This is a genomic window from Mesorhizobium loti (assembly GCA_014189435.1).
GTDB lineage: Bacteria > Pseudomonadota > Alphaproteobacteria > Rhizobiales > Rhizobiaceae > Mesorhizobium > Mesorhizobium loti_G.
This window is the reverse complement of record CP050293.1, coordinates 6,015,276-6,474,496: the sequence shown is the minus strand read 5'-3', so window position 1 is coordinate 6,474,496 and position 459,221 is coordinate 6,015,276. Positions and strand designations below refer to the sequence as shown.

The 459,221-nt window shown below is 63.7% G+C and carries 437 protein-coding genes, 3 tRNA genes and 16 pseudogenes (2 of these 456 cut by a window edge); 234 read left to right on the top strand and 222 right to left on the bottom strand.

The features are described 5' to 3' along the window. Positions 1–290 carry the 3' portion of a hypothetical protein gene (locus HB777_31070; protein ID QND67953.1) on the top strand. Its footprint begins 82 nt before the window's first position, so 290 of the gene's 372 nt are visible here — the last part of the coding sequence; its start codon lies beyond the left edge, outside the window; its stop codon occupies positions 288–290. A gap of 92 nt (positions 291–382) precedes the next feature. Here the strand turns inward: HB777_31070 and HB777_31065 are convergent, their stop codons facing one another. The 4 genes from HB777_31065 to tesB form a co-directional block, all read right to left on the bottom strand. Beyond that, positions 383–658: a hypothetical protein gene (locus tag HB777_31065; GenBank protein ID QND67952.1), complete on the bottom strand. Its 276-nt coding sequence runs from the start codon at positions 656–658 to the stop codon at positions 383–385. A 326-nt stretch (positions 659–984) separates the two neighbouring features. Next, entirely contained in the window at positions 985–2,340 is a 1,356-nt protein-coding gene (locus tag HB777_31060) for an ammonium transporter (GenBank protein QND67951.1), read from the bottom strand. 31 nt (positions 2,341–2,371) lie between these two features. Then, entirely contained in the window at positions 2,372–2,710 is a 339-nt protein-coding gene (locus tag HB777_31055; GenBank protein ID QND67950.1) for a P-II family nitrogen regulator, read from the bottom strand. A gap of 217 nt (positions 2,711–2,927) precedes the next feature. Next, positions 2,928–3,803: an acyl-CoA thioesterase II gene (gene tesB, locus HB777_31050; protein QND67949.1), complete on the bottom strand. Its 876-nt coding sequence runs from the start codon at positions 3,801–3,803 to the stop codon at positions 2,928–2,930. A 99-nt stretch (positions 3,804–3,902) separates the two neighbouring features. Between tesB and HB777_31045 the strand changes: the two genes are divergently transcribed. Beyond that, a complete protein-coding gene (locus tag HB777_31045; GenBank protein QND68959.1) occupies positions 3,903–5,162 on the top strand; it encodes a ubiquinone biosynthesis hydroxylase in 1,260 nt (419 codons plus the stop codon). A gap of 10 nt (positions 5,163–5,172) precedes the next feature. On the opposite strand, the gene HB777_31040 is transcribed toward HB777_31045, so the two are convergent. The 3 genes from HB777_31040 to HB777_31030 form a co-directional block, all read right to left on the bottom strand. Further along, on the bottom strand, positions 5,173–5,700 hold the full coding sequence (locus HB777_31040; protein QND67948.1) for a hypothetical protein: 528 nt from the start codon (positions 5,698–5,700) through the stop codon (positions 5,173–5,175). A gap of 142 nt (positions 5,701–5,842) precedes the next feature. Then, complete coding sequence (locus HB777_31035; protein QND67947.1) at positions 5,843–6,199, bottom strand: YciI family protein; 357 nt, start codon at positions 6,197–6,199, stop codon at positions 5,843–5,845. Further along, positions 6,196–6,423 carry a hypothetical protein gene (locus HB777_31030; GenBank protein ID QND68958.1) on the bottom strand — a complete coding sequence of 76 codons (228 nt, stop codon included), beginning with the start codon at positions 6,421–6,423 and terminating at the stop codon, positions 6,196–6,198. The genes HB777_31035 and HB777_31030 overlap by 4 nt, the downstream gene beginning before the upstream one ends. 240 nt (positions 6,424–6,663) lie before the next feature. On the opposite strand from HB777_31030, the gene HB777_31025 reads away from it, so the two are divergent. Then, positions 6,664–7,089, top strand: coding sequence for an OsmC family protein (locus HB777_31025; protein ID QND67946.1), 426 nt, complete (start codon positions 6,664–6,666; stop codon positions 7,087–7,089). A gap of 64 nt (positions 7,090–7,153) precedes the next feature. On the opposite strand, the gene HB777_31020 is transcribed toward HB777_31025, so the two are convergent. Then, positions 7,154–8,125 (bottom strand): AraC family transcriptional regulator, encoded by a 972-nt coding sequence (locus HB777_31020; GenBank protein ID QND67945.1) that lies wholly within the window; start codon positions 8,123–8,125, stop codon positions 7,154–7,156. A 181-nt stretch (positions 8,126–8,306) separates the two neighbouring features. Here HB777_31020 and HB777_31015 point away from each other — a divergent pair, with 181 nt between their 5' ends. The 3 genes from HB777_31015 to HB777_31005 are packed head-to-tail and all read left to right on the top strand — an operon-like array spanning position 8,307 to position 9,345. Further along, on the top strand, positions 8,307–8,459 hold the full coding sequence (locus tag HB777_31015; protein ID QND67944.1) for a hypothetical protein: 153 nt from the start codon (positions 8,307–8,309) through the stop codon (positions 8,457–8,459). Beyond that, entirely contained in the window at positions 8,456–8,812 is a 357-nt protein-coding gene (locus tag HB777_31010) for a hypothetical protein (GenBank protein ID QND67943.1), read from the top strand. The genes HB777_31015 and HB777_31010 overlap by 4 nt, the downstream gene beginning before the upstream one ends. Beyond that, on the top strand, positions 8,806–9,345 hold the full coding sequence (locus HB777_31005) for a hypothetical protein (protein QND67942.1): 540 nt from the start codon (positions 8,806–8,808) through the stop codon (positions 9,343–9,345). Before HB777_31010 ends, HB777_31005 begins: the two co-directional genes overlap by 7 nt. A gap of 2 nt (positions 9,346–9,347) precedes the next feature. Here the strand turns inward: HB777_31005 and HB777_31000 are convergent, their stop codons facing one another. From HB777_31000 to HB777_30965, 8 genes are all read right to left on the bottom strand, one after another. Beyond that, positions 9,348–9,989, bottom strand: coding sequence for a DUF480 domain-containing protein (locus HB777_31000; protein ID QND67941.1), 642 nt, complete (start codon positions 9,987–9,989; stop codon positions 9,348–9,350). Between the two features lie 235 nt (positions 9,990–10,224). Further along, positions 10,225–11,868 carry a sulfatase-like hydrolase/transferase gene (locus tag HB777_30995; protein ID QND67940.1) on the bottom strand — a complete coding sequence of 548 codons (1,644 nt, stop codon included), beginning with the start codon at positions 11,866–11,868 and terminating at the stop codon, positions 10,225–10,227. 495 nt (positions 11,869–12,363) lie between these two features. Continuing rightward, a complete protein-coding gene (locus HB777_30990) occupies positions 12,364–13,143 on the bottom strand; it encodes a succinate dehydrogenase iron-sulfur subunit (protein ID QND67939.1) in 780 nt (259 codons plus the stop codon). Then, positions 13,143–13,580, bottom strand: coding sequence for a DUF3052 family protein (locus HB777_30985; protein QND67938.1), 438 nt, complete (start codon positions 13,578–13,580; stop codon positions 13,143–13,145). The genes HB777_30990 and HB777_30985 overlap by 1 nt, the downstream gene beginning before the upstream one ends. Before the next feature lie 2 nt (positions 13,581–13,582). Next, entirely contained in the window at positions 13,583–15,418 is a 1,836-nt protein-coding gene (locus HB777_30980; protein ID QND67937.1) for a succinate dehydrogenase flavoprotein subunit, read from the bottom strand. A 1-nt stretch (position 15,419) separates the two neighbouring features. Beyond that, positions 15,420–15,815, bottom strand: coding sequence for a succinate dehydrogenase, hydrophobic membrane anchor protein (sdhD, locus tag HB777_30975; GenBank protein QND67936.1), 396 nt, complete (start codon positions 15,813–15,815; stop codon positions 15,420–15,422). Between the two features lie 2 nt (positions 15,816–15,817). Next, positions 15,818–16,237 carry a succinate dehydrogenase, cytochrome b556 subunit gene (gene sdhC, locus HB777_30970; protein ID QND67935.1) on the bottom strand — a complete coding sequence of 140 codons (420 nt, stop codon included), beginning with the start codon at positions 16,235–16,237 and terminating at the stop codon, positions 15,818–15,820. 260 nt (positions 16,238–16,497) lie between these two features. Then, positions 16,498–16,926: a hypothetical protein gene (locus tag HB777_30965; GenBank protein QND67934.1), complete on the bottom strand. Its 429-nt coding sequence runs from the start codon at positions 16,924–16,926 to the stop codon at positions 16,498–16,500. 261 nt (positions 16,927–17,187) lie between these two features. Here HB777_30965 and HB777_30960 point away from each other — a divergent pair, with 261 nt between their 5' ends. After that, positions 17,188–17,550: a hypothetical protein gene (locus HB777_30960; protein ID QND67933.1), complete on the top strand. Its 363-nt coding sequence runs from the start codon at positions 17,188–17,190 to the stop codon at positions 17,548–17,550. Here HB777_30960 and HB777_30955 read toward each other — a convergent pair. The 9 genes from HB777_30955 to rplS all read right to left on the bottom strand — a co-directional run bounded on the left by HB777_30955 (position 17,534) and on the right by rplS (position 26,377). Beyond that, on the bottom strand, positions 17,534–18,742 hold the full coding sequence (locus HB777_30955) for a GGDEF domain-containing protein (GenBank protein QND67932.1): 1,209 nt from the start codon (positions 18,740–18,742) through the stop codon (positions 17,534–17,536). The genes HB777_30960 and HB777_30955 overlap by 17 nt on opposite strands. Positions 18,743–18,818: 76 nt before the next feature. Then, a complete protein-coding gene (locus tag HB777_30950) occupies positions 18,819–20,015 on the bottom strand; it encodes a GGDEF domain-containing protein (GenBank protein ID QND67931.1) in 1,197 nt (398 codons plus the stop codon). 159 nt (positions 20,016–20,174) lie between these two features. Continuing rightward, positions 20,175–21,584, bottom strand: a complete 1,410-nt coding sequence (gene leuC, locus HB777_30945) for a 3-isopropylmalate dehydratase large subunit (GenBank protein QND67930.1) — start codon at positions 21,582–21,584, stop codon at positions 20,175–20,177. 485 nt (positions 21,585–22,069) lie between these two features. Beyond that, complete coding sequence (locus tag HB777_30940) at positions 22,070–22,705, bottom strand: methyltransferase domain-containing protein (protein QND67929.1); 636 nt, start codon at positions 22,703–22,705, stop codon at positions 22,070–22,072. Positions 22,706–22,759: 54 nt separating this feature from the next. Next, positions 22,760–23,572, bottom strand: coding sequence for an amino acid ABC transporter permease (locus HB777_30935; GenBank protein QND67928.1), 813 nt, complete (start codon positions 23,570–23,572; stop codon positions 22,760–22,762). Positions 23,573–23,786: 214 nt separating this feature from the next. Beyond that, the gene (locus tag HB777_30930; protein ID QND67927.1) at positions 23,787–24,584 is read right to left on the bottom strand and encodes a transporter substrate-binding domain-containing protein; all 798 of its coding nucleotides are present in this window, start codon (positions 24,582–24,584) and stop codon (positions 23,787–23,789) included. Positions 24,585–24,762: 178 nt separating this feature from the next. Further along, a complete protein-coding gene (locus HB777_30925; GenBank protein ID QND67926.1) occupies positions 24,763–25,263 on the bottom strand; it encodes a MarR family transcriptional regulator in 501 nt (166 codons plus the stop codon). Continuing rightward, positions 25,260–25,694, bottom strand: coding sequence for an organic hydroperoxide resistance protein (locus tag HB777_30920; protein QND67925.1), 435 nt, complete (start codon positions 25,692–25,694; stop codon positions 25,260–25,262). Before HB777_30920 ends, HB777_30925 begins: the two co-directional genes overlap by 4 nt. A 134-nt stretch (positions 25,695–25,828) precedes the next feature. Beyond that, a complete protein-coding gene (rplS, locus tag HB777_30915) occupies positions 25,829–26,377 on the bottom strand; it encodes a 50S ribosomal protein L19 (GenBank protein ID QND67924.1) in 549 nt (182 codons plus the stop codon). 328 nt (positions 26,378–26,705) lie between these two features. Here rplS and HB777_30910 point away from each other — a divergent pair, with 328 nt between their 5' ends. Further along, a complete protein-coding gene (locus HB777_30910; GenBank protein QND67923.1) occupies positions 26,706–27,458 on the top strand; it encodes a sulfite exporter TauE/SafE family protein in 753 nt (250 codons plus the stop codon). A gap of 159 nt (positions 27,459–27,617) precedes the next feature. Here the strand turns inward: HB777_30910 and HB777_30905 are convergent, their stop codons facing one another. From HB777_30905 to rimM, 4 genes are all read right to left on the bottom strand, one after another. After that, positions 27,618–28,070, bottom strand: coding sequence for a DUF2442 domain-containing protein (locus tag HB777_30905; protein ID QND67922.1), 453 nt, complete (start codon positions 28,068–28,070; stop codon positions 27,618–27,620). Continuing rightward, the gene (locus HB777_30900) at positions 28,063–28,287 is read right to left on the bottom strand and encodes a DUF4160 domain-containing protein (GenBank protein ID QND67921.1); all 225 of its coding nucleotides are present in this window, start codon (positions 28,285–28,287) and stop codon (positions 28,063–28,065) included. The genes HB777_30905 and HB777_30900 overlap by 8 nt, the downstream gene beginning before the upstream one ends. A 142-nt stretch (positions 28,288–28,429) precedes the next feature. Then, positions 28,430–29,131, bottom strand: coding sequence for a tRNA (guanosine(37)-N1)-methyltransferase TrmD (gene trmD, locus HB777_30895; protein QND67920.1), 702 nt, complete (start codon positions 29,129–29,131; stop codon positions 28,430–28,432). Next, positions 29,128–29,727, bottom strand: coding sequence for a ribosome maturation factor RimM (gene rimM / locus HB777_30890; protein ID QND67919.1), 600 nt, complete (start codon positions 29,725–29,727; stop codon positions 29,128–29,130). The genes trmD and rimM overlap by 4 nt, the downstream gene beginning before the upstream one ends. 129 nt (positions 29,728–29,856) lie before the next feature. Here rimM and HB777_30885 point away from each other — a divergent pair, with 129 nt between their 5' ends. Both HB777_30885 and HB777_30880 read left to right on the top strand, forming a co-directional pair. Continuing rightward, the gene (locus tag HB777_30885; GenBank protein QND67918.1) at positions 29,857–30,795 is read left to right on the top strand and encodes a tyrosine recombinase XerC; all 939 of its coding nucleotides are present in this window, start codon (positions 29,857–29,859) and stop codon (positions 30,793–30,795) included. 62 nt (positions 30,796–30,857) lie between these two features. Then, on the top strand, positions 30,858–31,928 hold the full coding sequence (locus HB777_30880; GenBank protein QND67917.1) for a polysaccharide biosynthesis protein GumN: 1,071 nt from the start codon (positions 30,858–30,860) through the stop codon (positions 31,926–31,928). Positions 31,929–31,986: 58 nt separating this feature from the next. Here the strand turns inward: HB777_30880 and HB777_30875 are convergent, their stop codons facing one another. Next, complete coding sequence (locus HB777_30875; GenBank protein QND68957.1) at positions 31,987–32,490, bottom strand: DUF2867 domain-containing protein; 504 nt, start codon at positions 32,488–32,490, stop codon at positions 31,987–31,989. Between the two features lie 433 nt (positions 32,491–32,923). Between HB777_30875 and HB777_30870 the strand changes: the two are divergent. Continuing rightward, positions 32,924–33,094, top strand: a pseudogene (locus HB777_30870) (SH3 domain-containing protein). Between the two features lie 357 nt (positions 33,095–33,451). On the opposite strand, the gene HB777_30865 reads toward HB777_30870, so the two are convergent. The 13 genes and pseudogenes from HB777_30865 to HB777_30805 form a co-directional block, all read right to left on the bottom strand. Continuing rightward, complete coding sequence (locus HB777_30865) at positions 33,452–34,858, bottom strand: dihydrolipoyl dehydrogenase (GenBank protein QND67916.1); 1,407 nt, start codon at positions 34,856–34,858, stop codon at positions 33,452–33,454. Between the two features lie 23 nt (positions 34,859–34,881). After that, the gene (locus tag HB777_30860; GenBank protein QND67915.1) at positions 34,882–35,637 is read right to left on the bottom strand and encodes an SDR family oxidoreductase; all 756 of its coding nucleotides are present in this window, start codon (positions 35,635–35,637) and stop codon (positions 34,882–34,884) included. Next, the gene (locus tag HB777_30855; GenBank protein QND67914.1) at positions 35,634–36,143 is read right to left on the bottom strand and encodes a hypothetical protein; all 510 of its coding nucleotides are present in this window, start codon (positions 36,141–36,143) and stop codon (positions 35,634–35,636) included. Before HB777_30855 ends, HB777_30860 begins: the two co-directional genes overlap by 4 nt. 9 nt (positions 36,144–36,152) lie before the next feature. Further along, positions 36,153–36,851, bottom strand: coding sequence for a DUF4241 domain-containing protein (locus HB777_30850; protein QND68956.1), 699 nt, complete (start codon positions 36,849–36,851; stop codon positions 36,153–36,155). Between the two features lie 95 nt (positions 36,852–36,946). Next, positions 36,947–38,221 carry a 2-oxoglutarate dehydrogenase complex dihydrolipoyllysine-residue succinyltransferase gene (gene odhB / locus HB777_30845; GenBank protein ID QND67913.1) on the bottom strand — a complete coding sequence of 425 codons (1,275 nt, stop codon included), beginning with the start codon at positions 38,219–38,221 and terminating at the stop codon, positions 36,947–36,949. A 28-nt stretch (positions 38,222–38,249) separates the two neighbouring features. Then, a pseudogene (locus HB777_30840) lies at positions 38,250–41,236 on the bottom strand (2-oxoglutarate dehydrogenase E1 component). 148 nt (positions 41,237–41,384) lie between these two features. Further along, complete coding sequence (gene sucD, locus HB777_30835) at positions 41,385–42,287, bottom strand: succinate--CoA ligase subunit alpha (GenBank protein QND67912.1); 903 nt, start codon at positions 42,285–42,287, stop codon at positions 41,385–41,387. Between the two features lie 12 nt (positions 42,288–42,299). Further along, positions 42,300–42,797, bottom strand: a complete 498-nt coding sequence (locus HB777_30830; protein ID QND67911.1) for a DUF1579 domain-containing protein — start codon at positions 42,795–42,797, stop codon at positions 42,300–42,302. 2 nt (positions 42,798–42,799) lie between these two features. Then, positions 42,800–43,171 carry a cupin domain-containing protein gene (locus HB777_30825; GenBank protein QND67910.1) on the bottom strand — a complete coding sequence of 124 codons (372 nt, stop codon included), beginning with the start codon at positions 43,169–43,171 and terminating at the stop codon, positions 42,800–42,802. A gap of 4 nt (positions 43,172–43,175) precedes the next feature. Continuing rightward, positions 43,176–44,369: an ADP-forming succinate--CoA ligase subunit beta gene (sucC, locus tag HB777_30820; protein ID QND67909.1), complete on the bottom strand. Its 1,194-nt coding sequence runs from the start codon at positions 44,367–44,369 to the stop codon at positions 43,176–43,178. A gap of 16 nt (positions 44,370–44,385) precedes the next feature. Further along, positions 44,386–45,354 carry a malate dehydrogenase gene (mdh, locus tag HB777_30815; GenBank protein QND67908.1) on the bottom strand — a complete coding sequence of 323 codons (969 nt, stop codon included), beginning with the start codon at positions 45,352–45,354 and terminating at the stop codon, positions 44,386–44,388. Between the two features lie 727 nt (positions 45,355–46,081). Next, entirely contained in the window at positions 46,082–47,281 is a 1,200-nt protein-coding gene (locus HB777_30810) for a cell division protein ZapE (protein QND67907.1), read from the bottom strand. A gap of 82 nt (positions 47,282–47,363) precedes the next feature. Continuing rightward, positions 47,364–47,903, bottom strand: a complete 540-nt coding sequence (locus HB777_30805; GenBank protein QND67906.1) for an AprI/Inh family metalloprotease inhibitor — start codon at positions 47,901–47,903, stop codon at positions 47,364–47,366. Positions 47,904–48,185: 282 nt separating this feature from the next. Between HB777_30805 and HB777_30800 the strand changes: the two genes are divergently transcribed. From HB777_30800 to HB777_30755, 10 genes are all read left to right on the top strand, one after another. Continuing rightward, positions 48,186–49,205 (top strand): hypothetical protein, encoded by a 1,020-nt coding sequence (locus HB777_30800; protein ID QND67905.1) that lies wholly within the window; start codon positions 48,186–48,188, stop codon positions 49,203–49,205. Between the two features lie 71 nt (positions 49,206–49,276). Continuing rightward, entirely contained in the window at positions 49,277–49,843 is a 567-nt protein-coding gene (locus HB777_30795; protein ID QND67904.1) for a hypothetical protein, read from the top strand. A 58-nt stretch (positions 49,844–49,901) separates the two neighbouring features. Further along, positions 49,902–50,099 carry a hypothetical protein gene (locus HB777_30790; protein QND67903.1) on the top strand — a complete coding sequence of 66 codons (198 nt, stop codon included), beginning with the start codon at positions 49,902–49,904 and terminating at the stop codon, positions 50,097–50,099. A gap of 33 nt (positions 50,100–50,132) precedes the next feature. Beyond that, positions 50,133–50,663, top strand: a complete 531-nt coding sequence (locus HB777_30785; GenBank protein QND67902.1) for a GNAT family N-acetyltransferase — start codon at positions 50,133–50,135, stop codon at positions 50,661–50,663. A 344-nt stretch (positions 50,664–51,007) separates the two neighbouring features. Then, entirely contained in the window at positions 51,008–51,892 is an 885-nt protein-coding gene (locus HB777_30780) for a diaminopimelate epimerase (protein QND67901.1), read from the top strand. Then, a complete protein-coding gene (mtaB, locus tag HB777_30775; GenBank protein ID QND67900.1) occupies positions 51,892–53,205 on the top strand; it encodes a tRNA (N(6)-L-threonylcarbamoyladenosine(37)-C(2))-methylthiotransferase MtaB in 1,314 nt (437 codons plus the stop codon). The genes HB777_30780 and mtaB overlap by 1 nt, the downstream gene beginning before the upstream one ends. 12 nt (positions 53,206–53,217) lie before the next feature. Beyond that, positions 53,218–55,101, top strand: a complete 1,884-nt coding sequence (ftsY, locus tag HB777_30770) for a signal recognition particle-docking protein FtsY (protein ID QND67899.1) — start codon at positions 53,218–53,220, stop codon at positions 55,099–55,101. Between the two features lie 61 nt (positions 55,102–55,162). Further along, the gene (locus HB777_30765) at positions 55,163–55,837 is read left to right on the top strand and encodes a septation protein A (GenBank protein QND67898.1); all 675 of its coding nucleotides are present in this window, start codon (positions 55,163–55,165) and stop codon (positions 55,835–55,837) included. A gap of 23 nt (positions 55,838–55,860) precedes the next feature. Beyond that, a complete protein-coding gene (locus HB777_30760) occupies positions 55,861–56,481 on the top strand; it encodes a pyridoxamine 5'-phosphate oxidase family protein (protein QND67897.1) in 621 nt (206 codons plus the stop codon). A gap of 39 nt (positions 56,482–56,520) precedes the next feature. After that, entirely contained in the window at positions 56,521–57,051 is a 531-nt protein-coding gene (locus tag HB777_30755; protein ID QND67896.1) for an NAD(P)H-dependent oxidoreductase, read from the top strand. A gap of 281 nt (positions 57,052–57,332) precedes the next feature. Here the strand turns inward: HB777_30755 and HB777_30750 are convergent, their stop codons facing one another. Beyond that, positions 57,333–57,539: a 4-oxalocrotonate tautomerase family protein gene (locus HB777_30750; GenBank protein QND67895.1), complete on the bottom strand. Its 207-nt coding sequence runs from the start codon at positions 57,537–57,539 to the stop codon at positions 57,333–57,335. A gap of 47 nt (positions 57,540–57,586) precedes the next feature. Continuing rightward, positions 57,587–58,507, bottom strand: a complete 921-nt coding sequence (locus HB777_30745) for an SMP-30/gluconolactonase/LRE family protein (protein ID QND67894.1) — start codon at positions 58,505–58,507, stop codon at positions 57,587–57,589. A gap of 363 nt (positions 58,508–58,870) precedes the next feature. Between HB777_30745 and HB777_30740 the strand changes: the two genes are divergently transcribed. Further along, positions 58,871–59,038, top strand: a complete 168-nt coding sequence (locus HB777_30740) for a hypothetical protein (GenBank protein QND67893.1) — start codon at positions 58,871–58,873, stop codon at positions 59,036–59,038. Between the two features lie 271 nt (positions 59,039–59,309). Here HB777_30740 and HB777_30735 read toward each other — a convergent pair whose 3' ends face one another. The 4 genes from HB777_30735 to ccmA all read right to left on the bottom strand — a co-directional run bounded on the left by HB777_30735 (position 59,310) and on the right by ccmA (position 61,575). Next, positions 59,310–59,888, bottom strand: a complete 579-nt coding sequence (locus HB777_30735; protein QND67892.1) for a DsbE family thiol:disulfide interchange protein — start codon at positions 59,886–59,888, stop codon at positions 59,310–59,312. Continuing rightward, a complete protein-coding gene (gene ccmD / locus HB777_30730) occupies positions 59,885–60,052 on the bottom strand; it encodes a heme exporter protein CcmD (GenBank protein ID QND67891.1) in 168 nt (55 codons plus the stop codon). The genes HB777_30735 and ccmD overlap by 4 nt, the downstream gene beginning before the upstream one ends. Positions 60,053–60,185: 133 nt before the next feature. Beyond that, positions 60,186–60,851: a heme exporter protein CcmB gene (gene ccmB / locus HB777_30725; protein QND67890.1), complete on the bottom strand. Its 666-nt coding sequence runs from the start codon at positions 60,849–60,851 to the stop codon at positions 60,186–60,188. A gap of 61 nt (positions 60,852–60,912) precedes the next feature. Further along, the gene (gene ccmA, locus HB777_30720; protein QND67889.1) at positions 60,913–61,575 is read right to left on the bottom strand and encodes a heme ABC exporter ATP-binding protein CcmA; all 663 of its coding nucleotides are present in this window, start codon (positions 61,573–61,575) and stop codon (positions 60,913–60,915) included. A gap of 281 nt (positions 61,576–61,856) precedes the next feature. Between ccmA and acnA the strand changes: the two genes are divergently transcribed. Then, positions 61,857–64,547 carry an aconitate hydratase AcnA gene (gene acnA / locus HB777_30715; protein ID QND67888.1) on the top strand — a complete coding sequence of 897 codons (2,691 nt, stop codon included), beginning with the start codon at positions 61,857–61,859 and terminating at the stop codon, positions 64,545–64,547. Positions 64,548–64,608: 61 nt separating this feature from the next. Here acnA and HB777_30710 read toward each other — a convergent pair whose 3' ends face one another. Further along, complete coding sequence (locus HB777_30710) at positions 64,609–65,286, bottom strand: ceramidase (protein ID QND67887.1); 678 nt, start codon at positions 65,284–65,286, stop codon at positions 64,609–64,611. Between the two features lie 173 nt (positions 65,287–65,459). Between HB777_30710 and HB777_30705 the strand changes: the two genes are divergently transcribed. Next, positions 65,460–66,230, top strand: coding sequence for a DUF1223 domain-containing protein (locus HB777_30705; protein QND67886.1), 771 nt, complete (start codon positions 65,460–65,462; stop codon positions 66,228–66,230). Between the two features lie 669 nt (positions 66,231–66,899). After that, entirely contained in the window at positions 66,900–67,286 is a 387-nt protein-coding gene (locus HB777_30700; GenBank protein QND67885.1) for a DUF2794 domain-containing protein, read from the top strand. A 121-nt stretch (positions 67,287–67,407) separates the two neighbouring features. On the opposite strand, the gene HB777_30695 is transcribed toward HB777_30700, so the two are convergent. The 4 genes from HB777_30695 to HB777_30680 all read right to left on the bottom strand — a co-directional run bounded on the left by HB777_30695 (position 67,408) and on the right by HB777_30680 (position 72,473). Further along, positions 67,408–67,980: an N-acetyltransferase gene (locus HB777_30695; GenBank protein QND68955.1), complete on the bottom strand. Its 573-nt coding sequence runs from the start codon at positions 67,978–67,980 to the stop codon at positions 67,408–67,410. Between the two features lie 106 nt (positions 67,981–68,086). After that, positions 68,087–68,866 (bottom strand): Bax inhibitor-1/YccA family protein, encoded by a 780-nt coding sequence (locus HB777_30690; GenBank protein QND67884.1) that lies wholly within the window; start codon positions 68,864–68,866, stop codon positions 68,087–68,089. 227 nt (positions 68,867–69,093) lie between these two features. Further along, positions 69,094–71,775: an ABC transporter permease gene (locus tag HB777_30685; GenBank protein QND67883.1), complete on the bottom strand. Its 2,682-nt coding sequence runs from the start codon at positions 71,773–71,775 to the stop codon at positions 69,094–69,096. A 2-nt stretch (positions 71,776–71,777) separates the two neighbouring features. Then, on the bottom strand, positions 71,778–72,473 hold the full coding sequence (locus tag HB777_30680) for an ABC transporter ATP-binding protein (protein QND67882.1): 696 nt from the start codon (positions 72,471–72,473) through the stop codon (positions 71,778–71,780). An 87-nt stretch (positions 72,474–72,560) separates the two neighbouring features. Here HB777_30680 and HB777_30675 point away from each other — a divergent pair, with 87 nt between their 5' ends. Beyond that, positions 72,561–73,205 carry an arylesterase gene (locus HB777_30675; protein ID QND67881.1) on the top strand — a complete coding sequence of 215 codons (645 nt, stop codon included), beginning with the start codon at positions 72,561–72,563 and terminating at the stop codon, positions 73,203–73,205. 129 nt (positions 73,206–73,334) lie between these two features. After that, complete coding sequence (thpR, locus tag HB777_30670) at positions 73,335–73,931, top strand: RNA 2',3'-cyclic phosphodiesterase (GenBank protein ID QND67880.1); 597 nt, start codon at positions 73,335–73,337, stop codon at positions 73,929–73,931. Here thpR and HB777_30665 read toward each other — a convergent pair. Further along, the gene (locus tag HB777_30665) at positions 73,835–74,347 is read right to left on the bottom strand and encodes a low molecular weight phosphotyrosine protein phosphatase (protein ID QND67879.1); all 513 of its coding nucleotides are present in this window, start codon (positions 74,345–74,347) and stop codon (positions 73,835–73,837) included. The two genes, thpR and HB777_30665, sit on opposite strands and share 97 nt — an antisense overlap. Positions 74,348–74,454: 107 nt before the next feature. Here HB777_30665 and HB777_30660 point away from each other — a divergent pair, with 107 nt between their 5' ends. From HB777_30660 to HB777_30650, 3 genes are all read left to right on the top strand, one after another. Further along, a complete protein-coding gene (locus HB777_30660; GenBank protein QND67878.1) occupies positions 74,455–74,748 on the top strand; it encodes a 4a-hydroxytetrahydrobiopterin dehydratase in 294 nt (97 codons plus the stop codon). Between the two features lie 351 nt (positions 74,749–75,099). Then, positions 75,100–75,462: a DUF1232 domain-containing protein gene (locus HB777_30655; GenBank protein ID QND67877.1), complete on the top strand. Its 363-nt coding sequence runs from the start codon at positions 75,100–75,102 to the stop codon at positions 75,460–75,462. Between the two features lie 269 nt (positions 75,463–75,731). Next, a complete protein-coding gene (locus tag HB777_30650; protein QND67876.1) occupies positions 75,732–76,235 on the top strand; it encodes a hypothetical protein in 504 nt (167 codons plus the stop codon). 156 nt (positions 76,236–76,391) lie between these two features. Here the strand turns inward: HB777_30650 and HB777_30645 are convergent, their stop codons facing one another. Then, positions 76,392–76,691, bottom strand: coding sequence for a hypothetical protein (locus HB777_30645; GenBank protein ID QND67875.1), 300 nt, complete (start codon positions 76,689–76,691; stop codon positions 76,392–76,394). A gap of 271 nt (positions 76,692–76,962) precedes the next feature. Between HB777_30645 and rlmN the strand changes: the two genes are divergently transcribed. From rlmN to HB777_30625, 4 genes are all read left to right on the top strand, one after another. Next, positions 76,963–78,198, top strand: a complete 1,236-nt coding sequence (gene rlmN, locus HB777_30640; protein QND67874.1) for a 23S rRNA (adenine(2503)-C(2))-methyltransferase RlmN — start codon at positions 76,963–76,965, stop codon at positions 78,196–78,198. Then, a complete protein-coding gene (locus HB777_30635) occupies positions 78,195–78,650 on the top strand; it encodes a hypothetical protein (protein ID QND67873.1) in 456 nt (151 codons plus the stop codon). The genes rlmN and HB777_30635 overlap by 4 nt, the downstream gene beginning before the upstream one ends. Then, positions 78,650–79,132, top strand: a complete 483-nt coding sequence (locus tag HB777_30630; protein ID QND67872.1) for a hypothetical protein — start codon at positions 78,650–78,652, stop codon at positions 79,130–79,132. The genes HB777_30635 and HB777_30630 overlap by 1 nt, the downstream gene beginning before the upstream one ends. A 76-nt stretch (positions 79,133–79,208) precedes the next feature. Then, the gene (locus tag HB777_30625; protein ID QND67871.1) at positions 79,209–79,760 is read left to right on the top strand and encodes a hypothetical protein; all 552 of its coding nucleotides are present in this window, start codon (positions 79,209–79,211) and stop codon (positions 79,758–79,760) included. On the opposite strand, the gene HB777_30620 is transcribed toward HB777_30625, so the two are convergent. Together HB777_30620 and HB777_30615 are read right to left on the bottom strand one after the other, a co-directional pair. Then, positions 79,732–80,373, bottom strand: coding sequence for a LysE family translocator (locus HB777_30620; protein QND67870.1), 642 nt, complete (start codon positions 80,371–80,373; stop codon positions 79,732–79,734). The two genes, HB777_30625 and HB777_30620, sit on opposite strands and share 29 nt — an antisense overlap. A 213-nt stretch (positions 80,374–80,586) precedes the next feature. Further along, positions 80,587–82,578: pseudogene (locus HB777_30615) on the bottom strand (EAL domain-containing protein). Positions 82,579–82,869: 291 nt separating this feature from the next. Here HB777_30615 and HB777_30610 point away from each other — a divergent pair. From HB777_30610 to HB777_30600, 3 genes and pseudogenes are all read left to right on the top strand, one after another. Next, positions 82,870–84,093, top strand: a complete 1,224-nt coding sequence (locus tag HB777_30610; GenBank protein QND67869.1) for an argininosuccinate synthase — start codon at positions 82,870–82,872, stop codon at positions 84,091–84,093. Positions 84,094–84,258: 165 nt separating this feature from the next. Beyond that, positions 84,259–84,687: pseudogene (locus tag HB777_30605) on the top strand (hypothetical protein). Between the two features lie 171 nt (positions 84,688–84,858). Then, positions 84,859–85,401: a hypothetical protein gene (locus tag HB777_30600; protein ID QND67868.1), complete on the top strand. Its 543-nt coding sequence runs from the start codon at positions 84,859–84,861 to the stop codon at positions 85,399–85,401. A gap of 390 nt (positions 85,402–85,791) precedes the next feature. Here the strand turns inward: HB777_30600 and HB777_30595 are convergent, their stop codons facing one another. Next, positions 85,792–86,589, bottom strand: coding sequence for a murein transglycosylase (locus HB777_30595; GenBank protein ID QND67867.1), 798 nt, complete (start codon positions 86,587–86,589; stop codon positions 85,792–85,794). A 364-nt stretch (positions 86,590–86,953) separates the two neighbouring features. On the opposite strand from HB777_30595, the gene HB777_30590 reads away from it, so the two are divergent. The 6 genes from HB777_30590 (at position 86,954) to rpsP (ending at position 92,656) form a co-directional block, all read left to right on the top strand. Further along, positions 86,954–88,051 carry a hypothetical protein gene (locus tag HB777_30590; protein QND67866.1) on the top strand — a complete coding sequence of 366 codons (1,098 nt, stop codon included), beginning with the start codon at positions 86,954–86,956 and terminating at the stop codon, positions 88,049–88,051. 63 nt (positions 88,052–88,114) lie between these two features. Next, positions 88,115–88,720, top strand: coding sequence for a DUF1236 domain-containing protein (locus tag HB777_30585; GenBank protein QND67865.1), 606 nt, complete (start codon positions 88,115–88,117; stop codon positions 88,718–88,720). Between the two features lie 306 nt (positions 88,721–89,026). After that, positions 89,027–89,989: a CPBP family intramembrane metalloprotease gene (locus HB777_30580; protein QND67864.1), complete on the top strand. Its 963-nt coding sequence runs from the start codon at positions 89,027–89,029 to the stop codon at positions 89,987–89,989. Positions 89,990–90,279: 290 nt separating this feature from the next. Beyond that, positions 90,280–91,875: a signal recognition particle protein gene (ffh, locus tag HB777_30575; protein ID QND67863.1), complete on the top strand. Its 1,596-nt coding sequence runs from the start codon at positions 90,280–90,282 to the stop codon at positions 91,873–91,875. A 7-nt stretch (positions 91,876–91,882) separates the two neighbouring features. Continuing rightward, positions 91,883–92,215, top strand: a complete 333-nt coding sequence (locus tag HB777_30570; protein ID QND67862.1) for a chorismate mutase — start codon at positions 91,883–91,885, stop codon at positions 92,213–92,215. Positions 92,216–92,254: 39 nt separating this feature from the next. Beyond that, on the top strand, positions 92,255–92,656 hold the full coding sequence (gene rpsP / locus HB777_30565) for a 30S ribosomal protein S16 (protein QND67861.1): 402 nt from the start codon (positions 92,255–92,257) through the stop codon (positions 92,654–92,656). Between the two features lie 191 nt (positions 92,657–92,847). Here the strand turns inward: rpsP and HB777_30560 are convergent, their stop codons facing one another. From HB777_30560 to HB777_30550, 3 genes are all read right to left on the bottom strand, one after another. Further along, complete coding sequence (locus HB777_30560) at positions 92,848–93,375, bottom strand: SRPBCC family protein (protein ID QND67860.1); 528 nt, start codon at positions 93,373–93,375, stop codon at positions 92,848–92,850. Between the two features lie 18 nt (positions 93,376–93,393). Beyond that, positions 93,394–93,804 carry a DoxX family protein gene (locus HB777_30555; GenBank protein ID QND67859.1) on the bottom strand — a complete coding sequence of 137 codons (411 nt, stop codon included), beginning with the start codon at positions 93,802–93,804 and terminating at the stop codon, positions 93,394–93,396. Positions 93,805–94,220: 416 nt separating this feature from the next. After that, on the bottom strand, positions 94,221–95,126 hold the full coding sequence (locus HB777_30550) for a hypothetical protein (protein QND67858.1): 906 nt from the start codon (positions 95,124–95,126) through the stop codon (positions 94,221–94,223). Positions 95,127–95,313: 187 nt separating this feature from the next. Here HB777_30550 and HB777_30545 point away from each other — a divergent pair, with 187 nt between their 5' ends. Then, positions 95,314–95,721 (top strand): ACT domain-containing protein, encoded by a 408-nt coding sequence (locus tag HB777_30545; protein QND67857.1) that lies wholly within the window; start codon positions 95,314–95,316, stop codon positions 95,719–95,721. A gap of 311 nt (positions 95,722–96,032) precedes the next feature. On the opposite strand, the gene HB777_30540 is transcribed toward HB777_30545, so the two are convergent. Continuing rightward, on the bottom strand, positions 96,033–97,067 hold the full coding sequence (locus tag HB777_30540) for an aspartate-semialdehyde dehydrogenase (GenBank protein QND67856.1): 1,035 nt from the start codon (positions 97,065–97,067) through the stop codon (positions 96,033–96,035). 455 nt (positions 97,068–97,522) lie between these two features. On the opposite strand from HB777_30540, the pseudogene HB777_30535 reads away from it, so the two are divergent. Next, positions 97,523–99,393 (top strand): annotated as a pseudogene (locus HB777_30535) (DEAD/DEAH box helicase). On the opposite strand, the gene HB777_30530 reads toward HB777_30535, so the two are convergent. After that, positions 99,390–100,808 (bottom strand): glycosyltransferase family 4 protein, encoded by a 1,419-nt coding sequence (locus tag HB777_30530; GenBank protein ID QND67855.1) that lies wholly within the window; start codon positions 100,806–100,808, stop codon positions 99,390–99,392. The pseudogene HB777_30535 and the gene HB777_30530 overlap by 4 nt on opposite strands. A 154-nt stretch (positions 100,809–100,962) precedes the next feature. Between HB777_30530 and HB777_30525 the strand changes: the two genes are divergently transcribed. Then, complete coding sequence (locus HB777_30525) at positions 100,963–101,676, top strand: DUF805 domain-containing protein (protein QND67854.1); 714 nt, start codon at positions 100,963–100,965, stop codon at positions 101,674–101,676. A gap of 70 nt (positions 101,677–101,746) precedes the next feature. Beyond that, positions 101,747–102,388, top strand: coding sequence for a DUF805 domain-containing protein (locus tag HB777_30520; protein QND67853.1), 642 nt, complete (start codon positions 101,747–101,749; stop codon positions 102,386–102,388). On the opposite strand, the gene HB777_30515 is transcribed toward HB777_30520, so the two are convergent. The 6 genes from HB777_30515 to leuD form a co-directional block, all read right to left on the bottom strand. Beyond that, complete coding sequence (locus HB777_30515; protein ID QND67852.1) at positions 102,378–102,860, bottom strand: GNAT family N-acetyltransferase; 483 nt, start codon at positions 102,858–102,860, stop codon at positions 102,378–102,380. The genes HB777_30520 and HB777_30515 overlap by 11 nt on opposite strands. Before the next feature lie 5 nt (positions 102,861–102,865). Next, positions 102,866–103,969, bottom strand: a complete 1,104-nt coding sequence (gene leuB, locus HB777_30510; GenBank protein ID QND67851.1) for a 3-isopropylmalate dehydrogenase — start codon at positions 103,967–103,969, stop codon at positions 102,866–102,868. 288 nt (positions 103,970–104,257) lie between these two features. Continuing rightward, on the bottom strand, positions 104,258–104,608 hold the full coding sequence (locus HB777_30505) for a glyoxalase (GenBank protein QND67850.1): 351 nt from the start codon (positions 104,606–104,608) through the stop codon (positions 104,258–104,260). A 14-nt stretch (positions 104,609–104,622) separates the two neighbouring features. Further along, complete coding sequence (locus HB777_30500) at positions 104,623–105,006, bottom strand: RidA family protein (GenBank protein QND67849.1); 384 nt, start codon at positions 105,004–105,006, stop codon at positions 104,623–104,625. A 319-nt stretch (positions 105,007–105,325) separates the two neighbouring features. Then, on the bottom strand, positions 105,326–106,249 hold the full coding sequence (locus tag HB777_30495; protein QND67848.1) for a hypothetical protein: 924 nt from the start codon (positions 106,247–106,249) through the stop codon (positions 105,326–105,328). Between the two features lie 72 nt (positions 106,250–106,321). Next, a complete protein-coding gene (leuD, locus tag HB777_30490; GenBank protein ID QND67847.1) occupies positions 106,322–106,927 on the bottom strand; it encodes a 3-isopropylmalate dehydratase small subunit in 606 nt (201 codons plus the stop codon). A 128-nt stretch (positions 106,928–107,055) separates the two neighbouring features. On the opposite strand from leuD, the gene HB777_30485 reads away from it, so the two are divergent. The 4 genes from HB777_30485 (at position 107,056) to HB777_30470 (ending at position 108,856) form a co-directional block, all read left to right on the top strand. After that, positions 107,056–107,481 carry a GNAT family N-acetyltransferase gene (locus HB777_30485; GenBank protein ID QND67846.1) on the top strand — a complete coding sequence of 142 codons (426 nt, stop codon included), beginning with the start codon at positions 107,056–107,058 and terminating at the stop codon, positions 107,479–107,481. Positions 107,482–107,557: 76 nt separating this feature from the next. Beyond that, a complete protein-coding gene (locus HB777_30480; protein ID QND67845.1) occupies positions 107,558–107,875 on the top strand; it encodes a helix-turn-helix transcriptional regulator in 318 nt (105 codons plus the stop codon). Beyond that, on the top strand, positions 107,872–108,321 hold the full coding sequence (locus HB777_30475; GenBank protein ID QND68954.1) for an ATPase: 450 nt from the start codon (positions 107,872–107,874) through the stop codon (positions 108,319–108,321). The genes HB777_30480 and HB777_30475 overlap by 4 nt, the downstream gene beginning before the upstream one ends. A 43-nt stretch (positions 108,322–108,364) precedes the next feature. Further along, the gene (locus HB777_30470) at positions 108,365–108,856 is read left to right on the top strand and encodes an SRPBCC domain-containing protein (protein QND67844.1); all 492 of its coding nucleotides are present in this window, start codon (positions 108,365–108,367) and stop codon (positions 108,854–108,856) included. Between the two features lie 225 nt (positions 108,857–109,081). On the opposite strand, the gene HB777_30465 is transcribed toward HB777_30470, so the two are convergent. Genes HB777_30465 through HB777_30450 form a run of 4 tightly spaced genes read right to left on the bottom strand, consistent with a single transcriptional unit; the run spans position 109,082 to position 114,110 of the window. Then, complete coding sequence (locus HB777_30465) at positions 109,082–110,248, bottom strand: FAD-binding oxidoreductase (protein QND67843.1); 1,167 nt, start codon at positions 110,246–110,248, stop codon at positions 109,082–109,084. 29 nt (positions 110,249–110,277) lie between these two features. After that, positions 110,278–111,879, bottom strand: coding sequence for a HAMP domain-containing protein (locus HB777_30460; GenBank protein ID QND67842.1), 1,602 nt, complete (start codon positions 111,877–111,879; stop codon positions 110,278–110,280). Beyond that, positions 111,870–112,562: a response regulator transcription factor gene (locus tag HB777_30455; GenBank protein QND67841.1), complete on the bottom strand. Its 693-nt coding sequence runs from the start codon at positions 112,560–112,562 to the stop codon at positions 111,870–111,872. The genes HB777_30460 and HB777_30455 overlap by 10 nt, the downstream gene beginning before the upstream one ends. Positions 112,563–112,565: 3 nt before the next feature. Beyond that, positions 112,566–114,110: a DUF4173 domain-containing protein gene (locus tag HB777_30450; protein QND67840.1), complete on the bottom strand. Its 1,545-nt coding sequence runs from the start codon at positions 114,108–114,110 to the stop codon at positions 112,566–112,568. 490 nt (positions 114,111–114,600) lie between these two features. Here HB777_30450 and HB777_30445 point away from each other — a divergent pair, with 490 nt between their 5' ends. Together HB777_30445 and HB777_30440 are read left to right on the top strand one after the other, a co-directional pair. After that, complete coding sequence (locus HB777_30445; GenBank protein ID QND67839.1) at positions 114,601–115,491, top strand: CoA ester lyase; 891 nt, start codon at positions 114,601–114,603, stop codon at positions 115,489–115,491. Positions 115,492–115,604: 113 nt separating this feature from the next. After that, a complete protein-coding gene (locus HB777_30440; protein ID QND67838.1) occupies positions 115,605–115,811 on the top strand; it encodes a DUF1737 domain-containing protein in 207 nt (68 codons plus the stop codon). Positions 115,812–115,834: 23 nt separating this feature from the next. On the opposite strand, the gene HB777_30435 is transcribed toward HB777_30440, so the two are convergent. Both HB777_30435 and HB777_30430 read right to left on the bottom strand, forming a co-directional pair. Further along, positions 115,835–116,116: an XRE family transcriptional regulator gene (locus tag HB777_30435; protein ID QND67837.1), complete on the bottom strand. Its 282-nt coding sequence runs from the start codon at positions 116,114–116,116 to the stop codon at positions 115,835–115,837. Positions 116,117–116,363: 247 nt separating this feature from the next. Continuing rightward, positions 116,364–116,786, bottom strand: a complete 423-nt coding sequence (locus HB777_30430) for a metallopeptidase family protein (protein ID QND67836.1) — start codon at positions 116,784–116,786, stop codon at positions 116,364–116,366. 183 nt (positions 116,787–116,969) lie between these two features. On the opposite strand from HB777_30430, the pseudogene HB777_30425 reads away from it, so the two are divergent. From HB777_30425 to HB777_30415, 3 genes and pseudogenes are all read left to right on the top strand, one after another. Beyond that, positions 116,970–118,012 (top strand): annotated as a pseudogene (locus HB777_30425) (hypothetical protein). After that, positions 117,954–119,432 (top strand): DNA polymerase Y family protein, encoded by a 1,479-nt coding sequence (locus tag HB777_30420; GenBank protein QND67835.1) that lies wholly within the window; start codon positions 117,954–117,956, stop codon positions 119,430–119,432. Before HB777_30425 ends, HB777_30420 begins: the two are co-directional and overlap by 59 nt. Continuing rightward, complete coding sequence (locus HB777_30415; GenBank protein QND67834.1) at positions 119,429–122,776, top strand: error-prone DNA polymerase; 3,348 nt, start codon at positions 119,429–119,431, stop codon at positions 122,774–122,776. The genes HB777_30420 and HB777_30415 overlap by 4 nt, the downstream gene beginning before the upstream one ends. Before the next feature lie 240 nt (positions 122,777–123,016). Here the strand turns inward: HB777_30415 and HB777_30410 are convergent, their stop codons facing one another. The 4 genes from HB777_30410 to HB777_30395 all read right to left on the bottom strand — a co-directional run bounded on the left by HB777_30410 (position 123,017) and on the right by HB777_30395 (position 125,893). After that, positions 123,017–123,265, bottom strand: a complete 249-nt coding sequence (locus HB777_30410) for a Trm112 family protein (GenBank protein QND67833.1) — start codon at positions 123,263–123,265, stop codon at positions 123,017–123,019. A gap of 172 nt (positions 123,266–123,437) precedes the next feature. Continuing rightward, positions 123,438–124,109 (bottom strand): LON peptidase substrate-binding domain-containing protein, encoded by a 672-nt coding sequence (locus HB777_30405; protein QND67832.1) that lies wholly within the window; start codon positions 124,107–124,109, stop codon positions 123,438–123,440. 200 nt (positions 124,110–124,309) lie between these two features. Further along, positions 124,310–125,311, bottom strand: coding sequence for a thioredoxin (trxA, locus tag HB777_30400; GenBank protein QND67831.1), 1,002 nt, complete (start codon positions 125,309–125,311; stop codon positions 124,310–124,312). An 84-nt stretch (positions 125,312–125,395) separates the two neighbouring features. Further along, a complete protein-coding gene (locus HB777_30395; GenBank protein ID QND67830.1) occupies positions 125,396–125,893 on the bottom strand; it encodes a prolyl-tRNA synthetase associated domain-containing protein in 498 nt (165 codons plus the stop codon). A 292-nt stretch (positions 125,894–126,185) separates the two neighbouring features. Between HB777_30395 and HB777_30390 the strand changes: the two genes are divergently transcribed. Further along, positions 126,186–126,260, top strand: a tRNA-Gly gene (locus HB777_30390). Between the two features lie 313 nt (positions 126,261–126,573). Here HB777_30390 and HB777_30385 read toward each other — a convergent pair. Beyond that, positions 126,574–126,798 carry a hypothetical protein gene (locus tag HB777_30385; protein ID QND62443.1) on the bottom strand — a complete coding sequence of 75 codons (225 nt, stop codon included), beginning with the start codon at positions 126,796–126,798 and terminating at the stop codon, positions 126,574–126,576. A 391-nt stretch (positions 126,799–127,189) separates the two neighbouring features. On the opposite strand from HB777_30385, the pseudogene HB777_30380 reads away from it, so the two are divergent. Beyond that, positions 127,190–127,382: pseudogene (locus HB777_30380) on the top strand (protease). A gap of 167 nt (positions 127,383–127,549) precedes the next feature. Here the strand turns inward: HB777_30380 and HB777_30375 are convergent. Beyond that, complete coding sequence (locus HB777_30375) at positions 127,550–128,341, bottom strand: SapC family protein (protein ID QND67829.1); 792 nt, start codon at positions 128,339–128,341, stop codon at positions 127,550–127,552. Between the two features lie 269 nt (positions 128,342–128,610). On the opposite strand from HB777_30375, the gene HB777_30370 reads away from it, so the two are divergent. Further along, positions 128,611–128,880 (top strand): hypothetical protein, encoded by a 270-nt coding sequence (locus HB777_30370; protein ID QND67828.1) that lies wholly within the window; start codon positions 128,611–128,613, stop codon positions 128,878–128,880. 250 nt (positions 128,881–129,130) lie between these two features. Here the strand turns inward: HB777_30370 and HB777_30365 are convergent, their stop codons facing one another. The 6 genes from HB777_30365 to HB777_30340 form a co-directional block, all read right to left on the bottom strand. Continuing rightward, positions 129,131–129,682, bottom strand: a complete 552-nt coding sequence (locus HB777_30365) for a GNAT family N-acetyltransferase (GenBank protein ID QND67827.1) — start codon at positions 129,680–129,682, stop codon at positions 129,131–129,133. A gap of 3 nt (positions 129,683–129,685) precedes the next feature. Then, positions 129,686–131,005, bottom strand: a complete 1,320-nt coding sequence (locus HB777_30360) for a hypothetical protein (protein QND67826.1) — start codon at positions 131,003–131,005, stop codon at positions 129,686–129,688. Positions 131,006–131,032: 27 nt separating this feature from the next. Next, complete coding sequence (locus tag HB777_30355; protein QND67825.1) at positions 131,033–131,560, bottom strand: phage tail protein; 528 nt, start codon at positions 131,558–131,560, stop codon at positions 131,033–131,035. A gap of 10 nt (positions 131,561–131,570) precedes the next feature. After that, entirely contained in the window at positions 131,571–132,092 is a 522-nt protein-coding gene (locus HB777_30350; protein QND67824.1) for a phage tail protein, read from the bottom strand. Between the two features lie 11 nt (positions 132,093–132,103). Next, entirely contained in the window at positions 132,104–132,610 is a 507-nt protein-coding gene (locus HB777_30345) for a phage tail protein (GenBank protein QND67823.1), read from the bottom strand. A 143-nt stretch (positions 132,611–132,753) separates the two neighbouring features. Then, positions 132,754–145,809, bottom strand: a complete 13,056-nt coding sequence (locus tag HB777_30340; GenBank protein ID QND67822.1) for a hypothetical protein — start codon at positions 145,807–145,809, stop codon at positions 132,754–132,756. Positions 145,810–146,077: 268 nt separating this feature from the next. On the opposite strand from HB777_30340, the gene HB777_30335 reads away from it, so the two are divergent. After that, entirely contained in the window at positions 146,078–146,656 is a 579-nt protein-coding gene (locus HB777_30335) for an invasion associated locus B family protein (GenBank protein ID QND67821.1), read from the top strand. 365 nt (positions 146,657–147,021) lie between these two features. Further along, positions 147,022–148,266, top strand: coding sequence for an aminopeptidase P family protein (locus HB777_30330; GenBank protein QND67820.1), 1,245 nt, complete (start codon positions 147,022–147,024; stop codon positions 148,264–148,266). A gap of 336 nt (positions 148,267–148,602) precedes the next feature. On the opposite strand, the gene HB777_30325 is transcribed toward HB777_30330, so the two are convergent. The 5 genes from HB777_30325 to HB777_30305 form a co-directional block, all read right to left on the bottom strand. Continuing rightward, positions 148,603–150,039, bottom strand: a complete 1,437-nt coding sequence (locus HB777_30325; GenBank protein ID QND67819.1) for an amidase — start codon at positions 150,037–150,039, stop codon at positions 148,603–148,605. A gap of 212 nt (positions 150,040–150,251) precedes the next feature. After that, positions 150,252–151,343 carry a Gfo/Idh/MocA family oxidoreductase gene (locus HB777_30320; protein ID QND67818.1) on the bottom strand — a complete coding sequence of 364 codons (1,092 nt, stop codon included), beginning with the start codon at positions 151,341–151,343 and terminating at the stop codon, positions 150,252–150,254. Between the two features lie 273 nt (positions 151,344–151,616). Next, the gene (locus HB777_30315) at positions 151,617–152,780 is read right to left on the bottom strand and encodes an ABC transporter substrate-binding protein (GenBank protein ID QND67817.1); all 1,164 of its coding nucleotides are present in this window, start codon (positions 152,778–152,780) and stop codon (positions 151,617–151,619) included. A gap of 70 nt (positions 152,781–152,850) precedes the next feature. Further along, complete coding sequence (locus tag HB777_30310) at positions 152,851–153,711, bottom strand: ABC transporter permease (GenBank protein QND67816.1); 861 nt, start codon at positions 153,709–153,711, stop codon at positions 152,851–152,853. Continuing rightward, on the bottom strand, positions 153,708–154,535 hold the full coding sequence (locus HB777_30305) for an ABC transporter ATP-binding protein (GenBank protein ID QND67815.1): 828 nt from the start codon (positions 154,533–154,535) through the stop codon (positions 153,708–153,710). Before HB777_30305 ends, HB777_30310 begins: the two co-directional genes overlap by 4 nt. 322 nt (positions 154,536–154,857) lie before the next feature. Here HB777_30305 and HB777_30300 point away from each other — a divergent pair, with 322 nt between their 5' ends. Together HB777_30300 and HB777_30295 are read left to right on the top strand one after the other, a co-directional pair. Next, positions 154,858–155,802 (top strand): MurR/RpiR family transcriptional regulator, encoded by a 945-nt coding sequence (locus HB777_30300; GenBank protein ID QND67814.1) that lies wholly within the window; start codon positions 154,858–154,860, stop codon positions 155,800–155,802. A gap of 113 nt (positions 155,803–155,915) precedes the next feature. Continuing rightward, the gene (locus tag HB777_30295; protein ID QND67813.1) at positions 155,916–157,706 is read left to right on the top strand and encodes an NAD(P)/FAD-dependent oxidoreductase; all 1,791 of its coding nucleotides are present in this window, start codon (positions 155,916–155,918) and stop codon (positions 157,704–157,706) included. A 191-nt stretch (positions 157,707–157,897) separates the two neighbouring features. Here the strand turns inward: HB777_30295 and HB777_30290 are convergent, their stop codons facing one another. Next, the gene (locus HB777_30290) at positions 157,898–159,133 is read right to left on the bottom strand and encodes an amidohydrolase/deacetylase family metallohydrolase (GenBank protein QND67812.1); all 1,236 of its coding nucleotides are present in this window, start codon (positions 159,131–159,133) and stop codon (positions 157,898–157,900) included. 32 nt (positions 159,134–159,165) lie between these two features. Then, positions 159,166–159,531, bottom strand: a complete 366-nt coding sequence (locus HB777_30285) for a RidA family protein (protein ID QND67811.1) — start codon at positions 159,529–159,531, stop codon at positions 159,166–159,168. Between the two features lie 219 nt (positions 159,532–159,750). Between HB777_30285 and HB777_30280 the strand changes: the two genes are divergently transcribed. Then, positions 159,751–160,236 (top strand): hypothetical protein, encoded by a 486-nt coding sequence (locus tag HB777_30280; protein ID QND67810.1) that lies wholly within the window; start codon positions 159,751–159,753, stop codon positions 160,234–160,236. Between the two features lie 7 nt (positions 160,237–160,243). Here the strand turns inward: HB777_30280 and HB777_30275 are convergent, their stop codons facing one another. Further along, positions 160,244–160,879 (bottom strand): isoprenylcysteine carboxylmethyltransferase family protein, encoded by a 636-nt coding sequence (locus HB777_30275; protein QND67809.1) that lies wholly within the window; start codon positions 160,877–160,879, stop codon positions 160,244–160,246. Positions 160,880–161,156: 277 nt separating this feature from the next. Here HB777_30275 and HB777_30270 point away from each other — a divergent pair, with 277 nt between their 5' ends. The 4 genes from HB777_30270 to HB777_30255 all read left to right on the top strand — a co-directional run bounded on the left by HB777_30270 (position 161,157) and on the right by HB777_30255 (position 164,647). After that, positions 161,157–161,414: a hypothetical protein gene (locus HB777_30270; protein QND67808.1), complete on the top strand. Its 258-nt coding sequence runs from the start codon at positions 161,157–161,159 to the stop codon at positions 161,412–161,414. Between the two features lie 32 nt (positions 161,415–161,446). Further along, entirely contained in the window at positions 161,447–162,244 is a 798-nt protein-coding gene (locus tag HB777_30265; protein ID QND67807.1) for a hypothetical protein, read from the top strand. A gap of 358 nt (positions 162,245–162,602) precedes the next feature. After that, entirely contained in the window at positions 162,603–163,280 is a 678-nt protein-coding gene (locus tag HB777_30260) for a response regulator (protein ID QND67806.1), read from the top strand. After that, entirely contained in the window at positions 163,277–164,647 is a 1,371-nt protein-coding gene (locus tag HB777_30255) for a HAMP domain-containing histidine kinase (GenBank protein ID QND67805.1), read from the top strand. The genes HB777_30260 and HB777_30255 overlap by 4 nt, the downstream gene beginning before the upstream one ends. Positions 164,648–164,838: 191 nt before the next feature. Here the strand turns inward: HB777_30255 and HB777_30250 are convergent, their stop codons facing one another. Continuing rightward, a complete protein-coding gene (locus tag HB777_30250; protein QND67804.1) occupies positions 164,839–165,267 on the bottom strand; it encodes an Lrp/AsnC family transcriptional regulator in 429 nt (142 codons plus the stop codon). Between the two features lie 122 nt (positions 165,268–165,389). On the opposite strand from HB777_30250, the gene HB777_30245 reads away from it, so the two are divergent. Beyond that, a complete protein-coding gene (locus HB777_30245; GenBank protein QND67803.1) occupies positions 165,390–166,493 on the top strand; it encodes a saccharopine dehydrogenase family protein in 1,104 nt (367 codons plus the stop codon). Between the two features lie 282 nt (positions 166,494–166,775). On the opposite strand, the gene lpdA is transcribed toward HB777_30245, so the two are convergent. From lpdA to HB777_30225, 4 genes and pseudogenes are all read right to left on the bottom strand, one after another. After that, positions 166,776–168,173 (bottom strand): dihydrolipoyl dehydrogenase, encoded by a 1,398-nt coding sequence (lpdA, locus tag HB777_30240; protein QND67802.1) that lies wholly within the window; start codon positions 168,171–168,173, stop codon positions 166,776–166,778. 247 nt (positions 168,174–168,420) lie between these two features. Then, positions 168,421–169,796, bottom strand: a pseudogene (locus HB777_30235) (2-oxo acid dehydrogenase subunit E2). Positions 169,797–169,813: 17 nt separating this feature from the next. Further along, entirely contained in the window at positions 169,814–170,827 is a 1,014-nt protein-coding gene (locus tag HB777_30230) for an alpha-ketoacid dehydrogenase subunit beta (protein ID QND67801.1), read from the bottom strand. A gap of 3 nt (positions 170,828–170,830) precedes the next feature. Next, positions 170,831–172,063, bottom strand: coding sequence for a 3-methyl-2-oxobutanoate dehydrogenase (2-methylpropanoyl-transferring) subunit alpha (locus HB777_30225; GenBank protein ID QND67800.1), 1,233 nt, complete (start codon positions 172,061–172,063; stop codon positions 170,831–170,833). A gap of 498 nt (positions 172,064–172,561) precedes the next feature. Here HB777_30225 and HB777_30220 point away from each other — a divergent pair, with 498 nt between their 5' ends. After that, positions 172,562–173,605: a DNA polymerase III subunit delta gene (locus HB777_30220; protein ID QND67799.1), complete on the top strand. Its 1,044-nt coding sequence runs from the start codon at positions 172,562–172,564 to the stop codon at positions 173,603–173,605. A gap of 326 nt (positions 173,606–173,931) precedes the next feature. On the opposite strand, the gene HB777_30215 is transcribed toward HB777_30220, so the two are convergent. The 5 genes from HB777_30215 to mnmE form a co-directional block, all read right to left on the bottom strand. Then, positions 173,932–174,822, bottom strand: coding sequence for a ParB/RepB/Spo0J family partition protein (locus HB777_30215; protein ID QND67798.1), 891 nt, complete (start codon positions 174,820–174,822; stop codon positions 173,932–173,934). Between the two features lie 69 nt (positions 174,823–174,891). Beyond that, positions 174,892–175,689, bottom strand: a complete 798-nt coding sequence (locus HB777_30210) for a ParA family protein (protein ID QND68953.1) — start codon at positions 175,687–175,689, stop codon at positions 174,892–174,894. A gap of 57 nt (positions 175,690–175,746) precedes the next feature. Next, positions 175,747–176,379, bottom strand: a complete 633-nt coding sequence (gene rsmG / locus HB777_30205) for a 16S rRNA (guanine(527)-N(7))-methyltransferase RsmG (protein QND67797.1) — start codon at positions 176,377–176,379, stop codon at positions 175,747–175,749. After that, a complete protein-coding gene (gene mnmG, locus HB777_30200; protein QND67796.1) occupies positions 176,376–178,256 on the bottom strand; it encodes a tRNA uridine-5-carboxymethylaminomethyl(34) synthesis enzyme MnmG in 1,881 nt (626 codons plus the stop codon). Before mnmG ends, rsmG begins: the two co-directional genes overlap by 4 nt. Positions 178,257–178,688: 432 nt before the next feature. Further along, on the bottom strand, positions 178,689–180,020 hold the full coding sequence (gene mnmE / locus HB777_30195; protein ID QND67795.1) for a tRNA uridine-5-carboxymethylaminomethyl(34) synthesis GTPase MnmE: 1,332 nt from the start codon (positions 180,018–180,020) through the stop codon (positions 178,689–178,691). Between the two features lie 60 nt (positions 180,021–180,080). Between mnmE and HB777_30190 the strand changes: the two genes are divergently transcribed. After that, complete coding sequence (locus HB777_30190; GenBank protein QND67794.1) at positions 180,081–182,099, top strand: thioredoxin domain-containing protein; 2,019 nt, start codon at positions 180,081–180,083, stop codon at positions 182,097–182,099. A gap of 1 nt (position 182,100) precedes the next feature. On the opposite strand, the gene HB777_30185 is transcribed toward HB777_30190, so the two are convergent. The 4 genes from HB777_30185 to HB777_30170 all read right to left on the bottom strand — a co-directional run bounded on the left by HB777_30185 (position 182,101) and on the right by HB777_30170 (position 186,200). Further along, positions 182,101–183,027, bottom strand: a complete 927-nt coding sequence (locus HB777_30185) for an EamA family transporter (GenBank protein QND67793.1) — start codon at positions 183,025–183,027, stop codon at positions 182,101–182,103. Between the two features lie 169 nt (positions 183,028–183,196). Further along, a complete protein-coding gene (gene rho, locus HB777_30180; protein ID QND68952.1) occupies positions 183,197–184,453 on the bottom strand; it encodes a transcription termination factor Rho in 1,257 nt (418 codons plus the stop codon). A 185-nt stretch (positions 184,454–184,638) separates the two neighbouring features. Continuing rightward, on the bottom strand, positions 184,639–185,169 hold the full coding sequence (gene hemJ, locus HB777_30175; protein ID QND67792.1) for a protoporphyrinogen oxidase HemJ: 531 nt from the start codon (positions 185,167–185,169) through the stop codon (positions 184,639–184,641). Next, positions 185,169–186,200 carry a uroporphyrinogen decarboxylase gene (locus tag HB777_30170; GenBank protein ID QND67791.1) on the bottom strand — a complete coding sequence of 344 codons (1,032 nt, stop codon included), beginning with the start codon at positions 186,198–186,200 and terminating at the stop codon, positions 185,169–185,171. The genes hemJ and HB777_30170 overlap by 1 nt, the downstream gene beginning before the upstream one ends. Positions 186,201–186,605: 405 nt before the next feature. On the opposite strand from HB777_30170, the gene HB777_30165 reads away from it, so the two are divergent. The 5 genes from HB777_30165 to dnaQ all read left to right on the top strand — a co-directional run bounded on the left by HB777_30165 (position 186,606) and on the right by dnaQ (position 190,740). After that, complete coding sequence (locus HB777_30165; GenBank protein QND67790.1) at positions 186,606–187,427, top strand: kinase/pyrophosphorylase; 822 nt, start codon at positions 186,606–186,608, stop codon at positions 187,425–187,427. A 288-nt stretch (positions 187,428–187,715) separates the two neighbouring features. Then, on the top strand, positions 187,716–188,315 hold the full coding sequence (locus HB777_30160; protein QND67789.1) for a Maf-like protein: 600 nt from the start codon (positions 187,716–187,718) through the stop codon (positions 188,313–188,315). Beyond that, positions 188,308–189,144 (top strand): shikimate dehydrogenase, encoded by an 837-nt coding sequence (locus HB777_30155; protein ID QND67788.1) that lies wholly within the window; start codon positions 188,308–188,310, stop codon positions 189,142–189,144. Before HB777_30160 ends, HB777_30155 begins: the two co-directional genes overlap by 8 nt. Continuing rightward, positions 189,141–189,740, top strand: a complete 600-nt coding sequence (locus HB777_30150) for a dephospho-CoA kinase (protein QND67787.1) — start codon at positions 189,141–189,143, stop codon at positions 189,738–189,740. Before HB777_30155 ends, HB777_30150 begins: the two co-directional genes overlap by 4 nt. Before the next feature lie 295 nt (positions 189,741–190,035). Next, the gene (dnaQ, locus tag HB777_30145) at positions 190,036–190,740 is read left to right on the top strand and encodes a DNA polymerase III subunit epsilon (protein QND67786.1); all 705 of its coding nucleotides are present in this window, start codon (positions 190,036–190,038) and stop codon (positions 190,738–190,740) included. A gap of 136 nt (positions 190,741–190,876) precedes the next feature. Here the strand turns inward: dnaQ and HB777_30140 are convergent, their stop codons facing one another. The 3 genes from HB777_30140 to fxsA form a co-directional block, all read right to left on the bottom strand. After that, on the bottom strand, positions 190,877–191,164 hold the full coding sequence (locus HB777_30140; GenBank protein QND67785.1) for a GIY-YIG nuclease family protein: 288 nt from the start codon (positions 191,162–191,164) through the stop codon (positions 190,877–190,879). Positions 191,165–191,426: 262 nt separating this feature from the next. Beyond that, positions 191,427–191,930: a protein-export chaperone SecB gene (gene secB / locus HB777_30135; GenBank protein ID QND67784.1), complete on the bottom strand. Its 504-nt coding sequence runs from the start codon at positions 191,928–191,930 to the stop codon at positions 191,427–191,429. Positions 191,931–192,059: 129 nt separating this feature from the next. After that, entirely contained in the window at positions 192,060–192,581 is a 522-nt protein-coding gene (fxsA, locus tag HB777_30130) for a membrane protein FxsA (GenBank protein ID QND68951.1), read from the bottom strand. Between the two features lie 196 nt (positions 192,582–192,777). Here fxsA and HB777_30125 point away from each other — a divergent pair, with 196 nt between their 5' ends. Genes HB777_30125 through HB777_30110 form a run of 4 tightly spaced genes read left to right on the top strand, consistent with a single transcriptional unit; the run spans position 192,778 to position 195,535 of the window. Then, on the top strand, positions 192,778–193,485 hold the full coding sequence (locus tag HB777_30125; GenBank protein QND67783.1) for a Tim44 domain-containing protein: 708 nt from the start codon (positions 192,778–192,780) through the stop codon (positions 193,483–193,485). Positions 193,486–193,509: 24 nt separating this feature from the next. Further along, on the top strand, positions 193,510–194,634 hold the full coding sequence (locus HB777_30120) for a murein transglycosylase A (protein QND67782.1): 1,125 nt from the start codon (positions 193,510–193,512) through the stop codon (positions 194,632–194,634). Further along, positions 194,631–195,170, top strand: a complete 540-nt coding sequence (locus HB777_30115; protein QND67781.1) for a Smr/MutS family protein — start codon at positions 194,631–194,633, stop codon at positions 195,168–195,170. The genes HB777_30120 and HB777_30115 overlap by 4 nt, the downstream gene beginning before the upstream one ends. Continuing rightward, a complete protein-coding gene (locus tag HB777_30110) occupies positions 195,167–195,535 on the top strand; it encodes a helix-turn-helix transcriptional regulator (protein ID QND67780.1) in 369 nt (122 codons plus the stop codon). The genes HB777_30115 and HB777_30110 overlap by 4 nt, the downstream gene beginning before the upstream one ends. A gap of 76 nt (positions 195,536–195,611) precedes the next feature. Here the strand turns inward: HB777_30110 and HB777_30105 are convergent, their stop codons facing one another. The 4 genes from HB777_30105 to HB777_30090 all read right to left on the bottom strand — a co-directional run bounded on the left by HB777_30105 (position 195,612) and on the right by HB777_30090 (position 198,933). Next, positions 195,612–195,842: a hypothetical protein gene (locus tag HB777_30105; protein ID QND67779.1), complete on the bottom strand. Its 231-nt coding sequence runs from the start codon at positions 195,840–195,842 to the stop codon at positions 195,612–195,614. 355 nt (positions 195,843–196,197) lie between these two features. After that, positions 196,198–196,815: a transglutaminase-like cysteine peptidase gene (locus HB777_30100; GenBank protein ID QND67778.1), complete on the bottom strand. Its 618-nt coding sequence runs from the start codon at positions 196,813–196,815 to the stop codon at positions 196,198–196,200. A 247-nt stretch (positions 196,816–197,062) separates the two neighbouring features. Next, positions 197,063–198,340 (bottom strand): polyhydroxyalkanoate depolymerase, encoded by a 1,278-nt coding sequence (locus HB777_30095; GenBank protein ID QND67777.1) that lies wholly within the window; start codon positions 198,338–198,340, stop codon positions 197,063–197,065. 233 nt (positions 198,341–198,573) lie between these two features. Next, entirely contained in the window at positions 198,574–198,933 is a 360-nt protein-coding gene (locus tag HB777_30090; GenBank protein QND67776.1) for a septal ring lytic transglycosylase RlpA family protein, read from the bottom strand. 309 nt (positions 198,934–199,242) lie between these two features. On the opposite strand from HB777_30090, the gene HB777_30085 reads away from it, so the two are divergent. Continuing rightward, complete coding sequence (locus tag HB777_30085; GenBank protein QND67775.1) at positions 199,243–199,434, top strand: hypothetical protein; 192 nt, start codon at positions 199,243–199,245, stop codon at positions 199,432–199,434. A 198-nt stretch (positions 199,435–199,632) separates the two neighbouring features. Here the strand turns inward: HB777_30085 and HB777_30080 are convergent, their stop codons facing one another. The 4 genes from HB777_30080 to HB777_30065 form a co-directional block, all read right to left on the bottom strand. Continuing rightward, positions 199,633–200,427, bottom strand: coding sequence for an ATP-binding cassette domain-containing protein (locus HB777_30080; protein ID QND67774.1), 795 nt, complete (start codon positions 200,425–200,427; stop codon positions 199,633–199,635). Positions 200,428–200,437: 10 nt separating this feature from the next. After that, a complete protein-coding gene (locus HB777_30075) occupies positions 200,438–201,214 on the bottom strand; it encodes an ABC transporter permease subunit (protein QND67773.1) in 777 nt (258 codons plus the stop codon). Continuing rightward, entirely contained in the window at positions 201,211–202,374 is a 1,164-nt protein-coding gene (ssuD, locus tag HB777_30070; GenBank protein QND67772.1) for an FMNH2-dependent alkanesulfonate monooxygenase, read from the bottom strand. The genes HB777_30075 and ssuD overlap by 4 nt, the downstream gene beginning before the upstream one ends. A 70-nt stretch (positions 202,375–202,444) precedes the next feature. Then, a complete protein-coding gene (locus HB777_30065; protein ID QND67771.1) occupies positions 202,445–203,395 on the bottom strand; it encodes a sulfonate ABC transporter substrate-binding protein in 951 nt (316 codons plus the stop codon). A gap of 287 nt (positions 203,396–203,682) precedes the next feature. Here HB777_30065 and HB777_30060 point away from each other — a divergent pair, with 287 nt between their 5' ends. Beyond that, positions 203,683–203,970, top strand: coding sequence for a GIY-YIG nuclease family protein (locus HB777_30060; protein QND67770.1), 288 nt, complete (start codon positions 203,683–203,685; stop codon positions 203,968–203,970). A gap of 162 nt (positions 203,971–204,132) precedes the next feature. Here HB777_30060 and HB777_30055 read toward each other — a convergent pair whose 3' ends face one another. From HB777_30055 to tauA, 4 genes are all read right to left on the bottom strand, one after another. After that, complete coding sequence (locus tag HB777_30055) at positions 204,133–204,318, bottom strand: hypothetical protein (GenBank protein QND67769.1); 186 nt, start codon at positions 204,316–204,318, stop codon at positions 204,133–204,135. A gap of 42 nt (positions 204,319–204,360) precedes the next feature. Continuing rightward, complete coding sequence (locus HB777_30050) at positions 204,361–205,221, bottom strand: ABC transporter permease subunit (GenBank protein ID QND67768.1); 861 nt, start codon at positions 205,219–205,221, stop codon at positions 204,361–204,363. Then, a complete protein-coding gene (locus HB777_30045; GenBank protein QND67767.1) occupies positions 205,218–206,009 on the bottom strand; it encodes an ATP-binding cassette domain-containing protein in 792 nt (263 codons plus the stop codon). The genes HB777_30050 and HB777_30045 overlap by 4 nt, the downstream gene beginning before the upstream one ends. Before the next feature lie 118 nt (positions 206,010–206,127). Further along, positions 206,128–207,141 carry a taurine ABC transporter substrate-binding protein gene (tauA, locus tag HB777_30040; GenBank protein QND67766.1) on the bottom strand — a complete coding sequence of 338 codons (1,014 nt, stop codon included), beginning with the start codon at positions 207,139–207,141 and terminating at the stop codon, positions 206,128–206,130. A 517-nt stretch (positions 207,142–207,658) separates the two neighbouring features. On the opposite strand from tauA, the gene HB777_30035 reads away from it, so the two are divergent. The 11 genes from HB777_30035 (at position 207,659) to HB777_29985 (ending at position 220,166) form a co-directional block, all read left to right on the top strand. Beyond that, complete coding sequence (locus tag HB777_30035) at positions 207,659–207,835, top strand: hypothetical protein (GenBank protein ID QND67765.1); 177 nt, start codon at positions 207,659–207,661, stop codon at positions 207,833–207,835. A 147-nt stretch (positions 207,836–207,982) separates the two neighbouring features. Beyond that, complete coding sequence (locus HB777_30030; protein QND67764.1) at positions 207,983–208,432, top strand: Rrf2 family transcriptional regulator; 450 nt, start codon at positions 207,983–207,985, stop codon at positions 208,430–208,432. A 25-nt stretch (positions 208,433–208,457) separates the two neighbouring features. Beyond that, positions 208,458–209,792 carry an NAD(P)-binding protein gene (locus HB777_30025; protein ID QND68950.1) on the top strand — a complete coding sequence of 445 codons (1,335 nt, stop codon included), beginning with the start codon at positions 208,458–208,460 and terminating at the stop codon, positions 209,790–209,792. Positions 209,793–210,124: 332 nt separating this feature from the next. Continuing rightward, positions 210,125–211,546, top strand: coding sequence for a pyridoxal-phosphate dependent enzyme (locus tag HB777_30020; protein ID QND67763.1), 1,422 nt, complete (start codon positions 210,125–210,127; stop codon positions 211,544–211,546). Continuing rightward, entirely contained in the window at positions 211,543–212,724 is a 1,182-nt protein-coding gene (locus HB777_30015; GenBank protein QND67762.1) for a cystathionine gamma-synthase, read from the top strand. Before HB777_30020 ends, HB777_30015 begins: the two co-directional genes overlap by 4 nt. Before the next feature lie 273 nt (positions 212,725–212,997). After that, complete coding sequence (locus HB777_30010; GenBank protein ID QND67761.1) at positions 212,998–213,969, top strand: GlxA family transcriptional regulator; 972 nt, start codon at positions 212,998–213,000, stop codon at positions 213,967–213,969. Positions 213,970–214,285: 316 nt separating this feature from the next. Further along, positions 214,286–215,590 (top strand): aminopeptidase P family protein, encoded by a 1,305-nt coding sequence (locus HB777_30005; GenBank protein QND67760.1) that lies wholly within the window; start codon positions 214,286–214,288, stop codon positions 215,588–215,590. A gap of 331 nt (positions 215,591–215,921) precedes the next feature. Beyond that, the gene (locus tag HB777_30000; GenBank protein ID QND67759.1) at positions 215,922–216,602 is read left to right on the top strand and encodes an isochorismatase family protein; all 681 of its coding nucleotides are present in this window, start codon (positions 215,922–215,924) and stop codon (positions 216,600–216,602) included. 43 nt (positions 216,603–216,645) lie between these two features. Then, positions 216,646–217,614: an alpha/beta hydrolase gene (locus tag HB777_29995; protein ID QND67758.1), complete on the top strand. Its 969-nt coding sequence runs from the start codon at positions 216,646–216,648 to the stop codon at positions 217,612–217,614. Between the two features lie 394 nt (positions 217,615–218,008). Then, positions 218,009–219,649, top strand: a complete 1,641-nt coding sequence (locus HB777_29990; GenBank protein QND67757.1) for an ABC transporter substrate-binding protein — start codon at positions 218,009–218,011, stop codon at positions 219,647–219,649. A gap of 328 nt (positions 219,650–219,977) precedes the next feature. After that, the gene (locus tag HB777_29985) at positions 219,978–220,166 is read left to right on the top strand and encodes a hypothetical protein (protein QND67756.1); all 189 of its coding nucleotides are present in this window, start codon (positions 219,978–219,980) and stop codon (positions 220,164–220,166) included. A gap of 350 nt (positions 220,167–220,516) precedes the next feature. Here the strand turns inward: HB777_29985 and HB777_29980 are convergent, their stop codons facing one another. Both HB777_29980 and HB777_29975 read right to left on the bottom strand, forming a co-directional pair. Beyond that, positions 220,517–221,227 (bottom strand): hypothetical protein, encoded by a 711-nt coding sequence (locus HB777_29980; GenBank protein ID QND67755.1) that lies wholly within the window; start codon positions 221,225–221,227, stop codon positions 220,517–220,519. 43 nt (positions 221,228–221,270) lie between these two features. Next, the gene (locus tag HB777_29975; GenBank protein ID QND67754.1) at positions 221,271–221,783 is read right to left on the bottom strand and encodes a hypothetical protein; all 513 of its coding nucleotides are present in this window, start codon (positions 221,781–221,783) and stop codon (positions 221,271–221,273) included. Between the two features lie 288 nt (positions 221,784–222,071). Between HB777_29975 and HB777_29970 the strand changes: the two genes are divergently transcribed. Next, positions 222,072–223,133 carry a cyclic nucleotide-binding domain-containing protein gene (locus tag HB777_29970; protein ID QND67753.1) on the top strand — a complete coding sequence of 354 codons (1,062 nt, stop codon included), beginning with the start codon at positions 222,072–222,074 and terminating at the stop codon, positions 223,131–223,133. Beyond that, positions 223,130–223,480: a hypothetical protein gene (locus HB777_29965; protein ID QND67752.1), complete on the top strand. Its 351-nt coding sequence runs from the start codon at positions 223,130–223,132 to the stop codon at positions 223,478–223,480. Before HB777_29970 ends, HB777_29965 begins: the two co-directional genes overlap by 4 nt. A gap of 43 nt (positions 223,481–223,523) precedes the next feature. On the opposite strand, the gene HB777_29960 is transcribed toward HB777_29965, so the two are convergent. Then, on the bottom strand, positions 223,524–223,688 hold the full coding sequence (locus HB777_29960) for a hypothetical protein (protein QND67751.1): 165 nt from the start codon (positions 223,686–223,688) through the stop codon (positions 223,524–223,526). A 220-nt stretch (positions 223,689–223,908) separates the two neighbouring features. On the opposite strand from HB777_29960, the gene HB777_29955 reads away from it, so the two are divergent. From HB777_29955 to HB777_29945, 3 genes are all read left to right on the top strand, one after another. After that, the gene (locus tag HB777_29955) at positions 223,909–224,118 is read left to right on the top strand and encodes a DUF1508 domain-containing protein (protein QND67750.1); all 210 of its coding nucleotides are present in this window, start codon (positions 223,909–223,911) and stop codon (positions 224,116–224,118) included. A gap of 448 nt (positions 224,119–224,566) precedes the next feature. Beyond that, positions 224,567–225,118: a hypothetical protein gene (locus HB777_29950; protein QND67749.1), complete on the top strand. Its 552-nt coding sequence runs from the start codon at positions 224,567–224,569 to the stop codon at positions 225,116–225,118. 29 nt (positions 225,119–225,147) lie between these two features. After that, positions 225,148–225,663, top strand: coding sequence for a hypothetical protein (locus tag HB777_29945; GenBank protein ID QND67748.1), 516 nt, complete (start codon positions 225,148–225,150; stop codon positions 225,661–225,663). A gap of 70 nt (positions 225,664–225,733) precedes the next feature. Here HB777_29945 and lepA read toward each other — a convergent pair whose 3' ends face one another. After that, positions 225,734–227,539 carry an elongation factor 4 gene (gene lepA, locus HB777_29940; GenBank protein ID QND67747.1) on the bottom strand — a complete coding sequence of 602 codons (1,806 nt, stop codon included), beginning with the start codon at positions 227,537–227,539 and terminating at the stop codon, positions 225,734–225,736. A gap of 260 nt (positions 227,540–227,799) precedes the next feature. Between lepA and HB777_29935 the strand changes: the two genes are divergently transcribed. The 4 genes from HB777_29935 (at position 227,800) to msrA (ending at position 231,183) form a co-directional block, all read left to right on the top strand. Beyond that, positions 227,800–228,885: a pilus assembly protein gene (locus tag HB777_29935; GenBank protein QND67746.1), complete on the top strand. Its 1,086-nt coding sequence runs from the start codon at positions 227,800–227,802 to the stop codon at positions 228,883–228,885. A gap of 370 nt (positions 228,886–229,255) precedes the next feature. Further along, a complete protein-coding gene (locus HB777_29930) occupies positions 229,256–229,954 on the top strand; it encodes a DUF1223 domain-containing protein (protein ID QND67745.1) in 699 nt (232 codons plus the stop codon). A gap of 104 nt (positions 229,955–230,058) precedes the next feature. Further along, a complete protein-coding gene (locus HB777_29925) occupies positions 230,059–230,340 on the top strand; it encodes a hypothetical protein (GenBank protein ID QND67744.1) in 282 nt (93 codons plus the stop codon). Between the two features lie 111 nt (positions 230,341–230,451). After that, positions 230,452–231,183, top strand: coding sequence for a peptide-methionine (S)-S-oxide reductase MsrA (msrA, locus tag HB777_29920; GenBank protein QND67743.1), 732 nt, complete (start codon positions 230,452–230,454; stop codon positions 231,181–231,183). A 197-nt stretch (positions 231,184–231,380) separates the two neighbouring features. Here the strand turns inward: msrA and HB777_29915 are convergent, their stop codons facing one another. Together HB777_29915 and HB777_29910 are read right to left on the bottom strand one after the other, a co-directional pair. Next, positions 231,381–232,385 (bottom strand): cytochrome d ubiquinol oxidase subunit II, encoded by a 1,005-nt coding sequence (locus HB777_29915; protein QND67742.1) that lies wholly within the window; start codon positions 232,383–232,385, stop codon positions 231,381–231,383. Between the two features lie 4 nt (positions 232,386–232,389). Next, positions 232,390–233,751: a cytochrome ubiquinol oxidase subunit I gene (locus tag HB777_29910; protein QND67741.1), complete on the bottom strand. Its 1,362-nt coding sequence runs from the start codon at positions 233,749–233,751 to the stop codon at positions 232,390–232,392. A 230-nt stretch (positions 233,752–233,981) separates the two neighbouring features. On the opposite strand from HB777_29910, the gene HB777_29905 reads away from it, so the two are divergent. Next, on the top strand, positions 233,982–234,908 hold the full coding sequence (locus tag HB777_29905; GenBank protein ID QND67740.1) for an ABC transporter ATP-binding protein: 927 nt from the start codon (positions 233,982–233,984) through the stop codon (positions 234,906–234,908). Beyond that, entirely contained in the window at positions 234,905–235,666 is a 762-nt protein-coding gene (locus HB777_29900; GenBank protein QND67739.1) for an ABC transporter permease, read from the top strand. Before HB777_29905 ends, HB777_29900 begins: the two co-directional genes overlap by 4 nt. 260 nt (positions 235,667–235,926) lie before the next feature. Here HB777_29900 and HB777_29895 read toward each other — a convergent pair whose 3' ends face one another. Next, positions 235,927–236,964, bottom strand: a complete 1,038-nt coding sequence (locus HB777_29895; protein QND67738.1) for a DUF2156 domain-containing protein — start codon at positions 236,962–236,964, stop codon at positions 235,927–235,929. A 357-nt stretch (positions 236,965–237,321) separates the two neighbouring features. On the opposite strand from HB777_29895, the gene HB777_29890 reads away from it, so the two are divergent. Beyond that, entirely contained in the window at positions 237,322–238,518 is a 1,197-nt protein-coding gene (locus tag HB777_29890; protein ID QND67737.1) for an NAD(P)/FAD-dependent oxidoreductase, read from the top strand. On the opposite strand, the gene HB777_29885 is transcribed toward HB777_29890, so the two are convergent. Both HB777_29885 and HB777_29880 read right to left on the bottom strand, forming a co-directional pair. Then, positions 238,510–238,734 (bottom strand): hypothetical protein, encoded by a 225-nt coding sequence (locus HB777_29885; protein ID QND67736.1) that lies wholly within the window; start codon positions 238,732–238,734, stop codon positions 238,510–238,512. The two genes, HB777_29890 and HB777_29885, sit on opposite strands and share 9 nt — an antisense overlap. Before the next feature lie 198 nt (positions 238,735–238,932). Beyond that, positions 238,933–240,936 carry a PhoX family phosphatase gene (locus HB777_29880; GenBank protein ID QND67735.1) on the bottom strand — a complete coding sequence of 668 codons (2,004 nt, stop codon included), beginning with the start codon at positions 240,934–240,936 and terminating at the stop codon, positions 238,933–238,935. Between the two features lie 295 nt (positions 240,937–241,231). Here HB777_29880 and HB777_29875 point away from each other — a divergent pair, with 295 nt between their 5' ends. Next, positions 241,232–241,708: a hypothetical protein gene (locus HB777_29875; GenBank protein QND68949.1), complete on the top strand. Its 477-nt coding sequence runs from the start codon at positions 241,232–241,234 to the stop codon at positions 241,706–241,708. Positions 241,709–242,120: 412 nt separating this feature from the next. Beyond that, positions 242,121–242,552, top strand: coding sequence for a hypothetical protein (locus tag HB777_29870; protein ID QND67734.1), 432 nt, complete (start codon positions 242,121–242,123; stop codon positions 242,550–242,552). Positions 242,553–242,806: 254 nt separating this feature from the next. On the opposite strand, the gene HB777_29865 is transcribed toward HB777_29870, so the two are convergent. Together HB777_29865 and HB777_29860 are read right to left on the bottom strand one after the other, a co-directional pair. Then, complete coding sequence (locus HB777_29865) at positions 242,807–243,469, bottom strand: response regulator transcription factor (protein QND67733.1); 663 nt, start codon at positions 243,467–243,469, stop codon at positions 242,807–242,809. Then, positions 243,466–244,863: a sensor histidine kinase gene (locus tag HB777_29860; protein QND67732.1), complete on the bottom strand. Its 1,398-nt coding sequence runs from the start codon at positions 244,861–244,863 to the stop codon at positions 243,466–243,468. The genes HB777_29865 and HB777_29860 overlap by 4 nt, the downstream gene beginning before the upstream one ends. A gap of 171 nt (positions 244,864–245,034) precedes the next feature. On the opposite strand from HB777_29860, the gene HB777_29855 reads away from it, so the two are divergent. The 5 genes from HB777_29855 to HB777_29835 all read left to right on the top strand — a co-directional run bounded on the left by HB777_29855 (position 245,035) and on the right by HB777_29835 (position 248,538). Next, complete coding sequence (locus HB777_29855) at positions 245,035–245,376, top strand: hypothetical protein (protein ID QND67731.1); 342 nt, start codon at positions 245,035–245,037, stop codon at positions 245,374–245,376. A 15-nt stretch (positions 245,377–245,391) separates the two neighbouring features. Next, a complete protein-coding gene (locus HB777_29850) occupies positions 245,392–246,111 on the top strand; it encodes a phosphatase PAP2 family protein (GenBank protein QND67730.1) in 720 nt (239 codons plus the stop codon). 9 nt (positions 246,112–246,120) lie between these two features. Then, positions 246,121–246,420 carry a hypothetical protein gene (locus HB777_29845; protein QND67729.1) on the top strand — a complete coding sequence of 100 codons (300 nt, stop codon included), beginning with the start codon at positions 246,121–246,123 and terminating at the stop codon, positions 246,418–246,420. Positions 246,421–246,466: 46 nt separating this feature from the next. Beyond that, the gene (locus HB777_29840) at positions 246,467–246,745 is read left to right on the top strand and encodes a helix-turn-helix transcriptional regulator (GenBank protein ID QND67728.1); all 279 of its coding nucleotides are present in this window, start codon (positions 246,467–246,469) and stop codon (positions 246,743–246,745) included. Positions 246,746–246,813: 68 nt separating this feature from the next. After that, positions 246,814–248,538 (top strand): SulP family inorganic anion transporter, encoded by a 1,725-nt coding sequence (locus HB777_29835; GenBank protein ID QND67727.1) that lies wholly within the window; start codon positions 246,814–246,816, stop codon positions 248,536–248,538. A 467-nt stretch (positions 248,539–249,005) separates the two neighbouring features. Here the strand turns inward: HB777_29835 and HB777_29830 are convergent, their stop codons facing one another. The 5 genes from HB777_29830 to HB777_29810 form a co-directional block, all read right to left on the bottom strand. Continuing rightward, positions 249,006–250,754 carry a tetratricopeptide repeat protein gene (locus HB777_29830; GenBank protein ID QND67726.1) on the bottom strand — a complete coding sequence of 583 codons (1,749 nt, stop codon included), beginning with the start codon at positions 250,752–250,754 and terminating at the stop codon, positions 249,006–249,008. Positions 250,755–250,944: 190 nt separating this feature from the next. Beyond that, on the bottom strand, positions 250,945–252,198 hold the full coding sequence (locus HB777_29825) for a response regulator (GenBank protein ID QND67725.1): 1,254 nt from the start codon (positions 252,196–252,198) through the stop codon (positions 250,945–250,947). Further along, positions 252,195–252,584 (bottom strand): response regulator, encoded by a 390-nt coding sequence (locus tag HB777_29820; GenBank protein ID QND67724.1) that lies wholly within the window; start codon positions 252,582–252,584, stop codon positions 252,195–252,197. The genes HB777_29825 and HB777_29820 overlap by 4 nt, the downstream gene beginning before the upstream one ends. Further along, the gene (locus tag HB777_29815) at positions 252,581–258,292 is read right to left on the bottom strand and encodes a GAF domain-containing protein (protein QND67723.1); all 5,712 of its coding nucleotides are present in this window, start codon (positions 258,290–258,292) and stop codon (positions 252,581–252,583) included. The genes HB777_29820 and HB777_29815 overlap by 4 nt, the downstream gene beginning before the upstream one ends. A 441-nt stretch (positions 258,293–258,733) precedes the next feature. Beyond that, complete coding sequence (locus tag HB777_29810) at positions 258,734–259,594, bottom strand: ATP/GTP-binding protein (protein ID QND67722.1); 861 nt, start codon at positions 259,592–259,594, stop codon at positions 258,734–258,736. 113 nt (positions 259,595–259,707) lie between these two features. Here HB777_29810 and HB777_29805 point away from each other — a divergent pair, with 113 nt between their 5' ends. Beyond that, on the top strand, positions 259,708–260,508 hold the full coding sequence (locus HB777_29805) for an XRE family transcriptional regulator (GenBank protein ID QND67721.1): 801 nt from the start codon (positions 259,708–259,710) through the stop codon (positions 260,506–260,508). 244 nt (positions 260,509–260,752) lie between these two features. Next, positions 260,753–262,114 carry an adenylate/guanylate cyclase domain-containing protein gene (locus HB777_29800; protein QND67720.1) on the top strand — a complete coding sequence of 454 codons (1,362 nt, stop codon included), beginning with the start codon at positions 260,753–260,755 and terminating at the stop codon, positions 262,112–262,114. An 87-nt stretch (positions 262,115–262,201) separates the two neighbouring features. Here HB777_29800 and HB777_29795 read toward each other — a convergent pair whose 3' ends face one another. The 3 genes from HB777_29795 to HB777_29785 all read right to left on the bottom strand — a co-directional run bounded on the left by HB777_29795 (position 262,202) and on the right by HB777_29785 (position 264,616). Beyond that, positions 262,202–263,029 carry a lipo-like protein gene (locus HB777_29795; protein ID QND67719.1) on the bottom strand — a complete coding sequence of 276 codons (828 nt, stop codon included), beginning with the start codon at positions 263,027–263,029 and terminating at the stop codon, positions 262,202–262,204. 178 nt (positions 263,030–263,207) lie between these two features. Further along, positions 263,208–264,146: a CHAD domain-containing protein gene (locus HB777_29790; GenBank protein QND67718.1), complete on the bottom strand. Its 939-nt coding sequence runs from the start codon at positions 264,144–264,146 to the stop codon at positions 263,208–263,210. Continuing rightward, the gene (locus HB777_29785) at positions 264,143–264,616 is read right to left on the bottom strand and encodes a CYTH domain-containing protein (GenBank protein QND67717.1); all 474 of its coding nucleotides are present in this window, start codon (positions 264,614–264,616) and stop codon (positions 264,143–264,145) included. The genes HB777_29790 and HB777_29785 overlap by 4 nt, the downstream gene beginning before the upstream one ends. A gap of 104 nt (positions 264,617–264,720) precedes the next feature. On the opposite strand from HB777_29785, the gene HB777_29780 reads away from it, so the two are divergent. Genes HB777_29780 through HB777_29765 form a run of 4 tightly spaced genes read left to right on the top strand, consistent with a single transcriptional unit; the run spans position 264,721 to position 268,410 of the window. Then, complete coding sequence (locus HB777_29780; protein QND67716.1) at positions 264,721–265,410, top strand: CerR family C-terminal domain-containing protein; 690 nt, start codon at positions 264,721–264,723, stop codon at positions 265,408–265,410. After that, positions 265,407–266,360 carry an HlyD family efflux transporter periplasmic adaptor subunit gene (locus tag HB777_29775; GenBank protein ID QND67715.1) on the top strand — a complete coding sequence of 318 codons (954 nt, stop codon included), beginning with the start codon at positions 265,407–265,409 and terminating at the stop codon, positions 266,358–266,360. Before HB777_29780 ends, HB777_29775 begins: the two co-directional genes overlap by 4 nt. Next, entirely contained in the window at positions 266,357–267,277 is a 921-nt protein-coding gene (locus tag HB777_29770; protein ID QND67714.1) for an ABC transporter ATP-binding protein, read from the top strand. The genes HB777_29775 and HB777_29770 overlap by 4 nt, the downstream gene beginning before the upstream one ends. After that, complete coding sequence (locus HB777_29765) at positions 267,274–268,410, top strand: ABC transporter permease (protein ID QND67713.1); 1,137 nt, start codon at positions 267,274–267,276, stop codon at positions 268,408–268,410. The genes HB777_29770 and HB777_29765 overlap by 4 nt, the downstream gene beginning before the upstream one ends. Positions 268,411–268,642: 232 nt before the next feature. Here the strand turns inward: HB777_29765 and HB777_29760 are convergent. Further along, a pseudogene (locus HB777_29760) lies at positions 268,643–269,621 on the bottom strand (threonine/serine dehydratase). A gap of 314 nt (positions 269,622–269,935) precedes the next feature. Then, a complete protein-coding gene (locus HB777_29755; GenBank protein ID QND67712.1) occupies positions 269,936–270,259 on the bottom strand; it encodes a hypothetical protein in 324 nt (107 codons plus the stop codon). Between the two features lie 176 nt (positions 270,260–270,435). Here HB777_29755 and HB777_29750 point away from each other — a divergent pair, with 176 nt between their 5' ends. Beyond that, a complete protein-coding gene (locus HB777_29750) occupies positions 270,436–271,419 on the top strand; it encodes a rubrerythrin family protein (protein QND67711.1) in 984 nt (327 codons plus the stop codon). Positions 271,420–271,634: 215 nt separating this feature from the next. Here the strand turns inward: HB777_29750 and HB777_29745 are convergent, their stop codons facing one another. The 3 genes from HB777_29745 to HB777_29735 all read right to left on the bottom strand — a co-directional run bounded on the left by HB777_29745 (position 271,635) and on the right by HB777_29735 (position 272,610). Further along, the gene (locus HB777_29745; protein ID QND67710.1) at positions 271,635–271,979 is read right to left on the bottom strand and encodes an antibiotic biosynthesis monooxygenase; all 345 of its coding nucleotides are present in this window, start codon (positions 271,977–271,979) and stop codon (positions 271,635–271,637) included. Then, positions 271,976–272,308, bottom strand: a complete 333-nt coding sequence (locus HB777_29740; protein ID QND67709.1) for an NIPSNAP family protein — start codon at positions 272,306–272,308, stop codon at positions 271,976–271,978. The genes HB777_29745 and HB777_29740 overlap by 4 nt, the downstream gene beginning before the upstream one ends. A gap of 86 nt (positions 272,309–272,394) precedes the next feature. Then, a complete protein-coding gene (locus HB777_29735; protein ID QND67708.1) occupies positions 272,395–272,610 on the bottom strand; it encodes a DUF1127 domain-containing protein in 216 nt (71 codons plus the stop codon). 68 nt (positions 272,611–272,678) lie between these two features. Between HB777_29735 and HB777_29730 the strand changes: the two genes are divergently transcribed. Next, positions 272,679–273,353: a winged helix-turn-helix transcriptional regulator gene (locus tag HB777_29730; protein QND67707.1), complete on the top strand. Its 675-nt coding sequence runs from the start codon at positions 272,679–272,681 to the stop codon at positions 273,351–273,353. A 203-nt stretch (positions 273,354–273,556) separates the two neighbouring features. Here the strand turns inward: HB777_29730 and ligD are convergent, their stop codons facing one another. Beyond that, on the bottom strand, positions 273,557–276,064 hold the full coding sequence (gene ligD, locus HB777_29725) for a DNA ligase D (protein ID QND67706.1): 2,508 nt from the start codon (positions 276,062–276,064) through the stop codon (positions 273,557–273,559). A 12-nt stretch (positions 276,065–276,076) separates the two neighbouring features. After that, on the bottom strand, positions 276,077–276,931 hold the full coding sequence (locus HB777_29720; protein QND67705.1) for a Ku protein: 855 nt from the start codon (positions 276,929–276,931) through the stop codon (positions 276,077–276,079). Between the two features lie 376 nt (positions 276,932–277,307). On the opposite strand from HB777_29720, the gene HB777_29715 reads away from it, so the two are divergent. Beyond that, positions 277,308–277,454, top strand: a complete 147-nt coding sequence (locus tag HB777_29715) for a hypothetical protein (GenBank protein QND67704.1) — start codon at positions 277,308–277,310, stop codon at positions 277,452–277,454. 202 nt (positions 277,455–277,656) lie between these two features. Here HB777_29715 and HB777_29710 read toward each other — a convergent pair whose 3' ends face one another. Next, positions 277,657–278,565 (bottom strand): hypothetical protein, encoded by a 909-nt coding sequence (locus tag HB777_29710; GenBank protein ID QND67703.1) that lies wholly within the window; start codon positions 278,563–278,565, stop codon positions 277,657–277,659. A 283-nt stretch (positions 278,566–278,848) separates the two neighbouring features. Between HB777_29710 and HB777_29705 the strand changes: the two genes are divergently transcribed. The 4 genes from HB777_29705 (at position 278,849) to HB777_29690 (ending at position 282,766) form a co-directional block, all read left to right on the top strand. After that, positions 278,849–279,280 (top strand): DUF393 domain-containing protein, encoded by a 432-nt coding sequence (locus HB777_29705; GenBank protein QND67702.1) that lies wholly within the window; start codon positions 278,849–278,851, stop codon positions 279,278–279,280. Between the two features lie 11 nt (positions 279,281–279,291). Continuing rightward, entirely contained in the window at positions 279,292–280,992 is a 1,701-nt protein-coding gene (locus HB777_29700) for a DUF4166 domain-containing protein (GenBank protein ID QND68948.1), read from the top strand. Between the two features lie 141 nt (positions 280,993–281,133). Next, positions 281,134–281,502, top strand: coding sequence for a YciI family protein (locus HB777_29695; GenBank protein ID QND67701.1), 369 nt, complete (start codon positions 281,134–281,136; stop codon positions 281,500–281,502). 7 nt (positions 281,503–281,509) lie between these two features. After that, positions 281,510–282,766 carry an RNA polymerase sigma factor gene (locus HB777_29690; GenBank protein QND67700.1) on the top strand — a complete coding sequence of 419 codons (1,257 nt, stop codon included), beginning with the start codon at positions 281,510–281,512 and terminating at the stop codon, positions 282,764–282,766. A gap of 21 nt (positions 282,767–282,787) precedes the next feature. Here the strand turns inward: HB777_29690 and HB777_29685 are convergent, their stop codons facing one another. The 6 genes from HB777_29685 to hrcA all read right to left on the bottom strand — a co-directional run bounded on the left by HB777_29685 (position 282,788) and on the right by hrcA (position 288,640). Further along, positions 282,788–283,414, bottom strand: coding sequence for a glutathione S-transferase family protein (locus HB777_29685; GenBank protein ID QND67699.1), 627 nt, complete (start codon positions 283,412–283,414; stop codon positions 282,788–282,790). A 387-nt stretch (positions 283,415–283,801) separates the two neighbouring features. Continuing rightward, positions 283,802–284,782, bottom strand: coding sequence for a cysteine synthase A (cysK, locus tag HB777_29680; GenBank protein QND67698.1), 981 nt, complete (start codon positions 284,780–284,782; stop codon positions 283,802–283,804). 199 nt (positions 284,783–284,981) lie between these two features. Next, positions 284,982–285,599, bottom strand: a complete 618-nt coding sequence (locus tag HB777_29675; GenBank protein QND67697.1) for a LysE family translocator — start codon at positions 285,597–285,599, stop codon at positions 284,982–284,984. Between the two features lie 275 nt (positions 285,600–285,874). Then, positions 285,875–287,239, bottom strand: a complete 1,365-nt coding sequence (locus HB777_29670) for a sorbosone dehydrogenase family protein (protein ID QND68947.1) — start codon at positions 287,237–287,239, stop codon at positions 285,875–285,877. An 81-nt stretch (positions 287,240–287,320) separates the two neighbouring features. Next, positions 287,321–287,518 carry a hypothetical protein gene (locus tag HB777_29665; protein QND67696.1) on the bottom strand — a complete coding sequence of 66 codons (198 nt, stop codon included), beginning with the start codon at positions 287,516–287,518 and terminating at the stop codon, positions 287,321–287,323. Positions 287,519–287,542: 24 nt separating this feature from the next. After that, entirely contained in the window at positions 287,543–288,640 is a 1,098-nt protein-coding gene (gene hrcA / locus HB777_29660) for a heat-inducible transcriptional repressor HrcA (GenBank protein ID QND67695.1), read from the bottom strand. A 218-nt stretch (positions 288,641–288,858) separates the two neighbouring features. Between hrcA and HB777_29655 the strand changes: the two genes are divergently transcribed. The 7 genes and pseudogenes from HB777_29655 (at position 288,859) to HB777_29625 (ending at position 293,196) form a co-directional block, all read left to right on the top strand. Next, entirely contained in the window at positions 288,859–289,071 is a 213-nt protein-coding gene (locus tag HB777_29655) for a hypothetical protein (protein QND67694.1), read from the top strand. Positions 289,072–289,233: 162 nt separating this feature from the next. Beyond that, entirely contained in the window at positions 289,234–289,950 is a 717-nt protein-coding gene (gene rph, locus HB777_29650) for a ribonuclease PH (protein QND67693.1), read from the top strand. A gap of 7 nt (positions 289,951–289,957) precedes the next feature. Next, positions 289,958–290,128: pseudogene (locus HB777_29645) on the top strand (lytic murein transglycosylase). Positions 290,129–290,134: 6 nt separating this feature from the next. Beyond that, a pseudogene (locus tag HB777_29640) lies at positions 290,135–290,544 on the top strand (glyoxalase/bleomycin resistance/extradiol dioxygenase family protein). Continuing rightward, on the top strand, positions 290,544–291,221 hold the full coding sequence (gene rdgB, locus HB777_29635) for an RdgB/HAM1 family non-canonical purine NTP pyrophosphatase (protein QND67692.1): 678 nt from the start codon (positions 290,544–290,546) through the stop codon (positions 291,219–291,221). Before HB777_29640 ends, rdgB begins: the two are co-directional and overlap by 1 nt. Continuing rightward, the gene (locus HB777_29630; GenBank protein QND67691.1) at positions 291,218–292,381 is read left to right on the top strand and encodes a coproporphyrinogen III oxidase; all 1,164 of its coding nucleotides are present in this window, start codon (positions 291,218–291,220) and stop codon (positions 292,379–292,381) included. Before rdgB ends, HB777_29630 begins: the two co-directional genes overlap by 4 nt. A gap of 377 nt (positions 292,382–292,758) precedes the next feature. Next, positions 292,759–293,196, top strand: a complete 438-nt coding sequence (locus HB777_29625; protein ID QND67690.1) for an EamA family transporter — start codon at positions 292,759–292,761, stop codon at positions 293,194–293,196. Between the two features lie 73 nt (positions 293,197–293,269). Here the strand turns inward: HB777_29625 and HB777_29620 are convergent, their stop codons facing one another. Then, positions 293,270–293,458, bottom strand: coding sequence for a hypothetical protein (locus HB777_29620; GenBank protein QND67689.1), 189 nt, complete (start codon positions 293,456–293,458; stop codon positions 293,270–293,272). A gap of 134 nt (positions 293,459–293,592) precedes the next feature. Here HB777_29620 and rsmI point away from each other — a divergent pair, with 134 nt between their 5' ends. Beyond that, the gene (rsmI, locus tag HB777_29615) at positions 293,593–294,519 is read left to right on the top strand and encodes a 16S rRNA (cytidine(1402)-2'-O)-methyltransferase (protein ID QND67688.1); all 927 of its coding nucleotides are present in this window, start codon (positions 293,593–293,595) and stop codon (positions 294,517–294,519) included. Then, entirely contained in the window at positions 294,512–294,889 is a 378-nt protein-coding gene (locus HB777_29610; GenBank protein ID QND67687.1) for a YraN family protein, read from the top strand. The genes rsmI and HB777_29610 overlap by 8 nt, the downstream gene beginning before the upstream one ends. Before the next feature lie 239 nt (positions 294,890–295,128). Here HB777_29610 and HB777_29605 read toward each other — a convergent pair whose 3' ends face one another. After that, positions 295,129–295,935 (bottom strand): undecaprenyl-diphosphate phosphatase, encoded by an 807-nt coding sequence (locus tag HB777_29605; GenBank protein QND67686.1) that lies wholly within the window; start codon positions 295,933–295,935, stop codon positions 295,129–295,131. A gap of 160 nt (positions 295,936–296,095) precedes the next feature. On the opposite strand from HB777_29605, the gene HB777_29600 reads away from it, so the two are divergent. The 12 genes from HB777_29600 to HB777_29545 all read left to right on the top strand — a co-directional run bounded on the left by HB777_29600 (position 296,096) and on the right by HB777_29545 (position 307,718). Continuing rightward, complete coding sequence (locus HB777_29600; protein ID QND67685.1) at positions 296,096–296,788, top strand: glutathione S-transferase family protein; 693 nt, start codon at positions 296,096–296,098, stop codon at positions 296,786–296,788. After that, the gene (gene queG / locus HB777_29595; GenBank protein QND67684.1) at positions 296,769–297,923 is read left to right on the top strand and encodes a tRNA epoxyqueuosine(34) reductase QueG; all 1,155 of its coding nucleotides are present in this window, start codon (positions 296,769–296,771) and stop codon (positions 297,921–297,923) included. Before HB777_29600 ends, queG begins: the two co-directional genes overlap by 20 nt. Further along, complete coding sequence (locus HB777_29590) at positions 297,920–298,843, top strand: SDR family oxidoreductase (protein QND67683.1); 924 nt, start codon at positions 297,920–297,922, stop codon at positions 298,841–298,843. The genes queG and HB777_29590 overlap by 4 nt, the downstream gene beginning before the upstream one ends. A 55-nt stretch (positions 298,844–298,898) precedes the next feature. Next, entirely contained in the window at positions 298,899–299,981 is a 1,083-nt protein-coding gene (gene mepA, locus HB777_29585) for a penicillin-insensitive murein endopeptidase (GenBank protein QND67682.1), read from the top strand. A 187-nt stretch (positions 299,982–300,168) separates the two neighbouring features. Next, positions 300,169–301,215 carry a glucokinase gene (locus HB777_29580; GenBank protein ID QND67681.1) on the top strand — a complete coding sequence of 349 codons (1,047 nt, stop codon included), beginning with the start codon at positions 300,169–300,171 and terminating at the stop codon, positions 301,213–301,215. A 78-nt stretch (positions 301,216–301,293) separates the two neighbouring features. Continuing rightward, the gene (locus HB777_29575; protein QND67680.1) at positions 301,294–303,165 is read left to right on the top strand and encodes an ABC transporter ATP-binding protein; all 1,872 of its coding nucleotides are present in this window, start codon (positions 301,294–301,296) and stop codon (positions 303,163–303,165) included. After that, a complete protein-coding gene (locus HB777_29570; protein QND67679.1) occupies positions 303,162–304,004 on the top strand; it encodes a 4-hydroxy-tetrahydrodipicolinate reductase in 843 nt (280 codons plus the stop codon). The genes HB777_29575 and HB777_29570 overlap by 4 nt, the downstream gene beginning before the upstream one ends. A gap of 48 nt (positions 304,005–304,052) precedes the next feature. Further along, positions 304,053–304,673: a 2,3-bisphosphoglycerate-dependent phosphoglycerate mutase gene (locus HB777_29565; GenBank protein ID QND67678.1), complete on the top strand. Its 621-nt coding sequence runs from the start codon at positions 304,053–304,055 to the stop codon at positions 304,671–304,673. Positions 304,674–304,758: 85 nt separating this feature from the next. Further along, positions 304,759–304,843, top strand: a tRNA-Leu gene (locus HB777_29560). A gap of 149 nt (positions 304,844–304,992) precedes the next feature. Next, positions 304,993–306,672, top strand: coding sequence for an FAD-dependent oxidoreductase (locus tag HB777_29555; GenBank protein QND67677.1), 1,680 nt, complete (start codon positions 304,993–304,995; stop codon positions 306,670–306,672). Then, positions 306,669–306,977 (top strand): UBP-type zinc finger domain-containing protein, encoded by a 309-nt coding sequence (locus HB777_29550; GenBank protein QND67676.1) that lies wholly within the window; start codon positions 306,669–306,671, stop codon positions 306,975–306,977. Before HB777_29555 ends, HB777_29550 begins: the two co-directional genes overlap by 4 nt. 198 nt (positions 306,978–307,175) lie before the next feature. After that, positions 307,176–307,718: a cytochrome b gene (locus HB777_29545; protein QND67675.1), complete on the top strand. Its 543-nt coding sequence runs from the start codon at positions 307,176–307,178 to the stop codon at positions 307,716–307,718. On the opposite strand, the gene HB777_29540 is transcribed toward HB777_29545, so the two are convergent. The 3 genes from HB777_29540 to HB777_29530 form a co-directional block, all read right to left on the bottom strand. Continuing rightward, positions 307,715–307,900: a hypothetical protein gene (locus HB777_29540; protein QND62442.1), complete on the bottom strand. Its 186-nt coding sequence runs from the start codon at positions 307,898–307,900 to the stop codon at positions 307,715–307,717. The two genes, HB777_29545 and HB777_29540, sit on opposite strands and share 4 nt — an antisense overlap. Before the next feature lie 86 nt (positions 307,901–307,986). Then, positions 307,987–308,166, bottom strand: a complete 180-nt coding sequence (locus HB777_29535; protein ID QND67674.1) for a hypothetical protein — start codon at positions 308,164–308,166, stop codon at positions 307,987–307,989. A 130-nt stretch (positions 308,167–308,296) separates the two neighbouring features. Beyond that, the gene (locus HB777_29530) at positions 308,297–310,291 is read right to left on the bottom strand and encodes a transcriptional regulator (GenBank protein ID QND67673.1); all 1,995 of its coding nucleotides are present in this window, start codon (positions 310,289–310,291) and stop codon (positions 308,297–308,299) included. 253 nt (positions 310,292–310,544) lie between these two features. Between HB777_29530 and cysK (HB777_29525) the strand changes: the two genes are divergently transcribed. The 7 genes from cysK (HB777_29525) to HB777_29495 all read left to right on the top strand — a co-directional run bounded on the left by cysK (HB777_29525) (position 310,545) and on the right by HB777_29495 (position 319,861). Continuing rightward, a complete protein-coding gene (cysK, locus tag HB777_29525) occupies positions 310,545–311,630 on the top strand; it encodes a cysteine synthase A (protein QND67672.1) in 1,086 nt (361 codons plus the stop codon). 13 nt (positions 311,631–311,643) lie between these two features. After that, entirely contained in the window at positions 311,644–313,131 is a 1,488-nt protein-coding gene (locus tag HB777_29520) for an aspartate aminotransferase family protein (protein QND67671.1), read from the top strand. Between the two features lie 48 nt (positions 313,132–313,179). Then, positions 313,180–313,536 (top strand): hypothetical protein, encoded by a 357-nt coding sequence (locus HB777_29515; protein QND67670.1) that lies wholly within the window; start codon positions 313,180–313,182, stop codon positions 313,534–313,536. Positions 313,537–313,661: 125 nt separating this feature from the next. Next, on the top strand, positions 313,662–314,033 hold the full coding sequence (locus tag HB777_29510; protein ID QND67669.1) for a hypothetical protein: 372 nt from the start codon (positions 313,662–313,664) through the stop codon (positions 314,031–314,033). 114 nt (positions 314,034–314,147) lie between these two features. Next, complete coding sequence (locus tag HB777_29505) at positions 314,148–314,774, top strand: iron-binding protein (protein QND67668.1); 627 nt, start codon at positions 314,148–314,150, stop codon at positions 314,772–314,774. Between the two features lie 574 nt (positions 314,775–315,348). Beyond that, on the top strand, positions 315,349–317,391 hold the full coding sequence (locus tag HB777_29500; protein ID QND67667.1) for a hydantoinase/oxoprolinase family protein: 2,043 nt from the start codon (positions 315,349–315,351) through the stop codon (positions 317,389–317,391). Positions 317,392–317,692: 301 nt separating this feature from the next. After that, positions 317,693–319,861 (top strand): malate synthase G, encoded by a 2,169-nt coding sequence (locus HB777_29495; GenBank protein QND67666.1) that lies wholly within the window; start codon positions 317,693–317,695, stop codon positions 319,859–319,861. A 67-nt stretch (positions 319,862–319,928) separates the two neighbouring features. Here the strand turns inward: HB777_29495 and HB777_29490 are convergent, their stop codons facing one another. Beyond that, positions 319,929–320,468, bottom strand: a complete 540-nt coding sequence (locus HB777_29490) for a DnaJ domain-containing protein (protein QND67665.1) — start codon at positions 320,466–320,468, stop codon at positions 319,929–319,931. 351 nt (positions 320,469–320,819) lie between these two features. After that, complete coding sequence (locus HB777_29485) at positions 320,820–322,142, bottom strand: YifB family Mg chelatase-like AAA ATPase (protein ID QND68946.1); 1,323 nt, start codon at positions 322,140–322,142, stop codon at positions 320,820–320,822. A gap of 163 nt (positions 322,143–322,305) precedes the next feature. On the opposite strand from HB777_29485, the gene HB777_29480 reads away from it, so the two are divergent. Further along, positions 322,306–323,580 (top strand): tyrosine-type recombinase/integrase, encoded by a 1,275-nt coding sequence (locus tag HB777_29480; protein ID QND67664.1) that lies wholly within the window; start codon positions 322,306–322,308, stop codon positions 323,578–323,580. Here HB777_29480 and HB777_29475 read toward each other — a convergent pair. Continuing rightward, on the bottom strand, positions 323,577–324,038 hold the full coding sequence (locus tag HB777_29475) for an Arc family DNA-binding protein (protein QND67663.1): 462 nt from the start codon (positions 324,036–324,038) through the stop codon (positions 323,577–323,579). The genes HB777_29480 and HB777_29475 overlap by 4 nt on opposite strands. A gap of 118 nt (positions 324,039–324,156) precedes the next feature. On the opposite strand from HB777_29475, the gene HB777_29470 reads away from it, so the two are divergent. From HB777_29470 to HB777_29320, 31 genes and pseudogenes are all read left to right on the top strand, one after another. After that, positions 324,157–324,399, top strand: a complete 243-nt coding sequence (locus HB777_29470; GenBank protein QND67662.1) for a hypothetical protein — start codon at positions 324,157–324,159, stop codon at positions 324,397–324,399. Then, the gene (locus HB777_29465) at positions 324,399–324,644 is read left to right on the top strand and encodes a hypothetical protein (GenBank protein ID QND67661.1); all 246 of its coding nucleotides are present in this window, start codon (positions 324,399–324,401) and stop codon (positions 324,642–324,644) included. The genes HB777_29470 and HB777_29465 overlap by 1 nt, the downstream gene beginning before the upstream one ends. After that, a complete protein-coding gene (locus HB777_29460) occupies positions 324,641–324,889 on the top strand; it encodes a hypothetical protein (GenBank protein QND67660.1) in 249 nt (82 codons plus the stop codon). The genes HB777_29465 and HB777_29460 overlap by 4 nt, the downstream gene beginning before the upstream one ends. A gap of 190 nt (positions 324,890–325,079) precedes the next feature. Then, complete coding sequence (locus tag HB777_29455) at positions 325,080–325,613, top strand: hypothetical protein (GenBank protein QND67659.1); 534 nt, start codon at positions 325,080–325,082, stop codon at positions 325,611–325,613. Then, positions 325,600–325,971 (top strand): hypothetical protein, encoded by a 372-nt coding sequence (locus HB777_29450; protein ID QND67658.1) that lies wholly within the window; start codon positions 325,600–325,602, stop codon positions 325,969–325,971. Before HB777_29455 ends, HB777_29450 begins: the two co-directional genes overlap by 14 nt. A gap of 265 nt (positions 325,972–326,236) precedes the next feature. Further along, entirely contained in the window at positions 326,237–327,064 is an 828-nt protein-coding gene (locus HB777_29445; GenBank protein QND67657.1) for a hypothetical protein, read from the top strand. Further along, entirely contained in the window at positions 327,061–327,432 is a 372-nt protein-coding gene (locus HB777_29440) for a winged helix-turn-helix domain-containing protein (GenBank protein ID QND67656.1), read from the top strand. The genes HB777_29445 and HB777_29440 overlap by 4 nt, the downstream gene beginning before the upstream one ends. Before the next feature lie 49 nt (positions 327,433–327,481). Continuing rightward, positions 327,482–328,009, top strand: a complete 528-nt coding sequence (locus HB777_29435) for a hypothetical protein (GenBank protein ID QND67655.1) — start codon at positions 327,482–327,484, stop codon at positions 328,007–328,009. Between the two features lie 176 nt (positions 328,010–328,185). Then, positions 328,186–328,356: a hypothetical protein gene (locus HB777_29430; protein ID QND67654.1), complete on the top strand. Its 171-nt coding sequence runs from the start codon at positions 328,186–328,188 to the stop codon at positions 328,354–328,356. Further along, positions 328,349–328,918, top strand: a complete 570-nt coding sequence (locus HB777_29425; protein QND67653.1) for a terminase small subunit — start codon at positions 328,349–328,351, stop codon at positions 328,916–328,918. The genes HB777_29430 and HB777_29425 overlap by 8 nt, the downstream gene beginning before the upstream one ends. Then, positions 328,915–330,480, top strand: coding sequence for a terminase (locus HB777_29420; GenBank protein QND67652.1), 1,566 nt, complete (start codon positions 328,915–328,917; stop codon positions 330,478–330,480). Before HB777_29425 ends, HB777_29420 begins: the two co-directional genes overlap by 4 nt. Then, on the top strand, positions 330,477–330,707 hold the full coding sequence (locus HB777_29415; GenBank protein QND67651.1) for a hypothetical protein: 231 nt from the start codon (positions 330,477–330,479) through the stop codon (positions 330,705–330,707). Before HB777_29420 ends, HB777_29415 begins: the two co-directional genes overlap by 4 nt. Before the next feature lie 10 nt (positions 330,708–330,717). Next, on the top strand, positions 330,718–330,945 hold the full coding sequence (locus HB777_29410; protein QND67650.1) for a hypothetical protein: 228 nt from the start codon (positions 330,718–330,720) through the stop codon (positions 330,943–330,945). A 14-nt stretch (positions 330,946–330,959) separates the two neighbouring features. Beyond that, a complete protein-coding gene (locus HB777_29405) occupies positions 330,960–331,145 on the top strand; it encodes a hypothetical protein (protein ID QND67649.1) in 186 nt (61 codons plus the stop codon). Positions 331,146–331,241: 96 nt separating this feature from the next. Then, positions 331,242–331,430 (top strand): hypothetical protein, encoded by a 189-nt coding sequence (locus HB777_29400; GenBank protein ID QND67648.1) that lies wholly within the window; start codon positions 331,242–331,244, stop codon positions 331,428–331,430. After that, positions 331,427–333,070: a hypothetical protein gene (locus HB777_29395; protein ID QND67647.1), complete on the top strand. Its 1,644-nt coding sequence runs from the start codon at positions 331,427–331,429 to the stop codon at positions 333,068–333,070. Before HB777_29400 ends, HB777_29395 begins: the two co-directional genes overlap by 4 nt. Next, the gene (locus HB777_29390) at positions 333,067–333,375 is read left to right on the top strand and encodes a hypothetical protein (protein ID QND67646.1); all 309 of its coding nucleotides are present in this window, start codon (positions 333,067–333,069) and stop codon (positions 333,373–333,375) included. Before HB777_29395 ends, HB777_29390 begins: the two co-directional genes overlap by 4 nt. After that, positions 333,365–334,348: a hypothetical protein gene (locus HB777_29385; GenBank protein QND67645.1), complete on the top strand. Its 984-nt coding sequence runs from the start codon at positions 333,365–333,367 to the stop codon at positions 334,346–334,348. Before HB777_29390 ends, HB777_29385 begins: the two co-directional genes overlap by 11 nt. A 183-nt stretch (positions 334,349–334,531) precedes the next feature. After that, positions 334,532–335,374, top strand: coding sequence for a hypothetical protein (locus HB777_29380; GenBank protein ID QND67644.1), 843 nt, complete (start codon positions 334,532–334,534; stop codon positions 335,372–335,374). Between the two features lie 15 nt (positions 335,375–335,389). After that, positions 335,390–335,665, top strand: coding sequence for a hypothetical protein (locus HB777_29375; protein ID QND67643.1), 276 nt, complete (start codon positions 335,390–335,392; stop codon positions 335,663–335,665). Between the two features lie 61 nt (positions 335,666–335,726). Continuing rightward, positions 335,727–336,503 carry a hypothetical protein gene (locus tag HB777_29370; protein QND67642.1) on the top strand — a complete coding sequence of 259 codons (777 nt, stop codon included), beginning with the start codon at positions 335,727–335,729 and terminating at the stop codon, positions 336,501–336,503. A gap of 20 nt (positions 336,504–336,523) precedes the next feature. Then, a complete protein-coding gene (locus tag HB777_29365) occupies positions 336,524–336,952 on the top strand; it encodes a hypothetical protein (GenBank protein QND67641.1) in 429 nt (142 codons plus the stop codon). 4 nt (positions 336,953–336,956) lie between these two features. Further along, positions 336,957–337,583 carry a hypothetical protein gene (locus HB777_29360; protein ID QND67640.1) on the top strand — a complete coding sequence of 209 codons (627 nt, stop codon included), beginning with the start codon at positions 336,957–336,959 and terminating at the stop codon, positions 337,581–337,583. Next, the gene (locus tag HB777_29355; GenBank protein ID QND67639.1) at positions 337,583–340,306 is read left to right on the top strand and encodes a hypothetical protein; all 2,724 of its coding nucleotides are present in this window, start codon (positions 337,583–337,585) and stop codon (positions 340,304–340,306) included. The genes HB777_29360 and HB777_29355 overlap by 1 nt, the downstream gene beginning before the upstream one ends. Further along, on the top strand, positions 340,306–340,665 hold the full coding sequence (locus HB777_29350) for a hypothetical protein (GenBank protein QND67638.1): 360 nt from the start codon (positions 340,306–340,308) through the stop codon (positions 340,663–340,665). Before HB777_29355 ends, HB777_29350 begins: the two co-directional genes overlap by 1 nt. Next, positions 340,647–341,144 (top strand): hypothetical protein, encoded by a 498-nt coding sequence (locus HB777_29345; protein ID QND67637.1) that lies wholly within the window; start codon positions 340,647–340,649, stop codon positions 341,142–341,144. The genes HB777_29350 and HB777_29345 overlap by 19 nt, the downstream gene beginning before the upstream one ends. Continuing rightward, positions 341,144–344,563, top strand: coding sequence for a transglycosylase SLT domain-containing protein (locus HB777_29340; GenBank protein ID QND67636.1), 3,420 nt, complete (start codon positions 341,144–341,146; stop codon positions 344,561–344,563). Before HB777_29345 ends, HB777_29340 begins: the two co-directional genes overlap by 1 nt. Before the next feature lie 1,795 nt (positions 344,564–346,358). Then, positions 346,359–348,770: a hypothetical protein gene (locus HB777_29335; GenBank protein ID QND67635.1), complete on the top strand. Its 2,412-nt coding sequence runs from the start codon at positions 346,359–346,361 to the stop codon at positions 348,768–348,770. Positions 348,771–348,971: 201 nt separating this feature from the next. Further along, positions 348,972–351,830, top strand: coding sequence for a hypothetical protein (locus HB777_29330; GenBank protein ID QND67634.1), 2,859 nt, complete (start codon positions 348,972–348,974; stop codon positions 351,828–351,830). Between the two features lie 164 nt (positions 351,831–351,994). After that, a pseudogene (locus HB777_29325) lies at positions 351,995–352,099 on the top strand (hypothetical protein). A 252-nt stretch (positions 352,100–352,351) separates the two neighbouring features. Next, positions 352,352–352,888, top strand: coding sequence for a hypothetical protein (locus tag HB777_29320; GenBank protein QND67633.1), 537 nt, complete (start codon positions 352,352–352,354; stop codon positions 352,886–352,888). 31 nt (positions 352,889–352,919) lie between these two features. Here the strand turns inward: HB777_29320 and HB777_29315 are convergent, their stop codons facing one another. Genes HB777_29315 through HB777_29305 form a run of 3 tightly spaced genes read right to left on the bottom strand, consistent with a single transcriptional unit; the run spans position 352,920 to position 353,811 of the window. After that, positions 352,920–353,156, bottom strand: a complete 237-nt coding sequence (locus tag HB777_29315; GenBank protein ID QND67632.1) for a hypothetical protein — start codon at positions 353,154–353,156, stop codon at positions 352,920–352,922. A gap of 5 nt (positions 353,157–353,161) precedes the next feature. Further along, entirely contained in the window at positions 353,162–353,587 is a 426-nt protein-coding gene (locus HB777_29310) for a hypothetical protein (protein QND67631.1), read from the bottom strand. Continuing rightward, on the bottom strand, positions 353,584–353,811 hold the full coding sequence (locus HB777_29305) for a helix-turn-helix transcriptional regulator (protein ID QND67630.1): 228 nt from the start codon (positions 353,809–353,811) through the stop codon (positions 353,584–353,586). The genes HB777_29310 and HB777_29305 overlap by 4 nt, the downstream gene beginning before the upstream one ends. A gap of 124 nt (positions 353,812–353,935) precedes the next feature. Here HB777_29305 and HB777_29300 point away from each other — a divergent pair, with 124 nt between their 5' ends. Both HB777_29300 and HB777_29295 read left to right on the top strand, forming a co-directional pair. Beyond that, positions 353,936–354,424, top strand: coding sequence for a hypothetical protein (locus HB777_29300; GenBank protein QND67629.1), 489 nt, complete (start codon positions 353,936–353,938; stop codon positions 354,422–354,424). Continuing rightward, positions 354,414–354,698: a hypothetical protein gene (locus tag HB777_29295; GenBank protein ID QND67628.1), complete on the top strand. Its 285-nt coding sequence runs from the start codon at positions 354,414–354,416 to the stop codon at positions 354,696–354,698. The genes HB777_29300 and HB777_29295 overlap by 11 nt, the downstream gene beginning before the upstream one ends. Before the next feature lie 64 nt (positions 354,699–354,762). On the opposite strand, the gene HB777_29290 is transcribed toward HB777_29295, so the two are convergent. From HB777_29290 to gshB, 4 genes and pseudogenes are all read right to left on the bottom strand, one after another. Beyond that, complete coding sequence (locus HB777_29290; GenBank protein ID QND67627.1) at positions 354,763–355,074, bottom strand: hypothetical protein; 312 nt, start codon at positions 355,072–355,074, stop codon at positions 354,763–354,765. Positions 355,075–355,222: 148 nt separating this feature from the next. After that, positions 355,223–355,459 (bottom strand): annotated as a pseudogene (locus HB777_29285) (ATP-binding protein). A 244-nt stretch (positions 355,460–355,703) separates the two neighbouring features. Next, positions 355,704–356,294: an NAD(P)H-dependent oxidoreductase gene (locus HB777_29280; GenBank protein QND67626.1), complete on the bottom strand. Its 591-nt coding sequence runs from the start codon at positions 356,292–356,294 to the stop codon at positions 355,704–355,706. A gap of 233 nt (positions 356,295–356,527) precedes the next feature. After that, entirely contained in the window at positions 356,528–357,472 is a 945-nt protein-coding gene (gshB, locus tag HB777_29275) for a glutathione synthase (GenBank protein QND67625.1), read from the bottom strand. 250 nt (positions 357,473–357,722) lie between these two features. Between gshB and HB777_29270 the strand changes: the two genes are divergently transcribed. The 8 genes from HB777_29270 (at position 357,723) to HB777_29235 (ending at position 364,406) form a co-directional block, all read left to right on the top strand. Next, a complete protein-coding gene (locus HB777_29270; protein ID QND62441.1) occupies positions 357,723–357,869 on the top strand; it encodes a hypothetical protein in 147 nt (48 codons plus the stop codon). Further along, positions 357,866–358,264: a GtrA family protein gene (locus tag HB777_29265; GenBank protein QND67624.1), complete on the top strand. Its 399-nt coding sequence runs from the start codon at positions 357,866–357,868 to the stop codon at positions 358,262–358,264. Before HB777_29270 ends, HB777_29265 begins: the two co-directional genes overlap by 4 nt. A gap of 194 nt (positions 358,265–358,458) precedes the next feature. After that, complete coding sequence (locus HB777_29260) at positions 358,459–359,808, top strand: EAL domain-containing protein (GenBank protein QND67623.1); 1,350 nt, start codon at positions 358,459–358,461, stop codon at positions 359,806–359,808. Between the two features lie 163 nt (positions 359,809–359,971). Then, entirely contained in the window at positions 359,972–360,739 is a 768-nt protein-coding gene (locus HB777_29255) for an SDR family oxidoreductase (GenBank protein ID QND67622.1), read from the top strand. Next, entirely contained in the window at positions 360,736–361,695 is a 960-nt protein-coding gene (locus HB777_29250) for a 2-dehydro-3-deoxygalactonokinase (GenBank protein ID QND67621.1), read from the top strand. Before HB777_29255 ends, HB777_29250 begins: the two co-directional genes overlap by 4 nt. Continuing rightward, complete coding sequence (locus HB777_29245) at positions 361,692–362,330, top strand: 2-dehydro-3-deoxy-6-phosphogalactonate aldolase (protein ID QND67620.1); 639 nt, start codon at positions 361,692–361,694, stop codon at positions 362,328–362,330. The genes HB777_29250 and HB777_29245 overlap by 4 nt, the downstream gene beginning before the upstream one ends. Then, the gene (locus tag HB777_29240) at positions 362,330–363,211 is read left to right on the top strand and encodes an SMP-30/gluconolactonase/LRE family protein (GenBank protein QND67619.1); all 882 of its coding nucleotides are present in this window, start codon (positions 362,330–362,332) and stop codon (positions 363,209–363,211) included. Before HB777_29245 ends, HB777_29240 begins: the two co-directional genes overlap by 1 nt. Before the next feature lie 121 nt (positions 363,212–363,332). Beyond that, positions 363,333–364,406 (top strand): D-alanine:D-lactate ligase-like protein, encoded by a 1,074-nt coding sequence (locus tag HB777_29235; protein QND68945.1) that lies wholly within the window; start codon positions 363,333–363,335, stop codon positions 364,404–364,406. A gap of 36 nt (positions 364,407–364,442) precedes the next feature. Here HB777_29235 and HB777_29230 read toward each other — a convergent pair whose 3' ends face one another. The 9 genes and pseudogenes from HB777_29230 to dnaK all read right to left on the bottom strand — a co-directional run bounded on the left by HB777_29230 (position 364,443) and on the right by dnaK (position 371,634). Then, on the bottom strand, positions 364,443–364,859 hold the full coding sequence (locus HB777_29230) for a GFA family protein (GenBank protein QND67618.1): 417 nt from the start codon (positions 364,857–364,859) through the stop codon (positions 364,443–364,445). A gap of 2 nt (positions 364,860–364,861) precedes the next feature. Next, a complete protein-coding gene (locus HB777_29225) occupies positions 364,862–365,347 on the bottom strand; it encodes a polyketide cyclase (GenBank protein ID QND67617.1) in 486 nt (161 codons plus the stop codon). Then, a complete protein-coding gene (locus HB777_29220) occupies positions 365,344–365,664 on the bottom strand; it encodes a helix-turn-helix transcriptional regulator (protein QND67616.1) in 321 nt (106 codons plus the stop codon). The genes HB777_29225 and HB777_29220 overlap by 4 nt, the downstream gene beginning before the upstream one ends. A 277-nt stretch (positions 365,665–365,941) precedes the next feature. After that, positions 365,942–366,229, bottom strand: coding sequence for a DUF1330 domain-containing protein (locus HB777_29215; protein QND67615.1), 288 nt, complete (start codon positions 366,227–366,229; stop codon positions 365,942–365,944). Positions 366,230–366,261: 32 nt separating this feature from the next. Continuing rightward, positions 366,262–366,960, bottom strand: a complete 699-nt coding sequence (gene pyrF, locus HB777_29210; GenBank protein QND67614.1) for an orotidine-5'-phosphate decarboxylase — start codon at positions 366,958–366,960, stop codon at positions 366,262–366,264. Then, positions 366,957–367,553 carry an NAD(P)H-dependent oxidoreductase gene (locus HB777_29205; protein QND67613.1) on the bottom strand — a complete coding sequence of 199 codons (597 nt, stop codon included), beginning with the start codon at positions 367,551–367,553 and terminating at the stop codon, positions 366,957–366,959. Before HB777_29205 ends, pyrF begins: the two co-directional genes overlap by 4 nt. Before the next feature lie 45 nt (positions 367,554–367,598). Further along, a complete protein-coding gene (locus HB777_29200) occupies positions 367,599–368,204 on the bottom strand; it encodes an SAM-dependent methyltransferase (GenBank protein QND67612.1) in 606 nt (201 codons plus the stop codon). A gap of 169 nt (positions 368,205–368,373) precedes the next feature. Further along, positions 368,374–369,505, bottom strand: a pseudogene (gene dnaJ / locus HB777_29195) (molecular chaperone DnaJ). Between the two features lie 212 nt (positions 369,506–369,717). After that, complete coding sequence (gene dnaK / locus HB777_29190; GenBank protein QND67611.1) at positions 369,718–371,634, bottom strand: molecular chaperone DnaK; 1,917 nt, start codon at positions 371,632–371,634, stop codon at positions 369,718–369,720. Between the two features lie 489 nt (positions 371,635–372,123). On the opposite strand from dnaK, the gene HB777_29185 reads away from it, so the two are divergent. From HB777_29185 to HB777_29165, 5 genes are all read left to right on the top strand, one after another. Next, the gene (locus tag HB777_29185; GenBank protein ID QND67610.1) at positions 372,124–374,085 is read left to right on the top strand and encodes a hypothetical protein; all 1,962 of its coding nucleotides are present in this window, start codon (positions 372,124–372,126) and stop codon (positions 374,083–374,085) included. A 10-nt stretch (positions 374,086–374,095) separates the two neighbouring features. Beyond that, positions 374,096–377,965, top strand: coding sequence for a hypothetical protein (locus tag HB777_29180; GenBank protein ID QND67609.1), 3,870 nt, complete (start codon positions 374,096–374,098; stop codon positions 377,963–377,965). Positions 377,966–378,188: 223 nt separating this feature from the next. Further along, a complete protein-coding gene (locus HB777_29175) occupies positions 378,189–378,866 on the top strand; it encodes a ribulose-phosphate 3-epimerase (protein QND67608.1) in 678 nt (225 codons plus the stop codon). A gap of 375 nt (positions 378,867–379,241) precedes the next feature. Then, positions 379,242–379,988 carry a GntR family transcriptional regulator gene (locus HB777_29170; protein ID QND67607.1) on the top strand — a complete coding sequence of 249 codons (747 nt, stop codon included), beginning with the start codon at positions 379,242–379,244 and terminating at the stop codon, positions 379,986–379,988. A 184-nt stretch (positions 379,989–380,172) separates the two neighbouring features. Beyond that, a complete protein-coding gene (locus HB777_29165) occupies positions 380,173–381,687 on the top strand; it encodes a malonyl-CoA synthase (GenBank protein QND68944.1) in 1,515 nt (504 codons plus the stop codon). A gap of 24 nt (positions 381,688–381,711) precedes the next feature. Here HB777_29165 and nagA read toward each other — a convergent pair whose 3' ends face one another. From nagA to HB777_29145, 4 genes are read right to left on the bottom strand one after another with little or no spacing between them, the layout of a single operon-like run. Continuing rightward, a complete protein-coding gene (gene nagA, locus HB777_29160) occupies positions 381,712–382,884 on the bottom strand; it encodes an N-acetylglucosamine-6-phosphate deacetylase (GenBank protein ID QND67606.1) in 1,173 nt (390 codons plus the stop codon). Then, positions 382,881–383,915 (bottom strand): SIS domain-containing protein, encoded by a 1,035-nt coding sequence (locus tag HB777_29155; protein ID QND67605.1) that lies wholly within the window; start codon positions 383,913–383,915, stop codon positions 382,881–382,883. The genes nagA and HB777_29155 overlap by 4 nt, the downstream gene beginning before the upstream one ends. Next, positions 383,912–384,694: a GntR family transcriptional regulator gene (locus tag HB777_29150; GenBank protein QND67604.1), complete on the bottom strand. Its 783-nt coding sequence runs from the start codon at positions 384,692–384,694 to the stop codon at positions 383,912–383,914. The genes HB777_29155 and HB777_29150 overlap by 4 nt, the downstream gene beginning before the upstream one ends. Beyond that, positions 384,691–385,572: an N-acetylglucosamine kinase gene (locus tag HB777_29145; protein ID QND67603.1), complete on the bottom strand. Its 882-nt coding sequence runs from the start codon at positions 385,570–385,572 to the stop codon at positions 384,691–384,693. Before HB777_29145 ends, HB777_29150 begins: the two co-directional genes overlap by 4 nt. Positions 385,573–385,770: 198 nt before the next feature. Between HB777_29145 and HB777_29140 the strand changes: the two genes are divergently transcribed. The 6 genes from HB777_29140 to HB777_29115 all read left to right on the top strand — a co-directional run bounded on the left by HB777_29140 (position 385,771) and on the right by HB777_29115 (position 392,470). Further along, complete coding sequence (locus HB777_29140; protein QND67602.1) at positions 385,771–386,721, top strand: N-acetylmuramic acid 6-phosphate etherase; 951 nt, start codon at positions 385,771–385,773, stop codon at positions 386,719–386,721. Between the two features lie 117 nt (positions 386,722–386,838). After that, the gene (locus HB777_29135) at positions 386,839–388,098 is read left to right on the top strand and encodes a carbohydrate ABC transporter substrate-binding protein (protein QND67601.1); all 1,260 of its coding nucleotides are present in this window, start codon (positions 386,839–386,841) and stop codon (positions 388,096–388,098) included. 249 nt (positions 388,099–388,347) lie between these two features. Then, entirely contained in the window at positions 388,348–389,277 is a 930-nt protein-coding gene (locus HB777_29130; protein ID QND67600.1) for a sugar ABC transporter permease, read from the top strand. Between the two features lie 10 nt (positions 389,278–389,287). Further along, a complete protein-coding gene (locus HB777_29125; GenBank protein ID QND67599.1) occupies positions 389,288–390,127 on the top strand; it encodes a carbohydrate ABC transporter permease in 840 nt (279 codons plus the stop codon). 250 nt (positions 390,128–390,377) lie between these two features. Continuing rightward, positions 390,378–391,439: a Gfo/Idh/MocA family oxidoreductase gene (locus HB777_29120; GenBank protein QND67598.1), complete on the top strand. Its 1,062-nt coding sequence runs from the start codon at positions 390,378–390,380 to the stop codon at positions 391,437–391,439. 32 nt (positions 391,440–391,471) lie between these two features. Next, positions 391,472–392,470, top strand: a complete 999-nt coding sequence (locus HB777_29115) for an ABC transporter ATP-binding protein (protein QND67597.1) — start codon at positions 391,472–391,474, stop codon at positions 392,468–392,470. Positions 392,471–392,665: 195 nt separating this feature from the next. On the opposite strand, the gene HB777_29110 is transcribed toward HB777_29115, so the two are convergent. The 5 genes from HB777_29110 to HB777_29090 all read right to left on the bottom strand — a co-directional run bounded on the left by HB777_29110 (position 392,666) and on the right by HB777_29090 (position 399,168). Next, a complete protein-coding gene (locus tag HB777_29110; protein ID QND67596.1) occupies positions 392,666–393,511 on the bottom strand; it encodes a fumarylacetoacetate hydrolase family protein in 846 nt (281 codons plus the stop codon). Between the two features lie 201 nt (positions 393,512–393,712). Continuing rightward, complete coding sequence (locus HB777_29105; GenBank protein ID QND67595.1) at positions 393,713–394,444, bottom strand: SDR family oxidoreductase; 732 nt, start codon at positions 394,442–394,444, stop codon at positions 393,713–393,715. Between the two features lie 188 nt (positions 394,445–394,632). Continuing rightward, positions 394,633–397,005 (bottom strand): aldehyde dehydrogenase family protein, encoded by a 2,373-nt coding sequence (locus tag HB777_29100; protein QND67594.1) that lies wholly within the window; start codon positions 397,003–397,005, stop codon positions 394,633–394,635. Between the two features lie 73 nt (positions 397,006–397,078). Next, positions 397,079–398,128, bottom strand: coding sequence for a deoxyribose-phosphate aldolase (gene deoC / locus HB777_29095; GenBank protein QND67593.1), 1,050 nt, complete (start codon positions 398,126–398,128; stop codon positions 397,079–397,081). A gap of 212 nt (positions 398,129–398,340) precedes the next feature. Then, positions 398,341–399,168, bottom strand: coding sequence for a ferredoxin--NADP reductase (locus HB777_29090; GenBank protein QND67592.1), 828 nt, complete (start codon positions 399,166–399,168; stop codon positions 398,341–398,343). A 221-nt stretch (positions 399,169–399,389) separates the two neighbouring features. Between HB777_29090 and HB777_29085 the strand changes: the two genes are divergently transcribed. The 4 genes from HB777_29085 to HB777_29070 all read left to right on the top strand — a co-directional run bounded on the left by HB777_29085 (position 399,390) and on the right by HB777_29070 (position 405,291). Next, complete coding sequence (locus HB777_29085; protein ID QND67591.1) at positions 399,390–401,474, top strand: hydantoinase/oxoprolinase family protein; 2,085 nt, start codon at positions 399,390–399,392, stop codon at positions 401,472–401,474. 1 nt (position 401,475) lies between these two features. After that, positions 401,476–403,218, top strand: coding sequence for a methylhydantoinase (locus tag HB777_29080; protein ID QND67590.1), 1,743 nt, complete (start codon positions 401,476–401,478; stop codon positions 403,216–403,218). Positions 403,219–403,332: 114 nt separating this feature from the next. Continuing rightward, complete coding sequence (locus tag HB777_29075) at positions 403,333–404,106, top strand: ABC transporter substrate-binding protein (protein ID QND67589.1); 774 nt, start codon at positions 403,333–403,335, stop codon at positions 404,104–404,106. Between the two features lie 54 nt (positions 404,107–404,160). Beyond that, positions 404,161–405,291: an aminomethyl transferase family protein gene (locus tag HB777_29070; GenBank protein QND67588.1), complete on the top strand. Its 1,131-nt coding sequence runs from the start codon at positions 404,161–404,163 to the stop codon at positions 405,289–405,291. A 292-nt stretch (positions 405,292–405,583) separates the two neighbouring features. Here HB777_29070 and HB777_29065 read toward each other — a convergent pair whose 3' ends face one another. From HB777_29065 to HB777_29040, 6 genes are all read right to left on the bottom strand, one after another. Beyond that, positions 405,584–406,240: an ABC transporter permease gene (locus HB777_29065; GenBank protein QND67587.1), complete on the bottom strand. Its 657-nt coding sequence runs from the start codon at positions 406,238–406,240 to the stop codon at positions 405,584–405,586. Continuing rightward, the gene (locus HB777_29060; protein QND67586.1) at positions 406,221–407,318 is read right to left on the bottom strand and encodes a methionine ABC transporter ATP-binding protein; all 1,098 of its coding nucleotides are present in this window, start codon (positions 407,316–407,318) and stop codon (positions 406,221–406,223) included. The genes HB777_29065 and HB777_29060 overlap by 20 nt, the downstream gene beginning before the upstream one ends. Positions 407,319–407,416: 98 nt before the next feature. Then, complete coding sequence (locus tag HB777_29055; GenBank protein ID QND67585.1) at positions 407,417–408,271, bottom strand: metal ABC transporter substrate-binding protein; 855 nt, start codon at positions 408,269–408,271, stop codon at positions 407,417–407,419. A gap of 244 nt (positions 408,272–408,515) precedes the next feature. Then, positions 408,516–410,003, bottom strand: coding sequence for an aldehyde dehydrogenase (locus HB777_29050; GenBank protein ID QND67584.1), 1,488 nt, complete (start codon positions 410,001–410,003; stop codon positions 408,516–408,518). Continuing rightward, on the bottom strand, positions 410,000–411,193 hold the full coding sequence (locus tag HB777_29045) for a cytochrome P450 (GenBank protein ID QND67583.1): 1,194 nt from the start codon (positions 411,191–411,193) through the stop codon (positions 410,000–410,002). The genes HB777_29050 and HB777_29045 overlap by 4 nt, the downstream gene beginning before the upstream one ends. A gap of 58 nt (positions 411,194–411,251) precedes the next feature. Next, complete coding sequence (locus tag HB777_29040) at positions 411,252–412,700, bottom strand: APC family permease (GenBank protein QND67582.1); 1,449 nt, start codon at positions 412,698–412,700, stop codon at positions 411,252–411,254. Positions 412,701–412,857: 157 nt separating this feature from the next. Between HB777_29040 and HB777_29035 the strand changes: the two genes are divergently transcribed. From HB777_29035 to HB777_29010, 6 genes are read left to right on the top strand one after another with little or no spacing between them, the layout of a single operon-like run. Then, entirely contained in the window at positions 412,858–413,628 is a 771-nt protein-coding gene (locus HB777_29035) for an IclR family transcriptional regulator (GenBank protein QND67581.1), read from the top strand. Further along, on the top strand, positions 413,628–414,914 hold the full coding sequence (locus tag HB777_29030; GenBank protein QND67580.1) for a UPF0261 family protein: 1,287 nt from the start codon (positions 413,628–413,630) through the stop codon (positions 414,912–414,914). The genes HB777_29035 and HB777_29030 overlap by 1 nt, the downstream gene beginning before the upstream one ends. Beyond that, positions 414,911–415,579, top strand: a complete 669-nt coding sequence (locus HB777_29025; protein QND67579.1) for an HAD-IA family hydrolase — start codon at positions 414,911–414,913, stop codon at positions 415,577–415,579. Before HB777_29030 ends, HB777_29025 begins: the two co-directional genes overlap by 4 nt. Positions 415,580–415,599: 20 nt before the next feature. Continuing rightward, on the top strand, positions 415,600–416,949 hold the full coding sequence (locus HB777_29020) for an aminotransferase class III-fold pyridoxal phosphate-dependent enzyme (GenBank protein QND67578.1): 1,350 nt from the start codon (positions 415,600–415,602) through the stop codon (positions 416,947–416,949). A 35-nt stretch (positions 416,950–416,984) separates the two neighbouring features. Further along, on the top strand, positions 416,985–418,277 hold the full coding sequence (locus HB777_29015) for an aminotransferase class III-fold pyridoxal phosphate-dependent enzyme (protein ID QND67577.1): 1,293 nt from the start codon (positions 416,985–416,987) through the stop codon (positions 418,275–418,277). Then, positions 418,274–419,296 carry a phosphotransferase gene (locus tag HB777_29010; GenBank protein QND67576.1) on the top strand — a complete coding sequence of 341 codons (1,023 nt, stop codon included), beginning with the start codon at positions 418,274–418,276 and terminating at the stop codon, positions 419,294–419,296. The genes HB777_29015 and HB777_29010 overlap by 4 nt, the downstream gene beginning before the upstream one ends. A gap of 30 nt (positions 419,297–419,326) precedes the next feature. Here HB777_29010 and hpaH read toward each other — a convergent pair whose 3' ends face one another. Genes hpaH through HB777_28985 form a run of 5 tightly spaced genes read right to left on the bottom strand, consistent with a single transcriptional unit; the run spans position 419,327 to position 423,940 of the window. Continuing rightward, positions 419,327–420,133, bottom strand: coding sequence for a 2-oxo-hepta-3-ene-1,7-dioic acid hydratase (gene hpaH / locus HB777_29005; protein ID QND67575.1), 807 nt, complete (start codon positions 420,131–420,133; stop codon positions 419,327–419,329). Continuing rightward, positions 420,130–421,005 carry a fumarylacetoacetate hydrolase family protein gene (locus HB777_29000; protein QND67574.1) on the bottom strand — a complete coding sequence of 292 codons (876 nt, stop codon included), beginning with the start codon at positions 421,003–421,005 and terminating at the stop codon, positions 420,130–420,132. The genes hpaH and HB777_29000 overlap by 4 nt, the downstream gene beginning before the upstream one ends. Before the next feature lie 25 nt (positions 421,006–421,030). Further along, positions 421,031–422,011: a 3,4-dihydroxyphenylacetate 2,3-dioxygenase gene (gene hpaD, locus HB777_28995; protein QND67573.1), complete on the bottom strand. Its 981-nt coding sequence runs from the start codon at positions 422,009–422,011 to the stop codon at positions 421,031–421,033. Positions 422,012–422,024: 13 nt separating this feature from the next. Next, on the bottom strand, positions 422,025–423,542 hold the full coding sequence (gene hpaE / locus HB777_28990; GenBank protein ID QND67572.1) for a 5-carboxymethyl-2-hydroxymuconate semialdehyde dehydrogenase: 1,518 nt from the start codon (positions 423,540–423,542) through the stop codon (positions 422,025–422,027). An 11-nt stretch (positions 423,543–423,553) separates the two neighbouring features. Beyond that, the gene (locus tag HB777_28985; GenBank protein QND67571.1) at positions 423,554–423,940 is read right to left on the bottom strand and encodes a 5-carboxymethyl-2-hydroxymuconate Delta-isomerase; all 387 of its coding nucleotides are present in this window, start codon (positions 423,938–423,940) and stop codon (positions 423,554–423,556) included. Between the two features lie 183 nt (positions 423,941–424,123). Between HB777_28985 and hpaR the strand changes: the two genes are divergently transcribed. Then, the gene (gene hpaR / locus HB777_28980; protein QND67570.1) at positions 424,124–424,552 is read left to right on the top strand and encodes a homoprotocatechuate degradation operon regulator HpaR; all 429 of its coding nucleotides are present in this window, start codon (positions 424,124–424,126) and stop codon (positions 424,550–424,552) included. A gap of 316 nt (positions 424,553–424,868) precedes the next feature. Here the strand turns inward: hpaR and HB777_28975 are convergent, their stop codons facing one another. Together HB777_28975 and HB777_28970 are read right to left on the bottom strand one after the other, a co-directional pair. Then, positions 424,869–425,378: a flavin reductase gene (locus HB777_28975; protein ID QND67569.1), complete on the bottom strand. Its 510-nt coding sequence runs from the start codon at positions 425,376–425,378 to the stop codon at positions 424,869–424,871. A gap of 6 nt (positions 425,379–425,384) precedes the next feature. Beyond that, the gene (locus HB777_28970; protein ID QND67568.1) at positions 425,385–426,929 is read right to left on the bottom strand and encodes a Pyoverdin chromophore biosynthetic protein pvcC; all 1,545 of its coding nucleotides are present in this window, start codon (positions 426,927–426,929) and stop codon (positions 425,385–425,387) included. Between the two features lie 93 nt (positions 426,930–427,022). On the opposite strand from HB777_28970, the gene HB777_28965 reads away from it, so the two are divergent. The 9 genes from HB777_28965 (at position 427,023) to HB777_28925 (ending at position 436,743) form a co-directional block, all read left to right on the top strand. Further along, entirely contained in the window at positions 427,023–427,892 is an 870-nt protein-coding gene (locus HB777_28965) for a helix-turn-helix domain-containing protein (GenBank protein QND67567.1), read from the top strand. 150 nt (positions 427,893–428,042) lie between these two features. Next, the gene (locus HB777_28960; GenBank protein QND67566.1) at positions 428,043–429,137 is read left to right on the top strand and encodes a transporter substrate-binding protein; all 1,095 of its coding nucleotides are present in this window, start codon (positions 428,043–428,045) and stop codon (positions 429,135–429,137) included. Then, complete coding sequence (locus HB777_28955) at positions 429,134–429,751, top strand: transcriptional antiterminator (protein ID QND67565.1); 618 nt, start codon at positions 429,134–429,136, stop codon at positions 429,749–429,751. The genes HB777_28960 and HB777_28955 overlap by 4 nt, the downstream gene beginning before the upstream one ends. Continuing rightward, positions 429,729–430,637, top strand: coding sequence for an ABC transporter permease (locus HB777_28950; GenBank protein QND67564.1), 909 nt, complete (start codon positions 429,729–429,731; stop codon positions 430,635–430,637). The genes HB777_28955 and HB777_28950 overlap by 23 nt, the downstream gene beginning before the upstream one ends. Then, positions 430,634–431,554 carry an ABC transporter permease gene (locus HB777_28945; GenBank protein QND67563.1) on the top strand — a complete coding sequence of 307 codons (921 nt, stop codon included), beginning with the start codon at positions 430,634–430,636 and terminating at the stop codon, positions 431,552–431,554. Before HB777_28950 ends, HB777_28945 begins: the two co-directional genes overlap by 4 nt. A gap of 34 nt (positions 431,555–431,588) precedes the next feature. Beyond that, a complete protein-coding gene (locus HB777_28940; protein QND67562.1) occupies positions 431,589–433,232 on the top strand; it encodes an ABC transporter substrate-binding protein in 1,644 nt (547 codons plus the stop codon). Further along, complete coding sequence (locus HB777_28935) at positions 433,222–434,166, top strand: acetamidase/formamidase family protein (protein QND67561.1); 945 nt, start codon at positions 433,222–433,224, stop codon at positions 434,164–434,166. The genes HB777_28940 and HB777_28935 overlap by 11 nt, the downstream gene beginning before the upstream one ends. 197 nt (positions 434,167–434,363) lie before the next feature. Beyond that, the gene (locus tag HB777_28930) at positions 434,364–436,127 is read left to right on the top strand and encodes an ABC transporter ATP-binding protein (GenBank protein QND67560.1); all 1,764 of its coding nucleotides are present in this window, start codon (positions 434,364–434,366) and stop codon (positions 436,125–436,127) included. A gap of 202 nt (positions 436,128–436,329) precedes the next feature. Continuing rightward, positions 436,330–436,743 (top strand): hypothetical protein, encoded by a 414-nt coding sequence (locus HB777_28925; protein ID QND67559.1) that lies wholly within the window; start codon positions 436,330–436,332, stop codon positions 436,741–436,743. A gap of 119 nt (positions 436,744–436,862) precedes the next feature. On the opposite strand, the gene HB777_28920 is transcribed toward HB777_28925, so the two are convergent. The 7 genes and pseudogenes from HB777_28920 to HB777_28890 all read right to left on the bottom strand — a co-directional run bounded on the left by HB777_28920 (position 436,863) and on the right by HB777_28890 (position 445,250). Then, positions 436,863–437,843 carry a 2-dehydropantoate 2-reductase gene (locus HB777_28920; GenBank protein QND67558.1) on the bottom strand — a complete coding sequence of 327 codons (981 nt, stop codon included), beginning with the start codon at positions 437,841–437,843 and terminating at the stop codon, positions 436,863–436,865. Positions 437,844–437,845: 2 nt separating this feature from the next. Next, positions 437,846–439,373 (bottom strand): annotated as a pseudogene (locus HB777_28915) (AMP-binding protein). A gap of 319 nt (positions 439,374–439,692) precedes the next feature. Beyond that, the gene (gene ggt, locus HB777_28910) at positions 439,693–441,279 is read right to left on the bottom strand and encodes a gamma-glutamyltransferase (protein QND67557.1); all 1,587 of its coding nucleotides are present in this window, start codon (positions 441,277–441,279) and stop codon (positions 439,693–439,695) included. Positions 441,280–441,326: 47 nt separating this feature from the next. Continuing rightward, positions 441,327–442,127, bottom strand: a complete 801-nt coding sequence (locus HB777_28905; GenBank protein ID QND67556.1) for an ABC transporter permease — start codon at positions 442,125–442,127, stop codon at positions 441,327–441,329. Further along, complete coding sequence (locus HB777_28900) at positions 442,124–443,050, bottom strand: ABC transporter permease (protein ID QND67555.1); 927 nt, start codon at positions 443,048–443,050, stop codon at positions 442,124–442,126. The genes HB777_28905 and HB777_28900 overlap by 4 nt, the downstream gene beginning before the upstream one ends. Continuing rightward, positions 443,047–444,132 (bottom strand): ABC transporter ATP-binding protein, encoded by a 1,086-nt coding sequence (locus HB777_28895; protein ID QND68943.1) that lies wholly within the window; start codon positions 444,130–444,132, stop codon positions 443,047–443,049. Before HB777_28895 ends, HB777_28900 begins: the two co-directional genes overlap by 4 nt. 77 nt (positions 444,133–444,209) lie before the next feature. Continuing rightward, positions 444,210–445,250 (bottom strand): ABC transporter substrate-binding protein, encoded by a 1,041-nt coding sequence (locus HB777_28890; protein QND67554.1) that lies wholly within the window; start codon positions 445,248–445,250, stop codon positions 444,210–444,212. A 237-nt stretch (positions 445,251–445,487) separates the two neighbouring features. Here HB777_28890 and HB777_28885 point away from each other — a divergent pair, with 237 nt between their 5' ends. Further along, complete coding sequence (locus tag HB777_28885; GenBank protein ID QND67553.1) at positions 445,488–446,189, top strand: GntR family transcriptional regulator; 702 nt, start codon at positions 445,488–445,490, stop codon at positions 446,187–446,189. A gap of 62 nt (positions 446,190–446,251) precedes the next feature. On the opposite strand, the gene HB777_28880 is transcribed toward HB777_28885, so the two are convergent. The 4 genes from HB777_28880 to HB777_28865 all read right to left on the bottom strand — a co-directional run bounded on the left by HB777_28880 (position 446,252) and on the right by HB777_28865 (position 448,577). Then, a complete protein-coding gene (locus tag HB777_28880; GenBank protein QND68942.1) occupies positions 446,252–447,010 on the bottom strand; it encodes an SDR family oxidoreductase in 759 nt (252 codons plus the stop codon). A gap of 85 nt (positions 447,011–447,095) precedes the next feature. Then, positions 447,096–447,299 (bottom strand): hypothetical protein, encoded by a 204-nt coding sequence (locus tag HB777_28875; GenBank protein ID QND67552.1) that lies wholly within the window; start codon positions 447,297–447,299, stop codon positions 447,096–447,098. Between the two features lie 194 nt (positions 447,300–447,493). Then, positions 447,494–447,796, bottom strand: coding sequence for a YdhR family protein (locus tag HB777_28870; GenBank protein QND67551.1), 303 nt, complete (start codon positions 447,794–447,796; stop codon positions 447,494–447,496). A gap of 73 nt (positions 447,797–447,869) precedes the next feature. After that, positions 447,870–448,577, bottom strand: coding sequence for a helix-turn-helix transcriptional regulator (locus HB777_28865; protein ID QND67550.1), 708 nt, complete (start codon positions 448,575–448,577; stop codon positions 447,870–447,872). 154 nt (positions 448,578–448,731) lie between these two features. Here HB777_28865 and HB777_28860 point away from each other — a divergent pair, with 154 nt between their 5' ends. Beyond that, on the top strand, positions 448,732–449,010 hold the full coding sequence (locus tag HB777_28860) for a DUF1127 domain-containing protein (protein QND67549.1): 279 nt from the start codon (positions 448,732–448,734) through the stop codon (positions 449,008–449,010). Positions 449,011–449,085: 75 nt separating this feature from the next. Here the strand turns inward: HB777_28860 and HB777_28855 are convergent. From HB777_28855 to HB777_28845, 3 genes and pseudogenes are all read right to left on the bottom strand, one after another. Further along, positions 449,086–449,162, bottom strand: a tRNA-Arg gene (locus HB777_28855). A 296-nt stretch (positions 449,163–449,458) separates the two neighbouring features. Further along, positions 449,459–450,913: a HAMP domain-containing histidine kinase gene (locus tag HB777_28850; GenBank protein QND68941.1), complete on the bottom strand. Its 1,455-nt coding sequence runs from the start codon at positions 450,911–450,913 to the stop codon at positions 449,459–449,461. A gap of 73 nt (positions 450,914–450,986) precedes the next feature. Further along, positions 450,987–451,210 (bottom strand): annotated as a pseudogene (locus HB777_28845) (hypothetical protein). A gap of 18 nt (positions 451,211–451,228) precedes the next feature. Between HB777_28845 and rpmH the strand changes: the two are divergent. From rpmH to yidC, 3 genes are read left to right on the top strand one after another with little or no spacing between them, the layout of a single operon-like run. After that, positions 451,229–451,363 (top strand): 50S ribosomal protein L34, encoded by a 135-nt coding sequence (gene rpmH / locus HB777_28840; GenBank protein QND67548.1) that lies wholly within the window; start codon positions 451,229–451,231, stop codon positions 451,361–451,363. A gap of 16 nt (positions 451,364–451,379) precedes the next feature. Continuing rightward, the gene (locus HB777_28835; protein ID QND67547.1) at positions 451,380–451,733 is read left to right on the top strand and encodes a ribonuclease P protein component; all 354 of its coding nucleotides are present in this window, start codon (positions 451,380–451,382) and stop codon (positions 451,731–451,733) included. Positions 451,734–451,747: 14 nt separating this feature from the next. Next, positions 451,748–453,559: a membrane protein insertase YidC gene (yidC, locus tag HB777_28830; GenBank protein QND67546.1), complete on the top strand. Its 1,812-nt coding sequence runs from the start codon at positions 451,748–451,750 to the stop codon at positions 453,557–453,559. Between the two features lie 383 nt (positions 453,560–453,942). Here yidC and HB777_28825 read toward each other — a convergent pair whose 3' ends face one another. Genes HB777_28825 through HB777_28815 form a run of 3 tightly spaced genes read right to left on the bottom strand, consistent with a single transcriptional unit; the run spans position 453,943 to position 457,227 of the window. Next, positions 453,943–455,484 (bottom strand): DHA2 family efflux MFS transporter permease subunit, encoded by a 1,542-nt coding sequence (locus HB777_28825; protein ID QND67545.1) that lies wholly within the window; start codon positions 455,482–455,484, stop codon positions 453,943–453,945. After that, entirely contained in the window at positions 455,481–456,770 is a 1,290-nt protein-coding gene (locus tag HB777_28820; protein QND67544.1) for an HlyD family secretion protein, read from the bottom strand. Before HB777_28820 ends, HB777_28825 begins: the two co-directional genes overlap by 4 nt. Continuing rightward, entirely contained in the window at positions 456,763–457,227 is a 465-nt protein-coding gene (locus HB777_28815; GenBank protein QND67543.1) for a winged helix-turn-helix transcriptional regulator, read from the bottom strand. The genes HB777_28820 and HB777_28815 overlap by 8 nt, the downstream gene beginning before the upstream one ends. Before the next feature lie 176 nt (positions 457,228–457,403). Here HB777_28815 and HB777_28810 point away from each other — a divergent pair, with 176 nt between their 5' ends. The 3 genes from HB777_28810 to HB777_28800 all read left to right on the top strand — a co-directional run bounded on the left by HB777_28810 (position 457,404) and on the right by HB777_28800 (position 459,137). Next, entirely contained in the window at positions 457,404–457,718 is a 315-nt protein-coding gene (locus HB777_28810; GenBank protein QND68940.1) for a hypothetical protein, read from the top strand. 124 nt (positions 457,719–457,842) lie between these two features. Further along, positions 457,843–458,481: a CatB-related O-acetyltransferase gene (locus tag HB777_28805; GenBank protein ID QND67542.1), complete on the top strand. Its 639-nt coding sequence runs from the start codon at positions 457,843–457,845 to the stop codon at positions 458,479–458,481. After that, positions 458,478–459,137, top strand: a complete 660-nt coding sequence (locus HB777_28800; protein QND67541.1) for a YihA family ribosome biogenesis GTP-binding protein — start codon at positions 458,478–458,480, stop codon at positions 459,135–459,137. Before HB777_28805 ends, HB777_28800 begins: the two co-directional genes overlap by 4 nt. Before the next feature lie 20 nt (positions 459,138–459,157). Here the strand turns inward: HB777_28800 and HB777_28795 are convergent, their stop codons facing one another. Beyond that, positions 459,158–459,221: the 3' end of a TetR/AcrR family transcriptional regulator gene (locus HB777_28795; GenBank protein ID QND67540.1), read on the bottom strand. Its footprint extends 671 nt past the window's final position; only the last 64 of its 735 coding nucleotides appear in the window; the start codon falls outside the window, past its right edge; it ends in the stop codon at positions 459,158–459,160.

The following is a 459,221-nucleotide window of genomic DNA, read 5'->3' as shown; positions in this document are numbered from 1 at the left end:
TCGGCATGGTGGGCTTCCCGGACGGCTACGTGACGCCCTTTGCCAGAGCGACCGTCCCGCTCCTGCACATCCTCGCCACAGCCTGCCTGGGACAAGGCCTGTATTTTCTGTTCAGAGGTCTTTTCGGCAAGGGATTTACCGTGCTGGGTCTCGGCGTGCGGATCTTGATCGCGGCCGTCCTGACGGTGGCGCCCGTGCTGATTGTCCGAAATTGCCCCCAATCCCGGACGTGCAGCAGCGCCTATGAGGCGCTGACAGGCACCATGATGGACGACGGCGCCGGCGGATAGTGCTGCTGCCCGAACGAAACAATGGCGGGCCTGCGTGCCCGCCATTGGTCGTTTGGCAATAAGAGATCGGGCCTCGGCCCGATCGCGGCAAATCAGTTGGCGCCGCCGAGCGCCTGCAGGTTCGCGCAGAACTCCGCATGCGGCTTGCTCATCGCCGCGTCCTGGCATTCCTTCATCATCGCGTCCTGCTTGTCCTTCGCCATCGAATCCCAGGCGGCCTTGAAGTCGGCCTTGGGCTTCATGGTTTTCATACCGGCGTCGGTGAAGAACGGCGCCATGTTGTCCGGTTCATCGAGAGCGCCGGCAAATGCCGTGCCGCTGACCATGGCAAGAGCGAGCGCTCCGAGGCAGATGTTCTTGAGGTTCACGGGATGGTTTCCTTCCCTGTTGTTTGGCACGAGCGTCGAACGACGATCGTCCCCACAGTTCGGAGCCAGAGCGGTCGATGTTTCCTCAAAAGCCTCGATCACACGAACGTGATTTCCCGCATCCCGGCATTGGCAGGGCGATTGTACCAAAAAAAGAGGCCCGGACGTGATCCGGGCCTCAATGCGTGAACTCCTTTCGGGAGCGTCACGACGGGATTTTTCAAACAATTCCAGGAAAACTGTGCAGCGCTTTCCGCTCGGAATTGTGTGGCCAGATAAGGGGCCGGCGGGAGGAGGGTTCCGCCGGCCCCGTGGCTAAGCTGGCCTTACGGCACCACTTCGCCATGCTGGGAGATGTCGAGGCCTTCGACCTCTTCCTGGGTCGTCGGACGCAGGCCGACCAGCGCCTTGACGATGTAGAGGATCACGAAGGTGGCAATGCCCGTCCACACGATGGTGACGGCAACGCCGTAGATCTGCTTGCCGAGCGAAGCACCTGCACCGAGGCTGTTGATCGCCGGGTCGGCGAGCACGCCGGTGAGCAGGGCGCCGATGATACCGCCGACGCCATGCACGCCGAAGGCATCGAGCGAGTCGTCATAACCGAACATGTGCTTGACCTTGACCGCCGAGAGGTAGCAGACGACGCCGGCAACGATGCCGACGATGAAGGCGCCGGTCGGATTGACGAAGCCGGAAGCCGGCGTCACCGCGACGAGACCGGCAACCGCACCCGAGATGATGCCGAGCACGGAAGGCTTCTTGGCGACGATCCATTCGGCGAACATCCAGGCCAGAGCCGCCGCGGCGGTGGCAACCTGGGTGTTGAGCATGGCAGCGCCGGCAAGGCCGTCGGCTGCGAGTTCCGAACCGGCGTTGAAGCCGAACCAGCCGACCCACAGCAGCGAAGCACCGATCACCGAATAGACCAGGTTGTGCGGCGCCATGTTGGTGGTGCCGTAGCCTTCACGCTTGCCGAGAACCAGCGCACAGACGAGACCGGCGACACCGGCGTTGATGTGGACGACCGTGCCGCCGGCAAAGTCGAGCACGCCAGCCGTGCCGAGGAAGCCGCCGCCCCAGACCCAATGCGCGATCGGCACGTAGACGACGAGCAACCACAGCGCCATGAAGATCAGCAGCGCCGAGAATTTGAAGCGTTCGGCGAAGGCGCCGGCGATCAGCGCCGGGGTGATGATGGCGAAGGTCATCTGGAACATCGAGAAGACGAATTCAGGAATGTTCGCGACGCCCGGCAGCCACAGCGAGGCAGTGGTGATGCCGTGATGGAAGAATTTCGAGGTGCCGCCAATATAGCTGTTCACGCCGCCGCCGTCGGAGAAGGCCAGCGAATAGCCGAACATGAACCACAGCACCGTCACCAGGCAGGTGATGGCAAAGCTCTGCATGATGGTGGCGAGCACGTTCTTCTTGCGCACCATGCCGCCGTAGAACAGCGCCAGGCCCGGAATGGTCATCATCAGCACGAGCGCCGTCGAGGTCAGCATCCAGGCGGTGTTGCCGGTGTCGAGCACCGGGGTCGGGGCAGCAGCCGGCGCGGCCGCGGCTGCGGCAGGAGCCGCTTCCTGCGCGAAGGCGGCGACCGTGCCCAATGCTGCGAGAACGAGCGAACCCAAAAGGGCGGCTCGTCCCGTCGTCTTCAAGGTGGAAGGAATATTCATTGAACTCTCCATTGGAATACGTGATCGCCGCTCAGAGCGCGTCGGTGTCTGTTTCGCCGGTGCGGATGCGCACCGCCTGATCGATGCCGAAAACGAAGATCTTGCCGTCGCCGATCTGGCCGGTCTTGGCGGCGGCGGTGATGGCTTCGACGGCCTTGTCGACCATGTCGGCACTGACCGCGACTTCGATCTTGATCTTCGGCAGGAAGCTGACCGCGTATTCCGCCCCGCGATAGATTTCCGTATGCCCTTTCTGACGCCCGTAGCCTTTGACTTCGGTGACGGTCAGGCCCTGGATGCCGACGGCGGTAAGCGCTTCGCGTACCTCGTCGAGCTTGAACGGCTTGATGATTGCCATCACGATTTTCATAAGGTTTCACCCTTTGCTGTTGCGGTCCCCCGCGTTTGCACACCTTCACCGATCCCAAAGAGCCGGAGAGTGCCCACGAGGATTCAAGCTCCGTGCCAAGTGCCGAAGCAGTGTGTTAACCCGTTGTAAACAAAGAGATTGAGGAGCGTGCCGAGGCAACCTGTTCACAGCTGCGGCGATGCATCTGCTTAAAAATAAGGCAATTTTCGCAAAATGCCTACTCTGTAGGCGATCGCTTGAGCCGGATCAGCCCTTCCTGCGCAACCGAGGCGATCAGCGTGCCGTCGCGGGCAAACAGCGAGCCGCGCGTAAAGCCGCGAGACCCTTGTGTCGACGGGCTGTCCTGCGTGTAGAGCATCCAGTCGTCGAGTGCATGGCTGCGGTGGAACCACATGGCGTGGTCGAGGCTCGCCGCCTGGATATCGCGGTCGAAAATCGCGCGGCCATGCGCGAAAGTCGAGGTGTCGAGCAGCGTCATGTCGGAGAGATAGGCAAGCACCGCCGCCTGGACGGCGCGATCCGCCGGCACCGGACCGGTGGTGCGGATCCAGATGTTCTGCTTCGGCTCCAGCTTCTCCCGGCTCGTGTAATGCTTCAGCATCACCGGCTTCATCTCGATCGGCCGGTCGCGCTCCCAGTAGCGTTTGATGCCTTCGGGCACCGCCTCGCCGAACTTGCCCAGCAATTCGCGTTGCGACAGCAATGTGTCCGGCCCTGGAACGTCCTGCGGCATCGGCACCTGGTGCTCGAGACCGACCTCGTCCTGCTGGAACGAAGCCTCCAGCGAAAAGATCGCCTGGCCGTGCTGGACCGCCACCACACGCCGCGTGGTGAAGGAGCCGCCATCGCGGATGCGGTCGACCTCGTAGACGATCGGCACCTTGGTGTCGCCGGGCCGCATGAAATAGCCGTGCAGCGAATGCACATGGCGATCGGGATCGACGGTTCGCTGCGCGGCCACCAGCGCCTGCGCGATGGTCTGGCCGCCGAAGACGCGCTGCCAGTCGAGCAGCGGGCTGCGACCACGATACAGATTGTGTTCCAGCTTCTCGAGGTCGAGAATGCCGAGAAGCTCGTCCATGGCTGCCGTCATATTTCGCGCCCTCGCCGCAGAAGTGTTATGGCGGTTTCCGACAGGACGGACAGGCAGTCAAGGGCGCAAGACCCGACCGGCGCGCAAGGAGCGAAGATGATGGAACGCAAGGCGGACGCGAAAACCAGATCCGGCCTCGATGTTCTGGTCGCCGGCGCAGGCTATGTCGGCTTGGCCGCCGCGGTGTCGCTGAAGCAGGCGCGCCCAGGTCTCGCCATCGCTCTCGTCGATGCCGCGCCTGCTGGCGTCTGGCAAAGGGATGGCCGCGCTTCGGCCATTGCCGCCGCCGCCTGCCGCATGCTCGACCAGCTCGGCGTGTGGGCCGAGATCGCGCCGCAGGCGCAGGCGATCACCGAGATGATCATCACCGATTCGCGCACCTCCGATCCGGTGCGTCCGGTGTTCCTGACCTTCGACGGCGAAGTGGCGCCGGGGGAGCCGTTTGCGCATATGGTCGCCAACAAGGTGCTGAACGGCGCCTTGCGGGCCAGCGCCGAAAGGCTCGGCATCGACATCATCGAAGGCGTCGCGGTGCAGGGTTTCGAAACCAATGGCGCCGGCATGTCAGTGCATCTGGCCGACGGTGCGGCGTTGAAGGCGCGACTGCTGGTCGCCGCCGACGGCGTCAACTCGAAGCTTCGCGACATGGCCGGCATCAAGACGGTGAAGTGGGAATATGGCCAGTCCGGCATCGTCTGCACGGTAGCGCATGAACGCCCGCACAATGGCCGCGCCGAAGAGCATTTCCTGCCGGCCGGCCCCTTTGCCACATTGCCGCTCAAGCCCGGTGAGGACGGCACCAACCGCTCGTCGATCGTCTGGGTCGAACGCACCCAGGATGCCGAGAAGCTGGTGGCCGGCGACGATCTCGTTTTCGAACACGAACTCGAACAGCGTTTCAGCTTGAAGCTTGGCGAGATCCGCGTCGCTGACAAGCCGCGCGCCTGGCCGCTCGGCCTGACCATCGCACGCGCCTTCGTCGCACCGCGCATCGCGCTCGCCGGTGACGCCGCGCACGGCATCCACCCGATCGCCGGCCAGGGCCTCAATCTCGGCTTCAAGGATGTAGCGGCACTTGCCGAGGTGATCGTCGAGGCCGACCGGCTCGGCCAGGACATCGGCGCGCTCGACGTGCTCGAACGCTACCAGCAATGGCGCCGTTTCGACACGGTGCAGATGGGCGTCACCACGGATGTGCTGAACCGGCTGTTTTCCAACGACATCGGCCCGCTGCGCACCGTCCGCGACATCGGCCTCGGCCTGGTCGAACGCATGCCGCGCCTGAAGGCGTTTTTTATCCGCCAGGCGTCGGGGTTGTCCGCTGGCACGCCACGATTGTTGAAGGGCGAGGCGATCTGAGCGCTGTCGCTCAATTCACTTCGAAACCCAGCTTTTGCCGCAGTCGCAATATCCTCTGGTCGGATATCTCAAGGCGTTTCTCGCCGCCCTGGGCGGCGCGGTTGACCATTTGCAGCAGATCGTTGCGCTCGGCGACATCAAGGCGTTCGCGCAAGAACGGCGCCAGCTTGTCGATGACGATTGTGGTGTCGTCGATCTGTGACGCCGCCCATTTGGCGTAGACCACCGCTTCGTCCGTTTTCTTCTTGTCGGCGATCTCGGAAATCACCGCGCGAATGACGGCCTCGCGCTGCGGCAGGATAGGCCCATTCTCGGAGACGATGGCGGTGATGAGCGTTGCCGCAGCAACGACCGGATCGTCGATCGCCGTCAGCGGCGACAGGGCGGCCTGCTTGCGCAGCTTCTTGCGGCGGATGTTGCCTTGCACGCGCCCGACAACGTCCGCAACCTCGCGGGCCGCGTCGTTCATCGCCTTCATCCGGTACCACCAGAACGCCGCCGCGCCCAACACGCCAAGGATAGCAATCAAGAACGGCATGCCGACATCCCCCAAAATCCTGGCGACGATAGGAGAACTCTTGGCTGGCTTCAACACGCAAAAGTTGCGCACGAAACCGAACCCAGAACGTTGGCTCAGCCCGACGCCCTGGTTTCGAAGCGGCCGCAACCCATGGCAGGCTCTATGACCCCGGTATGTCGTAGACCGCCCGGACCTCGATCGTGCCGAGTTCGGCCAGCGGAATACCGGCGGCAATATCCAGCGCCTCTTCGAGATTCCCTGCCTCGATCATGACGAAACCAAGCAGTTGCTCCTTGGTCTCGGCGAACGGACCGTCGATGACCAGCCGCTTGCCCTTGCGCCGCCGCACGGTCTTGGCTGTTTTCACCGATTGCAGCGCCTGCGCGACAATCAGCAGGCCCTTCTCCTCCAGCGATCGGTCATAGGCCAGCGAATCGGCATCGAGCTTGGCCGACCCTTCGGGGGTCAGCGCGTGAAGATCCTTTTCCTCGCCATAGACCAGACAGACATATTTCATTTCCAGCTCCCTTGCTGCGACGAACCATCGGATGCGGTGATGAGGGTGTCAGCGTTGTCCCTGACCGCGGCTGCATGGTCGAGAAGGCATGCCGCGATGCCGATGATGGCAACCGCCGCCAGAAGCCGGCCAAAGCCGGACGCCGGCGGATGCAGCCAGAAGTCTTCTCGTCGCCCGGCCTTGCCGCTTGCGCCTTGCCACAGTGCGAAAAACAGATTGTCCATGTGAACCTCCATCCGGCCATGAATCCCGTGGCCGCCCGCAGGACGGGCGAGGGAAGCCAAAGTCGACATTTTCGCATCTGCTTTTTTCAGAAAAGATTTCGCCACCATCGCCGACACTGTGCCGTAGTTCAAAGTGCGCAGTGGCCTTCGCGTCCGCGCGCGCTATAGTTGACCGGACGCCGGGCTCAGCCCCGACAGCAAGTCACGACAACCCCAGCCACGACAACCAAGGAGGAATTCATGGACCGCACCGCAAACGCCGTCTGGAAAGGCAATCTGAAAGAGGGCAAGGGCACGCTCGACACCCAGAGCGGGACCCTGAAGGGCACGCCCTATTCGTTCAAGGCGCGCTTCGAGGACGAGAGCGGCAAATCCGGCACCAACCCGGAAGAGCTGATCGCCGCCGCGCATGCCGGCTGCTTTGCCATGCAGTTCTCGCATTTCCTGGCCGAGAACGGCACGCCCGCCACCGAACTCGACGCCAAGGCGGTGGTGACGCTGGTTCCAGGCACCGGGATCACCGGCAGCGCCCTCACCGTGGTCGGCAAGGTGCCGGGCATCGATGCTGCGAAGTTTGGCGAGTTGGCCGAAAAGGCCAAGGCCGGCTGCCCGGTCTCGAAGGCGCTCGGCGCCATAAACGTATCGCTCGACGCCAGGCTCGGGTGAAGGGCGCGAGTGGCAAGTCCATCCAGACAGCGCCGGCCCCTTGGGCCGGCGTTTTCGTTTGCGCTCAGTCTTTCAGCGCGGCCGCCCGCACATCGGACGGCGTCGCGTCATAGCGCCGGCGGAACGCCCGGTTGAAATAGGACAGGTCGTTGAAGCCGGCCTCGAAAGCGATCGCCGTGATGCTGCGGCTGGCCTGGCGCGGATCGCCAAGCATCCGGTGCGCGCGCAGCAGGCGCTGGCACAGCATGAAGTCCGACAGCGACGTGCCTTCGCGCTCGAACAGCTTCCTGATGTAGCGGGCGGAAAGGCGGTGACGGCGGGCGATGTCTTCGGCCGACAGGTCGCCGCCATGGGCTGTTATGTCGGCCTTGATGGCGCGCAGCCGCGCCACGCGCACGCCTCGGCCCCGGGCGATTTCGGCCGCGTCCCGGGTGGCACCCATGGCCAGGGCGATGAGATCGAAAATATGCGTCGTCGCCAGATGCCAGGCCTCCGGCGTCAGAACGTCGCCGGCATCCTGGATCGACTGCACATAGTCGAGCAGCAGCCGCATCGCCCCGCCGCTGGTCGGCAGCGGCTGCATCAGCGCCAGGGCCGGGTCGCCGATCAGCGGTGAAAGCACTCTGAGCGAGAAGCTCATATTGACGAAGCGAAGACCGCCGGGCTGGATGACATTGAGGCCGACCTCCTCGCCGCTCATCATCAGCGCCTGGCCGTTGCCGACCTGCTCCTCGCGGCCGCGATGCTTCATCACGCTGGCGCCATCGAGGGCGGCCAGAAGGACGAGATCGTCGCTGTCGATCAACGGCGTCGAATGATGGACGCGGAATTCGGAGCAGGTGCCCGTGGCGATGCCGAGGCCGGGCAAGGCGCGCACCCGCATATCGACCTGCGTCGGCCCAAGCGGATCGAGGTCGACCTTGAGCACCGTGCGGCCATAGACCTCGCGCATGATCTCGACGCGATCCCGCTCCGGAAGCGCGTCCGTCATCAGCCTGAACGAGGTGGTTGGCCCCATCGTCGCCGTCATCGGCATCCCCCAAGCCTCAGGTCAAACAGAAGCGCGGTCATATGCGCCGCAGCTCTGAAAACGTCAATACAGGGCCGTTTGGGCCGTTTTTGGGGCCGCTGCGTCCAAGCTGCCCGCTTTTGCCGGACCTAGTTTGCGGCGCGCTTCCGATCGGAAGGCGCATCGCAAACAACCACAAGGGGGTTCGATGTATCATTTGCAACTGTTCAAGACGCTGTCGGGTCTCGCCTCGGCGGGCTTCAATCCGCGCGTCTATCTTCTGTCCATCGCTCTCGGCAGAACCGTCGTCGACCATCGCGACCTCAAGCCGTCGTCGCGTAGCGGGGAGCGTCGGCCATGAACGCCGCCCGGCATGCGATCCTGGCGGCGCCGGTCCTGTGCCTTGGCCTGTGCGGCTGCGTCGGCATCAATCCGGTTTCGGCGGTCGTCGGCATGGCCGGCATGGCGGCGGCCAACTCCGTCGGCATGGCGCAATCGGCCACCATCAGCCCGCAGGAACAGGCGAAATACGCCTCGATGTCCTGCGCGGATTTGCGGCAACTGACCGCCAACTATCAGGGCGCCCAGGGCGCCGGTCCGGCGCCGAAGAAATATGGCGGCATGGCGCCTGCCGGCAAGATGGCGATCGCCAACCAGGTCATATCAACGCGGCTTGCCTATCTGAAACAGCTTGTCGCGAGCAAGGGATGTTGAGGGCCTCGTCACACCACGCCTGCCGGGCCGCACTTGTCGGGCTCGCCAGCTGGCTGGCCTTCAGCGCCGGCGGCGCCTACGGCCAGGGCAAGGGGCCGACGACACGCTCCCGCCTCGGCGCGATGCCGGCGGCACTGGTCGGCAAATGGGGTTTTGCTGTCGCCAGCGGCAATTATTGCGACACGTTCAGCAACTGCGAACCGGGCAGCGGCGGCAGCATCACCTTCACCTTCGGGGCTGACGGGCGCAGCTATTACGCGCTGTTTCAGTCGTCGCTGGTCGACGGCTGCGGCCAGGTGCGGTCGCTGACGCTGAAGACCGGCAAGGCCTCGGTGCGCGGCTCGACCCTGGTGTTCACGCCGACGGCGGGAACCTACAAATCCGTCAACGGCTGCCGGCCCGACCTGACAGGCCTGTGGAAATTCAAGCCCGGCGACCTGAAACCGGTTTCATTGCGCTGGCAACTGGACGGCGGGCAGTTGCGGCTGATCGACCCCGACGGCGAAGCAAGCGGCGTTTACTCGAGGCGATGAGCCTAACCCTCTTCGCCGGACAGCGCCTCGATGCGGGCGCGCAACCTCGCAACCTCCTGCTCGAGGGCGCTGATGCGCTCTTCGAGGCCGAAGGCCGATGAAACGGCCGGCGGCACCTGGTGCGAGGCGATCGCCGAGATTTGCGGTGTCCCGCTCAGCAGATGCATGAAGCGCTCCTCGCGCTGACCGGGCCAGCGCTCGATCAGCAGGACCAGCGGCGGCCGGCGGCCGATCAGCAGGTCCAGATCGGTGCGCAGCGCGTCGATCGACGAAAACCGCGCCATGCGCTCGGCGCGTGCCAGCAATTCATGCGCCGTCTGCGCGCCGCGCAACAGCATCAGGCCGACCAGCGCGATCTGCGCCGAGGTCAGCGAGAAACGCTGCGCCACCTGATGCTCGTAGCGCTCGACGCGCGAAGCAAAGACCTGCCGGACCAGGCCCTTCTGCTCCAGTTGGGCGAGTGCCCGCCTGACCTCGACAAGCTCGACCGCCATCACCGGCTCGCGCGCCGTCTTCTGGTTGGCCGCGGCATGCGCGCCATTGAGCGTCAGCGGATAGACATCCGGCGTCAGCTCTTTCTTCTCGATCAGGCAGCCGAGTATGCGCGCTTCGACGGGATTGAGGATGGGAAGGTCTTCGCTCATGGCTCTCTCATATCCGAAGCTCCCGATACCATAGCTGTTCGCGAAACGTCTCCTACTTTCGATCGGACGGATACAGCGGTGCGTCACACCTTCCGGTCCTTTTTCTTCCAGTCCTTTTTCGCATCAGGGCGACAGCTGGCATGGGACATATGCACTGGTGCGCTTCGGCACGCATGCAATGTCGCCCAAAAGTGGCTCGGGTTTCTGGGAGAACGACATGCTTGAAGACGAAAGCTTAAAGCGCATCAGTCCCAGGCGCCGCAGCCTTCCGCTCCGGTTTCGGCTGCCAGAATGATCTGGCCAGCACATCCTCGGCATGGATCGCATCGTCGAACCGAGCCTGTCCAAGTTCCTGGGCCAGCGTCGGTCGATCCCCGAGCAGCGAGACGCCAAAGGCAGCCTGGCCATTGGGGGGCGGCACGCCCAGCGCGTCCAGGATGGTGGGAAATATGTCAATCGTTCCCGAAAGCCCGGTGTGCGTTTTGGCAGGAACGCCATCCCCCGACAGGGAGAAGAAGTTGCGTCGCTCATGCGTGTTCAGGCGATCCGTCACTTTGCTCGGCGCGCTAAGGTGGTCACTTTGCAACGCCAGGACGGTATTGGCCATCAGACCTTCGGCCTCGGCTTTGTGAATGAAGTCCGCGATGAGCATGTTTGTGCATTTCACGGCATGGAGAATGTTGGGGGTTTGTGGAGACAGTCCCGTCTTGCCGATACATTTGTCGGTGAGGTAGCCATCCATCGCATGCCCACCACTGACGGCGATCGTCAGCGAGAACGGTTTGCCGTCCCGTTGCGCGCGCCGCAAGACGTCAAGGCTCAAATCGAGAACCTCGGCGTCATCGGCGCCAAAAGCGCTGCCGCGCCCGGCGACGGCAGCCACGACTTCGGGTCCCCCAAAAAGCGATGAATAGCCATGGGTGGAATAGAATGTCCCCTGGCCTGTGAAGCTGAGTGGCCAACCGGTGACAAAGCTCTGCTGATAGCCCCGCGCCTTCAGGACATCGCCCAGGCAGGTCAGGCCTGGCAGGAACTGCGAACTCTCCTCCAGGTACTGGCGCGTCGTGAAGAACGTCATCAGCAGCGGCGTTCCGCAGTTCGCAGCGACCATCCCCGAGATGGAGTTGTTGGTGTAGGCAAGTTGCACCATGTTGGTCGCCGAAACGCCCCGCCTGTCGAATTCGAGTAGCGGCCCCATGACGTCGCCGAACTCCGCCTCGTCCATGTAGGTGCGCTCGGCGCTCTCGATGAAAATATGAATGAGGTTCTTTGGCGCGGTGTTGGCGGACGCTGCTTCTGCCTCCGGCTCTGCCAGGGAGCTGATGTCGACGAACCGCTTGGATAGGAAATCATGCAGCGGATTGAGGTGGATCGCGGCGGCGATCGGCCGTGTCAGCATCGGGTTTGCCGCCAGGAAGAACGCCATCAGGGCGACATCCATTCCTCTCGTCAGCGTGCCACGCGCCTTCAGGGCGCCGAGGCCGAAAAGAACGGCTAGAATGACCAGCATCGTGCTTCCGGTATTCCACAAATAGTCAAAAACGACACCGGGCGTGAGCATCCCGCCGCCGGCATGCATGAACATCGCACCCCAGTCAAAATAGCCAAAAACACTTTCAAGATAGACATAGACAAGGAAAAGAAAGCAGGGAATGAGCGAAAAATAGAGCCTGAACCATCTGCTTTCTCGCTGATCCACCCTCTTGTCCCGGAGCCCGTCAAACAAGAGAAGCGCGACCAATCCCCCCAGGCCGAGAGCCGCAAGCAGCCCCTTCTCCTGAGAATAGATCAGCGACACAAGCCAAGTGAGCGATCCCACTGTTGTGACGCTGATCAATGACCCGGATACTGAGTACCGATCCACGACGATGCCGCGCATCACTTTGCTCTCGAGTGACAACCTCGAAAGTGAATATCGATAACCACTTAAAACTATACTAAGGCAATGCTGCACAATCGCGCACATCAAACAATCTATTACTTGAGATGCCGCTAATATACGGTCGTCAAAAAGCCTCGACCTTGACGAGCGGCATGTTTGGAAACAACGATCAGGCGATCGGCGTGCGCCGGCAATTCATGCGCGGTCGGCTGTCCACCCAATCAGAGCAGGCCAAGCAAGACGGACCATGGCGCGGTCGGCGAGAACTGCCGAGCCATATGAACTGATAACCTGTCGACACGCGAGCCGGACAGTCGCTACACCAGCCCTTCTACTCAAGCAGCTTGGGCGCTTGGTGCATCTCCGTCGGTTGCCATCCCCGGCTCGCACCATCTTTTGGGTGGTGCTCGCTACGCATTGAGCGTCAACGGATCCGGCGTCAGTCCCTTCTTTCGACCAGCAAGCCAAGTCTTCGAGACTGCCTTGGCCCCGCTAAACCCTTCTCTCCACCATCATCTTCTTGATCTCCGCGATCGCCTTGGCCGGGTTGAGGCCCTTGGGGCAGGTCTGCGCGCAGTTCATGATGGTGTGGCAGCGGTAGAGCCGGAAGGGATCTTCGAGATTGTCGAGCCGCTCGCCCTTGGCCTCGTCGCGGCTATCGATCAGCCAGCGATAGGCCTGCAGAAGCGTTGCCGGGCCGAGATAGCGGTCGCCGTTCCACCAGTAGCTCGGGCACGAGGTCGAGCAGCAGGCGCACAAGATGCACTCGTAGAGCCCGTCGAGCTTCTCGCGGTCCTCATGGCTTTGCAGCCATTCCTTGGCCGGCTCCGGCGACACCGTCTTCAGCCAAGGCTGGATCGAGGCATGCTGGGCGTAGAAATTGGTGAGGTCGGGCACCAGGTCCTTGACCACCTGCATATGCGGCAGCGGGTAGACCTTGACGGCGCCGGAAATGTCGTCGCAGCCCTTGGTGCAGGCCAGCGTGTTGGAACCGTCGATGTTCATGGCGCAGGAGCCGCAAATGCCTTCGCGGCAGGAGCGGCGCAAGGTCAGCGTTGGATCGATCTTGTTCTTGATCCACAGCAGCGCGTCGAGCACCATCGGCCCGCAATCGTCCATGTCGACGAAATAGGTGTCGATGCGCGGGTTCTCGTCATCGTCCGGTGACCAGCGGTAGATCCGGTATTCCCGCAGATTGGTGGCGCCCTCCGGCTTGGGCCAGGTCTTGCCCTGCTGGATCTTCGAGTTCTTGGGAAGCGTTAGTTCGACCATTACCTCAGGTCCTTTCGGATGACGAGCTTCAGCCCGGACCAGATTTCATTGACGGCGGCGACCTTGACGTCGACAAGGTCGCGCTTCAGCGCTTCAGTGCGGACAACGCCCTCGGTGACGTCGGTGGCCACCTTCGAGGCCTTCTTCGGCCAGGACACCCAGATCATGCCGTCGCGCCTGATCGCCGCCTCGACATCGCCGAGGCGATCCTCGATTTCGGCACGCTGCCGGGTGAAGGCATGGACGGCGTCATATTTCAGGGTCGTTCCCGAAATCCGCGACCAGTCTGCCAGCCGGTCGACTTGGGCGAAGTCGACGGCATCGGTGAGATCGCTGAGGTCGTCGGGCAGCGCGATGAAAGCGGCGGTCATGCCGTCCTTCAGGCCGAGCTTGGCCGGAAGGGGCGTGCCGGAATATCCCGAGGCCGCCGGCGCCATCGTCAGTACACCCTGGCCTTCGGCGCGATCTTGGCGAGGCTGATGCCGCCGTCCTTTTCCGCCAGCTGCGGCTCGGTGTGCACCGGCCGATAGGAGAGCGTCACCTTGCCGTCTTCGCTGAGCCTGGCCAGCGTGTGCTTGCGCCAGACCTTGTCGTCGCGCGCCGAAAAATCTTCCCGCGCGTGCGCGCCACGGCTCTCCTTGCGCGCCTCGGCGCTGTAGACCGTGGTGATGGCATTGGCCATCAGGTTTTCCAGTTCCAGCGTCTCGACCAGGTCGGAATTCCAGATCATCGAGCGGTCGGACACTTTGATGTCCTTCAATTCGCCCCAGATCTGCGAAATGCGCTTGCAGCCGTTTTCGAGCGACTCCTGCGTGCGGAACACCGCCGCGTCTTCCTGCATCGCCTTCTGCATCTTCTCGCGCAGCACCGCCGTCGGCGTCGAGCCATTGGCGTGGCGGAGCCGGTCGAAGCGGTCCATGATCTTTTCGACCGAGGCCTCGTTGGGCGAAGGGATCGCCGAATTGCGGTCGATCACCTGGCCAGCCCGGATCGCCGCAGCGCGGCCGAACACCACCAGGTCGATCAGCGAATTCGAGCCGAGCCGGTTGGCGCCGTGCACCGAGGCGCAGCCGGCTTCGCCGACCGCCATCAGCCCGGGCGACACCTTGTCGGGGCTTCGGGCCGTCGGGTTCAGCACCTCGCCCCAGTAATTGGTCGGCACGCCGCCCATATTGTAGTGCACCGTCGGCAGCACCGGGATCGGCTCCTTGGTCAGGTCGACGCCGGCAAAGATCTTCGCCGATTCCGAAATGCCCGGCAGCCGCTCATGCAGGACCGCGGGATCGAGATGGTCGAGATGCAGGAAGATATGGTCCTTCTTCTTGCCGACGCCGCGGCCCTCGCGGATCTCCAGCGTCATGCAGCGCGAGACGACGTCGCGCGAGGCAAGGTCCTTGGCCGACGGCGCATAGCGCTCCATGAAGCGCTCGCCCTCGGAATTGACGAGATAGCCGCCCTCGCCGCGCGCGCCCTCGGTGATCAGGCAGCCGGCGCCGTAGATGCCGGTCGGGTGGAACTGCACGAACTCCATGTCCTGCAGCGGGAAGCCGGCGCGTGCGGCCATGCCGCCGCCGTCGCCGGTGCAGGTGTGCGCCGAGGTGGCCGAGAAATAGGTGCGGCCATAGCCGCCGGTCGCCAGCACCACCATCTTGGCCGAGAAGCGGTGGATGGTGCCGTCATCGAGGTTCCAGGCGACGACGCCGGTGCAGGTGCCGTCCGGCTCCATGATCAGGTCGAGCGCGAAATACTCGATGAAGAACTGCGCGTTGTTCTTCAGCGACTGGCCGTAGAGCGTGTGCAGGATGGCGTGGCCGGTTCGGTCGGCGGCGGCACAGGTGCGCTGCACCGGCGGGCCTTCGCCGTAATTCATCATGTGGCCGCCGAACGGCCGCTGGTAGATCTTGCCCTCTTCGGTGCGCGAGAACGGCACGCCGTAATGTTCGAGCTCGTAGACCGCGGCCGGCGCTTCGCGCACCAGGTATTCCATGGCGTCGACATCGCCCAGCCAGTCCGAGCCCTTGACGGTGTCGTACATGTGCCACTGCCAGGAATCGGGGCCCATGTTGGACAGCGAGGCGGCGATGCCGCCTTGCGCCGCCACCGTGTGCGAGCGCGTCGGGAACACCTTGGTAATGCAGGCGGTGCGCAGGCCCTGTTCGGCCATGCCGAGCGTGGCGCGCAGGCCGGCGCCACCGGCGCCGACGACCACGACGTCGAACTTGTGGTCGACAAAGGTGTAGCCTGCCGTGTTGGCTTGTTTTGCGTCCTTGGCCAACTCAGCCTCCGAATGTCAGCTTGAGCAGGGCGAAGATCGAGGCGACGCCGACCGCTATGGTGAAAAATGTGTTGAGCGCGATCAGCGCCAGCTTCATGCCTTCGCCATGCACGTAATCCTCGATGATCACCTGCATGCCGAGCCGCATATGGGTGAGCCCGGAGACGAGCACCAGGGCCAACACCAGCGCCACGAACGGATTGGCAAGGGCTGCCCGCACATGCTCATAGTCAGCGCCGTTGAGCGCGATCAGGAAACCGACGAAGAACAGTATCAGCGGGATGTTGGCGATCGCGGTCAGGCGCTGGCGCCAGAAATGTCCGGTGCCCTCCCGGGCCGAACCCAGGCCGCGAACCTTCGCCAGCGGCGTGCGCATGTCGGAGTTGTTGCCGCTCATGATCAGGCTCCCCGCGCCATATAGCCGGCGATCCAGATCAGCAGCGTGAGCAGGATCGAGCCGGCCAGTGTCGCCCAGGCGATCTTCGAGGCCGTATGCTTTTCGAGACCGGCGCCGGTGTCCCAGACCAGATGGCGCACGCCACCCAGCATGTGATGCATCAGCGCCCAGGTGTAGCCGAACAGGATCAGCCGGCCGAGCCATGTGCCGAAGGCCCAGTTGACCCAGTCGAAGGTCGCCTGCGAGCTTGCCGCCGCCATCAGCCACAGGGCGACCAGCAGCGTGCCGAAATACAGCGCGCCGCCGGTGATGCGATGGATGATAGACATCGTCATCGTGATCGGCGGCCGGTACACGGTCAGATGCGGCGAAAGCGGCCGTTCACGTCTGGCAAATTCGCGGGTGGCTGGTGATTTGCTCATGGCTCCCCCAGTTCGGCGTCTCTCTGGAGCCTCAGGTGGAAATGCGGCATTGCCGCTTCCGGTTGCGACTTCGGACAGCCGGTTTCTAATGCTCTTTTTGCACCGCGTCAAAGCCAGAAAACCGTTTCGAAAACGTAATTTAGTCTGACTAAAAGGCAGGCTCCGGCTTCAATCGATTAGGGACTCATCGCCTAGAGCCGGCTCGATATCGCTGCAGTGCAGCATGTATAGCCCAGGGCTCAGCGGTGTTGAGATTGGCGCTAGCGTCTACAGGTCTGCGGTGTCGACCCCTTCTTCATCACCAGCGCCTCGCGTCCGTCGATCACGATTGCGTCATGCGTGGCCGCCTCCTGGTAGCGGCTGCTCTGATTGGCAGGCGACGCCGCAAACTCCTCGGTCGCACCGTCGGATCCGACCACACGCAACGACGTGCCGAGATTTTGGATGGTGATCATACCGTTATTGCCGCATCTGTAGGTGGCCGTGCCTATGCCGGATCGCGGCGCGGTAAGGTCGGTGATGATCTTGGTTGCAGCTGCCGGGGGCGCCGCGGCTGCGATGGGCTGCTGAGCCGGCGCAGGCGAGACGACGGTATTGGCCACCTTCGGCGCGCTGCCCTGTGGCACACAGGCAGCAACGACAACGAGCAACGGGAAAACGGACACCCAAATCGGCCGGCGGTGCGCCATATGCTGTCCTCCCGCGCGGCAAACCTGCCGCGATGCTTTGCCAAGATCAAGGTCATCCCGACGCCGAGACGGACACCGGCGCGATGGTGCGGCCAAGCATGGCCGAATGATGGCCACCGGGTTTTCCATCCAGTCGGATATTAACGGATATTAACCATGTTTACCGAGACATCGTCGGGAAGCGCATCCGCCTCTTAACAAAGGTTAAGAAAACGTTAATTTCCGATTCGAGGAGGCTTTCCTCAAGACACGGAGGACGCCATGCGTTCGAATTCGGGCAGATCGCGCCTTGCGGCGCTCATAGTGGCGGCCTCGGTCGTCGGCCTTGCAGCGCCAGCGCTTGCCGGCGCGCGGCATCAGGATCGCGTCTACGCCGATTCTTTCGGCAATCTCGTCATCGACAGCGCCGCCGGCTACAAGCGCATCCTCGTCGGCGAAGGCAGGCTGGCCAAGCAACTGTCCGACTACACCAGCGCCGGCCAGCCCAAGGTGATCTACGAGAACGAAGCCGACGAGATATCAGGCTACAGCGATTGCTACCGGCCGCCGGTGCTGGTGAAGGGCCGCTCCTATATGTACGGTCTCTCCGACGGCGAGATGCCCGAACTCAGCCCCTGCCGCTAGCTTCCAAGCCGGCTGACGACCAGTTGCCGGCCGGCCCGGCGGAGACGCGCACGCAATCGCGCCCGGCATTCTTGGCCTGATAGAGCGCCTGGTCGGCGCGCCGCATCAGCTCGGCAAAGTCTTCGCTCGGATGAAGTTCGGCGACACCGAAGCTCGCGGTGCAGCGGTTGTCGGCCGGCAATCCGTGGATGGGCAGCGCGCCGAAGGCGCTGCGCGTGCCCTCGGCGAACAGCCGGGCGCCGGCAAGGTTGGTTCCCGGCAGGATGATGGCGAACTCCTCGCCGCCAATGCGGCCGGCGACATGATGCCCGGCGGCGGCTTCGCGCAGGAAGCCTGCAAAAGTCTCGATCACCCGGTCGCCGGACGCATGGCCGAAACTGTCGTTGACGCTCTTGAAATGATCGAGGTCGGCGATGACCAGCGCCACCGGCACGCCTTGCCGCATCGCGCCAAGCACCGCCAGCTCGGCATGGCGGGTGAAGCCGCCGCGGTTGAGCAGGCGCGAAAGCGTGTCCATCTCCGATTTCGACGTCACCTCGGCGAGCACGTCGCGAACCAGGATGGCCAGCATCAGCAGCGCCAGCGCCAGCGCAAAGACAGTGCCTAGCGATTGCGACACCAGCGCGTAGTTGCTTTGCAGATAGGCCTGCGGATTGGCGCCCCAGCCGCCAAGCGCATGCGCGATGAACGGCTTGGAGGCAAACTGCAGGCCGCTGGCCGCCAGAACGGCCATCAATATGCGATCGAGACGGGCGGGCCCTTGCCGCGATGACCAGACGATGGCCAGCCCGATGAACTGCATGACCGCATAAGGAAGCTGGTAGGCCATCATGCGGACCAATGACTGGCGCGGCAGATCCTGCACGAAATACACAGCTATGGTGGTGGCGACCAGGAACAACAGCATCGGCTTCCAGGGCGGCGCCACGCCGTATTTGAGGGCAAGCCCGCCATTGAACGCAATGGTGGCGCCAAGGAAGACCGCGAAGGCGGCAACGACCGGGAGCCGCGCGTCGGTGAAAGCGGGAATGCTGAATTCGATGGCCGAATAGGCCATGCCCAGCAGATAGCCAAATGCCAGCCAGCGCGCCGGCGCGCGACCGACATCGTGGAAGGCGACCGCCATGAAGGATGCCGCCAGCAGGCCGGCAACCGACACATTGATCAACAGGATGAAGTTGGCGCCGCTCATGTTCTACCCGCACCCGCGCCAATAGCTAAGCATCGACGGGCGAAGAAGACGTTAACGCCGACCAGCCGGACAGGATTCAGCCTACCTTGAGCGGTTCCGGCACGAACGCCGTTTCCGGCCGCTCATAGGACAGACGCACGCTGTCGCGGCCGTTCCTCTTGGCCTTGTAGAGGGCGTCGTCGGCACGGCGCATCAGCGGCTCCAGAGCCTCGTCGCCGCTGCGGGCCGCTACGCCGAAGCTGGCTGTCACCTTCGTCCCGGTGGGAAGCCCGTCGACATGGCCGGCCGAATAGAGCGTGCGCACCGCCTCGGCGAATAGCCGCGCCGCGGCGAGATCGCTGAGCGGCAGCAGCACCGCGAATTCCTCGCCGCCGACACGCCCGGCAACACCGCGCGCGCCCGCCGCCGATCGAAGCTTGGCGGCGAAATCGGCGATCACCCGATCGCCCGCCGCATGCCCGTGCACATCGTTGAGCGCCTTGAAATGATCGAGGTCGGCCAGCACCAGCGCGACCGGGAACCGCGCCGAGGCGCAGTGCCGCAGCAGCAGCATACCGCGCTCCTCGAAGCCACGCCGGTTGAGCAGGCCCGACAGCGGGTCGGTATAGGTCTCGGTCTTCAGCGCTTTCATCACGTCGAGTGCCGCGGCGGAGAACAGGCACAGTGCGATGAGCAGCGACAGCAGTGCGTGCGACAGCAGCGCCGTCGTCCAGTAGGACGAGCCATAGAAGCCGTCATAGCTGGTGAAGGGCCCATGCGCGATGACGACGACAAGGGTGCGCACGAAGAAATTGAGGCCTGAAAGCAACGACAGCACGAACAGGATTTTTTCGGTCGGACCGTTGTTGCGCACCGGGCGCAGTTCGGCGGCGACCAGAAGGCTGATACCGCCGAAAGCGAAATTCATCGCCAGGATGCGCCAGGTGAGATCCGGCGCGACGAACAGGAACCAGCACAACGATGCCAAGCCGCCGCCCGCCAGCACGCCGATCCCCACATAGGGCACCTTGCGGCCATAGCGGTGAACGATGGCGCTGGACAGGCAGCAGCCGGCGATGGTGAAGCAGATGTTCGACGCCAGCTTGGTCAGCGGCATGCCGATCGGCAAGGTGAAATACTGCAGCAGGAAGCCGACTGCCGAGAGACCGTAGCTGATCCCCAGCACGGCCAGATAGGGGCGGTGACGTTGATAGGACCATAGCACGAGGAACGCGGCGCCGAGCGCCAACGCGATCGTCGGGTTGAGCAGCGCTATGAGCAGACCCGTGTCCAAACGACTGGTATTTCCCCGCTTACGTCAGGGAAGACCTTAGAGGGCAAGCGCAAACAAGCGGTTAAGCGCAGGCGACTATGTGGACGAACCGGATGAAAAGGCCCCGGAGCGCAAAGCGGTCCGGGGCCAGGTATGTGTTCGAAGCTCGGCGCTCCGGAATTACTTCCACTCACGGATGTCGACGAAGTGGCCGGCGATCGCCGCCGCCGCCGCCATGGCCGGCGACACCAGATGGGTGCGGCCCTTGAAACCCTGACGTCCCTCGAAATTGCGGTTCGAGGTCGAGGCGCAGCGCTCATGCGGCTTCAGCCGGTCGTCATTCATGGCAAGGCACATCGAGCAGCCCGGCTCGCGCCAGTCGAAGCCGGCGGCGACGAAGATCTTGTCGAGGCCTTCAGCTTCCGCCTGTTCCTTGACCAGGCCGGAGCCCGGCACGATCATCGCATCGACATGCGGGCTGACCGTCTTGCCTTCGACCACCTTGGCGACGGCGCGCAGATCCTCGATACGGCCATTGGTGCAGGACCCGATGAAGACGCGGTCGAGCGTGATATCGGTGATCTTGGTGCCCGGCGTCAGACCCATATAGTCGAGCGCGCGCTGCTTGGAGGTGCGCTTGTTCTCATCGGTGATATCGTCCGGGTTCGGCACGATGCCTTGCACCGACACGACGTCCTCGGGCGAGGAGCCCCAGGAGACGATCGGCGGCAGCTTGGCCGCGTCGAGCACGATCACCTTGTCGAAATGCGCGCCCTCGTCCGACTGCAGCGTCTTCCAGTATTCGAGTGCCGCATCCCAGGCCGCGCCCTTCGGAGCGCGCGGCTTGTCCTTGACATAGGCGAAGGTCGTCTCGTCGGCGGCGATCAGGCCGGCGCGCGCGCCGCCTTCGATCGACATGTTGCAGATCGTCATGCGGCCTTCCATCGACAGCGCACGGATCGCTTCGCCGGCATATTCGATGACATAGCCGGTGCCGCCGGCGGTGCCGATCTCGCCGATGATGGCCAGGATGATGTCCTTGGCGGTGACGCCTTCCGGCAGCTGGCCGTCGACACGCACCAGCATGTTCTTGGCCTTGCGCTGGATCAGCGTCTGCGTTGCCAGCACATGCTCGACCTCGGACGTGCCGATGCCGTGCGCCAGCGCGCCGAAAGCGCCATGCGTCGAGGTGTGGCTGTCGCCGCAGACGATGGTCATGCCAGGCAGGGTAAAGCCCTGCTCGGGGCCGATGATGTGGACGATGCCCTGGCGGATATCGTTCTCGGAATAATATTCGACGCCGAAATCCTTGGCGTTCTTGGCCAGCGCCTCGACCTGGATGCGGCTTTCCTCGTTCTTGATGCCGAACTTGCGCTCGGGCGACGTCGAGACATTGTGATCGACCACGGCCAGCGTCTTTTCCGGATGCCGGACTTTGCGGCCGGTCATGCGCAGGCCTTCGAAGGCCTGCGGGCTGGTCACTTCATGGACGAGGTGGCGGTCGATGTAGAGCAGGCAGGTGCCGTCGTCCTGGCGGTCGACGACATGGTCGTCGAAAATCTTGTCGTAGAGGGTGCGCGGTGCGCTCATGTGCGTAAATCCGTCGATATGAGAATGGGAAAGAGCAGACGTCTGACTTTCGGCCCGGCGAAACGACCTGGACAGGTCGGCCTAGGGTAGTCGGCTGGTCAGCGCCCCGGACATGCGCGCGGAGAAGCGCGACGGCAGGCGTTTTCTGTCCTGCAGCACGAACCCCTTGTAGGCCGGATCGCCAAAAAGCTCTTCCATGGCGTGGCTCATACCAATGTTTTGGGTTTTCGGCAATTGCGGCGTGTCTTCGCAGAACTTGGGTTCCTCGCCCCACGAAGTGGGGAGAGGTGGCCCGGCGAAGCCGGGACGGAGAGGGGCCTGCGCGGCGTCTGGAATTTGTTGCCTCCTGATAGCTTCGATCCTGGCCCGTCTCGCGCCTTGTCCCTCACCGGGTTCTGGCTTCGCGTATGTCGTCCCCCTCTCCGTCCCGGCTTCGGCGGGCCACCTCTCCCCCGCTTCACGGGGGCGAGGAAACGCGGCAACGCTCACAACACCTCGAAAACAAACGTCTTCACCAGCGCATCCGGCTCCGCGATCGCATAGCAGCGGAACCACGGGCTCTCCTCGACGGGTCGCCATCTCTTCGCCCGCGCCAACTCTTCGAAGACAGCCTGAAAGCCGCCACTCTCGAACACCTGGTCGCGCACGGTGAAGATGGCATGGCCGCCCTTGCGGGTGATGCGCACCAGCTCGTGCAGGCCGGATGCCGGCGCATGGCTGATGGTGAACACGCCGGTCGAGAAGAAGGCGCGGAAATACCCGTCCGGCCATGGCAGCGTCCCGCCCAGCATCGCCTGTTTCAGCTCGTTGTGGGCATTGCGGCTGCCGGCGATCTTCAGCATGTCGTCCGAGAGATCGAGCCCGGCAATGTCGGGGTAGCCGAGCGCCTTCAGCGACGGCCCCGACAGGCCGGTGCCGCAGCCGGCATCGAGCAAGGGTCCATCGCCCGCCGGCACATGGCGCGCCACCCAGGCAGTGATCAGGAAAGGCAGGAGATAACCGAGCGAGGCGGTCTCGCTGTCATAGGTCGCGGCCCATGCGGCATAGGCCTCTTCAAGCGCTTCCGGCGTGTCGGCCGCATAGACGGAATCCAGCGCTGCATTGGCTTTGTCGACGATCATGGGACCTCCTCAACGGGAATGCCGAGGGATCGTAACGCTGTCTTCGCCGAAAAACTATTCCTCGTGCTGACGACGCAACCGCCGTTCCAGCGCCCGCAGCGCCAGCGACAAGCCGACAGTCAGGATGAGATAGATATAGGCAACGATCGAATAGGTCTCGAAGAAGCGGAACGAGCCGGCGGCATAGACCTTGCCCATCTGCGTGATGTCGGCGACGCCGAGTACCGAGACCAGCGAGGAATCCTTGACCAAAGCGACAAAATCATTGCCGAGCGGCGGCAGGATGGTGCGGATCGCCTGCGGAAACACGATCAGCCGGAAGCGTTGCGCCCGGCTCAGCCCGAGCGCCTTCGCCGCTTCGATCTGGCCCTTCTCGACCGCCTGGATGCCGGCCCGGAAAACCTCCGAGATGAAGGCCGAATAGCCGATGGTCAGCGCCATGATGGCACGCCACAACAGCGATACGTCGCGCACCAACAGCTCGCCGAACAGGCCGGCGCTTTGCAGCGGCGCTGTCAGCGCGTTCCAGGCCGCGACGAAGGCCGGCGCACCGGCAAAGGCGATCCAGAACAGAAGCACCAGGATCGGCACACCGCGGATGATCTCGACATAGAAGCGCGCGATCTGGCGCAGCCACCGTGAACCCGACATTCCCATCAGCGCGATGCCGAGCCCAATGGCTGACGCCAGGACGAAGGCGACCACGGTGACGAAGACGGTGATGCCGATGCCCTTGGCGACGATGGCGAACACCTGGGCATAGAGGTTGCTGGTGGCGACGAAGACGGCCACCGCGATCGCGATGGTTACGGCCACGACGAGCCACCAGGGGAAGTCGGCTTTGGAGGTTGAGGCGGGCGTTGCCATCAGGCCGCCGCTGCAAGCAGGGCGGAAAAAGGAACGCAGAGGTCACCGAACAACGCGCCTTTACCCTCCCCCTTGTGGGGAGGGTCGGCTCGCCGACTTTGCAAAGCAAAGTTGGTGAGACGGGGTGGGGGTGAGGCGCCGGCGCTGGCACCCCCACCCCGCTCCGCTTCGCGGATCGACCCTCCCCACAAGGGGGAGGGTGAGGTGCGGGAAATCACTGCCCCATCTTGTAATCAAGAAACCACTTCTTGTTGAGCGCATCGAGCGTTCCGTCCGCCTTGAGCGCCGCGATGGCCGCGTTGACCGGCTTCACCAGGTCCGAACCCTTCGGGAAGATGAAGCCAAAATCCTCGGTGCCGAGCGGCCCGCCGATCAGCTTCAGCTTGCCCTCGGAGGCGTCGACATAGCCCTTGCCGGCGGTGCCGTCGGTCAGCACGACATCGACATCACCGGATTTCAGCGCCTGCACCGTGGCGCCGAAGGTCTCGAACAGTTTGATTCGCGGGTTCTGCTCATTGCCGTCGAGCACGCTGTAGACGGCGGTATAGAAGGGCGTCGTGCCCGCCTGCGCGCCGATCAGCCCGTCCTTGAAGGCGCCGAAGGTCTTGGCGTCGGTGAAGCGGCTTTCGTCGCCGCGCACCAGCATGAACTGTTCGGAGCGCATATAGGGGTCGGAGAAATCGACCTTCTCCTTGCGGTCGTCCTTGATGGTGATGCCGGTCATGCCGATGTTGTACTGGTTGTCGGAAACCGCCTGGATCATCGCGTCCCACGACGTATTCTGGTACTCGACCGTGAAATTCAGCCGCTTGGCGATTTCGTTCATCGCGTCATATTCCCAGCCGATCTGCTTGCCGGTCTTGGCGTCGATGAACTGCAGCGGCGGATAGGCATTCTCGGTCACCACCACCACCTTCTTGCCGCCGAGATCGGGCAAAGCCTGCGCGAAGGCGGCAACGGGTGCCAGGACGAGGGCAAGCAGGCCTGCCAGCAGCAGTTTCGATTTGGTCATGACACACTCCCCGGAAAATTGAAGGGCCCGGGCATGGCCGGGCTTCTAAGGAAAATCCGGCGCCGACTTTAGCTTTCCGCAAGCGTCATGCAAGACGCTCCGCTGCGTCAGGACGCGCGAAAGCGGATTCCAGTGCTTTCATTTCCGTGATTCAGGAACGAACGGTGCGCGACTGCGATCAGCTCTGGTTCGCGGGGCCGGCATCCGCCTTGCGCAAGCCGGAGACGAACCGCGTCAGGGTGCGATGCAGGGATTTCAATTCGTCGGCATCCAGCGGCAGGTTGCAAAGCATCGCCGCCGGTACGCTTTTGGCCTGCTCGCGCAATGCCTGGCCTTCCGCCGTCGGCTCGACCAGAACACGGCGTTCGTCGGCGGGGTCACGCCGGCGCGTGACCAGGCCGCCTGCCTCCAGCCGCTTGAGCAGCGGCGTCAGCGTCGCCGAATCCAGCCCAAGCGCCTCGCCAAGCTCGCCCACCGTGCTCGGCGCGCGCTCCCACAGCGCCAGCATGGCCAGATATTGCGGATAGGTCAGGCCGAGCGGATCGAGCAACGGGCGGTAGAGCTTTGTCATCAGCCCGCTCGCCGAATAGAGCGCGAAGCAGAGCTGTTGGTCGAGCTTTGCCACCCCGGCGAATTGCGCCGGGGTTTGCTTGGACCTGATTGTCGTTTCCGTGGTCATGCTGCCTTTGCCGGAAGCGCCGTTGCCGAAAGCGCCACTTCGATATTGCCCTTGATGGCGTTGGAATAGGGGCAAATCTGGTGCGCCGCCGATACAAGCGCTTCCGTCGCCGCCTGATCAAGACCTTTCGTTTCCGCCGAAAGCGAAACGCCAAGCACAAATCCGCCCTGCGCATTGCTGTGCAGGCTGACATTGGCCGTCACCGAAGCATCCTGCAGCGGCAGTTTCTGCTTGCCGGCGATGAAGCGCATGGCGCTTTCAAAACAAGCGGCATAACCGGCGGCGAACAGCTGCTCGGGATTGGTGGCGCCGCCCTTGCCGCCCAGCTCCTTCGGCATGGCAAGGTCGAGGCTGAGCAGGCCATCATCGCTCTGGACATGGCCGGCGCGGCCGCCGACGGCGCGGGCTTGGGTGGAATACAATGCAGGCATTTCGCTTCTCCATTTAAATCGTGCACGATTGTTTAGTACACGATATAATTGGAGTCAATCACCGATTTCCTGCCATCCCTCCAAACGAAAAAAGGCGGCCGAAGCCGCCTTTTTGAACATGCTCGTCGAAAACCTTATTCGGCGGTGGCTGCTTCCGCTGCCTTGGCGGCTTCGGCTGCCTCGGCTGCGGCCTTCTTCTCGGCGGCGTCCTGGGCGGCCTTCTCGACGGCCAGAGCCTCGGCGGCTGCCACCTTCTCGGCCTCGATGCGGGCCTTCTCGGCGTTCAGCGCATCGCGCTCCTCGTCGTTCAGCTTGCGGGCGCGCACGCCGGTGTTTTCCGAGATACGGGCCGACTTGCCGCGACGATCGCGCAGGTAATAGAGCTTGGCGCGACGCACCTTGCCGCGGCGAACGATCTCGACGCCTTCGACCATCGGCGAGTAGACCGGGAACACGCGCTCGACGCCTTCGCCGTAGGAGATCTTGCGAACGGTGAAGTTCTCCTGGAAGCCGGCGCCGGCGCGGGCGATGACGACGCCCTCATAGGCCTGGACGCGGGTGCGGGTGCCTTCGGTCACGCGGACCAGGACGCGCACGGTGTCGCCGGGCTGGAATTCGGGAAGCTTGCGCTTGGCTTCGATCTTGGCGGCCTGTTCGGCCTCGAGCTGACGGAGAATATCCATCTCAAAAGTCCACTTCTTGTTCTTCCGACAGTCAGAGCGTCCGACACTCGCCTTGCAGTTCCAATGACCGCTCGGCTATGCCCTTTGTCTCCAAGACATTTGTCTTTGAAACATCGGGCAGGGGCGACTACACCGTCATTGTTGACGGGTCCGGCAGATTCCTTCTGGCCGGTACGGGCGGGCACATACAGCTATTTCGCCGCTTTGTCACGCCTTGGCCGCGCATTTTCTGCTTGCATGGCACCATCGTAATCTTGCCGTGCCGGGTTGCGCCGGTCCTTCAGGCTTCCTAAGCCTGAAATAACACAGTTTTGAGCGGCCGCATTCCATGTCTGTCTTCGACGCCATCCTGCTGTTCCTGGCGGGCTTCCTGTCAGGCGCCGCCAATGCGGTCGCCGGTGGCGGCACCTTCATCACCTTCGGCGCCATGACTTTGGTCGGCCTGCCGCCGATCGTCGCCAACGCCACCTCCTCGGTGACGCAATTTCCAGGCTACATCACCTCGACGCTCGCCTACTCGGCCGACATCAGGCATTTCTGGCGCGGCGCGCTGCTGCTCTGCCTGATCTCGGCCATCGGTGCGCTGGCCGGTGCGCTGATCCTGCTGGCGCTCGACAATCCATCGTTTCGTGCCCTGGTGCCGTGGCTGTTGCTGGCCGCGACGGCCCTGTTTGCCGCCGGGCCATGGCTGAAGCCGGCGCCAAAACCGGGGCAGGAAGCCGCCGTCGGCTCGCTGGCGGGTTCGCTGGCGCAGTTCGTCACCGCCATCTATGGCGGCTTCTTTGGCGCCGGCATGGGCGTGATGATGCTGGCGACGCTCGGCCTGACCCAGGCCGGCGACTATCACCGGCTGAACGCGCTGAAGAACATGCTGGCCATGGTCATCGCCGCTGTCGCTATCGTCGTCTTCGTCTCGGGCGGCGTCGTCGCCTGGCCGCAGGCGATCATCATGATCCCGGGCGGCGCGCTGGGCGGCTATGCCGGCGTCTGGATCGCCAAGCGCGTGCCGCAGAACGCGGTGCGCGGCTTCGTCGTCGCCGTTGGCCTGTTTTTGGCCTTCTATTATTTCACGAAGGGGTGAGCCGGATCACTTCGATCCCGGAAAATCATCGGCCTCGACTCCGGATCGATGGTAAATGTCGAGGCTGAGCTTGATGCCGTGCTCACCAAGCATGAGCAGCGTTTGCGAGGCCAACGGCAACCCCGCTGGAGTCGACACAGTCAAATAGGCCGCATAGCCTCATCGTTCACCTGCCTTTTCTGCCAGATACCGAGCAGCCAAGGCTATGGAGTTCGGGATTGGAGTTGATCCCCTGTACATTGCGATCAGGCGTCGAGAAACGTCGAGTTGCAGCGCCATCCCGTCGAGCGAGTACGATAGCTTATCCATGATTTGGCGGAACTCTCCGTTCTCCATTCCCACGGCAGGAAGCGTGGCAATCCAAACTGCGGAAAGCTCGATCCCGTCATCCCATTCAAGCGCGGTGCCTTCGTCATTCACCCTCATCGTGGCGAAATTTTCTTCGTCTGTTCGAAGGGGAATAAAGTGGCGGTGACTATTCAGGACCGGGGCCAGGTCCACAGTTACCGAATTGCCGTTTCGCCAAGTCACGCGAACTCGACGATTGTCAATAATGGTGGCGGCCGCAATCCGAGGAAGCGGACGGCCTTTCGTGACGATCTCGTTATCCATTGATGCGTCTCCACTCATTGCGAAGCTCCGTTTCGTGCGTCTTTGCCCACTCCATGACAGCATCGAGATCACCCCGGCGCATCGATCCCTGAAGTACCTCCCACGATCCGATGGTTATCAGGACTTCAAATTCTGCCTTGACCGCATGGAAATGCGGTGGGCTATGGTCTGCAAAGACCTGAATTTTTATCCCGTCGAAAGTGGCGATCGTCGGCATTTGGCTCGCCCCGCGATAAGCCATATTTAGTGCATCTCATGCACTAAATCAATCATAAAGTGCAACCAATGCACTTTATGACGCCAGTTTGGCGAGCCATCGGAGGCGCCTTGGAGGGCACTTGCCCAAACACGGGCTCTCCTTAGTCGTTGTTGGTCTTGCCATTTTCCAAAAGGTCCGGCCGTCGCGCTCTTGTCAGCGCCTCGGACTCCGCCCGCCGCCATGCGGCGATCTTCTTGTGATTACCCGAAATCAGCACCTCGGGAATCTCGCGGCCTTCAAACTCCTGCGGCCTTGTATAGTGCGGATGTTCGAGCAGCCCGTTCTCGAAACTTTCTTCCTCGCCCGACACCGCGTTGCCCATCACGCCGGGCAACAGCCGCACCACCGCATCGAGCAGCACAAGCGCTGCCGGCTCACCGCCAGAGAGGATGTAGTCGCCGATCGAGACTTCCTCTAATCCCCGCGCGTCGATCAGCCGCTGGTCGACGCCTTCGAAGCGGCCGCACAGGATGATGGCGCCCGGCCCGGCGGCCAGTTCGCGCACGCGCGCCTGGGTCAGCGGTTTGCCGCGCGGGCTCATCAACAGACGTGGCCGCGCGTCGCCTTCCGGCGAAGCATGGTCGATGGCTTTCGCCAGAACGTCAGCCCGCATCACCATGCCGGCGCCGCCGCCGGCCGGCGTGTCGTCGACGGTGCGATGGCGGTCGGTGGCGAAGTCACGGATCTGGATCGCCTCCAGCGACCATGTGCCGGCCTCGAGCGCCCGGCCGGCCAACGACAGGCCGAGCGCGCCGGGAAACATCTCCGGGTAAAGCGTCAGCACGCAAGCCGAAAAACTCACCGGTTGCCCCCGGCATCGCTCGGTCCGCGCGGCCTGCCCTTTGGGTCGAAGTCTTCCTCGCGCGGGCCATCGCCACCCTCGTCCTCGACCAGCCCGGCCGCAGCCGGGTCGACGCGGACGAAGCCCTCGGCGATCGACACCTGCGGCACCGCGGCCTGCGTGAACGGGATCAGCACGCCCTTGCGCCCGCCCAGTGTCACATCGAGAATGTCGCCGCCGCCGAAATTGTGCACGGCGACGACCTTGCCGAGCGCTGCACCCGTGTCGTCCCGCACTTCGAGGCCGACGAGGTCGGCATGATAGAATTCATCCGCCTCGCCATCGTCCGGCAGCATCGAACGGTCGACGAACAGCTCCGTGCCGGCCAGCGCCTCGGCGGCGTTGCGGTCGGCAACGCCTTTGAAGCGGACCACGACGACGGTGTTGGCGGGCCTGATGTCGATGATCTGGAAGGCGCGGCCGTCACGGGCGTAGAGCGGCCCATAATCGGCCAGCGCCAGCGGTTCACCGGTGAAGGTCTTCACCCGCAATTCGCCCTTGATGCCGTGGGCGGCGCCGATCACGGCCATCTGGACAGGGTTCTGGGGCTTGCTCATGGCGCGACATCCTTTGGCTTTGCTCTAACGCTCCCCGATTGTCATTTCAATGACGCGCTCTTCACCGCTTCCTAACCCGGCTGCCGGAAAATGGACGGGCATGCATGAAACAAGGGTCGAAAGCACGCCATGCAGGAATTCCTCATCCCGGCCAAACCCGATCTCCAGGCGGCACGCGAAAGCTGGCTGAAGATGCTCGCGCGAGAACGTCGGCTGTCCCCTGAGACGGTGGAAGCCTATGAGCGCGACACGCGTCAGTTCCTGCATTTCCTCACCGGCCATTGCGGCGGCTCGCCCGGCATTTCGGACATCGCCGATCTGCGTCCGGCCGATCTGCGCGGCTTCCTCGCGGCACGGCGCAACGCGGGCGCCGGTGCCCGCACGCTCGGCCGGGCTCTCGCCGGCATCCGCTCGCTGCTGCGTTACCTCGAGCGGCGCGGCCTTGCCAATGCGGCGGGTGCGGCAGCCCTGCGCGCGCCGCGCCAGCCCAAATCGCTACCCAAGCCGCTGACGGCAAGCGATGCCAAGCATGTCGTTTCCATCGAGGGCCAATTGGCGGAAGAACCCTGGATCGCTGCCCGCAACGCCGCCGTGCTGACGCTGCTCTACGGCTCGGGTCTGCGCATTTCCGAGGCACTTGGCCTTGCCGGCGCCGATCTGGCGTCGGCGACCGACACCGTGCTGCGCGTCACCGGCAAGGGCGGCAAGACGCGGCTGGTGCCGGTGCTGCCGGTGGCGCTCAGGGCGATCGCCGAATATCGCCGGCTCTGCCCCTATCACCTCGACCCGAAGGCATTTCTGTTTCGCGGCGCGCGCGGCGGGCCGCTCAACCCGGCCATCGTCCAGCGCGACATGGCCAAACTGCGCTCGGCGCTCAACCTGCCCGACACCGCAACGCCACATGCGCTGCGTCATTCCTTCGCCACCCATCTGCTCGGCCGCGGCGGCGATTTGCGCACCATCCAGGAGCTGCTCGGCCACGCCAGCCTGTCGACGACCCAGATCTACACCGGCGTCGACACCGCGCGGCTGCTCGAGATTTACGAGTCGGCGCATCCAAGGGCATGAACCCTTCAATTTTCGCAGTACCAATTAACCGTTTTGCCGCTTTTCGGTCCTAAGAAAGGATCATGAAACGCGTCATCGCCATCGCCGACCGCGCAGCGTCCGTATCGCTGAAGCTGCTTGTTGCGCTCAACGTCCTGTTTTTCCTGTCGTTCCTCGCTGTCTTGCTGTTCGCGGCCGGCAGGGCGCATGCCGAAGTCCCGACCTGCACCGGCGCCGACATGCTGTCGGCCTTGCAGAAGGACGACCCGGCGGCCTACCGCAAGATCGAGACGGAAGCCGCCGCGACGCCGAACGGCAAGGGCCTGTTGTGGAAGCTGGAAAAGCCCGGCGAAAAGCCGTCCTTCCTGTTCGGCACCATGCACATGACCGACCCGCGCGTCACCACGCTGCCGCCTGACGCGCAGAAGGCCTATGACGCTGCCGGCACCATCGTCATCGAAACCACCGACGTGCTCGACAAGCAGAAGATGATGGTCGCGATGCTCAAGGAGCCGGACCTGATGATGTTCACCGATTCGACGACGCTGGCGTCCCTGCTGTCGCCGGACGATGCGGCGGCCATGAACACCGCGCTCGATGCGCGCGGCATCCCGCCGGCGACCGTTGCCAAGATGAAGCCGTGGATGCTGTCGGCGATGATGGCACTGCCGGCCTGCGAACTCGCCCGCCAGTCCGGCGGCGCACCGGTGCTCGACGTCAAGCTGGCGGAGGGTGCAAAGGCTGCCGGCAAGCCGGTGGAAGGATTGGAGACGGCTGAGAGCCAGCTGCGCGCCATGGCCTCGCTGCCGCTGGCCTTTCACATGAAGGGCCTCGTCGACACGCTGAAGCTCGGCGACAAGGTCAACGACATCAACGAAACCATGATCGTGCTTTACCAGCGCGGCGACACCGGCATGTTCTGGCCGCTGTTTCGTGCGGCGATGCCTGACCAGCAGGACGACCCCGCGGGCTATGCGGCGTTCGAGGAAACCATGATCACCAGCCGCAACAAGGTGATGGTCGAGCATGCCGGGCCGATCCTTGCCAGGGGCAATGCCTTCATGGCGGTCGGCGCCCTCCACCTTCCCGGTCCCGAAGGCCTGGTCGAGGATTTCCGCAAAGCTGGCTATACTGTCACGCCTGTCGGACTCTAGTGCATGTCGCCCAAAAGTGGGCCGCGGTTTTGGGACAACGACATGCACAAAAGCAAGGTTACTTCGCCACGATCTGAGCCAGCATCGCCGGAACGACGATCCGGTGAAACGGCATGATGATCGCGAGATAGGTGCGCCCGAACCAATTATGCGTCTTGACGATCGTCGTTGCGGCCACCTCCTGTCGGCCCATGCCGAGATCCCTGACTTCGACCAGGACCCGGAAATCGAGATGCCGATCGTCGAGACCAAGCACGACCTTGCCGGGAAACTGGCTGAGGAGCGGAAATATCCCGATTTTTCCGCCCGGCAACACGGCAGGTTCCAGGCCGGTCTTCAGCCGGAACGGCCTGACGGCAAGATTGCGCAGTGCTATGAGCCTGCCAACCCAGCGCGGCGTTTGCCCCAAAGCCCGTTCGGCGGCGCCGAGAGCGGTCAATGAAAGACCTTCGGTGACCAGCACATAGCGGTCGGCGAACTGGGCGCCGGCAAGAGCGTCGTGGGGGTTAGGGACAATCTGCGCTGCGGAATTCATCACGGCAAAATCCTCTGAATTGACCATAGCAGGCACGGACTTGGCTTGCTGCGTGGCGAAACGCCGCCAGTCCGGCGAGGCACTCGAGATCAAGCTGGCGGGAGGCGCCACCTTCCAGTCCCGAGGGACTGGTCGAGGATTTTCGCAAAGCCGGTTATACTGCCCTCGCCGTCAATTGAGTCGGATGGCAGGGGAGGCGCAAACGCCGCGTTTTCGGCGTTTTCCTTTCCTAGCGTGAAACCCATTCAACGGTTGCACGTTGATGGCTGTTGATTGATCATTTTCATCCACGGAGGACACTTTTATGGCGAATCCATCGAACGACACTCCCAGGCCAGGCGGCGGTGGCGGCAGTGGTTGGCTAATTGCGCTGGTCGTCGTTATTCTGGCGGTTGTCGCGTACTATGTTTTCGGAAGAAGCGGTGAGCACCCCGCACCTGCCGAACCGCCGGCGGCCAGCACACCGGCCCCAGCGCCCGCACCGGCAGAACCGATGAAGCCGGCCGAACCTGCTCCGGCCCCAGCGCCGGCACCTGCAGAACCTGCGCCAGCCCCAGCCCCGGCCCCGGCCCCGGCACCAGCGCCCGCACCGGCCCCTGCGCCGGCCCCGGCACCTGCACCGGCCAACTGATCGGCTCGATATCAAATACGAACGGCCCGCTGAAAAGCGGGCCGTTTTGTTTTGGGCGATAACCCTTGACCCTGTGCCGATGTTGCGACCGCAGCGCAGGTACTGTCGACGCTGGCGCCGCCCCTCATCTGCCTGCCGGCATCTTCTCCCCGTAGAACGGGGAGAAGGGGGCTGGCCGCAACCTCGGCGCTCTTTCTGCTACGTTGGGCAATTGGCGAAGCCTCGATGCGAGCTTCTTTCTCCCCGTCTCTATACGGGGAGAAATGCCCGGCAGGGCAATGAGGGGCAGCGCGACGCCGGGGGGCTTCTTCGCGTGACGGAACAAGGGCGAGCGAAGCGTCGACCCGATGAGCGCCTCTAGATATGGATCGGCTTGAAGAACGTCGCCAGCGCCGCCTCCTTGACCGCTTCCGACATCGTCGGATGCGCGTGGCAGGTGCGGGCGAGATCCTCGGACGAGCCGCCGAACTCCATCAGCACCGCCGCTTCGTGGATCATCTCGCCGGCGCCGAAGCCGACAATATGCACGCCGAGCACACGGTCGCTTTGCTTGTCGGCGAGGATCTTCACGAAACCGTCCGTGTGCAGCATGGCGCGCGCCCGGCCATTAGCGCTGAACGGGAATTTCCCGACCTTGTAGTCGATGCCGGCCTTCTTCAGCTCTTCCTCGGTCTTGCCGACCGAGGCGATTTCCGGGCTGGTGTAGACGACGCTCGGAATGACGTCGTAGTTCACATGGCCGGCCTGGCCGGCAATGGTTTCCGCCACCGCCACGCCCTCGTCCTCGGCCTTGTGCGCCAGCATCGGCCCGGCGATGACATCGCCGATGGCATAGATGCCGGGGACGTTGGTGCTGAGATGGCCATCGGTCTTGACGCGGCCGCGCTCGTCGACCTCGACGCCGGCTTCCTTGAGCCCGAGACTGTCGGCATAGGCACGGCGGCCGGTGGCAATCAGCACGGCATCGGCCTCGATGGTCTCGGCGGCACCGCCCTTGACCGGCTCGAAGGTGACGGTCGCACCCTTCTTGGCCTTGGCGACGCCGGTGACCTTGGCGCCGAGCTTGAACTCGAAACCCTGTTTGGATAGCAGCCGCTGGAACTGCTTGGAAACTTCGCCGTCCATGCCGCCGAGGATGGTGTCGAGGAACTCGACCACGGTGACCTTGGCGCCGAGCCGCGCCCACACCGAGCCGAGCTCGAGCCCGATGACACCGCCACCCACCACCACCAGATGGCCGGGGACCTTGTCCAGCGACAGCGCGCCGGTCGACGACACGATGACCTTCTCGTCGATATCGACCTTGACGCCGGGAATGCCGGCGACATCCGAGCCGGTGGCGATGACGATGTTCTTGGTCTCGATCTCCTCGACCTTGCCGTCCTCGCCGGTCACCGACACCTTGCCGGCCGCGACCACCTTGCCGGTGCCGCGGAAACTATCGATCTTGTTCTTCTTGAACAGGAAGGCGACGCCGTTGACGTTCGACGACACCGTCGCATCCTTGTGCGCCATCATCTTCTTCAGGTTCAGCTTCGGCGCCGATATCTCGACGCCGAGCGTGTCGAAGGAATGTCCGGCCTCGGCGAACATCTCGGAGGCATGGAGCAGCGCCTTCGACGGGATGCAGCCGATGTTGAGGCAGGTGCCGCCGAAGGTCGCGTTCTTCTCGACCACCGCAACCCTGAGCCCGAGCTGCGCCGCCTTGATGGCGCAGACATAGCCGCCCGGTCCCGATCCGATGATAACGACGTCATAAGCCATGTTTGTTTCCCTTTGCTTGGCGCTCAGCGGCCGCCGCTTACATTCAGGATCGCGCCTGTCGTATAGGACGCGGCGTCGGATAGAAGATAGAGAACCGCGCCCGCGACTTCATCAGCCGTGCCGGCCCTTTTCATCGGCAGTATGTCGCGGAACCGCTCTATCCTGTCCGGCTGCCCGCCGGAGGCATGGATTTCGGTGTCGATGAGGCCCGGCCGCACCGCATTGACGCGGATACCCTCCAGCGCCACCTCTCGGGCGAGCCCGATGGTGAAGGTGTCGATGGCGCCCTTGGAGGCGGCATAGTCGACATATTCGCCCGGCGAGCCCAGGACTGCCGCCGCCGAGGAGATGTTGACGATGGATCCGCCAGACCCGCCATGGCGGGTCGACATGCGCTTGACCGCCTCGCGGGCGCAGAGAAACGAGCCAACGACATTGATGCGCATCATGCGCTCCAGCCGCGCCACATCCATCTCGTCGACGCGCGCCTTGGCGTCGACGATGCCGGCATTGTTGACGAAGGCGTCGAGCCGGCCATAGGCGCCGTCGACGGCCTCGAACATGGCCACGACATCGGACTCAGCGCCGACATCACCCTTGACGGCAAAAGCCTCGCCGCCGCCGGCCTTGATCTCGGCGACCAGTGCACTGGCGGCGTCCTGGTTCGAAGCGTAGTTGACCGCCACGTGATAGCCTGCCTTCGACCCGAGCCGGCAGATCGCGGCGCCGATGCCTCGGCTCCCGCCGGTGACCAGCAGCACCTTTTGCGTCCCGCTCATTCCTGGCATCCCTTCAAGGCAAACACGTCCCACGGCACTTTCGAAAACCCGCTGCCGCCATAGGCGCTGGACTGGCGCAGCGCCGGGCCGAGATCCGGCAGGATCAGCGTCTTCGGCGCCTCGACGCCTTCGGCCGGCAGCAGTCCGATGTTGCCCTTGTCATCCGACGTGTAGATGACGCCATGCCAGGGCGTGCAGGCGCCAAGTTCCTCGCCGGTGACGTCGCCCTCCGGGCATTTGTACATCAGCGCGCCGTTCGGCCGCGACACGCCCTCATTCCACATGACGATGCCGTTCAGCACCACATTGTTGTCGAGGATCATCCGGAACGTGTTGGTGACGGTCGCCGAGGTGCCGGTCGGCGTGAAATCGATCTCGCTGCCGCTCTGGGCGTCGCCATAGACGGCGAGTTCGATCGGGCAGGCGGCGCGTGCCTCGGAGCACGCAACCCCGAAGGCCAGCAATCCGGCGAAACATCTGATTGTGGGCGAGAGGGCGCTTTGCATCGGGGCGACCTACTGGCTCTCGCGGCCATCGGCGTTTTCCAGCACGCCGAAATCGGTCATCAGCAACAGCGGCTCGCCGGCCGCGTCCAGTCCCCAGAACGACGGATAAAACCCGTCACCCCAGCCGCTCCAGAACATGGCAATGTTGAGCGGGTTGCCCGCAACCGGATGGTGCATGACGAACCTGTCCTGGTTGGGCGCGAATTCGGCAGCCAGCACGTCGTCATAGTAATTCTCATCGGCCTTGAGCTTATCCTGCTCGGCCGACATCAGCGCCATCGCCGTCTTGTCCATGAACGAGCCCAGGCCGGCATCGACGGGATAGCCGAACATTTCGTCGTCCTTCAGCGTCGACACGTTCTGGTCTGGCAAGGTAGCCAGTTCCCAACGAACCGGCGTGCCAGGGCGGAAGCGAAGGAACGCTGCCGCCACGCGGCCCTGCGCCTCGAACAGCGAAACCGGATAACTTCCGGGTTTGACCTTGCGGCTCAATACTGGCCAGTCATCGCCTGTGACCAGAGGATCGCAGGCCAAGATCTCGCCCGTCGGCAATTCGAGTTGGCCGACCGGGGTGACCGTTATCTTCCGCTCCACCAATTGCACGTCACTAAGGGTAAAGATGCCGAGGTTGCTGCTCACCTTTGCCGGATTCCATTCGGCGGCGATTGCCAGAGAAGGAACCGCAGTGGACAAGCCAAGCCAGAAAATGCTGCGCCGAAATGTCCGCTGCGCGCCGCGAGCGGCCCGGCCCACCTTGAACCCGAACCGTTCCAGCCAGCCGCTCACGGGGCGGTCGGCGTTGTTCACAGATCGAGCACCAGCCGTTCCGGATCCTCCAGGCTTTCCTTGACGCGGACCAGGAAGGTCACCGCTTCCTTGCCGTCGACGATGCGGTGATCGTAGCTCAGCGCCAGATACATCATCGGCCGGATGACGATCTGGCCGCCGACCACGACAGGCCGGTCCTGGATCTTGTGCATGCCCAGAATGCCCGACTGCGGCGCGTTGAGGATCGGCGTCGACATCAGCGACCCGTAAACGCCGCCGTTGGAAATCGTAAACGTGCCGCCTTGCATATCCGCCACCGACAGCTTGCCGTCACGTGCGGCGATGCCGAGCCGGCCGATGTCCTTCTCGATCTCGGCGATCGACATCTGGTCGGCATTGCGTACGACCGGCACGACGAGGCCTTTTTCGGTGCCGACGGCGACGCCGATATGGGCATAGTTCTTGAAGATGATGTCGGTGCCGTCGATCTCGGCATTGACCGAGGGGATCTCCTTCAGCGCGTGGGTCACCGCCTTGGTGAAGAAGCCCATAAAGCCGAGCTTCACGCCATGCTTCTTCTCGAACACATCCTTGTACTTGGTGCGCAGCGCCATCACCGCCGACATGTCGACCTCGTTGAAGGTGGTCAGCATGGCGGCGGTCGACTGCGCCTCCTTGAGCCTGCGCGCGATGGTCTGGCGCAGCTTGGTCATGCGCACGCGCTCCTCGCGCGACGCATCGTCGCCCGAGGACGGTGCGCGCACGGCAACCGGTGCAGGTGCTGCTTTCGGCATCTCGGCCGGCTGCGAAGGCGCGCCCTTGGAGATGGCGTCGAGCACGTCGCCCTTCAGCACCTGGCCACGCTTGCCCGAACCCGAGAGCTGGTCGACCGCCAGATTGTTTTCGGCGATCAGTTTGGCTGCCGCCGGAGCTGGCGGCATGCTGCGCGGCTCGACCGCGCCGGCGTCGCCGGCGATCTTGGCGGTCTCGGCCGCGGCCTGCTTGCCGGTCGTAGCCGCATCCGGCGACGAGGCCTGCGACACCGCTTGCGGCTTGGTGGCGGGAGCCTCGCCACCTGCCGAAATCGACCCCAGCAAAGCGCCGACGCCGACAGTCTCGCCTTCCTTGACCGCGATCTCCGAAAGGATGCCGGCAGCGGCGGCGGGCACTTCCACCGTCACCTTGTCGGTCTCGAGTTCGACCAGGGGCTCATCGGCGGCAATGGCATCGCCGACCTTCTTGAACCATTTGCCGATGGTCGCTTCGGTGACGGATTCGCCGAGAGTGGGAACGCGGATTTCGGTAGCCATTGTGCCTGTCCGTTTTCTTTCGGTTCTGTTATTCGCCGAGCGCGTCTTCGAGCAAGGCGGCGAGCTGGGCGAGATGCTTCGACATTAGTCCGGTCGCCGGCGAGGCGGCAGCCGGACGGCCGGTGTAGCGCACCCGCTGATGCTTGGCGTCGATATGCGCCAGCACCCATTCCAGATACGGGTCGATGAACGACCAGGCGCCCATGTTCTTGGGCTCCTCCTGGCACCACACCATCTCGGCATTGCGGAAACGCGACAGTTCGGTGATCAGCGCCTTGGCCGGGAACGGATAGAGCTGTTCGACGCGCAGCAGATAGATGTCGTTGATGCCGCGCTTCTCGCGCTCCTCATAGAGGTCGTAATAGACCTTGCCCGAGCACAGCACGACGCGGCGGATCTTGGAATCCTTGGTGAGCTTGATCGCCTGGTTGGGCAGCAGCTGGGCGTCGTCCCAGAGCAGCCGATGGAACGAGCTTTCGCCCGAAATTTCCGGCAGCGTCGACACCGCCCGCTTGTGGCGCAGCAGCGACTTCGGCGTCATCAGGATCAGCGGCTTGCGGAAGTCGCGCTTCAGCTGCCGGCGCAATATGTGGAAGTAGTTGGCCGGCGTCGTGCAGTTGGCGACTTGCATGTTGTCTTCGGCACAAAGCTGCAGGAAGCGTTCGAGCCGGGCCGAGGAGTGCTCCGGACCCTGGCCTTCATAGCCGTGCGGCAAGAGACACACGAGGCCCGACATTCTCAGCCACTTGCGTTCGCCCGACGAGATGAACTGATCGAACACCACCTGGGCGCCGTTGGCGAAGTCGCCGAACTGCGCTTCCCACAGCGTCAGCGCCTTCGGCTCGGCTAGGCTGTAGCCATATTCGAAGCCGAGCACCGCCTCTTCCGACAGCATCGAGTTGATGACTTCATAGCCGGCCTGTGCCGCCGACAGATTGTTGAGCGGGATGTAGCGGGTCTCGTCGCGCTGGTCGTAGAGCACGGAATGGCGCTGCGAGAAGGTGCCGCGTTCGGAATCCTGCCCCGACAGGCGGATCGGATTGCCGTCGAGCAGTATGGCGCCGAAAGCCAGCGCCTCGGCGGTCGACCAGTCGATGCCTTCGCCGGACTCGATCGCCTGGCGGCGGTTCTCGAGGAAGCGGATGATCGTCTTGTGCGCCTCGAATTCCTTCGGCACCTCGGTCAACTTCTTGCCGATTTCCTTCAGCGTCTTGACCGGCACGGCGGTCTTGCCGCGCCGCTGTTCGTCCTGGTTGTCGGCCGTGCGCAGGCCCGACCAGGCGCCGTCGAGCCAGTCGGCCTTGTTGGGCTTGTAGTGCTGGCCGACTTCCCATTCGGATTCGAGATGCGCGCGCCAGTCGGCCTTGAGCTTGTCGAACTCGGCCTGGGTGATGTGGCCCTCGGCAATCAGGCGGTCGGCATAGATCTGCACCGTCGTCTTGTGGGTGCGGATGTTGCGATACATGATCGGCTGGGTGAAGGCCGGTTCGTCGCCCTCATTGTGGCCGAAGCGGCGGTAGCAGAACATGTCGACCACAACTGGCTTGTGGAACTTCATGCGGAATTCGATCGCCACCTTGGTGGCGTGCACCACGGCTTCCGGGTCGTCGCCATTGACGTGGAAGATCGGCGCTTCGATCATCTTGGCGACGTCGGACGGATAGGGCGACGAGCGCGAGAAGCGCGGATTGGTGGTGAAGCCGATCTGGTTGTTGATGATGAAATGCAGCGTGCCGGCGACGCGGTGGCCGCGCAGTCCGGACAGGCCGAGGATTTCGGCAATCACGCCCTGGCCGGCGAAGGCGGCATCGCCGTGCAAGAGCAGCGGCAGCACCTTGGCGCGCTCTTCCAGCGGCACGATTTCCTCGCGGCTGCGGCCGAACAGATAATCCTGCTTGGCGCGCGCCTTGCCCATCACCACCGGATCGACGATTTCCAGATGCGAGGGATTGGCGGTCAAGGACAAATGCACCTTGTTGCCGTCGAACTCGCGGTCCGACGAGGCGCCGAGATGGTACTTGACGTCGCCCGAGCCTTCGACCTCGTCCGGGGCGGCCGAGCCGCCCTTGAACTCGTGGAAGATGGCGCGGTGCGGCTTGGCCATCACCTGGGAGAGCACGTTCAGCCGGCCGCGATGCGCCATGCCGAGCACAATCTCCTTCATGCCGAGCTGGCCGCCGCGCTTGACGATCTGCTCCAGCGCCGGGATCAGCGCTTCACTGCCATCGAGGCCGAAGCGCTTGGTGCCCTTGTACTTGACGTCGATGAACTGCTCGAAGCCTTCGGCCTCGACCAGCTTCTGCAGGATCGCCTTCTTGCCGGTGGCGGTGAAGGTGATCTCCTTGTCGGCACCCTCGATGCGCGCCTGGATCCAGGCCTTTTCCTCGGGATCGGAAATATGCATGAACTCGACGCCGAGCGTCGAGCAATAGGTGCGCGTCAGGATTTCCAGCATCTGCCGGATGCTGCCGAATTCGAGCCCGAGCACATTGTCGAGGAAGATCGGCCGGTCATAGTCGGCTTCGGTGAAGCCGTAATTTTCCGGCGACAGCTCGTTATAGTCCTCGAGCGGCTTGGCGATGCCGAGCGGGTCGAGATTGGCGTGCAAATGGCCGCGCATGCGGTAGGCGCGGATCATCATGATGGCGCGCACCGAATCGCGCGTCGCCTGATGCACGTCGGCATCGGACAGCACGATGCCGTTGGTGACCGCCTTGTCCTTGACCTTTTTTCCAGATGCTTCTCGACGATGCCCCAATTGCCGTCGAGCGCCGACACCAGTTCGCCATTGGCCTGCAGCGGCCAGGAGGGCTTGGCCCAGGAGGCGCCCTTGGCATTCTTGCGTACATCGCCGGCATCGTCCTTCAGCCCGGCGAAGAACTCCTGCCATTCGGGGTTTACCGACTCCGGATCGTCCTCATAGGACGCATAAAGCGCGTCGATGTAATCGGCATTGCCGCCATAGAGGAATGAGGTGAGCGAAAACTGGTCGTTGGCCTGATCTTGTCTTGCCATTTTTGTCCGCGGAGCCTGGCTCCGTCTCCTGTTTTTGGAGGGGAGTAGGGCAGTAGGGGAGTAAGGCAGTAGGGAAAGCAGGCGGTTGCCGCGCTCGTCCCGTTCTTCCTATTCCCATACTGCCATACTGCCCTACTCCCTTACTGCCTTAACCCTTGATCGCCTCGACCAAGGTCGTGCCCAGCCTTGCCGGCGAGGGCGATACCTTGATGCCGGCCGATTCCATTGCCGCGATCTTGTCTTCCGCGCCGCCCTTGCCGCCGGAGATGACCGCGCCCGCATGGCCCATGGTGCGGCCGGCAGGCGCCGTGCGCCCGGCGATGAAGCCGGCCATGGGCTTTTTGCGGCCACGCTTGGCTTCGTCCTTGAGGAACTGCGCGGCGTCTTCCTCGGCCGAACCGCCGATCTCGCCGATCATGATGATCGACTTGGTCTCGTCGTCGGCGAGGAACATCTCGAGCACGTCGATAAACTCGGTGCCCTTGACGGGGTCGCCGCCAATGCCGACGGCGGTGGTCTGGCCGAGCCCGACATTGGTGGTCTGGAACACAGCCTCATAGGTAAGTGTTCCTGAGCGCGAAACAACGCCGACCGAGCCCTTGCGGAAGATGTTTCCGGGCATGATGCCGATCTTGCATTCGTTGGGCGTCAAGACGCCCGGGCAGTTCGGTCCGATCAGCCGCGAGGTCGAGCGGTCGAGCCTGGCCTTGACCCTGATCATGTCCATCACCGGTATGCCCTCGGTGATGCAGATGATCAGCGGGATCTCGGCCTCGATCGCTTCGAGGATGGCTTCGGCGGCACCCGCCGGCGGCACATAGACGACGGACGCGTTGGCGCCGGTCTTTTCCTTGCCCTCGGCGACGGTGGCGAAGATCGGCAGGCTCTCGCCCTTCGAGCCGGTCCACGTCTCGCCACCCTTCTTCGGGTGGATGCCGCCGACCATTTTCGTGCCGTGATAGGCCAGCGCCTGTTCGGTGTGGAACGTGCCGGTCTTGCCGGTCAGGCCCTGCACCAGCACCTTGGTGTTCTTGTCGACGAGGATGGACATGGGAGCCCTTTTCTAAAAGCCGTTGATCGAGGAAGGCGAAACGCGCCGGTAGACGCCGCTCACCATGTCTTGCCAGCTATCGCTGCCGGCAGGTTTGAAGTGCAGTCGCATGCGGTAGGTGTCGGCATCGTCAAAAATATACGTCACGCGCGCCGAGCCGCGCGGCGACGACCGCTCCAGAACCAGTTCGCTGCCGTTCCACGTGCCTGTGGCCGGCGACGCCGGCACAAACCCCATCGAATCGAACTGGTGCATGCTGACGAGGCTGTTTTGCTGGTCGAAGCCGAACACAGCGTGGGACCCGAACGAGACCGTGCCGTCGCGGCGCTGGCGATAGCGCTGCACCACGAACAGGCCGCCGAACTGTGCCTCTGCCAGCACTTCGGACGTCGCCGTACCGCCATCGGCCCATTGTGTGTCAGCCACCTCTTCCTCGCCGCGCCACGCGCCGACCAGCGCCTGCAGGCGCTGGTGATCGGCCGAGAGCGAAGAGAAGGGTGCCGCGTTCATGGTCAGAGCCGCTTCAGGTCGGCGACGGTGAGGTCGCTCTTGGCGTTGCCGGTGTTGAGTGTCGTCGCCGGCTCGAACATCAGCACCACGGGCTCAACGGTGAGCGAACGCGGCCGGTGTTCGACGCCGCGCGGCACGACGATGAAGTCGCCCTCGCCGAGCTCCACCGGACCGTCGCGGAAATCGATGGCGATGCGCCCCCGCAGCACGAGGAAGGCTTCGTCCTCATTGTCATGCGCATGCCAGTCGAACATCTCGCCAAACTTGGCGACCTTGGCCTGGCTGTCATTCACGTCGCCGGCGATATGCGGATCGAAGACCTTGGTGATCTTCGCATCCGCCGCCTCGACCAGGTTTATCTTGTGCGGAGGCACCAGATCAGCCCTTCACCGCCGCCACGATCTTCTTGGCCGCGTCGTCGAGATCGTCGGCCGAGACGACGTTGAGGCCGCTGTCGTTGATGATCTTCTTGCCGAGCTCGGCATTGGTGCCTTCCAGGCGCACCACCAACGGCACTTCCAGGCCGACTTCCTTCACCGCGGCGATGACGCCCTCGGCGATGATGTCGCACTTCATGATGCCGCCGAAGATGTTGATCAGGATGCCCTTGACCGCCGGATCCCTGGTGATGATCTTGAACGCCGCCGTCACCTTCTCCTTCGAAGCGCCGCCGCCGACATCAAGGAAGTTGGCGGGCTCGGCGCCATAGAGCTTGATGATGTCCATCGTCGCCATGGCAAGCCCGGCGCCGTTGACCATGCAGCCGATATTGCCGTCGAGCGCGACATAGGCGAGGTCGTATTTCGACGCCTCGATCTCCTTCTCGTCCTCTTCGGTGGTGTCGCGCAGCTCGAGCACATCGGGGTGACGGAACAGCGCGTTGTTGTCGAACGACACTTTCGCGTCGAGCACGCGCAGCCGGCCGTTCTTCATGACGATCAGCGGGTTGACCTCGAGCAGGCTCATGTCCTTCTCGACGAAGGCCTTGTAGAGGATCGGGAACAGCGTATTGCCATCTTGTGCCGCGTCGCCGTCGAGCTTCAGCGCGCCGTTGAGCGCCTTAAGATCGGCCGAAGTGACGCCCTTTTCCGGATCGATGGCAACGGTGATGATCTTTTCCGGCGTGTCATGCGCGACCGCCTCGATGTCCATGCCGCCCTCGGTCGAGACGACGAAGGCGATGCGGCCGACCGAACGGTCGACCAGGATCGACAGATAGAGCTCACGTTCGATGTCGGCGCCGTCCTCGATGTAGAGGCGGTTGACCTGCTTGCCGGCCGGGCCGGTTTGCTTGGTCACCAGTGTGTTGCCCAGCATCTCGTTGGTGTTGGCAACCACTTCGGCCACCGACTTGGCCAGCCGCACACCGCCCTTAGCATCCGGGCCGAGTTCCTTGAATTTGCCCTTGCCGCGGCCGCCGGCATGGATCTGGCTCTTCACCACATAGAGCGGACCCGGCAGCGCCTTGGCGGCGGCTTCCGCCTCATCAGCCTTGAACACCGGCACCCCTTCGGCCACCGGCGCACCGAAAGACTTCAGCAGCGCCTTGCCCTGATACTCATGGATGTTCATCTGGATTTGCTCCGGTTCACTTCGAGGCCAGCTGCGGCGCGATCTTGACGCAGGCCTCGGTCAGGCCCTGCACCGTCGCCACCGAGGAGTCGAACATCTTCTGCTCGGCCTTGTTGAGGTCGATCTCGATGATGCGCTCGACGCCGCCGGCGCCGATCACCACGGGAACGCCGACATAGGTGTTCTTGACGCCATACTGGCCGGAGAGATACGCCGCACACGGCAGCACGCGCTTCTTGTCCTTGAGATAGGCTTCAGCCATCTGGATCGCCGAGGCAGCCGGCGCATAGTAGGCCGAGCCGGTCTTGAGCAGGCCGACGATCTCGGCGCCGCCGTCACGGGTGCGCTGCACGATCTGGTCGAGCTTCTCCTTCGAGGTCCAGCCCATCTTGATGAGATCGGGCAGCGGAATGCCGGAAACCGTCGAATAGCGGATCATCGGCACCATGGAATCGCCGTGGCCGCCGAGCACGAAGGCGGTGACGTCCTCGACCGAGACCTTGAATTCCTCGGCCAGGAAATAGCGGAAGCGCGCGCTGTCGAGCACGCCGGCCATGCCGACGACATGGCTCTTGGGCAGGCCGGAAAACTTCTGCAGCGCCCAGACCATGGCGTCGAGCGGGTTGGTGATGCAGATGACGAAGGCCTTCGGCGCGTATTTCTTCAAGCCGGCGCCGACCTGTTCCATGACCTTGAGGTTGATGCCCAGAAGATCGTCGCGGCTCATGCCCGGCTTGCGCGGCACGCCGGCGGTAACGATGCAGACGTCGGCACCCTCGATACCGGCATAGTCGTTGATGCCGGTGAGCCTGGAGTCGAAGCCATCGACCGGCGACGACTGCGCGATATCGAGCCCCTTGCCCTGCGGAGTACCCTCGGCAATATCGAACAGCACCACGTCGCCGAGGTCCTTGAGGCCGATCATGTGGGCGAGCGTGCCGCCGATCATGCCAGAGCCGATAAGCGCTATCTTGTTGCGTGCCATGTGAGGATGTTTTCCCTTTGTCAGTGACGACGTCTCAAATCCCTAACGACTTGATGGCGGCGTCGAAGAAGAGGCCGGAATGCTGCGGGGAAACCGCGAATTTTCGCCGCACCCAATAGCCTTGGTGCGATATAAATTCAAACGATTATTTCGGAGCTAGCATTTTCAATCGGTTAGAGTGTTTGGGATTTACGTAAACGTCAAAGTTTGTAAGCCGACTTCTGGGAATTTACACAATGAGGATGGAGATCGTAAGGCTGGAAGCGGGTGATGACGCCCTTGTGATGCGGGTCGCCGAGGATGTGAGTTGAAGACGTCGGCGGGACAGCGCCCCCACACGGGGGAGATTGGCAGCTTCGACCCTCCGCCCCAGCAACGTCAGCGATTGGCGAAAACTGCGATGACGGCCAATTCCCCCCCTCGTGGGCAGGGCTATCGCATATGGGAAGGCTAAGGCTTTCGCTTTACGAGTACCCCCACCCCTAACCCCTCCCCACAAGGGGGAGGGAGACTTCCGTAAGCGCTGACATCGGCAAACTTCCGACGTTTCGACGCCAAAAGGATTGAATAGAGCGCGCGGCAGCGTTCCCTCCCCTTGTGGGGAGGGTTAGGGTGGGGGTCCTTCTTCGCAAGAATCCATATGCGATTGCCCTGCCCACGAGGGGGGAGATGTCCGGCAGGACAGAGGGGGGCGCGAAGGATCGCTACCGGCCGATTTTCTGGAAATTCAGGCCTGCGCCTGCTGCGCTTCCGGCGCCGCCTTCGCCTTCTGCCTTTCCGCCCAATCCTCCAGCCAGTCGCGGCTCTGCATTTCGATCAGCCGCGATGCCGTGCGCTCGAACTCGAAGACCTCGACGCCGCGCTTGGCCACATAAAGCTGCGGCGGCGGCGCTTCGGCACTCACCACCAGCCGCACGTGATGGTCGTAGAGCGTGTCGATCAGAAGGATGAAGCGCTTGGCCTCATTGCGCTTGCCTTCGCCGAGCACCGGGACGTGGTCGATGAAGACGGTCGAAAAGCGCCCGGAGATCGCCAGGAAATCGCGGGCTCCGAGCGGCTTTTCGCAGAGATCGGCGAAGGAAAACCGCGCCGCGTCACCGGCCGCCCGCGGAACGATCACTTGCCGCCCTTTGAGCGCCAGCGACGTCTGCGCCTCTGGCGACCCGCGTGTCATGGCTTGCCAGGCCTCGTCTAGCACCTGGTCGGCCGCCGCATCGGCCGGCGTGAGATAGACCGGTGTGCGGGCGAGCTTTTCCAGCCGGTAGTCCTTGTCGGCATCGAGCGCCAGCACCTGCGCGTGCCGCTCCAGGATGCCGATGAAGGGCAGGAAAAGCTGGCGGTTCAGCCCCTCGCGATAAAGATCTTCCGGCGCCACGTTCGAGGTGGCGACCAGGACCACGCCGCTGGCAAACAGCGCCGAAAACAATCGGGACAGGATCATCGCGTCGGCAATGTCGGTGACCGAGAACTCGTCGAAGCACAGCACCCAGGCCTGCTCGGCAAGCGCCTTGGCCACCGGCGGGATCGGATCGTCTTCCTTCACGTCGCCATTCTTGCGCGCCTGCCGATGCTTCTGGATACGATCCTGCACATCCGCCATGAAGTCGTTGAAGTGGACGCGGCGCTTGCGCCGCACCGGCAGCAAGCCGAAGAACATGTCCATCAGCATGGTCTTGCCGCGGCCGACGCCGCCATGGATGTAAAGGCCTTTGACGGCCTCATGGACCTCGCGCTTGCGGGCAAACAGCCAGCCCAGCGCACTCGACTTGTGTGCCAGTCGCTTGGCCGAGATCTCGTCGGTCAGCCGGTCGAGCGCAGTCGCGATCCGCTCCTGAGCCGGATCGCGCTCGATCGCGCCGGTTTCCACCAGATGGTCGTAGCGCTGCCTGACGGTCGCATGGGTCTGGAGGCCGTCACGCAGATGCATCGGTCACGTCATTTGTTTTTATGCATGTCGCTGTCCCGAAACAGGGGCCACTTCTGCGCGACATGCATTCGGAAGGACTAGCCTACCTTGTAAGCGAAATCGGCTGGCCGTTGGAAGTCTGGCCGTCGAATTTCGAGCCGCCCGAGGAATAGAGCCGCGCCAGCGCGCCGCCACCCTCGTCATAGAGCGTCAGCTGCTTGCCGGCGACGTTCCACGACTTGATGCCGTCGATCGGTGCCGGGCAATGCAGCGGCCCGGCGCGGAAGCCGGCGCCGAATTTGGTCTGCGGTGTCGCCACCTTGCAGCTCTGCCCTGAAACGCTGACGTTCCAGACACCGGCGACGCTGGCCGCGGTCACGTCCGACGCGCCGGCCGGCGCCGCGCCGTCCGGCGGCAGCGAAGCGACCTGCGTGTTCGCCGGAGCGGTCGGGAATTGCGACGGGTCGGTGGTGCCGGGCGATGCCGGCGGCGGCAGCTGGTTCGCGGTCACCTTGCCGGCGGGCGCGGCCTCCAGCGGCGCGGGCTGCTGGTCATCCATCGACGAGAAACGTGAGGTCGAACAGCCGCTCGCAACGAGCGCGGCCAGCGATACGGCCACCAGACCGGTTTTCGAAAAAGTCATTCCAACCTCCGTCGGATCCGGCTGGGGGGAAGCCGTCCGCACAATCTCACCCCCACCAAGATGGAGAAGGTGGCGAAATTTCAACCCGATATGGTTAAAATACGGTTTGCAGCAAGATTTGTTGCAAATTTATCGCAATCGCGATGGCACCGAGCGCTTGTCGCGCGTCGCCCCGGGATCCCGGTCAACGCAGTGCTGTCCCTGGCATTCGGCGGTCAGATCCTTGCGCCGACCGCCGTAGCGCCTATGTCAGGGAGACGAAATCCTGCTGGAGCCGCAAAATTGGCCGCAAGAAAGACAGCCGCCAATCACTATTACAGCGGCCCGCCCAGCGACCATTTCGACGGCACATTGTTCTTCAATCCCGACGGCCAGCCGCCCGGTCGTTTCGCCGAGCTGCTGAAATGGCAGATGAATGGCAAGCGCTCGAAATGGCCGGCGACGAGACCAAGCCCCTTTCCGCAGGCCAAACCGGCCGCGAAGATCGAAGGCGCCGCGCTGGAGGTGACCATGGTCGGCCATTCCACCTTGCTGATCCAGACGGCCGGCCTGAACATCCTCACCGATCCGGTGTGGTCGCCGCGCGCGTCGCCGCTTTCCTTCGCCGGACCAAAACGCATCAATCCGCCAGGCATCGCCTTTGCCGACCTGCCGCCGATCGACCTCGTGCTGGTCAGCCACAACCATTACGACCATCTCGACCTCGCGACGCTGAAGCGGCTGAAGGCCGGCCACGATCCGTTGGTGCTCACCCCGCTCGGCAACGACGCCATCATCGAAGCCGCCGTACCCGGCATGCGGCTGTCGGCGCATGACTGGGGCGACAGGGTCGAGATCGGCAATGGCACCGCCGTCCATGTCGAGCCGGTGCATCACTGGTCGGCGCGTGGCGCCCGCGACCGGCGCATGGCACTGTGGGCCGGCTTCGTCATCGAGACACCTGATAGCAAGCTCTATTTCGCCGGTGACACCGGCTTCCACGACGGCATCAACTACCGGCTGATGGCTGAGAAACATGGCGGTTTCCGCTTCGCCATCCTGCCGATCGGCGCCTATGAGCCGCGCTGGTTCATGGCGCCGCAGCACCAAAACCCTAGGGAAGCCGTGCAAGGCATGATGCTGTGCAACGCCGCTTTCGCCGCCGGCTGCCACTGGGGCACCTTCCAGCTCACCGACGAACCGATCGACGAGCCGGCGCGGAAATTGACCGAGGCGCTCGAGGATCAAGGCATCCCGAAGCAACGCTTTCGCGCCTTGCGGCCAGGCGAGGTCTGGACCGTGCCCGAGATCGGGCGCGGCTGACATCTGCATTGGCCATTTACGGCCCGGTCATTTTCGCAGATGGTCCGCCCGACAGGCAAAGGGGAATTCGGATGAAATCAATCATGGCAGTTCTGATGGCGCTGGCGATTTCGACGCCGTGCGCTTTCGCAGGCGAAATCGGCGACCGCGCCGCGGAAGCCGAAAAGCTGCTGCAATCGGGCGACGGCGCCGGCGCGCTGGACAAATTCCGCAGCGCCGAGGAAGCCTTTTGGCAAGCGATGCCGCTGGCTGTCCAGAACGTCAAACAGGTCGATTCCGCAAGCGGTTTCGGCATCTACGGCGAGCGTGCCAATCACATCTACAAGCCCGGCGAGAAGATCGTGCTCTACATGGAACCTGTTGGCTATGGATACGGCTCGGACGGCCTCGGCAACAGCATGATCGCGCTGTCCGTCGACATCACCGTCGTTTCCGCGGCCGGCGAGACACTCGGCACGAGCGAGAAGGTCGGCCGTGTCCAGGTCGCGTCCCGCTCGCACAACCGCGAACTGTTCTTCAAGCTGGACCTCTCCCTCGACGGCCTGCCGCCCGGCAAATACCGCTGCGACTTCCTCATGCATGACGAGAATTCGAGCAAGACGGCGCCCTTCACCACCGATATCGAGATCGCAGGCTAGTGGTGAAGATCTGACGCTTGGTACCCGAAATGGAGTCCGCTTTGGATGGAAAACACCCATGGTCTTCGGCATCCCGGGATCGTGCCGGTTCGCCAGAACTGGTGCTCCCGACGAACGGGAGCTCGACATTTCCTTTGCCATGGAGCAATTCCAGGAAAAGTGTGAAGCGGTTTTCCGTCCGGAATTGCGTCAAAACAAAGAGTTAGAGCGGCTATCCGGATGCGACAGCTACGACATGCGTGGGCATCTCTGCTAGGCTGCGTCCTGCGCTTCTGGGGGAGGCATCCAAATGTCGATGGACATAGTCATCTCTGCCACGACGAGCCAGCACTATCACGAGTTTGCGACCATGGTCCGCGAGTATGTCGAATGGTGCCGCGAACGATATGCAGGAGACAGCTGGTTCGTTGACGCCGCGTTCAGCCATCAGTCGCTTGACGAGGAGTTGCAAGAGTTGTCGTCCTCGTACGGGCCGCCGAGCGGCCGAGCGTTTCTGGCGCTCTCAGGGGACGAGGTCGTTGGGTGTATCGCCTACCGGGGGCTGTCTGACACGATCTGCGAAATGAAGCGGCTTTTCGTTCGGAAGAGCGGTCAGGGGCGCGGCACCGGGCGGCGCCTTTGCGCGGCATTGATCGATGCTGCGCGAAGTGACGGCTACGCGCTCATGCGGCTCGATACAGCCAACTTGCTCACTGAGGCGATCGCTTTGTACAGGTCCGTCGGCTTCCGCGACTGTCCCGCCTACAACGACTATCCCGACGACCTCATGCCATACATCGTCTTCATGGATAGGCCGCTCAGACCCGAGGCGGTAATTTAGCGTCGGTACCAAGCGTCAGATTTTCACCCCTGGATATAGCCTCGGGCATCGGCCTCGCGGCACATCCTCATCGGCATCGTTCGGGTCATCTTCCTGCTGGTGGTGCTTGGCATCCTCGCGGTGACCTGAGACCGTTTGGAAACTCTGCTCTGGCGGCCATCTGAAGGCGTTTTCTGCGCTTCCGGTGCTCACGGACCAAACGTCCGCTGCGCTCCGGTTCTCGAAACCACCACCATATGACTCGCCAGAGCGAATTTCGAAACGGTCTCTGAGGCGGCTGCGCACTGGTAATTCCTGCCCGTTTCCGCCATATAGCGCCAAACGGACACGGAATTTTCGGAGCAATGGCCAGCACTGCCCCTTTCGCCAAGATGAACGGCATCGGCAACGAGATCATCGTTGCCGACATGCGCAGCCGTGCCGATCGGGTGACCGCGGCCGCCGCCATTGCGCTGAACGCCGATGCCGCCACCAGGTTCGACCAGATCATGGCGATCCACGACGCCAGGACGCCGGGCACCGCCTTTTTCATCGACATATTGAATTCCGACGGAACAGGCGCGCAGGCCTGCGGCAATGGCATGCGTTGCGTCGTCCAGGCGCTTGCCGCCGAGACCGGCCAGAAGACCTTCACCTTCGAGACCGTTGCCGGCATCCTCAACGCGCGCGAACATGCCGACGGGTTGATCTCGGTCGACATGGGCACGCCGCGTTTCGGCTGGCAGGACATTCCGCTGGCCGAGGAATTCCGCGACACCCGCATGATCGAGCTGCAGATCGGCCCGATCGACGCACCCGTGCTGCACTCGCCCTCTGTCGTCTCGATGGGCAATCCGCACGCCATCTTCTGGGTCGACAACGACGTCTGGTCCTATGAGCTCGACCGCTTCGGCCCGCTGCTTGAGAACCACCCGATGTTCCCCGAGCGCGCCAACATAACCATCGCGCAGGTCACCTCGCCTGAAACCATGGTCATCCGTACCTGGGAGCGTGGCGCCGGCCTGACCAAGGCCTGTGGCTCGGCCTCCTGCGCCGCCGTTGTTGCCGCGGCTCGCACCAACCGGACCGGCCGCGGCGTCAGCCTGTTGACCCCCGGCGGCGGCACGCTGCATGTCGAATGGCGTGAGGATGACCACGTCATCCTCACGGGCGCTGCCGAATGGGAATTTTCCGGCAGCTTCGATCCGTCGACCGGAACATGGGCCCGCGACACTGAAAGCGCGGCCTGATGTCCGCTCTGCCCAAGAGCCCGGTGTCCAAGGGCATCGATGTGGTGACCTTCGGCTGCCGGCTGAACACCTATGAGTCCGAGGTGATGCGGCGCGAGGCTGAAACCGCCGGCCTCGGCGCGCTGGAAGGCGGCGCCGTGATCTTCAACACCTGCGCCGTCACCGGCGAGGCGGTGCGCCAGGCCAAGCAGGCGATCCGCAAGGCGCGCCGCGACAACCCGCAGGCGCGCATCATCGTCACCGGCTGCGCCGCGCAGACCGAGCCCGAAAAATTCGCCGCCATGGACGAAGTCGATCTCGTGCTTGGCAATGAGGAGAAGCTGAAGGCCAATTCCTATCGCGCGCTGCCGGATTTCGGCGTCAACGACACCGAGAAGGCGCGCGTCAACGACATCTTTTCGGTGCGTGAGACCGCAGGCCACATGGTCGACGCCATCGAGGGCCGCGCCCGCGCCTTCGTCCAGGTGCAGAACGGCTGCGACCACCGCTGCACCTTCTGCATCATTCCCTATGGCCGCGGCAATTCACGCTCGGTGCCGATGGGCGCCGTGGTAGAGCAGGTCAAGCGGCTCGCAGGCAACGGCTATGCCGAGATCGTGCTGACCGGCGTCGACATGACCAGTTTTGGCGCCGACCTGCCGGGCGCGCCGAAGCTTGGCAGGCTGGTGAAGACCATCCTCAAGCAGGTACCCGATGTGAAGCGCCTGCGGCTGTCCTCCATCGATTCGATCGAGGCTGACGACGATCTGCTCGACACGATTGCCACCGAGCCCAGGCTGATGCCGCATCTGCATCTGTCGCTGCAATCGGGCGACGACATGATCCTGAAGCGGATGAAGCGCCGCCATCTGCGCGATCAGTCGATCCGCTTCTGCGAGGATGTGCGCAAGCTGCGCCCCGGCATCGTCTTCGGCGCCGACATCATCGCCGGCTTCCCGACCGAAACGGATGAAATGTTCGAGAACTCGGAAAAAATCGTCGAGGAGTGTGGCCTGACCCATCTCCACGTCTTCCCGTTCAGCCCACGCGAAGGCACGCCCGCCGCGCGCATGCCGCAGCTCCGCCGCGAGGTGGTCAAGCAGCGCGCCGCCCGGCTGCGCGTCGCCGGTGAAGCTGCCTATACCAGGCATCTGTCGTCGCTCACTGGTACGCGTCAGTCGATCCTGATCGAGCGCGACGGCCTTGGCCGCACCGAGGGTTTTACGCTTGCCGCACTCGGCATGGGCGCACCGGGCGAGATCGTCGAGGCCGATATATCAGGCCACGATGGTATCAGGCTTATCGCGGCGCCCCTTGCCGCCCGCGCCGCCTGAGAAACGCAAAGCATGGCTGGTTTTTTCAAGAAGATATTTTCGTTCGGCAAGAAAGAGGTTGTCGAGGAGCGAATCGACGAGACCGCCCCTCTGCCGCCGATCAAATGGGAAGCGCTCGATGCGCTGAAGCCGGCGGCCGAGCAGGTCGTTCCGGAGTTCTTGAAGCGCGACGAGCAGCGGCCGGAGGCGGAAGTCGTACCTACACCGGCGGCTGAGCCGGAGGTCATTCAGGCGCCGGCACCTTCGGTACCTGCCGAGCCGGAAATCCAGCCTGAGCCTGCCCCGGTCGAGGAACCGCAGCCGGTTGAGCCTGCGGCCCCAGAGCCACCGGCTCCCGAAATTCCCGCTGAAGAGCCGGCGCCGGAGGAAGTCCCCGCCGCGCCCGAGGTGCCCGAGCCAGTTCCCGCACCGGAGCCGAAGGAAGTTCCTGAACCGGAGCAGCCGGAGGTCGTGCCCCAGCCGGAGAAGCTGCCAGAACCAGCGCCCGTCGAAGTGCCGGCGCCGGCGGTCGAAGCTCCACCGGCAAAGCCGGAACCCGAGATACCACTGGCGGAAATCCCAGCCCCGATTCGCCAGCCTCCACCGGTAGAACCGCTACCGATCCTCGCCGAGATCGCGCCCGAACCGCAGGCCGCGCCGACGCCCCACCCTCCCCTCGATGGGGAGGGTCGACGCGAAGCGGCGGGGTGGGGTGGCAGCGCCGGCGCTGATCACCCCCACCCCCGAGCTGCGCTCGGGACCTCCCCCATCAAGGGGGAGGTAGAGCGCACGGCGCCCGAAGCCCCGCCAGCCGAAGTCCTGGCGCCCATTCGCCAGCCGGCGCCCGTCGAGACGCAGCCGGTCATAGCCGAAATCGCGCCCGAACCGCAGGTCCTGCCGCAACCGAAATCGGAGCCAAAGCCCGCGCCCGGCAAGGTGACCGTCACCAAGAAGGTCGAGCAGAAGGCCGAGCCGCAGAAGGCGCCGGAACCGGCGCCGAGGCGCTCATGGTTCCAGCGCATGAAGGACGGGCTTGCCCGCTCGTCCAAGGAATTGACCGGCAACATTGCCGGCGTCTTCACCAAGCGCAAGCTGGACGAGGAGACGCTGCAGGACCTCGAGGATGTGCTGATCCGCGCCGATCTTGGCATGGAGACGGCCTTGCGCGTCACCGACGCGCTGGCCGCCAGCCGCTACGGCAAGGACGTCTCCGACACCGAGGTTCGCGCCATCATGGCGGCCGAGGTGGAAAAGGTGCTGACCCATGTCGCCATGCCGCTCGAGCTCGACCTCTCGCACAAGCCGCATGTCATCCTGGTGGTCGGCGTCAACGGCACCGGCAAGACCACGACCATCGGCAAGCTCGCCGCAAAACTCACCGATGGCGGCCTGTCGGTGATGCTCGCCGCCGGCGACACGTTCCGCGCTGCCGCGATCGAGCAGCTGAAGATCTGGGGCGAGCGGACGAAATCGCCGGTCATCGCCTCCAAGATCGGCGCCGATGCCGCGGGCCTCGCCTATGACGCCTTCGAAAAGGCCAAGGAAGCCGGCTCGGACGTATTGATCATCGACACCGCCGGCCGCCTGCAAAACAAGACCGAACTGATGGCCGAGCTCGAAAAGATCGTCCGCGTGCTGGGCAAGCTCGACCCGGAAGCACCGCACACCGTTTTGCAAACGGTCGACGCCACCACCGGCCAGAACGCGCTCAACCAGGTCGAAATCTTCCGCAATATCGCCGGCGTCAACGGCCTGGTGATGACCAAGCTGGACGGCACGGCACGCGGCGGTATTCTGGTGGCGATCGCGGCAAAGCACAAACTGCCGGTCTATTTCATCGGCGTCGGCGAACAGGTCGACGACCTCGAACCCTTCTCGGCAAGCGAATTCGCCAGGGCGATCGCTGGAGTGGCGTAGCAAGCATGTCCCAGAAAGCTGCAGACTTTTTGGATCGGATCATGCGTAAGAAAGAGAGTCCATGAGCCCACCCATTCTCGAACGCGATCCGTCGGATCCGCAAAAACAGAAGAAGGAAAGCGTCAATCCGCTGCTCAAGCTGTCGCTGGAGCTGGGGCCGTTGATGGTTTTCTTCTTCGCCAATGCGCGCGGCGAATGGCTGGTGCAGAAATTCCCTGCTCTGGCGGAATTCGGCGGGCCGATCTTCGTCGCCACCGGCTTGTTCATGGCCGCCACGGCCATCGCGCTGATCGCTTCATGGCTTTTGATGCGCACCTTGCCGATCATGCCGATGGTGTCTGGCGTCGTCGTCTTCATCTTCGGCGCGCTGACGCTCTATCTGCAGGACGACATCTTCATCAAGATGAAGCCGACCATCGTCAACACGCTGTTCGGCGGCGTGCTGCTCGGTGGCCTCTATTTCGGCAAGTCGCTGCTTGGCTATGTCTTCGATTCGGCCTTCAGCCTCGACGCCGAAGGCTGGCGCAAGCTGACCTTCCGCTGGGGTCTGTTCTTCCTGTTCCTGGCCCTTGCCAATGAAGTGGTGTGGCGGAATTTTTCCACCGACGCTTGGGTTACCTTCAAGGTCTGGGGCATCATGCCGATCACGCTTCTGTTCACCTTCAGCCAGATGCCGCTGATCCTGCGCCATTCGCTTGAGGACAAGACCGGGAAAGAAGAGAAGGCCGGGAAGTAGAGCCTGCAATTAGGGGGAGAGCCATGGAATTCGTCACCACGCGCGACCAGCTGAGGACGATCTACAAGACGCCACGGCCGACCGACGGCTCGATCCGCAAGGAGCTGAAACTGCTCGACGGCCATTGCCGTTCCTTCATCGGCAAGAGCCCGTTCGTGCTGATCGGCTCCTCCGACGGCGCCGGCAATGCCGACGTGACGCCGAAAGGCGACAAGCCTGGCTTCGCCACGGTGCTCGACGAAACGACGATCGCCATTCCCGACCGACCCGGCAACAACCGGCTCGACACGCTGGAAAACATCCTCCTCAATCCCTCGGTCGGCCTGCTCTTCCTCATTCCCGGCATGAACGAGACGCTGCGTGTCAACGGCGACGCCCGCATCACCGTCGACGCGGGCCTTCGCGAACGGCTCGCCGTCGACGGCAGGGAACCGCAAAGCGTCGTCGTGGTCAGCGTCAAGGCCGCCTACATGCATTGCGCCAAAGCCTTCATGCGCTCGGACCTGTGGAAGCCGGAAACCTGGTACGACCGCACGACACTGCCGACGCTCGGCCAGATCATGCGCGATCAGCTGGCCGTTGCCGATTCGGCCGAAGCGACCGACCGCTGGCTCGACGAGGAATACAAGAAGACGATGTGGTAGGTTTTCCGGACGCGATTCGCGCCGGACCGGTTCCATACTTTGCTGAACATCCTTGCCATTTCCGGCAGCCTGCGGGCGGCCTCCACCAATTCGGCACTGGTCGCCGCACTGGCGCGCAACGCACCGTCCGGCTGCCGCGTCACTGTCCATGACGGGCTTGGCCGTCTGCCGATCTTCAATCCCGACGATGAGGGCGAGCGGACGCCGCCTGAAGCCTCCGCGCTGATCGATGCCGTCACCCAAGCCGACGGCGTCATCATCTCCTGTCCGGAATATGCCCATGGCGTGCCGGGCGGGCTGAAGAACGCCCTCGACTGGCTGGTCTCGCGCGACGCCGCTGTCGCCAAGCCCGCCATGCTGGTGCACGCCTCGCCGCGCTCGCTGTTTGCCCGTGCCGCACTGGCCGAGATCATGCGCACCATGTCGTTCGCGCTTTGCGACGATGTGCTGGAGATTGCCCTGCTCGGCAAGAAGCCGCCGGAAGTGGAGGCCATCCTGGCCGAGCCGGGAAATATACTGGCGATGCGCGATGCGCTGGATGCTTTCGCCGCTTTTATCCGCTCGCATTGAGCGCCGACCCACCACGCATTCGTCATCCTAGGGCGAAGCAAGGAGCGAAGCGACGCGGCGCAGACCCTAGGATCCATGCCGTGACATTGGCGAGGAATGCAGCGGTCCAAGAAGGGCTCAGACTACCTGACGTGAATATTGCCTAGCCGCCACAAACAAACTTGCACCGTTATCGTGCTCGCACGTCACGGCATGGATCCTAGGGTCTCCGCGACGTCGCTTCGCGACTGCTTCGCCCTAGGATGACGAAGGCGTGGGGCTTGGTCCGCCACTCCTCCGACCTACCCCTTCCGCAACGTCTCCACGTCGGTCTTGCCCACATACCAGTCGCGGGCATTGACCTCCTCGAAGACCACCCAGACATCGTCATTGCCGAGGCCGGTGGCGTCCATGATGGCCGCCGTCACCTTTTTGGCGATGTCCGCCTTCTTGCCCGCCGGATCGGCGGCGATCACTTCCTTGACGATGCGGATGTTGACGAATGGCATTTTTGTCCTCCCGGGGATGTTCGTGCGCGCGACCCAGTGCTCTGGTCTCAATAAGTCTTGGCGCCGTTGACCATCAGCCGCACCATGTAGAGCGACGTGGTGCCGGCGATGTAGAGGCAATTCAGCTTGTTGCCGCCGAACACGCAATTGGCGGTGACTTCCGGCACCTTGACCTTGCCGATCAGCGTGCCGTCCGGGTCGTAGCAATGGATGCCGTCGGCGGCACTGGTCCAGATGCGTCCGTCCTCGTCGAGCCGGAAGCCGTCGAACAGGCCGGCCGTGCAATCGGCGAAGACTTTCTCGCCGGAAACCTTCTTGCCGCCCTTGCCGACATTGAACACCCGCATATGCGCCGGATTCTGCGCGCCATGCGTGCGGCCGGTGTCGACGACATAGAGCTTGGTCTCGTCGAGCGAGAAGGCCAACCCGTTGGGCCTGACCATGTCGGTGATGACGGCTTCGACCTCGCCGGTGCCGGGGTCGACCCGGTAGACATGGCAGGCGCCGATCTCGCTCTCGGCCTTGTCGCCTTCATAGTCGGTATCGATGCCGTAGGTCGGATCGGTGAACCAGATCGAACCGTCAGACTTCACCACCGCGTCGTTGGGCGAGTTCAGCCGCTTGCCCTTCCATTTGGCGGCGATGGTGGTGACCGAGCCGTCGAACTCGGTGCGGCTGACGCGGCGGCCGGAATGCTCGCAGGTGACCAGCCGGCCCTGCCGGTCGACGGTGTTGCCGTTGGAGTTGCCGGATGGCTGACGGAAGACGCTGACATTGCCGTCGGTCTCGTCGTAGCGCAGCATGCGGTTGTTGGGGATGTCGGACCAGACGACATAGCGGCCGGCGGCGAACCAGGCCGGCCCTTCCGCCCATTGGCATCCGGTGAACAGCTTCTCGACCTGCGCGTTGCTGCTGAACAGGCGCGCGAAGCGCGGATCGAAAATTTCATAATAGTCTGCGGCCGCCATGCTTTTCCTCCCGGCATCAGTGACACCGGATCAAGCCAGCCGACGGGACAGAAGGCAATGTGGGTACGCACAGTGTCATACAAAAGATCGCTTGCCGGCTCTGCGCATGACGTTAATGCATGTCGCCCAAAAGTGGCCCGGGTTTTGGGAGAACGACATGCATAAAAACAAAGACCTAAAGCGCGTCGCCTGAATCCGTTCAAACGCGACGCGCTTTAGCACCGCATTAACCGGCTATGCGTCCAGTGCAATGGTGCATTGCAACATCTTCTTTTGCAATGCACCATTACTATGTCATGCTTCGTATCGATCAAGGGAGGAAGAAACCGCCGCCGAAATGCGGCGCCAAAAAGGAACCTTGCTATGATCCTCGACAGTCTCATGACCCGCGCTCGCAACAGCATTGCCAAGCGCAAGCACTACAACCGCCTTGTCGCCGAAATCGACAGCTTTTCCAGCCGCGATCTGGCCGACATGCGCGCCGACCGCTCGGAAATGCTCTACCAGGTCCACAAGCAGATCTACGGCTGATCATTCGGTCAGCCCATCACGTTCTTCATCCTTGGGCGTAGCGATGCGAAGCGTTGCGAAGACCCAAGGATTCATGCCGTGATTTTCGAGCACCACAGCGGTGCAGAATTTGTTTGCGATGATCCGTGATCTCGCGCTGGCAAGCGCGCGTTTCGGACCGCCGCATTTCCCGACGAATGTCGCGGCATGGATCCTAGGGTCTGCGCCGCGTCGCTCCGCTCCTTGCTTCGCCCTAGGATGACGAAGCTGCGCGTATAGGCGGGTGGTCGCGTCAATTCGGTGCCGCCAGCGCCTTTTCGATCTGTGGCAGCAAGAGATCCCTCGCCGTCTCGGGCGTCAGCGGGCCGACATGCTTGTAGGCGATCTTGCCGTCCTTGCCGATGACGAAGGTTTCCGGCACGCCGTAGACACCCCAGTCGATCGCCGTGCGGCCGGCTTCGTCGACGCCGATCGCCTGGAACGGATTGCCGAGATCGCCGAGGAAACGCCGAGCGTTTTCCGGTTGGTCCTTGTAGTTCAGCGCCGCCATGGCGAAGCGCTTATCCTGCGCCAATGCCAGCAGCACCGGGTGCTCTTCGCGGCACGGCGCGCACCACGACGCAAAGACATTGACCAGCGTGACCTTGCCGGCGAAGGATTTCGAATCGAGCCCGGGCAGGTTTGAGCCCTCCAGCGCCGGCAGGTTGGTTTGCGGCGCCGGCAAGCCGATCAGGGCCGACGGCACTTCCGAAACATCGCGCCCCGACAACAGCTGCGACAGGAACAGTCCGGCCAGGCCGAGGAAGATCAACAGCGGCAGAAGCACGATCAGGCGGCGACGGGGTGTCGGCGTTTCCGTTTCGGTGCTCATGGCTTGGCCGCCTTGTCGGAGCGACGCCGCACGCCGGCCGCTTCCAGTTCGGAGAGTTCGCGCTTGCGCGCCCGCTGGTCCAGCAGGATCCAGCCGATCAGCCCGATCAGCACCACGGCGGTGATGCCATAGGCGGCGGTCACGTAAAGTGCGTGCGCGCTCATGCGGCAGGCCCCGCCAAAATGCGGCCTTCCAAACCGATCGTTTCACCCCGTCTAGACATGCCTTCCCTTAGCCTCGCCTCGTCGGCTTCGCAATCGGTCGCCACGCCGCAGCCTTCGCGCTCACGCGGCCGCTTCAATCCGTGCCATGCCGCAGCGCCAGCGCCGCCGAGACCGGCCCCAGCACGGCAAGAAACAAGGTCAGCGCGGCAAGAATGAGGAAGGGCTGCAGAAACGGATCGGGATTGGCCGTCGCGCCATAGCTCGCCGAAACGCCGAAAATCAGCACCGGGATGGTCAGCGGCAGCACCAGCACCGAGATCAGGAGCCCGCCACGCGGCAGCGCCACTGCCACCGCCGCACCGGCGGCGCCGATGAAGGTGATTGCCGGCGTGCCGACCAAAAGGGTCAGCGCCGTGGCGCCGATGCTGAGCGGCTCCATGTTCATGAACAGGCCGAGCAAGGGCGCGGCGATGACTAGCGGCAGCACGCTGCCCGCCCAATGCGCCAGGCATTTCGTCAGTACCGTCAAGGCCAGCATGTGGCGATCATTGCCGAGCACCAGGAGATCGAGCGAACCGTCCTCGCGGTCGGCCTGGAACAGCCGGTCGAGGCCGAGCAAGCAGGACAGCAGCGCCCCGATCCACAGGATCGCCGGACCGATGCGGGCAAGCAGCTTGAGATCTGGCCCGACGCCAAACGGGATGGTGGCGATGACCGCGAGGAAGAAGATGACGCCGGTCAGCGCTCCGCCGCCGGCACGGATGTTGAGGCGGATGTCGCGCAGGAAGAGGGCTAGCACTTCACCCTCCCCCTTGTGGGGAGGGTCGGCGCGCAGCGCCGGAGTGGGGAAGCGGCGGTCATCATAAGGGACCCCCACCCCGCTCCGCTTCGCGGATCGACCCTCCCCACAAGGGGGAGGGTGAGGAGCCCATCACCAACCCCTTCGCCCCGTCCAGCCCCAACGGCAGATGCGTCGCGGCGACAATCATCCCGCCATCCGCGCAATGCCTCGTCATCAACCCCGCGAACCGCCCCTCCGAAGCCTTGTCCAGCCCCGCCGTCGGCTCATCCAGCAGCCACAACGGCCGGTGGCTGACCAACAGTTTCGCGATCGCCGACCGCCGCCGCTGCCCGGTCGACAGATAGCCGAACGGCAAATGGCCGATGCCGCCAAGCCCGACTGTTTCAAGCGCCTCTTCGACGCCCAGCTGTCCGTCCCCGTTGAAGTCGCGCCAGAAACGCAGGTTCTCCGCCACGCTGAGCGCCGGCTTCATTGCGTTCTGGTGGCCGAGATAGTGGCAGGCCGAGGCAACGGACGGAAACGCCTCGCCGCCTCCTTCAATCCTCACGCTGCCTTCCGCCACCGGCAGCAGCCCGGCGATGACCCGCAGCAGTGTCGATTTGCCTGATCCGTTCGGCCCGGTGACGACCAGCGACTGACCGTCCTCCAGGGCAAAGCCGATGCCGGAGAACACCGTGTCGCCGCCGCGTTCGCCGCCCAGATTTTCGGCGATCAGCCGCATCCCTCGCCTGCCCTGAAAACCATGTGTCGCGGCAGCTGCCGCATCGCACAAAATTGCTTTGCAACTGTCTAGAACTATTCCAGAAAATTCTCTATATGCGGTGCATCCGTGCCAGCGGTCGGCACGGGAACAGAATTAGCGCCGAACCAGCGCACGCGCCGCCTTGAACGGCTCGGGTTGCTTGGGAACGGACAGCGGAAATGGCCGTACCCGCACCTTTGCGCGTGATTGCATGCCATCGGCGTCCGTTCCCTTTCAGGCTGAACAGACAAGGATCGCACGTGTCAAAATCCCTCGACAGTTTCAATTGCCGCCGCACGCTGACCGCAAGCGGCGCCGAGTATGTCTATTTCGACCTCATCGAGGCCGAGAAGAACGGCCTCACCGGCATCGCCCAGCTGCCCTATTCGATGAAGGTGCTGCTGGAGAACCTGCTGCGCAACGAGGACGGCCGCTCCGTCACCAAGGAATCGATCCAGGCGGTTGCCGGCTGGCTGACCGACAAGGGCACCGCCGGCGTCGAGATCGCCTATCGCCCGGCCCGCGTACTGATGCAGGATTTCACCGGCGTTCCGGCCGTGGTCGACCTTGCCGCCATGCGCGACGCCATGGCCTCGCTCGGTGGCGACCCCCAGAAGATCAACCCGCTGGTGCCGGTCGACCTCGTCATCGACCATTCCGTCATCGTCGATGAATTCGGCACGCCGATGGCGTTCGCCCGCAATGTCGAGCTCGAATACGAGCGCAACGAGGAACGCTACAAATTCCTGAAATGGGGCCAGCAGGCGTTCCGCAACTTCCGCGTCGTGCCGCCCGGCACCGGCATCTGCCACCAGGTCAACCTCGAATATCTCGGCCAGGTGGTGTGGACCAACACCGAGGACGGCGAAACCACTGCCTATCCCGATACCTGCGTCGGCACCGATTCGCACACCACGATGATCAACGGCCTTGGCGTGCTCGGCTGGGGCGTCGGCGGCATCGAGGCCGAGGCGGCCATGCTCGGCCAGCCCGTCTCCATGCTTTTGCCTGAGGTGATCGGCTTCCGCCTGACCGGCAAGCTCAAGGAGGGCGTCACCGCCACCGACCTCGTGCTCACCGTCACCCAGATGCTGCGCAAGAAGGGCGTCGTCGGCAAGTTCGTCGAGTTCTTCGGCCCAGGCCTCTCCAACATGACGCTGGCCGACCGCGCCACCATCGGCAACATGGCACCCGAATATGGCGCCACCTGCGGCTTCTTCCCGGTCGATGGTGAGACCATCCGCTACCTCACAATGTCCGGCCGCAGCGAGGACCGCATCGCGCTGGTCGAGGCCTATGCGAAGGCGCAAGGCCTGTGGCGCGATACCGGCTCGGCCGACCCTGTCTTCACCGACCTGCTCGAGCTGGAACTTGGCTCCGTCGTGCCGTCGATGGCCGGCCCCAAGCGGCCCGAAGGCCGCGTCGCTCTGGAAGGCATTCCGGAAGGCTTCGCCAAGGCGATGGAGACCGAATACAAGAAGGCTGCCGAGATCCACAAGCGCTACGCCGTCGAAGGCACCGACCATGATCTCGGCCATGGCGATGTCGTCATTGCCGCCATCACCTCCTGTACCAACACCTCGAACCCGAGCGTGCTGATCGGCGCCGGCCTGCTCGCCCGCAACGCCAACCGCCTCGGTCTGAAGCAGAAGCCATGGGTGAAGACCTCGCTGGCCCCCGGCAGCCAGGTGGTGGCTGAATATCTGGAGAAATCCGGTCTGCAGAAGGAACTCGACCAGATCGGCTTCAACCTGGTCGGCTTCGGCTGCACCACCTGCATCGGCAATTCCGGCCCGCTGCCGGCGCCGATCTCGAAAACCATCAACGAAAAAGGCCTGATTGCTGCCGCGGTCCTGTCCGGCAACCGCAACTTCGAAGGTCGTGTCTCCCCCGACGTGCAGGCGAACTATCTGGCGTCGCCGCCGCTGGTCGTCGCGCACGCGCTGGCCGGCACCGTCACCAAGGACCTCACGACAGAGCCGCTCGGCGAGGACAAGAACGGCAACCCGGTCTATCTCAAGGATATCTGGCCGAGCTCGGCCGAGATCCAGGAGTTCATCGAGAAGAACGTCACCCGCGAGCTGTTCGCCCGCAAATATGCCGACGTCTTCAAGGGCGATGAGTACTGGCAGAACGTCAAGGCGCCGGAAGGCCAGACCTATGCCTGGGACGACAATTCGACCTATGTGCAGAACCCGCCCTATTTCGCCGGCATGACCGCCGGTTTCGGCAAGATCGGCGACATCAAGGGCGCCCGCGTGCTCGGCTTGTTCGGCGACAAGATCACCACCGACCACATTTCGCCGGCCGGATCGATCAAGGCGGCCTCGCCGGCCGGAAAATACCTCACCGACCACGGCGTCGGCGTCGCCGACTTCAACCAGTACGGCACGCGGCGCGGCAATCACGAGGTGATGATGCGCGGCACCTTCGCCAACATCCGCATCCGCAACCACATGCTGGGCGAGAACGGCCGCGAGGGTGGCTACACCATCCACTACCCGTCGAAGGAAGAGGAATCGATCTACGACGCGGCGATGGAGTACAAGAGGGAAGGCGTGCCGCTGGTTGTCTTCGCCGGCGTCGAATACGGCAACGGCTCGTCGCGCGACTGGGCAGCCAAGGGAACGAACCTGCTTGGTGTCCGCGCGGTCATCGCCCAGTCCTTCGAGCGCATCCACCGCTCGAACCTGGTCGGCATGGGCGTCATCCCCTTCGTCTTCGAGGACGGCACGTCCTGGGCCACGCTCAATCTCAAAGGCGACGAGCTGGTCGAGATCGACGGACTGAGCACAATCAAGCCGCGCCAGACGATGATCGCCAAAGTCACCTATGGCGACGGCACGGTGAAGAATGTGCCGATCATCTGCCGCATCGATACGCTGGACGAGCTCGACTACTTCAAGAACGGCGGCATCCTGCAATACGTGCTGCGCGATCTTGCTGCGTAGCAGCAAGGGAGTAGGGCTTAGGCAGTAGGGAATAGGACACCTACTGCCTACTGCCTACTGCCTACTGCCTACTGCCTACCTTCGGCGCCCCAAAGCGCGCCGCCGCGGCCAGAAGCACGCCGAGCATCAGCCCGTTGAGGATGTGCCAGAGGAAGTGCGTGCCGAGCGGGAAGCTGCCGCAGACCAGCGGGTCGATCATTCGGCAGATGACGGACACGACGAAGATCGCCGAGCCCGCCAGATTGTACCAGCCGGCGCGATTGCCGCTGGCCGCCACCAGCGCGCCGAAGAAGGCGAGCGCCAGGAACGGCGGCAGATAGCCGGTTGTGCCGTTCGACGCCTGGCGCAGCCAGTCCGGCACGGCCAGGGTTATCGCCCCCGCAATCACATAGAAGACAATGAAGATGGCAATGGCCTTGCCCCAAGGCAGACCGAGGAAGCGGCGCAGGTTGAACAGCGTGTAGGCCAGCGTGAAGCCGGCGATCGGCAATACGTCGGCCCAGACCGTGCCCTTGGTGGCAAAGGTGTGGAAGATCGTCGAGCCGATGCCGATCGCCACCACCCACCATGCCAGCACCTCGGCGAAGGTGCCGGTGCCCAGCCTTCGCACCTCGCGCACGCCCCACAGGCCGGCGGCGATGAAGGCGAGGTTGGTCAGGGCGTTGACCGGCTCGGACCAGAATTCCGGCCCGGTCCGCTCGCAATAGAGATCGACCGGCGCCAAAAGAGTTTGCCACATCGTGATTGCCGCCCGAATCGGTTTCTATCCTGAAGCGCAGACCTTGTCCTATTGCGCCGTTGCGGTCGGCGGCAATGGCAAAATTTCACCGCAACGTGACTTCCCGTTGACTTCCGCTTCTGCCACATATTTTAGCAATCAAGATAAAGCCGGCACCACCGGCGGGAATCGGAATGGCTATGGCCTCGCGAAAATCATTGTGGCTGGCAGCTTTTGCGCTGGCCTTCTCGGCGTCTGCCGGCGCCGGGTATGGCGGCGAGCCCGACAAGCCTCAGCTCGAAAGACCATTGGGCGTGGTCGAACTGTTCACCAGCCAGGGCTGCAATTCCTGTCCACCGGCCGATGCGTTGTTCGCCGAACTTGTCGCCAAGGAAGACATCGTCGCGCTCGCCTATCATGTCGACTACTGGGATTATCTCGGCTGGCAGGACACGCTGAGCCGCAAGGAGAACACCGAGCGGCAATATGACTATATGCGCGCCTTCGGCAGCCGCTCCGTCTATACCCCGCAGGCCGTCATCAACGGCCGCGTCCACGTCAACGGCGCCAGCCGCGGCGAGGTCGACGGCGCGCTCGCCCGCATGGCCAAGAGCGGCGAAGGCATGCGCGTCGCCATCAAGGTCAGCCGCACCAGCGACCGCGTGATGATCGATGCCGGCGATGCCGGTAGCGGCCCCAGCGACGCCCATGTCGTCATCGTCTATTTCGATGCCCCGCAAACGGTCAAGATCGGCGAGGGCGAGAACACCGGCCGTAAGATGACCTACTGGAATGCGGTCACCGGCATCCAGACCGCCGGCATGTGGCACGGCAAGGCGCAGCGCTACGAACTACCTATGAGCGAGATCGCCAAGAAGGGCGGCTGCGCCGTGCTGCTGCAGTCAGTCGGCAAGGACGGCATGCCCGGTCCCATTCTTGGCGCTGCGTTCATTCACAAGCCGTAATGGAATAGCTGACACGACCCTGCCTTCGTCATCCTGGGGCGAAGCAGGAGCGAAGCTCCGTCGCAGAGACCCCGGGATCCATGCCGAGACATCGGCTACGACGAAACCGTCCAGAATCGAGAGGCGGCCCGCCTAAGCTGTCCCGTTTGGGACAGCTGGCCATTCTGATAGGCAGCATGCTTCGACAAACGTCGCGGCATGGATCCCTTGGGCTGCGGAGCAGCTCCAGGGGTCTGCGCGTCCGCTCCGCCCGTGGATGACGACGTCGCGGTCGTGCGAAGTCGTTTCACCCAATAAAAAACCGACGTCAGCTTGCTTCTGACGTCGGTCATTTAAGTTTTGGGATCGTCGCACCCGGTTCTTCCGAAGAAGAGCCGAGGTTGGTTCGATCCGACGCAGACTCGTGGGCGGGGGGCTTGGGGTTTACGAGCCGGTGCCGGACCGAACCGTCTCAGGCAACGCCGGTAAATTCGTCGGACATTGGGGCATGAGCGCGGATAAAAAAAGGCAGAAATGTGGCGGAGCATCACCAATTCCAACACCGCGTTTCATAAAAGTGACTGGACGTGACGGAAACGGCGCGGCGCCGCCCTGCTTCGCCGGGTCTTGCAATTCGGCCGCGAACACGCCAACTTTGGTTGGCAAAGATTCATTTTGAAGGATCGAGGCATGACCGATGACAGCGGCGGGACGGGGGATGGGGACGCATCCGCAATACTGATCCCGCTGCACGAGGCGCGACGCGAGCGCCTCGATCAGCCGGTGCGGTTCGACCGGCGCGAGCTGGATCAGATCCTCAGACTCTATGGACGCATGGTTGCCGCCAATGAATGGCGCGACTACGCCATCGATCATCTCACCGACCGCGCTGTGTTTTCCGTGTTCCGCCGCGCCAGCGAAGTGCCGCTGTTCCAGATCGTCAAGGATCCGAAGCTGGCCCGCAAGCAGGGCGCCTTTGCCGTCATTGCCGCCGGCGGCCGCATCTTGAAGCGCGGCCAGGAACTCGGCCGCGTGCTTGGCATCTTCGACAGTAAGCTGAAAGTGGTCGAGGCCTGAGCTGGGGATGCAGGGGAATTGAAGAACTGGAGAATTGATGAGTTGAAGAAAAGGCCCTCAGCTTCATATATAGCCGCTGTTTCTTTTATTCTTCAGTTCATCAATTCTCCAATTCCTCAATTCAGTTCCCCCTAAGGCGAAACTTCCGCTCCGGCAGCGATTCGGGATCGGGCGGCGTCGACGTCCCGCCATTCAGCGACAGCTGCATGAACACCGTGTCCAGCCAGCGCCCGTGCTTGTAGCCGGAGCCTTCCAGGCGGCCTGAATGGCGAAAGCCGAGCTTTTCGTGCAGCCGCACCGAGGCGCTGTCGGGACGGCCATCGCCGATCACCGCGATGATCTGGCGAAAGCCCGCGGCCCGCACCGCCTCGATCAGCTGCTGCATCAGCAACAAGCCAACCCCCTGGCCCTTGGCCTCGGGCGCGACATAGACCGAATCCTCGACGATGAAGCGATAGGCCGGGCGCGGCCGGAAGGCGCCGGCATAGGCGTAGCCGAGAACGGCGCCGTCCTTTTCCGCGACCAGATAGGGAAATCCGCCAGCCATCAAACTGTCGAATCGAGTGCCCATCTCGGCGCGGCTTGGCGGCTCCAGCTCATAGCTCGCAGTGCCTTGGACGACCGCGTCGGCGTAGATGTCCGTGATCCGGTCGAGGTCGGCCGCTGTCGCGGGTCGAATCGTAATGCTCATAATTTATGCATGCCATTTCTCTGCTCGCGATAACAGCAAAGGCCGGCACAAAAGAAAAGGGCGGCCATTGGGCCGCCCTTTTGGAACTCGATGGTCCAGCGCTGCTGAACTAGCGACGGTCGCCCATGAACTGCAGCAGGAACATGAACAGGTTGATGAAGTCGAGATAGAGCCTGAGCGCGCCCATGATGGCCTTGCGACCGGCGACATCGGTAGCATCGCCCTCGAAATACATCTCCTTGATCTTCTGCGTGTCATAGGCGGTGAGGCCGGCGAAGACCAGCACACCGATCGCCGAGACGGCGAAGGACAGAGCCGACGACTGCAGGAAGATGTTGATCACCGACGCGATGATGATGCCGAACACGCCCATGATCAGGAACGAGCCCATCGCCGTCAGGTCACGCTTGGTCGTGTAGCCGAACAGCGACAGCGCGCCGAAGGCTGCAGCGGTGGCGAAGAAGGTCTGCGAGATGCTCGCCGTGGTGTAGACCAGGAAGATCGACGACAGCGACAGGCCGACGAGACCGGCATAGACCCAGAACGTGGTCTGCGCGGCAGCGACGCTCATCGACTGAATCCTGAACGACAGGAAGAACACGGCGGCCAGCGGCGCCAGCATGACCACCCAGCGCAGCGGCGAACCGAAGATCGCGTAGCCGAAGGAGGTCAGCATCTCGCCGCTTGGCAGCGTCGCGACAGCCGAAGCCGGATCGGTGGTGGTGGCCAGCATGATCGTGCCGACAGCGGCAAGACCGGTGATGAGGAGGCCAAGCCCCATCAGATTGTAAACCTTGATCATGTAGGCGCGCAGGCCCTGATCGATGTCAGCACCGACGCTGACGCCGGGCACGGCGCGCGTCTGGTAGTTGCGAATGGGATCAGCCATTGTAGTCCTCTATTGCTTCTGCCCCGTCCGGTGTCAGGTCCTTCCGGACCCAGGCGCCGCTGGCAGGGCTCCAGCATGCCTGTGGCGAAATATGATGGTTATTCGCGTCAAGAACAAGACCGTAACCGGATGTAACGGTTCGTGAGACAGCGAAGTGCCGATTCCTCGGCTTTCCGGACGGTATTCTTACCAAGATTTAATCCAGGGTGGCCGTTCCGGGCGTGTGGTCACAGGTTGCGCAGCACCGGCGCTGCCTTCTGGCCGAGCACCCGCCAGGTGCCGGCGAGACCGATACCGACGGTGATCACCAGCGAGAACAGAATGGTCGCCACGGCCACCTCGGGCATGAAATGCGACGGCAATGTCATGATGCGCGCGACGACGAACCAGGCGGCGGCGCTGCCTGCCGCCAGCGCGAAGATCGCCGTGGCGAGCCCGATCAGCATGTATTCGAGCGAGAAGGCCGTGATCAGCGTCCTGCGCGTCGCGCCCAGCGTCTTCAGCACCACCGCGTCATGGATGCGCGCCCGGTTACCGGCGGCAAGCGCGCCGGCCAGCACCAGCACCGAAGCGATCAGCGCCACGCCGGCCGCCGCGCGGATCGCCGTGCCAAGCTGCCCGACCAGCCGGTTGACGACATCGAGCGCATCCTTGACCCGGACCGACGTCACCGCCGGAAAGGCGCGGGTGACGGCATTGAGGATGCGGGCGTCGTCCGCCGTCGAGGCATTCTTTTCGGTCAGTGTCGCCATCCAGCCATGCGGGGCGCCCGCGAATGTGTTGGGTGAGAACACCATGACGAAATTGATGCCCATCGTCTCCCATTCGACCTGACGGAAATTGGCGATCCTGGCCGTGACATTGCGGCCGAGCACATTGACGGTGATGGTGTCGCCGAGCTTCAGCCCGATCTCTTTGCCTTCTTGCGCCGAAAACGAAACCAGCGGCTCGCCGCCATACTTGTCCGGCCACCAGCTGCCCTCGGTCAACGTCGCGTTTTCCGGCTGTTTGGCATCATAGGTCAGGCCGCGATCGCCCTTCAGCACCCAGGCGCCTGCCGCCGGCACCTTCACCTTGTCGACATCGACGCCGTTCAACGCCATCACCCGGCCGCGCAGCATCGGCACCTTGGCCAGCACTCCCTTTGGTGCCTCCTTGCCGATCAGCGCCGAGAAGGAATCGACATCGTTGCTCTGGATGTCGACGAAGAAGAAGTTCGGCGCCCGCTCCGGCAGGCTGCCGGAGATCTGACGCCTGAGATTGCCGTCGATCAGCGCCAGCGTCACCAGCAGCGTCAGCCCGAGCCCCAGCGACAGCACCACCGACGGCGTCAGTGCGCCTGGCCGATGGATGTTGCCGACGGCGAGCCGCAGCGCCACGAAGCGCACACGCGGGCTCTTCCTGGCCGCCCATTGCACCAGCGCACCGACCAGGCGCAGCACCAGGAAGGCGAAGATTGTGGCGCCGACGAAGATCGAGGCGATGCGCTGGTCGCCCGAGAACAGAATTGCTAGCGCCGCCAGCAAGAGCGCAATGCCGATGGCCGCCGCGACATAAACGGGGCGCGGAAAACCACGACCTTCCAGCCCCATCTCGCGAAACAGCGCGGTGGCCGGCACGTCGCGGGCACGGCCGAGCGGCAGCAGCGCGAAGGCCAGCGTCACCAGCAGGCCAAACAGCGCCGCCATGCCGAGCGCGCCGGGATAGAAACCGCCTTCCGCGGGCACCGGAATGACGGACTGAAGTGCTGCGCTGGCCGCGAACGGCATCAGCGCCCCGAGTACGAGACCGAGCACGATGCCCAGGGCGGCGATGATCAGGATCTGCACGAGATAGACGGCAAAGACGAAGCCGCCCGAAGCGCCCAGGCTCTTGAAGGTGGCGATGACGCCGCGCTTGCCGTCGAGATAGGCGCGCACCGCGTTGGCGACGCCGACGCCGCCGACCACCAGCGCCGTCAGCCCGACCAGCGTCAGGAACTGCGAGAAGCGTTCGATGTTGGAGGACAGCGCAGGCGCCGCGTTGCTGCGCGTGCGGATCGACCAGCCGGCTTCGGGAAAATCTCTGGCCGCCTGATCCTGGACGGCCTTGAGCCGCGCCTCGTCGGCGTCTGCCGGCAGCCGGATCTTGTAGGCATTCTCGACCAGGCTGCCCGGCTGGATCAGTCCGGTGGCCGTCAGCGCTTCGGTCGAGATCATCAGCCTTGGCGCGAAGCCGAAACCGTCGGACACGGCGTCCGGTTCGGTGACCAGCCTGGCGCGCAGTTCGAAAGTGGCGGTGCCGAGCTTCAGCCGGTCGCCGAGCTTGAGATGCAGCCGCTCGAACAGCAGATCGGGTGCTGCCGCGCCGAAGACGCCGAACTCTTCGCCGAACAGTTCCTGCTTCGTCAGCGCCGGCTCGGTTTCCAGCGTGCCATAGAGCGGATAGGCATGGTCGACCGCCTTGGCCTCGACCAGCGCCTGGTCGGTTCCGTCGGCCAGACGCGCCATCGAACGCATGCTGGCGGTCCGCGAAACTGTGCCCAACCCGTCAAGGAAACCGCGTTCGGCCTGGCTGGCGTCACGCTGGTTGATCTGGAAGCGAAGATCGCCGCCAAGCAGCGTCTGGCCCTGATTGGCGACACCGGCGGTGATCGAACGCGCGACCGAGTTGACCCCGCCGATGGCCGCAACGCCGAGCGCGATGCAGGCGAGGAAGATCAGGAAGCCGGACAGGCCGCCGCGCATCTCGCGCAGCGAGAAGCGGACCGCAAGTGAAAGGGTCCGCGACCAGCTAGCCCCCTCATCCGGCCGCTTCGCGTCCACCTTCTCCCCGCTGGGGAGAAGAGCCTGGCGCCAGCCTTGGCGATCTCTTCTCCCCTCGGGGAGAAGGTGGCCCGAAGGGCCGGATGAGGGGGACTTGTCCGCCATGGCTACGCCGTCACTTTAAGCAAGGGCGCATCCTCGATCCGTCCCGACCGCATCGAAACCTGGCGCGAACAGCGTGCCGCAAGGGCCGGGTCATGGGTGACCAGCACCAGCGTCATGCCGCGCTCGGCCGCCTTGGCGAACAGCAGGTCGGCAACCTGCCGCCCCGTTGCCTGGTCGAGATTGCCGGTCGGCTCGTCGGCGATCAGAATGCGCGGTGACGGCGCCAGCGCGCGGGCGATCGCCACGCGCTGCTGCTCGCCGCCGGACAATTCGCCGGGATAATGGGTGACGCGATCGCTGAGGCCAACCGCCGCCAGCTCGCGCGCCGCCACCGAAAACGGATCGGTGTGGCCGGCCAGTTCCAGCGGCACCGCGACATTTTCGAGCGCCGTCATGTTGGGAATGAGATGGAAAGACTGGAACACGATGCCAATGTTTCGGCCACGAAACGAAGCAATCTGGTCTTCGCTTTTGCCGTTGAGCAATTCGCCAGCGATTCGGACCGTACCCGAATCGACCCTTTCCAGGCCTGCCAGAACCATCAGCAATGTCGACTTGCCGGAGCCCGAGGGGCCGACGATGCCGGTCGCCTCGCCAGCCGCCACATCGAGGCTGACGCCCTTCAGCACGTGGACGGAAGAGGCCCCTTCGCCGAGTGTCAGCGATACGTCTTTCAGCGCGATGACGGCTTCTGTCAAAATGAAAGCGTCCTATATGGAGGATGAAGGCTCTGCTTGCCGGAAGCCGTCGCCGGAAGAATTCCTTGTTCATATGGGGCCTGCCGCATGTCTTTCAAACGCAGTATTGCCGCAGGCTTGATGGTTTTCCTCGCCATTTGCGGCGCCATGTCGTCGGCGCGTGCCGAGCCGTTCAAGATCGTCGGCTTCGGTGACAGCCTGATGGCGGGCTATGGCCTTGGACCCGACCAGGGCTTTACCGACAGGCTGCAGGCAGCGCTTGGCGCCAAGGGCCGTGATGTGACCGTCGCCAATGCCGGCGTTTCCGGCGACACGACGAGCGGCGGCCTGGCGCGGCTCGACTGGTCGGTGCCGGACGGCACGCAGCTGGTCATCCTCGAACTCGGCGCCAACGACATGCTGCGCGGCGTCTCGCCCGACATCACCAGAACGAACCTCGACGAGATGCTGGGCAGGCTGAAAGAGCGCAGGATTGCCGTGCTTTTGGCCGGCATGCGCGCCGCGCCCAATCTCGGCCCCGACTACCAGAACGCCTTCGACGCGATCTTTCCGGATCTGGCCGGCAAATATGGCGTTGCGCTCTACCCGTTCTTTCTCGACGGCGTCGCCGGCCAGCCCGGCATGCAGCTCGAGGACGGCCTGCATCCGAGCCCGCAGGGCGTCGACCAGATGGTCGAACGCATCCTGCCCACCGTCGAGAAGGCCATCGCGGCGGTGCCGGGTGGTTCATAAGGGGGGGACTGGAGCTGTTTCCGTTGGGGAAGCTTTTTAACAAAGACTGTGACCAACAAACCTCTTGCCCCGTTTGACTATCGATGATTCGCTATGGGTACAGTTCGATTCGAGGAAGGGAGGCTCTTCATGCCGCGTCTTTTCACCGCCCTCGAAATTCCGCGTGACGCCGCCCTTTCGCTGTCCCTGCTCAGGGGCGGCCTGCCAGGCGCCCGCTGGATCGACGTCGAGAACTACCATTTGACACTGCGCTTCATCGGCGATGTCCCAGGCCATGTCGCCGACGAGATCGCCAACGCACTCGACCGTGTCCACCGTCCCTCCTTCTCGCTGGCGCTATCCGGTGTCGGCGCTTTCGGCCAGAAGAAGCCGCATGCCGTATGGGCGGGCGCTTCCGCCTCGCCCGATCTTGCCGCCCTTCAGGGCGAGATCGACCGCATCTGCCAGCGGCTCGGCATCCCCGCCGACCCGCGCAAGTTCATGCCGCATGTCACACTTGCAAGGCTACGCAATTCGACGCCGCTGGACGTCGCCCAGTATCTGTCCGCACGCGGCAATTTCTCGACGCTGCCGTTTCGCATCGGCCGTTTCGTTTTGATGTCGTCGCGCGATTCGGTCGGCGGCGGCCCCTATATCGTCGAGGAAGCCTGGCCGCTGTCGGGCACGGACGCCCGCGGCTCCAGCCTTGTCGCCAGCGCCTCCGACGCCTCGCGGATCATGCGGTAGACCGAGGCAAAGGCTTCCGCGCCGTCATAATAGGGGTCCGGCACGTCACCTGCCTTGCCGTGCGCGAATTCCAGGAACAATTGCACCCGGTCGCGCATGGCTGCCGGCGCCAGTGCTTTCAGGTCGGCGACATTCGACCGGTCCATGCCGAGGATCAGGTCGAAGCGTTGGAAATCCTGCGGCGTGACCTTGCGCGCCTTCTGCCCGGAAATGTCGACGCCGTGACGCACGGCGACCGCGATCGAGCGCGGGTCGGGGGCAGAGCCGATCTCCCAGCCACTGGTCGCGGCAGAGTCCAGCAGCATGTCGCGCCCGCGCTCCGCCAGGACGGCCCGAAGCACGCCTTCCGCCAACGGCGAGCGGCAGATGTTGCCGAGGCACACGAAAAGAATGGAATCTATCGGCTTCGCGCTCATCGATCCGGATTTGTCTTGTGCATGTCGTTATCCCAAAACCGCAACGCACTTTTGGGCGACATGCACTATGGTGAGAGTCATTTTTGCAAATAGCACGGGAAGCTGACATGACGAGAGAGAAACTGGGCAAGGACGCAATCGCCGCCGCGCTGGTCGGGCTCGAGGGCTGGGCACCGGCGGCGGACGGCGCCTCCATCAAGCGCACATTCACCTTCGCGAATTTCTCCGAGGCTTTCGCCTTCATGACCCGCGTCGCGCTGGCCGCCGAGAAGATGGACCACCATCCCGACTGGTCGAATGTCTACAAGACCGTCGACGTGACGCTCAACACCCACGATGCCGGCGGCGTCACCGCGCTCGATATCGATCTGGCGAAGAAAATGAACCGCTTTGCCGGTTAGGCGGCCTCCAGGCTTCGTCATCCACGGGCGTAGCGGGAGCGAAGCGGACGCGCAGACCCGAGGATCCATGCCGGGACGTTGGTGGCGGGTGCAGCGGAACAGAATTCGGCACCACTGAGGCGCTCCGAGATCACGGCATGGATTCTAGGGTCTGCGCCGCGTCGCTTCGCTCCTTGCTTCGCCCTAGAATGACGACGGGAAGAGGGCTTCGGCTAACCATCAACGCGGCAATTGCCAGTCGAGCCATCCGCCATTTGTGGGCCGGCATCTTGCAGCGCGGTTCACCTTTCACCACATTTTCGCTCGCGGGCATGCGCCGGGATGCGCATGGGCGCTCGCAAGGAGAAACTGATGGCGCAACGATCCGGTTTTGATTTCTTCGGCTTTGGCGGCAAGCTCGGCGACGAGAACGAAGTGCGCGAGAAATTCTGGCGCACGGCCAAGAAGGCCGCGCGGCAGATCCCCTTCATGGAAGAGGTCGTGGCCGCCTATTACTGCGCCATGGACAAGAACACGCCGCTGCGCGCCAAGGGCATTCTGCTGGCCGCGCTCGGCTATTTCGTGCTGCCGGTGGATGTCATTCCCGACTTCGTCTTCGGGCTTGGCTTCACCGACGACATCGCCGTGCTCACCGCCGCAATCACCGCCGTCAGCGCCCACATCACCCCGGCGCACCGGCAGGCCGCCAAGGACGCCATCGCCGATAAGGGCTGAACGCGCCCGCGAAACGCGGTTGAAGCCGGCTTTCGGCGGCAGCGCAAAAAGTCAAACTCTTGCCGCTTTCGTGGCCTCCAAGTCGCCGAAGGGACGTCGCGCCACCCGCTGAGAGGGCGGCGGCGCGGGAATGGCGGCGGTTTCCTCGGGTGCGGGTCCTTTTCTCAAAGGAAATTCACCGTTTGGTAACCCAGATTAAATCAAAATGAAGCGACGGGCAGGACGCCAAGCCGGCCTGCCGCCGCACCAGTTGGAATACGGGAAAAGCGATGCGCGGATTGATTGCACTAGTTTCGAGCCTGGTCCTGGTGGCCGTGGCGGCGCCGGCACTGGCGCAGTCGGCGACCAAGATCGGCCAGCACAATGCCTGGGGCACCTACAGCTACCAGGCATCGGGCGGCAAGGTCTGCTATGTCCTGACCGTGCCGACCGACAAGCAGCCGCCGACGCTCGACCATGGCGACATGTTCTTCTTCGTCAGCCAGCGGCCCGGCCAGCAAGTGTCCTACGAGCCGCAATTCATCGCCGGCTACACCTTCCAGGAAGGCTCCAAGGCCACCGTCACCATCGACAAGAAGTCCTTCTCGATGTTCACGCGCGGCAAGTCGGCCTGGGTCGAGAACGCCGCCGAGGAGCCGGTGCTGATCGCTGCCATGAAGACCGGCACCGACATGAAGGTGACGGCGAAGTCCGGTCGCGGCAACCCGACCTCCTATGTCTTCTCGCTGAAGGGCATTTCGGCGGCGCTGACGTCGATCGCCAAGTGCAAATAGGTAAGGCTTCGCAAATAGACAAAGCTTCGTTTTGAACGACAGGCCGGGCCGCAAAGCCCGGCCTTTTGCTTTTCAGCCCTGACTTGGCCTGGACCGGTGTCCGGGATGTCCCGCCGGCGTGTGTGCCGGCGGGTCTCGATCGTGACAGGTTCAGTCTCACATGGCCATTTTTTCACATTCGGCCTGAGCCTTCTTGGTCGACGTGTCGATCATGAAGGCTTTGCCCTTGGCATCGGTCATCATCATCATGCAGTGCTTGATCGGCTTTGCCATCTTCATCATCTCGGCGCCCATCTTTGCATCCGGCATCATGGTGCCCATGTGCCCGTCCGGCATGATCGCCATCACTTCTCCACCCTTCATCATGGTCATCGTGCCCATCGCGTTTTCGGCAAATGCCTGCGAGGTGGAAAGGCCGACGAGGCCGGCAATGACGGCGAGCTTGATAGAGTTCATTCTGCATACTCCCATTTTGTAGGGGCATGGTTGCCCCTTTCGGATTTCGACGGCGCGATGGGAATCGTTACGCAAACACGACGATGTGATCGGTTCCTTTGCGTGGAAAGATAGGGCAAGGCTGCCAGATGGTCGTGGCCGCCTGTCAGCCGGCGTGCATGCGGTTGCATTCCCGCCGCATGACTCTGCCCTCAACCTGTGCTATGCGCCGCGCTTCCTTTCCGGCACGATGCGTGAAATCGGCCGCAAACCGCTTATATCAGTGCAAACCATGACCCTTTCATTTGATCTTACCATTGACGGCGCCCGTGACGCGTTGCGCGCCCGCGCTGCGCAGCCCGAAAAGCCGTCGCTGATCGGCCTGACGCGGATCGAACTCGCCGAGGCTCTGGTTGCATCAGGCACCGTGCCCGAGCGCCAGGCCAAAATGCGCGCCCAGCAGCTCTGGCACTGGATGTATGTGCGTGGCGTCTCCGACTTCGCCGGCATGTTCAACATCTCCAAGGATCTGCGCGCCGAACTCGACAAGCATTTCACCGTCGCCAGGCCTGAAATCGTCGAGGAGCAGATTTCCGCCGACGGCACGCGCAAATGGCTGTTCCGCTTTCCGCCGCGCGGCGCCGGCCGGCCCGTCGAGATCGAGACCGTCTACATTCCCGAGGAAGGCCGCGGCACGCTTTGCATCTCCTCGCAGGTCGGCTGCACGCTGACCTGCTCGTTCTGCCACACCGGCACGCAGAAGCTGGTGCGCAATTTGACCGCCGAGGAAATCCTCGCCCAGTTGCTCACCGCCCGCGACCGGCTCGGCGATTTCCCCGACCGCGACACGCCGGACGGCGCCATCGTGCCGGCCGAGGGCCGCAAAGTATCCAACATCGTCATGATGGGCATGGGCGAGCCACTCTACAATTTCGAGGCGGTGAAAAAGGCGCTGCTGATCGCCTCCGACGGCGACGGCCTGTCGTTGTCCAAGAGGCGCATCACGCTGTCGACCTCCGGCGTCGTGCCGGAAATCTTCCGGACCGGCGAGGAGATCGGCGTCATGCTGGCGATCTCGCTGCACGCCACCAACGACGATCTGCGCGACCTCCTGGTGCCGATCAACAAGAAGTATCCGCTGAAGGAACTGATCGCCGCCTGCCGCGCCTATCCCGGCCTGTCGAACGCCAAGCGCATCACCTTCGAATATGTGATGCTGAAGGACGTCAACGATTCCATCGAGGACGCCAAGGGCCTGATCAAGCTGCTCAAGGGTATTCCGGCCAAGATCAATTTGATCCCGTTCAACCCGTGGCCAGGCACCAACTACCAGTGCTCGGACTGGGAGACGATCGAGAAATTCGCCGACTACATCAACAATGCCGGCTATGCCTCGCCGATCCGCACGCCGCGCGGCCGCGACATCCTGGCCGCCTGCGGCCAGCTCAAGTCGGACTCCGAGCGCATGCGCAAGGTCGACCGGCTGGCCCTGGAGGCCATGATGATCGCGGGGCACGGCGAGGCGTGAGCCGCCGCTTCGCCTGGCCGAAGCGCCTCGCCATGATGGCCGTCGGTTATATCGCCGGTGTGCTGACCTCGATCCTGGTGCCCGTGCTGCTGATCGCGCTTCTGGAAGGCATCGAGGACGGCAACTGGTCGATCATTTTCGCCTTCGACTGGCTGGGCTCGTTCCCGCTCGCCGTCTTGACCGTGATGGTCGGCGCGCTGTTGATCGTCGGCCCCGCGCTCTTTGTCGCCGAATGGTTTTCGCTTCGGGGATGGTTCTACTTTGCCGCCACGGGCGCGATCACCTCGACGGCGTTTGGCGTGTCCCTCCCGCGTTCTGCCGGCAGCTTTGTTTTCAATCCGGGCTATCTCGGTTTTCTGGCCACGGCCGGCATTGCCGCCGGCTCGGTCTACTGGCTTCTGGCCGGGCGCAAGTCTGGCATGCGCCGGGATCTGGGCCGGGATTTGGGATGATGACCCGTCTCATTGGCTACCTCGTCCGTTTCGCAGTCATCCTGTTCGGCTATGCCGTCGCCGCGCTGGCGGCGAGCGCCTTCCTCAACATCCTGTTCCTGGCGTCACTCGGCTACACGCCGGAGCAGGCGCATCCGACAGCGACCGCTTCGCTCTATTTTTCAATTCCCTTCGTCGCCCTGTTCGTCGCCTATTTCGCCCTGATGCCGGCTTGCGTCGTCATCCTGCTTGCCGAGATCCTCGGCCGGCGCGACTGGCTGTTCTATGCGCTGGCGGGCGCGGTGGTCGCCGGCGTTTTCCTCGCCATGGTCGATCATGCCCGCGATGCCACCTTCGCGATCCGGGAGACCAGCGCCATCATGGCGGTGATCGGCGGCGGCATGGTCGGCGGCATCTTCTACTGGCTCAGCGCCGGGCGCTGGGCCGGAAGCTGGTGGAAAGACGAGAAGGCATCTCCTTCGTCTGGGCCGTCAGGATCTTGAGCGCGAAGGCCTGGAACAGCACCGGCGAAGAGATAGTCGCCCCCCGGTGGTCTTGCACAGTCGATCTTAACGATTCTTGCTCATTGATGAGCAGGAATACTGTTCGTTTCAATCTAGTGGATTGGCGCATTTTGCCATGGCCCGGTTGGGAACCATAACTGTTGGATTCATGGCCGCGGTGATGACGTCCAGTCTGGCCATGATCGTTATGTCCGCAGCAGTCGCCATCTGGGAACATCCCGAGCAGTGGGTAGTGCTGAAGATAGGCTTGTTCCTGACGTCGATCTTTGCCGTCTTTGTCAGCGTTCTCAGCGTTCTGCCTTTCTGCTTGGTCGTCGTCGTTGCGGAACTCGCTTCGATCAGAACGCCGATCTACTATACGGCTGCGGGCGGCCTGACCGGCATCGTTGCCTACTTTCCATTCTGGATCCAATACCAGCCCTTCTGGGAGAAATATGTCGGCAAGTTGCAGAGACCCCATCTGGCCAGTATTCCAGCGATACCCTCCCTGGAGGACAACGCAGTGCTGTTCACGTGTGGGCTGATCGGCGGACTGGCCTATTGGCTGGTTTCGGGACGAAGCGCAGGCCGGCGAAAGCCTACTTCGCCTGCGCCGTCAGGATCTTGAGCGCGAAGGCCGAAAAGACCCCGGCGAAGAGATAATCGACCACCCGCGTGACGCGCGGGCTGGCCTTCATTGCTGCCGAAAACCTTTCCGCCGCCAGCACCATCGGCACGGTCACCGGGACCGACAGCACGATGAACATGAGCCCAAGGAAAAACAGCTTTCCCGGCGCGTTCGGATCATGCGCGGAGACGAATTGCGGCAGGAAGGTCATGAAGAACAGGATGACCTTCGGATTGAGCAGATTGACGCCAAGCCCCGCCGCCCAGGCGCGGAACAGCGAAATCTCGGGTCCCGTCTTCTTCTCCGGCGAAAAGGCCGAGCCCTTGGCAATCGCCTGCCAGGCCAGGAAGACGAGATAGCCGGCGCCAAAGATCTTCAGCGCCAGGAAGGCCATCGGCGAGGCAACGATCAGCGCCGAGACGCCGACCACCACCAGCGTAGTGTGGATCAGCGTGCCGCACTCCGCGCCGGCCATCGAGGCAAAGCCGGTGGCGCGGCCCTGGCTCAGCGTGCGCGAGACGAACAGGGTCATGTCCGGCCCCGGCGTGATCGCCAGGATGACGGTGGCGATGGCGAACTGGATCAGCGTGGTGGTGTCTGGAATGAACGACATGGGCGGCCCCAGGGGATTGCAAGGGCCTATACAGGATGCGCCGCGACGGTGCCAGGCGCAGCAGCGATCCGATGGTCGATCCAGCAGGCGCACGGCGAAGGCATCGGCGCGCGGCCACCCGCCGCAATCCTATGCCTGCCTGCTCAGCCGCATCCTAGCGGGCTCCTCGGCGACGAGCTGGTCGTTGCGGACATCGGGACCGCCGATGAGCAGGATCTGATCGATCGGCTTGGGCCGGCCGAGGAAATAGCCTTGCGCCTCGTTGCAGCCTTCGACCTGCAGGATGGTGAGCTGGACATGCGTCTCGACGCCTTCGGCGAGCACCGGAATGTCGAGGCTGCGGCCCAGCGTCAGCACCGCCCGGATGATCGCCTTGGCCTGCGGGCTACGCTCGACGTCGGCCATGAACGAGCGGTCGAGCTTGATCTTGTCGAAGGGAAACGAGCGCAGCGTATCGAGCGATGAATAGCCGGTGCCGAAATCGTCGATCGCGATCGTCACCCCCAGCGCCTTGATCTGGCGCAGGACATGCAGCGTGCGCACCTTGTCGGCGACGATCGTCGATTCGGTCAGCTCAAGCTCCAGCCGTTTCGGCGATAGCCCGGTCTCGACCAGGATCTGGTGGACGAGCTTGGCGAGATCGGCATGGGCGAACTGCACCGGCGACAGATTGACCGCGATCTTGTGGCCATTGTCCCACGAGGCTGCCTGGCGGCACGCGGTCCGCAGCACCCATTCGCCGATCGCCATGATCGAGCCGTTCTCCTCGGCGATCGGGATGAATTCGACCGGCGGGATCATGCCATGCACGGGATGGGTCCAGCGCAGCAATGCCTCGTAGCCGCAGGTGGCGCCGGTCGGGACCGAGGTCTGCACCTGATAGTGGAGCGAAAGCTCGCCGCGCTCGATCGCCTGCCGAAGGTCGGTGGCCAGCGCGCGCCGCGCCCGCGCCGTCTCGTCCATGGCGGATTCGTAGAAGCAGACGGCGCGAGTCACGTCGTTCTTTGCCCGGTACATGGCAAGATCGGCATTGCTGACCAGCCGCTCGCGATCGGCCCCGTCGCGCGGATAGACGGCGACGCCGATGCTGGCGCCGGCGGCAATTTCGAAATCGTCGAGCCGCAACGGCTCGAACAGGGATTTCTCCAGCCGCGAGACCAGGCCGAGAAGGTCCTTCTGATCCTTGAAGCGCTTGATCGCGGCGAACTCGTCACCGCCGAGCCTTGCGACGAATTCGCCCTCGCCGATGAGTTTCGACAGCCTGCGGGCGACGATCTTGAGCGCCTGGTCGCCGGCCGCGTGCCCCCTGAGGTCGTTGATCTCCTTGAAGCGGTCGAGATCGATGACGATGACCGCCGTCATCGTGTCCTCGCCCTCGCGTGCCCGGTCGATCTCATGGTCGAGGCGGTCGTTGAAGGAGACCCGGTTGGGAAGACCGGTAAGGGCGTCGTTGAGGGCGAGATGCTGAAGCCGCTCGAAGCTTTCCAGGCGGCCGCGCTCATCGATCAGGTAGCTGGCAAAGCCGGTGGCCGCGACGATCAGGCCGACGACGGCGACGGCGACCGCCATCGCCACCAGAATATCGGGATTGGTGCCGGTGGTGATGAAGGACAGCGGCGTCACGGCCACCGCCGCCATCGCCGTGAAATGCAGGCCGACGATCGCCAGCACCAGCAGCCCGATGGCGAGATAGTGCGACCAGCGGTATGGCCGGCGCACCGCATGGCCAACGGCCAAAGCGGAAAACACCGCCGAAATCACCAGCGAAGCGGCGACATAGGAGCCGTCCCATTCGACGATGCCGGCAACGTGATAGGCCATCATGCCGGTGTAGTGCATGGCCGAGATCGCCAGACCGACGACACAGCCGCCCCACTCCGGGGCCAGACGCTTGTCGGAGGCAAGGGTGAAGCCCGCTCCGGTGCCGACGATGGCGATGACCAGCGACACCATGGTCAAGACCGGATCGAACGTGATCGGCGCGCCGGGCTGATAGGCCAGCATGGCGATGAAGTGCGTGCACCAGATCGAGGAACCGGCGGCGACCGCGGTCAGGAACAGCCAGCCCCGCATCTGCACGCCGGCGGTTTTCCTGGCACGGTCGAAGAGGCCGATCGTCACCCAGCAGCCGGTGACGCACATCAGCGCCGCCAGCAGAACGAGCCACAGATTATGCTCCGTGGCGATACATGATATAACGCGCATCAAGAACGGCCCAAGCCCGAGGGTGCCCACGGCGAAGCAGGCAAGAGCCGCCCGGCACATGCCAAGGCGGCTTTGCCCCAGTGTTAGCCGCAGGGCGTGAAAACTTGATTAAGCCCCTCCGGCAAATGCAGCCCTTGATTGCAGCAGGTTGTTCCCCCGCCGGCCTCCCGCCATGCGCTGGACCAGAAGCCATGCACGCGCACGTGCTTGCTCGCTTTGCCGTTCCTGCTAAAAGGCCCTCCGACAATCCATGACGCCTCGGCTGGGGCGTGCGCCATCGACGGAGCAGAAATGTCCAAGGCCAAAGACGTCAAGAAGGTCGTGCTCGCCTATTCCGGCGGCCTCGACACATCCATCATCCTGAAATGGCTGCAGACCGAGCTCGGCGCCGAAGTCGTGACGTTCACCGCCGATCTCGGCCAGGGCGGCGAACTCGAGCCGGCGCGCCGCAAGGCCGAGATGATGGGCATCAAGGACATCCGCGTCGTCGACGTGCGCGAGGAATTCGTTTCCGACTTCGTCTTCCCGATGTTTCGCGCCAACACCGTCTATGAAGGCACCTATCTGCTCGGCACCTCGATCGCTCGGCCGCTGATCTCCAAGCACCTGGTCGATATAGCCAGGGAGACCGGCGCCGACGCCATTGCGCATGGCGCCACCGGCAAGGGCAACGACCAGGTTCGCTTCGAGCTTTCGGCCTATGCGCTGAACCCCGACATCAAGGTCATTGCACCATGGCGCGACTGGTCGTTCAAGTCGCGTACCGACCTGATGAACTTCGCCGAGCAGCACCAGATCCCGGTGCCGAAGGACAAGAAGGGCGACGCACCGTTCTCCGTCGATGCCAACCTGCTGCACTCCTCGTCCGAGGGCAAGGTTCTGGAAGATCCGTGGGTGGAGCCGCCGGAATTCGTCCACCAGCGCACCGTTTCGCCGATGGATGCCCCCGACAAGGTCACCGAGATCGAGATCGAATTCCTGAAGGGCGATCCGATCGCGCTCAACGGCAAGAAACTGTCGCCGGCGACCATGCTGGCGGCCCTCAACGATCTCGGCCGCGACAACGGCATCGGCCGCCTCGACCTGGTCGAGAACCGTTTCGTCGGCATGAAGTCGCGCGGCGTCTACGAAACACCAGGCGGCACCATCCTGATCGCTGCCCACCGCGCCATCGAATCGATCACGCTCGATCGCGGTGCCGCCCACCTCAAGGACGAGTTCATGCCGCGCTACGCCGAGCTGATCTACAACGGCTTCTGGTTCGCGCCCGAGCGGCTGATGCTGCAGGCGATGATCGACAAGAGCCAGGAAGACGTCGAAGGCACGGTGCGCCTCAAGCTCTACAAGGGCAACGTCATGGTCACCGGCCGCAAGTCGAAGAAGACGCTCTATTCCGACGCGCTGGTCACCTTCGAGGATGACCGTGGCGCCTACGACCAGAAGGACGCCGCCGGCTTCATCCGCCTCAACGCGCTGCGGTTGCGCACGCTGGCCGCGCGTAACCGCCGGGGCTGACAACTATACCGATCACGGCAGAATTGAAACGACCCACGAAACCCGGCGAAGACGCCGGGTTTTTATTTGATGCTACTAATATAAAGAAAATCAAACGACTTCGGAGACGTTCCTGTTTGACCTTTCGGCGGCTTCATCTTAGGTCTCTTGCGGGATGGAGGGGTTTTGACAGTGAAAAATGGTGTTCTTCTTCTGCTTGTGGCGACGGTCGTCTTTGCAGGTAGCCAGTCTTCGCAGGCAGCCGGCAAGCGCGAGCCGAAGGCGAACTTGAGCGGGTGTGTCAGTGCTGTCCAGGCAGCATGGGGCCTTACGTTCAAGCACGAGATCGCCTCTTTCATGGGCGTCTCGCAGGAGCGCATGCCGGCCCTGTTTTGCCAGCGCATTGCCGAAGGGCTCCGCAGCGGGCGGATCAGCTATTCCGACATAAACAACCTGCAACTCGACCAACCGACCGAAATCTGGATGGTCATCAAGGGCAAGTCGAAGGGCGCTACGCAACCCCCGGCACCGCGGAACTCCAAATTCCGCACCTGCTCAAATGTTATCACTGGCTCCTTCGAGGTTCTCGCTTCCCAGAAATGCCCCTTGGGCGGCAGCTACTCGCAAGCTGCCGGAGTCCCGATGGTCATCGAGGGCAGGCCAAAGGCGGCTACCCCGGCGCCGCGGAACTCCAAGTTCCGCAACTGCAACGGTGTCGACGGCACCTTCCAGGTTCCCGTTTCCCAGAAATGCCCGCTGAGCGGCTACGCGCATTATTGAGGTGACATGCCCAGCCGCTCGGCCACTCTTGGAATCGGCTTCCTACCCGCGCTGGCTGTCCTGGCGAACCTGGCTGTCGCCAAAGCCGACGACTTTGACCCCGCAGCCCTCGACCTTCCCGCCCTAATCGAATGCCGTGCCGACGTTCCGGCCTACAACGACTTTGCCCTTTGGCTGTCCAGCGCACCAGGTGCCGTTGAAACGCTTGGCTGGAAGGAGGTTGCCTCGGGCAATCCGTTTCTCAGCCAATACGAGCTGCCGGCCAAAATTCGCGTGTTCAACCGCGAGACAGGATCGATCGTTTTTACCGCTGCCGGGCCGATGGCCGTGCTGGATGGCATTGCCGCGCCAGAGCTTGCCAGGGAGCTCGATATCGTAGCCGTTTTTTCGACGCCGCAAAAATTCCTGGGCGAGAAAGTTGTTGTCCAAAACACCGAAGAGTCGGAGGGATTGACCTTCTCCACGGACATCAAGCTCAACGTCTCGACCGTCGAGTCACACCCCGGCAAGACGCTGGCTGGCTGTTCCTACGTGCTTGATGTGAAATAGAACGCGGCGCGGCGCCGGGTTCTATTGAGCCAAGTGAAATGCGCCCCGGCGCAAGAGTTTGATCGGTGCGTCGACGAACCGAACATCTTGGGCTATTGGCAGGGAACGCCCATCGCTTCGTCATCCACGGGCGGAGCAAGGAGCGCAGCGACGCGGCGCAGACCCGAGGATCCATGCCGCGACTTCTGGGCGCCGCTACGGCGCAGAATTCAGCTCCGCTGCACTCCGTGGCAAAGGTCACGGCATGGATCCCAGGGTCTCCGCGACGGAGCTTCGCTCCTGCTCCGCCCAGGGATGACGACGTTGGGAGACCTCGGCCAATTCCGAATGTCAGAACGAGAAAGCCCGGCGCATGGCCGGGCTTTCCGTCGAATAGTCTGGAGATTTCTGTCAGTCGCCGTCGATTGCGGTGGCGATGCGGGCGATAGCCTGCTGATAGACGCTCGCCGAATTCCAGCCGGCAATTGCGCCCATATTCGAACTCGCGCTCGCACCGGCACGCCAGCCATGACCCTTGAGGAAGTTGGCGGTGGAAGCCAGCGCAGTGCCCTTGTCGCGCAGGTTTCCGCTGCCGACGCCATACTTCAAGACATTTCCGGGCAGGAACTGCGTGTGGCCAATCTCGCCATGCGCGGCGCCGACGGACGAGGCTGTCAACGCCCCGCGGTCAACCAGCTTCAGGGCCGCAATGGCATGCGGGTAAAAGAAACCCGGACGGCGGCAATCATAGGCAAGCGTCAAAATGGCAGAAACCGTATTCTGGTTGCCCATGGCGGAACCGAACCCGGTTTCCATACCCCAGATGGCGAGCAACACACCCGGCGACACGCCGTAATTCGCTTCGATCTTGGAAAACAGCGCCGCGTTCGACTTCTTCAGCGACCGGCCCTTGGAAATGATCGCGGCCCCGCCACGGCGCTTCATGAAATCATCCACCGAGCCGCTGAACGCCTTGTGGATGCCGCGGTCGACGGAGATCGTCTTTGTTGCGTAGCTCGCGCCGGCCAGAGCGGCCAGACCCTTGGGGCCCACGCCTTCGGACTTGGCCTCGGCGGCGAACTCCGGCTTCCAAGCCTCGAATCCGGCGCCGGTCTTGCCGCAGCTGGCCGCCGCCTGCGCGCCCGTAGCCAGCGCAAGCACCGCCACCACGGCCGATGCAAACATCTTTCCCTTGGCAAGTAATGCCATGCTTTTCTCTCCTGATTTGCCTGAATCACGTCCCGGTTGCGAATTTGCCAGTGAAACGCGCAATTGTCACCGTCCCCCGGCGCTACGCTGGCCAATGAAGGGGAATTTGCCTACGATCAAGTGATTATTGTGGCGGGGGACGCAATGGAAGACGTTGATGTCGTGATCATCGGCGCCGGTTCGGCCGGTCTTGCCGCCGCTAGGACCAGGCGCGCGAAATAGGACATATCCTCGAAAAGCGGATCCGGTCTTCCAATAAGATCATGTTCCAACAAACAGTTCGAGAGATGCAGAACGCCGGTGGACGGTTGGCGTTGGGCACGTGCCGCCCCACATATGCTGGCTCTGAAGGTTTGAGACCGACATGAAGCTCTTCGACTGCCCGCATTGCGGCCACCGCATCTATTTCGAGAACGCCCAGTGTCTGAACTGCAGCAGTCTCGTGCTCTACGATCCCGAGCACGCCCGCTTTGCGCTGTCTGATATCGATGGCATCTTCCAGTGCACCAATGCCGATGAATGCGCCTGCAACTGGATGGCCGAGCCGGGACAGGCCTTTTGTCGCGCCTGCGTGCTGAACCAGCTGATCCCGAACCTTTCCGTCGACGGCAATCGCCGCCGCTGGATCCGCGTCGAGGCGGCGAAGAAGCGCGCCATCTACTCGCTGCTGGCCTTCGGACTGCCGGTGGCGCCCAAGCAGAGCCCCGCCGACGAGATCGGCCTGGCCTTCGACTTCCTCGCCGACCCGATCGGCGGCGGCCCCGGCGGCGAACGCATCCTGACCGGCCACGACAATGGCCTGATCACGCTCAACGTCGCCGAAGCGGACTCGGCGGAGCGCGAGAAGCGGCGTGTCGAGATGGGCGAGAATTATCGCACCTTGCTCGGCCATTTCCGCCATGAACTCGGCCACTATTACTGGGACCGCCTGATCCGCGACGATCCGCAAAGGCTCCAAGCTTTCCGCACACTGTTCGGCGACGATCGCGCCGACTACGAACAGGCGCTGAAGGCCTACTATGCCAATGGCGCCGCGCCCGATTGGCAGCAAGGCCACATCTCGGCCTATGCCACCTCGCATCCGTGGGAGGACTGGGCGGAAACCTGGGCCCACCATCTACACATCACCGACACGCTGGAGATGGTCCACGCGCTGAACTTTCCGCTCGGCAGGCTGGAAACGGTGGAGGCCAACGACTTGCCGCAAGGCGACACTGGCGGCGGGCTGCAGGCCGCCCCCTCAGAGCCGGCGACCGAGCCCGAGCCTTTCGAAAAGATCCTTGCCCGCTGGCTGGTGCTGTCTGAAGCCTCCAATTCGATCAACCGCTGCATGGGCCTGCCCGACCTCTACCCCTTCGTCATTTCGGACGTCACGGCGCGGAAATTGGCCTTCGTTCACGAACTTCTGACCGGTTTGCCTGGAGAACAGGGAACAAATCGTGAGCTGGCGCAGGCGTTTTAGCGGGAACGCATGAGCCACTGACCCGTTTTCGCTGGCGAGGGTCCATGAAAACGGAGAGAAATCATGAAATCCCTATTGTTTCCGGCTGTCGCCGGAATGCTGACCGCGATGTCGGGCGCCGCCTTTGCCGACACCGCCGTCTCCGCCGTCACCGATCTCAACGTCCGCGCCGGGCCTGGTCCGCAATATCCTGTCATCGGCGTGCTCGCCGCCGGCCAGTCGGCGACGCTCAATGGCTGCATCGAAAACAGCAAATGGTGCACCATCGCCGAGGCCGGCGGCCAGGGCTGGGTCTATTCCGACTATGTGACGGCAGATTTCAGCGGCACCCGGGTGGTGCTGACGCAGCGGCCGCACGGTTCCAGCGTTACTGTCGTCTCGCCGCCGGACGACATCGGTGACTACTCGACCGACTATACCGGCGCGATCGTTGCCGGTGAGCCGATCGAGGACGCCTTCCCCCCACCCCCGCTCGAAATCAGAACCTATGTCGACACGCATCGCCTCGACCCCGTCTATCTCGACGGCGAGGTGGTGACCGGCGCCACCTTGCCCGACACCGTCGAGCTGCGCGAAATCCCGGATTACAACTACCGCTATGTCTATGTGAACGGCCAGCCGGCGCTGATCGATCCGCAGACGCGGCGCATCATGTACGTCGTGCGCTGATACGGCGGCGGCGGTCGCCTGTGTTGGAGACCACCAATTGTCAAAGCTGGCGCCGCCCCTCATCGCCCTGCCGGGCACTTCTCCCCGTATAGTGACGGGGAGAAGGAAGCTGGCCGCAACCTCGGCGCGCTTCTTGCAACGCTGGTGATTGGCCAAATCGGCGATGAGAGCTCCCCTCTCCCCGTCACTATACGGGGAGAGGATGCCGGCAGGCAGGTGAGGGGCGGCGCAACCCCGGAAAGGATTGCGCGCAAGCACCCGATCTCATAGATCATGCAGCCCTGTGCTATCGGCCAAGGAGCCAGCGTGACGATCGATTCGGCTGCCTTCGAGCGCTATAGGCAGTCGCCGAACGCCAGGACGACCTTGCCGCGGCTTTTCCTCGGAACGGCGATCGTGGTCCTGTTCTGGGCCGCCACGACCGCGGCCGTGCTGTTCGGCGGCACCTACGCATTCTTCACCTCGCAGGCACCAGCGGCTCCGCCACCCGAGGGCGTGATGCAGGGCTTCCTCGCCTCGCCCATCGGCATCCTCACCGCGCTCGTCTCGTTCGCCGGCATCTGGATCGGCCTTTGGGTCGCCATGCGCTGGGTGCATGGCGAGAAGCTGTCGGCGCTGATCGGCGTCAGCCGTCGTATTTCATGGCCGGGCTTCCTCAAGGGGCTGGTCGCGGTGCTGATCACATCGCTCCTATCCGAGATCCTGCTCTATCTCTTGCAGCCTGAGATCGCGCGCGGCCCGATCAGCGTGCCGTCCTGGCTGCTGTTCGCGATCCCGATCGCCGCGCTCACCTTGTTGCAGACCTCGTCGGAAGAGGTGCTTTTTCGCGGCTATCTGCTGCGCGGCCTGGCCAACCGGTTCAGGAGCCCGGTCATCTGGGCGCTGTTGCCGGCCCTGCTGTTCACCTCGCTGCATTGGAGTGCGAGCGCGTCACCCGCCATCAACGCTTGCGTGCTGGCCTCGATCGCCGCTTTCGCGCTGCTGCTGACGCTTGTCGTCTATGCCACCGGCAATCTCGGCGCCGCCCTGGGTGCTCATCTCGGCAACAATCTGACCGGGTTTCTCCTGATCTCGCATCAGCAGAGCTACAATTCCTTCGCTTTGTTCACCGCCAGGCCGCTCGAAGGCCCGGGCTGGACGACATATGATGCGGTTCTCATCGCCTTCATCGGCATCGCCTGCAGCCTGCTGACGATTTTGCTCCTGCTGCATCCGCGCTCGCCGCTGAGGGTTGCCGCTGAGTTGCCCGACCAGTCGAGCACGGCCTGAATGCAGCCTGGAGAACGACGCGATAAGGCCCTCGTCTTGACTCTGCAGCCGATTTCCTGTCTACACGCCCCGAATTCCGCGACGAGTATCCCTCCGAGCAAGCCGACCAGGACGCCGAAACCTCTTTGAGGTGAAGTGCTGTAAATCGATCCTGGAGGCCAACACCCGGCAGCGCTGAGCGCCCCCGGGTGCTTTTTGGCTTTTCGCTTGCACGGGCTTTTGCTTGGACACTCGGCGCGAACGCATTATTTCTCCGGCACCACATCCGGTGCTCGGGAAAAGGAAAAAGAATGTTTGAATCGCTTCAGGAGCGCCTTGGCTCCATCCTGAACGGCCTGACCGGCCGCGGTGCCCTGTCGGAGGCTGATGTCTCGGCGGCACTGCGCGAGGTGCGCCGTGCGCTGCTCGAAGCCGACGTGGCGCTGGAAGTGGTGCGCTCCTTCACCGACAAGGTACGCGAGAAGGCCGTCGGCGCCGCCGTGGTCAAGTCGATCAAGCCCGGCCAGATGGTCGTCAAGATCGTCCATGACGAACTGGTCGAGATGCTCGGCGCCGAAGGCGTCGCCATCGATCTCAATGCCCCGGCGCCGGTCGTCATCATGATGGTCGGCCTGCAAGGTTCCGGCAAGACGACCACTTCGGCCAAGATCGCCAAGCGCCTTTCCGAGCGTCAGAACAAGAAGGTTCTGATGGCCTCGCTCGACACGCGGCGCCCCGCCGCGCAGGAGCAGCTTCGCCAGCTCGGCGAACAGGTCAAGGTGGCCACGCTGCCGATCATCGACGGGCAGTCGCCGGTCGACATCGCGCGCCGTGCCGTCCAGGCGGCCAAGCTCGGCGGCCATGACGTCGTCATTCTCGACACCGCCGGCCGCACCCATATCGACGAGCCGCTGATGGTCGAGATGGCCGACATCAAGAAGGTGTCGAGCCCACACGAAATCCTGCTGGTCGCCGATTCGCTGACCGGCCAGGACGCCGTCAACCTGGCCAAGAGCTTCGACGAGCGCGTCGGCATCACCGGTCTCGTGCTGACCCGCATGGACGGCGACGGCCGCGGTGGCGCGGCACTTTCGATGCGTGCCGTCACCGGCAAGCCGATCAAGCTGATCGGCACCGGCGAAAAGATGGACGGGCTGGAGGAATTCCACCCCAAGCGCATCGCCGACCGCATCCTCGGCATGGGCGACATTGTCTCGCTCGTCGAAAAGGCCGCCGAAAACATCGACGCCGAACAGGCGGCGGCGATGGCCAAGAAGATGCAGTCGGGCAAGTTCGACCTGAACGACCTCGCCAGCCAGCTTCAGCAGATGTCGAAAATGGGCGGCATGGGCGGCATCATGGGCATGATGCCTGGCATGGGCAAGATGAAGGACCAGATGGCTGCCGCCGGCCTCGACGACAAGATGTTCGGCCGCCAGCTCGCCATCATCTCGTCGATGACCAAGGCCGAGCGCGCCAATCCGGATGTGCTGAAGCACTCGCGCAAGAAGCGCATCGCCGCCGGTTCCGGCACCGACGCGGCCGAAATCAACAAGCTGCTCAAGATGCACCGCGGCATGGCCGACATGATGAAGGCGATGGGCGGCAAGGGCAAAGGCGGCGGCCTGATGCGCGGCATGATGGGCGGTCTCGCCAACAAGATGGGCCTCGGCGGCATGATGCCGGGTGGCATGGGCGGCATGATGGGCGGCGGTATGCCGGACCTGTCGAAGATGGACCCCAAGCAGCTCGAAGCTCTGCAGAAGCAGGCGCAGGCAGCCGGCCTCGGCAGCGGCATGAAAGGCCTTCCCGGCGGCGGCCTGCCCGGGCTGCCCGGCGGCATGAAACTTCCGGGGCTTCCCGGTCTGGGCGGCGGCGGGCTGCCCGGCCTTGGCAAGAAGAAGTGAGGACGCCATGAACGAAGAGAAAGATATGGCTGACGCCCGCGCCATCCTGGCCGACTATCGTGCTTCGATCGACAACATCGACGCGGCCCTTATCCACATGCTGGCCGAGCGCTTCCGCTGCACCAAGGCGGTTGGCGTGCTGAAGGCGACGCATGGCCTGCCGCCGGCCGACCCGGCACGCGAGCAGCAGCAGATCGCCCGGCTTCGCCAGCTGGCGAAGGATGCCCATCTCGACCCGGATTTCGCGGAAAAATTCCTCAACTTCGTCGTCCGCGAAGTGATCCGCCACCACGAACAGATCGCCGCTTCCACTTCCAACGGCGTGACGAAAACCAACTGAAACCCAATCAACGAACTTAGAGTTTTTAGGAGAAAAGAAATGCCCTTGAAGATCCGACTGGCCCGTGCGGGCTCGAAGAAGCGTCCTTACTACCACGTCGTCATCGCCGACGCCCGTTCGCCGCGCGACGGCCGGTTCATCGAGTCGATCGGCTCGTGGAACCCGCTGCTGCCCAAGGACGGCGAGCGCGTCAAGGTCGATGCCGACCGCGTCAAGCATTGGCTGGCGCATGGCGCCCAGCCGACCGACCGCGTGCTGCGCTTCCTCGACGAGGCCGGCCTCGTCAAGCGCGACGCCCGTTCCAACCCGAAGAAGGCCGAGCCGGGCAAGAAGGCGCAGGAACGCGCTGCCCTTCTGAAGAAGGCGCAGGAAGACGCCGCAGCCGCCGTTGCGGCCGCCGCAGCAGCACCGGCCGAGGCCGAAGCCGCCACCGCCGAATAAATATTGCTCTATCGCATCCAGGAAAACGGCGGGCCATGTGCCCGCCGTTTTGCCATCTCGACTTCATTTCTCGAACGCGGCCCGATCAATAGCCGCACGGGCAGCGGTCGATGTAGACGCGGCGGTAAAGATCCCGGTAGCGGCACTCGCCACGCTCGCACGTCCAGACAAGCTGCGGCGTCCCGTACGGATCATGCCTCCGTGGCGCGTTTCAGATTGGCGAGGCCGACCTCGAAATCCTTGCCGATCAGCGTGTCGAAATTCATGAACAGGCCCATCAGCTTGGCGATGAAGGGCCGGCTGCCGCGCATCGCCCAGGTGACGGCGGTGCTGCCGCCCGAAGGCGTCAGGGTGAAATCGACGCTGTTGTTGGCCCTGAACGGCTTCTCGAAATCGAGTTTCAGCGACACCAGCGAGGACGGCACCGAATTGACGATCTCCATCCGCCCCTTGCCGGCCTTGGAATTGCCTTCCCAGGCATAGGCCGCGCCCTTGCCGCTCTCCGTGCCGGACAGCGTGCGTTTCATCTGCGGGTCGAGCTTTTCGTAAGGCGACCATGTCGGCCAATGGCTGAAATCATTGATCATCGGGAAGATCGCTTCCGGCGGAGCCTTGATGCTGGCTGTGCGGGTGACGACGAAATCGTTCGGCCGCGTCGCGGCATAGAGGAGCACGGCGGCGATGATGACGAGCAGGATCAGGAGGATGGTGCTAAACATTTTTCTCTTCCTCTTGGCTTAACGGCTGAACGGGATCAGCGCACGCACCCGGGGATCGCGCAGATACAGGCCACCCCACAGGATGATGCCGAGATAGACGCCGAACAGCGTGTGCGAGAACAGCGGATTGTCGACGCGGACATTGGTGGCGATGGCGCCGCCCATATAGGCGGTGAGCAGGATGGCGCCGAGCACCGCGGTGCGCGGCAAGGCGTAGAGCGCCGTCGAGATCAGGCCGATGATGCCGAGCATGCGTGCGACATTCGGATCCGCCGGCCAGCCGAGCGGCACCATCGTCTGGGTGACGATGTCGAGCGGCGGCAGCTTGATGACGCCGTCGAAGATCATGAACAGCACGATGACGCCGCTGAGCGCGCGGCCGGTCCACAAAGCGCCCGGCGATACGGGCGCGGTTTCGGAAATGCTCATGGTGGTCCCTCCTGATGGTTCGAGCCCTTTTCGCAGGGGTCGACCCAAGGACGCGGCATGGGGCGGCGATCCGACAAGGGGTCCGGATTCTTTTTGGCGCCGATGACGCTACAATGAGGCGAAGGCAACCTTGGCGTCGAGATAAACATGCCTTCGTCATCCTAGGGCGAAGCGACGCGAAGCGGAGCGCAGACCCTAGGATCCATGCCGTGATGTCAGCCGAAGAGTGCAACGGTGCGGAACATGGCTAGCTATTCGCCGGACTCTCAATTCTGATCTGCTTTCATGTATCATGAGTGTCGCGGCATGGATCCTCGGGTCTCCGCGACGTCGCTTCGCTCCTGCTCCGCCCGTGGATGACGAAGAGAGGGCCGTGTCGGCCAATCTCCGAAGACAGAGCCATCCGTATCCAACACCTACGAAAAATAAAACTTCTCCGCCGGCAGCATTTTCGGCGGCGTTTCGCCCAGCGCCTCGAACACCGAGATCTCGCAGACACGGCAGAGACCATCCAGCGCGAGGTCGTTGGCCTCCGTGCCGAACGGGTCCTCGAGTTCTTCCGACAGCGCGTCGAGGCCGAAGAAGGTGTAGGCGATCAGTGCCGTGAACAGCGGTGTTCCCCAGCCGGCGGCGGAGACCAGCCCGAAGGGCAAGAGCAGGCAGAAGACATAGGCGGTGCGCTGCAGAAGCAGCGTATAGGCGAACGGCAAGGGTGTTCCCATGATGCGCTCGCATCCGGCCTGCGCGGCGGCGATTTCCGACAGGCGCTCGTCGAGGATACGGTAGCCGATGGTGTCGATCGCGCCGGCCTTGCGCAGTGCGGCGATGCGGCGGCCCATGCCGCGCACCATCGCGTCGGGTGCGTTGGCCGCTTTGGCGACGATCTCGGTTTCGTCACCAATGAAAGCGCGGGCTTGCGGCGCCGCGTCGACCCGCCTGAGCAGACCGCGCAGAAAGTGGCAGAAGGCGATCGCTTCCATCAGCAGGCCGCGCAATTCCGTCCGGTCATCGACCAGCCCGGCGGAGGCGCGCGCCAGGTTGCGGATGTCGAAGACGAGCTGGCCCCACAGTTTGCGCGCCTCCCACCAGCGGTCGTAGGCGGCGTTGTTGCGGAAGCCGAGATAGATCGACAGCGCCACACCGAGCAGCGCAAAGGGTGCCGTGCCGGCATTGCCGAAGTCGAGCTTCAGCGCCCGCACGACCACCACCACCAGCGCGCCATAGGCGGCAAAGCCAAAGATTTGCGGCAGGATGCGCGGCACCACCGAGCCGCGCATGATGAAGAACAGGTGCAGAAGGCGTGGGCGCGGGCGGACGATCATCAAAAGCCTTTCGCGGACCGGCGCTGGTCCTCAGCTGCTTTATTGTGCGACGCAACGGATCCGCAAGCCCAGCCGCCAGCGACATCGCCATGTCGTCCGTGCAGCGTGCGCACTATCGGCCATCGCCGGTCGCGGATATTGAGGAGCATGTGGGCTGCGGCCCATTTCTGTAGGCGAGAGAAGACGAATGACCGGCGAAACCGATCTGAAGACACTGCTGGCATCGATGACGCCGGAACTGCTGGCTGGAGCCTATGTCTTCGCCACGCTGGCGCCTGGCGTCGCTCAGCCGGAAGGCCTCGAGCCGGTGATGGTGTTTCGCGAGCGCGAGGGAACGACGCTGATCGTGACCGAGGAGGAGGCGAGTGCAGCGGCGCTGACCGCTTCCTTCCGCTGCCGAATGGTGACGCTGAACATCCATTCGTCGCTGGAAGCCGTCGGCTTCCTCGCCGCCATCACCACGCGCCTCGCCACCGCCGGCATGGGCGTCAACCCGGTCTCGGCCTTCTACCACGACCATCTGTTCGTGCCGGCGGACCGGGCGGAGGAAGCGCTAAAGCTGTTGGTTGGGTTGGCCGAGGAGAACAAAGTGTAGCGCATCGGCCAAGCTGCCGATCTCCCCCCGCGTGGGGGAGATGCCCGGCAGGGCAGAGGGGGGCGTGAAGGAACGCCAACTTCGCTTATATGTGACCAATAAAAAGGTCAGTGAGCGCAACTGAGATCGATTGAGAGGACAGAGGGACAGCGCCCCCCTCTGTCCTGCCGGACATCTCCCCCACAAGGGGGGAGATTGGCTAACGGCCGAAGGCCGAGCCGGCGACCGCGGGCCGCCGGTCGTCCGGCGCCCCTGCGGAGGGCCCGCCGCGGCAGCGGCGATACGGCCCGTGAGCGAAAGCTAACCCGCCGTCAGGCCGCCTTCTTCTTCGGCTGGATCAATCCGCGCTCGACCAAAAGCTCGGCGATCTGCACCGCGTTCAGCGCCGCGCCCTTGCGCAGATTGTCGGAGACGATCCACATCGACAGGCCGTTGTCGATGGTTGAATCCTCGCGGATACGCGAGATGAAGGTGGCGTCCTCGCCGGCCGATTCCAGCGGCGTGATGTAGCCGCCGTCCTCGCGCTTGTCCAAGACCTGGCAGCCCGGCGCTTCGCGCAGGATGTCGCGCGCCTCGTCGGCGGTGATCGGCTTCTCGAACTCGATATTGACCGCTTCCGAATGGCCGATGAACACCGGCACCCGCACGCAGGTCGCCGTCAGCTTGATCTTGGGGTCGAGCATCTTCTTGGTCTCGGCGACCATCTTCCACTCTTCCTTGGTGGAACCGTCGTCGAGGAAGACGTCGATATGCGGGATGACGTTGAAGGCGATGCGCTTGGTGAACTTCTTGACCTCGACGCCATCGGCGACGAAGACCGCGCGGGTCTGGGTAAAGAGTTCGTCCATGCCTTCCTTGCCGGCGCCGGACACCGATTGATACGTGGCGACGACGATGCGCTTGATGGTGGCGAAGTCGTGCAGCGGCTTCAGCGCCACCACCAGCTGTGCCGTCGAGCAGTTCGGATTGGCGATGATGTTCTTGCGCGTGAACAGCGAGATCGCGTCCGGGTTCACTTCCGGTACGATCAGCGGCACGTCCTGGTCGTAGCGGAAGGCCGACGAATTATCGATGACGACGCAGCCCTGCTTGCCGATCTTCGGCGACCATTCCTTGGAGACGTTGCCGCCAGCCGACATGATGCAGATGTCGGTGTCGGAAAAATCATACTGGTCGAGCGTCTTCACCTTCAGCGTGCGGTCGCCGAACGACACTTCCGTGCCCTGGCTGCGCCGCGAGGCCAGTGCCACCACTTCGCTTACCGGAAAGCCGCGCTCTTCCAGTATGTTGAGCATTTCCCGGCCCACATTGCCCGTGGCGCCGACGACTGCAACCTTGAAACTCATCGAAAAATCTCCTGTCCCTCTCCGCTTGGTTTTTGGAGAAACCCGCTGGCCGATGCGGGTTCCGTCCCCCGGGCCGAACCCGGGAGAGGGTGGTTAGGCCAAGGGAATCACACCGTTTTGGTGGTGGTTTTGCCAGTCTTCTTGGCCAAGAATGGGGTTTTGCTGGAACGAGGAGACGCGCCGACGCGCCCGGCCCAATGATGTGCATTGTGGCCAGGGAAATCGAATGCAAGAACCGCCATCAAAAGGCCGCGCATCGAAACTGTCCTGTTCGGTGCCGGCTTTTACGCGGTTTGCGTCAAGAGTCAATTGCCGAGCGACGCCCGGTTTTGCGCGCGCCCTGTACAATCGCGGCCGCGCGAAGTACGAACGGCCAAGATTGTTTTGGCTGGCGCTAGGTCGGCCCCGGCATGTGCTCCATGATGAGCGCAGACCCTAAATTCCGAAAGAGTGAGATGTCCAACTTCGAAGCACTTGTCCCAGCGCTCGCCAGGGCGCTGGAAAAACGCGGCTATTCCGAGCTGACGCCGGTACAGAAGGCGGTTGTGGCGCCCGAACTCGGTGAGGCCGATGCGCTGGTTTCGGCGCAGACCGGCTCCGGCAAGACGGTGGCCTTCGGCCTCGCTCTGGCGCCAACCCTGCTCGAAGGCGCGGAGCGCTTTGGCCACGCCGCCGCACCGCTGGCGCTGGCGGTGGCGCCGACGCGCGAACTGGCGCTGCAGGTGACGCGCGAGCTGGAATGGCTCTACGAGCTGACCGGCGCCACGGTGGCGTCCTGCGTCGGCGGCATGGACATGCGCTCCGAGCGGCGTGTGCTGGAGCGCGGCGCCCATATCGTCGTCGGCACACCCGGCAGGCTGCGCGACCACATCACCCGGCGCTCGCTCGACATGTCGGCGCTGAAGGCGGTGGTGCTGGACGAGGCCGACGAGATGCTCGATCTCGGCTTTCGCGAGGACCTCGAATTCATCCTCGACGCAGCGCCCTCCGAGCGCCGCACCCTGATGTTCTCGGCCACGGTGCCGCGCTCCATCGCCACGCTCGCTCAAGGCTACCAGCGCAATGCCGTGCGCATTTCGGCGGCCGGCGAGGAAAAGCAGCATCTCGACATCGAATACCGGGCGCTGAGCGTTGCCCAGCCCGACCGGGAAAACGCCATCATCAATGTGCTGCGCTATTACGAGGCCAAGAACGCGCTGGTGTTCTGCAACACGCGCGCCGCCGTCAATCATCTGACCGCGCGCTTCAACAACCGCAACTTCTCCGTCGTCGCACTCTCCGGCGAGCTCAGCCAGAACGAGCGCAGCCATGCCTTGCAGGCGATGCGCGACGGTCGTGCAAAGTCTGCATCGCCACCGATGTGGCGGCGCGCGGCATCGACCTGCCCAATCTTGAACTGGTGATCCACGCCGATTTGCCGACCAACCCGGAAACGCTGCTGCACCGCAGCGGCCGCACCGGGCGCGCCGGGCGCAAGGGCGTCAGCGCGCTGATCGTGCCCAACAGCGCCCGCAAGCGCACCGAGCGGCTTTTGCAGAACGCCGGCCTCAAGGCGACATGGGCGAGCCCGCCCTCCGCCGACGACGTGATCCAGCGCGACGACGAGCGCATTCTGGCCGATCCGGTTTTTGCCGAGGCTATCAAGGACGACGAGCGCGGTTTCATCGATGCGCTTCTGGCTAAACATGGCGCTGAACAGGTGGCCGCCGCCTTCGTGCGCCAGTGCCGCGCCAGCCGCTCGGCGCCCGAGGACCTCATGGATGTCGCGCCGTTCACGCCGTCGCGTGAAAGACCGGCGGGCGAAGGTTTCGCACGCCGCGACGAGGCACCCAGCCGCCGCGACGATTTCGGCGACAGCGTCTGGTTCTCCCTGTCGATCGGGCGCCGGCAGAATGCCGAGCCGCGCTGGCTGATCCCGATGCTGTGCCGCACCGGCAGCATCTCGAAGCGCGAGATCGGCGCCATCAAGATGCAGCCGGATGAGACCTTCGTGCAGATCGCCGCCGACTGGGCCGACCGCTTCCTGGCCGCAATCGGCCCCGACCGCAAAATGCAAAACAACATCCTGGTGAAGCGGCTCGACGGCACGCCCGATTTGTCGCGCGCCGGCTATCAGGCGCCAAACCCAGACAAGAAGCCGCATCGCGGCAAGGCGCCGTTCGACCCCAACGCGCCGAAGCGCAAATTCGAGAAGCGTGCACCGGCACCAGCCGATCAGCGCCCGGCGGCCGCGCATGAGGCAAAGCCGTGGGCGAAGCCGGGCAAGCCGAAATTCGACACCTCCGGCGCGCCCAAGCACAAGAAGGCGAAGAAGCGGCCTTCCTAAGACCTTGAGCGGCTCGACGCGCTTGCCTGCAGGCCTGCCTTGATGGCGGCCCAGCTTGCCGCCGCCGGCGTCGGCCGGTGGTTTTGGGCGATGCGCTCCGTCAGCGAGGACCGCCACGCATGGTCCTGCGCCATCTTGCGGATCGCCTCGTACCAGCCTTGCTGATCCTGCGAATCGATCGCCGGCATCAGGCCGCCGGTCGCCTCGATCAGTGACGGCGCTGTCGAGACGATGACCGGAACGCCAAAATCGAGGCATTCCGAGGCGCCGTAGCCCCAGCCCTCGATATGCGAGGGAAAGACGCCGAAGGAAGCACTGCGATAATATTGGATGAGCTCCTCATCGCTGATCGCTCCGGTGAACGTGACCCGCTCAAGCAGTCTCGGATGGGCCTTGAGATAAGCCCGCAGCGGCTCGATCATCCAGCCCCAGCGCCCGGCGCAGACGAGCCTCGGCAGCTTGACGCCCTCGTCGAGCGCCTGCTGCCAGATCCGCGCCAGCAGGATGTGGTTCTTGCGCACTTCGATGGTCGAACAATAGAGCACGAACGGCTCGGCGGCCTCGATGCGCGAAGTCTCGCCCATGCGCGAAGCCGTCTCGTGCAGGATGGAGGGCATCGGAAACCGGTATACCAACGGCTGCGTGACGCCTGCCTTGCGCATATGATCGGTCAGCGTCGCGCCAACTTCCTCCGATGCGCAAAATGCCGGCGCGCCGGAACGCACGAGGTGTTCGAGATAGGACCCGAAACGCGCCTCGCGAGGGGTCATACCAACCAGATCGGGGCGCAGTGTCGGGATGAGGTCGTGGCAAAGAAACGCGACGCCACCGGCGCGCCCCGAGACGGCGGCTCGGTCATCCCCGGTCAGAATGTGATGGCTGATCAGCACAAGGCCGCGTTCGGTCTCGGCCGGCTGGCTTGCAACGTCCTGACGCGGGGCCGACCGGATCCGTGCCCGCTGGTACAGACGATAGGCCTGGATCAGCAGCCTCGTCGCCTGATAGGCAATGCCTTTGCGGCCATTGGTCACCGTCTTGGCGAGATGGCGGTCAGCGTCGCGCTTGCCCCATGGCTGCTGCCGCACTGCCGCGAAAGCCTGCGACAGCGCCGTGCGTCTTCCCGGCCACCTCTTGACCTGATGCGGTGAAATCTCGCCCGCCGCGACATGGTCCTGTTCGTAGGGGGCAAGTGGGCGGAACCGGCCTTCATCGGCTCTGAACGCCACCACCTCCACGCAAGGGTCGGGATCCGCCAACGCCGCGTTGATGAGAAAGCTTTCCACTCGCGGGATGCCGGCCAGGCCCTCGCCGTGTGGCCAGAACATCAGGCCGGTGGCGTCGATGGCCAGCCTCGGAGGCCTTGCGACCTCTCTGTCCCCTATCGCCATGCTGGTATCGGAACGCTCGGCTGTCATTGTCTGCTTTTGGGTCTGCTTTTGGCGACGGCGGTTGCACTTGATGCCTTATGCTTCATCTCTCGGCAAGACGGTAGCCATGCTGCCCGGTATTGCCCATCGGCTCGGCCCTGTGCCACACCTTCGGCAGGGACGTAGCGAGCGGGGGTGGCAAATGCGCGGCGAAGTGCTTCACTATGACGAGGATCAGGGGTTTGGCTTCATCACCGGGGCCGACGGCAACCGTTACACCTTCACCCGCGAAAACCTGCGCCGGGAAACCACCATGCCCAACGGCACGGCCGTCGAGTTCCAGCCGGGCGGCGGCCAGGCGCGCGACGTCTTTTCGATCGTCGCCCCGACTGCCGCTGCGGCCGCCGCCGACCCCGGCATCAAGGCCGCACCGGCCCAGGCCAGCGGTCCGCCTGCAGCGACCCCGCCTCCTGCGCAGCATTTCGGCCGGTCTTCCGAGACTGCGGAGCCCAGCGATCTCTGGGGCTATTTCTGGCGTGGCGTGACGAAAAACTATTTCAATTTCGGCGGGCGCGCCCGCCGCAAGGAATATTGGGGCTACAGCCTGTTCTGGATGGTGTGCCTGCTGATCATCGGCGGCATCGGCCTGTACACCGATATGGATATGGGCGGCTTCGACAGCGATATCTCGGGCGCGATAACGGTTGGGCTGTGCGGCACCTTCCTGCTGGCGACAGTTCTTCCCAGTCTCGGCATGATCGTGCGCCGGCTGCACGACATCGGCCTGTCGGGCTGGCTCTGCCTGCTGATCCTGATCCCGACCATCGGCAGCCTGATCATCCTGGTCTTCGCGCTGATCCCGACGCAAGCCCGGGAAAACCAGTGGGGACCGGTGCCGGCGGGCGTCAGGGTTTAATCTGACGTGCATGTTGCAATCGCTGGCAACCCTGGGTAGTATTCCCATCGCAGCATAGATGGGGGTACGCATGCGGGGCGCGGTGCTTCACTACGACAAGGATCAGGACTACGGCTACATCAATGGAGTTGACGGCAAGCGTTACTTCTTCGTCCGTAACGATGTGACCCAAGGGGCGGCCCTCGTCAGCGGTGCCCTCGTCGAATTCCAGCCGGATGACGGCACGGCGCACAATATCGTCGCCGTGAATTCGACGACCTCGTCACCCCCCGGCCGTACCGCCGAAAACCAGCCCACTCGTTCCACGGGACTGTGGGCATACTTCCGGAACACGGTGAGCGTGAACTATTTCAATTTCAAAGGACGCGCCCGCCGCAAGGAATTCTGGGCCTTTTGGCTATGCTTTAATCTTGTGCTGATGGCGCTTCTTGGCTTCGGGATACTCGTCAATTTGGCCATCAACGGCTTCGGCATCAATGCGGGTAGGACGTCGATCGGATACCTACCCGCCGCTGTCTTCGTCTTGGCATTCGGCCTGCCATGGATCGCGCTTACCGTGCGGCGTTTGCACGATGTCGGCCTGAGCGGCTGGTTTGTCTTGCTCAGCTTCATTCCGGTTATCGGCGGGGTGGCCTTGCTGGTCTTGGGGCTTGCGCCGTCTCAGCTGGGCGAAAATCCCTGGGGGCGGATGCCGGCGGGCGTCAGGGTTTAGCCGCCTTCAGCGCCTCGCCTGAAAGCCTGAGGAAGACCTTCTGGCCGTGGCGCTCGGCGCCAAGCCGATCGTAGAAGCGCAGTGCGCCCTCGTTCCAGTCCTCGGTGGTCAGGTCGATGCGACCGATGCCTTCGCGCAAGCAATGATCGGCGAGAAAGCCGATCAGCGCCCGGCCGACGCCGGCGTTGCGAGCCTTCTCGCAGACGAACAGGTCTTTCAGGAACAGCAGCCGCTCAAGATCGATGCCTGGATGCGCGATCGCCACCGACGCCAGGCCGCTGACCTCGCCGTCGACGAAGGCGAGCCCGAAATGCGGATAGGCCGGGCTTTCCTCGCCAAGCCATTTGCGTGCAGCAGACAGGGCCCGGTCGACATCGAGAGGCGGCTGCCGGTAATGCTTCGCCATCTCGCACAATATGGCCGCCAGTGCCGCGGCGTCATCGATCGTCGCCCAGCGGACGTCGACCGCCATGGGGATCAGCCCAGGAACCTGGCGATGATCGCGTCGCCCATCTCGACCGTGCCGACCTCGGTCATGCCGGGAGAGAAAATATCCTTGGTGCGCAGGCCTGCGTCGAGCACGGCGGCGATCGCGCCTTCGACACGGTCGGCTTCATCGACCATGCCGAAGGAATAGCGCAGGCACATGGCGAAGGACGCGATCATGGCGATCGGGTTGGCGATGCCCTTGCCGGCAATGTCGGGCGCCGAGCCGTGCACCGGCTCGTAGAGCGCCTTGCGCTTCTTGGTCTTCACGTCAGGCGCGCCAAGCGAGGCCGACGGCAGCATGCCGATCGAGCCGGTCAGCATGGCGGCGATGTCGGACAGCATGTCGCCGAACAGATTGTCGGTGACGATGACGTCGAACTGTTTTGGCCAGCGCACCAGCTGCATGCCGCCGGCATCGGCCAGCATGTGGTCGAGCTTGACGTCTGAATAACGCGCCTTGTGGGTCTGGGTGACGACCTCGTTCCACAGCACGCCCGACTTCATCACATTGCGCTTTTCCATCGAGGTGACGTGGTTCTTGCGCGTGCGCGCCAGCTCGAAGGCGACGCCGGAAATGCGCTCGATCTCGAACGTGTCGTAGACCTGCGTGTCGATGCCGCGCTTCTGGCCGTTGCCGAGATCGATGATCTGCTTGGGCTCGCCGAAATAGACGCCGCCGGTCAGCTCGCGCACGATGAGGATGTCGAGGCCTTCGACCACCTCCTGCTTGAGCGAGGAGGACGCCGCCAGCGCCGGATAGCAGATGGCCGGACGAAGATTGGCAAACAGCTCCATGTCCTTGCGCAGGCGCAGCAGGCCGGCTTCAGGGCGAACCTCATAGGGCACCGCATCCCATTTCGGACCGCCGACGGCACCGAACAGCACCGCGTCGGCCGCCATCGCCTTTTCCATGTCGGCATCGGAGATCGCCGCGCCATGCGCGTCATAGGCGCAACCACCGACCAGCCCGTCCTCGGTGGTAAAACCGCTGCCGAGCTTGTCGTTCATGGCTGATATCAGTTTCTTGACCTCGGCCATGGCCTCCGGACCGATGCCGTCGCCGGGGAGCAGGAAAAGATGCTTCGTTGCCATGGAAAACCGTCCTGGAAAGAATTGAACCGGCGCTTTGCTAAACGCCAAGCGAGTTGCATGCAAGGGGAGGAAGAGCGCTGCGGCGCAGAACAGGTGTAGCTATGCCGCATGCCGCCGCGCCAGGCCTCTCAGAACCTGGGTTCCTCGCCCCCGCCAAAGGCGGGGGAGAGGTGGCCGCGAAGCGGCCGGAGAGGGGGCCTTCGTAGAGCACGGTCCCCCTCTCCGTCTCGGCTTCGCCGAGCCACCTCTCCCCCACTTTCGTGGGGGCGAGGAATCCAGGCTAAACCATCACCGATGCGAAAGAATGTTGACCAGCCGGCCGAACGGATCGCGCACATAGAAGCGGCGCACGCCCCAGGGCTCGTCGGCCGGTCCGTATTCGATGGCGAAGCCGGCGGCCTTCATGGCGTCAAGCGCCGCATCGACATCATCGACTTCGATGGAGAGGTCGGGCACCGGCGTGCCGGAGCCGCCTTGCGCCATGAAGCTGACCTGGACATCCATCTTGGCTTGCGAGCCGTAGGTGGCGATCCAGCCAAAATCCATCAGCACATCGAGGCCGAGCACGTCCTGGTAGAAGCGCTTCGCCGCCGCGACATCCGATGTCTCGATGTTGGCAACGATGCGTTGGACTTTCATCGTCGGCCCGCCTTTCACGCCGTGCGCCGCAGCGCCGTGACTTCGATCTCGATCTTCATTTCCGGTCTGTTGAGCTGGCAGACGATCATCGTCGCCGCCGGCCTGATGTCGCCGAACGTCTCGCCGAGGATCGGGAAGACGATATCCACGAAGGCCTGGTCGGTGATGTAGTAATGCGCCCGCACCACGTCGGCCATTTCGAAGCCGCCGTCCTTCAACGCCTTGGAAATCGTCGCCAGGCAATTGCGCGTCTGCGCTTCCACCGTCTCCGGCATCGTCATCGTCGCATAGTCGTAGCCGGTGGTGCCGGAGACGAAACACCAATCGCCCTGCACCACGGCACGCGAATAGCCGGCGGTCTTTTCGAACGGCGAGCCGGTGGAGATGAGTTTACGCATGGGTGTCCCTCGCAGAGTGGTGGTCATCTTGCAGGGAAGGTGTTGATCCGGCCATGGGCCAGACGGGAATGACAGTTGTCACCATGTGGCAAGCGCAACCTCGGAGATTAGCCAGAGCATCCCTCTCATCGTCATCCTATGGCGAAGCAAGGAGCGAAGCGACGCGGCGCAGACCATAGGATCCATGCCGCGACTTCAAGGCGTTGCAGCGGTTCAGAATTCTGCCCCGCCGCGCCCTGTGACCGCGATCACGGCATGGATCCTCGGGTCAAGCCCGAGGATGACGAAGGCGTGGTGGCCACCGCGGCGCGCGAAAAGGCTAATTCGCCGCCCCCAGCGCCTTGTCCAGCGCCTCCTTCACATCGGCCGGCCATGTCGCCACCGCCGGCCAGGCATCTGGCTCGGGCTTGTCGCCGCGGCGGGCGAAGTAGAGCTTGTGCTGGGCCGGGTCGACCGCCATGAAGCCGTCATTGCCGCCGCAGTCATGCGGCACGCAGCCGCTGGCGTAGAAGGCGCCCGAAGCGGTCTTTTCCGTGCCGCCGCCGACCAGCAGGCTGGTCGCCATGTCGGGCATGTCCTTGCCGAGCAGCGACTCAGCTAGCCTGTAGACAGCCTCGTTGTGGAAGGCGTCGATGATGTTCTGGTACTTTTCCGGATCGATGTCTTTCCAGTCCGTGCCGGGTTCCGGCATGTAGCTCAGATTGCCCGAAATCGTCAGCCCGTCGGTCGGCGACCACTGCAAAGCCGGCTTCTGATCCCCCGGCAACAGATAGGGCACGAAATAGATGGCGTTGTCGGACACCGCTGAAGGCGGTGCGCCGCAATCGTCCTGCTCGACGGTGGTGCTCTGGATGGTGCCGCCTTCCGGCTTCCAGACGATCACCGTCGCCGGCCCGCACTGATTGCCGCCATCGCCGACATCGAACAGCGCCACCTTGACGCCGCCGACCTCGACTATTCTGTCGAAGAAGACGTCATAGTTGGTGGCCAGCTGCTTGCCGTCATAGGCAAGCACCTTCTCGCCGTCCTGTTCCGGTTGGGTGATGGTCAGCGTGCCGTCCTCGAAGGGTACAGGCGCCTGCTTGTCGTCATCGGTAGCGTCGGCGGCGTCCGTGCCCTGGTCGGCGGCAGGCTTTTCCACCGCAGGCGGCGCGGCGGGCGTCTGCGTCTGGGCATGGCTCAAAGCGGCAGTCATCAGAAGAAGCGTCAGCCCGCAAGTGCCGGCAAGAAGCGAACGAGTCATGTCTGTCCCTCCACTCAGTCGCCACGAACCCGGCCTGAAAGCGGCCGGGCCTGTCTGTCCCGAGCGCGCCGCTCAGGCCCAGGGGCGCTGTTCGGCGTTGCGCTTCTCGAACGAAGCGATGGCGCCGGCCTTCTCCATGGTCAGGCCGATATCGTCGAGCCCGTTGAGCAGGCAGTGCCGCTTGAAGTCGTCGAGGTCGAATGTGACGACGCCGCCGTCGGGACCGCGGATTTCCTTGGCTTCGAGATCGACCGACACCGTGGCGTTGGAGCCGCGCGAGGCGTCGTCCATCAGCTTCTCGAGATCCTCGGGGCTGACGGTGATCGGCAGGATGCCGTTCTTGAAGCAGTTGTTGTAGAAAATGTCGGCGAATGAGGTCGAGATGACGCAGCGGATGCCGAAGTCGAGCAGCGCCCACGGCGCGTGTTCGCGCGATGAACCGCAGCCGAAATTGTCGCCGGCGACCAGGATCTGCGCCTTGCGGTAGGCCGGCTTGTTGAGCACGAAATCCGGGTTTTCCGAACCGTCGTCCTTGTAGCGCATTTCGGCGAACAGGCCGGTGCCGAGCCCGGTGCGCTTGATCGTCTTGAGATAATCCTTGGGGATGATCATGTCGGTGTCGACATTGACGATCGGCATCGGAGCGGCGACGCCGGTGAGCTTGGTGAATTTTTCCATGGCTTTTGCCCGTGTTTTCGTTGCGGGGGAATTTGCTGAGGCCCGGTTTACACAAAGCCGGCGGCAAATAAAAGGCAACTGTTTGTGCACGGTGGCACAAGCCGGCCCGATGGTGCAGTCTGGCGGCCATGGCAGAAAATTCGCACGTCCTCTATGCACGCGAGGCCGCGCTCGACATCGGCGAATTCCGTCGCGTGCTGGTCGAATCCGGCCTCGGCGAGACACGACCGGTCGATGACGAAGCACGCCTGCGGGCGATGCTGTCGGGCGCCAATCTGGTGCTGACCGCGCGTCTCGACGTCGAGGGCAAGCCGCTGATCGGCGTTGTCAGGGCGATGACCGACTTTTCCTGGGTCTGCTACATCTCCGAACTCGCCGTTTCCCAATCGGCGCAGGGCCTCGGCATCGGCAAGGGCCTGATGGACGAGGCGCGCCGGCAACTCGGCCCGTCCGTCGCCATCAGCCTGATCTCCATGCCCGACGCCGTCGGCTTCTACGAACGCATCGGCATGAAGCACATGCCCGACGCCTTCTGGTTCGGCCGCAAGGGCTGACGTTCCTCACAAAGCCGTGACATTTCTGATGGCCTCGGTCGCTTGACATGCAACCAAATGGTTGCATATTAAAGCCATGAGCATGGATGCCGTCTTTCGCGCCTTGGCCGACCCGACCCGCCGGCAGTTGCTGGACAGTCTCCATGCCAGGAACGGGCAGACGCTGAACGCGCTGTGCGCCGAGATGGAGATGACGCGCCAGGCGGTGACCAAGCATTTGGCGATCCTTGAGGAGGCCAACCTCGTCACCACCATCCGCAAGGGGCGCGAGAAGGAGCACTACCTCAACCCCGTTCCCATCAACGAGATCGCCGACCGCTGGATCGGCAAATTCGAACGTGGGCGGCTGACCGCCCTCGGCGATTTGAAGAAACGCCTCGAAAGGGAAGACTGATGAGCAACAAGTTCGTGTACGTGACCTACATCCGCACCACGCCCGAAAAACTCTGGGAAGCGCTGACCGAGCCGGAGTTCAACCGGCAGTTCTTCCTTTGCTCCTATCAGGTGAGCGAGTGGAAAGTCGGCTCCAGCTGGAAGCTGATGTTCCCGGACGGGAGTGTCGCCGACAGCGGCGAGATCCTCGAGATCGATCCGCCCAAACGCCTGGTCATCAAATGGCGCAACGAATGGATGCCGGAGGTCAGGGAAGACGGCTACACACGCTGCACCTTCACCATCGAGCAGGATGGCGAGTTGATGAAGCTTGCCGTCACCCATGAGGCAGACGGCCCGCACAGGCTGATCGGCAACGTCGCCAAGGGCTGGCCGCTGGTGCTGTCCAGCCTGAAAAGCCTGCTCGAAAGCGGCAAGGGTTTTGAGCGCCCGCCGTCCAAGGGATGAAGGATCATTTCGATACCGAAACAAACTTTGTCCGGAGGCGTCCATGATGCACGTTCCCAAGGTGCAAAGCATGACCAATGGCGAGACGATCATGGCATCCGCCGAGATCGAAGCGCCCGCGGAACGCATCTTCCGCGCGCTGGTCAGCAAGGAGATCGAGCAATGGTGGGGGTCCGCCGGGACCTACCGTATGGTCGACTGGTCGGCCGACCTTCGCGTAGGCGGCCGCTGGACAGTTGTCGTCAGGACGGCCAACGGCAGACACCTGCCGTCGAGCGGCGAATTCCTCGAGATCGAAGCGCCACGCCGACTCGTGCAGACGCGGGCCTATGCATGGGACCATCCTACGCTTGGCCGCCGGCAAACGACGGTCGCCTGGTTGCTGCAGCCGATCGCCACCGGCACGCGCCTCACCATCTGCCACGGCGGCTTTGCCGGGCTGAGCGAAGCGGCCACCGAGCATGCCGAGGGTTGGGGACGGGTGCTGGGCTGGCTGCAGGCTTATTTGAGTGCAGCTAGTCGAGCGGCAGCTTAGACAGTAGGTCGAAGGTGGTGATCCTTGGCGCCCCCCTCTGCCCTGCCGGGCATCTCCCCCACGAGGGGGAGATTGGCAGCTTGGGCCGCCCGCTCATTCCTGCAACGCTGGCGATTGGCTAAAGCCGAAGTGACGGCCGATCTCCCCCATGTGGGGGAGATGTCCGGCAGGACAGAGGGGGGCGCTGTCCCGCCAGCCTTCAAAGGAAACCTTCGCGCCAGCCCCTCAAATCACATTCAATTCCCGGAACGCCCGTCCTTCCGCGACGCGCCCATAGCCAAACGCCGAGCAATCCACCGTCCGATAACCCCCATGCACGATCAGCTCGGCCAGCGCCTTGCCCACCGCCGGCGCCTGCTGCAGGCCGTGGCCGGAGAATCCGTTGGCGAAGATGAAGTTTAGCACCCCGGGATGCGGTCCGATCACCGCGTTCTGGTCCAGTGTGTTGTAGTCGTAGTGGCCAGCCCAGGCGCGGGTCGGCTTGATCGCCTCAAAAGCTGGAATGCGGGTTGCCAGCGCCGGCCAGATCACCTCTTCGAACAGCGGCCAGTCGACATCGAAATCCCCGAGGGCGGCCGGGCCGTCGCCCTCTTCCGGTTCCGCGCCGCCGGTGAGGTAGACCGAGCCTTCCGGGCGCACATAGATACCGGAGGGGTCGACCAGCAGCGGCATGTCGGCGTATTTCTCGCGCGCCTCGAAGACGAAGACGTTGCGCTTGCGCGGCTCGACCGGCAACGCCAGCCCGGCCATGGCGGCGACCTTGCCGGCATTCGGCCCGGCGGCGTTGATCACGGTGCCGGCTTCCAGCACCTCGCCATTGTCGAGGCGGACGCTGCTGACACGGTCGCCCTGCCGCTCGATGCCGGTGACATCGGCGGTGATGAAATCGACTTTCTTCTGCCGCAGCGCCTTGCGGAACAGCATCAGCATCGCATGCGCGTCGAACCAGCCCTCGCCGCTGCGGCCATAGGCGCCGGCGGTGATGCCCTCGGCCGACAGCCACGGGAAGCGGCGCACCAGCTGCTCCGCGTCCTCGAGCACGATGTCGGCGCCCTCGGCCATCTGCGCGTCGTGATTGGCCTTGAGGATCGGCAAGCCGTTCTCGCCGGCAAGGATGAGATAGCCGCCTTCGCGAAAGCCGATATCGGCATCAGTGCCGAACTCTTCCTTCAGCCGCCGGAACAGCTTTAGCGTGAACTGCGACAGCCGGATGTTTTCCGGGATCGAGAATTGCTGGCGGATCGAGGCCAGGGACAGCGTCGTTGCCGCATGCGCAAATTGCGGATCGCGCTCGACCAAGGCGATCGAACCGGAAAACCCTTCCTCGCGCAGATAGTAGGCAACCGAGGAGCCGACGATGGCCCCGCCGACGATGACGATGTCGTAGCGCATTTTTTCTCCGATCCGGCCGATGGCATCCTTCACGCCACCGGCAAAATGATCTCGAAGCGCGTGCCGCGCTCGCTGTCAACCAGCCGGATCATACCATCATGCGCTTTCAGGAGGGCCAGCACGATGCCGAGGCCCATGCCGGTGCCGCCGGTAGAGCGCCGCGTGGTGAAGAACGGCTCGAAGATGCGCGCCCGGTTGCTGGGTGAAATGCCGGCGCCATCGTCGCTGACCAGGATGCTCGCCTTGCCACCGGCGCTCGCAGCGGCAATCGAAACCTGCGTCGCGCCGTGCCTGGCCGAATTGTCGATGAGATTGGCCAGCACGATTGCGGCATTCTCGGCCGATATGCGCAAGGCCAGATCGCCGCCGGCCTCCACGCGGACCGCCAGCCTGGTGTCGACGGGCAGCAGCGCCAGTGCCCCACCGATCGAGGTGCTTTCGCCGCTCGGCGCCAGGTTTTCGGCGCGCGCCAGATCGAGCAGGCGCCGCACCAGCAGATTGAGCCGTCCGGCATCGGTGACGATGTTGTTGGAGAAACGCCGACGCTCCGTATCGTCCATCGCGCTACCTGAATCGCGCAGCAGCTCGGCCGCGCCCTGGATCGCCGTCAGCGGCGATTTGAGCTCGTGCGAGACATGGGTGGCGAAGGTCTGGATCGAGTCCGAGCGCGCCTGCAGTTTTTCGGCCATGTCGAGGAAGGCGGCGGAAAGCTCCGCCATCTCTCGAGTGCCGTGATGGTCGAGCGGCCGGATCGCCGCGCGATCGCCGGCGGCAATACGCTCCGTGCGATCGATCAGCGCATAGATCGGCCGGCTGACGGTGCGCAGGAAGACGAGGCCGATGAGCAGCGTGCCGCCGAGAATGGCGATGGCCGCCAACGTCACCTTGCCGCGTTCGCCATAGAGATGCTTGATGATGTTGTTGGGCGTCCGCGACACATAGACGACGCCGGCGACCTTGCCATCAACGGCCACCGGCAAGGCGACGAAGACACGGACCTTGGTGCCGCGGCTGACCGAATAGAGCGGTGGCGCCGGCTGGTCGGGAATGCGCAGCCTGAGCGCGCTGGCATAGCGGCCGGCAAGTGCGGCGCGCACCTCTTCAACGTCGGCGAGTGATTGTCCGACCTCGCCGCGCCCGGCAATGACGACGCCCCGGGGATCGAGCAGCCGGAAACCGGCCAGCGTGGTTTTCTGCGTCGCGTCGAGAATGCCGGACAGGCGCGCGCCGATCGCGGCGAAGGCGGGATCGGCGGTGGCTGGTATCGCCGCCGGCCGGGTCGGCAGCACATAGTCTGAGGCGAGATCGAGGCTCGGTTCGATCGGCCTGTAGAGCGGGTCAGGATTGACGCTTCGGCTTGAATCCCCGCTTGGCCCCGGCATCGGCGCGCCGAGTTTTTCCGCGGCAATGCCGGCGTCGCGCACATCCTGCGCATAGATGGCGGCGATGGCCGCCCCTTGCGCGATCAGCTCAGCTTCGGTCTGGCGGATCAGCTGGTTCTCGTAGAGCCGAAAGAAGAACAGGCCGACCAGCGGCAAGGCCATCACCAGGATCAGGATGGCGACGACGACCGTGGCAAGCCGTGGCCGCCATTTGCGGCCGATCCATTTGCTGGACGTCGTCAGCCGCATCGGCCAAGCCGGAAGCCGACGCCATGCACCGTCTCGATGACATCAGGGCAACCCACCGCCGCCAGCTTGGCGCGGATGTTGCGGATATGGCTGTCGACGGTGCGGTCGGCGACATGGATCTTGCCTGCATAGGCGCTGGCCATCACCGCGTCGCGGTCGAGCACATGCGTCGGCCGCGCCAGGAACCCTTTCAGGATCGAGAACTCTATCCCCGTCAGGGCAAGCGGCCTGCCGTCGAAGCTGGCGGCGTGGCTGGCCGGCGCCAGAGCCAGTTTGCCATGCGTGAACTGCCTGTCGTCGATCGGCTCTGGCGCCACCGGGCGGGCGCGTCTCAGGATGACGTTGACGCGGGCGACCAGCTCGCGCGGGCTGAACGGCTTTGTCACATAGTCGTCGCCGCCCATTTCGAGCCCGAGGATGCGGTCGATCTCCTCGTCGCGCGCGGACAGGAACAGCACCGGCACATCGGATGTGTGCCTGAGCCGCCGGCAGACCTCCAGCCCGTCCATCTCCGGCATGCCGATGTCGAGCACGACCAGGTCGGGCGCGCGCCGTTCAATCGCCTGCAAGGCGGCGGCGCCGTCGGCCACCCCAAGCGTTTTCATGCCGGCCTTCTCCAGCGCAAAGCAGATCACTTCGCGGATGTGCGGATCATCGTCGGCGACGAGGATGTGATGCGGCATGGATCAGCGGCCCGGCATGGAAGGTTCGGTAGCGTCAGGAACCACGAACGGCCCCCTGGTGTCGAGATATCCGAGCAGCCGCCAGTCGCGAAAGCTCCAGGCCCGCCAGTTCTGCTGCAGGGTGCGATACCAGCCTTCGTCGCTGCCGCGCCGCCCCGCCAGCTCACGAACAACCGGGTTGTTGGCGGCAGCCGTCCGGCTCTGATGATCGAGGAAGCGGTCGAGGGCCGGAAACGCGCCCGGGCCGAGCGAGCGCACATACCAGGCGTCGAGGGGAATGCCCTGGCCGGTCATTTCGAGGGAGTGGTCGACATTGTAGTTGGCGATCGTTGCTGCGAAATTGATGAAACTGCCGGCATAAAGCGTTAGAGATAACGTCAGAAGATTGGCGGACAGCAGCCATTCATTGGATTTTCTAAGCGCGATGCGGGCAATAATCAGGGCAAGGCCTGATGCGACCAGCCCCATCCAGACGAAGGCGGCGACGCGCCAGTAGGTCAGCGCATAGATGCCGATATAGAGGTCGAGCCGCAGGATCGACGAGATGACCAGCATGATGTTCTGCGCCACCCAGGCATAGACCAGCCGGCGGATGAGCGGATCGGCCGATGTCTCGCTTCCGGGCTTGAGCGCCGCAAGGACAAAACCGGCGGCAAGCAGCGCGGTGACGATCAAGGGATAGGCGCCGCGATGCGCGTAAGACGCGTAGCTCAGCCCGTCGGGAAGGGCGGCCCCGCCCCACAGATAGGCGGCGTCGAGCGCCGTCTGCAGCGCAAACAGCATGTTGAAGATTATCAGAGCGCGAAGAATGGCGGCCTTGCCGAACAGCATGTCCTCGATGGTGACGGTTTTGTCTGTTTGAGCGCTGATATCAGCCGGCGCCGCGCGCGGCATGCGGCGCACCAGGCGCGGCAGGCGTGGCCGCAGAAAAGCCCAGACGCCGGCGAGCACGAACAGCCAGAAGGCTATCCGCGCCAACTGGATGAGATCGAGCAGCCTCAGAAGGTCGATCAGCGACAGCCAGTAGTCGATGACCGGATTGGCGGCGCCGAACAGCGCCAGGAAGACCGCGCCCAGCGTCAGCGGCATCACCCAGACGGCGATCGCGGCGAGGCGGACGCGGCGCCGGCCGAAGCGCCGCGCCGTCTTGCGCCAGCGGATGAAATCACTGGCGAAGCGGAACGGCGCCGCCAGCAAGAACAGCGCGATCTGTCCGGCAATGCGCGCGATGCCGTGCCGCAGACGCCCGCTCAGCGAAAGCGCGAAGATGACCAGGGCCGCCAGCGCGATCGACACCGAGAGGGCGCTGACGGTCTCGGCCAGCGGCAGCAGCGCGACAAGCAGGGCGGCGGGCTTGAGCCAGACCCTGCCGTCGCTGAAGGCCGCCGGGTGCACGGCGACCACCGCGGCGGCAATCAGCAGGGCGAACAGGAAAACCGTGATCCCGGCGGGCTGGCCGTAGAACAGAAAATCCGCAAGTGCTGCCAGCAGCATGGCGACACCGAAGCGGCTGCAATAGCTCGGCGCGGCGGAGAACAACGCTGTCATGACCTGATCTTCCTGATGGCTTCCAGCCGAATCGCCGGCGGGCTCTTGCGGGCAAAAGGGATGAGGATCGCCGTCGGATTCGCGCGCGGCGGATCGGCCAGCCACCAGCCTTCGCTGAGCAGCCGATGAGGCAGAAGGGGTTTTGCTCGCTTGTGCATGCCGCCTGTTTCGCAGGCCGGCGGGGAACCGGCAGGGCGGATCCGAGGAGGTTTTCGGCAGGCGTGTGCAGTTTTCGTGCAGAGGCCGAAGCTGCCAATCTCCCCCCTTGTGGGGGAGATGCCCGGCAGGGCAGAGGGGGGCGTGAAGGATCGCCAACCTCGGTTACTCTGCTACCGCTGAGGACAGCCTCAGAGTGCAATTGCAATCAATGAGAGGTCAGCAGGACAGCGCCCCCCTCTGTCCTGCCGGACATCTCCCCCACAAGGGAGAGGGTGGGCGCACAGCCCTGCGCCGTCTTGCCTCGACCAACCACACGCGGCATAGATCACCTATGGAAACCTATCGCCCGCGCCGCTCTGTGCTCTACGTCCCCGCCTCCAACGACAAGGCCTTGGCCAAGATCGCGCAGCTCACCTGCGACGCAATCATCATCGACCTGGAAGACGCCGTCACCTCGGCCGACAAGATTTCCGCGCGCGAAAAACTGGCCGGCATTTTCGCCAACCGCCCGGTTGGAAACCCTATTGGCAAGCGCTGCGAGATGGTCGTGCGCATCAATGCGCTGGCCAGCGAGTGGGGCGCCGACGACCTGCTGGTTGCCGCGGGCTGCGAGCCCGACGGCATCCTGTTGCCCAAGGTCGACACGCCGCGCGACCTGCTCGAAGCCGGCGACATGCTCGACGACAATTTTGCCCCTGACAGCGTGAAACTGTGGGCGATGATCGAGACGCCCAAGGCGTTGCTCAACATCGGCGCCATCGCCGAGCTTGGCCGCGATCCGGCCTCTCGATTGGCTTGTTTCGTTGCCGGAACGAATGATCTGGTCAAGAGCACCGGCGTTCTGGCGACGCCTGACCGGCGCTATCTCGTGCCATGGCTGATGCAGATGGTGCTGGCCGCGCGCGCCGGCGGCATCGACATGCTCGACGGCGTCTCCAACGATTTTCGCGACCTCGACGCTTTCGCCCGGGAATGCACGGAAGCCGCGGCCATGGGGTTCGACGGCAAGAGCCTCATCCATCCGGCCCAGATCGAGGCCGCGAACCGCGCCTTCGCGCCGTCCGCGGAAGCCGTGGCCGAGGCGCGCCTGGTCAGGCAAGCCTACGCGCTTCCGGAAAACGCCCGCAAGGGCGTGATCGCGCTGAACGGCAAGATGGTCGAGCGGCTGCATCTGGCGCAGGCTGAAAAACTGCTGGCGAAGGCCGCCGCCATCGGCGCATGATCGAGCATGATCCCGAAAAGTGGGAACCGGTTTTCTCGGACAAACGGTCCGTTTGTCCAGAGATCATGCTAAACTAAAAACCGGCCAAGCTTATTCACGACAGGACTTGAGACATGAAACTCTACCGCTTTCTGACCGGCCCGGACGACGCCAGCTTCTGCCACAAGGTGACGGCGGCGCTGAACAAGGGCTGGCACCTGTTCGGCTCGCCGACCTATGCCTACGACAAGAAAGCCAAGACGATGCGCTGCGGCCAGGCCGTGGTGAAGGATATCGACGGTCAGGAATATGGGCCGGATACCAAGCTGAGTGATTGGTAGGAGACAGCGCTTTGGATGCGTAATTAGGCAGCCTCGGCAATATCAAGACGCACGGTAAGTCCGGCCTGTGCCGCAAGGTTGATCAACGTATCCAGACTGAAATTCGCGATCCTGCCCCGCAGGAGGTCGCTAAGCCGCGGCTGCGTGATTCCGAGCCGGTCGGCTGCTTCGGCCTGGGTAATTTTCCAGCTCCGCACCCGCTGCTCAATCGCGATCAGCAGATTGGAGCGCATGGTCATGTTGGCGGCCTCGGCCGGAGTATCTTCCAGCGCGTCCCACACGTTTTCAAAGCTCTGACGTTCCATCGTCACGCCTCCCTTCGTCATCCTAGGGCGTAGCAGTCGCAAAGCGATTGCGGAGACCCTAGGATCCATGCCGTTACCTCCGCCGAGGGTCATAGCGGATCAAGATTAGGGCCTATTTCGCCGAACCGGATGGTAAGCTTTCAGTGCTGCACCGCCGGAGCACTGTACCAACATCACGGCATGGATCCTAGGGTCTGCGCTGCGTCGCTTCGCTCCTTGCTCCGCCCTAGGATGACGAAGGTGTGGGCTATTCAGCCGCCTCTTCGATCTTCTCCATATCATCGTCCGACAGGCCGAAATGGTGGCCGATCTCGTGGATCAGCACATGGGTGACGATGTCGCCCAGCGTCTCTTCGTTCTCGGACCAGTAATCGAGGATGGCGCGGCGGTAGAGCGTGATGCGGTTCGGGCCCTCGCCGGTCTGCGGATTCCAGCGTTCGGCGATGCCGCGCCCCTCGAACAGGCCGAGCAGGTCGAACGGCGTTTCCAGCGACAGGTCGTCCATGATCTCGTCGGTCGGGAATTCGGCGATCTGGATGACGATCTCGCCGGTCAGCTTGCGAAAATCCTCCGGCAGATGGGCGTACGCCTCCAGCGCCAGGAACTCCATTTCGTCCATCGAGGGCGAGAGTTCGTCATGCCAGGTGCGGGTCTTGTAGATGCGGGCCATGCTTTGTCCTTTGATCCCGGCATATAGGCTTTCGCACCGGAATCGGCAAATGACACGGGCTGATGCGCCGGCGCCATCCAGGCAGAGAGGAATAAATTCCCTATGAGTCTGCTTGACTCTTGGGTTCCCCTCTGGAATCCTAGGGAACATAACAGGAACAATTGTAAGTGGAAGCTGACCGTCATGGCGATGACCGCCGTGGCGCGGGAGACTGTTTTTGCCCTGCGCCGCCAGATCGCGAAAATCGAGGGGACGCTGCCCGAGCGCTTGGCTGCGCCGGCCGCCGCGCCCCTAGATGCTGACGTCAACACAGATCTCACAATCGTCCGGCGCGGCATTGCTGCGGCGTTGCCGGATGCGTTCCTGCCCATCGGCGTCGGGCGCCTCGATGCCGCCCTGAGCGGCGGCCTGCCCAAGGCCGCCTTGAGCGAAATCCATGGGCTTGAGACCCGCGATGCCGGGGCCGTCGCCGGCTTTGCCCTGTCGCTCATCAGCCTGATCCTCAAGCAAACGCCGGGGTTGCCGGTGCTGTGGATCGGCACGACGGAGATCTTTCGCGAGGCGGGCTTTCCCTATGCCAGGGGGCTTCATACCGCGTTCGGCATCGAGCCGGAGCAATTGCTGTTTTCCGAGGCGCCAAGGCTTGTCGATGCGCTGTGGGTCGCCGAGGAGGCGGCCCGGATGACGGCGCTCGCCGCGGTCATCCTGGAAATTCGCGGCAATCCGCAGCGGCTGGACCTGACCGCGACACGACGCCTGCATGCAAGGGCGCAAGGTGCCGGCCGGCCGGTATTCCTGCTGCGGCAGGCGGCCGAGCCCGAACCGACGGCCGCCCCCGTCCGCCTCATCGTCGCCTCGGCGCCGGCAGCGCCGCGCGGCACCATCGCCGGGCCGCTCGCCGGCTCGATCGGCCGCCCGGCCTTCACCATCACCATCGGCAAGAGCCGCACGGCCCTGCCTGGACAATTCACACTGGAGTGGAACCCCGATGAACGCGCATTCGACGAAAGAACGGGCGACGAAAGAAGGGGCGAGGGAAGAGAGCGGGCAAAGAATCCTGTCCCTGTGGTTTCCCTATCTGGCAGTGGAAAGGATCCTGCGGCAGCGTCTGGGGCGATCCTGGCGTTCCCGGCCGTCGGATCATCTGCCGCCATCTCACCCCCGCTCGTGATCAGCCATCGCGACCGCAACGCGCAGCGCATCTCGGCCCTCGACGAGCGGGCTGAAGCGCTGCACCTGAAGCGCGACATGGGCATCGCCGATGCGCGCGCCATGCATCCGTCGATCGAAATCGTCGAGGCCGATCCGGAGGCCGACCACCGCCTGCTCGAAGGCCTTGCCGACTGGTGCGACCGCTACACGCCGCTGGTGGCGCTGGACGGGGCAGACGGCCTGTTTCTCGACGTCACCGGCTGCACCCATCTGTTCGGCGGCGAACGCGCCATTCTGGACGACATCCTGTCGCGTTTCTTCCACCAGGGTTTCGATGTCCGCGCCGGGCTTGCCGCGACACCGGGAGCTGCCTGGGCGGCGGCACGCTTTTGCGGCGACCGCATCGTTGTATCAGGCGAGGAGGAAGCGCTGCTGGCGCCCCTGCCACTGGCCGCACTGCGCATCGAGCCGGCGACTCGCACCAGCCTGGAAAGCGTCGGCCTGCGCACGGCGGGCGCCGTCATGGCGGCACCCCGCGCGCCGCTCGCCCGCCGCTTCGGCGCCTTGCTGCTGCTGCGGCTCGACCAGGCGCTTGGCCGCCTCGACGAAGCGGTGTCGCCGCGCCTACCCGTCGCGCCGCTTTCGGTCGAACGCCACCTCGCCGAACCCGTCACTCTGACCGAGGACATCGAACGGCTGGTGGGCATGCTAGCAGCGACTTTGAAGGTCGACCTCGAGCGCCGCGGCGAGGGCGCCAAGACGCTGGCGCTGCTGCTCTTTCGCGTCGACGGTGCCGTCAGCCGCATCGCCATCGGCACCTCGCGGCCGCTGCGCGAACCCATGCTGATCCAGAAACTGTTCCATGAGCGGCTGGCCGCACTCGAACAGGATATCGATGCCGGCTATGGCTTCGATCTGGTGCGGCTCTCGGTGTTGGCATCAGCCGCCTTCGACATGCAGCAGGCTGATCTTGCCGGCGAGGTGACCGACGACGGCGCCGATATCGCGCTGTTCGCCGACCGCATCCGCGCCCGGCTCGGCGAGGGCGCGGTGCTGCAGCCGGTCGTCGTCGAAAGCCATCTGCCGGAGCGTGCCGTCGCCACCATCCCCTTCACCGAGGCCCCGCGCCGGACCACGCCGCCGAAGAAGCCGGACAGGCTGCAGGCGCCGATGACCATTTTCCCGCCGGAGCGGCCGATCCGGCTGTTCCGCTCGCCCGAACCCATCGACGTGCCGGCCACCGAAATGCCGGAGGGGCCGCCGCTGAACTTCCGCTGGCGGCGCGCTCTCTACCGGGTCACCCGGGCCGAAGGGCCGGAACGCATCGCCGCCGAATGGTGGCGCGAGACGCCAAGCGACGAGGCGGCATCGACGCGCGATTATTTCCGCATCGAGGATGCCGACGGCCGCCGCTACTGGCTCTACCGGCAGGGCCTCTACGGCGGCGCCTCGCAAGTCCCGCCGCGCTGGTTCCTGCATGGGGTTTTTGCATGAACGCGCTGACCGTCATTCCCTATGCGGAGTTCGGCATCCAATCGAATTTCTCCTTCCTGCGCGGCGCATCCAAGCCGGAGGAGCTGGTGGTCGCGGCCAAGCTCCTGGGTTTCTCGGCGATCGGACTTGCCGACCGCAACACGGTGGCCGGCGTGGTGCGCGCCTGGCAGCAGGCCAAGGTCGAGAAGCTTTCCTATCATCCCGGCTGCCGGCTGGTTTTCGGCGACGGCACGCCGGACATTCTCGCCTACCCCCAGGACCGCAAGGGCTGGGGGCATCTCTGCCGCATGCTGACCCAAGCCAATCTGCGCGACGAGAACGAAAAAGGCGCCACCCTTCTCCAGCGCAGCGACTTGCTTGAATGGGGTGACCTGATGTCGCTGGCGGTCCTGCCCGGTCTGTCGGCGGGCGCGCCAGACAGTCTCGCTTTGCTTCGAGAACTCAAGGACCGCTTCGGCAGGAACCTGCGGCTTGGCGTTTCGCCCGACTATGCCGGCAATGACCGTTTCCGGATCGAGCAGGCGGCCGCACTTGCCGAGAGTGCCGGCATTCCGCTGATGGCGACCAATGACGTTCTCTACCACACGGCCGAACGGCGCCCGCTGCAGGACGTGCTGACCGCGATCCGCCTCAACACCCCTGTCGCCGAGGTCGGGCTGCAACTCACCGCCAATGCCGAACGCCATCTGAAGCCGCCGATGGAAATGGCCCGCCTGTTCCGCCGGCATCCGCAGGCGCTGGCCGAGACCTTGCGGTTTGCGCAAGAGCTGACCTTCTCGCTGAGCGACCTCCAGTACAATTATCCGGACGAGCCGACGGAATCGGGCCTCGGGCCGCAGGCCGAGCTGGAACGGCTGGCGCGGGAGGGAGCGGCCAAACGTTATCCGGCGGGTGTGCCGGCTTCGGTCATCAAGCGCATCGAGGAGGAGTTGGCTCTCATCGAGCGCCTCAACTACGCCCGCTATTTCCTGACTGTATACGACATCGTCAAGTTCGCGCGCAGCAAGGACATTCTCTGCCAGGGACGTGGATCAGCCGCCAATTCGGTCGTCTGCTTCTGCATCGGCATCACCGAAGTGGGACCGGAAAAAATCGATTCGCTTTTCGAGCGCTTCATTTCCGAGGAGAGAAACGAGCCGCCAGACATCGACGTCGATTTCGAGCACGAAAAACGCGAAACCGTAATCCAGTACATCTACGAGAAATACAGCGGAAAGCGCACAGCACTTGCCGCCGCCGTCATCAGCTACCGCGGCCGTTCGGCGCTGCGCGAAGTGTCGAAAGCGATGGGCCTGTCCGAGGATGTCAGGGCATCGCTTTCCGGCTCGATCTGGGGTTGGTCGACATCGGAGCTTGGCGAGAAGGAAGCCCGCGCCGGTGGCCTCGACCGCACCGACCCGGTGTCGAGGCACGTGATGGAGCGTGCCAATGAGATCATGGGCTTCCCCCGCCATCTGTCGCAGCATGTCGGCGGCTTCGTCATCACCCGGGACCGGCTCGACGAGATCGTGCCCATCGTCAAGACGGCGATGGACGAGCGCAAGATGGTCGAATGGGACAAGGACGATCTCGACTCGGTGAAGATCCTGAAAGTAGACGTGCTGGCACTCGGCATGCTGACCTGCCTGCAACGCGCCTTCACTTTGCTCACTGAGCATTATCCGAAGGCGAGGGACCCGTATGGGCAGCCCTATGTGCTGGCCACCCTGCCGCCGGAGGACAAGCAGGTCTACAAGATGATCTGCCGCGCCGACACGCTCGGCGTCTTCCAGATCGAATCGCGCGCCCAGATGTCGATGCTGCCGCGTCTCAAGCCAGACAATTTTTACGATCTCGTCATCGAGGTGGCGATCGTGCGGCCGGGCCCGATCCAGGGCGACATGGTTCATCCCTATCTGCGCCGCCGGCAAGGCAAGGAACAGGCCGAGTATCAAAAGCCGGAGCTGGAGGCGATCCTCAAGAAGACGCTTGGCGTACCGCTGTTTCAGGAGCAGGCGATGAATATCGCCATCGTCGCCGGGGGTTTCAAACCGGGCGAAGCCGACGAACTGCGCCGCGCCATGGCCACCTTCAAGCGCACCGGCACCATCGGCAATTACCGAGACCGTATGATCAATGGCATGGTCGGCAAGGGCTACACGAAGGACTTCGCCGAGCGCTGCTTCAAGCAGATCGAGGGTTTTGGCGAATATGGCTTTCCCGAAAGCCATGCTGCTTCCTTCGCCCTGCTCGTCTATGCCTCCTGCTGGTTCAAGACCTTCTATCCCGACGTGTTCTGCGCCGCGATCCTGAACTCGCAGCCGATGGGGTTTTACCAGCCGGCCCAGCTCGTGCGCGATGCACGCGACCATGGCGTCGACATCCGCGACGTCGACGTCAATTTCTCGGTCTGGGACTGCACGCTGGAGGAATTCCCTTTCGATCCGGCCCGCATCCTCCCTCGCCACGCCGAAATGCGCGGTGTCATCCAGACAAATCATGCGGTTCGGCTCGGCTTCCGGCAGATCAAGGGTCTGTCGAAGGAACGCATGGAGGCTTTCGTCGAGCGGCGCGGTTCAGGCTACTCAACCGTCCGGGATGTCTGGCTGCGTTCCGGCCTCGATGTCGGCGAGATCGAAAGGCTGGCGCAGGCCGACGCCTTCCGTTCGCTTGGCCTCGACCGCCGCGAGGCGCTGTGGGCGGTGCGCGCGCTCGACGGCAAGAGCGCCGCCGAAAGGCTGCCGCTGTTCGACCAGCCGGCGCTCCGCCTGCGCGAGCTCGAACCCGAGACGAAGCTGCCCAAAATGCCGCTTGGCGAGCATGTCATCCACGACTACCGCTCGCTTGGCCTGTCGCTGAAGGCGCATCCGGTCGCCTTCCTGCGCGAGCGGCTCGACCGGGCCGGCGTCACGCCCAATGCGAACCTGCCTTCCGTGCGCGACGGCAGGCGTGTCTCCGTTGCCGGCCTCGTGCTGGTGCGGCAGCGCCCCGGCAAGGGCAACGCCATCTTCCTGACGCTGGAGGACGACAAGGCCGTCGCCAACGTCATTTTCTGGCAAAGAACCTTCGACCGCTATCGGCCCATCGTCATGGGAGCACGGTTCGTGAAGGTCACCGGGAAACTGCAGTCGGAATCGGGTGTGGTCCACATCGTCGCCGAGAAGATCGAGGATCTGACGCCTTGGCTGACCGTGCTGCTGGAGAAGGTCAGCGGGGCCGCACCGGCGGTTGGCGGTCCTCCGGAACACGCTGCCAGGGGACGCTCCAATCGGCCAGCCATAGAGAACGCGCCGATCCGGCAGGACATCGCGACGCTGTCGGAAGAAGCGGAACAGGTCATGCCGAAGGGCCGGAATTTTCAGTAGGCATGGCCATGCCAAGAGCGGAACGAAAACGAGCGACGGCGATCCTTCGCGCCCCCCTCTGTCCTGCCGGACATCTCCCCCCACTTGGGGGAGATCGACAGCTTCGTCGTCCGGCCTGTCTTCGGCGTTCAAGATTGGCGAAAGCGGAAATGACGGCCAATCTCCCTCCTTGTGGGGGAGATGCCCGGCAGGGCAGAGGGGGGCGCTGCCCCGCCAGCCTCTGGCAAACTTCTCTGCCTCTTACGAAGGCCCACCCAAACGTGGCGGCGGCGGCGCCAGCACATCCTCCACGGAAAGCGTCCGCGCCTCCGAGGGCAGCATGATCGGGATGCCGTCACGCACGGGATAGGCGAGCTTGGCGACCCGCGAGACCAGTTCGCCACGTTCCGGATCCCAGGCCAGTGGCCCCTTGGTCAGCGGGCAGGCAAGCAGTTCCAGCAGCTTGGGGTCGACATTGATTTTCTTCCCGTCACGTCCATCCGCCGCCATAAGATTCTCTTCCCAGCCAGTTGCGGGCCTAAGATGTGTTGAGATTCAGGTCAGGCCGAGTCGAAAATGGTGGGTTCCGAGAACCGGAGCGGAGCGTACTTTTCGTACGTGAGCACCGGAAGCGCAGGAAGCCGCCATTTGCAGGCCGGTGTCACCTGAATATCGGCACATCTTACTGCAAACTCGACCCAAAATCCTCATTCTCGCGCGCCAGCGCCATTTCGGTGATGGCGATCAGCGTTTCGGCCCGCGTCTTCAGATCAGCTGCTTCAAGCAGCGCCTGTTTCTCGGCCGGCCCGTAAGGCGCCATCATCGACAGCGCGTTGACCAGCATGGCATTTTCGGCCCGGCTGACGCTTTCCCAATCGGCTTCCAGATCGTTGGCCTGCAGATAGGCGCGAAATGCCTTGAGCAGCGATGGCCGGTCGATCTCGTTCGCCGCCTGGTCCTCGTCGAGATCGGCAAGGAAAGCCGCCGGCTTACACTGGCGAAACGGCGTCTTGACCGTCAGTTCGTGGGCAATGCGGAACCGGCACACGCCCTGCAGCGAAATCAGATAGCGACCGTCGCCGGTTTCGGAAAAGGCAATGATGCGCCCGGCGCAGCCGACATTGCAGAGCTCCGGCTCGCCGTCGTCGCGCAAGGCGCCGTCGAGACTGGGCTGGATGACGCCGATGAGCCGCGAGCCGGCAATCGCCTCGTCCACCATCTGCAGATAGCGCGGTTCGAAGATGTTGAGCGGCATGCGGCCTCCCGGCAGCAAAAGCGCACCCTCGAGCGGAAAGATCGGGATCGTCGACGGCAAATCCTTGGCGAGCCGGTAATGCGCGTTTCCCGCTTGCACTTCATTCCTCCGATCGCGCCATCAAGAAGCGCGTCAATTCCCTGTCCTGGAGCGGTTCACCGTTTCACGGAAACGCTCTATCCCTTTGTTTTTATGCATGTCGTCCTCCCAAAACCGGGGTCCACTTTTGGCGACATGCATTAATCTGGCGCAGTCGTCGCCGACGCCAAGCCCGTGCGGCAAAACAACCGGAAACCGGCTCAGGAAAACAGCAACGCCGACAGTTTGCGGCGCGCGCCAAGCGTCGCCTCGTCGGTCATGCCCCAGGCCTCGAACAGCTGCAGCAATTGCGTCCTGGCGCCGTCCTCGTTCCAGGCGCGGTCGGCCTTGATGATGGCCAGCAGATTGTCTGCGGCCGCCGTGCGGTCGCCATTGGCGTTCTGGATCATGGCCAGATCGAAGCGTGCCTGATGGTCTTTGGGGTTTTCCGCCAGACGCCGCTCGAACTCGGCCGGGTTGCCAAGCGCTGCCGCTTGCGCGGCCAGCGCCATCTTGGCGCGCAGGGCGGCCAGCGGCGGCGCATCCTTCTTGGCTTCCGGGGCTGTTGCCAAAAGCGCCTCTGCGCCTTCCGTGTCGCCGGCCTCGAACAGCAACTCGCCCAGCCCGGCGATCGCCTCGATCGTCTCCGGCGCCTGCGCCAGGACGGCGTCATAGATGTCGGCCGCGGTCTGCATGTCGCCGGCGTCGCGCGCCTCGGCCGCTGCGGCCAGCGCCTCGGCCACCGGCGGCGCGCCATCGCCCTTGCCGCCGACCTTGGTGATGAATTCGTTGATCTGGCTCTCCGGGATGGCGCCCATGAAGCCGTCGACCGGCTGGCCGTCCTTGAAGGCGATGACCGCGGGAATCGACTGGATGCCGAGCTGGCCGGCGATCGAGGGATGGTCGTCGATGTTCATCTTGACCAGCTTGACCTTGCCGCCGGCGGCCTTCACCGCCTTCTCCAGCTGCGGCGTCAGCTGCTTGCAAGGTCCGCACCACGGCGCCCAGAAATCGACCAGCACCGGCTGGCGGCGCGATTCCTGGATGACGTCGGCGGCAAAAGCCGCTGTCGTCGTGTCCTTGATGACATCGGCCGGGGCCGCGGGCGCATCGCCAAGCGCGACTTTCGCCGGCGCCGGGGCGGTTCCGCCATACTGCACGGACGTGGTGTACTGGCCGCCACTGCCGCCAAAGGGGCCGCCAAACGGATTGTTGTCGCTCATCTCTTTACCCTTCCGTGGCGCGGCCGGCCGGCAGCCAGGCGCCACATGCTTCAGACCATCTGACTCAAGCCATCCATGTGGCGATCACGTGGAGACTTTCAAGATAGCAGCATCGTGCCCGGTTGCCTCGACGAATTTGATCAGGTCGCCCGCCGCGATCGATGTCGTCGCCTCATTGGTCAGCGGATGCCCATTGATCACCGCATGCTCCATCAAATCCTTGTCGAGCACGAGCTTGACCCTGTTTGCCGTATCGTTGATGACGCCAAAGACCGTGACAGCACCCGGCGTGACGCCGAGCAGCTCCATCAGCATCTCCGGTCTGCCGAAGGAAACGCGGCTGGCGGCGCCGATCACCTGGTGGATCTGCTTCAGGTCGACAACCGCGTCCTCGTCGACGGTGACCAGGAAGAAATTGTCCTTCTTGTCCTTCAGGAACAGGTTTTTCGTGTGCCCGCCGGCGATTTCGCCACGCAGCGCCTGCGAATCGGCGACCGTATAGAGAGGCGGATGGCGTTTCGTCGAGGCGGCAATCCCGAGTTCGGCAAGAAAGGCAAAGAGTTCGGCTTCGGTCTTCGGCATCGGTTTCGTCTTCGTCCCGTTTTCTCAAGCCCATGTTTCAGGCCCATGTTTCTCAGGCCATGCCGTTTACGGCCAATGAGGCCGCCGACACAAGACCGTCATGCGACATCACGATGAGCGGCACCGCCCTTCGCGGTGGCGCCCCCGCCGCCAGCCACTCACGCACCCGCCACCGTGCCGACGGCTTTGCCGGCATCGCTTGCCGCATCGCAAAAAAGCCTGCGATTTCCCTGTTGCAATCGCCGCGCTCTTCAGCCATATAGGCCCGGCTTGCGGCCAAGACGCCGCGCGAGCGGGTGTAGCTCAGGGGTAGAGCACAACCTTGCCAAGGTTGGGGTCGAGCGTTCGAATCGCTTCACCCGCTCCAAATCTTCTTTAGATTTGAAAAGCACAAAGGGCCCGGGTGACCGGGCCTTTTTGCTGTCTGGCGTCGGGGAAACGGAACACGACGTCACAACTCTCGCCGATCCGCGCCGGGCGTCCGTCGACGGCGCTATCCAGATAGATCCGGCACACGATTGGTACGCTCGCGCCCGAGGATACTGATTCGTACTCGAAACGGTCCGGTCGGCCCGATCTCTTTCTGATTCCAGGCGCGAACAGCAGCCAAGGACCGTAGTGGCGCAGGGTACGCGATATTTGAGGCCCAGAGTTGCTTCGCCATGCGACACAGCAAGAGATCAGGAGGAATGAAGGCCGGCCTTCAGCGAGCTGACGCGGCGCGCAGACGCCGGCCCGGGGCCGCGCATATAATGGAGCTCTGGCCGGTAGCGCGGTGCGACGAATTCGCGAAAGGCTAGTGCCAACTGCGCTACCACGCCTTTTCCGCCCACCACCGATATGCCGGCCGCCTCCGCATCTTTCAGGAATGCTATGCACGACCATATCCACAGTTTCGCGGTCATCGAGGTGCTCCTTATGACCTTTTGACGCCCGGCGGACATGGCGGCAAAGTCCGCGAGGCCGACGCCGATACGGTCTTCGCCAATAGACCGCTTGAACAAAAGACCGCATCGTTTTGGGTCGCGGTGAGAAGTCCCCTTGAAGTCACGGACGACAGCAAAGCTACCCCTACGGCCGTGGCCAAGAACACGACGGCAACGCCGAACAGCAGGTTACGCGACATCATTGTCCTAACCTCACACGCCGGTGTCGATTTGGAACAGCGTCTTTGCGCCCGGCATATCTGAGACAGCAGCAGCAAGAACCGTGCCACGTCTGGCATGGGCGGATTTCGCGCCAGACTGATCTTTTGGACGCGCGCCCTGCCGGCTGGGCTCCGGCAGAAGCGCCAACGGCCGCCGGGTCACGTCATACAAGTCGATTAGGACCGACGTGAACAATGCAGGTGGTATCTGGGAAGACAGCAAGGTCGTTACCGACCAGGGGCTTGTCACCAGCCGCAACCCCGGCGACCTCGACGCCTTCTGCGACAAGCTCACCGGAGGAAATCAGGGAAGGCCGGCACGACAGAAGGGCCGCTGCCTAATGCATGTCGCGCAAAAGTGGCCCCGGTTTTGCGAGAACGACATGCATAAAGCAAAGACCTAAAGCGCGTCGCCTGAATCCGCTCAAACGCGACGCAACGCATTCCATGGAATGGTTGCACTGGGAAACATCGGCGCAGCGTTTTCCAACAGGCCGGTCACGTATATTTCAGGCGCTCTTCGCGCCACCAGCCTTCCGCAGCGATGCCTGGTGCACCAGCGAGGTCCAGCTGTTGGTCGAGGCGAGGTGGCAGTAGAGCATGCCGAGCGCGCCTGATTTCCTGAGGTCGAGAAACGCCTCGTCGCTGAGTTTGTTGAAGGCCGGCTCGTCGATCACCTGGAAGTCGGTGAGGTTGAGCACTTCGCCGCCTTCCAGCGTCACCTTGCTCTGGCGCGGTGCGAACAGGCCGTGCGCGTCGATCTTTTCGATCATCGCGCGGGTGGCGTTGAAATCGATCTGGAACTGGTTGCAGAAGGCGAGCGCCTGCCTGGTCGCTTCGGTCGGCTCGCTGCCGGTGAAGAAAGGCGCGATCTTTTCGTCGCGGAACGGCGCCAGCAACTGGTCGACGACGCGGTCGCTGGCGCGGTCGACGCACAGCGTCAGCCGGCCGGCCGCCTTCGGGTCTTCGGCCATGATGAAGGGATAGCGTCGGACATAGGCGGGGATGTAATGCGGCCCGATCCATTTGCCGTCGGCGTCGACGAACAGGTTTTCGTCCTGGCGCACGCCGGTGATGATCACCGGCGCCTTGGCGGCGCCGATGAAGACGATCGGGTAGGAGCGCATCGCCGCCGGCATTTCCGACGCCACCACCGGAATGGCGTGCGCCGAGCGGGCAAAGCCGAAGTCGGCGCGCGCGGTCAGGCCAAGTGAGCCGTGCCGCGCCGGGTTGAGCGCCTCCGGCCTGGAATAGAACAGCGGCATCGCATCGCTCGCCCCATCCGTCTTTGCATCCGCCATCGTCCGTCTCCCGCAAGCCGATCCGGCCGCCAATGGTCCCGAAGCCGGGATCTGTTGTTGTTTGCACTGAGCTTGGATCGAAAGGAATCCCGCGCAGGAACAAAGTACTACAGCGTCTCTTGCGTGCATAAAAGGACAAGCGGTGCTGTATTTTGGGTTTGCGGCGACGAATTGTCTTGCGGCACAGCCCGGCAGCCTGCCCGCCTCTGGACAGCTTACGGCGAAGCGGCGACAGTGCCGCCGGCAGCGGACAAATTGAGGCAAACGGGATGGCGTCGGTATCGGATTTCGAACAGGGGCAAACCTTCACCATCGAAGCCGGCGGCCAGCAGATCCCGCTCGAGCTGAGCGCGGTCAACCCCATCGCCGCCAGCCCGCGCCCGGGCGGCGGTTTCTCGCTGCTGTTCAGGGGCCCGCGCGAAATCGCGCTGCCGCAGGCGACCTATCTTTTCACCGGCACAAGCGGCTCCCACGAGATCTTCATCGTACCGGTCGCGGCCGATGCGGCGGGGCGGCTATACGAGGCGGTGTTTAATTAGCGTTCGGTTTTGGGATGCAGGCCTGCCGCACTATGACAGGGCCAATGCGACAATCTTTGCCGTCGGCGCTGCCCCTCACTGTCCTGCCGGACATCTCTCCCCGTAAACGGGGCGAGAGTAGCTGGCCCCGACGCCGGCGCGCCTTTCTTGCGGCGCCGGAGATTGGCGAAATCGGTGGCGGCAGCGTCCCTCGCCCCGTTTACGGGGAGAGGATGCCGGCAGGCAGGTGAGGGGCAGCGCCAACCGACGATCATGGATTGCTATCGACAGGCGGCGCACAAGCCATCAGATCGTAGACGCCCTTGTCCTCGACCACCGCGAAGCCGAGTTCGACATAGAGCTGCCTCGCCGGATTATGCTTCTCGACGTGGATCGAAGCTGATTTGCCGGCTAACCATGCCTCGTCGACGAGGTCGCGCAGCAGTGCCGTGCCGCAGCCCTTGCGGCGATGTTCCGGCAGGAAGGCGATGTCGATGATACGGTGCTGGCTTGGCCAGCGCTCGATATAGAGCCGGCCGATGTCTTGGCGATCGCGTTCCACCACCAGCCAGTCGGCCTCGGGATAGTGTTTTCGGTAATGCGCGTGCTGCGCCTGGAACTGCATGTCGAGGAAGCCGGCCTTCTGCGCGTCGGTCCACGCCGTCACGGCGAGTTCATCCATGCGCGTCGAGGCATAGAGGCGCGACAGGAAGGGCATATCGGCATCCGTCGCTGCACGGAAGCCGAGCCCGGCCTTGTCAGACCGGGCCCACACTGGACGGGGATGTGCCTGCTTCGCTTCTGCCACGCTACCGGAAATCAACCGTCAGACCGGCGGCGTCAGGTCGCGCACCACGATGGCCTGGTTGACGTTGCTGTCGGCAAGCGACACCCAGGAATACTCCCACTCGGTGCTGTCGATGCTCATCTGCGACAGCGTCCACAGCGAGTTGGTGTTGCCGGCGGCGCCGCTCAACAGGCTGAACAGTGCGAGGCGGCCGTCGGCATTGTAATCGAGCATCAGCCGCGTGTTGGAGCTGGAAGCGTTGAAGTCGCGCCATCCCGACCAGTTCTGCGTGGCAGCGTCATATTGAGCGTTGAACGAGTGAACATGCTGCTGGTCGGACGCGACAAGCATGATGTCGCCATCGCCTTCGATGCCGGCTGCCAGCGTATACTTGCCGACCCTGCTGTACTCGGTCATCGCCCAAGGCGTCCAGCTGTCGGTGCCGGCGGGCTTCTGGCGCGTGTGCAGGGCCTGGCCGCCCTTCGTCAAGGCGAACAGATTGGTGGCACCCAGCGGACCGACAACCGGCGCCATGACGGCGAAACCACCGGTGCCTGGAGTGTCGATCTGCACCCAGCCAGTCCAGTCTGCAACCTTCAGCGCCTGCGCCTTATTCTGCTGGCAGCGATAGAGATTGGCGCCTGAATTGATGCCGAACAGCGCAATGGTCCCGTCGGCCTGGCGTATCGCCGAGATCGACACCAGTCCGCCGGGAATCTGCAGCCAGTCGCTCCACATCTTGGCGGGCGGGACGAGCACGTCGACGGTGACGACGATGGGCGTGGAGGTGCCCGGCGGCGTGACGGTTTTCTGCACCTGCACGATCTGGTCCGGATTCTGGTAGATCCACCAGATGCGGGCCTGATTGTCGAGCACGAAGAGTTCGATGCGGCCATCGACATCGCGCGCCATCGAAAAACCGTAGTAGCTGGCGGCGCCGGGCGGCGCGCCGATGTTCATCGGCGCGGTCCATTTGTCGATCGGGCCGACCTGGTTGGCGTCCTCGGTGATGAAGAACAGATTGGGGCTGCCTGACAGCTGGGCGACGACAGCCACCCTTCCGTCCTTGGTGATGCCGGCCGTCATCTGCACGAAGGTGCCGGGAGCGATGATCGACCAGGCCGCGGGCCATGGTCCGTTCGGCGCGGTCTGCGCCTTCTGGATCAGGCGCCCGGCCGCCGAATCGATGGCCACCACCATCAGCCGCGACAGTTCGAAGAAGGACGCGCCGGCCGGCATGCTCTGGAAAACGGGCGGGACGCTGGATCGCCGCGAGCGGGCACCAGTCGTGCTCTTCGCGACAGTCGGCGCGGCCTTCGTGCTTGGCGCTTCGGACTTCGTTGCTGCTTTCTTGGCCATGGTCCCGATCCTGCTTGTTGCCTGGTGTCAGCCTCTTGGCGGAAAAACGCCTTGCAATGCGATGCAGAATGTAAGCGCCAGGTAGGGCTGCAGATTGTTGTGGGGCAGTGAACTGCCGGTAAGCGAAACGGCCTGAACGTTCATCAGCGCCAGATTGTTTGCGGTATTCGATTGATAGATCGTGCCGGCCTTGGAGCGGCCAAGAAATTCCGTTGGCGACGGAGCCTTGAGCGTCCCGTTTTCGGTGGAAGCAAAAATATTGTGGTTATGGATCGGCATTTCGGAGCTGATCAGGTTCACCGCCGTGCTGCCGCCGGTCTCGCCCAGAAAATGGTCGCTTCCGCCCACTGAAGCCCCCGGATGCATCGGCGCCGACCCGGCCAAATTTGGCAGCGCGAAAGTCGACTTGCCATCGCCGCCATAGGTGGTGCCGAGCAAGGAGAACAGCGCCGTGTTTTGCGAGAGGGGCAGCAACTGACCATCGCAGGTCGCCCAACCCGTGGGCGCGAAATTGAATCCAAAGATGCGAATTTCGGCGACGAACGGGTCAGCCATGACAGTCCTCTTAGGTCTGCGTTGGGAAAATCCCGAACAACGAGATGATGAAATTGACGCACAGATAGGGCATGAAATTGTCGTGCGGGGTGCTGCCACCAGCGGTGGTCAATGAATTGCCGGCAAGTGCAGGCCCCGCGACGTCGATGACATAGGCCGAGATCGTCGGGGAGGTTGCCAGGATGTTGCCCGCGGGATTGGGGTCGGACGCCGTGTTCGACGACGCCATCAGGGCATGACCGTGCGCCGCGATCTGGTTTGTGGTCAGCGTCACGGATTCGACGCCGGCAGCCTCGCCGATCGTATAGGTCTGACTCATCCCCGGCCCCTGGCCCGCGTGGATAGGAATGCGGCCGCTGAGGTTGGGCAGGGCGAACGTCTCCTGGCCATCGCCGCCATAGGTCGTCCCGATCAAATTGAACAGCGTCTCGTTTTCGGATATCGGCAGCAAGCTGCCATCGCAGAAAGCCCAGCCAGCCGGCGCAAAATTGCCGCCAAACATGCGAATCTCGCCAACATAAGGTGAGCTCATTGCCGCTTCCTCTAGTTCTGCGACGGGAAGATGCCTTGCAGGGCGATGACGATGTTCAGCGTCAGAAAAGGCTGACGGTTTTCGTGCGGGTTGCTGCCGCCGACGCTGGAGATCGATCCAGGGTTCAATGTCGTCAGATTGGCATAGGCTGCGTAGAGGACACCCACTTCGCGCGCCAGTACATTGCCGGAGGCCGTGTTCTTGTCGCCTTGCGTCTGTGACGCATTGATCAGATGGTTGTGAGCCGGCATTTCGCCCTGCGTCAGCGTGTGAAACTCTTCTCCACCGCTACCGCCGACGACCGCTCCAATGGAACCGCCAGAGTATATTGGAACTCTGCTTCGAAGATCAGGCAGAGCAAAATTAACCCTGCCGTCACCGCCATACATTGTACCAAGAAGCGAAAATAGAGCCTGATTTTGATTTATCGGCAGTAGCTGCCCGTTGCAGAACGCCCAGCCCTTCGGCGCGAAATTCCAAGAAATAACTTTGAGTTCACCTATGAAAGGCGTGCCCATCTTGGTTCCCCCACCTACCCTTGACGCAATCTAGCCAGTTTCACTTCTGTCGTCGACAAGTATTTATCAACAGAGCAAAAATTAATACCGGCCCAGTACGCGCATTGGTTAACGGAACACTACCAACGACCTGCCCGCGATCATCACGGCGTGGGCGGCGGCAGAACCGGCGCGACTTGATTGAAGAAGACATTGGTGTCGACGCGCATCGTGTTGCCGGGCGCGCCGCTGGCGGTGAGCCCGTTCACCGTAGCGAGGGCATTCGCATTGGCCTGCGTGACATTGACATGGTCAGACCCGCCAGGCGCGCCGCCGATTCGCACGGTGGTGTTGGCGCCGCTGGCATTCGCATTCGAGAAGGTGTTGCCGCTCACGAGAGCATTGATGACGCTGGCCCCAGCGGTATTGAAATTGTTGATGTACAGTCCCCGGTCATCGAGGATGTCGCGGATCAAATTGCCTGTCAGCGTGATATTGAGGGTGCTCGCCGAATTCTGGGCGCCGTTGCCCGACTGAACGAGGATGCCCTCGAAGCCGCTTCCGGCCCCATCGCCCACGCTCTGCACGATGTTGTTGGTGACGCTCAGCGTCATGGTGCCGCTGGTGGACTCGTCGTGAATGTCGATGCCGTTGCCGATCTGCGCTCCCGAACCCGCGACACCCTGCGTGCCGACGGTCGTGTTGCGCAGGAAGCCCGTCACGGTCGCGGTGCCGAAGTGATTGACGGCTATACCGACCGCGCGGTTGTTCGTGACGAGGTTGTTGTTCACGTCGAAGTTGAGCGTGCTGGAACCGGTAGCCGACAGCGTAATGCCCGAATTGTTGGTGTCGAACGTGTTCAGGCCGCCGGCGGTGCCGTCGCCGAGATGGACGTTGAGCGTGCCGTCGTCAACTGAGCCCGCGAAGCCCGTTGCGGTGAACGTCGCCGGTGCCGACAGGTTGCCGCTAAAGGTGTTGTGCGTTGCGTGAACCGTCGCGGTCGGCGTTCCGGCGAGGCCGCCGGTGGTCAGGACGATCTCGAACTGATCGCCCGCAACCGTCGAGGCGCCGTTGTTGGAGAAGGTGCTGTTGGTCACCACCAGGTCGGCCAAGGTACCGCCGGTGTTCTGGATGAACACGTTATGGACGTAGGCATTGCTGACCGTGAGGTTGTCGAACGTCGTCAGGTGCGTCGCGTCGCCGGTCAATTCGAAGAGGTAGATGTTGCCCTCGCCGTTGCCAGTCGTCGAATTGCCGCTGCCGGACACGGTGTCACGGTTCAGCACCAGGCCGTTCACGCCATTGCCGAAGATGCCGTTGCCCAGCGAGCCGGTGATGTTCATGTTGGTCAGGCTGACATTCTGTGTCGAAGTCAGGCTGACGCCGTCGCCGGTCGAGTTCTGGATCGTGCCGCCGCTGCCCGCCGTCGCGCCGGTGCCGGTCACCGTCAAGCCGCCCGAGCCCGTATTGTTGAGCACGATGCCATTGGCTGCACCATTGGACGCAATGCTCTGGAACGTCAGCCCGCTCGCACCGATCGTCGTGTTGACGACGTTGAGCGCCGTGCCGGTGGTGGACGCAATGCTGTTGACGATGCCCTGCACCGTCACCGTGCCGCCGCCGGTGGCGCTGAAGCCGGTGCCGCTGGTGGTGCTGATGGTCATGCCGCCACTGGTGAAGTTGATCGTGCCGCCGGTGTTGCTGTTCAAGTTGACGGCGGTGTTGGCGCCGGTGGTCAACATCTTCGCGCCTGAGAAAGTAATGGTGCCGCCGGACACGTTCTGGACGCGCAGGCCGAGCGCGTTGGGTCCCATGTTGATGACATTGCCGAGCAGCGTGACGTTGTTGGCCGTGCGGTTCTGGATGTCGACCACCCGTCCCGCACCGCCGGTCGTCAGCGCCGCGTCGCTGGTGATGGTGGCGCTGCCGCCCAGATTGGCGAAGGCGGTTCCGGTTGTAGTGGTGACGGCGTTGAGGCCGCCGCTGATCGTCACCGTGCCGGTGCCGGAAATATCGAGGCCGGTTCCCGACTGGGTGTTGATGTTCAGGCCGCTGCCACTGAAAACAACGCTCGCGCCGGTGTTTGCGATGCTGACAGCCGTTGCACTCACCGTGCTGATCGTCTTCGTCCCACCCGAGAAGGTGATGGTGCCGGCGGCGTTGTCGGCGAGGAAGATGCCGGTCTGGCCCGACACAATGTGCGAGATGTTGCCCGACAGGGTTATGTTCTGCGCGCCAGCCATGCGGTCCTGGATGTCGATGGCTCGTCCGGTTCCGCCGTTGATGCCGCCCGCATAGGTAAGGCCCGCCGTGCCGCCGGTGTTGGCGCCGCCGGCGCCGTCGCCGATGAGGATCGTTGCCGCGCTGCCGCCAGCGAGCGACCCGGTGCCGAGATTGACCGACCCGATGCCGGCAACGCCGTTCATGACCACGGCGCTGGTGCCGCCGGCGCCCTTGTTGGTCGTGGCGAAGTTCAGGCTGCCGGCGACGGTGATGCCTTGCAGGTTCATCGCGATGCCGCTCGTCGTCGTGATGGAATTGCTGGCGCCGGTCACGCTGACCGTACCCGCGCCGGTGGCGCTGAAGCCTGCGCCCGTGGCGGTGGCGATCTTCAACCCTCCGCCGCTGAAGTTCATTGTCACCGGGCTGCTGTTGCCCGCAAGGTTGACGCCAATGCCCGCACCGGTGAGGTTGATGTCGTAGCTCGTGCCGCTGACAGTGTAGGTGCCCCCGGTGTTGTTGGTGATGGCTATGCCGGTGCCGGTGCCGGTCAAGCTGTTGGACGCACCCGACAGCGTCACGCTGCCGCCGGCATTGTTGTCAATGGCTATGCCTACGCCGGAGGTGTCCACCGTCAGATTGCCGCTCAGGGAAACCAGACCCGCCCCGACAAGCCGGTTGGCGACGGCGACAGCCAAGCCCGTACCGTCCGATTTGGTGACGCTACCGGAATAGCTGACTGCGGTCGTGCCGCCGCTCACGATCAATGCAACGCTCGTGGCGCCGCTCAGCGCGCCGGAACCAAGGGCGACGGTGCCAGTGACGTTGGATGCGCTAACGTTATATTCACCACCCGTCGATGTAGTCGACGTAAAGGCAATACCGGCTGCGACATTCAACAAGTCCACCGCCTGTGCGCCAGTGGAGTTCACCGTGCCCGTCGTCACGTTGACCGTGCCGCCATCGCTGGCGAAGAAGCCGGTGGTGCCGCTGGTGACGATACCGAGGTTGGAGAAGCTGACGGTCGAAGCCGTGCCGTTGTTGTCGATCGAGACCGCGGTGCCGGTCAGCGTCGAGAACGTACCGAGGCCGACCGCGCCGGTGAAGCTGACCGTGTTGGCCACCGCCGCGCCGGAAACGCTGATGCCGCTCGCCGTGCCATTCGCCACGACCGACCCGGCAAAGCCGAAGCTGCCGCCACTGCGGCCCGTTATCGTGACCGCCGTGCCGCTCGACGTGTCGGGGACGCCGACAAAGCTCGCCGCATCGAACCCGATGATAGCGTTGCCGCCGGTAACCTTGATACCGCCGCCCGCGCCGCCCGTGACATCGACATTGGTGCCGATGATCGTGCCTTGCGGGCCGGATGCACCGCCGAAGACGATACCGGTGCCGGATGCCGCCGTGGTGACGTTGAGGTTGGTCAGCGTCGTCGTGCCGGTTGTGTTGCGGATATCGAAGGCGATGCCGGTGGCGCCGGTGCTGAAGACGTTGGTGATGGTGGTGTTGAGCGCGTTGACGATGACGTCCGACGCATTGCCGACGAATGTCACATTGTTGATAGTGGTGTTGAACGACGGGGTAATCTCGACGCCGGCGGCGGCGAAGTTGCCGATCGTCATGTTGCTAATCTTGGTGCCTGTGGCACCCGCGCCATTGTCCTTGATGCCGCGCGCTGCGCTCGCGGCACCGTCGAGGATGAAGCCGTCGATGATGTTGTTCTGACTGCCGAGCGTGATGACATTGTTGCCGGCATTTGTCGTCAGCGTCGCCGCGCCACTGCCGACCGGGGCGATCGATATCGTATTGCTGGCCAGTTTGATCGGATTGGGCACAGTCAGATCGAGGTTGATCGCACCATTGCCGAAGCCGCGCACCTGTTCGCCTGCTTGCAACGTCAGCGTATTGTCGCCCCCTGCCGCCGTGATCGCGGTGCCGTTGTTGATGAGGACGATGATGTCGTCGGGGCCGGCCAGCAATTCGGCGGTGGCAAGCGTCATCGGATTGCCGCCGTCGCTACCGGAACCGTTTCCACCACCGACAGCACCATTGCTGTCAACGAAGTAGATCTTGCCGAGGCCGAAGCCGTTGCCAGGGTTGGACTGGAAGTTGACGTCTTTGAAATTATAGGTGCCGTTTGTCGGCGCGCTCGTCGCGTCGATGCCGACATTGGCGATGACGGTCGAACCCTGGTCGTCGTTCGATTCGCCGTCGCCATAGGTGAAGGTGAGATTGGTCGCGCTGTCGAGGAACACGCCGGTGCCGACGCCGGTAATAGTCGAATCATTGCCGGCGAGCGCCACGGTGTCTCCGAGCCGCACCGTCTGACCGCTGCCACCGGCGCCGCGCAGGTCGACGGCGATCGTGCCGGTGTTGCCGTGGCCGTCGACGTGGAAATCATTGGCCGTGATGGCCGCATTGATGGTAGCGCCGTTGAGGCTGAGGCCAACGGCGTTTGGCCCGCCGAGCCCAATGTTCAGGCTGCCGAAATTCACCGACGCGCCAAGCGTGCCGCTGACGAACACACCGGTACCGGTGATGCCTTGCAGGTCGACGGTGCCGAGATTGATGACGCCTGGTCCACCAACGTTGGTCAGCACAATGCCGTCGCCCGTCGTTACACCGGTGGTCGAGACACCGTCGAAACTCATGCCGCCAGCGCCGACCACAACGGTATTGAGGTGCAACGCGATGCCGCCGCCCGTCGTTGTGATGCTGTTGTCGGCGAGGAGTGCACCGACGCTGATGGTACCGCCGCCAGCGGCGTTGAAGCCCTGCCCGGAACTGGTCTTGATAACCAGGCCGCCATTGCTGAAATCGATGGTCCCGTTGGGATTGCTGATCAGGCTGACGGCGTCGGTTGCGCCTGAATCGATCTTGACAGCACCGGAGAAGGTGACGCTGGCCGCCACGCCGCTGTTGATGTTGGCAACGACGATCTGGCCGCCGTCCCCGATTAACCCGTCCGTCAAATTGCCCGACAGCACCACCGAGCCACCGGCCAGCGCCTGGATCGAAGCCGCGGCACCCGTGCCGTTGCTGGCAATTGTGCCGGCATAGGAGATGACCGCGCTGCCACCACTCAGATTGAAAGCAGCGCCCGAACCGGTGTTGGTCAGCGTGCCGCCGCCAAGGACGAGCGTGCCGGTGAGGTTCTGCAAATTGATGCCGTTGCCGGCGGCGAAGGTAGCGGTGGTCGAGGTCAAGGTGCCATTGACATTGGCCGATGTGATATCGACGGCAGTGCCGGCCGATGCGACGACGGACTTTGCCCCGACACCGGTGAAGCTGACGCTGGTGTTGGCCGGCGTGGCGCCGCCGACGACGCGGAAACCCGTGCCGGTGGACGTTTTGACATCAAGCGTGCCGTCGAAGGTAACCGACGTGATGCCCGCCGCATTCTGGATGTTGGCGCCGCCTCCAGCGCTGGTCGAATTGTCGATCGTCGTGTTGCCGAACGTATAGCCACTGCCGGTCGAATTGAGGATCTCGATGCCGGCGCCGCCCGAGGCCGTGACGCTGACCGCGTCGAGATCGATCGCGCCGCCGCTGGCGCCGCTGATCAGCACGCCCTGTGCGGCTGCGTTGGTCGAGGTGATGCTGTCGAAGTTGACGCCGCCGGCGCCGAGTGTGCCTTGCAGCGACAGCGCCGTCTGGCCCGTCGCGTTGATCGTCGTCGAGCCGGCATTGGCGACGGTCAGGACATTCAGTCCCGAAAGGCTGAGGCCAGTGGCGAGGGACGTCGTGATGTCGAGGCCGCCGTTGAAATTGACGGCGCCGCCGGCGGTGCCGCCCGAGATCGAGACGCCGTTGCCGCCGGTGATCGTCACCTGGTCTGTGAAGGTGACCGAGCCGCCGGTGCGGTTGGCGATGTTGATGCCGCCGCCGGTCAGTGTTCCCGGCGTCGCGCTGTAGGGCAGGACGCCGCGCGATACGGTGATCGTGCCGGTGCCGCCATTGACGTCGAGCAGCGTGCCGGCAACGTTGATGTTGTTGTTGATGACCGACAGGGTGCTGTCGAGCCCGACGACCTTGACTGCGGTCTGGCCCACCGCGACATTGGTGATGGTCACGCCTTCGATGGTGATGCCGCTGGTGTTGGCGAAACCGCCCGCACCCTGGTCGACGAGGAAGGCAGCACCGGTGGCGCCGCTGAAGTCGAAGGCGGTGTTGCGAACGGCATTGTCGCCGAGCAGATGCATGAAGTCGCCCGTGCCGGTAACCACGGCCGCGGTGCCGGTGATGTTGCCACCGGTCGCGCCGAGATTGCCATCGACATTGGCGGGCTGGATCGTGCCGGTCGAAACGACGCTGCCATTGCCGAAGCCGGCAATGGTCTGTCCCGAATCGAGCGTGAAGGCGGTGGCGCCGAGATTGATCGAACCGACGAAGGCGAAGTTCTGCGCGCCGGTCAGCGCATCGGCGGCGGCGAGCGATATGGTGTTGACGCCCATGCTGAGATTGCCGGTCGTGCCGGCGAGAATGAAGCCGCCTATCTGCGAGACCAGGGTGACCGAACCGGGCGCGGTTTCCAGATTGGCGCTGCCGAAGGGGAACTTCACATCGTCGAAATCATAGTGGCCCTTCGTCGAATCGAGCCCGACCGTGTTGACGGTGAAACCGCCGGGCGCCGTGATGTTGATGGTCGATTGCCGCCCGTCGGTCGAATCGCCATCGCCGAAGGTGAAGTCGGCCTGGGCCGATGTCGCCGTGGTGAGGCCGGACGAGAGGTCGACGCCGATGCCGACAGTGTTGATCTCGGAGCCGCGCAGGAAGGTGATGACCTTGTTGCCCGTGGTCGAAGACAGATCGATGCCGCGCGAGGTCAGCGCATTCGTGCCGGTGATCGTGGTCAGGCCGAAATCGGCGGTCGTCGACGAGCCGCTGAAATCGATGCCGGTCTGGCTGGCGCCCGCGCCGAGCGTCACATTCGTCGTGCCGAAGGTCACGTCGGCGTTGGTGAGGGCGAAGTTGATGCCGGCCGAACCGACCGTCGAGCCCATCGTCACGCTGGTGGTGCCGAAGGTGACGGCGCCGGCATTATTGCCGATGCCGATGCCGTCGGCGCCGGCGCCCGTCACCGTAACCGCTCCGAAGGTCGCCGATGCGGTGCTGGCGACATTGGCGACGACCAGGCCGGTGGTCGTGGCATTGGTGATCGACAGCGGGGAGGCAACATTCAAATTGGCCGTGCCGGCAAGGCCGACAACAACCGCTCCACCACCGCCCGTCGCCGTCAGCGCCGAACCGGTGAAGCTGATCGCGCCGCCGGTCGGTGCCGTCGTCTGGCCGATGCTGAAGAGATTGCCGGTGCCGGTCGAGGTGACGCTGCCGCTGAAGGTCGCCGAACCGCCGGTGATGCCGTCGACCTTGACCGCCGTGCCCGGGGAGCCAGCCGAACTGGAGATGGCAGCCGACACCGTAATAGTCGCGGTGCCGCCGGAGACGACGACGCCGTCGCCGCTGCCGGAATTGGTGATGGTGCCGCCGACCATCTTGACCGTGCCGGTCGAGTTGGAGATGGCCAACCCCTCAGCGCCCGCCGTAATCGCCAGATTGGTCAGCGTAATTGTACTTGCCGCCGCTTGACCATCGATGCGTATGGCCGCGCCACCGGCAGGAGTGGTTGCGCCAATGGTGCCTCCGCCAATGGTCACATTGTGGTCGACGCCATTCTGAATCTCGATACCATTGCCTGTCACGCCATCAATATCAACGGAACCTATGTCCACGGTGCCTATGCTGCCGCCGACGAGATTGACGCCGTCGCCGCCTGCTCCATCGATCTTGATCGAGTCGAATGTGAAGTGATTCACGGCGCTCGTGGCGTGAATGGCATCACTGGCCGCACCGCCGATCGTAACGTCTCCGAGGGAGACGGCCCCACCGCCCATGGTGTCAAAGCGCAACGCATTCTGAGCGGTGACAACTCCCGTGGTGATGCTGTCGAACGAGATCCCGCCCGCGGCGACATCGAGCCCGACCATATTGATGGCCTGGCCGGTCGCGGTGGTGATTGTGTTGGTTGCGGCCGATGAGATACCCAGCGTGCTGACGTTGGTGGCGTTCAGCCCGATGCCGGAGGTCGTGTTGATGATCAGGCCGCCATTGAACGCTATAGCAGTGGAAGTGTTGTTGCTCAGGTCGATCGCATTGGCCGCACCCGTATTGGCGGTGATCTTGCCGCCGAACGTTGCGGTGCCACCGGTCATGGTGGTGATTCTCACCGCGCTTGCGGCAGCGGTCTGACTGATGGTGCCGTTATAGGTGACGTTGGGCGTGGAGCTGGTGATGGAGAAGGCGTTGCTGCTCGTGCCGGCGATGGAACTCCCTGTCCCGAAGGTCAAGGTTCCGCTCGAGCCACCGACAATGCCGACGCCGATGCCACCGCCGATAATATCGAGGTCGTCGAAGCTGGCGCTGCCGTCGAAATTGGTGGCGATCAGCCCGACATTGCTGGCGTTGGTGATCTTGGTGTTGCCGGTGAAATTGAAGGTCGCGCTCGAACCGATAATCGCGATGCCGGTTTGGCTGGCGCTCTGGATGTTCAGATTGTTGGCCGTGACCGTACCGGTCGTGCCGTCGAGCATAAGGCCGATCGTAGCGGCGCTGATCGTCACCCCGTTGATAGTCGAGCCGGCGCTGCCCGATCCGTCGATCGCAAAGCCGGAGCTGCTGACAGTAAGGTTTTCGACGACATTGCCATTGGCCAGGTCGATGGTGTTGCCAGCCGAATTGTTGAGCGTCGCGCCGCCATTGCCGAAGGGATCGGCCTGCGTCGCGCCGGCTACAACATTCGTGCCGGTGACATTGGCGGGCGGCCCGCCCAGGTTCACCGAAGCGCCATTGGCGAAGGAGACGATCGACTGGCCGTCGGCAAGGGTAAAGCCGTCGCCATCGGTATCGATGCTTCCGGCCCCGGTGTTGACCAGGACGAAGATCGTGTTGGCAGGGGCCGCCAGCGCGTCCGCCGCGGTGGCATTGATAAGGTCGTTGACGGTCGAGCCGTCACCGGCGTTGGTGCTGATGGCACCGACGTAGATAACGTTGGCAATGTCGAACAGCTGCGGACCGTTCAGCACCGTGGTGTTGAAGGCATAGGTGCCGCTGCCCGGCGACAGGCCGCGCATGTCGAGCGACGCGGTGACGCCTGATATCGACGCGCCGCCGGCCGCGCCGAACGAGAACGTCGTGTTGGCGGTGGTGCCGGCCAGGCCGTTGGTGCCCATCTGGACGCCGGTGTCGACACCGGTGATGACGCCGCTGCCGATGGTCACCGAGCCGCCATTGGTGCCGGACAGGTCGATGCCGATCGAGGAGGCGCCGGAACTACCGCTGACGTCAAGCGTGGCGGCGGTGAAGGTCGAGGTGCTGCCCGACAGGTCGAGCGCGGTGGAGCAGTTGCACAGGCCAGTGATATCGATGTCGCCGAAGCTGATCGTGCCGTTGCTGCCAACGACGTCGATGCCGCTTCCGGCCGGCTGGTCGATGGTGACGGCGCCGCTGAACGAAACGGCGCCGGTGTTGTCTTCCAGCCAGATGCCGTCGCCCGGATCGGTCATGCTGACCGGTCCGCTGAAGGTGAGCGTGCCGGCATTGTGGTTGGCGAGGATGCCCTCGCTGTAGATATGAGTCAGCGTGACCGGCCCGCCGAAAGTGACCGCGCCGTCGGAATTCTGGACCCTGATACCGGTGCCGCCCAGGGCGGTGATGTCCGAGATGTCGACGGCTCCGAACGTGAAATCGGCGGTGCTGTCGGCGATCCCGAGGCCGAGGATCGAGGTGTTGCTGACCGTCGTTGCGCCGGAAACGGCGAAATTTCCCGACACGCCTGCGAACGCCGCGCCGAACAGGCCGCCGTCCTGCGTCAAGCTGGTCAGCGTCACGTCGATCTTGGCGCCGAGCACGGCGACGGCGACCGCGCCATTGCCGGAGATCGTGCCGGCGGTGGTGCTGAATGTGCCGGTGGTGGAGAGGACGCTGATGCCGGCGCCGGAATTGTCGGACGCGTTCAGCGTCTGGAATGCGTATGTCCCGTTGCCGTCTATGAGCAGACCGCTGCCGTTGTCCGACAGCGTCGTCGTGCCGGTGAAGGCATAGCTGCCGTCGCCTTCGATATGCAGGCCGTCGCTGGCATTGCCCGTCGAGGTCACATTGTTGGCCGAGACGTTGCTGGCGCCTTCAAACAGCAACCCGTCCAGGCCCGCTCCGCTGACATTGACGCCGCTTATCGTCACGCCGGTGACGTTGTTGCCGTGGATGCCGGTGCCGCCGCCTGGATTGGCGTTCGAGACGTTGACGTCGAGCAGCGAGCTGTTGTTGGCCAGCGTGACGGTGTCCGCGCCGGCTGAACTGGTGAGCGTCGCCGCGCCGCCGCCGTCCGAGATCGCCACATCGTGCTCGACATTGTCGCCGGTGACATTGACCGGAACACCGCCGAGCGAAAAGGTCCGCCCATTGCCGAACGAGGCCAGCGTCTGCCCGGCGGTCAGCGAGAAGCCGTCGGTGTCGTCGATGGCCGTGCCGCGATTGACCAGCACGAAGATCGCGTCCGCGTCGGTGTTGGCATCGGCGGTCGCGATCGAGGCCAGGTCCAGCAGCGAGGAGCCGGTGCCTGAGCCCATCGCCGAGGCGCCGACGAAGATGACATTCTGCACGTCGAACAGCTGCGCACCGCTGAACGTGGTCGAGCCGAAAGCATAGTGGCCGAGCGTCTGGTTGAGGCCGCGCGCGTCGAGCGAAGCGGTGACGCCGGCAATGGAACCGCCGCCGAAGCTGAACTCGGCATTGGCCGAATTGGCGAGCGAACCCGCTATGCCGAAGCGCACGCCGGTGTCGACACCGGCGATCGCGCCGCCATTGGTGATGACGATCGTTGCCCCGCCAGCACTCGGCGAAGTCAGGTCGATGCCGATCGAGCCGGCCGCACCGCTGCCGGTGATGTTGAGCGACTGCGCGGTGAAATTGGTTTTGCTGCCGGAGAAGTCGAGGCCGGTGCCGACACCCAGGCCGGAAATGACGATGTTGCCGGCGACCACCGCCGCATTGACGCCGGCAAACGATATGCCGTCGCCGCCGGGTGCCGAGATGGCGACGTCGCCGAAGCGGATCGCTGCCGGCGAATTCGAAATGGCGATCGCCGGTCCCGTCGTGTTCGAGATCGTCGTCGCACCGTTGACGGTGAAGCTACCCGAAACATTCTCGAGCACGACGCCCGACGTGCCGCCGCTCTGGCTGATCGAATCGAGCACCACATGCGCGGTGATCGGGTCGATGAAGACCGCGGTGCCGCCATTGCCCGATACCGTGCCGCCGGTGGTGGTGAAGGTGCCGCCGGTCGACGTGCCCTGCACGGTGATGCCGCGGTCGGCATTGTCCTTCGCATTGACGATGGCGAAGGTGTAGGTGCCCTTGCCGGTGATATCGAGACCGTCGTCGAGATTGCCCTGCAGCAACGTCGTGCCGGTGAAATTGTAGGTACCATCGCCTTCGATGTGCAGGCCGTCGAGGCCGTTGCCGGTGGCGGTGAAATTGGAACCGGCGATGCCGGTCGAGGTGCCGGTGAAGTCGGCGCCGTTGCCGCCCGCACCGGTGACCGTGACATTGGTCAGCGTCGCGCCGGTGATGTTGTTGCCCAAAATGCCGTCGGCGCCGCCGGTGACGGTGATGCCGTTGAGCGTGTTGCCATTGCCCAGCGTGATGACGGGGTTGGCGACGTTGGTGCCCTGGATCGTGCCGTCGCTGCCGCCCAGGTTGAAGGTGCTGGTGCCGCCGCCGAAAAGCTTGGCGGTGACGCTTTCGCCGCCGCCAATGACAGTCTGGCCATTGGCAAGCGTCACGCCGCCGGTCGTCAGATTGCCGTTGCCGCCAAGCGCCACCACAAAGCCGCCGCTGCCGGCTTTGGTGACGGCGTCGTCCAGCGTCGTCGGGTCGGCCTGCGTACCCGCACCGGCCAGGCCGCCATCGGCGAAGTAGAATTTGCCGAAGGCCGCATTGGTGGCCGCGTTGATGGCAATGCGCGTCGTCGTGCCGCCGGTGAGTTCCTGCGACTGGATCCGGACGCCGATATCGCCGCGCACCCGTTCGTTGACGCGCTTGCGCAGGCCCTCGCTGACTGGATAGACCGGGTCCGCCTCGCTGATGGCCGCGGTCGTGTCCGAGCCATGGCCCGGGTTGAACGGGATGTTCAGCCGCACGCTGCCGGCGAACTGGGTGTCGTCACGATTGTCGTTGCGGACTTCGCCGGCCAGAACCAGTTCAGTACCACTGCCGAAGACATCGCCGATCGTGTATTCGAAGCCGGCCTTGGCGCCGGTGACGCTGTGGTCGTTGCCGTGCGGATCCTCGAAGTGATAGCCGCCGATATCCAGCCGCAGCGAATGCTTGTCGGGCAGGTTGATCGGCACCTGCGCGCCGATCTCGCCTTCGATGCCCCACGCCGCGTAGTCGCGGTGATCGAGGACCGAGATCTGCTCCATCAGCTGGTTGCTGACCATCGACAGGGTCGAGCTGGTCGAGTGATCGGTCGAATCGCCCTTGATCGGCAGATAGACATTCACATGCGCATCGAAATGCGAGGTGATCGCCTCGGCGCCGAGCGTGGCCGATGTGAACTGGTTGGAGTTGTAGTTCTCGACGTTGAGATAGGCGTAGCCGCCGATCATCAGGTCCGGGTTGACGATGCGGCGAATGCCGAGGCCGACATCCTGGCCGAAACTGTCCTTGAAATCGTGCTTGGCCCGGACATCCAGGAACAGCACTGATTCGGCCGTCTGCTTGAGCGGGATGAAGCCTTCGAGCGCGGCGTTGCCGCCATTGTTGTCGGCGCCGATGATGGCGCGGATCTGCGGCTGCCACAAGCCGTTCGGATCGCCATGGGCGGCCAAGCCGGAAAGGCCGAGCGCCAGCGTCGTCAGCGCTGTCGTCTTCCACAAATGCCTGGCAATTCGCGAACGGCGATAGCCGGCGCGCACGCGGAAATCTTCCCCACGCGCCGCCATCTCACCAACTTGCCGAGAATTCTCGGTAGTTCCCATCCCTGGCGAGTCCTTCCGGGACTACACGTCCCCAGAAGAGTTCTTACGCGAATTCTATTGTATAGCGAGTCTCGAGCCCTTCGATTTCTAGGGGCTTCCTGCAAAATTGCTCGGTGTGTCCGAAAGGTCACAGTACTTTTGCCGGCTTTCTTGGCTCCCACGCAGCTTCCGGAACAGTCCCGAGTGTTGTATCAAGCCCCTCCTGGGAGAATACCTGGCAGGGCGAGGAAACATGCAAGCCATCCGACAAAAGAACATGGCACTTATTTTAGCGAAGGCTAATCTACTTGGTGTGATCGCGGGGTTCGCCGCCCTGTCGCTGGTCCTGGCCGCCGGGCCAGCCCTTGCCGAAGACGCAAAGCCGGTCGAAGCAAAGGAAGCAAAGCCCGCCGACGCCAATCCATGGGCGATCAATTGCTCCAGCGGTTCATCGACGGCCGAGCTTCAGTGTCAGGTGTCGCAAAACCTGACCGAAGCCAAGACCGGTCAGCGTGTGCTGACCGTGACCGTGCGCCGCGACAAGGGCAATGGCAGCCTGGCCATGTTGCTCGCTTTGCCGCACGGCCTGTTCCTGCCGTCCGGCGCCTCCTACCAGATCGACCAGGGGCAGAAGACGACCGTCGCCATCCAGACCAGCGACCAGAACGGCGCCTACGCCGCCGCACCGCTGTCGCCGGAACTCATCGCCGCCATGAAAGCGGGAACCAACCTCAACATCGGCATGGAATCCGTGACGCGAAAGCCAGTCACCATTCCGGTCTCGCTGGCCGGCTTCACCGCCGCGATCGACAAGCTGGAAGCCATCAAATAGCGGTTCGGCCCGCTGGTCCTTGTAGCAGTCAGGGCGCAGTTCAATTTGTCGAAGTCAGCGCCGCCCCTCATTGCCCTGCCGGGCATTTCTCCCCGTATAGGAACGGGGAGAAAGAAGCCGGCCGCAACGCCGGCGCCCTTCTGCAGAACTGGTCATTAGCGAAAGCGGCGACGAGCGTCCCTCTCCCCGTCCCTATACGGGGAGAGGATGCCGGCAGGCAGGTGAGGGGCGGCGCCGGCGCCCCGAAAGGATGGCGGAGCGAATCCAAACCTAAAGCGATTGCCAGACCACCTGCCCGGCATCTTGCCGCTTGATTGTCCCCACCCGGAATGCTCCGTTGCCGCTTCGGACATTCGGAGAAACCCATGACAGGCTTTGTCGACCGCCAGCGCGCGGCGCAACTGATGGACCGCGCCGGCATCGAGGCGCTGGTGCTGTGCGCGCCCGAAGCCTTCCACTATGCGACCGGGGCCTCGATCGGCCCGGCGGGACTGTTCCGGCGCGCCGGCGCCGGCTTCGTCGTCATTCCGGCTGACCCGGGCCTGCCGATCGGCGTCGTGGTGGCGGATTTCAATGCGGGACAACTGCAACGGGCTCTGTCGGACACTGTCATCCGCAGCCACCCGATCTGGATCGAAACCGCCACGCTTGACGCCTCGACCTCAGGGCAAGGGCTGGCGCAACGCATCGAGGCCGACCTTGCCTCGTCCGGCCGGGCGCCTGGTTTTTCTCGACCCGCGACATTCGAACTCGTCCATTCCGTCGGCGCGCTGAAGCATATCCTGGTCGGGTTCGGTCTTGACCACGCAAGGATCGGCGTCGATCTCGATTTCATCGCCGCCGCCGATTTCTCGGCCATGCAGGCGCTGTTGCCGGCCAGCACCATGGTCGACGGCTCGGCGGTGCTCGACAGGCTGCGGGCGATCAAATCGCCGCGCGAGATCGACCTGCTCCAGCAAGGCATCATCCTGTCGGAAGCCGGGCTGGACCGGCTGCAGGTTGATGCCATGGCCGGCATGCGCCAGGCCGATCTCATTGCCCTCTACCGGCAAGGTGTCGCCACGGCAGCGGCCGGACTGGCCCATCCGGTCGCCACAGCCGAATATGTGACGCTCGGCGCCCGGGCCAAGGCTGCCGATGCGAAAGCCATGCCCGGCGATCCGCTGAAGTGCGACATGGTCTGCACGGTCGGCGGCTACGCCTCCGACATGTCGCGCAACTTCATTTTCGGGCCGCCATCCGCCGAGCAGGCCGAACTGCATGCGATCGCCGAGCACGCCTTTGACGACGGGCTGGCATCCCTCGTTCCGGGAACCATGTTCGCCCACGTGCACCAAGTGGCGACCGACAGCCTGGCACGGCAAGGGCTGCGCTCCTACCGCCGCGGTCATTTCGGCCATGGCGTCGGCCAGTCGGTCTTCTCAGAACAATGGCCGTTCATTGCGGCCGACAGCGATGTCGTGATCGAAGCCGGCATGGTGCTGGCCTTCGAGATCCCGCTCTACATAGACGGCCTCGCCAGCTTCAATCTCGAGGACCAGTTCCTGATCACGCCGGACGGCCCTGTTGCCATGAACCGCCTGCCGAGACGGCTGGAGATAATCGGTTAGCCGGCTTTGCTCTGCGCAAATCGTTGTTCCAAGACCTGTCATGCATCGTTCGTTTCAGCGGGCTGCTGCAACTCCTGGAGATCGGCTAAAGCTCCCCGCCTTCGTCATCCACGGGCGGAGCAGGAGCGAAGCTCCGTCGCGGAGACCCGAGGATCCATGCCGTGACCTTGGCCGAGGAATGCAGCGGAGCAGAACTCTGTACCGTGGCGACGCTTTGAAGTCGCGGCATGGATCCTCGGGTCTGCGCTGCGTCGCTGCGCTCCTTGCTCCGCCCGTGGATGACGAACGATAGAGCGATTCGGCCAATCTCGAAGCTGCGCGCACGGTGCCAAGCAGCTAACCACTCACCGCCGGCCGCCTCTCCCTCCAAGCCATCTCTTGCTCCAACTGTGCCGACGCGGCCAGCACCGTCGCCTCGTCGCCGTAGCGGCCGACCAGTTGGACGCCGATCGGCACGCCGCCTTTCGACCAGCCGAGCGGCAGCGAGATCGCCGGCTGGCCGGAAATGTTGAAGGGGAAGGCAAACACCGAGTCCGCCCATTTGGCGTTGTAGCGGTCGATGTCGGTTTCCGACATGTCGTAGTAGCCGAAAGGGCGCGGCAACTGTGTCAGCGTCGGGGTGATGAAGAGATCGTAGGCGCCAAGGTCGCCGACGATGTCGCGACCGATCTGCCGCAATTGCTCGACATCGGAGATGTGCCTGGTGCCGCTGGTCGCGCGGCCGCGCTCGATGATCGCAAAGGTCACCGCCTCTACGTCGTTTGGTGTCACCGGCCGGCCGATCACCGTTTCAAGATAGTCGAAGGTCGCCGCCGTCTGCACGCAGGTCATGTTGGTGTAGGTCTTCCACACCGCATTCGCCTCGAGCGGCATGTCGTGCTCCTCGACATGATGGCCAAGACGCTCGAGCACTGCCACGGTTGCCAGCACCGCCGCCTTCACCTCGGCATCGATCACGGTGCCGTTGGGCGGCGTGACGGAAAAGCCGATGCGCAGCTTCTTCGGCGTTCGCGCCGACAGGCTGAGCCAGGAACCATCGGGAACCGGCGGCGTATAGGGGTCGCCCGGCAGGGCGCCGGACACCGCGTCGAGATAGGCAGCGGTGTCGCGCACGGTGCGCGAGCAGCACAGGAAATAGGCGCCGCCATACCAATAATCGCCGAACGGCGCGAGGCTGACGCGGCCGCGCGACGGTTTCAGCCCGACGATGCCGCAGCAGGAGGCCGGGATGCGGATCGAGCCGGCACCATCGCTGGCCTCGGCGATCGGCACCATGCGCGAAGCGATGGCCGCGGCCGCACCGCCGCTGGAGCCGCCCGGCGTGATGCCTTCCTTCCACGGGTTCTTGGTCACACCATAGAGTTTTGGTTCCGTCGTGATCGACCAGCCGTTCTCCGGCGCGTTCGATTTGCCGATCAGCACCAGCCCCGCCGCCTTCATGCGGCGCACGACCTCGGTGTCGAAGTCGGCGACAACGTCCTTCAGGTAGAATGAGGAGTTGGTGTTCGGCGCCCCGGTCCAGGACGAGGCCAGCTCCTTGAGCAGGAACGGTACGCCGGCGAAGGGTGCTGATTTGTCGACCGTCTCAGCCTGGGCGCGCGCCATGTCGTAGAGGCGATGGATGACCGCGTTGAGCGCCGGGTTGAGCCGCTCGACCAGTGTGATCGCTGCCTCCACCAGTTCCGCCGGCGAAACCTGGCCGCCGCGCACCAGCCCGGCCAGGTCGAGCGCGTCGGACTCGGCATAGGTTTTCAGCAGACTGTCGGTGACCATGTCTCTCTCCCAATTTTTCAACGTCGTTCGTTGATCTTGCCAACGTTGACGCCGCCCCTCATCCGCCTGCCGGCACCTTCTCCCCGTATAGTGACGGGGAGAAGGGAGACGCTCCAACGCTGACGACCCCCTCTCCCCGTTCTTCACGGGGAGAGGGTAAGGGTGAGGGGCAGCGCCGACCTGAAACGATTGCCGCCAGCAGCCGGATTGCGTCAGGCCAGGTCGATGGTCCGCCCCAGCGCGATGCTCTGCTCGGCGGCCAGCACGATGCGCAGGCTGTTCACCGCCGCATCCATCTGCTCGGTCAGATCGAGATCCTCGCGGATGGCGCGCAGGAAGAAGGCCTGCTCGCGGTCGCAGAGTTCCTGGTGGCCGGGCTCGTCCTCCATGCTGACGATCTCGTCGGGCTTCGAGAAATTCTTGTCGCCGTCGACCGCGGCATAATGGATCTTCAACGCATCGGTCTTGGTGTGGCGGTCGATGTCGGCGGAGTTCGAGACCTCGGCGGTGTCGGCAGCGCTGCTCGCCTGCTGGCCAGCGACGATCGACACCGCGCCCTTGGGGCCGACCACGTCCTTCACGAAATAGGCCGTCTCGCTCATCATCGGGCCCCAGCCGGCCTCGTACCAGCCGACCGAGCCGTCATCGAAGGTGACGTGCAGATGGCCGTAATTCTGCTTGTCGGCTTCCGCCCACAATTTGGCGCCGATGCCGTGCACGCGCACCGGCTTGGCGCCGGTCAGCTGGCACATGACGTCGACATAGTGCACGCCGCAGTCGACGATCGGGATCAGCGAATCGATGAGGTTCTTGTGCCAGTGCCAGGCGCTGCCGCTGCTCTGCTGGTTGAGGTTGAGCCGCATCACCAGCGGCTTGCCGAGCGTCTTGCCGACCTCGATAAACTTGATCCACGAGGGATGGACGCGCAGGATATAGCCGAGCACCAGCTTGCGGTTCTTGGCCCGCGCCGCCGCAACCACCTTCTCGGCATCCTCATTGTTGGTGGCGAGCGGCTTTTCCATGAACACATGGCAGTTGGCGGCGATCGCTTTCAGCGCGTATTCGGCGTGGGTGTTGGGCCAGCTGTTGATCGAGACGGCGTCGGGTTTCGCCTCCTTCAGCGCCTGGTCGAAATCCTCATACAGCGGATAGCCCGCCAGTTCGGCCGGGATCTTCGTGTTGCTCTTGATCGAGCGGCTCATGATGCCGACGATCTGAAAACCCTCGGAGCGGTGATAGGCGCTGGCATGCGACGCACCCATATTGCCGAGACCCACCACCAGCACTTTTACCTTGTCGGCCATGTCAGCCTCCCAAATTCTTGATCGGATCGCGGACGGCGAGCCGCCGCATGTATGTTTCGACGGGCAATTACGTCAGGTCGGCGCCGCCCCTCACTGTCCTGCCGGACATCTCTCCCCGTGAACGGGGAGAGATGCGCTGGCCGCGACGCTGGCGCCTTCTTAGCGACATTGGAGATTGGCGAAATCGGCGATGACAGCGTCCCTCGCCCCGTTTACGGGGAGAGGATGCCGGCAGGCAGGTGAGGGGCGGCGCCGACTTCGACAATTGCAGCCCTACTTGATCGCCGAATCGAACAGATGCGCCTTGATCTTCTCGACATCGAGCGCGGCAAAACCTTCCGACAACTTGTATCCGTCGGCATCGGCCTTGACCTTGGCCTTGTCGAAATCATTGGCCGGACCGATCAAATCGTTGGTGCAGACGTCCTCGGCCTTCACCGGAGCGGTGATCTGGCCGATCTTGTGGATCTCGTCGAAGAAGCCCTGCCAGCTCGCCATGTCATGCGAGCCCCAGCCGCCGCGCTTGTCCATGTCGCCGCGGAAGACGTTGATCTGCTGCAGGATCGACGTGGTGCCAAGTTCGGGTCCGAGATTCTTGGCCAGCGTCGGGAACTGCTCGAACACCGCTTCGACCGCCGCGCGGGGATTCTGGTAGCCGAATTCGAGGCCCATCGCCCAGCCGCGCAGATACTTCTCCAGGAACGCCTTGCGGTCGGGATCCTCGAGATCGGCGGCGCGCACGACGAAGGTGTTGGCCGGCAGCTTGGAATTCTGCACGCCCAGCCAGTATTCGAAGTCGAGCCCCTTGGCGATCCACTCGGCGCGCAGGCCTTCCCATGCCAAAGCGGCATCGCCCTGGCCGCCGGCGAGTGCTGTGCCCCAGGTCGGCCAGCCGGCCTCGACATACTTCACCTTCTTGATGTCGACGCCTTGAGCGGCCAGCAGCGGATCGGTGATCGACTGCCAGGCGGCGGAGCCGAGCAGGATGGTCTTGCCTTCCAGCTTCTTCAGATCGTTCGACCCCTCGCCCTTGCGGAAGGCGAAGCTGAACGTGTCGCGGGCGCCCATGTGGAACACCGACTTCAGCTTCATGCCGTTCTGGATGGCGAAGGAGAACACGCCGGGCGAAGGGAAGCCCATATCGGCCTGGCCGACATCGACGAACTTCACCGTCGCGGTGCCGTCCGACGGCCCCGGCTGCATGTCGGTGTCCAGCCCGTCGAAATAGCCGGCCTTCTTGGCTGCCCAGTAGGGATAGTCGTCGAGCACTTCGAGCGTGCCGCGCGGCGAGATCCAGGTGAATTTTCCATATGGCTCGGCCCGGGCCTTCAGGCCCGTGGCGCCGAGCGCGGTTGCCGTCACCAGGCCGGCGCCGGTCACCTGCAGGAAATAGCGGCGGCTCATTCCCGCCGGGTGGATGAAATTGTCTTTGGTCATGGCATTCCCCTTTTTGTTTGACGTCAGTCTCTTGCCGCCCGCCTCCCGGGCGCCGCCTTCACCTTTGTGTCTAAGCCTCCCAGCTCGCCCACTTCTTGCCGATCAGGAAGAACAGCACGTAGATCAGGATGCCGAGCGTCGACAGGATCAGCACCACCGCGAAGAACTGCGGCATCTGGATCATCGACGAATAGGTGGTCAGCCGGTTGCCGAGGCCGAAGCCGCCGCCGACCATTTCGGCGCCGACCGCGGTCAACAGGCCGAAGATGGCGCCTATCATCAGCCCGACCAGGATCATCGGCAGCGCCATCGGCGCGCGGATCTTCCAGAAGATCTGCAAGGTGCTGGCGCCATAGGAGCGCGCCAGTGCGATCTTGGCGCTGTCGACGCGGCGAAAGCCGGTGGCGGCGTTGATCATCACCATCGGCCCGGCGGCCAGCGCCACCGCGATGATGCGCGGCGTGTAGCCGAAGCCGAAGCGCAGGATCAAAAGCGGCACCAGCGCCAGCATCGGAGTGGTGACCAAAAGCAGGATGTAGGGCGCAACGATCTTTTCCGCGAACGGGAACTGGGTGATGACCGCAGCCAAAATGAGACCGATGACGGCGCCGATCGCAAAACCGGACACCAGCTCGACCAGCGTGTAGCCGAGATGCGGCGCGATCAGCGGAAATTCGTCGAACAGCGCATAGGCGATCGAGCTCGGCGGCGGCATAATGTAGAGCGGCACGTGGAACAGCCGCAGCGCCAGTTCGATGCCGCCGATGATGATCACCGCCACCGCAAGAATGGCCGCCACCTCCTTGCCCGACTTGATGCCGGGGCCGCTGGCGAAGGCAGACAGGTTGGTCAGGCTGACCTCATGGCCTTCGCCAGACTTGGCACCCGACTTGGACTTCGAGAATTCCGGAATCGCGTCGCCCCCGCTCACGGTCTGATCCTCACGATCTCTGCGCTCGGGCGCTCCGCCGCCTTTGGCCGCGTACGTTCGCCGACAATGTCCATCTTGATCCGGTTGGTGAGGTCGAAGACCTCCTTCGTCGCCATGATCTCCAGTGAGCGTGGCCGCGCAAACGGCACGCGATACTCCTTGGCAACGCGGCCCGGCCGGGCGCTCAGCACCACCACCCGGTCGGACAGGAAGATCGCCTCCTCGATCGAGTGGGTGATGAAGACGATGGTGGTCTTGGTGTCGAGCCAGATCTCCTCGACCAGCCGGTTCATCTCCTCGCGGGTGAAGCTGTCGAGCGCGCCGAACGGCTCGTCCATAAGCAGCACCGAGGGTTTCAGCGCCAGCGCCCGCACGATCGCCGCGCGTTGCTGCATGCCGCCCGACAGCTCGCGCGGGAACTTGCCGCCGAAACCGTCGAGACCGACGCGGTTGAGCAGATGCGCGATCCACGCCCGGTCCGGCTTCTCGCCCTTGATCTCGAAGGGGAAGCGGATGTTGGCGTCGAGATTGCGCCACGGCAGGAGGTTCGCTTCCTGGAAGACGATGCCGATATCGGGATGCGGTCCGGTGATGGCCTTGCCGTCGAGCCGGATCTCGCCGCTGGTCAGGCTGTGCAGGCCCGACATCGACCACAAAAGCGTTGTCTTGCCGCAGCCGGAAGGGCCGACGATCGAGACGATTTCATTGGCACTGATGTCGAGGCTGCAACCGTCCAGCGCCAGCAGGTCGCCGGAGGCCGTGTGATAGATCTTGGTCGCTGCCTGCACGCCAAGCTTCGGGTTTCTTGCATCGCCCGTATTCATCTGCCCCCCGGGAAGATTGCGCGATGACCCACTGGCTCACCCGACCGCGAAAATCAGTCTGTAACTATCCTACTTTCCTGTCAAGCACGAGCGCTGGTACCCATATCACAAAAATGGGCTTTCATAGCTATCCAATTGTTTTCACGATGTTTTCATGACCTTGAAATATATGTTGCTTTCCTACATACTTCGGAACTCGCACGGGCTGGAAGGAAGCGGAGAAGGTGAGGTTTCCGGTTGCGATGCGGTCAGGCACATGGAGCCACGGCGTGCAAACATGCTAAGACGACAGCCTCGCAACCCAGGGAAAGACCAGGACTCCATGATCGAAGCTGGCAGCCAGGACGAGCCTGTTTCAGGCCACGACGCTGAGGGGCGCGACCCTGTCCGGCGCATCCCCGACATCATCTCGCTGGTCAAGGATTCCTACAGCGAATTGCGTCCGGCCGAACGGCGTGTCGCCGATGTCGTGCTCGACGATGTCAAATACGCCGTCGACGCCTCCAACGCCGCACTTGCCAAGCGCGCCGGGGTCAGCGAACCGACGGTGACCCGGTTCTGCCGCGCCATCGGCTGCGAGGGCGTGCGCGACTTCAAGCTGAAGCTGGCGCAGAGCCTCGTCGTCGGTGCGCTCTATCTGGCCAAGTCGCCTTCCGTCAGCAACGACAATGGCATGCCGTTCTGGAACGCCGTGTTCGGCGAGGCCCGCCGGGCACTGCAGGAAGCCGAGCGGCAGCTCGACCCGGCGCAGTTGCAGAAGGCGGCCGAGCTGATCGCCAAGGCGCGCCAGGTTACAGTCTTCGGCCTCGGCGGCAGCTCCTCGGCGCTGGCGCAGGAAACCCAGTACCGGCTGTTCCGCTACGGCATATCGATCAGCGCCCAATGCGATCCCTATCTGATGCGCATGACCGCCTCGACGCTCAAGCCCGGCGATCTGGTGATCGCCATTTCGGCGACGGGGCGCACCCGCGAGGTCATCGAGGCCGTCGAACTCGCCAAGCACTACCGCGCCAATGCGATCGCGGTGACCGCGCCCGACACCGAACTGGCGCGCGCCTGCGACGTCAGGCTGACGGTGGCGGTGCCCGAATATCCCGATACGCTGAAGCCGACGGCGTCGCGCTTCGCCTTCCTGGCGGCGATCGACCTTTTGGCGGTGGCCTCGGCCTACAAGCTCGACGGCTCGGCCCGCGAGACGGTGCGCCGCATCAAATACAACGCCCAGATCCACCGCACCGGCAAGGAGATGGAGCCGCTCGGAGACTAGCTCCCTTCTCCCCGTTCACGGGGAGAAGGTGCCGGCAGGCGGATGAGGGGCAGCGCCGGGTCCGACAGTTACCATTCCAACACAGATTAGACGCACGCAGGAAGAGGGAAGAAATGCTCGAAATAGCACCGACGAAACAGGCCGCCGCATGGCTCGAATCCCTGGCGCAGGCACTCGCAGCCGGCGACGTGGCCGCCGCGAGCAACCTGTTCGGCGACGATTGCTACTGGCGCGATCTCCTGACCTTCACCTGGAACATCACCACCATGGAAGGCCGCGAGGCGATCGCCGACATGCTGGCGGCGGCGTTGGAGACGACCAAGCCGACGGGGTGGCAACTGACCGGCGAGGCGACCTCGGACGAGGGCACCATCGAAGCCTGGTTCAGCTTCGAAACCGCAGTGGCATCAGGAGAGGGCATCATGCGGCTGCGTGACGGCCGCTGCCGGACATTGTTCACGGCGATGACCGACCTCAAAGGGTTCGAGGAGCGCAAGGGCGCGGCGCGGCCGCTGGGTGTGCGCCACAAGGCCGACCCCAGGCGCGAGACTTGGGGCGAGGCGCGGGCGCGCGAGACGCGCGAACTCGGCGCCGACGAGCAGCCCTACTGCCTGGTCATCGGCGGCGGCCAGGGCGGCATCATGCTGGGCGCGCGGCTGCGCCAGCTCGGCGTGCCCACCATCGTCATCGAGAAGAATGCTCGGCCCGGTGATTCCTGGCGCAACCGCTACCGCACCCTCGTGCTGCATGACCCGGTCTGGTACGACCATCTGCCCTACATTCCCTTCCCCGAAAACTGGCCGGTGTTCACGCCCAAGGACAAGATGGGCGACTGGCTGGAAATGTACACGCGCGTCATGGAGCTCAACTATTGGGTCGCCACCAAATGCCTCAGCGCCAGCTATGACGAGGCGGAGAAAGTCTGGACCGTGGTGGTCGACCGCGTCGGCAGGCAGATCACGCTGAAGCCGAAGCACATCGTCTTCGCCACCGGCGCCTATGGTCCGCCACGGCGGATCGATCTGCCGGGCGCCGATCAGTTCAAGGGCGAATTGCTGCACTCCAGCCAGTATTCCAGCGGCGAGAAATTCCGCGGCAGACGTGTCGCCGTCATCGGCGCGGCAAGCTCGGGCCACGATGTCTGCGTCGACCTCTGGGAAAGCGGTGCCGAGGTCACCATGGTCCAGCGCTCGCCGACGACGGTGGTCAAGTCGGACACGCTGATGGAAGTCGGCTTCGAGATCTTTTCGGAAGACGCACTGGCACGCGGCATCACCACCGAGAAGGCCGACATGATCGTCGCCTCGACGCCGTTCGCGCTGGTGCCCAAGGGCCAGCGCGCGCTCTACGAGGTGATCAAGGCGCGCGACGCGGCCTTCTATATCAGCCTGCGCGCCGCCGGCTTCGCCATCGATTTCGGCGACGACGAAACCGGCCTGTTGATGAAGGCCTACCGCACCGGCTCCGGCTACTACATCGACGTCGGCGCCTCCAGCCTGATCATCGACGGCGAGATCGGCGTCCGCAGCGGCGTCGCCATCAAGTCGCTGACACCGAGCGGCATTCTGTTCGAGGAAGGCACCGAACTCGCCGCCGACGCCATCATCGCCTGCACCGGCTATCAGTCGATGAACGAGACGGTGGCGGCGATCGTCTCACGCGAGGTCGCCGACAAGGTCGGCCCCTGCTGGGGACTTGGCTCGGGCGTCAAGGGCGACCCCGGCCCATGGCAAGGCGAGCTGCGCAACATGTGGAAGCCGACCGCGCAGGAAGCGCTGTGGTTCCACGGCGGCAATCTGGCGCTGTCGCGGTTTTATTCGAAATATGTAGCGCTGCAGATCAAGGCGCGGATGGAAGGGGTTGAGACGCCGGTTTATGGGGCGTTCAGCAATTCGGGTCGGTGAAGGTCGATCTCCCCCCTCGTGGGGGAGATGGCCGGCAGGCCAGAGGGGGGCGCTGTCCCGCCGGCTTATCAACCGACGGCAGCCGTGTCTTCGAAAAGATTATCGGGTCGGGTCGCAGGATGGCGAAGGTTTGCATTCCGTCACGCCCCCCTCTGCCCTGCCGGGCATCTCCCCCACGAGGGGGAGATCGGCTAATCGTGCCGATGCCCAAAGTGCCTCGCCGCAACCTCGACATGGGTATGCGCGGCATGCGCCACAAACCGCTCGGTCTCGCTGACATCGTTAACCGCCTCGTTCGGCCACCAGGTGCCGCCGATGACAATACCCTCCGACACCAGCCGCTGGTCGGCGACCAGCGAGGCGCCGACCGCGTCGACGAAGGTGAAGCGGCCCGGGCGCTGCCGCAGCACCGCGACATCGCCGACAGTTCCAACCGCCAGCGTGCCGAGATCGGGCCTGGCGATCGCCTGCGCCGGCGCTTGCGTCGCGGCGCGCAAAACCTCGACCAGCGGCATGCCGAGTGCCAGAAGCTTCGACATGCAGACCAGTATGTCGAAAGCCGGCCCGTCGACGCAGTAGAGATGCACGTCGCTCGAGATCACGTCCGGCGCCAGGCCTTCCTCGAGCATGGCGCGGGCGACCGCGAAATCGAACGAGCCCATGCCATGGCCGATGTCGAAGATGACGCCGCGTTCGCGCGCCAGCCGCATGTCTGGCCGCACCGCGCCGGAGGCGAACACCGGCGCATTGGGGAACGGGCGGAAGCAGTGGGTGAGGATGTCGCCCTTGCGCAGCCGCGGCAGCACTTCCGAGCGGCCGGGCGGCGGCTCGTCGATATGCGCCATCAGCGGAAGGCCGGCCTGGTCGGCGGCCTCCAGCGCGAGATCCACCGGGGCGATGCCGCTGGTGCCGCCGGCATGCTTGCCGGAGCGAACTTTTACACCGACCACGACATCGCGGTGTTCGCGTACCGCTGCCACAACCTCGCGCGGTTCGCACAGCCTCAGATCGCTGCATTCGCCGACCGACACCGTCTGCGAGAAGCCAAAAATGCCGGCGAAGGAAATGTTGACATAGGCCAGGATGCGCACCTTCGAGCGCTCCATGACATGGCGGCGAAAGCCTAGGAAATTGCCGGCGCCAGCACTGCCCGCATCGATGAAGGTGGTGGTGCCGCTCTTGGCGGCCAGCCGGTCGGCATCGACGCCGAGCGAGGTGCCGCCCCAATAGACGTGGCTGTGCAGGTCGACCAGACCTGGCGTGACGATGCAGCCGCCGGCATCGATGACCTGCGCGGCTCTGGTTGCCGGGATATCGGCATCGACAGCGGCAACGCGGCCATTGGCGATGGCGACATCGCGCGGCGCATCGATCCCGGACGCCGGATCGATCAGCCGTCCGCCCTTCAGCAGGAGGTCGAATTGCATTGGGGTCACCTCCGGTTCGTTGCTTTGCTTTCTCAGAGTGGCCGGTAGGCGATGGCCTCAACCTCGATCTTGATGTCGATCATCAACCGCGATTCGACCGTGGTGCGGGCCGGCGGGTTCTTCGGAAAGTGCCGGGCATAGACCGCGTTGAAGGTGCCGAAATCGCGCGCGTCTTCCAGCCAGACCGTTGTCTTGACGACATCGTCCAGGGTGCAGCCGGCGAGCGCCAGTGCGGCCTTGATGTTGGCGAGCACCTGCTCGGTCTGTTCGGATATGCCGCCCTTGACCACGATGCCGTCGCTGCCGACCGGAACCTGGCCCGAGACATAGACGAGATCACCGGCCCGCACGGCGGGCGACAACGGCACATGCGACGTTCCAAAACATTGCTTGGGCAAGGGAAGGCCTCCTTTGATGACAGGACGGGATGCCATGGCGGCGCCCGCTTGCGTCGACATTTACCCCGATCGGGGCGATCCTCATAGGGGCCTTGTTGGAAAGCAACATTCCCAGAAATTCATGTTGCTTTATTACAGAAGCGCTTGCATCGTGCGCGCCGGCTGGCTGCCTTGCAGCCGTAACGCACAGACGCATTTGCCGGACCGGAGACGACAGCAATGACCTACGACAAGAACCCGTTTCCATCAGGCGATGCCGATCGCCACGCGCTCTGGGAAATGCTGGTGCGGCGCGACATCGACGCCTTCATCGGCCAGGACTGGGCGATGGTCGAGAATGATTTCGTCGCCGAAAGCTTCTTCGGCATGCATGCGCATTTCCTGCACAACGCCGACGCCTGGCGCTTGCAGTTTCCGAGGCTGGAAGTCTACCGCGACGAGTGGTTGCGCCAGGCCAAGGAGACGGCGGCGACCAAATTCGCCGAGCCGCTGCGCGAGGCGCTGTTTCGCGTCACCAACATGCGCGACATCGATGTCGACGGCGACCGCGCCGTGCTGCACAAGAAATTCGACGGCTCGGTCGCCAAAGCGGACGGCAGTGTCGACAGGCTGAAATGGCAGACGCTGTATTTCTGCACCAAGGTCGGCGGACGCTGGAAGATCGCGGGCTTCGTCGGCTACATGCCGCATCCGCTCGGCAGCTAGAAACCGATCAGTAGAGCGTGACAAGGGCTGGAAACAGCAGGCCGGTCGCCCTGAAATGCTCGACCAGTTCGATGGCCGGGAAGATGGCGAGGAAATAGAGCCCGTCGAAAAATGTGCGCTTCAGCGCCCGCGTCGAGAACTGCAGCTCGTCATGGTCGCGGTACAGAAAGGGATTTGGCCAGAAGCGGGGCGTGTCCTTGGTGTAGGCGAGGTAGGCCGGGCCGAACTTGCCGAGCAGGAATTCAGCTTCCTTGCGCGCCGTGACGCGAAAGATGAAAAAGCTGGCGAGGCCCAGCGCCAGCGCCGCCAGCACCGAGCCGTAGAGCAAGCCGACGCCGACCGCGCCGACCGTCGAGAAGAAATAGAGCGGGTTCTGGGTTGTCGAAAACGGCCCCGTCGAGACCAGTTCCTCGTTCTTCTTGCCGCCGACATAGAGGATGCTCCAGAGCCGCCCGACGACGCAGGCGAGCACCAGGCACAAGCCGAGGAGTTCGAGCGTCTCGTGCCCGTCCGAGCCCTCGGTCAGCGCCGGTTTGGTGAGAAACAGCAGCAGCACCGCCAGCACCGCCGCGGCCCGCACGAAGATCAACCGCTTGCGCTGGTCGAAGGCCTGTGAAACCGGCTTGAGGGAAGCGTAGGTCATTCTTGTTTTCCTTGGGCTTCGACAAGCGGCGTTGGGCAGGTTCGGGGCACTGGTCACCACATTGATGGCGGATGCAAGGCACCCGCATTCCATCAGCGCATCGCAAGGCATTCGTAAAGGCTTTTTGCGCGACCCACGCCCATTCTTACGAATTTGTATGCCGCCGGACAGGCTGGGGTGAAGTCGCTTCCCCTATCGTTCGGATGCCGGCCTGCCATTTATGGGCCAGCTTCAATTGCGACAGCCGGACCACCGGCATCAAACAGGGAATGGTTTCATGAGAAGATTTGCGCTTGCCATCGCAGTCGGCACCCTCGCCGTCTCCGGCGCGGTTTCCACCGTCTTTGCCGCCACCGCGCCTTGCGAGGAGACGCTGAAAACCCTTCGCGCGGCCGAGGCCGCGGCCACGCTCAGCGCCGCCGACAAGGCGAAGGTCTCGGAGCTGGAGACCAAGGGCATCGAGCGCTGCAATGCGGACGACGACAAGCGCGCCGACGACTTCTTCGCTCAGGCCATGAAGGTCATGGGCAAGTAATTCCGCGAACCACCAGCCTCAGGATATCAGCCATGCTCTCTCCCAATGTGCCGAAGACGATCGCACCGGACCACAACAGGGTTCCCGACGTCACCTTCGATTTCTGGCTGATCAAGCTGATGGCCGTGACCATGGGCGAGACGGCGGCAGACTACCTCGCCGTCAATCTCGGCCTTGGGCTCACCGTCACCTCGCTGATCATGACTGGTGTGCTGATCGCGGCCCTTGTCCTGCAGTTTGCGCAGAAACGCTATGTACCGTGGGCCTACTGGCTGGAGGTGGTGCTGATCAGCGTCGTCGGAACGCTGGTCACCGACAACCTCGTCGACACTTTCGGCGTGCGCCTGCAGACGACGACGATTGCCTTCTCAGTGGCGCTCGCCGCGACATTCGCGGTCTGGTACGCCAGCGAAAGAACGCTGTCGATCCACACCATCTTCACCACCAGGCGCGAGATCTTCTACTGGCTGGCGATCCTGCTGACCTTCTCGCTCGGCACCGCCGCCGGCGACCTGGTCGCCGAAAGCTTCGACATGGGTTACCTCACCACAGGCCTGCTGTTCGGCGGCGTCATCGCGCTGATCGCGCTCGCCTACTGGCTGCTCAATCTCGACGGCATCCTGGCCTTCTGGCTTGCCTACATCCTGACGCGCCCGCTCGGCGCCTCCTTCGGTGACCTGCTGTCGCAGCCGGTCGAATATGGCGGTCTCGGCTTCGGCACCACCTTCACCAGCCTGATCTTCCTCGGCTGCATCTTTGCCCTCGTCCTCTACATGACGTTGAAGAAAACAGCAGACGATGCCGACGAGATCCTGCTGGACGCGGACTAGGTGCAGGGCGGATGCGCTAGCGTTGACAATTGCCGAAAAAACCCACCGCTTCGTCATCCACGGGCGGAGCAAGGAGCGTAGCGACGCGGCCCAGACCCGAGGATCCATGCCGCGACTCCAACGCGTCGCCACGGTGCTGAATTCTGCTCCGCTGCGCTCTTCGGCCCAGGTCGCGGCATGGATCCTAGGGTCTCCGCGACGTCGCTTCGCTCCTGCTCCGCCCTAGGATGACGAACGCGAGGGCGCTTCGGCCAATCTTGAACGTTCTAGCCGCGTCGGGCCTGCACCCTCGTGACATCCTAGGAACGGATCGGCACCGGTGGTAACCTCTCCATCTCGGCAACGGACCGGACCTTTCATGCGACTTCTTCTTGTCGAGGACGACCACAGGACGGCCGACTACATCGTCAGGGGGCTGACCGAGGCCGGCCATGTCTGCGATTTGCTTCGCAACGGCCATGACGCGCTTTTCGCCGCCACCAGCGGCAGCTATGACGTGATCATCGCCGATCGCATGATCCCGGGCCTCGACGGCCTGTCGATGGTCAAGGCGGTCCGCGCAGCAGGCGTACGGACACCGGCGATCTTCCTCACCTCGGTCGGCGGCATCGACGACCGTGTCGAGGGCCTCGAGGCGGGCGGCGACGACTATCTGGTCAAGCCTTTCGCCTTCTCCGAGCTTCTCGCCCGCATCAACGCGCTTGGCCGGCGGCCGGCCGCGCAGGAGCAGAAGACCGTTCTGCGGGTCGCCGACCTCGAGATGGACCTGATCATGCGGCGCGTTGTCAGGCAGGGCCAGCCGATCGATCTGCAGCCCAGGGAGTTCAGCCTGCTGGAAGTGCTGATGCGCGGCGAAGGCCGTGTCATCACCCGCACCATGCTTCTGGAACGCGTCTGGGATTTTCATTTCGATCCCAGGACCAGCGTTGTCGAAACGCATATCAGCCGGCTGCGGGCCAAGGTCGACAAACCGTTCGAAACCCAGCTCATCCACACGGTCCGCAACACAGGCTACAGCCTGCACGCGGCGCCATGACCGGAACATGGTCGCGCCTGCTGCGCAGCACGCCGTTCCGGCTCGCCTTGACCTTCGCCTTCCTGTTCATGCTGGCCTTCATTCTGTCGGGCGCCATAGTCTACCAGATGATGAGCGCCGATCTTGCCGAACGGCTCGACGAGACCATCAAGGAAACCTATTCGGTGGTGACGGCGACCTATGCCGGGAACGACCTCGAGGACATGGTTGCCACGATCGAAAGCCATGCCAAGCTCAGCCCCAAGAAGGAGCAGCTGTTTTCACTGACCGACGCGGCCGGAAGTCGACTGGCCGGCAACTTCACCGCGACCGGCCTTCCCGACGGGTTCTCGATGTTCGACGCGGTATTGCCCGGCGTGCCGCCGGACACCGAGTACCGTGCCTATTCCGGTTCGATCGGCGGCAACAATCTGACGGTAGCCTTCAGCCTTTCCGAGACGGAGGAGCTGGAACAGGTGGCGCTGATGAGCTTCGGCTGGGCAACGCTGATCATCACCGGGCTGGCGGTCGCCGGCGGCGCCCTGCTTGCCTCGCGCGTCCAGCGCCGTCTCGACGGCATCGCCGCCACAATGGTGGATGTCTCGCATGGACGGTTGGACACCCGCATTCAGCTGACCGGCAAGGGCGACGACATCGACATCGTCTCCAGCCAGGTCAATGCGGCGCTCGACCGCCTGTCGGCGCTGGTCGAAGGCATGAAACAGGTCAGCGCCAACATCGCGCACGATCTGAAGACGCCGCTCAACCGGCTGCAGATGATTCTCGACACCGCGTCGGAAAAGAACCTGTCGGGTCAAGAGGTCGCCGGTGAACTGGCGGAAGCGCATGCCGAGAGCCTGCAGATCAACGAGACCTTCGATGCGCTGCTGCGCATCGCGCAGATCGAGGCCGGCGCCCGCCGGGCGCGGTTCACCGATGTAGACCTGGGCGAGGTCCTGCAAACCATCGCCGAGATCTATGCCGACGTGGCCGAGGACGACGGAAAATCGCTGTCGTTGATTCAACTGCAGGACACGACGGACTGGATCCACGGCGATCGCGAGTTGCTGACGCAGATGTTCGCCAATCTGGTCGAGAACGCGCTGCGCCATTGTCCACCAGGCACATCCATCAAACTGTCGGTGACGCGCCAGGGCGAACGCGTTGTCGCCGGCGTCGCCGACAATGGTCCCGGCATTCCTGCCGACGAGCGTGAAAACGTGTTCCAGCGGCTTTACCGGCTCGACCACAGCCGGTCGACGCCGGGCAGCGGGCTGGGCCTCAGCCTCGTCAGGGCGATAGCCGAATTGCATGGCGCATCGATTACGCTCGAGGATGGGCAGCCAGGCCTTGCGGTGGTGGTGAGTTTTCCCTTGGCGATGGATTAGCCGGCGAAACGCCTGGTGCTGTTCAAGCCCAGCTTGGATTCCTCGCCCCACGAGAGTGGGGAGAGGTGGCTCGGCGAAGCCGAGACGGAGAGGGGAACGCCCTACGAAAGCCCCCTCTCCGTCCGCTTCGCGGCCACCTCTCCCCCGCCTCTGGCGGAGGCGAGGAACCCAAGTTCTTAGAAGCCCCGCCCTCACCTATCGATACGCGTCGACAGGATGATCGACGACAGGGTCCGCTCGACCCCGTCCATGGCGCCGATCTGGTCGAGCAGCATGTCGAGGTCGCGGATCGACGGCGCGTCGACGATGACGATCATGTCGAAATTGCCGCTGACCGAATGCAGCGTCCTGACCGGCGCCAGCGCGCGCAGACCGCGCACCACCTTGTCGGCGAGCTTGGGCGTCACGGTGAGCAGCACATGCGCCCGCACCAACCCCTGCTCATAGTCCGGCGCCAGCCGAACGCCATAGCCAGTGATGATGCCGCGCTGTTCCAGCCGCTCGATGCGGCTCTGCACGGTCGTGCGGGAAACGCCAAGCCGCCGCGCGAGCTCGGCGGTCGAGGCGCGCGCATTCTCGCGCAGCAGGGAAAGCAGGGCCTGTTCGGCGTCACTAAGCATTTCGACGATTCCTGTCGGCGGATTGCGCAATCAGAGTTTCGTTTCGAACAATTCCACGCTTCCTTTCGACGGGCAAGCTGCGATTCTGCTCACAGAACAAGCTTTTGCGTGAGGGATCGGACATGAAGAAAATTGTTGTTGTCGGCGCCGGCAAGATCGGCTCGACCATTGCCGAGATGCTCGCCGCCACGGGGGATTATCAGGTCACGCTCGTCGACCGCTCGGCGGCGCAGCTTGCTGCCGCCGAAGTGCCGGCCACGGTTGCGACGCTGGAACTCGACATCGAAGCTGCCGGCACCCTGGAAGCCGCACTCGCCGGCAAATTCGCGGTGCTCAGCGCCGCTCCCTTCCATTTGACCACCCGCATCGCCGAGGCGGCGGCCAGTGCCGGCGTGCACTACCTCGACCTGACCGAGGACGTCGTCTCGACCCGCCGTGTCAAGGAACTGGCGCGTTCGGGCAAGAGCGCCTTCATTCCGCAATGCGGCCTGGCGCCGGGCTTCATCTCGATCGTCGCCAACGATCTCGCCAGCCGCTTCGATTCGCTGGAAAGCGTGCGCATGCGCGTCGGTGCCCTGCCGCAATATCCGTCCAATGCGCTGAACTACAATCTGACCTGGAGCACCGACGGCGTCATCAACGAATATTGCGAGCCTTGCGAAGCGATTGTCGAAGGCGAACTGGTCGAAGTGCCGCCGCTGGAAGAGCGCGAGGAGTTCTCGCTCGACGGCGTCACCTACGAGGCGTTCAACACCTCCGGTGGGCTCGGCACGCTGGCCGAGACGCTGAAGGGCAAGGTGCGCACGCTCAACTACCGCACCATCCGCTACCCCGGCCACGCCGCGATCATGAAGGCGCTGCTCAACGATCTTGGCCTGCGCCATCGCCGCGACGTGCTGAAGGACATTTTCGAGAGCGCCTTGCCGGCAACCTTGCAGGACGTGGTCATCGTCTTCGTCACCGTCTCCGGCCGCAAGAACGGCCGCCTGCTGCAGGAGACCTACGCCAACAAGATTTACTCCAAGCGCGTCGGCGACCAGGTGCGCAGCGCCATCCAGATCACCACCGCCTCCGGCATCTGCGCCGTGCTCGACATGCTGGCCGACGGCAGCCTGCCGGCGACGGGTTTCATCAAACAGGAAGACATCGCGCTGGACGCCTTCCTCGCCAACCGCTTCGGCCGCGCCTACGCCCAGCACGAGATGGTGAGCCGGCTCGCGAGCTGAGGAGCCTACGCCCCTTTTCCTCTCCCCCGTCGATCGGGGGAGAGGTGTCGAGCGAAGCTCGACGGAGTGGGGGTCGACCCGCTCAGGTGTTGTCATTTCGGGCCGGGGCGATGCCGCGCCCTGATTGAATTGCCAACGGCAGCGCATTCGAGGACCGCCTTCCCCCACTCCGTCGCTGCTACGCAGCGCCACCTCTCCCCCTCCGGAGGGAGAGGAAAGGAGCCTTGGGTTCGCGCCGCTCGTCTCCCCTCGCGTCACACAAGGGGGAGGGTAAGCACCGCCTCAAATATGCAGCGCATGGCCCAGCGCCTTCAGCGCGGCTTCCTGGAACCCTTCGCCTTGCGTCGGATGCGCATGAATGGTGCCGGCGATGTCCTCCAGCCGCGCGCCCATCTCCAGCGCCAGTCCGAAAGCCGCCGCCAGTTCCGACACGCCCTGCCCGACCGCCTGGATGCCGAGCACCAGATGGTTGTCGGCGCGGGCCACAACACGGACAAAGCCGTCCTCGCCGAGCTTCGTCATTGCCCGCCCATTGGCTGCGAACGGGAACATGCCGATCTTGATCTCGCCGCCGAGCGCCTTGGCCTCTTCGGGCGACAGGCCCGCGGTCACCAGTTCCGGATCGGTGAAGCAGACGGCGGGAATGGCGCGCTTGTCCCAGCTGCGTTTGTGGCCGGCAACGATCTCGGCGACCATTTCGCCCTGCGCCATCGCCCGGTGCGCCAGCATCGGCTCGCCGGTAACGTCGCCGATGGCGAAGATGCCGCGCATCGAGGTGCGGCACTGGTCGTCGATGCGGATGAATTTACCTGTCCTGTCGAGGTCGATCTGCTCGAGCCCCCAGCCTTCGGTCACCGGCTTGCGCCCGACCGTCACCAGGATCTTGTCGGCGGCGACCTTGGCGCTCTTGCCGTCCGAGGTCTCGACCAGCAGTGCGTCACCCTTGCTCGACAGTCCCTTGGCCTTGGCGCCCAGCATCACCTCGACGCCCAGTGCGGCGAGCCGCTTGACCACCGGCCGGGTCAGCTCCGCGTCATACTGCGCCAGCACGCGCGGCAAGGCCTCGACCACGGTCACTTTGGCGCCCATTTTCGCGAAGGCCATGCCGAGTTCCAGTCCGATATAGCCACCACCGACGACCGCGAGCTTTTGCGGCACTTCACTCAGCGCCAGGGCCTCGGTTGACGAAATCACCGGCCCACCGAACGGCAGGAACGGCAGGTCCACCGGCGCCGAACCGGTGGCGATGACGATCGCCTCGGCCCGGATGACCTGAACCCCGGTCTCGGTCTCGACCGCGACCGTCTTGCCGTCGCGAAAAGTCGCCCAGCCATGCACGGTCTTGACGCCTGCCTTCTTGAGCAGGCCGGCGACGCCACTGTTGAGCCGGCTGACGATACCGTCCTTCCAGGCGATGGTCCGGGCAAGGTCAAGCGTGGGCGCGGTGACCGAAATGCCGAGCGGGCTGTTGCCGCCTGCCATATGCGACACCTTCTCGAACTCTTCCGCCGCATGGATCAGCGCTTTGGACGGGATGCAGCCGACATTGAGGCAGGTGCCGCCCGGCTTGCCGGCTTCGACGATCACCGTATCGACGCCGAGCTGTCCGGCGCGGATGGCGCAGACATAGCCGCCGGGTCCGGCGCCGATGACGAGCAGCTTGCAGGAGATTTCTTTCATCTTGGCATCCTAACTCTCTGTCGCGCCGGCTTGAAAAGAGCGCTCTGTCGCGATCCTTCACGCCCCCCTCTGTCCTGCCGGACATCTCCCCCTCTAGTGGGGAGATTGGATGTCACCTCGGCTTTCGCCAACCTCCAAAACTTCAAGAGAGGCGGGGACGGTGAAGCTGCCGATCTCCCCCCTTGTGGGGGAGATGCCTGGCAAGGCAGAGGGGGGCGCTGTCCCGCCGGCATCTCGATCGTTTCCCTCAATCCACAAAAATCAGCGCCGGCGTTTCCAGCAGCGTCTTGATGCGCTGGATGAACACCGCCGCGTCCCAGCCGTCGATGACGCGATGGTCGAAGCTGGAGGACAGGTTCATCATCTTGCGCGGGATGAACTGGGTGCCGTCCCACACCGGCCGCACCATCATCTTGTTGACGCCGATGATCGCCACTTCCGGATGGTTGATGACCGGTGTCGTCGCCACCCCGCCCATGGCGCCGAGCGAGGTGATGGTGATGGTCGAGCCGGACAGCTCGTCGCGTGTCGCGGTGCCGGACTTGGCCGCCTCGGCCAGCCTGATGACCTCGGCGCCGCAATCCCAGATGTCGCGCGCCTCGGCGTGCTTGACGACAGGCACCACCAGCCCGGACGGCGTCTGCGCGGCAATACCGATATGGATGCCGCCATGCTGGTGGATGATGCCGGCCTCGTCGTCGAACAGCGAATTGAGGTTGGGCTGGTCTGCTATTGCCTTGACCATCGCCCGCATCAGGAACGGCAGCAGCGTCAGCTTCGGCCGCTCCACGCCCGGACGCTTCTCCTTGTTGAGTGCGGCACGCAATTCCTCGAGCGCGGTGACGTCGATCTCCTCGACATAGGTGATGTGCGGGATGCGCGATTTCGACAGCGACATCTTCTCGGCGATCTTGCGCCGCAAGCCGACCACCTTGATGTCCTGTATCGCATCGTTGCGGGCGAGGCCGGATGACTTGGCGACCTGCGGTCCGCGCGCCAGGAAAGTCTCGATGTCCTCATGGCTGATGCGGCCGGCCGGGCCAGACCCCGCGACCTGCCGGAGATCGATGCCGGCTTCCTTTGCCCGCAGACGCACGGCCGGCGAGGCCAGCGGCTTTTCGCCTTCGGGGCGGGGAGCGCCGGAGGTCGGCGCAGCACCCCCACCCCTAGCCCCTCCCCACAAGGGGGAGGGGGATTCGGTCGATGCTGCCCGCGCGCTCTTTGCATCAGGCCCAGGTGATGGCGACGTGGATTTTGCTTCGGCCTTGGGAGGCGTGGCGCCTCCCCCCCCCCTTGTGGGGAGGGGTTAGGGGTGGGGGTAGGCTCAGCCGAAACAGACGTGTCCTTGGACGACGCCGTGCCGCCGGCAACATTCCCCTCGCCCGCCACCTTCAGCCGCACGATCGGCGAGCCGATCGCCACCGTGTCGCCGATCTCGGCGCCCAGCCACAGGATTTCGCCGTCGACGGGCGACGGGATTTCAACCGTCGCCTTGTCGGTCATGACGGCGGCGAGCACGGTGTCCTCGCGCACGATGTCGCCGATCTTGACGTGCCACTCGACGAGCTCGGCCTCGGCGACGCCTTCGCCAACATCAGGCAGCTTGATGATGTGTTCGCCCATCTCAGGCCTCCCCCACTTTAAGCTTCCAATGTTTCGATGAGAGCGCGGCCGACCCGGGCGGGGCCGGGGAAATAGTCCCATTCCTGCGCATGTGGATAGGGCGTGTCCCAGCCGGCGACGCGCGCCACCGGCGCCTCCAGATGATAGAAGCAGTTTTCCTGCACCAGGGCCGACAGCTCGGCGCCGAAGCCCGACGTCAGCGTCGCCTCGTGCACGATGACGCAGCGCCCAGTCTTCCTGACCGAGGCGACGATCGTATCGAGGTCGAGCGGCAGCAGGGTTCTCAGATCGATGATCTCGGCATCGATGCCGGTTTCCTCGACCGCGGCCTGCGCGACATAAACCATGGTGCCGTAGGCGAGCACTGTGAGGGCGGAACCGGCCCTGCGGATCGCCGCCTTGCCGAGCGGCACGGTGTAGTGGCCGTCGGCGACCTCGCCCAGCTCATGTTTCGACCATGGCGTCACCGGCCGGTCGTGATGGCCGTCGAAGGGGCCGTTGTAGAGCCGCTTCGGTTCGAGGAAGATCACCGGATCCGGATCCTCGATGGCCGCGATCAGCAGCCCCTTGGCGTCATGCGGGTTGGATGGCACCACCGTCTTCAGGCCGGACACATGCGTGAACAGCGCTTCCGGGCTCTGGCTGTGCGTCTGGCCGCCGAAGATGCCGCCGCCGGTCGGCATCCGCACCACGATCGGGCAGGTGAAATCGCCGTTGGAGCGATAACGCAGTCTAGCTGCTTCCTGGGTCAGCTGGTCGTAGGCCGGATACATGTAGTCGGCAAACTGAATTTCCACGCACGGCTTCAGGCCATAGGCGGCCATGCCGATGGCCGAGCCGACAATGCCGGATTCATTGATCGGCGCGTCGAAGCAGCGGCTCTTGCCGTATTTGGCCTGCAAGCCTTGCGTGCAGCGGAATACGCCGCCGAAGAAGCCGACATCCTCGCCGAACACGACGACTTTGCTGTCGCGCGCCATCGACACATCCATGGCATCACGAATGGCCTCGATCATGGTCCGTCTCGGCATGGCTCAGACCCCAGCCTGCTGGCGCTGGCGCCGTAGATGCGGCGGCATTTCGGCATAGAGGCCCTCGAACATGTCGCGCGTCGACGGCTTGCCGCCGGCATGCAGCGTGCCGTGGCTTTCGGCTTCCTTCTGCGCCGCGATCACCGTGTCGAGGATTTCCGCCTCGGCCTGCGCGTGCCGCTCGTCCGACCAGACACCGAGCCCTATCAAATGGTTCTTCAGCCGCACGATCGGGTCGCCGAGCGGCCAGGCGTCGGATTCTGTCTTTGGCCGGTAGGCGGACGGATCGTCCGAGCTCGAATGCGCGCCGGCACGGTAGGTGACATATTCGACCAGCGTCGGCCCGAGATTGCTGCGCGCCCGCTCCGCCGCCCATTTGGCGACCGCATGGACGGCGAGATAGTCGTTGCCGTCGACGCGCAATGACGGGATGCCGAAGCCGAGGCCTCTGGCCGCGAACGTGCCCGAACCGCCGCGCGCAATGCCCTGGAAAGTAGAGATCGCCCACTGGTTGTTGACGACGTTGAGCACCACCGGCGCCTTGTAGGTGGAAGCGAACACCAGCGCCGAATGGAAGTCGGACTCGGCCGTCGAGCCGTCGCCGATCCAGGCGGCTGCGATCTTCGAATCATTGCTGATTGCCGACGCCATCGCCCAGCCGACCGCCTGGATGTACTGCGTCGCCAGATTGCCGGAGATCGAGAAGAAGCCGTGCTCCTTCGACGAATACATGATCGGCAATTGCCGGCCCTTCAGCGGGTCGGCTTCGTTGGAATAGATCTGGTTCATCATCGTGACCATCGGATAGCCGTCGGCGATGAGCAGCCCAGCCTGGCGATAGGTTGGAAAGTTCATGTCGCCGGGTTCGAGCGCCTTGCGGAAGGCGCAAGCCACCGCCTCTTCGCCCAGATGCTGCATGTAGAAGGAGGTCTTGCCCTGGCGCTGCGCCATCTGCATGCGGGCATCGAAGGTTCTGAGCGTCATCATGTGGCGCAGGCCGGCCAACAGCTCGTCGCTGGACAGCAGGCCGGCCCAGGGGCCGACGGCTTCGCCATTGCGGTTCAGCACGCGGATGATCGAGAAGGCATGATCGCGGATGGTGCGCGGATCGACATCGATCTCGGGGCGCGGCACCGAACCGGCCTTCGGGATCGGCACATTGGAGAAGTCAGGCGTGCCGCCCGGCCGCACTTCCGGCTCCGGAACGTGGAAACGCAACATCCCAGCATCGGCCATGACCTTTGTCCTCCAATGTTGCCTGGAGCCGATATTTGCATATCTGCGCGGCCAGACCAGTGCGAATTCGTCGGGTAGCCTTCGGACGTCGGTCCCGGCCGCGCCGGCCGATCCAGCCTCCCACGCACCAAGATGAAGATATGTCGGCGAAATTTCTTGTCGATGTTGGGGGATGGCGCGCAATTTGGGAGAAGGTTTGGGCTGGGTTTGCCGGAAGATAAGGTGATTGGAGGCGGATTGAGCGACCAGCGCTGGCGCCGCGGTCGAAGCTGCCAATCTCCCCCCTCGTGGGGGAGATGCCCGGCAGGGCAGAGGGGGGCGTGAAGGATCGCCAGCCTCATTCAGTCTACAAGTACCAAAAACAAGGTTGAAGGCGCAGTCGCGATCGACTGAAAAGTCGGCGGGACAGCGCCCCCCTCTGTCCTGCCGGACATCTCCCCCACGAGGGGGAGATCGAACTCCATTCACCTCGCCCCCGCATCATGCTAACCACCCCTCATGGCACAGAAGAAAGCATACGAGGTCGATGGGTGGTTGGCGCGGCCGGACCAGCGCATCTCCATCGTCCTGCTTTACGGCCCCGATCGCGGCCTCGTCTCCGAGCGGGCGAAGGCCTTTGCCGGCAAGACCGGCCTGCCGCTCGACGATCCCTTCTCGGTGGTCAGGCTGGAAGGGTCGGAGGTCGACCGCGATGAGGGCCGGCTGCTCGACGAGGCTCGCACCGTGCCGATGTTTTCCGACCGGCGCCTGCTTTGGGTGCGCAATGCCAGCGGCCAGAAGGCGCTGGCAGACGATGTCAAGGCGCTGACAGCGGAGCCCGCGCGAGACGCGATCATTCTCATCGAGGCCGGCGACCTCAAGAAGGGAGTCGGCCTGCGCGCCATCGTCGAGGCGGCGGACACTGCCATGGCGCTGCCGTGCTACGCCGATGAAGCCCGCGACATCGACGCCGTTATCGACCACGAACTGAGCAAGGCCGGCATGTCGATGACCATGGAAGCGAGGCAGGCGCTGCGCCGCAATCTCGGCGGCGACCGGCTGGCCTCGCGCGGCGAAATCGAGAAGCTCGTGCTCTACGCCCATGGCCAGACCGAGATCGGGCTGGAGGAGGTCAAGGCGATGTCGGGCGACGTGTCCGGCGCCTCTTTCGATGACGCGGTCGACGCGCTTCTCGAAGGCAAGATCGGCGACTTCGACACCGCCTTCAGCCGGCATTGCCAGTCCGGCGGCCAGCCCTTTCTGGTGCTGTCCTCGGCGATGCGGCAATTGCAGCAGATCCAGGTCATGCGCGGCCAGATGGTTTCAGGCAATCGCAACGCCGCCTCGGTCGTCGCCGCCGCACGGCCACCGGTGTTTTTCTCGCGCCGCAAGCTGGTCGAGAAAGCGCTGGAGCGCTGGAGCACCGAGGCGCTCAGCCGCGCGCTGACGCGGCTGCAGACGGCGGTGCTGCAGACACGGCGAAGGCCGGATCTTGCTGTCGCGCTGGCAAGACAGGCACTGCTGGGGATTGCGGTGGAGAGCAGCAGGCTGGCGCAGAGGTAGGAGAATGGCCAATCTCCCCCCTCGTGGGGGGAGATGGCTGGCAAGCCAGAGGGGGGCGCTGTCCCGCCGACGTCCCAATTGGTTAAAATGCGCCACCTGATAATTTTGTCAGCTATCCAGAGGGCGACCAAGGCTGGCGTTCCTTCGCGCCCCCCCTCTGCCCTACCGGGCATCTCCCCCACGAGGGGGAGATTGGCAGCTTCGCCGCCTTCACCAAATACAGGCGCCGCAAAGAGAAGGGCCGGCAACCGCCAGCCCTTTATGCCTCTCAAACCACTGCCGGCCAACTCAACCGGACCTTAGCCAGAAGATAATTCGCCGGCTAACTACCGTTCCTGTTTCAGCCTGCGGCACAGCTCATCAAGCTGCTCCAGCGAGCGATAGGACACCCGCAAAGTGCCGCCCTTGCCCTTGTGATCCACCGAAACAATCATGCCGATCGTATCCGTCAACAGCTTTTCCAGCGCCAGCGTGTCGGCGTCCTTTTGCTCCGGGCTTGCCGCAGACTTGGCTTCCTTCGCGCTGCCGTTGCCGGCCGGCATCTGCGCCAGCGCTTCGGCTTGGCGCACCGAAAGTCCCTCTTCGACGATGCGCTTGGCAAGGCCGGCCGGATCCTCCGCCGTCACCAGCGTGCGGGCGTGGCCCGCCGACAGTGCACCGTCGACCAGCATGTCGCGGATCACATCCGGCAGCTTCAGCAGGCGCAGCGTGTTGGCGACATGGCTGCGGCTCTTGCCGATGACATTGCCGAGATCGGCCTGGGTGTAGCCGTGCTCATCGATCAGCTGCTGGTAGCCAAGCGCTTCCTCGACCGCATTGAGGTCGGTGCGCTGGACGTTCTCGATGATCGCCAGTTCGAGCGCGGTGCGGTCGTTGACCTCGCGGATGATGACCGGGATCTCGGTCAGCCCGGCGCGCTGCGCCGCACGCCAGCGACGCTCGCCGGCGATGATCTCGTAGCGGCCGGCCTGTATCGGCGACGGCCGTGCCACCACCGGCTGGACGACGCCGTGTTCGCGGATCGACTGGGCGAGATCCGTCAGCTCGGCATCACCGAAATGGCGGCGCGGATTCTTCGGGTTGGGGGTCAGGAACTCGATCGGCACCTTGCCGTCAGCGCTCATCCCAGGCTTTTCAGGCGCTACTGGGCGATCAATCTCGCCGATCAGCGCCGCCAGCCCACGCCCCAGTCTCTTTCTCGAAAGGTCTTCGCTCATCTTTATTCCAGTTGGCTATTCCAAATCGTTTCGGTATCGAATCGGCTCTTAACTATGCATCCGGCCTAATCAAGCGGCGCGCAACTTGCGCTCGCGGCGGATCACTTCCGACGCCAGTTGCAGATAGGCCTGGCTGCCCGAGCATTTGAGGTCGTAGAGGATCGCCGGCTTGCCGTAGGACGGCGCCTCGGACACCCGCACATTGCGCGGAATGATGGTCTCGTAGACCTTGTCGCCCATATGCGCGCGCACATCCTGCACCACCTGGTTGGCCAGATTGTTGCGGCCGTCATACATGGTCAGCACGATGCCCTGGATGGTGAGGTCCGGATTGATCGAACGGCGCACCTGCTCGACGGTTTCCAGCAATTGGCTGAGACCTTCGAGGGCGAAGAACTCGCATTGCAGCGGCACAAGAACGGAATCGGCCGCGGCCATTGAATTCAAGGTCAAAAGGTTGAGCGACGGCGGGCAATCGATCAGCACATAGCCGAAGGGCGCCCCGCGCTCGGTCGCGGCGCGAAGCGCGTTGCGCAGCTTGAGCACACGGTCGGGTGCGGAGGCGATCTCCATTTCGATGCCGAGCAGGTCGAGCGTCGACGGCACGATCGACAGGCCAGGCACGGCCGTGGGAATGGCCGCGGCTTCCAGCTCCAGCTCGCCGGTCAGAACGTCATAGGACGAGACCGTCCGGTCCTTGCGGTCGATGCCGAGACCGGTGCTGGCATTGCCTTGCGGATCGAGATCGACGATCAGCACCTTTTCGCCGATCGCGGCCAGCGCGGTCGCCAGATTGATGGCGGTGGTGGTCTTGCCGACGCCGCCCTTCTGGTTGGCTACAGTGATGATTCGGGGGCCATTCTTCATCATGGGTCTATGCCAGAAGTTCATTTTGGGTCGCCAAATAGCCTGACAAATCGCGGATCAGACAGGTCGCAGGTTGGACAGTTCAAGGATGACCCCTTGCGGGTCGGTCACACTGGGATGTTCTACCAGATCGAAGGACCATCGGTGAACGCTTTCTTGCACTTCGGCGCGATAATCCCGGCCTTTGTGGAACAGGCCGCGCGCGCCTGAAATCAGCCAGGGCGCCGACAGGTCCAGCAAGGTCGAAAGCGAGGCCAGAGCCCGCGCCGTGACGATTTGCGGTGTCGAAACAAGCGCATGGCTATCATCGATGCGGCGCGCCACGACCCGCGCCGGCAGGCTGAACTGCCCGACGACGGTCTGCAGGAAGGACGCTTTTTTGCGATTGCTTTCAACCAGATCGATGCTGGCGCCGTCGCGCTCGGCCAGCAGGAAAGCCATGACAAGGCCGGGAAATCCGCCGCCCGAGCCGAGATCCACCCAGCGTGTCGCGGCAGACTCTATGCGCGCGAGCTGCGCGCTGTCCAGGATGTGGCGCTGCCAGACATCGCCCGACGTCGATTGCGCCACGAGATTGATGCTGCGATTCCATTTCTGGAACATCTGCTCGAATGCCACCAGCCGATTGAATGTTTCACGTGAAACCGGGCCTGCCGCGTCCTGCAGGCTCTCTAGGGACATAGAACTCACGCAACATCCTTTTGTAGGCGCTGGGCGCTCTCCGCATGGCGGACATGCGCGACAATGATCGCCAGCGCCGCCGGCGTCATGCCTTCCATGCGCTGGGCATCGGCGATGGAGCGCGGCCGCCGCGCCTGCATCTTCTGCTTCAATTCGTTGGACAGCCCAGGCACGCCGGCGAAATCGACCGTCTCGGGGATCAAGCGGCTCTCTTCATGCCGGATCTGCGCTACATCCGTCTTCTGACGGTCGAGATAGACCGAATATTTCGCTTCCGTTTCGAGACGCTCCGCCGTCTTGTCGTCTATATCCGCGAAGCGCGAATCGACACGAGCCAGCCAGGCCACATCGACGTCGGGATAGGACAGCAATTCATAACCGGACCGGCGCACGCCATCCCGGTTGATCTCCAGCCCATGACGCGCCGCCTCGTTGGGCGTCAGGGTGAGCGACTTCGCCACGTCCCGCGCCTCGTCAAGTTGCCGCACCATGTCGCCGTAGCGCTGCATCCGTTGCGCCGAAGCGATACCGAGCTTGGCAGCGACAGGCGTCAGTCGCTCATCCGCATTGTCGGCGCGCAGCGACAGCCGAAATTCGGCCCGCGAGGTGAACATCCGGTAGGGTTCGCTGATGCCGCGGCTGGTCAAATCGTCGACCATCACGCCGATATAGGCTTCAGTGCGGCTCAGCACGATCTGCTCGCTGCCCGCAGCCCGCCGCGCCGCATTCAGGCCGGCAAGCAGGCCTTGCCCGGCCGCCTCTTCATAGCCGGTCGTGCCGTTGATCTGCCCGGCCAGGAAGAGCCCACTGATCCGCTTCGTCTCCAGCGTCTGATGCAGCTCGCGCGGATCGACATGATCATATTCAATGGCATAGCCAGGCTGCAGCATGACGGCCCGCTCCAGCCCAGGGATGGTTTTCAGGATGTCGAGCTGCACATCCTCCGGCAGCGAGGTCGAAATGCCATTGGGATAGACGGTGTCGTCGTCGAGCCCCTCGGGCTCGAGAAAAATCTGATGCCCGTCCCTGTCGCCGAACTTGACGATCTTGTCCTCGATCGACGGGCAATAGCGCGGCCCGACCCCTTCGATCGAACCGGAATACATGGCCGAGCGGCCAAGATTGGCGCGGATCAGTTCATGCGTGGCCGTGGTCGTGCGCGTGATGCCGCACTCGATCTGCGGCGTCTCGATGCGGTCGGTCATCAGCGAGAACGGCACCGGATCCTCATCCGCGGCCTGACTTTCCAGCGACGCCCAGTCGATGGTCCGGCCATCGAGCCGTGGCGGCGTTCCGGTCTTCAACCGTCCCAGCTTGAAGCCCGCGCGGTCCATCGTCGCCGACAGGCCTAGGCTGGCCTGCTCGTTCATGCGACCGGCGACAATCTTCTTCTCGCCAATATGAATGAGCCCGCGCAGGAAAGTCCCGGTCGTCAGAACGACCGCGCCACAAGCCAGGCGCCTGCCATCAGCCAGGAGAACAGCCGCGATCTGTCCATCGACGATTTCGAAGTCCAGAACCTCGCCTTCGACCACGTCAAGATCGTTCTGCTGCCGAATCGCTTCTTGCATGGCAAGGCGATAGAGCTTTCTGTCGGCCTGCGTGCGCGGCCCGCGCACCGCCGGGCCCTTGCGGCGGTTGAGCAGACGGAATTGAATGCCGGCCGCATCCGCCACGCGCCCCATCAGGCCGTCCATGGCATCGATCTCGCGCACCAAATGGCCTTTGCCGAGCCCGCCGATCGCCGGATTGCACGACATCACCCCGATCGTGTCGAAACGCAGCGTCACCAGCGCCGTCCTGGCACCGGCGCGCGCGGCAGCGCTGGCCGCCTCGCAACCCGCGTGGCCGCCGCCCACCACAACCACATCATAGTGATTGGTCATTTCCAAACGTCCCAGACTCAAAAGATTGAGGGACACATGTCCCCGCAAGGCAGTGCTGTCAAGAAAACTCCGCGAGTCGTTTCACGTGAAACAACCTTGCACCTGCCATCGCGCGTGTTTCACGTGAGTCATCGGGGGCACCGACCGAGGCAATCACCTCTGGTCTGCGCCGCCCCTCACCTGCCTGCCGGCATCCTCTCCCCGTATAGTGACGGGGAGAGGGGCGATGTTATCGTCGCTTTCGCCAATCTCCATCGTCGCAAGGAAGGCGCCGGCGATGTGGCCAGCTTCTTTCTCCCCGTCCCTATACGGGGAGAAATGCCCGGCAGGGCAATGAGGGGCGGCGCCGACATTCGTGACTATGTTTCACGTGAGTCATAGGCAACGTTGGCGACGCTCCCGATCTCAATACGCCGCACTGTTTCACGTGAGTCATTTCCCGATGCAGAACTGCGAAAAGATCACGTCCAGCATGTCCTCGACGTCGATGGCGCCGACGATACGGCCGAGGCGATCGGCTGCCAGCCGCAACTCCTCGGCGCGCAATTCCTGCCCGCCAGTCTGGCCATCCGTTGCCCGAAGCAGATGACGGTTGGCCTCGCCGAGCAACTCGACGTGCCTAAGGCGCGACGGCAGGACATCGCCGACGCTGCCGGCCGCTTCCGCCGCGCGCCGGCCGATTTCCACCAGCAGTTCCTCCACGCCGGTCCCGTCCTTCACCGAGATGACAAGATCATAGTCCCCCGTCGCATCGCTTGCTGCACGGCTCTCGAGCAGATCGAGCTTGGTGCCGACGCGCAAGGTCGGCGCTTCGGTCGGCAGCGAGCCGATATCCCCGGGGTTCGCGACGTCCAGCAGCAGCAGCAAGAGATCGGCGCCATGCGCCTTGGCCCTCGCCTTCTCGATGCCGATCGCCTCGACCTTGCCCGGCGCATCGCGCAGCCCGGCCGTATCGATCAGCCTGACCCGCAACCCCTGAAGATCAAGTATCACTTCAAGCAGGTCCCTCGTCGTGCCAGGTTCATCCGTTACAATAGCGGCATCCCGCCGCGCCAGGGCGTTGAACAGACTCGACTTACCGGCATTGGGCGCGCCAAGGATGACGACCTCGAAGCCGTCTCGGATGATCTCGGCGGCGCGAAATCCGGCGATGTGCCGGTCGATCTCGCCGATCATTGCCCTGACATCAGACCAGACCGTATCCGAAACGGAACCGGGGACATCGTCTTCATCAGCAAAATCGATTTCGGCCTCGATCATCGCGCGTGCATGGATCAATCGGCGACGCCAGCCGAGATAAAGCTCACTCTGGACGCCTTCGGCATTCTGGATCGCAAAACGCCGCTGCGCTTCGGTCTCAGCATTGACCAGGTCAGCCAGTGCCTCCGTCTCCACAAGGTCGATTTTACCGTTAAGGAAGGCGCGGCGGGTGAATTCGCCCGGTTCAGCATGCCTGACGCCGTCAAAACCACCGATGGTCTCCAGCATTCGAGCCGCCACGGCGCGTCCGCCATGAACATGGAACTCGGCGACATCCTCGCCGGTAAAGCTCGCGGGGCCGGGAAAGAAGAGAACCAGGCCGTTGTCGAGCACGGTTCCGTCGGGCGCCCGCAGCCTGCGCAAAACCGCCACGCGGTCCTTAACCATACTACCGGCAATCGTTTCGATTACGAATCGAGTCTGCGGGCCGGAAATACGGATGACGGCGACGCCGGCGGGAAGCCGGCCGCTCGACAACGCAACGATGGAACCGCCTGAATTCATTTGCCCGCTCTACCGAACCGCCCTAGCTTTCCGCCAACGCTGTGAACCGAGTTGCCCGTTGTGACATTGCCCGCGCAAAACCTGCTTGCCCAGGAGGCCAGCCCCTATCTGCAGCAGCACAGCGGCAATCCCGTCCATTGGCGGGGCTGGTCGCCGGCTTCGCTTGAGGAGGCAAAGACGCTGGACAGGCCGATCCTGCTTTCGGTCGGCTATGCCGCCTGCCATTGGTGCCATGTCATGGCGCATGAAAGCTTCGAAAACGACGCTGTCGCCGCCGTCATGAACCGTCTGTTCGTCAATATCAAGGTCGACCGCGAGGAACGCCCCGACATCGACCAGATCTATATGGCGGCGCTCTCGGCGATGGGCGAGCAGGGCGGCTGGCCGCTGACCATGTTCCTGACGCCGGACGGCAAGCCGTTCTGGGGCGGCACCTATTTTCCGCGCGAGCCGCGCTATGGCCGCCCCGGTTTCATCCAGGTGATGGAGGCGGTCGACAAGGCATGGCGCGAGAAGCGCGCGAGCCTCAACCAGAGCGCCGACGGCCTGACGACCCATGTCGAGGCGCGCCTCGCTGGTTCGCATGCGAAAGCAGGGCTCGATCGCGACACGCTGACGGAGCTTGCCAAAGGCATAGACGGCATGGTCGACCGCGATCTCGGCGGCCTGCGCGGCGCGCCGAAATTCCCCAATGCGCCGTTCGTGCTAACACTCTGGCTGTCCTGGCTGCGCGACGGCAACGCCAGCCATCGCGACGACGTCCTCATCAGCCTCGAACAGATGATGAGCGGCGGCATCTACGATCATATCGGCGGCGGGCTCAGCCGCTACTCGACCGATGCCGAATGGCTGGTGCCGCATTTCGAAAAAATGCTCTACGACAATGCCCAACTCATCCGCTTCTGCAACTGGGCCTATGCGGCAAGTGGCAATGAACTGTTCCGGGTGCGAATCGAAGAGACGGTCGCCTGGCTGCTGCGCGAAATGCGCGTCGACGGCGGTGCCTTTGCCGCCAGTCTCGACGCCGACAGCGATGGCGAGGAAGGGCTGTTCTACACTTGGACCCGCGATGAGATCGAAGCTGCTCTAGGCGACGATTCATCTTTGTTTTTCAAGCGCTTCACGCTCTCCAGCCCACATGGCTGGGAAGGCAAGCCGGTTGTCCATCAAACAAGATCCCAGCAATCGCAAAGTGTTATCGATCGCGATCACATCGTCCCGCTGAAATCGAAACTTCTGGCGGCCAGAGAGCATCGTGTGAGGCCCGGGCGCGATGGCAAGGCCCTCACCGACTGGAACGGCCAGATGATTGCAGCGCTTGCCGAGGCCGGCCAGTCGCTGGCGCGGCCTGACTGGATCGAAGCCGCTGCAAATGCATTTGCCCATATCCGCTCTGCCAGCCGCGACGGCCGCTTGCCGCATTCGATGCTCGGCGCCAAAAGATTGTTTCCTGCTTTGTCCAGCGACTACGCCGCCATGGCCAACGCAGCGATCTCGCTGTTCGAGGCCACTGGGGATTGGGGCTATGTCGACCAGGCCGGCGAGTTCATCGGGCAGCTCGACCAGTGGCACGCCGACGCCGAGAAGACCGGTTATTATTTGACCGCTTCGGACAGCGCCGACGTGCCGATCCGCATCAGGGGCGATGTCGACGAAGCCATTCCGTCCGCCACCGGCCAGATCATCGAGGCATTGGTCCGGCTCGCCTCCGTCACCGGCGACCCCGAATTGCAGGAAAGGGCCTGGCAAGTCGCCGAACATGCCGCCGGCCGTGCGGCGCACCAGGCCTATGGCCAGGCCGGCATCGTCAACGCCTGCGCACTGGCGATCGAGCCGCTCAAGCTGGTCATCGTCGATGCACAGGAGGATCCAAAGCTCGTTCCGGTTGCGAATCGAAGCCCGGATCCTCGCCGTGTCGATATCATCGTGCCGATCGGTACGGGTGCGAATCGACCCTTGCTGCCTGGTGGAATCCTGCCGCCGAACAACCGGCCCGGTGCCTGGCTCTGCACCGGCCAAGTCTGCCTGCCTGTGGTGACGGATACGAAGGAACTTGATCGGCTTCTGCGCCGTCAATAGGTCAGGATGCGTCGCCTTGCGCCGGCGCGGGAAACGTCTCGGTCGAAGACATGGCCTGCTGGGACTTGAACAGCAGATCCTTCGCCGCGATCACCGCGCCGATCGTGATCAGCACGCAAGCAAGCGCCACCGACCAGTGGAACACGCCAAACCCTGCCAGCAGAAGCACGATCACCGAAAACAGCGGGGCGGCGTAGGACAGGGCGCCGAGGATCATGATGTCACCGTGCTTGCAGCCAAAATCCCAGGCGTAGAAGCCGGCTCCCAGAGGAATCGTGCCCAGAATGACGATGGCGCTCCACTGCGTTGGCGTCTGCGGCCAGACCGTGGTCTCGAGCGTCAGGTGCAGCGCGAAGGCGACCGCCGCCGTGATGAAGCAATAGCCGGCCACGACATCGGTCGGCACCTGGCCGAAGCGTCGTGACAGGACCGAATAGCCGGCCCAGATGAAGGCGCAGAACAGAGCGATGACATGGCCCTTCATCACCCCATTGGCCAGCCCGATAGTGCCGCCCTTGGTGATCACGACGATCGCGCCGGCAAGCCCGAGAACGACGCCTACGACGTGATGAACCTTCAACCGCTCACCGGGCAGGAAAGCGGCGAAGACGACGATCAGCAGCGGCCAGAGATAGGCGATCAGGCTGACCTCGACCGGCGGCGCCGACTGGATCGCGAAGAAGTAAGCGCAATGGTAGATGCACAATCCCGCCGTGCCGATCGCCCAGACCGGCCAAGGCTGCCGCAGCGACCGGATCGCGGCCGGGCGGACAATCCAGCTGCTGGCGCCGACGAGCGCTCCGAGCAGGAAGGTCATGGCCGCCAGCTGAAACGGCGGGATCGCCCCCGCGGCGGTCGAAAGCAACGCCAGGAACGACCAGGTCAGGATGGCCGAAAAGCCGATCAGGGTCGGGATGGTCTTCTTCACGTCGCTGCTTCCGATTCCAAGACGCGAGCTTTGCATGAAGGCGAAATCATCTGCCGCCGCATACAGCCGCTCGATATCGGGAAAGCGACTTGCCGCCGGGTAATGAAAAACCCCATCCCGGTTTCCCGGAATGGGGTTTCAATGCATCGGCCGGAGATTTGGCCAGACCTTACGTGTTCATCGAATCGAAGAAATCCGCATTGGTCTTGGTCTGCTTCAGCTTGTCGATGAGGAACTCGATTGCGTCGGTGGTTCCCATCGGCGCCAGGATGCGGCGCAGCACGAAGATCTTCTGCAGGTCCTGCTTGGCGACCAGCAGGTCTTCCTTGCGGGTGCCGGACTTGAGGATGTCCATGGCCGGATAGATGCGCTTGTCGGCGACCTTGCGGTCGAGCACGATTTCCGAATTGCCGGTGCCCTTGAACTCTTCGAAGATGACTTCGTCCATGCGGCTGCCGGTATCGATCAGCGCGGTGGCGATGATGGTCAGCGAACCGCCTTCCTCGATGTTACGGGCGGCACCGAAGAAGCGCTTCGGCCGTTGCAGCGCGTTGGCGTCGACACCGCCGGTCAGCACCTTGCCGGATGACGGCACCACGGTGTTGTAGGCGCGGCCGAGACGGGTGATCGAATCGAGCAGGATGACGACGTCACGGCCATGTTCGACCAGGCGCTTGGCCTTCTCGATGACCATTTCAGCAACCTGCACGTGGCGCACAGCCGGTTCGTCGAAGGTCGAGGAGACGACCTCGCCCTTCACCGAGCGCTGCATGTCGGTCACTTCTTCCGGCCGCTCGTCGATCAGAAGCACGATCAGATAGCATTCGGGATGGTTGGTGGTGATCGAATGGGCGATGTTCTGCAACAGCACCGTCTTGCCGGTGCGCGGCTGCGCGACGATCAGCGCGCGCTGGCCCTTGCCGAGCGGCGCCACCAGGTCGATGACTCGGGCCGAGATGTCCTTGGAGGTCGGAACCTCCATCTCCATCTTCAGCCGCGACGTCGGATAGAGCGGCGTCAGATTGTCGAAGTGGATCTTGTGGCGGATCTTTTCGGGATCGTCGAAATTGATCGTGTTGACCTTGAGCAGCGCGAAATAGCGCTCGCCCTCTTTCGGGCTGCGGATCGGCCCTTCGACCGTATCGCCGGTCTTCAGCGAAAAGCGCCGGATCTGCGACGGCGAAATATAGATGTCGTCGGGACCTGGCAGATAGTTGGCGTTGGCCGAGCGCAGGAAACCAAAACCGTCCTGCAGCACCTCGACCACGCCGTCGCCGATGATCTCGACGTCCTGGGCGGCCAGTTTCTTCAGGATCGCGAACATCAGCTCCTGCTTGCGCATGACACTGGCGTTTTCGACCTCGAGCGATTCGGCATAAGCGATCAGCTCTGGTGGTTTCTTGTTCTTGAACTCGGCGAGTTTCATTTCTTGCATAGACGGACCTTGAATAGATGGAGTCTGGGTAAGCTTTGGGAAAATATCGGCGGGATGCGACAAATGCCGGGCGCGGCCGAAAGCAATGAGGGGCGGCGCATGACGGGAAGGAAGACCCGTCTTTTATCGTCGGTCGGGTGAAAGAGCAAGCTGCGTTTTGCGGGACCGATAAAGGCCTAGAACGGCTTGACGACAACCAGGATCACGATTGCGATCATCAGCAATGTGGGGATCTCGTTGATCATCCGCCAGTGCCTCGCGGGCTCTTCATTGCGATCCTCGGCGAATTTGCGCACCGCGCCGGCCAGATAGCCGTGAACGGCGGACAAAAGAAGCACCGCACCGATCTTGGCGTGCAGCCAGCCGCCCTGGAAACCAAAGCCTTTCCAGGCGAGCCAAAGCCCGAACACCCAGGTGACGATCATCGCCGGATTGATGATGCCGCGCAGCAGGCGCCGCTCCATCACCTTGAAGGTCTCCGACTGCACAGAGCCCTTCTCGGCATCGGCGTGGTAGACCAGCAGCCGCGGCAGATAGAGCATGCCGGCCATCCATGAGATCACGGCAAGGATATGGATCGCCTTGGCCCAGGAATAGAAGCTGGCGGGCGCGAAGAAAAACAGAAGTGCCGTCAGCACAATCAGGATGCCTATGCCTGACATCATACGCATCATCGCTTGCCCGGTGCTGTTCGTGTTTTCGGCCATCAGCGTGTCGCGCTCCGTACCTGCTTCACCATCGCCTCGACATGGGCGATCGGCGTCTCCGGCGTGATGCCGTGGCCGAGATTGAAAATCAGCGGTCCGTCTCCCAGCGCTTTCAGGATCGCCTCGATGCCATCGGACAGCGCTTTGCCGCCCGCCACGAGGCGCAAGGGATCGAGGTTGCCCTGAACCGCACCGGAGCGCTGCAAATCCTTCGCCGCCTCCAGGGGCACCGTCCAGTCGATCCCCAGACCCGTCACACCGGTCTTCTGGCGATAGGTCTGGTAGCGCGCGCCGGCGCCCTTGGGGAAACCGATGATCGGAACATCGGGATGGACGGCTCTAACCTGACGCACGATCTCCGCCACCGGCTGGACGCAGAACAGGTCGAAGGAAGCGTCATCGAGCACGCCGGACCAGGAATCGAAAATCTGCACCACATCGGCACCCGCCTCGACCTGACGGATGAGATAGGCGGCCGAATGATCGGCAAGCACTTTCAGCAGGTGCTGGAACGCCGCCGGCTCGCGATAGGCAAACAGCCGCGCGGGCGCCTGGTCGGGCGTGCCATGGCCGGCGATCATATAGGTCGCCACAGTCCATGGCGCGCCGCAGAAGCCGATCAGCGTCGTCTCGTCGGGCAGTTTGGCCCGCAACCGGCGAACCGTCTCGTAGACCGGTTCGAGATTCACGTGAAACACCTTGCCTTCCAGAGCCAAGATCTCCGGCACCGTAATCGGCGTCAGCAGTGGCCCTCGTCCCTCTTCGAAGCGGACGTCGCGGCCAAGCGCATGCGGAACGACAAGGATGTCGGAAAACAGGATCGAGGCATCGAAGCCAAAACGCTCGATCGGCTGCAAGGTCACTTCGACGGCAAGGTCGGGATCATAGCAGAGATCGAGGAACGACCCGGCTTGTCTGCGTGTCTCACGATACTCCGGCAGATAGCGCCCAGCCTGACGCATCATCCAGAGCGGAGGCGGAAAATGAGCTTCGCCCTTGAGGACGTCCAGCATGATCCGGCTTTTGGGCATCGAACGCTCGCCTCTCCCAGCCCTCTATAATCTTAAAGATTCTTATATCTAAGATTCTTCTGATTCTAAGAGTCTGTTGGTTGTGGTGGTTGTCACCTGTCCCGCTTTGCCCCGAAAAACACCAGCAAGCATATTGTCGCGCGCTTCTTTCTCCCGGATGTAGGGCTCTGGGGATAGTCTGGAATCCGCTACTGGAGTCAAAGCCTTAGGATGCCCCGGGAAAAACCAGCCCTGTGGACAGAAGCAGGGCAAAAAACCCGGTCCCCAGACTTGTCCCCAGCCGCCCGACGAAGCTGACAGCGCATCGAATTGTGGACAAACTGGCATCTGATACAGTCGCCTCCGACCGACCCGTCTTTTCATCCCGCTTTATCCACAGAAGCCCACAGCCCCAGGTGACCCCCTGTGAACAAACCCCAGAGCTTCTTCCATCTGCACCTGATTTCCGACGCGACCGGCGAAACGCTGCTCGCCGCCGGCCGGGCGGCTTCGGCGCAGTACAAGGATGCGCGCGCCATCGAGCACATCTATCCGCTCATCCGCACCGAAAAGCAGGTGGCGAAAGTGTTCGAGGACATCGAGGAGGAGCCCGGCATCATCCTTTATACGGTCGTCGACCAGAAACTGGCGCGCGGCATCGACGAGCGCTGCGCGACCATGGGCCTGCCCTGTGTATCGGTGCTGGAGCCGGTGCTGACCGTGTTCCAGTCCTATCTCGGCACGCCGGCCGGCCGCCGCGTCGGCGCCCAGCATGTTCTCGACGCCGAATATTTCCGCCGCATCGACGCGCTCAATTTCACCATGGACCATGATGACGGCCAGCTGCCGCTCAACATGGACGATGCCGATGTCGTTTTGATCGGCATCTCGCGCACGTCGAAGACGCCGACCAGCATCTATCTCGCCAACCGCGGCATCAAGACCGCCAACATCCCGATCGTGCTCGGCGTGCCGGTGCCGGAAAGCCTGGTCAACGCCAAGACACCGCTCATCGTTGGGCTGATCGCCACCGCCGAGCGCATCTCGCATGTCCGGCAAAACCGCATCCTCGGCAACAGCAGCTCGTATGAGGCATCGGACTATGTCGACCGCGCGGCGATCAGCGAAGAGCTCGCCTACGCCCGCAATATCTGCACGCGCCATGGCTGGCCGATGATCGACGTCAGCCGCCGCTCGATCGAGGAAACGGCGGCGGCGATCGTTGCCCTACGGGGGAAGAATAGATAAATGAGCGAGGAGTGCGTTTTCCGAGCCTTCCTAGCGGAACTCGGCGCCGCCCCTCACCTGCCTGCCGGCATCCTCTCCCCGTATAGTGACGGGGAGAGGGGCGCTGTCGCCGATGGTTTCGCCAATCGCCGGCGTGGCCGGAAACAGCGCCAGCGCTGAAGCTGCCCCTTTCTCCCCGTCTCTATACGGGGAGAAATGTCCGGCAGGACAATGAGGGGCAGCGCCAACTTTACAGGACTAGAGCTGATCATACTCCAACCGCGCCTGTGTCTGCGCCCGAGTGCAAAAATGACCGAAAAACTCATCCTTGCCTCCGGCAGCCCGTTCCGCAAAGCGATGCTCGTCAATGCTGGCGTCGACGTTGAAGCCGTTCCCGCCGACGTCGACGAGCGCGCGCTCGAAGCGCCTTTGCAGGACAGCGGTGTCTCGCCCGAGGATGTTGCCCTGGTGCTGGCCGAGGCCAAGGCCACCGAAGTCAGCGAGCGCAGGCTGGGCGCCCTGGTGCTCGGCTGCGACCAGACGCTGTCGCTCGGCGACGAGGTGTTCCACAAGCCGGCCGATAGGGAAGGTGCGCGCCGTCATCTCCTGGCACTGTCGGGCAAGACCCATCAGCTCAACAGCGCCGCGGTGCTGGTTCGTGACGGCAAGGTCTTGTGGCGGCATGTCGGCATCGCCTCGATGACCATGCGCAAGCTCGACCCCGCCTTCATCGGCCGTCATCTCGCCCGCGTCGGCGCCAAGGCGCTGTCCAGCGTCGGCGCCTACCAGATCGAAGATGAAGGCATCCAGCTCTTCGAAAAGATCGAAGGCGATCATTTCACCATTGTCGGCCTGCCGCTGTTGCCGCTGCTGGCCGAACTGCGCACGCTGGGGGCGATCGATGGCTAAGAAAAAGGCCTTCGTCACCGGCCATCCGGTCATGCATTCACGCTCGCCGAAAATCCATGGCCACTGGCTGGCCGAACATGGCATCGACGGCAGCTACGAAGCCATCGATGTCGCGCCTGAAGATTTTGCCGCGTTCGTGAAGACGCTGCGGGCCAACGGCTACAGCGGCGGCAACGTCACCATTCCGCACAAGGAGGCGGCTTTCGCGCTGGCCAAACGCCGCGACCCGGCGGCTGAAGAGATCGGCGCCGTCAACACGCTGTGGTTCGAGGCCGGCATCCTGTGGGGCGGCAACACCGACGCGCACGGCTTCGCCGCCAATCTCGACGATCATGCGCCGGGCTGGGCGAGCAAGGGCCCGGCGGTGGTGCTTGGCGCCGGCGGCGCGTCGCGCGCGGTCATCCATGCGCTGAAGCAGCGCGGCGTTGCCGACATCCGCATCGTCAACCGCACGCTCGCCCGGGCTATAGAATTGCGCGATCGTTTCGGCGCCGGCGTTTCGGCGCATGGCATGGCGGCATCAGACGAATTGCTTGGCGATGCCGGCCTGCTGGTCAACACCACGGCACTCGGCATGCATGGCAATGAAGGCCTGTCAGCCGATCCGGCCCGGCTGCCGGACCACGCGATCGTCACCGACATCGTCTATGTGCCGCTTGAGACGCCGCTGCTAGCGGCAGCCCGCGCGCGAAAGCTGAAGACGGTCGACGGCCTCGGCATGCTGCTGCATCAGGCCGTGCCCGGCTTCGAACGTTGGTTCGGTGTCAGACCACAAGTCACGGCGGAACTCCGCACACTCATCGTTGCCGATCTGGTGCCGAAGCCATGATCGTGCTTGGCCTCACCGGCTCGATCGGCATGGGCAAGTCGACCACGGCCAGGATGTTTGCCGAGGCTGGCGTGCCGGTTCACGATTCCGACGAAGCGGTGCATCGCCTCTATGCCGGCAAGGCAGCGCCCCTGGTGGAAGCGGCCTTTCCCGGCACCACATTTGCCGGCGTGGTCGACCGGACAAAACTTGGCGCGCGCGTGCTCGGCGACGCCGCCGCGCTGAAGCGGCTCGAGGCGATCATCCATCCGCTGGTGCGCGCCGGTGCCGACGCCTTTCTTGACAAGCATCGTACCGCAGGCGAATCGATCGCTGTTCTCGACATTCCCTTGCTGTTCGAAACCGGCGGCCGCAACCGCGTCGACAAGGTCGTCGTCGTCACCGCCCCGGCTGAAATCCAGCGCGAACGCGTGCTGGCGCGGCCGGGCATGACGGTAGCGAAGCTGGATTCGATCCTGGCCAAGCAGGTGCCGGACGCGGAAAAGCGCCGTCAGGCCGATTTCATCGTCGACACCGGAAAGGGGCTGGATGCCGCGCGTGCTCAGGTGAATGCGATCATCAGGCAGCTGATCGGGGTCGGGAAGCCGAGCCGCTGACACTTGCTGATGGTTGTCGATGTCGGCGCCGCCCCTCATCTGCCTGCCGGCATCTTCTCCCCGTATAGTGACGGGGAGAAGGACGACTTCGCAACGGATTCCGCTAATCTCCAGCGTTGCAGAGAGAGTGCCGAGGTAGCGGCCGGCCCCTTCTCCCCGTCACTATACGGGGAGAAGTGCCCGGCAGGGCGATGAGGGGCAGCGCAAACCTGTGGCGATTGTCCTAGGCAACGCCGTTTCCCATTGCCATTTTGTTCCGCCCTCACGATTCTGCTCCTTTGGAGCACCTGATTCGATGCGAGAGATCATCTTCGATACCGAAACCACGGGCCTCGATTCGCGCGACGACCGCGTGATCGAGCTGGGCGGCGTCGAGCTGGTCAACCGCTTCCCGACCGGAAAGACCTTCCACCACTACATCAACCCGCAAGGCCGCGCGATCCACGCCGAGGCGCAGGCCGTGCACGGCATCAGCGCGGCGGACCTCGCGGGCAAGCCGACCTTTGCCGAGATCGCGCAGGAGTGGCTGGACTTCACCGACGGCGCCAAGCTGGTCGCTCACAACGCGACGTTCGACGTCGGCTTCCTCAACGTCGAATTCGGTCGGCTCGGCCACCCCGTCATCGACAACGGCCTCGTCGTCGACACGCTGGCACTAGCGCGCCGCAAGCACCCGATGGGTCCCAATTCGCTCGACGCACTCTGCCGGCGCTACGGCATCGACAACACCAGGCGCACCAAGCACGGCGCCCTGCTCGATTCCGAGCTGCTGGCCGAGGTCTATATCGAGCTGATCGGCGGTAAGCAGGCGGCCCTCATCCTCGACAGCGCCACCGCGCCGGCGCAAGGCGGCGAGAATGTCCGCCAGATCGAGATTGTCATCAGCCAGCGGCCGGCACCCTTGCCGCTCCGCTTGACCGAAGCCGAACGCGACGCGCATGCCGGCATGGTCGCCACGCTTGGCGAAAAGGCGTTGTGGCTGAAGGTTGCGGCTGGCTGATCGCAAACTGTTAGCCGAAAACCTTCGCGTCTTCGTCATCCTAGGGCGGAGCAAGGAGCGAAGCGACGCGGCGCAGACCCTAGGATCCATGCCGTGACAGTGATGCAGTGCTCCGGCGGTGCAAGAAACCGAACGCCTACCACCCCGTCCCGCGAAACAGCTCGAACCATTCCGGATTGGCCTTTTCGATTAATTCGATCTTCCATTGGCGCGGCCAGCGCTTCAGCGACTTCTCGCGCTGGATGGCATCGGTGATATCGAAATATTCTTCGTACCAGACCAGCCGTTGAACGCCGTAACGGCTGGTGAAGCGCGAGCCTTCACTGGATTTGTGCTCCGGCATGCGGCGGCCGAGATCGTTGGTGACACCAATATAGATCGTGCCGCGCTTCTGGCTTGCGGTCATGTAGACGTAGCCGGTCATAGTTTTAGCGTACCGAGCACAGGCGCGGGGACAAGCGCCATTCTGATCCGTTGCATTCTAAGGCAAACGTCACGGCATGGATCCTAGGGTCTGCGCTGCGTCGCTGCGCTCCTTGCTCCGCCCTAGGATGACGAAGACGGGGAGGGCCGCGCTACCCTCGAAGGCGCGAGGTCCCTCCAGCATCTTAGCTGTCTCTCGCGCACCCCCCAAAACAAAAAACCCGGCACGAGGCCGGGCTTTTCACAATCCGTGGCAGCCTGCCTCAGCTTACCTGGGCCTTCGACGCCGCCTGGTCCTCGGCCAGCTTCTGCTGGAACATCTGCGCGAAGTCGATCGGGTCGAGCATCAGCGGCGGGAAGCCGCCATTGCGGGTTGCTTCGGCGATGATCTGACGGGCGAACGGGAACAAAAGGCGCGGGCATTCGATGAACAGGATCGGCAGCATGTGTTCCTGCGGGAAGCCTGCGATGGCGAACACGCCGCCATAGACCAGCTCGACATTGAACAGCACTTCCTGGTCGAAGGATGCCTTGGCGTTCAGCGTCAAATTGACGTCGAACTGCTTGTCGGAGAGCGGGTTGGCGTTGACGTTGACGTTGATGGCGATGCCGGGCGCCTTGTCGCGGCCGCGCAGCGAATTCGGCGCGCCGGGGCTTTCGAAGGAAAGGTCCTTCACATACTGCGCCAGCACGTTGAGCGACGGCTGCGCCGCGGTGTTGCCGTTTCCGTTGGCTGCGCCGACCGGCGCGTCATCTTTGCTGGCCATAAGCCTTCGTCCTCTTGCCTGGGCAGCGTCGCTGACCGAATTGAAATCGGGCGTTCGCTACCATGGCGGGGATGACAAGACAAGGTTTGCCGCCTTGCTTCCCGGCCTCGGGATGTGGGGGACGGCGGCCTAGTCGTCCTTCAGACGGCGCCAGGGCGGATTGTGATCCGGGCCGCGCTTGAAATCGTCCTCGCGCGAATAATCGCCATCGTCGAGGTCGATGGTCTTGTCGCGCTGCCGGCCGCGGAAGCCGCCGGTCGAGAAATTGGTGGCCAGTACGACGCGGCCCTTCAGCGCCCGCCAGGCGAGGTCGCGGACCGGCGGCAGGAACAGCAGCAGGCCGATAATGTCCGTGATGAAGCCGGGAATGATCAACAAGATCGCCGCCAGCACGATCATGGCGCCATGCGCCAGCTGACGGCTTGGATCGCGGCCGGCGTCCATTTCGGTCCGGATCCGCGTCATGACGCTGAAACCCTGATGCCGGAGCAGCAGCGCGCCGGCGATACTCGATGCCAGCACCAGGCCGACTGTCGCCAAGGCGCCAACCTGGCGTCCGACAACCACGAAGCCGGCGATTTCCAGCAGCGGAAGTGCCAGGAGAAAAAGCGGAAGGAACGAAATGCGCAAGTCTTGCCAACCTTTTTCGATCGTTTTGGCCGTTTCGGTTGTTTTGGCCCCTGGAGAGCAATCGCCGCTGGCACTGAGGCTGTTAGATAGGTATGCCTGCCTTTGATTTGAATGATTGCGCCTTGCGTTCTATATGCTTTGAATGTTGAACGCTATGCGACCGCGGCCATTGGGCCTGACGGTCCGGCCACAAGGCAGGGATTGATTGGCGGAAGATATGGGATTCTTCGACTTCGGCACGATTTTCTTCCTGATTGCGGCGGTGGTCATCTTTTTCCAGCTGCGCAATGTGCTGGGCCGTCGTACCGGCAGCGAACGGCCGCCCTTCGATCCCTATACGGCGGCCCGCAGCGACAAGGATGCCGCGCAGAAATCCGAAAATGTCGTTTCGCTGCCGCGCAAGCGTCTGCCCGGTGAGCCGGCGGCTGCCGACACCTATGCGGCGATCGACGCTTTTGCCAAGCCCGACACCGACCTCAACAAGGGCCTGCGCACGATCAAGGACAACGACCCGTCCTTCGAGCCGAAGGGTTTTGTCGACGGCGCCAAGATGGCCTACGAGATGATCGTCATGGCCTATGCCGACGGCGACCGCAAAACGCTGAAGAACCTGTTGTCGCGCGAAGTCTTTGACGGCTTTGTCGCCGCGATCGGCGAGCGCGAGGCCAAGGCGGAAAAGATCCAGTCCTCCTTCGTCGGCATCGACAAGGCCGACATCGTCTCGGCCGAGATGAAGGGCGGCGAGGCGCATGTCACGCTGCGCATCATCAGCGAGCTGATTTCGGCGACCCGCGACAAGGCCGGCGCCGTCATCGACGGCGATCCGGAAACCGTCGCCGAGGTCAAGGATGTCTGGACCTTCGCCCGCGACACGCGCTCGCGCGATCCGAACTGGAAGCTCGTCGCCACCGAGGAAGAAGACTGAGTTCGGATACGCGGCGAGGCTCCGGTGTCGCTATCGCCTCTCTTTGTCGGAAAATCTTTCGCTGACCTCCCTGGCTGGGAGGACGACGACCATCTGGCGGCTTTCGCTGCCTTTAGCCGCTCGGCCTTTCATGTCCTGACCAAAGCCTACCGCAGCGGTGCGCTCGGCGTCGACTTCGGCGCCTTTGCCGACGCCTACGCCGAGGCCCGCATTGTTTCGCCGGCGAATCGGTCGCCACTTCTGGATCGGGAGGAAGCCCGCGCCTTCTTCGAACGCCATTTTGTCCCCGTGCTTGTCCACGCAGAGACTGGTGGCGCCGGCCTCGTCACCGGTTTCTACGAGCCGGTGGTCGAGGCATCGCCGGTACGAACGGACCGCTTTTCGGTACCGCTGCTCTCTCGCCCGGCCGATCTCGTCGATATCGACGACAGCAATCGGCCGCCCGACATGGATCCCTACCTTGCCTTCGCGCGGCAGACGCCGGACGGGCCGGTCGCGTATTTCGATCGCGGCGAGATCGAGCGCGGCGCGCTTGTCGGCAAGGGCCTGGAAATCGCCTGGCTGGCCGGCAAGGTCGATGCCTTCTTCATTCACGTGCAGGGCGCGGCGCGGCTCGCCATGACCGACGGCCGGCTTGACCGCGTCACCTATGCCGCCAAATCCGGCCAGCGCTTTACCGGGCCCGGCAAGGTCCTGAGTGTGTCAGGCGAAATCCCGCTCGAGAAAGTGACGATGCAGTCGATCCGAGCCTGGTTCAAGGCGCATCCGGATCGCGTCGACGAGATCCTGTGGCAGAACCGCTCCTACATCTTCTTCCGCAAGGCCCATGTCGAGGACGCAGCCCTTGGCCCGATCGCCGCCGCCAAGGTGCCGCTGACGCCGGGACGCTCCATTGCCGTCGACCGCCTGCTGCACACTTTCGGCACGCCGTTCTACATCGACGCGCCGACACTCACCGCCTTCGACGCAAAGCCGTTCCGCCGCCTGATGATCGCGCAGGACACCGGCTCGGCCATCACCGGACCCGCGCGCGGAGATCTCTTCGCCGGTTCGGGCGATGCCGCCGGCGAGATCGCCGGCGTGGTGCGCAATGCGGCCGATTTTTATGCGCTGGTGCCGCGCGCGCTCGTTCCGGGTGCGGTCCGATGACCCGGCGTCCGGACAAACTCAGCGAGGACGACCGGGTTCTGTGGAACCTGGTGGCGCGCACGGCCAGGCCGCTCAAGGGCAGGATCGCCGTCGATGTCCCTGAAATTGCCGCCGAGGCCAGGCCGACACCGCCGCAACCGGCTCAGACTGCCGCCAACGCCGCAGGGGTCGCAAAGCCGAAAGCTCAGCATGTCACGCACCGCCTCGACGAGCCGACGCTGGATAAATTGTCGAAGGGCCGGCTGCCGATCGAGGGTCGCGTCGACCTGCACGGCATGACGCAGGACGAGGCCTATTCGCTGCTGTTTTCGTTCCTGCACCGGGCGCATGCCGGCGGCATCCGCTATGTCCTGGTCATCACCGGCAAGGGGTCTTCCTCGGGTGGCGATGGCGTCTTGCGGCGCGCCGTGCCCGCCTGGCTGTCGACGCCCGCCTTCCGGCCGCTGGTCTCCAGCCACGACCATGCCGCCCGCAACCATGGCGGCTCGGGCGCCCTTTACATCAGGCTCCGGCGCATCGTGAGGCCAGGTGCATGACCCCGTTCGGCGAGAAGCTGCGGGCGCTCAGAAGCGAACGCGGTGTCAGCCAGAAGGACATGGCGGCGGCGATCGGCGTCAGCGCCGCCTATCTGTCGGCGCTCGAGCATGGCAGGCGTGGCGCGCCGACCTGGACGCTGATCCAGAAGATCATCGGCTATTTCAACATCATCTGGGACGACGCCGAGGAGCTCGCGCGGCTGGCCGAAGCCTCGCATCCGCGTGTGAAACTCGACACGTCGGGCCTGAACCCCGCCGCCACCGAGCTTGCCAATCTGCTAGCCGAGAATATCGAAAAGCTCGACGAAGCAGAGCTTCGCCGCATCACCGCTTCGATCCGCGCGGCACTGGACCGACGGCCATAATCCTGCGCTGCATCAAACTGGCCTGCCGGCGTTCGCCTCGATTTGAGACGCTCGCCGGCAAGCTGCAGTGGTGAAATCAATTCTTGCCGGCCGTGCCGCCATTTCCGCCCCGGCCATGATCGCCATGGTCGTGGCCATTGTTTCCGCCGCCCAGGCAGCTCGAGTCGCCGGCGCCGCAACAGCGGCCGGCCCACACATCGTTGGTCTGCGTGTTGGCGCAGCTTATGGTCTGATCGGCCAGAGCGGGTCCGGCCAAAGCCGATACCGCGACAGCGGCGAGGAAGGCATTTCGCAAAAGTGCGGTCATCTGAAGTCTCCATGATTGGTTTCCGTCTACGGCCATGTGTCGTCGGCCGGGAGGAAATGGTTCACGGAGAGGCGCGAAAATTCATGGGGGACGTGGTTACGTTCGCGGTGGGAAATATTGGCAGACGTCGCGCTGCCCCTCATCCGCCTGCCGGCACCTTCTCCCCGTATAGTGACGGGGAGAAGGGTATAGCCGCGCCGTTGGCGCTTACGACGTTGATGATTGGCGAAAGCGGCGATGAAAGCGTCTTTCTCCCCGTCCCTATACGGGGAGAAATGTCCGGCAGGACAATGAGGGGCGCCGCCGGCCTCGGCTATTTGGCGAAAGCGGCAGCGCGATCGTGCTTCGAAGCTTCCTACTGCACAGCCCCGACCAGCACCTGCTGGCCACCGCGGATCGAGACCCAGCGGCCGGTGTTGTCGATCGCCTGCCGCTTGAGGAAGCGGTAGCCGGTCGCGTCCCATGGCTTGACCTTGTCGGTCAGATTGTCGAGCACATAGTCGCCCTTGTCGGTGCGCACCGTCAGCACCGCGTGGCCCTCGCCGTCGGGCTTGCGCACCACGGTGATCAGAAGATCGGCAAGCGAGATACTCATGCGCGAAAGCTGGCGCCGCTTTTCCAGCACATAGTCCTCGCAATCGCCGACGCCCTTGTCGGGATAGGCCCAGACTTCGTCCTTGCCGTAGATGTCCATGTCGCTCATCGGCTTGACGGCGGCATTGACCCTGGCGGTGACATTGAGAAGCTTGCGCATCAGCCCGTCGGTCATCGGCGCCGGCGCGAGATTGGACGGGCGGATCGAGCATTCGCCCGGATGCAGCTTGCAGAAATCATAGTGGCCGATCGGCTGCGAGGTGAGGCCCCCGGTCGCCATCGCTCCGGCCGCCAAAGCCGGTGCCACCCAGCCTCCCGTTACTGCCAGCCCGGCTGCAACATACACGCGCAGCCTTCGCGCCATTGGTGAGGATATCATTGTCCCCGCTCGCCCTTTGTTATTAACGAAAGGTTAAGGGGGATTTACAGTCCGTGTCAATTACGACGACGGTCGGATTGTCGGCATGGTTACCCGCGGGGCAGTACCGCGTCTATTGTGCAACAGAATCGACCAGCCGGCCGGTTTTGGCGATCAATTGGCCGGATTGGCGCCGTTAAGCTTTGTTCCAGGCACAATGACTACGCTCCTCGGGTCAGCCCGTGGCCATGCTTTTGGGCGGTGCACACTATCTTTTGGCGGTGCGGACCAGCTTTGGCTTCACCGCAACACGCTCCTGGCGGCCATAGCTGGTGATGAAGTCGACGATGCGCGGCACGATCTCGGAACGGAAACGCGAGCCGTTGAACACGCCGTAATGGCCGACCGCCGGCTGCATGTAGTGGGCGTGCCGCTCGGCAGGGATGTTGGGGCACAGATCATGCGCCGCCTTGGTCTGGCCAAGGCCTGATATGTCGTCGTTCTCGCCCTCGACCGTGAACAGCGCGACGTTGCGGATATCAGACGGATCGATCCTGGTGCCGCGATGCGTCATCTCGCCCTTGGGCAAGGCCTGGCGCACGAAGACGGTGTCGACGGTCTGCAGGTAGAACTCTGCCGTCAAATCCATGACAGCCAGATACTCGTCGTAGAAATCGCGGTGCTTCACGGCATTGTCGCCGTCATGCTTCACCAGGTGCATGAAGAAGTCCTTGTGGGCGATGATGTGGCGGTCGAGGTTCATGCTCATGAAGCCGGACAGCTGCAGGAAGCCTGGATAGACCTCGCGGCCGAAGCCCGGCACCGGCCACGGCGCATGCATGACCACATTGTCGCGGAACCAGTCGATGCCCTTTTCCTGCGCCAGCAGATTGACCGCGGTCGGGTTGCTGCGGGTGTCGATCGGCCCGCCCATCAAGGTCATCGTCGAGGGCACGAAGGGATCGCCCTTCGTTTCCATCAGCGCCACGGCGGCCAGCACCGGCACGGAAGGCTGGCACACCGCCATCACATGCGTGTCGGGGCCGAGCGCATGCAGCATGTCGATGATGTAGTCGATATAGTCGTCGAGATCGAAGCTGCCGTCGGCCAGCGGCACCATGCGGGCATCGACCCAGTCGGTGATGTGCACGTCGGCATGGGGCAGCATGGCTTCCACCGTGCCGCGCAGCAGCGTCGCGTAGTGGCCCGACATCGGCGCCACGATCAAAAGCTTGGGATCCGGCCGGCGCCCGGCAGGAATGGCGCGTTCGAAGCGGACGACTTTGCAGAACGGCTTCGACCAGACGGTCTTCTCGGTGACCTCGACGCTCTTCCAGTCAACCACAGTCTTGTCGAGGCCGAAGGTCGGCTTGCCGTAGCGGCGCGTGGTGCGCTCGAACAATTCGGCCGTCGCCGCGACCGAACGGCCCCAGGGCGTGTGGGAAAACGGATTGAGCGGATTGGTGTAGAGCATGCGCACCGCGTCTGCATAGAGACGCGCCGGCTGCAAGGCGGCGTGGTTCATTTCATAGAGCTGGTAGAACATCGAGAACCCCGCTGCTGCCTGCGACCGAAGGGACGACGAGCAGCGCCGAGCCTAAATGTCTCGCGGGGAAGTTAACAACTAATTGCTGCGATGCAATACGTCACGCGGCGTGACCAATGCTTCTTTGGTTCAAGGCACTGGGAATCGGCCCTGAAAGGCGCCAGCCGGCTCAGTGTGCGGCTGCGAAATGTGTAAGTAATGTGTCCGGCCCATGTTGCCGGACACAGGAAGCTTCAGACGCGCGCCATGCAGACGGCGGTGTGGCCGGAGCCGATGAAGCCGAGCTGACCGGCCGCACCCTTCGACAGGTCGAGCACGCGACCCCTAATGAACGGGCCGCGATCGTTGATGCGCACGATGACGCTGCGGCCGTTGTTCTTGTTGGTGACCCTGAGCTTGGTGCCGAAAGGCAAAGTGCGGTGGGCGGCGGTCATCGCCGACGGGTTCATGCGTTCGCCCGATGCGGTCTTGGAGTGCAGGGCATACCAGGAGGCACGGCCGCACTGGGCGGCGGCGGTTGCCGAAGAAGCGCCGACCATAAGGCCAGCAGCGATCGTTACCGCGACAAGCGCGGTCTGTTTTGAGTTCTTCATGTTGAGGGATGGCTCCGTTCTTTGACAGACCCCAGCCGTTAGGTGCCGAATAAGGCAGGAAATGCGGCAATGATCTGGCGGTTCCGTGGCAGTGGCACACGTTTGGAGTCATTGGGTAACAGTCTGTCAGGGATTTTCCGACGAGAAGAGATCAATTGATGATGATCTTCGTGCTGATATCCGGGAATTGTTTGACAAGATCGAGCATAGATATCCAAGTAGAAGTGGACGCAATCGGGCCACTTCCTTTGGCTCTTTCATCGCGGCCATGGCGCCACAATCGATCGACTTCGAAAGCGAGATCCGGCAATGAGACTGACCAAAAATCTGCTGGCCAAGAATCTGCTGGCGTTGATTGTGCTTGCCATCGGCGCGCTGTGGTCGCTGCAGGGCGTCGGCGTGATCGGCGGCAGCTTCATGACTGGCCAGTCGCAATGGCTCTATATCGGCATCGTTACCATGCTGGTCGGGCTGGTTGGGCTGGTGTGGGCAAACCGGTAGGGGTGAGCTTCGAAGAAAGGTCGACCCCCACTCCGTCGAGCTTCGCTCGACACCTCTCCCCGATCGACGGGGGAGAGGAAAGGCGCGAGCTTAAGCAAGGTTGGCACCCTTCCTCTCCCTCCGGAGGGGGAGAGGTGGCGCTGCGAAGCAGCGACGGCGTGGGGGAAGCCGCTCGTCAAATCCTCTGCCCCGACAGACCTACCCGAACAGCCGATCCAGTATCTTGCCCTCCAGCCTCGCCAGCTCCACCGAACCGCGACGGCGCGGCCGTTCCACCGGCACGTCCAGATCGAGCGCGATCCGGCCTTCGCTGATCACCACCACCCGGTCGGCCAGCGCGACCGCCTCGGCGACATCATGCGTGACCAACACCGCCGTGAACTTCTGCGCCAGCCAGATGCGTTCCAGCAATTGCTGCATCTCGATGCGGGTCAGGGCGTCGAGCGCCCCGAGCGGCTCGTCGAGCGCCAGGATCTGCGGGTGACCGACCAGCGCGCGGGCCAGCGCCACGCGCTGCTTCTGGCCGCCGGACAGCACCGAGGGCCATTCGTCGGCACGATCGGCGAGCCCGACCTCGCCCAGAATGTCGAGCGCGCGTTGTTTTGCCTCAGCGCCGGAAGCAATGCCGGTCAGCCCGACCTCGACGTTTTTCACCACGCTGGCCCAGGACAGCAGCCGCGGCTCCTGGAACATGAAGCGGGTGCGGCTGTGTCCTTCCTCTTCCACGCCGAAGGTCAGCGATCCCGATGTCGGCCGGTCGAGGCCGGCGAGCAATCGCAAAAGCGTGCTCTTGCCGCAGCCGCTCTTGCCGATGACGGCAACGAACTGCCCGGCCGGCACGTCGAGATCGATGCCGTCGAGCACGGTCTTGTCGCCGAAGCGTTTCTCCGCATCCTTGAAGGCGAAGGCGCGCTGCCTTGCGGCCGGTTCCACCGGCCGTGACGGTGGCGTGGCGACGAAGGAGCGGACGGCGGTCAGGCTGGCGGCTGTCATGGGCAACATCTCATCCGTTCTGGAAGGCCGGATGCCAGCCGAGCGACAGCCGCTCGAGCAGGCGGGCGAGGCTGTCGGCGAGCTTGCCGAGCAGCGCGTAGATCAGGATCGACAGCACGACGACATCGATCAGCAGGAATTCGCGCGCCTGCATGGCCATGTAGCCAAGGCCGGAACTGGCCGAGATGGTCTCGGCGACGATCAGCGTCAGCCACATGATGCCCAAGGAGTAACGCAGGCCGACGAAGATCGCCGGCAGCGCGCCCGGCAGGATGACACGGAAGAACAGAGCGCGCCGGTCCATGCCGTAGACGCGGCCCATCTCGACCAGCTGCGGGTCGACGCTCTGGATGCCGAGCAGCGTGTTGACATAGATCGGAAAGAACACGCCGAGCGCCACCAGGAAGAGTTTGGCTTCCTCGTCGATGCCGAACCACAGGATCACCAGCGGGATCAGCGCCAGGTGCGGGATGTTGCGGATCATCTGCAGTGTGGTGTCGGTCAGGCCGCGGCTCAGCGTCGACAGTCCGTTGGCAAGGCCAAGCGCAAAGCCGATCGAGCCGCCGACGGCAAAACCGGCAAGGGCGCGCGCGGTCGAGACGCCGATGTTGCGGATCAGTTCGCCCGACAGCGTCAGCCGCCAGAAGGCCTCGGCGACCGCGCTTGGCGCCGGCAGCACGTTGGCCGGCATGACGCCCGCCCGGGATGCAATTTCCCAGCCGGCAACCACCAGCGCCGGGAGCAGCCAGCCGATGCCATTGCTGTGCAGGCGCGTGGAAAAGCTCATGACGAAGCCTGCAGGCGGGCGGCGCCGTGGAAGCCGACAGAGAATTCGTTGGCGATGTTCTCATGCGCCCGCTGCCGCCTGGTGCCGAGCCCGAGCTTTGGAAACAAAAGCTCGGCGACGCGGTAGGCTTCCTCGAGATGCGGATAGCCCGAGCCGATGATGGTGTCGATGCCGATCGCCTGGTACTCGCGGATGCGCTCGGTGATCTGCTCCGGCGTGCCGACCAGTGCCGTGCCGGCGCCGCCACGCACCAGCCCGACGCCGGCCCACAGATTGGGCGACACGACCAGCCGGTCGCGGCGGCCGCCATGCAGCTCGGCCATGCGGCGCTGGCCGACGGAGTCCATCTGGTTGAGGAAGCGCGCCTGCGCGTTTTCGATCTGGGTGTCGGTGACATGGCTGATCAGCCGGTCGGCGGCGCGCCAGGCTTCGTCCTCGGTCTCGCGAACGATGAAATGCAGCCTGATGCCGAAGCGCAGTTTGCGGCCGCGAAGTGCTGCTTTCGCGCGTGCCGAAGCCAGCTTCTCGGCCACCTGCGCCGGCGGCTCGCCCCAGGTCAGATACATGTCGACGAGGTCGGCGGCGAGGTCCTGGCCGGCGTCCGACGAGCCGCCGAAATAGAGCGGCGGCCGCTCTTGGCGCGGCAGAAGGTCGAGACGGCCATTTTCGACGCGATAATATTTGCCGTCGAAATTGACGCGCTCGCCCGACACCAGGCCGCGCCAGATGGTCAGGAATTCATGCGCCTGGGCATAGCGCTCGTCATGCGGCAGGAAGACGCCGTCGCCGGCGAGTTCGGTCGGATTGCCGCCGACCACGACATTGAGCAGCAGGCGGCCATTGCTCAGCCGGTCGAGTGCGGCGGTCTGGCGCGCGGCAAAAGTCGGCAGCGTCACGCCGGGCCGCAGCGCAACGAGGAACTTCAGTCTTTCGGTGAGCGTCGCGAGGCCCGTCGCGGTGATCCAGGAATCCTCGCAGTTCTGGCCGGTCGGCAACAGCACGCCGGGAAAGCCGAGCCGGTCGACCGCTTGCGCGATTTCCTTGAAGTAGCCGAATTCGGGCGGCCGCTGCTGCTCCTCGGAACCGAGATAGGAGCCGTCGCTATGCGTCGGGATGAACCAGAAGAAATCGAGCGGTGCGGTGCTGGCAGGCGCGGTCATGACGGACCTCATGGAAGGTGCAAACGCAAATGGCGCCGGGCGTTTCCACCCGGCGCCATCGAGGGAAAGATCAATTGCCCGGTGCGGTCCACACCGCGTCGGAGATGCGGACCGCGTTCGGGATCAGCCCGAGCTTGTAGAAGCGGTCGGCGGTCGCCTGCTGGCCGGCGATGATCTCGTCGGTGATCGGGAAGATGCCGAATTTGGTGCGGTTGGCGGCGAGGATCTGTGCATCGAGCGGCACGCCCGTCACCTCATGCAGCGCTGCTGCCACCTTGTCGCGGTTCTGGTCCGCCCATTTCGCCGCCTCGCCGAGGGCTGCGATCGTCGTGGTCACGGTTTCGGGGTGCGCCTTGGCGAAATCCTTGTTGGCGAGGAAATAGGTGTTGACCTTGAGCACCTCGCTGGAGCGGGCCAGCACGCGCGGCTGGTAGCGCGTTTCGGCGATGGCGAAGAATGGATCCCAGACGGTCCACGCGTCGATCTGGTCGCTGGCGAAGGCAGCGGCGGCATCCGCCGGGCTGAGATAGACCGGTGTGATCTGGTCGAACGGAATGCCGGCCTTTTCAAGCGCGGCGACGAGCAGATTGTGCGCGCTGGTGCCCTTGCCGACGCCGACGCGCTTGCCCTTGAGGTCGGCGACCGACTGGATCGGCGACGCCGGCTTGACGAAGATCGCCTCGCCCTCGCCATTCGACGGCAGCGCCGCCGCATAGACGATGTTGGCGGCCGACTGGCCGAAGATCGGCGGTGCGTCGCCGGTCCAGCCGACATCGATGGCGCCGACATTGAGCGCTTCGACCAGCGGCGGTCCGGCGGTGAACTCGACCCACTTGACCGTGACGCCCTTGTCGCTGAGCGCCTTTTCGATCACTTGCTGCTGCCTGGCGATCACCGGCAGGCCGGTCTTCTGATAGCCGATGCTGAACTGCTTCAGCTCCTGCGCGTTGGCGCTGAACGACACGGCAACGCCTGCCGCCAGCAGGCCGAGGCCGAAAACGCGTCTGGTCAGATTGAACATGATCCCTCTCCTTGGATGCGGACCGGTGCCGGAAAATGGCCTCGCCGGTTGGAAGATGGATCAGGCTAGGTAGTTCTATAAACTTAGTAGAGGAATGGTTTTGCGAGTTACTCAATGGAGGCGGAATTATTTTCTGCGGAAACCCTTCGTGTTCGTCATCCTAGGGCGGAGCAAGGAGCGAAGCGACGCGGCGCAGACCCTAGGATCCATGCCGTGACGTTGGTCGTGGAATGCGGCGGATCAGAAATGGCGCTTGCACGCCCTCTAACGCGGGCTACCCTTCAAACATGACCGGCTATGTTTACATGACCGCAAGCCAGAAGCGCGGCACGATCTACATCGGCGTCACCAACGACCTCGGCCGCCGCGTACCCGAGCACAAGTCCGGCCAAGGCTCAGGCTTCACCAGCCGCTACGGCGTGCAACGCCTTGTCTGGTACGAGGAGTATTTCGACATCACTGATGCGATCCAACGTGAGAAGTCCTTGAAACGTTGGCCACGCCAATGGAAGATCGACTTGATCGAGACGACCAATCCGGAATGGTTCGAACTCTTTCGCGGAACTGGGTGGTGAGCGTTTTTGCACCGTTGCAACGCGTCCAGGTCGCGGCATGGATCCTAGGGTCTGCGCGCGTCGCTTCGCTCCTTGCTTCGCCCTAGGATGACGAAGAGAGGAATGTCTCGGCCAATCTCGAAGGCTTGTGATTGGCCGCTGTGTGCCGTCCAGGCCCACCCCTCACTGCGACCAATACTGCCAGGCCCAGTAAAAACTCTCGTCGCGTGGCGGCAGGCGGTCGCGCTCGGCGTCCCAGCGCACCGGCGCCGGCGATTTCGGTTGCTGTTCAGGCGGCTGGCTTTCCCTGGTCCAGGCGAGAAGCCAGTTGCCGGCTTGGGCGAACAGCACGGCGGTGGAATGGGTCATCGTCGTTCTCTCCTGCTTTCTGCCTGCTCTTCTGGTTTCCAATCATTCGCGTCCGGCCCACGGGACGAGCACGCGCTCGATCCTGCGGATGATGAATTCGAGTACGAAGGCGATGGCGGCGATCACCAATATGCCCATCACCACGACGTCGGTGACGAGGAACTGGGCGGCCGACTGGATCATGAAGCCAAGCCCGCGCGTCGCCGCCACCAGCTCGGCGGCGACCAGGGTCGACCAGCCGGCGCCAAGCGCGATGCGCAGTCCGGTCAGGATCGAAGGCAGCGCGCTGGGCAGGATCACGTGGCGGACCACTTGCGTGCGCGTCGCGCCAAGCGAGCGCGCCGCATTGATGCGCTCCTGCGAGACGCCGCGAACGCCGGACGCGGTCGACAGCGCCACCGGCGCCAGCATGGCGATCGCGATCACCAGGATTTTCGACGGCTCGCCGATGCCGAACCAGATGATGACCAGCGGCAGATAGGCAAGGGGCGGGATCGGCCGCAGGAATTCCAGCAGCGGATCGAAGATGCCGCGCCCGACCGTGCTGATGCCGATGGCGAGACCAACCGGCACGCCGACGAGGATGGCCGCGATCAGCGCCGCGAACACCCGCCACAGGCTGGCGACGGCATGCTGCAGCAGCGTCGCATCGACGAAGCCGTCACGGGCGACGACGACGAACTTGTTCCACACGGCCACCGGCGACGGCAGGAACACCGGCGACACCAATTGCAGGCGCGCCGACAGTGCCCACAGCGCCAGCACCACCAGGATGGTGACGGCGCTGACCGCGCGCGCGGAGATGCCTTTGCGCTTCGGGCTGGGCCGCGACCACGGCACCGACAGACCGTCGGCCTCGTCGATCTTCCTGCCCGGCCGCTCCGTGTAGGAAGTAACGGTCATGCCGCTTCTCCTTCGAAGATCGCATCGGTCAACTCGCCGCGCGCCGCGGCAAAAGCCGGATCGGCCTTGATGGTGCGAATGGCTTCGCCGGCCGCGTAGCGCCTGGAGAAATTGGGTTCGAAGCTGCGCACCACGCGGCCCGGGCCGGGCGCCAGCACGACGATGCGGGTGGCCAGCACCAGCGCCTCCTCGATGCCGTGCGTCACCATCAGCACGCCGACATCGCTTGCCGTCCACAAATCGAGCAGCGTCGTCTGCATGCGCTCGCGCGTCAGCGCGTCGAGTGCGCCGAGCGGCTCGTCGAGCAGCAGGAATTCCGGTTCGGCGGCCAAGGCGCGGGCGAGGCCGACGCGCTGGCGCATGCCGCCGGACAGTTCCCAGATGCGCTTGTCGCCGGCATCGGTGAGCTTCACCAGCTCAAGCAGTTCATCGGCGCGCCGCGCCCGCTCGGCCGGCCTGATGCCACGCAGCCTGAGCGCGAAGGCGACGTTTTCGCGCGCGGTCAGCCACGGAAACAGCGCATCGTTCTGGAACACCACCGCGCGGTCCGAGCCCGGCGCGGTGATCGGTTGGCCGTCGATGGAGGCAAGCCCACGCGCCGGCGCGACAAGGCCGGCGGCGACATTGAGCAGCGAGGTCTTGCCGCAGCCGGAGCGGCCGACCAGCACGACGAAGTCGCCCTTGGCGACATCGATCGACACAAGCTCGACGGCGGGTGCGGCTTGGCCGTCATAATGGATCGAGACCTTGTCCAGTAGGAGATGGGGGTGGAGCACGAGATGCGGCATGGGTAAATCGCAAGAGGTTCGTCTAAATCTGAATGCCCCGGAGCCGCTCCTCGTCAGCGGTTCCGGGGCAGTCAGCACGCGGCGTCAGGGAAGAAGCGCGCGGGCCGGGTTCATGCGTCTAGTTCGAGGCGAGCGCCTCGGTGACGTATTTCGACGACACGTACTTCGAATAGTCGGGAAGCACGGCGTCGATCTTGCCTTGCTCCTTGAGGAAGGCGGATGTCGCTTCCACCGCCTTGACCGTACCGCCACCCAGGAATTTGTCCGACGCCTGCTCTTCCAGCGTCGGGAAGACATAGCCCTTGAGCAGTTGCGGCACTTCCTCCAGCTTGGCGCCGGTGAGCTTGGCGATCGCCGCCGCCTGCGGCGACGACACCGACCATGCATCGGGCTTCGCCAGGAACTCGGCATAGGCCGCACCCGTCACCTTGACGAAGTCGCGTACAGCCTCAGGGTTCTTTTCTGCAAAGTCGGTGCGCACGATCCAGGCGTCGAAGGTCGGCGCGCCCCAGGCGGCGACCTGCGAGGAATCCAGCACCACCTTGCCCGTCGTCTTGATCTGGCCGAGTGCCGGATCCCAGACGTAAGCCGCATCGATGTCGCCGCGCGAAAAGGCCGCCGCGATTTCCGGTGGCCTGAGATTGAGGATCTCGACCGACTTCGGATCGACGCCTTCATGCTTCAGGGCGGCGAGCAGGCTGTAATGCGTCGTCGAGACGAAGGGCACGGCGACTTTCTTGCCGGCGAGATCGGCGATTTTCTCGATGCCGGCGCCGTTGCGCGCCACCAGCGCCTCGGATTCGCCGATCAGGCCGACGATGAAGATGGTCTGGATCGGCAGCTCGCGGCTCGCCGCCGCCGCCAGCGGGCTCGAGCCGACATAGCCGATATCGACCGAACCGGAAGCCACCGCGGCGATGACATCGGCGCCGGAATCGAATTTGCGCCAGTCGATGGTGGCCTTCGTCGCCTTTTCATAGGCACCGTCGGCCTGCGGCACTTTCGAAGGTTCGACCACCGTCTGATAGCCGATGGTGATCTTGAGGTCGCCGGCAAGGGCCGGGCCGAGGAAGGCCGCACCGGCCAGCGCCGCTGACGAGAGCAGAATAATGCGTCGCGAAATCGTGGACATGAAGGGCTCCTGAAAAGAGAAAAATCGGAATGCCCCATGATAGTCAGCTAATTCTATCGTTCTTGTAGAGTTAAATCCTTCCAACGAAGGCGGGCTTGTTAGAAAAAAGCTGTCGGTGGTGGGGTGGTGAGGCGGATAGGGCGGCTGTGGCGGGCAGGGTGTCGCCACAAGGCAGACCTTTTGATGCCGGCGGGACAGCGCCCCCCTCTGTCCTGCCGGACATCTCCCCCACGCGGGGGAGATTGGCAGTTTCGGCGTGGCGCTCACTCTTGCAACGGTGGAGATTGGCGAAGGCGGCGGTGGCAGTCGATCTCCCCCTCGTGGGGGGAGATGTCCGGCAGGACAGAGGGGGGCGTGAAGGATCGCTGCGTTGCCAAGCCACCCGTAAACGAGAATTCCGCCTCCAGCCCTTACTCGGCAAATCCATACCCCAAACAGCTCTGGATTCGAAAACGCGTTCCGCGTGTTCGGGGGTAAGTATAGTACTCTTATCGACATTAGAGAGTTGGAGTCGGCGATGAGCGACCACCACATCACCAAGATCGCCAGCGGCATGGATCGGCTTTCGCCGTCGCGTCAGTCGATGCCGGTCGCCTCCGGCCCTGGAGGACCATTTGCCATCTCGCTGCCGTCAAAGCGCATTTTTGTGCTCTCTAGGGCACAAAGGCTGGTCAAAATGGCTACAGCGGCTTGAAAACGAAGCAAAATCAACATTCCTCGGCTTGTACATCATGTCACTAGAATTTATGTGTCATGGCAGCTTGGACGCGGCGGGGACGCACGTCGGGCGTTTTGCAACCGATGGTTCCTGGCCGTCGCATGACAGAGAAATTTTGATTTCATGCTCACGAAAAAGGGTAAGTACGGCCTCAAGGCGCTCGTCCACCTTGCGCGATTGCCGGCCGGACAGCTTGCCTTCGTCAACGACATTGCCACCGGCAACAACATCCCGAAGAAATTTCTCGACGCCATTCTCGGCGAGCTGCGCAATGCCGGCTTCGTCCAGAGCCGCAAGGGCAAGGATGGCGGCTATCGCCTCGCCCGGCAGGCGGATGAAATCAAGGTCGGCCATGTCGTGCGCGTCCTCGACGGTCCGCTGGCGCCTATCCCTTGCGCCAGCCGCACCCAGTACCAGCGCTGTGAAGATTGCAACGAGGCGACATGCCAAGTCCGACATCTGATGCTCGAGGTCCGGCAGGCGATCGCCGAGGTGCTCGATCAGCGCAGCCTCGCGGAAATGCGCGATATGGCTACCGACGAGCTGCCGGTTGCGGTGAAGGTCCAGGCCTGACACTGGCGCTGCGCAAGGCATGCCAATGATCGGGCGCGCCAACTCGATCATCATTGTCGGCGGTGGCGCCAGCGGCGTCGTGCTGGCCGCGCATCTCTTGAAATCGTCCAATCCCGACCTGCGCGTCACGCTGATCGAAAAGCGCCCGCATTTCGGCCAGGGCATCGCCTATTCGACGCTGCTGTCGGCGCATGTGCTCAATGTCAGTGCCGCCGGCATGAGCGCCTATGCCGACGATCCCGGCAATTTCTGGCGCTGGCTGCAGGAGCGCGGCTTTGCAACCCCCGAACAGGCGCCGGTCTACGCGCCGCGCAGCATCTATGCCCGCTATCTCGGCGAGTTGCTCGACGAGCTGGAGGCGCGGGAAAAGCCGACCGGACGTCTTCGGCTTATCCGCGAGGAAAGCCTCGCCATCACGCCCACCCCGTCCGGCGTCGAGGTGGCGCTGGCCAATGGCACCAGCGTCGTTGCGCATCTCGCCGTACTGGCCACCGGCCATGACGAGGAGCCGGCGCAAGGCCATGCCGTCAGGATGGGCTCGAAAGCCGACATAGCGCTCCCGTCGGACAGCTGCGTCATGGTGCTCGGCACCGGCCTCAGCATGGTCGATGCGTTCCTGGCGCTGGAACAGCGCGGCCATCGCGGCGACATCGTCGCTGTGTCGCGGCGCGGCCTGCTGCCCTCGCCGCATCGCAAGGGCAATCCGATCAAGCTCGACGTCGCCGACATTCCCGTCGGCACCCAATTGTCCTATTTCGTCGGCTGGTTCCGCGACCTGATCAAGGAGAACCAGAAGGCCGGCATCGACTGGCGCGACGTCGTCGACGGCCTGCGGCCGTTCAACCAGAAGATCTGGCAGAACTGGCCGGCTTCCGCCAAGCGCCGCTTTGTCGAACACACCAAGGCCTGGTGGGACATCCACCGCCATCGCATGGCGCCCGAGGTCTACGCCCGCGTTACCGAAGCCGTCCAATCCGGTCGCATCCGTCTGGTCGCCGGCCGCGTCGTCGACATCGTGCGCAATGGCGAATTCACCGTCCAGGTCCAGTCGCGCCACACACAGCGCCTCGAAACGTTCGAGGTCGCCCGCATCTACGATTGCTCGGGCATCGTCAGGGACATCTCGACCTCGTCGAACAGCGTCGTGCGCTCGCTGGTCGACCGTGGTCTGGCACGGCCGGACCCGCTGCGCATCGGCCTCGACGTGTCGGCCAATTGCGAGATCATTGCCGGCGACGGCACCGTTTCGGCCAAGATTCTCGCCGTCGGCCCGCTGACGCGCGGCACCTTCTTCGAGATCGACGCCATTCCCGATATCCGCGTGCAGTGTGCCAGGCTGAGCAAGCAACTGCTGGGGTGAGTGGTTGCGGGTAGCGCTCTACGGCGCCCCCCTCCGGCCTGCCGGCCATCTCCCCCACAAGGAGGGAGATTGGCTGACACGACAGCCTTCGCCAATTATCGACGTTGGAAGGCATGCGGGGGCGCTGAAGCTGCCAATCTCCCCACGCGTGGGGGAGATGGCCGGCAGGCCAGAGGGGGCGTGCCCCACCGACCGGGCCAAACCCTGGAATTTCATTCCGCATCTGGCCGGTTGATTGGCACGATCTATCTTCTTTCCGACTGCAAAGGGCTGGAAAAGAGGATACGCTGCCGCTCTGCCACGAGGCGGTCGCTTGGTCATGGAGCATCGATATGAGCGAGCACGAGATCGCCGCAGCCGACGAATTGTCCCGCCTGCGTCCGCCCTATGCGTCGGTTCTCGACCTGATCGGCCAGACGCCGGTGGTCGAGCTGACCAAGTTCGACACCGGCAAATGCCGGCTGTTCATCAAGCTCGAAAGCCAGAATCCCGGCGGCTCGATCAAGGACCGCATCGCACTGTCGATGATCGCCGCGGCCGAGCGGGAGGGCAAGCTCAGGCGTGGCGGCACCATCGTCGAGGCGACCGCCGGCAACACCGGCCTCGGCCTCGCCCAGGTCGGCATCCCCAAGGGCTATCGCATCGTGCTGGTCGTGCCCGACAAGATGTCGCGCGAAAAAATCCAGCATCTGCGCGCGCTTGGCGCCGAGGTGCGCATGACGCGTTCCGATGTCGGCAAGGGCCATGCCGAATATTACCAGGACATGGCCGAGAAGATCGCGGCGGAAACGCCCGGCGCCTTCTATGCCAACCAGTTCGCCAACCCGGCCAATCCGCTGGCGCATGAAACGACGACCGGCCCGGAAATTTTCTCGCAGCTCGCAGGCGATGTCGACGCGGTGGTTGTCGGCGTCGGCTCGGGCGGCACGCTGACCGGGCTTGGCCGCTACTTCGCCAAAGTGTCGCCGAAGACGGAGATGGTGCTGGCCGATCCGGTCGGCTCGGTGCTGGCGCCGCTGATCAAGACCGGCAAGATGGAAGAGGCCGGCAGCTGGACCGTCGAAGGCATCGGCGAGGACTTCGTGCCGCCCAATGCCGACCTGTCGCTGGTGAAAAAAGCCTACGCCATCCCCGACAAGCAGAGCATGCTGGCCGTGCGCGACCTGCTGTCGAAGGAAGGCATTCTGGCCGGCTCGTCGTCGGGCACGTTGTTGTCCGCTGCCTTGCGCTATTGCCGCGAGCAGACGGTGCCGAAGCGCGTCGTCACCTTCGTCTGCGACAGCGGCAACAAATATCTGTCGAAGGTCTTCGACGATTTCTGGCTGGCCGAGCAGGGGCTGGCCGAGCAGGAGCAGCATGGCGACCTGCGCGACCTGGTGATGCGCTCGCATCGCACCGGCGACACCGTGTCCGTCGGCCCGGACGAAAGCCTGCTCAACGCCTATGGGCGGATGCGCCGCTCCGATGTTTCGCAGCTGCCGGTGCTCGACGACGGCAGACTGATCGGCATCGTCGACGAAAGCGATATACTGGCCAAGGTGGAAGGCCCGCATGACGGCCGCTGGGAGCGCTTCAACGGCCCGGTGCGCACGGCGATGACCTCCAATCTGCACACGCTGCAGGCCAGCCAGACGTTGGACGCGCTGCTGCCTGTCTTCGACCGCAACGAGGTCGCCATCATCTTCGATGGCGACGAGTTCGTCGGCCTGATAACCCGTATCGACCTGATCAACCATTTGAGGCGCGCACGATGACCAGCAAGACTTCACAGTCGGGCAAGAACCGCCTGGCCTTCTCGACGCGCACCATCCATGGCGGCCAGAGCCACGATCCGCTGACCGGTGCGGTGATGGTGCCGATCTACGCCACCTCGACCTATGCCCAGCAATCGCCCGGCGTGCACAAGGGCTTTGAATATGCGCGCAGCCAGAACCCGACCCGCTTTGCCTTCGAGCGCGCCGTCGCCGATCTCGAAAGCGGCTCGGCCGCCTTTGCCTTCGCCTCCGGCCTGGCGTCGATCGCCACGGTGCTCGAACTGCTCGATTCCGGCGCGCATATCGTTGCCACCGACGACATCTATGGCGGCTCCTTCCGCCTGATGGAGCGGGTCAGAAAACGCTCTGCCAATCTGCAGGTCAGCTTCGTCGACTTCACCGACCTAGCCGCCGTCGAGGCGGCGATCCGCCCGGAAACGAAAATGCTCTGGGTCGAAACGCCGACCAACCCGCTGCTGCGCATCGTCGACCTCGAAGGCGTCGCCGCACTCGCCAAGCGCAAGGGGGTTCTCACGGTCGCCGACAACACGTTTTGCAGCCCTTACATCCAGCGGCCGCTGGAGCTCGGCATCGATATCGTGGTCCACTCGACGACGAAATATCTCAACGGCCACTCCGACATGGTCGGCGGCGTGGCTGTGGTCGGCGACAACAAGGAGTTGGCCGCCCAGCTGAAATTCCTGCAGAACGCCATCGGCGCCATTTCAGGCCCGTTCGACAGTTTTCTGGCCCTGCGCGGCCTGAAGACGCTGGCGCTGCGCATGGAGCGCCATTCCGCCAACGGCCTCAAGATCGCCAAGTGGCTGGAAGGCCGCAAGGACGTGCGCCGCGTCATCTATCCCGGCCTCGCCAGCCATCCGCAGCATGATATCGCCAAGCGCCAGATGCACGCCTTCGGCGGCATGATATCAGCCGTGCTCGACCGCGATCTCGCCGGCACCAAAAAGTTCCTCGAACGCACGCAATTGTTCACGCTGGCCGAAAGCCTCGGCGGGGTGGAAAGCCTGATCGAGCACCCCGCGCTGATGACGCATGGCTCGATCCCGGCCGAGAAGCGGGCCGAGATCGGCATATCGGATTCGCTGGTGCGGCTGTCGGCGGGGATAGAGGATGGTGACGATCTGATTGCTGATCTGGATCAGGCACTGGGGAGTTAGCGGGCGGAATCGCTCCCGCCGAAGCGAGCCAATCTCCAAAGCCTGCGCCGCCCCTCACCAGCCTGCCGGCATCCTCTCCCCGTAAACGGGGCGAGGGACGCTGTTGTCGCCGGTTTCGCCAATCACCGGCGCCAGCGGTTAGCCTCTTTCGCCCCGTTTACGGGGAGAAATGCCCGGCAGGGCAATGAGGGGCGGCGCCGGCGTCTCATGATGAACTGACCAGCCATCGACCCAATTGACCCCGAACCCCATCTGCCCGAAGTGTAGCGCCCCATGGCCACACACGCCGCACCCAAACCCACCGAAACGCCCCTCACCTTCGCGGTGCTGGTCTTCCCCGGCTTTCCGATGATGGCGTTCAGCTCGGTCATCGAGCCGCTGCGCGCGGCCAATGTCCTGGCCAAGCGGCAGTGCTATCGCTGGATCATCGTCGGCGGCACGAGGGGATCGGTCGAGGCCTCGAACGGCGTCGTCATCCAGCCGGGCTTTTACGCCGAGGATGCGCCGAAGGTCGACCGCATCGTCGTCTGCTCGGGTGGTGATGCCGATCACCTCGTCGCCGAGGACGCAGCACACTGGATCCGCAAGAGCCTGCGCAATGGCGCGCATATCGGCGCGGTGGCGGATGCCGCGTTCTTCCTCGCCCGCGCCGGCCTGCTCGACGGCCATGCCTGCACCTTGCACTGGACCAGCCAGGCCGCCTTCACCGAGGCCTTCCCCAACATCGAGCTCCGGCGCGATCTCTTTGTCATAGACCGCAAGCGCTTCACCTCGGCCGGCGGCGTCGGCAGCCTCGACATGATGCTGGAGATCATCACCCGCGACTACGGCGCCGAGCTCGCTGCCGGCGTCGCCGAATGGTTCGTGCACAGCCAGCTGCGTTCCAGCATCGACCGCAAGATGATGCCGCTGAGGCTGCGCACCGGCGTCCGCAACGAGCTGGTGCTGTCGGCCATCGCCATCATGGAGGATGCCGTCGAGGAGCGGCTCGGCATGGCCGAGCTGACGGCGAAGCTCGGCGTCTCCTCCGACAAGCTCGAACGCAGTTTTAGGTCCGAACTCGCCATCTCGCCCAATGGCTATTACCGGCGTCTCCGGCTGAAACGTGCCGCCGACCTGTTGGCGCATTCGACGCTCGCCGTGCGCGACGTGGCGCTGGCCTGCGGCTTCGCCTCGATGTCGAGTTTTGCCCGGGCTTTTCGCGAGGAGCACGGGCATCCGCCGAAATTGACGAGACGGCATTAGTTTGCGCTCGCTGACGGGTGACGTTGGCGGGACAGCGCCCCCCTCTGTCCTGCCGGACATCTCCCCCACGAGGGGGAGATCGGCTGTCACCGGCGCTTTCGCCAATCGCCAGAATTAAAGAGTGAAGCGTGGCGGGCGACGCTGCCAATCTCCCCCTCGTGGGGGAGATGCCCGGCAGGGCAGAGGGGGGCGTGAAGGATCGCGACGTAACCTATTAGCCGGCGGCATCCCGCACAACAAACGCGGTTTTCCGCACAATCCATCCGCCTCCCTTGCGCCATGCTCCGGCCTAGCAACCCAGCCAAGGCCGCCCCCCATGAGCATCGTCGTATTCGACCCCGACAGCACCGAGGACGTCGATTTCAAGGACCGCATGCGCCATCCCGCGGCGGCCGATCCGGCCGGCGGCATGTGGCTGTCGGACACCGAGCCGTCCTTCATCGATGCCGACGCGCTGCGCAAAGGCCGGCTGGCCAAACTGCGCGGCTGGATGCGCGAGGCGGGCTATGGCGGCGTGGTGCTGTTCGACCCCTACAACCAGCGCTACGCCACCGGCTCGCGCAACATGTTCGGCTATTTCCTGCGCAACTCGACCCGTTATTTCTTTATCCCGACCGTTGGGCCGATCGTGCTGTTCGAGTACCCGCAGAGCTACCATGTCTCGATGGTGCTCGACACGATCGACGAGGCGCGTCCTTCCAAGCTCGTCTGGTCGTCGGTCTCGGGCCGCGACGACGAAACCGCCGGCCCCTTCGCCGACGAGATCACTGAGTTCCTGAAGCAGCATGGCGGCGGCTCGATGAAGCTCGGCCTCGACCGCTGCAGCCATCTGCAGGCGCTCGCTTTGGAAAAGCGCGGCTGCGAAGTCCGGGATTGCCAGGGCGAGATTTTGGCGGTGCGTGCGGTCAAGACGCCGGAGGAAGTCAAATGCCTGCAGGTGTCGATGGCCGGCGCCGAGGCCGCGGTCTACGCGGTGCGCGAGGCGATCAAGCCCGGCGTCTCCGAAAACGACCTGTTCGCCATCATGTATGGCGAGGTCATCCGCCAGGGCGGCGAATTCATCGAGACGCGGCTGCTCACCTCCGGCCAGCGCACCAATCCGTGGTTCAACGAGGCCAGCGGCCGCAAGATCCGCCCCGGCGAACTTTTGGCGCTCGATACCGACACGATCGGCTGCTACGGCTACTATTCGGATTTCTCGCGCACCTTCCGCTGCGGGCCGGGCAAGCCGACCCCTTACCAGAAGTCGCTCTACCGCATGGCGCATGACCAGGTTCAGCACAACATTTCCATCGTCAAACCCGGCATGGCCTTCCGCGAGATCGCCGAGAAGGCGTGGAAAATCCCGGACCGTTTCGTCGACCAGCGCTACACCTCGGTCATGCACGGCGTCGGCATGCATGGCGAAACGCCGTTCATCGCGCATGCAATGGACTACGAGACCTATGGCCGCGACGGCCATATCGTGCCAGGCATGGTGGTGAGCGTCGAAAGCTACATCGGCGAAAAGGGCGGCCGCGAGGGCGTCAAGCTGGAGGACGAGATCCTGATCACGGAGACGGGCACAGAGCTGCTGTCGCGCTTTCCGTATGAGGATGAGTTTCTGGAGAAGCAGGTTTGAAGGTGGTTTCGCACCCCACCGTCGTATCGCGAGCCCTCGCGGCTGGCGCAGCCTCCCATCGCTTCGTCATCCTAGGGCGAAGCAAGGAGCGTAGCGACGCGGCGCAGACCCTAGGATCCATGCCGGGACTTCAAAGCGCCGCAGCGGTCCAAGTTCTGCTCCGCTGCACCATTCGATCAACGTCACGGCATGGATCCTCGGGTCTCCGCGACGCCGCTTCGCGGCTGCTCCGCCCGTGGATGACGACGTCGGAAAGGCGACGGCCAATCGCCAGCGCTAGCGCCAACTCACTGAACAGAACGGCGCTGATTGCCGACGCAGGCCCACGTGCATGAAAACCCCCATCGCCATCAAGCGCGGCACCGTGGCCGCGATCTTCATCGACCTGCAGGAGGAGCACCGGCAGGACCCGCGCTACCTCGTCGACGGCTACGCAACGATCCTCGCCAACGTCCAGCGCCTGCAGGCGGCGGCGCGGCGGAACCATGTGCCGCTCTACCACTGGGCCTACATCGTCGATCTCGACAAGCAGGACCGGCCGTTTCATCCGGTCGGTGAGGACGGCAAGTCGGCCTTCTCCGACAAGAGCGACCCCCTAACCGAGATCTGCCATGAGGTGGCGCCATCCAACGGCGAGGCGCTGCTGATCAAGGCCGAGGCCAGCGCCTTCCGCACCGGACCGGCGGCGCGCGACATCAAGTCTTCGGGCATCGAATGGCTGGTCATATCAGGCGTCTGGACCGAGGCCTGCATCGACGCGTCGGTGAAGGATGCGGTGGCGAAAGGCTTTCGCGTGCTTTTGGTCAAGGATGCCTGCGGCAGCGGCAGCGCGGCCATGCACCAGACCGGCATCCTCAACCTCGCCAACCGGCTCTATGGCGGCGCCGTCACCGACACCGATGGCGCCTGCCGGCTGCTGGCCGGCGAAACCGTCACCGCTTGGCAGGTCGAAGGCTCGGTGCCGCTGCGCTTCACCTTCGACAACGCGGCCGCGCTCTACGCCGATCTATAAATGCATGTCGCCCAAAAGTGTGCGGCGGTTTTGGGGTAACGACATGCAAGAAAAAGAAACCGGACCAGCACGCGGCCCCTACGAAACCCGGCTCGACCCGGCCCTGTGGGCCTATATCGACGCGGTCAACGCCTGGTATCCGCCCGAAATCATCGGCCTGCCGATCGACAAGCAGCGCGCCGTCTATGACAGGATGAGCCGCGCCTTCCATCAGGGCCGCCCGCCAGGCGTCAAGGCCAGCGACGGCCTGATCGCCGCCGCCGGCCGCGACATCCCGGTCCGGCACTACCAGCGCGCCGGCAAGGCCGCCCGCGCCATGGTGCTCTATTTCCACGGCGGCGGCTTCATCCTCGGCGGGCTCGACAGCCATGACGACATCTGCGCCGAGCTCTGCGCCGGCACTGGTTTCGACGTGCTGTCAGTCGACTACCGGCTGGCGCCGGAGCATGTCCACCCCGCCGCCTTCGATGATGCCGTCACCGCCTTCGAATGGGCGGCGGTGACATCAGGCCTGCCGCTGGTGCTGTGCGGCGAAAGCGCCGGCGGCAATCTGGCGGCTGGAGTGGCGCAGGCGACGCGCGGGCATATCAGGGCCGCCATCGGCCAGGTGCTGATCTATCCCGGCCTCGGCGGCGACGAAAGCGCCGGCTCCTATGTCGAGCACACTGACGCGCCGCTGCTGTCCGTGGCCGACATCGCCTTCTATCGTGACGTCCGCTCCACCAAGCGCCAATCGCCCGACGATCCGACCTTTTCGCCGCTGCGTGACACGGATTTTTCGGGCCTGCCGCGAACCGTAGTCGTCACCGCCGAGTGCGACCCGCTGTCGTCGGATGGCGGGACCTATCGCGACCGTATTGTTTCCGCCGGCGGCAAGGCTTGGTGGCACGAAGAACCGAGGTTGGTGCACAGCTTCCTGCGCGCGCGGGCTACGGTGCCGGCGGCGGCGGAAGCGTTTGCGCGGATTGTCGGCGCGGTCGGGGCGCTGGGTAGGGGTGAGTGGCCGTATTGAACGGCTGAGGAGAAGAGGCGCCACCGGCGGAGCGCCAATCTCCCCCTCGTGGGGGAGATGCCCGGCAGGGCAGAGGGGGGCGCTGTCCCGCCGACTTTGCCAAGGTCCATCCTGTCCGCTAGCCGCCACTTTCCATTGGAGCCACATGGTGACTATTTGATGCCTGTCGCTGTTTGCGCTCTACGGCGCCCCCCTCTGTCCTGCCGGACATCTCCCCCACGAGGGGGAGATTGGCTGTACCTGCCCCTGCGGAGCACCGCACAATCACTGCGGAAAACCGAACACTCCGCAAAGTCACCCCGCTTTATCATCCCCTCAGGCAATGGCGTCCCGGCGGTCGCGTCCGCCCCCGCGTTGGCGATCGGCCGGGGCGCCCAACAACAGGGGAACGACGATGAAATTCATGCTGACCGACCGCAATTTGCACCCGCAAGCCAAACCCGTCGCCGACGATTTCAAGACCGGCGGCATCAACCGCCGCGAATATCTGGCGCTGATGGCCGGCCTCGGCGTCAGCACCGCAGGCGCCCTGGCGCTGGGTGGGCTGGGCACCACCCCTGCCCGCGCGGCGGAACCGAAGAAGGGCGGCGTCTTGCGCGTCGCCATGAACGTCAAGGGTTTCAAGGACCCGCGCACCTTCGACGGCGTCGAGATGTCCAACGTCGCCCGCCACTGCAACGAATATCTGGTGCGCTGGAACACCGACTTCTCCTTCGAGCCCTGGCTGCTCGAAAGCTGGGAGGCGAGCGACGACGCCAAGACCCTCACCCTTCATGTGCGCAAGGGCATCTCCTGGTCGAACGGCGATGCCTTCAACGCCGACGATGTCATCCACAACCTCACCCGTTGGTGCGATGCTTCCGTGCCCGGTAATTCGGTCGCCGCGCGCATGGGCGCGCTGGTCAATGCCGACACCAAGAAGATGGTCGATGGCGGCATCGCCAAGGTCGACGACTTCACCATCAAGCTCAACCTGCCCAAGCCCGACATTTCGCTGATCGCCGGCATGGCCGACTATCCGGCGCTGATCATGCACCGCTCCTATGAGGGCGCTGGCGATCCGATGAAGGCGCTGGCGATCACCACCGGCCCCTGCGAACTGGTCAGCTGGGATGCCGAGACCGGTGCCGAGGTGAAGCGCAAGGACAAGCCCTGGTGGAAGGGCGAATTCCACCTCGACGGCATCAAATGGGTCGACTACGGCTCCGACCCCAACGCCATGCTGTCGGCCTTCGAATCCGGCGAGATCGACACCGACCACGAAACCGCCTCCGACGCCGTCTCGCAGACCGAGCAGATGGGGCTGAAAAATTCCGAGATCGCCACCGGCTCCACCATCGTCGCCCGCTTCAATGTCGGCAACGCGCCCTATGACGACGTCAAGGTGCGCCGCGCCGCCCAGCTCGCCGTCGACAATTCCGCGGTGCTGGCGCTCGGCCTCGGCGGCCGCGGCAAGCCCGCCGACAACCACCATGTCGGCCCCATGCACCCCGAATATGCCGATATCGGGCCGGCCAAGCGCGACGTCGAGCAGTCGAAGAAGCTGCTTGCCGAGGCCGGCAAGGCCGACCACGAATTCGAGCTCATCTCCGTCGATATCGAATGGCAAAAGAGCACCGGCGACGCCATCGGCGCGCAGATGCGCGAGGCCGGCCTCAAGATCAAGCGCACCGTGCTGCCCGCCGCCACCTTCTGGAACGACTGGAGCAAATACCCCTTCTCCTGCACCGAATGGCTCGGCCGCCCGCTCGGCGTCCAGGTGCTGGCGCTGGCGTATAAATCGGGCGCCGCCTGGAACGAAAGCGCCTACGCCAATCCCGAATTCGACACGCTGCTCGACAAGGCGCTGGCAACGCCCGACGCCAAGGCGCGCAAGGAGATCATGGCCAAGATCGAGCAGAATTTGCGCGACTCCGGCATCATCATCCAACCCTACTGGCGCTCGGTCTATCGGACGTACCGCAAGGGGGTAGAGGGCTGCGAACAGCACCAGGCGCTGGAGCAGCACTTTGAGAAGGTGTGGTTGGAGAGTTGAGCCGTTCCCGTTCTTGGGTTCCTCGCCCCCACTTCGTGGGGCGAGGAACCAGGTAGCACCTACTCCGCCCACCTTCACAGGCGAAGCCGGCCTCCTCCGGAAACGGCTTTCCGGCGGATTTCGACGGGGTGAGCGGCGCGTGAGGCGTCGGCATCTGCCGACCGCGCACATCGCCAGGCCCTATATTTCATGTACGGCGCAAAACGTGCGGTGCCAGGCGGTGGACCGCCGCCGCCACAGGGCGCATGGTTCCGCTGTCGCTGGCCACTGTATGGGCGCTGGTGCTTGAGAGTGTCAGCGTGCTCCCGCCCCCGTCGGGAGCAATGCAATGGAAGACCCCACGGGCCTGGTGCCCGCGCTTACCTTCCATGCGCTGCGAAGGGCATTCAAGACATCCATTGCCGAACATCTCATCCCTGAGGCGCAATGGGGTCGGCACGCCACGTCCATGGTCCGTGAGCTTACCGACAGGAATCACGTTGACTCAGGCCTGATCGATTGGATCATTCGCAAGTGAAGCAGAAATGGCCGGCGCGAATGCCGGTGAGGCAGTTGCCTGAGCCCGCGCCGGCCACTGGCGAACTGATTAATGTCCGCCGCCCGAGTTTTCTACCGCTCCGAGTCTGCGCGATCAACCAACTCAGGGTTGGTGCGGACATATGAACCCTTCCCGTTGCGTCATTGAAAAAAGGCGCCGTCCGGCGACAGCGCCTGTCAATGCGCGCGTCCTGACCAGTTCACCGCGCGGGCCTGAGAAGCGTCCAGATCCAGCCAACGAAAGTCAGCACCAGGAACGGATAGCCGGCGGCGGGCCGGTCGCGATGACGATCACCTCGGCGCCCCCCAGAGGATCATGCTCCGATGCGGCTACGCGGGACTGCCCGGCGAGCCTTCGAGCGACCTTTCGGCGCCCGGCCGCTCCCGGCTGAATAGCAAGATCACCAGCAGGATCCCGGCGAACACAAGAGTGTGCAAAAGCGACAGGCTGAGAAAGAACTCCGCCCTTTCCAGCGTGATCGGGCGCCCCTTGCTGGCTTCGCGCATCATCATGCGGGCAATCAGCACGTCGCGGGAGAACAGGAAGTCAATGCCGGCCAGCAGCACGCTCGATCCGAAGATCAGGGCGCCAAAAAGCTTTGCCCCGGGGGCGAACCTCAACAGCACCACGCCGCACCAGCCATAGAGAGCGGCGTAAAGCGCGAAGGCCGCTATCATGAGCGGCGTGTCCTCGAACATGGACAGGAATGGCACCACGTCGCCGGATCCGGTCAGGCGCTTCAGCTGTCCTATCCCGGACACGAAGCCAGCCGTGCCAAGCAGAAGGTTGGGCCATTGGCGCTGGCCGGCGGGCTGCTCTGACCAAGCGTAAGACAGCAGCCGCTGGCCCAGGGAGGCGTTCGTCAGCCGCGCGAGGCCGATCAGGATCAGCGAAAGCGCCGTCTGGGCACGCACCGGCATCGGCTGGCCAAGCAAGGTCTCGGCAACGCTGGGAAACAGGCGGTCCGCAAGAACGACGATCGCGTTGATCCAGACGAAATCGAGATAGAGCCCGAGAAGCGGCAAGACATATTTGCGCAAATTGACCCCCCAACAGCACGATTACATCGCCACTACTTACTGCTCATCGCCCGGATTTTACAAGCGTCCAGATCCAGCCAACAAAGGTCAGCACCAGGAAAGGATAGCCGGCGGCGGGCAGCGGCGACGAGGTCGGCAGCAAGGGCGCGCCCCAGAGGATCATGCAAGCCGAGACGACAAACAGCACGGCGGCCACAAGCGCGGTGAGCCGCATCCACAGGGCGAAGGTTTTCGGTGCGCTGACCATGACCAATGCGGCGGCCCATAGTGTGATGCCGCCGACATAGGAGGGCACGCTGGCCTCCAGTCCCGCCGCATTGCCCGCCAGCAGCAGGGTCTCGCCGGCCAGGAAGGTCAGGAAGCCGGCGGCTACGCAATCATTGCCCAGCCGCTGATACTTCATCGTCAGCAGGGCGGTCGCCACCACCAGCGCTGCACCGTCGATCGTCCAGAGTGTTTCGCGCAGCGGAGCGCTGGCGACGAAGGTGCCGGCAAGGCCGAAGGCGCCGCCGATGGCGAGGCCGATCGCGGCGACGGTGTCCGAAGTGGTGCGCATTTGATGTCTCCCCAAGCTGGCTCGAGGATACTGCAGGGCGGTGACTAATCCAATGCTCGCCGATGGCGAGGCGCTCTCACCTGTTTGACTTCCCGACGCGGCTCCAGTGTCAGCCCGAAATCGACAAGGGCGTGAAGGCAGAGACTGTCGAGAGAGCGGTCCGCAGCGCCCGCAATCGACAAAGTCGGCCTTGCCCGAGAACCGATATCGGCGCATCGCAGCAAGCACCTTTACGCTTGCCTTGAAGGCAGCCTATTTTGGCGGATAGTAGCGGCTCGTGGGCATAGAATGTCGGTACTGCCTTTCCTGAGAATTTACGCGCCGCTCAACGCGGTGCTGGCCGCGCCTGGGCTTCTGGCGGTGGCGGCGCTCACGACACCGAACCTGTCCGGACGAAGCAGACTGGCTCTGATCGCCCTGCTCGCGGTCATTTGGGGCGCCTATCTTCTGCAGATGGCCGCGACGCTGCTCAAGCACTGGGCGGGAGACCTTCGGGACAGGACGCCGGCAATCGCCATCGATGTGCTCGCGGTTTTGGTTCCACTCGCCGCATTTCTGCTCGAGGGCACACCCGACTGGAGCCTCTACTGTGGTGTCTGGCTGCTGAAACCGCTGCGCGACTCGACCTTCTTCCCGGTGCTGGGCAGGGTGCTGGCCAACGAAGCGCGCAACCTGATCGGCGTCACCACGCTCTTCGGTGTCGTTCTGTTCGGTGTCGCACTCGCCGCCTATGTCATCGAGCGCGACATCCAACCGGAAAAGTTCGGCAGCATCCCCGAGGCAATGTGGTGGGCGGTGGTCACGCTGTCCACCACCGGCTATGGCGACGACATCCCGCAAACCTTCGCCGGCCGCGTCCTTGCCGGGGCGGTCATGATGACTGGCATCGGCATCTTCGCGCTCTGGGCCGGCATTCTTGCCTCCGGCTTCTATCAGGAAATCCGTCGCGAGGATTTCGTCCGCAATTGGCAATTGGTCGCCGGCGTGCCGTTGTTTCAGAAGCTCGGCCCGGCCGTGCTGGTCGAGATCGTGCGCGCGCTAAGACCTCGTAATTTGCCGGCGGGCGCCGTGATCTGCCGCAGTGGCGAGACCGGGGATCGGATGTTCTTCGTCGTGGAGGGGCGGGTCAGCGTCGCGACGCCGAACCCGGTGGAGCTTGGCCCTGGCGCCTTCTTCGGCGAGATGGCGCTGATCAGCGGCGAACCGCGTATGGCGACCGTCAACGCCGCGACGGCGGTCTCCCTCCTGTCGCTGCACGCGGCGGATTTCCAGATGCTGTGCAGCAGCAGCCCGGAGATCGCGGAAATCATCCGCAAGACCGCGCTCGAGCGGCGCGGGCCGATGGCTTGATCCCAATCGTGCAGCTTCAACGCAGCGCTGGCGAGAAGGTGAGAAACCCGGCAGCGATGCAGTCATTGCCCAGCCGCTGGTATTTCATGGTCAGCAGCGGTCACGGCTACGAGCGCTGTGCCGTCGATCGTCCAGAGTGTTTCGCGCAGCGGCGCGCTGGCGACGAAGGTGCCGGCGACGCCGAAGGGCCACCGATGGCGAGGCCGATTGCGGCGACGGTGGCCGAAGTGGGGCGCACGGATAACTCTCCAAATCGAGGAGAGGATACGCCAAGGTGGTGGGTATTGTTGAAGGGTCGGATTGGAATGGGCAGCGGCGAGTTCGAAGCCACTGGCGACGCTCTCTAAACAAAGCGTCAGTAATGCAGACCTATTTTGCAGTGCAATAGAATCAGCTTTGTTCCAATATTTGCTTTTCTACCAAACAGAAGTATTGTCCGACCAAGACGGTGGTCGCTTCACTCGGAGCTTCCTCGTCGGGAGGAGTTGCGTAAGCTTTTGTTTTTATTACAGAAATTTTGAGGCCGGTGACCAGCGTTAACGGCTTATTAGGCATGTCTTGACTCTCGGCTCAGCCTCAATTCATCTAGCAGTCGTCCAGAATCAAGAAACCGCCGCAAAGCTGGCGAGCCGCGGCGGTTTCGGAGGTTCTAAACCCGCACAAGATTGGACGTCGGGCGCGGGGTATGACGTATTAGGTACGCTGATGTTGAATCAGAATAATGCGCCATGGTCAAGCCGGACGTTCGCTCACGCCAAATCAAGGAGCAACTCCAATGGCGCAGCGTACCTATCCTTCGTACTGGTTGTACAAGGACAATCGTGGTGAATGGCGTTGGACGTACGAAGCTGCGAATGGCGAGACTATCGCCGTAAGCAGCGAGGGCTACAAGCGTCGTGTCGATGCCGAGCGAGGCATTGACATCATGAAGGCATCGACCAATAGCCCGGTCTGGTATCCGACAAGTCTTGAGAATGCCGCCTGACGACGGGTTGCAGGGGAGCCTGCCAATTATCGGTCGAGGTGGGCTCCCCTCGAAATGCAAACAACACCTTATGTGACCAGGCGAGTGATCTATCATGCCTAACCGCTCAATCGCATCTGTTGGAATCAGATGTCGTAATAATGCTATCAGTTATATCGAGTTTAGTAGAAACAATTCACTCCTCGACTTCGATATTATTATGTTCCGACCCGAGATCGGGCGCCACATGATTGCGCGAGAGAATTACAATGGCAAGCCATGCTTAGACGACGACAGCTCCTTCGCTCTTAAGCGCTACATGGAACATTGGCGCAGGGAGATAAGGGACGCCGTCGATAGCGGAAAGACAGTTATCGTCTTTATGACCGATTTGACACCAGTATCTATAGCGACCGGAGAGCGAACATACTCTGGGAGCGGGCGTAATTCACGAGTGACGCGAATGGTGATGGATTACGACAACTATCAGTTTTTGCCGTACACCATCCGATTGACGCCAAGCGTGGGAAGCTCAATGGTACTTGCAGCGACGAAATCGGAACCCTTGATTGACTATTGGAAGGGCTTCGAAGGTTGTTCAACTTATAAGTTGATATTTGATGGAGCTGGAGTTTCTGGCCAAATACTGACTCGCAACGGCGGAAAGGCTGTTGGCCTGATTGTTCGCTCAAGAACGGCTAACGGCGCTCTCGTTTTGTTGCCAGATGTCGACGTCGAGGCCGGCGTCTCTGGAGTGACTGCTGAGAAGGACGCGCTACGCTCGTCCGACGAAAGTCAGAGGTTCGCCAATAGGTTGATCGATGCAGCAGTTTCAATCGACAAGGCCATCAAGAATTCTGTCGAGATTACACCAGAACCGCCTTGGGCTTCGGCTCTCACTTACAGACTAAAAGCGGAGATTGATATCGAAGGTAGGATCGCCACTCTTGACGCTGAATTTTCAAGAATAAGCACGGAGACTAATGGTCTAAAGATAAACTGCTGGATATTTCGTCTTTGAGGGGGCTTCTCTATGAGAAGGGTGTTCCCTTGGAGAAATCTATCATCAAGGCCCTGCGGATTCTTGGCTATGAGGCGGAAGGATTTAAAACGGCTGACTTAGAGCTTGATGTTGTATTCACGTCCCCAGAGGGGAGGTTAATTGGGGAGGCTGAGGGAAAAGACGATAAGCCCGTTAATGTCACAAAACTGCGTCAACTGGCCCTCAACGTACACGAGGACTTTGCACGCGATGACGTCGATGAACTCGCAAAGGGTGTATTGTTCGGCAATAGCTACCGTCTGACAGCAATAGATGAACGCGGCGATCCATTTACTGAGAAGTGTCAGAGTGCGTCGAAAGCCAGCTCCACGGCGTTGGTCAGCACGTCGGATCTGTTTTTGATTGCTAAATACCTTAGCGAGAATATCGACGTAGACTTTGCGAAGCGATGTAGAGAGGCGATAGGTTCAGCAGTGGGTCGCGTCTCCTTCCCTGCCGTTCCACTACCCGGCGTTCTTGGCCAAAGCAGTTCTGCTGGGGACCAGGTAAGCTGCGAAGCCTAGCCATCCTCGTCCGGATTTGCGCTCTTGTTAACCAACTGGATCGATGCGAGTGGTCGCGAAGCGGATAACCTCAATCCCCCATCTTCAGCGCCTGGATAAACGCCTCCTGCGGGATATCCACCTTGCCGAACTGCCGCATCCGCTTCTTGCCTTCTTTCTGCTTGTCCAGCAGCTTGCGTTTGCGCGAGACGTCGCCGCCGTAGCATTTGGCGGTCACGTCCTTGCGCAGCGCCGAGATGGTTTCGCGGGCAATGACCTTGCCGCCAATCGCGGCCTGGATCGGGATCTTGAACAGATGGTTCGGGATCAGCTCCTTCAGCTTCTCGCACATCTGCCTGCCGCGCTTTTCCGCCGCCGTGCGGTGCACCAGCATCGAAAGCGCGTCCACCGGCTCCTCATTGACCAGGATCGACATTTTTACCAGGTCACCTTCCTTGTAGTCGGTGAGGTGATAGTCGAAGGAGGCGTAGCCCTTGGAGATCGACTTCAGCCGGTCGTAGAAATCGAAGACGACTTCGTTGAGCGGCAGATCGTAGATCAGCATGGCGCGCTTGCCGACATAGGAGAGGTCGGCCTGGATGCCGCGCCGGTCCTGGCAGAGTTTCAGGATACCGCCGAGATAATCGTCGGGCGTCAGGATGGTGGCGCGGATCCACGGCTCCTCGATGGCCGAGATCTTCACCACGTCGGGCATGTCGGCCGGGTTGTGCAGCTCCTTCATCGAGCCGTCGGTCAGAGCCAGCCGGTAGACGACGCTGGGTGCGGTGGCGATCAGGTCGAGGTTGAACTCGCGCTCCAGCCGCTCCTGGATGATTTCCAGATGCAGCAGGCCAAGGAAGCCGCAGCGGTAGCCGAAGCCGAGCGCGGCACTGGTTTCCATTTCAAAGGAGAAGGACGCGTCGTTGAGGCGCAATTTGCCGACGGCGGCGCGCAGATCCTCGAAATCGGCGGCGTCGACCGGGAACAGGCCGCAGAACACCACCGGCTGCGCCGGCTTGAAGCCGGGCAGCGCCTTGGCGGTCGAGCGCTTGTCCTCGGTGATGGTGTCGCCGACGCGGGTGTCGGCCACTTCCTTGATCGAGCCGGTGAAGAAGCCGAACTCGCCGGGGCCGAGCTCGTCGACATTGATGCGGGCAGGCGTGAACACGCCGGTGCGCTCGACCAGGTGCTTGGCGCCGGTGCCCATCATGCGGATGGTCTGGCCCTTTTTCAGCACGCCATCGATGACGCGCACCAGCACGATGACGCCGAGATAGGCGTCGTACCAGCTGTCGACCAGCATCGCCTTCAAGGGCGCGGTCGCGTCGCCTTCGCGCGGTGGCGGCAATTGGTGGACAATGGCCTCCAAGACATCCGGAATGCCAAGCCCGGTCTTGGCCGAGATCAGCACGGCGTTGGAGGCGTCGATGCCGATCACCTCCTCGACCTGCTCGCGGATGCGCTCGGGCTCGGCGGCCGGCAGGTCGACCTTGTTCAGCACCACGACGATCTCGTGGTTGTTGTCGATGGCCTGGTAGACATTGGCCAGCGTCTGCGCCTCGACGCCCTGGGAGGCGTCGACGACCAGCAGCGAGCCCTCGCAGGCGGCCAGCGACCGCGACACTTCATAGGCGAAGTCGACGTGTCCGGGCGTGTCGATCAGGTTGAGGATATAGTCCTCGCCATTGTTGGCGTGGTACTTCAGCCGCACCGTCTGGGCCTTGATGGTGATGCCGCGCTCGCGCTCGATGTCCATCGAGTCCAGCACCTGCTCCTTCATGTCGCGCAGCTCCAGCCCGCCGGTCAGCTGGATCAGCCGGTCGGCAAGCGTGGATTTGCCATGGTCGATATGGGCGACGATGGAGAAATTGCGGATGTGGTCGAGGGGCGTGCTCATGGCGCGCGTTTAGCAGGGGCGGCTTGCCCGAGCAAGCGGCAGGCTGCCGCCGGACAAATGGTGCGGCCCGTTGCCTGGCAAGCCCCGTACAGCCTTTGCCGGAAAGCGGAGCAGGCCGCCGCCGGGCAAGCGGTGCGGGCTTTTGTCGGCTTTAACAGGCGGTTTCGCAAAAAGTCGATAAATTTTAACCAAGTCCATTAGAGCATAATTTGCGAGTGGCATGTTAGCCGGTAGGGATATTCGGCTATAAGGATCAAGGCATGCGGGGGCTGGCAGGCAGGTTTATCGAGTCGCGGAGCGGCTCGTTCGCACCGATACTCATTCTCACCATGATCCCGCTGATCACCGCCATCGGCTTTTCGGTCGACTACACCTCGGCGGTCCAGACCAGGTCGACCGAGCAGGCGGCACTCGATGCCGCGATCCTGTCGATCACCTCGATGGATACCGCCTCGACGAAGCCGCAGCGCCAGGTGGTGCTGCAGAATTCCTACGCCGCCAATGGCGGACAGGGCACCGCGACGCTGAACAGCTTCGACGTCAGCGCCAACGGCACCGCCACCGCGCAGGCCACGGCGAGTTTCGCCATGCCGACCGTGTTCATGCAGATCGCCAGGGTCACCTCCGTGCCGATCGGCGTCGTATCGGCGGTGAACAAGGCGCCGGCTTTGGTGGAGGCGACCTTCAAGGTCACCGGCGTATCGGGTTACTGGAACAAGACAATGACGCTCTACGGCACGATGTTCGGTGCGGCGGCGGGCAAGCCGCTGATGACGATCGACTATACCTATGGCGGGACCGGAGATCCGAAAGGCTACGGTACCACCATCGTCAACGTCCTTACCACCGATTCAGCCGGCAAGACCGTCACCACAATGGCCCAGAAGCAGGTATGTAAGCTCGTCGACTCCAACACGCCTTCCGGGGCGGTGATCCAGACCGACAAGTTCCTTACGAAGTATTACTGTGTCGATACGATGTATCCGGCCAATGGCGCCGGTGCGTCAATCGACGTCAGCCAGATGGCCGGCCTCTATCTGCAGATGGACGTGCCGTCCGCCGCCAAGGCAAAACCACCCCAGCCAACGACACTCATGTCGAACGATCCGACCACGTCCAACCGGCTCTATAGCTCGACAAGCAAGGACGTCCCTCCGGCCGAGATGGCGACCGGCCAGATCGTCGATATCTTCGGCCTCGTGCCTTGCGGCTCGACAGGCTACCAGGCCTGGGAAGACGGCGGCAATGCGGTGCCGGCGCCGGTCAGCAACGCCGACTTCTTCTACAACGTGAGCGGCAAGTGCGACTTCAACAAGCGACCCAACAATACGCGGCTGACGCAGTAGAGATTGGCCGATCTCCCCCGTGTGGGGGAGATGGCCGGCAGGCCAGAGGGGCGCGCTGTCCCGCCAGCTTTGGTGTGGTAGGCGATATCAGCCCCTTTTTCTCAGTTATCTGACGATCATTCTACCGTTGCGCAACGGCGGCCGTCGAACCACGCCTCTGTTGGTGTTCTACGACGCCCCCCTCTGTCCTGCCGGACATCCCCCCACGAGGGGGAGATTGCCATGCCGCGATCGCCAGTGACTCTGTCCAGAGCAGCAAAGCGACGAACCTTCATCACAAACCGGTGAGCGCTGTAACGAAGCGGCAAGCGGCGGCGAAGTGGGGACATGAGCGGTGCATTCGAAGCGCCGCCGCCCACGGAGCAAGCCGATGCCGTCATCCTGCAAGCCTATCGCATTGTCCAGCCTGGCCGCGCTTGCGCTGGCAGTGTCGCTCAGTGCGGCGGCCGCCCAGCCGCTCACCGTGGTCGAGCTGTTCACCAGCCAGGGCTGCTCGTCCTGCCCGCCGGCCAACGCCAATCTGATCAAGGTCAAGGACCAGCCCGGCGTGCTGGCGCTGTCGTTCAACGTCACCTACTGGGACTATCTCGGCTGGAAGGACATTTTCGGCCGCCAGGAATTCACCCAGCGCCAGATCAGCTACGAGCCGCCGCTCGGCCATGACGGCCCGTTCACGCCGCAAGTGGTGGTCAACGGCCATGCCGATGCCGTCGGCGCCGCGCCCGGCGAGATCGAAAAGCTGATTTCGGCGAGCGGCCCGGCGAGCGGCCCGGCGCTGTCGCTCAACAATGGCAAGATCAGCATCGGCGCTGGCGCCGCGCCGGCCGGCCGGGCCGATGTCTGGCTGGTGCGCTATCTCAAAGGCGTCGTCGAGGTGCCGGTGGCGCGCGGCGAAAACACCGGCCGCACCCTGCCGCACGCCAATGTCGTGCATGCGCTGAAGAAACTCGGCAGCTGGACCGGCGACGCCACGGCGCTGGATCTGCCGCCAGCGTCGGACGGCCTGAGCACCGCCGTGCTCGTGCAGTCGCCCAGTGGCGGGCCGATCCTGGCCGCTGCGACAAACTAGATCACACTTCGACAAGAGATTGCGCAAACGCCGCACGCGCGGCGCCGCATAGCACGGCCGCCAAGAGGGCGCGCCTTCCACGACCAACCCCAAGGAGACCCACCATGACAACTCTGTTCCGCCTGACGCTGCCGGCTCTCGCTCTCGCTCTGTGCTCGACGGCGCTGCTCGCCGGCGGCATTGCCCGTGCCGATGATGCGACCAACGCGATGAAGCCTGCCGCCAATGCGATGAAACCAGCCGCCGATGCGATGAAGCCTGCGACGGATGCCATGAAGCCTGCCGACCCGATGGCCACCAATTCCATGAAGCCAGCGGCCGACGCGATGAAACCGGCGGCTGACGCGATGAAACCCGCAACCGATGCGATGAAGCCGGCAAACTAGCCAGGCTGCCGACGGCGCACGCGAATGTGAGCCCCCGCCGCAACTCGTGCGTCGCGCCGCCGTAGCTGATCCAATAGACTGATCCCAATGGAAGCCATGAGGAGTGCAACCATGACCGACATCAAGATTTCAAACCGTTCGTTCGGCTTTGTCAAAGGCGCGCTTGCCGCCCTTGCGCTTGCCGCCGCGGGCGCCGCCTTCTGGCTGAGCCCGGCGGTTTCGGCCGAGGACGCAGTGAAGATCCCGCCGCCGGCTTTTGACGAAAAGGCTGCCGGCGGCAGTGAAAAGGCAATCTTCGCCGGCGGCTGCTTCTGGGGCGTGCAGGGCGTGTTCCAGCACGTCAAGGGCGTCAGCAAGGCCGTCTCCGGCTACACCGGCGGCGCCAAGGATGACGCCGTCTACGAGACGGTCGGCTCAGGCCGCACCGGTCACGCCGAATCCGTCGAGATCACCTACGATCCGTCCAAGGTGACCTACGGCCAGCTGCTGCAGGTCTATTTCTCGGTCGCCCACAATCCGACCCAGCTGAATTTCCAGGGACCGGATTCGGGCACGCAATACCGTTCGACGATCTTTGCCGAAAACGATGCACAAAAGAAGATCGCGCAGAGCTACATCACCCAGCTCGACCAGGCCAAGGTGTTTGCGGCGCCGATCGTCACCACGCTGGAAACCGGCAAGACCTTCTATCCGGCCGAGAATTATCATCAGGACTTCCTGACGCTGAACCCGACCTATCCCTACATCGTCTACAACGACCTGCCCAAGGTGGCGAATTTGAAGGCGCTGTTCCCGGCGCTCTATAGCGAGAAGCCGGTGCTGGTGCTGTCGGCGAGCAATTGAGCCAAAAGAGGGGTCAGCGCGCGGCGCCCCCCTCTGCCCTGCCGGGCATCTCCCCCTCAAGTGGGGAGATTACGCACTCCGCCGCCTTCGCCAATTGTCAACGCCGCAGGATGAGCGGGACAGCGAAGCTGCCGATCTCCCCACTTGAGGGGGAGATGGCCGGCAGGCCAGAGGGGGCGCCTCGCGCGCCAACCCCCTCAATCATACGTCAAATCCGTCGCCTTCCCGCCAAACACCCGGTAGGCATAGAAGGAATAGAAGATGATGACCGGCAGCACGACCACGGTGCCGGCCAGGATGATGGCCAGGCTCTCCGGTGCCGAGGCCGCTTGCCAGATGGTCAAACGATCCGGCACCACGAACGGATAGAACGACCAGGCGAGACCGGCAAAGCCGAGCGCGAAGATGGTGGCGAGCGTCAGGAACGGCGTCAGCGAATGGCGGTCGTTGGGTTTCGGCAGGTGGAAGGTCTGCCGCCACAGCCAGCCGAACAGCAGCGCCGACAGGATCGGCAGCGGCGACAGATAGAGCATCGAGGGCCAGACGAACCATTTGTCGAAGATGCGCGGGCTGGCGAAGGGCGTCGCCAGCGACACCGCGGCCATGCCGAGCGCGGTCAGCACCAGCGCTGTGCGCAGCCATCGCACCGCCTTCTTCTGCAACTCGCCCTCGGTCTTGTAGATGACCCAGGCGGCACCCATCGCCGCATAGGAGGCGGCAAGGCAGAACGCCACCAGCACGCCGAATGCCATGCCTCCGAAGCCGACATCGAGGCCCAACACATAGACGCCCAGCATGTAGCCCTGTGCCAGCGAAGCGATGATCGAACCGAGGAAGAAAATACGGTTCCAGCGGTGCTTGCGCTCGGTCGGCACCTTGGCGCGGAAATCGAAGGCGACGCCGCGCAGGATCAGCCCGACCAAAAGCACGAAGACCGGAATGTAGAGCGCGGTCAGGATGACGCCATGCGCCATCGGGAAGGCGACCAGCAGCAGGCCGACGGCCAGCACCAGCCAGGTTTCGTTGGCGTCCCAGAACGGGCCGATCGCGGCAATCATCGTGTCCTGTTCGGCATCTTCGGCGACGGCGAACAGGATGCCGATGCCGAGATCGAAACCGTCGAGAATGACGTAGATCAGGATGGCGAGGCCCATCAGGCCGGCGAAGATCAGGGGAAGCGCGGTTGGCCAGTCGAAAGTCATGTTCTTACTCCCCCGCAGCCGGTTGCGACATGGCCGTCTTCATCACGCCCGGCAGCGGCGATGCATCGCCGTCCTTCGCCGCCTTCAGCGCCAGGTGCACCAGCACGCCGAGATAGGCGATCAGCAAAAGCACATAGAGAATGAGGTAGATGGCCAGCGTCAGCGCGACATGGCTGCCGGCCACCGGGCCGACCGCGTCGGCGGTTTTCAGCACGCCCGTCACCAGCCAGGGCTGCCGGCCGATCTCGGTGGTGTACCAGCCGGCCAGCGTCGCCAGCCAGCCCGACAGCGCCATCGGCACCATCAGCAGGGCGAGCGGCTTGGGCAGGCCGTGCCGGCGCTTGAGGAAGAAAGCCGCCGACCACGAGACGAGCAGCATCAATATGCCGGTGCCGACCATGATGCGGAAACCCCAGAACACGGGGAACACCGGCGGGTGGTTGCCGGGATAGTCGTTCAGCCCCGGCACCACGCCGCTGGCGCTGTGCCGCAGCACCAGGCTGGCCCCGTCTGGAATGGCGATCTCGAATTTGTTTTCGCGGGCCGCCTCGTCGGGGAGCGCAAAAAGGACCAGCGGCACGTTGGGGCCGGTGTTCCAGTTGGCTTCCATGGCGGCGATCTTCTGCGGCTGATGCTCCAGCGTGTTGAGGCCATGCTGGTCGCCGGCAAAGATCTGGATCGGGATCAGGACCGCCGCGGTGAAGACGCCGGTGCGCAGCGCCTTCCACATCGATTCCGAGCGGTCGCCCTTGAGATAACGCAGCGCCGACAGGCCTGATATCAGGAAGGATACTGTGAGCCCGGAGGCAAGCAGCATATGAACCAGCCGGTAAGGCATCGACGGGTTGAAGACGATCGCCCACCAGTCGACGGCGTGCGCCACGCCGTCACGGATCTCGAAGCCGGCCGGCGTCTGCATCCAGGAATTGAGCGCGATGATCCAGAAGGCCGACAGGGTGGTGCCGCCGGCGACCAGCACCGTCGCCAGCGTGTGGATGCGGTTGGAGACACGGCGGAAACCGAACAGCATGATGCCGAGGAAGGCCGCTTCGAGGAAGAAGGCGGTGAGGATCTCGTAGGCCAGCAGCGGCCCGGCAATGTTGCCGACCTTTTCCATGTAGCCCGGCCAGTTGGTGCCGAACTGGAAGCTCATGGTGACGCCCGAGACCACGCCCATGGCGAAGGACAGCGCGAACACCTTCACCCAGGTGAAATAGGCGCGCATCCAGGCGGAATCGTTGGTCGCGTTATAGCGCAGCTTGAAGAACAGCAGCACCCAGCCCAGCGCAATGGTGATCGTCGGAAACAATATATGGAACGAAATATTCGCGCCGAATTGCATGCGCGAGAGGATGAGCGGGTCCATGGTGGGCTCCGGCTGCTGCTAATGAGCCAAGAATAGGCCTGTCGCGCCGGTCGGTCAAAGCGGCGTCCCGCCGCGAGGCGGAACGCCGCAGCGCCCTGCCAATATGACGCATGCGTGGCGCCGTGCCGGAACGACTGTCGAGAACTGTCAGCAGCGGCGCTGACTTGCGGTTGCATGCACCGACATTCGGCCTATATCAGGGGACCTCTTTCAAGCAGCCGTTTTCATCCATGCCCTCCATTCTCTCCATTTCTGGGGTCTCCAAGACCTACGCCACCGGTTTTACAGCGCTCAAGGAGGTCAACCTCGACATCCAGCGCGGTGAGATCTTTGCGCTGCTTGGGCCCAACGGCGCCGGCAAGACGACGCTGATCTCGATCGTCTGCGGCATCGTCAACCGCTCGTCGGGCACCGTCACCGTCGACGGCCACGACATCAACAAGGATTACCGCGCCGCGCGCAGCCTGATCGGGCTGGTGCCGCAGGAACTGACCATCGATGCCTTCGAGAGCGTCTGGGCGACGGTCAACTACAGCCGTGGCCTGTTCGGCAAACCGGCCAACCCGGCCTTCGTCGAGAAGGTGCTGCGCGACCTGTCGCTGTGGGACAAGAAGGACGCCAAGGCGATCACGCTCTCCGGCGGCATGAAGCGCCGGCTGATGATCGCCAAGGCATTGTCGCACGAGCCGCGCATCCTGTTCCTCGACGAGCCGACCGCCGGCGTCGACGTCGAGCTGCGCCAGGACATGTGGGCGATGGTGCGCCGGCTGCGCGAGGACGGCGTCACCATCATCCTCACCACCCACTACATCGAGGAAGCCGAGGCGATGGCCGACCGCGTCGGCGTCATCAACCGCGGCGAGATCATCCTGGTCGAGAACAAGGCCGAACTGATGCGCAAGCTCGGCCGCAAGCGGCTGGTGCTGGAACTGCGCAATCCGCTGACGGCCATTCCCGAGGCGTTCTCGCGCTACGCGCTGGAGCTGTCGCCGGATGGCGGACAGCTGACCTACACCTATGACAACCAGGCCGAGCGGCCAGGCGTCGCCTCGCTCATCCGCGATCTCGAGGCCGGCGGCATCCAGTTCCGAGACATCGACACGCAAAACAGCTCGCTCGAGGAGATCTTCGTCAATCTGGTGAGGAGAGAGCCATGAACCTGCGCGCGGTATGGGCGATCTACCGGATGGAGATGGCGCGGGCCTTCCGCACCGTGCTGCAGAGCATCGTCTCGCCGGTCATCTCGACATCGCTGTATTTCGTCGTCTTCGGCTCGGCCATCGGCTCGCGCATCACCGAGATCGACGGCATCAGCTACGGCGCCTTCATCGTGCCGGGGCTGATCATGCTGTCGCTGTTGACGCAGTCGATCTCCAATGCCTCCTTTGCCATCTATTTCCCGAAATTCGTCGGCTCGATCTACGAGCTTCTGTCGGCGCCGGTCTCCTATCTGGAGATCGTCATCGCCTATGTCGGCGGCGCGGCGACAAAGTCGATCATCCTCGGCCTGATCATCCTGGCCACAGCCTCGCTGTTCGTGCCGCTCACCATCCTGCACCCGTTCTGGATGCTCGCCTTCCTGGTGCTGACGGCGGTGACCTTCAGCCTGTTCGGCTTCATAATCGGCATCTGGGCGAAGAGCTTTGAGCAGCTGCAGCTGGTGCCGCTCTTGATCATCACGCCGCTGACCTTCCTCGGCGGCAGCTTCTACTCGATCAACATGCTGCCCGGGATCTGGCGCACGGTGACGCTGTTCAATCCGGTCGTCTATTTGATCAGCGGCTTCCGCTGGAGCTTCTACGGCAAATCCGACGTCTCGGTCGGCGTCAGCCTTGGCATGACCGTCGTCTTCCTGCTGGTCTGCATAACCATCGTCGCCTGGATATTCAGGACAGGTTACCGGCTAAGGAACTGACGGCTTCGCAAAACTTGGGTTCCTCGCCCCACAACGTGGGGAGAGGTGGCCCGGCAAAGCCGGGACGGAGAGGGGCCTTCGCGGCGGCTGAGAAAGTCCTTGTTGAAAGCGCCCGATGGCTTCGTGTCGAGGCCAGCCTCGCGCCCCTGTCCTCACCGTGTTTTGGCTTCGCGAATGGCGTCCCCCTCTCCGTCCCGGCTACGCCGGGCCACCTCTCCCCGCATCCGCGGGGGCGAGGAACCCAGGTCCTGCGACCGACCTCAAATTGCCTTGACCAGCCGCAGCAACCCAAGCATCTCGACATACGTCCCCTCGCGGAAGGCGATGTAGACCGGCTCCTCGACACCGTGGAAACGGCGTTTGAACGCCGCCTGGCCCTGCAGGTTGAACCTGCGGCGGTTGACCCAGGGCGAGTCATAGGCGCGCTGGAAGGTGTTGCGCCAGAAGTCGCTTTCGGCAAAGCCGCTCGGCCCGATGTCGACGAGCGGCGACAGGCCGAGCGTGACCACCGAGACGCCCTCTTCGCGAAAACGGTCGACGGCGAATTTGGTCAGGCCGATCTCGGCATGCGGCGAGGCATCGATGTGCTTGCGCTTGAAGGCGGTGGTGTAGCCGATGACCTTGCCGTCGGCAAACAACGGGTCGAAGTCGAGTAGCGCGACCAGCTCGCCCCAGGGGCCGTGCAGCACGAAACGGCGCATGGCGGTGCCGAGCTGATCTGCGAACGGCCGGTTGAGAAAGCCCATCTCCCAGCGCTTGACGATGCGGTCGCCGCGCCAGTTCTCGGAGAGCCGGGCGATCTCGTCGAGGTGGATCGTGCGCTTGTCCTCTTCGAACGAAAAGCCCTTCTTCAACAGCCAGCGCTCGGAGTAGCGCACGGTTTCGTTGCGCTTTCCGGAAAAATCATGATCGGGCAGATTGAGACGGGTGTCGATGCCGAGACGATTGACCTTGTAGCCGAGCCCGGCCAGCACGCGTGCGGTTTCCTCGCCGATCTGCACGAACCACGGGCTGCCGGCGGTCTCGACGAAGCGTCTGATATAGTCGGGCCGCAGCATTGGAGCCGCCACCGGATCGCCGAGCGCGAAATGATGCTTCATCTTGGTGCCGAAGGCGATGTAGCCGTCGGCATCGCCGAAATAGGAAAGCTTGTTTTGAACGGCGGTGGAGTAGGCAAGCGAGAAGTCGCCATGGCGGCGAACAAGCGCCAGTCGTTCGACATGGGTCAGCGCCTGCCGCTCGACCTTGGGCGCGGCGGCCTCAAGGATGTTGTCGAAATAGATCCGCAAGGAGGGCATGGTCGAGATTCCGCGTGCCGCCTACAACGCCGCGCGTCCAAGACGCGCAAAGGTGCTGTAACACTTTGATTCTGCGCATGGCCGCGAAAATCGAACCCGATTTCGGGCATGCGCGTGGGGGATAACAGAGACCCGCCAGCCCCCCAGGGCCTCGAATCAATCACATTGCCGCGACCTGATTACCGTTGATATCGCGCATATGCCATATAGAGCGCAACCGCGGCCCGGCGTATGGCTCGAAAATCGTATGGCTCGAAAATCGGCAGCGGTTTGCGGGGATGGGTCCTGCGCGGGATCAAATGGTTACAGCGTCATGCGAGCCTTGCGGCAGGGCGGTCGAATGGGATTCAAGAGTGAATGACTGATACGACGATCAGATCGGTTGCGGACCTGCCGATAACGGTCGAGCCGGCGATCGTCGTTGGCGCCGGCGCTGCCGGACTGGCCGTCGCGCATGCCTTGATGAACGCCGGCGTGCCGACGGCGATCCTGGAAAAGGAAAGCCGGCTGGCCGAGCCCTGGCACAGGCGGCACAAGCAGCTGCATCTCAACACCCACCGAGATCTTTCTTCGCTGCCTGGTCTCGCCTATCCCCCGGGCACCCCCGCCTTTCCGCAAAGGATGGTCGTCATCCGCCACATGAATGATTTCAGGGATGAGAATCGGCTGCCGGTGCAGTTTGGCGTCGCTGTCGAAGAAGTCGCCTTCAAGGGCGATCATTGGGTGCTGCGGACCAGCGCCGGACCGCGCCTGGCCCGCAATGTCGTCATCGCCACCGGCCGCGACAGGCAGCCATTCACTCCTGAATGGAAAGGCATGACGGATTTCGGCGGCCGCATCATCCATTCGGCGGATTTCGGCGATGCGCAGGACTATGCGGGCCAGAAAGTGCTGGTTGTCGGCGCCGGCAATTCGGGCTTCGACGCACTCAATCATCTGGCCGGCATAGGCACGGCCGCCATCTGGCTGTCGGCCCGCAGCGGCCCCGCCATCCTGCCAAAGCGCATCGGCAAGATCGCCGTGCACCGGCTTTCGCCGTTCATGGCGCGCTTGCCGTTGCGGGTCGCCGATGTGGCGATCGCGGCAACGCAGCGCCTGGTCTTCGGCGACCTGACCAAATTCGGCATGCCGCCCGCACCCAAGGGCGGCGCCAGCCGCCTGACCTCTGACTACACCGCGATCGCCGCCGATGACGGTGCCGTCGACGCCATCAAGGCCGGCAAGATCACCGTCGTGCCGGCCATACGGGAATTCACCCGCGACGGCGTGATCCTGGCCAATGGCAGCCTGATCGATCCCGACATCGTCATTGCCGCGACAGGCTACCGCACCGGGCTGGAGCCCATGGTCGGCAAGCTTGGCGTGCTCGACGGCAAGGGCGTTCCGCTGTTCAATGGCGGGCAAGCCGATCCGAAATTGCCCGGCCTGTGGTTCACTGGCATGCGGCCAAGCATTCGCGGCTGCTTCGCCAATGCCGGCATCCTGGCGAAGGCGATCGTCAAACGGATCGCCGGCTCCGCCGACGTCTCCCACCAATCCGGTGCATTACGCTGACTTCGGCTCGAGTCGCCGGAAACCGACGGCTTCCATCAGCATCTCTTCTTCGACCATGCCGGCATTGTGCAGGGCGAGCAGGTTAAGCGCGATTTCGCGCGCACCGGTGGAATCGGGATGCGCTTCGCGCCGCCGGCAGGCCTCGTCGAACACGCGCTGCAGCTTGGCGATATCGGCTGGCTTGAGCAAGCCACGGTCATAGACGGACTTCGACATGGCGATCTCCTGAGAAAGACCTAGGGCGCCACGTTCAAATTGCCAATCTTTCCCGAGGCTTGAATGGATTCACCGATAGCTTCGTCATCCGGGGGCGGAGCAACGGGCGAAGCGACGCGGCGCAGACCCCAGGATCCATGCCGCGACTTCAAAGTGTAGCAGCGGTGCGGAATTCTGCTCCGCTGCCAGCGCCCGATATCAGACCGCGATCTTGCCGCCACCCTGTTTGGTGATGGCGACCACCGACGGCCGCACCGGCATGTCGGGCTTGAAGTCGGGCCAGCGTGTCGACAGATCCTCATAGTAGGACGGGCGGCCGAACGCCTCCCAGTCCTCGCCGCCGTCGCCCGGATGCTGGACGGCGACGAAGGCGGTCTGGTCATCGGGCGCGAACAGCGGACCGCACATTTCGGCGCCGATCGGCACGCGGAAGAACAGTTTCGAGGTTGCCCGCGCCGACCCTTCGGTGTCCACCGCCCACAGGCCGTCGGTGCGGCCGGTGGCTTTCGGCCCCTGTCCGTCGGTGGCGACCCACAGGCGACCGGCCGAATCGACCGCGCAATTGTCGGGCATGCCGAACCAGCCATTGGCCGTCGTTGCCGTCGAGAAGGTGGCGCCGACATCGGCCACCGAGGGATCGCCGCATTTCAGCAGCACTTCCCACTTGCCCTTGGCGGCAGCGAAATCGCCGCCGTCCTCCGATATCTCGATGATGTGGCCGAAGGCGTTTTCGGCGCGCGGGTTGGCGGCGTCGACCTGGTCGGCCTTGCGCTTCGAATTGTTGGTCAGCATGACATAGACCTTGCCGTTGACACCATTGGGCTGGATGTCTTCCGGGCGATCCATCTTGGTGGCGCCGAGCAGGTCGGCGGCGCGGCGCGTCTCGATCAGCACGTCGGCCTGCCCAGCGAAGCCGTTTTCAGCCGTCAGCGGCCCCTGGCCGAAGACAATCGGCAGCCATTCGACCGTGCCGTCTTCGGCGAATCTGGCGACATGCAGCGTGCCGTCGTCGAGCAGGTCCTTGTTGGCGGCATGGTCGTTCGGATTGAACGCGGCTTTGGTGACGAACTTGTAGACATAGTCGAAGCGCTCGTCGTCGCCGAGATAGAAGACGACGCGGCCGTCCTTGGCGACGATCGATTCGGCGCCCTCATGCTTGAAGCGGCCCATGGCGGTGCGCTTCCTCGGCGTCGAGGTCGGGTCGTTGACGTCGACCTCGACGATCCAGCCGAAGCGGTTGGCCTCGTTGGGCTCCTTGCCGAGGTCGAAACGGTCGTAATGCGCCGCCCATTCATAGGCGCCTTCGGGAATGCCGAGGCGCTTGTAGTTGGCGGCTTCCTTGTGGCCCTCGGGCAGTTCGCCGGAGAAATAGCCGTGGATGTTTTCCTCGGCCATCACATAGGTGCCCCAGGGCGTAACGCCGCCGGCGCAGTTGTTGAACGTGCCGAAAACCTTGGTGCCGGACGGGTCGGCATTGGTCTTGACGCGGTCATGGCCGGCGACCGGACCGGACAGCGCCATTTCGGTGTTGGAGGTGATGCGGCGATTGAGCTTGCCGTCGCGCACCACCTGCCATTTGCCAGCGTCTTTGCGGATCTCGACGATGGTGCCGCCGTGGGCCGCCATCTCGACATCGACCTGCTCCTTCGACAGGGGCGCGACTTCGGCCGACTTCTTGCCGTCCTTTTCGACGATCTTCACGATGCCCGGGAACATCAGATGCGGGTTGGTGTATTCGTGGTTGACCACCAGCAGGCCATGTTCGGCCGAACCGTCGATCGGCAGATAGCCGACATAGTCGTTGTTGTAGCCGAATTGTTTCGCCTGGGCTTCGGCCGACTGTTTCGTTGGGTCGAAGTCCGGCGAATCGGCAAACAGCGGGTCGCCCCAGCGCAACAGCACATCGGCATCGTAGCCCGGCGCGACATGATGCTTGTCGTCGATGCCGGCCTCCAACTCGTCGAACACGAAGGCCGAACTTTCGGCGGCCCGGGCCTCGTCGGCGCTGATCAGCGCCAGCGGGCTGACGGTGGCGGCAATGGCCGAGACGGCCAGCGAGCCCTTGAGGAAGCCACGGCGCGAAAACCGCGCGGCGATGATCTCGCCCATGGTGCGGTTGTCGGTGGGGTTGGTGGCCGGGCCGTCGTTTTCCTCGAGCAGGCTGGTGCGGAATCGGGCGTCGGGGAAGCGATGTTCGGTCATTTGGGGCTTGCCTCTGGCTTTGGGGATGGCTGGAGCGTGTTGCCTGTTTAACCCCTTATATCCGGTCGATCACATCTTCGTGACATCCCAAACCGCTTTCAACCGCATTCCACGATCTCGGCAGCCGACCCTTCACGGTCGCGCAACGCGGGGGACCAAGGTCCCTGGTTAGACAAGCAAAGGTCCCTGTTGGCGCCGCATCGGTCGTAGGCCCCCTTATGCCAAGGCAGCCAGGTCGGCAATGGTCGGCGGCTTGCCAACGCCCGGCATCGGCCTGATGAAGAGGAGGACCGAGATGCGCGGATCGATCCCCGCCCGCTATCGGGGGCTGGCTTTGAGAGCGATATCGGCATTGGCGCTGGCCATCGCCCCCTGTCAACTCGCCTTCCACGGCTCCGCTCCCGGCATCGTTGCCGCAGCTGCGCACGCCAAGGATGGCGGAAATGGTGGCGGGGGTGGTGGTGGTGGTGGAAACGGTGGAAGTGGCGGCGGAAACAGCGGCAATTCCGGGCCCGGTGGCGGTAACAACGGCGCCGGTAATAATGGCGGAGCCAACAATTCCGGATCAGGCAACGGCGGAACCGGCCATCATGTCAATGCAGCCACCGGCGACAAGGTGGATGTGGACGGCAACAACATCGAGGTCGAGCATCCCGACGGCATCACGGAAGTGATCGAGAACGGTCGTTTCGAGATGAAGGATGCCCTCGGGCGCACGATCGTCGAACGTCCGGCGACGGCGGACGATTTCAGTCGCCTCGAGGCACTGTGAGGCAAGGCCAGCATGTAGCGGCCCGGCTTCACAAGTCACCTCCGCCGCCCCCGGCGGAGGTGACTTGATGTCCGGCGCCTGCCGTCGTCCGGCATCGGGAAAACCAGTCTCCCGTTCGGCGATGGCGGTCGTGGCGCCGTTCATGCAAAGCTAATATAGCACACACTTAGGACTTTAGTCCAACCTTGCGCTTGCAAAGGTCCTGGGGGACAACCGCAACGGTCGGAGGTCGCTTCCGGGAACCACGTCTTTCGGCGATGTTGGTTGTAATTACAACGTTGAGGGTGGGCGCGCCGGGCTCAATCGACGGGGATCAGCATGCACAGATCGGTCACGACCCGTTGTTGCCGGGTGGCGCTCAGCTCGGCCGCCGCGCTGGCGTTGACCATCGCTCCCTATCAGATTGCTCTCCATGGCTCCGCTCTCGGGAATCTATGCCGCCAGCGCACAGGCCGGCAAGGGCGGCGGCGGCAATGGCGGTGGTGGAGGCGGTAACGGTGGTGGTGGGGGCAATTCCGGTGGCGGTGGCGGAAATTCCGGTGGCGGCAACAGCGGCGGTAATAGCAGCGGCGGAAATAGCGGCAACAGCAACGGGAACGGCAACAGCGGTAATTCCGGCAAGTCGGGATCCAACAAGGGCAAGAGCGGCAACAGCGCGAGTCATGTCAATGCCGCGACCGGCGACAAGGTCGACGTGACAGGCAACAAGATCACGGTCCTGCATCCCAACGGCATCACGGAACAGCTCGAGAACGGCCGTTTCAGGATGGAGGATGCGCTCGGGCGCACGATCATCGACCGCCGGGCCACGCCGGCCGACGTCAGCCGCCTCAAGGCCTTGTGAAGCTTGCCAACAGGCAACGGCCGGCTTCACATGTCACCTCCGCCGCCCCCCGGCGGAGGTGACCTCGTTTCTAATGCATGTCGCTCAAAAGTGGCCCCGGTTTTGAGACAACGACATGCATGGAAAAAAGACCTAAAGCGCGGCGCATGAATCCGTTTCGACGCGACGCGCTTTGGGCCGGCGCCGCGCGATCTCCGGCATCGCGATGACTGAAGTCCCTGGAGCGGTTCAGCTTTGCCAGAAGCGCTGAACTGTTAAATATGGTTCCCGTCGCGGTCGCGTGCCTCACGCATCATCAAGGCTGCTTCGGTGCGGTTTCGCACATTGAGTTTCGACAGCACGCCGGTCATGTGATGCTTGACGGTCTTCTCCTGAAGCTCCAGCCGCAAGGCGACTTCCTTGTTGCTCAGCCCCTCAGCCACCAGCCGCAGGATTTCCGTCTGCCGCTCGGTGAGTTGCCGCAGCCTGTCCGCTATGCCGTTGGTGGGTTTCTGCGACTGGAGATCCGAAAGCAGCCGGGCCGACAGCGTCGGCGAAAGATAGCTCTCGCCAGCCGCCACGTTGCGCAGGATGTCGGCAAGCGCGCGCGATCCGATGCCTTTGAGGACATAGCCGCGCACCCCTTCGTTGAGCGCCTTGGTCACATCGGCATTGGCCTCCGAAACGGTCAGCATGACAATCTTCTGGGCGGGATGGCCGGCGAGGATGCCTGCAACCGCGGTCAGACCGCCGCCCGGCATGGAGATATCGAGCAACAATATGTCGGGCCGCACCGTCGAGGCGAGGCGTTCGGCATCCTGTGCCGTGGCGCCCTCGCCAACCATCTCGAAGCCTCCGATCTCCGACAGGCTGCGCGTCACACCTTCGCGAAAGAGGGGATGATCGTCGACAATGGCGATGCGAATGACATCAGTCATGCTTGCTCCTCAACCGATAGACGGATCACCAATCGCGTGCCTTGCGGCCCGGTCAAGGTTTCGAACTGGCCACCAATGCTTTCGACCCGCTCTCTGAGGCCGGCGAGCCCGAGGCCCTCGACCCGTGCCGGATCGAAGCCTGGCCCGGCGTCCGATACTTCAACACAAAGCCTGCCACCTTTCATCCCGGCACTCACCGCTTGATCCTTGCCTCGCCCGTGGCGGTAGGCGTTGTTCAGCCCTTCCTGCACGAAACGATAGATGCTGATCTTCTCGGAGGCGCCGGGCTCCGGCAACTGTCCGGCCAGCGTGAGTGTCACCGACGTTCCCGTCCTCAGCTCGTGTTCGTTGACGGCCAGCCGCAGAATTTCCGGTGCCGCCGCCGTCTCTATCTGCGGCAGGACGAGGCCGGTGCAGATGCCGCGTATTTCGCGCAGCGCATCCTCCAGCGTCTTGCGGATCATCGCGATCTCGGTCGAGCGGCTTTCGCCCGAATGACCGTCGCTGGAAAATATCGGACTGTCCATGCGCAGCGCCGCCAGGGCCACGAGTTGGGCCGGACCGTCATGGAGGTCGGCGCCGATACGGCGCAAATATCTTTCGTTGAGCGCGGTGGCGCGGCGGGAAGCCCGCTGCACACGCATTCGCAGGGCGCTGTTTTGCGTCACCAGACCCTGCAGCTCCGACACCTGGCGGCGCAGCGCCCCGCGCTGATCGTCGATGGTGCGGCTGCCGCGCAGGACGATGCCCGACAGCAGCAGGAATGCCGCCAGGGTCGCGCCGGCCACAATCAGCCAGCTGGACCACAGAGCGGAAGCCAGGGTGGCCTGGAAGTCGTCGGCGATCTCGTAGAATTCGGTGACCGCCACCACCTCGCCGGACCACGGCTCGCGCACCGGATTGTAGATTTCCAGCAACGGCAAGCCGGAAGCCTTCTCCTTCTCCTCCTCTTCATCGTCATCGAACGTATTGAATTCGGCCACGACATTGCCTTTGAAGGCGGAACGCAGATTGTCGCTCGGACCGAAGCGGCGGCCGATCAGGGACGCGTCCTTCGCATAGAGAACCGTGCCGTCGCGGCGCCAGAGCACAAACGATTCGAGGCGCTTGCCGAGCGCGCCCTGGCCAAGTGTCTCGTCGAGCGCCCGCTTTACGGAGTCGCTGAGCTCCTGGTCCTTGCGCAGGTCGGGAAGCAGCGGCGCAATCACGCTGTCGACGTACAGCGCCGTCGTGGCGGCTGAATTGCGGATGACGCCTTCCCGGATCTGCGCTGTCACCCAGGCGCCCACCACCAGCATGACGGCCAGCAGGCCAAAGCCGCCGGCAACGACGAATTGCAGGGCAAGAGAAAGGTCGCTCCAGCGTCGCACCAGGTTTTGCAGAATGCGTATCATGAGCCCCTGACCGCCCCTGAATCGACAGACTGGGCGATACCAGCACATTGAGCTTCCGTCATGCCGTTGCCAAGACCTTCGTTTGATCGAGGTCGCTTGACGTCCCGGCGCGCTTCGGAAACAACGTCCGCGATACACGCGGCCGATGCCGCTTCGAGAGGGGACGGGACGTTGAGTTTTTCGGGATTGCTGCAGCTTGGCTTTTCGACGGTCATTTTCCTGCTGGCGGCGACGGCCGCCAAGCAATGGGGCCTGGCGCCGAGCCTGGGCAAGATCCTGCTGACGCTCGCGCTCTATTCGTTGGGCAATCTGATCATGCTGCGGTTGATCCGCGAGTTCGGCATGTCGGTGTCGTTCAGCCTCTCGGCCGTCATCCAGCTGGTCTCGGTGAATGTCGTAGCACTCGTGTTCTTCGGCGAGCGCGTCAACGCGCTGCAGGCGACCGGCATCATGCTGGCGATCGCCGCCGTGGCGCTGATCACGCTCGGACCCTATCTGCAAGGCCGGTTGTAACGGGCGAATTTGCCGATGAAGAACGCCGCCAACGCGCTGCTCAACCGGGTCGAATTCCCGGTGCTGCTGGCCGGCCTGGTCGTCGCCGGCGGCCTGTGGGGCTTCGAGGAGTTGATGGAGGTGGCGCGGGCCACCACACCGCACGCCTTCGACACCGAGATCCTGCTCGCCTTCCGTCAGCCGGGCCAGCCGGGGGTGCCGATCGGCCCGCTTTGGCTGGAGGGCGCGATGCGCGACATCACCAGCCTCGGCAGCGGCAGCGTGCTGGTGCTGATCGTCACGGCGGTAATCCTTTATCTCTTGCTTATCCGCAGGCCGGCGACCGCCTTTTTCATCTTCGTGGCGGTGGCCGGTGGCCAGGTGCTGTCGAGCCTGCTGAAAGCCGGCATCGACCGGCCGCGCCCCGAACTCGTCTCGCATCTCGTCAACGAAACGTCGCTGTCCTTTCCGAGCGGCCACGCCATGCTGTCGGCAGTGACCTATCTGACGCTCGGCGCGCTGGCAGCGCGCTTCCTGCCGGGGCGAACGACGAAGATCTATGTGCTGTCGCTGGCGGTGCTGACGACGCTGCTGGTCGGCATCAGCCGCATCTATCTCGGTGTGCACTGGCCGTCGGATGTGCTGGCCGGCTGGTGCGCCGGCTTCGTCTGGGCAATGCTTTGCTGGCTCACTGCCCAGGTGTGGCAGCGATGGCGCGGGCAGCCCCTGAACGGCGACAGCGAAACTGGAGATTAGATCAGCCGGTTGATCAGCCCGTGCCCGCAACCCGCCAACAGCAAAACCACCGACAGCAAGCATGCCGATGTCATGAAGGTCTTGAAAACAGTCAACCGCGTTATCTCCCACCCCAGATGGAACACCCTAGAGCAATTCCAGGAAAAGTGCGAAACGGTTTTCCCGGGAAAAGCGCATGGCGCTTTCCCTTGGGAATTGCGTCGATCAAAGAGCCAGAGCAATCCTCGGGAAGTATCTGAAAAAATGGTCGATCAGGTGACGCCGCTTACGTCTCAGACGTTCATATTGATGCTTGAAACATCACAATGATGGTATTATACGTTATTTCCGCAGACTCAGACGGGGGTTCCGGCCGATGATCACTGCCGCGCAGATGCGCGCCGCAAGGGCGTTGGCCGGCATCGATCAGAAGACGCTCGCCGAGCGCGCCGGCGTTTCGCTTCCGACCATCCAGCGGATGGAGGCGAGCGATGGCGTGGTCAGGGGCGTGGTCGACACGCTGATGAAGGTCATCCAGGCCCTTGACGAGGCCGGGGTGGAATTGATCGGCGAGAACCAGACCAGCGAGCGCGGCGGCCGGGGCGTGCGCCTCAAGCCTGTCGTGCCGCCAGATCCCAAGGCTGAGCCGGCATAAAGTCGCGACGGCGACCGCCGACAGTCCTGCCGACGATCCCGCCGCCTTCAGGGTACGGAAGGCAGTCCATGGATCAGACGCAGCGGGCAGTACATCAACCGGCCCATAAGTCGGCCCACAAGCCGACATTTTCCGAATTGTTCACGCCAAAGCTGGTGACGGTCTGGCGCGAGGGCTACACGCTCGCAAACTTCAAGGCGGACGCCATCGCCGGGCTGACGGTGGCCATCGTCGCGCTGCCATTGTCGATGGCGATCGCGATCGCCTCGGGCGTGACGCCTGAGCGCGGCCTCTACACCTCGATCGTCGGCGGGTTCATCATTTCAGCGCTCGGCGGCAGCCGCTTCCAGATCGGCGGCCCGGCCGGCGCCTTCATCGTGCTGGTGGCCGCGACGGCTGCCCGGGTCGGTGTCGACGGGCTGCTGCTGGCAACGATGATGGCAGGCGTCTTCCTGCTCGCCATCGGCTATCTCCGTCTCGGCACCTACATCAAGTTCATTCCCTATCCGGTGACGGTCGGCTTCACCGCCGGCATCGCCGTCATCATCTTTTCGGGACAGATCGTCGAACTGTTCGGGCTGAAGCTTGCCGGCAAGGAGCCGGGACCGCTGGTGCCGAAGTTGATCGCGGTCGGTGAGGCGGTCGGCACCATCAACCCGGCGGCGACCTTCGTGGCGGTGTTGACCATCGTCACCATCGCCTGCCTGAAGCGCTGGCGGCCGACATGGCCTGCCATGCTCATCGCCATCGGGCTGGCATCGCTGGCCGTGGCGCTTCTTGCGCTACCGGCGGAGACGATCGGCACCCGCTTTGGCGGGATCCCGCGCAGCCTGCAGATGCCCGCTTTTCCACCGATCAGCCTGGGCAGGATGATTGACGTGCTGCCGGACGCCATTGCCTTTGCCCTGCTCGGCGCGATCGAATCGCTTCTGTCGGCGGTGGTCGCCGACGGAATGACGGGCCGGCGGCATCGTTCCAACTGCGAACTGGTGGCGCAAGGCTTCGCCAACATCGCGTCCGCCCTGTTCGGCGGCATCTGCGCCACCGGCACCATCGCCCGCACCGCGACCAATGTGCGGGCCGGCGCCCACGGACCGGTTTCGGGCATCGTCCACTCCGCCATCCTGCTCGCGCTGATGCTGGTGGCGGCGCCGCTCGCCAGCTACATCCCGCTCGCCGCCCTTGCCGGCGTGCTGGCGGTCGTGTGTTGGAACATGTTCGAGAAACAGGCCTTCGCCACGTTGCTGCGCACGTCGCGCGGCGACGCGCTGGTGCTGATGGCGACCTTCCTGCTCGTCATCTTCCGCGACCTCACCGAAGGGATCGTCGTCGGCTTCGTGCTGGGGTCGATCCTGTTCATCGACCGCATGGCCAAGTCGATTGCGGTCGAGGTCGATCAGCCGCTGGTGCAGGAGGATGTCGCCGACAGCACCAACGCCTACGATTCCAGCGAGGCGACCGACGCCGATACTGTCGTCTACCGCATTTCGGGCGCCTTCTTCTTCGGCGCCGCGTCGACCGTCGGCACCGTGCTCGACCGCATCGCCGACCAGCGCAAGAACTTCATCCTCGACTGCTCGGCCGTACCGTTCTTCGATTCGACGGCGGCCAATGTCATCGAGGGCGCCGCCCACAAGGCGAAGCGCGCCGGTGTCCGCTTCATCATATCGGGTGCCGCGCCGCAGATACGGCGCATGCTGATCAACCACGGCGTCAAGCGTCCGCTGGTGACCTATGCCGCCTCGATCCGCGACGCACGGGCGCAACTGAAAGGGAAGCTGGAGGCGGAATAGCAGTCAAGATTTGCCGACCGGTGGCCACTTGGTACAAGGTGTCCGCCGGCTGAACGTCAACTTTTGACCCTGAGTTGACTCACACGCGGCGCGAAGTGAACGACCGCTTTGCGCTGCATCTCGGCCGTTGAGGTCGGCTTCGCAGCTTCCTGAAAGCGGACCTTGCCGGCGATTAGGCTGGAGGTCGCGGTTGCGCCAAAAACGGCCGATCAGCCGTCCTGCCGAAGCAGCCATTGCCTATGCCTACGGATCGCCGACTTGGCTTGAGATCGAGCAGGTGCTTTGCCACAGGCACCCCAATCGAGGCCCACGCGACGAGTTGGGATCAGTGACCCACCCCTGACATGACGCGGGATCGCTTGTACGGCGCCCTATGGCGATTTGTGCCGGGCCGACGCCACCCACGGTGCGGTCTTTGCGATCTCGGTGCGTTCCCGACTCACGATCGATGCGCCAGCCTGGCAGCGCTATTCCGGCAGCCCCGCCTTTCGCAAACCTTCTGCAAGCAGAGCCATATGGGCTGGGACGGCTGAAACGACGTCGGCGAGATTGGAAATTCGTTGGCCAGGATCGAGGGCGAGAATTCGGCTCACCACCTTTTGCGCGTCCTCGGTTCGGCCGGCGTGAGCATAGCTTGCAGCCGCATAGCGCAACGACCCCAAAAAGTCCGGCTTTTCCCGCAACGACCTTTCGGCCCAAGATGATGCCTCCTCAAATCGACCAGCGAAGAGATGAGCCACTGCAACCGCATTCTGCATATCGAACATGAGCGGGTCGACCGGGCTCATGCGTATCGCAGTCGCGAGGTGCTGGAGGGCGGTTTCCGCATCGCCGAGGTCGACTCTGACCCAGCCGCTGAATAGCCACGCAGTGGCCAGGTTCGGATTGAGCGCGAGCGCGCGATCAATGAACGCTGCCCCGCTATTGTTGTCGCCCACGACAAACGCGAGCGCGTGCCCGCCGAGTGAGAGCGCAACCGCGTCATCCCTGCCCAAATCCACTGCCTTCAGAGCCAGGCGTTCTGTCTCGACGGTTTCCTGCTCACGATCGGCCATCCAGCCGTTTGCCTTGCGCATGACGGCACACCACGCGGCCATGCCGTATGCCGAGGCGAATTCAGGGTCGAGTTCGATGGCCTTGTAAAACAACTGAAGGGCGTTTGCATTGGATTCCCTGGTCAACTGGTGGAGGCTTGCTATCCCGCGCAGATAATAGTCGTAAGCGTCAAGGTGCTCGGTCGGCTTGCGCTTGGCCCGCTCGATCTCTGCCTGTTCCAGCTTCGGAGCGATCGCTCCGACGACGCTCCGGGTCACGTCCTCCTGCAGGTCAAAAACGTCCTCCAGCCCGCCGTCGAAACGGTCGGCCCATAGATGTGCACCCGTTGCCGCATCGATAAGCTGCCCGGTGATGCGCACCCTGCTCGCCGCCTTGCGCACGCTCCCTTCAAGCACATAGCGCACACCAAGCTCGCGCCCGACCTGCTTGATGTCCACTGCCCGGCCCTTGTAGGTAAAGCTCGAGTTGCGCGCGATGACGAACAGCCAGCGCGTCCGGGACAGCGCGGTGATGATCTCCTCCACCATGCCGTCAGCGAAGTAGCCCTGCTCGGGGTCGCCACTGAGGTTGTCGAATGGCAAGACCGCGATGGACGGTTTTTCGGGAAGCGTCAGCCTCTCCCTTGTCGAGAATACCGAAGTTGGTTTTGCTCGACTGACCTGATAGGCGCGCACCGCCTCCACGATGTTGTGGACCTGATGGCTACCGAGGTCGGTGTAGGCATAGTCTAGTTTGCCCTTGACCTGCTCGTAGACGTTGCTCGCGACGCAGACGCCGCCAGGTTCTGCAAGCTTCTCGAGCCGCGCGGCGATGTTCACACCATCACCGTAGATTGTATCGTCCTCGGCAATCACGTCGCTCAAATTCACGCCCATACGGAAAGTCATGCGCTTGTCTTCGGGCAAACTTGCATTGTGAGCAGCCAATCCCTCCTGGGCTTCGACCGCACACTGCACCGCGTGGACTGCGCTGGCGAATTCGACAAGAAGGCTGTCGCCAGCGGAACCGACGATGCGTCCGTGGGACTCTGTGATCTTGGGCTCGATCACTTCGGCGCGAAGCCTCTTCAGCTGTGCAAGCGTGCCAACCTCGTCGGCTCCCATGAGGCGGCTGTAGCCGACGACGTCGGCAGCAAGGATTGCGGTGAGGCGTCGCTCCATGCTTGTGTCCTGCCTCTTCCATAAAGTCGAAGCTCCGGGCGGCGAGCGTATTCTAGTGCGACCTCGAATGCGAGCGTGCAGTGCCGGCGTATGCGACCCTGTCGGCCGTTGAGGGCACCTTTGCCACCTCGTGAAAGCAGACATTGCCGGCGACGAGGCTTGACGGTCGCGGCAGCGACAGGCGCAAAGATCAGTCGAGGCTGATCCGCGTTCCCTTGGCGCCGTTGAGCAGCCGCTTGAGATGGAAGCTGGCGAGCTGGTCGTCCGGACATTTGCCGATGTGCGCGGCGAAAGCCGTAAGCGCGTTTGCATCTCCGGCCTCCAATCTGCCGAAGGCTTCGAGATAGCTCGCCGTCGAAGGATCATCATACTGCTTTGACGACAAAGGCTCGAACGCGCGCAGCGCCTCGGCCCTCCCGCGCAGCATCAGATCGCCGACCGGCCGTCCGCGGAAGCCCTCGACCCTTGCAGCCGCGCTCCCGCTGACGCAGATACGCGTGCCCAGCTGCTTGTTGGCGCTTTCCAGCCGCGCCGCGATATTGATGGTGTCGCCATAGGCCGTGTAGTCGAAGAAGCGGCCTCCGCCGAAATTTCCGACCAGCGCCGGACCTGCATGGACGCCGATGCGGGTGGTACCGACCGCGACGCCCTTGTCGCGCCAGCTGTCGCGGAACGATTGCGACAGCGCGTCGAGCTCGAGCGCGCAGGCAACCGCGCGCGCCGCATGGTCCTGCTGCTCGCCAGGCGCGCCGAACAGCACATGCAGCGCATCGCCGACGATCTTGGCGACGGTGCCTTCATGCGCGAACACGACGTCGGTCATGCCGGCCAAATAGTCATTGAGGAGCGCGCCTAGCGTGGCAGGGTCGATCGTTTCCACCAGCGTGGTGAAGCTGGTAATGTCGGTGAACAGCGAGGCGACCTCGCGCCACTGTCCGGCTAGCGCCAACCCGTCGGCGTCGCCGGCCAGTCGCTCGGCCAGATTGGGCGAGAAGTAGCGCGACAGCGATGCATGCGCGCGCTCCGCGACCGCTTGCCGCCGATGCGCCTCGTGCAGCACCTCGCGATGCTTCAAGGTCTTGGCGATCGTGGTCTCAAGGTCGGCAAAGTCGATCGGCTTAGTGATGAAGTCGAAGGCGCCGCGGTTCATCGCAGTGCGGATGTTGGCCATGTCACCGTAGGCGGAGACGATGACCGTCGAAAGCTGCTGCCCCTCGGCCTGCTGCAGCTTCTCCAGCAGCGACAGGCCGTCCATACGGGGCATGTTGATGTCGCACAGCACCATGTCGATGTCACTGTCGCCGTCGATGACGGACAGGGCGTCCACACCATCGCTGGCAAACAGGAAAATGACCGCGCCGTCGCGGATCTGACGCCGGAACTTCTGGACGATCAAGACCTCAAGATCGGGCTCGTCGTCCACCACGAGGATGCGCGCCGTCACGCCACCATTCCCAGCCGCGTTTCGATCTGTTGCCTGAGCGCCGCAAAGTCGATCGGCTTGGTCAGCAGCGCTTCGGCGCCGTTCTCCAACGCCTTGCGCTTGGTCTCGGCGTCGCCATAGGCGGTGATCATGATGACCGGGACGTCGGGCCGCAGCACCTTGATCTTCGGCAGCAGCTCGAGCCCGCTCATGCCGGGCATATTGATGTCGGACAGCACCAGGATCAGTGTCACCCCTTCGGCGTGGTCGATCTGCTCCAACGCATCGACCGCCGATTGCGCGAACTCCATGGTGAAGCGGGTGGCTCGGATGTCGCGGCGGAACTGCTGGCGAAACAGCGGCTCGACGTCGGGCTCGTCGTCGACGACCAGGATGAGGAGGCTCATCCTTCAGCTCCCGATTTTGCGAGCGAGGCCGCAGCGCGCGGCAGCACAATCCGGAACTCGGTGAACTCGCCTGGCTGGCTGTCGACGTCGATCGTGCCGGCATGCTGTTTGACGACGATGTCGTGGCTGAGCGACAGGCCGAGTCCAGTGCCCTCGCCGGCTGGCTTGGTCGTGAAGAATGGATTGAACATCTTCTCCTTAACCTCTGACGGAATGCCTGTGCCGTTGTCGCGGATCCTGATTTCGACACGGTCGCCGAGACTCCTGGTGGTGGCGGAGAGCGTCGGCTCATAGTCCGCGCCATTCGCCGCGGCGCTGCGCTTGGCCGTTGCATAAAAGCCGTTGGAGATGAGGTTGAGAAGCACCCGCGTGATCTCCTGCGGGTAGAGATCGACATCCCCCGCCTGCGGGTCGAAATTCCGCGTCAGCGTGACGTTGAATCCCGGCTTTTCGGCGCGCGCCCCGTGATAGGCAAGGTTCAGGCTCTCCTCCACGACGGCATTGATGTCGATCGGACGATGCTCTCCTGAACCCGCGCGCGAATGCAGCAGCATGTTCCTGACGATGGAATCGGCCCGCTTGCCGTGCTGGACCACCTTGTCGAGATTGCTCTTGAGCATGCCTGTCAGCTCGGCGACCTCTTTGCGCACGGATGCCTCCAAAGGCGCTCCGGCCAGCACGCTGCTCAAATCATCGATGAGTTCGCCGGAGAGCGCTGAGAAGTTGTTGACGAAGTTGAGCGGGTTCTTGATCTCGTGGGCGATACCGGCGGTCAACTGGCCGAGTGAGGCGAGCTTCTCCGTTTGCACGAGGCGGTCCTGCGCGGTCCTTAGATCTTCGAGCGAGCGTGACAATTCGCGGGTACGCGCCTGCACTTCGTCGAACAGCCGGACGTTCTCGATCGCTATGCCGGACTGGTCGGCAAACGTCTCGACCAGCTCGATCTGCCTCGGCGTGAAGTCCCGCACCTGTGACCGCGTCAGCGCGAACACGCCGACCGGCGCGCCTTCGCGCAAGATCGGAACGCATAGAATGGTCCGGTAGCCGCCGAGCTTCTGAAGCTGCGTTGCCCCGTAGTCCGGGTCGGCGAGCACGTCCGAAACGTGGACGGCGCGGGCTTCGAGGGCCACCCTTCCGGTGACGCTGTCGCGACTGGCGGCGAAGGGATTGGCTTTGGCGAAAACCGCGGCTTCAGGCAAATTGCCGTAGTCGGCCGACCACCGGTAGAGATCGCCGTCGCGCTTGAAGATGACGCTAGTGTCCGCGTCGCACAGCTTGGCCGCTGATTCCGCCAGCGTGTCGAGAACCGGCTGCAGGTCGAACGTAGAGCGGCTGATCGCCTTCAGCACATCGGCTGTCGCCGTCTGCTGCTGCAGCGACTCGCTCAATTCCGCCGTGCGCGCCTGTACCTCGTCGAACAGGCGGACATTTTCGATGGCGATCACCGCTTGGTCGGCAAAGGTTTCGACGAGTTCGATCTGCCTTTCGGTGAAGGGCCGCACTGTCGAGCGGGTGAGCGAGAAAACGCCGATTGGAACCCCCTCGCGCAGCAGCGGCACGGCCAGCACCGTGCGGTATCCGCCGAGCCGCTGTCCTTCCCATAGCGTGTAGTCGGCGTCTGCCAGCACGTCCGGAATCTGGACGGCCTTGCCTTCGAGCAGGACTCGGCCGACCCCAGTGCCGCGCCCCGGAACGTGCACAAAGCCGCTGAAATATTCCTCAAGCTCGGCCGGATAGCCGTAACTCGCAGCCTCGACGAATTTGCCGTCCGTCTCACGCACGATCGAGGCATTGTCCGCTTCGCACAGCCGGGTCACCGATTCGGCCAGAGCGTCGAGCACTGCCCGGAGGTCGAAGGTCGAGCGGCTGATCGCCTTCAGGACGTCGGCCGTCGCCGTCTGCTGCTGCAGCGACTCGCTCAATTCCGCGGTGCGCGCCTGCACTTCTTCGAACAGGCGTGCATTCTCGATGGCTATGACCGCCTGGTCTGCGAAGGTCTGGATCAGATCGATCTGTTTCTCGGTGAAAGGTTGGACTTTCTGGCGGGCCAGTATGAGTACGCCGATCGGATTTCCCTCGCGCATCAACGGCACACCCAGCACGGTCCGGAACCAAACCTCGCTCGTGGACTCCAGGAAGGTGTATTCGGGATCGGCCAGGACGTCAGCCAGATGCACGATCCCGCGGTCGAGCAATGCCCGCCCGACCACACTGCCGCGTCCGGGCACAAAGTGCTTGTCCTTGACGTACTCCAGCCAGTCCGGAGGCAGATTGTAGTTGGTGGCGTAGTAGGCGCCTTCCGGCTCCTGCCGAGTGATGCCAGCCATATCCGCCTCGCAAAGCTGCGCGGCCGATTGCGTGAGCGTATCGAGCACCGTCTGCAAATCGAACGTCGAGCGGCTGATCACCTTCAACACGTCGGCGGTGGCCGTCTGCTGCTGCAGGGCGTCGCCGAGTTCTGCCGTGCGCGCCTGGACCTCGTCGAACAGGCGCACGTTCTCGATCGCGATCACCGCCTGGTCGGCGAACGTCTGGACGAGATCGACCTGTCGAGGTGTATAGGGACCTGGCTCCGGCTTGCCCATTGAGAAAACGCCGATCGGTACGCCCTCGCGCATCAGCGGCACGGACAGGACGGCCTTAAAGCCGCCGAGACTTGGTAGTTCCGGGAACCCGTATTCGAGATCCTTGGCGACATCAGGAACGTGGATCACCGCTTTTTCCAATGCACTGCGTCCGACGTAAGAATCCCGTCCTACGCGGATGGCATGGCGAGCCTCGTAGGCAACAAGCTCTGGTCTCATTCCGTAGTTGGCAGCGAGTTTGTAGGCGTCGCCGTCGTTGTCCAGCATGTAGATTCCGCCCGTGTGCGACCCGCAAAGCTTGCAGGCCGAATCGATCAGCGTTTCCAGGACACGGTGCAAGTCGAAGGCGGATCGGCTGATGACTTTCAGCACATCGGCCGTGGCCGTCTGCTGCTGTAATGCTTCGCCAAGTTCGGCGGTGCGGGCCTGCACCTCTTCGAAGAGCCGCACATTGCCGATCGCGATGACGGCCTGGTTGGCGAAAGTTTTGAGAAGGCCAATTTGGCTGTCGCTAAAGGGCCGCGCCTCGATGCGCCGGATCATAAGCGCTCCGATTGCTTTTCCTTCCTGCAACAGCGGAGTGGCTAGAATCGCGCGAAAACCAAGACGTTGAGCCATCATTCGGCCAGCTGCAAACTCCTCTCCAGCGATGGTCAAGTCGTGAACGTGGACCGGCACCCGATCCAATACGGCGCGGCCGGTAACGATGTCGCGCGCGACCGGCAAGCCAGCACTGTCAATCGGAATCGGTCCGTGATGCGCTCCCACAGCCAGCCTGTCGGAGCGCAGCAGATAGATCGTTGCGTCATAGGCGTCGCACAGCCGAGCGGCACTTTCAGCGACGGCGTCCAGCACAGGCTGAATGTCCGTAGGAGACCCGGCGATCACCTGCAATATCGCGCCGGTGGCCATCTGCTGTTCCAGCGACTCGGCTAGGTCGCGGTTGCGGGACTTCACCTCTTCGAACAGCCGCACGTTCTCGATAGCGATGACCGCCTGATCCGAAAATGTCTGCACCAGTTCGATTTCGCGCGTACTGAACGGCGAGACCGACGAGCGGGCGAGGACGAAGACGCCGGTCACGGCGCCGTCACGCATCAGCGGAACGCCCAGCAGGGTGCGGAAGCCGCCGAGCCGCTGGCCTTCGATGTTGGTATACTCCGGATCGTCGAGAACGTCGGCAATCTGCTCCACGGACCCGCTCTGGGCAACGCGGGCGGCGATGCTGCCCCGGCCTGGCGTGACCGGGAGGTTGTTCATGTGGTCCTGGAATTCTTGGCTCCATCCGATCTGTACCGTCGGCTGCAACACGTCGCCCTGGCGCAGATAGATGTAGCCCATCCCGGAATGACAGAGGTCGGATGCGGACTTCACAAGCGTATGCAGCACGGAATCGAGATCGAACGCCGAACTGCTGATCGTCTTCAACACTTCGGCCGTCGCCGTCTGCTGTTCCAGCGATTCAGTCACCTCACGGTTGCGCGCCTGCACCTCGTCGAACAGGCGGACATTCTCGATGGCGATCACCGCCTGGTCGGCGAAGCTCTCGACCAGTTCGACTTGACGCGGTGAAAATAGCCCGATCGCCCGCCGCGCCATGCCGAATACGCCGATGGTCTCCTGACCCCGCTTCAGCGGAACAGAAAGGACTCCGCGGAAACTGCCCATGATTGCCGCTTCCGGCCTTTCGTATTCCGGGTCTTCAAGCGCGTCTGCCACGTGGATCGTCAATCCCTCCAGCGCGGCGCGGCCCTGGAACGTCCCTCGTCCCACGACATGTGGATTGGCTCGTTCGTATGCATGCAGCTCGGCAGCCTGCCCGCCGCCTGCCATGAACCGCAATGTATCGCCAACGCGCAACGTGATTGCGCCCATGTCCGCCCCGGCCAAGCGTATTGCCGAGTCGACCAGCGTCTGCAGTACCGGTTGGAGATCGAAGGCCGACCGGCTGATTGCCTTGAGCACATCGGCGGTCGCGGTCTGCTGCTCCAGCGCCTCGCCGAGATCGCGCGTGCGCGCCTGCACCTCCTCGAAGAGGCGGACATTCTCGATGGCGATCACCGCCTGGTCGGCGAAAGTCTTGAGTAGCTCGACTTGTTTTTCGCTGAACGGTCTGACCTCCGTTCGGCGAATGACGAGCGCTCCAATGGCCTCGTCCTCACGCAGCAAAGGGGTGGCGAGAATTGTCCGGTGACCAAGCCGTAGCGCCATCGATCGGCCTGCAGGGAACTCGCCCTCCAGCGCGAGCAGATCATGCACATGCATCGGCCTGCGATCGATCACGGCGCGGCCGGTGACCCAATCCCGCGTGATCGGAAAAGTGGTGAAGTCGATGGGGATCGGCCCGTGGTGTGCGCCAATGGCCAGCGATTCGCCTTGCCGCAGAAAGATCGCCGCGTCATAGGCCTCGCAGAGTTGTGCGGCGCTTTCGGCGACCGCATTCAGGACCGGTTGGATGTCGGTCGGCGACGCCGCGATCACCCGCAGGATGGCACCGGTCGCAGTCTGCTGTTCCAGCGCTTCCATCACGTCCCGGTTGCGCGCCTGCACCTCGTCGAACAGGCGGACATTCTCGATGGCGATCACCGCCTGGTCGGCGAAAATCTTGAGCAGCTTGATCTGCTTCTCGCTGAAAGGCTTGACCTCGATGCGCCTGATGACGAGCGCGCCGATCGCCTCGGTGTCACGCATGAGAGGTGTTGCGAGCATCGTACGGTGGCCAAGCCTTTCGGCAAGTGTTTGGCTGACAGGAAACTCCGCACCTGCAACCGCTATGTCGTTGACATGCACAGTCTTGCAGTCGGCGAACGCGCGACCGCAGACCCAATCGCGTGCGACCGGCATCGGTTCGAAGTCGAAGGCGATGGGGCCGTAGTGCGCTTTGGGGAATAGTGTGCCGTCTCGCGCCAGGAAAATGCCGGCGTCGTAGGTGTCGCAGAAGCGCGCAGCACTCTCCGCCACGACCTGCAGGACGGGTTGGATGTCGGTCGGCGATGCGGCGATCACCCTGAGGATCGCACTCGTCGCAGTCTGCTGTTCAAGTAGATTGGCGACCTCCGCGGTGCGTACCTGATTTTCTTCGCGCGCCGCTGTCAACTCGGATCGGAGCGAGCTGATCGTCATCTCAGAGTCGGAGTCAGGCCCTCCCACCGAGGTGCTCCTGTTTTTCTCTGCTCAGTGTCGGCTTTGGCCAGCCCAGCGTCAAGTTTGGTGACCTGCAACGTCCGTTTGTGACGCAGGGGCGGCCGCTTTGGTGATGCACCTGAACGTCGGCTTTCGGAGCTATTGCAGATAGGGAATACGTCCGAGATGGGTCGTAGGCGCAGTGCCCGCTTCTTGGCACCTTAAAACCAGTCGGTCAGCTTCCGGCCCCAAAGGCGACGTCAGAATATCTGCTCGGCAATGTCCACTATTGGCGCCTGGCACAAGGTGAGCCGATCCGGGGGACGTCGTTTATTGGCCACGATACGAGTTCGAGTTGGGCGCGCCGACGAATGACGGTCCATCTCACGGTTGTTGGCGCGAACGTCTCGGAGATCGGCCCCGAGGCACCGACCATGGCTCTCAATCGAGCTGCAGCGCCGCCACCTCACCTTCATTCATCAACGGCACATAGAGGATCGACTTCCCATCGGTGCCGATGTCGGCGCTACCCGGTTTGAAATGCGCCACCGCTTCCGGTGAGCCGCCGTCCTTGTAGCGGTAGAGCGTGCCGGTCATGTAGGCGGTGGCGTAGATGGTGTCGCCGATGGCGATGACGCCGTCGAGGTCGGCGAATTTCTGGGCGCCCGGCAGGGGCGAAACCACCTTGCTGGCGATGTCGACGGACAGTAATCCGCCCGGTTCCGCCGTGCTGAAGTCGGGCTTGATGCCCTTGCCCCAGGAGGCGACGATCAGCCTGTTGCCATCGGCGAAGACGCCGTTGGGCGAAGCCAGCATCGGGTCCTTGACGAACAGGTCCGGCCGGTCGCCGTCGATGCGGTAGATGGCGTCGGCCAGCATGTCGGTGACATAGACCTTGCCGGATTGGTCCGATGTCATGTCGTTGAGGAAGACCGCGTTCGGCACCGCGATGCTGGCGACGAGCTTGCCGCTGGCAAGGTCGACGACGCGGACTTTCGTGATGTCGGCGACATAGAGCTTGCCGCCCGCTATCGCCATGCCCTTGGGTGCATCCATGCCGTCGGTCCAGTGTTGGGTGACCGTCTTGCCGTCCACGGACAGCACCGAGAGATAACCGTTGCCGTCGGCCTCGCCAGGGTTGCCAACGATGTTGGAGACGATGATGCGGCTGTTGGCGGCGTCGAACAGGGCCGATTCCGGCTGTTCGAGGCCAGTGGCGCGCCAGAGTTCGCCGGCCTGGGCGGCAGGCACCGACGCGCTGCCGATGGCGACGAGAAAGGCTGAGGTGATGAGGGTATTCATGACTGCTCTCCTGTGATGACGCGGCAGAGCTATGATTTTCGATACTTTTCCGAAAGGCCGATTACCGCTAGTATCGAAAGTCGATACGAAACCGCTGGCAAGAGGTGCATCCGATGAACGGTCTGATCTTCGAGGCGCTGAAGCGGACGCTGAAGGCGAAGGGCGTCACCTATCGCGAGCTCGCCGAACGCATGGGCGTTTCCGAACCGACGGTGAAGCGCATCTTCCACGAGCGCAACTGCAAGCTCGACCGGCTGATGGAGATCTGCGCTGCCGCCGGTGTCGAACTGGAGAACGTGCTCGGCTCGATGAACCGGGGGCCAGGTCCGGTCAACCACATCGCGCCGGAGATCGAGCGCAGGCTCGCCGGCCGGCCGGCGCTGCTGTTTGTCTTCGTCATGCTGTCGGAAAAGTTCACGCCCGAAGGCATCATGCGCTCGCAAGGCCTGAGCGAGGCCTCGATGTTCCTCTATCTGCGCGATCTCGAGGAGCTCGGCCTGGTCGCTCTCGGCCGGGGTCTCACGGCAAGGGTGCTGGTCGAGACGCCTATCCAGTGGAATTTCGAAGGGCCGCTCAGGCCGCTGTTCGAAATGACCAACAAGAATTTCATCGGCTGGGCCATCACCCATATCGACAAGGAAGCGACCTTCGTCAGCTTCTCCAGGCGGATGCGGCCGGAGACGGCGGAGATGGTGCGGCGCGAGGCGGAGGATCTCGCCGATCGCGCCAAACTGCTCGCCCATCACGACCAGCACACGACGCCCGAAGACGGGCTGGTCGGCTACAAATGGACGTTTGCCTTTGGCGCGACGCCATTTCCGGCAATCATGCCAATTGGTCCGCATCCGCGCGACGCCGGTGCGTTCGATCGGCCCGCCGCTCCTGCAAAGGGACGCCGCCCGTTACCGGCCTGACACGGCCAATCATCCCGAGCAGGATACGCCGGGCGCTGCGGTTTTTTGGTGACCTGAACAGGGACGCCTCCGCCTGTCCTGCTTCGGTTTTCACCATGATCTTTTGTCCGAACATTTTTGCTCTTCGCAGCCGCGGTTCAAAAATGAAATCACATTCATGATAGAGTTCGCGCACTGATTTGCCAGACTGTAGAGGCGGTTTGCCGAATGCGTGACACGTCCCCCGTGAAATCGAAGTGATCCTATGCCGACCGCGCCAACACTTGAACTTCGCCGCTATTCGCGCCTGAAAAATTTGCGGGCGCGCGCAGAACGCCAGGGCGCTGCATTGCAGTTCTGGGCCCGTACGGCATCGCTCGCTGTGATCTCCTGCTTCTTTTCATTGATCAGCCGCTGGGATGCTTCGCTGCTCTTCGTGCTGGCGGGCCTCGTGCTGTTCCAGCTCGTCGGCCTGATCCAGTTTCTCTTTGCACGCCGTCGCACGGCGCGATGGTGGATCGGTTACCTCGTCGGCACGCTGGACATCATTCTGTTGACCGTTCTGCTGGTAACGCCCAACCCGTTTTCCCTGGAGGTCGCGCCGGCCGCGATGCAACTGCGCGAGGGCAGCTTCAAATTCCTGCTGATTTTCGTATGCCTTGGCGCGCTGACCCTTTCGACACGATTGGCGCTCTATCTCGGCGCACTCGCGGCCCTGACATGGGCGATCGGGGTGGGATGGGTGATTTCTCATCCGGGAACCGTCATTCCGGCGACGAACCTCTATTCGCTGCCGGTGACAGAGCGACTGAACCTCTATCTCAACCCCAATTTCGTCGATACATTTGCGCAGGCGACCAACGTGTTGGTTGTGCTGATTATCGGCGCGATCATGGCGCTGGTCGTCTATCGTTCCCGACATCTGTCGGAAGACTATGTCAAGGCAGAGCGCGCCCGCGCCAATCTCGCCCGGCATTTTTCGCCCAATGTCGTCGACCAGCTCGCCACCGATGACGAGCCCTTCGGCCCGGTCCGCCGGCAGGATATCGCGGTGCTGTTCGCCGACATCGTCGGCTTCACACACTATTCCGAGGATCATCCGGCCGAAGCTGTGTTCGAACTTCTGCGTCAGTTCCACCGCCGCATGGAACAGGTCGTTTTCGATCACCATGGCACCGTCGATAACTATATCGGCGATTGCATCATGGCGACATTCGGGGTTCCGCAAGCCAGCCATGACGACGCGACTCGGGCCATCCAGTGCGCTGAAGCGATGGTCGCCGCTCTCGAAGGCTGGAATGTCCAGCGGGTGTCCAGGGGGTACCCGCCGCTGGACGTTCGGATCGGTGCACAATATGGCGCAGTGGTCATCGGCGCGGTCGGCAGCGAGCGCAATCTGTCTTTCGCGGTGGTGGGCGACACCGTCAACGTCGCCAGCCGTTTGCAGTCGCTCTGCCGTGAGCTTCAGGCGAGTATTTGCTTTGGGTCACGACTGATTGAGGCCGCGAAGGCGGAATCGCCCACGACGCAGTTGAATGCGCGCGATCATGGACCGGTGAGCATCCGCGGCCGGGACGAACCGGTCCATGTCTGGGTCGAACACAGAGCGGTTGCGGTTTCGGCGTGATACAGGCCGCATCTGAAACGCCTGCACCTCGGCTGGATAGCGGCAGGCCGCGCCATAGGGGCATGTCCTGACCCGGGCCGATAGCCATCACGTGTCTGAGGCGATCGCGCCAGCCTTTACGGCTGCGGCGTCTATGTCGGCCTTGTCGTCCCAGACCATCTCCCGGTAGTCGAAACCATATTCCAGCGTTGGTTTGACGATGCGAAAAAACGGCGAAAGGTCGAAATCACGCGGCGTGTAGAGCGAGTGGTGGCGGATGTGCAGGATTTCCTTGCGCATATAGGTCGACTGTGCCGACGCACGGCCGGGCGCGCGGGTGATCTCGGGCAGGATGGGATAGTGGATCTGGCCATAGGCTTCGGCGATCAGCGAGGAGCAGATGGCCCGCGTCGGATCGCCGGAGCCGAATGCCAGCATGCGGCGGCGCCAGCGCACCGGCACCGGCGGCGTAGGCAGGAAAAACCGCAGCATGTCGAAAATGTTCTTGAGGTCGTATTTCAGGCCGAGCTTGCCGATCATGAAGGCGACGACCTTGTCGCGGTCCTCCGGCGCCAGCCCGCTCGCCCGGCAGATGCGGGTGTTGTAGGTGCGATAGCGCGACAGCGGCACGGCGACGCAGCCTTCGCCGAGCGTGACCTCGATCAGCCGCCGCCGTTCCGTTCCGTCTTCCGGTTCGGCCAGCGCGTCGCCCACATAGAAGGCGGCATGCGACCAGGTCGACTGGGTCAGGTACTTGATCGCCGCCGATATCTTCTGGTTGCCTTCGATCAGCAGGATGTCGCCGGGCTCAAGCGTGCGGCGCAGCGTCTCGGCATCGGATGGCGTGTAGGGCTCATAGCCGGAAGATTCTTCCTGCAGCCGGCCGGCAAGCCAGCGGCCAAGTCGATCCAGAAGCGTGTCGGCGGACTCGGTCATGCCCTATGCCGATTAGCATGGGTGGGTAATAAGGGCTAGCGCGCGGGTGGAGCGACAGGGTTGCCGACAGGGCGCAGCCCCTCATCCGGCGCGCCACCTTCTCCCCGCTGAAGGTAGAGGAATGAAGCCGGTGAACGCGCGCCTTCCTCCCCCCGGAGGGACGAGGAAAGGCGCCAAGTCAGCCTACGATGCCGTTTGCTTCTTCCGGCGACGCAGCCAGATCGTCGCGCGCCTTGCGCGCCAGTTTGCGTGTCGAGCGTTTGGGACTGTCGCCGAACAGCTCGGCCGCCTCGGCAAGACAGCTCTTCTTCAGCTGCTTCTCCGACCGCTTCAAAAGCTTGCCCAGAAGCTTCGTGTCTTCGGGCGGCCCGAGCGGGCCGTCGTCAGCCTCGAGAAGATCGCGCATCACCAGCACATCGTGCAGGTCGCCCAGCCGCTCGCCCAGTTCGTCGACCGCCTTGCGCCTGGCCTTGATCGGCGTCGGCCACAGCCTGCCGAGCAGCGACAGATGCATGCCGTGGGTCTTGGCCGCCTTGCGCAGATCGTGGAAATCATTGGCGACGCCGCGCGATCCGGCCTTCTCCAGCGCCTTCCTGGCCCGGCGCAAGGTGATGCGGGCGCCTTCGGCAAGGACATCGGCAGCCTGTTCCGGCTGGTCGGGCAAGACAAGGCTTTCGATCCGCTTGAGGCCTTCCTCGCAAGCGGCGGTCGCCGCCCCGATCGCCGCTTCGAGCCCTGCGCCTTCATGCATTTCATGCTGTCGTGCAATCAGCCTGTCGCGAACCGCGCCCAGCCCGTCGTCGGCGCTCTCCTTGGGAAAGCTTGCCGCCAGCCGGTCGATGGTCTCGATCAGCGCCGTCGCCTCGCGCGGGCCTGCAAGCAGGCTGGCTACGTTGCGGTAGCATTGGTTTTCGGTCTCGCAGAATGTTTCGTCACCGGAACGAACGAGGCGCAACAAGGCGCGAGCGCTCTTCAGTCGCTTGCGGCATTTGTGCAGCGCCTGTTCTGGCCGGCTGCGCGCGGAGTCAAGATGATGGAGCGCCTTCCCGATTTCCTCGGCAAGGATACGCCTGACCTCGCCGGTCAGCGGCAGGCGCGGATCGATACGAAAGCTCATGCGGCGATCTCCGGTATCCCCCCGAGGGCGAGCGACGCGTTGTAGAATTTCTGCTCACCGGTGACTTCACGGCCGAGCCAGTCAGGCAGCATTTCGTCCGGCACGTCCTCCGGCGTCTCAAGTTCTGCGACCACAAGTCCCGCAAGCGGACCGCCAAAGACATCGACTTCATAGAGATAGCCGCGGTGCCTAACATGGTGACGTGTCTTCTCGATGACATGTCCGATGGCGAAGTCCAGCATCTCCACCGCCTCCGACAGCGGGATCGGGTATTCGAATTCGTCGCGCTCGCGCGCCTTACTGCCGAACTTGAGCGTCAGCTTGGCGGACGTGCCGTCGCTGATGCGGATGCGAACCGTGCGCCCGGGGCCGGCGGCGAGATAGAACTGCAGGATGCGGATATCCGCCTCGGCCAGATCCCGCCATGCGGTGCCGGAGACCAGGAACTTGCGCTCGACTTCCTTGCCCATGGCCGCGCACTAAAGCGGTTACCGCCGGCGATGGCAAGACGGTGGCGTACACAGATTGGCGTTCACGAATTGACTTTAATCAATCGATTGATTAAAGTCCTGATATGATCAAGCAGCCCGACGCCAAAAACCTTCGCCGCGAGCCCGCCGAGATGACGCGCGCCGCCCTCGTCCAGGCGGCACTGAAGCTGTTCGGGCGGCAGGGGTTCGACGGCACCTCGACGCGCGAGGTCGCGGCCGAGGCGCAAGCCAATATCGGCTCGATCGCCTATCATTTCGGTGGCAAGGAGGGCCTTCGCGCCGCTGCCGCGGACTTTATCGTCGAGACCATCCAGGGTGTAGCCGGCCAGGCGCTCGGCAATGTGCAGGCGCCTGCGCCGGGACCAGCCAATCCGGAGGCGGCGCAAGCACAGCTCTTCGCGGCGCTGGAACGGATGGTCGGCTTCGTCGTGGCCAGCCCGCAGGCCGGCGAGATCGTGCAGTTCGTGTTGCGCGAGCTTTCGCATCCGACGGCAGCCCTCGACCGTATCTATGACGGCGTCTTCGAGCCGACGCATCGCCGGCTTTGCCAGCTCTGGGAACAGGCGACCGGAGAGCCGGCCGAAAGCGAGGCCACAAGGCTGACCGTGTTCACCCTGATCGGCCAGGTCATCTATTTCCGCATCGGCCGCGAGGCTGTGATGCGCCGCATGGGCTGGAACGACATCGGCGCCACCGAAGCCGCCAAGGTGGTGGCGGCCACATCGGGCAATCTCAAGGCCATATTGGCCTCAAGGAAGGGGCAAAGACCATGAGCTTTCTCTGTTCGCTGCCGCTCGCCGCGCAGCTTTTCAGCGTCTGTGCCCCGGCTGCCCCGCTGGCCGTCGGCTATGTCGAAGGCGACTATGTGCTGCTGGCGCCGATCGAGGTGGCGCAGGTCGAGACCGTCACGGTCAAACGCGGCGACCGAGTGGTGCCCGGCACGACCGTGGTGACGCTGGAAAGTGCCGACGCGAAGATCGCGGTGGCGCAGGCCGAGGCCGGCCTTGCCCAGGCGCAAGCGCAATTGGCCGACCTGCAGATCGGCAAGCGGCCGGAAGAGATCGCCGTGTTGAAGGCCGAGGTCGACATGGCCAGCGCCCAGGCCGCCGACGCCAAGCGCAAATTCGACCGCGCCGCCGATCTGTTCAAACGCGGCGCCGGCACGCAGGCCGATTTCGACACCGCGTCGGCGACGCTGGAGACGGCCAATGCGCAGGTCGGTCAGGCCACCGCCAATCTCGCCGTCGGCGGCCTGCCGGCGCGGCCCGAAACGATCAAGGCCGCCGACAACCAGGTCAAGCAGGCGCAGGCGACGCTGGAGCAGGCGCAATGGCGGCTGTCGAAGCGGGTGCTGGCAGCCCCGTCGCCCGGCCGCGTCAACGACGTCATCCGCAATCCCGGCGACACCGCAGGTCCGACCGCGCCGGTCATTTCGATCCTGCCCGACGGCGCGGTGAAGCTCAGCGTCTACATACCGGAGAGCGCCTTCTCCTCGGTCAAGGTCGGCACCTTGCTCGGCGTCCATTGCGACGGCTGCGGCCCGGATGTGAAGGCGCGCGTCAGCTACGTCTCGCCCGATCCCGAATTCACTCCACCGGTGATCTACTCCCTGGAGAACCGGCAGAAGCTGGTCTACCTCGTGGAGGCGCGGCCGGAGGGCGCCGCCGGCCCGCTGCAGCCCGGCCAGATCGTCGATGTCGATCTGGCGGACAGCGCAAAATGAACGCCATCGACGTCCATGGCCTGGTCAAGCGTTTTGGCGACAAGACTGTCGTCGACCATGTGACGATGTCGGTCGCCGAAGGCGAGATCGTCGGCTTTCTCGGGCCCAACGGTTCGGGCAAGACCACCACCATCCGCATCATGTGCGGCCTGCTGACGCCCGACGAAGGCGAAGGCACGGTGCTCGGCTTCAACATCCGCACCGACAGCCTGCGGATCAAGCGCGAAGTCGGCTACATGACGCAGAAATTCTCATTCTACGAGGATTTGACGATAGGCGAGAATCTCGAATTCGTGGCGCGGCTCTACCGGCTGAAACCGGTCGAGGAGCATGTGGCGCGAACGCTGGAGGAACTCGGCCTGACCACGCGCCGCAACCAGTTGGCCGGTACCTTGTCGGGCGGCTGGAAGCAGCGTCTGGCGCTCGCCGCCTGCATCATGCACAAGCCGAAATTGCTGCTGCTCGACGAGCCGACGGCCGGCGTCGACCCGAAGGCGCGGCGCGAGTTCTGGGACGAGATCCATCGCCTCGCCGGCGGCGGGCTGACCGTGCTGGTCTCTACCCACTACATGGACGAGGCCGAGCGCTGCCACCGAATCAGCTACATCTCCTACGGCAAGATGCTGGCCACCGGCACCGTCGCCGAGGTGGTGAAAAACGCCGGGCTGACCACCTTCGTCCTGCAGGGGCCGCGGCTCGACCAGGTGGCGGAAGCGCTTCAGGGCCGCCCCGGTGTCGACCAAGTGGCGCCGTTCGGCGCGACGCTGCATGTCGTAGGCTCCGACAAGAAGAAGCTTGAGGCGGCACTCGCCGATGTCGAAAGAGAGCACAAGGGCGTGAAAGTTTCGCCGGGCGAAACCAGCCTCGAGGACGTCTTCATCCAGTTCATGTCCGGCTCGAAGGACAACATGGCATGAACGATGTCTTTTCCTTCGCCCGGCTTGGCGCCTTGCTGATCAAGGAATTCATCCAGATGCGGCGCGACCGCATCACCTTCGCCATGATGCTCGGCGTGCCGCTGATACAGTTGGTGCTTTTCGGCTACGCCATCAACAACGACCCGAAAAGCCTGCCGGCAGCACTCGTGGCGACGAGCAACGATCCCTACACGCGTGCCATTGTCGCGGCGCTGCAGACCACCGGCTACTATCGTTTCGACCATGTCGCGCAAAGTGCCGCCGAGGCCGAGTTCCTGATATCGCGCGGCGACGTCGCCTTCGTCGTCACTATCCCCGCCGATTTCGCCAGGAGGGTGGAGAGCGGCAACAACCCGCAGATACTCATCGAGGCCGACGCCACCGACCCGGCGGTGGCCAGCGGCGCCATCTCGACGCTCGGCACCGTCGCCAGCCAGGCGCTGCTGAGGGCGCAAGGCACGCAGGAAGCCGCCGCCGAGGCCGCCAAGGGTCAGCTCGATGTCGTCGTGCACCGGCGCTACAATCCCGAAGGCATCTCGCAATACAACATCGTGCCCGGCCTGCTCGGCGTCATCCTGCAGATGACCATGGTGATGATGACCTCGATCGCGCTGACGCGCGAGACCGAGCGCGGCACGATGGAGAACCTGCTGGCCATGCCGTCCAGCCCGCTCGAGATCATGATGGGCAAGGTGCTGCCCTATCTGGCGGTCGGCGGCGTGCAGGTGGTGGTGGTGCTGGCGGCGGCGAAGCTTCTGTTCGCCATCCCCTTTACCGGATCGATGTCGCTGCTGTTGACCGCCGTGCTGATCTTCGTGCTTGCGCTGGTGCTGCTCGGCTATACGATTTCGACCGTCGCCCGCACGCAGATGCAGGCCCTCCAACTCACCTTCTTCTTCTTCCTGCCGTCGATCATGCTGTCGGGTTTCATGTTCCCCTATCGCGGCATGCCGGACTGGGCGCAGACCTTCGGCGAGATCTTCCCGCTGACGCATTTCCTGCGCATCACCCGCGCGGTGATGCTGAAGGGCGCGGAACTGCCGGGGGTGGCCGGCGAGATCGGCTGGCTGGTGGTGTTCGTGGCATTGTTTGCCGGCGTCGCATTGGTTCGGTTCAGGCGGACGCTGGATTAAGGCGCCGTTCGTGGCGAGGTCGGCAGGACAGCGCCCCCCTCTGTCCTGCCGGACATCTCCCCCACTTGGGGGAGATCGGCAGCTTTGGTGCCGGCCGCCCCTTTGCAGCGTTTGAGATTGGCGAAGGCCAAGGGGCAGCCAATCTCCCCACTTGTGGGGGAGATGTCCGGCAGGACAGAGGGGGGCGCGACGGATCGCTACCGAACAGTTTCGTCGCGGTCTTCGTCCACCCCTATGCCGCCGCCATGATCTCCGCATACGTCCCGAAATCGACATTGCCGCCCGACAGCACCACGGCAATGCATTTGCCCGACAGCTCGATCTCGCCCGATGACAGCGCCGCCAGCGCCACGCAACCGCCGGGCTCGACCACCAGCTTGAGATAGGCCATGGCGTCGCGCATCGCCTGTGCCGTCGCCTTGTCGGAGACGGCGATGCCGCCTGCGAGGTTCCTGCGGTTGATCTCGAAAGTGATCAGGCCGGGCTCGGCGGTCAGGATCGCATCGCAGATCGAGGCATGGCCGGGTTCGTTCGATACCCTGGCGCCTTCGATGAGCGAGCGGCGGGTGTCGTCGAAATGCTCGGGCTCCACTGCCCAGACCGCGGTCTCCGGCGAGGCGTCCTTGACCGCAACGGAGATGCCGCTGGTCAGGCCGCCGCCGCCGCAGGGGATGACGACCGCGTCGAGGCTGACGCCAAGCGCCTTTGCCTGGCGCATCAATTCGAGGCCGATCGTGCCCTGGCCGGCGATGATGGCCGGGTCGTCGAAGGGCGGTACCAGCACCATGCCTTCCTCGATGTAAGGCCGCACCACCGTCATGCGGTCGTCGCGAAAGCGGTCGAACGGCACCACCTCGGCGCCCATCTTGCGGACATTGGCGATCTTCATCGCCGGCGCATCGGCCGGCATGGCGATGACCGCCTTGACGCCGAACATTGCCGCCGACGCCGCGACGCCTTGCGCATGGTTGCCCGACGAGAAGGCGACGACGCCCCGGCTGCGTTCCTCCTCGCTCAGCGACGACAGCTTGTTGTAGGCGCCGCGGAACTTGAACGAGCCGGTACGCTGCAGTGTCTCCGGCTTGAACAGGATGCGGGCGCCGAAGCGCTTGTTCAGCTCCTGCGATTCGATCAGGGGGGGTCTCGACGATCAGGCCGGAGAGACGCGCGGCGGCGGCGTGAATGTCGGCGATACCAGGAGGGGTGGTCATGGCGGATCCTGCGGAAATGAGGTCCGCTTATGGTGCACGGAAAGGGAGGTGGCGCACCATGGGAAAAATGTGACCGTTACAAAGTTTAGCGAGTCATGATCGGCGTTTGTGCCGCCCCTCACCTGCCTGCCGGCATCCTCTCCCCGTATAGTGACGGGGAGAGGGAGCTGTCGCCAGCGGTTTCGCCAATCGCCAGCGTCGCAAGAAGGGCGCGGCATCACGGCCAGCTTCTTTCTCCCCGTCTCTATACGGGGAGAAATGCCCGGCAGGGCAATGAGGGGCGGCGCTGAGATCAGCAAATTGGCCACCCAATTCTAGCCAAGCAGCGTCCTTTGCCTCTTGCCTCCACCAAGCTTGCGCCAGTTGTTGAACCGGTGGCTGGCGGCGGCAAAGGAGATCTTCATCTGCTGGGCGACCGAATAGCGCGACTTGCCCTCGTCGAACATGCGGTAGCAGCACTCGACGCCTTCCTCGGTCAGCTTGCCGTCAGGCGCCTTGTTGTGCGGGTTGGCGGGGTCGAATTTCTCGACCTGCTGCTCGACCATGCCTTTCAGGCGCTGCAGGTCGGCCTCGATGCTGGCGATGAGATCGAGAACGGGCTTTGGGTCATAGGGATGCGGAGGCTGTTTTGCCGTCATCTGCTGGCTCCTTCTTCCTGGCTTGAGTTCGACTATATAGGTGAACATTCACTGATAATGAAGGGGACGGCTCGCGCGCGGACTTCAACAATTCTTGACCGCGACCCAAGCGCGCAATTGACCGAAGGCGTTCAAAACCCTAGTTTAGAACCATTCTAAACTAGGGTGAATTCCTCATGCTTTCCCGTGTTTTCGGCTTCGGCCGCCGTCCCTTCGAATCGCTCACCGAACAGGAGATCCTGGCGCTGGCCATTTCGTCCGAGGAGGATGACGGGCGCATCTACCGCGCCTACGCCGACGGGCTGACGGAGGCCTTCCCGCAATCGGCAAAAGTCTTCGAGGAGATGGCCGAGGAAGAGGATGGCCATCGCGACGCGCTGATCGAGCTTTTCCGCAGGCGTTTCGGCGAGCGCATTCCGCTGATCCGGCGCGAGCATGTGAAGGGCTATTACGAGCGCAAGCCCGACTGGCTGATCCGGCCGCTCGGCATCGAGCATGTGCGCAGCCAGGCCGAGGCGATGGAGCGGCAGGCCTATCTGTTCTATGTCGAAGCAGCCAAGCGCACGTCAGACATTTCGACCCGGAAACTGCTCGACGATCTGGCGGTGGCCGAGCTGGGCCATGAAACGCTGGCGCAGCGGCTGGAACAGAAACATGTGCCGGGCGCCGTCAAGGATGAGGAAGCCAGCGCCGAGCAGCGTCAGTTCATCCTCACCTATGTGCAGCCGGGGCTGGCCGGACTGATGGACGGTTCGGTGTCGACGCTGGCGCCGATCTTCGCCGCCGCTTTTGCCACGCATGACACCTGGCAGACGCTGCTGGTCGGGCTTGCCGCGTCGATAGGCGCCGGCATCTCGATGGGCTTTACCGAAGTCGCGTCAGACGACGGCAAACTTTCGGGCCGAGGCTCGCCGATCAAGCGCGGCCTGACCGTCGGCATCATGACGACGCTGGGCGGGCTCGGCCACGCACTGCCCTATCTCATCCCGAGCTTCTGGACGGCGACGGGTGTCGCCGCGGTGGTGGTGTTCTTCGAATTGTGGGCGATTGCCTTCGTCCAGAACCGCTACATGCAGACGCCCTTCCTGCGCGCCGCCTTCCAGGTGGTGCTGGGCGGCGCCCTGGTGTTCGCGGCCGGCGTGCTGATCGGGAATGCTTGAGTAAGCAAAGGTCGGCGCCGCCCCTCATCCGCCTGCCGGCACCTTCTCCCCGTATAGTGACGGGGAGAAGGGAGTTGGCCGAAACCTTGGCACTCTTCCCGCAATGCCGGCAATTGGCGAAATCGGTGATGACAGCGCCCCTCTCCCCGTCACTATACGGGGAGAGGATGCCGGCAGGCAGGTGAGGGGCAGCGCCAACACCAACCCACTAACATTTACCCATTCACCGCCCGGCTATCCCCAGGCGCCTCATCTCTCTCCGTCAGCCCATAGTCCCTCACGACATACGCAATCCGCAGACGGTAGCCGGCAAATATACCGCCACGGCCGGCCTTCTGCGCCTGCCGGTGCTCCTCGGTGTTGCGCCAGGCCTTGACCGCCTCCTCGTCGCGCCAGAACGACAAGGACAGGATGCGGTTTGGATCGACCAGGCTCTGGAAGCGCTCAATGGAGACAAAGCCGTCAATGCCGTCGAGCAGCGGCCGTAGATCGGCGGCGATGCCGAGATAGGCTTCACGCCTGCCCGCCGCCGGCTCGACCTCGAAGATGACGGCAATCACGGCAGCACCAGTTTCGCGTGCGGTCCCGAGACGTGTTTCAGGAACATGCGGTCCTCCTTCAGGATGAATCTTTCACGCTTGGCGAATTCGTAGTTTGCCTTGCCGGCGGGATCGGCGGCAAGCCGGGCGCGATAGGCTTCGTAAGCCGCCAGGCTGTCGATGTTGTAGGCGGCATAGGCGGTCGTGGCCGAGCCCTCATGCGGCGCGTAATAGCCGATCAAATCGGCGCCGCAGCGCGGAATGGCCTGGCCCCAGTTGCGGGCGTACTCCTCGAAGGCCGCCTTGCCGAACGGGTCGATCTCGTAGCGGATGAAGCAGGTGATGGTCATTGTGGTCTCCTTGGGTTTCCGCGTCGATAGTTCGAGCGGTGTCGAAACGTTGTGTCGCCTGGTCTGCTAAGCAATTCCCTCGGCGGTCATGTCTGCCAGAAGGATTTCGCGCATTCGCGGCGCACGTCTTGCCGAGTCAGGCCAAGGTCGCGCAGCAGATGATCGTCGACCTCGGCAAGGTCGAGACGCTGCAAATAGCGGTCATACCAGCGGGCCAGCAGTCGGGAGCGCAACCAGGTGATGAACGGGAACGATTGGCGGCTGGCGAGCGGTGCCGAGGGGAAAGCGGTTCGTGCTGTCATCGTCGTCTCCTTGATCTGATCGGAGAATAGTGGTTATCTGACAAGAATGCTTCGATGAGGAACGAACTATGCGCGAAGGACCTGACATCGCCCGCATCGCCAGCCTGGTCGGCGACCCGGCACGGGCAAATATGCTCAATGCCCTGATGGGCGGCACCGCGCTGACGGCGAGCGAACTGGCGCTCGAGGCAGGCGTCTCGCTGCCGACCGCCAGCTCGCATCTGGGCAAGCTGATGGAAGGCGGGCTGTTGACGGTGGCGAGCCAGGGCCGCCATCGCTATTACGGTCTCGCCGGACCGCAGGTGGCGGGCATGATCGAGGCCATCACCGGTGTCGCCGCCTCGGTTGGCCCGCAGCGCGTGCGGCCGGGCCCCCGCGACGGTGCCATGCGCGTGGCGCGCGTCTGCTACGACCACCTCGCCGGCGAGCAGGCGGTGGCGATGCTCGATCGCCTTGTCGCCAAAAAAATATTGGTCCGTGACGACAAGGAGATCAGGCTCGGGCCATCGGCGGCATCGCATTTCGCGGCGATAGGCATCGATGTCTACACCAAGCCGCGCCGGCCGGTGTGCCGCGCCTGCCTGGACTGGAGCGTGCGCCGCTCGCATCTCGCCGGCACGCTGGGCGCCGCCATCCTCGACAAGATCCTTGCCGAGAAATGGGCGCGCCGCGAGAAGGACAGCCGCGCGGTGATTTTCTCGCCGCCCGGCAAGCAGGCGTTCGAGAGGGTGTTTTTGAGCTGAGAAGCAGGCGGGACAGCGCCCCCCTCTGTCCTGCCGGACATCTCCCCCACACGGGGGAGATCGGACGTCACACCGGCTTTCGCCAATCTCTTACGGTGCAAAGGGACGCGCAACACCGAGGCTGCCAATCTCCCCACTCGTGGGGGAGATGTCCGGCAGGACAGAGGGGGGCGCGAAGGATCGCTACGCTGCCAAGTGCGAAATCACCCCCGCCCCAACACCTTCCCCCGCCCGAAGAAATCCGCCCACGGATCGGCTTGCGCCAGCTGCTTCAGCGTCGTCTTGTCGCCGATCGGGAAAGCGTTCGGCGCCAGCCCGGCCTCGATTTCAGCCCAGGTCACCGGCATCGACACGGTGGCGCCCTTCTTGGCGCGTGACGAATAGGGCGCGACTGTCGTCGAACCCCGGCCATTGCGCAGATAGTCGACGAAGATCTTCCCCGTGCGTGCCTTCTTCGACAGCGTCGCCGTGTAGCGGTCCGGCGCACCTTGTTCCAGCGCCTTGGCGAAATCATGGGCGAAGGTTTTTACCGCCTCCCAATCCGTCGAGGGCTTCAGCGGCACCAGCACGTGGTAGCCCTTGCCGCCTGAGGTCTTGACGAAATTCGCCAACGACAGCTCGTTGAGCTTGCCTCTGATGTCGAGCGCCGCCTCGCGCACCGCCTTCACGTCGACGCCTTCATCGGGATCGAGATCGAAGATGATCTGGTCCGGCTGTTCGAGCTTGTCTGTCGTGCAGCCCCAGATGTGGATTTCGACCACGCCGTATTGGACGAGTGCCGCAACGCCGTCGAAATCACGGATGAACAGGATCTCCTCGCCATCGGTCGGGTCCTTCATCCGGGCGATCTTGTCGCTCATGCCGGCCGAGGCGTGCTTCTGGAAGAAGCGCGGCCCGCCGACACCGTCGGGCGCGCGCACCAGGCTGAGCGGCCGGTTGACGACGAACTGTTCCATGCGTGGCCAAACTTGCGCGTAGTGGTCGAGCAGGCCTTGCTTGGATATTTTTTCGTCCGGCCACAGCAGCTTGTCGGGGTGGGAAAGTTTTACCGTGGTCGTCATCGAGCCCGCGGGTTTGGCAGCGCCGCCGGGTGCCGACTTGGCTGGAGTTTCGCTTGTTGCTGCTTTCGGCTTTTCCTGCACGACTTCCTCCGCCAGCTTGTCCTCGCGCAGCCCCTGGAACGAGGCGTGGCGTATTATACGGTCCGACGTCCAGCTGCGAAACTCCACTTCGCCGACAAGTTCCGGCTTGACCCAGACCAGGCCCTTGCCCTTCGGCACGGCGGCATCGAACGGCGACGACTTCGCCTCGAGCGCATCGAGCCTCTTCTTCAGGTCGGTTGCGCCCTTGGCGGAGAAGCCGGTGCCGACGCGGCCGGCGTAATGCAGCTTGCCGCCCTCATGATAGCCGACCAGCAGCGAGCGCAGCCCGCGCCCGGTCTTCTCCGACGGCAGATAGCCGCCGATGACGAATTCCTGCCGCGCCGTGCATTTCGATTTCACCCAGGTTGGGCCGCGGCCGCTGCGATAGGGTGCGTCGGCGCGTTTTGAGACGACGCCTTCCAGTCCCATGCGGCAGGCATGCTCCAGCATGATCTTGCCGGGTTCGGAAAAATGGTCGCTGAAACGGACTGCCGCATTCTCCGGCTGCTTGCCGAGCAAGTCCTGCAAGGCCTGTTTGCGCTCGACCAATGGCTCGCGGCGCAGATCCTTCCCGTCGAGGTGCATCAGGTCGAAGACGTAGTAGATAAAGCGGTTGGTTCGATTGGCAGACAAATCCTGCTGCAGCAGCGAGAAAGAAGAAACGCCGCTGTCGGCCAGCACGACGATCTCTCCGTCGATGATGGCGTCCCTGCATTTCAGTCCGGCCAGTTCCGCGACGATCTCGCCGCCGAATTTCTCCGTCCAGTCGAGGCCGGTGCGGGTCAGCAGCCGCACTTCGGTGCCGGCGATCTGCGCCTGCATGCGATAGCCGTCGAACTTCACCTCATGCAGCCAGTCCTTGCCCGGCGGGGCATCGCGCTCCAGCGTGGCGAGCTGCGGCTCGACAAAGTCGAGTTTCTTGCCCCCGGCCTTCGCCTTGCCGGCGGCCGGCTTGTTTGAATGCCAGACATCAGGCTTCTCGCCCTTGGCGGTCTTGCCTTCGCCGACCTCTTCGATCGTCAGGCCGGACTTCACCGATTCCGGCGCCTCCTTGAGAATATCCTCGCCGGGGCGCGCGGCGGCATCGTCGGACTTGATCAGCAGCCAGTTGTCGCGCTTTTCGCCCGCACGGGGTTTCAGCCTGACCAGATGCCACAATCCATGCAGCTTGTGGCCGTGCAGCTCGAAGCTGATATGGCCCTTCTTCATCGCCTTGGCCGGGTCGATCTCGGGGGTCCAGGTGCCCTCGTCCCAGACGATGACCGAACCGCCGCCATATTCGCCCTTGGGAATGGTGCCCTCGAACGGCGCATAGTCGGTTGGATGATCCTCGACATGCACGGCCAGCCGCTTCTCATGCGGGTCGAGACTCGGGCCGCGCGTCACCGCCCAGCTCCACAGCACACCGTCATGTTCGAGGCGCAGGTCGTAGTGCAGCCGCGTCGCGGCGTGCTTGTGGATGACGAAGATACCGCCGGCCTTGGCCTTCTTGTCGCGAGATACCTTGCCGGCCGGCTCGGCGGTCTTCTTGAAATCGCGCTTGGAGTGATACTGTTCGAGGCTGGCCATTGCTTCTTTTCCTCAGGCCGATTTGCGCTTGGGCGCGCTGGCTTTCGGTTTGGCGCGTTTGGCTTTCGCCGATGAAGCTTTTGTTGAGCCATCCGACGACAGGCTCTTCTTCAGCGCATCGAACAGATTGACGACGTTGGAAGGCTTGGGCGCTGCCTTGGCCGTGGGCGCCTTCTTGCCGGCCTTCTTGGCACGGATCAGCTCCAGCAGTGCGTCCTCGTATTTGTCATCGAATTTCGAGGGATCGAACGTCGCTTTCTTCTTGTCGATGATCAGCTCGGCCAGATCGGTCATCTCCTGATCGGTCTTCACCGCCTTGATGTCACCGAAAACAGTGTCCGGCTGCCGCACCGTGTTGTTGTAGCGCAGCGTCGTCAGCACCATGCCCTTGCCCAGCGGCTCGATGACCACCGGGCGCTCGCGTTGATAGAGCACGATGCGGGCCAGCCCGGCCATCTTCTTGCCGGCCATCGCATCCCTGATGACGGCGAACGCCTCCTCCGACACCTTGTCGGCCGGCGCCACATAATAGGGCGTGTCGAGGTAGATCTGCTGGATCGAGGCTTTGTCGACGAAACCGTCGAGCGCCATCGTGTGCGAGGACTCGATCTGCACCGCCTCGATCTCGTCTTCCTCGATATGGACGAAATCGCCGTCGCTGACTTCGTAGCCCTTGATCTCGTCGTCGTCGCCGAGCGGCTTGCCGGTTTCGGAATCGACATAGATACGCTTCACCGTGTTGCCGGTCTTGCGGTTCAGCACCCGGAACGAGACCTTTTCGGTGTGGGTGACGACGTTAGTCAGCTCGACGGCACAGGTGACCAGCGACAGCTTTAGATAGCCCTTCCAGGCAGGACGCGGCGCCATGACAATTTCCCTTCAGCAACAGATGAAGGTGAGAACGGACAGACCGCGCTCCAGTTCCGCGCTCCCGCACCGATCTGGATGCCAAGCGCCGCCCAGGCGTTCTGGCCGCCAGCACGGAAATTTCACGGGCGCGGCCAAAGTTGAAACAGAACCGCACGCAGGCGACATTCAAACGAAACATATGTGATGCAAAAGTCACATTGGGCGCAATGCCGACCAACTGCACGGAAAGACCCCGAATCAGCCGCATTCCGGCCATGAAGCGAGGCATTTTCGACCAGATATTAACATCACGTTCACCGACTATTCACGCCTCGACGCTATGATGACCGCAATTCGGAAGGGACATCCGAAAATCGGGACAGGGACAAGGTAAATGAACTTCCTCGCGCACCTCATCGGCTATGCCGCCGCCATCCGCGAATTCGTCGCGCCGACCTATCGGCCCGAGCGCTATTACATGCGTGGCCCCGGCCCGGCTTGCGCCCGTCGCGGCAACTCGCTCGGCGTGAGCGCGCACTGATCATGGCTTTCGAAAATCGCCACGACAGCCGGATCTGCAGGCCGGCCGCCTCTACCCGCGCCACCACCTATCGCGCCGAGCGTCCCGCTCTCGCCGATAGGCGGCGTGCGACATCGCCACGGCTTTGATACCTTCGCCGGCGAGCCTGTCTCTCCAAGACGGGCTGCCGAGGTGTCCATCGATCACCTCTTCAAGCCGATGACTAAGGCTTGTTCCCCCGGCGCCCAAAAACTTTTGGCCCGCTGCCGGTGAGAATACCGAGACCACGAGCAAAGCGGCCCATCTCGGCAAGTCGACGATATGTGTCGTCAACCATCTCAGCTATTTCAGGCTTCGGCGCGGGCCGGCTCTTCCAATCCGGGCTTCCTTTCACGCGGTAGTGCGTATGGGGCACATGGATCATGTCATGGTTCCCCGCGACGACGACCATGTCGTGCGGAAGGGTCAATTGCGGCACAAGCTCGTATATGAAGCGGTGAAACTCTACGGCGACAAGCGCATTGAAGATGGTCTCGGTATAAGGCGCGGCGTCGCGTCCGACTTTTTCTGACGCTGTTCCGGCATCTTGCACGACGAACCCGTACCGAGAGTGGTCGCCGCGAACGATCGATCTCTTGAAGGCGAGTACTTCATGCATGCCATCAATCTCGGCGACACCGACCTGGTCGAAGCCACCTTGCCATTTGCTCGCGGCTGCAGCGTACTGAAGCCCTATGTCCTCGTCTGATTTCACAAGAAAATCATAGACGTTGCGATTATAGAGACTGACGTCGACGCCTTGCGTGAAACCGTGTTTGGCGTCGCCAAGCTGCTCATGATCTGAAATATCGATGCTCAGGCCAACGATCTGATCGATGGTGCCGTGGTCATGTTCCATGGCGTTGAACAGTTCTGAGATCGAGCGCTGGATATCGGCTTTCTCATCGCCGATCCTGAGCCCGAGAACAAAATCGAAGTCCCGGATCGGCATATCCCTCAGGGTCTTCGCGAGGTGTTCTTTTCCCGCCGAAAACTCTCGCTGATCGACGATTTGCCGGGTAACGTTGAAAATATTGTTCTTCCAAGCTCGAAATTCTTCAATCAGCTTGGCGCGTTCAGGATTGGCTGACATCGTTGAACCCCTTGATCCGGGTGTAGACTGCTATGCACTCTGTTAATAATCTCTCTTTCGCCAAGCATAAATGCGACATTTACCAGCTTTGATAAGTGCAAGGGATAAGCAGTCGAGTTGTTGCCTGCCTTTTATTCAAGTATCACCAACTCACCGATTGTGCCGCTTCGCCTATCGCGGCGAGCGCCCGGTTCTCGCCGACGGCGACATGCGACACTGCCACGTCTTTGACGCCGCCCCCGGCTGGCTTAATCTCCCAGGGACATGAGCTGCCGAGGCCAGCGTGACCGACCTTCCCAGTCCTTCTCCGTTCGACGCCCATCATCCGCTGATCGTCTTCGATGGCGTCTGTGTGTTCTGCTCCGGCTTCGTGCGCATGGTGGTCAGGCTCGACCGTCAAAGCCGCTTCCGCTTCGCCACCGCGCAGTCGCCATTCGGCGAAGCGCTGTTCAAGAAGCACGGGCTGCGGACGGACAGCTACGAAACCAATCTTGTCCTGATCGACGGTGTCGCCTTCACGCGGCTTGAGAGCTTCGTTGCCGTCATGTCGGAACTCGGCTGGCCGTGGCGGGCGATGAAGGCTCTGCTGGTGCTGCCGCGCCCGCTGCGTGACTGGCTCTACGATCGCATTGCCAAGAATCGGTACGCGCTGTTCGGCAGAAAGGACAGTTGCGAGGTTCCTTCCGCCGAGATGCGGGAGCGGTTCCTAGGCTAGAAGGCGTGGCTCTGAGGGAGCAGCGGATGAAGCTTCTGATTGTCGGCGGTTACGGTATCTTTGGTGGCCGCATCATCCAATTGCTGGAGAACGAGGCACGGCTGACGGTGATCGTCGCCGGCCGCTCGCTGGCCAAGGCCGAGGCCTGGTGCAGAACGCGTGGCGATGTCGCGGCGCGCTTGGTGCCGACAGTGTTCGATCGCGACGGTGACCTCGCCGCGCAACTGACGTCGTTGCGTCCCGACACGCTGGTCGATGCCAGCGGCCCGTTTCAGGCCTATGGCGAGGGCCGCTATCGGCTGATCGAGGCCTGCATCGCGCAGGGCATCAATTATCTCGATCTCGCCGACGGATCGGATTTCGTCGCCGGCGTGCCGGCCTTCGATGCGGCAGCCAGGCAAGCCGCGCTGTTCGTACTGTCGGGGGTTTCCAGCTTTCCGGTGCTGACGGCGGCGGTGGTGCGCCTGCTGTCATCGGACATGGTGCGGGTCGATACGATCAGAGGCGGCATCGCGCCATCACCCTATGCCGGCGTCGGCGAAAACGTCATCCGCGCCATAGCAGGTTACGCCGGCCAGCCGGTCGGGCTGGTGCGTGACGGCGGCAAGGCGCAAGGCCATCCGCTCACAGAACAGATGCGCTACACCATCGCGCCGCCCGGCCGGGTGCCGCTCAACAACACGCTGTTCTCGCTTTTAGACGTGCCGGACCTTCGCGCATTGGCGGAACTCTGGCCACAGGCAAAAACCATCTGGATGGGCGCCGGCCCGGTTCCCGAAGTGCTGCATCGCGTCCTGATTGGCCTCGCCTGGCTGGTGCGCATCGGCTTGATCCGCTCGCTGTCGCCGCTTGCCCCGCTGATGCACTGGGCGACCAACCGGCTGCGCTGGGGCGAGCATCGCGGCGGCATGTTCGTTGAGGTCACCGGCGCCGGTCAGATCGGCACGCCGGTCAAACGCTCATGGCATCTGCTGGCCGAGGGTGATGATGGGCCGTTGATCCCGGCGATGGCGGTTGAGGCCTTGGTGCGCAAGGCGCTGGACGGCCATGCGCCTGCGCCCGGCGCACGCGCGGCAGTGCGAGATCTCGAACTCGAAGATTACGAGGCTCTGTTTGCCGCCAAGACGATCTACACGGGCTTTCGCGACGACACCGAAGCGGCCGACACCGATCAACCGCTCTATGCCGCCTTGCTCGGCGGGGCCTGGCAGCGCTTGCCTGAGCAAATCCGGACCATGCACAACCGTGCGGCAGGGGCCGAAGGGCGTGCCGGTATCGAGCGCGGACAAAATATCCTTAGCCGGCTGGCCGCGTGGCTGGCCGGATTTCCCAAGGCGAGCGCCGATGTCCCGGTTCGGGTCCGCTTCGAAGTCGACAAGGGGGAAGAAACCTGGACGCGGACATTCGGCACGCACAGCTTCTCCAGCCGCCAGTTTGTTGGCCATGGCCGTTCGGAGCGCCTGCTGTGCGAGCGCTTCGGCCCGCTGACCTTTGCCATGGCGCTGGTGACCGGGGACGAAAAACTGTCGCTGGTCCTGCGCCGCTGGAGCATTTTCGGGCTGCCGCTGCCGATGTGGCTCTGTCCGCGCTCGACATCGTTCGAAACCGTCGAGAATGGCCGCTTCCGCTTCCATGTCGAGATTTCCCATCCGCTCACCGGCTTGATCGTGCGCTATCGCGGCTGGCTCGCGCCATCCGACCCGAATGGTTGAGTGCGGCATGCGCGCATGCCCGCTTGCGTGAAATGTCTTCGGAGCCGAAAGATTTTTCCAACGCCTGTCGAAATCGGCCAGGGCCGCGCGACATACGTCCGGCTCGCAACGAAGCGGCCTTCGAAACAACGGGAGAAGACCATGCGATACATGATTTTGATCTACGCCGACGAAGCCGCGATGGCGAATGCTCCGGCCGAGGCGACCTACCAGATGAGTGCCGCCTATGGCGCCTATACCGAAGCCCTGAAGAAATCCGGCGCGTGGCTGGCCGGCGACCGGCTGCGCCCGAGTCAGGTGACCACCTCCGTTAGGGTGGCTGGTGGCAAGACCAACGTCCTCGACGGCCCCTATGCCGACACCAAGGAGCAGCTTGCAGGCTTCTACATGATCGAGGCCGCGGATGCCGACGCCGCGATCGCCTGGGCGGCGCGCTGCCCGGCGGCCAGCGCCGGCACTGTCGAGCTGCGACCGATCTGGGAACTGACCGAGTACCTGTCTGAAAAATGACGATGTGATGGACAGTCGCTCGGAGATCGCCCGGGCGGCCGCCGAGGCGGCCGCCGAGGCGGCCGCCAGGCAAAGCTACGGCAAGCTGGTCGCCTGGCTCGCGGCGCGCACCCGCGACGTGGCTGCCGCCGAGGACGCGCTGGCCGACGCCTTTGCCGCGGCACTCGAACGCTGGCCACGAACCGGCGTGCCGGAAAAGCCGGAAGCCTGGCTGCTGGCGGTGGCAAGGCGGCGCCGCGTCGATGCGGTGCGGCGGCGGCTGACCAGCCAGGCCGGCCGCGAGCATCTCAAGCTGATTGCCGAGGAAGCGGAGGCGCGCATGACCGACGAAGACCTGCCCGACGAACGGCTGCGGCTGATGTTCGCTTGCGCCCATCCGGCGATCGAGGCCAGCGTACGGTCGCCGCTGATCCTGCAGACCGTGCTCGGATTTGACGCGGCGACGATCGCCTCTGCCTTCCTGGTCTCGCCGGCAACGATGGGCCAGCGCCTGGTGCGTGCCAAGACCCGCATCCGTGAAACCGGCATTCCGTTCCGCGTGCCGGAGCGGGCCGAACTCGGCGAACGGCTGGATGCGGTGCTGGAAGCGATCTACGCCGCCTTCGCCGAAGGCTGGTCCGATCCGGCGGGCACCGAAACGCGCCGCCGCAATCTGGCGACCGAAGGCATCTGGCTCGGTCGCCTGGTGGCTTCGCTGTTGCCGGAGGAGCCCGAGGCGCTTGGCCTGTTGTCGCTGATGCTGTTTGCCGAGGCGCGCCGCGCCGCACGGCGCGATGCTGCCGGGGATTACGTGCCGCTGGCTGAACAGGACTATACGCTCTGGGATCGCGCTTTGGTCGATGAGGCGGAAGCGTTGCTCGGCCACGCCGCCACCATGGGCGTCATCGGCCGCTACCAGCTCGAGGCGGCCGTGCAGTCCGCACATGCGGCACGACGCCTGACCGGCCGCACCGACTGGGTGGCGATCCGCGAGCTCTACGACGCGCTGCTTTCGATCGCGGGATCGCCGGTGGTGGCAATCAACCGCGCAGTGGCGATTGCCGAGGCCGAGGGCGCCGTGGCGGGATTGGCGGCCCTTTACGTGCTGGGCGACGACAAGCGGCTTGATGACTATCAGCCCTATTGGGCAGCCCGCGCCGGTCTGCTGGCAAGGCTCGGTCAGGTGCCACATGCAATCGAGGCCTATGATCGGGCAATCGGCCTCGAGCGCGACCCGGCGGTGCGCCGGTTCCTGCAGGGAAAACGGGCAGTGCTCAGAAATTGAGCCTCGCCACCGGCCGTTCGTTCAGCCTGGCCACATCTCATGCGATGTGTTGAGCGTCCTCATCAGCGGGTTCTCGCGCAGTTTCGACCACAGGCGTTCAATGTTCGGCCATGCCGTCCGCGCGCTGTCGACGTCGGGATGCCAGGCCACCAGCATGACGAGATAGATGTCAGCCAGCGACAGCTGGTCGCCAACCAGCCAGTCGTGGCCTTGGAGAGCGGCATCAAGAACAGAAAAGCCGCGGTCCATCTCGGCGACGGCTGCCTGCTTGACCGCCTTGGTGCCGTCGGGGTCGGCCGTGTATCGATACGCGTAGTAGAAACGCAGCACCGCTGGATAGAGCACCGACGACATGAAGGCCATCCAGCGCAGGAAGTCGGCGCGGGCAGGCGCGTCGACCGCCGGCGCCAGGCCGGCATTGGGGTGACGCTCGGCAAGCAGGATGCAGATCGCCGCCGATTCGGTCATCGAGCTTCCGTCCGGCAGGGTCAGCACCGGAACCTGGTTCAACGGACTGATGTCGAGAAAGGCCGGATCGGGCAGATCGGTCTTCGGCACGTCGATCTGCTCGAACGGCGCGTTCGCCAGCGCCAGCGCAGCCTCGACGACGAAGCCGCCGCTGCCCGGACGGGTGTAGAGCTTGTACATGAAATCCTCCCCCGGCCCGCGCCAAGCAAGCCGGGGGCGATATGAACCGGAAGCAGGGCACTGCTCAAGCCGGTGGCTGACGCCACCAGGATTTTTTCAGCGGGCCAGCGAACTGCGACAGTCCAGTGAAGAGGCCTCAACCAAAACCCAGGCGGCATCGCGGCCATGTGAAATTGGCCAGGACACCAGTCCCTTCGTCATCCTGGGGCGCAGCGAGGAGCGGAGCGACGAGAGCAGACCCCAGGATCCATGCCGCGACCTCTCAGCGTTGCTGCGGTTCAGAATTCTGATCCGCCGCATTCCTCGACAGCCGTCACGGAATGGATCCTCGGGTCTCCGCGACGGAGCTTCGCTCCTGCTTCGCCCGTGGATGACGAAGGGAGAGGACTACGACCCCAACCCTTCGAACAGGATGGTCGACAGATAGCGCTCGGCGAAGGAGGGGATGATCACCACAAGGTTCTTGCCCTTGTTCTCCGGCCGTGAGCCGACGACGATGGCTGCCTGCAGGGCGGCGCCCGACGAGATGCCGACCGGCACGCCTTCGAGGCGGGCGACGAGGCGGGCATTGGCGACCGAATCCTCGTTCGACACCTTGACGATCTCGTCATAGATCGTCGTATCGAGGATCTTGGGCGCAAAACCGGCGCCGATGCCCTGGATCTTGTGCGGGCCGGGCTGGCCGCCTGACAGAACCGGCGAGGATTCCGGCTCGACGGCGACGACATGCACCGAAGACTTGCGCTTCTTCAGCACCTGACCGACGCCGGTGATGGTGCCGCCGGTGCCGATGCCGGCGACGAAGATATCGACCTCGCCATGCGTATCGTTCCAGATTTCCTCGGCCGTCGTCGTGCGGTGGATTTCCGGATTGGCCGGGTTCTCGAACTGCTGCGGGATGATCGCATTGGGGATCGTCGCTGCCAGTTCGTCGGCCTTGGCGATGGCGCCTTTCATGCCTTTCGGCCCTTCGGTCAGCACCAGCTCGGCGCCGAGCAGCGCCAGCATTTTCCGGCGCTCGATCGACATCGTTTCCGGCATCGTCAGGATCAGCTTGTAGCCCTTGGCGGCGGCGGCGAAGGCCAGCGCGATGCCGGTGTTGCCGGACGTCGGTTCGATCAGCGTGGTCTTGCCGGGAGAAATCTTGCCGGCTGCCTCCAGCGCCTCGATCATCGCCACGCCGATACGGTCCTTGACCGAAGCGATCGGATTGAAGAATTCGAGCTTGGCGATGAGATTGGCGACGATGCCCTTTTCCTTGGCGAACTTGTCGAGCCGCACCAGAGGCGTGTCGCCGATCGTGTCGGTGATGGAATCGTAGACGCGGCCGCGACCGGGCACGCGGGCTGATGTGACGGGCTTGTTCATTGGTTTCGCTCCCAGAATTTTCAGGCTAGTGGAGAATTTCAGGCAAGTTGAATTGCAGCCGGCAAGATAGGGCCTTCAGCCGCGCAACATAAGCTGTCGGTCGAAAATATCCGAGTGGGACCTGTGTCTAAAACGCCCTCGTCCCGGAAAAGCATTTCCCGCAAAGGCCTGTTTGCGAAATGCTTTGGCCGAGAGCCCTTTATTGCCGGGCGGCAATCGCTGCGGCAGCACCGACCATGAAGCCGGCGGCAGTGCGGTTCAGCGCCTTGAGCGCGCGCGGCGATTTCAGGAACCAGCGCGCCTTGGCGGCCAGCGCCAGATAGGGCACCAGCACCACCAACAGTACGACGACCGTCAGCGCGACGAGAATGCCGTAGTCGGCCAACGTGATGGTCTTCAGGTCGACGATGGTCGGCGTGATCGCGAGGTAGAAGATCATCGTCTTCGGATTGCCGAGCGTGACGGTCAGGCCGGCGACGAAGCTCGACAGCAGCCCACCCTTGCCTTTCCTGGCCTCGACGGTCTCGGGCGTGATGCCGCTGTTCCAGAAGCGCCAGCCGAGGAAGGCGAGGTAGGCGACGCCAAGCCATTTGATGGCGAGAAAAACCATGCCGAAACTCTGCGCGACGAAGGCGAGGCCCAGCACCACGGCGGTCAGATAGGTGATGTCGCCGACCATCAGTCCAAACGACATTGCCAGCGACGAGCGGAAGCCGGAGCCGAGCGCACGCGCGACGAGCGCGGTGATGCCGGGGCCAGGAATGGCGGCGGCGATGCCGAGGGCGGCACTGTAGGCGAGGAATCCGGTCAGGGTCATGGCATTGGTCTCAGATCAGAATGCACTGTCGCATGAAACGGACCAGAATTGAATTCCCGTGGGTCGGAATCCATTGCACCAGATATCGCTGGGACACCTGAAGAAGGCCCCCCTCATCCGGCCGCTTCGCGGCCACCTTCTCCCCGCTGGGGAGAAGAGACGAGCATGGCCCCGCCTACTTCCTCTACCCGCCGGGGAGAGGTCGGATTGTCCCGAATTGCTCTTCGCAATTCGGTTGGCAATCCGGGTGAGGGGGCCTGCGCTACCCAAGCAGATCAGGAACGATTGCCGCCATGGGTGACGCGCCAGATGGTGCCGTTGCCGTCCTCGGTGACGATCAGCGCGCCGTCGTTCGCCACCGCCACGCCGACCGGCCGGCCCCAGACCTCGCCATTGGAGACGACGAAGCCGGTGATGAAATCCTCATATTCGCCGGTCGGCTTGCCGTCCCTGAACAGCAATCTCACCACCTTGTAGCCGGTTCTGTTGCCTCGGTTCCATGAACCGTGCAGAGCGACGAAGGCGTCGCCTTGGTATTCGGTCGGAAAGCTCTTCCCGTCGTAGAAGGTGATGTTGAGCGGCGCCGAATGCGCCTGCATCAGCACATCGGGAATATCAGCCTTGCCGGCAAGGTCGGGGCGCTCGCCCCTGTGGCGCGGATCCTCGTTGTTGCCGACATAGTACCAGGGCCAGCCATAGAAGGCGCCGTCCTTGACCACGGCCGCATATTCGGACGGCACATTGTCGCCGAGCCCGTCGCGCTCGTTGACGACACACCACAGCGCGCCGGTCGCCGGCTGCACGGTCATGCCCGAACAGTTGCGCAAGCCGGTAGCGATGATGCGGCCGTTCTTGCCGTTTGGGTCGAAGGCCAGCACGTCGGCACGGCCGTCCTCGGACCCCCATGTGGCGCCGAGCGGCTGTGACTTCGCCCAGGCCTCAAGTCCGCCCTCCGGTTCCTTCGCCATATCCTCGGCGACATTGGATCCCGAGCCGACCGACAGATAGAGCGTCTTGCCGTCCGGCGAGAAAGCGATGTCGCGGGTCCAGTGATGATTGGAGGGGATGTTGTCGACGACGGTTTCCGGACCGCCGGATGCCTTTAGGTCGCCCTTGCGGTAGGCAAAGCGCACGACGCTGTCGCTGTTGGCGACATAGACCCATTGCGGGTCATTGCCCGGCGGATAGAAGGCGATGCCATAGGGCTGGTTGAGGTTGCCGGCAAAGATGCCGTCTTGCGCCGGCTTCGCACTGCCTTCGGCCAGGCGATAGACGCGGACCTGGTTGGCCTCGCTGTCGGCGACGAACAGGTCGCCGTTCGGCGCCACACGCACGACGCGCGGATTGTCGATGCCCGACGCGACCAATTCGGCCGAAAAGCCCGGCGGCAGCTTGGGTTTGGTATCCGCCGGCCTTTCGGCGAGGCCGGCACTGTTCGAGGCGGATTTGGTGACGTAGGGTTTTGGCAGATCGTTCGGCCTGATCAGGCGGCGCACCCCTGGCCTGTCGGCACGCCAGTCGCCGAAGGCCGCAGCACCCTTCAGCACGGGCTCGTTCGGCTGCTGGGCGAATGCCATTGTGGTGACAAACAGGGTGGCGGAAATAGCCAGACCGGCGAAACGGATCATCCTGCCCTCCAACATTTGGCCGTGAAGACAGCAACGGGCGGTTTCGTCGAACGTTCCGCGGCACACGATGATTTGAGGATGCGAAGGCTCGGTTCAGGTTCCGGCGGCGTAGAAATCGTCGTCGAGGCGTTTTTCCAGTGCGACGAGGTCGGCCGGCAGCGGCAGGCCCATGGCGCGCATTTCCCGCAGTTTCTCGCGCAACTGCTCCTGGATTTCGTGCTGGTCCTCCGGCTGGTTGACCATCTCTTCGAGCAGCAGGCTGATCCGGGCCTTGAATTCTTCGAGCGCCATCGTCGTCTCCTCGGTTAGATCAGCTCAACGGAGCATGCGCGATATCAGCTGCGCCGTATAGTCGACCATCGGCACGATACGGGCATAGTTAAGCCGGGTCGGGCCGATGACCCCGAGCGCGCCGACGACGCGGGCGTCCTTGTCGCGATAAGGCGCGACCACCAGTGACGAGCCGGACAGCGAAAACAGCTTGTTTTCCGAGCCGATGAAGATGCGCACGCCCGAGCCTTCCTCGGCGAGGTCGAGTAGCTGGATCAGCCCATCCTGCGTCTCCATGTCCTCAAACAAATGCCGCAACAATTCGATATCGGCCTGGGCGGTGACGTTTTCGAGCAGATTGGCGCGGCCACGCACGATAAGCCGCGCCGGCAGGCCGCTGTCGGCGCCGGCCCACACCGCCAGCCCTTTCTCGACGAGGTCCTGCGACAGCGTGTCGAGTGCGGCCCTAGTCTCTTCCTTGATGCGGGCGATCTCGATCCGCGCCTCGGCCAGCGTGCGGCCGCGAATATGGGCGTTGAGGAAGTTCGAGGCCTCGTGCAGTTGCGAGACGGTGATGCCGGCGGGCAGCTCGACGACGCGGTTTTCGACGTCGCCGTTTTGCGACACCAGCACCGCCAGCGCCTTGGTCGGCTCAAGCTGGATGAATTCGATGTGCTTGAGCGCCACCTCGTTCTTGGCGGCCAGCACCAGGCCGGCGCCGCGCGACATGCCTGACAGCATCTGGCTGGCCTCGGTCAGCATGTGCTCCAGCGTCGCACCGGAGCCGGACGCGCGAACCTGTGCCTCGATGGCGCGGCGCTCCTCGTCGGAAAGGTCACCAAGCTCCATGAAGGCATCGACGAAGAAGCGCAGGCCGGCCTGGGTCGGCAGCCGGCCGGCCGAAATGTGCGGCGCGTAGATCAGGCCGAGATGCTCGAGATCGCTCATCACGTTGCGGATGGTCGCCGGCGACAGCGAGGACGGCAGGATGCGCGACAGGCTGCGCGATCCGACCGGTTCACCGTCCTTGAGGTAGGAATCGACGATGCGCCGGAAGATGTCGCGGGAACGCATATCGAGCGCCTGGAATACTGGCGACTGAAGCGCGGGCGACTGCGAACTCGGATCGACTGCCTTGGTCATACGGCCAAAAACCTCCGGCCCAAGGATATAGACTTCACTACGGCCCGCGCAACCCGGTGTCTTTGTGGGTAGTGCATCAGTTTGAAAATGGCGGGCCTTGAATATGTCGCGGGACAGGGTCGATGCGGCCTCCTACCGCTGGGTAGCCTATGGCTCCGCTTGAAATCATTGCCGGGTTGCGCGATTGTCGCTGCGCGGCCTAGGCAATTGAGTACCCAATGAAGCGTACCGGAAAAAAGGCTCTGCCTTTCGTGCCGACCGAAATCCACGTCAGCACTGTCAGGGACGAGAAAGGCTCTCTTGGCATCCTCTCGATCCAGACAACTGAAGGCTTGCTGGATATCGCGCTCGACCGGCAGGCGGCAGACGCCATCGTGGACGCCATCAACACAATACGGTCAAAGCTGGATACGGATGGCAGCGGCATCTAGTTGCGTCCAACGTCCGACCGCCATTTTCAAACTGATGCACTACCTCTTTGTGAGATCACCCGGTGTCTGTGCCAGATCGTCAGGCCATTTTCCTTTGCGCCACACGCTCCATGTGGTTACAAGCCGGCCAAGAATCCGAAAAATGACAAGAAAGCAGCCAGAATGCGCCCCTCCAAACGCCAATTCGACGAAATGCGCGCCATCTCCTTCGAGCGCGGCGTCTCCAAGCATGCCGAAGGCTCATGCCTGGTGAAGTTCGGCGACACGCATGTCCTGTGCACGGCCAGCCTCGAGGAAAAAGTGCCAGGCTGGATGCGCAATTCCGGCAAGGGCTGGGTGACGGCGGAATACGGCATGCTGCCGCGCTCGACCGGCGAGCGCATGCGCCGCGAGGCTTCGGCCGGCAAGCAGGGCGGCCGCACGCTGGAAATCCAGCGACTGATCGGCCGCTCCTTGCGCGCCGTGGTCGACTTGCAGGCGCTGGGCGAGCAGCAGATCACCGTCGACTGCGACGTCATCCAGGCCGATGGCGGCACCCGCACCGCCTCGATCACCGGCGGCTGGGTGGCGCTGTATGACTGCCTGCGCTGGATGGAAGCGCGCCAGATGGCCAGTGTCGCCAAGGTGCTGAAGGATCACGTCGCGGCGATCTCCTGCGGCATCCATGACGGCCAGCCGGTCATCGACCTCGACTATATCGAGGATTCCGCGGCCGGCACCGACGCCAATTTCGTCATGACCGGCAAGGGCGGCATCGTCGAGATCCAAGGCACCGCCGAGGGCGAGCCTTTCTCCGAAGAGCAGTTCGCGGAATTGATGGGGCTGGCCAAGAAAGGCATCCAGAGGCTGGTGAGTTTGCAGCAGATGGCGGTTGCTTAGGATTTAAATGTCGAGCTTGAACACCCCCCTCTGCCCTGCCGGGCATCTCCCCCGCAAGGGGGGAGATCGGCTGTGGTCGCGGGTGTCGCCAATCACCAAGGGTGGAAGCCGTGAGCCGGCGGTGATGCTTCCAATCTCCCCCGTTGCGGGGGAGATGCCCGGTAGGGCAGAGGGGGGGTGCCTCGTGACGCCCTCTGCCATCCTTGAATCAGCTCTCTACGTCAACGATCTGACGGCAGCCGAAACCTTCTACACCGACATCCTCGGCCTAAACCTCCTCGGCAAGGTCGACGGCCGCCACCTGTTCTTCCGCTGCGGTCCGGGCGTGCTGCTCATCTTCAACGCCGAGGCAACCAAAATCCCGCCGGCGCCCGACGCCCGGCTGCCGGTGCCGCCGCACGGCACGGTCGGCCAGGGCCATCTCTGCTTTGCGGCGACCTCCAACGAAATCGCCGGCTGGAAAGCGCATCTCGAGGCGAAGAAGATCGCCATCGAAAGCGAATTCAGTGGCCGCAGGGCGGCCGTTCGATCTATATACGCGACCCCTCGGGCAATTCGATCGAATTCGCCGAGCCAAGGATCTGGGGCCTTTGATGCATTCGCCAACTGTTCATTCGCCAATTGTTCATTCGCTTGATGGCAAGAAGATCGTCGTCGCCAGCCACAATGCCGGCAAGCTGCGCGAATTCGCCGATTTGATGGGGCCGTTCGGCTTCGAAGCGAAATCGGCCAAGGACTATGGCCTGCCGGAGCCGGATGAGACCGGCACCACTTTCGAGGAGAACGCCTACATCAAGGCGCTGGCCGCCGCCAAGGCGACCGGCCTGCCGGCGCTGTCGGACGATTCCGGCCTGTGCGTCGACGCGCTTGACGGCGCGCCCGGCGTCTACACCGCCAACTGGGCCGAAACCCCGGACGGATCGCGCGATTTCGGCATGGCCATGCAGCGCACCGAAGTGGCGTTGCAGGAAGTCGGCGCCGCCTTGCCACAACAGCGCAAGGGGCGCTTCGTCGCCGTCATCTGCCTGGCGTTCCCCGACGGCGAGGCCGAATATTATCGCGGCGAGGCCGAAGGCACGCTGGTCTGGCCGCCGCGCGGCGAGCTCGGCTTCGGCTACGATCCGGTGTTTTTGCCTGATGGCTTCGAAAAAACCTTCGGCGAGATGAGCGCTGAGGAAAAGCACGGCTGGAAGCCCGGTCGGCCGACAGCGCTGTCGCACCGCGCCCGTGCCTTCCAGAAATTCGCCAAAGCGAGATTGGGCTCGGCATGAGCATGCTTCTCGACCGGACGCCCGGCTTCGGCGTCTATGTCCATTGGCCGTTCTGCGCGGCCAAATGCCCCTATTGCGACTTCAACAGCCATGTCCGCCACCAGCCGGTCGACCAGGATCGTTTCGCCAGTGCCTTCGAGGCCGAGCTGGCGACGATGCGCGAGCGCACTGGCCCACGCGACGTGACCAGCATTTTTCTCGGCGGCGGAACCCCCTCGCTGATGAAGCCGGAAACGGTGGCCAGGGTTCTGGACGCCGTGGCGAAGAACTGGACCGTTCCTGACGGCGTCGAGGTGACGCTGGAGGCCAATCCGTCCTCGGTCGAGGCCGAACGCTTTCGCGGCTACCGGGCGGCCGGCGTCAATCGCGTGTCGCTCGGCGTGCAGGCGCTGAACGACAAGGATTTGCGCTTCCTCGGCAGGCTGCACAATGTCGACGAAGCCCTGCATGCCATCGGGCTCGCCCGGGAAATATTCCCAAGGCTGTCCTTCGATCTCATCTATGCGCGTCCCGGCCAGACACCGGAAGCTTGGGCATCGGAGTTGGAACAGGCGATCGGCCATGCCGCCGACCATCTCTCGCTCTACCAGCTGACCATCGAGGAAGGCACGCCCTTCCATGCTTTGCATGCGGCGAAGAAATTCACCATCCCCGACAATGACCACGCCGCCGACCTCTATGCGCTGACGCAGGAGATCACATCGGGGCATGGCCTGCCGGCTTACGAGATTTCCAATCACGCCAGGCCGGGCGCCGAAAGCCGGCACAATCTGACCTACTGGCGCTATGGCGAGTATGTCGGCGTCGGCCCCGGCGCGCATGGCCGCTTCGTCGAGAACGGCCGCCGCACGGTGACCATCGCTGAGCGGATGCCGGAAACCTGGGCTAACCTGGTCGAGGCCAAGGGCCATGGCGTCACCGGCGGCGAGATCCTGACGCGCTCGGAAGAGGCGGACGAATTCCTGCTGATGGGCCTGCGGCTTGCCGAAGGCATCGACCTCTCCCGCTACGAGGCGTTCTCCGGGCGCGGCCTGTCGAGCGCGCGGCTGTCGATGCTGCAGGGCGAGGGTCTGGTGGCGCCGATCGGCAATACCCGGCTGCGCGCCACGCCGGCCGGCATGATCGTGCTCGACGCCGTGGTCGCGGATTTGGCGCGGTAGCGAACTTTCGTCATCCACGGGCGGAGCGACGCGAAGCGGCGCGCAGACCCGAGGATCCATGCCGTAGCGGGGAACCAAGGGCGCGGCGGCCCTGAATAAGGCATGGCTTCTTTACCGCCTGTCCTGGCCAAGTAGTCGATTTCGTTGCCGGGTGCTATCTCCAACCGAAGCATTCCGGGTTCTCCACCGCTGCACCCTTCGGCCAAGGTCGCGGCATGGATCCTCGGGTCTGCGCTGCGTCGCTGTGCTCCTTGCTCCGCCCGTGGATGACGAAGGCAGGGATGCCGCACTCAAATCTCCAAACCCGAGGATTACGCTTCTGAAGGCGCGCGTTTCAAGGTATCTCAGTTGAGACGCCATCCGCGAAGGCCACCGGCATGAACCTGACCGTATCCTCCTGGCAATTCTGGGCACTGCTGTCGGCGGCATTCGCTGCGCTGACGGCGATTTTCGCCAAGGTCGGCATCGAGAACATCAATTCCGATTTCGCCACCTTCATCCGCACGGTCATCATCCTGATCGTTCTGGGTGCCATCCTGCTGGCCAGCGGCCAGTTCCAATCACCGGCTACGATCTCGGGAAAGACTTGGGCGTTCCTCGGCCTGTCCGGTCTGGCCACCGGCGCCTCATGGCTTTGCTACTTCCGCGCGTTGAAAATCGGCAATGCGGCGCAGGTGGCGCCGATCGACAAGCTAAGCGTCGTGCTTGTGGCGGTGTTTGGCGCGGCCTTTCTCGGCGAGCGACTCACCGGAGCGAACTGGCTTGGTGTCGCCCTTATCGCGGCGGGCGCGGTGCTGGTCGCCTATCGCGGGTAGCGGCACGGCATTGCGGGCGCTTTTTGTTTCAAGACGGGTGATGAAAATATCGAAGCGATTGGGCATCGTCCGGTCAGTGCTCCGTCGTGCTATCGGGTTTGTTGTCGGAAAGCCTGACATTGGTCGGCAAGGCGCTCGCGGCTCGCTCTTTGGTCAGGCTGTGCTCGGTCTTGGCAGGCAAGCGCTTGTCCCTGCGTGCGGCAACGCGGTTGCGGCCGGCATAATAGGGCTCGAAAGCGTCCTGTATCTTCAGGCTATCCATCCTGTCCTCCTCCGGAATCAGGGGGCTAATCTGCCAATGCCGGTTTCGTTCCCCACTGTGGCAAAGGAATGGCGAATTCCTTACATCGGCGTCAGCTTTTGCAAGCCCGCGTCAGCCGTGCCAAACAGGGCTGAATGGAGAAGGCATCAGTGATCGGCGAGACAGGCAAGCGCAGCTATGTGGTCGGGCAGACCGAGATCGCGGCCCGGCCGCTGGAGCCGGCGCTCTATCTGGTGGCGACGCCGATCGGCAATCTCGCCGATATCACGCTGCGCGCGCTGGAGACGCTGGCCGCCGCCGACATCGTCGCTTGCGAGGACACGCGGGTGTCGCGCGTGCTGCTCGACCGCTACGCCATCCGCCGCCGCACCACGGCCTATCACGAGCACAATGCCGGCGAGGCCGGACCGAAGCTGATATCAGCCCTTCAGGCCGGACAGAGCGTGGCGCTGATCTCCGATGCCGGCACGCCGCTGGTGTCCGATCCCGGCTACCGGCTGGTCGGCGAGGCGCTCGACCATGGCATTCGCGTCGTGCCGATCCCCGGTCCGTCGGCGCCGCTCGCGGCGCTGACTGCATCCGGCCTGCCGTCGGACGCCTTCCTGTTCGCCGGATTTTTGCCGGTGAAGAACGGACAGCGGCTGACGCGGCTGGAAGCCCTGAAAGCCGTGCCGGCGACGCTGATCTTCTTCGAATCGCCGCGCCGGCTGGCTGACTCGCTTGTCGCCATGGTCGAAGCGCTGGGCGGCGAGCGCAAGGCGGCGATCGGCCGCGAACTGACCAAGACCTTCGAGGAGATGCGCACCGGCACGCTGCGGGTGCTGGCCGACCACTATGCGGCGGCCGATACGCCGAAGGGCGAGATCGTCGTCTGCGTCGGTCCGGCCGAGGCCAAGCCGGATGAGCCGGCCGATATCGACCGCCTGCTTTTGTCGCTTGCCGCCGAAATGCCGGCGTCCAAGGCGGCGGCGGAAGCCGCGAAGATGACCGGCGGCCAGAAGCAGGCGCTTTACCGGCGATTGCTCGAGCTCAAGGATGCTTCCGGAGAGGACGGTGGCTGAGCGCCCGATTGCCAGCCGCCAAGAAGCCTATCGGCGCGGCCATCGCGGCGAATGGCTGGCGGCGGCAGCACTGATGCTGAAGGGCTACCGGATCCTGGCGCGCCGCCATCGCACGCGCTTCGGCGAGATCGACCTGATCGCGCGGCGCGGCGACCTGGTGCTGTTCGTCGAGGTCAAGGCGCGCCGCACGCTGATGGAAGCAATGCAGGCGATCGGCCACGAATCGGAGCGTCGCATAGAAGGCGCGGCCGACATCTGGCTGTCGCGCCAGGCGGACTACGGCAAACTGTCGATGCGCTTCGACATGGTCGCGGTGCTGCCCTGGCGCTGGCCGGTGCATGTCGAGAATGCGTTTTATGGGCGGAATTGAGTGGCTTCGCGCGGCGGAATCTTGCGAAACGTCGGCGGGACAGCGCCCCCCTCTGGCCTGCCGGCCATCTCCCCCACGAGGGGGAGATCAGCCGTCGCGGGCGCTTTCGCCAATCACCAGCGTTGCAGGAAGGGCGCCGCCAGCGGAGCCGCCAATCTCCCCCTCGTGGGGGAGATGTCCGGCAGGACAGAGGGGGGGCGCGAAGGAACTCGGCGGGGCGGTAAGGGCGCAGCCCGCCCTCATCCCCAGATCATCAACGCCACCAACCCGACACCGCCCACCACCAGCCGCCACCATCCGAACAGCGAGTAGCCGTTGCGCGAGACGTAATCGAGCAGGAAGCGCACGACGATGAGCGCGGTGACGAAGGCGGCGACGAAGCCGACTGCGATGATCGGCAGGTCGGCGGTGCTCAACACGTTGCGGTTCTTGAACAGGTCGAAGGCGAAGGCGCCAACCATCGTCGGGATCGCAAGGAAGAAGGAAAATTCCGCCGCCGCCCGCTTGTCGACGCCCAGAAGCAGCGCGCCAACGATCGTCGAACCCGAACGCGACGTGCCGGGAATGAGCGATAGGCACTGGAAAAGCCCGATCTGCAGGTAGAGCCGGGTCGGAAAGCGCTCGACATCGCGGTAGACCGGCTTGAGGTTCATGCGGTCGACAGCCAGCAGCACGACGCCGCCGATGATCAGCATGATGCAGATCAGCCTTGGCGATTCGAACAGCACCGTCTTGATGAAATCATGCGCCAGCGCGCCGATGATCGCCGCCGGCAGGAAGGCGATCAGGATGCCGATGACGAAATGCCGGGTCAGCCGGTCATGCGGCAGGTCGAGCAGCATTTGCCACAGCCGGCGGAAATAGACACTGAGGATCGCCAGGATGGCGCCGAGCTGGATCAGGATCTCGAAGGCCTTGCCGGTCGAGTGGAAGCCGAGGAAATGGCCGGCGAGCAGGATATGGCCGGTCGACGACACCGGGATGAACTCGGTCAGCCCCTCCAGCAGGCCGAGCAGCAGGGCTTCGACGATGGTCTGGCTTTCCATGGCTACCTCGGCATTGGCGTGACGGCTGACAGAACGGCTTGCTTGTCATGGCGCGCAAGTCCCCCTATAGGTCGCAACACCCTGACGGCCCGCTAACCGGGCGGCCAAGACTTACCGGTGCGCCCTGCGATTCGCCAGTGCGCTTTATCATCGCGGAACCATGCTGACGCTTTTCCACCATCCCATGTTCGCCACCTGTCGCTTCGTCCGCCTCGCTTTCGGCGAGTATGGCGAGGAGCTGGCCCTGATCGAGGAAAAGCCGTGGACCCGGCGCAAGGAGTTCCTGGCGCTGAACCCGGCCGGCACGCTGCCGATCCTGCTGGCCGAAGGCGATGTGCCGATCGTCGGGGCGACCGTCATTGCCGAATATCTCGATGAAACGCGCGGCGTCTTGAAGCGCGACAAGCGGTTGTTCGCCGAGGATCCGATGCAGCGCGCCGAAATCCGCCGGCTGATCGACTGGTACCTCAACAAGGCCGAAAGCGAAGTCACCCGCCATCTGGTGCGCGAGCGCGTGCTGAAGCCGGTGATGCCGGAAACGGCGGGCGGCGGCTCGCCCGATTCAGGCGCGATCCGTGCCGCGCGCGCCAACATCCGCCAGCATATGAAATACACCAACTGGCTGGCTGGCACCCGCCATTGGCTGGCCGGCTCAAGGGTCACCTATGCCGACCTCGCGGCCGCGGCGACGCTGTCGGTGCTCGATTATCTCGGCGAGATTGACTGGCGCGAACACGCCGCCGCGCGCGAATGGTACACGCGGGTGAAGTCGCGGCCCTCCTTCCGGCCGCTTTTGACCGACCGGGTGCGCGGCCTGTCGCCGGTGTCGCATTATGCGGACCTCGACTTCTGACGCCGCAAAACTGCGCGCGCTGATCGACGCAGAGGCGCGCCGCGCCGGCTTCGATGCCGTCGCCGTCACCACCCCCGATGCGATCCCGCTGGCGCCTGCCCGACTGGCCGAATTCGTCGCCGACGGCTTTCACGGCTCGATGGGCTGGATCGCCGAGACGATTGCGCGCCGCGCCGAACCGACGGCACTGTGGCCGCAGGTGCGCTCGATCATCGTGCTGGCGATGAATTATGGCCCCGACCATGATCCGCGCGGCGTGCTGGCCAAGCGCGACCGCGGCGCGATCTCGGTCTATGCGCAGAACCGCGACTATCACGAGGTGATGAAGGGCCGGCTGAAGGAAATCGCCGGCAAGCTCGTGGCGCGCGCCGGCGGCGACGTCAAAGTGTTCGTCGACACCGCACCCGTCATGGAAAAGCCGCTGGCCGAGGCCGCCGGCCTCGGCTGGCAAGGCAAGCACACCAATCTGGTCAGCCGCGAACACGGCTCCTGGCTGTTCCTCGGCACCATCTTCACCACCGCCGAGCTTGCGCCCGACCGCGCCGAGATCGACCATTGCGGCTCCTGCCGCGCCTGCCTCGACGCCTGCCCGACCGACGCCTTCCCGGCGCCCTACCGGCTCGATGCGCGGCGCTGCATCTCCTATCTCACCATCGAGAACAAGGGGCCGATCCCGCATGAATTCCGCGAAAAGATCGGCAACCGCATCTATGGTTGCGACGATTGCCTCGCTGCGTGCCCGTGGAACAAATTTGCCCGGGCAGCTTCAGAAGCAAAACTCGCCGCGCGCGATGATCTGCGCGAACCGCTGCTCGCCGACCTGCTGGGCCTCGATGACGCGGCTTTCCGCGTCTTTTTCTCGGGTTCGCCGATAAAACGCATCGGCCGCGATCGTTTTGTCCGCAACGTATTGATCGCCGCCGGTAATTCCGGCGATGCCTCTCTTGCCGACACCGTGCGTGCCTTGCTGGACGACGCCTCGCCACTGGTGCGGGGCGCGGCAATATGGGCGCTGGCGCGGCTGGTGCCGGCCGCCGAATATTCCGAACGGGCCGCTACCGGCCTGAAAACCGAGAGCGACGAAGCCGTGCGCGACGAATGGCGTCTGGCGCGGCCAACCAGGGCGCATGCATGAGCGAAAAACAGATCTTCATCTTCGGCGCCGGCTATTCCGGCAGGGCTTTTGCCCGAGCCAGCAAGGCCTTTGCCCGCGCCGGCAAGGATGCCGCGACGATCTTCGGCACGACGCGCTCGCCGGAAAAGTTCGAGGCGCTGCGCCAGGCCGGCATCGCACCGCTGTTGTTCGACGGCGTGCTGACCGAGGAAATCGGCGATGCGCTGAAAAAGAGGACGCATCTGCTGATCTCGGTTGCCCCGGAAGAGGCCGGCGATCCCGTGCTGAGTGCAGCCCGGCAGGCGATCGTGGCCCGGATGCCGGCGCTCGAATGGATCGGCTATCTCTCCACTGTCGGCGTCTATGGCAATTATGACGGCGCATGGGTCGATGAAACCGCCGAATGCCGGCCCGTGTCGAAGCGCTCGGTGATGCGGGTTGCGGCCGAACAGGACTGGCTGCAATTGGGCACGGACATCGGCCGGCCGGTGGCGATCTTGCGGCTTTCCGGCATTTACGGGCCGGGCCGCAACGCTCTGGTCAATCTGGAAAACGGCAGCGCAAGACGGCTGGTCAAGCCGGACCAAGTGTTCAACCGCATCCATTGCGACGACATTGCAGGGGCGCTTTGGCAGCTTGTCGAGGGCAATACAGGCGGCATCTTCAACGTCACCGACGATCTGCCGGCGCCGCCGCAGGATGTCGTCGCCTATGCCGCTTCATTGATGGGTATCGAACCGCCGCCCGAAATTCCCTTTGACGCCGCCCAACTTTCGCCCATGGCGCGGTCGTTCTATGGCGAGAACAAGCGGGTCGCCAACGCGGCGATCAAGGCGGCGGGCTATTCCCTGCGCTTTCGCGACTATCGCGCCGCCTTCGACCATATGTGGGCAAGCGGCGACTGGCGCGACGGCGAGGCGCGCAGCCCGATGAAACGCTGACGATCGAAGCCTTGCGTGTTATGATTCGGTCCTGGGATTGCGGGGGAAGACAGCGATGCGGCCATCTCTCGGCAAGAAAGCACGACTGACAGCTGCTCTTGGCCTGTTTGTACTGGCCGCGCTCGCCGTTCAGCCGGCGAGCGCGGAAGAACGGGCAAAGGACCTGTTCGGCGCCAAGAAACTGCCGGCCGCGACCGCTGCGCAGTCGATCGGCTTTTATTCCAAGGGCTGTTTTGCCGGCGGCGTCGCCATTCCCATGGATGGTCCGACCTGGGAGGTGATGCGGCCGTCGCGCAACCGCCGCTGGGGCCATCCGGCGATGATCGCGGTGATCGAGCAATTGTCGCGCGATGCAGCAGTCGATGGTTGGCCAGGCTTGCTGATCGGCGACATTTCGCAGCCGCGCGGCGGCCCGATGATGACTGGGCATGCCTCGCACCAGATAGGGCTCGACGCCGACATCTGGCTGACGCCGATGCCCAGCCGCCCGCTTTCGATGGCGCAGCGTGAGACCAAGAGCGCCACCTTGATGGTCGACGAGAAGACCCATCTGGTGAAGGACGCGCTGTGGACTCCGGCGCACACGAAGCTTCTGAAGCGGGCTGCGAGCTACAGCCAAGTCGAACGCATCCTGGTCAATCCGGGCATCAAGAAAAAGCTCTGCGACACCGTCAAGGGTGACCGCGGCTGGCTGCGCAAGGTCAGGCCGTTCTGGGGCCACGACTATCATTTCCACATGCGCATCGGCTGTCAGCCGGGTTCGCCCGGCTGCAAGGCGCAGGAGGCAACGCCGGACGATGACGGCTGCGGCAAGCCGCTGGCCTGGTGGTTTACGCAGGAGCCGTGGCGGCCCAACAAGAACCCGGATGCGCCTAAGGCGCGCGACGTGATGACGATGGCGAACCTGCCCAGCGAATGCCGCGCCGTGCTCGACGCACCGGGGCCGGCCTCCGCCGAGGCCGCGACCTACCATGGCGGCGGCATGCCGGTTGCGGTTGCCGCGCCGGAATCCGAAGCGCCGTCGCTGCCCGTCACCACCGCCAGTGGCACCGCCGGATTGCCAAGCGCGGTGAACGCTTTCACCGCGACCCCCGAGATCGGCGTCCCGCTGCCGCGGCCACGGCCGCCGGGAAACTGACGGTCGCGGCGTCCACCGGCAGGCTCAATCGGTTTAGGGTCTCATTTCTGCGAAATAGTGGCCGTTTGGCCGCAGAACCATTGTCTGCGCGCCATCGGTCTCGAAAACCGTTTCCCTTTTCAAACTCATGCGCTAGTCAACGGAAGAACGGCTAGATGCCGTCGGGGCGCCGGAGACGGACGAGAGCATGCCAGGCACAGGTGACGACGATACTCTGTTGCGGTTTCCGATCCTGATCGGCGACATCGGCGGCACCAATGCGCGCTTTTCAATCGTGCTCGACACCAATTCCGAGGCCGGCGAGCCGACCATCGTCCAGACGGCGAACTACAACACCATCGACGAGGCGATCCAGGCGGCCGTGCTCGACCGCTCGTCGGTGCGTCCCAATTCGGCGGTGCTGGCGGTGGCCGGCCCGGTCGACGGCGACGAGATCGAGCTCACCAACTGCCCGTGGATCGTCAAGCCCAGGCAGATGTTCGCCAACCTCGGCTTGAGCGACATCGTCGTGCTCAATGATTTCGAGGCGCAGGCGCTCGCCGTCGTCGCGCTCGGCGAGGAGCACATGGAAAAGATCGGCGGCGGCACGCCGGAGCCCAATGCCGGGCGCGTCGTGCTGGGCCCGGGAACCGGGCTCGGCGTCGCCGGGCTGGTCCATGCGCTGCGCCACTGGATACCAGTGCCGGGCGAGGGCGGCCATATGGACATCGGCCCGCGCACGCCGCGCGATTTCGAGGTTTTCCCGCATATCGAGAAGCTCGAAGGGCGCATTTCGGGCGAGCAGATCCTGTGCGGACGCGGTCTGGTCAATGTCTATCGGGCGGTGGCCAAGGCCGATGGCAAGCCGTCGCCCTTCACCACGCCGGCGGAAGTCACTGCCGCCGCACTGGCGAAAACCGATCCGGTTGCGCAAGAAGCGCTGGAGATCTTCGTCACCTGCCTCGGGCGCACCGCCGGCGATCTCGCTTTGGTGTTCATGAGCCGTGGCGGCGTCTTCCTCACCGGCGGCATCGCACAGAAGATCGTGCCGGCGCTGAAAGCCGGCAATTTCCGCGCCGCCTTCGAGGACAAGGCGCCGCACAGCGCGCTGATGCGCACCATGCCGGTCTATGTCATCACCCACCCGCTGGCCGCCCTTCTGGGCCTCGCCGCCTATGCCCGTAACCCCTCGCTGTTCGGCGTCCAGACGGAGGGACGGCGGTGGCGCGACGAAGTTAGTCACCCCAAGGCATAGGCAAGCCGGCTGCTTGGCGTTAAGAGGGGTGCCGAATTGCCCGGCCGCGGGAAGCGGAAACCTACGAAGCGCTCCAATTTGACATTTCAGCCCCCCAATTCGTCGAAACCCCGTGCGGGCGAGATCGTGGCGGTCATCCGCCGCATTCTCCAGGAAAACGGCCGCGATTATCGGGGCGCGTATATTTTCACGATCCTCTGCCTGCTGACCGTGTCGGCGACGACGGCGCTTGCCGCCTGGATCATGAGCCCGGTCGTCAACCAGATCTTCTATGAACGGCGCGGCGACCTGATCCCGTGGATCTGCGCCGCACTGCTCGGCGCTTTCATCCTGCGCGGCCTTGCCGGTTACGGCCAGGCGGTGACGATGGCCAGGATCGGCAACAATCTGGTGGCGCGCTACCAGCAGCGCATCTTCAACCATCTGATGAAGCTCGGCGTCTCCTTCTTCAACGACACAAGGTCCGGGCGGCTGGCGGCGCAGGTCAACGAGAACGTCAACGGCATTCGCGACCTGTTGTCGATGACCGTGACCTCGACGGCGCGCGACGCCGTCTCGCTGGTCGGCCTGGTCGGCGTCATGATCTACCAGGATCCGATCCTTTCGCTGAGCTCGCTGCTGATCGGGCCGCCGCTGATCTGGACCGTCACCTATTTGATGCGCCGGGTGCGGCGCATCACGCGCGAATCGGTGCAGATCAATTCGCGGCTGATCGGCGCCATGCAGGAGGCCACACAAGGCATCGCTATCGTCAAGGCCTTCACCATGGAGGACGAGCTGTCGCGCCGCATCAGCAAGCTCGCCGAGGATGCCGAACAGCGGTCGAACAAGATCGCCCGCGTCTCCGAGCGGCTGACGCCGGTTTCCGAGCTGCTGGCCGGCATCGCCTTTGCCAGCGTCATCGCCTATTCCGGCTACCGCGCCACCGTTCTCGGCCAGCCGCCGGGCGCGGTGTTTTCCTTCATCACGGCGCTGACGCTCGCCTATGATCCGGCCCGCCGGCTGGCGCGCATGCAGGTCGGCATGGAGCGCGCGCTGGTCAATGCGCGCATGATCTACGAGCTTCTCGACATCGAGCCGCAGCAGAGCGACGCGCAGGGCGCCGCCGAGGCGAAATTCACCTCCGGCGAAGTGCGCTTCGACAACGTCTCCTTCCACTATGTCGAGGAGGCGCCGGTCCTGCAGAACCTGAGCTTCGTCGCGGCCGCCGGCAAGGTGACGGCCATCGTCGGCGCTTCGGGCGCCGGCAAGACGACGCTGGTGGCGCTGCTGCAGCGCTTCTACGACGTCGAGGCGGGCAGTATCGAGATCGACGGCCAGGACATCTCCAAGGTCACCAAACAGTCGCTGCGCGGCTCCATCGCCTATGTCTCGCAGCAGCCCTATCTGTTCGAAGGCACCATCCGCGACAACATCCGCTACGGCCGGCTGAGCGCCACCGACGCCGAGATCGAGCAGGCCGCAAGGCAGGCCGCGGCCGACGACTTCATCCGCCAGCAGCCGCAGGGTTATGACACGCCGGTCGGCGAGAACGGCGTGACGCTGTCTGGCGGCCAGCGCCAGCGCGTCTCGATCGCGCGCGCCATCGTGCGCCAGGCGCCGATCCTGTTGCTCGACGAAGCGACATCGGCGCTCGACAACGAGGCCGAGGCCCGTGTCCAGCAGGCGCTGACCCAGGTCATGGAAGGGCGCACCACCATCGTCATCGCGCACCGGCTGTCGACGGTGGTCAATGCCGACCACATCATCGTCATGGAACAGGGCCGGTTGGTCGAAGAGGGCACGCATGCCTCGCTGATGGCCGATCCGCACAGCGTCTATGCCCGCTTCCACCGCATCCAGGGCGTCAAGGGCCTGGGGCTTGTCGACGACAGCGCGCCGATCCAGACTTCGGCCCAAGGCCCAATTCGCAACACCGAGACGCAGAGCATCGCCGGGAGCACGACATGAGCGAAACGCCCGCAACCGACAGACCGGCAACCGATATGGGCCTGGTGGTGGTGGGCGCTGCCGGCCGCATGGGCCAGACGCTGATCCGCGCTATCCACGCCATCCCGGGCGCGCGGGTCATCGGCGCGGTCGAGCGGGCGGGTTCGCCCTATCTGGGCAAGGACGCAGGCGAACTCGCCGGCGTCGGCCGCATCGATGTGGCGATCGGTGACGATCCGCTGCCGGTCTTCGCCAGGGCTGACGGCGTGCTCGATTTCACCACCCCGGCCTCATCGGTCGAATTCGCCGGCTATGCGGCGCAGGCGCGCATCGTCCATGTCATCGGCACGACCGGCTGCACGGCCGAAGACAACGCCAGGATCGCGGCGGCGGCGCGCCACGCGATCATCGTCAAGTCGGGCAATATGAGCCTTGGCGTCAATCTTCTGGCAGTGCTGGTCGAACAGGCGGCGCGCGCGCTCGACGCCGACGATTTCGACATCGAGATCCTCGAAATGCACCACAAGCACAAGGTCGACGCGCCATCGGGCACCGCACTTCTGCTCGGCGAGGCCGCCGCCGCCGGGCGCGGTATCGAACTGGCCGGCAATGATGTGCGGGTCCGCGACGGTCACACCGGCGTGCGCAAGACCGGCTCGATCGGCTTTGCCACGCTGCGCGGCGGCTCGGTGGTCGGCGATCACAGCGTGCTGCTGGCCGGCACCGGCGAGCGCATCACGCTGGCACATCACGCCGAGGACCGCGCCATCTTCGCCCGTGGCGCCGTCAAGGCGGCGCTTTGGGCGCGCGGCCGCAAGCCGGGACTGTATTCGATGCGGGACGTGCTCGGCCTCAGCTGAGCGGCCAATTCGCCAACCTGCCAATCTGGCAATTTGAAGGGAGCAAACATGTCGAGAACCCTCGTGCTCGTGCGCCACGGCCAGAGCGAATGGAATCTGAAGAACCTGTTCACGGGCTGGCGCGATGTCGACCTGACCGAGCAGGGTCACGCCGAGGCCAAGGCCGCCGGCCAGAAACTCAAGGCGCGCGGCCTGAAATTCGACATCGCCTTCACCTCGGCGCTGATCCGGGCGCAGAAGACCTGCCAGCACATTCTCGACGCGGTCGGCCAGAGCGATCTGAAGACCATCCGCGACCAGGCGCTCAACGAGCGCGACTATGGCGACCTCTCGGGCCTCAACAAGGACGATGCCCGCAAGAAATGGGGCGAGGAGCAGGTGCATGTCTGGCGCCGCTCCTATGACGTGCCGCCGCCCGCCGGCGAAAGCCTGAAGGACACCGGCGCCCGCGTCTGGCCCTACTACCTGCACGACCTGCAGCCGCACGTGCTGCGCGGCGGCACCGTGCTGGTCGCCGCGCACGGCAACTCGCTGCGCGCGCTGATCATGGCGCTGGACGGCAAGTCGGGCGAGGAGATCGTCAAGCTGGAACTCGGCACCGGCATCCCGGTCATCTACACGCTCAACGCCGATTCCACCGTCGCTTCCAAGGAAGTTCTGGAGGGCTGACGGTCCTTGAGCCGGCAAGCGGCAAACGGCTTTGAAAAAAGCGCGTTGACACACATCGCTTGCCCGCTTACATGAGCCCGCACCAGCCCAGATGGCGGAATTGGTAGACGCGCACGGTTCAGGTCCGTGTTCCGCAAGGAGTGGAGGTTCGAGTCCTCTTCTGGGCACCAAATTCCCGTTTCGAACCATTCGACGGTTCAGAAACTAAGAGAAAAAGCCCGGTTCGTCCGGGCTTTTTCTTTGCCGCCAACCTCCCCTTCCGGCCAGGCGCCGAACAAACCACTTCAAACTCCGCGGTCGCTTCGCTACGCTCAAAGCCATGTCGCAAACCATCAACCCGATCTTCGGTGCCCGTCGCGATCAAGCGTTCCCGACGCTGGCTGAGGCGGACATCGATCGCATGCGCCGGTTCGGCGAGGCCAGCTTCTATGCGGCCGGCGAGAACATCGTCACGGCAGGCGATGTGGCGCCCGGTCTGATCGTCGTGCTGTCGGGCAAGGTTGACATCACCCAGGATGGTGGCCTCGGCCGGCGCGAGACGATCGTCACGCACGGTCCGGGCAGTTTTGTCGGCGAGCTGGCGCAGCTTTCGGCCCGTCCCTCGCTGGTCAACGCGCGTGCCGCCGAACCGGTCGAGGCGTTCGTCATCGCCTCGCAGAGGCTGCGCGACCTGATGGTGCAGGAGGCCAATCTCGGCGAGCGCATCATGCGGGCGCTGATCCTGCGCCGTGTCGGGCTGCTGGAAAGCGCCACCAGCGGACCGATCATCGTCGGACCTGTCGGCAATGCCGACGTGTTGCGGCTGCAAGGTTTTCTGGCCCGCAGCGGCCAGCCGCACCGCGTGCTCGATTCCGACAGCGATCCGTGCGCCAAAACCCTGGTCGAGCGCTTCGACGTCGATCCCCACCATCTGCCGATCGTGCTGTGCCCGAACGGCAGGCTGCTGCTCAATCCCGGCGAAAAGGACCTCGCGCGCTGCATCGGCCTGCTGCGGCCGATCGATGCCGAAAAACTGTACGACGTCGCCATTGTCGGCGCCGGACCGGCGGGGCTGGCGGCCGCCGTCTATGCGGCCTCCGAAGGGCTGTCGACGATCGTGCTCGATTGCCGGGCCTTCGGCGGACAGGCCGGCGCCTCGTCGCGCATCGAGAATTATCTCGGTTTCCCCACGGGCATTTCGGGCATGGCGCTGATGGCGCGCGCCTACAACCAGGCGCAGAAATTCGGCGTCGAAATGGTGATCCCGGACGAGGCGAAGCTTTTGAGCTCTGCGAACGATGGCGCCCGCTACAAGCTCGATGTCGGCGACGGCGAGACCGTGCGCACGCGCAGCGTGGTGATCGCCAGCGGCGCGCGCTACCGCCGCCTCGATGTCGCCAATCTGGCGCAGTTCGAGGGAACGTCCGTGCACTACTGGGCGTCGCCCATCGAAGGCCGGCTTTGCGCGGGCCAGGAAGTGGCGCTGGTCGGCGCCGGCAATTCGGCCGGGCAGGCGGCCGTCTATCTGGCCAGCCATACGCGCAAAGTGGCGCTGCTGGCGCGCGGCGGTAGCCTCGATGCCTCGATGTCGCGCTATCTGGTCGAGCGCATCAAGGCGCAACCGAACATCGAGGTGCTGACCGGGACCGAAATCGTGGCCCTGGAAGGCGACGAGGGCAACCTTGCCGCCGTGCGCTGGCGCAACCGCGCCAGCTGCGCGGAAACGACGCGCCCGATCCGCCATCTCTTCCTGTTCATCGGCGCCGACCCGAACACCGATTGGCTGGCGAACTGCGATGTGGCGCTGGACGCCAAGGGGTTCGTGCGCACCGGATCGGACCTGGGATCGGCGCAGATGGAGACGAGCCGCAGCGGTGTGTTCGCCATCGGCGACGTCCGCTCCGGCTCGGTCAAGCGCGTCGCGGCGGCTGTCGGCGAAGGCGCCCAGGTGGTCGCGGCATTGCATGCATATCTCGCGCGCGGCAACGCCGACGCACCTCAAACGGCAGGGAGACCATGATGGATGAATGCAGACATACGCGCGACATCAGGAAGGTGACGCCGAGCGCGCTCGGCTGCGAGGAATGCCTGAAGAGCGGGTCGCAATGGGTGCATCTGCGGCTGTGCCGCACCTGCGGCCATGTCGGCTGCTGCGACGACTCGCCCAACCGCCACGCCACCAAGCACTTTCACGCCACCAAGCATCCGATCATCGAGGGCTACGATCCGCCGGAAGGCTGGGCATGGTGCTATGTCGACGAGGTGTTTGTCGACCTTGGCGACGACGTGACCCCGCAGAACGGCCCGATCCCGCGCTTTTATTGAGGTGCGCCCGAGACACCCGAGAAAAGCCTGGTTCGCCCGGGCTTTTCTTGTCTAAGCCTAATCACCGCTCGATGCCCGGCTGTCAGCGAACTGCCAGCTTACCCGTTCCAGTGTCTGCCAGCTCACGATCACCAGAGCCCGACAAAGCTTTGACATGATCGCGGCTAGTTTAGAAACATTCAAAACGGGAAGGCTTGCATGCACCCCACCTATACAAGCGCGCAAAAGGCCATTCACTGGGCAGTGTTTCTGCTGGTCATCGGCCTTTATGGGTTGACCTATGTGGAGGAGCTCTTTCCGCGCGGTGATTCCGGCCGCGCGCTCGTCTGGTGGTTTCATATTTCGTTCGGGCTGCTGCTGTTTGCGCTGGTCGTCATCCGTGTCGGCCTGCGCCTGACGTTGGGAACGCCAGGGCTGCCGATGGAGATGTCGGAGCTTGAACGATGGGCGGCCAAGATCGCGCATCTGCTGCTTTATGCGCTGCTCGTGACCATTCCGGTTCTCGGCATCCTGTTGACCTGGTACAGGGGTGACGCCCTGAGCTTCTTCGGCCTCTTCACCATCCCGGCTCCGGTTTCACCCGACCGCGACACGGCCCGGTTCATCAGGGAACTGCACAGCCTCTGCGCCAATTCGATCCTCATCCTCGCCGCAGTGCACGCGGCCGCGGCGCTGTGGCACCATTTCATCCGCAAGGACGACGTGCTCAAGCGGATGTTGCCGGAAAGCACGGGCTCTTAGTCCCGCCGTGCTGGCGCCGAGGCGGGCTCAGGGTTGTCCACGCTGTTCTCGTTGATCTGGAAGGCCTTTCCTTCGACCTTCTTTTTCTTCAGATCGTCGCCGGTCTGTTGCTGCGGCGGGCGCTTCGGGTTTTGCTTGGCGTTCTCGTTCACGTCGAGGGCTCTGGTCATCATGTCCTCCATGCCTGGAAACACAATGTTCGACAGTGCGTGGGGTTCCGGCAAAAGACGGCGCTCTCCCCGAGAGGGGCAACGCCGACCGATGCCGCCTATCGCACGGAGCCGGTGACGGTCGGGTCGATCGTGCTGGGAACGGATTTGCGTTCGTTGCCGGCGAGTGCCGCGATGATCAGCAGGCTGGCAACCACCGGGACAAACAGGATGGCAATTCGGGCTTGCACGTAAAAAATGGCGCGCCATTCATTGCGCTTGTCGGGGCTGTTGCTCATCATACTCACTTTGTCAGACCCCCCGGCCGTGACATAGCCGCGAACGGTTAAGTAACCCCTTCCGACAATGTTAACCGGACGGAATTAAGGCGGAATTCCCGGGCGATCCCCCAGATGGCGATCCCCGGCTTCAGCCCAGCCCGATCCGCCTTGCCCCTTGCCGGAACAGCGCCACGGCGTCCGGCTCGAAGCGGAAGGTGCCGATGAAATCGTCGACGCCGTAACTCGGCAACGTCTTGCGGATGGCGACGGCAAAGCCGCGTGCCTCGTCGAGCCGTCCCGCCAGCGCCAGGCAATGTGCCGCGATCGCCAGGATGATGGCGTGCGCGTTGGGCCGCGCCGCCGCCTTCAGCGCCCATTCGGCCGCCTCCTCGAACTGGCCGAGCCGCACATGCGCCATGGCGCGTGCCCCCAGCATGCCGAACAGCAGCGGGTCGAACGGGCTGAGATGGCGCGAATGGTCGGAGGAGCCGATCGCCGCTTGCGGGTCGCCCGACTGCGAGTGGACGAAGGACAGCGCATAGTGGCCAAGCGCGAAATTGGGGCTGAGGTCCACCGCCCGTTCCAGTTCGATCAGCGAGCTGTCCTGCTCGCCGCGCAGCCACAGCGCCCGGCCCATCGCCCAGTGCGCGGCCGGATTGTGATCGTCGACCAGCAAGCTGTGGCCGGCGCTCTCGAAGGCCAGCGCGCTTTCGCGGTCGCGGTCGCCCCAACGCTGGAAGGCATTCTGCCAATGGGTGAAGGACAGGCCGGCATAGGCACGGGCAAAGGTCGGATCGAGCTGCAAGGCCTGGGCAAAGAAATGCCGCGCCTGCTCGTTTTCCGTCTGGGTGAAGCGGTACATGTGCCAGAGGCCGCGATGATAGGCCTCCCAGGCGTTGAGCGAGCTGGGCGCCTTCAGCATGGCGCGGTTGCGCTCGACCGTTTCGATCTCGGCCGAGATCGACGAGACGATGCTGTTGCCGATATCGTCGAGCACGGAAAAGATGTCGTCGGGCCTGCGCTCGAACGTCTCGGCCCAGACGATCCTGGCGCTGCGCACCTCGATCAGTTCGACGCTGACAATGAGGCGGCCGGGTGGGCTGCGCACGGTGCCGGTGGCGACATAGTCGACATTCAGCCGGCGGCCGGCATCTTCGGGCGCGATGTTCTTCTGCGCCAGCGCAAACACCGATCCGCGCGCGATGACGAAGAAGTCCCTGAGCTTGGCCAGGCGTGTGATGATGTCGTGGGTGAAGCCGTCGGCCAATCCGCCGCGCGTGCCGCCGCCCTCCTCGACAAACGGCATCACCGCCAGCGATGCGTGGCTGGGCTCGACCGGGCCGGGTGCGGTGGGCGTGGTGGCTACCAGTGGCGACAGTGTGGACAGGCCGGCCGGCTGTGCCCGGAGCGAGGTGCTCGACTGTCGGTCACGAATTGCCCGCCAGGCCGCGCGAAGCGGTGCGAAATCGAGCTCCTCAGACCGAAACAACTGTTCCGCCGCCGCCAGATGCGCTTCGGCCGCGCCGATCTCGCCGCGCCCGGCCAGATTGGACAGCAGCGCCAGATGTCCGCGCGTGTCGAATGGCGCCAGTTCCACCCATGTGTCGAGATGGGCGATTGCCTCGTCGCCATCCGCCGGCAGACTTTCGACAAGCTGTTCCAGCACTGCGGCGTGGCAAGCGCTGAAGCGGCGGCGCTGTGCGATCAGCCAGCTGTTGAAATGCGGGCTGCGCTCGAGCTCCAGCCCGTCGAGGAAATCGCCGGCAAACAGTTTGGCCAGCGCCCGCAAGCGCTCGACATCAAGCGTGCCGAGCCCTTGCGTGGCGGCCTGGCTGACCTCCAGCGCATCGACCAGGCAATCGCTCAGATCGAGCGCGACCGTGTCGCCCGGTGTCGCGACCCGATGTCGGCCCGGCGCGTCGAGTGCGCCGCGCAGCTTGCTCAGGCACCAGCGCAGCTCGCCCCTTGGATCGTTCGGCACATCCCACAGCAGTTCGCACAGACGGCTGCGGCCGACCGGATGCGGCGCCAGCGCCAGATAGGCGAACAGAGCGCGCAGCTTGCGTGACGACGGCAACGCAACCGGAACGCCGTTGCGGGAGATCACCAGCGGTCCGAGCAGGCGCACGGAAAGGACCGGCATGTCGCCGTCCGGCCTCGATCGGGTGGATTCCACGTGCGTTTCCACGCCTGCTCCCACGCTGGCCTGTCGGCCATTCCTGTATCACCAAACATGATACGGCGCATCCGACAGCGGATTTACGCGCCGGACACCGTCATTGCCGCGGCGGCATGTCAGTCCTAGCGCGGCTAGGTCACGAAACCTCGCCGCCCAACCCGCCGGTTTGTAACCGGCCCCGTGATGACAAGACACGATGACAATCGAGGAGACCAAGATGTTGCATCAGCAGAAAATCAGGACCACGGCCGGGCGCGGCCGCCTGTTCGACAGCATTCTCGACACCGTCGGCGACACGCCGGTGGTGCGCATCAACAATCTCGGACCCGCCCACGCGACGATCTACGTCAAAGCCGAGTATTTCAATCCCGGCGCCTCGGTGAAGGACAGGCTGGCGCTCAACATCATCGAGGAGGGCGAGCGCAGCGGCGCGCTGAAGCCGGGCCAGACGGTGGTCGAGGCGACCAGCGGCAACACCGGCATCGGCCTCGCCATGGTCTGCGCGCAGAAGGGCTATCCGCTGGTCGTCACCATGGCCGACAGTTTTTCGGTCGAGCGCCGCAAGCTGATGCGCATGCTGGGCGCCAAGGTGGTGCTGACGCCGCGCGCCGAAAAGGGTTTCGGCATGTACAAGAAGGCGGTGGAGCTGGCTGAGGCCAATGGCTGGTTCCTCGCTCGCCAGTTCGAGACCGCCGCCAATGCAGCCATCCATGAGTCAACGACGGCGCGCGAGATCGTCAATGATTTCGCCGGCTCGCGGCTCGACTGCTTCGTCACCGGCTATGGTACCGGCGGCACGGTCGTCGGCGTGGCGCGCGTGCTGCGCCGCGAGCGGCCGGAAACGCGCATCGTGCTGTCCGAACCGGCCAACGCCCAGCTCATCGGCAGCGGCAAGGTGCAGCAGCGCGGTGCCGACGGCGCCCCCGCCGCCAGCCACCCGGCCTTCGAGCCGCATCCGATCCAGGGCTGGACGCCGGATTTCATCCCCAACGTGCTGCAGGAAGCCATCGACACCAGCCTCTATGACGAGGTGATGCCCATTGCCGGGCCCGAGGGCATCAAGTGGGCCAGGGCATTGGCGCAGAAAGAAGGCATCTTCACCGGCATCTCCGGCGGCGCCACTTTTGCCGTGGCGCGGCAGGTCGCGGAGAAGGCATCGGCCGGCGCGGTGATCCTGTGCATGCTGCCCGACACCGGCGAACGCTACATGTCGACGCCGCTGTTCGACGGTATCGAGGCCGAGATGGACGCCGACGAGATCGCCCTGTCGCGCTCGACTCCCGGCTGCCAGTTCCCGGCTTGAAGGGAGATTCGCCGTGGACGCCGTTCAAAAACCCCTCGGCCTGGTGGCCGAGGAAACGCTCGATCCCCCGGACTGGGCCGATACGCAGGCCCTGTCGCACCAGGTCATCGATGATGCCGTCGATTATCTGCGCGATATCAGGGACCGCCCGGTCTGGCGGGAGATGCCGGCCGATGTGAGAGAGGTCTTCGCGGCACCGCTGCCGCGATCGCCGGCGCCGCTTGCCGCCGTCTATGGCGAGGTCTCGCGCACGGTGATGTCCTATCCGATGGGCAACATCCATCCGCGCTTCTGGTCCTGGTATATGGGATCGAGCAACTTCACCGGCGCGCTCGGCGACTTCCTGGCGGCAATCCAGGGTTCCAATCTCGGCGGCGGCAACCATGCCGCCGGGCTGATGGACAGCCAGGTGATCGACTGGTGCAAGCAGATGCTGGGCTTTCCGGCTTCTGCCAGCGGCACGCTGGTCAGCGGCGGCTCGATGGCCAACATCATCGGGCTGACCGTGGCGCGCAACGTCAAGGCGGGCATCGACGTGCGCGAGCATGGTGTTGCCGCGATCGAGAAGCCGCTGCGTTTCTATGGCTCGGACCAGATCCATTCCTGCCACCGCAAGGCGATGGAAGCGCTTGGCCTCGGCAACAAGGCGCTGCGCCGCATCCCCACTGATGACGGACTGCGCATCGACATCGCTGCCTTGCGGGCGGCGATATCGGAGGACCGCGCGGCCGGGTTCAAACCGGCCTGCGTCATCGGCACGGCCGGCACGGTCAACACCGGGGCGATCGACGATCTGCAAGCACTTGCCAAACTCGCGCACGAGGAAGGCATGTGGTTCCATGTCGACGGCTGCATCGGCGCCCTGATTGCGATTGCGCCTGACAATGCACATCGTGTTGCCGGCATCGAATGGGCGGATTCGATCGCGCTCGATCCGCACAAATGGCTGCACGCGCCGTTCGAGGTCGGCTGCGCCCTGGTCAGGGATGCCGCCGCGCATCGCCGGACCTTCGCGGTGACGCCGGAATATCTGGAATCGACGCCGCGTGGCCTCGCCTCCGGCGAATGGCTGCACGACTACGGCTTGCAGACGTCGCGCGGCTTTCGCGCGCTGAAGGTGTGGATGGCGTTGAAGCAGCATGGCGTCGAAAAATTCGGTCGCCTGATCGACCAGAACATCGCGCAAGCCTTCTATCTCGCAGGGTTGATCGAGACCGAGCCGGAGCTGGAGCTGGCGGCAGTGCCGACCATCAACATCGTCTGCTTCCGCTATCAGCCCGGTTTGGCAGGCGAGGCGTTGAAGGCGCTCAACACCGAGATCATGCTGCGGCTGCAGGAACAGGGCATTGCCGCGCTGTCGGACACCACGGTGCATGGTGAGCACTGGCTGCGCGTGGCGATCACCAACCATCGCACAAGGCGCGAGGATCTCGATCTTCTGGTGCGGGAAACGGTACGGCTGGGGCGCGGGATCGCGGCGGAGGCCACTACGCCTTCCTAGTCACCGGCAGGCATGCGATTCTGCCGCTCTGATTCGCGAGGTCCGACGGTGACGCTCTTTCGTACGGCTGCACTGGTGGCCTTGCTCTTCACCACCTCGGCACAGGCTGCCGAGATGGCCTTCTTCGTCAAGAACCTGCGCAAGGAAGCGGTTGCGGTCGAGCTGTTCAGCCGCGACCGCGAAACGGTCTGGCCGGGCAACGACAAGGTGTTCCTGATCGAGCCCGGGTCGCAGAAATCCGTGCCGCTGTCCTGCAATCAGGGCGAACACATTTGCTACGGCGCCTGGGTCGACGGCAATGACAGCATTTCCGCCGGCGTCGGGCCGGACAATGACCAGCCTTGCGACAACTGCTGCTTCATCTGCGTGGAACACTCGACCGAGACGATCGATCTGGTGCCATAAAGGGAGAAGGTTGCGTCGGACCCAAATTAAGTCAGGGATCGGCGCAGCCGATCCACTTCCGCGATTCAGTGCAACATGCCATGGTCGCGCCGCGGCCGGATGGGCCGCTTATTCAGGGGGTTACCATGTTTCATGCCTATGCGCGCCGCACGCTGGCCGCGCTGTCTCTCGTCATGCTGTTCGTGCCGGCGGCGCATGCCGACGATGTCACCTTTGCCATCAAGAACAGCCATCCCAATGCCATGCGCGTCGAGCTCTACAGCCAGGACCGCGACTATGTCTGGCCGGGTGAAGACAAGGACTATTATCTCGACGACGGCGAAACCAAGCAGTTGCCGATATCCTGCAATGCGGGTGAATCGATCTGTTACGGCGCGTGGGTCGACGGCGACGAGGGCACCTACTGGGGCGTCGGTCCCGGCAACAAGGAAAAATGCGAGGATTGCTGCTACACCTGCAGCGGTGGCGAGACCGAGGAAATCAATCTGATCCCCTGACCGGTTTGCCAGCTTGACGGTCTTCGGGCCGGAGCCATAGCCTGCGCGATACCCAAGGCACGTCTCGTCTGTTTCTCTGGACGTGACGTGCTCCAGGCAAAAAGGAGCATGGCAATGGCCGGTATGGTCGAAGGCGACAAGATCGACGTCGGGTTTTCCGGCAAGCGCTGCATCCATTCGCGCAACTGCGTGCTCGGGGATCCGCATGTCTTCGTGCCCAACGCACCGGGCCAGTGGATACATCCGGAAGCAGCCAGCGTCGAGAAGATCGTCGCCATTGCCGAAAGCTGTCCCTCGGGCGCCATCACCTACGTCAGGAAGGATGGCGGGCCGCAGGAGCAGCCGCCGGTGGTCAACACCGTGCGACTGCGGGAAAACGGCCCGCTGGCCGTGCACGCCGAGATCGTGCTCGACGGCGAGACTTTTTACCGTGCCACGCTCTGCCGCTGCGGTGCCTCGGAGAACAAGCCGTTCTGTGACGGCAGCCACAACAAGTCCGGTTTTGCCGCCACTGGCGAGCCGCCGCTGAAGGACACGCCGGCGCTGGAGGCGAGGAATGGCCCGCTGAAAGTGACGCCGACCACCAACGGCCCGCTCAAGCTCGAAGGCAATGTCGAGATCGTCACCGGCACCGGCCACACGATCGACCGCACGCAACGCACCTTCCTCTGCCGCTGCGGCCATTCCGCCAACAAGCCGTTTTGCGATGGCACGCACAAGAAGGTGGGGTTTTTCGGGTAGCTGCAATCTCCCCCTCGAGGCTACGCTATGCACACATCTTCCGTGACTGGCATGACTGATCGGCCCGAGGCTTGATCGCCACGTGGTTCCCCCAATCCGTCGCTGCTACGCAGCGCCACCTTCCCCCTCCGGAGGGAAAGGAAGGGAGCTTTTCTGGACGAGCGTCGGCGGTAAAAAGCCTGGCGCCTTTCCTCTACCCCGTCGATCGGGGGAGAGGTGGCTCGGCGAAGCCGAGACGGAGTGGGGGTCGACCAGCGCAACATAAGACAATGCATGCGCCAAGCCGCCACGCACGCTATCGCCAAAGACCGGCCGATTGGAAATGTGTGCATCCCGTAGCCCCTCGAGGGGGAGATGTCGCCAAAGGCGACAGAGGGGGTCGGCACGTCCTGACGCGACGCCATGCGAGGACGAAAGACGAGGTCAGCGCTTCAAGCGCGGCGACCCCCTCTGGCCTGCGGCCTCCCCCTCAAGGGGGGAGATTACACGTGGCCCAGCGCTCGCGGCTTTATCGGCCGGCCCGTATCGGCTAAGGGCAGGGACAAATAGTTTCCCAGCCGGACAGCCATCAGCAATGACCGCCAAGACCAAGCCAAAGCCGCTGTTCCTCGGAATCGACACCGGCGGCACCTATACCGATGCCGTGCTGTGGTCTGAAACGGAAGGCCCGCAGCAAGGGCCGAACAAGGGCAAGGTGCTGGCAAAAGCCAAGGCGCTGACCACCAGGCATGATCTGGCCGTCGGTATTTCCGGCGCCGTCGACGCGGTGCTGGGCAAGGCCGGCACCGATCCCGCCGCGATCAAGCTGGTTTCGATGTCGACGACGCTTGCCACCAACGCGCTGGTCGAGGGCCAGGGCGGCCGCGTCGCGTTGGTGATGATCGGCTTTTCCGAGGGCGACCTTGCCCGCGACGGGCTGAAGGCAGCACTCGGCACCGACCCGGTGGTTTTTTGTCCGGGCGGTCACGATGTGCACGGCAATGCCGCCAAGCTCGATCTGTCCGGACTGGAGGCAGCGCTGCCCGAACTCGGCGCCTCGGTGTCCGGCTTTGCCGTCTGCGCCTATTTCGCCACCCGCAATCCGGCACACGAGATCGCCGCCCGCGAGCTGATCCGTGAAAAGACCGGCCTGCCGGTCACATCGAGCCATGAGCTGTCGGCCAAGCTCGGCGGCCCGCGCCGGGCGCTGACGACGCTGCTCAACGCCAGGCTGATCTCGATGATCGACCGGCTGGTGGCGGCGACCGAAGGTTTTCTCGAGGCGCGCAGCATTGCAGCACCGCTGATGGTGGTGCGCGGCGATGGCGCGCTGGTTTCGGCGGCGTTTGCCCGCCAGCGGCCGATCGAGACCATCCTGTCCGGCCCGGCCGCCAGCCTCGTCGGCGCCCGCCACATGACCGGGCTCGACAATGCCATGGTCTCCGACATCGGCGGCACCACCACCGATGTCGCCGTGCTCGACGGCGGCCGGCCCAGGCTCGATCCGGAAGGGGCCACTGTCGGCGGCTTCCGCACCATGGTCGAGGCTGTCGCCATGCGCACCTTCGGCCTCGGCGGCGATTCCGAAGTGACGCTGGAGGATGGCGCGCTCAACCCGAAGATCCTGCTCGGGCCGCGCCGACTGGTGCCGCTGGCGCTGGCCGGCATGGCGCATGGCGCAGCGGTGACTTCAGAGCTGGAGCGCCAGCTGCGGGCGCCCAATCCCGGCCGCATGGACGGCCGTCTCGCGGTGCGCACCGGCGTGCCGGATCGGCTCGCCGCCGGCCTGACCGGCGCCGAAGCCAAGCTCTACGAGCTGATTGGTGCCGTACCGCTGGCCATCGATCGACTTTTGACCTCGAACGCGCAGAACGCGACGCTGAACCGGCTGGTGTCGCGTGGGCTGGTGCATGTCGCCGGCTTCACCCCGTCGGACGCCGCCCATGTGCTGGGCAAGCAGGCGAATTGGGATCCCGTCGCCGCGCGCCTCGGCGCCGAACTGTTCGCCCGCAAGCGCGACGGCCGGGGACAGCCGATTGCCGCCTCGCCCGAAGCGATCTCGGAACGGGTGCTGGTGACGCTGACGCGCTGGTCGGCCGAATACATCCTCGAAACCGCCTTTGCCGAGGACGGCCTCGATGGCGCGTCAACGGTGGCGCATGCGCTGGTGCAGCGCGCGGTCGACGCGCATCCCGGCATTGCACGCCTGAGCGTCGCGCTCGACCGACCGGTCATAGGCCTCGGCGCCTCGGCGCCGCTGCATTATGCCGGCCTGCCACCCTTGATCGGCAACGACTGCGTGGTGCCGGAAGACACCGATGTCGCCAATGCGCTTGGCGCTGTCGTCGGCCAGGTCAGGGTTTCGGCCGAGGCACGGGTCAGCCAGCCCAAGGAAGGGCTGTTTCGCCTTGCCTCGGGCGAAACCGTACGTGATTTCCTCGACGAGGCGGCGGCGATCGCGGCGGCCGAGGCCGATGTCCGTGCCATCGTCGCCCAGCGCGCCAGGGATGCCGGCACCGACAGCGCCGAGATCGACGTCGCGACCGAATTCCGCGTCTCGACCGTCGAAGCACAGCGCATGTTCATCGAGGCGCATGTCGTGGCAGTGGCCTCGGGAAGGCCGCGCATTGCGGTTTGAGCGAGGCGGCAAAGCTGCCAATCTCCCCCGTGTGGGGGAGATGGCCGGCAGGCCAGAGGGGGGGCGCCGCCCCGCAAACGTCTCAATGGTTTCAATCACCCACATGGCATGGTTTCAATCGGTAGCGGGCAAAGGCTGGCGATCCTTCACGCCCCCCTCTGCCCTGCCAGGCATCTCCCCCACGAGGGGGAGATTGGCAGCGTTGCCGGTCGTTAAATACGCCCCCTTCACCCTAAGCTGAATTGACCCGGCAAACCTGACATGCCAAAGGCCCGCAACGCCTTTCATCTGGAGTAGCCTGATGACCGATCGCATCGAGATCGCCGGATTGCGGATTGCCCGCGAGCTGCATGAGTTCGTGGCCAGCGAAGCGCTGCCGGGCACGGGCATCGAAGCGGACGCCTTCTGGAACGGTTTTTCGGCCATCGTCCATGATTTGGCGCCGAAGAACCGGGCGCTGCTGGCAAAGCGTGACGCCCTCCAGGAACAGATAGACGGCTGGTATCGCGAGCATGGTGCACCCGTCGACATGGAGGCCTACAAGGGCTTCCTGAAGGAGATCGGCTATATCGTTCCGGAAGGGCCGGCCTTCAGCGTGTCGACCGACAATGTCGACCCTGAAATCGCTGATGTTGCCGGCCCGCAGCTGGTGGTGCCGGTGATGAATGCCCGCTATGCGCTCAACGCCGCCAATGCGCGCTGGGGCTCGCTTTATGATGCGCTCTACGGCACCGACGCCATTCCCGAAACCGATGGCGCCGAAAAGGGCAAGGCCTTCAATCCGGCGCGCGGCGCCAAGGTCGTCGGCTGGACGAAGACCTTTCTCGACGAGGCTGCCCCGCTCACCTCGGGCAAATGGGCCGGCGTCAATGGTCTGTCGCTGGCGCAAGGCGGGTTGCGGCTGAGTGCAGGTGCCGGCTCGACCACGCTGGCCAACCCCAGGCAATTCGTCGGCTATCGCGGCGACGCCGCCAATCCCGATGCGGTGCTGCTTGTGCGCAACGGCCTGCACATCGAGATCGTGATCGACCGCAACAACCAGATCGGCCGCACCGATCCGGCGGGGATCGCCGATGTCATCCTGGAATCGGCACTGACCACCATCCAGGACTGCGAGGATTCGGTCGCGGCGGTGGATGCTGAGGACAAGGTCGTCGTCTACCGCAACTGGCTCGGCCTGATGAAGGGTGACCTGGCGGAAGAGATCACCAAGGGCGGCCGGAGTTTTGTCCGCAAGCTCAATCCCGACCGCTCCTACACGACGCCCGGCGGCGGCACCCTGACCGTGCCCGGCCGCTCGCTGATGCTGGTCAGGAATGTCGGCCACCTGATGACCAACCCGGCGATCCTTGACCGCGACGGCAACGAGGTTCCGGAAGGCATCATGGATGCAGCGATGACGGCGCTGATCGCGCTGCATGATGTCGGAACCAAGGGCCGCCGCGCCAATTCCCGCGCGGGCTCGATGTATGTGGTGAAACCCAAGATGCACGGGCCGGAGGAAGTCGCCTTCGCGGTCGAGATATTCGACCGTGTCGAGGCCCTGCTCGGCATGGCCAAAAACACCATCAAGATGGGCATCATGGACGAGGAGCGGCGCACCACCGTCAACCTCAAGGAAGCAATCCGCGCCGCCAGGGAACGCGTGGTGTTCATCAACACCGGCTTCCTCGACCGCACCGGCGACGAGATCCACACCTCGATGGAGGCCGGCCCGATGATCCGCAAGGGCGACATGAAGCAGGCCGCCTGGATTTCCGCCTATGAGGCGTGGAATGTCGACACCGGGCTGGAATGCGGGCTGGCTGGCCATGCCCAGATCGGCAAGGGCATGTGGGCGATGCCGGATCTGATGGCGGCGATGCTGGAACAGAAGATCGCCCACCCCAAGGCCGGCGCCAACACCGCCTGGGTGCCGTCGCCGACGGCGGCGACGCTGCATGCCACGCACTACCACAAGGTCGATGTCCACGCGGTGCAGGCGGCGCTGAAGAGCCGGCCCAAGGCGAAACTCGACGACATCTTGTCGGTGCCGGTGGCGGTGCGGCCGAACTGGACGCCCGACGAGATCCAGCGCGAACTCGACAACAACGCGCAAGGCATTCTCGGCTATGTCGTGCGCTGGATCGACCAGGGCGTCGGCTGCTCGAAAGTGCCAGATATCAACGACGTCGGCCTGATGGAAGACCGCGCCACGCTGCGCATTTCCTCGCAGCACATCGCCAACTGGCTGCATCACAAGGTCTGCTCGCAGATTCAGGTGATGGATTCGCTACGGCGCATGGCGGCAATTGTCGACCTGCAGAATGTCGGCGACCCGCTCTACCGGCCAATGGCCGCCGACTTCGACAATTCCATCGCCTTCCAGGCCGCCTGCGACCTGGTCTTCAAGGGCCGAGTCCAGCCCAACGGCTACACCGAACCGGTGCTGCACGCGCGGCGGCTCGAGCTGAAGGCGAAGCAGGGCTGAAGAGGCCAGCCCCTGCCGCGAATGGGGCGGCGGGTCCTCGACCTGGCTTCCGGCCAGAGGCAAGGCGTCAGGGAGCCGTATGGTCCAGGAGCCGAATGGCGGGATCGCGACGGTGTTCGGAGTTGGCGCGATCAACGCCTTCCACCGTGATCGCGATCGTCCCGTTTTCTATCCTCGCGATCCATCCCTTCGCTTTCATGTACCAGAGATGAAACTCGAGATGTTCTCGCGGACAGCCTGACAGTCGTTCGAGTTCTACATCTCCGATCCCAGGATCGGTGACGTCGTGGCGGCGCTTTGCGTAGAGCAGCGACAGCAATTTGGCCTGAATCACGACATCCCGCTCGATGCCTTTGGTGTTGCTGGCTTCCTCGGTCAACTCGCGGCGAAGGCCGGCATGGTCTCTATAGGCGATGTCGTATTGAGCACGCTTGACCGGATCCTTGAGCGTGTTGTGGGCTTCCACGATTTCGCTGAAGCGGGCTTCATCGCCAGTCTGTTGATTGTCTGGATGATAGCGCATCGCAAAATAGCGAAATATGCGCTCCAGCGTTTCCGAGTTGGCATTCGGGCTAACTTCCAAAACTTCGTAGTAGTCAATGAACATAGCGGTACACCCTCAACCGCAATCATATTCGCATTGTCTAAATAAAGAACATCCAAAGCAGAAGCCCGGACTTTAGTCCGGCGCCGATGACGGCCACGCTTCGGGGTCAAGAGGAAGAAAATGGCCGGCGCCCGTTCGGTGGGGGCCGTTGGGTGGTGAGGACGCCGGCCAAGCGGACAATCAGGTCCGCCGCGCTGCAGAGATGGTCGATTCGCAGAGGCGCCGTTATGGCGTGATCGCGGAAGGCGGCGTGGCGTCGCCACCGCGACGAGGCGCGCGCCTTGATCTCGTAAGTTTGCAAATTAGCCAAATAGTGAACTCAATTAAGAGCTGCTCGAGGAGGCAAATGACCTACGCCGCCTGCGCCACCCGCTCCGAACTCATGCGATAAGAGATCGCTTCGGCCAGATGGATGCGGCCGACGGTTTCGCTGGCGTCGAGATCGGCAAGCGTGCGCGCCACCTTCAGCACCCGGTGGTAAGCGCGGGCCGAAAAGGCGAGCTTTTCGCTGGCGTCCTTGAGCAGCGACAGGCCGGCGGCGTCAGGCATTGCGATCTCCTCGATGACCGAGGGCGCGCAATGCGCGTTGGTGGTGGCTTGGGTGACGCCGAGGCGCTCGAAACGCTCGCGCTGGATGGTGCGGGCGCGTGCAACACGCAGCGCCACATCGGCACTTTTCTCCGACCGGTCGGGCCGTATCAGGTCGCTGGCCGAGACCGCCGGCACCTCGATCCGGAGATCGATGCGGTCGAGCAGCGGGCCGGAGATGCGCGCCTGGTAGTCGGTGCGGCAGCGCTCGCCGCGCAGGCAGCGATAGCCCGGCTCGCCGGCCATGCCGCAGCGGCACGGGTTCATCGCCGCAACCAGCTGGATGCGCGCCGGGTAGGTGACGCGATGGTTGGCCCGCGCGATCATGCAGTCGCCGGTCTCCAGCGGCTGGCGCAGCGCATCGAGCGTCTGCGGCGTGAACTCGGGAAATTCGTCGAGGAACAGCACGCCGTGATGGGCGAGCGACACTTCGCCCGGCCGCGCGCGGATGCCACCGCCGACCATGGCCGCCATCGAGGCCGAATGGTGCGGCGCGCGGAACGGCCGCCGGTCGGTCAATTTGCCTTCGCCGAGCTCTCCCGCCACCGAGGCGATCATCGACACTTCGAGCAGTTCCTTCGGCGCCAGCGGCGGAAGGATCGAAGGCAGCCGCTGCGCCAGCATCGATTTTCCCGATCCCGGTGGCCCGATCATCAGCAGATTATGACCACCGGCGGCCGCCACTTCCAGCGCCCGCTTGGCGGTCTCCTGGCCCTTGATGTCGGCGAGGTCGGGCAGGTCGCGCGCCGCGGCGTGGATGCCGGCTTCCGGCCGCGACAGCACCTGCGTGCCGCGAAAATGGTTGGCGATGGCGATCAGGCTGCGCGGCGCCAGAATGTCGAAATCCTTGCCCGCCCAGGCCGCTTCCGGCCCGCAGGCGAACGGGCAGATCAGGCCCTTGCCCTCGGCATTGGCGCCGATCGCCGCCGGCAAGGCGCCGGCGACCGCGGCAATCGTGCCGTCGAGCGACAATTCGCCAAGCACGACATAGCCGGCCAGCATGTCGCCCGGAATGGCGCCAAGGGCGGCCATCAGGCCAAGCGCGATCGGCAGATCGTAATGGCTGCCCTCCTTGGGCGGCGGGATGGCATGTGCCTATGATGGCGGATGTTTTCTTGAACAGGCCAAAGCCATGTGATGCAATGCATCGGGTGTTTCGCAAGCTTTCCAAATAGGGCGTCGGTTTGCCCTTGTTTCCGCTCTCGCGGTGAGCATATGGTGAGCCGACCCTTTCAAGGATGGCTCTCCAATGCCAAAACTCACCAAAGCTGTCGTCGACGGTGCCGATCTCCGGGACAAACAATACACCATCTGGTGTTCGGAACTTAAGGGCTTCGGTGCCTATGTCCATCCAACTGGCAGCCGTACCTACTTCGTGGACTACCGATCCGGCGACGGCGTGCGGCGGCGGATGACGATCGGACGACATGGGGCCATCACCGCGGAGCAGGCGCGCAAGCTGGCGATCGAGACGATGGGAGGCGTAGTGCTTCAGAAGGGCGATCCCCTGCTCGAGCGCAAGACCCGCCGCAAATCTCTGACCGTTGCCCAGCTATGCGACCAATACCTGAAGGCGGCCGACAAGGGTGCAATCCTCGGCCGGAGCCGACGCCCCAAGAAGGCATCGACGATTGAAATCGATAGGGGCCGAATCGAGCGCCACATCAAGCCGCTGCTCGGCACGAAACTTGTGATCGACGTCACCCGCGCCGACATCGTGAAGTTCGTTCGGGACGTCACGGCTGGCAAGACGGCCCGGCGTGATCGTTCCGGCAAGAATGGAAATCGCGTCCTGGTCACTGGCGGCGCTGGCACCGCGGCGCGCACCACGGGTTTTCTTGGCGGCATCCTCACCTATGCCGTCGGCGAGGGCATCATTGCAACAAACCCCGTCCAGGGCGTTCCCCTGCCCGCCGACAATGTGCGCGATCGGCGATTGACCGCTGATGAGTACCGCGCTGTCGGCGACGCGCTGACAGGCGAGCCCGCCGAACTAGACACACCCCAGGCCAAGACCGGTGCATGGCTCCTCGCGCTCACCGGCTGCCGGCTTGGTGAGATTTCAACATTGCGATGGGACGAGGTAGACGAGGCCGCCGGTTGCTTCCGTCTAAAGGACAGCAAAAGCGGCCCGTCCGTGCGCCCTGTGGGGCGTGAAGCTTTCGACGTGCTGCGCGAGGCGATCCGCGTGCCGGGCAACCCCTACGTGCTCCCCGCGCTCCGCAAGACGGGCCATTACAACGGCCTGGCCGGCGCATGGGTGCGCCTCATGGAGCGCGCAGGTCTGGAAGGCGTCACGCCGCATACGATGCGGCATTCCTATGCGTCTGTCGGCGGGGATCTCGGTTTTGCAGACAGCACAATCGCTGCCATGCTCGGCCATGCCGGCGGCACGGTCACCAGTCGTTACGTCCATCGCCTCGATACTGTGCTCGTCGCGGCAGCGAACAAAATCGCTGGGGAGGTATTTCGACAGATGACCGGCAGGACAGCGGAGGTGCTGGAGATGCCTCGCCGCGGCTAGTCTTTCTTTGGCTTCGTGCCGCCGCCCGATGGTCGATCGTTATCCGGAGTTGGTCCCCACAGTTCGTCGTCGAAGGGATTCTCAAGTCGGTAGCGCTGGCTTTCGGCCCATTCCGCTTCCCACTCCTCAAAGCGATCTGATACCGCTTTGCGGAAATTGGGGGCCGTTTTGAAGTTCCCCTTTTTTACGTCTTTGATGGCGTCGTGGACGGCCGAGACAAGCTGGTCCACGCCCTCGTAAGTGTTATCGCCTTTCAGAATCGCGACCATCGCAACCAATTCGTCCAGCTTCTCTTCAATCGCTGTTGGTGCTGGAAAGTAGGCATCGAGGCACCAAACAATCGCCTCGTTCATCGACATGCCAGCGCGATCGGCCTTCGCCTTGATTCGATCGCGCATACCGTCGGGAAGGCGAACTAGAAACTGATCCTGGTTTTTGACCAGCGTTTTTTTGGCCACCCGGCACTCTCCCCATGCGTACTATCATATATGCGATACAATGGGCTTGACTTAACCATTCCTACCTCCAATATACCACTAATCGCATGCATGATAGTATGGTTTTGGAGATGCCCCCATGACTGATCGTCCTCGCCTACGCCGGTCGGAAGTGCCGGCCTACATGATCGAGAAGCACGGCATCCCCGTCGCGCTCGCAACCTTGAACAAGCTAGCCACGATCGGCGGCGGTCCGGAAATGCAGTACGCCGGGAGGATCCCACTCTACACGCCCGAGGCGCTGGACGCCTGGGCCGCCATTCGGCTTTCCAAGCCGGTCGGGTCCACGTCGGAAAGGCCGACAGACAAGGCGGTGGCCTGATGGTCAGCGCCACCCAATCCGATCTCGTCGCCGTCGTGCCGAAGAATAAGACCGAAGAGATTCGCGTCTCGATCGATCTCTTCAACGGCTGCCGCGTGTTCAACGCTCGTATTTTCTACGACGCCGAAGACGGCACTAAGCGCCCCGGCAAGGGCATCGCCTTCAAGGTCGATAAGCTGGAAGAGTTCGTGAAGGCCGCGATCGACGCGCTCGAACTGGCCATGGCGAAAGGCTACGTCAAATGACTAGCCAGCCCGAAACCCACAACCTCCTAGCGCGCCGGTTCGTTCATGAAATAATCGGTGCGGCGATCAAAGACGGCGCGACCTATGCCGATTTGATGGTCCTCTTCGAAAGCGCCCAGCTTTGCATCATGGAGGTGCTGAACCTTCACTATCAGCTGTCACCGCAGGTCGCCACCGACCTGTGCGAAGCGAGCCTGCAGAACGCGATCGAGCGCTTTGCAGGCGGTCGGGCAGCCAAGCCATGAGCGCGGCGACAGCGGCCCGCCCCGCTCTGGCTTCATCCCCGATCCTAGACGCTGCCCAATGGCTCGCCACGGGTGGCGCCGACAAGGCCAGGGCCGCGGTGCCGCAGTTGCGGGAGAAGTTCGGCCTTAGCGCCACCGAGGCAGTTGAGGCACTTCGCGAATCTCGCCTGATCCTAGCAAGGGCCCACTGATGACCGCGGCGCATGTCAAAACCGGAATTGCCAATATCGCCTTCGACCCATCCATCGGCGAGGTTGTGGGCGACCGTCCCGACTGGACAGGGAAGCGGAAGGCTGTCGACCGAAAGGAGCGGCGCCACTGGCAGTATCCCATCAACGGCACGCGGAAGGAGCAGTATGCGTCCTTTGACGCCTGGCATCCTATCGCCATGCAGATTTTGCACCGCGAGACGTCCAGCTTTCGCTGCATCGCTGTCTTTCGATCCGTGTTCAATTGGGCTTCCGGCACGATCGAAGTTTCCTATGCCGCATTTGCCCATCGTGGCGGCTGCTGCAGCGAGAAGACGATAGAGCGCGAGCTGGGTATCTACGAAAGGCTCGGCATCATCATCGTCGAGAGGGGCTGGCGAAGGTTAGGCGATGTCCGGTTTCGGACTCGTACCCTTCGTCTTGCCCTGCCTGAGACCATGCCGATCAACGTCGAAATCAGCGACTTTGAAACGGACAACAGTGGTCCATTTGGAGGCGACCATGAAGGCGAGTGAAACGGACAACAGTGGTCCGACCACTAGTGGTCTGATCACCCTTGATAATACCCATAGGCGCTACTCCGCGCCGTTCGGACAACTTGACCTCTTCAACACGCCGGGCATCGTGTTTGCTTTTCCGTTGCACCGTCGCGCCGACATGGTGCGCAAGATCGCCGCGGCGCTCAACGCTCGATCGTACCATGCCGGGCAGCGGTACTGGTCGATGCATGTCGCTCAGGAGCGGAAGAAGCTTGAACGTCTAGGTCTCACGCAGACGGCAATCGACGGTGAGATTAGCCGTTACGCCACGGCAGTCAGCCGGGTCCTTCATCTTCCAAAGCAATATCACTCTACGCCAGAAGGTGCTGCATGACCGATGAAGCGCATAGAGCCGGCCGCGCAGCGGTCGGCATGGGTCAAGGGACTGGGTCCCTTGTGGGGTGCAGGGGCGAAGCCCCGCATCGTAAGGCTCTACCTCCGCGCGCGCGAGGCACGTGTCGTGCTCCTCGTTTTGTATGCACAGGCGATGGTTGGGCCGACAATAACGTACATACAGGAGCGACAATTATGTACATACAGATGGCGATAGGTGAGGCATGAGCGGCGCACCTGCCAATCCGCTGCGCCGCATCGAGCCGGTGTCGATCGCGGGCATGAAGCCGCATGCCCCATCGACCGGACAACCGATCGTCGAATACGTCGACCCGCGCGGGCTCTACATCGACCCGGCCTACCAGCGCTCGATCGGCGAACGCGGGCTGAGGTTAATCCGCAAGATCATCGAAAATTTCGAGTGGTCGAAGTTCAAGCTGCCGACCTGCTGCTATTCTGAAAACCACGCCGGCGAGACGGTGCTCTTCGTGCTCGACGGCCAGCACACGGCCATTGCCTGCGCCTCGCATCCCGATATCCAGACCATTCCAGTGCAGATCGTCGAGGCGGCAACCGTCGAAGAGCAGGCGGACGCCTTCATCGGCCTGAATACCGAACGCCTGGGCGTCACGAAGCTGCAGTTACATCAAGCGGCAGTGACCGCGGGGGATTCGGAAGCCGTCACGATCGACCAAGTGTGCGAGCGCGCCGGAATCAAGCTGATCCGCAGCGCGCCAGGCAACGGCAAATTCAAGCCGGGCGATACACAGGCGGTCTCTGCCCTCGGCGCGCTGATCGACAAGCGCGGCGCCATGAAGGCGAGGCTCATCCTTGAAGTCCTCGCCAAGGCCGAATGCGCGCCGATCACCGCGAACCAAATCAAGGCGGTCGACCTGCTCATGTCGGACAGCGAGTATTGCGAAGCGTTCGACCCCGCCGACCTGACGCGCGAAATCGAGGTGTCAGCGGACATAGCGGAAAACGACGCCAAGATCTTCGCCGCTGCGCACAAGGTGCCGCAGTGGAAGGCACTGGCAATCGTCTGGTTCAAAAAAGTCAAAAAGCGGCGCGGTGCCACGAAGGCGGCGGCATGAACCAGCCCACCGCCGACAGCATGGTCGAGCGCCAGTCCGATTTGATCCGGGAATTGCGGGGACGCATCCGGCAGCTCGAACGGCAGATCGAGGAGCTTCTCGCACCAGCCGTATCGGTCCCGCTAGAATGGGGCCTGTCGCTCACGGAAAGCCGGCTCTACGCGTGCCTTGCTGCGCGTGAGATGGCATCGAAGAAAATGATCATGGATGCGATTTATGGCGATCGCATTGATGGGTGCGACGACCCCCACATAGTTTCAACCCACGTTTACAAACTCAGGCCGAAGCTGAAGCCGGCAGGCATCGAGATCGTCAACGTCTTCGGGCGGGGATATTCGCTGCGGCGACCAGAGGAGAAAAAATCATGAGCCCGGCTTTGAGAAAATGGCAAGTGCGACGTGGTAAATCTAAAACCGAATGAATCAGCGCGCGCAAACAAATCCCTGGTACGTGGTCGAGTCGGCGGTGTCGTCCGAGCGCAAGGCGCGCGACGAGTTGAAGCGCCGCGGCTACGATGTTTTCTGGCCGTTCTGGCGGAAAGAGATCAAACACCATCGGACCAAGAAATGGATCATGAGGGACTTCCCGCTGTTTGTGCGCTACGGCTTCGTCCGGCTGTCGACGCCCGATCGCTGCTCTGAGCTGAATGATATCGATGGCGTCAACAAGGTGCTGCGCGTCCATGGGTATCCGGTGTCGGTCGCCGACGATGTGATCGCGCGGATTCGGCGGGTGGTGGACAGCGGCGCCTTCGATGAGACGCGGGAACACGGCTACCGGCTGCATGCCGGCGACAAGGTGCGCATCGACGAAGGCCAGTTCATCGGCATCGAGGGCCTGATTGACGCGGTGAAGGACGGCCGGAAGGCCACGGTGCTGGTGTCGATGTTCGGCCGTTCGGTGCCAACATCGGTAGACATTGAAAATCTGGCGAAGGTAGAGTAATACCGCGCACAGGCGATTTGCGGCTGACTGAGCGGGATCTTCGGATCACTCGCCGGGCCGATGCGGGGGCAAGATTTCGCCGCCCCCGCGCTCCGGGACATATTCCAGAAAATCAGACCGTCCACGCGCTGGTCATTGACGCAGCGTGGCTTGTCTCGTGACAGGGAGGCGCACCGATGAATTACCTCGATAGGCGCCGCTCGAAACTTCCGCCTGCAATGGTCAAGGCCATGCAGGAAGACGTGCGCCAACAGACCGCGCTCGCTGTGTCGATCGCCAAGCGCCAGACGCAAGCCGAAGTCCTCGATGCGCTGGCCGCGGTCAAGGCGAAGGCGGCCAATGCCTGACCTCAGTGCAAAGCGATCCCGCTTCGTCGAGGAATACCTCGTCGACCTGAACGGGAAGCAGGCTGCAATCCGGGCTGGATACTCGGAAAACTCGGCGGAAGCCGAGGCCTCCCGGCTGTTAAGGAATGCCAAGGTGTCCGCCGCCGTGGCGGTAGCGCTGGAAGCCCGCGCCAAGAAGACCGGGATCGATGCCGAATGGCTGCTCCGGCGCCTGGTCGAAGAGGCCACGGCCGATATCGCCGATTTGTTCGATGACGACGGGAACCTGAAACCGCTCAAGGAGTGGCCGAAGATTTGGCGGACTGGCCTCGTCGCCGGCGTCGAGCTCGAAAGCATCGTCGTCGACGGCAAGAAAACCAGCACCATCGGCAAGGTGAAGCTCTCCGATCGCGCCAAGCGTCTCGACATGATCGGCAAGCATGTGGATGTGCAGGCCTTCCGTGAGCGGGTCGAACTGACTGGCAAGGACGGCAAGGATCTGATCCCCGAGAAGGATGGCCGTGCGCTGGCGCGTGAGATTGCATTCGCCCTCGCCTCCGGCCTGCAGGGCGGCAAGGAATGAGCGTCAGTCAGACGTTTGAAGACATCCTTGCCAGCTACCAGGCGTTGCCGCCAGGCAAGCAACTGCAGGTTCGTGAGAAGGCGGCAGCGCTCACTGCCGGCAAGGTCGGCCTGCCCAATCCCGGTCCGCAGACCGAAGCCTATTTCAGCGAAGCCGATGAACTGTTCTATGGCGGCTCGGCCGGCGGCGGCAAAACCTACCTGATTTGTTCACTGGCGCTGAATGAGCATGAGCATTCCCTGATCCTTCGCCGGGTCGGCAAGAACCTCAAGGGCGTCAAGCGTGAGCTGCAGGGCCTGCTGGGCTCGAGGAACGGCTTCAACGAGCAGTTGGGCAGTTGGCGCCATGGGCGTGGCGTGATCGACCTCGGCCACTGCGAGCATGAAAGCAACCGGGAAGACTACCAGGGCAACGCGCACGACCTGAAGGCCTTCGACGAGCTCACGCAGTTCACCGAGACGCAGTACACGTACATCATCGGTTGGAATCGCTCGGGCAATCCGAACCAGCGCTGCCGCGTGGTGGCCACAGGCAACCCGCCGTCGACCGCGGAAGGCCAGTGGGTGATCAAGCGGTGGGGCGCTTGGCTGGATCCGACGCATCCGAACCCGGCTCAGCCTGGCGAACTGCGCTGGTACACCACGATCGACGGCGAAGACACAGAAGTCGACAGGGACTATGTCGGGCCGAAAGGTGAGCGGCCGCGGTCCCGCACATTCATCCCTTCGACGCTCGAGGACAACCCGGACCTGGCCGACACCGGCTATGCGGCGACGATCGAGGCCATGCCGGAACCGCTACGCACGATGCTCCGTGAAGGCCGGTTCGACGTCGGGCAACAAGATGACCGCTGGCAGGTAATACCGTCGGACTGGATACGGCAGGCGCAAGGGCGCTGGAAGCCTGACGGGTTCAAGGGCCTGAAGATGACGGCGGTGGCTGTCGACGTCGCACAGGGCGGCGCTGACAAGTCCTCGTTCGCTCCTCGATATGGGACATGGTTCGCGCCGCTGGTGCGCAAGCCGGGCAAGGAAACGCCGGACGGACCAAGCATCGGCGCCGAAGTGTTCAAGATCCGCCGTGATGGCTGTGTGGTTATCATCGACGTGGGCGGCGGCTACGGCGGCGACGCCATGCGGTTCCTGAAGGACAACAGCGTCCCGGTTGCCGGCTTCAATGCAGCCCATGGGTCGACGGCGCGGACGGTGGATAAGGCGCTCGGTTTCGCCAACAAGCGCGCTGAAGCCATCTGGCGGTTTCGTGAAGCGCTCGACCCTGGGCAGGAAGGCGGGTCACCGATGGCGCTGCCACCTGACCCGATGCTGGTTGCTGACCTCGTGTCCTATCGGTGGAAGCCGGTGGGCGCCGGCAACATTCAAATCGAAAGCAAGGAAGAAATCCGCAAGCGGATAGGCCGGTCCCCCGACGATGGCGATGCAACCATCATGTCTTGGTCCGAAGGCGAGAAGCTTGCAATCCGCAAGATGCACGAAGCGGCACTCGGCGGCCGACTGCCGCAAGTCAAGGTCGGCTACTCGCAACAGAAGGCAGGCAGGCAATGACATTCGAAGACTCGATCAAGGTTCCGAAGCCGGCGAAGGGCGCAACGCGCGGCTCGATCACAGAAAAGCAGGCCGCCGCATCGCTTGCCCTGGCCGCCAAGGCGTTCGGGGAAAGCCGGTTCGGCCTGATCCGGGCAGAACGCGGTCGCGGTGCTGTGTCCGTTCTCTACGGGCTCAATGGCAGGGCGTTGGACGCCAAGGGCCTGGCCTACGAGCTGAACAATTAGAGCCGGCGCGATGAACAAGAACACCTCCGGCGCCTTGCTGGTGCTGATCATCGCTGCCGCCGGCCTCCATCTGGACAGGCCATGGGCTTGGGGCCTCGCCGCGGCAACGTGCGCGCTGGCGTTCCTCGCCGAAGAGTTTGCCGATGCCGGGAACCTCGGCGGCGCGGTGGCTCATGTCTGCATCGCGGTGCTGTCCTGGGGGACAGTCGGGGCCGCGTTCCTCGCTCTCATCGTCTGAAAAGGATCAAGACCATGGCAAGCTTGTTCAAGCCCAAAGCTCCGAAAGTGGAAGAGCCGGCTCGTATGCCGGACGCGCAAGACCCTGCCGTCCTGGCAGAGAAGCGCCGCCAGATGGCAGAGATGCGGGCGCGCGGTGGTCGGGATTCGACCATCATGTCCGACAACCTGACCGGCTCTGTTGGCAAGCTGGGCGCCTGATCCGTGGCGCTTGTCTCTGCTGCCGCGTCGGACAGTCATCAAAAGCTGATGCAGGCTATCGGCGATGCTGTGGCGGCGCACACTCGGCAATCTCCGATGATGATTGACGAAATCGTCGGCATCCTCGGCTTCTGCGCTGGCGCTGCCATTGTCAGCGGCTGCAAGGGCCATGGCAACCGCAAGAAGATGCGGGCTGTGGTCAACGCCAATGTCGACCATGGCATGGAAGTCATGGCTCGCGCCGCTGCCGGAACCAACCTGATCATCCCTGGGGTGACACATTGACCGCGACCTCTGCCGCCGTCCAAACGATTGTCGACAACGGCAACCGGCTCTTCAGCGAGAAGACGCCGCTGCTGAGCCATTGGCAGGAGCTGGCAGAGCATTTCTATTATGACCGGGCCGACTTCACCGGACCGCTCAACATCGGCTCCGACTATGCCTCGGGCTCGTTCTCGTCTCGTGCCGCCATCTATCGTCGCGACATGGCAGACCTCTACCGAACGATGTTGCGACCGTCCGATTTCTTCGAAGTCAAATCGCTCGATGATGGGCGCAACAAGGTGCCTGAGGCTCGGTCCTGGCTGGAATACGCCACGACAATGCAGCGCGCCGTCATGTATCGGAACGGCGCCGGCTTCACCAAGGCGACCGAAGCCGGGGATCATGATCACCTGACCTTTGGGCAGGCTGTCATCGAAGTGACGCCAACGTCTGACCGGCGCAACCTGTTCTATCGCAACTGGCATCTGCGCGATTGCGCATGGTCGGAAGACTATGCCGGCAACGTCTCGGACGTGCACCGCAATTGCAAGCCGACGATTACCCAGCTCATGCAGCTATTTCCGGGCAAGGTTCCTGAAGCGCTGACGCGGGACGCGGCGAAAGACCCTTACAAGAAAATCTCTGCCCGTCATGTCTTGGTGCCTGCTGCTTCCTACGATACCGGCATCTCGGTTCGGGCCGAACAAGAGTTCATTTCGCTGTGGGTGCTGCCCGACTGCGAAGGCGAAGTCCTCGAAAACATCGGCCGCACCTATCGCGGCTACATCGTCCCTCGTGGTCCCACCGTCTCGGGCTCGCAATATGCCCGCTCGGTCTTCACCTCGATCATCCTGCCCGACAGCCGGACGCAACAGGCAATCGAACGCATCCTGCTCGAAGCCGGTGAAAAGGCGATCGACCCGCCGATGATTGCCACAATGGACGTGGTCCGCTCGGATATCGGCCTCGGCGCCGGCGGCATAACCTGGCTCGATCGCGAGTATGATGAGCGCCTGGGCGATGCGCTGCGGCCTTTGGCGCTGGACTTCTCCGGCCTGCCTGCCGGGCAGAATATGTCTGACCGTCTCGACCAGACCATCCGCATGGGCTTCATGACCGACAAGGTGCAGATACCGGACACCTCGGGCATGACTGCCTATCAAATCCGTAAGGTGGTCGAACAACAGATGCGGGCGCACATTCCGATGTTTGAGCCGGTGGAAATCGAATATTCCGAACCGCTCTGCTCGGAAACCTTCAAGGTGATGCGCTCGCTCGGCGCCTTCCCAGCCAACGAGATACCGGACGCGCTCAAGGGCTCCGGTGTGGAGTTCTCTTTCAAGAGCCCGATCAAGGATCTGGAAGACGAAGGCATGCAGCAAAAGCTTATCGAAGGCCTGGGCGTGGTCAAGGAAGCCGCTGCGCTCGACCCGATGGTTGCCAAGCTGCCGAACGCCATGGCGATTGCGAAAGACCTCCTGCGCCGCACTGGCTGGCCGGAAGAATGGCTCAACAACGACAAGATGATGAAGGCGGCGGCCGACCAGATGGCGGCTGCTGCACAAGCGGCGAACACGGAAGCGACCGTTGGCGGGGCTGCTGAAGCCGCTGGCAAGGCCGCTCCGATGGTCCGGGCTCTGCAGGGCGCGCAAGCCGCATGAAGCAACCCTCCACGCGTGGCGGGCTCCGGTTCAACCCGATGGCGCCTGCCGATTACGATGACCTCGATGTCGAAGCCGTCAAGGCGGTCGCCGCCGGCAATGCCTCGGAAGGACAACAGAAGCGGGCCATGGCCTGGATCGTCCACAAGGCGGCGATGACCCATGATGAGCCGTTCGTCCCTGGACAGCCTGATGTCACCGCGCGCCTGACCGGCCGCATGAGCGTCGGCCGGCAAATCCTGAAGCTGGTCAACACGCCAATCCATTTGCTGACGAAACCGAAAGGAACCACTGATGTCCGATGACACTCTTGCGGGCGCGGCTACGGCCGAAAACCCCGCTCCGGGTGCTGCTGCAGCGGTAGCCACGCCTGCCGCCGCTGTGACTACTGAACCGGCGAAAGCCGCTCCTGACGCCACGCCTGCGCCTGCTGCTGCCGCTCCGGCTGCTGCGCCTGCAAAGGAAGCGCCGGTCGCTACCGAAGAGGAAGGGACGTTCGGCAAAGACTGGCGCGACAAGATGGCGAAGGGCGATGAAAAGAAACTCGCCATGCTCAAGCGCTTCACCTCGCCTGAAGCGCTGCTCCAGGCGCAGGAAGAGGCACAGCGCAAGATTTCTGAAGGGCTGAAGCCGAAGGGCAAGCCCGGCGACAAGGCGACCGATGAAGAGTGGGCGGCCTATCGCAAGTCGAACAACATTCCTGAAGCCGTCGATGATTTCGTCAAGGCCATTGTCCTGCCCGACAAGCGGGTGATCGGCGACGATGACAAGCCGATCGTCGCTGCCTTCGCCGAACGCGCCATCAAGAAGGGCATCGCTCCGACCGACATGGCCGAAATGGTCGATGAATACTATGCGCTGCAGGAGGAACAGCAGTTCCAGCAGGCGACTAGGGACGCTGATTTCAAGAAGCAGGCGGCGGCCGATCTGAAAAAGGAATGGGGCGGCGACTTCGACGGCAACTTTGCCGCGATGCGACCCTATTTTGAGAACGTCCAGCCCGCGCTTTTCGACAATCTGATGGGCGGCCGGCTGGCTGACGGGTCCAAGATTGGCAATCATCCCGATGTGCTGCGGTTCTTCGCTGCAAAGGCGGTCGCCGAAAACCCGATGGCGACCATAGTGCCGGCCGGCGGCTCGTCGGCGGAAGGCCTCCACGCTGAAATTGCCTCGATGGAAAAGCGCATGAAGACCGAGCGCGCCGCCTGGCACAAGGATACGAAAGCGCAAGAGCGCTATCGCCAACTGATCACGGCCCGCGACAAGCTCAAGGCCTGATATCCCGCTCGAAGACGGCCAACCCGCCACGCGGCTCCGTCCATAGCGGCTCTACCCAAACCAGCACGTAATCAGCGCCGAAGGGCGGTCTAGCGGCTCCGGTTCAACCCGGACAACCCGCGACCCTGGCCTGCGGACAACCTGCCTACGGCTCCCGATCCCTCATTAGAAGGAATCTGGACCATGGCCGACACGGCATTCCAGAAACAGTATCGACAGGAATACATCGCCGGTTTCGAAGCCGGTGAAAGCCCGCTGCGCATGTCTTGCACGACCGAGTTCGTGCGCAAGGGTAACGAAGCCATATTCCTCGTGGCCGACAGTGGCGGCGCGGAAGCTCGCACGCGTGGCGTCAACGGCCTGATCACGGCACGTGGCGACAACCTGACCCAGAACACCGCAACGCTGGTGGAATGGCACGACCTGGTGCGCAAGACCGACTTCAACATCTTCGCTTCCCAGGGCGACCAGAAGCGCATCATGCAGGACACTTCGCTCAAGGTGATGAACCGCAAGGTTGACGCGGACATCATCACCGAGTTGGCGAACGGCACCGTTGACACCGGCGCCGCTGTGACCGGCTCGCTTACCCTCGTCACCAAGGCAATCGGCATCTTGGGCCTGGCAGCCGTGCCAATCCAGGAAATCGAAAACATGTGGGGGCTCATCACTCCCGCAATGCTGACGTACTTCATGCGCGATGCGACTTTCACGTCTCGCGATTACGTCGACGTGCAGCCGCTGGCCGGCGGTCCTATCAAGCGCGTCATGCGCTGGGCGGGCGTCAACTGGCTGGTGCATCCGACGCTTCCGGGCGTCGGCACGAATGCCGAAAAGGCGTTCCTCTACCATCGCTCGGCCATCGGCCACGCGGCGGACACTGAAAACCTCGAATCCAAGGTCGGCTATGACGAAGAGCAGGGTTATTCCTGGGCTCGCGCCTCCGCCTTCATGGGTTCGAAGCTGCTGCAGAACAGCGGCGTCGTTGTCATGAACCATGATGGCTCTGCCATCGTCGGCGTCTAAAGGAGGGCTGACACAATGGCTTACGCAACTACCAACCCTCCGGTCCTGATCTCTCAGGGCATCGCTGGCTTCCGTATCTGGAAGTATGAATCGGTCGACGCGGCCTCTCTGGTCCGGGTCAACAACTACTTCACGAACGGCTGGCAGCTCGGCATGAGGGCGAATGATATCGTCTTCGTCACCGACACGGACAGCTCGAACGCCACGACCATCCACACGGTCAACCTGGCTACTTCGGCCGGCGTCGATCTGACTGACGGTCTCGCTGTCGGCACCACCGACACCGACTAAGGCGACATGGGCGGGCGGCTTCGGCTTCCCGCCCTTTCTCTTTCATCGAAAGGAACCGGCGATGGCCGAAGCTCTTCCCCTTGTGGTCGGCGATCCGAGTTCGACCAAAGTCAAGCCTGTCCTCCTTGTTGACGCTCTTGGCAACCCGATCGACGCGACGCATCCGCTGTTCATGTCGGGCGGTGGTACGGCTGCGGCTCCGTCCGCCGTGGTCGGAAATGTGGCGTCCGGTGTTGCTGACGCAGGCGCGCCGGTCAAAGTCGGCGGCATCTACAACACGACGCAGCCAACTATCGTCACAGGCCAGCGCGCCGACGCCCAATCGGATGTCAACGGCAACTTGCGCACGTTCAACACCGCGCCAATCGTTGCCGGCGCCGATGCCGTGGTCAACGCCAACCTGACGTCCATGGGGAACCCTGGCGCCAGTGCTGTGTTGCTGCGACCACTGGCAACGGCTGGGTATACCTTCAACGGCACGACATGGGATCGGCAGCGCAAGCCAAATGCCGCCTCTCGCATCGTGTCGTCGGCAGCCACAACCAACGCCACGGTCGCGAAAGCATCGGCTGGGGATTTGCTGAAAGTGGTCGGCCTGAAGGCCACGGCGGCCAATTGCTTCCTTAAAATCTACAACAAGGCCACGGCGCCGACAGTAGGCACAGACACGCCCGTTCTCACCATCCCGCTCTTTGCCTCCCAGGCCTTCAACTTCGATCTTGGCGGCATGTTCTTCGCCACCGGCATTTCCTACGCCATCACGGCTCTTGCAGCTGATGCAGACACTACCGCCATCGCTGCCGGCGACGTGCTCGGGCTGAATGTCATCTACGCGTAATCAACCGAAAGGAACGAGCCATGCCCCTGAACGTCAATGGCCTGCTGCTGGCCGAAAGCAAGCGCACTGTCTACCGCGTGTCTCTCTACGCCAACACAAAGGCTGAAGACCTTCTCGACCCGGCCTTCTGGGTCCATGTCGGTCCGCAGCTCCGGGCTGATGACATCATCGAAGTTGTCGGCTTCGACAAGGCATGGTTCGGCGAAGTGATGGTCCTCGAAGTCGGCAAGGGTGCGGCCGGCGGCGCTCGTGTGGCCTATACGAGCGGGCCTGTGCCGCTCACCAATGAGACGACCCTTGCCAAGCCTTCGGAACATGAAGTGCGCTGGGGCGGCCCGAACGGCGGCTGGCGTGTCATCCGCACGAAGGACAAGACGGTCCTCGCCGATATGCTAGAAACGAAAGAAGCCGGCGTCGCCTGGATCGCGGAAAACCTGAAGGCGGCTTGATCCGATGACGGACCAGCTTTCCCTGTACAATGGCGCCCTGATCAAGCTTGGTCAGCCGCGCCTTGCCGCCCTCACGGATGAGGGGAAAGCGCGCCGTGCGCTCGATGCCGAGTATGCAAAGACCGTGAAGGCGTGCCTCGAGGCTGCCTTCTGGAATTTTGCCATGCGGTTCGTGCAGCTCGAAGCGACGCCTTCGGTTGGGACTTCGTTCGGCTATCAGTATGTTTTCGACAAGCCGGACGACTGGATACGCACGGCAGGCGTGACAAGCGACCCTTACGGGAAGGTGCCGCTGCTTGACTACGATGACCGCGCCAGCCGCGTGCTGGCCGATATGTCGGTGATCTATTTCCGCTACATCTCGAACGACCAAGACTATGGGATGGATCTCGGTCTGTGGCCTCAAACCTTTGTCGATTATGTCGAGACGTGCCTTGCCTTTGCGACCTGTGAGGAAGTGACCGGCTCGGCTGAGCGGAAAGACCGGCTCGACAAGGCGAGGGACAAGGCCAAATACAAGGCTTCGAACACCGATGCCATGAATGAGGCGGTAACCAGATACCCACCTCCTGGCCGGCTGGTGCAAAGCCGTGGCTCTTCCTCGCGCGGCAGGCCGTCCGGGCTCCGCTGATGGCAAAAACCAATGCGCCTCTGCTGGCCTTCAACCGGGGGCTGGTTTCCAGTTCTGCGCTGACGCGGGTTGATGTCGATCGCATCCGCCTGTCTGCGGAAATAATGGAAAACTGGTTGCCGAAGACGGCCGGCTCGATGTTCCTTCGCCCTGGCTTCGGCTACCTCGGGAGCAGTCGAAACAATGCCTTTGGGATCGATATCCCGTTCGTTGCATCGACAACCGACACCGCTCTGATTGAAATGGCAGATGGCAAGATGCGGGTTCGCATCAATGACGTGCTGATTTCGCGCGTGTCTGTCAGTACCACGATATCGAACAGCACCTTTGCCACCTCGACAAGCTGGACAGACGCGTCGACCAATGGCGGCGTGCTGGCCTTCGGCGGCTCCGGGCTCGTGCTAAATGCCGTCAATGTCGGTGGCCTGGCTGTCTGCAGACGCCAAATCACAGTGTCGGGCGGCAACATCGGCCTTCGTCATGCGCTCAACATCGCAGTGACACGCGGGTCTGTGACGTTTCGTTGCGGTTCGACCTCTGGCGGCGATGAGTACATCACGGAGACCGCGCTGCGAACCGGCGCCCATAGCCTGGCCTTCACGCCAACCGGCGACTTCTACATCCAGTTTCAATCGGATCTGGATATCGACAGGATCGTTGCATCCTGCCAAGTCGCTTCGGCTGGTACGATGGAACTGGATATCCCTTATGCGGCGGCCGATCTGCCGTTCGTTCGGTGGGATCAGTCGGCTGACGTGCTCTTCCTGGCCTGCACTGGTTTCCAGCAGCGGCGCATTGAACGAAGGGGGGCGGGCGATAGCTGGTCGCTGGTGCTCTACCAGCCGAACAACGGCCCTTTCTACAGCGCCCGAACGGCGCGCGTGAAATTGAAGGTGGCGTCGACCAACGGCAACACCACGCTGACCTCTGACCTGCCGTTCTTCAAGTCAACGCATGTCGGCGCACTGTTCCGCATGTTCAATGAAGGCGTCGCGCAAACCTACAATCTCGGCGCGGCCGGCGCTTACACGAACCCCTTCCGGGTGACCGGCGTCCAGACCAGCGAATATAATGACCGCAACTGGAGCTATACCATCGCAGGAACATGGGTCGGAACGCTCCGGTGGCAGCGCTCATTCGATGGCCCGGACAGCGGCTTCAAGCGTTTCCCATATTCTGCAGGCGGTGGCACCAGCGACATTACTGCCAACCTCGGGTCGACTGCGAACGACGACCAGGACGACAACGCCATCATCTATTACAAGCTCGGCTTTGAGGAAGGCTCCTACACCTCTGGAACGGCTGTCGTCACGGTCAACTATGATGGCGGTGGCGGCTACAGCGTCTGCCGGGTGCTCTCCATCAATTCGCAGACCGAAGCGGTGGTCGAGGTGCTGGATCGCTCCAACAACACCAGATACACTGACAATTGGCAGGAAGGCATCTGGTCCAATCGGCAGGGCTGGCCTAGCGGTGTGGCCTTCGACAAGGGCCGGCTCGGTTGGGCTGGCAAGTCGCGCTTCATCTTCTCCGTTTCGGATGACTACGAGAATTTTGACCCGGACTTCGAAGGCGATGCCGGGCCAATCAACCGCACCCTCGGCTCGGGGCCGGTGGATACCATCAACTTCATGCTCTCTCTCAGCCGGCCGATCATCGGAACGCCTGGTGCTGAGTTCTCAATCAAATCGACCTCGTTCGATGAACCGCTAACGCCACAGAATGCCCAAGCCGGGGCGCCTTCAACGCAGGGCTCTCGGGCAGGCGTGTCGGCGGTCAAGATCGACGGTCGCGGCATCTTTGCGCAGCGCTCGGGCAAGCGGCTTTTCGAACTGATCTTTGACCCGAACACCTATGAATACGCGCCGCGCGACCTGACGCTGCTTTGCCCGGATCTGACGGGCGCGGCAAATGTCGTCGGCATGGCCATTCAACGGCAACCGGACACGCGGGCTCACGTCTGGCTCGATGATGGTTCTGTCGTGCTGCTGACCTATGAGCCGTCCGAAGACGTGACGTGCTGGTCAAGGCTCACGGTGGGCGGCTCCGGCTTCATTGAAGGCGTTTCGGTGCTGCCGGGTGAAGATGAAGACCAAGTCTTCTATCGGGTTCGCCGCACGGTAAGCGCGTCGACCGTCCGCTATCTCGACAAGATGGCGATGGAATCGGAATGCCTCGGCGGCACGATGAACAAGATGGCTGACAGCTTCGTGGTCATCCCTGCCGTTACCGGAACGAGCGTGACCGGACTTTCGCATCTGAACGGCCTAAGCGTGGTCGCCTGGGCCGCTGGGAAGTATCTCGGCGCCTACACGGTGTCGGCCGGCGCAATCACGCTGACGAGCGCCGTGACGGCTGCTGATGTCATGGTCGGCCTGCCCTATACCGCGCTCTACAAGTCGACCAAGCTGGCCTATGCCGCTGCGGCGGGTACAGCACTCAGTCAGGTCAAGCGGGTGAACTATGTTGGCCTGATCATGGGCCGGGTCCACAATGACGGCATCGAAGTCGGCCGCGATTTTACCAACATGGACAGGCTGCCGCGCCTCTATCAGGGCCGGCCAGTCACGACCGATGAAATGTTCACCGACTACGAAGAGCCGGCAACGGCATTCCCTGGCGAATGGAAGCCGGACAGCCGCCTTTGCATCCGCGCCACCGCGCCGAAGCCCTGCGTGCTCAACGCGGCGGTCGTTGCAGTCGAGACAAACGACAAAGTCTGATGGCTCACGAAGTCGTGCCGCTCACGCGGGAGCACCTGACCGAATGGTATGGCGACAGGGGCGCCGGTCCAACGGTGCGCGGCATTGCCGGCATAGTCGACGGCAAGCTGGCTGCGGTGGCCGGCTTCTGGTTCTCACGCGGCAACGTGATTGCGTTCTGCTCGCTGAAGGAAGAGGCGCGGCCCTATCGCCACGCCATCCACCGTACCGCGCTTTCCCTGCTGAATGACGCGAAGGCGCGGCACAAGCGGATAATCGCGCTCTGCGATCCTGACGAAAAGACCTCGGCGAAATGGCTCTCGCGGCTTGGTTTCAAGCCTGACGATGGGGATGTGTGGACATGGCAGACTTCGGACTAAGCGCGATCCTCGGCCTGGTCGGCACCGCTGTTTCTGCGGCCGGTACACTGGCGGCTGGCGCGGCGCAGAAGAGCGCTGCCGACTTTCAGGCTGCGCAGCTCGATCAACAGGCCAAGGAAGAGACTGCGGCGGCCCAACGCGAGGCGGAACGCGCCAAGAAGGAGAAGAACTTCGTTATCTCGCGTCAACAGGCTGTGGCGGGCGCCTCCGGCCTCGGGGCGCTCGATGAAACGGTGCAGGATCTGGCCGGCGATGTCATCACGCAAGGCACGGTCAACGAAGGCATGATCCGCTACGGCGGCGAAGAGCGGGCGAAGGGCAGGCGGGCTCAAGCCGCCTCTGCGCGCATGGAAGGCAAAGCCGCGCAAACCGGCTCCTATTTCGGCGCCGCCGGTACTCTGATGGATGGCGTGGGCTCGTTCGCGAAGGACTGGAACCCGACGCCATATGCGGCGCCTTCCTCGGGGATTTACTACTGATGGCGTTGAAACTGCCTGGCGCTGAAGACCTGAGCAACCCTGTCAGCGGGCGTTCTGGTCGGCCGATTGCGAGCTATGACACTTCGGCCATTGGTCGCGGCGTGGCGCAACTCGGCGCCGGCCTGCAGTCCATGTCGACCAGTCTAAAGGTCAAGGAAACGCAGACGAAAGAGAAGGTCGACAAAACCCAGCTCTTCGACACGGAAAGCCGCTACCAGCAATTCAAGTCGGCACAGGCGCAAGCGCTGACCGCTGCCGGCGACAAGGCGGAACCGGGCGCGTTCGGCTTCAAAGAGCAATATCAGGGCGCTTACAAAGAAGCCGCCAAGCAATTCATGACGACCGTGCCGCCTGAGCTAAAGCCTGTGTATGACGCGAAGCTTTTCAGCACGGAAGAAAGCCTCATCAACGGCGAAGGCGGCGCGGGCGATTTTGAACGAAAGCAGCGCAAGGCCTATTACAAAACCAATGTCGATGAGGGCCTGACGGCGATTGAAAGCCGGCTCTATAGCGACCCGTCGAAGTTCGATGATGCTGTCTTCGAAGGCAACAACTTCATCGATGCCATTCCCGACGAAGACGTAAACCCGATTGAGAAGGATGCGCTGCGCCGTGGCTGGAAGGCCAAGGCACAGATGGCGGCGCTCAACGGAATGAAGCCGGCCGATCGGCTGCGGGCTCTCGGTGAGGCTCCGGGCCAGGACGATATCATCAACGCCATGAAAGGCGTGGAAAGCGGCCATGACCCGAACGCGGTTTCCGGCGCTGGTGCCATCGGCGAGATGCAAGTCATGCCGGACACGGCAGTCGAGATTGCCGGGGAGTTGCAAGATCCGAACTTTCCGAGAGACCCGGCTGCGCAGGCTGAATATCTGAAAGACCCTGCCGTTTCCGAGAAGTACGGCACCTATTATTACAACAAGATGCTGGCTCGCTACGATGGCGACACGGAAGCGGCACTCATCGCCTACAATGGTGGTGCCGATCGGGCCGACAAGTGGATTGCCAGCGGTCGCAACGACAGCGTCATCCCCCAGGAATCGGCCGACTATTACAAAAAGGTTCTGGCTCGCGTTCATGGCGGCGCTGCTGATGGTGGCGTCCAGTCGGCGCCTCGTGGCCTGAAAGAGCCCGGCAACATCGATCTGAATGCGCGGCCGGTGGTGAAGAATGCTGACGGCACGATTTCAACCGTGCGCTCGATCTCATTCGAAGAGGACGGCAAGGAAGTTCTTATCCCGACCGTTTCGGACGATGGCAAAATCCTGAACAACCAAGACGCCATCAAACTCTATCGCCAAACCGGCAAGCACCTGGGCAAGTTCGACAATGCCGAAGATGCAACCGCCTACGCTCAAGACCTCCACAACGCGCAGGCGAAACAGTATGGCGGCGAAGACCAGCCAATCATCATCGGCGATGCTGCGGGGCAGGGGCGCGTTGGAAACCCGGACGTTGCCGGCGTCAACAGCGTTGTCATGTCGCGCTTCAAGCAAGTGCAGAACGCGTTCGGCGCCTCGGTGCCTATCGTGTCGGGCTTCCGTGATCCTGAGCGCAACGCAAGGGCTGGAGGCGCCCGGAAATCCGAACACATGCACGGCAATGCGCTTGACCTCGATGTCAGCAAGCTTTCGCATGAAGAGCGTGTCCGGCTGATCCAGACCGCTTCATCGCTCGGCTTTACCGGCATCGGCGTCTACGCCAATTCCCTGCACCTCGATATCGGTTCGCGCCGCGCCTGGGGCGCCTCGCACCATTCGGACAGCGTTCCGACCTGGGCGCGTGGTGCCATTGATGCGCATATGGCCGGCAAATCCGTTCCGCTCGGGCAGCGCGGCGGCGCCGGCTTCAAGGTCGATTCCCGCTTTGCCGATATGGACTATGTTTCGCGCGATACCATCGCTAAGAGCGCGCAAAAGGACATTCAGACCGAAGCGACCGCGACCCGCATTCAGCAACAGGCGCAATACAAGGCCTATGATGATGCGATGGGCCTCAACATCGAAACCGGCAAGATTGTCAGCGAAGACCAGATCCTTAGTGACGCGGTGCTGGACGATGGCGACATCACGAAGCAGTTGAAGGCGTTCCGCTCGAAGCAGAAGGAAGACGGTGGCGTTGGCGCGCTGGTGTCGGCTATCCTGGCCGGAAGCCCGGCGGCCTCGATCAACAGCTTCGACGGCGACCAGAAGTCGCTTGGCAACAAAGCCTATGACGCCATGATCAAGGTGACGCCAGAAGAGCAACAGCCGGTGGTCACGCAAGGCTTCGTCAAGGCGACCGGCTACATTCCCGACACGCTACAGGCACAAGTGAGGCAGGGCGCCGCGTCGAAAGACCCGGCTGTCTTTTCCGCAGCCATGTCGCAAGCCGATGCGCTGCAGACCGTGGCGCCTGTGTCGTTCGGTGCTGTCGAGGGTGCGGCCGACATTCGCGACAAGCTCGCGGCCTTCCGGCATTTCGTGAATGATCGGGGCATGTCCGGCGATGAGGCATCGCAGCGCATTCTTGCGATGGATGACCCGGCGCAAAAGGTGAACCGCGACGTTCTGAAGCCGGGCTTGGACAAGTTCACAAAGACCCTGAGCGTGGCCGATGTCACCAACGCCTTCGACCCCGGCATCCTCTCGGCGGAACCGGGCGCCGGCATCATGCCTGTGCAGACAAGCGCGCTGATGGCCGAATACAAGGAAATCGCCGAAGAGAAGTTTTATGATACCGGCGGTGACGAAGGCGCGGCAAAGGCGCAAGCCCTGGCTGAGCTGAAAACCCGGTGGAATGTCAGCGCCATATCCGGGGCGCCTAACCTGATGCGCCTCCCGCCTGAGCTGAGTTATCCGCCGATCGATGGCAAATATGACTATCTGCGCGAAGACGCCATGAAGACGGCTGAAGGCTACGTCGCCGGCCTCCATGACGGGCGCAAGGTCGACAACATCGCCATCATCCCGAACGCCACGACGCGGGCTGATATCGAAATGAAGCGTCCGCCGCGCTACCGGCTTTTCTACCAGTACACCGAAGGCGGGCAGACGAAGTTCGATGAGGTGTTTGCGGGGCCGTGGGGCATCGATCCGAAGACCTTGAACGTTGGAGTAGCGAAGAGCGCGGAAGACGCAAAGAAGCGGTTCCTGACCCGCCACAACGTCGACAACCAGGCCAATGATATCGACCGCGCTGCTGTCGCCAAAGCCAAGGCGATCAACCAAGACCCGAACACGCAAGACTTCATCAAGGCGCTGGGATCGGAAGCGACCATCGGCGCCGGCCGTGTTCAATCCGATCTGGTGCGCGCGAAGGGTGCCGAAGCCGAAGCGCCACCGGCAACGCCTGAAGAGCAGCGACCACAGCAACCGCGCGGTGGCGGCGACCCTAATGCCGGTAAGGCGTTCCGTAGCGGACCGGGGGGTAATTTCTAATGCCGATTCTGCAATATCCCGAAGACCGTCCGGCGCTCGGCTCGTTCGGCGCCGTCGACTACAAGCCGAAGGAAGCCGAAGTCGCGCCCGACACGGCAACGCTGCTCGGGGCAGCTTTCAGGCAGGACAACACGATTGGCTCGATGGCCTCGAACAAGCTGGCCGGCGTCGACCTGTCCACGCGCGAAGACGGTTTCACTGGCGATGTCATGTGGGAGAAGATCAAGGGGACGCCGTACGAAAAGAATTGGGATCGGTTCGCCACCGTCTTCAACGCGCCTGGCTTCGAGGCGATGAAGGCGCAAATCGACATGGAAACCGAAGACCGGCGCATGATCGCCGCGGCCGGCTGGTGGGGGACTGGTGCGTCCGCCCTGGCTGGTGTGGTCGATCTGCCATCGCTCATTCCTGGCGGCGCTCTGGTGCGCGAAGCATCGGTCGGCGCCACGGTGATCAAGGGCGCTCTTCGCACGGCGGCGGCCGGCGCTCTCGGTGCTGGCGTCTCTGAAATCGCCCTGCAATCGACGCAACAGACGCGGCCCATTGCTGAAAGCGCGATGGCTGTTGGCGCCGGTACGATCCTCGGCGGCCTGCTGGGTGCTGGTGCTGGCGCCTTGTTCTCCCATGCCGAAAGGCAAGCGGCCTTCGCCTCGGTCGAAAAGGCGCTGCAGGAACACGTCCCAACACCTGAGGAAGTGGCGGCTCATGCGGAAGGCGTCGGCATGGGCGCGCAAGCGGTCGACAAACCCGTCCTCGGTGACTACGGCATCGCCTCGGGCGCCAAGTCGGTCGGGGCTCTGCAGTCCGGGTTCAACCCGCTGCTGCGCGCTGCGCATAGTCCTTCGGCGCCGTCTCGCGAGATAATGGCGAACATGGCCGAAACCGGCTTCTACCTCGAAAAGAACGTGCGGGGCGAAGGCAACCTCGCTGTCGAAAGCGCGGTCAAATATTGGGACCGTGGCGCCCTGACCAAAGCTCTGGAAGACATGCGCGGCACCTATGCCAAGGCGCGAAAAGAGCCCGGCTTCGACATGACAAAGGAAGAGTTTCGCACGGCTGTCAGCAAGGCGATGCGCCGTGGCGATGTCGGCGAAAACGATGCGGTGTCGGCGGCGGCGCAATCCTGGCGCAAGACCCTGTTCGATCCGCTGAAGGATGAAGCCATCGGTGCGGGCCTGCTGCCGGCCGATGTCAACGTCAAGACAGCAACGTCCTACCTGACCCGCCTGTGGAATTCGAACCGGCTCAATGCAGGCGAAGGGCGGTTCAAGGCTATCGTCAAACCCTGGATCGATGACCAGTTGGCGCAATTGGAGTTCAAGGCCGACGAAATCAGGGTAGGCAACCGGATTGTCGACGCTGAAAAGCAACGCGAGCAATTCGGCAAAGTCTCCGAACGTCTCGACAATATCGAAAGCCGCCTGACCGAACGCCAAGGCATCCGGGAACGCAAGGTGGCTTCGCTCGGCCAGTTGCAACAGACGCGGCAAGACGTGTTGAAAGAGCGGGCGCCGGTCGATGTGGTGCGGATGCTGCGCGGCGCCGATGAGAATGCCGTCATGGTCGACACGGTGAAACAGGCGAGGGCGGCTGAACGCTCGGCCAATCGAAAGCAGACCTTCGCCGAACGGTCGCCGATCCTGGCACTGATCAAGGCAAAGGGCGGCATTCGTGTCGGCTCGAAACTCGACAATGAACTTCGGGCAATGGGCGTCACGCCTAAGACGCATCCGGGCATGTTCATCAAAAGGGCGGTATCGGCGATGTCGACAATTTCGTCCACGCCGAAGACGAGATGTTTGCGAACCTTCCGCAAGACGGCAACGGTTACGTCGACCCGGTGGCGGTTATGGAATCGATCCGCTCGGAGCTGGGCGGCAATCCCCTGCGCACGCCAGAGGAAGAGGCTACAGCGGCGGCGCTGGACAATCTGGACAAAGTGGCGGCCGAATGGCTGGACCGCGTAGGGCTGGCTCCTAACGCCTCGGTGAAGGACGTTCGCGACTTCATCGGCCGCGTGACCGGCGCCGAAAAGAACACGGCCGGCATCGATACGCGCATCTCTCGCTTTGAGCAGGAGATTGAAGACTTCGACCGGACAACCGACGCCATCGTCAATGAGAGCAAAATCACCGGGGCCGAAGCAAAGACGGTCGGCGAAGCGCTCGAAAAGATGGAAGCCGAACTTGATGCGGTGAAGGATCTCGCCAACTCGTCGCCGCGCGTGGCGCTGGTGGTCGACTACGGCACAACCCGCCGCGACCTGTTCAAGTCGAAGCTGAAGGAACGCAACCTTTCGAAGCGCGTCGAAGCCCTGAAGCGGCTCGATGCGGAAGGCGGCGCCAACGATGATATCCTGGCCGAACTTACCGCCAAGTCGATCGAACTGGACCGGCTGCGCGCCAACATCGAAGGGCTCAAGGTGAAGGCTGACAAGCTCGAACCGATGATGCCCAAGGTGAAGCAGGAAATTCCCGAATTTGTCTCGCCGGCTGACCGTGCCGATTATGTCGCCGGCATCGTTGACGATATCTTTTCGCAGCTCACCGGCCGCGCAAATCAGGGGATGCCGTCCTACGATATGACGATGTCTTCGCGCGGGCCGCTGAAGGAACGCACGTTCAACATTCCCGATCACCTGATTGAAGACTTCCTCGAACACGACATTGAACTGATCGGGCGGCGTTATGCCCGCGTGATGGCGGCCGATGTCGAACTGGCGAATATGGACAAGCGCATGGGCGGCGCCGGCAAGCCGACACTGGCAAGCCAGCTCGATCGGGTGAAAAACGAATACCTGTCCCTGCGCGAAGCCGTCAATTCCAACCCGGACTTTGAACCGAAGGCGCGCGAAAAGGCGCTGAAGATGCTCGCTAAAAGCGAGAAGAGCGACGTTGAAGATATAGCCGGCGTCCGGGATCTGCTGCGCGGTCAATACAAGGTCGACACCCAGCACACGAATTACGCTCGGGTGCTGCGCATGGCCGGCGTCTTCAACTTCATGCGCTCGCTCGGTGGCGTTGTCGTCTCGTCGCTGTCTGACGCTGCCCGGCCGCCGATGGTCCACGGCATGGGCCGCTACATGAGCGAGGGAATAGCGCCGCTCCTGACCAATCTGGATGCGGTCAAGCTGGCGGTCGAAGACGCGAAGCTCCTGGGCGCCGTGACGGAACGGTCGCTGCAAGGCCGGCTTGCGACCATGGCCGAACTTGCCGACCCTTACGCCAGTAGCTCGCCCTTTGAACGGTTCATCGACAATGCCGCGAACGTCTTTTCCAAGATGACGCTGCTGCCCTGGTGGAACGATATGCACAAGTCCATCGCCTCGGTGCTGGTGCAAAACCGCCTGCTGAAAAACGCCGCGGTTGATTATGAAAGCCTGGCGCCGGCCGAACTGAAATATATGGGCTTCCTCGGCATCGATGCTCACATGGCCGAACGGATCTCAAAGCAGTTTGCCGAGTTTGGCGATGTCGACGGCAACGTCCACATTCCGGGAATTGCCGGCTGGACAGATGAGGGCGCGCGCCGTGCCTTCGCCGCTGCGGTCAACAAGGACGTTGACGGCATCATCGTCACCAAGTCGGTGGCTGACGTGCCGCTGTTCGCCCATACGCCTACCGGGCGGGCGCTTCTGCAATTCAAAAGCTTCGCCCTGGCGTCCAATCAAAGGGTGCTGATGCGCGGGCTGCAGGAAGGGCCTGGCTCGTTCATCACCGGTATGGTGGGCATGTCCACGCTGGGAATGCTGGCCTTCTATCTGAAGCAAGTCGAATCCAACCGGCCGCTGAATGACAACCCTGGCCGCTGGATGGCGGAAGGCCTCGACAAGTCCGGCATTTTCCAGCTCGCATTTGAGGTGAACAACACCTGGGAAAAGCTGGGCGGCTCGGGCATCTATGCTCTGAGCGCCGCTGCCTTCCCTGACAAGACGCAACGGGCGCCGGCCTCGCGCTATGCGAACCGTGACGCGTTCGGTGCCATCCTCGGGCCTTCATTCCAGCTCGGCACCGATGCGGCGCAACTGCTCGGCATCGGCGCTCGGGCAACGCACGGCGACATCGACATCAAGGACGCGGACGTTAACCGCGCAATCGGCATGACGCCTTTCGCAACGCTGCCCTACTGGCGGTGGATCATTGAAGGCGGGTTCGGCCTTGGCGATGCCGGGCTAAAGCCGCAACTGAAGCAAGCGCTCGCAAACTAGCAATCGGTGTCGTCTGACCGACCGCCGTAATTCCAGCACTTATCGGAACTGCTGCCACCGGCAATGAAGCTCGTCACCGCGAAGGCGACGGCTGCGAGCAACAGCATGCCAACCAGAACGCCAAACCCACTGAAACGCGGGTCGCGCCAGAACCCAGGCTGAGCCGGGACAATCTTCTTTTTAGAAACGGAGTCCATAAAAATGGCGACCACTTCGGTTGATCAAGTGACAGGCTATGGCGAAACGGTAGCATATAAGGCGCCTTGCCGACTAGCGACCACGGCGAACATCGCCCTGAGTGGTTTACAGACGATCGACGGAAGCGTCACGGCTGCCGATGACCGCGTGTTGGTGAAGGACCAGGCCGACGCTAGGGAGAACGGGATCTATATCGCTTCGACGGGCCTTTGGATGCGCGCCCGCGATATGGACAGCAACCGCGACCTGACCAAGGGAACGCGCGTCGCGGTCACGGATGGCACGATTAGCGCCGGCTTCGAATACCAGCTGACGACCTTAAATCCGGTGTCAGTTGGAACGAGCTCCATCACCTTTGCCATCTCTTCGCTCAGTTTTGTCAGCAAATCGATCGTTCGCGATTATCTCGATGTTGCGCCTTATGTCCCAACCCGCGCAGCGCTCAAGGCGCTCGACACGACCAAGGACACGGAGGCCTATCTGACGGAATCGGGACGTGAAGGCGTCTTCCTCTGGCGTGCAGGAAACTTCGCCGCGCTTATCACGGCCGATTCGCAGGAAGGCGTTTTCTTAAAGGCAGGCGCTATCGCCAGCGCGGCCGGCTCCTGGGTGCGGGTGTTTGACGGCGGACTTGACGTGCGGTGGTTCGGCGCTGTCGCCGATGACGCCACAGACTGCACGGCGGCATTCCAGGGCGCAATTAATATCGCGCTGGCGGCGGCTTCCTTGTCGAAGGAAATCTATGTGAAGGCCGGAACGTATTGGTTCGCGTCTGCCTCGGCTTCGCTCGATCCTGTGGCTGGCGGCCTCATCTTCCGGGGCGAGGGGTGGGACGCCTCGATCCTGCATTTCGAGGAAAGCACAGGCGTCATTACCAGCGACCCGAATTACAAGTGCTTGTTCCGCAATACGGACAACATCGTCAAGAAGTCCGTGCGGTTCGAGCATTTGCAATTCAAGGGGACGTTTGGCACTGATCCCGGATCGGCCAAGGGTGGCACTGCCGTTTGGCTGGATTTCTATACCGAGATTGCCTTCTATGCGTGCAAGTTCATTGAGCTGACTTCCCACGCCTCAATGGATATCCACTATTGCGGCCGGTTTGAGTGCCTGAATTGCTGGGTGCAAGACGTTGCGGCTGACGGCATCCGTTGTCGAGACACGCCTAACATGCTCGTTGAGGGGAATTACATTCGCCGCAACGGTGACGACGCTATCGCGCTGCATACGGCCGACAACTCGGTTGCTGGAACGCGCGAGGGCGTCATCGTCACGAACAACCATCTTGTCAACGCTGGGCCGATCAAGGTTCTTGGCGCTCGTGTCACTCGCATTAGCGGCAATCGGCAAGAGCTGTGCAATATCGCCGGCATCGTCGTTACGCCCGCTGCGACGACGCCAGAGGGCAACTATCCCGTTCGCGATATCATTATCGAGAACAATTTCATTCTCGATCAGGTCTACATCACAGGGGGCGTGCCAAGCTCGAATGCCGTTGCTATTGCCTTCACCGGGCAAATTGCGGTCGGACAAGCCGCCACCCACGCAACGCGGCCGGGGCGGTATGACGCCACGGCGGCGGCCTGGGTCTATCCATGGACATACGATGAGGTCGACACGGACGATCCGGCCGCCGTCGTTCCTCCTGCCATGGGCTACCGCATTTCCGGCAACGTGATCAGGCGCACGCGCCCGGCGATTGGAGCATTCTCAAGCTATGGTTTTGGAACCGTCTTGCGCCAAGGTGCGGCAAGTGACCCGGCGATTGTCGATGCGGACTTGCGTCCTGGTATCGGCATGTCGAGCAATGGCGGGAGCTATATCAATCTGTTGATCATGGCGAATATTATTGAAAGCGTTGGCACGGCAATCCTTCTGCCGGCTCCTGCCTACAATAATCAATATGAGGGCGTTGTGATCGCTCGCAACATCACGCGCGACATTATCAATCGCGGTTTCTCGATGGGAAGCTCTGCCTTCACGGTCGATATTTCCATTGATGATAACAATTTCGACATCGACACTTACCGGCAGAATGCCAATAGCAATATCAACGGAAGCTATCTCGCCGACAGCGTGCCGAGTGGCGTCGATTTCGGGAACGTGGTCGGGCTCAAGATCAGGCGCAATCGCTTTCAAAATGCGTGCGGCGCGGTGCGGACAAATCTGCCGGGGCAAAATCTGATTGATGGAAACATCATCGTCGGCTCTGTGGTCGGCACAGGCTTTAGCACCAGCAATAAAGGCATTGGCAACGCGGAGTTTGCGGACGGGCGTTTCTTGTATGAGATTATCGACGCTGATCCGACGAGCGCGACTTACCTTCAAAACGTGTCGACGCAATTGATCGCGGCGGCGGCCATGCCGGCTGCTGGCTTCTATGTTCGGGGCGCTTTTGTTCGCAACAGTCTTCCTGTGGCGGCGACCAATGTCATCGGCTGGTCGCGCATTACGACTGGAAACGCTCATGTGTTGGGCGTCGACTGGGCGGCAATCTATGCTTCGGGCGTAATGCCAGAAGTCAAGGCGATCGGCTATATCGCGGGTTCCGGCAGCACCGTGGCGCAAGCGACTGACAAGACGACTGGCGTTTCCCTTGCACGGCCGACCGGCCAAATCACCATGCAGGCAACATCGCTCGCGGCGGCAACGGCTGTCAGCTTCACGTTGACAAACGCGGTGATCACTGCCGACGATCTGCTGATCATCAACCACAAGTCGGGCGGCACGATCGGCGCATATACGATCAACGCGCAATGCACGGCGGGGCAGGCCGTCATCACCATCCGCAACAACACGGCCGGCGCTCTCGCTGAAGCTCTGGTCTTGCAGTATGCGCTTATTCAGGGTGCCATCACTTGACAGATATTGCCCGACACGTCGTGTCCGGCGATAAGCGGGGCGATCGGATACCGCTCGCCTTTAGGGCTGAAAGTAGGCCTGGCCCGGTCGCCCCGTAACATCCGCGCTCGATCGACTGAGAATTCGGCCCTCCCGGCGCCGACCATAGTCCGAAAGGAACTGTGATGGACCGCAACTTCGCGCGCTCGCTTGCGCTTGTTCTGAAATCTGAAGGGCTCTGGTCGGACAATCCGGCCGATCCGGGCGGCGCGACCATGAAGGGCGTCACCCAACAAGTTTATGACGCGTGAGCCCAGCATATCGCGTTGCCGGTAGCGCCAGATCGCCGAAACGAAGCACAGCCATCGAGGCGATGTAGATCTGGACGAGGTTCTGCACAGCAATTCCATTGCACAGCGGGATTAGCGGGGATTGTCGGCAGCGGGTATAGCACTCCGCGGCTGAAAGACCCGCATCATCCTTGGATGAACCTTCAAATAGCCGCGCGATTGGCCCGCCTGGGGCAGGCGACACGCCAGTATATGCAGAAGACCGGTTTCACGATGCGCGGATTCGCGCTTTGGCGGAAACACGAGGACGACGCTTGCCGCTCGCTATATCCGGATTACAAAGCGCTGTCGGCTGCATTGCCCAACAGGACACGGAAGGCTCTGGAAAAGCGATGCTTTCAGCTTGGAATCACGAGACGCAACAGGATTTTGACCGAAGAAGAAGAGAGGCGGTTTCGCAAGCTCTATCGCTCAGCCACGAAGAATGAATTGTACGAAGCTTTCCCCGACTTGACGGCCGCCCAGCTTCATAATTTCGGACGTCGGCGAGGCCTGAAGCGCCCTCGCATCTACCTCCGCTCTGGTGACAAACTGCTCGATGGGCTCAGGGACGAGTGCTGGCGGCTTGGAATAACGATGGCCGACCTCGATTACTTCACGCGATTATCAAATCGCTATTTCGCGCTAACCAGATGGCGCCGGTCGCCGATTAGATACGATTTCGTGCGCAAGGCGATCCGCGAAATGGGCGGAAAGGTAACATCTGACGGGGTCAAATGGCCTGATTGAATCAGGCGCCATGCTGAAAACACTCGTCCCGCTAGTCGCCTCTATCCCGGCGCATAGCTTCAATGCCGTCTTGGATTCTTTGGACATTCTCGCTGTAGAGGCGGAAGGCCTCTTCGTATGTGAAGGCAAAGGTATGTCCGCAGTGTGCGGGGCACTCGAACATAAGATTTTTTTCGAGCCAATCGAACGTTTTGAGGAAATTCTTGCCACACTGAGGGCACGCGAACGGGATCGGCGCGCTGTATTTATCGACGGGCTTCTTGGCCATTTTCCCTACCTCCCGATAGAAGGGATATTGCTGCCCGAACCTGCAGCGCGTCCAGCCCGCAATTCTGAACGGGTGTAGCGCCGCGTCTTCCAATCGAACGAAACGCCGGCCGGGGCCTGAAACCCTCGCGCCGGCTTTTTTGTGCCTTCGTGGCGGGCCTGCTGGCGCTTCGCCTTGCGGATCCTCGGTAAGTCCTGGGTGTGGGTCTTGACCTCGCCGCATTGGAAATGAGCCGGGCCGCAATTGGTGTTCACGTCCGGGCCTAGCAGACCCAAGGCGCGCTTGTGCTCGATGATCCAGCGGTCGGTGTGGCGGTGGATCGGCTCACCGCAGAGACAGCACGGCGCGACGTTGTGGCCGGCGCAATTCTCGGTGAAAATTGCTTGCCGGCGCCTTGGCGTCATCCTGGCGCGGGGAGTGTTGCCGGTCACGGCTTCCGCATCCTCACCCCCGCCCCGCCGCCGTTCTCCGGAATGAACTCGACACCTGCTGTCTCAAACGCGCGCTGGAGCACGTCGAGCGTGGCATTCTGCGGCGCCGATCGTCCGGCCTCGAAGTTGCGGATGGTCGCGTTGCCGATCTTGGCCGCGACGGCGGTGTCCTGCTGGGACCAGTTGAGGAGGCCTCGGGCAGCGCGACATTGAGCGGGGGTCATCATTCTTCTCCAATAGCGCATATGAGCGATAAACGCTAGCCCTATCGGATAACGCTTGCATTCGGGTTAATAGCGCTTATAGTCACTCATAGCGAAAATCGCTAACACCTGATGGAGAGCAATCATGTCGAACACCTCTGTTCGGGCAGCCGCCGAAGGCATGCCCGCGATTAACCGCCGCCGCCTGCTCAACCTGGCCGGGGCCGGCATCGCTCTTGCCACAACCGCTGCCGGTATCCGCAAGGCGCCGGCTGCACCGATCGACGCCACGCCAGGGGCAAGGGCAAAGATGTCGCCCGAACTCCGCGCGGCCATCAAAGGCCACAAGGAGGCATGGGCCTATTGGTACAGCGTCTGCGATTGCTGCGACGAGGCGAAGCTCGGGCGCGAAGCGACTGCTGAAGAACACCAGAAATGGGAAGACGCAAGCGACGGCGAGTATTCTGCCCTCTGGCACGTCTGTCGGTTCCCGGCTCGCACCACGGCCGACCTCGCCGCCAAAGGCCGCTACCTCAAGAAGTATCACTCTTGGTACATGGGCGAGCTCGATACCGAACAGGTTCGCGCGCTGCTCCTGTCCATGTCGCTCGTGGGGAAAGGCGGTGACGTATGAGCATCACTCGCCGCCTGTTCCTGTGAACGCCGCCGTTCGCCTTTCCGACCCGACGGTCCGCCGTTCGATCGAGGACGAAATCGAGCGGCTGATTTCCCTGCTCGACTTCCTAGATCCGGATCCCGATCTCGAGCCGTATCTGGCGGGTAGCATCGAAGTCGTCGGCAGCGATGACAGGGAAGGGGACGACGAGCGCGAGCTCGACGACGAGCGCGAAGCCGATCCGACCGATTACGACTTCCCTGGCTTAATATGGGGCGGGCTGGGACTGTAATTCTAACTGGCTGGAATAATTGGCCCGCTGCCTCACGGTGGCGGGTTAACTTGTTGGAACCGCTCTAAGTGCCTTCGAGAACCTGTTTCAACTCGTCTAAAAGGTCGTCAATTTCATTGTCGATCTGACCGATCCGATCAAGGACGGCTGCGTGCTCCGGTCCGATGAGCCGTTGCTGCTCTTGCTCTGCGGTCCAGCGATTCTCCAAGGCGGTCAATAACGACTCGCGCGCAGATCGCACTGCCTGACTTGACCCTGTTCCATCGAGCGCTTTCGACAATTTCTCATGCGCCGCCTCAATGCTCTTCCGATCGGACATCCATCGGTAAGCTGCTACTGCATCCACAATGCGCTTAAAAGTAGAGGTGTTCTTCATGTCGCATCCCATGTCGCGTGGACCTGCCGATAGTCGCAGGAAATCTTTGGAAATCAACGGCTCTACTCTAGCGGGTCGGTGAGTTCCTGGTGAGTAGCCTATAAACCAACCTCAGAAGACCTTACTCGGCAGCCCATTCCGGGGGTTAATGGCTGCCCTCCTTGGGCAGGTCGGCGGGCGCCAGATTGACCGTAACCTTCTTCGACGGCATCGACAGGCCGGATGCATGCAGTGCTGCCTGCACGCGCTCGCGGCTTTCGGCCACCGCCTTGTCGGCGAGGCCGACGATGTGCATGTTGACCTTGCCCGGCGCGATCATCACCTGCACGTCGACCGGCACGGCCTCGATGCCTTGGAAAGCGACCGTGCGAACCCGCGCCACCATTTTTATGCCCCCGGATAGGTGTTCGCCCATGCCCTGGCGATCAGGTGTGAGCGAGGTCAAAGAAGACAACCACAGATTTCCGGGTTAGGCAAGAACATTACAAGAACATATGTTGCTTCATTACGGTGAGGAATGCTGCCGGCAAGGACGCGCAGTTCATAAGTTGGGCTTCGATCGGAAGCTTGAGCGCCCGCTTCGTCGAAGGCTCGCTGGCATCAAAGATGAGATGCCCGGGCATAGATGGCTAGAATTTGTCGAACAGGCGCTCCACCTTGCGGGCGAACATTTCCCTCTGGTTATCAGAGATGTTTTCGACGGAATATCTCGTCAGGTAGAGGTGCTTCACGTTGCGGCCGCACATAGTCTTGAGCCCTCGCAGCAGCACCTTCCTTCCCGGGTTTTGCATGTACAGTTCAGTATACCACCACGGCGACCCGCATGTGGTAACGACCCCCATCCGCCGGATGTTCAGTAGCGCCGGCTTGATCACGCCACCGTCTGCCGGCAACTCGTAAGCCACCCCTGGTCGCCAAACGCGATCAAAGTAACCCTTCAAGATTGCAGGCATGCCTGACCACCATGTCGGGAAGCAGAAAACGCAGGCCTCCGCCCATCTCAACGCGTCGATGTAAACCTGCAAGTCGCTGGGTGCCTGGGCCGGGTCAAAGTGGCCATGTCTTTCTTCGGCATGCATCACAGGATCGAATTTCATTTGATGGAGATCGAAATCAATGACTTCGTCGCCCCTGGCTTTGAGGGTCTGAACCACCCGCTTGTGGAGCGCCGCCTGGTAGCTGTCGGCTAGTGGATGCGCGTAGACGACATTGATTTTCATGGCGTGAGCCTTCAGGCTTCGAACTACACGCACCTATTAGCTGTCGTGCAACCAACAGGAAACAGCAAGGTCAGTAGCGGGAAGGAAAGCCCATCGCCGGTGTCGATCCGCAGCGGGCTTACGCAATCGCCCGATCAAATCAAGAACATTACAAGAATACGCAGCCGCACCGGTCGCGGTTGGGTTGTGCCCGGTTGCAAAAGTGGAACATGGTTAAGACAAAGTGAAAACGGTTACGTCCTCCGCTTCCCCTCGACCGCGTCCCAGAACAAGCTGGCGATGTCGGCGCCCCCAAAACGCTTGACCTCGCGCACGCCGGTCGGCGAAGTCACGTTGATCTCGGTCATGTAGTCGCCGATGACGTCGATGCCGACCAGGATAAAGCCGCGCTCCTTCAGCGAAGGTCCTATGCGGGCGCAGATATCGCGCTCACGCTCCGTCAACTCGGTCTTTTCGGCGCGGCCGCCGACATGCATGTTGGAGCGGGAATCATGTTCGGCCGGCACCCGGTTGATGGCGCCGACCGGCTCGCCGTCGATCAGGATGATGCGCTTGTCGCCCTTGCGCACGTCCTTCAGATAGCGCTGCACGATGTAGGGTTCGCGGAACATCTGGCCGAACATTTCCAGCAGCGAGGCAAGGTTGCGGTCGCCCTCGAGCAGATGGAAGACGCCGGCGCCGCCATTGCCGTAGAGCGGCTTGACGATGATGTCGCCGAACTCCTTGCGGAAGGCGGCGACTTCGAGCGGATCCTTGGTGATCAGCGTGTCCGGCATCAGGTCGGAAAACTCGGTGACGAAGATCTTTTCCGGGCTGTTGCGCACCCAGGCCGGGTCGTTGACCACCAACGTCCTGGGATGGATGCGTTCCAGAATGTGCGTGGTGGTGATGTAGTTCATGTCGAAGGGGGGATCCTGGCGCAGCAGGACGACGTCCATCTCCGACAGATCGGTACGCACCTTCTCGCCCAGCGAATAGTGGCTGCCCTTCTCGTCGCGCACCTGCATCTCCTCGATGCGGGCAAACACCTTGCCGTCGCGCAGCGACAGCCGGTCGGGCGTGTAGTGGAACAGAAGATGGCCGCGCCGCTGCGCTTCCAGCGACAGCGCGAACGAGGTGTCGCCGGCGATCGACACGGTGGAGATGTGGTCCATCTGGACGGCGATTTTCAGCTTCATGGCGGGTCTCCGGCGGCTCGGATGGGCGACTGTCTTGCCTGTACAGGCTCACTGCCCGTCTGCCAATCGCGACATTTTGAAGATTGGCATCAGCAAGCCGCAAACCCGGGCCGGCGCCCGATCTGCCGGCCATCTGGAGCCAAGGCGACACTGCGCGTCATCGCTTTCTTAAGCCTTGTCGTGCAAGGGTAAGCCCCGAATGCGCCCGGCCGTGCTGACGCAGCCCCGGGCACTCGATGGAACAACGACCATGAACGCCGTCACCGCCATCCGCGCCGCCGCAACCAGACAGCTCGAATCCACCATCCTGATGCCATGCCTCAACGATGATTTGTCGGCCGATGACTTGCTGGCCGATGACTTGCCGGCCGACCAGCTGCCGGCGCGCGACGCATGAGCGAAGCATTGCCGGCCTTTGTCCAGAGACGCCTGTTCCGATTCCTGACGGTCGGCGTCGGCGCCGCATTGCTGTTCTTCGTTCTGTCGTGGCTCCTTGTGTCGCTGGGCCTTTCGCCCTTCATCGGCAGTGTCATCGCCTATGCGATTGCCTTTGTAGTGGCTTATAGCGCACAGCGCGGCTGGACATTCGGCGGCCAGCACGATCACGTCAGCGCCATGCCGCGCTATCTTGCCCTGCAGCTCGGATGCGCTCTGTTTTCGGGCCTGGTGTCGCACCTGGCGGTTACGCGTTTCGGCTTGTCGGCGCTCGCCATGTCGGCGCTGACGACGGTTGCCGCAGGCGCGGTGAGCTACGTCATGTCGTCGCTATGGGTGTTTCCGACCCGCGGCTAGCGCGTTTTTTGCGCGCCATTTTGGGCTTTGTGAAGGAACCGGCCCCGGCCCGCGCCGCCACTCGCATCCGTCCCGTGCACATGAGGCAACTTAGCCCGCGAAAAATCGATTTCGCGATACGTTTCCTAAAGGGTTTGCTGCCAGTCTCGAAATAAATTCCGACGTCACAAAACAGGGACACCACAGGGACACCGATGCAAACTTCGTTTGGCACCGGTCAGGCAAACAGGGAGAGCACGGATCTGGCATTCACCGATCCGTTGACCGGGCTTGGCAACCATCGCCGCTTCTTCGACAAGGTCGATCGCCTGATCAGCGACCGTGCCGACGATCCCGCACCCTTTACCGTCGGCATTCTCGACCTCGACGGCTTCAAGCCGATCAACGATTTGTTCGGCCACAAGGCCGGTGACGATATCCTGATCCAGGTCGCCATGCGGCTGCGCGCCTCGATGGACGGCCACTCGACGGTCTGCCGCATCGGCGCCGACGAATTCGCCTTTCTCTATCCCCTGGTGTTCAGCGAGGATGCAGCGGCTGAAAAGTCCCGCATGCTGATCGAGATCCTGTCGGCGCCCTACGATGTCGGCGAACGCACCGCCAGGCTCTCGGCCTCGGTCGGCTGCTCGCTGTTTTCTTCGGGCGACGAAACCACCGAAATCCTCGTCAACAAGGCCGAAACGGCTCTCTATCACGCCAAGCGTTCCGGTCGTGGCCGCGTCGTCGTCTACACCCGCGAGATGGAAGAGGCGGCCAAGCGCGTCACCCGCATCGAACAGGCGCTGCGCCGGGCTGTTTCGGCCGGCGAGGTGGAGCCGCATTTCCAGCCCATCGTAGACCTCAACACGCGCCGCACCATCGGCTTCGAGACACTGGCGCGCTGGACCGATCGCGACCTAGGCTCGGTGCCGCCAACGGTCTTCATTCCCATCGCCGAGGAGCGCGGCATCATCGGCCCGTTGTCGCAGCTGGTGCTGCGCAAGGCGACAGAGGCCGCCAGAAGCTGGCCGAAGGACCTGTTCCTGTCCTTCAACCTGTCACCCTCGCAGCTCGTCGACCAGAACACCGGCCTGCACATACTGGCGATCCTCGACCGCACCGGCTTCGATCCGCACCGGCTGGAGATCGAGATCACCGAGACCGGCCTGATGAACGACCCGGCCTCGGCCGCGCAGATCGTCGAGGACCTGCGCCGCGTCGGCATCCGCGTCTCGCTCGACGATTTCGGCACCGGCCAATCCTCGCTCGGCCGCTTGCGCGAATTCCATTTCGACAAGCTCAAGATCGACCGCGCCTTCGTCTCCTCCATTCTCGACGACAGGCCGTCCGAACACATCATCCGCGCCATTCTCGCAATGTGCGAGGGGCTCGGCATGGACGTCGTCGCCGAAGGCATCGAGCAGGAGGCGCAGGCCGATCGCCTCGTCCAGTTCGGCTGCGCCGGCGGGCAAGGCTATCTGTTCGGCAAGCCGGTCGATGCCGACGCCACGCTCGGCTATCTCCGCGATTCCTTCCGCGGCGCCTTGCGCGCCAAGGCGATCTGACCGGCGATCCCCCGCAGTCGGCAATCCCGACGGTGCCGCTGTGCCATCCAGTGCGGCGCATTGTCGTTTTGTCTGACATAAGCCCAGAAATCCGGCGGTTCGCCCTTGCCCGCGCGCCTCGCGTGGCTAGGATGCGCGCCGGCCAAGCTGGGAGAGTACAGATATGATGCCATCGGCGCATTTTGCCGACCTCGAAGGAGCCTCGGTGCTGATCACCGGCGGCGGCTCCGGCATAGGTGCTGCACTGACCGAGGGTTTTGTGCGCCAGGGCGCCAATGTCGCCTTCGTCGACATCGCCGACGGTCCGAGCACGGCCCTTGCCGATCGCATCGAGAAAGAGTTCGGCAGGCGGCCGCTCTATCTCAAAACCGATTTGCGCGACGTCGAGGCCCTGCGGGCGTCCGCCGCGAAGGCCGCCGATGCGCATGGCGATGTCACCGTGCTGGTCAACAATGCCGCCTGGGATGAGCGCCACGCCGTCGAGGACGTGACGGTAGAGTTCTGGGACAACAACCAGGCAATCAATCTCAGGCCGCATTTCTTCACCGCGCAAGCGGTGGCGCCGGGCATGAAGCGGGCCGGCGGCGGTTCGATCATCAACTTCACCTCGACATCCTATTTGATCAACCACCCCGACATGCCGTCCTACACGGCCGCCAAGGCCGGTATCCTCGGCCTCACCAAGGGGCTGGCCGGCAAGCTCGGCGTCGACGGCATCCGCGTCAACGCCATCGCACCCGGCTGGGTGATCACCGAGCGGCAGAAGGAGCTCTGGGTGACCGAGCAGGGACTTGCCGCCCATGTCGCCAAGCAGTGCATCAAGCAGGTGATGCAGCCGGACGACATCGTCGGCACGGTGCTGTTCCTGGCCTCGGACGCCTCGCGCATGCTGACCGCGCAGATGCTGATCGTCGATGGAGGCTTCCTGTGAGCCAAGGGTTTGCCGGCAACGCGCCGGCGGTAGCCGCGGTCGACTGGGGCACGACCCGCATGCGGGTCTGGCTGATCGACGGGCAAGGCAAGGTGCTTGCCGAACGCCGCGGCGATGATGGCCTGATCACCGCCCAGCAAAAGGGCTTTTCGACCATCCTCGAAGGGCATCTGGCGGCGATGGGGGCGCCGGAGGCGCTGCCCGTCATCATCTGCGGCATGGCCGGTTCTCGCCAGGGTTGGCTGGAAGCGCCTTATGTCACCGTGCCGGCGCCGCTCAGTGCCATCCTGGCGGGTGCCGCCAGCGTGCCCGGCCAAAGCCGCGACATCCGCATCGTTCCGGGTCTTGCCCAGCGGCTGACTGACGCGCCCGACGTCATGCGCGGCGAGGAAACCCAGCTTGCCGGCGCCGGCCTGCCGGCCAAGGGACGCCAGCTGGTGTGCATGCCCGGCACCCATTCGAAATGGGTGCTGGTCGAGGACGGCGCCGTTGCCGGCTTCGGCACCTGGCCGACCGGCGAGCTGTTTTCCGTACTTGCCGCGCATTCGATCCTGCGCCATTCGCTCGGCGAGCACCCCAAGCCGGTCACATCGGACAATCCGTTCTTCCGCCGCTGGTGCGAAACCGCATTGGGCGAGGGCGGCGATGTCACCTCGCGGCTGTTTTCCATCCGCGCCGCCGGCCTGCTGCAGGACCTGAAAGCCGACGATGCCGCAGCCTGTCTGTCCGGCCTTCTGATCGGCGGCGAGATCGCCGCTGCCAGCCGCCGTCACGGCGCCGGTGCGGAACCCGTGGTGCTGGTTGCCTCCGGCGCGCTGGCCGCGCTCTACCACTCAGCACTTGGTCTTGCCGGGCTTGAGGTCCGGACCGTCGATGCCGACGAGGCGGTGCGTGCCGGTCTCGTCGAGGCGGCGCGCGAGAACGGCATGATCGCCAGAACCGGAGTTACCCGATGAGCCAGACCGCACCTTTCCCAAAGCTCAAGCGCGGGCTGGTCGCCATCCTGCGCGGCCTCAAGCCGAGTGAAGCGATCGCAATAGGCCAGGCACTGTTTGACGCCGGCATCGAGGCGATCGAAGTGCCGCTCAACTCACCGGAGCCGTTTTCGTCGATCGCCCGGATTGTCGAAGTGCTTCCGAAAACAGCCCTGGTCGGCGCCGGCACGGTGCTGACGCCAGCCGATGTCGATGGCTTGCACAAGGCTGGCGGGCGGCTGCTGGTCAGCCCCAACATCGATGCCGAGGTGATGGCGCGTGCCATGCACTACGGCATGGTGACGATGCCCGGCGTGTTCACGCCGACCGAGGCCTTCCTGGCGATCAAGCTCGGCGCCTCGGCCCTGAAATTCTTCCCGGCGAGCGTGCTGGGTGCTGCCGGCATTTCCGCGATGCGCGCGGTGTTGCCGACGCAAACGGTGGTCGGCGCTGTCGGTGGCGTCTCCGAGAAAGATTTTGCCGGCTACAAGGCCGCCGGCGTGACGGCCTTCGGGCTGGGCTCCAGCCTGTTCAAGCCGGGCATGAGCGTCGACGAGGTGGCGGTGCGTGCGCAGGCTGCCGTCACGGCCTGGGATGCGGTGTTCGGAGAAGCATGATGAGCGAAGCGATCGTTTCGGTTTTTTCCGATCACGTCTGCCAACTCGGCGAAGGGCCGAGCTACGATCCGGCCATCGATACGCTGTTCTGGTTCGACATCGTCAACAGCCAGCTTCTGGAAAAGCGGCTGTCCGGCGGCGCGACCACCGTCCATGAGCTCGGCCAAATGGCGAGCGCCATCGCCGTCATCGACGAGAAGCGCCAGCTGATCGCTGCCGAGACCGGCCTTTATGTCCGCGATGTCGCGACAGGCAAGATGACGCTGCACACGTCTGTCGAGGCCGACAATCCGGTCACGCGCTCCAACGATTCCCGGGTCCATCCCTGCGGCGCCCTGTGGATGGGCACGATGGGCAAGAAGGAGGAAAAGGGCGCCGGTTCGATCTACTGGTTTTTCAAGGGCGAACTGCGCCGCCTGTTTTCGGACATCACCGTGTCGAACTCGATCTGTTTTTCCGAAGATGGCACGATCGCCTACTACACCGACACCTCGACCGGGCTGCTGATGCGCGTCGCCTGCGACCCGGCGACCGGCCTGCCTGCCGGTGAGCCGAAGGTGTTCGTCGATCACCGCTCGGCCAAGGGCTATGTCGATGGGTCCGTGCTCGACCGCGACGGCATCCTGTGGAACGCCGTCTGGGGCGGCAGCGTCATCGAAGCCTATGGACCCGACGGCAAGCGCGTCCGCACGGTCGCCATGCCGGTGACGCAGCCATCCTGCCCGGCCTTTGTCGGCGCCAAGGCCGACCGGCTGGCGGTCACCTCCGCCTGGTCGGGCAAGGATGAGAAGCAGCGCCTGCTGGATCTGCAGGGCGGCATGACCTTTCTGCTCGATATTCCCGTCAACGGCCGCTTCGAGCCGCGTGTGCTGATCGCCTGATTTGAACCTGCGGTCGGACGGTGTGTTGTCACGCAACCGTCCGACCCGGTCGGTTTCGCGAGAGCCTGACGCCTCGACCATGCGATGGTGGGCGATCGTGTCGTCGGGAACCGTTCATCTCATGCCAAGCCGCAAGCCGAAACTGATCCTCGTCCATGAGCCGGAAAAGGCTTGCCTGGACCGGCTGGTCGCCGACGATCATGCACCACAGCGCGCTATCGAAATCGCGTCCTATCTGGCGCAGTCGACCGACCTCGCCCCTGAATTCGATGCGCTTGCCGCAGCCTGCTTGGAGCGTGGTCTGTCCTTCGCAGCGGTGCCGCTGGACGACGCCGCGAGCGTGCTCGCCAGCGAGCACCCCAGCACAACGCTGGTCTGGACGCTGACCGACGGCATTGCCTATTTCCGGGGCGGCGCGGCGCCCGCTTTGGCGAGACTGGGCGGCTTCAAGACGATTGGCGCCGACGATGCGCTGTTCGCACTTTGCCAGGACAAGTTCCGCTCCGGCGCCGTGCTTGGCGCGCTCGGCCTGCCGGTGCCGCGGGCCGGTCTTGCGCGTGACGGGAGATGGCTGGTCGAGCCGCCAGCCTCGCGCGCCGGCTGGTTCGTCAAGCCCAACCGGCTCGGCGCCAAGATCGGCATCTGGGCGGATTCGCGCTGCGGCGATCTCGGTCACGCTTTGGAGCTCAGCCGGCGCGTCTTTTCGGCCTATCGCGATGATGTCGTCGTCCAGCCCTATGTCGCCGGCCGCAACGTGCGCGCCAGTTTCCTCGGCCTGGTGCCTGGCGCCGGAGTCGAAGCGCTTGGCGTCGCCTTTGTCGATTCAGGCGCCGATTTCCAGACCATGGCGGACAGCCTGGCGCTCTACGGCGACACTGGCGAGGCAGCGAAAGCGGCGGGACACTATGCCGAACCGGAACTCGTCTCGGTCGCCGCCAGCCAGCCGGCCGCCGACGCCAGGATTCGCGCGATCGCCGGGCGGCTGATAAGCGGGCTCGGCCTGCGCGACGTGTTTTCCATCGATCTCAGGGTAGAGGCCGACGACACCGTCCACCTCATCGAGTTCGAGGTCTGCCCCGGCCTGCCCTGCTTCGATTTCCGCGCCTATTGCCGCCAGCAATGGGGCCTCGAGCTTGCCGACGCCATGGCCGAAACCGCGGCCAGCCGGCTGATCGGCCAGGAGCGTCGCGTTTAATGGCGTGACGGCAGATCGCGGATCGACCGGCAGACGCTATCCCCGAGGCATTCGCTCGAACGCCTGCAGGGACGGATCCATAATGTCCCAGGCATGGCCGCGGATGGTGTAGGTGACCGCCTGCGGATTGAACTGGTCCGGGTCGTCCAGGCTGGTGGCGTTGATCGCTATGAACTCCGGCATGGCGACGAATGTCAGGTAGACCGGCGTCCCGCAGGTTGGGCAGAAGGCGTGGATCTTTTCGTTGCCGCTGGCGCCCGCCACCCGCCAGGTGCTCGCCTCGCCGGTGATTGCCATGTCGGCGCGCCGGCCGAAGGTCATATAGGATCCATGGCCCGTGCCTGAGCGCTTCTGGCAATCGATGCATTGGCAGTGGTTCTGAAAGATGGGCTCGCCGCTGGTTTCATAGCGGATCGCGCCGCATGCACAGCCGCCGATATAGCGCTTGGTCATTGTCATTCTCCCGCTGCGATCAGGGCTGATTTCGGCTTGGCGAACAGATCGATGCCGTTGCCGGTTTCCAGGAAGGATTTCAGGCTGGAGAGAACGGCCGGCCAACCCTGGCTGACGCCCTTCGCCATGCCGCTGCCGGCTTCGAGTTCGTCATGGCTGACGGTCAGCCGCACCATGGTGTCGTATTCCTCGATGGCGAACGTCACCCGGCTGGTTTTCGACGGATCGTCGGCCTGCGAAGCGTTGGCCCAGGTGATGACGAGGCGGGTCGGCGGCGAGATCTCGACGACCTTGCCGACCAGTTCGACGGTCCGTTCGTCATTGGCGCGGATGTGTTCCCATTTCGATCCCGCCTTCCAGTCGGAGACGTTCTCGTGGCCCCAATAGCGCCTTGCGACATCGGGCTTGATTATGGCCTCGAACACCTTTTGCGGCGTCGAGCGGATATAGGTCACGTAGACAAAGCTCGTGGTCTCTTTGGTCGTCATTGGTCCTCTCCTTCGAGTTCTTGCTTCAGGTCGTGCAGCAGGCTGAGCCGCTGCCGTTCGAATTTCCGCACCCAGCGCTCGTAGACTTCGTGCAGCGGCACGGGGTTGATGAAATGCAGCTTCTCGCGGCCGCGCTTGACCGTGCTCACCAGATTGGCCGCCTCCAGCAGGTCGAGGTGCTGGGTGGCGGATTGCCTGGCCATGTCCAGGTTTTCGCAAAGCTGACTGAGCGTCTGCCCGTTCTGCTCACACAGAAGGTCAAGCAGCCTTCTGCGTGTCGGGTCGCCCAGCGCTTTGAAAACCTTGTCGGCGTCCATTGGTCTCGCTCTGATGTGAAGCCATAATATGCAGGTAAATACCTGCATGTCAACCAGCAGCCCCCACGCGCTGCAATGGCTCAAGCGAAGGCTATTCGGGCTGGCAGTGGACTGCTCGACCAGCCGTGTGTCGGCACGGCTCTGCTGCTGGCGCCTGCTGCTTGGCAGGTCGCCACGGAAGGCGGGGGCGAAGATACGGGAAGTGAGCCTGCGGGGCTTCGCTCGAAGCGCAGCATGATTTCCGGCGAACCGGATACGCTTTCGGAATTAAAGGACCTCAGGCGCCCTCGACCAGAACGATCTCGCCGTCAGCGACTTTCTGGCGGATGGCGACCGCGCGCTGGTATTCCGGCGAGTGATAACAATCATGTGCCGCGGCGAGCGATTCGAACTCGATGATGACATTGCGTGCGCGGCCGGGTCCTTCGGCCTTTTCATGCTCGCCGCCGCGCGCCAGGAATTTCGCGCCGAAGCGCTCGAAGGCAGGCTTGGCAGCAGCGACATAGTCCTTGTAGCCTTCAGCGTCGCGCACATCGACGCGGGCGATCCAGTATCCCTTGGGCATGTCTTGTCTCCGAACTTTGTTTTTAGAAAACCTCAGGCCGAGCGCATCTCGTTGAGGATGGCTTCGGCCGCTTCCCGTTTGTTGGCCGCCGCGACGATCGGCCGGCCGACGACGAGGTGGCTGGAGCCGTTGCGGATCGCTTGGCCCGGCGTCACCACGCGCTTCTGGTCGCCATGGTCGCTGCCCGTGGGCCGGATGCCCGGTGTGACCACTGCCAGGTCGGGCCCGGCGATGCGGCGTACCGCTTCCGCTTCCTCGGCCGAGCAGACGATGCCGCCCATGCCGGCATGCAGTGCCTGTTCCGAGCGCCGCAGCACCAGTGTGTGCGGGTCATATTCATAGCCCGCGTCGATCATGTCCTGCTCGTCCATCGAGGTCAGCACACTGACCGCAAGCAGGCAAAGGTCACTGCCGCGCGCTGCTTCCACCGCCGCCCGCATCGCCTTTGGATAGGCGTGGATGGTCAGCATGGTCATGCCCATCTTGACGATGTTCTCGACGCCCTTGGCCACCGTGTGGTCGATGTCGAGCAGCTTCATGTCTAGGAAGATTTTTGTCCCGCCGCTGGCGAGTTCTCGGGCGAAGTCGAGCCCGCCGGCGAAGGCCAGTTGGTAACCGATCTTGTAGAAGGAGACGACGCCGTCGAGCTCGCGCACCGCCTGCTCGGCTTGCTTCACGGTCGGCACGTCGAGGCCGACGATGAGCCGGTCGCGCATGCTATCGGCGATCATGCCTCGATCCGGGTGGACAGCATGCGCGAGGTTTCGATCAGCGTGCGGCATAGGTGCTCCATCGATTTGTGCAGTCTTTCGTCGCGGAAATCGCCGTCCTCGTCGAAGGCGTCGCCGCCCTCCGGCACCGAGCACTCCGGTGTCACCACCTCCATCTGGCAGCGCACCAGAACGGCGCGCAGATGGTTGATGCAGCGGATGCCGGCAAAGTGGCCGTTGGAGGATGAGCAGAGGCCGGCGGCCTTGCCGGCCAGCGGCCTGATCGGCCGGCCAGCATCCCTGCGCACCCGGCTCACCCAGTCGATCGTGTTCTTCAGCAGTGGCGGGATGGAGCCGTTATACTCCGGCGTGGCGATCAGCAGCCCGTCATGGGTGGCGATGAGACGGCCGAGTTTAACGGCGTTTTCAGGAACGCCCTTTTCCTTTTCCAGATCCTCGTCGAGGATCGGCAAGGGATAGTCGGCGAGCGAGATGCGGGTCACCTCGGCGCCCTGCACGGCAAGTTCCTTCTGCGCCACGTCAGCGGTCCTGCCGCTGTAGGCGCCGCTGCGCACCGAGCCGGCGAAGACCAGGATTTTCGGGATCACTGCCATTGGCCACCCTTGTCCACGGACAGGTACAGCCAAGAACCGCTCAAATCAATGAGCCTCGCGCCGGTAGATCCACAGCTGCGTCGGCGGGATGTTGCGGAAGATGAAATCGAAATGCTTGACCGTGTAGTTGCCGCGCCCAGCCGGGATCGGCGACATCGGGCCATAGGTCAGCTGCACGATCGGCCGTCCGGCCGGGATGCGGTCGAGCAGGCTCTCGATATAGGCGATGCGCTGGGCGACCGGAAAGTTGAGCAGCGGCACGCCCGAAACGACGGAATCGAAGATCATCCCGCTCTTGTCGCCAAGCGTGGCGTTGAGGTTGAAGGCGTCGCCCTCGATGACGTTGACGCCGGGATAAAGCCGCCGCAAATGGCGCACGAAATCCGTGTTGTATTCGACCGCGTAAAGGTTTTCTGGCCGCACGCCCAGGGCGAGGATGGCGCGGGTGATGACGCCGGTGCCGGGGCCGACCTCGAGCACCGGCAGGCCGGATTTCGGATTGACGATCGAAGCCATCTTGCGGGCGGTGATCGAACTGGTCGGCACGATCGAGCCGACCGTCTTCGGCTTGTCGATCCAGCCCTTGAAGAATTTGAGTTCGTCGTCGAACTTTTCGACAAGCGCCTTCCGCAGTCCAGGGCCACGTGTCATGCAAGCTCTCCTCAGTGCTCCCCGCAAGTTACTTAACACCTGAGCGGTGCAAGGCAAGGCGCGGCCGGACGCATGTCGTGGATAAGATAATTTTCGTCGCGTCTCAAGGCGCTGCGCGTCTTACGGATTTTCGCGGCCAGAACCGGTTTCTGGCCGTGGGCGACATGCGTCAACGCTCGCCGAAGGATTCGAAGAAATCCTTCATGCGGGCGAAAAAAGCCGCTCGATTGGGGCGAATTGTCCTGTGAGGAGAGCTGTTCGAACTCCTCCAGCAGTTCACGCTGGCGCCGGGTGAGGTTCTGCGGCGTCTCGACCGCGGTCTGGATGTAGAGGTCGCCGATATTGGGCTGGCGCAGCACCGGCATGCCCTTGCCCTTGAGGCGGAACTGGCGGCCGTTCTGGGTGCCTTCGGTCACCTTGACCTTGGTCTGGGTGCCATCCAGCGTCGTCACCTCGAAGGAGCCGCCAAGGGCCGCTGTCGTCATCGAGATCGGCACCTTGCAATAGAGATCGGCGCCGTCGCGCTGGAAGAACTCGTGCGGCTTGACCGCCAGGAAAATATAGAGGTCGCCCGACGGTCCGCCACGCAGGCCGGCCTCGCCCTCATTGGCAAGGCGGATGCGGGTGCCGTCCTCGATGCCGGCCGGGATGTTGACCGACAGCGAACGCTCCTCGGTGACGCGGCCCTGGCCGGCGCATTTCGGGCACGGATCCTTGATCGTCTGGCCACGCCCCTGGCATTGCGGGCAGGTCCGCTCGATCGAGAAGAAGCCCTGCGTGGCGCGCACCTTGCCGTGGCCGTTGCACATCGAGCAGGTGACGGGCTGGGTGCCGGGCTTGGCGCCGCTGCCCGAACATTCCGAGCAGGAGATCGACGCCGGCACGCGGATCTGCGCGGTCTTGCCGGCAAAAGCCTCTTCCAGCGTGATTTCCATGTTATAGCGCAGGTCGGCGCCGCGCTCGCGGCCACCCGACGAGCGGCGCTGGCGCCCGCCCATCATGTCGCCGAAAATATCCTCGAAGATATCGGCGAAGCCGCCGGCGCCAAAGCCTTGCGCGCCGCCATTCATGCCGCCCTGCTCGAAGGCCGCGTGGCCGAAGCGGTCATAGGCCGCGCGCTTCTGCGGGTCCTTCAGCGTCTCGTAGGCTTCGTTGATTTCCTTGAACTTGTGCTCGCAGGAATGATCGCCGGGATTGCGGTCGGGATGGAACTGCATGGCGAGCTTGCGGAAAGCGCTCTTGAGCTCCTTCTCATCGGCGCCTTTTTGTACGCCCAGCGTCTCGTAGAAATCAGCTTTCATTTTTTCCCGCTGTCCGGATGCTCAACGTCTTGAAGCATTGTTGCGTCGTTTGCCGGCACGTTGTCCCGATTTAGGTGCGATGAGATCGGGATGCCAGTGTTGGCGCGGGTTTGCCCGCATTTTTTCGGCGTGGTCCGCTGTTTTTCCGCAAAGGGTTGCAAAAAAGCCCGGCTTTGCGCCGGGCTTTCAGCATTATCTTGCCGTCAAACGGTTCAGGCCGACTTCTTCTTGTCGTCGTCCTCGTCGATTTCCTCGAAATCGGCATCGACCACGTCACTGTCCTTGGCGGCGTCCGCCTTGGCATCGGCTTCCGCCGCTTCCTTCTGCGAAGCCTCGTACATGGCCTGGCCAAGCTTCATCGAAGCCTCGGCGAGCGCCTGGCTCTTGGCCTCGATGTCGGCCGCGTCATCGCCTTCGGTCGCGGCCTTCAGCGCGGTGATCGCATCGGCAATTGCCGTGCGGTCGCCTTCCGAAACCTTGTCGCCATATTCCTTCAGCGACTTCTCCGAGGAATGCAGCAGCGCTTCGGCCTGATTGCGGGCTTCGACCAGCGCGCGCCGCTTCTTGTCGGTCTCGGCATTGGCCTCGGCGTCCTTGACCATCTTCTCGATGTCGGCGTCCGAAAGACCACCCGATGCCTGAATGCGGATCTGGTGCTCCTTGCCGGTGCCCTTGTCCTTGGCCGAAACGTTGACGATACCGTTGGCGTCGATGTCGAAGGTGACCTCGATCTGCGGCACGCCACGCGGCGCCGGCGGGATGCCGACCAGGTCGAACTGGCCGAGCGCCTTGTTGTCGGCGGCCATTTCGCGCTCACCCTGGAAGACCCGGATGGTCACGGCCGACTGACTGTCCTCGGCCGTCGAGAACACCTGGCTCTTCTTGGTCGGGATCGTCGTGTTGCGTTCGATCAGGCGGGTGAACACGCCACCCAGCGTCTCGATGCCGAGCGACAGCGGCGTCACGTCGAGCAACAGCACGTCCTTGACGTCGCCCTGCAGCACGCCGGCCTGGATGGCGGCGCCGAGAGCGACGACCTCATCGGGATTGACGCCCTTGTGCGGCTCTTTGCCGAAGAACTGCTTCACGATCTCCTGGATCTTGGGCATGCGGGTCATGCCGCCGACCAGGACGACTTCGTCGATCTCGCCGGCCTTCAGGCCGGCATCCTTGAGCGCTGCCTTGCAAGGGGCAATCGTGCGCTGGACCAGGTCGTCGACCAGCTGTTCGAACTTGGCGCGCGTCAGCTTCAGCGTCAGGTGCTTCGGCCCGGTCGCGTCGGCGGTGATGAAGGGCAGGTTGATTTCGGTCTGCGTGGTCGACGACAGCTCGATCTTGGCCTTTTCAGCCGCCTCCTTGAGGCGCTGCAGGGCGAGCTTGTCGTTCTTCAGGTCGATACCCTGTTCCTTCTTGAACTCGGCCGCCAGATATTCGACCAGGCGCATGTCGAAATCCTCGCCGCCGAGGAAGGTGTCGCCATTGGTCGACTTGACCTCGAACACGCCGTCGCCGATTTCGAGCACCGAAATGTCGAACGTGCCGCCGCCAAGGTCGTAGACGGCAATGGTCTTGCCTTCCTTCTTGTCGAGGCCGTAGGCAAGCGCCGCAGCCGTCGGCTCATTGATGATGCGCAGCACTTCAAGGCCGGCGATCTTGCCGGCGTCCTTGGTTGCCTGGCGCTGGGCGTCGTTGAAATAGGCCGGAACGGTGATGACCGCCTTCTCGACCTTCTCGCCGAGATAGGCTTCCGCCGTCTCCTTCATCTTCTGCAGGATCATGGCCGAGATCTGCGAGGGCGACTGCTTCCTGCCGCCGGCCTCGACCCAGGCATCGCCATTGTCGCCCTTGACGATCTTGTAGGGGACAAGCTTCTTGTCCTTCTCCGTCACCGGATCGTCATAGCGGCGGCCGATCAGGCGCTTGACCGCGAAGATGGTGTTTTCAGGATTGGTGACCGCCTGGCGCTTGGCCGGCTGGCCGACGAGACGTTCGTCGTCGCCGCTGATGGCGACGATGGAAGGCGTCGTGCGCGCGCCTTCCGCATTCTCGATCACCTTCGGCTCCTTGCCATCCATGATGGCGATACAGGAGTTGGTGGTGCCGAGATCGATACCGATTACTTTTGCCATTTTTCTAGTCTCTCCGCTAAGCAGGCTCTCAGGACCCGTACAGGCGTTCCAACGAAAGCCCCTGTTCACAAGAAATTCCGTTCCGGCAACCGGCATACCGGCGCCGAACGGCTTGGCGCGTATATAAGAACAGGCGGCATCGCGCGCAAGCATTCTGCGCAAGGCTTCCATGAACCTTTCCACCTCCGCCTGCGACTGATGTCCAGGTGCCGCATGGTGCGGCCCGGAAAGGAAGCCCCCCATGACCAATAACCCAGAGACTCCGCGGTCTCCGGGAACAACAGGAGCTCGGCGCGACCACCGCCTTCGGGACGGGGTCGATGCGCTGGGCTTTCCGCTGATTCCGTTGACCCTGCGTAAGAGCAGGCGTATCGTGACTTTGAGGAAAGCAGACAATTCGATCAGGGAAGAACGAGCCGGAACGCCGCGCCTTGCCCTGATTTGCGCGGCCAGACTGGACGTTTCTCCCGTCGATTACGGGGGAGTGTCATGTCTCGCATCCGCGGCTCGTTCCTATCGTCTCTTCATGGTCGTCTGCATCGTGCCGCGCATGCTGGCGGCGCATTGCTGGCGCTGGCGCTCGCCGCCGGCCTGTGGCTGGGTGGCGCCGCGCAGGCGCAGGAAACCCAGATCATCTATCCCGGCTCGATGGCGGTGACCGGATTTTCCGGCACCATCATTCCCAATTTCGATGAGGGCTTGCCGCCCGGCGTCGATCCGGTCGACGAAACCTTCATCGACCCCACGCGCGCCACCTTGCGCGTGTTCGACGTTTCACACCTGGGTGGACCGGCCGCCGGCCAGCTCGTTTTCACGCCGCCGCCTTTCGAGGTGACGGCAGAGCAGATCGGCCAGGTGTTCGGCGTGACCTATGACGACGGCGTGCGCGACGGCGTTCCATCAGGCATTCCCAATCTCTATGCAGGCGCCACCTCGCTGCACGGCATCCGCATCGTCACGCCGGACGCCGACGATGACGGTCGCCCCGAGCGGCAGCGCCGCGGCACATCAGGCGCCACCTTCATGGATGGCCAGTTCGGCACCGAAAACGGTGGTGGGCCGGGCACCATCTGGAAGATCGACGGCATCACCGGCCAGGTCTCCAAATTCGCCGACATCGACACCAACAGCGGTCCCGGCATCGGCAATCTGACCTTCGATGCCAGCCACCGCCAGTTCTTTGCGTCCGACCTCGACACCGGCCTGATCCATCGCATCGATGCCGACGGCAGGCTGATCGACAGCTTCGACCATGGCGTGGCCGGCCGCCCGGCGCATGGGCTCGATCCCGTCGCCGACGACGGGTCGGTCATGGACATACAGGGTGCTGCCTTCGACAGCGAAGACCCAGACAGCTGGGGCTACACGCAGGACGAGCGCCGCGTATGGGGCGTCTCCTATCATGGTGGCCGGCTTTATTATTCGGTCGGCGAAAAGTCGGAAATCTGGTCGGTGGGCATTGCCCGCGACGGCACCTTTGCCGGCGACCCGCGTTGGGAACTGACGGTCAAGGCCGACAAGGACTATGCCGTCACCGACATCGCCTTCGACAACAGCGGCTTCATGTACCTGGCCCAGCGCGGTCCGGTCGAAAACCGCTATGATTACAGCCAGTTCGCCGATTCCGGCAAGGGCGAGGTCATCCGCTACTTCAGAGAGAACCCGGACGATCCGGAAACGGAATCGGTCTGGGTCGAAGTGCCGCAGGAATATGCGGTCGGCTTCCCGCAAGGCAACAGGCAGTCGGCCGGCGGTCTTGATCTGCAATATGGCTATGATGCTGATGGCAATCTCGACACCTCGGTCTGCACGCAGACCCTAGTCAACACCGGCGACAAGCTGCGCGACAATCCGGCTCTGGCCGAACAGCTCGCCGCCGGCGGGCCGCTGGCCGTGCATGGCGTGCAGATCACGCCGAAAGAGCTGGTCAAGCCGGCCAACGTGCCGCCCTTCGGCTCGTGGTTCGTCGACTTCGACGGCTATTTCGAAGACCCGGAGGTCGAGGGACATGTCGGCGACGTCGCCGTCTGGCACCCCTGCGAGGGCCGCGCCGGCTACTATGAAGAAATCCCGGGCGGCTATCTGCCCCCCTTCTACCCGCCGGACTTCCCACCGCCCGGCAACCTGCCTCCGTGTATCGATGTCGAGGACGTCCAGTACTACTGCACGCCTTCCGGCCTCGAGGCCGATCTCTATCTCCATGATCATGCCGGCTTCGGCGGCGATTCGATCAAGGCCCAGTCCAGGACGCCAGGCGTCGGGGTAACCACCCGGCAGTCGCATGCGCCCGGCAAGCCCTACACGATCGACATCACCGGCCATTATCCGGGCGACACAGTCGATGTCGGGCTCTGCTTCTACAGGCAGTCCGACAAGGACAAGGGTGGCTACTACCCTTGCTGCAAGATGACTTTGCCGCTCAGAACCCCAGCCGTCAGCTGCGAACGTTGAGGAGGGGAAGATGAAAAATCTCGCACTCTCCCCACTCGCAACGAGCAACAAGCCAACCGTCATGGAGACGATCATGAAACCCCTGTCATACGCCAGGCGCGGCGCGCGCTGGCTGATGGCGGCCGGTATCGCGGTCGCCATGTTCACCCCGGTGCAAGGCTTCGCGGAAGACACTGCCCCGATCACCCCGGAGCTGAAGCTCGACCTCGACAGTTCGCGCGTCATCACTCCGAGGCCCGACCGGGTCGTACCCTTCTTCACCAAGAAAGGCACTCAACGAGGCTGCGACTACGTCGTCTATTCGCTGAGCTTCGGCTTGCGCGGCGATCCGCAGGGCCTTGCCGACCCAAGCCTCGAGGCCAGGCTGAAGAAGGTCCGGGTCGACTTCAAGGACCAGCTTCCGCACGGCCTTGAGATCGTCAACGTCAATGTGTCCGGCGACGGCACGGATGCGTCCGGCGGACCGCTGCCGGGGGCGACGATCAGCACGTCGGCAAATCCGAACGATACGGCCACGGTTTCCGATTTCCGCATCTCCACTTCCGATCTCGACGGCGTCGGCGCTCCCAACGAGCGCGTCATCAACTTTCGGATCACGGCCAAGATCGATCATGCGGCATTTCCCGCGCCGACGATCGTCGACAACCAGGGCATGATCAAGGTGACGGCCGGACCGGGCACGGGGACCATCATCCCGTCGCAGGATCCGGGCAGGCCCGACGACGGCGACTTCAAGACCGGGGTGAAGACCTCGATCAAGATCGACATCACCAAGTGCAACCCGCCACCACCACCTCCCGGCAAGGAATGCTTCAAGGTGGAACGCGGCACGGTCGACTGCGTGCCTGGCGGCGGCGCCTTCATCTACCACATGCCGGTCGGCCCGGAGATGGGCGGCAAGTGGGTGCAGGTGTCGACGTCCACGCCCGGCATCACCATCATCCCCGACACCCAATTGGTGCCGGCGGGCGGCGGTGTGCTCAACTGGAAGATCGTCGGCGCCTCGCCCGGTGACGTCATCCACCTCATCGTCACCGGCATCGAAACCTATGCCGGTCCGAAGGAAGGCTGGGGCCTGTGCTGCACGCAGACGATCGACATCGTCATCCCGCGTGACCAGAGGTGCCCGCCCAAGGACAAGGAGCCGGACCTCAAGGTCGAGAAACGCGCCGACGTGACGCGTTGCACGATGGGTGGCGGCTGCGACTTCACCATCAGGGTCACCAATGTCGGCACCGGTGCCTACCACGGCAAGATCGTGCTCGACGAGGTGACGCTGCCGGCCGGATCGACGCTCGATTCAGGGCCCAATCCGCCCTGGGTCTGCGTACCCGGCACCACCCCGATGATTTGCACCTATCCGGTGACCACGCTCAATCCGGGCGCCTCCGTCGACCTCAAGCTCGGCTTCAAGCCGGCTGGAGGCTGGCAAGGCAGCGTCTTGCGCAACTGCGCCACCTATAATTATGGGGCCAGCGGCAAGCCGCTTTTCGGCAGCCAGTCGAACGATCGCGGCTGTGCCTCGATCCCGATCTGCCGGCGCGGCGACCGTGACCGCGACTGCCAGCCGCCGGTCGAAAAGAAGGTCGACCTGATCCTGAAGAAGCGTGCCCGTATCCCGGTCTGCACGGCCGACGGCATCTGCTACTTCGTGATCGACATCATCAACAATGGCACGTCGACCTATAACGGGCCGCTGACGGTGATCGACACCTATCCGGGCGGCGCGCCGTCCTCCTCGACCTTCGGCCCGAGCCCGCCCTGGACATGCGGACCGAACGGCCCCGGCCAGTTCCGCTGCGACAATGCGGGGATCTCGCTGCCTCCGGGCGGCTCGACACCGATCGTCGTCAAGGCGGTCATGCCGGCCGGCTACCAGTCGGACACGGTGGAGAACTGCGCCGCGGTGAAGCCCATCCCTGGTGAAAACGACCTCACCAACAACAAGGCCTGCGCCAAGGAACGCTTCCGTCATCCCAATGGCGGCAAGCCAACCCTGCGCATCACCAAGGTGTGCAACGGCTCGCTCGCCGGTGCAGCGGTCATCTCTTGCCGCATCACCGTCATCAGCCTTGGCACCGCTGCCCCCACCGGTCCGGTGCGGGTCAACGATGCCGCCACGCTGGTGGCCGGCGGCGCGCCCGTCCAGATCCAGACCGTCACCCCCGACGGCGCGGAATGGGCGTGCGGACCGGTTCCGGCCAATGCGCTGTCGTGCCAGATTCCGGGTGCCGTGATGACACCTGGAACCAGCCGCCACTTCGACGTGACGGTTTCGGCGAATGGCGCGTTCGAGAACTGCGCGCGCGGTTCGTATGGTCCGGCGCCCGGCGACGACATCGTCTATCCCTTTGGCCAGGCCTGCGCCAAGGGCGGCGGCTCTTCGACCATCCGTGTCGAAAAGACCGGTGACCGCGAATGCAAGCTCGGCCAACCCTGCTCGTTCGAGATCACCATCACCAATGATGGGACGACCCCCTTCTCGGGACCGGTCCGTATCGGTGATGCGATCGGCGTGGAGGGTCTCGGCAGGCTGGAAGGCGTTGCGATCACGTCGATCGATCCGCCCTTCGGCTGCTCGCCGGAACCGGCAACCTTGCCTGCGTCCTGCATTGCCAACCTGACGCTCGGCGCAGGCGAAAGCCAGGTGCACCATGTCACCGTGGTCATTCCCGACGACGGCCGCCTGGCCAATCTGCAGGGCAACGTCAGCGGCCAGAACTGCGTCGGCGTGCTCTCTCCCGACACACGGGTGCAAGGCGGCGGCGACGTGCTCGGCGGTGACCAGACCAATGTGCAGGGCGATCGCGGCAAGGCCTATGCTTGCCATCCCTTCACCATCAGCCAGGAGACGAAGAAGGAATGTTCGCAAGGCTTCGTCATGAACGACGCCGGCCGCTGCGTCTGCCCGGAAGGCACCACCTTCCGCAACGGCCAGTGCACCGGCGGTGGTACAAATATTCTGCCAACGCCGCCGCCGCCGAAGCGCTGCGTGCTGCTCGAAGGCCAGATCCGCACCGAGGACGGACGCTGCGTCTGCCCACGCGGAACCGGGCTTGAGAACGGCAAATGCGTCAGGACCGACAAGCCCGAGCAGTGCACGATCCGTGGCCAGGTCCACAATTCGGATGGCGATTGCATCTGTCCCAGGGGTACGGAAGTCAGGGACAATGCCTGCCGTCCGATCCGGCCGAAGCCCGAGCAGTGCACGATCCGAGGTCAGATCCACGACGCGAATGGAGACTGCGTCTGCCCAAGAGGGACCGAGGTCAGAAACGGCGCCTGCCGTCCGGTCCGGCCGAAGCCTGAGCAGTGCACCATCCGTGGTCAGATCCACGACGCGAATGGAGACTGCGTCTGCCCAAGAGGGACCGAGGTCAGAAACGGAGCGTGCCGCCCGATCCAGCCGAAGCCTGAGCAATGCACCATCCGTGGCCAGGTCCACAACGCCAACGGCGATTGCGTCTGCCCGAGGGGTACCGAGGTGCAGGGCAATGCCTGCCGGCGCAAGCAGCCGGTGCAGGAGCAGTGCGACATACGCGGCCAGGTCCACAACAAGCGCGGCGAATGTGTCTGTCCGCGTGGGACTGAGGTGATCGACGGTGCATGCCGCAAGCCCAGGCAGGAGGTGGAATGCGCACCGGGCTCGCAGATGATCAATGGCCAGTGCCAGCCGATCATCAGGCGGCGCTGCCCGGAAGGCACGATCGGGCGGTATCCGAACTGCCGGCCGGTCCGCGGGCAACCGACTCTGGAGCTCAACCCGGGCCTGCTGAACCCGAACGTCCTGCAGCAGCTGTTGCCACGGCGCAGGCCGCAGGTCGAGCAGCAGCAGGACGATCCGGTACCAAACAGAATCCTGAAACTCCAGCAGCAGTAGCCATCTGCTCGACGCCAGACCAGAAACCCGCCGGAGCAATCCGGCGGGTTTTTCTTATGGCTCCGGGGCAAGCGGAAATTGGCTGCAACACGATCGGAGACGCCACAACGCCACCCGGCCCGTGCAGCGATCGCGCCCGCGCACTCGACAAGTCGGCCGGAGCGCATTAGGCAGTCGATCCAGAGTGACTGGTATGAAAAGGGCGCTCGGAAAGGCCGCACCCATGAGCAGAAAAACCTTGATCGCACCATCGGTGCTGGCATCGGATTTTTCCAGGCTCGGCGATGAGGTCGAAGCGGTGGCGGCGGCCGGCGCCGACTGGATACATCTCGATGTGATGGACGGGCACTTTGTCCCCAACATCACCTTTGGCCCGCCGGTGATCAAGGCGATCCGCAACCGCACCAAGGCCTTCTTCGACTGCCATCTGATGATTGCCCCCGCCGACCCCTATCTGGCCGCTTTCGCCGAGGCCGGCTGCGACGGCTTGACCGTGCATGCCGAGGCCGGGCCGCATCTCGACCGCTCGCTGCAGACCATCAGGAACCTTGGCAAGAAGGCCGGAGTGTCGCTCAATCCGGCAACGCCTGAAAGCGTGGTCGAATATGTGCTCGACCGGCTCGACCTGATCCTGATCATGACCGTCAATCCGGGCTTTGGCGGCCAGGCCTTCATTCCGGCTGTTGTCGACAAGGTGAAGCGGGTCAAGGCGCTGATTGGCTCCCGGCCGATCCGCATCGAGATCGACGGCGGTGTTTCAGCCGAAACGGCGCCGCTGGTCACCGCTGCCGGCGCCGACGTGCTGGTGGCTGGCGCCGCCATTTTCAAAGGCGGCAGTGTCGAAGCCTACCGGCAAAACATCCAGGCGATCAGAACGGCAGCCGACAACGCAGCCGGCTAACTCACGGCGCATCGCGTCTTCTGGGTTTCGATCCTCGATGGCATTGCACCCCGGAAGCAGCGGCGGCCTGATTGGGCTTCACTGTTCGCCGCTTGTGCGCGCAACAGAACAGGTGGTCTCACGCACATACAAAAGAACAGGAAGAACAGATTCTCCTGCGTGCATACAAAACATGTTAAGTTTCCGCAGGTTGTGGGAATGCGCGGAATTACAGCATTGATCTCCGAAATGCCGCATATTCCTTTGTGCTAAAGTACAATAGCGTGATCTTCTGCTTGAGCGCGCGACGGCACGCGTTATATGGTACAAGTACGAAAAGGCGAATGCTGTCGGACTCGAATTGCCCAGGACAAGCTTTTGGGAGAAGGAGTCGCTGTGACATACGGAGCTGCCAATCTGAACGACGCCGCCGCAGGACCCAAGAGCACGCTTGCCAGCACGGTCTATCAGCAATTGCGTGACGACCTTCTCGGTGGTGTTCTTGAAGCCGAGAGCAAGCTGCGGGTCGAATGGGTGGTCTCCAAATATGGGGCTGGCGCTTCCCCTGTCCGCGAGGCTCTCAATCGCCTCGCTTCGGAAGGGCTTCTCGGCCGGCACGACCAGCGTGGCTTCTTCATCATGCCGGTCAGCGCGTCGGAACTCGAGGAGCTGACACGTACCCGCTGCTGGCTGGAGGAGCGAGCGCTTCGCGAATCCATCGCCCACCGCACCGCCGAATGGGAGGAACAGCTCGTCCTGGCGCTGCATCGCCTGGGGCGCGCGTCACGTCTTTCGCCGCAAAATCTCTTCTCGCTCAATCCCGATTGGGAGCGGCTGCATCGCATCTTCCACAGGGTGCTGATTTCGGCCTGCCGGTCGCAATGGTTGGTGGGGTTCTGCGACCAGCTTTCCGATCACGCCTATCGCTACCGGCAAATGGCCAATGATGGCGAAGGCGTCCAGCGCGACGATTTCGGCGAACATCGCCTGATCGCCGAATGTGCCCTGGACGGCAATGCCGATGGTGCGGTCGAGGCACTGATCAACCACTACCAGCTGACCGCCGCCATGTGCATGGAACGCTTCGAGCAGGACGAAGTTGCAAAGGCGATGGCCGGCAAGGCCGAACGCGCCCGGCGATAGCGGTCGTTTTCCCGCGGTCTTTTACGCCCCGTTGCTGGCAGCCTGTGGCATTGGCACGGCCGGCGTGAACCGTTGTCTGTGGTCTTGACGGCGCGGCCAAGAACCGCGAACTCTTCGCAGCCAAGGCATGCCGCTCCAGGCGCATGCGCAAGGCCTGCCGTTCCGCCACCCCAGGGAAGTCTTCATGAGCAATCATCTGTTCGATGCGTTCCGGTCCCGGATGCCGGCGCCAGGGCGCCTGCTGATGGAAACCGATGATGGCGGCTCGCTCACCTATGGCGATATGCTGGCGCGCTCGGCGCAGCTGGCGCATGCGCTCTTGCAGTTGGATGTCGAACCCGGCGACCGGGTCGCCGTTCAGGTCGAGAAGAGTCCCGAGGCGGTCCTGCTCTATCTCGCCTGCGTGCGTGCCGGCGCCGTCTTCCTGCCGCTCAACACCGCCTACACGCTGGCCGAACTGGAGTACTTCTTCAGCGACGCAGCGCCACGCCTGGTCGTTTGCGATCCGGCAAGGGCAGCCGACATCGCAGCGTTGGCGGGAAAATCGGGCGCCGCCACCGTCACGCTCGGCCGCGACGGCGAGGGATCGCTGACCGATCAGTCTTCGCGGCTGCCGGCGGATTTTCATGACGTGGCGCGCGGGCCGGATGACCTGGCGGCGATCCTCTACACATCGGGAACCACCGGCCGCTCCAAAGGCGCCATGCTCAGCCACGAGAACCTTGCCTCCAACGCGCGGGTGCTGGTCGAGCACTGGCGCTTCACCGGAGACGATGTGCTGATCCACGCATTGCCGATCTTCCACACGCACGGCCTGTTCGTCGCCACCAACGTCATCCTGATGGCTGGCGCCTCGATGCTGTTCGAGCAGAAATTCGATCCGGCCCGCATCGTCTCGCTGCTGCCGCGCGCCACGGCCCTGATGGGCGTGCCCACCTTCTACGTGCGCCTGTTGCAGCAGGATGGTCTGGACCGCGAGGCGGCGAAAACCATCCGTGTGTTCATTTCCGGTTCGGCGCCGCTGCTGGCCGAGACACACAAGGCCTGGCGCGAGCGCACCGGCCACGCGATCCTCGAACGCTACGGCATGACCGAGACCAACATGAACACCTCGAACCCCTATGAGGGCGAGCGGCGCGCCGGTACGGTCGGCTTCCCCTTGCCCGGCGTCACGCTTCGCATCGCCGATCCCGACAGCGGTGCAGCGCTTGCCCAAGGCGCGGTCGGCATGATCGAGGTCAAAGGCCCCAACGTCTTCGGCGGCTATTGGCGCATGCCGGAGAAGACCAAAGCGGAATTCCGCCCCGACGGCTTCTTCATCACGGGCGATCTCGGCATCATCGACGCCGACGGTTACGTCCACATCGTCGGCCGCGGCAAGGACCTGATCATTTCCGGCGGCTACAACATCTATCCGAAGGAGCTCGAAAGCGAGATCGACGCGCTCGACGGGGTTAGCGAAAGCGCCGTCATCGGCGTTGCCCATCCGGATTTTGGCGAAGGCGTCACCGCTGTCGTGGTGCGGGCGCCATCATCGCAGATCACCGGGGCCGAAATTCTCGGCGCCATCGCTGAACGCGTGGCGAAATACAAGCATCCGAAGCGGGTGATCTTCGTCGACGAGCTGCCGCGCAACACCATGGGCAAGGTGCAGAAGAACCTGCTGCGCGACACCTACAAGGGCCTGTACACGTCCTGAAGCTGGGGGTGTGCGGTCAGTCCGTCAGACTGGCGCGCCAGCCTCGAAGACCTTTTCGCCACCGATCCAGACGCTCTTCATGTCGAGATTATCCGACAGCGAAACGATATCCGCCGCCGTGCCGTTGGCGAATCGCCCGTGTCGATGCGATTGTCCTATCGCTTGCGCCGGATAGAGCGAGGCCATGCGCAACGCTTCCGACAGGTCCAGCCCGACAACCCGATGGATGTATCGAACAGCCGAGATCATGTCGAGATCGGCGCCCGCCAGCGTTCCGTCGGCAAGCCGCAGGCTGCCATCCTTGCGGTAGATGGTGCGGCCGTTCAGCGTGAACGAGGTCATATCGGTGCCGATTGTCGCCATGGCGTCGCTGACCAGCACGATCTTGCCCGGACCTTGCTTGGCGCGCAGCGCGATCTTGATGGTGGCCGGATCGACATGGATGCCGTCGGCGATAAGACCGGCCGACAAGGTGCCGATGTCGATGGCCGCGCCCGCCAGACCAGGCTCGCGATTGCCGATCTGGCTCATTGCGTTGAACAGATGGGTGACCAGGCTCGCGCCGGCTTCGGCGAAGGTGCTGGCGGTGGCGTAGCCGGTGTCGGAATGGCCAAGACTGACGATGACGCCAGCCTTGGCGAGTGCCGCGACGCGCGCCGGTTCGACGGATTCCGGCGCGACGGTGGTGAGCAGCACCGGAAGTTTTTGCCGCGCCGCGATCAGCATCGCCTGGTCGGCGTCCGTCATCGGCCGGATCAGCGCCGGATCATGCGCGCCCTTGCGGGCGATCGACAGATGCGGACCTTCGAGATGCAGGCCGAGGAAGCCCGGCACCTTCCGCAGCGCCGCTGCTTCGCCAGCGGCGACGGCGGCGGCGGTGACGCCGGGCGTGTCGGTGATCAGCGTCACGAGCAGCGCCGTCGTGCCGAAGGGCGCATGCGCCTTGCAGATGGTTTCGATCGAGGCGACATCGGGGTGGTCGTTGAGCATGACGCCGCCACCGCCATTGACCTGCAGGTCGACGAAGCCCGGCGCCAGCACGCCGCCGCCGGTGTCGACGACGCGGATATCCGAGGGGATGGCACTGGTGGGCAAAATAGCCTCGACGAGGCCGTCGCGCACGACCAGCGCGTGGCCTTCATGCCAGTCGTCGCCGTCGAAAATCCGGGCGCCAGTCAGGGCAAAACGGTCGCTCATACGGTCTCCGTCACCTTGCGAAGATAGCGCGGCGTGTCCGGATCGAGGCCGCGATGGCGGGCGAAGGCCTCGACGAACATGTAGAAGGAGACGATCAGCGTCAGCGGATCGGTCAGCGGATGGCCGGTGGCGACATGCGGCAGGCGCACGGCGCGCTGGGCAAGTGCCGAGGTGACGAAAACCGGCGCGCCCTTGGCCGCCAGGCTGTCGGCGGCCTCAGTGATGGACGGTTCGGAGGCGTCGCGCGCGGCCAGCGCCAGCACCGGAAAATCGGGTCCGATCAATGCCAGCGGGCCATGCATGACCTCGGCGGCGCTGTAGGCCTCGGCATGCATGCCGCAGGTCTCCTTGAATTTGAGCGCCGCTTCGTTGGCCATCGCCGCCGACGGTCCGCGGCCGAGGATGAACAGCGACTTCTGCTTCTCGATCGTCTCGGACAGAACGCTCATCCAGTCGCAGGCGATCGCCTTGCGGAAATGCTCCGGCAATTGGGCCAGTGCCGCCAGCAGCGCATCGTCGCCGGTGGCATGCGCCATCAAAGCGAGACCGGCGACAGCGGAATTGATGAAGGTCTTGGTTGCCGCCACGCTGCGCTCGGGGCCGGCCAGGATATCGATCGCATAGTCCGAGGCCCGCGCCAGCGGCGAATCGGCGGTGTTGGTGATGGCGATGGTCAGCGCGCCACCGGCCCGCGCGGTTTCGGCCATGGCGACGATGTCGGGGCTCTTGCCCGACTGCGAGATCGCCAGGCAGGCCGAGCCGGCGAGCCTGAGCTTGCGGCCATAGATCGAGGCGATGGACGGTCCGACCGATGCGACGGCCAGGCCGGCGGTCAGCTCGACGGCATATTTCATGAAGGTGGCGGCATGGTCGGACGAGCCGCGCGCCACGGTGACGACAAACTGCGGATCGCGTTCGCGGATGCCGCGCCCGGCTTCGGCCAGCACGGTGCCGGAGCCGTCGAGGAGGCGGGCGACGGCCTGCGGGATCTCCTCGATCTCGCGCCGCATATGGGTCGTTTCTGTCGTCATGGTCGGCCCTCTTCGCTCGGCCCTGTCAGCCGCAGTTCGGCGACGAAATCATAGGCGTCGCCCCGGTAGATGGAGCGGGTGAATTCGATCACCTTGCCGCTCGCCAGATAGGAAATGCGTTCGATGTGCAAGCCGGCGATGCCTGGCGGCACCTCGAGCAGGCGCGCGTCGCTGTCGCCGAGGTTGGCGGCGGAGATGCGCTGCACCGCCCGCACCGGCCGGTTGCCGGTCAACTCCAGCGCCGCATAGAGCGAGGAGCCTATATCAGCCGGATCGGGCAGCACGCTGGCCGACAGCGAGGCGCGTTCGATCGCCAGCGGCGTGTCGTTGGCAATGCGCAGGCGCGCCACGCGCGCCACCAATTCGCTCGACGACAGGCCGAGCACCATCATCTCGTCGGGTGAGGGCGCGTAAAGGCCGCGGTCGAGCCATGCCGAACGCACCGCCATGCCGCGCCGCGCCATGTCCTCGGTAAACGACGTCAGCCGCGACAGCGACTGCTCCACGCGCTCCATGCGCGGCGCCACGAAGGTGCCGGAGCCGTGGCGCTGGACCAGGATGCCGCCCTTGACCAGGTCCTGCACCGCCTTGCGCACGGTGACCCGTGAAATGTCGGCCTTGGTGGCGATGTCGCGCTCGGAGGGCAGCGCGTCGCCCGGCCCGATCAGGCCGCGATTGACCGCGTCCTCGATGCTCTTGCGAAGCTGCACATAGAGCGGCGCGCCGCTTTGCGCCTGATGTTTCAGCGTGGCGAAAATCTGGTCGGCGGCCTCGCTCATCGAGCCGCCTCCGCCTGTCCGGCGAAAAGGCGGACCGCCATCTGCACGGCGCCGCCCAGTGCGTCGTCGAGGGGCGGCTTCAGCAGCGCCCGGTAGCGGGCAGACAGGCGCGGCGCGTAAAGCGGCGCCAGCCCGCCGAGCAGGCACAGCGGCGCGTCGTCCGCGAGGTCGAGCGCGCCGAGCGAGGCTTCGACGTCGGCGACCACCCTGTCGAGGATCCAGTTGGCGACGCTGTCGCCTTTCTCGGCATGCTCGAACACCTTGGGTGCGAAGCCGCCGAAATCGCCGGGCTTGGCATTGGTGGTGAATTCGACCACGTCCTCCGGATTGTTGCGGAAGACGGCCAGCATGCTCTGCGTCAGCGGCGAACCCGCGCGGACGCCGTCATAGGCAAGCAGTGTCTGTTCGAGCAGGTCGCGGCCGATGCGGGCGCCGCTGCCCTGGTCGCCGACCTGGAAACCCCAGCCGCCGATGGCGCGCGACTTGCCGTTCTTGCGCGCCATGTAGGCGGTGCCGGTGCCGAGGATCGCCATGGCGCCGTCGCCCGAGCCGACAGCGCCTTCCAGCGCGATTTCGGCGTCGGTCTCGACGCGGCTGATGCTGAACGGCAGGATCGCTTCGAGCTGCTGCCGGTAGGTGCCGACATTGGCGCCGGCAAGGCCGAGAATGGCCGGTGTTTGCGGGATCAGTCCTGGATCCTGCCCGGCGGCGATGAACGCCTGCCTGGCGGCCTCGACGATGTTCGAGCGGGCGCCGGTCAGGTCGGTGCGGATGTTGGCGGCGCCGCTCTTGGCGCGGCCAATGACTGCACCATCCGCTGTTGCCAGGGCGGCCCTGCAGCTGGTGCCGCCGCCATCGATTCCGAGCACGAAATTCACGTGATTTCTCCTCCGCCCGGATAATACCAATAAAATACCAATAGCCAAGAGTTAATTTCCGTTTCAAAAAGATTAAGGCGTATTTTATTGAAAAACCTATGCATTTCGTCGGCTCAGTGTTTTCCCAGCCGCGAATTCGTTAATGCGTGTGGACAAGTGGTATTTTTTTGGTATTGTTCTGGTATTGGAGGAACCGGGATGGCCGAAACGCGCACCGAAGCGCTTCACCAGAATGCCGAGGGGCTGGATATCCAGGCCCCGGACGCCATCCTTTCCTATTTGGCCGATGCGCAGATCGAAGCGGCGAAGGTCGTGCGCCAAGCCATTCCATCCATTGCCAGGGCGGCCGAGATCATCGCGGACAGGCTGAAGAGCGGCGGCAAGCTTGCCTACGCGGCGGCCGGCAGTTCCGGCCTGATGGCGCTGGCCGACGCGCTGGAATTGCCCGGCACCTTCGGCATTCACCGCGACCGCATCGCCATCCTGATCGCCGGCGGCGACGACGCCTTCCGCACACTGGCCGGCGGGCCGGAAGACGACACCGACGAGGCCGCGGCCGCGGTCGCCAAGGCCGGTCTCGGCAAGGGCGACTGCCTGATCGCCATTTCGGCCAGCGGCACGACGCCCTATGCGGTGCGGGCCATCGAGGAAGCTGCTCGCCGTGGTGCTGCCACCATCGGCATCGCCAACAACAGGGACTCGGCTCTGCTGCGCCAGGCCGAAATCGCCATCCTGCTCGAAACGCCGCCGGAGCTGATTGCCGGCTCGACGCGCATGGGCGCCGGCACCGCCCAGAAGATCGCGCTCAACATGCTGTCGACGCTGACCGCTGTCCATCTCGGCCATGTCCATGATGGCTACATGGTCAATTTGACGGCCGACAACATCAAGCTGCGCGACCGCGCGGCGCGCATCGTCGCCGCCGTCAGCGGACGCGGCACGGACGAAGCGGCCCGCCTGCTCGAAAAGAGCGGCGGCGCGGTCAAGACCGCCATTCTGCTTGCCGCCGGCGCCGACAGCGCCGATGCGGCGCAGAAGATACTGGAAGAGGCCGGCCAGAAGCTGCGGCCGGCCCTTTCCGCGCTGGAGCATGATCCCGAAAAGTGGAAATCGCTTTTCGGAAAAGATCATGCTCGAACAAAGAAATAGAGCCTGTTTCATCCCGATCTCCATCGGGGTGAAACGGGCTTGCGAGGGGAGCAAGGGGCGCACTGCCTCCGTTCTCATCAAAACCGAACCTGAAAAAGGTCAACAGGGAGACTGAGCATGACAACGAAACTACTGACGGCACTGCTTCTGGGCACCAGCATTCTCGGCTCCGCCGGGGTGGCTTATGCCGACGACGTAACGCTCAACATCGAAAGCTGGCGTACCGACGATCTTGCCATCTGGAAGGACAAGCTGATCCCGGCTTTCGAAGCCAAGAACCCGGGCATCAAGGTGGTGTTCGCCCCCACGGCGCCGACCGAATTTGACGCCGCCCTCGGCGCCAAGCTCGCCGCCGGCTCGGCGGGCGACCTGATCACCTGCCGCCCGTTCGACAAGTCGCTTGAACTGTTCAAGAAGGGCAACCTTGCCGACCTCTCGGCGCTGCCCGGCATGGAGAACTTCTCGCCGGTGGCCAAGTCCGCCTGGCAGACCGACGACGGCAAGGCGAGCTTCTGCGTGCCGATGGCATCGGTCATCCATGGCTTCATCTACAACAAGGACGCCTTCGACAAGCTCGGCATCAAGGTGCCGGAGACCCGCGACGAGTTCTTCGCCGCGCTCGACAAGATCAAGGCCGACGGCACCTACATCCCGATGGCGATGGGCACCAAGGATCTCTGGGAAGCCGCGACCATGGGCTACCAGAACATCGGCCCGAACTACTGGAAGGGCGAGGACGGCCGCGCAGCGCTGATCAAGGGCGATCAGAAGCTGACCGACAAGGACTGGGTCGCGCCGTATGAGGAACTGGCCAAGTGGAAGCCGTATCTCGGCGACGGGTTTGAAGCCCAGACCTATCCGGACAGCCAGAACCTGTTCACGCTCGGCCGCGCCGCCATCTATCCGGCCGGCTCGTGGGAAATCGGCCTGTTCAACACCCAGGCCCAGTTCAAGATGGGCGCCTTCCCGCCGCCGGTCGAGAAGGCCGGCGACACCTGCTACATCTCCGACCATACCGATATCGGCATGGGCCTGAATGCGGCTTCGAAGAACGCCGATGCGGCCAAGACCTTCCTGTCCTGGGTCGCCTCGCCGGACTTCGCCACCATCTACGCCAACGCGCTGCCGGGCTTCTTCAGCCTGAACTCCTCGCCGGTGAAGATGGCGGACCCGCTGGCGCAGGAATTCGTCTCCTGGCGCGGCAAGTGCAAGTCGACGATCCGCTCGACCTACCAGATCCTGTCGCGCGGCACGCCGAACCTCGAAAACGAGACCTGGGTTGAATCGGCCAACGTCATCAACGGCACCGATACGCCGGAAGCGGCGGCCAAGAAGCTGCAGACCGGTCTCGACAGCTGGTACAAGCCGGCCAAGTAAGGGCTCAGGCTGAGCGCTGGGTCGTTCCATGTGGACGGCCCTGCGTTTTTCGATAGCATCGACTGCGAACGACAGCGCCGCCCCTCATCCGCCTGCCGGCACCTTCTCCCCGTATAGTGACGGGGAGAAGGGACTTGTCGCAACGCTGGCGACCCCCTCTCCCCGTCCTTCACGGGGAGAGGGTAAGGGTGAGGGGCAGCGCTGCCGTCGAAGGCATTTGCCGAGACCTGAACGGCGGGGACCGAACTCATGGCCGCAGATATCAGACCGAAAAGACCGTTCCGCTGGCACATCGGCATCTTCCTGGCGCCGGCCGTGCTCGTCTACACGGCAATCATGATCCTGCCGCTCGCCGGCACGCTGCAGCTGTCGCTGTTCCGCAATATCGAGCAGCACCAGGTCTTCGTCGGGCTGGAAAACTTCCTCACCCTGTTCGGCGACCCCAACTGGTCGGTGGGTTTCTGGAACGCGCTCAGGAACAACACCTGGTTCTTCATCATCCACATGCTGGTGCAGAACCCGATCGGCGTCATGCTGGCGGCCCTGCTGTCCAGCCCAAGACTGAGATTCGCGGCCTTCTACCGCACGGCGATCTTCGTGCCGACCATCCTGTCCTTCGTTATCGTCGGCTTTGCCTGGAAGCTGATCCTGTCGCCGCTCTGGGGCGTGGCGCCGCATCTGATGGATCTCGTCGGCCTGAAAAGCCTGTTCACGCCATGGCTCGGCAAGGAAGAATATGCGCTGACCGCGCTCAGCCTGATCTCGGTGTGGCAGTTCGTCGGCATCCCGATGATGCTTATCTATGCCGCCCTGCTGTCGATCCCCGAAGAGGTGATCGAGGCCGCCGAATGCGATGGCATCACCGGCCTGTCGCAATTCTGGAAGATCAAGCTGCCGCTGATCCTGCCGTCGATCGGCATCATCTCGATCCTCACCTTCGTCGGCAATTTCAACGCCTTCGACCTGATCTACACCGCGCAAGGGGCGCTTGCCGGGCCGAACTATTCGACCGACATTCTCGGCACCTTCCTCTACCGCGCCTTCTTCGGCTTCCAGCTGCAGGTCGGCGATCCCAACATGGGCGCGGCGATCGCCACGATGATGTTCCTGATCATCCTTGGCGGCGTCTGCGTCTACCTCTTCCTCGTGCAGACGCGCCTGCGTCGCTACCAGTTCTGAGGGGCAAGAGATGAGCATCGCCACCCGTTCCCTGCCCCGCACCATCGGCGCCCACGCGATCCTGTTGACCTACACGGCGATTGCGCTGTTTCCGGTGATCCTCGTCATCATGAATTCGTTCAAGTCACGTGCCGGCATCTTCGGCGCGCCGCTAACGCCGCCGACGCCAAAAACCTTCGACCTGATCGGCTACACGACGGTGATCGGCCAGGGCGATTTCATCCACTATTTCCAGAACAGCCTCGTCGTCACCGTCGCCTCGCTGTTCTTCGTGCTCTTGTTCGGCGCCATGGCCGCCTTCGCACTGTCGGAATATCGCTTTCGCGGCAATTCGCTGATGGGGCTCTATCTGGCGCTCGGCATCATGATCCCGATCCGCCTCGGCACCGTCGCCATCCTGCAATTGATGGTGGCGAGCGGACTGGTCAACACGCTGACGGCGCTGATCCTGGTCTACACCGCGCAGGGTCTGCCGCTTGCCGTCTTCATCCTGTCGGAATTCATGAAGCAGGTGTCCGACGATCTGAAGAATGCCGGCCGCATCGACGGCCTGTCTGAATACACCATCTTCTTCCGGCTGGTGCTGCCGCTGGTCAGGCCATCGATGGCAACCGTTGCCGTCTTCACCATGATCCCGATCTGGAACGATCTGTGGTTCCCGCTGATCCTGGCGCCGTCGGAAGAAACCAAGACGGTGACGCTCGGCGCGCAGCTGTTCCTCGGCCAGTTCGTCACCAACTGGAACGCCATCCTGGCCGCGCTGTCGCTGGCGATCATGCCGGTGCTGATCCTCTACGTCATCTTCTCGCGGCAGCTGATCCGCGGCATTACGTCGGGAGCCGTCAAGTGAGCGGAGATATGCAATTTTCCGCTGGAGCCAGCACCCCACCCGGCGCTTCGCGCCGACCTCCCCATCAAGGGGAGGTAGAAGGGCGCCGCTTCATTCACGACCGCCAAGGGACACCTTTCGGAGAAGCTTCTTTGACAGTGAGGGTGTTCGCGCCAACGTCCTACCTCCCCTCGATGGGGAGGTCGGCGCGAAGCGCCGGGTGGGGTGCTGCGACCTCGGCGAGAGCAATTCGGATATCTGGAGTCGCTAAGTGAGTACTGAAACACCCCTGCGCGTCGTCGTCGCCGGCCTCGGCAATATGGGCCGCAGCCATGCGCTGGCCTACCACACCAATCCGGGCTTCGAGATCGCAGCGCTCATCAACCGCTCCGACGTGCCGTTGCCGGAAGGGCTGTCGGGCTATGGCATCAAGCGTTCCTTCGACGACGCATTGCGTGAGGAAAAGCCCGATGTCGCCTGCATCGCCACCTATTCCGACAGCCATGCCGACTATGCGGTGAAGGCGTTCGAGGCCGGCTGCCATGTCTTCGTCGAAAAGCCGCTGGCAACGACCGTGGCCGACGCCAAACGCGTCGTCGCGGCGGCCAAGGCCAATGGCAAGAAGCTGGTGATCGGCTACATCCTGCGTCATCATCCGTCCTGGATCAGGCTGATCGCCGAGGCGCGCAAGCTCGGCGGCCCCTACGTCTTCCGCATGAACCTCAACCAGCAATCCTCGGGCCATACCTGGGAGACGCACAAGCAGTTGATGCAGACGACGTCGCCGATCGTCGATTGCGGCGTGCACTACCTCGACGTCATGCTGCAGATCACCGATGCGAAGCCTGTGGAAGTGCGTGGCATGGGCGTGCGGCTGACCGAGGAGGTGGCGCCCTCGATGTACAATTACGGCCACCTGCAGGTGCTGTTCGATGACGGTTCCGTCGGCTGGTACGAAGCCGGCTGGGGACCAATGATTTCGGAAACGGCCTTCTTCGTGAAGGACGTGATCTCGCCGAAGGGCTGCGTGTCGATCGTCATGAAGGAGGGCGTCAAGTCCGACGACATCGACACCCACACCAAGACCTCGACCATCCGCCTGCACAGCGCCGCGACCGGTGCGGACGGCAAGTTCGTCAAATCGGACGAAATGCTGTCGATGGCAGGCGAACCGGGCCACCAAGACCTCTGCGACCTCGAACAGGCCTTTGTGCTGAAGGCGATCCGCGAGGATCTCGATCTCACCAAACACATGGACGACGCGGTCAAATCGCTCGCCGTCTGCCTTGCCGCAGACGAGAGCGTGCGCAGTGGCGCACCAGTTAGACTCTAGAAAAAGTCAAACTCTAGAACAGGGACGAAGCCGTGGGCTCGCTGAACATCGAGAACGTGAAGAAGGCCTTCGGGCCGGTCGAGGTGCTGAAGGGCATCAACCTCGAAGTGACTGATGGCGAATTCGTCGTCTTCGTCGGCCCGTCCGGCTGCGGCAAGTCGACCTTGCTCAGAGTCATTGCCGGACTGGAGGATTCGACCTCGGGCCGGGTGGTGATCGACGGCGCGGATGTCTCCGCCACGCCGCCGGCCAAGCGCGGCATTGCCATGGTGTTCCAGACCTACGCGCTCTACCCGCATCTCACGGTGAAGAACAATATGGGTCTCGGCCTCAAGCAGGCCGGCACGCCGGCGGCTGAGATCGAGCGGCGCATCGGCATCGCCTCGTCGATGCTGTCGCTGGAACCCTATCTCGAAAGGCGGCCGGCCGAACTTTCCGGCGGCCAGCGCCAGCGCGTCGCCATCGGCCGCGCCGTGGTGCGCGAACCTAAATTGTTCCTGTTCGATGAACCACTGTCGAACCTCGACGCCGCACTGCGCGTCAACACGCGGCTGGAAATCGCGCAGCTGCACCGCCGGCTGAAGGCGACAATGATCTACGTCACCCACGACCAGGTCGAGGCAATGACGCTGGCCGACAAGATCGTGGTGCTGAATGCCGGTCGGATCGAACAGATCGGCGGACCAATGGAGCTCTACAATTCGCCGGCAAATGAGTTCGTCGCCGGCTTCATCGGTTCGCCGAAGATGAATTTCGTCGACGGCGCCCGCCTCGGCGAAACCGCCAAGACCATCGGCGTGCGGCCGGAGCATCTGACGGTCGATCCCAAGTCGGGAAGCTGGAAGGGCACGGTGGTCCATGCCGAGCATCTCGGCGCCGACACCAATCTCTATCTCGATTGCGAGAAGGCCGGGCTGATCACGGTGCGGATTTTCGGTGTCTATGACGCCGAACCGGGTGCCACGCTGTATGCGACGCCGGATCCGGCGAAGACCTATCGGTTTGGGGCGGATGGGAAGGTGCTGAAGTAGTATCGCTACATAGGTTGGCGCTGCCCCTCATCCGCCTGCCGGCACCTTCTCCCCGTATAGTGACGGGGAGAAGGGAGATAGCTCCAGCGCCGGCGATTGGCGAAAGCAGCAACGACAGCGTCCTTCTCCCCGTTCAACGGGGAGAAGATGGCGGCAGCCAGATGAGGGGCAGCGCTAACCCCCGAAATGTAGTACTTAGGCGTCCGCCTTGAACGTCTGCTTCTGCTGCCCCAGGCCCTCGATGCCCAGCTCCACCACGTCTCCGGCCTTCAGGAACACCGGCGGCTTCATGCCCAGCCCAACGCCGGGCGGCGTGCCGGTGGAGATGATGTCGCCGGGGTGCAGCGACATGAACTGGCTGAGATAGGAAACCAGATACTTGACGCCGTAGACCATGGTCTTGGTCGAGCCGTTCTGCATCGTCTTGCCGTTGACGGTCAGCCACATTTTGAGGTTCTGCGGATCGGCCACTTCGTCCTTGGTCACCAGCCACGGGCCGGTCGGGCCGAACGTGTCGCAGGACTTGCCCTTGGTCCACTGGCCCTGCCGCTCTGCCTGGAAGGCGCGCTCGGAGACGTCGTGGGCAACGCTATAGCCGGCGACATAGTCGAGTGCGTCGGCTTCGCTGACATATTTCGCCGTTTTGCCGATGACCACGGCAAGCTCGACTTCCCAGTCGGTCTTCTCCGAGCCGCGCGGGATCAGCACGTCGTCATCCGGCCCGACAATGGCCGAGCTTGCCTTCATGAAGATGATCGGCTCCGGCGGCACGGTGGCGCCCGTTTCGGCGGCATGGTCGGAATAGTTGAGGCCTATGCAGATGAACTTGCCGGTGCCGGCAACGCAGGCGCCGAGGCGCGGGCTGCCGGAAACCGCCGGCAGCGACTTGGGATCGAGCTTGGCCAGTGCCGCCAGCGATGCCGGATCGAGTGCCTTGCCGCCGATGTCGGTGACGTGGCCGGAGAGGTCACGAATCGTGCCATCCGCATCGAGCAGACCTGGGCGCTCGCTTCCCACCTCGCCATAGCGCAGCAGTTTCATCTAAAATCCTTCTCCTGATTGCGGCCTTGTGGCCTTTTGCAAACTTCCCACCAAGGCGATTGCTCCTTCGCGGAACCGGCGGACCGTACCCATCGACCTGATTGCGGACAAGCGCGATCGCCATACAGGATAACCGGCGCGCGGGATTTTCAGACTCTTCGATCCCTGGCAAACGCCGGGAAGGGGTCCGATCGTCCTGGTTCAGATCGACCAGCCGCCGTCGATATTATAGGCCTGTCCGGACGTATAGGTGGCGCCGGCCAGATAGACGGCGAGATCGGCGATTTCCTCCGGCGTGCCGAGCCGGCCCATCGGCTGGCGGGCGATGAAGGCGGCGCGGGCGGCGTCATAGTCGCCTTGCGCGTGCATGCGGTCCTGCAGCGACGGGCTCTCGACCGTGCCGGGGCAGATAGCGTTGCAGCGTATGCCCTTGCCGACATAGTCGGCGGCGATCGCCTTGGTCAGGCCGATGACGGCCGCCTTGGTCAGGCCGTAGACGAAGCGGTTGGGCACGCCCTTGGTCGAACTGGCCAGCGAGGCCATGTTGATGATCGATCCGTCGCCGCGTTCGAGCATGCCGGGCAGTACGGCGCGGCTGGTGCGGATCATGGCGCGCACATTGAGGTTCAGCGCGAAATCGAGATCGGCGTCCTTCATCTCGAGGATCGAGCCGGAATGGACGAAACCGGCGCAGTTGAACAGCACGTCGACGACACCGATCTCGGCAAAGCCGGCGTTGACCGCCTCGTCGTTGAGCACGTCCAGCTTGCGGGTCTTGATCCCTGGCGTCTTGGCGAGCTCAGCGAGAAGCGTCTCGTTGATGTCGGTGGCGTGGACCACGGCGCCAGCCTTGGCGAAAGCCAGCGCGCTCGCCTTGCCGATGCCTTGTGCCGCTGCCGTGACGACAACGACCTTGCCTGCCAGATCCGCCATGCTGTTCTCCTCGTCCGCTTGGGTCATCCGCATCTACCTGCGGCTGGCCAAGGCGTCATGTGCCAGTCACGCGTGATCGTGCGGCCTGCGCCATTGCCGGTTCACTGATAAAGATGTTTTTTCTCGTTAAAGAACATCTGTCCGGGCGTCAAGCCCGAACACGATCACCATCACGGCGCAGTACGGTCTCAGTCGCCGTAGGGCACCCAGACATTCTTGACCTCGACGGCGCGGCGCAGGAAGGCGTCGCCGGCAGCCTCGTCGGACGCCCAGTCGAGGCCGCGGCCATTGCCGCTCCAGACCCGCTTGAGGTTGCCGATGGACTCGGCTTCCGCCTTGGCGCAGGTCTCCGCATCGGCGAACACCCAGAGCCCATCGACATCGTCATGCTTGGCCAGCACGCCGGCAAGTTCGGCGCTGCGGCCGGTGACGATGTTGATGGCGCCGGCCGGAACGTCGGAATATTCGATGACCTGATAGAGATCGGTCGCCAGCAGCGGATAGCGTTCGGACGGTACAGCGACCACTGTGTTGCCCATCGCGAGTGCGGGTGCAATCAGCGAGATCAGGCCGAGCAGCGGCGAGGCATCAGGCGCGACGATGCCGACGACGCCGACCGGCTCATGCAGTGCCAGTGTCACGGCGCGCGCCGGCGGCTGGTGGACACGGCCCTCGAACTTGTCGGCAAGGCCGGCATAGAGGAAAAGCCGCTCGATCGACTGGTCGACCTCCTCGCGCGCGGCCTTGGCGCTGGCGCCGGTCAACTCTGCGAGGCGAGCGGCAAACTCGCTTGCACGACCGGAAAGGTTCTCGGCCAGATAGTAAAGCACCTGACTGCGGTTATAGGCGGTCGCCTCCGGCCATGCTTTGCAGGCACGGGCGGCAGAGACGGCGTCGCGGATATCCTTGCGGCTGCCGAGACCAACCTCGCCGGCAAGCCTGCCCTTGGCGGTGGCGACCGCCAGCGAGTAATTGCCGTCCGGGCGCACCTGCTTGCCGCCGATGAACAGCTTTGCCGTGCGGTCGATCGCCGAGCCATCGGCCTGTTCGACGGGCTGTGCGGAGAGCGTCGCCGGCTTGATGACCGGGCCAAGCGGCAGTTTCGCCGTGAGATATTCAAACATGCCCTCGCGACCGCCTTCGCGGCCAAAGCCGCTCTCGCGATAGCCGCCAAAACCACAAGCGGCGTCGAACATGTTGGTGCCGTTGACCCAGACGACGCCAGCTTTCAGCTGCGGCGCGACGTGCAGGGCCAGATTGACGTTTTCGCTCCACACCGAGGCGGCCAGCCCATAGCGCGTGTTGTTGGCAAGCTCGATCGCTTCCTCGGTGTTGCGGAAGGTCATGGTGGCCAGAACCGGGCCGAACACTTCCTCCTGAGCCAAGATATTAGCCGGCGAAACACCGGTGGCGAGCGTCGGCAGATGGTAGTAGCCGGAGGACGGCAGCGCCGCATCCGGCTGCCAGCAGACAGCGCCTTGCCTCGCGCCCTCGGCGACCAGGCCCTTGACGCGCTCGAGCTGTGTCAAGTCGACCAGCGGGCCGATATCGGTATTCTTGTCCAGCGGGCTGCCGACGCGCAGCCGGCTCATCCGCGTCTTGACCTTGGCGATCAAGGCATCGGCGATGCCTTCCTGCACCAGCAGCCGCGAGCCGGCGCAGCAGACCTGGCCCTGGTTGAACCAGATGCCGTCGACCAGGCCTTCGACGGCGCTGTCGAGATCGGCATCTTCGAAGACGATGAAGGCCGACTTGCCGCCGAGCTCCAGCGACAGTTTTTTCCCGGACCCCGCAGTGGCTTTCCGGATGATCTTGCCAACCTCGGAAGAGCCGGTGAAGGCGATCTTCTGGATGCCGGGATGGTTGACGATGGCTACGCCCGCCTCAGGGCCGCCCTGGACGATGTTGACGACGCCTTTCGGCACGCCGGCGCGCTCGCAGATCTCGGCGAACAGGATCGCGGTCAGCGGCGTGAACTCGGCTGGCTTCAGCACGAGGGTGCAGCCCGCGGCTAGCGCCGGCGCAATCTTCCAGGCCAGCATCAGCAGCGGGAAATTCCACGGGATGATCTGGCCGACGACGCCGACACCCTTATCGCCAGGGAAATCCCGGTCCAGCGCCTGCGCCCAGCCGGCATGGTGGATGAAATGGCGGATCGCCAGCGGCACGTCGATGTCGCGGCTTTCGCGGATCGGCTTGCCGTTGTCGATGGATTCCAGCACCGCGAACAGGCGCTGGTGGCGCTGCATGGCGCGGCCGATGGCATAGAGCACTTTTGCCCTGACATAGCCGGAACTGGCGCCCCATTTCGGCAGCGCCTTGGTGGCCGCCGTCACCGCCGCGTCGATGTCGGCGGCATTGGCGTCCGAGACCTTGGCCAGCAGCTTGCCGGAGGAGGGCTCGCTGGTCTCGAAGGTCTTGCCGCCGGACGCGGCTTTCCAGTCGCCGCCGATGAACAGCGCCTTGGAAAAATCGCGCGCGGCAAGCCAGGCGTCGGCCTCGTTGCGGGCTTCCGGCGCCGGGCCGTACTCCATGGCGTGATAGCGGTCGAGGATGTTCATCAGGTGCCTCCTTCACCCTCCCCCTTGTGGGGAGGGTCGATCGGCAAGGCCGATCGGGGTGGGGGTAAATGTCTCAAGCCATCGCGTGGCGATGATTGGCCGAATAGTGTCCGGTCAGATGGTGCTCTAGCTGGCGCTCGATGTCGGTCAAAAGGCTCGACGCGCCGAAGCGGAACAGCTCCGGCTCCAGCCATGGCCGGCCGAGTTCTTCTTTCATCAGCACCAGCCAGTCGAGCGAGACCTTGGCCGTGGAAATGCCACCGGCCGGCTTGAAACCGATGAGATAGCCGGTCTCCTCGAAATAGGCCCTGATGGCGCGCACCATGGCGAGGCCGACGGGCAGCGTCGCATTGACGCTTTCCTTGCCGGTCGAGGTCTTGATGAAGTCGGCGCCCGCCATCATCGCCACCATCGAGGCCAGCATGACGTTGCGCAGCGTGGCGAGGTCGCCGGTGCCGAGGATGACCTTCAGATGCGCGTCACCGGAGGCTGCGCGCATCGAGACAATCTCATTGTAGAGTTCCCGCCATTTGGCGCCGAACACCAGCCCGCGCGGAATGACGACATCGATCTCGTCGGCGCCGTCGCGGACCGAGGCCTCGATCTCCTGCAGGCGGGTCGACAGGGGTGCCAGACCATGCGGAAAGGCGGTGGAGACGGCGGCGACATGGATGCCGGTGCCGCGCACGGCGTCGACGGCGGTGGCGACGAAGGGATGATAGACGCAAACGGCGGCCGGCCGGATGGTTTCGCCTGATATGCCGAGGCCCTCGACGATGTCGCGGCGGAACGGGTTGATCGCCTTGGCGCAGAGCCGGCGCACGCGCTCTTCGGTGTCGTTGGAATTCAGCGTCGTCAAATCCATGCAGGCAACGGCGCGCAGCAGCCAGGCCGCCTGGTTGTCGGCCTTGATCGAGCGCCGCTTGGTCAGGCTGGCGACGCGCCGTTCCAGTGCCGAGCGATTGACGCTGCGCACCGATTCCATGAAGCCGAGATCGAGCTTCATGCCGGGGTTGCGCGCAATGCGATGGTCATGCGGGACGGCGGTGTTGGCGGCGGCACGCGCCGGCAGCGGCGTCACTTTGGACGAGCCAACATCGGCTTCGCGGATTGTGCTGCTCATCTCCTGCCCTTTCATTCAGCGACGTGCGCTTATGTCCTGGTGCGCGTCGTTTTCCCAAAACCGCTCGATATTTTTGGGCGACACGCACGAAGATAGCCCGTGAATTGACGCTTCACGAGTCCTTAGGGCGCTCATAGCTGAAAAAGGCTGCGAAAGCAGCTAATTTTTGACCGTACGGTCAAAAGCGGATTTTGAGGGCGCTGGCGCCCGGCTCAGCCGACGAAGGCGCGCTCGACCACAAAAGTCGCCGGATGGCTCAGCGAGCCTTCCACGAAACCGAGGCTTTCGGCCAGTTCCTTGACGTCCTTCAGCATATGCATCGAGCCGCAGATCATGATGCGGTCGGTTTCCGGGTTGAGCTTGTCGATGCCGAGATCGCTGTAGAACTTGCCGGAGCCGATCAGCGCGGTGATGCGGCCCATGCATGCCGATTCCTCGCGGGTCGTCGAATTGTAGAGCGTGACGCGTCCGGCGGTCAGTTCGCCGATCAGCGGGTCGCTTTCCAGCGCCGCCACCAATTCCTGGCCGTAGGTCAGCTCGGCATTGTCGCGGCAGGTGTGGGTCAGGATCAGCTGATCGAATTTCTCGTAGGTGTCGGGGTCGCGCAGCAGGCTGGCGAAGGGCGCGATGCCGGTGCCGGTCGAGATCATGAACAGCCGCTTGGCGGGCGTCAGCGCGTCGACCACCAGAGTGCCGGTCGACTTCTGGCGCATGATGACGGTGTCGCCGACCTGGATCTTCTGCAGTTCCGAGGTCAGTGGGCCATCCGGCACCTTGATCGAGAAGAATTCCAGCTCCTCGTCCCAGGCCGGGCTCGCCACCGAATAGGCGCGGTACACCGGCTTCTCGGCATTGGGCAGGCCGATCATGACGAACTCGCCGGAGCGGAAGCGCAGCGACTGCGGACGGGTGATGCGGAACGAGAACAGCCGGTCGGTATAGTGCTTCACCGATACGACGGTCTCGGCATAGACATTGGCCGGAATCGGGAATTGCAGCGGGCGGGCGCCGACGGTGTTGAGAGCGGATGTGGTGTTCATCAAATCCAACCTTCTGGGCCAACTCATAGACGCGGGCGCCAAACCTTCACCTGCGCGCCCGAACCATTCAGGTTCCGGCGTGCTGTTCGCACACTGCAAAGCGGTAAGCTCTTGTGTCCGGAATTTATTAGTATACAAACGATATTTGCGTCAAGACGCTACCGTAAAACACCTTTCCAAACTGACACATATCCGTAGTCCGCGCATTTCGGGTTTCGACGATGAAAGAGAATATTTCGGCGCAAGCGCGCGATTCCCTGGGAAATGTCGTCGCCGGTATCGATGTCGGCGGCACCTTCACCGACCTGCTCCTGATCGATGGACGCGACGGTGGCCGGGTGTATCTAGCCAAGACTCCGACCACGGTCGACAACCAGGCCTTCGGCGTCGTTTCGGCATTGGGCGCCACCGAATTTCCGATCGACGGCATCGATCTCATCGTGCATGGCACGACCACCACCACCAATGCGGTGCTGGAACGCCGGCTGGCCAAAACCGGCATGATCACCACGCGCGGCTTTCGCGACGTGATCGAGCTTGGCCGGCGGACGCGGCCGCAGGCCTATGGCATGACCGGCAGCTTCGTGCCGATCATCCCGCGCAATCTCAGGCTCGAAGTGTCGGAGCGTGTCGAGGCTTCGGGCGCGATACGCACGCCGCTCGACGAGGCCGAAATGCGTGACGCGGTAAAGACGCTGATCGCGGCCGGCTGCGAATCCCTCGTCATCCATTTCCTGCATTCCTACGCCAACCCCGCACATGAGCGGCGCGCGGCCGAAATCGCCGCCGAGCTCTGGCCGAACGGCTACATCACGGCAGGCCACGCGCTGCTGTCGGAGGCGCGCGAGTTCGAGCGCGGCGTCACCGCTTCGGTCAACGCCTCGGTGCAGCCGATCCTCGAGCGCTATGTCGAGCGGCTGCGCAAGGAATTGGGCGTAAAAGGCTATGCTCGCGACTTCCTGATCATGAACGGCAATGGCGGCATGATATCGGCCCGCTTCGTCACACGTGAATCGGCCAAGACGGTCATGTCGGGACCGGCTTCGGGCGTCATCGCCGCCGCCTATACCGGAAAGCGCGCCGGCTTCGAAAACCTCGTCACCTACGACATGGGCGGCACCTCGACCGACGTGGCGCTGATCCGCAACGCAGAGCCGGCGGTCTCGAACGAGATCGAGATCGAATATGCGATGCCGATCCATGTGCCGATGGTGGCGGTGCATACGGTCGGCGCCGGCGGCGGCTCGATCGCCCGTGTCGATGCGGCCGGCCTGATCCAGATCGGCCCGGAAAGTGCCGGCGCCAATCCCGGGCCGATTTGCTACGGGCGCGGCGGCCTGGAGCCGACCATCACCGACGCCAATCTTGTGCTCGGCCGGCTGGCGCCGAAGAAGCTGCTGGCGGTCGAAAACCCGGTCACATCAGAGCGCGTCACCGGCATCTTCGAGGAGAAGATCGGCAAGGCGACTGGCCTGTCCGGCGTCGAGGCGGCGGGCGCGGTGCTGCGGCTCGGCAACATGAAGATGGCGGGCGCCATCCGCATGGTCTCGGTGTCGCGCGGCCATGACCCACGTGATTTCGCGCTGTTTGCCTTTGGCGGCGCCGGGCCTCTGCATGCGACCGCGCTGGCGCGCGAACTCGGCTTGCCCCGGGTGCTGGTGCCGGCGCGTCCTGGCATCACCAACGCGCTCGGCTGCGTCGTCGCCGATTTGCGCCACGACTTCGTCAACACCATCAACCAGCCGGTGGCGGTCCTCGACGAAACACAGCTTCACGATGTATTGGAACGGCACCGAAACGAAGGCGAGGAGCTGATCGGCAAGGAAGCGGTGAAGCCGGAGACGATCCGTGTCACCCACTCCGCCGACATGCAGTTCGTCGGCCAGACCCACATCATCAATGTGCCATTGCCGTCGTCATCGGTGACGCGGGCAACGCTGCAGCAGCTTTTCGAAAAGGCCTATTTCGCCCGCTTCAAGGTCGAGCTGCCGGAAATCCGAGCCAACCTCGTCAACCTCAACACATCGGTCACCGGCGTCCGCCCGGCGATAGATCTTTCCCGATTGATCGACCCGGCAGGCCGCGAAAAAACGCTCGACGAGGCGCGGCGCGAAATCCGGCCGGTCTGGTATGCCGGCCGCTGGCACGACACGCCGGTGTATGCGCGCGAAAAACTGCCGCTCGACGCGGTCATCGAAGGCCCGGCGATCCTCGAACAGATGGATGCCACCACCGTGCTCGAACCCGGCGACCGCGCACGCTGCGACGCCGACGGCAACATCATCATCGATATCGGCGAGGCCTGAGATGCAAAAGCTCGACGCCATCACCCTTTCGGTCCTCCAGGCGGCCCTGCAGCAGGTCTGCGACGAGATGGACCTGACCTTCTCGCGCGCCGCCTTCTCGCCTGTGATCGCCGAGGCCAACGACCGCTCCGACGGCATCTATTCGGCGCTCGACGGCTCGCTGATCGCGCAAGGCAGCCAGGGTCTGCCGGTGTTCGTCGGCGTCATGCAGTATTCGACCAGGACGGTGATCGAGATGATCGCCGACGGCCGCTGCTTGGCCCCGGAGCCGGGCGACATCTACATTGTCAACGATCCCTATCTCGGCGGCACGCATCTGATGGATGTCCGCTTCGTCATGCCGGTCTACCGGGCGGGAAAAATCTTCTGCTGGCTGTCCAACACCGGCCACTGGCCCGACATTGGCGGTTCGGTGCCGGGCGGGTTTTCAGCCTCGGCGACCGCGGTCGAGCAGGAAGGGCTGCGGCTGCCCCCGGTCAAATTGTTCAAGAAGGGCGTGCTCGATCCCGAGATCTACGCCATCATCTGCTCAAACATCCGCGTTGCCGACCAGCGCATCGGCGATATCCGGGCCCAGGCTGCCGCACTGCTGATCGGCCAGGACAGGCTCAATGGAATCCTGGATCGTTACGGTGACGAAACTGTCGTCGAGGCGATCGCCGAACTGCGTCGCCGCGCTGCCGAGCAGATGCGCGCCAACATAGCGGCCATTCCAGACGGCACCTACCGCTCCCAGGCGTTTGTCGATTCCGACGGGGTGGTCAACGAGCCGCTGACCATCGCGCTCGCGGTCGAGAAACAAGGCGATACGCTGACCTTCGATTTCGCCGGCTCGTCAAAGCCCTGCGCCGGGCCGATGAACAGCGTGCTGGCGACCACCTTGTCCTCGGTCTATCTCGCCATGCGCCACATCTTCCCCGATGTGCCGATCAGTGCCGGTGCCTTCGAGCCGCTGATCGTCAAGCGGCCGGAGGGCACTTTCCTCGACGCCAAATATCCGCGCCCCGTATCGGGTTGCGCCGCCGAGGTGTCGCAGCGCATCGCCGAGGCGGTGTTCGCGGCGATGGTGCAGGCGTTGCCGGAGAAAGTGACGGCGGCGCCCGCCGGCTCCAGCGGCAATTTCGCGCTCGGCGGCAACGACCCGGCGCGCGGCCGCGACTACGTCATGTACCAGATCTCCGGTGGCGGCTATGGCGGCAATTCAGGCCATGACGGGCTGACCAATGGCTGCTCGACCATCGGCATCTCCAAGTCGCCACCGGTCGAGATCATGGAACAGGCATTTCCGGTGCTCTACCGCCATTACGCCTTGCGCGAGGGCTCCGGCGGCGCCGGCAAGCATCGCGGTGGCTTCGGCCTCGCCTATGAGGTCGAAATCCTGCGCGGCGACGCGCGAGCCTCCTTCGTCATGGATCATGGCCGCTTCGGCCCGCAAGGTGCGCTCGGTGGCAAGGACGGCGCGGTCAACACCGTGACCGTCTTCCGCAACGGCGAGGAACATGTGCCGCCGCATCTGTCCAAGGAGCAGGACATAGCCCTGAAGGCCGGCGACCGCGTGCGCGTCGGCACGCCGGGTGGTGGCGGTTATGGCGAGCCATTCGAGCGCGATGCCGAGCAGGTGCTGCGCGACGTGGCGCTGGGTTACTACACGTCACAGGAAGCCAGTGAAAAATTCGGCGTTGTCCTGTCGGCAGGTGAACTCACCGTTGACAGAAGAGCGACGGACAAGCAGCGCGCCGGCTAACGCGCCGCCGATCGACTGCTTGCAACGCCGCGATCGCCGCAGCGCATGTCGTTTCCGTCTCCGCCGCACGCCCGGAAGATCGTAGACTTCTCGCGCTCAACGGGGATCTCGAACATGCGTCTTTTCGGTCGTTTCGTGCTTGCCGCTTCCGTCGCCCTTACGCTGGCCACGGGTGCTTCCGCCCAGGACAAGAAACTCAGGATCGGCACCGAAGGCGCCTATCCGCCCTTCAACTACGCCAGTGCCGATGGCACTTTGGGCGGCTTCGACATCGACCTCGGCAAGGCGCTGTGTGCCGAGATGAAGGCCGAGTGTGAGTTCAGCGTGCAGGATTTCGATGGTTCCATACCGGCGCTGCAGGCCGGCAAGTTCGACGCCATCATCAACATCACCATCACGCCTGAGCGGGCCGAGAAGGTCGAGTTCACCCACAAATACTACCAGACGCCGCCGGCCATCGCCGTGCCGAAGGATTCGACCATCGCAGGCACTTCGCCGGACGACCTGAAAGGCAAGGCGCTCGGCGTGCAGACCGCGACCATCCACCAGAAATTCGCCGAGCAGAAATACACAGGCTCCACCGTCAAGGCCTATCCGACCGGCGACGATGCCCGCACCGACATGGCCAATGGTCGCCTCGATGCGATGATGGATGGCTCGATCATCCTGACGGAGTGGCTGAAGAAGCCCGACGGCGCCTGCTGCAAGCTGCTCGGAACGCTGACGGCCGATCCGGCCATTCATGGACCCGGCGTCGGCATCGCGCTGCAGAAGGGCAACAAGGAACTGGCCGACAAGCTCAATGCGGCCATCGATGCGCTGCGCGCCAACGGAAAATACAAGGAAATCAACGACAAGTACTTCTCGTTCGACGTCTACGGCAGCTGAGAACGACAACAAATGCCTTCCGGCAGCGCTGCCTGGCGCTGCCGTTTTTCTTGAATGATGGAGACTTCCTTGGCTGAGCGGCGCTCCCCTTTCTACAGCAGCATCGTCGGACTGGGCGCGACCATGGGTCGTGTCGGCGGCGATTTCATCTCGGCCAAATATTACTCCGGCATTGCCGACGAGCACCTGAACACCCGCAAGAATGTCGGCGTGCAGGATCTCAGCACCATGGGCAAGATGGACATCAAGGGGCCGGATGCCGAGGCGCTGGTCAACCATGTCATCGTCAACGATGCCGCCGCCATGAAGCCCGGACAGGTGCGCTATTCCACGGTCTGCCGCGAGGATGGCGGCATCATGGACGACCTCACCGTGTTCCGTCTGGCGCCGGAGCATTTCATGCTGGTGACCGGCTCGGTCAACCGCCTGAAGATGCTGCCCTGGTTGCTGCATCATGCGCAGAGGCGCAAGGCCTATGTCACCGACATCACCGCCGCCATCGCCTTCCCGACCATCCAGGGTCCGCGCTCGCGCGAACTGCTGAAGGCGCTGGTTGCGGATGCCGATCTGGATGGGCTGAAGCGTTGGTCGTTCACGTCAGGCCATATCAACGGCACGCGGGTGCTGATCTCGCGCACCGGGGTGACCGGCGAACTCGGCTTCGAACTGTTCGTGCCGGCCGACGAGGCGGCCTCCGTCTGGGAGGCGCTGATGCGGACCGGCCGTGACTTCGGCCTGAAGCCCTATGGCGTGCTGGCGATGTTCACGCTCGGGCTGGAAAAAGCCTATCCGGCGCATGGCATCGACATGGACGAGAGCCGCACGCCGTTCCATGTCGGCCTCGACCGCTGGATCAAGTTCGACAAGGGCGATTTCGTCGGCCGCGAAGCGCTGCTCAAGGTCCGCGACAAAGGTCTCGACGAGCAATGGGTCGGGTTGATCCTCGACGGTGACAGGCCAGCCGCGACCGATGCCAGGGTTCTGGCCGATGGCGAGGACGCCGGCATCGTCACCTACAGCGACCACGGCTATTCCCTCGGCAAGGTGCTGGCGGCCGCACATCTGCGGCTGCCTTTTACCGCTGTCGGCACCGAGCTCAGCATCGATATCGACGGCAGGCCGACGCGAGCAGTCGTGGCGCCGATACCGTTCTTCGATCCGGAAGGGGTCAGGTTGCGGAGCTAACTCGGCTTGCGTCAATAACTGCGTGCGTTGGTGATTGGCGGAAACGCCCACCGCTTCGTCACCCACGGGCGGAGCAAGGAGCGAAGCGACGCAGCGCAGACCCGAGGATCCATGCCGGGACTCCAACGCGTCACTACGGTGCAGAATTCTGCTCCGCTGCATTCCACGGCTAAGGTCACGGAATGGATCCTCGGGTCTCCGCGACGGAGCTTCGCTCCTGCTTCGCCCGTGGATGACGAAGGCGGGGAGGCCTCCGCCTATCCTGCACGCGGCCGTGCCATCAGGTAGTCTTTCACCCCCGCCGATCCAGCCGCGCCACCAACCGATCCCCCACCCACTGGATGCCGCAGACCAGGATGATCAGCACGATGACCACGGCGATCATCACGGATGTCTCAAACCGCTGATAGCCGTAGCGGATGGCGAGGTCGCCGAGGCCACCGGCGCCAATCGCGCCGGCCATCGCCGACGCGCCGATCAATGTCACCAGCGTCACCGTGAAGCCGGCGACGATGCCGGGCAGGGCTTCGGGCACCAGCACCTCGCGGATGATCGTCCAGCGGTTGCCGCCCATGGCGCGCGCGGCCTCGATCAAGCCGCGGTCGACCTCGCGCAGCGACACTTCGGCGATGCGCGCATAATAGGGCGTGGCGGCGATCGACAGCGGCACGATGGCCGCCCAGGTGCCGATCGAGGTGCCGACGATCAGCCGCGTCACCGGGATCAGCGCCACCAGAAGGATGATGAAGGGCACCGAGCGGAAGCCGTTGATGACGGCGCCGAGCGCGCGGTTCACCCAGAGGCTCTCGGCAATGCCGCCGCGTTCGGTGGCGATCAAGGCGAGGCCGAGCGGCAGGCCGAACACCAGCGAGATGAGGCCGGAGGCGGCCGTCATCAGCACCGTTTCCCAGATCGAACGCAGCAGAAGCTCAAACAGGATTGGCGACATGGCCAAGCACCTCCACCCGCGCCTGGCGGGCCTTCAGGAATGTGATGACATCAGCGATGTGGTTTGCATCGCTGCCCGGAACAGACAGGAACAGCGTGCCGACGGGCTGCTGCTGGATATGGTCGATGCCGCCATGGACGAGGCGGAAGGAACCTGGAACAGCCACGGCAAGGTCGGACAGCAGCGGGCCGCTTGCCGCTTCGCCGGCCACGTCCACGCGCAGGATCGTCTCCGCGCCGGCCGCCGGCAGCAGCCGGGCTGCCAGCTCGGCCGGCAGCTGCGGCCGGATGGCGCCGAGCAGGCTGCGCGTGATCTCGGAGCGCGGGTCGGCAAACACCGACCACACCGGCCCTTCCTCGACGATGCGGCCGGCGTCGATCACCGCAACGCGGTCGGCGATCGAACGGATCACCTCCATCTCGTGGGTGATCAAAAGGATGGTCAGACCAAGCTGCCGGTTGATGTCTTTCAGCAGGGCGAGGATGGAGCGCGTCGTCTCCGGATCGAGCGCCGAAGTGGCTTCATCCGACAAAAGCAGCGCCGGGCGCGCGGCAAGCGCCCTGGCGATGCCGACACGCTGCTTCTGGCCACCCGACAGCGACGCCGGATAGGCTTTGGCTTTCTCCGACAGGCCGACGAGATCGAGCAGTTCGGCGGCGCGCTTCAGTCGCTCGGCTTTCGGGCGGCCCTCGATCTTCAGCGGCAGCGCCACATTGTCCTCGACGGTCTTGGCCGACAGCAGGTTGAAATGCTGGAAGATCATGCCGATGCGCCGCCGCAGCGGCTGCAGGTCGCGCTCGCCAAGCCGGCTGATCTCGCGGCCTTCGATGAACACCTCGCCGGAGTCAGGCCGTTCCAGCCCGTTCAGGCAGCGGATCAGCGTCGATTTGCCGGCGCCGCTGCGGCCGATAATGCCGAGGATCTCGCCCTTGCGCACGGTCAGCGAGACGCCGTCGAGCGCCGCCGTCACGCCGAAGCGGCGCTTCAGCTCGACAAGGCGCACGACGTCCTGAGACGCCTCGGTTCGGGCCTGGGTCGGATCGGCGGTGTCCCCGGATGCCTTGATATGTTGGTTCATGAATGTTCCTGTTCTCGCCATCCGAAAACGCAATCGCGGCCCGCGCCTGAGCGCGGACCGCTGTTGCTCTCGAACCGGGCTTCCGGCCGAGGATCGGATCAATAGGCGCTGAGGCCGGTGCCCTTGTAGACCTTGTCGAACTCGGCCTTCACAGCCTCGTTCTGATAGGATGCCACCAGCGTCTTCACCCAGGCCTCATTCTCGTTGCCGACCTTCACCGCGATGAAGTTGCGGTAGGGATTGTCTGATATCGGCTCCTGCGCGATGCGGTTTTCCGGCGTCAGGCCGCTTTTCAGCGCCCAGTCGGTGTTGACCACGGCGGCGTCGAGATCCTCGACCGAGCGGCCGACAATGCCGGCGTCGAGTTCCTTGATCACCACCTTCTTGGCGTTCTCGGCGATGTCTGCGGTGGTGGCCAGAATGCCGGTGCCGTCCTTCAGCTTGATCACGCCCTCGTTCTGCAGCACGCGCAGCGCCCGGCCTTCATTGGAGGGATCGTTCGGCACGCCGATGACCGCGCCCTCGGGCAGGTCGGCGACCTTGGTATATTTCTTCGAGTAGAGGCCGATCGGCCAGACGCCGGTATAGCCGACGCGCACGATGTGATAGCCTTGAGTCTTGATCTTGTTGTCGAGATAGGGCTGGTGCTGGAAGGCGTTGGCGTCGATTTCGCCGCGCTCCAGCGCCTCGTTGGGCTGGGTGTAGTCGTTGAACACCACGGTCTCGATAGAGAGGCCCTTTTCGGCCGCCTGGGCGACGACGACGCGCCAGACATCCTCGTCCTCGCCGCTGATGATGCCGACCTTGATCGCTTTCTTGTCTTCGGCGAACGACGCATGAGGCGCCATCAGGCTGCCGACCGCGACGGCCGATGCGAACAGCAGAGCCAAGCCGCTGCGCCGGTTGACGGTTGACCAAAGGGAAGATGGCAAAGTGTTCTTGAAGTCGGACATGATTGATCTCTGCGGTTGTGAAGTCATGGCAGCCAGGCGGATTGCCTAGCCTTGGTCCCATCCTCAGAAATTCTATCGATTATATCAAAGAACGCGTTTCGCCGTTCTCGTCAAAGCCGGGAATATTCTCTCAAAATTTTCGCGTGAGGGAGAACAAGACGCCACCGGATCGACCGCGGCGGGCTGCGCTGCGATCCGGTGGTCTCGGGAGGGCAGTCAGATTCTCAGGGCACCCGGCGGGTTCTCAAAGGGCGATCCAGGCCGTCTTGAGTTCCAGATATTTCTCCAGCGCGTGCAGCGACTTGTCGCGGCCGAAGCCGGACTGCTTGACGCCGCCGAGCGGAACGGTGATGTCGGCGCCGCCATAGGTGTTGACATGGACGACGCCGGCATTGATGGCGCGCACCATGCGATGCGCGGTGGAGAGGTTGGCGGTCCACACCGCCGAGGCGAGCCCGTAGACGGTCGAATTGGCGAGCCGCACCGCCTCCTCCTCGGTCTCGAAGCGCATGACGCCGAGCACTGGCCCGAACACCTCCTCGCGCGCAAGCTGCATGTCTTGTGTGACATTCTCGAAGATCGTCGGCGCCATGTAGCTGCCGCCGGTCTCGGCCAGGATCCGCTCGCCGCCGGTGACCAGCCGGGCGCCTTCTTCGGTGGCCCTGGCGACGAAACCGAGGTTCTTGTTCAGCTGTTCGGCGCTCGACACCGCGCCGACATCACTCAAGAGATCGAGCGGATCGCCGACTTTGAGCCGCGTGGTCGCAGCGAGAAGCGTGTCCATGAAGCGGTCATAGACCGCCGCCTGGACGAGCAGCCGCGAGCCGGCGACGCAGACCTGGCCGGAATTGCGGAAGATGCCGTTGGCCGAGACGACCGCCGCCTGTTTCAGGTCAGGGGCGTCGGCAAAGACGATGTTGGGCGACTTGCCGCCGAGTTCGAGGAAGACGCGCTTCAGATTGGAGCGCGCCGAATATTCGAGCAGCCGCCGGCCGACCGGTCCCGATCCGGTGAAGGCGATGGCGTCGACATCCATATGCAGGCCAAGCGCTTCGCCGGTGATCGCGCCACGGCCGGTGACGACGTTGAGCACACCGGGGGGCAAGCCGGCCTCGCTTGCCAGTTCGGCCAGCCGCAGCAGCGTCAGCGAAGCGATCTCCGGCGGCTTGACCACCACGCAATTGCCGGCGGCAAGTGCCGGCGCGATCTTCCAGGCGCCGATCATCAGCGGAAAGTTCCACGGCACGATGATTCCGACGACGCCGAGCGGCTCCTTGTGGATCAGCCCCAGCAGATTGTCGGCCGTCGGCGCGATCTCGCCATAGACCTTGTCGATCGCCTCGGCATAGTAGCGGATGGTGCCGGCGGCCGACAGCGGTTCGGCCTTGTAGGCCATGCCGATCTCGGTGCCATTGTCGCGCACGCCGAGCACGGCCAACTCGTCGGCGTGTTTCTCGACCAGCTCGGCGAACCGCGTCAGCACCTTCTTGCGAAAGGCCGGTGCCGAGCGCGACCACGAGCCCTTCTCGAACGCCTTGCGCGCCGACCTGACCGCACGATCGATGTCGGCGGCATTGCCGTCGGCGATGCTGGCGAAAGGCCGGCCGTCGATCGGCGATGTCACCGTCAGGCTCGCGCCTTCCGTGCCACCGGTCTGTGCGCCATCGATGAACAGGCCCCGCGCGCCGATCTCGATTGTGCGCAGCGTGTCGATGGCATTCTGATTGATCATTGGTGACGGACTCCAAGGGAAACATGCAATGTGGTTGGCGCGCGGAATTCCCAGCCGCGAAACACCGGTTCCTTGCCCGGCACAAGGCTGAGATCGGGGAACCGTTGGAGCAGCAGCCTTACCGCAAGGCACATCTGCTCGCGCGCGAAAAACCGGCCCGAACAGAAATGATGGCCGAAGCCGAAGGCGGCATGATTGCCTTCGTCGCGGTTGATGTCGAAGCGGTCGGGATCAGCAAAGCGGCTCTCGTCGCGGCTTGCCGAAGAGACGAGTGCGGCGACGGCAGCACCGGCTGGAATCGTCGCGCTGCCCAACTCAACCGCCCGTGTCGTCTGCCGCGTCTGCGTGCCGATCGGCGCCACCCAGCGCAAGCCCTCGTCAACCGCCTTCGGCACGAAGGTCTCGGGATCATCGAGCACCTGCCGCAATTGCTCGGGATGCGAAAGCAGGCCGGCGAGGATCGAGCCGGCGCCATGTCCGGGCTCCTGCATGCCGCCAAGCAGGATGACTTTGATGCTCGGCATCAGGAAGTCGATCGGCCGCGTTGTGCCTGCCGGCATGCCGTCATGCAGCATATGCGACAGCGCGGAGTCATCCGGTGTGTGGACAAGCCTTTCCAGCGTCGGCAGGATGGCATTGCCGACCTCGGCGCTGATCGCGTCGGCGATCTCCTGCCGCTTCGGGTCGTTCTCGAAGTTGATGGCGCCCTGGGCGAGGCCGTAGAACCAGCGGCGCAGCGTCGGCATGTCGATGTCGGCAAGGCCGAGCGAGCGTGCCAGGCTGAGCGTCGACACCGGCTCGAAATAGTCGGCCATCAGCTCGGCGGAGCCCTGTTCGGCGATCCGGTCGAGATAGGGCTCGGCGATCGACCGCACGAGGTCGCCGGCATAGGCGGCGACGGTGCGCGGCCGGTATTTCGGGTCGACGCCCTGGCGTAGTTGCCTGTGCATCTCGCCGTCGGTGGTCAGGATGGTCGGCTTGCCGAAGGAGCGCTCGACCGGCGACGAGCCGACGACGGCGGAGAAGATGTCGGGCGACTTGGCGACGCTCTCGACATCCTTCCAGCGGGTGACGAACCACAGATTGACCGCCGGCACGAAGGCGACCGGCGCACTGCGCCTGAGCTCTGCATAGATCGGGTATGGATCGGCTTCCAACGCCTCGACGGTGATGTTTTCTGCAAAGCTCAAACCCGCCACTCCCTTTGAGGTGGAAGGGAGCGGCGTGCCACGCCGCCCCCTTGCTTTCTCAATCTTTCAGCGGCTGGCCGAGATTCTCGAAGGCTATGGGATCACGGCTCTTCAGCGCGCTGGCCAGCAGCAGTCCGACGACCGCAGCGATCAGCACCAGCCCCGGCAGGAACACGCCAAGAAAGCCGCCGGCTCCCGACAGGCTGCCGAAATTGATGACGATCAAATAGATGATGATGACGAAGGCGATGAAGGTCAGCCCTGGCAGGATGGTGGTCTTCAACGCGTTCTCGTGGGCCGACGGGTTGGCCCGGAAGAACATCACCACGGCCAGCGAGGCTACCGCCATCATCACGATGACGCCGAGCGTCGCGACATTGGTCAGCCAGGAAAACAGCGCCAGCACCGGATCGAGGCCGAGCACGGCGAACAGGCCGACGACGACCGCGGCCAGCACGCTCTGGATGACGGAGGCGACATGCGGGCTCTGGTGCACCGAATGCGTCACGCCGATCATCTGCGGCAACAGCTTCTCGCGGCCCGAGACATAGATGTAGCGGGCAACCGCATTGTGGAACGCCAGCACGCCGGCAAACAGGCTCGACACGAACAGGATGCTCATCGCTTGCGACAGCATCGTTCCGGCGTAGCGGTCGGACAGGCCGAACAGGAAGGTCGTCGGATCCTGCAGCCCCTGCAGTGTCGGCAGCAATTTGTCGACACCGGCGCCGACCGCCATCAGCCATGCCGTGACCATGTAGAAGACGCCGATCAGCACGACCGAGAAATAGGTGGCGCGCGGAATGGTGACCTTTGGGTCGCGGGCTTCCTCGGCATAGATCGTCGTCGCCTCGAAACCGATGAAGGCGGCAAAGCAGAACAGGATGGCGATGGCCGGCGAGCCGCTGACGATCTGGCTCCAGCTGAATGGCACCGCCGACAGGCCGCTATCGCCGCCGGTCTTGAGGATGGCGATGTCGAGGATCAGCACCACCAGATATTCGCACAGCACCAGCACCGTCAGGATCTTGGCCGACAAATCGACCTGCCGGTAGCCGAGCACGGCGACCAGCGCGATGGCGATGAAGCTCCACACCCACCACGGCAGGTTGATGCCCCAGCCGGCGAACAGGCCGGCGGTTGCGGCACCCAGCAGGCCCATGACGCCGATCTGCATGGCGTTGTAGGACAGGATGGCGATCAGCGCCGTGGCGCCGCCGGCCATGCTGCCGAGGCCGCGCGCCGCATAGGCATAGAAGGCGCCGGCATTGCCGACATGGCGTGACATGGCGACATAGCCGACCGCGAACAAAAGCAGCAGGATGGTGACGATGAGATAGGTGCCGGCAAAGCCGGCGCCATTGCCCATCAGCATGCCGAGCGGCGTACCGCCGGCGACCGCGGTAAGGGGTGCCGCCGCCGAAATCACCATGAAGGTGATGGCGCCGACGCCAAGACTGTTCTTGCGCAGCCTGTTGGCCGGCGCCTGTTCCGAAACTGCTGACATTGGTCCCTCCTATTTACCGGCCGAATGGCCTGTCCCATGCGCTCTGGTGGTCGGTTCATTATTTGAACCATTATTTTGAATATAGACTTGCAAACAAAGCCGATGCCTGTCAAGTTAATTCACACGTTAATTGATTGTCCCGCACTGGGAGGCAAATTTGGGTACGGTCGGAAAAGCGATCTCACTTCTGGAGTTGTTCACCGTCGACGAGTCCGAGCTAGGGCTGTCCGATCTGGCGCGCCGCTCGGGCTTCGACAAGGCGACGACGCGGCGGCTGCTGATGGCGTTGACCGGCCATGGTTTCGTCGAGCAGGATACGGGCACGCGGCACTATCGCCTCGGCGCCGGCCTGTCGCGGCTGGCGCGCATACGCGAGGCGCGCTTTCCCTTCCTGCAGACGGCAGTTCCCTTGGTGCGGGATCTCGCGGCCTCGACGGCCGAGACCGTGCATTTGTCGGAATTCGGCGTCGACACGCTGGTCACCGTCCATGTCGAACATCCGGCGCGGGCAAACCGGGTCAATGTCGATATCGGTCAGCTTCTGCCTCTGTATTCGACCGCGTCCGGCATCGCCTATCTGGCCTTCGCCAGCGACGAGATCGTCAAGGCATGCCTGGCGGGTGCGCTCAACGCCTTCACGGCGCATACGCTTGTCGAGCCGGCGGCCATTTCCGGATCCATCGGCGAGGCGCGCGATCGCGGCTATTCGATCTGCGACCAGGGTTTCGAGGAGGGTGTCATCAGCGTCGCGGCGGCAATCCGTGCGGCTGACGGATTTGCGCTCGGCACGATCGCGGTGGCCGCGCCGAAGGCCAGGACAACGACGGCGGATATCGCGGAACGGGGACTTGCGGTGATGGAAGCGGCACGAGAGATTTCGATGCGCCTCAACGGCGACAATTTGCAAACCCTGAGGAGGCAGGCGTGATGTCTGCAGAGACGGCAACAGCGCCCCGCATCCTGGTCATCGGCACGGGCGACACCAAGGCCGACGAGCTGCGGTTCATGAAACAGTGCATCGAGGCATCGGGCGGCAGCGCCATGATGATGGATGTCAGCGTGCTCGGCGACCCGCCCTACAGCCCGGATCATGACAAGCATGCCGTCGCCCGCGCCGTCGATGTGACGATTGCCGAAATCGTCTCGAGCGGCGACGAGAACACCGCCATGACGCTGATGGCCGGCGGCGCCGTGCAGCTGGCGCGCAAGCTCCATCAAAGCGGTGAGATCGACGCCTTCATCGCCATCGGCGGCTCGATGGGAACCGACCTGGCGCTCGACGTGGCGCTTTGCCTGCCGCTCGGCGTGCCGAAATTCGTCGTCTCGACCATCGCCTATTCGCACCTGATCCCGCCCGAGCGCGTCGCGCCCGACCTGATGATGATCCTGTGGGCGGGCGGACTGTACGGCCTCAACTCGATCTGCAAGCTGGTCCTGTCGCAGGCCTGCGGCGCGGTTGTCGGAGCAGCCAGGATCGTACTCGAGTCGCGCGCCACGACTCCCGCCATCGGGCCAACCATCGGCATGACGTCGCTCGGCAGCAGCTGCCTGCGCTACATGAAGACGCTGAAACCGGCGCTGGAGCGGCGCGGCTATGACGTTGCCGTCTTCCACACCACCGGAATGGGCGGCCGCGCCTTCGAATCGATCGCCGGACAGGGGCACTTCTGCGCGGTGTTCGATTTCAGCCTGCAGGAAATCACCAACCATCTGGCCGGCTCCGTTGTCAGTTCGGGCGCCGACCGGCTGGAGAATGCCGGTGCCCGCGGCATTCCGCAGATCGCAGCACCCGGCGCCGTGGATATGGTCGATCTGCCGACCTGGCAGGATTTGCCGGCTAAATTCTCTAAGCGGCCGTTCCACGCCCACAACCGGCTGATCGGCTCGGTCACTGTCGATGCCGATGATCGTCGCCAGGTCGCCAGGACCATCGCCGCCAAGCTCGGCGCCGCGAAAGGTCGCTCCGCCTTCATCCTGCCTTCCCAAGGCATCCAGGAATGGGATACGCAAGGCGAGCCGCTCTATGAACCCGAAGCCTTGGCCGCCTTCGCCGACGAAATGCGCAGGGCGATTCCCGCTGGCGTCGAGTTCCACGAGATCGACGCCCACATCAACAGCGACGACTTCGTCGGCAAGGCGCTCGAAATCTTCGACCGCTGGGTCGAGGAAGGCATCATTCCGCGTGGCATACCGGCCAAGGGGGTGGCCGCGTGAGCGCTCTGCCGGCCCAGGCGCTTGTCCTCGATTTCGGTGGCGTCGTCACCCGGACGCTGTTCGAGACGCACGCCTTGACCGAACAGGCGCTCGGCCTCATCGAGGGAACGCTGCAATGGCGCGGGCCGTTCGATCCAGGCAGCGATCCGCTGTGGCGCGCGATGCAGGCCGATGAGATCAGCGAGCGTGACTATTGGCGTACCCGCACAAGCGAGGTCGGCCGGCTGGTCGGCGAAGACTGGCAGGCGATGGAAACCTTCGTCCGGCGCGCGCGCGGCGCGGAGCCGGAAAAGGTGGTGCGGCCCGAAGCCGACCATGCCATTCGCACCGTGCATGCGGCCGGATTTCAGCTGGCGATCCTGTCCAACGAACTCGACCTGTTCTACGGCGCCGACTTCCGCCGCCGGCTGCCGCTGCTCGACCTGTTCGACGTGATCGTCGACGCCACCTATACCGGCATCCTCAAGCCCGATCCGCGCGCCTATGCCTTCGTCACCGAGGCGCTTGGCCTGCCGGCCGGGGCCTGCGTCTTCGTCGACGACCAGCAGCGCAATATCGATGGCGGTATCGCCGCCGGCATGCGCACGGTTCATTTCGACGTCGCCCACCCGGGCCAATCCTATGCCGAAGCACTCGGCCATTTCGACCTCGTCCCAGTTGCCTGAGACCATTTGCGGAGCCTGCCATGCGCGACATCAATTTCCTCACCGAGACCAACGCCAAGCCGATCTGGCACCCGATGGCGCATCCGGCCGAGATGCGGGCCAACCCGCCGAAGGTCATCATGAAAGGCGAGGGTGTGATGGTCACCGACATCGCCGGCAACACCGTGCTCGATGCCGTCGGCGGCCTGTGGAACGTCAATCTCGGCTACAGCTGCGACCCGATCAAGAAGGCGATCGCCGACCAGCTTTCGGCGCTGCCCTATTATTCCGGTTTTCGCGGCACCTCGACCGGGCCGTCGATCGAGCTCGCCTACGAACTCTGCGAATGGTTCGAGCCCGAAGGCATGGTGCGGACCTTCTTCACCTCGGGCGGTTCGGATTCGGTCGAAACAGCACTCCGACTGGCCAGGCAGTATTGGAAGATCCGCGGCCAGGCCGACCGCACCAAGTTCCTGGCGCTGAAGAAGGGTTATCACGGCACGCATTTCGGCGGCGCCTCGGTCAACGGCAACGCCAATTTCCGCCGCAACTACGAGCCATTGCTGCCAGGCGTCTTCCACATTCCGGCACCCTGGACCTTCCGCAACCCCTTCGACGAGACCGACCCAGTGCGGCTGGCGAAGCTGTGTGCCAGGGCGCTGGAGGACGAGATCGCCTTCCAGGGCGGCGACACCATCGCTGCCTTCATCATGGAGCCGGTGCTCGGCGCCGGTGGCGTCATCGTTCCGCATGAGAGCTTCATGCCGCTGGTGCGCGAGATCTGCGACCGCCACGAGATCCTTTTGATCGCCGATGAAGTTGTCACCGGCTTCGGCCGCACCGGCGCCTGGTCGGGCTCACGGCTGTCGGGAGTGAAGCCGGATTTCATGACCATCGCCAAGGCGATCACCTCCGGCTATTTCCCGCTCGGCGCCACGCTGATCGGCGCCAAGGTGGCCGATGTTTTCGAGGCGGACAAAACCAGCTTCGGCGCGATCGGTCACGGCTATACCTATTCCGGCCATCCGGTCGGCTGCGCGGCGGGCCTGGCGGCGCTTGCCGAAACCAAACGGCTTCGCCTGAACGAGAACGCGGCCGCGCGGGGTACCGAACTCGCGGCCGTGCTGGAGGGGCTGAAGGCCAAGCATGCGATCGTCGGTGATGTCCGGTACAAGGGCCTGATGGCGGCGCTGGAACTGGTCTCGGACCGCACGACGAAAAAGCCGGCCGACAAGAAGACCATGGCCATGGTTTCGGAGGCGGCCTACGAAGCCGGCGTCATGCTGCGCGTGTCCGGCAACACCATCATCCTGTCGCCGCCGCTGATCATCAGCGCCGCCGACGTTGCGAAGATCGGCGAAGCGCTCGATGTCGGCCTGTCGAAGGTCTGACGGCTTAGTGGATGGAACGGAGTTTCGAGACGCAAATGACTCAATCGCAAGAGGCGCTGGTTAGCCGGCGTTCCCGCCTGCTCGGCGCGAAATCGCAATTGTTCTATGACGAGCCCGTGCATCTGGTGCGCGGCGAAGGCGTCTGGCTCTACGATGCCGATGGCCGCAAATATCTCGATGCCTACAACAATGTCGCCCATGTCGGTCATTGCCATCCGCATGTGGTGGAGGCCCTGTGCCGGCAGGCAAGCCTGCTCAACACCCACACGCGCTATTTGCACACCGCCATCCTCGACTATGTCGAGCGGTTGACCGCGACCTTCGATGCCAGCCTGTCGACCGCCATCCTGACCTGCACCGGCAGCGAGGCCAACGACATCGCGCTGCGCATGGCGCAGGCCGCGACCGGCCGCATGGGCATCATCGCCACCGACGCCACCTATCACGGCAATACGGCTGCGGTTTCGCAGCTCAGCACCCGCATGCCGCCGGTCGGCGGCCGCGCCCGCAATGTCAGGCTGGTGCCGGCGCCCGATAGTTTTCGCCACCCTGATACGATGGCGAATGGCAAGGCTTTTGGCGACGCGGTGCGCGAAGCCATCGCCTCGCTGGCAAAGGACGGCATCGGCCTGTCCGGCATCATCCTTTGTCCGCTGCTCGCCAATGAGGGATTTCCGACACTTCCCAGCAGCTTTTTCGATGACGCCGTGGCGGCGGTGCGCCAGGCCGGTGGCCTGATCATCGCCGATGAGGTGCAGCCCGGTTTCGGCCGCACCGGCAGCCATTTCTGGGGCCACCAGCGCGCCGGTTTCGTTCCCGACATCGTCACCATGGGCAAGCCGATGGGCAACGGCCACCCGGTCGCCGCCGTAGTCACCACCAGGGATATATTGGCGACCTTCCGCAACGCTTTCCGCTACTTCAACACCTTTGGCGGCAACCCGGTCTCCTGCGCGGTGGCGAATGCCGTCCTCGACGTCATCGAGCAGGAAAATCTCGTCGCCAACGCACGCGATGTCGGCGCCTATGCGCTTGGGCTGCTGCGCCCGCTGGCCGAGCGCCATGAATGCATCGGCGAGATCAGGGGCGCCGGCCTGTTCTTCGGCGCCGAACTGGTTCACGACCGCGAGACCCGCGAACCCGCGCCCGACATCGCCGAGCAGGTCGCCAACCGCATGCGCCATCGCGGCGTGCTGATGGGCAAGACCGGCATCCACGGCAATGTGCTGAAGATCCGCCCACCAATGCCGTTCTCCCGAGACAATGCCGACGTCCTGATCGGGCTGCTTGACGAGGTGCTGGGTGAAGTCGGCGGAGTGAAGGCGTGAGCGCTGTTTCCACGCAATCCGAGCCGGAGACGGCAGCGGACGTCACGGCGCTTGCCAGGTGCGCGCTCGAACATTGGGGTGTTCACGAGGGTGAGCCGGAGCTGCTGAAATTCCGCGAGAACGCGGTCTTCCGCATCCGCTTGCCCAACGGCCAGCCCGCCGCCATGCGCATTCACCGGCTTGGCTATCACACAGATGCCGCCCTGCGCTCGGAACTGCGATGGATGGGTTTTCTGCAATCGGCCGGTATCGCCACGCCGTCTCCGGTCGCCACGCCGGCCGGCGATCTGTTCGTGCTTGTCAGCGCGAACGCTTCGGCCCAACCCCGGCAAGCCGATTGCCTGAGCTGGTTGGAAGGCCGCGCCGTCGGGGCACGAGGCGTACCGCTGGATTTTACGCCTGAGCAGGCAAGACAGGTCTTTACCGAGATCGGGCGGACCATCGCCCACATGCACAATGTCACAGCAGCCTGGACGCCGCCCGCCGGCTTTGCCCGTCATGCCTGGGACTTTGACGGCTTCTTCGGCGCCAACCCGACCTGGGGCCGCTTCGAGACCTCGCCCTTCCTCGACGGCGCCCGTCGCGAGCTGGTTTTCCAGGCGCGGGAAAAGGCCGTGAAGGCGCTGTCGGCGCATGAACGCAGCGCCCGTAATTTCGGCATCATCCACGCCGATCTGGTGCGCGAGAACGTGCTCGTCCATGACGGTGCGATCCGCATCATCGACTTCGACGACTGCGGCTATGGCTGGCACATGTACGACCTCGCCGTCGCGCTCTACCAGAACCGCGAGGAGGCGATCTATCCGCTGATCGAAGCCGCTTTGCTCGACGGCTATAGGCAGGAACGGACGCTGACCGCGCGGGACATCGCCGCATTGCCGCTGTTCTCGGCCTTGCGGGCCTTCGCCTTCCTCGGCTGGGTGCAGAGCCGCGTCGAAGGCGACATCACCAGGGAGGTCGGCATGCGCATGTCGGCCATCGCCGCCGATGTGGTGATTGCCTATCTGTGTGGCGAATAGGGAATGCCGGACGGGCTGACGAGAGAACCGTCAGCCCTTCGCGAAATGGATGCTGACCGTGCCCGAATTGCCGAAATCGGCGACGATCGTATCGCCGGGACGCGCCTCGACCGGGCGCACGAAAGAGCCTGACAGCACCACCTCGCCGGCCGCGATCGACATGCCGTAGCGGGCGAGCCTGTCGGCCAGCCAGGCAATGCCCATCGCCGGATGGTTGAGCACGCCGGCGCCGAGCCCGGTTTCCTCGACCTCGGCATTGCGCGAAACGATGGCGCCGATCCAGCGCATGTCGGCCTCATCGGGCCGCTGCGGCCGGCCGCCGATGACGATGCCGGCATTGGCGGCATTGTCTGAAATCGTGTCGAAGAAGGTGCGCGCCTTCTTGGTCTCGGCATTGACGCGCTCGATGCGCGTGTCGAGGATTTCCAGCGCCGGCGTGATGTAGTCGGTGGCGTTGAGCACGTCGAAGATCGTCACGCCGGGGCCCTTCAGGGGCGCCTTCATGACGAAGGCGATCTCGGCTTCGACGCGCGGCTGGATGAAGCGGCCGGCCGGAACCGTCGCGCCGTCGTTGAAGAACATGTCGTCGAACAGCACGCCCGAATCCGGAGTGTCGATGGCGAGTGCATATTGCATCGCCTTGGAGGTCAGCCCGATCTTCCAGCCCTTCGGTTTCAGCCCGGCATCGATCTTGCGCGTCACCAGCGCCGCCTGCACGCGATAGGCATCCTCCATCGTCGCCTCGGGAAAATCGAGGCTGAGCAGACGGATCTGGCGGCGCGAACGCTCGGCCTCGAACAGCCGTGCCGCGGCATCTTCCACTTGCTCCGGGGTCATTGTCCTGCCTCGTCGACGACGCCGTTTCGCAGCACGCCGATGCCATCGGCCTCCACCTCGATGACATCGCCCGGCTTCAGCCAGATCGGCGGCTCGAAGCGCGCACCGGCACCCGTCGGCGTGCCGGTGACGATGATATCGCCAGGCACCAGCGTGGTGAAGGTCGAGACATAGGCGATAATCTTGCGAAAGGAGAAGATCATGCGGCTGGTGCGGTCCTGCTGGCGCAACTCGCCATTGACGCGGGTGGTCAGCGCGATGTCGGCGATCTGCGCCTCGTCGGTGAACGGCACCAGCCATGGGCCGATCGAGCCGCTGCGGTCGAAATTCTTGCCTTGGGTGACGTTGAACTTGGCATGCCGCACCCAGTCGCGGATGGTGCCTTCATTGCACAGGGACAGCGCCGCGATATGGCCGAGCGCGTCGGCCTCGGCGATGCGCCGGCCGGCCTTGCCGATGACGATGACGATTTCGCCTTCATAATCGAGCTGCGGTGATTCCGGCGGCCGCACCAGCGGCGCGCCATGGCCGACGAAGGAGCGGGGAAAGCGGACGAACAGCGACGGGTTGGAGGCCGCCGCCTGGCCGTCCTTGTACTCCTCGTTGCGGTCCGGATAGTTGACGCCGACGCAGATGATCTTTTCCGGTGAAGGCACCGGGATTTCGTAGGCGATGGCGTCGAGCGGAAAATCGATCGGGAAGGCCTCGGCCTCTTCCGCCAGCCGCCGCAAGGCGCCGGCCTCGATCACTTCGCGTAGCGTCGGCCATTGACCGTGGCGCGCCGACAGGTCGACGACACCCTTGCCGGTGGCCGCGCCATAGCGCGCCTTGCCGCCGGCGGTGAAGGTGGCGAGCCGCCCATGTGCAATCATCAGGGTCTCCTCGTAAGGTCCATCGTCACGGCGCAATGATCGGCGATGCCGTCAAATCCGGCTGGCGTGCCCTGGCGCCGGCGAAGGTGCTGCCCTCCTCGAACCAGCTTTTCGGCGCCGGCGCGCCCCACAGCGTCTGGCGCTGCGGGTCCTTGAGGTCCCACTTGATCGGCTCCAGGTCCGGATCGACGGTCTGGTAATCCGAGCAATAGATCTCGATGCGGTGGTTGTCCGGATCACGGACATACAGGAAGAAGGCATTGGAGATGCCGTGCCGGCCGGGCCCGCGTTCGATGTTCGGCAGATAGCCTGTCGTCGCCATCAGATCGAGCAGGTCGATGATGTTGAGCGGCGTCGGCACCCAGAAGGCGACGTGGTGCAGGCGCGGACCGACGCCGTTGGTGAAGGCGATGTCGTGCACGCCGCCCTTGCGATGTGTCCACGCCGCCCACAGCTTTCCGCTACTGGCATCCTCGGTATACTCGGTCACCCGGAAGCCGAGCTCGTTGTAGAAGGCGACGGACTCGTCGACATTGGGCGAGAAGCAGTTGAAGTGGTCGATGCGCAGCGGCTTGACGCCCTTGTAGAGCGCATATTTCTGGTGGATCGGCGGCAGCCGATCCATCTGGGCATAGAATTCGAGCGGTATGCCGTGCGGATCGCGGGTGCGGAAGGTGCGCGACTGGTAGGGCCGCTCGACCCATTCCACAGGCAGGCTTTTGCCTTTGAAGAAATGTTCGGCCTTGTCGAGGTCCTCCTCGGAGAACAGCTTGAAGCCGAGGTCGCGCGCTTCGGCTGCTGCCGCCTTCTTCAGCACGATGCAATGGTGCCCGCGCTCCTCCAGCGCCCTGAGATAGATGGCGTCCGATGTCTCGTCGGTGACCTGCAGGCCGAGCGTATCCACATAGAAGGCGCGGGATTTGGCGAGGTCGGTGACGGCCAGCTCGACATGGCTGAGGCGCACGATGTTGAAGGCGGGGTAGAGATTGGGCTTGGGCAAGGGCATCTGATTTCCTCCGTCAGCCGCCAAGTTTCTGGATCGCGTGCGCGGTCGTCGCGAAGGCCACGTTCTTCGTCTCCATGTAGAAATCGAAGGAATGGTCGCCGCCGTCGCGGCCGATGCCGGAATTCTTGACGCCGCCGAACGGCGTCGGCAAATGCCGCACATTCTCGGAATTGACCCAGATCATGCCGGCATCCAGCGTGTCGGTGAAGCGAAACGCGCGGGTGACGTCCGAGGTCCAGAGATAGCCGGTCAAGCCGTATTGCGTGTCGTTGGCCAGCGCCAGCGCTTCGGCCTCGTCCTTGAAGGGAATGGCGCTCAGCACCGGCCCGAAGATCTCCTCCTGGGCGATGCGCATGCCGTTGGAGACGTTGGTGAACAGGGTCGGGCCGACATAGCAGCCGCCGCCCGGACCATCGACCTTGCCGCCGCCGACGGCGAGCGTGGCCCCCTCCGACCTGCCGATGTCGATATAGGACAGCACCTTCTTTTCATGCACCGGATGGATGAGCGGCCCGACCACCGTCTTCGGATCGAGCGGGTGGCCGACGACGATGCGCTTCGCCCTCTCCGCGACCTTGGCGGTGAAGCTCTCATAGACCGAGGCTTCGACCAGCAGGCGCGACGATGAGGTGCAGCGTTCGCCATTCAGCGAATAGATCATGAACACGGCGGCATCGGCGGCGCGCTCGAGATCGGCGTCGGCAAAGACGATCACCGGGTTCTTGCCGCCAAGCTCGAAATGCACGCGCTTCAGCGTGTCGGCGCCCTGTTTCATGATCATCGAGCCGGTGCGGCTCTCGCCGACAAAGCCGATCGCCTTGATGTCGGGATGCTCGGTCAGCGCCTTGCCGGCATCTTCGCCAAGACCGTTGACCAGGTTCCACACACCTTTCGGCAGGCCGGCTTCCTCGGCGATCTCGATCAGCAGGCGGGCGCTCAGCGGCGAGAATTCAGCCGGCTTATGAACCACGGTGCAGCCGGCCGCCAGCGCCGGCGCGATCTTCCAGGTCGACAGCATGAACGGCGTGTTCCACGGCGTGATGATGCCGACCGGGCCGATCGGCACCCGTGTGGTCAGGTTGACCTGGCCTGTCGTGCGCAGCGTCTCGCCGTCGCGCGCTTCGGGCGCACGGTCGGCGAAGAAGCGGAAATTCTCGGCGCCGCGCAACGCCGCCTTGGCCATGAACTTCAGCGCCTGGCCGGTATCCATGCATTCGACGAAGGCGATCTCCTCGGCGCGCGCCTCGATCGCGTCGGCGATTTTGTGCAGCAGCTTCTTGCGCGCCTCGCCCGGCAACGCGGCCCAGGCCGGAAACGCCGCCTTGGCCGCCCTGGCGGCGCGGTCGATGTCGGCGGCGCCGCCGCGCGCGACCTTGGCCAGCGGCTTGAGGTCGACCGGCGACAGCGTTTCGAACGTCGTGCCGTCGAGCGCCGGCACCGCCTCGCCGCCGATCTGGTTCAACACGCCGTCGCGCTTGAAGCGGGCCAGATAGGCCTCGGCCTTGTTCAGATTGCCTTGCAGGTCGGACATATCGGGTTCCGTCACTTGCCGCGCAGTCGCGGGTGGATTGCGTTTTTCTTCCAGCTCAGCACCGGGTCGATTTCCCGGATTTCGAGCGACAGGGCGAAATGCGGCGTCTCGAACAGCGTGGCCAAGTGCTCGCTCACCGCCGCGAAGATAGCCTCGCCGGTTCGCTTCTTGTCGTCAGCGCTGCGTCCTGTTCCGATGCGAAACGACATGTCGAGAAAGGCATTTTCCGGCAGCCGGTCGGCCACCGCATAGGCCTCGGCGCGAAAGGCCCGCACCCGCACGGCGCCGGTCTCGAACAGCCCGGTGTCCAGCACGGTGCGCAACACCAGCGCGCACAATTCGCCCATATCGACCTTGGCATCGAGATTGGCCGAATACTCGATGGAGAAGTGAGGCACGACGTTTCGTTCCCTGGTTATTGCTTTGTTGTAGTTAACGCGTTAATTACATGCAACATCGGCGAAGTCAAGTCTTGCATCGGGCTTGGCGCAACGATACGGGATGGCAGGAGCAGGCCTTGGCAGGCGGATTCGGCTGAGGCCTGTTCTCGATCGCAAGCCAGCGTGGGGAGTTTCTTTTTCTTGCTGCCTGAAAACACCCGTCGTTCCCTGCCAATGGCGCTGCTTCATGCCCGCGAAGCGGTGATGGCGCGGTTTCGGCCGATGCTTGCGGCGCATGACGTGACCGAACAGCAATGGCGTGTGCTGCGTGTGCTGAGCGAAGCCGGCCCGGTCGAGGCGACGGAACTTGCCGATCGCGCCTCGGTTTTGCCGCCCAGCCTGACGCGCATCATCAAGGCGCTGGAGGGCCGCAAATTCATCACTCGCAACAAGGCCGAAGGCGACGGCCGCCGCGTCGTGCTGACCATTGCGCCTGCCGGTTCCGCCCTGATCGACGCCCTTTCGCCAGAGCGTCGCGTCATCTACGACGACATCGAACAGCGCTTCGGCCATGAGAAGCTCGAGCAGCTGCTCGATTTGCTGGAGAGCTTGATCGACGGCGAGAGCTGAGCCCCCGGCGCAGATGTGTCGACGGGTCGCTTGCGTTGAGGCGTCGCTTACCTTGGCGATTAACTGAAACATCAATCACTTCGTCATCCACGGGCGGAGCAAGGAGCGCAGCGACGCGGCGCAGACCCGAGGATCCATGCCGGGACTCCTGAGCGCTACAGCGGTGCAGAATCCTGCTCCGTTGCACTCTATGCCTGAGGTCGCGGCATGGATCCTAGGGTCTCCGCGACGGAGCTTCGCTCCTGCTTCGCCCTAGGATGACGACGTTGGGGAGGCTTCGGCTCCAACCCGTCAAGCGGAGGCGCCATCTGAAAACTCACCCACCAAAGCTGCCAAGCCGCGTCGGCTGCGTGTAGGTTCGGTCGACATAGAGCAGGGCCGAGCCGCCGCTGCCGTGCCTGACATCGATGACGCGGCCGATCATGACATTGTGCGTGCCCACGACATGCACGGTCTCGATCTCGCAATCGAAATTGACGATCGCATCTGACAGCGCCGGCGTGCCGGAGGTCAGCGTCTGCCAGCGCGCCGCCGAATAGCGCGCTTCCATGTCCCTGGTCGCGCCGGCAAATTTTCCCGCCAGATGCATGTGGTCATGCGTCAGCACGTTGACGCAGAAGCGCCGGTTGGACAGGAACATGGCGGCCTGCGTCGAGCGCCCGTTCATGCACACGAGCAGCGTCGGCGGCTCGTCGGAAACGCTGCACATGGCGGTGGCGGTGAAGCCGCCGCGGCCCGCCGGCCCGTCGGTGGTGACGATGTTGACCGGCGCGCAGACCCTCGCCATGGCGTCGCGGAAATCGGTTTTCGAAATCTGCGTGGCCATCTGATTTCACTCAGCCATCGAGGCAAGCGGATCGAGCCAGGTGTCGCCCGTCCAGCCATTCTCGTCATAGTCGGCCATGCAGGTGTCGACCAGTTCCTCCATCGCCTTCAGCCGCCCGCCGCGCTCAGCCCCCTTCAGCACCTGCAGCCGCACCTCTTCCGGCGCGCCGGCATAGTTGAGCTCATAGAGCGCGTGGCGGCCGCCGAACTCGGTGCCGGTCGCATCCCACAACAGCTTCATGATCTTGATGCGCTCGATATGGCCCATGTCGTTGGAGCCGCGCACATATTGCGCCAGGTATCTGTCGATCTCGGGGTTGTTGAAATCGCGCACCGACGACGGCAGGTAGATCAGCCCGGAAGCGATCACCCGGCGCACGGTGTCGATGACGCGTGGATAGGCTTCCGACATGAAGGTGCGGTAGGCGAGTGCGGCTTCGAGATTGGGCAGCACCGCGCCATTCGCCCATGGGATCGGGTTATAGGCCATGGCGTTGGAAAAGCTCCAGAACATGTGCCTGAGCGCAATGACCTCGCCAAGTGCCGCCTGGTTGCCGCGGAAGGCGTCGCCGCCGGTGGCGCGCAGCGCCTTGGCCAGCAGGCCGGCGAGGAAGTCGAGCTTGACGGCGAAACGCGTGCAGCCCTGAAAACAGTAGCCGTGCATGAAGCCGGACGCCGGGTGGAAGGACAGGATTTTCTGCGCATCGCGCAGCACCAGCACGTCCTCCCAGGGGATGAAGACATTGTCGAGCACCAGGATCGCGTCGTTCTCGTCGAAGCGCGACGACAGCGGATAGTCGAAGGGTGCCGCCACAGTGTTGGCCGTCTGCTCATAGGAGACGCGGCAGAACATCTTTATCCCCGGCGCATTCATCGGCACGATGAACATCACCGACAGCGAAGGATCCTCGGTCACCGTCGCCGATCCCTGCGCCAGGAAATTGTAGTGGGTCAGCGCCGAGGACGTCGCCACCACCTTGGCGCCGGAGACATAGATGCCGGCATCCGTCTCCTTGGTGATGTGGACGAAGACGTCCTTCACCTGTTCGGCCGGCTTGTGGCGGTCGATCGGCGGGTTGACGATGGCGTGGTTCATGAACAGCGCGGCTTCCTGCGCACGTTTGTGCCAGGACAGCGCGTTGTCCTTGAACGGCCCGTACCAGTCGGCATTGGCGCCGAGCGTGTTCATCAGCGCCGCCTTGTAGTCGGGCGTGCGCCCCATCCAGCCATAGGACATGCGCGACCACTCGGCGATCGCCGTCTGCTGGGTAACAAGCTCAGCCGAGGATTTGGCAACGCGAAAGTATTTGTGGGTGTAGCCGCCCGAGCCGGTGTCGGTCGGCGAGGTCAGCGTGTCCCGCCGCTTGGGGTCATGCAGGGCGTCGTAGAGGCGTGCCAGCGACCGCGCCGAATTGCGCATCGAAGGATGCGTGGTGACATCGGCTATGCGTTCGCCGTTGATATAGACCTCGCGGCCGTCGCGCAGGCTCTCCAGATATTCGGCGCCGGTGAACGGGCGTGCCTTGTCGGCGCGGAAGTCTTCTGATCGCATGATGGTCCTCCTCTTTCGGTGACAAGAGTAGCGCCTGGACCAGAGATCGGTTATGGACGGAACGGTAAAACCGACTGGACTTTTTCCGGCGACATGAGCCAGAATTCCATCCCTGATTTCTTCGTCTATGGCGAGCCGGTTCGGCCGCTCGATGTCGGTTTCCTGCATGTCGAGACCGTGCTTGCCCGCAGCAACGTCCATCTCGGTCAGGTCGCGGCGCACAAGCACCCGCAGATGGGCCAGATCACCTACTGGATCAGCGGCTCCGGCACTTACCGTATCGAAGACCAATCCTGGGACTTTTCGGCGCCTGCTGTCAGCTTTGTGCCGAGCAACGTCGTGCATGGCTTCTCGATCGGCCCCGCCACCGACGCCATCGTCGTATCCGTCGCCGACGGCGCGCTCGCGGCAATCGCCAGTCACAGCCTGCTGCCGCTTGACCGGCCGGTCTTTGCCGATGGTCTGCCGCTACACGCGGCGTGGGCGAGGCTGGCGGCGGTGCTGGAGATGATCGCCGCCGAATACGCCGAGGCGCAGGCCGGCAATGACAGGATCCTGCCGGCGCTGATCGCCGTCGCGCTCTCCCACATCGCGAGGCTCGCCCCCGAGGTCAAGGATACTGCGGGCTCTTCCGACGCGTCGCTGGCGCTCGGCCTGCGTCGGCTCGCCGATGCGCATTTCCGCGACAACTGGCCTGTCGATCGCTACGTCGAGGCGCTGGCCACCACGCCGCATCTCCTCGACAAGGCCAGCCGCGAGGTGCTGGGCTGCGGCGTCAAGCGGGTCGTCAGCGAACGGCGGCTGCTCGAGGCCAAGCGCCTGCTGCTGTTCACCGTGCGCACGGTCGAGGACATCGCCTACGAGATCGGCTTCGACGATCCGGCGTATTTCTCACGGTTTTTCCGTGCGCGGGTCGGTGATGCGCCAGCTGCCTGGCGGCGGAAGCAGTTGCGGCAGGGTTGAGGTTAGAGCCGCACTTTCCCGCTTGACTGACCCGCCGGACCGAATACGCTAGTGCGAAATACCGGCTCTGATCGCCGGGCGGCAAATATGCCTCGTATGCCTCGCCCTTCCGGCGCTGGCTGCGGGGCATTGTCATTTCTGGGGTTGTGTTTGAAACGGCGTATCGAGATCGGCATCCTGTATTCCCGCTCGGGGAGCTATCAGCTCGTCTCCGATGCGTGCCGCATGGGCGCGATGCGCGCGATCGCCGACATCAACGCCGACCGCAGCTCAGGCATCGAGCTGGTGCCGGTCGAGCGCGATCCGCAAAGCAATGCGGACCGCTACGCGACGCTTTGCGAGGACATCTTCAAGACCAGCAGCGCCCGCCATGTCGTCGGCTGTGTCACCTCCTGGAGCCGCAAGGAGACGATCCCGGTCTTGGAGAAGGCCGGCGGCATGCTCTGGTACGCCTGCCCCTATGAGGGCTTCGAAGCCAACGAGCATGTCGTCTACATGCACGCTTGCCCCAACCAGCATCTGGTGCCGCTGATGGCGCATGTCGTGCCGCGCTTCGGCGCCAACGGTTTCCTGCTCGGCTCGAACTACATCTGGGGCTGGGAGATGAACCGCGTCGCCCGCGACCTGATCGCCGATGCGGGCGGTAAGGTCCTGGGCGAACGCTATCTGCGCATCGGCGAGACCGACGTGTCGCGCCTGATCGCGGAGATCCGGGCAACGCGGCCGAACTTCATCCTCAACAATCTGATCGGCACCTCGTCCTACGCCTTCCTGGCCGCCTATCGCGATTTGGGCGACGAGGATCCGGCCTTCCGCCCCGAAGCCTGCCCCGTCATCTCCTGCAACCTCACCGAGGGTGAATTGCCGGCGATCGGCGAATCCGGGAAAGGGCATTTGTCGGTCGGGCCGTATTTCGCGCCGCGCCCGGCCGCCTTCGCCTCGTCCTTCGAGGCCTCCGCCTATGCTTCCGTGCAAGTGATGGCCGACGTGCTCTCAAGGGATGCCGAATCCGGTCCAGCGGAATTCTCCAAAGCCTTCGCCGAACGGCGCTTTTCCACCCGGCTCGGGCCTATCGCCATCGACGCCCACTCCCAGCACGCAACGCTGCCGGTGATCATCGGGCGCATCGCCGACGGCTTCTTCGAGGTCGTCAGCCGCGAAGACGAGGTCGCGCCGGATCCGTATCTGTCGCGCTACGACCCGGCAAAAACATTCGGCCGCCCGCGTCTCAGGGTGGTGTCGTGACAAGAACCCCGCGCATCCCCAATCTCGGTGGCGCCAGGGCCTTCATCCTGCATCGCCCGCATCCAACGGTGCAGGCGATCACCCGGCAATTGTCGGCCATCGGCCTGATCACGCTGGACTGCTGGCCCGAACTGCCGCCCGAGGCGCTGGCGGCCGATTTCGTCTTCTTCGACGCCGATCTCGGCTTCGACGAGCAATTCCCGTGGAAACCGGGTGAAGCACCGATGCCGCTGGTGGCACTGATCGGTTCCGAGGCGCCGGGCCGCATCGAATGGGCGCTGTCGCACAAGGCGGATGCGCAACTGCTGAAACCGGTCGGCAATGCCGGCGTCTACAGCGCGTTGCTGATCGCCAGGCAGAGCTTTGAGGCACGCAAGCATTTAGCCGGCGAAATTGCGTCGTTGCGCCAGCGTGTCGCCGAGCGCCAGACCATCGTGCGCGCTGTGGCGGCTCTGTCGAAAGGCAGCGATGACGAGCGCGCCTATGCGCAGCTGCGCTCACTGGCGATGAGCTGGCAGATCAGCGTCGAGGACGCGGCACGCCGGATCGTGGCGATGACAAGTGAAGAAGCAACGGGGGAAGAAGGCGGCGATGACCAGTCCCATCGCGCCTGATCTCACCGCACCAGGGCGCATGCCGATCAAGCCGCGCGCCGGCGTCTGGCGCCGGCTGGCCAGGCGCCGTCTGGCGCTGCTTGGGCTGGTGATCGTCGCCATTGTCGTTGCCGGCGCCGTGCTGGCGCCATGGCTGACCGGCTACGACCCCAACGAGCAGATGTTCGACGGCCTGACCATCGAGGGATCGCCACTGCCGCCGGATGCAAAATTCTGGCTGGGCACCGATCTGCTTGGCCGCGACCTGTTGACCCGCATCCTCTACGGCGCCCGCACCTCGCTGATCATCGGCATCGTCGCCAATGGCGTGGCGCTGTTCATAGGCACGCTGGTCGGCGTTGTTGCCGGCTATTTCCGCGGCTGGATCGGCAGCGCGCTGATGCGCTTCACCGATTTGATGATGGCCTTTCCAGCGCTGCTGCTCGCCATTTGCCTGGCGGCGGTGTTCGAGCCCAGCCTGTGGATCGTCGCCATGGTCATCGCGCTGGTCAACTGGGTGCAGACCGCGCGCGTCATCTACACTGAGACCTCATCGCTGGCCGAACGCGAATTCATTGATGCCGAACGCACCATCGGCGCCGGCGCGCCGCGCATCCTGTTTCGCCACATCTTGCCGCATCTCTTACCGACCATCATCGTCTGGGGCACGCTCGGCATCTCGACCACGGTGCTGCTGGAGGCAACGCTCTCCTTCCTCGGCATCGGCGTGCAGCCGCCGACGGCGTCCTGGGGCAACATCATCTTCGAGAACCAGACCTATTTTCAGGCCGCGCCCTGGCTGGTGTTCTTCCCGGGTGCCGCGATCCTGGCGCTGGCGCTGGCCTTCAACCTGATCGGCGACGCGCTGCGTGACATCCTCGATCCGACGCAAAGGGGCCGGGCATGATCGCCTATCTCGGCCGCCGCCTGATCCAGTCACTGCTGATCCTGCTCGGTGTCTCGCTGATCACCTTCGCGCTGCTCTATCTCTTGCCGGCCGACCCGGTGCGCCAGATCGCCGGCCGCAGCGCCACGCCGCAGACGGTCGAGAACATCCGCCAGCAGCTCGGCCTCGATCAGCCCTTCGTCGTCCAGTACTGGCGTTATCTCACGAAGCTCATCAGCGGCGATCTTGGCCGCTCCTACATCCAGCGCTCCGAGGTCACGGAGCTGATCGTCTCGCGGCTGCCGGCCAGCCTGTTGCTGATGGTTGGCGCCATCCTGTGCGAGCTGTTGCTCGGCCTCAGCATGGGCCTGATAGCGGCCGTCAAGCGAGGCACCGCCACCGACCAGACCTTGATGGTCGCCTCCTTCGTCGGCGTCTCGGCACCGCAATTCGTCGTCGGCCTGCTGCTGCTCTACGTCTTTGCCGTGCGGCTCAGCTGGTTTCCGATCGGCGGCTACGGCACCTGGCGTCATTTGGTGCTGCCGTCGCTGACCATGGGCATACTCGGCGCCGGCTGGTACGCCCGCATGATGCGCTCGTCGATGATCGACGTGCTGCGCCAGGATTATGTGCGCACCGCCCGCGCCAAGGGTCTGGCGCGACGCGCCATCCTGTTCCGCCACGCGTTGCCCAACGCCATCCTGCCGGTCATCGCCATGATCGGCATCGACATCGGCATCTTCATGGGCGGCATCGTCGTCGTCGAAAGCGTGTTCGGCTGGCCCGGCATCGGCCAGCTGGCCTGGCAGGCCATCCAGCGCGTCGACATCCCGATCATCATGGGCGTCACGCTGGTGTCGGCCTTCGCCATCGTGCTCGGCAATCTCTTGGCCGACATCATCGCGCCCTTCATCGACCCCCGCATCAAGCTCAGATGAAAATGAAAACCGAACAGAGAAAGGGAACATAAAAATGAAAAAGTTTCTCGCATCCACGGTAGCGGCATCGGCGCTGGCGCTGATGCTCGGCATGGCAAGTGCACGTGCCGAAGACGCCGTCGATCCGAACGCCAAGCAAGGCGGGGAGATCATTGCCACGTACAAGGACGACGTCACTACGCTCGACCCGGCGATCGGCTATGACTGGCAGAACTGGTCGATGATCAAGAGCCTGTTCGACGGGCTGATGGACTACGAACCGGGCACCACCAATTTGAAGCCCGACCTCGCCGAAAGCTACGAAATTTCGCCCGACGGCAAGACCTTCACCTTCAAGCTGCGCCATGGCGTAAAATTCCACAATGGCCGCGAGATGACGGCCGACGATGTGAAATATTCGCTCGACCGCGTCACCAATCCGAAGACCCAGAGCCCGGGCGCCGGCTTCTTCGGCTCGATCAAGGGCTATGACGAGGTCGCCGCCGGCAAGGCGGATGGCCTCTCGGGCGTCACGGTCGTCGATCCCTATACGGTCAAGTTCGAGCTGAGCCGGCCCGACGCCACCTTCCTGCATGTCATGGCCATCAACTTCGCGCATGTCGTACCGAAGGAGGAGGTCGAGAAATACGGCGCCGATTTCGGCAAGCATCCGGTCGGCACCGGCGCCTTCAAGCTGGCCGAGTGGACACTCGGCCAGCGCATCGTCTTCGTGCGCAACCCGGACTATTGGCACAAGGGCCTGCCGCATCTGGACAAGATCACCTTCGAGGTTGGCCAGGAGCCGATCGTGGCGCTTCTGCGCATGCAGAAAGGCGAGATCGACCTGCCCCTCGATGGCATTCCACCGGCAAAGTTCCAGGAGGTGATGGCCGATCCCGAGCAGAAGGCGCGCGTCGTCGAAGGCGGCCAGCTGCACACCGGCTACATCACCATGAACACCACCATGGCGCCCTTCGACAATGTGAAGGTCAGGCAAGCCGTCAACATGGCGATCAACAAGGCGCGTATCGTCCAGATCATCAACAACCGTGCGGTGCCAGCCAACCAGCCGCTGCCGCCGTCGATGCCGGGCTACGACAAGGAATACAAGGGCTATCCCTATGATGTCGCCAAGGCCAAGGCGCTGCTTGCCGAGGCCGGTCATCCCGATGGTTTCGACACCCAGCTGTTCGCCATGAACACCGATCCCAACCCGCGCATCGCCCAGGCGATCCAGCAGGATCTGGCGGCCGTCGGCATCAAGGCCAGCATCCAGGCATTGGCCCAGGCCAATGTGATTGCCGCTGGCGGCGACAAGGCCGGCGCACCGATGATCTGGTCTGGCGGCATGGGCTGGATCGCGGATTTTCCCGATCCCTCAAACTTCTACGGCCCGATCCTCGGCTGCGCCGGTGCGGTTCCTGGCGGCTGGAACTGGTCATGGTATTGCAACAAGGATCTCGACGCCAAGGCGGCCGAGGCCGACTCGATAACCGATCCGGCAAAGTCCGAAGAGCGCAACAAAATGTGGAGCTCGATCTACGACAAGATCATGGAAGACGCGCCCTGGGCGCCGGTCTTCAACGAGCAACGCTTCAGCATGAAATCCGCACGCATGGGCGGCGCAGACAACCTCTATGTCGATCCGGTCCATGTCTTTATCAACTATGACAATGTGTACGTAAAAGATGTGCAATAACTGCGACTACACCATCCACGGGCGCCATCACCATTTCGGCTGGGACAATTCGTTTGCCCCGGCCGAGCGGGTGGCGCCCGGCTCGACCATCGAGTTCCAGTGCCTCGATGCCGGCGGCGGCCAGCTGAGGCCCGACAGCACGGTTGCCGACGTCGCCAAGCTCGACTTCGCCAAGGTCAATCCGGTCACTGGGCCGATCTTCGTCGAGGGTGCCGAGCCGGGTGACGCGCTGAAGGTGACGATCGAGATGTTCAAACCGTCCGGCTTCGGCTGGACGGCCAACATTCCCGGTTTTGGCCTGCTCGCCGACGACTTCAAGGAGCCGGCGCTGAACATCTGGAAATATGACGCCACCTCGCTGGAGCCGGCGCTATTAGGCAAGAATGCTCGCGTGCCGCTGAAACCCTTTGCCGGCACCATTGGCAACGCGCCGGCGGAAAAGGGTCACCATTCGGTGGTACCGCCAAGGCGGGTCGGTGGCAATCTCGACATCCGCGATCTCGCTGCCGGCACCACGCTCTATCTTCCGGTGGAGGTGGCGGGCGCGCTGTTTTCGGTCGGCGATACCCATGCCGCGCAGGGTGATGGCGAGGTCTGCGGCACGGCGATCGAAAGCCCGATGGATGTCGTGCTCAAGCTCGACCTGGTCAAGGACGCCAGGCTGAAGACGCCGCGCTTCACCACGTCGGGCCCGGTGACGCGCCATCTCGACGCCAAGGGCTATGAGGTGACGACCGGCATCGGCCCGGACCTGATGACCGGCGCCAGGGAGGCGGTCGCCCAGATGGTCGACCTGCTCGCCGGTCGGTACAAGCTTGATCCGGTCGAAGCCTATATGCTGGCCTCGGTGTGCGGCGACCTGCGCATCAGCGAGATCGTCGACATGCCGAACTGGGTGGTGTCGTTCTACTTCCCGCGCTGCGTGTTTGAATGAGAGGTCGGCGCCGCACCCCCACCCCGCTGCTTTGCAGCGACTTGCCGGGGCGAGCCACGGGTCTCGCCCGTCCTTCGGACCCCCACAAGGGGGAGGGTAAAACTCCGGCGCCCTACCTCCCCCTTGTGGGGAGGTCGGACCGAAGGTCCGGGTGGGGGGGTGCGCCGGAATAAATCCGTTGCAGGGCTATCCCTGCGATGACCGGCGAAACAAGGCCCATCCTCGACATCGCCAATCTCTCCGTCAGCGTGCGTGGCGAGGACGGTTCGCGCGAGGTCGTCTCCAACCTCTCACTGACGCTGGCGCGCGGCGAAACGCTGTGCATCGCCGGCGAATCCGGCTCCGGCAAGTCAATGACCGCGCTGGCCATCATGCAATTGCTGCCGCAACCGGCGGCGCGCATATCCGATGGCAAAATCCGTCTTGGCGAAACCGACCTGGCAACGCTCGACGAGCGCCGGATGCGTCGCATTCGCGGCGACCGCATCGCCATGATCTTCCAGGAGCCGATGACCTCGCTCAACCCGGTGCTGTCGATCGGCCGCCAACTCACCGAATCCATCGAGGCGCACACCAGCCTGTCACAGGCGCAGGCCCGACAGCGCGCCATCGAGGCGCTCAAGGCGGTGCGCATTTCGGAAGCCGAAAGCCGGCTAAAGCAATTTCCGCACGAACTGTCCGGCGGCATGCGCCAGCGGGTGATGATTGCCATGGCGCTGGCGCTCGAGCCGGACGTGCTGATCGCCGACGAGCCGACGACGGCGCTCGACGTCACCGTGCAAGGCGAGGTGCTGGAGCTGCTGCGCGACCTGCAGCGCCAGCACGGCACCAGCGTCATCCTGATCACCCACGACATGGGCGTGGTTGCCGAGATGGCCGACCGCGTCATCATCATGCGACATGGCCGCATGGTCGAAGAGGGACAGACATCGGATATTTTTGCCGCGCCCCAAGCGGACTACACGCGCGAGTTGCTTGCCGCAGTGCCGCGTATCGGCAGTGGCGTCGGCCGCCAGGAATCCAGGGATGTCGAGGCGGCAACGCCAGCCAATGTCGCCGAGGTCAAGGACCTGCATGTCCGCTTCGACCTGCATGGCGGCTTCTTCGGCCGGGTCACTCGTCGCGTTCACGCTGTCGAAGGTGTCAGCTTCTCGATAGCACCCAACGAGACGTTGGCGCTGGTCGGCGAATCCGGCTGCGGCAAGTCGACCACAGCCAAGGCACTGGCCGGGCTGGTGCCCTACAGCGGCGACATCGTCATTGGCGGGCGCAATCTGTCGGGGCTTGGCCGCGACGAACGCAAGGCGGTGCGCCGCGACGTGCAGATGATTTTTCAGGACCCCTACGCCTCGCTCGATCCGCGCATGCGTGTCGGCGACCTCGTCGCCGAGCCGCTGCTGATCCATGGCATCGCCTCTAAGGATGAGCGCGGCCAGCGTGTGGCGGCGCTGTTCGAGCGCGTCGGCCTGTCCGCCGACCAGATGGAGCTCTATCCGCATGAATTCTCCGGCGGTCAGCGCCAGCGCGTCTGCATCGCGCGTGCGCTTGCGCTGCGGCCGAAGCTGATCGTCGCCGACGAGAGCGTCTCGGCGCTCGACGTCTCGGTGCAGGCGCGCGTGCTCGATCTGCTGAAGGAGCTGCAGCGCGAGTTTGGCGTCGCCTATCTCTTCATCTCGCACGACATGGCCGTGGTCGAGAACATCTCCGACCGCGTCGCCGTCATGTATCTCGGCCAGATCGTCGAGATGGGCACGCGCGACCAGGTCTTTTCCAATCCGCGCCATCCCTACACCAGACGGCTGATCGAAGCCGTGCCGGTGCCCGATCCCGCGCAGCGAAGAAGCCGCTTCGCCCGCCTCGATCAGGAGATCCCGAGCGCCACCCGCAGGATCGGCGAGGCGCCGTTGAAACTGGCGCTAAGGGATGTCGGCAACGGCCATCTCGTCGCCGCCGAGGGCTGATCGAACGCGGCAAGTCGCCAGCCGGATCAGCTCCAGATCGATCGGATGCGGTTGATCCGCCCGCGCAGGAGGCGTTGCGCCTGACCGTGCTGTTCATCAGCGGCTCCATGGACAACCCCTGGCCTCGCATTCTACAGAGCGGTTGTGGGCCCGCGCCACATGAGTCGGACGCGGGCGGCGGTTTCAATCCAAGGGGAAAAGCATGCGCATTCGGTCGATGATGATAGGGGCAGCTGCCCTGGTGGCGGTTGGAGCATTCGCCGTGCACGCGCAGGCCGAAGGGTTCGAAAACATCGTGCTGTCCGCAAGCAAGGACGCAAAAGAGACTCAGGCGACATTTGCGCCGGACACGGCCAAGATCTTCCTCTCCGCCGATCTGACCGACGCGGTGGCCTCGGGATCGAAGCTCACCGTGAGCTGGATTTCGGTGGATTCGGGCGGTGTCGCGCCGGCGAACTACAAAATCGACGAGGTCAGCTTCGAAATCGGCGTGATCGAAAACCATGTCGACTCCTCGGTGAGCAAGCCGGATGCCGGCTGGCCGGTCGGCACCTATCAGGTGCAGATCGCCGTTGACGGCACGGTGAAGGAAGCGGTCGACTTTTCCGTGAAGTGACCGGGGCGCGCCAGGTGGCCCCCTGCTCCACGAGCAGGGCGTCGCAGCCCCTCATCGACTGTGGCGTGAGAAGAACGTCGCGCTCTCATGCCACGGCTCTGATTTACCCCTAAGCCCCATCACCCATAACACCCGCGCTCCACCGCCAGCCGGCGCACCAGCGCCAGCACGGCATCGATGGTCGGCGTCGGCTTGTCTGTTAGCCGGCCAAGTTCCTGCACCGCGCTCACCAGCGCGTCGATCTCCATCGGGCGGCCGCGCTCGAGGTCCTGCAGCATCGAGGTCTTGTGCTCGCCGACATCGCCGGCGCCCTTGATGCGCCTGTCGACCGCTATGGGAAAACGCACGCCGAGGCTTTCGCCAATCGCTTGCGCCTCCAGCATCATGGTGCGGGCAAGCGTGCGGGTGCCCTCGTCGGCAACGATCGCGGCCAGCGTGCTGCCGGTCAGTGCCGAGATCGGGTTGAAGGAGAGATTGCCCCACAGTTTTACCCAGATTTCGCTGCGAATGTCGTCGCGCACCGGCACCTGCAGCCCGGCCTTGACCATCTCCTCGGCCAGAAGTGTGACCCGTTCGCTGCGCTCGCCCGAGGGTTCGCCGAGCGAGAAGCGCTTGCCCTCGACATGGCGGATGAGGCCCGGCGCATCGACCTCGACCGCGGGATAGACGACCGAGCCGATAACGCGCTGCGGCCCGATCCGCTGCCAGATCGCGCCGCCCGGATCGACCGCACTCAGCCTGGTGCCTTCGAGCGGCCCGCCGACGCCGTGGAAATACCACCACGGCACGCCGTTCTGCATGGTGACGACGGCGGTCTGGTCCCCAAGCAGCGGTGCGATCTGGTCAAGCGCGGGTGTGAGCGAATGGGCCTTCAGCGCCAGCACCACATAATCCTGGACGCCAAGTTCCTCGGCCTTGGCGGCGGCCCGGACGGGGACGGAAATCTCCTGGCCATCCTCGATCAGGCGCAGGCCATTTGCCTTGATCGCGTCCAGATGCGCGCCGCGCGCGACGATCGAAAGATCGGTCCGCCCAGTGATCGCCAGCTTGGCAGCGAGATAGCCGCCGATCGCGCCGGCGCCGAAGATGGTGATCTTCATCGTCAAAGTCCGAGTTTGGCGGCAAGGCCGATGCGCTGCAATTTGCCGGTCGCGCCCTTGGGGATCTCGTCCAGGATCAGGATCTTGCGCGGCACCTTGAAGTCGGCAAGCCGCGTCGCGGCATAGGTGCGGATGTCGCCCTCGGTGGCGCTGATGCCCTCGCGCAGCACCACCGCCGCCGCCACCTCCTCGCCCAGCTTGTCATGCGGCATGGCGAAGGTGACGACCTGCGCCACCGCTGGATGGTCCATCAGCACGTCGTCGACCTCGAGCGGCGAGATCTTTTCGCCGCCGCGGTTGATGATCTCCTTGAGCCGTCCGGTGACCCTGAGATAGCCGTCCTCGTCGAGCACGCCCTGGTCGCCGGTGTGGAACCAGCCATGCGCGAAGGCCGTGGCATTGGCATCCGGGTTCTTCTCGTAGCCGGCGGTCACATTGGGCCCGCGAATGACGATCTCGCCGGTCTCGCCGGCTTTCAGCAACCGCCCGTCGGGGGCCATGACAGCCACGTCCGGGCCGGCGGATGCACCGACGCTGCCCGGCTTGCGCTGGCCCGGCGGCAGCCGGTTCGACGCCATCTGGTGCGCCGCCTCGGTCATCCCGTAGGATTCGATCACCGGACAATCGAAGGTCGCTTCCAGTTCGGCCATCACCTGCGCCGGCAGCGACGCCGAGGACGAGCGGATGAAGCGCAGACGCGCCGCCGCCAGCGCTTCGGTGTTGCGCGCCGCCCTGGGCAGGATCGCCTGATGCATGGTCGGCACCGCCGTGTACCAGCTTGGCTGCGCCTCGGCTCAGCCACTGGAAGAAGCGCAGCGCGTTGAAGCCGGGCGTGCAGTAGATGCTGCCGCCTGATGCCAGCGACGACAGCACGGCCGCGATCAGGCCGTGAATGTGGAACAGCGGCATGATGTTGAGGCAGCGGTCATCGGCCGTGAGGCCAAGTGTGCCGCCGATATGGGCAGCCGAGGCCGCGATGTTGGCGTGGCTGAGCGGCACCAGTTTGGGCCGCGATGTCGTGCCGGAGGTGTGCAGCAAAAGCGCGATGTCGCTGTCTTGCGCCATGTCGGGCGCGGCCTGCGCTCCGATCGCCGCGCCCTCGATCGTGAAACTCCCCGCTGGCGCGTCAGGCTGCGCGACCAGCCTCAGCACGCCGATGCCGAGGCGTTCGGCCACCGTCACCGCCGGGCCGGTCTCACCCTCCGCGACAAGGATCGCCTTGGCGCCAATGTCGGTCAGGTAGAAATCGAGCTCGTCGGCCCGGTAGGCCGGATTGAGCGGCGCTGTCGAGGCAGTGGCCGCCACGGCGACGAAGGCGGTGGCCATCTCGGGACCGTTGGGCAGCACGATCGCCACCCTGTCGCCCCGGCCGATGCCGCGCGCATGCAGCTGTTTTGCCGTATCGGCGATCAGGCTGCGCAAACCGCCATGGGTAAGCGTCGCCCTGTCGGGCGCCGAAATCGCCGGAGCGTTGTCGGCGCCGGCGGCGAGACGGCGGGAGAGGTCTGCGTGGGTTTCACTGTGGGTCATGGTCACCGGCTATGTTCAAGTGCAGAAGTCCTGCATGCGATTTCGGCCCCAAGGTAATCGCTTCGGACCAATTGTCGACCTTGGCGCTGCCCCTCATCCGCCTGCCGGCACCTTCTCCCCGTATAGTGACGGGGAGAAGGGAGAGCCGCACCCTCGGGGCATTTCTTGCAACGCTGGCGATTGGCGAAACCATCGATGAAAGCGTCTTTCTCCCCGTCACTATACGGGGAGAAATGCCCGGCAGGGCAATGAGGGGCGGCGCCAACGCCTGCAGGCAACTGCCGCCTTCTCCAGGCCCGCCACGACTGTTCCGATCACCTCAATATCCAAGCGCCAAGCCATCCTTGCGCGGATCGGAGGCGCCGGTCAGCGTCCCCTTCTCCCAGTCGATCAGCACCACCTGTCCGCCGCCAAGCGGGTGATGCGGCTCGGCTATGCGGTGGCCGCGACGGCGCAGGCCCTCGATCGCATCGGCGGGAACGCCGCGCTCGGCCTCCACGGTATCGTCATTGTAGAACACCCTGGGCGCATCCAGCGCCTGCTGCGGGTCCATGCCGAAATCGATCATGTTGGTGAGCAGGTGGACATGCCCGAACGGCTGGTAGCCGCCGCCCATGACGCCGAACGGCATCACCACGCGGCCGTTCTTCGTCGCCATGCCGGGCATGATCGTGTGCATCGGCCGCTTGCCGGGCGCGATCGCGTTCGGATGTGCCGGGTCGAGGCGGAAGCTCGAACCGCGGTTCTGCAGCACGACACCGGTCTTCGGGCCGACGACGCCGCTGCCGAACGAATAATAGGTCGAGTTGATGAAGGAGACCGCGTTGCGGTCGCGGTCGACGATGGAGATGTAGACCGTGTCGCTGCCGGGTAGCTCCACGCGCGGCAGATGCGTCATGGCGCATTCGCGGTCGATCTCGGCGCGCAGCCGGTCGGCATAGGCGCCGGACAGGAGCTGCTTGACCGGCACCGGGACATGGTCCTGGTCGCCGACATAGCGGTCGCGGTCGCGGTAGGCCAGCCGCCCGGCCTCGATCTCGAGATGCAGGCGTTCCGCGCCGTTGGGATCCAGCCCGCCAAGCTTGAAGCCCGACAGCACGTTCAGCATCAAAAGCGCCGTCAGGCCCTGATTGTTCGGCGGCATCTGGTGGATGTCATGGCCGCCATAGGAAGTGCTGACCGGCGCCACATAGTCGCCTCTGGTCGCGGCGAAATCCTCGGCCGAATGAAGCCCGCCCAATTCATTGAGCCGGCGCACGATATCGTCGGCAACGGCGCCTTCGTAGAATCCGGCACGGCCGTGTTTGGCGATGACGCGCAAGGTGGCGGCGAGTTCCGGCTGCCGGTGGACGTCGCCGGCTTTCGGCGCGTTGCCGCCGGGCAGGAAGATGCGCGCGGCATGCTCGTCGGCCGACAGGTCGGTCTCCGGTTCGGCCCAGTCGAAGGCGACGCGGTCATGCACGACATAGCCGTTCTCGGCATAATGGATGGCCGGCGCCAGCGCCTCGGCAAGACCTTTGCGGCCATGGTCCTCGAGCAGGCGGCTCCAGGCATCGACGGCGCCCGGCACGGTGACCGCGTGCGGACCCTGCAGCGGGATGTGGTCGAAGCCTTTTTCCAGATACCAGTCGACATCAGCCCTGGCTGGCGCCCGCCCCGAGCCGTTGAAGGCCAGCACATTGCCTTGCCCTCCGGGAGAATAAAGCACGAAGCAGTCGCCGCCGATGCCGGTCGATTGCGGCTCGACCACGCCCTGCACGGCGGCGGCGCAGACCGCGGCATCCATGGCATTGCCGCCGGAGCGCAGCATCTCGATGGCCGCCAGGGTCGAAAGCGGATGCGACGTCGCGGCGACCGCCTCGGTGGCACGAACCGGCGAGCGGCCGGGAAACTGGAAATCACGCATTCTGTCTGGGTATCCCATGGTCACGTCTGAGAATTGGTCTGGTGAAATCAATGCCGCCGCCCGAAGATCTGCGCAACCGACAACAGCACGACCGACAGCACGATCAGGCAGGTCGAGATGGCGGCGATCGTCGGGTCGATCTGGTCGCGCAGCGCATTGAACATGCGGCGCGTCAAGGTCGTGGTCTCGCCGCCCGAGATGAACAGCGACACCACCACTTCGTCGAAGGAGGTGATGAAGGCAAACAGCGCGCCCGAAACGATCGAGAAGCGGATCTGCGGCATCGTCACCTGCCAGAAGGCGGCGACGCGTCCGGCGCCAAGGCTGCGCGCCACCCGCTCCTGGTTCATGTCGTAGGAGCGCAGCCCGGAAAGCACGGTCAGCACCACCAGCGGCAGCGCCTGCACCGTATGCGCGATGACCAGCCCGGTCAGCGTGTTGTTGAGCCCGATGCGCGCATAGAGGAAGAAGGTGCCGATGCCGATCAGGATCACCGGCACGATCAGCGACGCCGTCAGCAGCGCGTTGATGGTGCCGTTGAAGCGCAGCGTGCCCCGGTTGATGGCATAGGCGGCGGCAGTGCCGAGCGGTGTCGCCACGAGCACGGTCATAACAGCCACCTTGACCGAGACGATCGTGGCGTCACGCCACTCCAGCGACCCGAAATAGGCCTGGTACCAGCGCAGCGACCATTGCTGCGGCGGGAATTGCAGCAGCGTCGAATCCGAAAACGACATGATGACGATGATGATCGACGGCGCGATCAGGAACAACAGCACGAGGCCGCCGAGGCCGTAGAGCCACAGGCGTTGCCGGTGCGAGATCGGCAGGCCAAAATCCTCGCTCATCGCGAACTCCACACACCTGTGGCGCGCGCGCCGAGCAGCCACTGGAACAGGCCGAGAAGCGCCAGCGTCACCACCAGCAGCACCACGCCAAGTGCCGCCCCCGCACCCCAGTTGGAATAGAGGCTGGTGGTCTGTTCCATGCGCATCGCCCACATGATGACCTTGCCGCCACCCATCAGTGCCGGCGTGACGAAGAAGCCGAGGCAAAGCACGAAGACGATGACCACGCCCGAGGCGAGGCCTGGCAGCGACAGCGGGAAGAAGATCTGCCGGAAGGTGGCGGCCGGGCCGGCGCCAAGGTTCATCCCGGCGCGCAGGCAATCGGTGTCGATGGTCTTCATCGAGGCGTAGAGCGGCAGCACCAGGAACGGCAGCAATATATGCGTCATGCCTATGACGACGCCCGACAGATTGTTGGCAAGCGACAGCGGCTGATTGATGACGCCGAGATCGATCAGCCAGCTGTTGATCAGGCCCTTGCGCTGCAGGATCACCAGCCAGGCATAGGTGCGCACCAGAACCGATGTCCAGAACGGCAGGATGACGAAGATCAGGCAGATCGATGCCGCCCGGCGCGGCAGCTGCGACAGCATGTAGGCCAGGGGATAGCCGAGCAGGACGCAGGCACCGGTGACGATGAAGGCGACCTTGAAGGTGGTGACGAAGGTCTTGATGTAGGAAGCCTGCTCGAAGAAGCGCGCATAATTGGCGGCGCTGAAGGCGCCGGCTTCGTCGAACAGCGACAGCCAGAACAGCCAGCCGATCGGCACGATGATGATGGCGAAGACCAGGAAAAGGCTTGGCGCCAACAGCGCCAGCAGCCGCAGTGACTCGCGCCGGGCGTCGGCGCGCAGCGCCTGCGTGTTCAGCTCCCGGCCTGCTCGGTCGCCAGTCTCTTCCATGAGGGCGGGCTGCGCGCTCATGAGTCTGCCGCCACCAGGATCGTGTCCTGCGCATCGAGGCCGAGCCTGACCGGCTGGCCGGGAGCCGGCATTCTGGCCAGCACGTCGCTGCGGCAATAATCGCGCAATGTCAGCTGACGGCCATCGCGCAGCACCGCGTAGCAGACGAAGCTGTCGCCCTGATAGATGATGTCGCTGAGCGTCGCCTCAAGCACGTTGACGCCGCTTGCCGGCTCGGCATTTGCCAGCAGCCGCAGCTTTTCCGGCCGCACCACCATCAGGTGCTGGCCTGATGCCGGTGCCGGCGCTGCTGTGTGGATTCTGCGGTCCTCGTACCAGATCGAGCCGTTACGGCACTCGACCGGGATGAAATTCGATTCGCCGATGAAGCCGGCTACAAACCGCGTTTGCGGCGTGGCGTAGAGGGTTTCGGGCTTGTCGAGCTGTTCGATGCGCCCGGCGTTCATGACAGCGATGCGGTCCGACATGGTGATGGCTTCGCGCTGGTCGTGCGTGACATAGACCGTGGTCATGCCAAGCCGCCGGTGCAGGGCGCGCAGCTCGATCTGCATGTGCTCGCGCAGGCCTTTGTCCAGCGCCGACAGCGGCTCGTCCATCAGCACGATGCGCGGCTCGAAGACGATGGCGCGCGCCAGCGCCACACGCTGGCGCTGGCCGCCGGAAAGCTGGTCGACCCGGCGCTCGCCTAGGCCCTGCAATTTCACCAGATCGAGCGCTTTCTCGACACGCCCGGCCATCTCGGCGGCGGCGACGCCGCGCTGCTTGAGCGGAAAGGCGATGTTGTGGAAGACGTTCATGTGCGGAAACAGCGCGTAGTTCTGGAACACCATGCCGATGTTGCGCTTGTGCGGCGGCGTGGTGATGATCTCCTCGTCGCCGACCCTGATCGAGCCGGCATTGGCCCGCACAAAGCCGGCCAGGATCATCAGCAGCGTCGTCTTGCCGGAACCGGAAGGCCCGAGCAGCGTCAGGAATTCGCCGGCGTCGACATCGAGGTTGAGGTCGCGCAACACCGCTACGCTGCCAAATCGTTTCTCGATCCCGCGCATGCTGATCGGCAGCGCGGATGGCGCAATGGACAAGATCATCGTCTCCTGAGCTGAGGCGGCAAAAGCAGGGCGAGACACCGCCCTGCCGTGGTTTGGGTTTTGGCCGCAGCCTATTGCTGGATCAGATTGTCGAACTTTTCAGTCGCCTCGACCAGGTTGTCGCGCCAGAACTCGGCATCTTGCAACACCTGCTTCTTGACGTTTTCGGGCGCCGAATTGATGTCCTTGATCCTGTCCTGCGGGATCTTGCCGGTCTCGAAAGCCTTCTCGTTCACCGGCCCATTGTCGACATAGAGCGGCAGATTGGCCTGCAGTTGCGGGCTGACGAACATCGCAAGCGCCTTCATGGCCGCTTCCTTGTTCTTGGCGCCCTTGGGGATGACCATGCAGTCGGCGGTCAAAACACCCTGGTCGAAGGAGAAGCTGACCGGCGCGCCTTCCTTCTTCAACGTGCCGGCGCGGCCGTTCCAGATGCTCGCCATGTCGACTTCGCCGTCCTTCACCAGTTGCATGGCCTGGGCGCCGGAGGTCCACCAGGCGTCGACATGGCCGCGGATCTTGTCGACGGATTTCAGCGCGCCGTCGACATCGACCGGATAGACCTTGTCGATCGGCAGGCCCGAGGCGAGTGCCGCGACGCTGAGCGTCTCGGTCGCCTGGCTGCCGCTCAGCGCGCGCCGTCCCGGGAATTTTTCCACGTTCCAGAAATCGGCCCAGGTCTTGGGGCCTTTGTCGCCAAAAACGTCCGTCCGGTAGATCAGCACGACCGACGTGTAGGAAATGCCGACCCAGTCGTCATGGACAAGCTTCGGGTTGATGCCGGTCTTGTCGATAATGCCGTAGTCAAGCTTCTCGAACAGCCCTTCCTTCGAGCCGCGCGCGCATTCGTCGGCGCCAAGTTCGGTGATGTCCCATTTCACCGCATTGCCGGTCACCTGCAGCCGCACGTCGTCGAGGCCGTTGGTGGTGTCTTCCTTGATGGTGATGCCGAGCGCATCGGCGGTCGGCTTGAAGAACGCCTTGGTCTGCGCCTCCTGGTAGGTGCCGCCCCACGAGGCGACGGTGATGGTGTCGCCCGCCATGGCGGGCGCCGCGAGCGAGGCCATGAGGCCCGCCATCGCGGCAATGCTAACGCGTCTGGTCCTGTTCATTTTCGGCTCTCCACCGGTGTTCCCATTGTTTTTGATTTCGCATGCTATCTTGTATACAATTTTGAGTGTAGCTTGGAGATCGATGATGTCAACACCGTTTGGTGCGATCGAATTTATGCGTTTCGATCCGGACAAGGTGGTGGGGGACGGCTTGGTCGGAGGCGTGGCAAAATACGCCGACTGCGGCTACAGCTATGCATGTTCCGGCTGAAAGGCCGGAGAAGTGGGAAGGGAAGCTTGGCCAAGGAAACCAAAAATACGCTGCGCGACTCGGTCTACTCCGCGCTCAAGGCGATGATCGTGACCGGCCAGATTCCGCCGGGCTCACGCGTTACCGAAAACGACATCGCGGCGAAGCTGACTGTCAGCCGCACCCCGGTGCGCGAGGCCTTCAATCGCCTCGAGCGAGACGGCCTGGTCACCGGCCGGCCGCGCCAGGGCTATGTCGTCACCGAGTTCGACATCAACATGTTCCGCGAGGCCTTCGAGATCCGCGAACTGCTCGACGGCCATGCGACCGAACTGGCGGCGGCAGCGGCGACAGAAGTGGACAAGGCGCGGTTGCGCGCCATGCTGGCCGAATGCGAACGGCTGGCCGCCATTCCGGACCGCACCAACAGGGAAAAATTCCAGGAACTGGAAGTCGGCATCGACCTGCACCGCGTCATCGCCGAAATCAGCGGCAATGTCATGCTGCACAACATGCTGTGCGGCATCCTCGACAAGTGCCAGCATTATGTCTGGACGGAACTGCTCTGGCTGGACGAATGGAAGATCGCCCGCGACGAGCACGCCGAAATCGTCGACGCAATCTGTGCCGGCGACGCTGCCAGAGCCGGCTCGCTGGCCCGCGCCCATGTGCGCGGTTCGCGAGACAACGTGCTACGCCTGCTGCAGGCCAAGTCGGACTATCGGAATTTCCTGGCCAAGGCGTCGTGAACGGGGGCAGCCCGAATGGGGCCTGTCCGCCGACTGCCTCTGACGATAATCGCCGGCAGGCCTCAGCCCTTGCGCTCCTGAAGGCTGTTGCCGCCGTCGACCACCAGCAGGGCGCCGTTGACATAGCTGGCGCCTTCCGATGCCAGGAACACGACCGTCGCGGCAACCTCGTCGGGCCGCCCGGCCCGCGCCGGCGGCGTATGCAGGGCGGCTTGCCGTTCCATCTCGCTCGACGACCCCGTTTCGATCCAGCCGGGGGCCACGGCATTGGCCGTGATGCCGCTTTTCGCCACTTCGAGCGCCAGCGTGCGCGTCAGGCCGACCATGCCGGCCTTGGCGGCGGAATAGGCCGATGTGCCTTCAAAAGACACCAGCGGCCCGGTGACCGAAGCCACATTGACGATGCGCCCGTAGCCCGCTTCGACCATCGCCGGCAGAAACGCCTTCGTGACGAGGAACGCCGTCTTCAGGCTGACGTCGATCCCCTGATCCCAGTCGGCCTCGGTCATGGCGAGAAACGCTTTGTCGGCCGAAGGCGATGCCAGCGAGCCCATGCCGGCATTGTTGACCAGGATGTCGACCGCGCCGACATCAGCCCGAAGCCGCGCGACGTCGGCGGCGATGGTGAGATCGGCGATTGCGGCTTTGGCATCGATGCCGTCGGCGCAAAGCGCGGCGGCGCGATCGAGCACACGCCCACTGGCGCCCGTGAGGAAAACGGCATGGCCGGCAAGGCCGAGTTGCCGGGCAATGGCAAAGCCGATGCCGTTGGCCGCACCGGCCCCGGTGATCAAAGCGCGCTTGGTGCGGGTAGGAAACATGGTCAAATCAGGCTCCGCTGGTTACATGAATGGTTTTGGCGCACCGGAGAGGATGAAACTGGGCGCCGTTATGTCATTGTTACGCCTATTGATTTCTAAGATCACCTCTCGGAGCGGAGTGACGGCTTTGCGCTACAACCGGACTCTCGAGCCGATTACCGACTTGGTCTCGCACCACGGCGGACACCGCGACGCTGCCAGGCTTGGCGATGCTCTCGACACGCGCTGCAACATTGACGCCGTCGTCATAGATGTCACCGTGGTCGAAGGTGATGTCGCCCACGTCCATCCCGATGCGGAACTCAATCCGCCGCTCTTCCGTCCACTACTGCGCGCGGCGTGCTAGCGAACGTCGGGCTTCTGGCCGCGCTCCTGCTACTACTCCTGATTGGCTTGAGCTGACTTTATACACGCGCGACAGCGGAAGGCGTTTCGTCCCGCTATCTCAACTATCAAATACGCCCCTCCTAACCTCCGAGAATGCTACTTCACCGGGCCACGTGTGATGGACGTGAGTTCCACGATCACGTCAAACGCCTTGATGCTCAACGTCGGGTCCCCTTTCATCTCCGCAATAATTGGCCCGTCCACGAAGGCCTGCACTGCGGCGTCATTGTCGAATAGGTAGATTCCCCCGGCTTCGCTTTGGGCCTCGTTTATGATCCAGACCTTCCAGCGCAGGCCAGGTATGTCCGCGATGGGTTGAGCATAGGGCAGGTTTTCTTTCTCGTACTCGGCCCTCGGCCCGTTGAGCTTGTAGTTGATTTGCAGAATTTTGGCCGACATGTCTTTCCTCCCTATTCTCTGTCGTAGGCGTTGCACGGCCACCCCGGATGAGGCTGCAACCTCGGTACGGTTTTCAAGAAAGCGGGACGATTCCCTCAAGCGCCGCATAGACCGAGGTTCGTAGCCAACGGTGCATGTTGCGGGCAAGGCCGGGGTCACCGCTCAGGAAAAGGCCGCCTCTTTCTTTCTCACGCTCGATGCTGGAACGGCCCTCCAGGATGGCCCCAAGCGAAACAACGCTGGTCTCGACGTAAAGGTCGACGTCCCGGCGGGGGTCGAGCGAGCATAGCTCGGGCAAGTCCGCGCCTGGCTCGACCACAAACCAGTAATGGGGACACTTCGGTGGGGGATCGTCGCGGAAATGGAAGCGGATGACGGCGCGCCGCCGCGGCAGTTCAGCGAGGTCGATCTTTCGGCGCACGACCCACATGAGGGTCGAAACATCTACGTCTCCAAGCGCGATTTCCGCCTCGATGTTGCATTGCGCCCATTCCGCCAGCGCGTTCATCGCCGGCTCGAGCTTGATCGACTTCTCGGTGCGGAAATAGCCGATGGTGCCCGTCGCCTCGTCCTCGACGCGCTCGACCAGGCCCAACGCTTCCATCTCCTTGAGTCGCCTCGACAAGAGGGCGGACGAGATGTTGCCCACCCCCTTGCGAATGTCATTGAAGCGGGCCGAGCCGTTCCAGAGCTCGGTTAGGATTTGGATCGTCCAGCGCGGCTCCAGGAACTCGCAGGCGCGCGAGATCGGGCAGACCAGTCCGTAAGGCCGTCGCGCCATGGCTGAGCGCTCCTTTGCCGCAGGTTAGGCCTTGCGGAGGTCTAAGGCCAGTTCACAATCTGAAGCGGAACGCTTCCGAAGCTGCCCTGGTGCCTTCCCGCCTTCTGCCGTCATGGTGATCGCCATTCGAGCATCCCGACCAACGGAGGTTACCATGACCTGGCATAATATGACGCAATCGACATTAGGCCAGACTGCACGGCGCGTGCCGGGCACTTTTCTTGATCCTCCGCTCGAACGCCTGCTGGCCCTTGTCCATGAGTGGCGGACCCGCCGCAACATAGAGCGCGAGCTTGGTCACCTGTCCAACTTCCATCTGCGCGATGTTGGCTTAACCAAAGCTGACGTCGAAGCGGCCTGCGCCGACAGCCTCGATCAATCCGCCTCTCACGCGCTCAAGAGCGCAGCGCAGAACCGCACGGGCAATTGGTGAGAAGGGAATTCCAGACGGTTCTCAAAGTCGACTGGGGTCGCGGGCGAGAATTGAGCAATTTCAATGTATTGCGAATGGCGCGCCCGAAGAGATTCGAACTCCTGACCCCCAGATTCGTAGTCTGGTGCTCTATCCAGCTGAGCTACGGGCGCGCATCAGGCCATGCTTTTCATGGCCCCGCGATCCGATCGTGAACGACCGGCCGCGACGAGACGTGTTCCCTAGCGACTGAATTTCGGAAAAGCAAGCCGATCCGGCAAAAGTTTTGTCACAAGTGCCTTGGCTGACGATGACGGCCCGGATTCTGGCGCTTGGAAACGGCCACTAAGCCGGGTTCGAGTTCGATCCTTCAAGGATGAGCATCCATCTCGAAGGAACGAGCATTGGCCGGCAGGGAAGAGCGCCGGCCTTGGAAGCACGAGCATCGGGCGACACAGCGCCCGCCCCATCATGCCGGGCGGCGCAGGCCGTTGCGGGCCTGGTCGAGCCGCACCGGCTGGTCGGGAATGGTGACGGCGAATGTGGTGCGCCCGCCAATGCTCTCGACCAGTTCCACCGTGCCGCCATGCGCGCGGATCAGCTCGTGCGCGATCGCCAGGCCAAGGCCGGTGCCGCCGCTGCGCGCCGAGCCGCGAAAGGCCGCGAACAGGTTTTCGCGCGCTTTCGGCGGCAGGCCGGGGCCGGTGTCGGTGACGGCGATGCGGCTGACACTGCCCAGGCGCACGGCCGACACCGCCAGGCGGCGCACCAGGGCGCTTTCACTGTCGGCCGCCATCGCTTGCACCGAGTTGCGGCAAAGATTGGTCAGCACCCTGAACAGCTGGTCGGAATCGGCGTCCACCTCGAAGCTCTGTTCGACGGCATTGACGAACTCGATGCCGCCTTCGGTGTCGAGCAGGCCATGGACGTCCTCGACCAGCTGGTACAGCCGCAGCCTGCGGCGCGAAGGTGGCGGCTCCTGCGTGCGGCCATAGGCGAGCACGCCTTCGGAATAGGACACGGCACGGTCGAGCGCGCGCAGCAGTTTCGGCGCGAAGGCCTGCACGGTCGGGTCCTTGACCTGGCGCAGGCGGTCCGACATCAGCTGCGCCGAAGCCAGGATGTTGCGCATGTCATGGTTGATCTTGGAGACGGCAAGGCCAAGGTCGGCAAGGTGCTTCTGCTCGGAGAGCATTTTTTGCAGCCGCTCCTGCATCTGCGAAAGCTCGCGCTCGGCGACGCCGATCTCGTCGGCGCGGGCGGCCGGGTGGATGATACGCCCGGGATCGTCAGGGGCCTCGGAAAAGGACAGCATCGAGCGCGTCATCGTCCGGATCGGCCCGATCATGATCAGGTCGATGGCGGCATAGACCAGCATGGCGGTGAACAGCGAGATCAGCAGCGAGACGAAGGCGACGTTGCGGGAATATCGCAGCATCGCATTGCGCAGGCTGTTGTCGGGCATGATCAGCTCGAACTCCTTGTCCGAGTCGCCGACCGGGCCGAAAACGCGCAGCATCCGGTTGCCGCCGAAAAACAGCGTGTCGAGTGCGCCGGTCATGCCCTTGATCATGCCGATGCTGGCGATATCGATGTGTTCGTCGACCTTGGGCGGCATTTCGGCCACCACCAGCAGCCGCGAGACGCCGCCGTCGCGCACCGCGATCGCCTTGGCGCCGATTGCCATCAGCACGTCGTTCTGGGCCGTGCGCGACAGCGAGGTGGGTTCACCCTGCACCAGCACGATCGACACGGCCGCCGCCGTACTCAGCCGCTCCTTCAGCCAGTTCAGCCGGTAGCTGGCGATCCAGGGCAGGAAGATCAGCACTTCGGCCAAAAGCACGAAGACGATGGTGAGCAGCAGCAGCTTGGTCGACAGGCCGCGCGACAGCGGCACCGTGCGCACGATGGCTGGCTCCGCCATGCCGATCCCTTCCTGCGCTTGTATGGTTTCGCTCATGCGGTCCATGTCTTCACAATCACTTGATCAACGCAGATTAGGCGATTACGGCTTTTTTGCCAATTTCATCCTTGGTCGGAAACATAAACCGGCCTGAATGCCGCCGGGCTTGCGCCCGACGACTCCGGATTGACTTCCAAAAGCCTTCTTTCTATAAGCCCGCACACGCTCGGGCCATTCGTCCCGGCGCGGTTTCGATCGCGCCAAAGCCGGCCCGGCAAAGCTCCTGTTACACAGTGACAGAATCAAGAAGGGCCGCACCCCGCGGTATTAAAACAAATGAAGCGTACCTACCAACCGTCTAAACTCGTCCGCAAACGTCGGCACGGCTTCCGTGCCCGCATGGCCACCAAGGGTGGTCGTGGCGTCGTCGCAGCTCGCCGCAACCGCGGCCGCAAGCGGCTCAGCGCCTGAACGGAAGACGAGATCGTTGCCCGCATCCGGCAAGCCAGTGGGACCAAATCCCAAGCGGCTTCTGAAGCGCGCGGAATTCCTGGCCGTCCGTCGTGGTGAAAAGCGACGCGGGCGGCTTTTTCTCGTTGAAGTTCTCGACCGCGGCGACGGCCTGTCGCCGCGCGTCGGCTATACCGTCACCAAGAAGGTCGGCAATGCGGTTGTCCGCAACCGCGTCCGGCGGCGGCTGCGAGAAGCCGTCCGTACGCATGCGGCAAGTGACATGGCGCCTGGCAATGACTATGTCATCGTCGGGCGTGAAGACGTGCTTACCACTCCGTTCGGCCAGTTGAAGGCCGAACTCTCCCGCCGACTGCGCGGAACACGATAGGCCAAGGGCTTTCGATGGAAAACAACCGGAACTTCTTCATCACCATCGCGCTGTCGGTGCTGATCCTGGCGGTATGGCAATATTTTTACGTCTTGCCGCGCAGCGAAGCGCAACGCGAGGCAGCCCGCGTCGAACAGCAGCGCGTCGAGGAGCAGAAGAAGGCCGCCGGCACCAACCCCGGCGCCGACACCGGAACGCCCGCAGCGCCTGGCGCCATTCCGAATGCACCCGGCACCGATGCCGTGACGCCGGCCGGCCGCGAACAGGCGCTCGCCACGACGACCCGCGCCAAGATCGATACGCCAAGCCTCGAGGGTTCGATCAACCTGACCGGCGCCCGTCTCGACGACCTCAAGCTCAAGCACTACACCGAGACGGTCGACAAGAACTCGCCCGAGATCAGCCTGCTCAACCCGGCAGCACTCCCCAATGGCTATTATGCCGAGATCGGCTTCGTCGGCAACGACAAGACCGGCGCGGTGCCCGGTCCCGAGACTGTGTGGGCCGTCGACGGCAATGCCACGCTGACGCCGACAACCCCGGTCACGCTGACCTATTCGAACGACAAGGGCCTGACCTTCAAGCGCACCTTTTCCGTCGACACCAATTACATGTTCACGGTGTCAGACACGGTGCAGAATTCGGGCACGGCCGCCGTCTCGCTGTCCAATTACGGCCGCGTCACCCGGTTCGACAAGCCGGCCGTCGCCAGCACCTATGTGCTGCATGAGGGCCTGATCGGCTTCACCGGCACCGAAGGCCTGCAGGAACACAAATACGCGTCCATCGAGAAGGACAAGCAGTTCACGCCGGGCAAGTCGACCGACGGCTGGCTCGGCATCACCGACAAATACTGGGCGGTGACGCTGGTGCCGACCGAAAAGCAGCCGTTCCAGCCACGCTACGCCTATTTCGAGGACGGCCGCCATCGCTACCAGTCCGACTTCCTGACCGACCCGATCACCGTCGATGCCGGTCAGTCGGCGACGGTCGAGAGCGAAATCTTCGCCGGGGCCAAGGAAGTCGGCAAGATCAACGCCTATGCGGAAGACCGTCACATCAAGCGGTTCGACCTGTTGATCGACTGGGGCTGGTTCCACTTCATCACCAAGCCGATGTTCTGGCTGATCGACACGCTCTACAAATTCTTCGGCAATTTCGGCCTGGCGATCCTCGCCACCACCGTCATCGTTAAGGCCATCTTCTTCCCGCTTGCCAACAAGTCCTACGCGTCGATGGCGAACATGAAGAAGGTGCAGCCCAAGATGCTCGAGATCCGCGAGAAATACGCGGACGACAAGATGAAGCAGCAGCAGGCGATGATGGAGCTGTACAAGACCGAGAAGATCAATCCGCTCGCCGGCTGCTGGCCGGTGGCGCTGCAGATCCCGGTCTTCTTCTCGCTCTACAAGGTGCTCTACATCACCATCGAGATGCGGCATGCGCCGTTCTTCGGCTGGATCCAGGATCTGGCGGCACCCGATCCGACGTCGATCTTCAATCTGTTCGGCCTCGTTCCGGTCACCTTGCCGCACATGCTGATGATCGGAGTCTGGCCGCTGATCATGGGCGTCACCATGTTCCTGCAGATGCGCATGAACCCGACGCCGCCGGATCCGACCCAGGCCGCGATCTTCACCTGGATGCCTGTCATCTTCACCTTCATGATGGCGGGTTTCCCGGCTGGCCTGGTCATCTACTGGGCCTGGAACAACACGCTGTCGATCCTCCAGCAAGGCGTGATCATGAAGCGCCAGGGCGCCAAGATCGAGCTGTGGGACAATCTGATCGCACTGTTCCGAAAGAAACCGTCGCCGGCGGAGTAGTCGGCGCTCTCCGTCACGAAATCAAAAAAGCCCCGGTCGGTTCACCGCCCGGGGCTTTTTCGTTGATCCATTCCGGCCCATTTCCAATCTCCGGTGAAACTTTGGCGCGCCGCGTCTCGTAATTGCGCGTTGCCATCCTGCGGCCTGCGCTTCGGCGCGCTTGCGGCGGTGATGGATTTGCGTCGTTGCGGACCACCGCGTTTCGCGACGCCGGCAAGATGTGCTTGCCAAGACGGCTTCCGGCGCAAAGGCGCCGGTGTTTGGGAGGCCGTGACGGCAGACCGGGGTCCTGCAGGGCCTCCACGGGACCCCGGTTCTTTTGCGCACAGTCGAAGGTTATGCGAGCCGCGGCTTGTCGAGATCGACGACACAGCCGCCAAACATCACTCCATGACGGCGCTGTGGTCGATCTTGGCCGGTGTCGCCGGCTTGCGCAGCAAGAGAACCAGCGGGATGGCGGCAAGCGACAGGATCATCATCAGCTTGAAGTCGTTCATATAGCTGATAACAGTCGCCTGCAGCGTCACCACGCCGTCGAGCGCGGCCCGGCCGGCGGCGCTGTAGGGGTTCATCGCCTGGAAGATCGCCGGATTGCCGAACGCCTGGTTGTAGGGCGTCACATAGGTGGCGATGTTGGCGTGGTTGATCTGCACGTTCTGCGTCAAAAGCGCGGTGACCACGGATATGCCGACGCTGGAGCCGATGTTTCGCGACAGATTGTACAGGCCCGTGCCTTCCGCGCGCCGATCCGGCGCCAGCGTGGCGAAGGTGATGGTGGTCAGCGGCACGAACAGGAAGCCCAGGCCCGCGCCCTGGATGAAGCCGGTGCTGATGATCGTCCATTGCGAAACATCAGGGGTCCAGCCGGTCATGTCGTACATCGCCCAGGCGGTGACCAGAAGGCCGGTCAACAGCAGCCAGCGCGTGTCCACCTTGCCGATCAGCCTACCGACCAGGAACATGCACGCCATGGTGCCGAGACCGCGCGGCCCCATGACGATGCCGGCCGTCACCACCGGATAGCCCATCAGCGTCTGCAGGTAGGGCGTCATCAGGGCCAGCGAGGCCAGATAGGTGATGCCGATGATGAAGATGAAGATCATGCCGACGGCGAAATTGCGGTCGAGGAAGAGCCTCGGGTTCACGAAGGTGTTGCGGGCGGTGAAGGTGTGGACGAGGAAGATGTAGAAGGCCGACGCGCAGATCAGCGCCTCGACGATGATTTCGGACGACGAGAACCAGTTGAGCTGCTCGCCGCGATCGAGGAACATCTGCAGCGACGCGATGGTGACGCTGAGCATGCCGAATCCCAACCAGTCCAGCCTTGCCTTGAGGTCCGTCTTGGTTTCCAGGACGAACATCGACACGCCGGCGAAAGCCAGGGCGCCGATCGGGACGTTGATGTAGAACACCCAGCGCCAGCTGACATTCTCGGTCAGCCAGCCGCCGATGACCGGCCCGAGCACCGGCCCGACCATCACCGAAACGCCGAACAGTGCCATCGCCGAGCCGCGCTCTTCGACGCTGTAGATATCGAGCAGGATGCTCTGCGCCAGCGGCACCAGGGCCGCGCCGAACAGGCCTTGCAGCAGGCGGAAGCCGACGATCTGCGGCAGCGACTGCGCGAAGCCGCACAGCACCGACGCGACGACGAAGCCGGTGATGGAGATCAAAAGGATGCGCTTGCGGCCGAAACGATTGGCAAGGTAGCCCGAAGGCGGCGTCATGACGGCCGCAGCCACGATATAGGAGGTCAGCACCCAGTTGATCTGGTCGGCGCTCGCCGAAACGCTGCCCTGGATATAGGGAAGCGCCACATTGGCGATGGTCGTGTCCAGCGCTTGCATGATCACGGCCAGGATCACGCAGGCGGTGATGGCGCCGCGATTGGCGATCACGCCACCCGTCGCGGACGCGCCGGTCATGACTTTTGCCCGAACCGGTTGATGAGATCGGTCACGAAGTCGGGCAGGCCGCGCGCATGGCCGGTATCGATGCCGACCACGGTGCTCATTCCGCCACGCAGCGGCGGCTTGCCCTGGAGATCATCGACCGTCACGCGCATCGGAATGCGCTGCACGACCTTGACCCAGTTGCCGGTGGTGTTCTGCGCCGGAAGCAGCGAAAAACTCGACGACGACGCCGGGCTGATCGAGGCGACCGTGCCGTGCCAGACGGCACCCGGATAGCTGTCGACGCTGATCGTCGCTGTCTGTCCCGGCCGCACATAGGTCAGTTCGGTTTCCTTCGGCTCCGCCGCGATCCACAAATCGGTCGCCGAAATCAGGCTGAACGCCGGCTGCGAAGCCGGCAGGTACTTGCCGACCTGAAGCGCGTCGACATTGGTGACGATGCCGTCGAACGGCGCTTTGACAATGGAATCGGCAAGATTGCGCTGGGCGTCGTCGACCGCCGACTGGGCCTGAAGGTAGAACGGGTTCTTCTCCACAGGCTGGCTGGCGTCGCCGCCGAGCTGGGCAAGCGTCGCCTGCGCCTGCGCCTCGGCAACGGACACTTTCTGGCGGGCGGCAACGAGGTCGTGCTGGGCGCTGTCGAAGGTCGCCTTGGAGGAGGTGGAGGTTTTCAGCAGATCCTGCTGGCGCTGGAAGGCGGCCTCGTAATAGGGGATGTCGGCCTGTGCCTGCTCGATCAGCGCCTGCGACTGCTGGTAACTCGCCTGCAAGGTCAGCACCTGGTTGCGCACCGTGCCGAGCTGTGCCTGGGCGGCGGCAAGAGCGGTTTCGAAAGAGGCCGGCCGCAGCCGGAAAAGCACCTGGTCCTTCTTCACCGCCTCGTTCTCGTGCACGTCGATCTCGGACACCGTGCCGGAGACGTCGGTGGACACGCCGAGCGATTGCGCCTGGATGTAGGCATTGTCGGTCGTCATGACCTGGCCGCCGATGACGTAGTAATAGCCGCCGACGACCAACGCGACCGGAAGCAGGGCAAACAGGATCGGCCGTGCCCGGCTGCGCTTGGGCTTGACCGGCGCCGGAGGCGCCACCGCAACCGTGGCCTGCTGGGGCTCTTTGGACGGAGCCTCGAGTGCCGCCGGCGCCAGGGCGACTGGTGCTTCCAGTTCGTCGTCGATGACGGTGTTGGCACGTCTCTGTTCGCGTTCGCTGTCCAGCCGGATGATCTGGTCGCTCGTCCGGTCGGCGGAAGGTCCGTCTTCTTCGATTGGCTTCTTGGGTGAGGTTGATTCAGCCATGTATTTTCTCCCGGTCGACGGCAGGCTGGGTGCAAGCCGCGAGCAGATTGGATTTGATGAGGGACAGGGTTTGCAGCAGATGCAGCTGGGCATCGGCGGAAAGGCCGACAAAGGCCTCGTCACGCGTTTTCTGGCCATTGCTGCGCATGATTTCGAGCAGCGGATGGGCTTGCGGCGTCAGGTAAAGCAACCATGCCCGGCGGTCAGCGGGATTGGGCCGGCGCTCGACGAAGCCGCTTGCTTCCATCTTGTCGAGCAGCCGGGCGAGCGTGATTGGCGTGATCTCGATCAGGTCGGCGAGCTTGTTCTGGTGGATGCCTTCATGCAGGGACAGATAGGCCAGCACCTGCCATTGGGCGCGGGTCAGCCCCGACGCCCGCGACCGCTGCTCGAACCGCTTTCGAAGCAGGCGCGCGACATCGTGCAGCACGAAGCTGATGTTGGGTGGGGATGGCATGGGAGGTGCTGGGGTTTTCGACGTGACTTTTAGTGAGCATGCTTATTATCATCATGCACATAATCCCGCTGGACGCGGTGCGCAAGACGGACTAAGCCCACCCGGAAAAATGACGCATGGGCTGCGACGCAACAAAAGACTCAGGTGACAGGCCGTTATCGGGCGAGGATATGACGATGAATTGGTCGAAGATCGCGACCGTGGCGGGCCTCGCGGCATGGCCTGGAATCGCGCTCGCAAAGGACGCCGTCAGCTGCGGCGGCGCCGCCATGCTGGGTGGCGCGCAATTGAACTGCAGCCACGTCGAACCCCAGGCGCCGCCTCAGTTTTGCACCTATAGCTGGGCTCTTCACACGCCTGCCGGCGACCAGAAAATCGTCGAAGGAACCTTCATGCTGCCGCCCGGCGCCTCGAATGTCACCGTCTATCAGGGCAGCGGTTTTGACAGTGCGCTGTCCGATCCGATCGTCATCTGCCGCGGCAGCAAATGAGCAAAGCCGTCAAGGAAAGCTCGCTCGTCGGTCGATTGGTGCTATAGGGCGGATCACGCTATTTTGAATGAGCGCATCCAAGTTTCGGATGCGCCTGGCGGCCATTTCTCTGACGGATTTCGACATGGACGGACCCAACCCCAACATCAAGCACCCGATCCCGATGCACACCCGCGTCGGCTTTCTCAAGGGACTGGTGAACGCACCGAACATCGAGATCGGCGACTTCACCTACTATGACGACCCCGACGGGCCGGACAAATTCGCCGAAAAATGCGTCCTGCACCATTATCCGTTCATAGGCGACAAGCTGATCATCGGCCGGTTCTGCGCCATCGCCGAGGGCGCGCGCTTCATCATGAACGGCGCCAACCACGCAATGTCCGGCTTTTCGACCTATCCGTTCAATATTTTCGGCCATGGCTGGGAAAAGGGCTTTGACCCGGCGACGTGGTCGAAGGAGGTTCGCGGCGACACAATCGTCGGCAACGACGTCTGGATCGGCATGGAAGCGGTGATCATGCCCGGTGTGGAAATCGGCCATGGCGCTATCGTCGGTGCGAAATCGGTGGTGACGCACGACGTGCCGCCCTATGCGATCGTCGCCGGCAACGCGGCCAAGGTGGTAAGGATGCGTTTCGACGACCGGACGGTCAGGCGGCTGCTGGCCGTGGCGTGGTGGAACTGGCCGGTGGACAAGGTCGGCCGCAACCTCGATGCTATCCGGGGTGCCAATATTTCTCTTCTGGAGGCAGCAGCTTGAACGCTCTGAACAGCAGCATAATCGGCACCGAACTGTTTACGCGAGGGTGGATCTTCATCCGCGGCGTGCCGGCAATGAAGTTCCTGCCGCCGGAAGGGCCGCCGGAAATCGCCTTTGCCGGCCGTTCGAATGTCGGCAAGTCGTCGCTGATCAACGCGCTGGTCAACCAGAAGGGGCTGGCGCGCACCTCCAACACGCCGGGGCGCACGCAGGAGCTCAACTATTTCGTGCCGGACGGATTTTCTGGCGAGGGCGCCGACCTGCCGCCATTGGCGCTGGTCGACATGCCCGGCTACGGTTACGCCACCGCGCCGAAGGAGAAGGTCGACGAGTGGACCAAGCTGGTCTTCGACTATCTCAAGGGCCGCGTCACGCTGAGGCGCGTCTATGTGTTGATCGACGCCCGCCACGGCATCAAGGCCAAGGACGACGAAGTGCTGTCGCTGCTTGACAAGGCGGCGGTGTCCTACCAGATCGTGCTGACCAAGACCGACAAGATCAAGACCGCCGGCGTGCCGCGGCTGATCGAGGAGACGCTGGCAAAGATCAAGAAGCGGCCGGCGGCGTTCCCGTTCGTTCTGGCGACGTCGTCGGAAAAGGCCGAGGGCCTCCAGGAATTGCAGGCCGCCATCGTGCTTGCCGCCAATGGCGGCTAAGCATCTCAGCACACCTTAGGCTAAGGCTTGGCCTCGATAGCAATCGTCTGATGGCCTTCTTCCGCTGCAAGCCTTTCGGTGCCG

Bases quoted from the DNA above. Each gene is read 5' to 3' on its own strand.
- HB777_29280 (QND67626.1), bottom strand. From the start codon at position 356,294: ATGAAAATCAATGTCGTCTACGCGCATCCACTAGCCGACAGCTACCAG.
- HB777_30655 (QND67877.1), top strand. From the start codon at position 75,100: ATGGCGCAACGATCCGGTTTTGATTTCTTCGGCTTTGGCGGCAAGCTC.
- secB (QND67784.1), bottom strand. From the start codon at position 191,930: ATGGCCAGCAAAGATGACGCGCCGGTCGGCGCAGCCAACGGAAACGGC.
- HB777_29345 (QND67637.1), top strand. From the start codon at position 340,647: ATGGCAGACTTCGGACTAAGCGCGATCCTCGGCCTGGTCGGCACCGCT.
- HB777_30340 (QND67822.1), bottom strand. From the start codon at position 145,809: ATGGCGGCGCGTGGGGAAGATTTCCGCGTGCGCGCCGGCTATCGCCGT.
- HB777_30590 (QND67866.1), top strand. From the start codon at position 86,954: ATGAAGCTCTTCGACTGCCCGCATTGCGGCCACCGCATCTATTTCGAG.
- HB777_30025 (QND68950.1), top strand. From the start codon at position 208,458: ATGATCGGGCGCGCCAACTCGATCATCATTGTCGGCGGTGGCGCCAGC.
- HB777_30855 (QND67914.1), bottom strand. From the start codon at position 36,143: ATGCAAAGCGCCCTCTCGCCCACAATCAGATGTTTCGCCGGATTGCTG.
- HB777_30015 (QND67762.1), top strand. From the start codon at position 211,543: ATGACCAGCAAGACTTCACAGTCGGGCAAGAACCGCCTGGCCTTCTCG.
- HB777_30805 (QND67906.1), bottom strand. From the start codon at position 47,903: ATGACTTTTTCGAAAACCGGTCTGGTGGCCGTATCGCTGGCCGCGCTC.
- HB777_29630 (QND67691.1), top strand. From the start codon at position 291,218: ATGAGCATGCTTCTCGACCGGACGCCCGGCTTCGGCGTCTATGTCCAT.
- HB777_29290 (QND67627.1), bottom strand. From the start codon at position 355,074: ATGAAGAACACCTCTACTTTTAAGCGCATTGTGGATGCAGTAGCAGCT.
- HB777_29215 (QND67615.1), bottom strand. From the start codon at position 366,229: ATGCCCAAGGGATACTGGATCGCCCGCGTCGATGTGCGCGACGCTGAA.
- HB777_30100 (QND67778.1), bottom strand. From the start codon at position 196,815: ATGATATCCTCACCAATGGCGCGAAGGCTGCGCGTGTATGTTGCAGCC.
- HB777_29320 (QND67633.1), top strand. From the start codon at position 352,352: ATGCAGAAGACCGGTTTCACGATGCGCGGATTCGCGCTTTGGCGGAAA.
- HB777_30295 (QND67813.1), top strand. From the start codon at position 155,916: ATGCTCGAAATAGCACCGACGAAACAGGCCGCCGCATGGCTCGAATCC.
- HB777_30555 (QND67859.1), bottom strand. From the start codon at position 93,804: ATGAGCATTTCCGAAACCGCGCCCGTATCGCCGGGCGCTTTGTGGACC.
- HB777_29500 (QND67667.1), top strand. From the start codon at position 315,349: ATGACCGCCAAGACCAAGCCAAAGCCGCTGTTCCTCGGAATCGACACC.
- rpmH (QND67548.1), top strand. From the start codon at position 451,229: ATGAAGCGTACCTACCAACCGTCTAAACTCGTCCGCAAACGTCGGCAC.
- HB777_29540 (QND62442.1), bottom strand. From the start codon at position 307,900: ATGGAGGACATGATGACCAGAGCCCTCGACGTGAACGAGAACGCCAAG.
- HB777_30020 (QND67763.1), top strand. From the start codon at position 210,125: ATGAGCGAGCACGAGATCGCCGCAGCCGACGAATTGTCCCGCCTGCGT.
- HB777_29440 (QND67656.1), top strand. From the start codon at position 327,061: ATGAACCAGCCCACCGCCGACAGCATGGTCGAGCGCCAGTCCGATTTG.
- HB777_30875 (QND68957.1), bottom strand. From the start codon at position 32,490: ATGGTCAATTCAGAGGATTTTGCCGTGATGAATTCCGCAGCGCAGATT.
- HB777_29100 (QND67594.1), bottom strand. From the start codon at position 397,005: ATGAACATCCTCGACCGCTATCACGCCATGGAGTACGGCCCGGCGCCG.
- yidC (QND67546.1), top strand. From the start codon at position 451,748: ATGGAAAACAACCGGAACTTCTTCATCACCATCGCGCTGTCGGTGCTG.
- HB777_29300 (QND67629.1), top strand. From the start codon at position 353,936: ATGTCGAACACCTCTGTTCGGGCAGCCGCCGAAGGCATGCCCGCGATT.
- HB777_29695 (QND67701.1), top strand. From the start codon at position 281,134: ATGCGATACATGATTTTGATCTACGCCGACGAAGCCGCGATGGCGAAT.
- HB777_29770 (QND67714.1), top strand. From the start codon at position 266,357: ATGAACGCCATCGACGTCCATGGCCTGGTCAAGCGTTTTGGCGACAAG.
- rho (QND68952.1), bottom strand. From the start codon at position 184,453: ATGAAACTCGCCGAGTTCAAGAACAAGAAACCACCAGAGCTGATCGCT.
- HB777_30085 (QND67775.1), top strand. From the start codon at position 199,243: ATGAGACTGACCAAAAATCTGCTGGCCAAGAATCTGCTGGCGTTGATT.
- HB777_28965 (QND67567.1), top strand. From the start codon at position 427,023: ATGAGCCAGAATTCCATCCCTGATTTCTTCGTCTATGGCGAGCCGGTT.
- HB777_29075 (QND67589.1), top strand. From the start codon at position 403,333: ATGCGTCTTTTCGGTCGTTTCGTGCTTGCCGCTTCCGTCGCCCTTACG.
- HB777_29955 (QND67750.1), top strand. From the start codon at position 223,909: ATGGCGCAGCGTACCTATCCTTCGTACTGGTTGTACAAGGACAATCGT.
- HB777_30280 (QND67810.1), top strand. From the start codon at position 159,751: ATGACCTACGACAAGAACCCGTTTCCATCAGGCGATGCCGATCGCCAC.
- mtaB (QND67900.1), top strand. From the start codon at position 51,892: ATGTCCGCTCTGCCCAAGAGCCCGGTGTCCAAGGGCATCGATGTGGTG.
- HB777_29910 (QND67741.1), bottom strand. From the start codon at position 233,751: ATGGACCCGCTCATCCTCTCGCGCATGCAATTCGGCGCGAATATTTCG.
- HB777_29570 (QND67679.1), top strand. From the start codon at position 303,162: ATGAGCGAAACGCCCGCAACCGACAGACCGGCAACCGATATGGGCCTG.
- HB777_30320 (QND67818.1), bottom strand. From the start codon at position 151,343: ATGGCCGACAAGGTAAAAGTGCTGGTGGTGGGTCTCGGCAATATGGGT.
- HB777_29830 (QND67726.1), bottom strand. From the start codon at position 250,754: ATGGAGCGACGCCTCACCGCAATCCTTGCTGCCGACGTCGTCGGCTAC.
- tauA (QND67766.1), bottom strand. From the start codon at position 207,141: ATGTCCACGATTTCGCGACGCATTATTCTGCTCTCGTCAGCGGCGCTG.
- HB777_29710 (QND67703.1), bottom strand. From the start codon at position 278,565: ATGTCAGCCAATCCTGAACGCGCCAAGCTGATTGAAGAATTTCGAGCT.
- pyrF (QND67614.1), bottom strand. From the start codon at position 366,960: ATGATCGCCGATAGCATGCGCGACCGGCTCATCGTCGGCCTCGACGTG.
- rimM (QND67919.1), bottom strand. From the start codon at position 29,727: ATGAGCAAGCCCCAGAACCCTGTCCAGATGGCCGTGATCGGCGCCGCC.
- HB777_29985 (QND67756.1), top strand. From the start codon at position 219,978: ATGGAAGACCCCACGGGCCTGGTGCCCGCGCTTACCTTCCATGCGCTG.
- HB777_30385 (QND62443.1), bottom strand. From the start codon at position 126,798: ATGACCGCGAAACTGTGGATATGGTCGTGCATAGCATTCCTGAAAGAT.
- HB777_29810 (QND67722.1), bottom strand. From the start codon at position 259,594: ATGAATACCCTCATCACCTCAGCCTTTCTCGTCGCCATCGGCAGCGCG.
- HB777_30860 (QND67915.1), bottom strand. From the start codon at position 35,637: ATGAGCGGGACGCAAAAGGTGCTGCTGGTCACCGGCGGGAGCCGAGGC.
- HB777_28945 (QND67563.1), top strand. From the start codon at position 430,634: ATGATCGCCTATCTCGGCCGCCGCCTGATCCAGTCACTGCTGATCCTG.
- HB777_29405 (QND67649.1), top strand. From the start codon at position 330,960: ATGGCAAGCTTGTTCAAGCCCAAAGCTCCGAAAGTGGAAGAGCCGGCT.
- HB777_30225 (QND67800.1), bottom strand. From the start codon at position 172,063: ATGGCCGATGCTGGGATGTTGCGTTTCCACGTTCCGGAGCCGGAAGTG.
- HB777_29020 (QND67578.1), top strand. From the start codon at position 415,600: ATGCGCGACATCAATTTCCTCACCGAGACCAACGCCAAGCCGATCTGG.
- lpdA (QND67802.1), bottom strand. From the start codon at position 168,173: ATGAAAGAAATCTCCTGCAAGCTGCTCGTCATCGGCGCCGGACCCGGC.
- HB777_30665 (QND67879.1), bottom strand. From the start codon at position 74,347: ATGAGCGCGAAGCCGATAGATTCCATTCTTTTCGTGTGCCTCGGCAAC.
- HB777_29785 (QND67717.1), bottom strand. From the start codon at position 264,616: ATGGGCAAGGAAGTCGAGCGCAAGTTCCTGGTCTCCGGCACCGCATGG.
- HB777_29205 (QND67613.1), bottom strand. From the start codon at position 367,553: ATGGCAGTGATCCCGAAAATCCTGGTCTTCGCCGGCTCGGTGCGCAGC.
- mnmG (QND67796.1), bottom strand. From the start codon at position 178,256: ATGACCAATCACTATGATGTGGTTGTGGTGGGCGGCGGCCACGCGGGT.
- HB777_29340 (QND67636.1), top strand. From the start codon at position 341,144: ATGGCGTTGAAACTGCCTGGCGCTGAAGACCTGAGCAACCCTGTCAGC.
- HB777_30000 (QND67759.1), top strand. From the start codon at position 215,922: ATGAAAACCCCCATCGCCATCAAGCGCGGCACCGTGGCCGCGATCTTC.
- HB777_29545 (QND67675.1), top strand. From the start codon at position 307,176: ATGCACCCCACCTATACAAGCGCGCAAAAGGCCATTCACTGGGCAGTG.
- HB777_29530 (QND67673.1), bottom strand. From the start codon at position 310,291: ATGCCGGTCCTTTCCGTGCGCCTGCTCGGACCGCTGGTGATCTCCCGC.
- HB777_30865 (QND67916.1), bottom strand. From the start codon at position 34,858: ATGGCTTATGACGTCGTTATCATCGGATCGGGACCGGGCGGCTATGTC.
- HB777_28805 (QND67542.1), top strand. From the start codon at position 457,843: ATGGACGGACCCAACCCCAACATCAAGCACCCGATCCCGATGCACACC.
- HB777_29105 (QND67595.1), bottom strand. From the start codon at position 394,444: ATGGCGGATCTGGCAGGCAAGGTCGTTGTCGTCACGGCAGCGGCACAA.
- HB777_30445 (QND67839.1), top strand. From the start codon at position 114,601: ATGGAAACCTATCGCCCGCGCCGCTCTGTGCTCTACGTCCCCGCCTCC.
- HB777_31060 (QND67951.1), bottom strand. From the start codon at position 2,340: ATGAATATTCCTTCCACCTTGAAGACGACGGGACGAGCCGCCCTTTTG.
- HB777_29110 (QND67596.1), bottom strand. From the start codon at position 393,511: ATGAAACTGCTGCGCTATGGCGAGGTGGGAAGCGAGCGCCCAGGTCTG.
- HB777_29875 (QND68949.1), top strand. From the start codon at position 241,232: ATGCGCGGATCGATCCCCGCCCGCTATCGGGGGCTGGCTTTGAGAGCG.
- HB777_30760 (QND67897.1), top strand. From the start codon at position 55,861: ATGGAATTCGTCACCACGCGCGACCAGCTGAGGACGATCTACAAGACG.
- HB777_30080 (QND67774.1), bottom strand. From the start codon at position 200,427: ATGACAGCCGCCAGCCTGACCGCCGTCCGCTCCTTCGTCGCCACGCCA.
- HB777_30940 (QND67929.1), bottom strand. From the start codon at position 22,705: ATGATCGTCGACAAAGCCAATGCAGCGCTGGATTCCGTCTATGCGGCC.
- HB777_30415 (QND67834.1), top strand. From the start codon at position 119,429: ATGAACGCGCTGACCGTCATTCCCTATGCGGAGTTCGGCATCCAATCG.
- HB777_30880 (QND67917.1), top strand. From the start codon at position 30,858: ATGAAACGCGTCATCGCCATCGCCGACCGCGCAGCGTCCGTATCGCTG.
- HB777_29015 (QND67577.1), top strand. From the start codon at position 416,985: ATGACTCAATCGCAAGAGGCGCTGGTTAGCCGGCGTTCCCGCCTGCTC.
- HB777_29055 (QND67585.1), bottom strand. From the start codon at position 408,271: ATGTCCGACTTCAAGAACACTTTGCCATCTTCCCTTTGGTCAACCGTC.
- HB777_30300 (QND67814.1), top strand. From the start codon at position 154,858: ATGATCGAAGCTGGCAGCCAGGACGAGCCTGTTTCAGGCCACGACGCT.
- HB777_30045 (QND67767.1), bottom strand. From the start codon at position 206,009: ATGCCGCATCTCGTGCTCCACCCCCATCTCCTACTGGACAAGGTCTCG.
- HB777_29495 (QND67666.1), top strand. From the start codon at position 317,693: ATGACCGATCGCATCGAGATCGCCGGATTGCGGATTGCCCGCGAGCTG.
- HB777_29155 (QND67605.1), bottom strand. From the start codon at position 383,915: ATGACGACAGAAACGACCCATATGCGGCGCGAGATCGAGGAGATCCCG.
- HB777_29975 (QND67754.1), bottom strand. From the start codon at position 221,783: ATGCGCACCACTTCGGACACCGTCGCCGCGATCGGCCTCGCCATCGGC.
- lepA (QND67747.1), bottom strand. From the start codon at position 227,539: ATGAGCACGCCCCTCGACCACATCCGCAATTTCTCCATCGTCGCCCAT.
- HB777_29400 (QND67648.1), top strand. From the start codon at position 331,242: ATGATGATTGACGAAATCGTCGGCATCCTCGGCTTCTGCGCTGGCGCT.
- cysK (QND67672.1), top strand. From the start codon at position 310,545: ATGTTGCATCAGCAGAAAATCAGGACCACGGCCGGGCGCGGCCGCCTG.
- HB777_28850 (QND68941.1), bottom strand. From the start codon at position 450,913: ATGGCGGAGCCAGCCATCGTGCGCACGGTGCCGCTGTCGCGCGGCCTG.
- HB777_30270 (QND67808.1), top strand. From the start codon at position 161,157: ATGAGAAGATTTGCGCTTGCCATCGCAGTCGGCACCCTCGCCGTCTCC.
- HB777_30050 (QND67768.1), bottom strand. From the start codon at position 205,221: ATGACCGTTACTTCCTACACGGAGCGGCCGGGCAGGAAGATCGACGAG.
- HB777_30065 (QND67771.1), bottom strand. From the start codon at position 203,395: ATGTTCAATCTGACCAGACGCGTTTTCGGCCTCGGCCTGCTGGCGGCA.
- HB777_30920 (QND67925.1), bottom strand. From the start codon at position 25,694: ATGCCTGCATTGTATTCCACCCAAGCCCGCGCCGTCGGCGGCCGCGCC.
- HB777_29620 (QND67689.1), bottom strand. From the start codon at position 293,458: ATGGATAGCCTGAAGATACAGGACGCTTTCGAGCCCTATTATGCCGGC.
- HB777_30515 (QND67852.1), bottom strand. From the start codon at position 102,860: ATGGCGGTCGACGTCCGCTGGGCGACGATCGATGACGCCGCGGCACTG.
- HB777_31015 (QND67944.1), top strand. From the start codon at position 8,307: ATGTATCATTTGCAACTGTTCAAGACGCTGTCGGGTCTCGCCTCGGCG.
- HB777_29125 (QND67599.1), top strand. From the start codon at position 389,288: ATGAGCATCGCCACCCGTTCCCTGCCCCGCACCATCGGCGCCCACGCG.
- HB777_30265 (QND67807.1), top strand. From the start codon at position 161,447: ATGCTCTCTCCCAATGTGCCGAAGACGATCGCACCGGACCACAACAGG.
- HB777_29070 (QND67588.1), top strand. From the start codon at position 404,161: ATGATGGAGACTTCCTTGGCTGAGCGGCGCTCCCCTTTCTACAGCAGC.
- HB777_30690 (QND67884.1), bottom strand. From the start codon at position 68,866: ATGGCTGATCCCATTCGCAACTACCAGACGCGCGCCGTGCCCGGCGTC.
- HB777_30900 (QND67921.1), bottom strand. From the start codon at position 28,287: ATGCCGACGATCGCCACTTTCGACGGGATAAAAATTCAGGTCTTTGCA.
- HB777_29265 (QND67624.1), top strand. From the start codon at position 357,866: ATGAGCGAAGCATTGCCGGCCTTTGTCCAGAGACGCCTGTTCCGATTC.
- HB777_30395 (QND67830.1), bottom strand. From the start codon at position 125,893: ATGCCGAAGACCGAAGCCGAACTCTTTGCCTTTCTTGCCGAACTCGGG.
- HB777_29030 (QND67580.1), top strand. From the start codon at position 413,628: ATGTCTGCAGAGACGGCAACAGCGCCCCGCATCCTGGTCATCGGCACG.
- HB777_30530 (QND67855.1), bottom strand. From the start codon at position 100,808: ATGACAGCCGAGCGTTCCGATACCAGCATGGCGATAGGGGACAGAGAG.
- HB777_30370 (QND67828.1), top strand. From the start codon at position 128,611: ATGGCGTCGGTATCGGATTTCGAACAGGGGCAAACCTTCACCATCGAA.
- HB777_30620 (QND67870.1), bottom strand. From the start codon at position 80,373: ATGTCGTTCATTCCAGACACCACCACGCTGATCCAGTTCGCCATCGCC.
- HB777_29715 (QND67704.1), top strand. From the start codon at position 277,308: ATGAACTTCCTCGCGCACCTCATCGGCTATGCCGCCGCCATCCGCGAA.
- HB777_30830 (QND67911.1), bottom strand. From the start codon at position 42,797: ATGAACGCGGCACCCTTCTCTTCGCTCTCGGCCGATCACCAGCGCCTG.
- HB777_30220 (QND67799.1), top strand. From the start codon at position 172,562: ATGGCACAGAAGAAAGCATACGAGGTCGATGGGTGGTTGGCGCGGCCG.
- HB777_30810 (QND67907.1), bottom strand. From the start codon at position 47,281: ATGCATCTGCGTGACGGCCTCCAGACCCATGCGACCGTCAGGCAGCGC.
- HB777_29835 (QND67727.1), top strand. From the start codon at position 246,814: ATGGATCAGACGCAGCGGGCAGTACATCAACCGGCCCATAAGTCGGCC.
- HB777_29960 (QND67751.1), bottom strand. From the start codon at position 223,688: ATGCCTAATAAGCCGTTAACGCTGGTCACCGGCCTCAAAATTTCTGTA.
- hemJ (QND67792.1), bottom strand. From the start codon at position 185,169: ATGGCCGAAAACACGAACAGCACCGGGCAAGCGATGATGCGTATGATG.
- sdhD (QND67936.1), bottom strand. From the start codon at position 15,815: ATGAGCGGCAACAACTCCGACATGCGCACGCCGCTGGCGAAGGTTCGC.
- HB777_30410 (QND67833.1), bottom strand. From the start codon at position 123,265: ATGGCGGCGGATGGACGTGACGGGAAGAAAATCAATGTCGACCCCAAG.
- ggt (QND67557.1), bottom strand. From the start codon at position 441,279: ATGCGTGATTTCCAGTTTCCCGGCCGCTCGCCGGTTCGTGCCACCGAG.
- HB777_29350 (QND67638.1), top strand. From the start codon at position 340,306: ATGGCTCACGAAGTCGTGCCGCTCACGCGGGAGCACCTGACCGAATGG.
- HB777_29085 (QND67591.1), top strand. From the start codon at position 399,390: ATGAAAGAGAATATTTCGGCGCAAGCGCGCGATTCCCTGGGAAATGTC.
- nagA (QND67606.1), bottom strand. From the start codon at position 382,884: ATGAGCGACCGTTTTGCCCTGACTGGCGCCCGGATTTTCGACGGCGAC.
- HB777_28940 (QND67562.1), top strand. From the start codon at position 431,589: ATGAAAAAGTTTCTCGCATCCACGGTAGCGGCATCGGCGCTGGCGCTG.
- HB777_30010 (QND67761.1), top strand. From the start codon at position 212,998: ATGGCCACACACGCCGCACCCAAACCCACCGAAACGCCCCTCACCTTC.
- HB777_30460 (QND67842.1), bottom strand. From the start codon at position 111,879: ATGCGGCTGACGACGTCCAGCAAATGGATCGGCCGCAAATGGCGGCCA.
- HB777_30650 (QND67876.1), top strand. From the start codon at position 75,732: ATGCGCGGATTGATTGCACTAGTTTCGAGCCTGGTCCTGGTGGCCGTG.
- sucC (QND67909.1), bottom strand. From the start codon at position 44,369: ATGAACATCCATGAGTATCAGGGCAAGGCGCTGCTGAAGTCTTTCGGT.
- HB777_29655 (QND67694.1), top strand. From the start codon at position 288,859: ATGAAGCGTACCGGAAAAAAGGCTCTGCCTTTCGTGCCGACCGAAATC.
- rdgB (QND67692.1), top strand. From the start codon at position 290,544: ATGCATTCGCCAACTGTTCATTCGCCAATTGTTCATTCGCTTGATGGC.
- HB777_30545 (QND67857.1), top strand. From the start codon at position 95,314: ATGACCGGCGAAACCGATCTGAAGACACTGCTGGCATCGATGACGCCG.
- HB777_29090 (QND67592.1), bottom strand. From the start codon at position 399,168: ATGAACACCACATCCGCTCTCAACACCGTCGGCGCCCGCCCGCTGCAA.
- HB777_29600 (QND67685.1), top strand. From the start codon at position 296,096: ATGCTGACGCTTTTCCACCATCCCATGTTCGCCACCTGTCGCTTCGTC.
- HB777_29185 (QND67610.1), top strand. From the start codon at position 372,124: ATGTCTCGCATCCGCGGCTCGTTCCTATCGTCTCTTCATGGTCGTCTG.
- HB777_30430 (QND67836.1), bottom strand. From the start codon at position 116,786: ATGGCCCGCATCTACAAGACCCGCACCTGGCATGACGAACTCTCGCCC.
- HB777_30740 (QND67893.1), top strand. From the start codon at position 58,871: ATGATCCTCGACAGTCTCATGACCCGCGCTCGCAACAGCATTGCCAAG.
- HB777_30170 (QND67791.1), bottom strand. From the start codon at position 186,200: ATGCCCAAAAGCCGGATCATGCTGGACGTCCTCAAGGGCGAAGCTCAT.
- HB777_29390 (QND67646.1), top strand. From the start codon at position 333,067: ATGAAGCAACCCTCCACGCGTGGCGGGCTCCGGTTCAACCCGATGGCG.
- HB777_29580 (QND67681.1), top strand. From the start codon at position 300,169: ATGCCAGGCACAGGTGACGACGATACTCTGTTGCGGTTTCCGATCCTG.
- HB777_30705 (QND67886.1), top strand. From the start codon at position 65,460: ATGGCTATGGCCTCGCGAAAATCATTGTGGCTGGCAGCTTTTGCGCTG.
- HB777_31025 (QND67946.1), top strand. From the start codon at position 6,664: ATGGACCGCACCGCAAACGCCGTCTGGAAAGGCAATCTGAAAGAGGGC.
- HB777_29450 (QND67658.1), top strand. From the start codon at position 325,600: ATGAAGGCGAGTGAAACGGACAACAGTGGTCCGACCACTAGTGGTCTG.
- dnaK (QND67611.1), bottom strand. From the start codon at position 371,634: ATGGCAAAAGTAATCGGTATCGATCTCGGCACCACCAACTCCTGTATC.
- HB777_30480 (QND67845.1), top strand. From the start codon at position 107,558: ATGAGCATGGATGCCGTCTTTCGCGCCTTGGCCGACCCGACCCGCCGG.
- HB777_29470 (QND67662.1), top strand. From the start codon at position 324,157: ATGACTGATCGTCCTCGCCTACGCCGGTCGGAAGTGCCGGCCTACATG.
- HB777_29805 (QND67721.1), top strand. From the start codon at position 259,708: ATGAACGGTCTGATCTTCGAGGCGCTGAAGCGGACGCTGAAGGCGAAG.
- HB777_29040 (QND67582.1), bottom strand. From the start codon at position 412,700: ATGTCAGCAGTTTCGGAACAGGCGCCGGCCAACAGGCTGCGCAAGAAC.
- HB777_30785 (QND67902.1), top strand. From the start codon at position 50,133: ATGTCGATGGACATAGTCATCTCTGCCACGACGAGCCAGCACTATCAC.
- HB777_29410 (QND67650.1), top strand. From the start codon at position 330,718: ATGAACAAGAACACCTCCGGCGCCTTGCTGGTGCTGATCATCGCTGCC.
- HB777_30550 (QND67858.1), bottom strand. From the start codon at position 95,126: ATGATCGTCCGCCCGCGCCCACGCCTTCTGCACCTGTTCTTCATCATG.
- HB777_30905 (QND67922.1), bottom strand. From the start codon at position 28,070: ATGGATAACGAGATCGTCACGAAAGGCCGTCCGCTTCCTCGGATTGCG.
- rsmI (QND67688.1), top strand. From the start codon at position 293,593: ATGGAGAAGGCATCAGTGATCGGCGAGACAGGCAAGCGCAGCTATGTG.
- HB777_30105 (QND67779.1), bottom strand. From the start codon at position 195,842: ATGACCGCACTTTTGCGAAATGCCTTCCTCGCCGCTGTCGCGGTATCG.
- HB777_29355 (QND67639.1), top strand. From the start codon at position 337,583: ATGGCAAAAACCAATGCGCCTCTGCTGGCCTTCAACCGGGGGCTGGTT.
- HB777_28920 (QND67558.1), bottom strand. From the start codon at position 437,843: ATGAAGATCACCATCTTCGGCGCCGGCGCGATCGGCGGCTATCTCGCT.
- HB777_29330 (QND67634.1), top strand. From the start codon at position 348,972: ATGGCGACCACTTCGGTTGATCAAGTGACAGGCTATGGCGAAACGGTA.
- rpsP (QND67861.1), top strand. From the start codon at position 92,255: ATGCCCTTGAAGATCCGACTGGCCCGTGCGGGCTCGAAGAAGCGTCCT.
- HB777_30330 (QND67820.1), top strand. From the start codon at position 147,022: ATGACAGGCTTTGTCGACCGCCAGCGCGCGGCGCAACTGATGGACCGC.
- HB777_29480 (QND67664.1), top strand. From the start codon at position 322,306: ATGCCAAAACTCACCAAAGCTGTCGTCGACGGTGCCGATCTCCGGGAC.
- HB777_29590 (QND67683.1), top strand. From the start codon at position 297,920: ATGAGCGAAAAACAGATCTTCATCTTCGGCGCCGGCTATTCCGGCAGG.
- HB777_28890 (QND67554.1), bottom strand. From the start codon at position 445,250: ATGAACAGGACCAGACGCGTTAGCATTGCCGCGATGGCGGGCCTCATG.
- HB777_28815 (QND67543.1), bottom strand. From the start codon at position 457,227: ATGCCATCCCCACCCAACATCAGCTTCGTGCTGCACGATGTCGCGCGC.
- HB777_28860 (QND67549.1), top strand. From the start codon at position 448,732: ATGACCTGGCATAATATGACGCAATCGACATTAGGCCAGACTGCACGG.
- HB777_29315 (QND67632.1), bottom strand. From the start codon at position 353,156: ATGGCCAAGAAGCCCGTCGATAAATACAGCGCGCCGATCCCGTTCGCG.
- HB777_30260 (QND67806.1), top strand. From the start codon at position 162,603: ATGCGACTTCTTCTTGTCGAGGACGACCACAGGACGGCCGACTACATC.
- HB777_30790 (QND67903.1), top strand. From the start codon at position 49,902: ATGGTCTTCGGCATCCCGGGATCGTGCCGGTTCGCCAGAACTGGTGCT.
- HB777_31040 (QND67948.1), bottom strand. From the start codon at position 5,700: ATGCCGTTCTTGATTGCTATCCTTGGCGTGTTGGGCGCGGCGGCGTTC.
- HB777_30925 (QND67926.1), bottom strand. From the start codon at position 25,263: ATGACCACGGAAACGACAATCAGGTCCAAGCAAACCCCGGCGCAATTC.
- HB777_30750 (QND67895.1), bottom strand. From the start codon at position 57,539: ATGCCATTCGTCAACATCCGCATCGTCAAGGAAGTGATCGCCGCCGAT.
- mdh (QND67908.1), bottom strand. From the start codon at position 45,354: ATGGCACGCAACAAGATAGCGCTTATCGGCTCTGGCATGATCGGCGGC.
- HB777_29865 (QND67733.1), bottom strand. From the start codon at position 243,469: ATGACTGATGTCATTCGCATCGCCATTGTCGACGATCATCCCCTCTTT.
- HB777_30495 (QND67848.1), bottom strand. From the start codon at position 106,249: ATGACTCGTTCGCTTCTTGCCGGCACTTGCGGGCTGACGCTTCTTCTG.
- HB777_31030 (QND68958.1), bottom strand. From the start codon at position 6,423: ATGGACAATCTGTTTTTCGCACTGTGGCAAGGCGCAAGCGGCAAGGCC.
- trxA (QND67831.1), bottom strand. From the start codon at position 125,311: ATGAGCGACAACAATCCGTTTGGCGGCCCCTTTGGCGGCAGTGGCGGC.
- HB777_29860 (QND67732.1), bottom strand. From the start codon at position 244,863: ATGATACGCATTCTGCAAAACCTGGTGCGACGCTGGAGCGACCTTTCT.
- tesB (QND67949.1), bottom strand. From the start codon at position 3,803: ATGACGGCAGCCATGGACGAGCTTCTCGGCATTCTCGACCTCGAGAAG.
- queG (QND67684.1), top strand. From the start codon at position 296,769: ATGCGGACCTCGACTTCTGACGCCGCAAAACTGCGCGCGCTGATCGAC.
- HB777_29430 (QND67654.1), top strand. From the start codon at position 328,186: ATGAATTACCTCGATAGGCGCCGCTCGAAACTTCCGCCTGCAATGGTC.
- HB777_30955 (QND67932.1), bottom strand. From the start codon at position 18,742: ATGAGCGGCGCCAACTTCATCCTGTTGATCAATGTGTCGGTTGCCGGC.
- HB777_30520 (QND67853.1), top strand. From the start codon at position 101,747: ATGCGGGGCGCGGTGCTTCACTACGACAAGGATCAGGACTACGGCTAC.
- HB777_29510 (QND67669.1), top strand. From the start codon at position 313,662: ATGTTTCATGCCTATGCGCGCCGCACGCTGGCCGCGCTGTCTCTCGTC.
- HB777_31000 (QND67941.1), bottom strand. From the start codon at position 9,989: ATGAGCGAAGACCTTCCCATCCTCAATCCCGTCGAAGCGCGCATACTC.
- HB777_30335 (QND67821.1), top strand. From the start codon at position 146,078: ATGCAAGCCATCCGACAAAAGAACATGGCACTTATTTTAGCGAAGGCT.
- HB777_29465 (QND67661.1), top strand. From the start codon at position 324,399: ATGGTCAGCGCCACCCAATCCGATCTCGTCGCCGTCGTGCCGAAGAAT.
- HB777_29890 (QND67737.1), top strand. From the start codon at position 237,322: ATGACTGATACGACGATCAGATCGGTTGCGGACCTGCCGATAACGGTC.
- HB777_30215 (QND67798.1), bottom strand. From the start codon at position 174,822: ATGAGCGAAGACCTTTCGAGAAAGAGACTGGGGCGTGGGCTGGCGGCG.
- hpaD (QND67573.1), bottom strand. From the start codon at position 422,011: ATGCCCTTGCCCAAGCCCAATCTCTACCCCGCCTTCAACATCGTGCGC.
- HB777_30910 (QND67923.1), top strand. From the start codon at position 26,706: ATGTCTGTCTTCGACGCCATCCTGCTGTTCCTGGCGGGCTTCCTGTCA.
- HB777_29375 (QND67643.1), top strand. From the start codon at position 335,390: ATGGCTTACGCAACTACCAACCCTCCGGTCCTGATCTCTCAGGGCATC.
- odhB (QND67913.1), bottom strand. From the start codon at position 38,221: ATGGCTACCGAAATCCGCGTTCCCACTCTCGGCGAATCCGTCACCGAA.
- hpaH (QND67575.1), bottom strand. From the start codon at position 420,133: ATGACCCCGGAGCAAGTGGAAGATGCCGCGGCACGGCTGTTCGAGGCC.
- HB777_30110 (QND67780.1), top strand. From the start codon at position 195,167: ATGACCCCGTTCGGCGAGAAGCTGCGGGCGCTCAGAAGCGAACGCGGT.
- rplS (QND67924.1), bottom strand. From the start codon at position 26,377: ATGGATATTCTCCGTCAGCTCGAGGCCGAACAGGCCGCCAAGATCGAA.
- HB777_29360 (QND67640.1), top strand. From the start codon at position 336,957: ATGACGGACCAGCTTTCCCTGTACAATGGCGCCCTGATCAAGCTTGGT.
- HB777_30250 (QND67804.1), bottom strand. From the start codon at position 165,267: ATGCTTAGTGACGCCGAACAGGCCCTGCTTTCCCTGCTGCGCGAGAAT.
- HB777_29565 (QND67678.1), top strand. From the start codon at position 304,053: ATGTCGAGAACCCTCGTGCTCGTGCGCCACGGCCAGAGCGAATGGAAT.
- HB777_29765 (QND67713.1), top strand. From the start codon at position 267,274: ATGAACGATGTCTTTTCCTTCGCCCGGCTTGGCGCCTTGCTGATCAAG.
- HB777_29420 (QND67652.1), top strand. From the start codon at position 328,915: ATGAGCGTCAGTCAGACGTTTGAAGACATCCTTGCCAGCTACCAGGCG.
- HB777_29970 (QND67753.1), top strand. From the start codon at position 222,072: ATGTCGGTACTGCCTTTCCTGAGAATTTACGCGCCGCTCAACGCGGTG.
- HB777_29130 (QND67600.1), top strand. From the start codon at position 388,348: ATGGCCGCAGATATCAGACCGAAAAGACCGTTCCGCTGGCACATCGGC.
- HB777_28925 (QND67559.1), top strand. From the start codon at position 436,330: ATGCGCATTCGGTCGATGATGATAGGGGCAGCTGCCCTGGTGGCGGTT.
- dnaQ (QND67786.1), top strand. From the start codon at position 190,036: ATGCGAGAGATCATCTTCGATACCGAAACCACGGGCCTCGATTCGCGC.
- HB777_30990 (QND67939.1), bottom strand. From the start codon at position 13,143: ATGGTCGAACTAACGCTTCCCAAGAACTCGAAGATCCAGCAGGGCAAG.
- HB777_30090 (QND67776.1), bottom strand. From the start codon at position 198,933: ATGAAGAACTCAAAACAGACCGCGCTTGTCGCGGTAACGATCGCTGCT.
- HB777_29880 (QND67735.1), bottom strand. From the start codon at position 240,936: ATGACCGAACATCGCTTCCCCGACGCCCGATTCCGCACCAGCCTGCTC.
- HB777_30765 (QND67898.1), top strand. From the start codon at position 55,163: ATGAGCCCACCCATTCTCGAACGCGATCCGTCGGATCCGCAAAAACAG.
- HB777_30470 (QND67844.1), top strand. From the start codon at position 108,365: ATGATGCACGTTCCCAAGGTGCAAAGCATGACCAATGGCGAGACGATC.
- HB777_28935 (QND67561.1), top strand. From the start codon at position 433,222: ATGTGCAATAACTGCGACTACACCATCCACGGGCGCCATCACCATTTC.
- HB777_29925 (QND67744.1), top strand. From the start codon at position 230,059: ATGACAACTCTGTTCCGCCTGACGCTGCCGGCTCTCGCTCTCGCTCTG.
- HB777_30585 (QND67865.1), top strand. From the start codon at position 88,115: ATGAAATCCCTATTGTTTCCGGCTGTCGCCGGAATGCTGACCGCGATG.
- HB777_29870 (QND67734.1), top strand. From the start codon at position 242,121: ATGGCTCCGCTCTCGGGAATCTATGCCGCCAGCGCACAGGCCGGCAAG.
- HB777_30965 (QND67934.1), bottom strand. From the start codon at position 16,926: ATGGCGCACCGCCGGCCGATTTGGGTGTCCGTTTTCCCGTTGCTCGTT.
- HB777_29140 (QND67602.1), top strand. From the start codon at position 385,771: ATGGCCGAAACGCGCACCGAAGCGCTTCACCAGAATGCCGAGGGGCTG.
- HB777_30005 (QND67760.1), top strand. From the start codon at position 214,286: ATGAGCATCGTCGTATTCGACCCCGACAGCACCGAGGACGTCGATTTC.
- HB777_30645 (QND67875.1), bottom strand. From the start codon at position 76,691: ATGAACTCTATCAAGCTCGCCGTCATTGCCGGCCTCGTCGGCCTTTCC.
- HB777_28875 (QND67552.1), bottom strand. From the start codon at position 447,299: ATGGACGTGGGCGACATCACCTTCGACCACGGTGACATCTATGACGAC.
- HB777_30600 (QND67868.1), top strand. From the start codon at position 84,859: ATGCCCAGCCGCTCGGCCACTCTTGGAATCGGCTTCCTACCCGCGCTG.
- HB777_31010 (QND67943.1), top strand. From the start codon at position 8,456: ATGAACGCCGCCCGGCATGCGATCCTGGCGGCGCCGGTCCTGTGCCTT.
- HB777_28905 (QND67556.1), bottom strand. From the start codon at position 442,127: ATGAGCGAGGATTTTGGCCTGCCGATCTCGCACCGGCAACGCCTGTGG.
- leuC (QND67930.1), bottom strand. From the start codon at position 21,584: ATGAGCGCACCGCGCACCCTCTACGACAAGATTTTCGACGACCATGTC.
- leuB (QND67851.1), bottom strand. From the start codon at position 103,969: ATGGCAACGAAGCATCTTTTCCTGCTCCCCGGCGACGGCATCGGTCCG.
- HB777_29850 (QND67730.1), top strand. From the start codon at position 245,392: ATGAAGAACGCCGCCAACGCGCTGCTCAACCGGGTCGAATTCCCGGTG.
- HB777_30985 (QND67938.1), bottom strand. From the start codon at position 13,580: ATGGCGCCGGCGGCCTCGGGATATTCCGGCACGCCCCTTCCGGCCAAG.
- HB777_29460 (QND67660.1), top strand. From the start codon at position 324,641: ATGACTAGCCAGCCCGAAACCCACAACCTCCTAGCGCGCCGGTTCGTT.
- HB777_30245 (QND67803.1), top strand. From the start codon at position 165,390: ATGAAGAAAATTGTTGTTGTCGGCGCCGGCAAGATCGGCTCGACCATT.
- HB777_29800 (QND67720.1), top strand. From the start codon at position 260,753: ATGCCGACCGCGCCAACACTTGAACTTCGCCGCTATTCGCGCCTGAAA.
- HB777_30935 (QND67928.1), bottom strand. From the start codon at position 23,572: ATGGCAACGCCCGCCTCAACCTCCAAAGCCGACTTCCCCTGGTGGCTC.
- HB777_30450 (QND67840.1), bottom strand. From the start codon at position 114,110: ATGACAGCGTTGTTCTCCGCCGCGCCGAGCTATTGCAGCCGCTTCGGT.
- HB777_30700 (QND67885.1), top strand. From the start codon at position 66,900: ATGACCGATGACAGCGGCGGGACGGGGGATGGGGACGCATCCGCAATA.
- HB777_30315 (QND67817.1), bottom strand. From the start codon at position 152,780: ATGACCAAAGACAATTTCATCCACCCGGCGGGAATGAGCCGCCGCTAT.
- HB777_30140 (QND67785.1), bottom strand. From the start codon at position 191,164: ATGACCGGCTACGTCTACATGACCGCAAGCCAGAAGCGCGGCACGATC.
- ccmA (QND67889.1), bottom strand. From the start codon at position 61,575: ATGCGGCTGATCGCCGAAAATCTGGGCGGCGAACGCGGCGGCGACACG.
- mnmE (QND67795.1), bottom strand. From the start codon at position 180,020: ATGAATTCAGGCGGTTCCATCGTTGCGTTGTCGAGCGGCCGGCTTCCC.
- rph (QND67693.1), top strand. From the start codon at position 289,234: ATGCGCCCCTCCAAACGCCAATTCGACGAAATGCGCGCCATCTCCTTC.
- HB777_30440 (QND67838.1), top strand. From the start codon at position 115,605: ATGAAACTCTACCGCTTTCTGACCGGCCCGGACGACGCCAGCTTCTGC.
- HB777_29455 (QND67659.1), top strand. From the start codon at position 325,080: ATGACCGCGGCGCATGTCAAAACCGGAATTGCCAATATCGCCTTCGAC.
- HB777_29555 (QND67677.1), top strand. From the start codon at position 304,993: ATGTCGCAAACCATCAACCCGATCTTCGGTGCCCGTCGCGATCAAGCG.
- HB777_29235 (QND68945.1), top strand. From the start codon at position 363,333: ATGCCAAGCCGCAAGCCGAAACTGATCCTCGTCCATGAGCCGGAAAAG.
- HB777_29165 (QND68944.1), top strand. From the start codon at position 380,173: ATGAGCAATCATCTGTTCGATGCGTTCCGGTCCCGGATGCCGGCGCCA.
- ligD (QND67706.1), bottom strand. From the start codon at position 276,064: ATGGCCAGCCTCGAACAGTATCACTCCAAGCGCGATTTCAAGAAGACC.
- HB777_30485 (QND67846.1), top strand. From the start codon at position 107,056: ATGGCAGAAAATTCGCACGTCCTCTATGCACGCGAGGCCGCGCTCGAC.
- HB777_30995 (QND67940.1), bottom strand. From the start codon at position 11,868: ATGCGCGGCATCGTCGTGGATCGGTACTCAGTATCCGGGTCATTGATC.
- HB777_30570 (QND67862.1), top strand. From the start codon at position 91,883: ATGAACGAAGAGAAAGATATGGCTGACGCCCGCGCCATCCTGGCCGAC.
- HB777_29425 (QND67653.1), top strand. From the start codon at position 328,349: ATGCCTGACCTCAGTGCAAAGCGATCCCGCTTCGTCGAGGAATACCTC.
- HB777_29050 (QND67584.1), bottom strand. From the start codon at position 410,003: ATGATCAATCAGAATGCCATCGACACGCTGCGCACAATCGAGATCGGC.
- HB777_29000 (QND67574.1), bottom strand. From the start codon at position 421,005: ATGATTGCACATGGGCGGCTCGCCACCTTCACCGCCGGCGGCAAGGCG.
- HB777_30735 (QND67892.1), bottom strand. From the start codon at position 59,888: ATGAGCACCGAAACGGAAACGCCGACACCCCGTCGCCGCCTGATCGTG.
- HB777_28975 (QND67569.1), bottom strand. From the start codon at position 425,378: ATGGCCACGCAGATTTCGAAAACCGATTTCCGCGACGCCATGGCGAGG.
- HB777_29780 (QND67716.1), top strand. From the start codon at position 264,721: ATGATCAAGCAGCCCGACGCCAAAAACCTTCGCCGCGAGCCCGCCGAG.
- hpaE (QND67572.1), bottom strand. From the start codon at position 423,542: ATGTCCGACCTGCAAGGCAATCTGAACAAGGCCGAGGCCTATCTGGCC.
- sdhC (QND67935.1), bottom strand. From the start codon at position 16,237: ATGAGCAAATCACCAGCCACCCGCGAATTTGCCAGACGTGAACGGCCG.
- HB777_29750 (QND67711.1), top strand. From the start codon at position 270,436: ATGCTTTCCCGTGTTTTCGGCTTCGGCCGCCGTCCCTTCGAATCGCTC.
- HB777_29730 (QND67707.1), top strand. From the start codon at position 272,679: ATGCGCGAAGGACCTGACATCGCCCGCATCGCCAGCCTGGTCGGCGAC.
- HB777_30930 (QND67927.1), bottom strand. From the start codon at position 24,584: ATGACCAAATCGAAACTGCTGCTGGCAGGCCTGCTTGCCCTCGTCCTG.
- HB777_30885 (QND67918.1), top strand. From the start codon at position 29,857: ATGCAGGAATTCCTCATCCCGGCCAAACCCGATCTCCAGGCGGCACGC.
- HB777_29135 (QND67601.1), top strand. From the start codon at position 386,839: ATGACAACGAAACTACTGACGGCACTGCTTCTGGGCACCAGCATTCTC.
- mepA (QND67682.1), top strand. From the start codon at position 298,899: ATGCGGCCATCTCTCGGCAAGAAAGCACGACTGACAGCTGCTCTTGGC.
- HB777_30685 (QND67883.1), bottom strand. From the start codon at position 71,775: ATGGCGGACAAGTCCCCCTCATCCGGCCCTTCGGGCCACCTTCTCCCC.
- HB777_28930 (QND67560.1), top strand. From the start codon at position 434,364: ATGACCGGCGAAACAAGGCCCATCCTCGACATCGCCAATCTCTCCGTC.
- HB777_30035 (QND67765.1), top strand. From the start codon at position 207,659: ATGAGCGACCACCACATCACCAAGATCGCCAGCGGCATGGATCGGCTT.
- thpR (QND67880.1), top strand. From the start codon at position 73,335: ATGCCGCGTCTTTTCACCGCCCTCGAAATTCCGCGTGACGCCGCCCTT.
- HB777_29675 (QND67697.1), bottom strand. From the start codon at position 285,599: ATGACCCTGACCGGATTCCTCGCCTACAGTGCCGCCCTCGGCATCGCC.
- HB777_30745 (QND67894.1), bottom strand. From the start codon at position 58,507: ATGGCGGCCGCAGACTATTATGAAATTTTCGATCCGCGCTTCGCGCGC.
- HB777_30150 (QND67787.1), top strand. From the start codon at position 189,141: ATGATCGTGCTTGGCCTCACCGGCTCGATCGGCATGGGCAAGTCGACC.
- msrA (QND67743.1), top strand. From the start codon at position 230,452: ATGACCGACATCAAGATTTCAAACCGTTCGTTCGGCTTTGTCAAAGGC.
- ftsY (QND67899.1), top strand. From the start codon at position 53,218: ATGGCTGGTTTTTTCAAGAAGATATTTTCGTTCGGCAAGAAAGAGGTT.
- HB777_29895 (QND67738.1), bottom strand. From the start codon at position 236,964: ATGCCCTCCTTGCGGATCTATTTCGACAACATCCTTGAGGCCGCCGCG.
- HB777_29550 (QND67676.1), top strand. From the start codon at position 306,669: ATGATGGATGAATGCAGACATACGCGCGACATCAGGAAGGTGACGCCG.
- HB777_29900 (QND67739.1), top strand. From the start codon at position 234,905: ATGAACCTGCGCGCGGTATGGGCGATCTACCGGATGGAGATGGCGCGG.
- HB777_29935 (QND67746.1), top strand. From the start codon at position 227,800: ATGCGGGGGCTGGCAGGCAGGTTTATCGAGTCGCGGAGCGGCTCGTTC.
- HB777_30325 (QND67819.1), bottom strand. From the start codon at position 150,039: ATGGTCACCGACAGTCTGCTGAAAACCTATGCCGAGTCCGACGCGCTC.
- HB777_30540 (QND67856.1), bottom strand. From the start codon at position 97,067: ATGAGTTTCAAGGTTGCAGTCGTCGGCGCCACGGGCAATGTGGGCCGG.
- HB777_31020 (QND67945.1), bottom strand. From the start codon at position 8,125: ATGCCGATGACGGCGACGATGGGGCCAACCACCTCGTTCAGGCTGATG.
- HB777_30610 (QND67869.1), top strand. From the start codon at position 82,870: ATGTCCAAGGCCAAAGACGTCAAGAAGGTCGTGCTCGCCTATTCCGGC.
- HB777_30660 (QND67878.1), top strand. From the start codon at position 74,455: ATGACGAGAGAGAAACTGGGCAAGGACGCAATCGCCGCCGCGCTGGTC.
- HB777_28880 (QND68942.1), bottom strand. From the start codon at position 447,010: ATGTTTCCTACCCGCACCAAGCGCGCTTTGATCACCGGGGCCGGTGCG.
- HB777_29740 (QND67709.1), bottom strand. From the start codon at position 272,308: ATGACCATCACCTGCTTCATCCGCTACGAGATCGACCCGTTCGGCAAG.
- HB777_29220 (QND67616.1), bottom strand. From the start codon at position 365,664: ATGGACGCCGACAAGGTTTTCAAAGCGCTGGGCGACCCGACACGCAGA.
- HB777_30780 (QND67901.1), top strand. From the start codon at position 51,008: ATGGCCAGCACTGCCCCTTTCGCCAAGATGAACGGCATCGGCAACGAG.
- HB777_29175 (QND67608.1), top strand. From the start codon at position 378,189: ATGAGCAGAAAAACCTTGATCGCACCATCGGTGCTGGCATCGGATTTT.
- HB777_30710 (QND67887.1), bottom strand. From the start codon at position 65,286: ATGTGGCAAACTCTTTTGGCGCCGGTCGATCTCTATTGCGAGCGGACC.
- HB777_31045 (QND68959.1), top strand. From the start codon at position 3,903: ATGGAACGCAAGGCGGACGCGAAAACCAGATCCGGCCTCGATGTTCTG.
- HB777_29365 (QND67641.1), top strand. From the start codon at position 336,524: ATGCCCCTGAACGTCAATGGCCTGCTGCTGGCCGAAAGCAAGCGCACT.
- HB777_29755 (QND67712.1), bottom strand. From the start codon at position 270,259: ATGACGGCAAAACAGCCTCCGCATCCCTATGACCCAAAGCCCGTTCTC.
- HB777_29815 (QND67723.1), bottom strand. From the start codon at position 258,292: ATGACGATCAGCTCGCTCCGATCCGAGTTGACAGCGGCGCGCGAAGAA.
- HB777_29840 (QND67728.1), top strand. From the start codon at position 246,467: ATGATCACTGCCGCGCAGATGCGCGCCGCAAGGGCGTTGGCCGGCATC.
- HB777_29505 (QND67668.1), top strand. From the start codon at position 314,148: ATGGCCGGTATGGTCGAAGGCGACAAGATCGACGTCGGGTTTTCCGGC.
- HB777_30075 (QND67773.1), bottom strand. From the start codon at position 201,214: ATGAGCTTTTCCACGCGCCTGCACAGCAATGGCATCGGCTGGCTGCTC.
- HB777_29180 (QND67609.1), top strand. From the start codon at position 374,096: ATGAAAAATCTCGCACTCTCCCCACTCGCAACGAGCAACAAGCCAACC.
- HB777_29240 (QND67619.1), top strand. From the start codon at position 362,330: ATGAGCGAAGCGATCGTTTCGGTTTTTTCCGATCACGTCTGCCAACTC.
- HB777_29605 (QND67686.1), bottom strand. From the start codon at position 295,935: ATGGAAAGCCAGACCATCGTCGAAGCCCTGCTGCTCGGCCTGCTGGAG.
- HB777_29230 (QND67618.1), bottom strand. From the start codon at position 364,859: ATGACCAAGCGCTATATCGGCGGCTGTGCATGCGGCGCGATCCGCTAT.
- HB777_31055 (QND67950.1), bottom strand. From the start codon at position 2,710: ATGAAAATCGTGATGGCAATCATCAAGCCGTTCAAGCTCGACGAGGTA.
- HB777_28970 (QND67568.1), bottom strand. From the start codon at position 426,929: ATGCGATCAGAAGACTTCCGCGCCGACAAGGCACGCCCGTTCACCGGC.
- HB777_31035 (QND67947.1), bottom strand. From the start codon at position 6,199: ATGAAATATGTCTGTCTGGTCTATGGCGAGGAAAAGGATCTTCACGCG.
- HB777_29915 (QND67742.1), bottom strand. From the start codon at position 232,385: ATGACTTTCGACTGGCCAACCGCGCTTCCCCTGATCTTCGCCGGCCTG.
- HB777_29270 (QND62441.1), top strand. From the start codon at position 357,723: ATGAACGCCGTCACCGCCATCCGCGCCGCCGCAACCAGACAGCTCGAA.
- HB777_29200 (QND67612.1), bottom strand. From the start codon at position 368,204: ATGACACGTGGCCCTGGACTGCGGAAGGCGCTTGTCGAAAAGTTCGAC.
- HB777_30350 (QND67824.1), bottom strand. From the start codon at position 132,092: ATGAGCTCACCTTATGTTGGCGAGATTCGCATGTTTGGCGGCAATTTT.
- HB777_30465 (QND67843.1), bottom strand. From the start codon at position 110,248: ATGCGCTACGACATCGTCATCGTCGGCGGGGCCATCGTCGGCTCCTCG.
- HB777_30055 (QND67769.1), bottom strand. From the start codon at position 204,318: ATGACCCATTCCACCGCCGTGCTGTTCGCCCAAGCCGGCAACTGGCTT.
- HB777_29385 (QND67645.1), top strand. From the start codon at position 333,365: ATGTCCGATGACACTCTTGCGGGCGCGGCTACGGCCGAAAACCCCGCT.
- HB777_29720 (QND67705.1), bottom strand. From the start codon at position 276,931: ATGGCGCCGCGTCCTGCCTGGAAGGGCTATCTAAAGCTGTCGCTGGTC.
- HB777_29370 (QND67642.1), top strand. From the start codon at position 335,727: ATGGCCGAAGCTCTTCCCCTTGTGGTCGGCGATCCGAGTTCGACCAAA.
- HB777_30795 (QND67904.1), top strand. From the start codon at position 49,277: ATGAAATCAATCATGGCAGTTCTGATGGCGCTGGCGATTTCGACGCCG.
- rlmN (QND67874.1), top strand. From the start codon at position 76,963: ATGACCCTTTCATTTGATCTTACCATTGACGGCGCCCGTGACGCGTTG.
- HB777_29415 (QND67651.1), top strand. From the start codon at position 330,477: ATGACATTCGAAGACTCGATCAAGGTTCCGAAGCCGGCGAAGGGCGCA.
- HB777_30095 (QND67777.1), bottom strand. From the start codon at position 198,340: ATGTTCTACCAGCTCTATGAAATGAACCACGCCGCCTTGCAGCCGGCG.
- HB777_30375 (QND67829.1), bottom strand. From the start codon at position 128,341: ATGGCGGATGCAAAGACGGATGGGGCGAGCGATGCGATGCCGCTGTTC.
- ffh (QND67863.1), top strand. From the start codon at position 90,280: ATGTTTGAATCGCTTCAGGAGCGCCTTGGCTCCATCCTGAACGGCCTG.
- HB777_29625 (QND67690.1), top strand. From the start codon at position 292,759: ATGAACCTGACCGTATCCTCCTGGCAATTCTGGGCACTGCTGTCGGCG.
- HB777_29790 (QND67718.1), bottom strand. From the start codon at position 264,146: ATGAGCTTTCGTATCGATCCGCGCCTGCCGCTGACCGGCGAGGTCAGG.
- HB777_30595 (QND67867.1), bottom strand. From the start codon at position 86,589: ATGGCATTACTTGCCAAGGGAAAGATGTTTGCATCGGCCGTGGTGGCG.
- HB777_29245 (QND67620.1), top strand. From the start codon at position 361,692: ATGAGCCAGACCGCACCTTTCCCAAAGCTCAAGCGCGGGCTGGTCGCC.
- HB777_28825 (QND67545.1), bottom strand. From the start codon at position 455,484: ATGACCGGCGCGTCCGCGACGGGTGGCGTGATCGCCAATCGCGGCGCC.
- HB777_30115 (QND67781.1), top strand. From the start codon at position 194,631: ATGACCCGGCGTCCGGACAAACTCAGCGAGGACGACCGGGTTCTGTGG.
- HB777_29535 (QND67674.1), bottom strand. From the start codon at position 308,166: ATGAGCAACAGCCCCGACAAGCGCAATGAATGGCGCGCCATTTTTTAC.
- HB777_30500 (QND67849.1), bottom strand. From the start codon at position 105,006: ATGCGTAAACTCATCTCCACCGGCTCGCCGTTCGAAAAGACCGCCGGC.
- sucD (QND67912.1), bottom strand. From the start codon at position 42,287: ATGTCCATCCTCGTCGACAAGAACACCAAGGTGCTGGTGCAGGGCCTG.
- HB777_29060 (QND67586.1), bottom strand. From the start codon at position 407,318: ATGAACCAACATATCAAGGCATCCGGGGACACCGCCGATCCGACCCAG.
- HB777_28865 (QND67550.1), bottom strand. From the start codon at position 448,577: ATGGCGCGACGGCCTTACGGACTGGTCTGCCCGATCTCGCGCGCCTGC.
- HB777_29690 (QND67700.1), top strand. From the start codon at position 281,510: ATGGACAGTCGCTCGGAGATCGCCCGGGCGGCCGCCGAGGCGGCCGCC.
- HB777_29930 (QND67745.1), top strand. From the start codon at position 229,256: ATGCCGTCATCCTGCAAGCCTATCGCATTGTCCAGCCTGGCCGCGCTT.
- cysK (QND67698.1), bottom strand. From the start codon at position 284,782: ATGAACAAGCCCGTCACATCAGCCCGCGTGCCCGGTCGCGGCCGCGTC.
- HB777_29795 (QND67719.1), bottom strand. From the start codon at position 263,029: ATGACCGAGTCCGCCGACACGCTTCTGGATCGACTTGGCCGCTGGCTT.
- HB777_30125 (QND67783.1), top strand. From the start codon at position 192,778: ATGGGATTCTTCGACTTCGGCACGATTTTCTTCCTGATTGCGGCGGTG.
- deoC (QND67593.1), bottom strand. From the start codon at position 398,128: ATGAGCAGCACAATCCGCGAAGCCGATGTTGGCTCGTCCAAAGTGACG.
- HB777_30030 (QND67764.1), top strand. From the start codon at position 207,983: ATGCTCACGAAAAAGGGTAAGTACGGCCTCAAGGCGCTCGTCCACCTT.
- hrcA (QND67695.1), bottom strand. From the start codon at position 288,640: ATGACCAAGGCAGTCGATCCGAGTTCGCAGTCGCCCGCGCTTCAGTCG.
- gshB (QND67625.1), bottom strand. From the start codon at position 357,472: ATGAAGCTGAAAATCGCCGTCCAGATGGACCACATCTCCACCGTGTCG.
- HB777_29885 (QND67736.1), bottom strand. From the start codon at position 238,734: ATGTCGAAGTCCGTCTATGACCGTGGCTTGCTCAAGCCAGCCGATATC.
- HB777_29080 (QND67590.1), top strand. From the start codon at position 401,476: ATGCAAAAGCTCGACGCCATCACCCTTTCGGTCCTCCAGGCGGCCCTG.
- HB777_29735 (QND67708.1), bottom strand. From the start codon at position 272,610: ATGACAGCACGAACCGCTTTCCCCTCGGCACCGCTCGCCAGCCGCCAA.
- HB777_30305 (QND67815.1), bottom strand. From the start codon at position 154,535: ATGAATACGGGCGATGCAAGAAACCCGAAGCTTGGCGTGCAGGCAGCG.
- HB777_29995 (QND67758.1), top strand. From the start codon at position 216,646: ATGCAAGAAAAAGAAACCGGACCAGCACGCGGCCCCTACGAAACCCGG.
- HB777_29950 (QND67749.1), top strand. From the start codon at position 224,567: ATGGATTACGACAACTATCAGTTTTTGCCGTACACCATCCGATTGACG.
- HB777_29905 (QND67740.1), top strand. From the start codon at position 233,982: ATGCCCTCCATTCTCTCCATTTCTGGGGTCTCCAAGACCTACGCCACC.
- HB777_29775 (QND67715.1), top strand. From the start codon at position 265,407: ATGAGCTTTCTCTGTTCGCTGCCGCTCGCCGCGCAGCTTTTCAGCGTC.
- ccmD (QND67891.1), bottom strand. From the start codon at position 60,052: ATGAGCGCGCACGCACTTTACGTGACCGCCGCCTATGGCATCACCGCC.
- HB777_29225 (QND67617.1), bottom strand. From the start codon at position 365,347: ATGACGACCAAAGAGACCACGAGCTTTGTCTACGTGACCTATATCCGC.
- HB777_30060 (QND67770.1), top strand. From the start codon at position 203,683: ATGACCGGCTATGTTTACATGACCGCAAGCCAGAAGCGCGGCACGATC.
- HB777_30525 (QND67854.1), top strand. From the start codon at position 100,963: ATGCGCGGCGAAGTGCTTCACTATGACGAGGATCAGGGGTTTGGCTTC.
- HB777_30230 (QND67801.1), bottom strand. From the start codon at position 170,827: ATGCCGAGACGGACCATGATCGAGGCCATTCGTGATGCCATGGATGTG.
- HB777_30275 (QND67809.1), bottom strand. From the start codon at position 160,879: ATGACCTACGCTTCCCTCAAGCCGGTTTCACAGGCCTTCGACCAGCGC.
- HB777_30560 (QND67860.1), bottom strand. From the start codon at position 93,375: ATGTTTAGCACCATCCTCCTGATCCTGCTCGTCATCATCGCCGCCGTG.
- HB777_29305 (QND67630.1), bottom strand. From the start codon at position 353,811: ATGACCCCCGCTCAATGTCGCGCTGCCCGAGGCCTCCTCAACTGGTCC.
- HB777_30155 (QND67788.1), top strand. From the start codon at position 188,308: ATGGCTAAGAAAAAGGCCTTCGTCACCGGCCATCCGGTCATGCATTCA.
- HB777_29665 (QND67696.1), bottom strand. From the start codon at position 287,518: ATGGCGCTCGAAGAATTCAAGGCCCGGATCAGCCTGCTGCTCGAAGAG.
- HB777_30505 (QND67850.1), bottom strand. From the start codon at position 104,608: ATGAAAGTCCAACGCATCGTTGCCAACATCGAGACATCGGATGTCGCG.
- HB777_30210 (QND68953.1), bottom strand. From the start codon at position 175,689: ATGAAGAATGGCCCCCGAATCATCACTGTAGCCAACCAGAAGGGCGGC.
- HB777_29255 (QND67622.1), top strand. From the start codon at position 359,972: ATGATGCCATCGGCGCATTTTGCCGACCTCGAAGGAGCCTCGGTGCTG.
- HB777_29335 (QND67635.1), top strand. From the start codon at position 346,359: ATGTTTGCGAACCTTCCGCAAGACGGCAACGGTTACGTCGACCCGGTG.
- HB777_29685 (QND67699.1), bottom strand. From the start codon at position 283,414: ATGTACAAGCTCTACACCCGTCCGGGCAGCGGCGGCTTCGTCGTCGAG.
- leuD (QND67847.1), bottom strand. From the start codon at position 106,927: ATGGAAAAATTCACCAAGCTCACCGGCGTCGCCGCTCCGATGCCGATC.
- HB777_30345 (QND67823.1), bottom strand. From the start codon at position 132,610: ATGGGCACGCCTTTCATAGGTGAACTCAAAGTTATTTCTTGGAATTTC.
- HB777_30355 (QND67825.1), bottom strand. From the start codon at position 131,560: ATGGCTGACCCGTTCGTCGCCGAAATTCGCATCTTTGGATTCAATTTC.
- HB777_30630 (QND67872.1), top strand. From the start codon at position 78,650: ATGACCCGTCTCATTGGCTACCTCGTCCGTTTCGCAGTCATCCTGTTC.
- HB777_30160 (QND67789.1), top strand. From the start codon at position 187,716: ATGACCGAAAAACTCATCCTTGCCTCCGGCAGCCCGTTCCGCAAAGCG.
- HB777_28870 (QND67551.1), bottom strand. From the start codon at position 447,796: ATGTCGGCCAAAATTCTGCAAATCAACTACAAGCTCAACGGGCCGAGG.
- HB777_30290 (QND67812.1), bottom strand. From the start codon at position 159,133: ATGCAATTCGACCTCCTGCTGAAGGGCGGACGGCTGATCGATCCGGCG.
- HB777_28950 (QND67564.1), top strand. From the start codon at position 429,729: ATGACCAGTCCCATCGCGCCTGATCTCACCGCACCAGGGCGCATGCCG.
- HB777_28810 (QND68940.1), top strand. From the start codon at position 457,404: ATGAATTGGTCGAAGATCGCGACCGTGGCGGGCCTCGCGGCATGGCCT.
- HB777_29820 (QND67724.1), bottom strand. From the start codon at position 252,584: ATGAGCCTCCTCATCCTGGTCGTCGACGACGAGCCCGACGTCGAGCCG.
- HB777_30960 (QND67933.1), top strand. From the start codon at position 17,188: ATGCGTTCGAATTCGGGCAGATCGCGCCTTGCGGCGCTCATAGTGGCG.
- HB777_28900 (QND67555.1), bottom strand. From the start codon at position 443,050: ATGAGCGCGCAGCCCGCCCTCATGGAAGAGACTGGCGACCGAGCAGGC.
- HB777_29490 (QND67665.1), bottom strand. From the start codon at position 320,468: ATGTTCATTGACTACTACGAAGTTTTGGAAGTTAGCCCGAATGCCAAC.
- HB777_29990 (QND67757.1), top strand. From the start codon at position 218,009: ATGAAATTCATGCTGACCGACCGCAATTTGCACCCGCAAGCCAAACCC.
- HB777_29260 (QND67623.1), top strand. From the start codon at position 358,459: ATGCAAACTTCGTTTGGCACCGGTCAGGCAAACAGGGAGAGCACGGAT.
- HB777_29150 (QND67604.1), bottom strand. From the start codon at position 384,694: ATGAGCGAGGCCGCCGACCAGATTTTCGCCACGCTGAAACATCAGGCG.
- HB777_31005 (QND67942.1), top strand. From the start codon at position 8,806: ATGTTGAGGGCCTCGTCACACCACGCCTGCCGGGCCGCACTTGTCGGG.
- HB777_30255 (QND67805.1), top strand. From the start codon at position 163,277: ATGACCGGAACATGGTCGCGCCTGCTGCGCAGCACGCCGTTCCGGCTC.
- ssuD (QND67772.1), bottom strand. From the start codon at position 202,374: ATGACCGCGCCTGCCAGCACCGCACCGCTCGATTTCTTCTGGTTCATC.
- HB777_29435 (QND67655.1), top strand. From the start codon at position 327,482: ATGAATCAGCGCGCGCAAACAAATCCCTGGTACGTGGTCGAGTCGGCG.
- HB777_30360 (QND67826.1), bottom strand. From the start codon at position 131,005: ATGGCCAAGAAAGCAGCAACGAAGTCCGAAGCGCCAAGCACGAAGGCC.
- HB777_29065 (QND67587.1), bottom strand. From the start codon at position 406,240: ATGTCGCCAATCCTGTTTGAGCTTCTGCTGCGTTCGATCTGGGAAACG.
- HB777_30455 (QND67841.1), bottom strand. From the start codon at position 112,562: ATGCCGCATCACATCCTCGTCGCCGACGATGATCCGCACATCCGCGAA.
- HB777_29380 (QND67644.1), top strand. From the start codon at position 334,532: ATGGCCGACACGGCATTCCAGAAACAGTATCGACAGGAATACATCGCC.
- HB777_28820 (QND67544.1), bottom strand. From the start codon at position 456,770: ATGGCTGAATCAACCTCACCCAAGAAGCCAATCGAAGAAGACGGACCT.
- HB777_30435 (QND67837.1), bottom strand. From the start codon at position 116,116: ATGGAACGTCAGAGCTTTGAAAACGTGTGGGACGCGCTGGAAGATACT.
- HB777_30675 (QND67881.1), top strand. From the start codon at position 72,561: ATGTCTTTCAAACGCAGTATTGCCGCAGGCTTGATGGTTTTCCTCGCC.